Consider the following 452826-nt stretch of genomic DNA (forward strand, 5'->3'; position numbering starts at 1 on the left):
ACGGGCAGGTCCTTCAGGCGCCACGGGGACTCGCAGGGGATGTAGAGGCTGCCGTCCAGCGAGCACCAGAACACGGGCTTCAGCGTGGTGGCGGTGAAGACGAAGGTGGCCTCCCGGGAGGGCGTGGCCCCCGGAGGCCCCTCGTCGATGAAGGTGTCCGGCCCGTCGTTGCCCGCGCGCGCCAGCGACGGCGGGAACAGGAGCGGCATCAACATCAGGCCCAGCAGCAGTGACGCGAGCAGTCCGTGGGGAAGGTAGCGCAGGGACGGCGGGGGAATCATAAGCAGGCTCGCGGGACTCCGGATGCCGCGCGAACCCTGTCTCGGAGCAGGTCGAAGGAGCGCAATCTGGCAGGGCTGGGGCGTTCCATGGCGTCCGGGAAATGGGAAAGGGCGACTTCCTGGAAGGTGGGGATGGATCCGAAATGGGGCGCCCCGTCCCCAGGACGGTGCAGGGCATCCACGGCGCGACGTGACGCGCGGAGCCAATGTCCTCCAGCGGAAAGGGCGCCCCCCCGGCACGGCCCGCGCCGGGCGGTGATGGCACGCGTCACGGGGCAGCGCTTGTCAGGGCGGACATCCCCTGGCCTCATGGGTCCTGGCCGGGACCCGCCTTGCACGAACGCCATCGCCCATGACCTTCGCGAAGAGGAGCACGCCCTGGCACACCGCCGCGCTGGCGCTCGCCCTGTGCCTGCTGTGGCCGCTGCTCCCCGCCCGCGCCCAGGCGCCTTCTCCCGCCCCTGAAGACGACCCCGGCAGCGTCCGCCTGGGCGACACGCTGGACGCGGGCCTGCCCGTCACGGAGGAGAACCTCACCACCGGCTCCGCCCCCCGGGGCATGGACGCGCCGTGGACGGAAAGCCTGGACGGCCAGGACGGCGGCACCGGCACGGTCGCGAAGGAGGCGGACCTCCAGCGCACGGACGCGGGCTGGGCGGTGGAGTCCGGCGCGCCGGCCGCGGACGGCGGGCCCGCGCTGGCCGCCTTCGTTCCGCCCGCGCTGGTGCAGGACTCGCCCGCGCCGTACCCGCCCCTGCTGGTGGGCGAGGGCGTGACGGGCACGGTGAAGTTGGAGCTGCTGGTGGACGAGGCGGGCGAGGTGGACACCGCCACGCTGGTGGAGGGCGTGCACCCGCTGCTCAACGAGGCCGCGCTGCACGCGGCGCCGTCCCTGCGCTTCTCTCCCGCGATGATGGAGGGCCAGCCCGTCGCGGTGCGCCTGTTCTTCGAGTACCGCTTCGAGGCGCCCGTCCCCGTGGCCTCCGGCGCGGACGGCGGCACCCTGGCGCCTCAAGGGCCCATCACCCTCAAGGGGCTGGTGCGGCAGAAGGGCAACCGCCGGCCGCTCATCGGCGCGACGCTGGTGTCGGACGCGGCGCCGGACTCGCCGGTGCAGACGGACGAGAACGGCCGCTTCGAGGCGAGATTCCCCACGGGTGGCCAGGCGGTGCGCGTGTTCGCCCCGGGCCACAAGCCGGGCCTGTTCCGCGAGGCGCTGAAGGCCACCGAGTCGCTGGAGGTCGTCTACGGCCTGGAGCCGCTCGTGGTGAACCCCTACGAGACGGTGGTGAGAGGCGACCGCGAGCGCACGGAGGTCAGCCGCGTCACGCTGCACGACGCGGAGCTGCGCGAGGTGCCCGGCACCATGGGCGACCCGTTCCGCGTGGTGATGCTGCTGCCGGGCGTGGGCAGCATGCTGTCCGGCGTGGCGTACCCGGTGGTGCGCGGCAGCCAGCCCGCGTCCACCGGCTACTTCCTGGACGGCATCCGCATCCCCATCCTCTTCCACCTGTTCCTGGGGCCCGCGGTCATCCACCCGGACTTCCTGGACGCCATCGACTTCTATCCGGGCTCGCCGCCGCCGCAGTACGGCCGGCTGATGGGCGGCGCCATCGACGGGCGCCTCACCCGGCCTCGCGACGACCGCGTGCACGGCAGCGCCTACGCGGACTTCATCAACGCGGGCTTCTTCCTGGAGACGCCCTTCAAGTCCACCGGCACCAACGTCAGCCTCGCGGGCCGCTATTCCTATACGCCGTGGATCATCGCGCTGGCCGCCAATCAGTTGCAGGATCCGCCGCCGCCCGGCCGCACCAACCCGAAGGTGGTGCTGGACTTCTGGGATTATCAGGCGCGCGTGGAGCAGGACGTGGGGCAGGGCAAGCTGCGGCTGTTTGCCTTTGGCTCGTCGGACACCTTCGGCTCGCAGGCTCAGGACGACCAGGGTGACACCGCGCTCCAGTCCATCGCGTTCCACCGCGTGGACCTGCGCGGCCGCCATCCGCTGGGCAAGGGCGAGCTCGAGGTGGGCGGCACCTGGGGCACGGATGATTTCGCCGTCGTGTCGCGCGGGCCGGACAACGGGAACGAAATCAACATCGACCAGAGCACCTTCTCCGGGCGCGTGGGCTACAGCGTGCCATTGGACGAGCGGCTGCTGTTGCGCGCGGGCGCGGACGTGGACCACAAGCGCGCCATCGTGGACGTGCTCACCATCGAGAACGGCCAGGAGGTGGAGGAGGACACGGTGCGCGTGCCCGTGGCGCTGGCCACCTTCACCGGCGCGTACGCGGAAGGGGTGTGGACGCCCAATGACAGATGGACGGTGGTGCCCGGCCTGCGCCTGGACAGCTACCACCTGTCCGGCGGGTTCGACCACAAGGTCATCGAGCCGCGCCTCACCGTGCGCCACAAGCTCACCGACACCGTGACGCTCAAGGGCGGCGCGGGCATCTTCCACCAGCCGCCCACCACCCTCATCAGCCTGCCCGTGGTGGACGTGGGCAGTCTGTTGTTGGGGCTCCAGGAGGGCGTGCAGCTCTCCACCGGCGTGGAGTGGAAGGCCTTCGACAAGTGGGAGGTGGGGCTGGACGTCTACGTGAACCCCATGCTGCGCACCATCGAGCTCACGCCCTTCTCCGACGAGGGCCTGACGGATGACCTGGACGGCGGCGGCGACCCGGACGAGCCGCCGCCACCGCCTGGCGGGGACGTGGGCCCCAACGGCTTCCGCCGCGTGCGCGCGCGGCAGGTGGACATCGATGAACCGCCCGTCAGCCGGGACGACTGGGACCTGCCGGACTTCAGCAGCCATGGCCTGGCGTATGGGCTGGAGCTGCTCATCCGCTACCCGCTGGGCAACAACTGGTTCGGCTGGCTTTCGTACAGCCTCCAGCGCAGCACGCGGCGCACCACGTTCTATCGATATGACTCGTCAGGTCAGGCCATCTCCGAGGACTCCGCGGACCTGCCCTTCGCGTTCGACCAGACACACATCCTGAACCTGGTGGTCAGCCACAAGTTCTCCAACAACATCACCCTGGGGGGCGTGCTCCACTTCAACACCGGACGTCCGGAGTACGGCACCCTGGGAAGCCAGACGCACCGCGAGGGCACCGACAGCGACGGCCGCCCCACGTGGGTGCAGGTCGACAGGGACGCGGTGGACCGGCTGCCGCCCTTCTTCCGCTTCGACCTGCGCGTCTCCAAGGCCTGGGCCTACGACACCTTCAGCCTGGAGGCCTACCTGGACATGCTCAACGTCACCCTCAACACGGAGACGCTGGGCTTTGACTACCTGGGCGGCGGCTACAGCCGGCAGCCCCTGACCAAGAGCGCGGTGGGACTGCCCATCGCCCTGCCGATCATCGGCGTCAAGGGCAGGTACTGACCTGTCCCACAGGGTAGGGCGAGTGCTCGGGGGTGAGCACTTTTCCGCGCCTTCTGCCCTGCGGGGCTGCTCCACCCGTGGGCAGATGTGTCAGTATTCCATGAGACGCGGGTTTTTCCAGCCTGCCCGACACCGACGTGGCGGGTGGGGGACAGACCCGGAGCGTCGGGGGGAGCACGATGATGGGTTTGTCCTGGGGGCCGGGCATGGCTCCGGCATGGGAACTGCCCGCGGATAGCGAGACACCCTGCGTCCTCCTCGAGCCGCTGCACGGGGAGACAGGGGAGGCGCTCGACTTCCGGTGGACGTCCATGAACGTCCCCGCGGAGGGCTGGGTGCGCTCGCTGGAGCTGGGCCGGCACGTGTCCCTGTGGACGCGGGAGGGCGTCGCGCTGTTCGACGTGGCGGCGTTCGTGCGCGTGCTGATGCGGGGTGTGCCGCACGTGGGGCTGGTGCCGGGGGACCCGGCGGGGCGGCGGTATGTCGTCGTGCGCCATGGAGAGGGCCTGGCGCTGTGGCTGTTGCCGCGCGACGAGGGGCAGGCGGCGGACGCGCACCAGGCGGAGCGGGAGCGGGCGGCGCGGCAGGAGGTGGAGGCGGCGCTGGCGAGGGCGGAGCAGACGGTGAGCGCGCTGCGCGAGGCGGAGGAGCGCTACCGGCTGGCGACGCGCGCCACGCATGACGTGCTGTGGGACTGGCACTTCGCCACGGACCGCGTGCGCTGGGACCCGGGCACGGGGGACGCGTTCGGCCACGCCACGGCGGTGCTGGAGCACAAGCTGGGCTGGTGGGGCGAGCGCGTGCACGACGAGGACCGCGAGCGCGTGGTGGACCGGCTGGTGGAGTTCGTCGCGTCCACGGGCGACGTGTGGAGCGAGGAGTACCGCTTCCAGCGCGCGGACGGCAGCTGGGCGCACGTGCTGGACCGCGGCGTGCTGGCGCGCGACGACGAGGGGCGCCCGGTGCGGATGATCGGCTCCATGATGGACGTCACCGAGCGCACCCGTCAGCTGGAGACGATGGTGGAGGAGGCGCGCTTCCGCGAGCGCTTCATCGGCATCCTGGGACACGACCTGCGCAACCCCCTCAACGCCATCGTGCTGTCCGCGCGGGCGCAGAAGCGCCGGGGGCCGCTGGAGTGCACGCCCGAGCAGCACCGGCAGCACGCGCAACGGATTGAAGCCTCCGCGACGCGCATGGGGAACATGATCGCGGACCTGCTGGACTTGACGCGCGCCCGGCTGGCCGGCGGCATCCCGCTGCGCAAGGGCCCCACGGACCTGGGGGCGGTGTGCCAGCAGGTGGTGGACGAACTGTCGGCGGCGTACCCGGACCGCGCGGTGGCGGTGGACGTGGACGGCAAGGCGGAAGGGGAGTGGGACGCGGAGCGGCTGGCGCAGGTGCTCTCCAACCTGGTGGGCAACGCGCTGGAGCACGGCAGCCCGGACGCGCCGGTGTTCCTGCGCTGCTGGGCCAAGGGCGAGCACCAGGTGCTGGAGGTGCAGAACCCCGGCGCGCCCATCCCGGAGGACCTGCGCGAGCGGCTGTTCGATCCGTTCCGCCAGGGCGAGGGCGAGCGCGTCCAGGGCCGGCGCAACGGCGGGCTGGGGCTGGGGCTGTTCATCGTGAAGGAGATCGTCCAGGCGCACGGAGGAACGGTGGAGGTGACGTCTTCGGAGAAGGAGGGCACGACGTTCACGGTGCGGCTGCCCCGGCCTCCGCGCCCGAAGGCCAAGGCGCGGGCAGGCAAGGGCCGCACTCGGACGGCCTGATCTTTTGGAAGGGGTGAGCGTTCGCCGCCATGCGGTGAATGGAAGAGCGTCCGCCGCCGCACGCCGCGCGTGTTGTGCGAAGGACCGAAGGGGATGGGCCGGGAGGGCAGGGGCGCTGCTCGCTTCGTTGGAGTGCGTTTACCGGTTGATCAGGCCGTGCGGCTCGCGCGGTCACCCACGCGGAGGCAGTCCCCATGCACCTCAATCCCCCTCGCAATGTTTCATTCCGTTCCTCCCCCTGGACGGCGCTCTGGCTGGCCGCGGCGCTCGTGGGCTGCGGCACTCCACCGGTGGACGAAGCCCCGGAGGTGACGGCCCAATCCTCGGAGGCGCTCGTCTCCGCCAACGGCCTGTCGACCAATGGCTTGTCGACGAACGGCCTGTCGACCAACGGGTTGTCGACCAACGGCCTGTCGACCAATGGCTTGTCGACGAACGGGCTGTCCACGAACGGGTTCAAGACCTGGTTCCACCAGGATCCCGAGTCGGCGGACATGGTGATGCGCTATGTGGTGCAGTGCTCGCTGGCGGCGGGGATGACGCTGGCGTACCAGTCCCCCACCACCGGGAAGAGCTACACGTGGAAGGGGAGTCTGGGATTGGCACCGGGGTGGGCGGGGGGCCAGCCGGCGACGGTGGCGGAGCAGCAGGTGGTGAGCGCGTGTCTGGCGGCGCACGCGAACAAGTACGGCGTGCACGTGAACATCTCCGTGCTGGGGCGCGACGCGCTGGGCGGCGCGATGCCGTATTCGACGGACGAGCTGAACACCTACAACGAGAAGGAGGCCTGCTTCTTCGGCAACCTCTTCACGGGCGAGGGCACGTTCGCGGCGAACGACGGCGCGTACCTGGACTACGACGAGAGCACGGTGCGCACCTGTGGCCTGTCGTCCTGGAGTGAGACGACGGCGTGCACGCCGATGAAGCACGTGGGCGCGTGCCGGTATTACTGCACGCTGGACGCCACGCGGACGTACTACACGCGCTGCACGTACAACGGCGTGAACTACCGGCCCATCACCACGCGCATGCTGCCCCAGGACATCTACCGCTGCGGCGACGGCGTGTGTCAGCTGACGGAGAAGTGCGGCGGCAGCAACACGCCCGACAGCTGCGCGGCGGACTGCGGCGCCTGCCCGTAGTCAGCGGGAGGGATGTCTCACGTGGGGCGGGGCCGCGCGGCGTGGAGCCGGAAGCGCGTGACGAGGTCCCCCCACCAGCGCCCGATGGTCGCGACGGTGCCCGGGCCATCCAGGCCGTGGCGCACGGGGTGGTCCATGCGGATGGCGTCCCAGCCCCGGTGCTCGAGCACGACGCGGGTGCCGCCGAAGGTGGGCTCGAAGCGGACGTCGACCTCGGTGATTTCTCCGGGGGCGAAGTTGCTGGCGCGCCATTGGAAGACGAGCCGCGCGCCGGGCTCCCAGACGAGCACGCGGCCAATCTCGAAGACGTGGTCCTCGAAGGACTCCAGCAGGCGGCCGCCGGGGCCGAGCGGGTCGAAGCGCAGGACGCCGCTGGGGTGCTGGAGGCCGCGGTAGCGCGGGCTCTTGCCCCACCAGAGGTCGGTTTCCTCGGTGAAGACCTCGAAGGCGTCCAGCGGGGACACGGCGACGAAGGTGGTGACGCGGGCGCGGTCGGCCGTCATGACTTGCGGCCTCCGGAGGGCTTCGTGCCGCGCGTGCGTTCCGCGTGGGCCTTGAAGGCGCCCAGTTGATCCGCCCAGAAGGACTCCACCTCGTCCAGCCAGCCGCGCAGGGCGGCGAAGGGCTCCGGGCGCAGGGAGTAGACGCGCACGCGGGCGTCGTCCGCGTCGATGCGCTCCTCCACGAGCCCCGTCTGGCGCAGCACGCGCAGGTGGCGGGACATGGCGGGAGGGCTCATGTCGAACGCGGCGGCCAGCTCTCCGGCGGGGTGGGGCCGCTGGCGCAGCCGGTCCACGACGCCCCGGCGCGTGGGGTCGGCGAGTGCGGCCAGGGTGCGGTCGAGCGCGGACGGGGTGGCCATGGCGGGCGACTCTACGCCGGGGTGAAGACGCGCTGGGTGAACCACCAGCGGTGGCCTTCGGGGTCCATGGCGCCATAGGTGCGGTTGGTGCCCCAGTCGTCGCCGTAGTTCTTCGTCTCCGGCTCCATGATGATGACGGCGCCGGCCGCGCGCGCCTGGGCGCAGTGGGCGTCCACGTCGTCCACGTAGACCGTGAGCGTCTGCGTATTGGCGCCCCCGTGCAGCCGGGGGCTGCGGTGGTGGTCATGGCGTCCGGAGGAGTTCACCATGATGACGCCGTCGCCGTAGGCCAGCTCCGAGTGCACGATGGTGTTGTCCGCGCCCTCCACCTTGAGGCGCGTCTGGAAGCCGAAGGCGCGCTCCAGCCAGTCGATGGCGGCGGGGGCGTCCTCGTAGAAGAGGCTGGAGGAGATGCGCGGCCAGTCCGAGGGAATGGGCTTCATGGCGGTGGCTCCGGGGAAGGAAGACTCGTTAACGTCAGGGTGAATGATTAACCCCGGCGTTAACGGTCGTCAATCCTCTGGATCCGCCCGCTAGAACACGCCGGGGACGGGCACGTCGCGGCCGGGAGTCCTGGGGGCCTGGCGGGGGTCGGTGGGCGGTGCCTCCACGGGGCCGAGGAGGGCGGGCATGGAGGGCGTGAGCTGGCCCACGTACAGGAGGCCCTGGAGGCCGTCCGTGGCTGAGGCGTCCCGCAGCTGGATGTACGGGCTCAAGCCGGCGCGGGCCGCCACGTTGGGTGCGGGCGTCGCTCCCACGAGGCCGCAGACCAGCTTGCTCTCCCGGTTCAGGTCGCAGCCCCAGCGGATGCCCTGCGCGTAGCTCATCTCCAGCACGACGAGGGAGCGGTCGTCCTTCATCAGGTGCGCCATGGGCGTGAAGGACGGGTCCCACTGCGTGCCCTTCCGCAGCTGCGTATGCGTGTTGCCCGCGAGCACCACCTGGACCTCGTCCGGCTTCGCGGCGCGGCGCTTCGTCCAGACCCGGGCCTGGACGGCGTCGCGCTCGCTGCCGCTGAGCACGTCCGTGTCGTAGGCCACCACCGTCACGCGAAGACCCGCGGCGCGCAGGGCGCGGGCGCGGTCGATGAGGTCCAGCACCGCGCGGCTGCTGCGGCCGTCCTGGTACGTGCGATTCCAGAAGCGGCCCTCCAGCAACGCGTCCTGATCCGCCGGGGCGCCAGGGCTGGCCAGGTACCTGTCCACGCGAGCCTGCTCCGTCTCCGGAAGCGACAGACCCAGCACCACCGCGAGCCCCGTCTGGGCCGCCTGACACACGATGTGGCCCACGACCTTCGGCACTTCGTTGGTGCCCAGTTGCTCGCCGATGAGGAGCGTGAGGCCCGGGTGCAGGAGCTCCGGCAGGCCGCGCACGGACGTGGTGCAGGGGCCTTCCGCGGGGAGCTCATCCTTCCAGCGCTCCAGGTAGAACTCCGGCGCGCGCACGGCGGTGGGGCGCTTCTCTTCGGCCACGTTGCCGGCGAGGACTTCCACGGAGGGGGCGGACTCCAGCCGCAGCGTGAGTGCCTGCTCCAGGTCCAGGTCGCGGGTGCCGTGCTGGGCACCGCGGAGCATGGACAGACGCTTGGTCTGTGCGTCGTCCTGGTCGAAGTCCACCTCCTTCACGAAGGGATTGGACACCTGCTCGTAGCGCTCCAGGTAGACCTTCCACCACAGCTTCTTCCACTCGGCGTCATTGCCGGTGGTCTGCTGGGTCATCCGGAAGATGCGCACGACGGACTGGCGCGGGGCTACCTGGATGCCCGTCACCAGGTAGCGCGTATAGGTGGTGTTGCGAGTGCCGGCCCGGTCAGGCTCGGACCAGGTGGTGACGAGCTGGTTCGGATCCTCTGTCTCCTCGAACGTGTGGCCGCGCTCTTCCAGCAGTTGCCGCGTGGCCGTGAGTGCTTCCGTCAGGGGCTTCTGGAAGACATGCTCGTATTTGGGTAGTTCCGCTTCCGGTCCTCGCTTCGAGTGAGCGCAGCCAACAGCCATCACGGTCAACGCGACGACGAGCCAACGACAATGCATTTCAGCCCCCTGAGAGAAATGCGAAGCGCCTCACATGAGAGCCCATCCAGGGCCGGGTTCAATACCCCCGGGCCCTGTTCGACGCCAGCAGCTGGCTCACAGGCCCGTGGGGTAGATGACGACGCGGTCCGTGCCGCTCGTCGCGAAGAGCAGCCTGCCGTCGCGGGAGGTGCGCATCCGGCCGTTTCCGAAGGCGCCGTTTCCGGTCCAGTCGAAGAGCCCCGTGGCCAGCTCGATGTCGCGCAGCTTCGTCAGCGTCGTGGCGCTGTACACATCGATAGACGGCGCCCGGCGGTTGAACGAGTACCACGCCAGATAGAGCTCATCCGCGATGGGGCTGTAGACGGCGCCAATGGGCAACGTATCGGCGTACTTGCCCAGTGTGGTGTGCGGCTTGAGGGCACCGTCGTAGATGAAGAGTCCTCCGTAGGTCGGGACCGCGTACTGGGACGCCTGCCGGCTGACGGCGATCTCATAGACGAACCAGCCCGTACCCGAGCCAGCGAACGTCTGCGCATCCACGTTGAAGCGTCCCCAGGATCCGCTGGAGATATTCGACTCCGCATAGGCAACCGTGGAGCCGTCGGCGGACGCGGTCAGCATGGTGCTCTGACGCACGCTCTTGATGGATTTGGCGGTGCCGTCCGTCAGGTTGACCTTGCGCAAGGGGACCCAGCCGGAGCCCTTGAACGTGGACGAGACGAGTGCCTCGGTGTCGGACGTGTAGACCGCCGTGAACGTCCCCCCTTCGTAGAAGTCCAGGCTGAATTCGATCTTCTTCGACTCGCCGGTCGTGAGGTCGATCTGATGAATCCAGTTCTTGGTTTCGTTGGAGTCCACATCCGCGACGAGGAGCCCATTTCCGTCGGGGGACAGGTCGATGCCGAAGAAGGAGCCACCCGTGAGCAGCGGCGACTCGAATTGCCGCGTCACCAGGTTGTACACGCGCACCTGACCACTGCCATTGGCCCCGCTGGTGGTGATGTACAGGAGATTGCGCCGGGCATCGTGGACCATGTCCTTGCGTCCGGCCACCTGGAGGGAAAGGGACGCGGGAGCGTCACAGCCATCGTAGTCGCCCCACTGGCCCGTCTTGCACTCGCGGGACTGCCTGCCGAGAACACCGCAATGACGGGTCTCCACCGCCTCATCGGTGCAGACGTCCGCATCCATGCACGCCGACGAGGTCCATGCGCCGGAGTCGCAGGTGCGAATCTGGGTGCCGCGGCCATTCAGCCCGCACACGAGCGAGTCCGAGGCTCCGTCCACGCAGACATCCGGGTCCGTGCAGGGACCGGGCGCGCTCCACTTGCCCGCCTCACAGCTCCGGCTCTGGGTGCCGCGGCCATTCAGCCCGCAGGTGAGTGCCTCGGTGGCGCTGTCCACGCAGACATCCGGGTCCTCACAGGTCGTGGGCGTGCTCCACTTGCCCGCCTCGCAGATCCGGCTCTGGGTGCCGCGACCGTTCAGCCCGCAGGTGAGTGCTTCGGTGGCGCTGTCCACGCAGACATCCGGGTCCGCGCAGGCACCGGGCGCGCTCCACTTGCCCGCCTCGCAGGTCCGGCTCTGGGTTCCGCGACCGTTCAGCCCACAGGAGAGCGATTCCGACGCGCCATCCTTGCATTCGCCAGTGGGGTCCGAGCCGCAGGCTGCGAGCTGAACGCCGAGCAGGACGAGAAAGGCAATGTTTGCCCAACCCGAGAGGCGTCCCTTCGCGCGGACAGCAACAGGATATGAGAAAGGCTGGGTAAAGTGATTGAAAGCCATTGGCTGTTTCCCCCTCTAGACACTGCGTCCGGGTTCCGATTGAACTCCGCGAGCCTGACCTCGGGCGCAGTGCACAGCCATCTAGAACCCCGAGGAGGGTCATCGCAAGAGTAATGGATACTCCGGACGATGATTGGAGGGCAGTCTGACAATCACCATCCTCCTCCGCATGTGCCGGTTGTACCGAAGATCAATTGAGGGCGGACTCATATGCTGTGCACCTGCGGTGTCCGTGACACCCCAGGCCACCGCCAGCATTTCGAAAGCCCCCGACCCTGCGCCTCCGGTAATCCCTCGCGTCCGTCCTGGCAGTCCTGCTCCTCGCCGTCCTGAGCGACAACCGGGTCGATGCGGAAGACATGGATGCGTCCATGTTCGCAGCGGCTGCCTACGCGGGCGGGCCTTCCTGGGACGCATCGTCCGCCCCTGCACGTCGGCTTCAGTTCTGGGAGTGGTGGCTATCGGATTCTGTACCCCATGCATATTGTTCCGTGGCGAGCTGACTGGCTAAGGCCACTACTTCCAGGAACTTGATGCTGGGATGACCGCCGAGTGGGTCTTGTCTGGGGCGGGTACGGGGAGCCCCGACATGGTTGGCAAGCCGGTGTCTCCGATGGAGCGGACGCTTGACCATGCCCTTGATTCTAATTCTTTCATTGCGGATGTCGGTGAAAAGTACCGGATCAATCTCAGAGGATCCGGGCAGAAAATCGAGGTTGTTTTTGGCTCTGCGCTTCCTCGAGAAAGTTGGGAACTACCCGCGCCAATGGGGGGAGGGTTATCCGCGTTGGCCCCGGCGCGCTTGCCGACGAGGCCACTATTGTAAATGCTATCGCGCATGAATTAAGTCATGGGCGCGACTGTCTGCGTGGCGGTATTCATAAGCCTCATGGGAATATGTCGTCTGTTGGTGATGGAGCCGCCTATGGAGCCGGGAATACCCTTGAGGCATTCATTCGAGGTGAAAGATGAGCACCGGTCATGGTCAGGCTTGGCGGGGTGTGCCGGAAGAGTGCCTGCGGGAGTGGTATGCTGTCTTCGCAGACTCAAGAGAGGGCTTGAACTTGTCCTCACCATGCCCGGTCTGTGGAGCACGAACACTTCATCGGTATTATCAGCATGGAACGAAGGTTGAGGTCGTGGCTGATGGAGAGTTGTACGTGTCGCGCGGATCGAGTTGGGAGTGGTGCAGTGCCTGCCGTTCCTACGAACATGCAACAGCACTTGTTCCGGCGTGGTGGTCAGGTGAGCTGGGTGTAGATCTGTCAAAGCTCACGGCTGAGCCCGAAGCGTTGGAGGCAGCGCTTCGTCAGGCGTGAGGCTGTGTTTGCTGGGAATTGTGAGGCTGCGATAGCGATTGCGTGGGCTGGTGGTAGGGGGTGGTGATGGGGAGTTCGTTGGCTGTTCGTGTGAGTGGAAAGGTGGGTCTTGGGGATGTTATTGCTGGTGCATCGAGAGCTATTGCCGAATTGATTGATGCGCCACCTCCGGAGGTGGTGGTGCTCGATGGCTTCGGAAATCAAGACGAGTACGCAAGCTTGCGCGAGCTTGGTTGCGGTATGGCTGTCTGGCGGTTTGCCACGATTGCTCCGCAAGGCTTGGTGTTTTGTACGGTGGTCGAAGAGCCTGATGGAGAGCTAGAAGCGATGCTCGAAGTGGGCGGCGAGCTTGAGCCGATGGGGTACGTCTTGGCCGCGGCGTTAGCGATTTCGCTGGCGAGAGTTTCTGGGGCTGGAATTGTTGATGAGACCAAAGCTTGGTCTGGTGTTTATGAGAACACCGTTCAAGGGTTTTTACATCAGGTCGGGATGCGAGGAGATGGGTGGGGGTGCCAAGAAGCAGCCGGTCGATTCGTGGAGCGTCTTCGCCATCTTCCCTGAGCCCATTTCAGAGATCGAGAAGGCTTTGAAGCCCGAGGTCGTCCAGGCGCTGCGAGAGACCGGCTTTCCCAACGTGGATGGGTGGATTTCGGAACTCCAGCAACGGAAGTGACGGCTTCGCGTCAGCGGGACGGCGGGTACTTCTGGAGCTTCCGCTGGAGCGACCTTCGGTGGATGCCCAGCTTGCGCGCGGCTTCGGAGATGTTTCCGGCGCTGTCCGCGAGCACGCGGTGGATGTGTTCCCACTCCGCTCTCGCGAGTGACGGTGCCTGGAGCGTTTCTGGCGCCGCTACGTTGGGTGCCTCTTCCGCCCTGGCGAATGCCGCCAGGATGTCATCCGCGTCTGCTGGCTTCGGCAGGTAGTTCACTGCTCCCAGCCGGATCGCATCCACCGTCGTGCTGATGCTTCCGTAGCCCGTCAGCACGATGACCCGTGTGGAGGCGTCCACCGCCACCAGGTCGCGCACCAGTTCCAGGCCGCTCTGCCCCGGCATTCGCAGGTCCACCACCGCGTACTCCGGTGATTCGCGCCTTGCCGCTGCCATGGCTTCGTCGTGGTTGCCGGCTGTCGTGACGTCCCAGCCTCGCTCACGGAAGGCTCGGGCCAGTCGCTCTCTCAGCGTGGTGTCGTCGTCCACCAGCAGCAGGCTGGGGCGGTGATCCACTGGCGCCGTGCTCATGCCGCTGCCTCCCTTGCGTCCGTGCCCGGCAGGCTCAGCCTTGCCGTCGTGCCTTCTCCTGCCTTTGAACGCAGCTCCAGCGACCCGCCCAATTGCTCCGCCAGCGAACGCGCCAGGAACAACCCCAGGCCCATGCCCTCTCCCGGTGCCTTCGTGGTGAAGAATGGCTCTCCTGCTCGGGCCAGCACCGCGTCTGGCATGCCCTGGCCTTCGTCGCGGACCTCCAGCCTGGCTCCCGTGCCTTCGGACACCACTCTCAGCTCCACACTTCGGCCTACTGGCGTGGCTTGAAGCGCGTTCTTCACCAGGCCTCGCAGCACCCTGGCCAAGGCTCTTGGTGGACCGTGGACTTCTTGCTGCTTCAGCGCTTCTGGCACCTCCACCCGTACGCGCTCACGGCCGGACAGCTCCGACAGCGTCTCCTCCACCAGCCTCTCCAGGGGGATGGGCTGGAAGGGTTCTCCCGTCGTCTGGCCCGCGTCCGCGGACATCTGCACCAGCACGTCCCTGCAGCGGTCCACCTGCTGGCGGATCAGCCTCAAGTCCTCTCTCGCGGAGTCGGAGGTCTGGGAGGCCGCCAGGGCTCGCTCCAGCTCCTTCGCCACCACCGCGATGGTGGACAGCGGCGTGGACAGTTCGTGCGCCGCTCCCGCCGCCAGCGTCGCCAGTGAGGCCACCTTCTCCTGCCTCGCGTGCCTTGCCCTGGCCTGCTCCAATTCCTGCTCACGCCTTGCCAGCGCCCTTGTCACTCGCTGGATGAAATACACGATGAAGCCCGCCGCCACCGCGAATGCCACCCACATGCCGCTCAGGTGCAGCCGCATCAGCTCCGCGTGGTCTGGCCTTTCCAGGCCCGGCAGCGTCACGTCCTGCAACAGGAACAGCGAACCGAACGCCACCAGCGTGAAGCCCAACATCGCCCACGTGCGGCGCGGCGGCAGCAGCACCGTGCCCAGCGCCACGTTCACCAGGTACAGCGTCGTGAAGGGATTGTGCGTCCCTCCACTCAACGCCAGCAGCCCCGTCAGCACCAGCGTGTCCCAGAGCATCAGCCCGAAGATGGCTGCCTCCGCCACCGGCCTTGCCCTCGCGAGCCCTGCTCGCACCGCCGCGTTCGTCACCGCCTCCACGCCCAGTAGCGCCACCAGCGCGGGCACCGGCAACGCCAGCTTGAGGCCCCACGCGGCCACCGCCACCAGCACCGCCTGACCCACCAGCACGCCCCAGCGCAGCCTCAGCAGCCACACCAGGTTGATGCGGGCCCGGAGCGACGGTTCGGACGGGGGCGGCGGCGGCGAAGGCGTCATGGCGTGGCGGAGGACATCGCCACGGAGCGGGCCACCGTGTCCAGCGCGGACGCCGCCGCGTCCCTGGACTCCAGGTCCACCGTCGCCAGCCACGCGTCCCAGGCGAGCGCGAAGGTGCGCTCGGCTGTCGGCTCGTCCTCGGACAGCGTCAGCCCGTCCAGCACCACGTCCACCGTGGCGATGTTGGAGGACACCAGCTTGAACGGTTGCGGCTCACCGCCTCCGGCCGGCACCCGCGTGCCCTCCAGCCACAGCGTGCGCTCCAGCATGTCCACGTCCCCGCCCGGCAGTCCTTCCGCGTCCGCGTCCGCGGGCTCGAAGGTGAGCCTCGCCCGGCAGTAGCGCCCCGGCGGCGGACGCAGCGTTCCCAGCGGCAGCACGTTCCCGTCCGGCCGCTCCAGTCCGCTCACGTGCGGCGTGCCCAGCTTCAACGGCGACCCCACCGAGTGCGCGTGCGCCGTGCCAATGGGCGACAGCGCCTTGAGCAGCCGCCACCCCAGGGCCTCCTCGCACGGCTTCAACTCCACGCTGCCCAGCGCCACGTAGCCGCGCGTCAGCGTGAGTGTCTGTCCATCCGCTCGCGTGAAGGAGCGCTCGCCGCCCGCCGCCTGCACTCCGTGCGCGGCCCGGTGCTCCAGGCCCAGCGTCACGCGCATGCCGTCCACGCGCTCGCCGCACGCGCTCAGCATGCACAGCAATCCCAGACTTGAGGCGCGGATCATCACAGGTCGTACGCCAGCGAGAGCACCGCGATGGGCGTGGACGACACCCGGCGCAGCTGGTTGACGAACGGGATGCGCACCCCGGCCTGCACCACCACGTCCATGCCCGGGCTGAAGAGGACGTCCGGTGACGCGTACGCGATGAAGCCTCCTCCGGATTCCTCCGGCGCGCCGTTCGTGTCCGGCGCCCGCTCCGCACGGCTGTCCACGCCCAGGCGCACCGCCCACGTGGGCGATGGCTGGTATTGCGCCGCCACCTGCGTGCGCAGCGACGCTCCCAGCCGGTAGTCGTCGCGGCCTCGCGAGGGCAGGAAGCCCAGGGCGCTCGCGAGGAACGACCACTTGCCCCGGAAGCCCTGCCACGCCAGCCCCGCCATCGGATCCACGGAGCCGCTGCCCGGCTGCGCGTCGATGCCCAGCGTCGTGCCGTCCCTCGCGTGCAGCCGGGGGCCGGTGGGCAGCTTCACCCCGCCCACCACGCTCACCAGGTGGTCCGGCGAGAACTCCTTGTCCTTCCACACGAACGCCTTCGCGCTCACGTCGACGTCGCCCAGCCCCCAGCCGCGCTCCATCCCCAGGCTCACGTCCCGGACCTCGCGGGCCTGCAGCGGCAGGTTCACCGCCAGCACCAGCCATGGCCGGGGCGCGTACGCCACCGCCACGTCCATGCGCAGCTCTCGCAGCCGCTGCGCGTCCACCCCCGTCAGCCCCTCCGTGTGGCCCCACGCGCGCAGCATCGTGGACAGCCGCAGGCGCCCTTCGAAGGGCTGCTCGCCGCCCATGGACGTGAGGGTGGGGTCCCCGCACGCGCAGCTCGCGCACGCCCACGCGGTGGACGCGGGCAGCAGGAGGAGCGCGGCGCTCAGGAGGGCCAGGGTGGGGGTTCTCAAGGCGTGCGCACCCTAGCGTCCCCCCATCCCGGCACCCTGTGGCGAGTTGTCGCAGGCCGCCGGTGCGTCACCCCGGGAACGGTCCGACTGTCGGACAGGTTGGGGAGCAGGCGGGGGAACGGGGGCCGGCTGTCCGCCCGCCCTTCCGTGCCTATCTGGAGAATGACAGCGACCCGTCCGCGTTGAGGGGGGACACGCCGGAGGCATGGAGGTCATTCATGGGGCTGCTCGCACCGCTGGGACGGCTGTTGTTCTCGGTCATCTTCATCACCAGCGGGCTCAATCACTTCATCCAGCTCCAGGCCCTCACGGCCTACGCCCAGGCGTCGGGTGTGCCCGACCCGCGGACGGCGGTGCTGGTGTCCGGCGGGGTGCTGGTGGTGGGCGGCCTGTGCGTCCTCTTGGGCGCCTTCGCCCGGCTGGGCGCGGCCATGCTCGCGGTGTTCCTGGTGGCGTCCGCCTTCATGGTCCACCACTTCTGGAAGATGGATGACCCGGTGCAGGCGCAGAACAACCTCATCCACTTCATGAAGAACCTCTCCATGGCGGGGGGCGCGCTGCTCATCGTCTACTTCGGGCCCGGCCCCTTCAGCCTGTCGCGCAAGAAGCGCGAGGCAGGCCTGGGCGGCATGAAGCTGGGCGCGCCCCTGCGCTGAAGGCGGGCGCGCCGTCCTGCTTTCCGCGGATCAGGTCGCCCCGACGTGGGCGGCCTGGGCGGTGCGCAGCGTGAAGAAGGCGACCTCCGGCGTGCTGCCCCGGCGCAGGTACGGCCCGCCGAAGCCGAAGCCCAGCCCCTGGTTCACGTACAGGTGGTTGCCGTTCACGCGGTAGTGGCCGCGGATGTACGGCTGGCCCGCGCGGCGGAAGAGGGCCTCCGTGAGGCCCCGGACGATGAACTGCCCGCCGTGCGTGTGCCCGGAGAACTGCACCAGCCCCGCGTGCGCGGGCAGCTGCTCCGCGGTGGGCGGCGTGTGGGCCAGCACCAGCCGCGTGCCGGACGTGGGCGCGCCCCGGAAGGTGGCCTCCACGTCCGCCATGCCGGTGAGCCCGTCGTCGATGCCCAGCACCGTCACCGGCGCGCCCTTCACGTGCACCACGCGGTGCTCGTTCTGGAGCACCGTGTAGCCCAGGTCCTCGAAGCCCGCGCGCAGGTAGGGCGCGTCCACCCAGTGGTCGTGGTTGCCCAGCACCACGAAGACGGGACCGTTGAGCCCCTGGAGCAGCTGGCGCACGCGCGGCAGCGGCTTGGGGCTGTGCGTGACGTAGTCGCCCGTGAGGAACACCAGGTCCGGCGCCGCCTCGTTCACCGCGGCCACCGCGCGGCGGATGCGCACGTCGCTGGTGGCCTGGCCCACGTGCACGTCCGACAGCTGCGCGATGCGCAGGCCGTCATGCTCCGGGTGGATGCCGTCCAACTGGAGCAGGTGCTCGGTGAGCACGAAGTGGTCCCGCCAACGCAGGCGCCGGTCCGGCCGGAAGGGGTCGGGGCCTCGCGCCTGGAGCTCGTTGCGGCCGTGCGGCTCCACCGGTTCCGCTTCGGCGAGGGAGGAGGCGGCACCAGCGGCGTGACGGCGGGCGAGTCTCAGGCGCATGCGTTCGGATTCCTCCGGCGGGGCAGGGGCGATTGTAGAGAACGGTCCGGAGGGCCGTGAAGCCCGGGGGCCCGGCCCGCCTGCCCCCTTGCACGAAGGCAAGAGGGCGGAAGCAGAACCGGGCCTCGTTCCAGAACATTTCCGCGCCCTTCCAGGGCCCCTCGACCCCCCGGAACGCCGGGTGCGACATGCGCACCGCCCCGGCGTCAGGGTGGGACTTCTCAGTAGCCGCGCAGGACGGTCAGGCCCTCGGAGGTGAGGACCAGCAGCATGCCGGACGATACGGAGCCGTCGTACACGAGCTGGAGGACCTTGTTGCCGCGCACGTTCGCCACCTTCTCCAGCGTCTTGGCGGGCGTCATCCGGTAGAGGCCGCCCGCGTTGGTGCCGATGAAGAGCGAGCCGTCATTCGTGGAGGCCAGGGCGTTGATGTCGTTGAGCGCCGGCACGTCCGCGCCCACGCGGGTGCCCTTCTGGAACGGGTTGCCGGAGGAGAGGATGGTCATCTCCCACAGGCCCAGGGACTTGCTGCCCAGGTAGTACCTGCCGTCCGTCGTCTGCTGGAAGCCTCGCCACTCGTCGAAGGCCTCCTGCGAGTTGACCTCCGGGAGGTAGGAGGACTTCACCTTCTGCTGGTTGATGGTGGGCGTGGTGGTGTCGTCCCAGTTCTCCATCTTCGTGTCGGGCGTGACGGTGCCGAAGTTCCAGTCGTTGGCCATGAGCACGTCACCGTCCGGCGCGATGCCCAGGCCGTAGGTGTAGCCGGCCTGCTGCGAGCCCTGCGAGTTGGGCTTGTTCGGATCCTTCTTGAACCAGACCGGGTGCCGGTGGGCGTTGAAGGTCAGGCCCCGGAGGCGCACGACGCCGTGGTTGGTGCCGAAGAAGACGTCGCCCTTGTTCGGGCCGCGCAGCACGGACGTGCAGCTGAGCATGGCGCGGTCTTCGTCGAAGTGGTGGTCGTTGCTGTTGCGGATGCCCAGGCTGACGCCGTCCACCACGGTCGGGCCCGTCTGGATGAAGGGCTTGCCGTTGTCGTCGATGTTGGCGCGGCGGGACTGGTTGATGTGGCCTTCGAAGAGGACCTGGCCGCTCGGGTCCAGCTTCACCGCGTCCACGTCACCCTGCTTGTAGAGCTGGAGCCGGCGCGGGCTGAAGGGGAAGCAGGTCGTCTCGTTCACCGGGACCTCGCACGGCTTCGCGGTGACGATGAAGTTCGGGTGGATGTCCGACCACTCCGGATCCTCACCCAGGCCCGGCGCGTTGTAGCCCACGTAGGCGCGGCCCGCTTCGCCGCCGCAGATGACGGTGGAGGATTGTCCCTCGGCGGCCTGGCCCACCGGGCCCGGCACCCAGACCAGCTTCTTCGTGCTCGCGTTCACCACGCCGATGCGATCGCCGTCCAGCACCCAGATGTTCTTGCCCAGGTCGATGCCCACCGACTGCACCCGGCCGATGCCGTAGCGGTCCGAGTAGTTCGTCAGCGGATCCGCCGGCCAGGGGTCCACCACGCCCGCGTCGGTGCCGCCGCCCGTGCCTGCATCCGTGCCGGTGCCGGCATCCGTGCCGCCGCCCGTGCCCGCATCGGTGCCGCCACCGGTGCCCGCATCCGTGCCCGTGCCGGCGTCCGTGCCGCCGCCCGTGCCGGCATCCGTGCCGCCACCCGTCCCGGCATCGGTGTTACCACCCGTGCCCGCATCCACCCCTGGCCTCGGGTCGAGGGTGCTCGGGTCATCCACGGGAGGGGGGGGACCGTCCTCCCCACCGCATCCCCACGCCGACAGCACCATCGCCCCAACACACACGCCCAGCCCCAGCAGTCGTCGATTCACGTGTTCTCCCTACGCGTACGCGCCACCTAAGCAAGCCGCGTACCCGCCCTGCGGAGCAGGCTTTCCGTGCAGCGCCGCCTGGGAGTGGGCAATCCCTTTCACATCCAGGGCAGCAGCCGACCCTGAAGGGGCAGTAAAAAAACCGGGCCCGCCTCCCTGGTGGGAAGCGGGCCCGGTGAAGGACCGCGCGGATCCGCGGGTGACTACTTCTTGGGCGAGGTGGCCTTCAGCTCCAGCGCGATGGAGTCATCCCCCTCCAGTTGGAACTTCGCGCGCACGCTGGCGCCCTCCGGCAGCTCGCTGGCCTTCACGGTCTTGCCGTCCAGGGTCACCTTCGTCTGCTCACGCACGTCCAGCTTCACCTCCGGCAGCGTGCCGGTGCGCGCGAGCGTGATGTCGTCGTCGTCCTTGGCCTTCACGGTGCCGTTGAGGCTGAAGGCGTCCTTGTCCTTCCAGACGCCGGTCTTGTTCGCGGCCTCCGCCTTGTCCTTGGACGTGTCCTTGCCCACGACCTTCTTGGCGGCGTCACCGATGGCGGGGCCCACCTCCTGGGCCTCCACGCCCGTGGACGGGCCGTTCATCTGCCGGCTGCTGGGCGCGCTCGGCGCCGGGTTCTGCGGCGTGCCGGTGGTGTCCTGCGCGAAGGCAGCCGTTCCCAGGCACATCACTGCCGCGACGATGATCTTCTTCATGGTCCCGCTCCCTTTCGTGTGGGTGTGTCGTGTCTGCTCTCAAGGGTGGGGCGGCCGTGTTCCGCCGCCAACCGGCCCATCGAGTCCATGGCCTGCACGCCGCCCCTCCGCAGGAGGAGCAGGCAGGCGTTCACACGGGCAGGCAGAGCTGCTTCACGGTGGACAGCAGCGCGGACAGGTCCAGCGGCTTGCGCAGGTAGGCGGCCACGCCCATCCCGTCCACCGTCTCACGCACGTCCAGGTCCGCGCTGGCCACCACCACCGGGATGTCCGAGCACGCGCGCTCGTGGCGCAGCGCCTCCCTGAACGCGACGCCGTCCATGCGCGGCATCATCAGGTCCAGGAGGATGAGCTGCGGCCGGGGCTCCGAGGAGCGCAGCCGCTCCAGTGCCTCCAGCCCGTCCGCCGCCAACTGCACGGCGTAGCCCTCCAGCTCCAGCGCGTCCTGGAGCGCATCCCGGATGTCCATGTCGTCGTCGACGACCAGCAACGTGTGATGGGCTTCCATCCCATTCCCCCTGCGAACCCTTGGAGGCCCCCGAACCGCTCCCCGAGCCGGAGCGGCGGGGCTTCCGCCTTCGCACGGAACCAATCTGTACCTGGGGACAGGAGAGCGGAAGCTCCAATGTAGGCGCATGCCTACCAGTGAGCACATCCACGGCAGGCGCCCGGCTGGCGGGCCGGTGGGGGGGTTACTCGCAGCGGTCGCAGAGGCCGCGCAGCTGCACCTCGACGGCGCGCTGGGACACGGCGCGGGGGACGCCCCGGGCGGTGGTGAGGCGCACGGACTCCTCGGGCAGGCAGGCCACGGAGCCGCAGTCGGTGCAGGTGAAGTGGGGGTGGTTGTTGGCGTGCTCGGTGGCGCCGGCGCGCTTGAGCTCGAAGCGCCAGACGTGGTCACCCAGGTCGGCGCGCACGACGAGGCCCGCTTCGGTGAGGTCGGTGAGGTTGCGGTAGATGGTGACGCGGTCGTAGCCCTCGCCGCCCAGCTCCTCCACCAGGTCCGCGTGGCTCATGGGCGCGGTGGCGGTCTCCAGCTTGCGCAGCACGGCCACGCGGGGGGCGGTGCTGCGCAGCCCCGCGGCGCGAATCCGGTCCTGGAACCCGGTCAGCTTCTCCTGCGCCGTGACTTTCTTGGCACCCATGCGCGGTCGAATAACACACCGCCGCGCTTGCGTCCCCCACGCACGTGCAACCGGAGTGCACCTGGAGCTGGCTGGACGCCTTCCAACTTCCAACACTTCCGCACGGTTGCCTTGACTCAGCAGGCCCCGTCACCAGACTGCGCCCTTTGCACACCCTGGGGTGGGCCGTTGGGGTCCCGCCGTCCAGAACGACCCGTCGGCCCGCGCCCGCTTTCCGCTGCTCCCCGCCCCCTTGATGAAGCCCACCCTGCTGCTCGTCGAAGCCCCGGGTCCGCGCCGGGAGCTCCTGGCCCTCGCCTTCCAGGGCCAGGGTTGGCGGGTGCTGCTGGCGGCGGGGGTGGAGCCGCTGGTGCGGGCCCTGCGCGAGTCCCCGCCGGTGCACCTGGTGCTGGCGTCCGCGGGGCTGATGAGCTCGGCGGCGGGGCTGCTGGACGTGCTGCGCCAGGCGCTGAAGGCGGCGGAGGCCGCCCTGTGGGTGGAGGCGCCGCCGGCCGAGCAGGAGGGCCTGCGGCGGCTGGGCGTGCCGGTGACGGGCTTCCTCGCGCCGTCCCTGTCGCTGGGCGCGCGGGTGGAGGCGGTGCGGCAGGCCCTGCCGCCCCAGGCGCGGGAGGCGGACGACGGCCGCACCCTGCTGCGGGTGCTGGTGGCGGAGGACGACCCCGTCTACCGCAAGCTGCTGCGGCTGGCGCTGGCCCCCTTCCGCTTCGAGTTGATGGAGGCGGAGGACGGCATGGCCGCGCTGGAGCTGGCGCGGCGGCGGCCGCCGGACGTGGTGGTGGCGGACGTGCTGATGCCCCGGCTGGACGGCTTCCGGCTGTGCCTGGCGCTGCGCCAGGACCCGAAGCTCGCGCGCGTGCCGGTCATCCTCACGCACGCCACCGCGCCGGACGAGCTGGACCTGCGCATGGCGGCCAACGTGGGGGCCAACGGCTTCGTGCGGCGCGCGCAGGGCGACGACGAGCTGGTGGCCATGCTGCTGCGCGAGTCGCGCGAGCAGGGGCCGCTGCCCGCGCCCGTGCCCGGCGAGCTGTCCACGGAGACGCACCTGTACGCGATGGTGCGGCAGCTGGAGCGGCGGGTGGGGCTGCTGGAGCAGGCCGAGCGCACCGCGCGCGAGAGCGAGGAGCGCTACCGGCTGGTGGTGTCCGGCTCCTACGACGGCGTGTGGGACTGGGACGTGCGCAACCAGCGCATGTACTGGAGCCCGCGCCTCCTGGAGATGCTGGGGATGAAGCCGGAGGACTTCCCCGGCACCCCGGAGGCGTTCCTCGCGCGGGTGCACCCGGAGGACCGGGACGAGGTGGCGTCCGCGCTGGCGCGGCACCTGGAGCAGGGCACGCCCTACGACGTGTCCTTCCGGCTGCGGCACGAGGCCGGGGGCTACCGCTCGTGCGTGAGCCGGGGCCGGGCCATCCGCGACGCGCAGGGCAGGCCCGTGCGCATGGCGGGCATCATCGGCGACGTGACGGAGCAGCTGCGGCTGTACCGCGAGGCGCGCGAGGCGGTGCGCGTGCGGGACGAGTTCCTGGCGGTGGCCGCGCACGAATTGCGCACGCCCCTGGCCGCGCTGCGGCTGCGCGTGCAGGGCACGGCGGCGGCGCTCAAGCACGAGCGCCAGGTGGAGCCGGAGCGGCTGGAGCGCGCGCTGGTGGCGGCGGACCGGCAGGTGCAGCGGCTGGCGGACCTGGTGGAGGGGCTGCTGGACGTGTCGCAGATGCAGGGCCACGCGCCCCGGCTGAACCTGGAGGACGTGGACCTGGGGCAGGTGGTGCGGGACGTGGTGGTGCGCTCGGAGGAGATGGCGGCGCGCGCCGGGTGCCTGCTGGTGGTGCGCGACGTCGCGTCCGTGGTGGGCCACTGGGACGCGCTCCGGCTGGGGCAGGTGGTGACGCACCTGCTGGCGAACGCGGTGAAGTTCGGCCCGGGCAAGCCGGTGGAGCTGGAGGTCCAGGCGGACGGGGACTCGGTTTCGCTGGTGGTGCGCGACCACGGCATCGGCATCGCGCCGGACCGGGTGGACGGCCTCTTCCGCCGCTTCGAGCGCGCCGTGCCCGCGCGCAACTACGGCGGCCTGGGGCTGGGGCTCTACCGCCTGCACCGCATCGTGGAGGCCCACGGCGGCGAGGTCGCGGTCACGAGCAGCCCGGGCCAGGGCGCCACCTTCCGCGTGCGGCTGCCCCGCTCCGGGCCTCCGGCCAGCCCCGCCTGAGGGGCGGACATCCGGACGTCCGCCCCCTCTGTCGGCAGGGCCACACATGGCGGAGGGATGCTGCTGCTCCCACGGACGGGAGGACGCAACTTCCCTCGCATGGGAAAACGACCCACCGTGTTGGTGCTCAACGGGAGCGAGGACCTCATCGAGGCGCTGGAAGAGGTGCTGGACGGCGCCGGCTTCCAGACCCGGGGCGTGCGCGTGCAGGACGTGATGCGCGGGCCCCTGGACTTCGCCACGCTGGTGCGTGAGACGGCGCCGGCGGTCATCGTCTACGACATCAGCGTGCCGTTCGACCTGAGCTGGCACGCGTTCCAGAAGCTGGCCGCGAACCCGGCGGCCTCCGGCATCCCCTTCGTCCTCACCACCACCAACCGGGAGGGCGCGGAGGAGTACACGGGGCCGGATGTCATCGAGTTGCTGTTGAAACCCTATGACATCGACCAGTTCACCCAGGCCGTGTCGCAGGCGGCGCAGCGGGGGGCTGTCGCGGCAGACGCACGGTGAAGGTGGTCCCGGCTTCCGCGGTGCTCGTGACGCCCACGTGGCCGCCGTGGGCCCGCACCACCTGCCGGACGATGAAGAGGCCCAGGCCGATGCTGCGGTCCGTGCGCTCCGCGCGGTGGGCGTCGCCGCGCTCCAGGGGCTCGAAGAGGCGCGGCAGCAGGTCCGGGGGGATGGGGGCGCCGGTGTTGTGCACCCGCAGCACCACGCTGTCGCCGTCATCCCGGGTGTCCACGTGGATGGGGGCGGCCTTGTCGCCGTAGGCCAGCGCGTTGCCCAGCAGGTTGCCCACCACCTGGGCCAGGCGGTCCACGTCCCATGTCCCCGAGCCGTCTCCGGCCTGGGTGTGGACGATGGCGCGGCCGGGGGCCTGGGTCTGGGCCTCCTCGATGGAGGTCTCCACCAGGGCGTGGAGGTCCGCGTCCCGGGGATGCAGCACGAGGCCGCCGTGGCGCACCTGGGTGAAGTCCAGCAGGTCGCGGATCATCCGCACGGCCCGCTCGGTGGACGCACGGATGCGGTTGACGCGCTTGCGCTGGGACTCCTCCAGGTTTTCGCGCTCCAGCAGCAGCGACGCGGACAGCAGCACGGAGGACAGCGGGGTGCGCAGGTCGTGGCTCACGATGCCGATGAGCTGCCGCTCGAAGTCCCCGCGCTGGCGGGTCTCCGCCTCCAGCCGCTTGCGCGCGGTCACGTCCCGCAGGGCGCCCACCACCTGGAGGACCTCGCCCCTGGTGTCGCGGACGATGAAGGCGTGCTCCTCCACGTCCCGCCAGGCGCCCCGCGCGTCGTGGAAGCGGTAGCCGCACCGCCACAGGTCGCCCCTGCCCGCGAGTGCGTCCACGAAGCCCTGCCGGACGGACGCCAGGTCGTCCGGGTGGACGCGCTCGCGCCACCAGTCCTTGCGCGCCACCCGCGGGGCATCCAGCGCGCCCAGCAGCTCGGAGTCCCCGCTGCTCCACTCCAGGGTGTCCGTCTGGGGGTCCCACTCCCAGATGGCGTCCTGGGTGGCGCGCGCGGCCAGCCGGAAGCGCTGGTCGCTGCGCGACGCGCGCAGCTCCGCGGCGCGGACCTCCGCGAGCATGCGCTCCGCCAGGGCGCGCCGGGCCTGTTCGTCGGACAGCGTCTGCCGGGTCGTGTCGAGCGCGGCCGTCGTCTGGCGCTGCCGCCAGCCCCACTGGGCCAGCCCCAGCACGCGGGCCTCCAGCTCCGAAGGCCGGAACGGCTTGAACACGTAGTCGTTGGCGCCCGCGCTCAGGCCCTCGATGACGTCCTCGGGGCGCTGGTGGGAGGTGAGCAGCAGCACGGGGAGCAGCGCCGTGGCGGCGTTGCTCCGCACGAAGACGCACACCTCCAGGCCGGTGAGGCCCGGGGTCTCCCGGTCCAGCACCAGCACGTCCGGGGTCTTCTCGAAGCCCAGGGCCTCCACCAGCACGGCCCCGTCGGAGAACAGGGTGACCTGGCACGTCGCGCTGAGCGCGGCATGCGCGGCCCGGGCCTCCGTCGGAGAGTCTTCCAGCAGCCACACCACGGGGGCACGGGTGGAGGGCATCGTGGGGAGGCCAGGTGGCATCAAGGGGATGGGCGGTTTCCTAACCGGGCGGTCCTCCTCCCGTCCAGCCACGGGGGTCACTTTCCATGCCCCGGCAGGTGGCCAGGCATGCAAACGGGGTCCTCCCGGCGAATGACAGTCAGGCGGGTGTTCAGTTCCGTGCGAGCCGCACCGTGAACGTCGTGCCCGCCTCCGGCGTGGACGTCACGTCGATGGTGCCGCCGTGCGCCTGCACGATGGTCCGCACGATGTAGAGCCCCAGCCCCACGCTGCGCGTCGCGGGGTCCATGCCCGGCTCGCCGCGCTGCATCGGCTGGAAGATGCGGGGCAGCAGGTCCGGCGCGATGGGCGCTCCCGCGTTGTGCACCTCCAGCAGGACGCCGCCGGGCTCCTCCCGCAGGCGCACCGAGACAGGCGTGTCCTCCGGTGAGTACTTCAGCGCGTTGCCCAGCAGGTTCGTGAGCACCTGCGTGACGCGGTCCGGATCCCAGCAGCCGCGGATGGCCGTCGCGGGCAGGGACGTCTGGAGGACGCGCTCGGGGACGGTGATCTGCACCTCCTCCACGCCCTGCCGCACCAGCGCGTTCAGCTCCAGGTCCTGGCAGTGCACGGGCAGGCCGCCGCCCAGGCGCGCCTGGGTGAAGTCCAAGAGGTCGCGGATCATCCGCACCGCGCGCTCCGCGGCGGCCTGGATGCGCAGCACGGCCTTCATCGCGCGCTCGTTGAGGTCGTCGCGCCGCAAGAGCGACGTCGTGCCCAGGAGGATGGCGCTCAGCGGGTTGCGCAGGTCGTGGGACACGATGCCCACCAGGTACTGCTCGAACTCCGCGCGCTGGCGCGCGGCCTCCTCCGCCAGCTTGCGCTCCGTCACGTCCAGCCCCGTGCCCACGAAGCGCACGGGACGGCCGTCCGGCCCGAAGTGGAAGTGGCCCCGGCCGGAAATCCACCGCACGGGCTGGCCACCCTGGGGCGGCCGCACGCGGAACTCGCTCGCGTACTCGCCGGAGCCTCCCGGCCGGGAGGCCTCCGCCATCGCCTGCTCCACCTGGTGCCGGTCCTCCTCGTGGACGAACCGCATGGCCTCCTCGAGCGTCAGCTCGCCCTCGGCGGGCAGGCCCAGCATGGCGCGGAAGCGCGCGTCCCAGGTGGCGCGGCCCGTGGCCGGTTCGATGTCCCAGCTGCCCATGTCCACCGCGTCCAGGGCCAGCCGCAAGCGCTCCTCGCTGACCTGGAGCGTGGCGGCCAGTCCCTCCGCGCGCTGGCGGGCCCGCACGACCTCCGTGACCTCGCTGGCGACGGCGAGGATGCCCTCCATGCCGACCTCGGCCGTGCTCAGCGGCTGGTAGATGAGATTGAAGTACGCGTCCTCCATCACGCCGCCCGGGGCCCGGGCCAGCCGCACGTGCAGCTCGTAACCCACGTAGGGCCTGCCGGTGGCGCGCACGCCGTCCAGCAGCTCCCGGATGCCCTGGCCCTCCACCTCCGGCAGCGCTTCCAGCACGGGGCGGCCCAGGACCTGCTCGGCGGGGCGGCCCCAGAGCTGGCAGATGCGGTCGTTGGCCAGCGCCACGACGTGCGCGGGGCCGCGGAGGATGGCGAGCGCGACGGGCGCCTGGCGCAGGAGCGCGTGCAGCTGGCTCAGCTTCGTGTCCGCCTGGAGGCGCGCCAGCTGGGCCTCGTGAAGCAGCTGCTCGTGGCCGTTCTCCGCCTGCCACCGGGAGGTGATGTCCTGCATGGCGCCCACCATGCGCACGCCCCGCCCTTGCGCGTCGCGCAGGATGACGCCCGAGTCGAGCACCCGCACCACGTCACCCTGGCGGTCGAAGAACCGGTACTCGTCCTGCCAGCGCGCCTGCGTGCCCCCGATGGCCGCGTGGATGCCGCGCTCCACCCGCTCCCGGTCCTCCGGGTGGATGCGGGACACCCACCAGTCCGCGGTGGTGCCCGTCTCCTCCGGCGCGAAGCCGAGCATCCGGCGCGTCTCCCCGCTCCAGGCCACCTCCCCGGTGAGCAGGTTCCAATCCCAGACGGTGTCCGCGGCGGCCTGGCTGGCCAGCCGGTAGCGCGTCTCCGACGCCTCCAGCCGCGCGTTGGCTTCGCGCAGCTGGCCCATGAGCAGGGCGCGGTCGAGGATGCCGGAGAGGTACTCCACCAGCGTCTCCAGGAAGCGCTTGGTCTGCGGCGGCACCGGCCGGGCCTCCGCGAACCCCACGCACAGCACGCCCATCAGCTCGCCGTGGGGCCACAGCCGCAGGCCCAGCAGCGTGCTCCACCCGGGGGCGTGCAGCCCCTCGCGCAGGCTGTCCTCCAGGCCCCGCGCCTGCGCGAGCACCAGCGGCTCCTCCGAGCGGGCCACCCGGCCCAGGAAGGACGGCCCCTGCGAGTCCACCGACCGTCCGGCGGGCGGCTCCAGGGGCCCGGTGTGCGCGACGGGCGTCATCCTCCGGCCGTCCGCGTCCACGAGGAACAGCTCCGCGCCGGTGGCCTCCAGCGCCCGGACCACCCGCTCCACCAGCGGCTTGAGCGGGCCCTGCGGATCCGCGCGCGGCTCCAGCCACCGGGGCGCCAGCGCGTCCATCTGGCGCAGGAAGCGCTTCTCCCGCTGGCGGTCCTCGAAGGAGTAGCCGGAGAAGAGGACCACCACGTGGTCCATGGCCTCCTCCAGTTGCTGGAAGAGGCACTGGAGCCCGGCGGCGCCGGGCCTGCGCTCCGGCTGCACGTCCTGCCACAGCTGGGGGATGAGCCGTCCCAGCAGCGTGTACTCGTCCGTCGCGTCCTCCTGCGTGGCGCCCACGCGCAGGCGCAGGTTGATGTGCGCCTCCTCCAGCCGCGCTCGCGTCTCCAGCCGCTCCGGCGTGGCGCCATGCCGGCAGATGCCCGCCACCGCGTGGAGGTACTCCGGCAGCGTGGAGATGACCTCCGACGCCTTCAGGCCCTGCGTGCTCTCCAGCCTGCGCGCGGCTTCCGCGAAGCGCCGCACCAGGACGTCCAGGTTCGCTTCGATGAAGTCCGCGACGAGTTTCATGGGCCCCGTAGGAAAGGGGGTAGGGGCTCGGGCCCCCAGGTGCAATGGCACCCCCTTGTTTCTTCCGGCATTCCCGACAAGCGGCCTGACGGAGGCACGCCCTGCGTGAAATCACCCGCGCGCGATGAAGAGCAGGGGAGCACGTCATTCTTGGCGCTCGCGGCGCGACCTGCGTAGGCTGGCCTCGTGCGCAGCGAGCCTTCGCGTTCCATCATCCTCATCGTCGATGACGAACCGGACTTGCGCGAGGTCGTGGCGGAGCTGCTGGAGATGGAGGACTACACGGTGCTCCAGGCCGCCAACGGTCAGGCCGCGCTGGAGGTCCTGGCCTCCCAGCCCCAGCCCTGCCTGGTGCTGCTGGACCTGATGATGCCGGTGATGGACGGCCACGAGTTCCTGCACCGGCTGCGGCAGGACGAGCGCCACCGCGAGCTGCCGGTGCTGATGCTCACCGCCCACTTCTCCGCGAAGGCCCCGCCGGGCACGGTGGGCCTGTTGCGCAAGCCCGTGGACATCGCGGAGCTGCTGACCATGGTGGCCCGGCACTGCCGCGCCGCCTGACGGGCGCGGCGCCCTACGCCCGCACGGAGTGCACGGCGATGGCGTCCAGCAGCGCCTCCAGCTTCACCGGCTTGCCCAGCCGTCCGGCCACGCCCTGCGGCAGGGGCAGCGTGGGGTGCGCCGTCAGCACCAGCACCCGCGTCAGCGCGAGCGCGCCCGTGCTGCGCAGGTGCTCGATGAACGCGTGGCCGTCCATCACCGGCATCACCAGGTCCAGCAGGATGAGGCCCGGCATCCGCTCCTGGTTCGCCAGCACGTTCAGCGCGTCCTGGCCGTTCACCGCGGTGAGGGCGCGGTAGCCCTCCGACTCCAGAATCTCTCGCAGCGCCTCGCGGACGTCTTCGTTGTTCTCGACAAGGAGCAGCGTGGGGCGGTGTTGCGCAGTGGACACATGCGCACCGTAGGGCACGCGCCCCGGCGATTCCAGGGCCCCAGGGCCATTCGATGGCCGGCCAGCACGCGAGGGGGCAGGCGGACGTCCGTTACGACTCATGTGACGTCGCGCGGCAGCGTCAGGGTGAAGACCGTCTCCTTGGTGTCCGACGTCACGCTCAGCGAGCCGCGGTGCCCGCGGGCGATCTGGTCGGAGATGAAGAGGCCCAGTCCCAGGCCGGACGGCACGTGGGCGCCCGTGCGCGCGCGCTGGAAGGGATGGAAGAGCTGCTCCAGCTCCTCCGGGGCGATGGGCTCTCCGGGGTTGCTCACCCGAACGACGGCCTGATCCGCCTCGCCCGCGAGCACCAGCTCCACCGTGGACTCCGCGGGGCTGTACTGGAGGGCGTTGCCCACCAGGTTGCTCAGCACCTGCGCCAGGCGGTCCGCGTCCCAGTGGCCCGTGAGGGGCCCGGTGGACGTCACCTTCACGGTGCGGTTCGGGTGCGCCAGCTCCAGCTCCTCCACCACCTGGCGCGCCACCAGGCCCAGGTCCGTGGCGCCCGGCGTCAGCGGGATGCCGCTGCCCAGCCGGCTGCGGGTGAAGTCCAGCAGCTCGGTGATCATCCGCGTCATCCGGTCCGTGCTGTTGATGATGCGGCTGGCGGTGCGCTCCAGCGGCGGGGGCAGCTGCTCGCTGGCGACGAGGAAGCTGGCGCCCATGCGGATGGAGTTGAGCGGGTTGCGCAGGTCGTGGCCCACGATGCCCAGGAAGCGCTCGCGGAACTCCGCGGACGCGCGCAGCTCGGCTTCCGCCTGCTTGTGCCGGGTGACGTCCACCAGCACGCTGCCCACGCCCACCACCTCACCCCGGGCGGTGCGCACCGGGTGGTAGCTGGCCATCACGTACACCGCGCCGCCGGGCGTGTCCGGGTGCTCCAGCGTGAAGCCCAGCTCCTCGGCGGCCTCCCCCGTCTCCATGACGCGGCGGAGCAGGGGCTCCAGCTGCGCGGCGTACCGGGGCAGCACCTGCGCCAGCGTCCTGCCTGGATAGGCGTCCACGCTCAGCCCGTCCAGCGTCGCCATGCGCTGGTTGGCGCGCACGAAGCGCAGGTCCCGGTCCAGCAGCGACAGCCCCACGGGCGACGAGGTGAGCAGCGCGTCCAGCTGCGCGAACACCTCCGCCTTCTCCTGGCTCGTGCGCCGCGCGTCGTCCACCAGCCGCTTGGTGCGTGCGAGCGCGTCCACGCGCGCGCGCACCTCCTCCGTGCGGAAGGGCTTGGCCACGTAGTCGTTGGCGCCCGCGCGCAGCCCCTGCACCAGGTCCTCCGGCCGGCCGTGCGCGGTGAGCATCAGCACCGGCAGCGCCTGCGTCTCGCGCTGGGCGCGCAGGAACTGGCAGACCTCCGGACCGGACATCCCGGGCATCTCCCAGTCCAGCACCACCACGTCCGGCGCACGCCCGGAGTGCAGCCACTCGAGCATCGCGGCGCCGTCCGGGAAGGTCTCCACCTGGAAGCCCGTTCCCAGCGCCGTCTTGATGAGGCGTGCCTCGCTGGCGCTGTCGTCCACCACCCAGACACAAGGTACGGGCTCCGGAGCGGACTGCGCGGGCCCGGGAGGGCGGGGGAAGGAGGCGTCAGGGGGAGGGGGCGGGTGCATGGATGGAATTCGGTTCCCGGAGTAGAAATGCAGGAGCGCAGGGTGCCGGATGTGAAGGCGCTCGTGGCGGTCCTCCAGCGTCCATGGCAGATCGTCCAAGGCCGGCGTGGACAAGCCAACGTTCACCGCGCGCCGGGTGACTCATTTCTTTCAGCGGGTCGGAATCGATCTAGCTTGGCCGGTCGTTTCCAGAGGACGCCATGCCCGAGGTACTCGTCGTCGATGACAGCAAGGTGATGCGCGACATGGTGGTCGCCTGCCTGCGGCCCTATCCGGACAGCCGCTTCACGCAGGCCTCCAGCGGCCTGGAGGCCATCGAGCAGCTGTCGCTCAAGCCGTATGACCTGCTCGTGCTGGACCTGAACATGCCGGACATCGGAGGCATCGAGGTGGTGGAGTTCGTGCGCGGCCAGGACCACCTGCGCGAGCTGCCCATCATCATCGTCACCACCCGGGGCGACGAGGCCTCGCGCGAGCGCGCCCTCCAGGCCGGCGCCAACCGCTTCATGACCAAGCCCTTCACGCCGGACTCCATCCAGGGGGCCGCGCGGGCGCTCCTGGAGAAGACGCCAGCCGAGGCGTCGCGCGGGTGAGTGGATCCGGGGAGTTCGCGGAGTTCCTCCCCGCATACCTGGCGGAGGTCGATGAGCTGCTCGCCTCCGCGCAGAAGGACCTGCTCGCGGTGGAGGAGGCCGTCCGCAAGGGGCTGGCCCAGCCCCGCGCCGTGCGGGAGCTGTTCCGGGCACTGCACACGCTCAAGGGCCTGTCCGCCATGGTGGACGTGGAGCCCGTCGTCTCCCTGGCGCACTGGATGGAGGCGTCGCTGCGGCTGGCGGATCAGGCGGGCGGCCGGCTGCCCGAGTCCAGCGTGGAGCCGATGGTGGAGGGCTTGCGCGCCATCGAGCTGCGCGTGCGGCAGCTGAGCGCGGGCAAGACCGCGTCCCCCGCGCCCGCGAACCTGCTGGAGCGGCTGGAGGCGCTGGGGCCCCAGGTGCTGGACGCGGCCCCCAAGCGGGCCCGGCCCGTGAAGCTGGACGCGGAGGCCGCGTTCGCCTCGCGGCTGGCCCCGTCCGAGCGCGAGCAACTGGAGGGCGGCCTCGCGGGCGGTCAGCGCGCGCTGCGGCTGGACTTCGTGCCGTCGTCGGAGCGCGCCGCGAAGGGCCTCAACATCAACACCGTGCGCGAGCGCGTGGCGAAGCTCGCGGACATCGTGAAGGTGCTGCCCCTGTCCGGCGCCGCCGCCGGGGGCGCGTCGCTCGCGTTCGCGCTGCTGCTGCTGACGCGCGCGGAGGACGCCGTGCTGCTGGACGCCGTGGGCGGCCCGCCCGCCACGGTGCGCTCGCTGGAGGCGGCCGTGCCCGCCGGTGCCACCGGAGTTCCTGGCGAAGTTCCGGGCGAGGCTCCGGGCGCGGTCGTGGGCGGTGTCCTGCCTCCGGGCGCGGGCCTGCCGGGCGCCGCGGTGCTCGAGGAGGAGCTGGACGAGCCCGAGGTGCGCCGGGGCGGGGGCCTGTTGCGCGTGGAGGTGTCGCGGCTGGACGAGGCCATGGAGTGGCTGGCCGCGTTGGTGGTCAACCGCTCGCGGCTGACGCGCGCGGTGGCGGCGCTCACCCAGGCCGGGGCGCCCACGCGCGAGCTCAACGCCATCCTCCAGGAGAACGGCCGGCAGCTGCGCGACCTGCGCTCGGCCATCCTGCGGCTGCGCATGGTGCGGGTGGGCGACGTGCTGGAGCGGCTGCCCCTGCTGGTGCGTGGGCTGCGCCGCGCCACGGGCAAGGCGGTGCGGCTGGAGCTGGACGTGGGCGACGCGGAGCTGGACAAGGCCGTGGCGGACCGGCTCTTGCCCGCGCTGGTGCACCTGGTGCGCAACGCCGTGGACCACGCGCTGGAGCTGCCCGAGGAGCGCCAGGCCGCGGGCAAGCCCCCGGAGGGGCTGGTGCGCCTGTCCTGCCACGCGCGCGCCAGCGGCCAGCTGGAGCTCACGCTGCGCGACGATGGAAAGGGCGTGGACGCGAAGGCGGTGGCGAAGGCGGCCAACGCCCCCGTGCCGGACTCCGCGGACGCGCTGCTGGACCTGCTGTGCCGGCCCGGCCTGTCCACGCGCCAGGAGGCCACGCGCACCAGCGGCCGCGGCATGGGCATGGACATCGTGCGGCGCATCGTCGTGGAGCAGTTGGGCGGCGAGCTGGGCATGGAGACGCGCAAGGGCGTGGGCACCACGTTCACGCTGAGCGTCCCGCTCACCGTGACGCTGATGGACGCCATCGTCTTCGAGTGCTCGGGCCGCCGGTACGCCGTGGCGGTGGGCACCGTGGAGGAGCTCATCGACGTGGTGGGCGTGGTGCGCCCCGCGGGCGCGGAAGGCGTGGGGCTGGTGGAGCGCCGGGGCACGGCGGTGCCGCTGGTGTCGCTGGCGCGGTTGCTGGACACCGCTGCTTCCGGGGACGCGGGCGCGGGCACCAAGGCGCTCGTCGTGCGGCAGCGCGGGGAGCCCGTGGCCTTCGCCGTGGACCGGCTGCTGGGGCAGCAGGAGATTGTCTTGCGGCCGCTGGAGGATCCGCTGGTGCGCGTGCCGGGCGTGGCGGGCGCCACGGACCTGGGTGACGGACAGCCCACGCTGGTGCTGGACCTGGGCGCGCTGGGCGCGGCCCGTGCGCTGCGCCGCAAGCGCGCGGCGCGGGCCGGGGAGTGGGTGTCATGAACGTGCTGCACGTGCTGTTCAAGGTGGACGGGACGGAATACGCGATGCCCGCGGCGGACGTGGTGCAGATGGAGTCCTTCACCGGCGCGACGCCGGTGCCGGGGGCGCCCGCGCACGTCGCGGGGCTGGTGCAGGTGCGCGGCCGGGTCATCCCGGTGGTGGACGCGCGAGTGCGCTTCGGGCTGCCGGCGGGGACGCCGTCGCTGGATTCGCGCGTGGTGGTGGGGCAGCTGGGCGAGCGCACCGTGGGGCTGCTCGTGGACAGCGCCCGCGAGGTGTTGAAGCTGGACCCGCGCACCATCCAGCCGCCCCCGCCCATGGTGGTGGAGGGCGCGAAGGGATTCGTGAAGGCCGTGGCGCAGGTGGGCCCGCGGCTGGTGATGCTCATCGATTTCCCCCGCGTGGTGGGGGAGGAGACGGCGGATGTCGACGGACAACGGTAACAGCGTGCGGCTGGCGGATGCGCGCGCGCTGGCGGAGCGCACCACGCTCCAGGTGGAGGAGGGCGCGGGCCTGGTGAAGTCCACCGAGCAGCTCGCGTCGAGGCTGGCCTCCGCGGGCAACGAGCAGGCCGCGGCGGGCGAGCAGGTGCGCATCGCCATCGAGTCCGTGGCCGCCCAGGTGGAGGAGACGAGCGCCGCGGTGCAGTCGCTGGTGCGCAACCAGGGCGCGGTGAGCGCCTCCGCGCGCAACGTGCAGCAGGAGGTGGAGGCCACCGCGGGCACCATGCAGGAGATCACCGCGTCCGTGGCCGGCGTGCGCAAGGACGCGGGCACGCTCGCCACCAGCGCGGACGTGACGGCCACCACGCTGGAGGAGGTGGCGCGCTCGGTGAAGGGCGTGAGCGCCAACGCGGAGGACCTGGCCGCCTCCAGCGAGGAGCTGCTGGCGAGCATGCAGGAGATGACCGCCACGGTGGAGGACCTGGTGTCGCGCAACCAGACGAGCGCCGCCACCACGGAGGAGGTCGCCGCCACCATCGAGGAGATGTCCAAGGGCATCACCCGGCTGGCCGCCGACGCGCAGGGCGTGGGCGAGCGCATGGGCCAGGTGTCCGGCGCCGTCGTGTCCCTGGGCAAGACGCTCCAGGACGTGGCGCGCGACGCGCACACCATGTCCTCCAGCGTGGAGGAGACGGCCGCCGCCACCGAGCAGGTGGCGCGCAGCACGCGCGGCGTGGCGGACCACGCGCGCGCCCTGGAGGCCAGCGCCCTCACCACCGCGTCCACCGTGCAGGAGGTGGCCGCCAGCGTGGAGGAGGTGGCCGCCACCTCGGAGAAGAACGCCGCCGTGGTGGACGCCAACGCGGCCACCATTGAGCAGCTGTCGCGCTCCGCGCAGGCGGTGGCCCGCGCGGCGGAGAGCATCAACACCCTGGCGTCCACCAGCGCCACGTCGTCCGCGCAGCTGGAGTCGTCCACCCGGCGCGCGGCGCAGCTGACGGAGGAGGCGCGGCTGGCCGCGGAGCGCGTGGGCACCAGCGCGCGCGAGGGCGGCGCCACCGTGGCGCGCTCCATCGCGGGCTTTGGCCGCATCCGCCAGTCCATCGTGGAGTCGTCCGGGGTGATGAAGGAGATGGGCCGGCGCGCCGAGGAGATTGGCGACATCGTGCAGACCATCAACCTCATCGCGGACCGCACCAACCTCCTGTCGCTCAACGCGAGCATCGAGGCGGCGCGCGCGGGCGAGCACGGCCGCGGCTTCGCGGTGGTGGCGGAGGAGATCCGCGCGCTGGCGGACCGCGCGGCGGCGGCCAGCAGCGACGTGGCCAAGATCGTCCGGGGCCTCCAGACGACGGCGCGCGAGGCGGCCGTGGCCAACGGCGAGGGCGTGCGCGCGGCGGACGAGGGCGCGGCGCTGGCGGGCGACGCGGAGCGCGCGCTGGGCACCATCCTCAAGGGCGTGGACGAGCTGGGCCAGAACGTGCGCGAGGCGTCGCGCGCGTCGGCGGAGCAGGTGCAGGCGGTGCAGGCGCTGGTGCAGGCCACCGCGAAGGTGAGCGAGCAGGGCCGGCTCATCGCCGCGTCCTCCGTGGAGCAGGCGCAGGCCGCGCAGGCCCTCTCCCAGGGCGGCACGGAGATGCGGCGCATGGCGCGCCAGACGACCCAGGCCACGCAGGACCAGGCCAAGGCGCTGCGCGACGCGGTGCGCTCCAACACCCAGCTGACGGAGGTGGCGGAGAAGGTGTCGCGCGCGATGCAGGAGCAGGCGCAGGCCGCCACGGACCTGGCCCGCAGCACGACGCAGATGCGCCAGTTGGTGCAGGGCGTGAGCAACGCCGTGACGGCGCAGGGCCAGCAGGTGGGAGTGCTGGGCGCGACGGCGCAGGAGGTGGCGACCTCCACGCAGCGCACGCTCACCGGCGTCGCGGAGCAGGCCAAGGCCGCGCAGGAGGTGACGCGCGCCATGGAGGCCACCCGCAAGGAGGTGGCCCAGTCCACGCGCGCCATGGCGGAGCAGGCGCGCGCCCTCAAGCAGGGCGAGCTGGCCAGCCGCCAGGTGGCGAACCTGGCCAAGGAGGTGACGCGCGCCACGGAGGAGCAGGCCCAGGCGCTCACGTCGCTGGTGCGCGGCGCGGAGGAGGTGCGCCGCGTGGCGAAGTCCACCGCGCGCGCGCTGGATGAGCAGTCGGAGGCGCTGGGCATGCTCACCGCGTCCACCGCGAAGCAGGCCTCGGGCGCGGCGGTGGTGGCCAAGGCAGTGCAGGAGCAGGCCACCGTCACCGAACAGCTGGGGCGCTCCGTGGAGGAGATGCGCATGCGGGCGAGGGAGATCGCCGTCACCACCGCCGAGCAGGCGCGCTCCACGGCCGTCACCGCGACCGAGGTGCGGGAGGTGGCGGGCCGGCTGGGGCAGCTGTCGCGCCTGCACGGAGAGCAGGTGGAGGGGCTGGCCCACCTGAGCGGGCTGCTGGGTTCCCAGGAGCCAGGGACGCCCCGCAACCCCAGGGAGCAGGCCACGTGACCGGTTCGACCGTGAGACACCACCCGCTGTCGCTCTCCGCGGACGACCGCGCCCGGGTGGAAGAGGTGGAGCAGCTGTCGCGCCGCGGCCCGGAGAGCCTGCCGGTGCTGGTGGACGGGCTGGACGCGCCGTCGTGGGCGGTGCGCCGCGCGGTGGTGTCCGCGCTGGCGCGCCTGGGCACCCCCGCGGTGCAGCCCCTGTGCGACCTCTTGCGCCACCGCCGGGACAACGAGGCGCGCATCGCCGCGGCGGTGGACGCGCTGGTGGCCGCCACCGGTGACGTGGAGGGCCCGGTGGAGTCGCTGGGCGAGGACCCCAACCCGGCCATCGTCTGTGACGCCGCCCAGGTGCTGGGCCGGCGGCGCAGCCGGCGGTCCGTGCCGCTGCTATCGCGGCTCATCGTCCACCCGGACGACAACGTGGCGGTGGCCGCCATCGAGGCGCTGGGCCGCGTGGGCGGCGGCGCGGCGGTGGACGCGCTCCTGTCCTCGCTGGGCAGCGGGAACTTCTTCCGCATCTTCCCCGCCATCGACGTGCTGGGCCGCTCGGGCGACCCCACCGTCGTGCCGGCGCTGATGGCGCTCTTGTCGGACCCCTTCTACGTCCTGGAGGCCGCGCGCGCGCTGGGCCGCACCGGCCAGGAGGCCGCGGTGCCCGCGCTGGTGGGGCTGCTCCAGCGCGGCAACGACGCGGTGGTGCGCGTGGCGGCGGTGGCGCTGGTCGAAATCCACGACGCGCAGGTGCAGCGCTTCGGCGGCGCGCGCACGGTGCCGTCGGTGCTGCGCTCCACGTCGTCGGAGCCGCACCCCACCGGACGCCGGCTGGCCCAGGTCATCGCGGGCGCGGACGTGGGGGAGAAGACCGCGCTGGCGCGCCTGTTGGGCTGGGTGGGCGGCGCGGACGCGGCCTCGGGGCTGCTGAAGCTGCTGGACTCGCAGGACCTGGGCGTGTCGCGCGCGGCCGCGGCGGCCCTGGGTGAATTGGGCGCGGAGGCGGACACGCAGATCCTCCAGGCGCTGCGCGAGGGTGACAGCTCGCGGCGCAGGGTGCTCTTGCCCCTGGTGGGCAAGCGCTCCGCGGCGGTGCCGGACGTGCTGTTGTGCCTGGAGGACCGGGACGCGACGGTGCGCGCGCTGGCGGCGGAGACGCTGTCGCGCATTGGCGACACGTCCGCGGTGCCGGCCCTGTTCGTGCGGCTGGCGGACGAGGACCCGCGCGTGTCGCAGGCGGTGGTGGGCGCCATCCAGTCCCTGGGCAGCGACGCGACGGAGACCCTGGCGCTGGAGGCGGCCCGGTCCCCGGACGCGCGCCAGCGGCGGGCGGCGCTGCGCATCGTGGCGTACTTCGGCTACCCGCGCGGCCTGGACGCGCTGCTCGCCGCCATGCGGGACCCGGACGAGCGGCTGCGCGACGCGGCCATCTACGGCCTGCCCTTCATCGACGACCCGCGCGCGGTGGACGCGCTGCTGGCCGCCGCGTCCCATGAGTCCGAGCGCACGCGCGCCACCGCCATGCGCGCGCTGGGCCAGACGGACAAGCAGGCGCGCATCACCTCCACGCTGCTGGGCGGCCTGAACGACCGCGACCCGTGGGTGCGCTACTACGCGTGCCAGTCGCTGGGGAAGCTCAACGAGGAGGCCGCCGCGGACGCCATCGTCGCGCTGGCCAACGACGACGCGGGCCAGGTGCGCGTGGCGGTGGTGGACGCGCTGGCGCACCTGCACACGGAGAGCGCCATGGCGGCGCTGCGCCGGGCGGCGTCCTCCGCGGACGCGGACGTGCGCCGCGCGGCGCTGCTGGGGCTGGGCGTGGCCCGGCGGCCGGACGCGCTGCCGGTGCTGCTGGAGGCGGTGCACTCGGAGGACCCGGCCACACGGCTCGTCGCCCTGTCGGCGGTCGCCGAGTACGACGCGCCGGAGACGCTGCCCGCGCTGTTGCGCGCCGCGGGGGACCGGGACGACAGCGTGCGCAGCGCGGCGGTGGGCTTCCTGGCCACGCGCACGGGCCCGCACGCCACGCAGTCGCTGGTGTCGCTGCTGGGTGACGTGATGCTGCGCGAGCAGGTGGTGGGCGCGCTGGCGCTGCCGGTGGAGGGACGGCTGGCGGGGCTGCTGGCCGCGCTGGAGGCGGCGGACGACGCGACGGCGCCCCTGCTGGTGGCGGCGCTGGCGCGCATGCGCCGGGCGGACGCGAGGGCGGCGTTGATGCAGGCGCTGGTCGGCGCCAGTCCCGCGGGCCGGCGCGCGGCGGCGCCCGCGGTGGCGGCGCTGGGCACGGTGGAGGCGCGCGAGGCGCTGGACCGGGCGGCCCACCGGGACGAAGACCCCGAAGTGCGCCGTGCCTGCCTCCTGGCCCTGGGCCGCTAGAGAACCCACGGCCCATGTCCACGCTGCCGTTGTCCCCGCAGGTCCTGGCCATCCTCGCCATGCTCATCGAGCAGCGCTCGGGCCTGCATTACGGGCTCGAGGACCGGGAGCTGCTGGCGGAGAAGCTGTCCACCCGCGCGCTGGATGCCGGGTTCGACTCGTTGCTCGACTACTACTACTTCCTCCGCTACGACCCGAAGGGGCCGGAGGCGCTGGACTCGCTGGTGGAGGCGCTGCTCGTCCACGAGACGTACTTCTTCCGCGAGCCCCAGGCGCTGGAGGTGCTGGTGGACGAACTGCTGGTGCCGGAGGTCAAGGCCGGCCGCAAGCCCCGCGTCTGGTGCGCGGCGTGCGCCACCGGCGAGGAGCCCCTCACGCTGGCCATGCTGCTGGACGCGCGGGGCGTGCTGGGGAACGTGTCCATCCTGGCCACGGACCTGAGCGCCCGGGCGCTGGAGCGCGCGCAGGCGGGGGAGTACAACCTGCGGTGCATGCGCGCGCTGCCCCCCGGCGTGCAGGGGCGCTGGCTGGACGTGGTGGACGGACGTCCGCGCGTGCGTCCAGACCTGATGGCCCGGGTGGAGTGGCGGCAGCTCAACCTGGTGGACACCGTGCACTTCCCGGAGCCGGAGAGCTGCGACGCCATCCTCTGCCGCAACGTGCTCATCTACTTCCAGGACGACACCGCACGCAGCGTGGTGGACAGCCTCACCCGCGTGCTGCGGCCCGGCGGGCACCTGGTGGTGGGCACCTCCGAATCGCTGATGCGTTTCGGCACGGCGCTGCACTGCGAGGAGCGCCGCGGCGCGTTCTTCTATAGTAAAGCGGGGCCATGACCCTGCGCGTGCTGGTGGTGGATGACTCGGCATTCGCGCGCAAGGTGCTGCGCAAGGTGTTGTCGGACGCGCCGGGCCTGGAGGTGGTGGGCACCGCGCGCGACGGGCTGGACGCGCTGGAGCGCGTGGCGGAGCTCAAGCCGGACGTCATCACGCTGGACCTGGTGATGCCGTCGCTGGACGGGCCGGGCTTCCTGCGCGCGCTGGCGGGCATGCCGGGCGCGCCGCGCGTGGTGGTGGTGAGCAGCGCGGGCACGGACAGCGAGCTGGCGGTGGCCGCGCTCCAGGCGGGCGCGGTGGACCTGGTGCACAAGCCCACGGCGCTGGCCACCGACCGGCTCTACGAACTGGGCGCGGAGCTGGTGGAGAAGGTGCGCATCGCTGGCGGCGCGGTGCCGCACTACGCGACCGAGCAGGAGGCCGGCGCGAGCGCCCCGTCCGCGCGGCCGCTGCCCTCCTCGTCACAGAAGCTGCTGGCGGTGGGCACGTCCACGGGCGGGCCGCAGGCGCTGACGCGGCTGCTGTCGGCGCTGCCCCGGGACTTCCCGGCGCCGGTGGTGCTCGCGCTGCACATCCCCGCCGGTTACACGGAGGCCGTGGCGAAGCGGCTGGACTCGCAGAGCGCGCTGGAGGTGGTGGAGGCGAGCGACGGAATGGAGCTGGTGCCGGGCCGCGCGGTGCTGGCGCGCGCGGGGCACCACCTGAAAGTGGCGCGGCACGGGGCGCTGAACCTGGCGCGCCTGGACCGCCACCCGCTGGGCACCCCGCACCACCCCTCCGTGGACGTGCTCTTCCAGAGCGTGGCGGAGGTCTGGGGGAGGGATGCCCTGGGGCTGGTGCTCACCGGCATGGGCGAGGACGGCCTCCAGGGCGCGCGGGCCCTGCGCTCCGCGGGCGGCGTGGTGCTCACGGAGGCGGAGTCCTCGTGCGTGGTGTACGGCATGCCGCGCGCGGTGGCGGAGGCCGGCCTGTCCAACGGCAGCGCGCCCCTGGACGACCTGGTCCCGCTCATCTCGCGCTTCGTGTGACGGGCGCCCGCGCCCCCTGCTTTCAGGGGCGGTGCGCGGACGGCGGCGGAGGCGGCGCGGGCGGCGGGCCCTTCTTGGGCGGCGCGCGGCGCGGCAGCGTGACGGTGAAGGTGGTGCCGTCGCCCTCGGTGGAGGTGACGTCGATGGTGCCGCCGTGCGCGTGGACGATTTCCCGCACGATGTAGAGCCCCAGGCCGTAGCTCATCTTCAGCGTGCGCGTCTGCTGCGGGCCCTGGCGGAAGGGCTCGAAGAGGTGGGGCAGGGTGGCCTCCGGGATGGGGCGGCCCTGGTTGTGGATCGTCATCACCACCTTGTTGCGCAGGCCGCGCGTGGCCAGGGACACGGGCGCGTCCGCCGGGCTGTACTTGAGCGCGTTCTCCACCAGGTTGGACACCACCTGCGCCAGCCGGTCCGGGTCCCAGTGCCCCTGCGTGTTGCCCTTGTGCTCCACGACGATGTCCCGCTGCGGGAAGGCCACGCGGAACTCGTGCGCCACCTTGGACAGCAGCTCCTGCGCGTCCGACCCGCGCGGCTCAATCACCACGCCGCCCACCAGCCGCGCGCGGGTGAAGTCCAGCAACAGGCGCGTCAGCCGCTCGATGCGCACCGCCGCGGTGGCGATGCGCCGGCTGGTGCGCGCCGTCTCCTCCGCGGGGCCCCCGGCCGCCAGCACGCGCGACCAGTTCATGATGGCGCCCAGCGGGCTGCGGATGTCATGGCTGATGATGCCCATGAGGTGTTCCTGGAACTCGGCGTGCCGGCGCACCTCTTCTTCGGCCCACTTGCGCTGGGTGATGTCGCGGCTGATGCCGAACAGGCCGAACACGTGGCCTTCCGGGTCGCGCAGCGGGCCCTTGGTGGACAGCCACACGCGCAGCTCCCCGGTGGGGTCCTTCTGCGCGTCCTCGTAGGTGAGGGGGTGGCCCGCCTTGAGCACGTCCCGGTCGTGCTTCATGTTGGCCCGGGCCTCGTCCGGCGGGAACAGCTCCTCGTCCGAGTGCCCGCGCACCTCCGGGACGGTGCGGCCCAGGGCGCGCGCGCCCGCGGAGTTGATGACCTGGTAACGGCCCTCCATGTCCTTGATGTAGATGGCGTCGGTGGTGCCCTCCATCACGGACTGGAAGAGCTGGCCCACGCGCTGCAACTCGCTGCGGGACTGGAACTCGCGGGTGATGTCGCGGCAGTGCACCAGCAGGCCGCCGTCCACGGCGCGGGTGGACACCTCGAAGCAGAGGTCGCCCTCGTGCCAGCGGTGCTCGTAGCACGCGGAGGCGGGCTGCGACGTGGCGGGCGCGTCCAGGCGCAGGTGCGAGCCCAGGCCCAGCACGTCCACCGCCTTCTTGCGCGCGTCATCCCCCAACTGGATGCGCGGCCCCAGCAGCTCGCGCATGCGCGGGCTCAGGTAGCGGATGCGCCAGCCCGCATCCACGCCGAGGAAGGCCTCCGGCAGCCCGTCCAGCAGCGCGAGCAGACCCAGGCCGGGCGCCTCCGTCGAGGACGGGGCGGGGGGACGGGAGCGCGGTCGGGCGGGAGCGTGGGCCATCGGCGGGTCGTCGGGGTAGGGGAGCGGGGTCCCTTCAGGTGGGAAACACGGCGGTGCTTCGCGAGCGTGCCCGGCTTCTGCGCCGGGACACGGAACCAGGACGGCGGAGGCCGTCCTGACCGCCTGTTACGCGATTCATGGACTCGTGGATTTCCGAGGGTAAGGAGAAACCTCCACCAGGAAACGGGACTGTGACGTTCCTGTCGCCCGCGGCGCGTGCGAGGTCCGCCACGCGACAGAAGACCCGGGTCTGGACGGGAACGGAGTGCATCCTCCTGGAACCATACCCCGCGCGAGGCAAAGCGGGGGCCCGCCCCGAGGGATGACAGGCCTTGCGCGCGGCCCGCCACCTTCCCGGCCCCCAGGCGTGCGCCCGTGGTGGAGGGTTGTGGCCGGAGCGGATGGGAGCGGGTCAGGGGGGCCCCTGATTTTCCCAGGTCAGGGTTTTTTTGCCTCCTTGGCTTCGGAGTCGCCGCGCTCCAGCTTGCGGTAGAGCGTCTTGCGGTCCACGCCCAGGATGCGCGCGGCGAGCGTGCGGCTGCCGCCCACGGCCTCCAGCACGCGGTGGATGTAGCGGCGCTCCAGCTCCTCCAGCGTCACCAGCTCCGACGGGTCCGTGTTCTCCGGCACCACGCGCGGCGTGCTGTAGTTGCGGATGCGCTCCGGCAGGTCGTCCACCGTGAGCTGTTCAAAAGACGTGAGCGCCACCGCGCGCTCGATGCAGTTCTGCAGCTCGCGCACGTTGCCCGGCCACCCGTAGGCCAAGAGGCGCTGCGCTGCCGCGGGGGACAGCCCCACCACCTTCTTGCCCGTGCGGGACGCGAACTGCTCCACGAAGCGCTGCGACAGGAGCAGCACGTCGTTGCCGCGCGCGCGCAGCGGGGGCAGCTCCAGGCCAATGACGTTGAGCCGGTAGTAGAGGTCCTCGCGGAATCGGTTCTCCTCCACCGCCAGCTCCAGGTCGCGGTTCGTCGCCGCGACGATGCGCGCGTCGAACGGCGTCTCCGTGTCCCCGCCCACCGGGCGCACCATGCGCTCCTGCAACGCGCGCAGCAGCTTCGGCTGGAGCGTCATGGGCAGCTCGCCCACCTCGTCCAGGAACAGCGTGCCGCCGTTCGCCTTCACGAAGAGGCCCGTGCGCGAGGCCTTCGCGTCGGTGAAGGCGCCCTTCGCGTGGCCGAACAGCTCGCTCTCCAGCAGTTGCTCCGGCATGGCCGCGCAGTTGATGGCCACGAAAGGCCCCTCCTTGCGCCGGCCCCGGGCGTGGAGGGCTCTCGCGGCCACCTCCTTGCCGGTGCCGCTCTCTCCGGTGATCAGCACGGTGGCGTCCACGTCCGCCACCCGGTCGATGAGCGCGTACGCCTGCTTGAGCGCGGGGCTCTCGCCCACGAGCGCGCCGTCGTCCTGGCGCTGGTCCAGGGCCTCGCGCAGCCGTCGCACCTCGGCGCGCAGGGCGCGGTGCTGCACGGCGCGCTCCAGCACCAGCACCAGCGCGTCCAGGTCGATGGGCTTGGTGATGAAGTCGTAGGCGCCCGCGCGGATGGCGGCCACCGCCGTCTCCAGGCTGCCGAAGGCCGTCACCACCACCACGGGGATGTCCGGCCGGTTGAGCACGATGCGCTCGCACAGCGCCAGGCCGTCCATGCCGGGCATGCGCAGGTCGGTGAGCACCGTGTCGAAGTCCTCGGCGGACAGCTTCTGGAGGGCCTCGTCCGCGGCGGCCACGGCCACCGGGTGGAAGCCCCGGCGCTGGAGGCCCTTCTCCACCATGGCGCGCATCTCGCGCTCGTCTTCGACAATCAGGATGCGGCCTGGCATGCGTGCGTCCCCGGCGGCAGGTAGATGGAGAAACAACTCCCACGGCCCGGCTCGCTTTTCACGTCAATCCAGCCGCCGTGGTCGCGCACCATCCCATAGGAGACGGACAATCCCAGCCCTGTTCCCTCGCCCACGTCCTTGGTGGTGAAGAACGGCTCGAAGACATGGGGCAGCACGTCCGCCGGGATGCCCGAGCCCTCGTCCTCCACGTCCAGCCGCACCCAGTCCTGCTCCGCCCCGCCCACGTCCGCGGGGGGCGCGGCGCGCACCACCTGCGAGCGCACCCGCAGCGTGCCGGGCCGGCTCATCGCGTGCAGGCCGTTCATCACCAGGTTCGTGAGCACCTGCTGGAACTGCCCCGCGTCCACCTCCACGGTGAACCCGGAGGGGACCTCCTGCGACAGCGCCACGCCCTTCTTGGTGGCCATGGGCTTGAGCAGGGAGAAGGTGCGCTCCGCCAGCAGCGACAGGTCCTCCGGCGCGCGGGACGGCGTGCGCCGGCGCGCGAAGTCCAGGAGCTGCCGGATGATGCCGGTCATGTGCTGCGCCTGCTGGAAGATGATGCGGGCGCACTCGTTCACCTCGTCGCCCTCCGCCTCGCCGGAGGACACCATCTTCGCGCGGCCCATGACGACGTTGAGCGGCGTGCCCAGTTCATGCGCCACGCCGGACGCGAGCTTGCCCACGGTGGTGAGCCGGTCCGCGTGGCGCAGGTGCTCCACCGTGGCCAGCCGCGCCGCCGTCTCCGACGCCAGCCGCGCCCGCGTCTCCTCCAACTGCTCGCCCATCCGGTTCATGGCCACCGCCAGCGTCGTCAGTTCGTCGCCGTGCTCGCGCCGCAGGGGCACGCGCGCGGTGAGGTCGCCCTCGCCAATCCGCCCCGCCAGATGCACCAGCTGCTCCACCGGCCGGCCCACCAGCCGGCGGCCCATGGCCATGGCGGCCAGGAGGAAGAACACGGAGAGCGCCGCCGTGGCGATGAACGTGCCCACCACGGTGGTGCGCACGTGCTGCTCCTGCTCGGACATGGACTCGGTGATTTCAATGGCGCCCATGCGCCGGCCCAAAAACACTGGCGTGTACGAGCGCAGCACGCCCGGGCTGGTGGACGCGTCCATCATCCAGCCGTCGTTGCCCGCGCGCAGGCTGAGCAGCAGGGCCGGAGGCAGCGCCGGCGCGAAGCCGGAGCCCGGCCCGCCGTCCAGCCACACCCAGCGCAGCCGCACCTGCTCCTGGAAGCGGTTGGCCTGGTTGAGGAGCGTGAGCGCTTCGGCCTCGCCCGCAAGCTGCCACGCCTTGCCAATGGAGCCGGCCAGCGTGTGGCCGAGCAGGCGGTGGTCGTGCTGCGTGTCGATTTCCGACCGGGCGAGCTCCCGGTTGACCTGGAACGCCTGCAGGCCGGCCATCACCGCGACGGCGAGCAGCACCAGGGCCAGGGTGAACTTGCGAGCGAGCTTCACGAAGAGGCAACCCCCGGTTCGTGCATGAGGGGGAAGGAACACACGGACCGGGGAGGTACGCTACGGGTACCGCGGGTGCTGCGTCACGACAGCGTGTGACTAGTTGCTGCTCGAGGCGCCTTCCGCCGGGGCGGCGGGGGCCTTCTGGCTGGCGCCCTGCTTCGCCTTCTTCGTCTTGGCGGCGGCCTTCGCCTGGGCGGCGGGCGCGCTCTTGGCGGGCTTGGCCTCGGCGGCGAAGGCGCCGGAGGCGAGGGACAGGGACAGACCGAGGACCAGGGCGGAAGTGCGCTTCATGGAGAGACTCCGTGTCATGCCCGCGAGGTGTGGATTGGGGTGTGGGGTGCGGGGCTGACCGGAGCCAGAGCATCGGTCATGCCAACGCGTGCCCAGGGGGACGCGCTGACAACGCGGGGCAGGATGTCCATGCATGTCTGGGGCACATTGCCCCGACGGGGGCAGGATGCCCCGGCCACGCACGCGGCACGACGGATCCACGTCCTCACAGGGCAGGTGGCATGCGCCGTGCTCCTCCGCATCTGAATGACGAACGCGCCTCCCCAAGAAGAAGCAACGCCGGCCGCGCGCATCCTGGTGGCCGAGGACGACGACGCGATGCGCGCGATGCTCGTGCGCACGCTGCGGCGCGCGGGCTACACGGTGGTGGAGGTGGAGGACGGCTTCGAACTGGGTGACTACGTGGCGATGATGCAGGGCCACGGCGGCACGCTCGTCCCGCCGGACCTCATCGTCAGCGACGTGCGCATGCCGGGGCGCACCGGCCTGGAGGCACTTGGGCGCTTGCGTGATGAGGGCATCACCTGCCCGGTGCTGCTGCTCAGCGCCTTCGCGGACGAGGAGACGCACGCGGAGGCCCTGCGGCTGGGCGCCCGGCGGCTTTTGGACAAGCCGGTGGACCTGGACGTGCTGAAGGCCGCGGTGCGCGACGCGGTCGCGCACGATTGATCAGGCCCCAGAGGCTCAGGCAGGAGTCCCCGCGTCGGCGGGCGGCGCTTCCGGCACGGACTGGCCGTTGAGCTCCGCGCGCAGCCGGTCGCGGTCCAGCTCGTTCTCCCAGCGGGACACGACGATGCTGGCGACGCCGTTGCCAATGAAGTTGGTGAGCGCTCGCGCCTCGCTCATGAACCGGTCGATGCCCAGGATGAGCGCCAGCCCCGCCACCGGCACGGACGGCACCACCGCCAGCGTGGCGGCCAGGGTGATGAAGCCCGCGCCCGTGACGCCGGAGGCGCCCTTGGACGTGAGCATCGCCACGCCCAGCAGCGTCGCCGTCTGGGTGAAGGTGAGGTCCACGTTGAGCGCCTGGGCCACGAACAGCGCGGCCATGGTCAGGTAGATGTTGGTGCCGTCCAGGTTGAAGGAGTAGCCGCTGGGCACCACCAGCCCCACGACGGACTTGGAGCAGCCCAGCCGCTCCAGCTTCTGCATCAGCGGCACCAGCGCGGACTCCGACGACGACGTGCCCAGCACCAGGAACAGCTCCGCGCGGATGTAGCGCAGGAACTTCAGGATGGAGAAGCCCGTCACCCGCGCCACGAGCCCCAGCACGACGACGACGAACAGCACGCACGCCAGATAGAAGCAGCCCATCAGGCGCAGCAGCGGGCCCAGGCTGGTGATGCCGTAGGCGCCCAGCGTGAAGGCCATGGACGCGCCCGCGCCAATGGGCGCCAGCTTCATCACCGTGCCAATCATGTGGAAGAAGGCCTTGGAGAGCGCCTCGAAGAGGACGACCACGGGCTTCGCCACGGGGCCAATGGCCGTCAGCGAGAAGCCGAACAGCAGCGCCAGCAGCAGCACCTGGAGCAGGTCGCCCTCGCCGGTGAAGGCGTCCACGAAGGTGCGCGGGATGATGTGCAGGAGGAAGCCCGCGGTGGACTGGTCATGCGCCTGCTGCGCGAAGCGGGCCACGGCGCTCGCGTCCAGCGTGCGCGGGTCCACGTTGAAGCCGGATCCGGGCTTGAGCACCGTCACCACCACCGCGCCGATGACGAGCGCGAACGTGGAGATGACCTCGAAGTAGAGCAGGGCCTTGCCGCCCACCCGGCCCACCTTCTTCATGTCCGCCACGTTGGCCACGCCCAGCACCACGGTCAGGAAGATGACCGGGGAGATGAGCATCTTCACCAGCGCGATGAACGCGTCCCCCAGCGGCTTCAGCTTCACCGCGGTGGCGGGCGCGAAGTGGCCCAGGAGGCCCCCCGCGAAGATGGCCGCCAGCACGTACAGGTAGAGACGGGAGGAGGTGGGCTTCGCGTCGGCGCTCATGGTCATTGTCCCCCGCTAGGCCGACTTCTGATCGGCCTCGTCCTTCTCGAACAACTGCTCCAGCTCGCGGCGCGCGCGGACGATGACCTCCATCATCTTCTTCTCGTCCTTGAAGACCTTGGCGCTCTCCAGCATCAGGGTCTCGTCGTGCTCGCGGAAGCGCTCCACGGAGCGGCGGGCCTCCGCGAAGGTGAGGCCCATCTCCTGGAGCACGTCGCCGGCCATGACGAGGCTCGCGTCGAACGTCTCACGTACCAGGTGGGTGATGCCCAGGTCCAACAGCCGGTACGCGTGCTCGCGGTTGCGGGCCCGCGCGTAGATGGTCAGGTGCGGGAAGTGCTCCTTCACCATCTGCGCGGTGCGCAGGGACGCGGCCATGTCGTCGATGGCCAGCACGAACACCTTCGCCTTCTCCGCGCGGGCGGCGCGCAGGAGGTCCAGCCGGGACGCGTCGCCGTAGAACACCTGGTTGCCGAAGCGCTGGATGAAGTCGATGTGCTCCGCGCTCGCGTCGATGGCGGTGAACCCGATGCGGCGCGCGCGCAGCAGGCGGGCCACCACCTGCCCCACGCGCCCCATGCCCGCGATGATGACCGGGTGGTCCTCTTCCGGGGCCACGTTGTACTCGCGCTGCGGGCCCTTCTGCTGGAAGCGCGGCGCCACCCAGCGCTCGTGGATGGCGGACAGGAACGGCGTCACCACCATGGACAGGCCCACCACCAGCACCAGCAGGTCCGCCTGCGGGCGCTCCATCACGTGGAAGGACACCGCCAGGGAGAAGAGGACGAAGGCGAACTCACCGCCCTGCGAAATCACCACCGCCAGGCTCACCGCGGAGCCCGGCTTCTTCAGCCCCACGCGCCCCAGCCCGTACAGCACCAGCGCCTTGAGGAACGTCAGGCCCAGCACCAGCGCCAGCACGCGCAGGGGCTCGCGCATGAGCAGCGCCAGGTTCAGGGACATGCCCACGGCGATGAAGAACAGGCCCAGCAACAGGCCCTTGAAGGGCTCGATGTCCGCTTCCAGTTCGTGGCGGTACTCGGACTCCGACAGGAGCACGCCCGCGAGGAACGCACCCAGCGCCATGGACAGGCCCACCGCGCTGACCAGCGACGCGGTGCCCACGACGACGAGCAGCGCCGTCGCGGTGAACAGCTCCTGGCTGTGCACGCCCGCCACCGCGCGGAACACCGGCCGCAGCAGGTAGCGCCCCGCGACCACCACCACCAGCACCGCGCCCACGGCCTTCACCGCCGTCAGCCACCCGGCCTCCGTGGACGGCGTGTCGGACGTGCCCAGCAGCGGCAGCGCGGCCAGCAGCGGGATGACGGCCAGGTCCTGGAACAGGAGGATGCCGAAGGCGAGCTGCCCGTGCTCGGCGGTGAGCTGGTTCTTCTCCCCCAGCAATTGGAGCGCGAACGCGGTGGAGGACAGCGACAGGCCGAAGCCCGCGATGATGGCCGCGCCCCAGGACAGGCCCAGCCCCTTGCCCACGACCGCGAGCAGCAGGCCCGTCAGCACCACCTGCGCGCCGCCCATGCCGAACACGGAGCGGCGCAGGTTCCACAGGCGCGACGGCTGGAGCTCCAGGCCAATCACGAACAGCAGCAACACCACGCCCAGCTCCGCGATGTGGAGGATGTTCTCCACGTCGGAGATGAGGCCCGCGCCATACGGCCCGATGGCCGCTCCCGCCGCCAGGTAGCCCAGCACGGAGCCCAGCCCCAGCTTCTTGAAGAGGGGCACGGCGACAACCGTGGCGGCCAGGAACACCAGCGCCTGATGCAGAAAGGACATAAGGCGCCTGCATGGCACGCTGAAGGCCACCTCGGCAACAGGCGTGGGGTACGGCTCAGGCCTGCTGGGTGGGCATGAGGGTGAGTTGCTGGAAGTTGATGTGCCGGGGCAGGGCGGTGGCGAAGGCGATGATGCCCGCGACCTCCTCCGGAGACATCCACGTCAGGGACTTCCGGGCGCCCTCCAGCCAGGCCCGCGCGCCCGGGTCGGTGTTGCCGTCGTGCAGCGCCGTATCCACCAGCCCCGGCTCCAGGGCCATGACGCGGACGAAGCGAGGGCCCAGCTCCGCGCGCAGGTGGCGGGACAGGTGGGTCACGGCGGCCTTGGTGGCGCCGTAGACGTTGAAGTTCGGGTACACCGCCTGCGCGGCCACGGACGACACGTTGATGAGGTCCGCGGGCCCGCCCGCCTTCGCCGCCGCCAGCAGCGGCTCCACGAAGGTCTCCACGACGCGCACGCTGGCCTTCAGGTTCAGGTCGATCATCCGCTCCCACTCCTCCGTGGGGTGCGCCTCCAGGGGCGTGGGCCGCATGGAGCCGGCGTTGTTGAGGACCAGGTCCACGACACCCAGCTCGCCGGCAATGACCTTCGCTGCCTCCTTCACGGACCGGGCGTCCATCACGTCGGTGCCCAGGGCGAGCGCCCGGCCACCCCCTTGCGTGATGGTGGAGGCGAGCGCGTCCAGCCGCTCCTTGCTGCGTGCGAGCAGGGCGACGCTCGCGCCGTCCCGCGCGAGCCGCAGCGCGGTGGCGGCGCCAATGCCGCTGGACGCGCCGGTGATGACGGCGACGCGGCCGGACAGGGGAAGAAGAGTAGGGGATGCCATGGGACGACTCCTGCTCGCGCTTGGGGAAGGGCTGCTCTCCGCGAGACAGGACAAGGGATAGGGGACGGGCGCCTGCGGGAGTAGGTCTGGAATCCGGATGGACTCCTGAGGAAAGCTCAGGAATGGCTCTCACCCCGCTCAATGCGTTGCACCAGTTCCTCGCCGTCGCCCGGCACCGCAGCTTCGCGGCGGCCGCGGCGGAGCTGGGCGTGTCCGCCTCCGCGCTGAGCCACACGGTGCGCCAGTTGGAGGAGCGGCTGGGGGTGCCGCTGTTGTCGCGCACGACGCGCAGCGTGGCGGTGACGGCGGCGGGACGTCGTCTGGTGGATCAGGCCGGGCCGGGTGTGGCGCAGGCATTGGGGGCGCTCAAGGACGCGTCTTCACGACCCGGGACGCTGACGGGCGCGCTGCGGCTGACGCTGCCGGCCACCGCGCTGCCCTTCGTGCTCACGCCTCTGCTGGCCTCGTTCCGGGAGCGACATCCCCAGGTGGAGCTGGACCTGGTGGTGGAGAGCCGCAAGGCGGACATCGTCGCGGAGGGCTTCGACGCGGGCATCCGGCTGGAGGAGTACCTGGAGCGGGACATGGTGGCGGTGCGCATCGCGCCCGCGTTCCGCTTCATCGTGGTGGGCGCGCCGGAGTACCTGGAGCGCCACGGCACGCCGGTGAAGCCGAAGGACCTGCTCCAGCACGACTGCTTCACCTACCGCTCGTCCAACACCGGCGCGCTGCTGCCGTGGGATCTGGAGAAGGGCTCGCGCACGTGGCGGCTGCCGGTGCGCGGCACGGTCACCACCAACGACGAGCGCGTCTGGCTGGGGCTGGCGGAGGCCGGGCTGGGCCTGGCGTACGTGCTGGAGTCGCAGGTGGAGGCGCAGCTCAAGGCGGGCACGCTGCGCCGCGTGCTGGAGGAGTACGCCGCGTCCGTGCCGGGCCTCTTCCTCTACTTCCCCAGCCGCGCGCAGGTGTCCCCCGCGCTGCGCGCCTTCCTGGAGCACGCGCGCCAGGTGCGCACCCCTCCCTCCAGGAGGAAGGGGCGCTGAAGCAATCAGTGCTCGTAGGTGTCGCGCGGGCGGGACATGCCGCTGGCGGCCTGCGGGACCGCGACGGGCATGCCGATGTGCGCCACGGGCAGCGTGAAGGTGAAGACGCTGCCGGTGCCCAGGATGCTCTCCGCGCGGATGGAGCCGCCGTGCGCCTCCACCAGGCCCTTGGCGATGGCCAGCCCCAGGCCGGTGCCGCGGGCGGCCGCGTCGCGCGCCTGCCAGTACCGGTCGAAGATGTGCGGCAACGCGTCCGGCGTGATGCCGTTGCCCGTGTCGCGCACGTCGAAGGACACCTCGCCGCCGCGCATCACCGCCTTGACCGACAGCGTGCCGCCCGGCGGGGTGAACTTCACCGCGTTGCCCAAGAGGTTGCCCATCACCTGGAGCACGCGGCTGCGGTCGCACTTCACGCGCAGGCCCTCCGTGGGCAGGTCCGCCTCCAGGTGCAGCCCCTTGGCCTCCGCCAGCGGCCGGATGGCCTCCAGCGCCTCGGTGGCCAGCGCCACGGCGGTGTGCTCGCCCAATTCCAGCGGCAGGTGGCCCGCCTCCAGGCGGCCCCAGTCCAAGAGGTCGGAGATGAGCCGCGACATGCGCTCCGCCGCGTCGTTGATGCGCGTGGCCTGCTTCGCCACCGCCTCGCCGCCCGGCTTGCCCGCGGTGCCGCGCAACAGCAGCGCCGCGCCCAGTTGCACCACGCCCAGCGGGTTCTTCAGGTCGTGCGACACCACCGCGAGCAGGTCCTCGCGCGCGCGAGCGGCCCGGCGGGACTCACCCACCAGCCGCGCGTTGTCGATGGCCAGGCTGGCGCGCAGGCACAGGTCCTCCGCCAGCGCCAGGTCGTCCGGGCCGTAGCGGCGCCCGGAGCCGGAGCTCACGAACGTCACCGCGCCCAGCGTGTGGCCGCGCGCGCGCAGCGGGATGATCATGTACGAGCGCGCCTGCAGCGCCTGCAGCATCGCCGGGTGCGCGGGCTCCGCCGCCGCCGCGCGAAGCAGCGACTCCGTCACCGCCGGCACCAGCTCCGGCTCGCCCGTGCGCAGCACGCGCAACAGGCCCACGGGCGCGTCCTCGCGGAGCTCCGTGCGCATGGGCAGGCCCCGGGCGCGCTCCTGCTGCGTCGGGTCCAGGCACGCCACCGCCGCGCGGCCCACCCACGGGCCCTGCTCCAGCGCGTCCACCAGGCACCAGTCCGCCAGGTCCGGCACCGCCAGGTGCGCGAGCAGCGTGTACATGCCCTGCGGATCCGGCGGATGCGTGAACAGCGTCGTCATCGCCTGGTAAAGGAAGGACCGGCGGCGCTCGGCGGTCTCCACCTCCGCGCGCGCGGCCTGCTCCAGCTCCAGGGCGCGCGAGTAGATGGCCTCCGCTTCCGTCAGCGCCCACGCCGTCACCAGCACGGCCGGGGACACGTCCGCCTCCGTGCCCAGCGGCGTGAGCACCAGCGCGTGCCGGCGGATGCCCTGCGCGCCCGGCCAGGGTGCCTCCACGGTGGTGGACTCCCGCAGCGTCACCACTCGGACGCGCGCGGACTCCAGCGCCGTCAGCGCTTCCTGCGGAAGCCCCAGCTCGCTCCAGTGCCGTCCCGCCAGCTCTCCCGCCGCGCGGCCGAGCGCCCGGGCGCCCGCGGCGCTGCACGAGACCAGCCGGCCCGTGCCATCCAGGAGGTAGGCAGGGTCGGGGATGGCGGCGAAGACCGCTTCGTATGCCGGGCCAGTCGTGGGAGCGCTCATCGGGAAGAAGGGGCGAGGGGTGCCCCTTGAATTGGACCCGATATTGACACTCCGTGCCAGGGCCGCCATTCCGGCCACGAATCCCCGGGAGTGACTTTCACACAAGCAACACTTCAGGGAAGGCGTACCCCGGGTTGCAGGAGCGCCAGCAGTCTGCGGGCGATCTGACCCAGGGGGAGGACCTCGTGCGCCAGGTTGGCGCCCACCACCACGGCCGGCATGCCGTAGACGACGGACGTCGCCTCGTCCTGGGCGATCACCCGCCCGCCTGCCTGGTGCAGGTCCCGGATGCCGTCCAGGCCGTCCTGGCCCATGCCGGTGAGCACCACGGCCAGGGCCGTCTGCCCGTAGGCCCGGGCCACGGCGCGGAACAGCCAGTTGGCGGACGGGCGGAAGCCCTGGATGGGCGCGGCGCCGGACACCTGCGCGCGGTGGTCCATGGTGACGCCCAGGTGCTTGTCGTCCGGGGCCAGGTACACGGTGCCGGGGGCGAGCGGCTCGCCGTCCTCGGCCACCTTCACCTGGAGTTTCGTGGCGGTGCCCAGCCACGTGGCCAGGCCGTTGCCGAAGCCCAGCGCGATGTGCTGCACCAGCAGGATGGGGGGCGGCGGCGTGGGCTGCCCGCCCAGCTCGGACAGGATGCGGTAGAGCGCGGCGGGGCCGCCGGTGGACGCGGCCATGGCCAGCACGGCCGGCGCACGGGGGCTGGGGACGGGCGTCGCCTCCAGCGGGGGCACGGGCGTGGTGGAGCGGTCCGGCCAGCGGCGCACCACCTTCACCTGGGCCATGGCCTTGAGCGTGTCGCGCAGGCGGCGGCTGTCCGCCTCGAAGTCCGGCGACTCCGGGCCCACCGGCTTCTGGAGCACCGCGAGCGCCCCGGCCCTCAGCGCGGCCATGGACGTCTGGATGTCGCGCTCCACCAGCGTGGACACCACCACCACGGGCGTGGGCGTCTCCGTCATGATGCGGCGGGTGGCGTCCAGGCCGTCCATGCGCGGCATCTGGATGTCCATGGTCACCAGCGCGGGCCGCAGCCGCTGGCACAGCTCCACCGCCTCCAGGCCGTCCCGGGCCTCGCCCACCACGGTGAGCGCCGGGTCGGTGCGCAGGATTTCCACCAGCAGCCGCCGGGCGGTGGGCGAGTCCTCGGCCACCAGGATGCGCAACGGTTCGGTCTTCATAGCAGTCGCCTCAGCGTCTCCAGCAGGCTCGTCGGGTCAAACGCGCTCTTCACGATGTAGGCGCTCGCGCCGGCTTGCAGGCCGCGCGCCTTGTCCTCGGGCTTCTCGCGCGACGTGACGAGCACCACCGGCACCCGTCCGAAGCGCGGCGACGCGCGCACGGCCTCCGTCACCTGGAAGCCGTCCATGCGCGGCATCTCCACGTCCAGCACCATGGCGTCCGCGCCGCCCGCCTGCAGCCGCTCCCACGCCTCCGCGCCGTCCGCGCACGCGGTGACGTCGTAGCCGGCGCCCTCCAGGATGCTCTGCTCCAGCATGCGCGTCGTGGGCGAGTCGTCCGCCAGCACCACGCGACGGCGCGCCACCTGTTCCTTGGGCGTGGGGAAGAAGTGCGCGGAGGGGCGTCCGCCCGCGGCCCGCACCAGCGACGCGGGGTTGAGCAGGAGCGCCATGCGCCCATCCGGCAGCACCGCCGCGGCGGCCACGTGCCGCGCCCGCTTCACGCGGCTGCCCAGCGAGCGCACCAGCACCTCCTGCTCCGCGATGACCTCGTCCACCACCAGCGCCGCCTGCGCGGTGCCCGCCGACAGCACCACCGCGGAAGGCCGTGGCTTGGGAGGCCCCGCGGGCAGGCCCAGCACGTCCGCGAGCGACGCCAGCGGCACCAGCGCGTCCGGCGTCACCCAGGACATGCGCCCCTCCACCTCGCGCACGGCGTCGGGCGACAGGCGCAACAGCCGGTCCACGCCCTCGCTGGCGAGCGCCAGCACCTGCCCGCCCACGCTCACCAGCAGCACGCGCAGGGTGCTCAGCGTGAGGGGCACGTCCAGCGTGAAGCGCGTGCCCTGGCCCGCCTTGAAGGCCACCTCCACGCTGCCGCGCAGCGCCTCCACCTGGGCGCGCACCACGTCCAGCCCCACGCCCCGGCCGGACACCGCCGTCACCTTCGCCGCGGTGGACAGGCCCGGCAGGAAGACGAGCCGCGCCGCGTCCGCGTCGTCCTCGGGCGCTTCCATGCCCCGGGCCCGGGCGCGCTCGCGCAGGGCCTCCAGGTCCAGGCCGCGCCCGTCGTCCTCCACCGCGACCTCCACCCGGCTGCCGCGAAGCCGCGCGGACAGCACCACGCGGCCCTCCTCCGGCTTGCCGTGGCGCACGCGCTCCTCCGGCGCCTCCAGGCCGTGCGCCACCGCGTTGCGCACCAGGTGCAGCAGCGGCTCGCGCAGGGATTGGAGCAGGGAGCGGTCCAGGTCCAGCCCGCCGCCGTGCACCTCCATGCGCACGCGCCGCCCCAGGCCGTGCGCCACGTCGCGCGCGGCGCGCTCCAGGCCGGTGCAGCCCTCCTCGAAGGGCAGCATGCGCGAGCGGCGCACCTCGTCATCCAGGCCGGTGGAGGACTGGAACAGCGCGCGGCGGTCCTGCGCCAGCACGCGCGCCACCCGCGCCAGCTCCAGCTCCACGCGGCGCAGCGTCGTCTCGGACGTGGAGCCGCGCACCTGCTCGCGCAGCCCGGCCACGTCGTCGCGCAGCGCCTCCAGCGACTCGGCGTGGCCTTCCAGTCGAAGCATCGCCACGCGCAGCTCGCCGCTGCGGCCCAGCAGCGCGTCCAGCTTCTGCCCGGACACGCGCACCGGCAGCGCTTCGCCGCTGACCTGCGGGGAGGCGGGCAGCTCCGGCTCGGCCTCCACGGCGGGGGACGGCGGGGGCTTCGGGGGGGCGGCCGGCGCTGGCGTCTGGGGAGCCTGGGGTGGAGCACCGTGCGCGGCCTGCTCCAGCTGGGGCAGCAGCGCCTCCAGCGGCGAGCCGGCCAGCTCCTGGCGCGACGCCAGCCTGCGACCCGCGTCGTCCAGCGCGTCCACCGTGGCGAAGCACAGCTCGAAGAGGTCCGGCGTCGGCGTCCGTCCGTGGATGAGCGGCTCCAGCACCTCCTCCATGCGGTGGCAGGCGTTCTCCACCATGGCGGCGCTGGCCGCGCGCGACGCGCCCTTCACGCTGTGCAGCGTGCGCAGCAGGCCGGGGATGAGCTCCTTCGCGCGCGCCGGGGCCTGCTCCAGCGCGAGCAGGTCCCGGTTGAGGGACACGACGTGCCCCTCCAGCTCCTCCAGGAACGAGTCCAGCAGTGCCTGCGCCAGCCTGTCGCGATCCATGGGTTAGCGCCCGAACTCCCCGAGCAGCCCCTTCAACTTCTGGCCCATGGCGTTGATGTCCTGCATCGCGCGCTCCGTCTGCCGCGACGAGATGAGGCCCTGCTGCGTGGCCTGGTTCACGTCGTGCATCGCCTGGCGGATCTGCCCGATGCCGGTGGCCTGCTGGTTGGCGGACGCGGCGATTTGAGCGGCCGTGAGCGACGCCTGCGTGAGCAGGTCCGCGAGCTGCTGGATGGTGGCGCCCGCTTCCGTGACGACGCGGGTGGCGGAGGACACGCTCTTGGTGCCCTCCTCCGTGGTCATCACCGCGCCGTGGGTGGCCTTCTGGATCTGGCCAAGAATCTGACGCACCTGCGCGGTGGCCTTCTTGGACTGATCCGCCAGGGCCTTCACCTCGGAGGCGACGACGGCGAAGCCGCGGCCGTGCTCACCCGCGCGGCTCGCCTCGATGGAGGCGTTGAGCGCGAGCATGTGCGTCTGCTCGGAGATGTCGTTGACGGTGGTGATGATGTCGCCAATGGCCTGGGCCTGCTCGGCCAGCGCGAGGATGCGCGACGCGATGGACTCCACCTGGTCGCGCACGGCGCCCATGGCGGACACGGCCTCCTCCACGGCGCGGCGGCCGGAGCGGCCCACCTCCTCGGAGTGCCGGGCGGACTCGCTCACCGCGCGGGCGCGGCCGGCGGCCTCTTCCGACGTCTTGGTGATCTCCTCGATGGTGCTCACCGTCTCCGTGACGGCGGTGCCCTGCTCCTGGGCGCCGGCCACCTGCTCGGTGGTGCTCGCGAGGATTTCCGACGACGCGCCGGCCAGCTGGTTGACGAACTCCGCCACGGTCTTGAGCGTGTGCTCGCGCTGCTCGGCCTGCTTCGCCAGCTGCACCTCCGCCTGCTGGCGGCGCTCGGCCATGCCGTTGAAGGCGGCGGCCAGGTCGGCCATCTCGTCCTTGCCGCGCACGTCGATGCGGTGGGCCAGCTCGCCCTTGCCCAGCTGCTCCGCGCCGTAGGTGAGCTTGCGCAGGGGGTCGGTGATGCCGCGGGTGATGACGAAGCTGCCCACGCCCACGATGGCCAGGCCCAGGAGGGTGCCCAGGGCCAGCACCCAGACGCTGCGCTGGGCGGCCTGGGTGGCGGCGTCGGAGTAGAGCCTCCAGCGGTCCTCCTCCGTCTCGCGCATGTCGGCGATGAGCTCCCGGATGGTCTCCATCTCCCGCTGGCCGCGGTTGGTCTTCACCACGGCGGCGGCCGCCTCGAAGCCCTGCTCGCGGCGCATGCGCACGGTGTCCGCCAGCTCGTCCAGCTTGCTGACCACCAGCGGATCCAGCTTCGCGAAGCGCGAGCGCTGGTCGGGGTACTTCGCCATCGCGGGGCGCAGGGCGTCCAGGTCCGTGCGCAGCTCGTTGAGGGCGGTCTGGTACGGGCGCAGATAGGATTCGTCGCCGGTGAGGATGAAGCCGCGCTGGCCCGTCTCCGCGTCCACGATGAGGGCGCGCGCCTCGCGCAGCATCTTGTAGTTGTTGTGGGCCTCCAGCAGGCCCTCGGTGGTGGTGGTGAGCTGCTGGGCGCCCTGGAAGGCCACTGCCGCGATGATCAGCAGGACCAGCAGGGACAGCCCGAAGCCCAGCGCGATGCGATTCCCGATGCTCATGCGACTCCTTCTTCGGACAGCTCGAACACGAGACGCTCGTCGGCGAGGAGGGCCTCTCCCTCCAGGACGAGCGTGCCGTCGGGGCTCACGCCGGACACCAGCGCGCCCGCTTCCTCTTCCAGGGAGGGGGGCGCGGGCAGCAGCTCCGTGCCCGTCAGCACCGTCACCTCCGTGACCTCATCCGTGCGCAGCCCCAGCTCCGCGCGGGCCGTGCCCACCACCAGCACGGGGCCGGTGTCCTGCGACGCGGGCCGGCCGAACAGCGGCGCCAGCTCCACCACGGGCAGCACCTCGCCGCGCAGGAGCGTCAGCCCACGCAACAGCGGCGGCGAGCCCGGCAGCGGGGTGAGCTCCGGCGAGCGCAGGACCTCCAGGATGAAGCGCGACTCCAGCGCGTAGCTCTGGCCCGCGGCCTGGAAGCGCACCATCTCCCGCTGGCTGCCGGGCAGCACGGGGATGACCGGCGGCAGGGCCAGGGCGCGGGCGCGGGCCTCGAGCGCGTCGCGGGCGGCCTCGTCGGTGAAGGCTTCGCGCGCCTCGGTGGCGCGCTCCAGCTCCTCCAGCCGGGCCCGGGCTTTGTCCCAGTCGATGATTCCTTCGCGCTTCGGCATCAGCTTGCGTCTCCGCCTTCAGTCCGCTCCAGGCGCCGCCACTCCGCGCGGGCCACGTCCGCCAGTGCTCCGGCCCGCTCACCCTCCGCCATGGGCACCAGCGCCTCTGGCGGCAGCTTCCGGCACAGCCCCTCCGCCTCGCGGTAGGCCCGGGCGGCGGCGGCGGTCTGGTCCTGCCGGCGCAGCACGTGGCCCAGGAGCAGGTGGCCCACCGCGAGCCCCGGCTCCAGGTAGAGCGCCTGCCGGGCGGACTTCTCCGCGTCGGCCAGCCGCGACTGACCCAGCAGCAGCAGGGCCTCCAGATACCGCAGACCGGCGACCAGTGGGTGACGAACAGCGGCCTCCCCGCAGGCGAACACCGCCGCGCGCGGCTCCAGGTTGGCCAGTGCACGGACCGCGGCCAGGGCCTCCTCCGGGTCGGCCGATTGGGCCCCCGCCCGCCGTGCCCCCTCGCGCCAGTCGCCCCGCGCCAGCGCCTGGCGCACGGTGTCCAGCGTCTCCACGCTGAGCGTGAAGCGGGGCCGCGCCCCAGCGCTGGAAGCCGGAGCCCCGGCACCCGGGGGTGTCGTGCTCGATGCGGGCGGGGGCGTCCTGAACGTCGAAGGCGTCCCCGGCGCGGGCTCGCTGAAGCCCACCGTCGGAGGCGGCCAGGCCACCGGTGGGGGCCGCGGCTCCGGCGTCGCGGGGAACGAACCGGATCCGGTGCGTCCGCTGGCGGAAGGGAAGGGCGAGCCGTCCGCGCGCAGCGGCGCCAGGGGCTGGAGCGGAACGAAGTGCCCCGCGTTCGCGCCGGCCAGGGGCTTGCGGTACAGCACGCCCCACTCGGTGAGCACCGGCTCGAACGGCGCGTAGTCCCCGAGCGGCGGATCCGACGGCCCCGTGAACAGGTACCCGCCGTCATCCAGCGACGCGTGGAGCCTGCGCGCCACGCCCTCGATGGTGGCGCGGTTGAAGTAGATGAGGACGTTGCGGCAGAAGATGACGTCCAGCTGCCAGATGCCGTTGTCCGCGGACGGCCACGTCTCCAGCGCCAGGTTGAGGTAGCCCAGCTGCACGTGGCGCTTCACGTCCTGCGACAGCCAGTAGAAGCGGCCCTCCTGCTTGAGGTGGGGGCGCATGCGGTCCGCGGAGGGGCCGCGCAGGGACCAATCCGTATAGCGGGCCTGCTGGGCGCGGCTGAGCGCCGTGCGCGACACGTCCGTCGCGCGCACCGCCATGTGCTCTTCCCAGCCCTCGGCCATCAGCAGCGCGGCGATGGAGTAGGGCTCCTCGCCGGAGGAGCACGCCGCGCTCCACGCGCGCAGCAGGTGCTCCGGACCGTGGCGCTCGCGCAGCTCCGGCAGCACCACGCGGCGCAGGTGGTCGAAGTGCTCGTGCGTGCGGAAGAAGTACGTCTCCCCGATGGTGAGCTCGGTGAGCAGGTCGTCGAAGAGCGCGTTGTCCAGCGCCACGTCATGCAGGTAGCGCGTGACGTCGTCCTGGTTCGCGCGGGTCATGGCGCGCTGGATGCCCTCCAGCGCGGCGGCCAGACAACTGGGCGCGGCCAGCCCGGCGCGCTCCTCCACCAGGGCGAGCACCTCCTTGAAGCCCGGGGGCAGGACGCCGCCAATCAAGCGGGCTCCGGAAGGGCTCCGAGCGCGGTGTCCAGTTGCAGGGCTTCCGCCTCGGAGAGGAACGAGCGCAGGTCGTGCACCAGCACCAGCCCGTCCGCCAGCTTCGCGGCCCCGGCCACGTACCCCACGCCCGGCAGCTCCCGGGGAGACGCGTCCCATTCCCCGGGGGCGACGGTGTGCAGCCCCTCCGCCCGGTCCACGCGCAGCGCCACGTGCCGGCCCCCGGCGGAGGCGACGATGAAGTGGTCCATGGGGGACATGGCGCGCGCGGGGTGGCGGAAGCGGCGGCGCAGGTCGAGCACGGGCAGCAGCTCTCCGCGCAGGTTGAGCAGCCCCTCCACCACGTCCGGGGCCCGGGGCAGGGGCGTGAGGCGCGCGGCGCGCACCAGCTCGCGCACGTCCTCCACGGGCAGCCCATAGCGCTGCCGCTCCAGGGTGAACAACAGGACTTCCTGTGGGCGGGCCTCCGAGGGGGGATTCATGGATGCGCGTCGCAGGCTACAGGAGGCCAGGCACCCTGGGGATTCAGGATGTTGGCCCGTCTTCCAGCGAACGCTCCTGGAGCCAACGTCCGGCGGAGCGCCTGGAGTCCCGGGAGGAAACGCTTTTTCGCCCGGGCCGTCCTCACGGGACAGTCGCCAGCAGGCATGGGGCCGGGCATCGTGAGGCACATGGTTCAGCACGTCATCGTCGTGGGCGCGGGCCCTGGGGGCCTGACGGCCGCCATCAACCTCGCGGGGCAGGGCTTCCAGGTCACCGTGGTGGAGAAGGACGCGGTGCCCGGCGGCCGGATGAAGGGGCTGACGCTGGGCCAGGACGGCGAGTACGCGGTGGACACGGGCCCGTCCATCCTCCAGCTCCCCGGCATCCTGAAGCAGATCTTCTCGCGCTCGGGGAAGCGGCTGGAGGACTACGTCACGCTGGTGCCGGTGGATCCGAACACGCGCGTGCACTTCTGGGACGGCACGCACCTGGACACGCGGCGCGACCTGGAGCGCATGGGCCAGGACCTGGAGACGTTCGGCGCGGGCAAGGGCCGCGCGCTGCGGGAGTGGATGGAGGACGGGCGCCAGAAGTACGCGCTCGCGTATGAGAAGTTCATCTGCACCAACGCGGGCAGCCTGGACTACTACGCGCCCTGGCGCCTGGCGCCCACGCTGCGCTTCAAGCCGTGGCAGACGCTCTACAAGCAGTTGGACTCGTTCTTCCACGACGACCGGATGACGTACGCGCTGGCGTACCCGTCGAAGTACCTGGGGCTGCACCCGACGACGTGCTCGTCGGTGTTCAGCGTGATTCCGTTCATCGAGCTGTGCTTCGGCGTGTGGCACGTGCAGGGCGGCTTCCGGGAGCTGGCGCGCGGGATGATGCGGTGCGCGCAGGACCTGGGCGCGACCTTCCGCATGGGCACGGCGGTGGAGCGGGTGCTCACGGAGGCCGGGCGCGCGGTGGGCGTGAAGCTCGCGAGCGGAGAGGTGTTGAAGGCGGACGCGGTGGTGGTGAACGCGGACCTGGCCTACGCGGCGCAGAAGCTGCTGGCGCCGGAGGTGCGCGAGGGCAGCCGGCTGACGGACGCGGCGCTGGAGCGGGCGAAGTATTCGTGCAGCACGTTCATGGCGTACTACGGCCTGGACACGACGTACGCGGACCTGCCGCACCACCTCATCTACCTGTCGGAGAGCGCCCGGCGCACGGACAAGGACGCGCTGGAGGACCGCACGGTGGACGTGGACGACCCGCCCTTCTACGTGTGCAACCCGGGCGTGACGGACGGCTCGGGGGCGCCGAAGGGGCATTCCACGCTCTACGTGCTGGTGCCCACGCCCAACACGGCGCGTCCGGTGGACTGGGCGAAGACGGAGGCCACGCTGCGCGAGCGCATCCCGAAGATGCTGGAGAAGGTGGGCATCAAGGGCGTGCGCGAGCACGTGAAGGCGGAGCGCTACTTCACGGCGGAGACGTGGCGGGACGACTTCAACGTGTTCCGGGGCGCGGTGTTCAACCTGTCCCACACGTGGCTGCAATTGGGCCCGCTGCGCCCGCGCGTGAAGAACGCGCAGGTGGAGGGGCTCTACTTCGTGGGTGGCGGCACGCACCCGGGCAGCGGCCTGTTGACCATCATGGAGAGCGCGAACATCGCGGCGGACTACCTCACGCGCGAAGCAGGGAAGGGGCCGCTGAAGGGCTGGCCGTACGTGCCGCCGATGGAAGACGCCGGCGAGGAGCCGCTCCGGATGGCCCGGAGCGGCTGAAGGGGTCCGGGTCGGTCTTCACGCCATGTCAGACCTCCCCGGTAGGTTCGGCGCCGTCGTCGAACCGGGGGAGCATCATGGCGCTGGATTGGAAGGCCTTGTTGTGTGAGACGCGGATCCGTGAGGCAGAGGGTGGGCGGGGCTCTTCTCCGCTCGAGGATGATGGCCGGTCCCAGTTCGACCGGGACTATGACCGGACCGTCTTCTCCACGCCTTTTCGTCGTCTCAAGGACAAGACGCAGGTCTTTCCACTGGAGCCGAACGACGCGGTCCGCACGCGCCTGACGCACTCCGTGGAGGTGTCGACACTGGCCCGGGGGCTCGCGCGGGGAGCGGCCAGATGGATGCTGCGGGAGGGGCATCTGGAGTCCAGCCAGCAGGCCATGGACATCGAAGCCATCGCGACGACATGCGGACTGCTTCACGACCTGGGAAACCCACCCTTCGGTCACGCGGGCGAGGAGGCCATCAGCAGCTGGTTCAAGAAGAAGTTCGGTGAGAAGGGGGAAGGGCTTTACGGTGGGGTGCAGATGGCGTCGGGGCGTGAGGGCCAGCTCCGGAACGATTTCTTGCTGTTCGAGGGAAACGCCCAGACGCTACGCATCGTGTCGCGCCTTCAACTGCTCGCGGACTCCTACGGGCTGAACCTGACGGTGGGCACGCTGTCGGCCGCGATGAAGTACACGGCCGCTTCGGATGAGGCGTCCGACCAGGGGCCCGCCGACAAGAAGAAGCCCGGCTATTTCGCCTCGGAACAGGGCAAGGTCGAGTTGATCCGCTCCCTCACGGGAACCGGCCCGGCGCGCAACCCCATCGCCTACCTCGTCGAAGCCTGTGACGACATGGTCTACGCGACCGTGGACATCGAGGATGGGGTCAAGAAGGGCCTCGTGAGCTGGGAGGAGGTCGAAGCCTTCCTGAAGGAACACGACAGGTCGGGCATGGCGGAGACCGTCCTCAAGAACGTTCATCGCTACATCAACGAGGCGGACACGCCCCTGGAGGGGCGGGCGCGGGATGAGGCGCTCGCTCAGCACTTCCGGACGCTGGTCATCAGTGACGCCAAGCGCGAGATCCTCAAGGCCTTTCAGGCGCATTACGAACGACTCATGCAGGGCGAGGTGTTGGCGCAGGGCGACCTCATCGGCTCCAGCGCGGCGGCACGCCTCATCAAGGTGTGCAAGCGGTTTGGCGGCGAGCGCGTCTATAACGCGCCGGAGACGCTCCGGCTGGAAACCCTGGGCCGCCGCGTCATCCACGGACTGATGGACATCTTCTGGGAAGGGGCTCGCGAGTGCCCTCCGCCCACGGACCCGGACCCCGATGCCCGGAAGAAGTTCAACAAGCGTCCCGAAGGCAAGGTCTACAACCTGCTGTCGAGGAACTACCGGACCGCGTTCGAGTCGGCTTGCGGCAGTTCCTCGCTGCCTCCGCAGTACCATCGCTACCAATTGGTGACCGACTACGTCTGTGGAATGACAGACACCTTCGCTTGCAGCCTCCATGAGCAGCTCACCCACGGATAGCGCCATCCTCCACGACCCATTGAGGGTCCTGCGCAAGCGTCTGAGCGACTTCGTCACCCGTACGCCCTTGCCCTGGCACGGCGCGATGCGGACGCTCCTGGACGTCTTCCGGCAACATGAATGGCAGGTCTTCGTCTTCGGAGGCACGCTGCGGGACCTGCTGGCCGTGTCGGCGACGGCGGCTCCCCGGGACGTCGACCTGGTCGTGGCGGGAGCGACGGGGGATGCGCTCCGGGAGGCTTTCTCCCGGGAGTTGATCCGGATCAACCGGTTCGGAGGGTTGCGGCTCCAGGTCCAGAAGCTCCCGGTGGACATCTGGACCCTGGAGTCGACCTGGGCCTTCCAGCAGAAACTGGTGCCCGGCGGGGACTTCGCGCATCTGCCCCAGACGACCTTCCTCAATGTGGAAGCCGTGGCCGCGGAGCTGGATACCCGGAAGGGTCGTGCGCGACGGGTCTACGGAGAAACCTTCTTCCGTGCGGTGCGCGAGCAGGTGCTCGAAATCAACCTGGAGGAGAACCCCTACGCGGGCCTCTGTGTGGTCCGGTCCCTGCTCACGGCACGGAAGCTCCAGTACGCGCTGGGACCCCGGCTCGGGCGTTACATCGCCCATCATGGGGCCCGCATTGACGCTGCGGAGCTCGAAGCCGTTCAGCTCTCTCACTACGGGTGCGTTCGGCTGGACCGGAACCAGTTGATGCAGCTCATCCGCGTCGTGAGTGGGAAGGCGGGGGCCACGCGCCCGAGGCCCATCGAACTTCCCCGGGCGCGTCAGCTTGAATGGACGCCGCCGCGTCCCCAGCAGTTCGACTGGTACTCCCGGGGGTGGAGGTCCATCTCCCGGGAGGACGCCGTCTGGAAAAGCACCGGCTGACCCTTCTGCAGGAACGGTGCGGGCGCGCGTCAGACGGCGCCGGGGCGGCAGCTCACCTCCACGAGGATGCCGCCCGGGGCCCGGCAGTAGACGAGGGTGCCCCGGTTGTTGCGGATGACGTCGGACACCTCCAGGCCGTCCGCCTTCACGCGCTCATGGAAGGCGAGCACGGGGGCCTCGGAGTCCTGGAGGAAGCCGACGTGGAAGTCCTCGGGGAAGACGTCGGAGTCCTGCTTGCGGCGCTGGAGGACGAGCACGAAGCCCTCCGCCCCGCCGAGGATGGCGATGGCGGGCGAGTCATGGTTCTTCGCGTGCGACGTGAAGCCGCAGTAGCGCGTGAAGAAGCGGGCGGTGGCCTGGACGTCGGGGACCTGCAGATCAAGGTGATTCAGCTTCATGGTGGACCTCGCGAAGGCACACGAATGCCTTCGAAGGGCCGTGGGTCCTGAATCCCGAGGGAGACGGACAAGTGCTTCCACCATGGAAGTGACCGGGGCTCACCGAACCGGTCCGCCGTTTTTCGACCGGGGTGGAGCCTAAGGCAATGGCAGACGGAATGCCAGACTAGGACACGTACCGTTCCGCCAGCTCCGACACCTGCCCCGTCGCCTGGGCCACCGCCGTCGCCGCCTCCTGCGTGGTGCCCAGTTGCCGCAGCGTCGCGGCCATCAGCTCGTCCATCTCACTGACCGCGCGGAAGAGCTGATCCACGCCGCCGTGCTGCTGCGCCACTGCCTCGGCGATCTGCCGCACCGCCGCCGCGGACTCGTGCGTGAGCTTGATGAGCTCTCGCAGCCGCTCGCCGCTCTTGCGCAGCGGCACCAGCGCGGCCTCCACGCCCGCGGAGCTCTTGTCCGCGGTGATGACCGCCTCGCCCGTCGCGGCCTCCATGCCCTCCAGCAGCCCGCGCACCTGGCCCGTCGCCTTGATGGACTGGTCCGCCAGCTCGCGCATCTGCCGCGCCACCACCGCGAAGCCCCGGCCCTGCTCGCCCGCGCGGCTCGCCTCGATGGCCGCGTTGATGGCCAGCATGTGTGACTGATCCGCCAGCGACTTCACCACCTCCGACACCCGGCCCACCTCGCGGGCGCGCGTGCCCAGGTCCACCACCTGCTGGTTCAGCCCGTGCGTCAGCCCCCGGATGTCCGCGAGCCCCTGCTCCGTGCCCGCCAGCGACTCCTCGCCCAGCCGGCCCATCGCCGCGGAGCGCTCCGCCACCTGCAGCACGCTGCCCGCTCGGGTCGCCGCCAGCTTCGACATCTGCTGGATCTCCTGCGCCGTCGTGCGCGCCTGGTGGATGGCCGCCGCCTGCCGCGACAGCGTGCGGTTCTGCTGGTCGCTCGCCTCCGTCAGCCGCGTGCCCGCCTTCGCCAGGTGCCCCGCCGACGAGCTCAGCGCCCGGGGCAGCTCCTGCAACTGCTCATAGAGCAGCCACGTGCGCGCGGACAGGTCGCCCAGCTCATCCGTGGACACCCACTGCGGCGGCGCCGCGCGGCCCTCCACCAGCGCGTCCAGCGACGCCCCAATCGCCTTCGCGCCCTGCGCCAGCCGGCGCGCCGCCCACGCCGCCGTGAAGATGGCGCCCAGCGCCGCGAACCCGCCCAGGAACGCCACCGGCAGTGTCAAATCCCTCTGCAACGGCTGGATGCGCGAGCGCACCCGCGCCGCGCCCCGGTACTCGCCGGACAGCTCCAGGTCGTCCGCCAGCGACGACAGGTTCTTCTCCAGCCGCAGTTGCAACGTCGCGATGCTGGTGATGCAGGTGATCAGCAGCGCGGAGACGACGATGGCCGGCAGGAACCAGCTCTGCCGCGGCAGGAACAGGCCTTCGCCCGGGGGCCGCTCGTGCGGCGCGCGGCGGAACGCCTCCAGCGTCACCCCCGCCAGCGCCCGCTCGTAGAGCATGTACATGATGGGCGCGCTGAAGAGGCCCGCGCTCATCGCCACCGCCACGCCCACCAGGATGACGCGCGGCGGACGGTCCAGCGCCAGGCCAATGGCGCCGTTGAAGAAGATGCCGCCCAGGAACCAGCCCGACTGCGCCTCCACGAACGTGAGCACGCCCGGCAGCCGCAACAGCCGCCCCAGCCGCTCCGCCGGACTCGTGTCCTCCCGCAGCGCGTGCCGCAAGAGCGCGCCCACCGCGCCAATGGGCACCACCAGCGCCAGCCCGCCAATCACGATGGGCGTGACGACCCCCAGCACGAACCCCACGCTGCTCGCGTCCACATCCAGGAGCTGGATGTCCACGTAGATGGCCGGCGCCACCGCCACCGTGACGACCAGCGTGCGCAGCAACAGCAGCTTGAAGAGCAGCGCCTGGGTCGTGAGGGGGGAAGGCTGATTCATCGCAGACGGATCCGGGAGGGTCACTCAAGACTGAGGGGGAAGCGGGGACGCGTCAATGCAACGTCCTCGACTTGTGAAGAAGACTCCCGGGTCTTCGTGAATAACAGGGACGCAGCAGGTAGGGCGGCCAGGGCGCGTGTCGTTTCCGCGTGCGCCGCGCGCTGTCCATTACCGGACACTCGGGTCCGTGCCGGACGTGTCACGGCCCTCGCAGGGCGGCCGTGCGGACGAGCCACCGCGACATGCCGCCCGTATTGGACGTGCGCACGTTGTCCTCCACAACGATTCACACACCGACGTCAGGAGGACGCCATGGGCGAGTGGACTGACAAGGCCAAGGGCAAGGTGAAGGAAACCGTGGGCGTTGCGACCGGCGACCGTTCGCTGGAAGCCGAGGGCAAGGCGGACACGGCCAAGGGCAAGGTCAAGGGCGTGGTCGAGGACGTGAAGCACGCCATCAAGGACGCCGTCGACGGCGACAAGGCCCCGCGCCGCGACGCGGATCCGTACGAGCGCTAGCGACGTCTCATCGCCGTGAAACCATTCGGGCCGCGGAAGCCAGTGCGCTTCCCGCGGCCCGAGCTGTCTTCAGGGATGCGTGCCTACTGCCGCATCTTCTCGCAGGGACACGCCACCTCGAGGAACGTGGTGGATTTCCCGCTGAGCATCACCCAGAGACAGCGCAACACACAGGCTGTTCCGAACTCCCGGTAGATGAGTCCCAGGTTGGCAACCACCTCACGTCCGGTGATGACCCCGCGCATGTCCCGCTCCCTTGCTTCCTGCCGTCCGACCCGCCGCCCATGACCCCGTGAGGGGCCGGGCACAGGTCTCTGCAAAGGGCTGGCCGAGCCTCGGAAAGCATCCCCCTCCGCCAGGGTGCTTCAGTGAACGTCCCAAGCGCTTGAATCCACGGCCCTGAACGTCCGCCTGCCCTGGAGTCCTTGAACGAAGCGGTGCGGCGCCCTGAAAACGTTACAGCGAGGGGCTTCGACCGGAGGAAGGGCGGCCCGTCCGCACGCCCTGGCCCGCTGTCCTGCCGGGCCGCACCGCTCGCGTGCACCGCCGCCCTGCGGCGGACGTGGCGTCCCCGTGAAGACGGGTGGCACGAACACCGGCCGCGCTGAATGTATGTCCATGAGGGCCCGCGAGAGGCGGAAAGCCCCCGATGCCGTGCGTCGGATGTTTCAGCCCGGATGCGTGAGCCGCCCTGTCGCCACGCCCCGGAGGCCCGCGCGGAGAGTCCTGGCGGTGAGGCAGCGGAAGGAAGGGTGTCGACATGCGACCGAACGTGTCTCCTACAAGGGGTCTGCCCCTGCTCTCCGACGGTCTTCCCCGCGCGCAGCAGCGGGGGCTGCGGCGGGTGGCGGTGGGGTTGGACTTCTCCCTGCAATCGGAGTTCGCGCTGGCCCGCGCGCTGCGGCTGCCACTGGCGCACGGGGCGGCCTTCAGCGTGCTGCACGTCAGCCCGCCGCTGGACGGCCACCAGGGCCCGGACGGGACGGTGGCCTGCGAGCGGTGTCTGCGCCGGTCGGTGACGTCCGCGGTGAAGCGGCTGCGGCAGCGGCCGGACGTGGACGTGCGCGAGGAGCTGCGCGTGGGGGACGCGCCGCACGTGGCGGCGGAGCTGGCCAGGGACCAGGGCGTGGAGGTGCTGGTGGTGGGCCGCCCCCACCCGGCCTATCCCGTGAAGCCGCTGCCGGAGAGCTCCCTGGTGATGCGGCTGGTGCGGGAGGTGGACGCGTCCGTGCTGGTGGTGATGCCGCACCCGGGCCGCGTCTACCACCGGCCCCTCGTCGCGGTGAACTTCTCACGCGAGTCCCGCCGCGCGCTGGAGCTGACCCTGCGCCTGTGCCCGGCCTCGACGCCCATCGAGGTGCTGCACGTGGTGGACCTGCGCGAGGAGGAGGCCGCCCTGCGCCATCAGGACGGCCACCTGACGCAGGAGCTGCGGCTGCGGCAGGAGCGCGAGGACGCGGCGCGCAAGGCGCTCGGGCGCTTCCTGGCGCCGTACCGCGAGACGGGCCGCGTGATGGAGAGCCGCCTGCGCTTCGGCGACCCGGCCGAGTGCATCCTCGCGGAGGCCCTGGAGCGCGAATCGGACCTGCTGACCCTGGGCATGTCCTCCGCGAATCCGCCGTCCGCGCTGACCGAAGGCGTGCTGCGGCGCTCGCCCTGCGACGTGCTCATCTCCCGGCACGCCGCCCCGCCCGCCACCCTGCCGGACGGTGGAGGCGCCCCCGCTTCCTGAAAGCGGGGAAGTCCAGCGCGGCGGCCGTCGCGGCGTTATGAGGGGCGGCACCTTGCCACCTCCCACGCCGTCGACACCGCCTTCGCTTCGCGCCCGCCTGAAGAACGCGGGCGTCCTCTTCAAGCAACTGCCGGGCACCTTCCGCCTCTTCTGGCGGGCGAGCCCCCGGGGCGCGGTGGTGCTGGGCGTGCTCACCCTGGTGGCGGCGGTGCTGCCGGCGGGCATCGCGTGGGTGGGCAAGCTCATCGTGGACACGGTGGTGGCCGCGGCGAAGGGCGACGCGGCGGCGCACTCGCGCGTGCTGGGGCTCGTCGCCACGGAGTTCGCGCTGATGATCGCCTCCGCGGTGGTGGACCGCGGGCTCACGCTCACGAAGGACCTGTTGCGCGCGCACCTGGGCAACCTGCTCAACGAGCGCATCCTCCAGAAGGCGCTGGAGCTGGAGCTGCAGCACTTCGAGGACTCGGATACCTACGACAAGATGCAGAACGCGCGGCGCGAGGCGAACGCGCGGCCGCTGTCGCTGGTGATGCAGGCGTTCAGCATCGTGCGCAACGTCATCACCCTGTCCACCTACGCGGTGCTGCTCGTGGCGCTGTCGCCGTGGAGCGTGGCGGTGCTGCTGCTCGCGTCCATCCCCGCGTTCATCGCGGAGGCGCGCCTGGCGGCGGAGGGCTTCCGGCTGTACTCGTGGCGGGCGCCGGAGGGCCGCAAGCTCAACTACCTGGAGTGGATCCTCACGCGCGACAGCACCGTGAAGGAGGTGAAGCTCTTCGGGTTGGGGCCGCTGGTGCTGGGCCGCTACCGCACGCTGTTCCAGAAGTTCTTCGCGGAGGACCGCGCCCTCGCGCGCAAGCGCATGGTGTGGGGCCTGGGGCTGGGCCTGCTGTCGCTGGCGGCCTTCTACGGCTGCTACCTCTTCGTCGCGAGCAAGGCCGCGTCCGGCGGCATCTCCGTGGGCGACATGGTGCTGTACCTGGCCGTGTTCCGGCAGGGGCAGGCCGCTTTCCAGGGCATCCTCACCAGCGTGGGCTCCATGTACGAGGACGCGCTCTTCATGAGCAACCTCTTCGCCTACCTGGACATCCCCACGGTGGCGAGCACGCCCAAGGCCCTGCCCACCGTCAGCCCACCGCGCGGGCGCACCAACGCCATCGAGTTGCGCGACGTGTCCTTCCGCTACGCGGGCAAGGACGCGTGGGCGCTGCGCAACGTGTCGCTCACGCTCAAGCCCGGCCAGAAGCTGGCGCTGGTGGGGGAGAACGGCGCGGGCAAGAGCACGCTGGTGAAGCTGCTGCTGCGCATGTACGAGCCCACGGAAGGGCAGATTTTCTACGGCGGCGTGGACACGGCGCGGATGGACGCGGACGACCTGCGCAGCCGCTTCGGGGCGGTGTTCCAGGACTTCGTGCGCTACCAGTTCAGCGTGGCGGAGAACATCGGCCTGGGCCACGTGCCCGCGCTGGAGGACCGGCCCGCCATCGAGCGCGCGGCGGAGCAGGGCGGAGCCAACTCCGTCATCGCGGCGCTGCCGTCCCAGTACGACACGATGCTGGGCGGCTGGTTCGAGAAGGGCCAGGAGCTGTCCAGCGGCCAGTGGCAGAAGCTGGCCGTGTCACGCGCCTTCATGCGCGACGACGCGGAGGTGCTCATCCTGGACGAGCCCACGGCCAGCATCGACGCGGAGGCGGAGCACGCCCTCTTCGAGCGCTTCCAGGCCTTGGCCGCGGACCGCATCGCCATCGTGATCTCGCACCGCTTCTCCACGGTGCGCATGGCGGATCAGATCGCCGTGCTCCACAACGGGACGGTGCAGGAGCTGGGCAGCCACGACGAGCTGATGGCGCTCGACGGGCGGTACGCGCACCTGTTCCGGCTGCAGGCGCGCGGCTACCGGGACTGAGTGGGCGGCTCAGGCCTGCGCCTTGGCGCCGCCGGGCAGGTGGTCCCGGATGACGCCCAGGAAGTACGGCTTGCCGTAGTACTGGCTCATCTTCCCCAGCAGCTTCCCGTTGCGGAACAAGAGGAAGGTGGGGATGCCGAACAGGCCGAAGCGCGTGGCCAGGGCCTCGTGCTCGTAGGCGTTGACCTTGACGACGCGCATGGGGGCGCCGTCCAGCTCCTTGAGGAGCTCCGGCTCGGCGGCCGCGTAGATGTCGCAGTTCGGGCAGCCGGGGCCCCAGAAGTCCACGACCACCAGCTCGTCGCGGGGTTCCATGACGAGCGCGTCGAAGGTCTCGGGGGTCGCCTCGAGGCTTACGGGATGGGCCATGGCGTCTTCCTAACGCCCCGGGGAGCGGGCTTCCATCCGGGTTGCCAGCCCCAGGGGCAGGCGGGCAGGGGGGATGGAGGGGGCGGGCGTGTCAGGTTGTCCAGGTATGTCTACAGGCGTCGGGTGGACGAAACCCGACATGCACACTGCGCACGGGGGCTCAGGCGCCGTAAGGTGCGAGCCCTGGTGGCTGTCGATGTCGTGGAGGGGTCATGCACGAGTGGTTGGAGGCACTGCGCAAGTCGGCGAAGGCGACCTCGGAGGGTGTGCAGGCGGAGGAGGTCCGCCGCGCGGAGACGGAGTGCGGCGTCCCGTTCCCCGAGGACCTGGCGGACCTGTATCAGGCGCTCAACGGCGGTGAGTTCCAGGGCGAGGTGCGGCTGTACCCGCTGCGTGGCGACGAGGGTGCGCCCAGCGTCCTGGAGAAGAGCCGGCTGATGGTGGTGGGCCTGCCCGCCGCGGGCGTGTGGCGCTTCGGGTTGAAGGGGGCGCACCGGCACCTGTTCGTCGCGCGCAAGTCCGCGATGGAGGAGCAGGGGGACGGGGGTGGGCCGCTGCCCGGCTGGGTGGAGGCGATGGACGGGGACGACTGGGTCTTCGGCACCTGGGACGGTGAGAAGAAGGAGATGCGGCTGTACCGCACGCTCAAGGACATGCTCGAGGTGCTGATTCCGCCGGTGGAAGAGGTGGAGAGCTTCGGGGAGCGGACCTTCGCGCGAGCGATGAACGCCGTGCTCCAGGGCGCGCTGTCCGGAGCCGCGGCGGAATCGGCGGCCGAGGACGAGGAAGCGCCCTCGGGCCGTGGCCGCGACTACACGAGCGACCTGGCCGCCCTGGCCCGTGAAGCGGCCGAGGCCGACGACGAGTCCGAGGTGTCCAGCGAGGAGGAGCTGGAGGCGGAGGTGGCCGAGGACGCCGGCGAGGAACTCGAAGCCGCCGAGCAGGGCGAGCTGTTCGAGGAGCCCGGGTCGAAGCGCCCCGCCGCGAAGAAGGCCCCGTCCAAGCCCGCGAGGAAGGGGGCTGTGGGCAAGGCCGCCGCGAAGAAGGGCGCTGCCGTAAAGGGAGCCACGGCGAAGAAGTCCGCCGCGAAGAAGGGGTCCCCCGCGAAGAAGTCTGCCGCGAAGGGTGCCGCCGCGAAGAAGGGCGCCGTTGCGAAGAAGGGCGCCGCGAAGGGCGCAGCCCAGAAGCGCGGCACTGCCTCAAAGGGCGCCGCCGCGAAGAAGGGCGCGACCGCGAAGAAGGGGGCCATCAAGAAGGGCGCCGCCGCGAAGAAGGGCGCTGCCCAGAAGCGTGGCGCGACCGCGAAGAAGGCCACGGGCAAGGCCGCCGCGAAGAAGTCCTCGCGTCGGTCCTGAGCCGTACGGTGGCCGGTCGGAACCCCTCGGGGTTCCCACCTGAAAACAAAGGGCGCGTCCCTCGCACGGGGACGCGCCCTGCCTTCATCCGCACCCGGCCCCGGCTACCCCTCGGGCAGCAGGTCCGGCGACTGGGCGCGCGGGCCCGGGTCATCGGGCTGCGCGGTCAACTCGCGCTCCTCTTCCTCGTCATCGGCCCGGCCGAAGCGCTGGATCTGATCCGGCAGGATGTCCCGCGCATCCGCCTCCTCCTCCAGAGGAGGCGTCGCCGCCAGGTCCTGGTCCGTGATGTTGATCTCGTCCTCTCCGGTGTCCGGGTTCCGGTGGCGCAGCGAGGTGGACTCGCCCACATCCTCGTCTCCGAGCTTGTTGAACCGCATGGGGTCTCCTCGACAGGGACGGTTGAGAAAAGCTCTCCGTGTCCCCACGAAAATGGGCCCCCAGAACGGGAGCGGCAATCCACTCCGCCCGCCTGCCTGCCGGGCCCACCCCCCGTCAGCGGGGAGCCGTCGCCGGCTGGGCGTCAGGGCTGCCGGGCTCCACCTCCAGCAGCACCATCGCCAGCGCGAGCACCCGGGAGAGCGTCTCACGCACCGTGTAGCGCCAGGGGGTCGCCCGTCCCTCGTCCGCCGCCACGCCCCACGCGTCGATGCCCACCGAGTTCGCGATGAACAGCGCCCGCGACAGGTGGAAGCGCTGCGTGACCAGCACCGCCCGGTCCGCCCCGAACACCGAGTGGGCCCTGAGGCAGCTGTCGTAGGTGGACAGCCCCGCCTCGTCCCCCACCACCGCGTCCTCCGGCACCCCGCGCTCCAGCAGGTAGTTGCGCATGGCCCGCGTCTCGTTGTGGAAGGGCGCGGAGTTGTCCCCGCTCACCAAGAGCGACCGCACCTTGCCCTGCCGCCAGAGCGCGATGGCCGCGTCCAGCCGCTGCGCCAGCACCGGCGACGGCACCGCCCCCGGCGCCAGCCCCGCCCCGAACACCAGCGCCACCGGGGCCTCCGGCGCCACCGCCAGCGGCACGATGCGGCTCTGGTAGCGCAGGCGCACGAAGTGGGACAGCCCCAGCAGCACGGCCACGGCCAGCCCGAGCAGCCCCAGGCCCCTGCGTACCCACACCCTGGTCGTGCCGCCAGCCTTCATGGACCCCGCGAAACAGTCGGAAGGGGCCATTCTCTTCCGGCGCCCCCAGGGGGCAAAGCACCATGGGCGGCCCCGGACCCGGAACTGTTCACGCCCGCCCGGCCCCCGGACGGCGGGGGCGGGGGGCCGTGGGCGGGCCCGCTCCGGGCACCGCGCCGTTGACCCGCTCCCGGCCCGCCTATATAGGGGGCCCGCCGTCCCTCATGGCCAGCCCGGGCTGTCTCGGGGCGCGCGCCGCACGTCGTCCCAGAGGAGTTTCCGGTCCATGGCGTCCCTTCGCGACATCCGCAAGCGCATCCGCTCGGTGAAGAACACGCGGCAGATCACCAAGGCCATGAAGATGGTCTCCGCCGCGAAGCTCCGGAAGGCGCAGGACGCCATCCTCGCCGCCCGCCCGTACGCGCAGACGCTGGAGCAGATCATCTCCGAGCTGGCCGTGCGCTCCGCCGACCAGGAGCTGGCGCACCCGCTGCTCGCCACCCGCCCCATCCGCCGCGTGGAGCTGCTGCTCCTCACGTCCGACCGCGGCCTCGCCGGCGGCTTCAACTCCAACGTCATCCGCCGCGCCAACCGCTACCTGTACGAGAACAGCAACCTCCAGGTGCGCGTCTCCACGGTGGGCCGCAAGGGCAACGACTTCTTCCGCAACCGCGGCCAGTCCATCCGCAAGGACTTCGCCGGCCTGTACGCGACGCTCAACTACCGCTCCGCCGCCAACGTCGCGGAAGAGCTGGCCGCCGCCTTCCTCAACGACGAGGTCGACGCGGTCTACGTCGTCTACAACGAGTTCGTCTCCGCCATCACCCAGAACGTCGTCGTGTCGCAGCTCCTGCCGCTGCAGCCCGCCGCCGTGAAGGCCGCCACGACTGCCACGCCCGAGACCGTCACGGCCGCCCCCGCTCTGGTGGACTTCAAGTACGAGCCGTCCCGCCAGGCCGTGCTGGACCGGCTGGTGCCCCAGGCGGTCAACATCAAGCTGTACCGGGCGCTCCTGGAGAGCGTGGCGAGCGAGCAGGGCGCGCGCATGAGCGCCATGGAGAACGCCACCAACAACGCCACGGACATGATCTCCAGCTACACCCTGCTCTACAACCGCACCCGCCAGGCGGTCATCACCAAGGAGCTCATGGAGATCGTCTCCGGCGCCGAGGCCCTCAAGTAGTCCGCCTCCCGTCCGGCAGCATCCCGGTTCCAGACGCAGGGCCCGTTGCTTCGCGCTCCCACGAGCGGCACGAAGCACGGGCCCTTCGTCGTTCCAGGCCCCCTCACCGGGCAGGCGGGGAAGAGGGAAACCGCAAGGGACTGGCGTCAGGGACACCACTCCGCTAAGCGGGACTTACGTGCGCGGACCCGGGAGGCTTGACCCTGCCGGGCACCCCCCGGTAAAGGGGGCCCGCCCACACCCCTCTTTCGGGGTCGATTTCCTGACGGGCGGCGGCGCCCCGGCCGCTCGCCATACGAGACAAGGCAGAGGAGTCCCATGAGCGCTCAAGTCCCGACGACTGGCAAGATCACGCAGGTTCTCGGCCCCGTGGTCGACGTGGAGTTCCCGCCCGGCGGGCTCCCTGAGGTGTACGCCGCCCTCAAGGTGACCAACCCCAACCTGGGCGCGGAGAAGGACAACCTCACCATCGAGGTGGCTCAGCACCTGGGTGAGAACACCGTGCGCTGCATCGCCATGGACTCCACGGAGGGCCTGGGCCGCGGCATGCCGGTGAGCAACACGGGCGCCCCCATCCAGGTGCCGGTGGGCAAGGCCACCCTGGGCCGCATCATGAACGTCACCGGCGAGCCGGTGGACGAGATGGGCCCCGTGAACGCCACCGAGTACTGGCCCATCCACCGTCCGCCCCCGCCGTTCACGGAGCAGGACGTGCGCGTGCAGATGTTCGAGACCGGCATCAAGGTCATCGACCTGCTCGCCCCCTACACCCGTGGCGGCAAGATCGGCCTGTTCGGCGGCGCCGGCGTGGGCAAGACGGTGCTCCTGCAGGAGCTCATCCGCAACGTGGCCGTGGAGCGCGGCGGCTTCTCCGTGTTCGCCGGCGTGGGTGAGCGCACCCGCGAGGGCAACGACCTGTACCACGAGATGCAGGACACCAAGGTCATCCAGACCGACAACCTGGAGAAGAGCCAGGCGGTCCTCGTGTACGGCCAGATGAACGAGCCGCCCGGCGCCCGCGCCCGCGTGGCCCTCTCCGCGCTGACCATGGCGGAGTACTTCCGCGACGTGGAGGGCCGTGACGTGCTCCTCTTCGTGGACAACATCTTCCGCTTCACCCAGGCCGGCTCGGAAGTGTCCGCCCTCCTGGGCCGCATCCCCAGCGCGGTGGGTTACCAGCCCACGCTCGCCACGGAGATGGGCGGCCTCCAGGAGCGCATCACCTCCACCACCAAGGGCTCCATCACCTCCGTGCAGGCCATCTACGTGCCCGCGGACGACCTGACGGACCCGGCGCCGGCCACCGCGTTCGCCCACCTGGACGCGACCACGGTGCTCAACCGCTCCATCGCGGAGCTCGCCATCTTCCCCGCCGTGGACCCGCTGGACTCCACCAGCCGCATCCTGTCCGCGGACGTGCTGGGCGCCGAGCACTACGCCGTGGCCCGCCGCGTCCAGGGCATCCTGCAGCGCTACAAGGAGCTCCAGGACATCATCGCCATCCTGGGCATGGACGAGCTGTCCGAAGAGGACAAGCTGTCCGTGGCGCGCGCCCGCAAGATCCAGCGCTTCCTGTCCCAGCCGTTCTTCGTGGCCAAGGTCTTCACCGGCAAGGACGGCCGCTACGTGAAGCTCCAGGACACCATCCGCGGCTTCAAGGAGATCGCGGACGGCAAGCACGACAGCATCCCGGAGAGCGCCTTCTACATGGCGGGCGGCATCGAAGAGGTGCTGGAGAACGCCCGCAAGCTGGCGGCGGCGTAAACGGCTTCCATGCGCCTGACCGTCGCGCTCGCCCTGATGCTCTGTGGTGCCGCGCCCTCCGCCCTGGCGGAGGAGCGCGCCAGCCGCGCACGGGTGAGCGCGAACGGGCTGTACAGCGTCCGCACGGTGGACGTGGGCGTGGGCAAGTGCCGGCTGGAGATGCTCAAGGAGAACGGGCCCCTCTGGTCGGCGGACGTGTGCGTGGGGACGGTGGACGACCTCTACTTCGCGTCCAATGACGGGGAGAAGGTCTGGGTGCTCTACCCGCTGGTGGAGAAGGGCAGGCCGCCCCCCGCCCAGGGCAAGAAGAAGCCGAAGGGCAGCGGCCTGGCGTGGGCGCGGGTGATGGTGGCGGCCCAGTTCGACCGCACCGGGCAGAAGCTCCAGGAGCGGCGGCTCACGGAGCTGATGACGACGAAGCAGCTGCCGGAAGTGCGCCAGCTGGCCCACCACCTCAAGTGGCTGGAGGGCACGCTGGGCATCCCGGGCAAGGGCCCCCGCTTGACGGACGCCGGGGTGTTGGAGTTCGAGCCGGTGGGCGCGAAGACCCAGCGGCTGACTTTCTGATGCGGTAGTGCGGTAGCACGAGGACCTTCATGGCCAAGCTGACTGTCGAGATCGTCACCCCCGAGAAGCGCATCCTGTCCGTGCAGGCCGACGAGGCCATCGTGCCGGGCGGAGAGGGCCTGTTCGGCGTGCGTCCCGGCCACACGCCGTTCCTGTCGCTGGTGGAGCCGGGCACGCTCACCCTCATCGAGGCGGGCAAGCAGGACCGCTACTTCGTGGCCGGCGGCTTCGTGGAGGTGAGCAACGACAAGGTGCTGGTGCTGGCGGACGCCGCCGAGCACGTCACCGGCATCGACGTCGCGAGCGCCCGCCGCCGCATGGAAGAGGCCCAGGCGCGCCTCAAGGACCTGAACACCGCGGACGCGCGCTACGCGCTGGAGCAGGCCGCGGTGCGCCGCGAGGCCGCGCGCATCGGCGCCGCCGAAGCCCGCTAAGGCGCCTCTCGCCTCGGTACCCGCGAAGGGTGGAGTCCGAAGCCCCCAGCCACACGGGGCCCGGCGCTCCACCCTTTTCGCGTTCCGGGGCCCGGACGTCGCATGATGCGGCGCTGTCATGAGCGCTCCTGAATCGCCCGTCCTGGAACTGTTCCACCGCATCGCGGATCCCCCGTCCGCCACCGCGCGCCGCTTCGTCACGGACCACGCGCTGGAGGACCGCGTGCGCTTCCGCAACCTCACCTATCCGGAGGTGGAGAAGGACTGGCTCGAGCGCGGCGGCCGAACGTCCCCCGCGCTGTGGGACGGCACGCGGCTGCATCAGGGCGCGGAGGCGGTGGTGGCGCGGCTGCTCGCGGTGGTCAACCTGGGCCGCGACGATTCGTGATCCGCGTGCACGCCGCTGGATGAAGTGAAGTCGCGCGCGTCAAGGTGAACACCTGAGCCCGTGGGCAGTGCACGCGCACGAGTCCACCCGTGCGTCCCTTTCGGTTCATGCGCAGCATTCGAAGTTGGACATGCACGCGTGCTCGCGCGTTTCAACGGGCTCGCCTGCTTGCTGAAACGCAGCGGGATGCGATAGCTACCGCGCCCCCGGTTGCGCCGTGGTGACGGCGGAGGAGGCGGACAGTGGCGACGCGCGCGGTGCAATCCAGCGGGACCTTTCTTGTCCAGCGCTCCACCGCACCCGCTCCGTGCACGTCAAGGCCCCATGATCGATCCGCCGTCACGTCGCGCGCCCACGCAGCGTTCATCTCGGTGCTCGTCCTTGGCTGAGGCTCGGGTAATCTCCGCCCCTCCGATGCCGCTGACTCCCGCAGACCGCCAGGACCGTTTTCATGCGGCATTCCTGGGGCTCGCCATCGGGGATGCGCTCGGCTTTCCGCTGAGGGGCATCCCCCCGGCGAGCCTGGCGCGGCTGCCCGGGCTGGCGGAGGACTTCGCGCCCCGGCCGCGCGGCAAGTTCGCCAAGGGCCAGTTCAGCGACGACACGCAGCTCTTGCTCGCGGCCGCGGAGAGCGTCATCCGCGAGGGCAAGGTGGACGGCCGCAGCGCGGCGGCGCACCTGGCGTGGCTGTGGCAGGAGGGCATCATCCTGCAGCCGCCGCGCAGCCTCTCGGAAGCGCTGCAGCGGCTGTCGGGCGGCACGCCGTGGATGAGCGCGGGGGCTCCGCTCGGCACGAAGTGCCCGTCGGTGCTCAGCCGCGCGCTGGTGGTGGGACTCTTCGAAAGCGGTCAGCGCGCGCGCCTGCCGCACGACGCGGGCGTGCTCACCGTCATCACGCACAAGGACCCCGTCTGCGCCGCCGCCGCGGCCGCGTTCGCGCAGGCCGTCGCGCTGGGCATGGAGGAGGAGGCCCTCACGCCCGCGGCCTTCTGCGAGGCGCTGGCGCTGTCCGCCGCCGTGCACGACAAGAACCTGGCGGAGGAGATCCGCCACCTGCCGCGCCTGCTCACCTGGGACACCCAGCGCGCCCTCAACCAGCTGCGCAAGGTGGGCGTGCCCCCCAGTGAGCTCAAGGGCGTGGACGGCCTGCCGTGCCACGTGGTGCCGGTGCTGCTCACGTCGCTGTACGCGACGCTGAAGGTGCCGCACGACTTCCGCGAGGCCGTGGTCCTCACGCTGCGCTGTGGCGGCGAGGCGGACGTGGCCGCCGCGCTCACGGGGGCGCTGCTGGGCGCGCACCTGGGCACCCGCGCCATTCCCGCCCGCCTGCGCAAGCAGGTGCTGTACGCGGAGAACCTGCTGGACACCTCGGACCGCCTGTTCCGGGCCCGCCAGGTGCGCGAGACGCTGGCCACGGCGATCGCGCACCAGAAGAGCCGCCGCTAGGTATCGGACACGGGTCCATCCCGTCGGGGCGGGAGCACCAGGCAGGCAGACGGACGAGGCCAGGGTGTGCGGCGGGACTTCTCCCGCCCACCCTTCCTGACCACCTTCAGGAACAGACCGGGGACAGCCGGGACGCCGAGCAGGCGTCCATTGGCGATGCCCCGGAAGTCATCCTGTCGGAGGCACGGTCGTGGACCTCGAATCGGAACGCCTGGAGCGCAGCCAGCTGGAGACGCTCTCCACCCCGGAACTCATCCGGCACGCGCTGTCGGAAACCCGCCTGTTGGTGAAGGCGGAGGTGATGCACGCCAAGAAGGAACTGAAGCAGGAGCTGCAAGCAGCCAAGCTGGCGGGCATCTTCCTGGGCGCGGGCGCTGTGCTCGCCCTCACGTCGCTGGCGGTGCTCTTCGTCGCGCTGGGCCTGGCCCTGCCCCTGGGGGACGCGGTGGGCGTGCTCATCGTGGGCGCGGTGCTGCTGGCCGTGGCCGGCCTCCTCCTGTTCCTGGGCGCCAAGCGGGTTCCCAAGAAGCCGCTGGTGCACACCCAGGAGCGCTTGAAGACGGACCTTCAGCTGACCCGGGAGACACTGCAATGAGCCAGGCCTCCGAGACCGAAACGCACAGCGACCACGCCATCACCAAGCGCATGGGTGACCGCGAGCAGGTGGAGCACACCGCGGACCGCATCCGCGACGAGCTGCTGCTCACCCTGGAGGAGCTGGACCGCCGGCGCACCCGCGCCACGGACGTGCGCTACCACGTCAACCAGCACAAGGACCTGCTCGTCACCGTGGGCGCCGCCGCCCTGGTGGCGGTGGGCCTGGGGGTGGGCATCGCCATCTACCGCGCCCGCCACCACGACGAGCGCGTGCGCCGCCAGCGCCGCAAGGCCCTGGAGCGCGCCTGGGCGCACCCGGACCGCGTGGCCACCAGCATCGAGGACAAGCCGCTGGGCGCCGAGCTGGGCCGCAAGGTGGTGATGATCTTCGCCACCTCGCTCGCCACCGCCGTGGCCCGCAACTCCATCCAGACGCTGGTCCCCTCGCGGACCGTCACCAAGGTGCCTGCGGACAAGGTGACTGTGGAGAAGAATAAGAAATCCTGAATGCGCAAAATGCGCGCATAAAGCAGACTGATGTTCATGACGGACCTGCTCTATGCGCGCGCGCAGATGGGGCTCTCGCTCGCGTTCCACATCGTGTTCGCGGCGGCCGGCGTGGCGTTGCCGGTGTTGATGGTGTTGAGCGACCTGAAGCACCGGCGCACGGGTGACGCCGACTACCGGAAACTCAGCGAGAAGCTGGCCAAGGGCACGGCCATCCTCTTCGCGGTGGGCGCGGTGAGCGGGACGGTGCTCTCGTTCGAGCTGGGCCTGCTGTGGCCGGAGTTCATGGGCCGCTACGGGGAAGTGATTGGCCTGCCCTTCAGTCTGGAGGGCGTGGCCTTCTTCACCGAGGCCATCTTCCTGGGCATCTACCTGTACGGCCGCGAGCGCGTGTCGCCGGGCCTGCACCTGTTCAGCGGCGTGATGGTGGCGGTGAGCGGCGCGGCGAGCGCGTTCTTCGTCACGCTGGTGAACACGTTCATGAACAACCCGTCCGGCTTCACGCCCACGCCGGCGGGGCCCACGGACGTGCAGCCGCTGGTGGCCATGTTCAGCCCCGGCTGGCAGTACCAGACGGCCCACGTGCTCCTGTCCTGCTATCAGGCCAGCGCGTTCGCGATGGCGGGCATCCACGCGTTCATCCTGCTCAAGCACCCGGGCGCGGCGTTCCACAAGAAGGCGCTGTCCGTCGCGCTGCCGCTCGCGTGTGTCACCGCGCTCCTGCAGCCGCTGGTGGGGGACCTGTCCGCGAAGCACGTGGCGCGCGAGCAGCCGGTGAAGCTGGCCGCGATGGAGGCGCACTTCCACACGGAGGCGGGCGCGCCCCTGAAGGTGGGCGGCTGGCCGGACGTGGAGACGCGCACGGTGAAGGGCGCCATCGACCTGCCGAAGGGGCTCTCCATCCTGGCGTTCGCGGACCCCGACGCGGAGGTGAAGGGGCTGGAGGAGTTCCCTCGCGACGTCTGGCCGCCGGTGCCCAAGGTGCACATGGCCTTCCAGGTGATGGTGGGCACGGGCAGCCTGATGGCGCTGCTCGCGCTGGCGACGCTGTGGCGCCGGTGGCGGGGCCGCGAGTGGCCGCACGGCAAGGGGATGATGCGCGCGTGGCTTTGGGCGGGGCCGCTGGGGCTGGTGGCGCTGGAGGCGGGGTGGCTCGTCACGGAGTGGGGGCGGCAGCCGTGGATCGTCCGGGACGTGATGCGCACGAGCGCGGCGGTGACGCCGGTGCCGCACCTGGCCGCGCCGTTCTTCACGTTCACGGCGGTGTACCTGTTCCTCGGGGTGACGGTGCTGTTCGTGCTCTGGCGGCAGGTGGCGGGCACGCTGCCCGGGTCCAAGACGCCCGGCGCGGGCGTGGACGGCGGGGTGGCCCATGTCCACTGAGACGCAGGTGCTGGGGCTCGCGGTGGCGGGCACGTTCGTGCTGTACGCGCTCCTGGGCGGCGCGGACTTCGGCGGCGGGGTGTGGGACCTCTTGGCGCGCGGGCCGCGCAAGGCGGAGCAGCGCGCGCTCATCGCCCGCGCCATCGGACCGGTGTGGGAGGTGAACCACGTCTGGCTCATCGTCGGGCTGGTGCTGCTGTTCAGCGGCTTCCCGCGCGCCTTCGCGGCGCTGAGCGTGGCCCTGCACGTGCCCCTGACGCTGCTGGTGCTGGGCATCGTGTTCCGGGGCACGGCGTTCACCTTCCGCGCGTATGACACTCGCGGCGACGTGGTGGAGCGCCGCTGGGGCGTGGTGTTCAGCGTCGCGAGCGTGGTGGCGCCGCTGCTTCTGGGCATGTGCGTGGGCGCGGTGGCCAGCGACGCCATCCGCATGCAGGGGCACGCGGTGGTGAGCGGCTTCTTCGCGTCGTGGCTGTCGCCCTTCGCGCTGTCGGTGGGCGTGCTGACGCTGGGGCTGTTCGCGTTCCTGGCGGCCGTGTACCTCACGCATGAGGCGCCCACGCGCGAGCTGGCGGAGGACTTCCGGCGCCGGGCGCTGGTGACGGGCGGGCTCCTGTTCCCGCTGGCCCTGGCCGCCCTGCTGCTGTCGCGCGAGGGGGCACCGCGCGTGTGGACCGGCCTGCTCCAGACGCCGTTCGCGCTGGCGCTGCACGGGGGCACCGCGGTGGCGGCGGTGACGGCGTTCGCGCTCCTGTGGACGCGGCGCTTCCGGGCCGCGCGGGTGGCGGCGGCCACGCAGGGCGGGCTCATCGTGCTGGGGTGGGCGGTGTCGCAGGCGCCTTATCTCGTCTACCCGCACCTGACGCTCCAGAGCGCGGCGGCGCAGCCGGTGGTGCAGCGGCTGCTGCTCGTGGCGCTCGCGGTGGGCCTGGTGCTGGTGGTGCCGTCGCTGGTGCTGCTGTTCCGCGTCTTCGGGCCCCGAGGGCAGCCTACGACTTGAGCACGGGGAACAGGGGCGGGTGCACGACGCGGGGCTTCTCCTCGCCCCGCGCCACCAGCACGCGGGCGCCTTCGAGCAGATCCTCCGCGTCCAGCGCCTCCACCACGGTGCGCGCGGCGGTGTCCGGGTCCATCACGCGGCAGTGCACGCGCATGACGCCGGCTTCCGTCTCGCCGCCCTCCACCTCGCCGTTGCCCGTCCAGCCGAGCGCGTCCGTGAGCAGCTCCTCCACGGCGTTGCGCTGCTCGAAGTCGTGGCCGGTGCCCTTGCCCTGCACGGTGTATTCAACGAGCAGCACGGCCATGGCGTCCGGCTCGGGCTCGTCGTAGCCGGCGTCCACCAGCGATTCGGCCTCCTGCGCGATGACCATGTCCGGGTCTTCGTCCGGCGGGACGGGGACGGCCTTCTGCTCGCCGCCGTCACCCACGGCGCCCCAGTGCACGGTGACGACGCCCTCGTGCTCCCACGCCTCCCAGTAGCGCAGGGTGTCGCCGTCCTTCTTGTAGAGCTTCAGCAATGCGTGGCCCTCATTCGCGCGGACTCCATAGCGCACCCGGGCCTAGTAGGCACGGCCCTGTCCGCCATCCACGGGGAGGGTGGCGCCCGTCACCCACTTCGCCCGCTCCGAGCACAGGAAGGCGACCGCGTCCGCCACCTCCTCGGGGGTGCCGAAGCGGCCCCAGGGAATCTGCTCGCGCACCATCTTGGCCACGGCCTCCGGGTCGTGCTGCTGGCGCCGGTCCCAGCTGCCGCCGGGGAAGAAGATGGAGCCCGGGGCCACGGCGTTGACGCGGATGCGGAAGGACGCCAGGTCCACGGACATCTCCTTGGTGAGCGCGATGAGGCCCGCCTTCGCGGCGCTGTAGGGCGCGCTGGTGGCGTACTCGCGGCCGAAGATGGAGCTGATGTGCACGATGTTGCCGCCGCCAGTCTGGCGCATCAGGGGCACCGCGCGCTGGCTGCACCACACGGCGGACATCAGGTTGCGCTGGAGGACGTCGTTCCACTGCTGGGTGCTGGCCGCGTCGAAGGCGCCCGCGCCGCCGCTGCCGCCCACGTTGTTCACCAGGATGTCCAGCGCGCCGAAGGCGCGCACCGCGGCGTCCACCGCCGAGTACGCGCCCTCCTGCGTGGCCACGTCCGCGACCACCGTGGCCACCTGGGCGCCCTCGGAGCGCAGCTCCTTCGCGAGGACCTCCAGCGGCTCCAGGTGGCGCGCGCACACGCACACCCGGGCGCCCTCGCGCGACAGCGTCATGGCGATGGCCTTCCCGATGCCCCGGCTGCTGCCAGTGACGAGCGCCGTCTTCCCCGTGATTCCCAGTTCCATGCCGTCCCTTCTACCGCCAGCCCGGGCCGGGCGGGGGAGGGGATTCACCGGGGCGTTCAGAGCCGTTCGAAGACGTCCAGGCGGTACGTGCCCTCCATCTCGCCGCGCAGGTGGCGCAGGTGCTTGGGGGTGAGCTGGCGGAAGGCGTCGTGGACCTCGTGGCCGTCCAGGCGCATGTCGCGGGTCTGGCCGGTCCAGTGGACGAGGACCAGGTGCCCGCCGGGCTCCAGGTGTTCGAGGATGCACTGCTGCGCGATGGCCAGCTCGCGCAGGTTCCAGTAGGCGCCGCGCTCGGAGACGAGGGTGAGGTCGAAGGTCCCTTCGGGGTAGCGCTCCGGCACGTCCATCCGTTCGAAGCGCACGTGCGGCAGGTGGCGGCAGCGGTGGATGGCGCGCGCCTGGGAGGACTCCGAGGGCTCCAGGGAGAGCAGGGCGTCACAGCGGGCCTGGAGCTTCTCGGTGAGCAGGCCGATGGCGCCGCCAATCTCCAGCGCGGAGCGGTAGCGCGCGCGAGGCAGCGAAGCCATCGTCACGTCATCGCGGCTGCGCACGCAGCCCAGCGCGTCGAAGCGCCAGGAGTCCTCGGCCTCCTGGGGAGGCGGAGGCGGGGGCAGCAGGAGGGCGGGGGACGGCTTCATCGGCAGGGCTCCTGAGGGGAACGCGAACCCTCAGGATGGCGCCTGCCCCGGCCCGCTACATCCCGCCGCCCGGGGCCGTGAAGGTGTCGTCACGCGGACTGGAAGCGGGCCTCCGCCGGACGCGCGCCACCCGAGCGCTTCACGCCGTGGTCGCCGTTCGCGGACAGGTGCTCCAGCAGCTTGAACACCGTCTCCACCTCCTCCTCCGCGCCGATGTCCTGCGCCAGTTGATCCGCCGAGCGCGCCTCCGCCTTCGCCGACTTCAGCTTCGCCAGCAGCTTGCCCTGCAGCTCCAGCACGCGGCCCGCGGCCTTCTTGCCCGCCTCCACGCCCGGCTGGTGATAGGCATTGATGTTCACGAGGCTCGCGTAGAAGCCCACCGCCCGCTCGTACAGCGCCACCAGCGCCCCCAGCGTGCGCGCGCTCACGTCCGGCACGGTGAGCGTCATGGACTCGCGGCCCTTCTCGAACAGCGCCCGGCGCGTGCCCAGGAGGAACCCCAGCAGGTAGTCACCGCTGGTGTTCTCCCCCTCCACCGCCAGGGACTTGCCGTCCCGGTCCTTCAGCACCTCCACGAAGGTGACGAAGAAGTTGTTCACGCCCTCGCGCAGCTGCTGCACGTACGCGTGCTGATCCGTGGAGCCCTTGTTGCCGTAGACGGCGAGGCCCTGGTTCACGACCTTGCCGTCCAGCGACAGCTCCTTGCCCAGCGACTCCATCACCAGCTGCTGGAGGTACTTGGACATCAGCATCAGCCGGTCCTTGTACGGCAGGATGACCATGTCCTTCTGGCCCTTGCCGCCGCCCGCGTGGAACCACATCAGCGCGAGCAGCGCCGCCGGGTTCGCCGCCACGTCGTGCACGCGCGTCGCCGCGTCCATGTCCTTCGCGCCCGCGAGGAAGCCCGCCACGTCCAGCCCCTGCAGCTGCGCCGGCAAGAGCCCCACCGCCGACATCACCGACGTGCGCCCGCCAACCCAGTCCCACATGGGGAAGGTGCGCAGCCACTTGTGGCCCTTGGCGTAGTTATCCAATTCGCTGCCGTCGCCCGTCACCGCGACCGCGTGCGCGCCGAAGTCCAGGCCGCGCTGCGTGTAGGCGGCCTCCACCTCCAGCATGCCGTTGCGCGTCTCCTTGGTGCCGCCGGACTTGCTGATGACCACGCAGAGCGTCTCCGCCAGCCGCTCACCCAGGCCGTTGAGCACCCGGTCCATCCCGTCCGGATCCGTGTTGTCCAGGAAGTGCACCTGCATCGCGTCCCGGCCGCTGCCCAGCGCGTCCGCCACCAGCTGCGGGCCCAGCGCCGAACCGCCGATGCCGACGATGAGCACCTGCGTGAACTTCGCCGCCTTCGCGGGCTTCACCTTGCCCGAGTGCACGTCCTTCGCGAACGCGGCCACCCGCGCCTGCATGTCCGTGATGGCCGTCTTCAGCTCGGCGTCCGGCGCCAGCTCCGGGGCGCGCAGCCAGTAGTGGCCCACGCGGCGCTTCTCATCCGGATTGGCGATGGCGCCCTTCTCCAGCGCGTCCATGGCCTGGAACGCCGCGTCCATGCGCGGGCGCATCCCGTCCAGGAAGTCCGCGCCGAAGTTCATGCGGGAGATGTCCAGCGTGAGCCCCACCGAGGGGACGACGCACAGGTGCCGCTGGTACCGCTCCCACAACTCGCGCTCCGTCATGTCCCGACTCCCTTGCAAGGGGCGCCGGCCGCATGCGCGGCGCCCGCCAGAACCGTCGCGGCGCACCGTAGCAAGGCCCGCACGGCGCGGACGCAACGATGTCGCGCGCCACGTTGCCTGGACGTCGGTTCCCACCCCGGGCTGTCGTCCACCCGGGAGGCACGCGCCTCAGGGGGCCGGGTGCGCGGCCTCCATGGGCGGCGGGGCCTCCGGCGGCGGCGACCCCTTGGGCTTCCACGCCGGGTTGCGGAAGATGTAGCCCAGCCGCTGGCTCAGCGGCCCCGGGCGGGCCGCGTCCCTCGCGATGGCGGCGAACTCGTGGAACGCGATGCGCACCGGGTTGTGCGTGGTGAGGTTCTTCGTCAGCCCGTAGATGGGGCGCTCGGTCTCCGGGACGAACGTGCCGAAGAGCCGGTCCCAGAGGATGAGGATGCCCGCGTAGTTCACGTCGATGTAGGCCGCGTTCGACGCGTGGTGCGCGCGGTGGTGCGACGGCGTGTTGAACAGCCACTCCACCGGACGCGGCAGCCGGTCGATGGCCTCCGTGTGGATCCAGTACTGGTACAGCAGGCTCACCGCCTGCTGCGTGACGATCATCTCCGGGGAGAAGCCCAGGAGCGCCAGCGGCGCCCAGAACACCCAGCCCGTCATCGGCGTCCACGTCTGCCGCAGCGCCGTGGACAGGTTGTAGTGCTGGCTGGAGTGGTGCACCACGTGCGACGCCCAGAAGAAGCGGCTCTCGTGGTGGACGCGGTGGAAGGCGTAGTAGCAGAGGTCTTCCAGGAAGAAGAGCAGCACCCAGGCCAGCAGCCCGTGGCCCATGCGCAGCGGCGTCAGGTGGTAGAGCGCCGCGTAGCCCGCGAACGCCACGCCCTTCCAGAACACGTTCACCGCCACGTTGCCCAGGCCCATGGAGATGCTGGCCAGCGTGTCCTTCCACGTGTGGCCCTTGATGGAGTCGCCGCGCTCCTCGCGCAGCTTCTTCACCCAGAGCGCCTCGGCGATGACGGTGAGGACGAACACCGGGATGGCCGGGGTGATGAGGTCGGGGATGTGCGCCATGTCCATGATGACCTCCTGCGAATCAGTCCCTGGGGGCGAACGCGACGCGCATGAAGCGCGCCAGCGTGTCCAGCATGCGGCGGTGCGCGGGGTCTTCCGGCCGCGCCGAGCCGCCCACCGCCGCGCCCTGCACCGCGTCCAGCGCCAGCTCCACCACGTCGTCGAAGTCCGGGTGCGTGGCGGCCACGTCCGGGAACAGCTCGCGCGCCACGCGGTGCAGGTTCTGGCGGTGCGGCCCGTCCACCGCCGCCAGCGCCCGCTGCAGCTCCGGGACGGTGCGCGCCGCGACGTAGAGCTCCACGGCGGCCTGCAGCTCCGGCCGCTGGTAGGCGGCCCACAGCATGTCCACCGCCGCGCCCACCCGGTCCTTCCCGGAGGGGCGCGCCCCCACGCCCGCGAGGAAGTCCTGGATGATGCGCGGGAAGAGGTGCTCCACCGCCACCGCGAGCAGCTCCTCCTTCGTTTCAAAGTGCGTGAACAGCGCCCCCTGCGACACCCCCGCCCGCTTCGCCACCTCCACCGTCGTCAGCCGCGCGTAGCCCTGCTCCACCAGCGCCTCGATGGTGGCGTCCAGCAGCTTGCGGCGCGTCGTCTCACGGCGCTCCGCCTGCGTGCGGCGCACCGGGGCCGCGGCCTGGGCCTTCTCCTGGACCTTCTTGGAGGCGGACTTCGGGGGCATGCCGGAAGGATAACCGGTCACTTAAAAAGTGACCAGTCACTTTGTTGATGCGGTGCGGCAGCCCGCGGCTGATCCTGAAGACAGGGGGTGTTCCAGGCCTGCCCGTGGGGCATGCGACCAGACAGGCGTCTGTCTTCAAGCCCGGACAGGTGACAGGGATTGGAGCGGAGAGGTTTCAGAGGCGCAATGCCTGCCAACCGGGCAGACGGGGAGACAGGCGCTGCGCCGCTTTCGCGTCACATTCCCTCTGGAGTGTGGTCAATGGTCGTCCCCTTGAGACGGATCAGGGCGTGGCTCGCCTGCTAGTGATCCGTTCGGGACTGAGCGAAAATCCCAGGGAAATAGCGCAAGCCCTTGCACCGGTTGTCCGCCCGCCCCGATATGACCATTACCGCTCTTCTCGTCGGCTCCCTCCTCGCTTCGGCACCCGCTGTCCCTCCCTCCGCCAATGCGGTCGCGAACATGCCCGAGGTGGGCGTGCCGTTCGCGTGTGGCCGCGTCTACACGGTGAGTCAGGGTCATGAGACGGGCAGCCACCAGCACAACGACACGTTCGCGTGGGACTTCCGCATGCCGGAAGGCACGCCCATCGTGGCGGCGCATGACGGTGTCGTGCGCATGGCGCGTGGCGACAGCCGTCAGGGCGGCTGTGGCGAGCAGTTCGCGCCGCTGGCCAACTACGTCGTCATCTCGCACGGCGACGGGCTGGAGACGCAGTACCTGCATTTCAGCGCCGTGGTGGTGAAGGCCGGTGAGAAGGTGAAGGAGGGCCAGCTCATCGGCTTCTCCGGCGCGACGGGCTGGGCGTGCGGCGCGCACCTGCACTTCAAGGTCGCCAAGGAGAAGGGCGCCGGGTGGAACAACCCCTCCGTGCCCGCGCGCATCGCGGGCTATGGGGACCCGGTGCGTGAGACGCTGGTGTCCGCGCCGCTGTGCAAGGACTCCGCGCAGCCGATGATGGCCTCCAATGGCGGCGTCCACATGCCCGGCCAGGCCGTGATGTCCATGTCACCCGACAGCGCGAATCCGCTCCAGGATGCGTCGCGCGGCCTGCCGCCCGGTGCCAAGGCCATCATCGACGGCCTCTCCCAGCCTCCCGCCCAGGGCGGCGAGGGCCTCGACAAAGCGAGCCCGGCCCGCGCGCCCCGCATGGCGAGCGGCTCCGACGAGACTCGCTGACGCGAGCAGCGCTCCGGCGCCCGCGAGCAGTCCGAAGAAGGCCCCCGCGTTGAGGAAGTACTCCAACGGCAACAGGGGGCCTTCGACGTATCCGCGCACGACGCGGTAGCCCACGTGCCCCAGCAGTGTCAGCAGGGGCAGGTTGATGAGCGGCAACACCAGCCACCGGGCCGTGCGCCACCAGCGGGCCACGGCCTCCGCGACAGCGGTGGAGGCCGTGTAGCGCCAGGCCCCCGCGCGGGCCACGCGCAATTCCGACAGCATCGCCTCCACGTCCGGCACGCCCAGGACCTCCGCCTCCAGCCCCTGCGTGCGCGCCACGCTGCGCGCCTCCGCCAGGGCGGTGCGCGCCGCGGACTCCGCGAGGAAGTCGTCCTCGAAGGGCTCCACCACGGCGACCTCCGCGGCGCGGGCGCGGGTGCGGTCCCTGACGGCATCCACCACGGTGGAGGCCGCGGCGACGGCGAGCCCCGCGGGCAGGCTGCGGCGGGCCACCAGCGCGCCGGCGCCCATGCCGGACGCGCCCCACAACGACAGCCGCAGTCCCCACGCGGCGGGACCCCAGAAGCGGCCCGCGGCCTGCCGGCGCACCTCCGACGCCAGGTGTCCGTGGGCCAGGGACAGCCGCGCGTCGAAGTCGCCTTGAAGCGCCTCCGCCGCGCGCCCGAGCCCCGCGTCCAGCGCGGTGCGCGTCTTCGCGAGCAGCGCGTCCGTGTCGTTGAGCGCCGTCTGGACGGTGGAGGCGAGCTCCTCCAGCGCGCCCAGGGCGTTGGTGTGACGCACGCGCGCGGCGACGGCCTGGGTGGCCAGCCCGCGCAGGTGGAAGAGCAGCGGGCCGAACTCGCCGGAGACGTCCTGGCCGTCCTTCGCGGCGCGCGCGCTGATGGCGAAGACGGGGACGTCCTCCGCGGCCAGGCCGTAGTGCTGGGTGGCCACGCGGCGGACCTGGGACTTCAGGGCCTCGCGCGATTCGGCGGACAGCTCGTCCGCGAAGTTGAGGATGAACACGAGCGCGCGGCGGCGGGCGAACTCGGTGAGGAACTCCACCTGGGTGGCCTCCGCGACGCTGCCCCGGTGCATGACGACGAGCGCCACGTCCGCCTTGTCCAGCGCGGCGCGCGCGACGTCGCGGTGGGACGTGGCCACGCTGTTCAGGTCCGGCGTGTCGATGAAGACCTGTCCGCTCCACAGCCCCTGGGGCCCGGGCGTGTAGCGCACGACGCGCGCGCCGGTGCGGGCCAGCTCGTCCGTGGCCGTGCCCTCCGGCGCGAAGAGGGTGGAGACGGTGCTGGTGGGGCGGTCCACGCCTTCGCGGGAGAGCGCCTGGCCGGAGAGGGCGTTGAGCAGCGTGGACTTGCCCGCGCCGGTGGCTCCCACGAGCGCGACGACGAGCGGCGCGTCCTTCCGGGCCACGCCGCGCGCGTAGTCCTCCAGCAGCCGCTCCAGGCGCGGGCCGTGGGGCTTGAGCGCGGGCAGCGACAGGGCGTCGGTGAGCAGCGGGCGGAGGGCTTCGGGGTCGGGGAGGCGGGTGTCGTCCACGGAAGGGCCAGCGTGGCGCGGCGCGCGCGTGCTGGCTACGAAGATGCGCGGCGACGGTGCGCCAGCGTGCAATCGCCTCTCAGCCCGCGACGGCCCCGGCGGCCTGGGGGAGCTGGGACGGGTCCCCCAGGGTCTTCCAGAGCCAGGCGTTCACGTCGACGCGCGGGTCGCCCAGCCTGCGTCCCAGGTCGATGCCGTCCCACGCCAGGTGCTGGTCCTGCGGATGGCCCAGGTCGCTGAGCGTGCCCATCAGCTTGCTCCACTGCTCTCCGGGGTTGGTGACGTGGGTGGCGCCGAACATCGCGTAGAAGGCCAGGTGGCGGGTCTGGTCGTCGTCGCGGCCGTGGGGGCGGAAGCCGGTGGGCGGCAGCGGGTGCGGGTGGTTGACGTTCCAGCGCTCGTCCTGCTCCGACGTCAGGCCATCCAGTCCGGAGTCCGTGCCCGCGAACAGCAGGCCCAGGTCGCGTCCGGCCTCCGCGCCATGGATGCGCGTGTCGGGGCCGTCGCCCGTGGTGAGCAGCCAGCGCACGCGCTGCACCGCGCGGGAGAACAGCTCCAGCGCGAGCCGACCCTCCTGTCGCTCGCCTTCCGCCCGCTCCCGGAGGTAGTCGCGCCGCAGGTGGGCGTGCTGCCGGAAGAACTCGCGCACCGCCGCGACCCGCCGCGCCGTGACGGCGGTCAGCCAGTGTCCCCGGGCGTCCAGGAAGGCCACGGCCTCCGCTTGGACCTCACTGTCGGAAAGCGGCGGCGGGGCGGCGGGGCGGTGCGCCATGGACGTTCTCCGGGAAGGGGCCGGAGGGGAATGTCGGAACGCTTCACAGGGCCGGGAGTGGGGACTCCCCCACGCATGTCTGCCATTGCGCATCGTCGCGCCCAACCGTGCGCCCGTGCGCAGTCGCCTGCGACGCCCGGGGTGTCAGGCGGCCTCCGCGGATGTGGTCCCGCCGTGTAGGGCGGTGCGCCCGTTTCAACCTGCGCGCGGCAACGCCACGGTGAAGGTCGTGCCGGCGTCGGCCGTGGAGTGGACGACGACGCCGCCCCGGTGGGCTTCCAGGATGTGTTTCACGATGTAGAGCCCCAGGCCCACGTTGCCGCCGCGGAAGCTCGCGCCCTCGCCCTGGACGAAGGCCTCGAACATGCGCTCCTGTTCGTGCTGCGGGATGGGCACGCCCTCGTTGTGGACGGACACCGACACCGTGTCGGGGGCCGCGTCCAGGCGGATGGTCACCCGCGTTCCCTCCAGGCTGTGCTGCAAGGCATTGCGCACCAGGTTCGTGAGCAGCTGCGCCAGCCGGTCCGGATCCGCGTCCAGCCGCAGGTCCGCGGCGGGGGCGCGCACCACCCGCAGGTCGCGGTCGGGGACCGCCAGGGACACCTCGCCCATCACCTGCTCCGCGATGTGGCCCAGGTCGCACGGCGCGGGCGTCACGGGCAACAGCCCGCTGGTGCGCAGCCGCGTGTAGTCCAGCAGCTCGCCAATGAGCCGCTCCGCGCGCTGGGCCGCCTGGCGCAGCCGCCGCAACAACTGCTGCTGCCGCTCCTCCAGCTTCGGCTGGCGCAAGAGCGACTCGGTGCTCAGCACGATGGCGTTGACGGGGTTGCGCAGGTCGTGGCTCACCACCCCGAGCAGCTTCTCCCGCAGCTCCAGGGCCTCGCGCAGCTCGGTCTCCTGGAGGACCCGCTCGGTGAAGTCGGTGGCGGCGCCCACCAGCCCCTCCACGCGGCCGTCGCGGTCGCGCACCGGCTCGAGCGACAGCCAGTAGTGCCGCTCCTGTCCGTCCTGCACGATGCGCACCTGTCCGGCCGCGGGCTCGCCCTGCTCGAAGACCCGGTGCTTCAGCTGCACCACGTCCCCCAGCGTGCGCCGGTCCTGGAGGAGCTCCGCGTCGGTGTGGCCCACCAGCGCGGTGCCCGCGTCGTGCGGGTGCACCCAGGTGTAGCGCAGGTCCAGGTCCTGCTCGAAGACCATCACGGGCGCGCGCTGCAGGGACACCCGGAAGCGCTGCCGCTCATGCTCCAGCGTGCCCGTCTGGCGCTGGACGTAGGCGGTGACGCACTCGCAGACGGCATGGTCCAGCCACTCGTGCAGCAGTGCCCAGCCGCCGGTGTCCGTGTGCGCCCGCACGTCGCTCAGCTCGCGCAGCAGCACCTGGCGCAGCCCCGCGTACTCCCGGGTGATGCGCTCCAGTGGAAGGCCCAGCCGCCAGCGCTGCAGCGCGTGCTCGCGCGCCGCGCGGCGGACGGGCTCCGGCTCGTTGCGCTCGCGCGCCTCCAGCGCCCCGGCCAGCTCCAGCAGCAGGCCGCGCAGCCCGTCGATGAGCACGTCGTCGGAGTGCTCCTGGTCGCCCGTCCGCTCCCGCTCCTGGACCAGCCACCGCTGCACGATGGGCTCACGCCGCGCGCGCAGCGCCTGCGCCAACAGCAGGCTGCTCATCCCTCCGCACCCCCGAGCACGGACCTCACGGCCTTGACCAGGCCCTTCACCGTGACGGGCTTCTCCAGGAACGAGTGGACCTGCTGATCGCCCAGCGCCTTGCGGCTGGCGCTGGAGATGACCACCACCGGCAGCTCGCGCAGCCGGCCTTCGCCGCGCATCCGCGTGAGCAGCCCCCGGCCGTCCAGCAGCGGCAGCATCAGGTCCAGCATCAGCAGGTCGGGAGCGTCCCCCTCCAGCTTGCGCCACGCGTCCAGGCCGTTGCGGGCCACCTGCACGTCGAACCCCGCGTCCTGCAACACGTCCTGGATGGCGTCCGCCAGGGTCTCTTCATCCTCCACCACGAGGATGCGTGCCATTACCTCTCCCCCCTGTCCGGTCCGCCGAGCCCGGGGCCGGGCGACACCGGGTGGCGGGAGGACGAGGACCGGTCCAGGGGCTGTCCGGTGAGGACGGCCTCCAGCGCCGTGTAGGACTCCCCGACGCGGGGACCCTCGTCGGTGATGCGCAGCTCGCGCAGGAACGGGTCGTTGGCGCTGTCGCGCATCTTCAGCACGGTGATGAGCCGGTGCAGCTTCCCGTGCAGCTCGAAGAAGCGCAGGAAGACCAGGTTGTCGCAGATGGCCTCGATGCCGCGGATGGGCGAGTGCAGCTCGGGCCCGAACATGTCGTTCACCTGCTGGGTGATGAGCATGGTGACGTCGCGCTCGCGCAGGGCGTTGATGAGCGCCGCGAGGAAGCGGGTGGTGCGCTCCGGATCGATGGCCTCCTTGGCGAAGGGCTCCAGCCCATCCAGCACCAGCCGCTTCACCCCCTGCTCCTGGATGATGTGCATCAGCTCCTGGGCCATGGCGTCCGGGAGCGTCTCCACCGGCGCGCGCGCCTCCAGGCGCAGCAGCCCCTGGCGCTGCAGCGGTTCCAGGTCCAGCCCCACGTTGCGGCACTTCAGCGTGAGCTGCTCGCCGCTCTCCGCGAAGCCGAAGTAGAGCCCCGGCTCCCCCTTGAGCGCGCCCTCCATCAGGAACGACATGCCGATGAGCGTCTTGCCGCTGCCGGGGCTGCCCATCACCAGCGTGGAGGACAGGGTGACCAGGCCGCCGTAGCACATGGCGTCCAGCCCCTCGATGCCCCAGCGGCTGCGGTGGCGCGCGTCGGCCAGCTTGCGCGGGGTCTCCCGCATCACCGACTCGAAGCGCGGGTAGACGCGCACGCCATGCTCGTCGATGGTGAAGGTGTGGCGGCCCGGGACGTTGTTGCTGCCGCGGAACTTGGTGAGCTCGATGCCGCGCGTGGCCTTGAGGCCGATGAGGTCCGCGCTCAGGGCCACGATGCCGTCCACGACGGCGGCCTCCACGCTCACCCCCTTGTTCGTCTCGGTGCTCAGGAGCAGCACCGTGCAGTCCAGGGCGGCCAGCCGCACGTTGAGCGCCTGCAGGAGCTCGCGCAGGTCCTCGTCCGGGCGCAGCCGCTCCTTGAACACCGACAGGCCGTCCACGATGAGCACCCGCGCGTCGCGCTCCCGGACGGTGCGGATGAGCGTGTCGACGAAGCCCTTGCCGCCCCCCTCGCGCAGCGCAGGCAGGCCGCTGATGTAGTGCACGTGGGTGCCGACGGCGTCCTTGTCGAAGAACCGGAACGAGCGCAGGTGCAGCAGCATGCGCTCGTGGGTCTCCGCGAGCAGCGTCACGTAGAGGGACGCGTCTCCGCCCTCCGCGCGCCGGAAGCACATCTCGTTGGCGAGCGTCGTCTTGCCGCTGCCCGGAGGCCCGGCGATGAGGTACAGCCCGCCACGCAGCCAGCCCCCATTCAGAATCACATCGAGGTGGGGCACTCCGCTCTTCAACCGTGCAGCGGCCTCCTCCTCCCGCTGTTCGTCCATCGACGGGCACCTCCCTTGAAACCAATATGGGGTGGTCTTCCGGAACCCCATACCGCACGGAGGAGCACCAGGCGGGCAGGCTTGTTTCCCCGGGCCCCGTTGAAACAGCACGGCGCCGGACACGCGGGGCACGATGACCCCTCCTGCCCGGCGCCGGTGCTTGGAGCCGCGAGCGTTACAGCGAGTTGACGAACTTCAGCAGCGCGTTGCGGTCCGCGGCGCTGAGGTTCACGAAGGCCTGCTTGGCGGCCTCGCCCTCGCCGCCGTGCCAGAGGATGGCCTCGGTGACGCTGCGCGCGCGGCCGTCGTGCAGGTACGCCTCACCGCCGGACACGCCCGCCGTCAGGCCGATGCCCCAGAGCGGCGGCGTGCGCCACTCGGCGCCGGACGCCTGGCCTTCCGGAAGGTTGTCCGCCAGCCCCGCGCCCATGTCGTGCAGCAGCAGGTCGGTGTACGGGCGGATGGTCTGGCCACGGAACTCGTTCATCGCCGCGTAGGGGCTGGTGGTCAGCGTGGGCGCGTGGCACTTCGCGCAGCCCGCGTTGGTGAACACCGTCTCTCCCTGCAGCGCCGTCGCGTCCGAGTGGTCACGGCGCGCGGGCACGCCCAGGAGGGCGATGTAGCGGGTGAGCTTGTCCAGGTCGCTGTCGGCCAGCTCCGCGCTGGTGCCCGCGCAGCCCTGCTGGGACGAGCCGCAGTCCATCGTCTTGAACACGTTGGACGTCACGCCCATGTCGCTGTTGAGCGCCTCGGCCACCTGGTGCTTCACGCGCGCCGCGCCCGCCTTCCAGCCGAAGCGGCCCATGCGGGTGACGCCCGTCTCCGGGTCCTTCACGGTCTGCATGCGGCCGGAGATGCCGTCGCCGTTCGCGTCGTTGGGGTCCGCCAGGCCGGCGATCTGCGACTCGGGCACCGCCTCCAGCAGGCCCATGCCGATGAGCTGCGGCGTGATGCGCGCGGAGAAGTTCGTCGGCGTCACGTTGAGGAAGCTGTAGTTGGGCTTGCGCAGGCTGTACGTCGTGCCGCCGTTCAGCGTGCCGCTGGCCGTCGTGGTCCAGCTGCCGATGCGCACGTCCGCCTCCGGCGTGCCGCTGACCGCGCGCGGCTGCAGGCGGAAGCCCAGCGCGGGGTCCACGGACACCACGCCGTTGTTCACCTTGCCCACCTTCACCACGTAGTTGTCCAGCGTGGTGTTCGTGGTGGAGGGCGGCAGGCCGCGGCCGTTCTGCTTGTGGCAGGAGACGCAGGACACGTTGACGTAGTTGTTGCCCAGCTTGTTCACCTGCGCCGTGAAGATGGGGTTGTCCGGCTCCGAGTGGGTGCCGTCGCGGAAGTTCGTGTGGTGCAGGCGGCGGCCGTCCACGAAGGGCTGCGCGTTCACCGGCGCCAGGTTCGTGGGCATCTGCAGGAAGCGGTTGTCCGGCTCGTTGGAGAACGGCGTGTGCAGCGTGCCGCGGCCGCCCGCCCACGCCTTGTCCGGCAGCGGGAAGGAGTCGCGCAGCGAGCCCTGGCCCTCGAAGGGCACCAGGCCGCCCTGGCCCACGATGTAGAGCATGCCCGTGGAGTAGTAGTTGAAGCGGCCTTCCACCGGCTGCTGGAGGAAGACGCCCACTTCCAGCTCCATCCGGTCACCGTTGCGGATGGCGCGGCCTTCCTTGGCGTTGAAGTTCACCGACGCCGTGTACTTGTAGTCGTTGACCTTGATGAAGTCCGCGTTGTGCCAGTACTCGGCCACGGTGTTGATGCCGCGGAAGAACGCGCGGAAGTCCGGCGAGTCGTACGGGTAGATGGTGTAGAGGTTCACCGTGATGGTGCTGCCGCCCTTCGCCACCTCGTCCACGATTTCAATCCAGTGGGTGCGCTTCTCGAAGTACAGCTTCAGGTAGTGGTCGTACGCCTGGTACATGTCCTCGCGCATGTGGCGGTCGCGCACGCGGTCACCCACGCGGGTGATGATGGCGGTGGAGGTGTTCTCCACGGTGGCCGGCTCCAGCGCGGTGGCGCTGGTGAACAGCGGCACCACGGGGCCCGCGTCGCCGTTGGGCGGAGGGCCCGCGTCCGTGCCGGTGCCCGCGTCCGTGCCGGTGCCCGCGTCCGTGCCCGTGCCCGTCCCGCTATGCGTGTAGCGCGTCCAGGCCGTGTCCCGCGCGCACGCGCACGACACGTCCCAGTACGTAAAGAAATAGTCGATGGTGTTGCCGGTGCTCAGGCCCGTGACGGTGTACTGGTTGCGACCTCCCGTCACCGTCATGCGGATGTTCTGCTGTCCGCCGCCATTGAGCACGTAGTGGATGTCCGCCCAGTCCGTCGTGTCGACGTAGAAGATGGCGGAGGAGCCCGATGGCGTGACGCCATACGTGGCGGCTTCTGCGGATTGCACCGCCAGACAACTGACGGCCAGGAATGCGAGCGCGATTCCCGTGAGTCTGCTTCGGCTCATGGTTGCGAACTCCAGTGGGGTGGATGGAGCGTGGGACGGCGAACGCTGCGAAGGGGGACTTCGTAGCTTGTCCGAAGAAAGTCGGAGTCGACCGGTGCACGCAAGGTGGGATGCCTGAGAATTCGGCTTAGCCGTGATAAATGATAAATAAGCGAAATTGATGTTTGGCGTGACGCGCCGTGTTGTCAGGTTTTGACGCGTCGTGTTGGGAAGGGGCTCCCAGGGGGGCCGTGTCCCGAGTGGGGACGGGGGATGGGGCAGCGCGGCGTGGGTGGGTAGACTGCGGGGCCATGCGCTTCCAGCCACCGTGGGGTGGAGCCTTCCGGCTCGACACCTTCTTCCACCGCACCCCGGACGCCCTCCCCGAGGAGACGACGGCCTCCATCCGCTCGGCCATCCTGGGCTCGTCGCTGCTGGGCGAGTCGAACCTGTCCGGGCAGTTCTCCGGCACGTACGGCTTCTCGCTGACGTTCCGCCGGGAGGCGCTGCCGGACGTCACCCGGCGCTTTCCGGCGTTCGCGCCGTACCTGGCGAAGACGCTCCTGCCGGAGTGCAACGCCTTCCTGCTCAACCCGCTGCTGGTGGGGCAGGGCCGGAACGTGGCGGCGCACATCGACCGGAGTCTTGAGTTCTACGGCCCGAGTATCGGCTGCCCGGTGGCGGTGAGCGTGCTCTATGTCCAGGTTCCGAAGGAACTCCAGGGCGGGGCGCTGCGGCTGTATCACCGGGGCGGTCCGGTGGCGGAGCTCAAGCCCCAGCAGAACGCGCTGGTGATGTTCCGCGGGGACCTGCTGCACGAGGTGGAGCCCATCACCTCCGGCGGACAGTCCCTGGAGGACTCGCGGATCAGCCTGGTGGTGGAGCAGTACCGCGCGCCGGAGGAAGTGCTGGCGAACGTGCCGCGCTTCGAGGTGCGCACGCGCTCGGGGGCCCGGGCGTGAGCGAGCTCAAGCTGGAGTGGAAGCTGCCCGCGCCGCCGGACGCGGTGTTCCCCGCCTTCGCGCAGCCCGCGCTCATCCGCCGCTGGTTCGGCGCGCCGCCGGGCTGCCACCGCACGCACGCGCCGGACCCGGGCGCGCTGGGCCAGCCCTACCGCGTGGGCTTGCGGGACGCGGCGGGCCGCGCGTTCGCGCAGGTGGGCTGCATCGTGGAGGTGGAGCAGGGCCGGTTCCTGGCGCTGGAGATGGACTGGGAGGGCGGGCCGGTGCCGGCGGGGCGCACGCGCGCGGAGCTGACCTTCCATGCGACTGGAGCGGGGGAAGGCGGCACGCGGCTGGAACTGCGCCAGGGGGCGTTCGCGGACGACGCGGCCCGGGACGCGCACCGCGCCTACTGGGAGGCGTGCCTGGGGCGCCTGGCGCGCGTGGTGGCGGGGGAAGCGGTGCCGTGCTTCGAGGAGTTCTGGGAGGAGTCGCGCGGCTACGTGGGGCCGCTGGCGGTGGCGGCCTACGCGGTGCTGGCGGGGCTGCGCGAGGCGGGCGCGCCGAAGGAGGCGGTGGCCCAGGTGGAGGACGTGCTCTACACGCACCTGTCCCGGCTGCGCGAGGACACCGCGGACGTGCTGGGCGCGGTGCTCCAGTCGCGCGTGGAGGGCGGCGCGAGCTGACGGGCCGCCGGAGCTTCAGGGCGCGGCGCAGGTGGCCGCGTCGTCGTTGCCGCTGATGAGGCGCTCCGCCTGGGGCCCCTCATGGGCGCGGTCCGCCAGCTGCCTCGCCAGGCACGAGGGCAGGAGGGGGTTGTCGCGCACGACGAACCCTCCCGCCACCGACGTGAGTCCGTCCAGGCCCAGCGCCTGGAGGGACGGGTTGTCCTGGACGGCCAGGCCCGTGAGCTCGCGCAGCCCGCTCAAGGCGGACAGGTCCTGGAGCTGGCCGTTCTGGAGGACGTCCAGCTGGCCCACCCGCACCAGCGCTCCCAGCGCGCCCAGGTCGGTGAGCACGGGGTTGCGGGACACCTCCAGCACGTCGAGCGTGACGAGGTTGGGCAGCGGCGTCAGCGCGTGCAGCAGGGCATTGCCGCTGAGCCGCAGTGACGTGGTCACCCGGAACGCGGGCGGGAAGGGGCCCACCTGCTCCAGCGCGGGGTTGTCCCGCAGCTCCAGGTGGTCCACGCGCAGAGGCTGGGAGAACGTCACGGTCTTGAGCCCGGGCATCTGCTCCACCATCAGGACCTGGACGGACTGGAGGCGCTTCAGTCCGGTCAGCGAGTCCAGCGCGGGGAGCCGGGTGAGTGAGACCTCATTGGCGGCCTGCAGCTCCGAGAGGCCCTCGAGCGAGGTCAGCGCCTCGTTGGTGCTCAGCGCGACGTAGCCGGCGCTCCGGAGGCCGGGGAGGGACAGGGACTTCAGCGCGGTGGCCTCCATGACGGAGAAGCTGTGGGAGAGCGCGGTGACGTGCGGGAAGGACAGGGTCTCCACGCGCGGGACGTTCCCCACCGACAGCCCCTTGCGCGGTGCCAGCATGCTCAGCCCGTCGAGCGAGGCGAGCAGCGGATCATCCTGGATGCGCACCTCCTCATCCACCAGGACGGGGAACCCGGTGGCGGCTCCGATGGAGGCGGTCTCCAGCGCCGAGTTGTAGCTCAGCTCGATGTTCCGGGCGAAGCGCAGGGCGGGGAGCTGGACGTCGGTCAACTGGAGGTTGCTGACGATGCGCAGCGTGCCCATGACGGCGGACAGCTCCGGCAGGTGCACCGTGCCCAGGGCGTCGGTGGTGACCTGGAGGTCCCCGTCCACGCGGGTGACACCCCGCAGGGCGGCGAGGTCCTCCGGGCCGCTCACCCGGTAGTCGCCGTCATGGACGCGCGCGGGCTGGCAGACGGTGAGCGTCACCCGGCGCTCCTGCCCTCCCGGGGTGAGCTGGCCGTCGCCGTCCAGGTCCACGTAGGCGTCCACCCGCGTGCCGGCGCGTCCGCACAGGCCTCCGGCGGGCTCGGGTTGGATGGCGTGCCGGACCTGGCTGCTGTCCGCCATGCAGAAGACGTGGGCCGCCTGGACCTCCGCGTCGTCAAGCGCGCCGTCGCCGTCCGTGTCCTCTCCCGCCTCCAGCAGGCTCCCGTTGCTGGAGCACGAGAAGACCGAGCCGATGGGGCGCAGGCGCGTGCGCACGGGCGCGCGGACGGTGCAGGCGTGGACCTGACGGGTGACCTCCGCGTCCTCCAGCACGCCGTCGCCGTCCAGGTCGATTCCCGCCCGCGTCAGCTGCCCGCCGTCCGGGCACGCGTCGCCCGGGGGGAGCACCTCGGTCCGCACCAGCACGGGCACGTCACCGGGGGCCTTGTCGCAGAGGTAGTCGGTGCCGGTGACCTCGTGGGGCTCCAGCGTGCCGTCCCCGTCCTGGTCCACCCCGGTCTGCACGGCCTGGCCACCGTGGGCGCACGCGGCGCCCGGCGGCTCGGGGACGATGCGCGAGAGGGCCGGGCGCTGCCCCGCGCTGAACTCGATGGGCTCACAGCCCGCCACGACGAGGCAGAGTGCCAGCCACGAACCCCGGGTCCACCGCATGTGTCACATCTCCTGACGTACCGGCCGCGGGCGCCCGCGCGACGCTCCCGGGCCCTCACCTCTTCATACGAGGCGAGGGGCCCGGATGGGTCGCTGGGGCCCTGGGACCGCTCAGGAGGCCAGGGCTTGCGGAGGAGGGGCGCTGGCGTCCTCCTCCGGGAAGTGGGACTCCGCGTCCTTCGCCTTGGCGATGCGCTCGTCCAGCTCCGCGGTGAGGTGCTCGAACACCTCCTTGTTGAGCGTGCCCTGCTGGTAGGCGCTGAAGAGGGCGTCCTTCTCCACGACGAGGATGCGGCGGATGGCCTCCTGCTTCTCCTCGTCGTTGAAGCGGTTGGACTGCTGCTTGAGCGTGGTGAGCTGCTGCTCCACCTCCTGCGCCTTCTGCTGGTAGTCGCGCTCCAGGGGCTCCAGCACGTCCACCGGAATCTCGCGGCCGCGGCGCATGGCCTCCAGCGACGCGAGCGCCGCGTGGATGGCGCCCAGCTTGCCCCGGGCCAGCTCGTACTGCTCCTGGTAGACGTCCTTGAGGCCGGTGATGCCCAGCGCCTTGAGCACCGGCGCCATGGTGAGCCCCTGGAAGATGATGGACAGCACCACCACGCCGAACGTCATGTTCACCAGCAGCTCGCGGTGGGCGAAGTCGTCCGGAAGGCCCAGCACCAGCACCATGGACACCGCGCCGCGCAGGCCGCTCCAGGTGAGCACCGCGCTCCACTTCCACGGCAGCTTCTCCGACGTGAAGCGCAGGAGGCCGGACACGCCGTAGACGACCACCGCGCGGCCCAGCACCACCGCCGCGTACGCCAGCAGGATGGGCAGCCACGACGCCAGCAGCGACGACAGCTGCACCTCCAGGCCGATGAGCAGGAACACCACCGAGTTGAGCGCGAACGCCAGGTACTCCCAGAAGCTCTCCACCGCGATGCGCACCGACGGGCCCATGCCCTCCTGGGCCGCCCAGTTGCCGCACACCATGCCGGCCACCACCGTGGCGATGACGCCCGAGTAGTGGAAGTGCTCCGCCACCACGAAGGACCCGTACGCGGCGATGACGGTGCAGGTGATCTCCACCATGGCGTCCTCCACGCGCAGGATGACCTTGCCCACCGCGAAGCCCACCGCCGCGCCGATGACGGCGCCCATGCCGGCGACCTTGATGAAGTCCATCACGGCGCCGCCCACGGTGAACTCCTGGCCCGCCGCCACGCTCACCACCAGCGTGAAGAGCACCACGGAGGTGCCGTCGTTGAGCAGGCTCTCACCCTCCACCAGGATGGCCAGCCGCTTGGGCGCGCCCAGCGCCTTGAACAGGCCCACCACCGCGATGGGGTCCGTGGACACGATGAGCGACGCGAACACCATCGCGTGGATGAGGCCGAAGCCCTCCAGCAGGTTCATCCCGCGCATGGCCGGCGACAGGAACAGCGCCGTCAGCGCCATGGACGCCACCACGCCTGGAATGGCCATGGAGGTGATGGCCAGCTTGTTCTTCATGAACTTGCGGAAGTCCACGTGGAACGCCGCCTCGAACAGCAGGCCCGGCAGGATGACCGCGAACAGCAGCTCCTTCGTCAGGTGCGGCGGCTCGAAGGCCTGCACGATGCCCAGGCCCAGGCCCGCCAACACCAACGCCACCGTGTACGGAAACTTGAAGTAGCGCGCCGCGATCGCCACCGCCGTCGCGATGGAGAAGAGCAGCACGAAGGCCAGCTCGAAGTGCATGAATCCCCAACCCCGTTTGTGCTCAAAAAGGGGCTGAGAATGCCACGCGCGCGGGGCGGTGAGGCAACCCCCTTTCGAGGGGAATTGAGAGGGGCCGGGCAGGCGTTGCAATTTGCCAGACTGTTTTCTCAGGGCTGAAGACGGATGCGTTGTGAGGCTCCGGAACGGTGGCTAGAAGCGAGGGATGATGGACCTCTTCCTGATGTCGCCCCCGGGCCGGGGCTGGGCGCTGCGAGGCCGCTCGAACTTCCGCAGCCGGGAGGCCGCTCCGGCGGACGCGCGCGGCGCGCGGCGTGAGTGGCTGACGCTGGCCCGGCACATCGAAGCCCGGGGCGGCACGGTGGTGGCGCTGCCCTCGCCGTCGGACGCGCTGACGGGCATGCCCTACGCGGCCGAGTGCGGCCAGGTGGTGGCGCGCGAGGGCCAGGCCCCGCTGTTCCTCCTGCCCCGGATGATGAGCGCGCACCGGTTCGCGGAGCGCGACCACTGGACGCCGCTGGCGAAGCGCCTGGGCCTGGAGGTGGTGGACCCCGGCGTGGGCATCTGGGAGGCGCACGGCGACGTGGCGACCTTCGACGGCGTGACGCTGCTGTTCTGGGGCGGGCGCACGACGCTGGACGGGCTGGAGGCGGCGCAGCAGTCCTTCCCCGGCGAGGTGCTGCGCGTGCAGGTGCGCGAGCCCGCGTTCCACGGGAACATGGCGGTGCTGCCGCTGCCGGCGGTGGACCGGCTGGTGGTGTGTCCGGACGTGATGGCGCCGGAGTCGGTGGCGCTGCTGGAGCAGCGCTTCGGCGCGAACCGGCTGGTGCGGGTGACGGAGGCGGACATCCGCCGCTATGCGACGAACGGGCTGCCGCTGGGCAGGGACCTGCTCGCGCCCACGGTGATGCCCCCGCACATCGTGGAGACGTTCGAGCGGCTGGGCATGCGCGTGGTGTCCATGCCCATGCCGGAGCTGACGGAGAAGGGCGGCGGTTCGTCGCGCTGCCTCGTGTCGCGTGCGTCGGTGGATGCCTCGCGCGTCTCGCTTCCGCCGGAGTACCGGCTGGACGTCGTGGCGAAGGACCTCGAAGCCGATGGCGGGTGAGCTCGCGCCGCTGGCCCAGGCCTTCTTCGCCGCCACCCCGGAGCTGTCCTTGCAGGCGCTGGGCTCCGGCGTGCACGTCCCGTCGCTGGACCTGGCGCCGCACGGCGTCCCGGTGACGCACCTCCTGGCGGAGCACAACGCGGAGCTGGCGCGGCAGTACCTCACGCTCAACCAGCTCGCGTTCGGCGGCATCGGCGTGCCGCGTTGGGTGCTGTCGGACCTGTACCTGCTGCCCGGCGCCATCGGGCTCTTGCGCTGTCCCGCGCGGCTGTTGAAGGCGCATGCGCGTGAGCGGCTGTTGCTGGCGGACGAGGAGCTGGCCATCGGCGCGGCCTGCTACGTGGCGCCGTCGCTGACGCCGGGGCTGTTCGTGGGCGTGTCGCTGTTCAGCTTCCTGCCGGGGCGGGGCGCGTCCGCGTGGGTGAAGCTGCTCACGCTGGGCATGGTGCGCGCGAAGCGGCTGCGCGGCGTCACCCAGTGGGACAACCCCGCCGTGCGCGTGCACTCGCGGCTGGGGCCCATGCGGCTGGTGGGGCGTGTCCCCGGCGGACACGACTACGACGAGCGCACCTTCGTCTACGAGACGGACCTCTCCGACGAGGCCCGCGTGGCCCGGGCGATGTGCCGGGAAGAGGGAGCGCCTTCCTCCGCCACGCGCATCCCCGTCACCGACCTGCTGTCGCTGGGCGCGCTGCTGGACCGCGCGGAGGCGGGGGCCCGGCTGGAGCTGGTGCCACCGGGACAGGACGACGGCCACGTGCTGGTGCGCGAGCTGCCCCCGGGCTGAAGCAGCCGCTCAGGGCGCGGACGCGTGCGGGAACTCGTCGTCCTGTTCCAGCGCCTTGCGCAGGGCGCTGGCGCCGTCCGTGAGGATGGGCGCGCCGTGCGCGAAGCAGACGGTCTGGATGGGCAGGTGGTCCAGGATGCGCTGGATGCTGGTGCGCGTGCGCAGCGGTTCGTCCTGGTACTCGCCGGGGACGAACGACGGCGCGCCCCGGCCTTCATGGGTCAGCAGGTCGGAGATGAACACGACCGCGTGCGGGCTCTTCTGGAGCCAGAGCGTGTACATGGCCTCCGTGGGCCCTGGCGTCTGGAAGGTGTTGAGGCCGCCCGGCAGCGTGGTGCCGTTCACGTATTCGAAGTCCGGCTTCTCCTCCAGGCCCTGCGCGCCCTCGGGTGCCCAGACGGGCACGCCGAACGCCTTGCGCAGGCGCCACGCGGAGCGCTGGTGGTTGCCCGCGGTGAGCACGATGGCGTCGATGTCGCCCAGCTTGCGCAGGACCTTCTCATCGATGGGCAGCGGGTCGATGAGGGTGACGGTGCCGTCCTCGTCCACCACCGCGTAGGCGTCGCTCCGGCCGCCGCCGACCCGGTCGTCGGAGACGGTCCAGTGGTGCACGCCGGGGACGATCTCCACCGTCTTCTTCGCCTGCGCCTTGGGCTCGCTCATGCGGACAAAGCTAGGCACCTGTACCGGAATCCAAGGGGGCACGCTCCGCTGCCCGCCTGCCCCACCAGCGGCCCCCTTTGTCCCCTTCGCATCCCGCCCACCGCGCGCACCTTTGTCGTCGGGACGAAGGAGAGACCTGATGCGCGCGATGACCGGCGGGCCGAGACCGCTCGTGCTGTTCGATGGGGACTGCGGCTTCTGCAAGCGCTGGGTGGCGCGCTGGCGCCAGGACACCGGAGGCCGCGTGCGCTTCGCCCCTGGGACGGGCTGGCTGCGTGCGCTGCTGGGCGTTCCGAAGAAGGACATGCTGCGGGCGATGCAGCTCGTGGAGCCATCGGGGCGCCGCTCGTCGGGCGCGGAGGCCGTCTTCCGCATGCTCGCCTGGTCGCCCCGCTGGAGCACGCGCGCGGCCGCGCGCCTGGGGCTGCTGCCCGGCGTGCGGCAGGTGGCGGGCGCGGTGTACTCGGTCATCGCGCACAACCGCCGGCGTGCGTCGCGTTGGGACACGTGGTTGTTCAGCCGCGTGACGGAGCCCGCGGAGCACCGGCTGGTGCGCTGGGCCTTCATGCGGCTTTTGGGCGGCACGTTCCTCATCGCGTTCACGTCGCTGGGGAAGCAGGTGCTGGGGCTCTACGGAGAGAAGGGCATCCGTCCCATCCGCGACCTGGCGCAGTCCGAGCGCTGGGCCGCGCAGGGCCGGTGGCGCCGTCCCTCCGTGTTCTGGCAGGACGCCTCCGACGCGGCGCTGGTGCGCGGCTGCCGCGTGGGGCAGGCGCTGTCGCTGGCGCTGCTCTTCAACGTGGCCCCGCGCCTGAGCACGGGCGCGCTGTGGGGCCTGTACCTGTCCTATGTGTCGCTGGGGCGCGAGTTCCTGTCGTTCCAGTGGGACGTGCTGCTGCTGGAGATGGGGCTGTTGGGCGCGCTCACCGCGCCAGGCGGCGTGCGGCCCGGGCTGGGGAAGCGGGACGTGTCCGCGCTGGAGGTGTTCCTCTTCCGGATGCTCGTGTTCCGCCTCTACTTCGGGTCGGGCGTGAGCAAGTTCCACTCGGGGGACCGGACGTGGCGCGAGCTGAGCGCGTGCGACGTGTACTTCGAGACCGCGCCGCTGCCCACGCGCGGAGGCTGGGCCGCGCACCAGTTGCCGCGCTCCGTGCGCCACGCGGGCACGGCGGCGGTGCTGGCGGCGGAGACGGCGGTGCCCTTCCTCGCCTTCGGTCCCAGGCGCGTGCGGCAGGCGGCGTTCGGGATCTTCTCCGCGTTGCAGGCCGCCATCATGGCCACGGGCAACTACGGCTTCTTCAACGTGCAGTCGCTGGCGCTGGGGCTGTGGCTGCTGGACGACGGGGCGATGCGGCGCGTGCTGCCAGCGGGGCTGTGGCGTGACGCGGAGCCGGCGCGGCGGCCGTCGGTGCTGGACACGGCGCTGTCCGCGGCCACGGCGGTCCCGGTGCTCACGATGGGCACGGTGGAGCTGCTGCGCCGCATGGGGTGGTGGCCTCGCGGTCCGGAGCGGCTGGTGCGAGCGGTGGACTGGCTGGAGGACCGGATGCTGCCGCTGCACTCGGTGAACGCCTACGGGCTGTTCGCGGTGATGACGGTGGACCGGCCGGAGATCACCGTGGAGGGCTCGGACGACGGCGTGCACTGGGTGGAGTACCCGTTCCGTTACAAAACGTCCGCGCTGGACCGGCCGCCGCGCCAGGTGGCCCCGCATCAGCCCCGGCTGGACTGGCAGATGTGGTTCGCCGCGCTGGGGTCGCCGCCCTCGTGGTTCCTGGCCCTGCTGGAGCGGCTGCTGGAGGGCTCGCCGGAGGTGCTGGGACTGTTCGCGTCCAACCCCTTCCCGGACCGTCCGCCCCGGATGGTACGGGCGGTGCTCCACGACTACCGGATGACGTCCCCGGAGGAGCGCCGGCACACCGGGGCCTGGTGGAAGCGCGAGCGGCGCGGGCTGTATGTGTCGCCGCTGACCCTCGCGCCCGGGTCCTCCGAGCAGGCGGGGCGGCTGACCTGGTACGTCTGACCCGCGCCCCGACCCCGGCCGTCACGCCCGGTGCGCCAGGACCCCACACGCCAGCGACAGCGGCGAATGACTCCCATTGGGAAAGCGGCGCGCCGGGGACTGGCGGGGGATGGGGATCGCTGGGTACGGTGCAAGGGCGATGGTGTCCGGTGCTTCCCCGTCTTCCCTCATCTTCGGCAGGTACGCGGTGCTGCGCCGCGTGGCCGTGGGGGGCATGGGGGAGATCTTCCTGGCGCGCCAGGTGGGCGTGAGCGGCTTCGAGCGCCCCGTCATCCTCAAGAGCCTGCTGCCGGACCTGCTGGAGCACGAGGGCTCGGTGGAGATGTTCCTCGACGAGGCCCGCGTCGCGGCGCACCTGAACCACCCGAACGTCGTGTCGCTGTACGAGGTCGGCGCGTGGCAGGGCACGTTCTACATCGCCATGGAGTACATCGAGGGCGAGAACCTGGGCCGCCTGGCGAAGGCGGCGGCGAGGGCCGGCACGCCGCTGCCCCACCGCGTCTGCGCGCAGATGATCCGCGACGCGGCGCTGGGGCTGGACCACGCGCACCACGCGCGCGACAGCCAGGGCGCGCCGCTGGAGCTGGTGCACCGGGACATCAGCCCGCAGAACATCATGGTGCGCCTGGACGGCCTGACGAAGGTGGTGGACTTCGGCGTGGCCAAGGCGACCATCCGCGCCAGCCGCACGCGCACGGGCGTGCTCAAGGGCAAGCTGCGCTACATGTCGCCGGAGCAGGTGCGCAACGAGCCCGTCTCCGGCACCAGCGACCAGTTCGCGCTGGGCGTGGTGCTGTGGGAGCTGTGCACGCGCCGGCCGTTCATCGACACGGACAACCCGGCGGAGGCCATGCGGCGCATCGCGCTGGCGGCGGTGCCCCGGCCCTCGCAGTTCGTGGAGGGGCTGTCGCCGCTGTTGGAGCAGATCATCCTGCGCATGCTCCACCGCGCGCCCGGTCAGCGCTTCGCCCGGTGCGCGGACGTGGCGCGCGCGCTCCAGTCCTATCTGGATGAGGTGCCAGAGGCGCCGGGGGAGAGCGTCTCCGCGGTGGTCACGCGGCTGGTCGGTGAGACGGTGCTCGCGAGGCTGCGCGACGCGGCCAGCGGAGAGCCCGGGCTGCCGCAGGCCCGCGAGCCCTCCAGCGTGTCGTGCCCGCGCTGTGGCCAGTCGACCAGCGCGACCAACCGCTTCTGCCCCGCGTGTGGCAACTCGCTCACGCCCGCGTCCGGGGGCCGCGCGCCGAAGCTGCCGATGATGCCCGTGCTGCGCGAGCCGCCCGTGCACCTGGGCGACGAGGACATCCCCGACGCGCCGACGGCCAAGGCGCCCGCCGCCCAACGCGACGACGGCGCCGTGCACGAGCCGCCCACGGATCCAACGATGGAGGTGCCCGCGCCGCTGGCCTCCGCCCTGGCCGAAGCGCCGCTGGACTCCGAGGACGACGACGCACCTCCGGCCCTGGGAGACGAGGCCCCGGGCCCCACGGTGAAGATCCGCGCGATGGACGCGCAGGCGCAGATGCGCCGGCTCACGCTGCTGGTGGTCGTGGGCGAGCCGGCCCACGCGGCCCGGCTGCGAGAGGCGGTGGCGCAGGCCGCGGTGCGCCACCATGTGGAGGCGCTGTCGCTGTCGGACACGCACTGGTGTCTGTCTTTCGGCCTGCCACAGGCACGCCCCGACGATGCGACACGGGCCCTGAAGTGCGCGGAGGACCTGGGGAGCGCCGTGCCGGGACTACGGCGCGGCCTGGAGTCCGGCGTGGTGCGCGTGAGCGCGGAGGCTGGATCGCCAAGGCCATTCGGCCTGGAGTCCGACGGCCTGCGCGCGGGTGCGGAGGGCGGGGCATCCCGGCTGTCCAGCATGGAGTCCGGCGGAATGCGCGCGGGCGCGGAGGCAGGGGCATCCCGGCCATCAGGCCTGGACCCCAGCGGCGTGCGCGTGAACACGGAAGGCGGGGCATCCCGCCTGTCTGGCCTGGGGCTGGAGCGGACGCAGGCGCTGGCGGACGCGGCGGCCCCGGGCGAACTGCTCGTGGGCGCCTCCGTGAAGGCGCTGCTGGTGGAGGCGGGTGGGGTGCGCATCGGCGTGGCGCGCGAGCTGCCCGGCGGCACGGCGTGGCGCGTGGAGTCCGGTGCCTCCACGGCCCGCGTGGACACCCTGGTGGGGCGCGACGAGGCGCTGGCCCAGGCCCGGGCGGTGGTGGACTCCGCACGCAAGGGCGAGGGCGGCGCGCGGCTCTTCGTGGGGCCCACGGGCGTGGGGCGCAGCCGTTTCCTGGAGGCGGTGGCGGAGCTGGCCACGGGCACGTCTCCGCGCGTGGTCTACGCATGGGGCGGAGACCCCCGCTCCGCTGGAGCACTGGGGCTGTGGCGTACGGTGTTCACCGCGCTGTCGCGGGCCGCCGCGGGCGCGGAGGCATCGCTGCCGCCGCTGTCGGGCCTGGGCTTCTCCGAACCAGAGGCCGCTGCGCTCTGGCGGAGGCTCGCGCGGGGCGCTCCGGTGGGCGGACACCTGCCGGCGGGAGACGGGGCGCTGGTGGACGCGCTCCAGCGCGTGGCGAAGCCCTCCGGCCTGCTGCTGCTGGTGGACGACGTGCACCGCGTGGACGCCCCTTCGCTCGAGCTGCTCGCGGGCGTGCTCGCGGCGAAGGACACAGGCGTGGCGCTGGTGGCCACGGGCGACGTGGACGCGGTGCCCACGGCCCTCGCGTCCCTGCCGGTGACGGTGCTGGAGGGACTGTCGCCGTCGGAGCTGAACGCGCTGCTCACCGCGAGCCTGGGCATGGCCCTGTCGCCGTCGCTGGAGCGGGCGGTGGCGGACCGCGTGCGCGGCAATCCCGCGCATGCGCTGGCGCTGGTGCGGCTGCTCGTCGCGGTGGGTGTGTTGCAGCGCACGGAGAACGGCTTCCAGGCCAATGGCCCGCTGACGGCCGCGCTGCTGCCCCAGGGCCTGGGCCAGGCGCTGGGCGCGCGGTTGGAGCTGCTGCCCGCCGCGTCGCTGCGCTTCCTCCAGCGGGCCGCGGTGGAGGGCTCGCTCTTCTCCGCGGAGCTGGTGCGCGCGTCGCTGAGCGCCTCGGACGGCGCGGAGGTGCTGGACGACACGGAGTGGGTGGTGCCCGTGCCCCAGCAGCCCGGCATCTTCCGCTTCACGCGCGAGGAGGCCCGGCAGGTGCTGCGCGAGCGCCTGTCGCCCTCGCAGCTGCGGAGCGCGCACCAGGAGCTGGCGGAGACGCTGGAGCAGGAGGCGTTCACGCAGGAGCCTGCCCGTGAGGTGCGGGTGGCGGATCACCTGCTGGGCGCGGAGGCCCCCGGCGCTCCTGCCGCGTGCGAGCGCGCGGGAGACTGGTTCGCGGCGCGCGGCGAGTGGCGCGCGGCGGTGGACTTCTACCGCTGGGCCCTGGGCCGCACGCCCGGCGCGACGGCGACGGTGGTGCGCTGGCAGTTGGACGTGCTCGCGCGCGCGGCGGGGTGCCTCACGCAGACGGACCCCGCGGCCGTGGACGCGCTGGTGACGCCGTGGCTGGACCGCGTGCCGGTGATGCAGACGCCGGGCAGGTGGGCGGAGGCCGCGCGGCGGCTGGCCGTCGCGGAGCTGAAGCTGGGGCGCGTGGAGGACGCGGAGGTGCGCCTCTCCATGGTGCAGGGGCCGGCGGGCGCGGATCCGGAGGTCGAGGCCCGGGTGCTGGGCGAGCTCGCGCGGGTTCGCGAGGCCAAGGGCGAGACGACGGCGGCGGTGGAGCTGCTGGCGAGGGCCTTCCAGCGCATGGGCAACCGGACCGCGCACGCGGCGGACTTCTTCTGGGAGCACTACGTCCTGCTGGGGCGGCTGCAGCAGCGGCTGGGGCAACTGGACCGGGCGCGGGTGGCCTTCACGCGCGCGGCGGAGCAGGCGCGGTCCGTGGGCAGCGCGGTGGGCCAGGCGCGGGCGCTGTCGCAGCTCGCGGGCCTGCGGGTCCTCGCGGGCGAGCCGGCCCAGGCGCTGGCGGACCTGGAGCGCGCGCTGACCCTGGCCGAGCAGGGCGGTGACGCGCAGGAGGTGGCGCGCATCCACTTCAACGCCGGGCGCCTGCTGGTGGCGGGCGGACGGGTGCCGGAGGCCCGCGAGCGGCTGGAGCAGGCGAGGGAGCGCGCCCGGGTGGCGGGCTGGCGGGAGGGGGAGGCCCTGGCCGCGCAGGTGCTGGGGACGATGGAGGCCCGGACCCCGCGCCGCTGAAAATGGCCGGAAGTCGTCAGCAGGCGTGCAGGCGCACGGACTTCGGCGCGGGCGTGCGCGGTTTTCCCGCCCGTCGAGTGCTCAGCCGGTAGACTTCCCCGCTCCCTGAAAGCCCCGTGCCTGCCTTCGTGAAGACGTCACGTCCACCGTCCCTTTCCCTGTTGGGTTTCCTCGCGCTGGGCGTCCTCGGTGCCTGTGGACCGTCGCCCACGACCATCACGCTGGAGCCGCCCGAGCAGCGCTACCTGCGCACGCAGGGACAGCACGTGCCGCTCAGCTACACGGTGCTGGACGCGGACGGGCGCAAGATGATGGACACGCGCCTGCGCTGGACCAGCTCCGCGACGGACGTCGCCTCCGTGCAGGAGGACGGCACGGTGGTGGCGCGCAAGTCCGGCAAGACCATCATCGGCGTGCAGGGCGGACGCGCGAAGGCGGCGCTGCCGCTGGACCTCACCATCCTCGCGTCGCTGGACGTGCGCGCGCCGGGCGCGGACTTCGTGGAGGTGGGGCGCACCATCAAGCTGCGCGTGGTGGCGCGCAATGAAGCGGGCCACGTCATCCCCGACGCGGAGCCCACCTTCCGCTCCAGCAACGAGGCGGTGGCGCGCGTGGAGAACGGCGAGCTCATCGCCGCGACCGCCGGCGTGGCCACCGTCACCGCGACGCTGGGGCACCTGAGCCGTGCCATCGCCGTGCAGGTGGTGCCGCCGGACTTCGTCCGCCTGGGGCTGAACCTCACCTCGTACACCTTCAAGAAGAAGGGCCAGTCGGTGATGGTCCAGGCGCGCGCGTACAACCGCAACGGCGTGGCGCTGGAGAAGGTGCCGCTGGAGTGGTTCAGCTCCAACACCGCCGTGGTGACGGTGTCGCCCGAGGGCCGCGTGACGGCCGTGGGCCAGGGCCGCGCGGTGGTGTCGGTGGTGGCCGGCCGCCGCCGCACCGCCGCGGACTTCATCGTCGAGTAGGCCGGTGTTTCGAAGTCCGGGCCCGCCGCGGTGGAGCGGCGGACCCTGGGACTTCCGCTACGGCTTCTTCGCGGGAGGCGCGGCGGGCTTCGCGGGCGCGGGCTTCTTGCCGCCCTTCTTCTTGGACGCGGCCTCCACGTCATCCGGGCAGGGCGGGCGGGGACCGTCGCTCGGCGGCTGGATGGTGAACTCGACGCGGCGGTTGAGGGCCCTGCCTTCCTCCGTGTCGTTGTCGTACTTGGGCATGCTGCGCCCGAAGCCCTGCGAGCACACGCGCTCCGCGGCGACGCCGCTCTCGATGAGGTAGTTCTTCACGCTTCTGGCGCGGCGCTGGGACAGCTCCAGGTTGTACTGGTCGCCGGCACGCGAGTCGGTGTGACCCTCGACGAGGATGCGGTCCATCTCCGGGTTCTCCTCCATCACCCGCGCGACCTCCTCCAGCACGGGCAGGGACTCGGAGAGGATGACGTCCTGGTCGGTGACGAAGTTCACCTGCTCCAGGATGACGATCTTGTTGCCCGACTTGCGCGCGAGCGGACAGCCGTCGCGGCCGCGCTTGCCCTGCGGGACGTCCGGGCACTTGTCGATGCGGTCCACCACGCCGTCGGAGTCCGCGTCGGTGTCCGGGCAGCCGGCGTTCTCCACCGGGCCCTCGAGGTTGGGGCAGCGGTCGCGCTCGCCGATGACGCCGTCGTTGTCGGGGTCCACGGGCGGCGGGGGCGGCTCGGGCGGCTCCTTGAAGCGCTCGATGGCCTCCCACTCACGCGTCTTGGCGGGCACCCAGATGATGGACGTGAAGAAGCTCAGGTTCGGCGACGCCAGCGAGCACCCGCAGCCCAGGCCGCCGCCGAAGGTGAACGTGACGCCCAGCGAGCTGTACCAGCGCAGGCCGATGAGCAGCTCCGCGGGAATCTGCCGCTCCTGGCCGGGCGCCTTCTTGAGGCCGAACGCGCCGTTCACCATGCCCAGCGCGGTGATGCCGCTGCCGCGCAGCAGGGGCACCTCCGTGCCCAGGCCGAACGGCGCCATGTCCCCCAGCTGCGTGCCGCTGAAGATGATGTCCGGCCGCTTCCAGAAGCCGCCGTTGAAGGCGAGGAGGATGCCGGACTCGAAGCGGTAGTCGAGCACCAGGCCCGGCGCCCAGGTGAGCTCGCCGTCGCCCGCGAAGGCCTCCTGGACGCCGGTGGGGAAGGAGACGTTGAGCGTGAGCGCGGCGCCCCAGCCATGGCCTTCCGCGGAGCGGCGGAAGCCGGGGACGGCCACCTTGGCCATGAGGCGCAGGTCGCCCAGGGCGAAGCTCTCCACGGGTCCTTCGGTGCCGATGACCTCCAGGTTCTGGCCGCCCTGCAGCATCACGAGCGGCAGGTCCACGCCCACTTCGGCCCAGTCGAAGAGGCCCACCATGGCCATGACGTCCAGCTGGAGCCGGTTGCCCACGAGGCTGATGGAGCCCAGGTCTCCGTCCTTGGGGACGAGGGAGAGCGGGTTGAGCGAGTAGCTGAAGTAGGGCCCGGCGGAGACGGACAGGTGGGACAGGGGCCGGGACTGGGTGACCATCACCAGGTCCTGCGGCGCGCCGGACGGGCGGAAGACCTGGATGTTGAAGCGCGGATCCGGCGCGGCGTGGGCGGCGGTGGACAGCGCGAGGGCCAGCAGCAGCGGGAGGAGCGGCGTGCGGGAGGGCTTCATCGGACGCGGCGGGCGGAGCGCAGGAAGAGGAAGCCCAGGGCGAGGGTGACCAGCATGGCGGTGCTGCCGGTGGGAGTGTCCTCGGCGGTGGTGCCACAGCAGAAGGCGCCGCCTTGAGGCTCGGTGCCCGGCTTGCGGCGGCCGCGTTCGCACTGCTGGGTCTCGGCGGAGCAGAACTCGACGCCCAGGCAGTCGCCGCTGTCGGTGCAGCTCTCGAGGCAGGTGTTGGTGGTGACGTCGCAGGTGCCGCCGCAGGGGCAGTGCGCGTCGGCGAAGCACTCGACGCACGCGGAGCCGTCGCACACGAGCCCTGCCGCGCACGTTACCGCGCAGGCGCCGGTGTTGGAGCAGGTGCGCGTGGTGGGGTCACAGGTGCCGCTGCCGCAGTCGGAGTCGTTGACGCAGCCGACGCACACGCTGTTCTGCACGGTGCCGTCGGAGAGGCAGAACGGGGTGTCCTCGCCGCACGAGTCGCAGCGGGGGCCGCAGCGCTTGTCGGTGGTGCAGGAGCTGCACTCACCGCTGACGCAGGTCTGGCCGTCGCCGCACTCCAGGTCGTTGCGGCACTGGACGCAGACCTCGCCGTCCAGACAGTAGGGGCGCTCACCGGGGCACTTGGAGCAGCCGGGGCCGCAGCGGTCGGAGGTGTTGCACTCCGGGACGGAGTCGACGCAGGTGCCGTTCAGCGTGTCGCAGGTCTGGCCGTTGGCGCACTGGCTGTCGGTGGTGCACTCGACGCAGGACGGCGGGGCGCCAGGGGTGGGCGCGGCGCACTGGGTGCCATTGGGGCAGCAGTTGCAGGAGTTGCCGGCGCAGGAGTCGTTGGTGTTGCAGGGCGTGCAGACGTGGTTGGAGCACGACTCGCCACGGTCGCATTGGGTGTCTTCGTTGCACTCGACGCAGGTGTTCGCGGTGAGGTCACAGACCTGGCTGCCGGGGCACTCCGCGTCGGCGGTGCACTGGACGCAGGTGAAGTTCGGTTCGTCGCAGACCTGGCCGGAGCCGCAGTCGGTGTCGCGGACACAGCCGGTGCAGACGTTGGTCGTGGTGTCACAGCGGCCGGTGGCGCAGTCGCTGTTCTGGGTGCACTGGACACATGCGAACTGGCCGCTGACCTGAGCGCAAATGGGCGCAGTCGGTCCGCACGGCGAACAGGTGTCACCACACAGAAGGTTCGTGTCACAGGGCGCGCAGAGCGCAGCGGAGTTGCAGTAGTAGGACGGACCGCAACTGCCATTGCCTTGCTCGTCCGCGTTCAGCCGATTGCATTGAACGCACTGATCCAGGTTGGCCGGGAACGACGGTCGGCCGGTTTCGGTCTGGAACAGCTGCGCAGGCTGTATCAGCGAGAATCCGGCGGTGTTGAGCGGGACGACTGGAACCTGATTCGCCGGGCGGTCGTAGTCCGTGAACGCGCCGTCGAGCACTACAAACTCCAGGGCCGCATGCTCCACGATCTGCACGTAGAGCAACTCCATGGGATAGAGCCCGGATTGGGTAAAGGTGACGGAGTTGGTGGTCCGTCGCGTGGCTGCACCAAGTTCCGGTGGCCGGATAACGATGGGGTAGCGCCTTTTGGCCTTGTCGAACAGCACGAGGCTGATGGCGTCGTCGGCGTAGAAGCCGAAGTGCAGGACACGCCCGACCATGGCCTCGGTGACGTTCAGATAACCACGAAAGCGGGAGACGAAACGCGTGGTCGAATCGTTGTAGTGGAAGGGGCAGCCGCCCTGGCTGCAGCCCGAGACCACGTTGACGAAGTCGCCGTAGCTCAGCACGCGACCGTCGTTCAGGTTGTTTGACAGGTCGAACGCGGAGCGCAGCACGGAAGTCATGCGCGTCGCGCTGTTCTCCTCCATGTAGATGTTCAGGTTCTCGGTGTAGTTCGACTGACTCTGCGGGTACTCTGCCGCTGGGCGCGTCCACACGTTGGACGCCATGCAGAGCCCTGTACCGGTATCCGTGGGCGATGGCGCCGCAGGAGCCCCCGTCACCACCACAGCCGGCAGCTTCTGCGCCACGGCGGGCGCGCTCGCGAGGCACACGGCGAGCAGGGACAGCGCGGCAATCGCGTGGACGGGGAGGGGAGCTGTGCGCAAAACGCGCGCAGCCTTACAGATTAGGTTGATGTTCTCAACCTTCCGTCCCTCGGAGGGACAGTCAATCAGGACAGCACGTAAAACCTGTAACCGTCACACGCGGCGGCACGCGACGTCCCCGTCCTGCGAACGGATGAACGCCGCGGCGAGCTCGCTGCCCAGGGCCGCGCACAGCACCTCGTACGTCCGCCGCCGCGCCCCGCCGAAGAAGCCCGGCTGGCGGGTCAGCGTCTCCGGGTGACGCACGAAGACGTTGTACCCGAGGATGCAGCCATCCGCGCGCAGCACGGTGATGCCGTCGGTGGCCATCATGCCGCGCAGGAGCTGCGCGGTCGCCCGCACCGCCGATGCCGCGCTGCCGTCCTGGGTCGCATGGTGCCGGTCCAGCATCGCCACCACGTCCATGGGCCGGGGCAACAGGATGCCGTCCACGAACAGCGCCGAACCCGCGCGCTCCCGGGGCAGCACCGCCACCAGCGTGCCGTGCGAGGACTGCATCACCTCGAACAGCACCCGCCGGAAGAAACCTCGCGCGTGCTCGCGGCTGGAGGGCAGGACCTGTTCGGTCACCGCGCTCGCCAGCGCGTCCAGCACCACCGAGGGCGGCTCCAGGTCGATGCGCGCGCCGGACAGGTACACGTGCCGGCACAGCCCGCCGCCGCCGCGCAGCTCGATGATGTTGTCCGCGAGCTGCAACACCCCCACCACGCGCACGCCCCGGTCCGGCGCGTGCCGCAGGCGCTCCAGCGGCGTCTCCGCCAGCGGGAACGGATCCGTCCGGAAGATGCCGTAGGTGAGGCCCACGGAGTCGCGCACCAGGTACAGCGCCCACCAGCGTCCCTGTCCCAGCGGCGCGCACTGCTTGAGCGCCCGCTGGATGGTGGCGCGGTTGCGCGGCCCCGAACCGAGCGGAATCGGGTCGTGCCCGCCCAGCAGCTCCATCATCGCGCCCAGGTCGTCACCCAGGAACGCGGTGGGGAACAGCAGCGCGCCCTCCTCGCGGTAGCGCGACAGCGTCACCAGCAGCTCGCTCAGCGCGTCCGCCGTCTGCGGACACGTCATGTCCGCCTCGTCGAGGAACGCACTGACGGACTCGGTCAGCAGGTGGCGGAATGACAGGATGAGAGGCGAATTCGCCTCCGGGCCCGGACCGGTCATGGCGGACCGAGCATGACGCATCGGTGGCGACGAGGCACGAAGTCTTGCCTCCGTCCTGGAGGCGGGAGGCTGTCAGGAACCGGCCGCCTACTCCGCCGCCCGCCGCGCGGTCTCCAGGGTGGTCGCGGTGCGCAGCCATCCCTCCGCCTGGGCATCCAGGTGGGACAGCAGGCCCGCGAAGAAGCGCGCCTCCATGGCCTGCGCCAGCGTGGCCCCGTGTGAGTCCGCCCACTTGCGCGTCACCGTCGCGCGCACCTGGGCGCCCAGCAGGTCCACGAAGCGCTCCAGCAGCGGCGTGGACAGGAGCGTCCCCGCCCACACCACCGCGTCGTGGCCCAGGCCCCCCGTGGCCACCGTCACCACCGCCGCCGCACCGGACGGCACCGAGTACACCAGCGTGGTGAGCGCCTGGAGCAGCTCCTCGCGCATTCCGCCCTGGAGCTCGGTGCCCACCAGCTGGCGGCAGAAGTCATACAGCGTCGCCCGGTCCGCCGCGTGCGCGTGCAGCGCGTCCAGCTCCAGCGGCGCGTCCAGCCGGCCCAGCATCGCGGGCCCGAAGGCCTGCGCCAGCTTCTCGCGCGTCTCCGCGTCCCCGCGCCACGCGGCCACCTCCGGCGCGAAGGCATCCACCAGCCGGCGCAGCCCGTCCTTCAGCGAGTCATCCACCGCCTGCGAGGGCAGCGCTTCATGGGGCTTGGGCCCGGTGAAGGACTCGCGCACCTTGCGGCTCACGAACGTGAGCGCCGTGGCCAGCCCCCGGAACGGCAGGCGCACGAACCGGTGGAAGTTGCTGCGCGCATCCAGCTCGTCGCGGAACGCATCCACCAGCACGTCCGCGGGCACGGCCTTGAGCGCCGCCTGCGCGCCAATGCCTCGCAGGTCGTGCCGCAGCCGCTGTCTCAGCCGCTCCGGCTCGCGGGCCGCGCGCGTCGCCGCCCGGGCCACCGCGTCCAGCTCCGAGCGCGCATCCGACAGCGACGCCTCCAGCGCCCGCGCCTTCAATTCGCGCGCATGCTCCGCCTGTCCCAGCAGCGCGGCGAGCGGGGGGCGTCCATCCAGTGGCTCCGTGGCCAGCGGCTTCAGTCCCGCCTCCACGTCCGGCTGGTGCGGCGCCAGGTAGCGCGCGAGCGGCGGGTGGCCCACGTCCTGGGCCAGCTTGTCCAGGTGGCCGCGCGCCACGTCCTCGCGCGTGGCCTCGTTGTAGACGAGCAGGTACGGCTTGCCGTGGCCCACCGCCGCGCGCAGGAAGTCCACCAGCGCCGCGTTCTGGTACGTCTGCCGGCTCACCACGAACACCAGCACGTCCACCGTGACGAGCAGCGCCTCGGCCCGCTCGCGGTTGTCGCGGTACACGCTGTCGAAGTCCGGCGTGTCCATCACCAGGAGCCCGCGCGGCACCGCGTCCGACAGCACCAGATACAGCCGGCCCGCAGGCCCGGCCTCGTCCACGGGCGCCACCGTGCCGTCGGCCACCGGGACGATGTCGTAGCGCTGGGTGAGCACGTCCTTCAGCGCGCCGGTCCACGTCTCCGGGTTGGCCGCGGCCAGACACTGCTTGGTGAGGCCGCCCTCGGGGCGCGCGGGGGACAGGGACGCCTTCGCCAGCGAGTTGAAGAGCGTGGACTTCCCGACGTTGTTGGGCCCGGCGATGGCCACGAGGAGCAGCGGCACGTCGTCGGCGCCGGAGCCCAGGCGGGGCAGCAGGTCGCGGCGCAGGCGTTCGGCCAGGCGGCGGGCCAGGTCGGCGTCGGCGCCGTCGGGGAAGCGCTCGGAGGCGGGCAGGGCGTCCAGGGCGGACGCGAGGGCGGTGCGCAGGGCGCGAGGGTCCTTCATGGGCATAGGGGCCACGCGCAAGACACCACGCACGCCGCGCGGTGCCCAGCCTGGTGTGCGTACACTGTCCACCGGGGACACCCCCGGGGAGGCGCGGTAGGGTGCGCCGCATGCGCTCCCTCCTCGCCTGCCTGCTCCTGTCGGGGTCCATCGCCTGCACGGCTACGAACGCCAACGCGCCCGCGTCCGCGTCCGCCGAGTCCCATGCCGAAGGCCCGCTGCCCTTCATCCCGGACGACTACGCCCGCGCGCTCGCGGACGCGAAGGCGAAGGGCGTGCCCCTGTTCGTCGACACCTGGGCGCCGTGGTGTCACACCTGCCGCTCCATGCGTGCGTATGTCTTCACGGACAAGGCGCTGGCGAAGCACGCGGACCGCTTCGTGTGGCTGGAGCTGAACACCGACCTGACCCAGAACGCGACGTTCCAGGAGAAGTACCCGGTGGAGTTCTGGCCCACCTTCTTCATCATCGACCCGCGCGAGGAGAAGGCCCTGCTGCGCTTCGCTGGCAGCGCGACGGTGCCGCAACTGGAGCGCCTCTTCGAGGACGGCGAGCGCGCCTACCAGGGCGGTGCCACCGGTGCGGACGCGCTGCTCGCCCGGGGTGACGCGCTCTACGGCGAGCGCAAGCCGGCGGAGGCCGCGGAGGCCCTGTCGCTCGCGCTCGCGGAGGCTCCCGCGGACTGGTCCCGCCGGGGCCGCGCGCTGGAGTCGCTGCTGATGGCGCAGTACGGGGCGAAGCAGTACGTGCCCTGCGCTCAGAAGGCGGTGGCGGAGCTGCCCAACGTGCCGCGTTCGCTCAACCTGGCCAACAGCGTCCTCAACGGCCTGACCTGCGCGCTGGCCATCCCGGAGGGCACGCCCGAGGCCGTGGACCTGCGCCACGCGCTGGAGGCGAAGGCGCGCGACGTGCTGGCGCCGCCCGCCATCGACATGGAGGCGGATGACCGCTCCGGTCTGTACGAGGTGCTGGTGGAGGCGCGCAAGCAGGACAAGGACACGGCGGGCGCGAAGCAGGTGGCGCAGGAGTGGCTGACGTTCCTGGAGGGCGAGGCCGCGAAGGCGCCGAACCCCGAGGCGCGTACGGTGTTCGACTCGCACCGGATGCTCGCGGCGATGACGCTGGAGCAGCCGCAGCGGGCCATCCCCGCGCTGGAGCAGAGCGAGAAGGACCTGCCCCAGGACTACAACCCGCCCGCGCGGCTCGCGACGCTGTACCGCCTGTCGGGCCGGCTCGACGACGCGCTCGCCGCGAACGACCGGGCCCTGGCGCGCGTGCAGGGCGCGAGGCGGCTGTCCGTCCTCTCCGGCCGCGCGGACATCCAGGTCGCGCGCAAGGACACCGCGGGCGCGGTGAAGACGTTGGAGGAGGCGCTGACCTTCGCGAAGACGCTGCCCGCCGCGCAGGTGTCTCCGCGTCAGGTGGAATCGCTGGAGAAGAAGCTCGCCGGCCTCAAGAGCCCGGCCGCCGTCCCGGGCGCCGCGCCGTAGCTCAGGCGCATGCTCCTTCGCGCGTGCCGATGCCCGCGGCACGCGCGAAGGGTCCGCTACGGCATCAGCGGCACCGCGCGCCGCGCGTCCAGGTCGAACAGCTGGAAGTCCTCCGCGCGGCCCTCGCGCATGGCGCCATCCGTGAAGACCATCACCGCTTCACCCGGCCCCGTCACTGGCGGCGGACCGTGCGCGTAGTCCACGCGCGCCCCGTCCGTCACCAGGTGGCGCAGCACTCCGTCGCGCACGGGCCCGGGTGACACCAGCTCCCGCACCCGCTTGTCCCGCGTGTGGCCCACCACCTGGGACAACCCCAGCGGCAAGCGCCGGGGATCGAACCTGCGCCGGGGCGTCCCCCGCACGCGCTCCGCGTCCTCCGTGGACAGGCTGGGCCGCTGGTAGAAGATGCCCACGCCTTCGCCATCCTTCGCATTGCCCGGATGGTGCAACCCCGGCAGCACGAGCGGCCCGCCCTTCCACGCCGCCACCGCCCGGTCCATCACGCCGTTGAGCGCCTCCGCCACCGCGCGCGCATCCGCCCACCGCGAGGACTCAAGCCCCACGACCTCCAGGTCCTCACGTGTAACGCCCGCATGTAGCACCAGCAGCGAATCCCCGGCCGCATGCGCGACGCGGAACCTCCGCGCACGCAGCAGGTGCTCCACCCACGCACGCTGCTCCGCGGTCCAGGTGCTGAAGTCCCGCGCCGCCAGCTCCGCGCTCGGCAATCCGGGCCAGCGCCGGAGGAAGTCACGCTCCGCCGCCGCGTCGGTGTCATCCCCCGCGTAGACCCGGTCCGCCTCCACCCTCGCGGCGCGGAAGGTCTCATCCGTGAAGTCCGCCAGCTCCCCCACGCGTCCCAGGTCGTGGTTGCCCAGGAGCATCACGGCTTGATCCGCCGGATGCGACGCGAGCCACGCCACCAGCCGCAGCGCGCTCAGTGCCACGCGCTCGCGGTCGGCCGCGGGACCCCAGTCGAAGTAATCGCCCACGGATACCAGGCACACGTCCGGGCGCAGCCCTCCATCCCCGTCCAGCAGCCCATGCCGCGAGAGGATGGACAGCACCCGGTCGAAGTCCGCCTGCGGGTCCCCCATCGCCACGTGCACCGTGCGGCGCCGGCCATCCGCCTCCACCGCGTGCGGCCCCTTCGCCACCGCCGCGTCGGCGCGAGCCAGCGCCTTCCTCAAGAGCGCTTCGTCCATCCCTCCATCCTAGTCACGCTCCGGGCAGCGCCCACCGGAGCCTTCAGGACTGGAAGAAGCGCGAGATGAGCGCGGACCGGCTCTCCACCTGCGCCTTGTTCAACAGGTGCGTGACGTGCACCTCCACCGTGCGCTCGGCGCAGCCCAGGTGCAGGGCAATGGCCTTGTTCGTCTCCCCCTGCACCACGTGCTCCAGCACCTGCGCCTCACGCGCGGTGAGTCCCCAGCGCTGCGTCAGCACCGGCAGGCGCGACGTCGGATCCGTCGGCGGTCCGGGGTCCAGCACCAGGTAGTGGTCCGGCAGCCCCTGCGTGCGCAGCGGGCCGGAGGAGAACAACGGCCCCGTGCCCGGCGGGCTCCGCAGACACTCGCGCACCTGCGCCGCCAGCGCCTGCGAGTCCTGCTCCCAGCGCGCCTGGCCCGCCTTGTTCGCGTGCATCACCCGGCCGCTGAACGTGACGACCCACGCGGGCCGCCCCAGCACCTCCAGCGCCGCGCCCAGGGCCGGACCCAGCAGGCCCGCCTCGCGCAGCCGCCGGTCCATGGCCATGCGCCGCTGGATGGCGGGCGTCAGCGCCTGGAGCAGCCGCTGCTCCCGCTCCGTGAAGGGCTCGGAGCGGAAGGCGCCCACCCAGCCCAGCAGCATGTCGCCTTCGCACACCAGCACCCGCAGCTGCGCCAGGTGCTCCAATCCCAGACGCCGATAGAGATTCGAGGTGTTCCCGGCCAGTTGCACCCGGGCGTGCTCCCACTCCGCCTCGCTCAGGCCCAGCCGCTCCCATAACGGCCCCTCGCCCTCACCGGTGATGGGCAGGGCGCGCAGCGGCTCCGGCATGCCCAGCGGCGAGAAGCGCATCGCCCGGTTGCGCTGGGCCAGCGGCGGACGGGCAGGGTCGAAGTAGCCGAACCGGCTCCCCGCCGGCGGCAGCGAGGCGTCGAAGGCCTCCGTGAGGACCGAGGGCGGCTGCGGGAACCCCACGCCGTGCACGAAGGCCGTGTGGTAGCGGTCCGGGCCCACATCCACGCCGTAGGCCGCCGTCCGCTCCGCGCGCAGGGCGCCTCGGAGCGCGGCGAGGACCGCCGGCAGGGCCTCGGAGCCGGGCTCCAACCCCTCCAGCAGGCCCTCCAGCTCCTGCAAGAGGCGTTGGTCCTCGGAAATCAAATCAATCACGATTTACTTACTATAGCCGCTGGGGCCAATTGGAAGACTTGTGAGGTCGGGAGTGGAATCAGTGCTTCTGCCGCCTGTCCAGGTGGGAAGTGATTCCCAGCCCCCCGAGTCGTTTGCGACTCGCGTGATTTCCTCAATAGAAATGACTTTCGGCTGACGGCACCATGGCGTTCCGTGCCCTTCCGGGGGGGTGGGCCGACCCAGGAGTCGAAGAATCCGTGTGTGCGCGCGCCGGGCGTTCCCCCAGGAATGTCCGGCGCGCTGCCCCTTTTCCGACGCCTCCCACCCGCCTGTCCACCACCCCACGCGCCCGGTGCGGCCAGGCCCCCGGACTTGAGAGTGCGCGGCGATGATGCCGGCTCCCGCCATGCCCGCGCTCGGAGTGCCTGACATGCCGCGTGATTACGCCTACTACGCCCGGGCCCTGGAAGGACGGCGGCTGCCGCTGGCCTTCGCGGACCTGGACCTCCTGGAGGAGAACGCGGCGGCGCTGCTGCGGCGCGCGGGGGGCCTGCCGGTGCGGGTGGCCACGAAGTCGGTGCGGTGCGTCGCGCTGCTGCGGCGCGTGCTCGACGGGCATCCCGGCTTCCAGGGCCTCATGTGCTTCAGCGCCGACGAGGCCGTGCGCCTGCGCGAGCGCGGCTTTACCGACCTGCTCATGGGCTACCCCGTCGTGGATGCCGAGGCCCTGGCGGAGCTGTGCCGGCCGCCAGCGCCCGTGACGCTGATGGTGGACTCGGCCGAGCACGTGGCGCTCGCCGCCCGGGCGGCCCGCCGGCACGGGACGCGCGCGCCGCTGTGCCTGGACGTGGACCTGTCCGTGGACCTGCCGGGGCTGCGCTTCGGGGTGCACCGCTCGCCGGTGCGCTCGGCGGAGGACGCGCTGGCGGTGGCGAAGCGCATCGAAGCGGAAGGGGACGCCGTGTTCCTCGCGGGCGTCATGGGCTACGAGGCGCAGCTCGCGGGCGTGCCGGACGCCGCGCCGCACGCGGGGGCGAAGAACGTGGTCATCCGCGCGCTCAAGCGGGCTTCCGTGGGCCGCGTGCATGCGCGCAGGCAGGCGGTGGTGGCCGCGCTGAAGGCCGCGGGCTTCGCGCCGCGCTTCGTGAACGGTGGCGGCACCGGCAGCCTGGAGTCCACGCGCGAGGACGCGAGCGTCACGGAGCTGACCGCGGGCAGCGGCCTGTACTCGCCCGCGCTCTTCGACGGCTATCGCGGCTTCCAGCACCAGCCCGCGGTGGCGTTCGCCATCCCCGTCACGCGGCGCCCGGGGCCGGGCCTCTTCACGCTCCAGGGCGGCGGCTACGTGGCCTCCGGCTCGGCGGGCGTGGACAAGCTGCCCGTGCCCTACCTGCCCGAGGGCGCGAAGCTGCTCCCGCTGGAGGGCGCGGGCGAGGTGCAGACGCCCATCGCCTACACGGGCCCGGTGCCGCTGCCCCTGGGCGCGCCGGTGTTCTTCCGGCACGCGAAGGCGGGCGAGGTGTGCGAACACTTCCGCACGCTGCTGCTCATCTCCGGGGGCCGCGTCGTGGAAGAGGTTCCGACCTACCGGGGCGAATGGGGCTGACGGCATGACGACCGAGACGGCGAAGGCGAGGACGTGGCGCAACTGGTCCGGCGCGGTGGTGGCCCATCCGTCGGGCTTCCTCCGGCCGGAGTCGGTGGACGCGCTGAAGGCCGCGCTCCGCGACGCCAGCGCCCAGGCGCGCACCGTGCGCGTGGTGGGCAGCGGCCACTCGTTCCCGCCCCTGTGCGCCACGGATGAGACGATGGTGTCGCTCGAAGGGCTGCACGGCCTGGAGTCCGTGGACGCGGGCGCGCGCGAGGCTGTCGTATGGGCGGGCACGAACCTGCGCGAGCTGGGGACGCTGCTCGCGTCGCACGGCCTGGCGATGGAGAACCTGGGCGACATCAACAAGCAGTCGCTGGGCGGCGCGCTGGGCACGGGCACGCACGGGACGGGCATGGGGCTGGGCATCCTCTCCACGCAGGCGGCGGCGATGACGCTCGTCACGGCGGGCGGGGACGAGGTGACGTGCTCGGAGGACGCGTCGCCGGAGCTGCTCCAGGCCGCGCGCGTGTCGCTGGGCGCGCTGGGCGTGATGACGCGGGTGCGGCTGCGGCTGTTGCCCGCGTACCGGCTGCGGCTGACGCGGCGGAACCTGGGGCTGGAGGAGTGCCTCGCGGGGCTGGATGAGGCGCGCGCGCGCCACCGGCACTACGAGTTCTTCTGGTTCCCGCACTCCGACCGGGTGATGACGAAGGCGATGGACCTCACGGACGAGCCCCCGCACGGCGTGGGCGTGGGGCGCTGGTTCAGCGAGATGGTGATGGAGAACGCCGTCTTCGGCGCGGTGAGCCGGGCGTGCCGGATGCGGCCCGCGCTGTGCGCCCCCGTGAGCCGCCTGTCCGCGAAGCTGGCGTCGGAGGGCGTGCTGGCGGGGCAGAGCCACACGCTGTTCGCCACGCCGCGTCTCGTGCGCTTCCAGGAGATGGAATACGCGGTGCCGGTGGAGCGCGGGCCTGACTGCCTGCGTGAGCTGTCTCAATACATCACGCGGGAACAACTGCCGGTGCACTTCCCGGTGGAGTACCGCTTCGTGCGCGGGGACGACGTCTTCCTCAGCCCGGCGCATGGCGGCGACCGCGCGTTCATCGCGGTGCATCAGTACCAGGGCATGCCGCTGGAGCCCTACTTCTCGGGCGCGGAGGCCATCTTCCGCAACCACGGGGGCCGGCCGCACTGGGGCAAGCTGCACACCCAGACGGCCGCGACACTGAAACATCTGTATCCCCGCTGGGACGACTTCCAGCGCGTGCGCGAGCAACTGGACCCGGAGGGACGCTTCCTCAATCCCTATCTGCGACGTCTCTTCCTGGAGGGGGGCGCGAAGTCCGCGACGCACCCCCGGGCGTGATTTTCGCGCCGTGTCGCGTCAGACGATCCATCAAGTTATCGAAATCGCACCATTCGACGCCCGGCATGCGGTTGGCTAGGGCACTCGCTGGCGCCAGGCCCGGTGGCGCCCTTTCGAGGGGGATGGATGCGGACGAAGTCTTCGTGGAAGCGCGTGGTGACGGCGTCGATGCTGGTGCTCTCCGTGGGGTGCCGCACGCCGTCCGCGGGCTTGAGGGCCGCGGGCGCGTCGGACTCGGGCAACTCCTCGGACTCGGGCAACTCCAGCCAGGGCGACTCCAGCCAGTCGGGCTCGGGCGACTCCAGCGGTGAGGACTCCAGCCGGTCGGGCTCGGGCAACTCGAGCCAGGGTGACTCCAGCAAGTCGGACTCGGGCAACTCCAGCGGTGGGGCCTCCAGCCGGTCGGGCACCAACGGCTCCAGCGACGAAGGCTCCAGCGAGTCGGGCTCGAGTGAATCCAGCGACTCGGACTCGGGCAACTCCAGCCAGGGGGATTCGAGCGAGTCGCACTCGAGTGACTCCTCCGGCTCCAGCGACCACAGCTCCGACTCCAGCGACAACAGCAACGCGGGCACCAGCGAGTCGAACCAGGTGGACCAGGGCGACGACTCGCGCACGCGCAGCGAGAGCAGCAACGGCCGCGAGAATCAGCTCCTGTCCACGGCCACGGTGGCGCTGACGGTGATGGGCCTGGGCATCATCATCTGGCAGTCGTACGAGCGCGCCGCGCGGCGCAAGGCGAAGCAGCCTTCACCCAAGGAGGTGGGGCACGCGGCCCAGGTGTACCTGCGCGCCCGCACGCACCAGCTCCGGGAGGACCTGGCGCTGGGCGCGGGCCCCACGGTGGACGACCTGGCGCAGGCGGCGCGCATCCGCCGTGAGAACCTGGACGTGTTCGGCAAGCTGCTGCGCACGCACCGCCTGGAGCTGCTGAAGATGGCGGACGCGAAACAGCTCACGCCCGAGCGTGCCCGCGCATGGCTGGAGCGCGTGGGCGAACTGGCACGCACCGAGCCTCGGCTCGAGGAGGACCGGCAGGCCTTCCTCCTGGAACAGGAAGGGGCGACCCGCGCGGCCGAGGCCCATCCTTGAGGCCCCGCACAGCCTGGCTGGGATGGCTCACGGTGCTGCTGTTGCCCGTGGGCATGCGGGCGCATGCGCGGGAGGCCCCGGGCCACCTCGCGGTGCCCGCGTTCCTGGACGACACGTTCATGGACGTCGCCCTGGCCTCACGGGTCGCGGCGCTGGAGGCCACGGCGGGCATCGTCCTGCGCGGCGCGGCGGCGCACGATGCCGCGCTGGTCTCGGACGTGGAGGCGGGCCTCGCCGCCCTGCCTCCCGCGATGCGCCGTCCGCCGGGAGGCCGGTTGGAGCTCGTGCTGCATCCGGAGCCCGCGCCCCTGGGGCTCGGTGACGGCACGAAGGCCCGTCCTGACTGGACGGAGCCGCGCGAGCAGTTCCACCTCTACCGCTACGCCCCTTCCGGGGAGCGCCGGGCCACGCTGCGCCTGTCGCGCCTCACCGACGCGGAGGCCGAACACCTGTGGCGCCGCCGCGCCGTGGTGCACGCCGTGATGCAGCGCTGGGACGACGCGCGCGGCTGGAGCAGGCGTCCCCAGTGGCGCAGGCTGGACGGGTGGCTGCTCCCCTTCGAGCGTCCCCTCACGTGGAAGGAGTCCGCGAGCATCTCCTACGCGGGCGCCTTCAGCCGCGCCCGGGGGCAGGTCAGCGCGTCGCTGGACCTGGTCACGTTCGCGGAGGAGCTGTTCGTCCCCGTGGAGTCGCTGCGCCCGGACGCGCTGCCCGGGGATGATCAGGTCCGCTGCCAGGAACTCTCCAAGACGCGGGCCGTGTCGGAGTTCCTCGCGGAGGCGCGCCTGGGCACGCTGCCCGCGCGGGGCGACTGTCCGGCCTTCGACGCGTGGGCGGAAGCGGACGCGCTCTCCCACCTGGAGGTCCTGCTCGTCGCGGCCACGGGCCGGCAACCCCAGTCCCTCTTCGGCCACATCCTCCTGCGCCCGGTCTGGCGCGAAGGCGCCACGGTGCAGGGGCCCGGCTTCGAGCGCGTCGTGCAACTGGTGGCCCTCACCGGCATGGAGGAGAAGGGCCTGGGCTACCTGATGAAGGGAATGACGGGCGGCTACAGCACCGTCTTCCTCACGGGCACCCTGGGCGACATCACCCACGAGTCGCTGGAACTGGAGCAGCGCACCATCCGCCGCTTCCGGCTGAACCTCACGCCCGGCGAATCCCAGCGCATGCTGGAGCGCATCTGGGAACTCGAGCGCCGTGGCTACCTGGGCTACTACTTCTTCACCGACAACTGCGCCGCCGCGCTCCTCTTCCTCCTCAACGGCTCGCTGGAGAACGGCCGTCACGTGAGCGCCCCCGGCACGCTGTGGGTCCTGCCCACCGCCACGCTGGACACGCTGGCGAAGACGAACGTCATGGACGCGGGCGGGCGCACCGTGCCGCTGCTGGAGCACGTCCCGGACGCCTTCGAGTCCACGGGAGATCGCGCCCGGCGCGCGCTCGTGGAACAGGAGCGGCTGCTCACGAAGCTGGCGGCCCTGCTCCCGTCCAACGCCCTCGCGCCGCTGCACCTCGTGCACCGCCGCCTCCAGTCCCCCGAGCCCGACGTCCGCCGTCAGGCCTACGGACTCCTGCCCCGCGCCGTGGCGACCGCGCTCGACGCGGCCCTCCAGTCCCAGCGCAACGAGGCCCGGGACGCCCTGCACGCCTATGTGGCGCACGCGGTGCGGGTGGAGCGCGCGGCGGTGGATCAGGCCGAGGCGGAGAAGCTCGACATCGAACGCAACCGCCTCATCGCCGTCGACCTGAAGGAGGAGGGTGGCGCCGCCCAGGGTGTGAAGGAGCGGCAACAGCTCTTCGAGCGCGAGGACGCCATGCAGCGCAAGCTCGCGGTGCTCGACCGCACGGCCCTGCTCCAGCAGGCCCTGGACACCGCCACCAAGCGTCTGCCCACGCCGGACGAGCTCAAGACCCTGGTCCGTGTCGAGCACACCGAGGCCGCCTTCGCCGCCGCCACCGACGCGCAGGGCACGCTCAACGACGGGCCGCTCGCGGACGTGGATCCGCGCGCCTTCCTGGCGCGGGACCATCAGCAGAAGACCGAAGCGGAGGCCACCTGGGCCCGGGGCGCGCTGCGGGAATCCGGCGCGGCCCGCACGGTGGTCAGCGGCGGCGTGGACTTCCCGGAGGTGGGCGCCGCACGGCCCGTGGTGAGCCTGCGCACCTCCGCGATGAACGAGACCCTGGGCGACGCGCGCCTGCACGGCTTCCAGTCCAGCAGCGAGCTGCGCGTGCTGGACGGAGAGTTGTCGGTGGAGCCTCGCTGGGGCGTGCCGCGCATCCTCGGCTCGCGGCTGACGCTGGTGGGCTATCGCACGCTGATGCCGGAGTTGCCCCAGCAGCAGCGGTCGTTCTCCGACTCACTGGGCTGGGGCGCGGAGGCGAAGATGTCCACGGACATCGGCCGTCCGCTGCCCTACCGCGCGTCGGTGCAGGCGGAGGCGCTGGGCGTCGTGGCGGCCTCGGAGCGCTTCGACACCTTCCTCGCGGTGGGGCTGGGCGCCCAGGCCACGATGGCCTGGAGCCCCCTTGAAACAGTCCCGGCCGTCGGCCCCCGTCTGTCATTGGCCCATCGCATGGGCCTCCCCGGTCCGGGCAGCAGCGCGCTGCGCCTGGAGGCCACGTACGTGCCCGCGTGGCGCGCGGGCCTCACGCCGGGCTTCACGCACGAGGCGGACGCGACGCTCCAGGTGGAGTGGTACCTGGGGCGCGTCGCGCGCTGGAGCGTGCTGCTCACTCCCCGCGCACAGGTCCACTGGGAGGGGACACTCGCGTCGTGGGCAGGTCCCGGGAGAAGTCTCGCGAGCCTTCCGGAAGGGCGGGCGCGACATCGCCTTGCGCTAGGAGTGGAGCTCCGCTGACGCGGTTGTTGAAGACGGCGCGCGTCTCACCGGTGAACAGCGGGCGGCTGGCCGCGCCCGCGAGCGCGCCGATGAACAGGCCGATGGCGTGCAGCATCGTCCAGTTGAACCAGCCCAGGCCGTAGAAGATGCGCACGCCGCCCACGCTGAAGACGTTGAAGAGCACGTAGAGCGCGGCGGGCACCGTCACCGCGGCGACGAGCGCGGCGCCCAGGGCGCGGCGGGGCCGTCCCGCGTGGAAGCCGCCGAAGGTGCCGGCCAGCAGGCCGTTGAACAGCGGGATGAAGAACGTGACGGCGCTGATCATCACCATCGTGAACGCGCTCACGTCGAACCGGTTGTGCTTCAAATCGAAGTGGCTCTCCTCCACGCGCACGTCGGCCGGGAGGACCGAGTGCTCCAGTTGCTCGTCCCGCAGGTGCAGGCGGTGTCTCGAATTGGTGAGGCGATCCGAGTCCGCCGTATCCGTATAGGTCTCATCCATGGAGCATTGGCCTCCGTGCGGGCGGGGGAAGGACGGTGCCCGGACACACCTTGGGAGATGGTGCTGGAAGCGGGCGGGTGGAAGGGCTGACGGCTCCACCGGTCCCCCAGAAGGAGGGCGCCCGCCGTGCCTGCCCGCCGGGAATTTTCGCGACCCGGCGTGGGGGCGGATGCCGTACGCGGGGGCCGTGACGCACCGGAGACTTGGCGTCTGGTGGCTGGCGGCTATGCTGCCGCGCCTCCGCCGTACCGCTTCCCAGCCTGGATGGATTCCATGAGCCTTCGCCGCAACCTGCTGACCGTCGCCGTCCTCTCTTCCGCGCTGCTGTCCGCCTGCGCGCTGCGCCCGCGCTACAACGACATCATCCAGGCGAACGGCTCCACCGCGCTCCAGGAGAACCAGCTCGTCGTGCTGCGCGTGACGGACGCCGCCACGGGCAAGCCGGTGAAGGGCGCCAAGGTGCTCGGCGGCGAGTACCGCAACCACCTCAACGCCACCAGCGACGAGAACGGCGAGGTCTCCCTCAAGCTCGACCCGGGCCTCGTGAAGGAGAACCCGCTCGTGGAGGTCGTGCTGCCCAAGGGCGTGCGCCGCTACAAGCTCCAGCTGGTGCCCTCCGGCCAGGCTCCCGCCCCGGAAGGCGAGCCCATCACCACCCCCGCCGCGGAGCCGTCCACCCCGACGCAGCCGTCCACCCAGTCCACGACGCCGGGCGCTCCGTCGGAGACGCCGGTCCCGGCGAGCCCCGACACGACGACGAAGTAGGTCCGGCCGTCAGGTGAACCAGCGGATCAGGCGCCTGCCCTGCAAGCGCCTGAACGCGCCCAGCCGCCGCTGGAAGTCCCCGTCGATGCTGACGAAGCGCACGCCACAGCGTCCCCGCGTGCGCTCCCCGGCGGAGCGGCGGGCCCACATGACCTGGGCCTGGAAGGGGACTTCCTCATCCCCCAGCAGCAACGCGCCTTCCAGGAGATCGCCCGCCTTCATCGGCTGGAGCATCTCCGCGCAGAAACCGCCTTCCGACACATCCCGCGTGTAGAGCGGCAGCATGCCGCGCAGACGGACGGTCAGGCGATGCTCGAAACGGGGCACGGCTCGGGGGAGGTGCATGGTCCAGATTCTGACGGATTCCGTTTGCGCAGTAAAATTGCGCCAATAAGAAGCGGGCGGGCGGGCGGACTGGCCGTGCAAATCCCGGGAAACGTTGAGAAATCTCCTGGGAGGAGGGAGCGGCCCATGTCGAAGGCCTTCACCAAGGAAGACGGAAGCGGCGACGAGGGGCTCACCCCGGCGCGTCCCCGGTCGACGTCGGCGGAGCAGCGCTACATCACGCCGGAGGGCTACCGCGCGCTCCAGGAGGAGCTCCTGGAGCTGCAGGGCCCCGCGCCCCGGGACTGGCCGGAGCTGGAGGCGGGCGTGCGCAAGCGCGAGCGGGAGCGCCGGGCGCGCGAGCTCACCGCCATCCTGGAGGACGTGCGCGTGGTGTCGCCGGATCCGTCGCAGGCGGGCCGCGTCTTCTTCGGCGCGTGGGTGGTGCTGGAGGACGAGGAGGGCACCCAGATGCGCTATCGCATCGTCGGCCCGGATGAGGCGGACGTGAAGGCGGGGCGGCTGAGCGTGGAGTCCCCGCTGGCGCGTGCGCTCCTGGGCAAGGAGGCCGGCGAGGTCGTGCAGGTGGAGCGTCCGCGCGGCCCGGTGGAGTACGAGCTCCTCGCGGTGGAGTACGCGCAGTCCGAAGACAGCGCGGCCGCGCCATAGCGGGCCGCTTCAGCGCTTCGTGGCGATGACGGTGACGAGCCGGCCGAAGGGCTCCGGCATGTCGCCCTCGCGCACCTCCACGTCGAACCCCGCCGCCTCCAGCAGGACGCGCGCGCGGGGCACGAGGAACGTCAGGTAGTACATGACGAACGGCGGCTTCCAGAGCGCGTTGCGCACGCGCATGGCGGCGTTGAAGCCCTTCGCCACCCAGTAGCCGGGGTTGAGCGCGGACGGCGGCTGCGCGGTGACGAACACGAAGCGGCCGCCCGGCTTCAGTGCCCGCGCGATGCCCGCGACGAGGCGCGGCTCGTCCTCCTCCAGGATGTGCCCGAAGGCGCCGAAGCTGGTCACCAGGTCGAACGCCGCGTCGAAGGGCAGCGCCAGCGCGTCGCCGCGCACGAACTCGAGCGCCGCGGTGCCCGGCGCGTCCGCGAGCCTGCGTTGCGCCTCGTCCAGCATGCCCTGGCTCAGGTCGAACCCGACGACGCGCTCGCGGCACAGCGGGCGCAGCACGCGCATCGCGGCGCCGGTGCCGCAGCACACGTCCAGCGCGCTGGCGATGCTGCCTTCAGGGCCCACGTGCGCGAGCGCGGCCTGGAGCACCGGATCCGGCGTGCGGAACGGCGTGTGCTCGAACTTGGGCGCGAGCAGGTCGTAGCCCTCCTCGACGGAGGTGAGGGCCTGCCGTGCGAGCTCGCGGAGGGTGGGGCCATCGCGGTGGAACATGGGATGAGGTGTACCCACATCTCCCCGCCCCCGCCACCGGGGTTCGAGACGACCCGACGGGATTTGAATGTTCCGGCGGGGCCCCCGTCAGTCAGGACAAGCAACTCGGACGGAGGATGGAAGACATGGCTTTCAAGCTCGGACTCGCGACCCTGGCCTTCGGTGCACTGCTGCTCGGTTCCTCCACGTCGATGGCGGCGGACTGGCGCGGGCCCACGAAGGCGGATGCGCGCTGGGGCGGCCAGGATGGGTACCGCGGCGGCTGGGAGGCGCCCCGGGACCAAGCGTTCCGCTACGTGGATGACGACGCGAAGACCCGTCGCTTCATGGGCTGCCGCGGCCCGAACTGCAACTACGGTCCCATGCCCCGTCCGGTGGACTCGCGCGGCCGCTACGAGCTGCAGACGGTGGAGCGCTGGGTGCCGGAGCGCTACGAGCAGGTCTGGGTCCCCGAGCAGTGCGTGTCCCGTGGCCGCCGCGGCCGCCACGTGCGCTGCACGCCGGGCTACTACGACCAGCGCTATGTGCCGGGCGGCTACCAGGCGGTGACGGAGTGGGTCTGGGTGCCGTACGCCGGGCGCCGCTGGCAGACGGTGGTCTACTACCCGTAGCGAGGACCTTGAAGGACTGACGCGACGGACGACGCAGAGGGGAAGCAGGGGACGCGCGGGGCGGTGCCTGGAGAGGGGGTTCTCCGGGTGTCGCCCCGCGGTGTTTTTCCGCGGGCGGGCCTGTTAGTCAGGGCCCGCATATGGGGACCGCATTCATCACGGGCGCGGGCGTGCGCGTTGGCAGCGCGGTGGCGCGCGCGCTGGGCCGCGCCGGCTACGACCTGGCGCTTCACGCGAACCGCTCCATGGAGCCGCTGGAGGCCCTGGCGCAAGAGCAGCGCGCGCTGGGCCGCGACGTCACGCTGTACAGCGGAGACCTCTCCGACGCACAGGCCGTGGACGCGCTGGGCGCCCGGGTGCGGGAGGCGCACCCCGCGCTGGACGTGGTGGTCCACAACGCGGGGCTCTACGAACGCGTGGACTTCGCCGACGTGACGCGCGAGCAGTACCGCCGCATGCTCGCCGTGAACGTGGACGCGCCGTTCTTCCTCACGCAGGCGCTGCTGCCGTCGCTGCGCGCGGGGAAGGACCCGCTGGTGGTGCACCTCACGGACATCGGCGGGGAGCGGGCGGTGAGCCACTACGCGCACTACTCGGTGAGCAAGGCGGGGCTCGTGATGCTGACGCGCGCGCTGGCGGTGGAGCTGGCGCCGCACGTGCGCGTCAACGCCATCTCCCCGGGCGTGGTGGCCTTCCCGGAGCACTTCGACGAAGCGGCGCGCCAGGAGGTGCTCCAGCGCGTGCCCATGGGCCGCGAGGGCAGCGTGGAGGACGTGGCGCGCACGGTGCTGTTCCTCGCGCGCGAGGCGCCGTATCTCACCGGGCAGGTCATCGCCCTGGACGGCGGAAGGAGCGCCCAGCTGTGAGCCAGGAACCCGTGTGGATCCACCCCGTGGTGAACGACGCGCAGGGCCGCCCGCTGGACGTGATGGAGCTGCGCGGGCTCACGGTGGACGTCATCGTGGGCGTCTACAACCGCGAGCGCGTGACGCCGCAGCCGCTGCGCCTGGACGTGGCGCTCTTCCTGGACGCGCGGCAGGCGGCGGTGGGCGGGAGGCTGGCGAACACCGTGCACTACGGACGGCTGGCCGGAGAGCTGCGCTTCCTCCTGGATGCGTGCCGCTTCGAGCTGCTGGAGTCCGCGGCGGAGGCGGTGTGCCGCTACCTGCTGGCGCCGCCCACGGACGCCGCGCCGCACGCGCACCTGTACGCCGCCACGGTGCGGGTCACCAAGCCGGAGGCGCTGACGGGGTGGGCCATCCCGTCGCTCCAGGTGCACCGCACCTCCGAGGAGATGGTGTACCGGACGGAGGCGAAGGACTTCGGCCACGTGGACGTCATCCACGAGGGGGCGACCTACGGCGTGTACCGGCTGCGGGTGGCGCCGGGGCGCGGCATCCCCCCGCGAGCGGACGGGCACACGGAGGGCATGGAGCTGGTGCTGGGCGCGGGGATGCTCCTGCGCGGGCAGCCGGTGGGGCGGGGGCTGGCGTTCCCGGGGCCGGGCGTCTTCGGGCACCGCTACGACAACCCGACGGCCACGGAGCAGACGGTGCTGGGGGTATACCGGCCCCGGCTGGTGCTGTCGGAAGAGGAGGCCGTCGGGAGCGCCGAGCCCCTGGAGCCGGGCACGCTGTACTACCTGCCCGAGTAGAACCCGGGCGGCCAAGCGACGGGGGCGGGAGGGTGTGCTAGCTCTAGGGGCGCCTCGCTCTTGAAGGACGCATCGGATGACCCTGGACCGGCGGATTCAGCTTTTCTTGGTGCTCGCGGGGCTGTTCATCACCTCGCTGGTGGTGGGCGACATCATCGGGGTGAAGCTGTTCGAGGTGCACCTGGGCCCGGTGGTGGCGGTGATGTCGGTGGGCATGTTGCCGTTCCCGGTGACGTTCCTGCTGACGGACATCCTCAACGAGTTCTACGGCAAGAAGGTCGCGCGGTTCGTGACGTGGGTGGGCTTCTTCATGGCCATCTTCACGTTCGTGATTGTCGCGCTGGCCGGCCAGATTCCGTGGGCGCCCATGACGGAGGCCAAGGGCTACAACGGGACGGTGGCGGCGTCGTTCAACAACGTGTTCGGCGGCTCGCAGCGCATCCTGATGGCGTCGATGGTGGCGTACCTGGTGGCCCAGTTCCTGGACATCTCGGTCTTCAACCTGCTCAAGCGCGTGACGAACAACCGGATGCTGTGGCTGCGCGCCACGGGCTCCACGGTGGTGTCGCAGCTCATCGACACGGTGGTGGTGCAGTTCGTCGCCTGGACGGGCGTGCTGCCCCAGGACGTCATCTTCCGGATCATCTTCACCTCGTACGCGGTGAAGCTGCTGGTGGCCATCGGCCTGACGCCGCTCGTCTACCTGGGGCACGCGCTGGTGGAGCGCAAGCTGGGCATCTCCCCTGTGGTGCTGGGGGAGGACGGTGAGCCGGTGAACCTCTCCCCCACCGGCACCGAGCCCCCGCCCGCCGCCGCGGCCTGAAGCGTGGCTTCAGCGCGCGTTCGCGGCCGGGTGCTTGAGCACCTGCATCGTGCCGCGCGTGACGCCGAACTGCTCGTGCACCGCCGCGCGCTTCACCGCCTCCGCGGGTGACAGCCGGCCCGCGAGCAGCTCCTGGTACGCGGCCAGCACGCGCGTGGCCTCTTCACACGTCTCGCGCACGAACTCCACGCGGAACCTGCGCACGCCGCGCTCCAGCAGCCGGGGCACCAGCGACGCCGCGCTCTGCGCCTGCGCGTTGAACACCGTGTTGCGGCAGCCCACGTCCACGATGACCGGGTGCTCCAGGCCCAGCCGGTCCTTCAGCGCGATGGCGTGCTTCTCACACGGCCGGCCACAGGCCTTGTAGTCGCGGCCGTTGGACAGCGTGTGTGAATACACGCAGTGCTCCGTGTGGAACGTCGCGATGTGGTGGTGCAGCGCCACCGCGAACCGGTGCGCCGGCGCCTGCTCCAAGAGCGCGAAGAGCTGCTCCGAATCCAGGTCGTGCGACACCGTCAGCGTGTCCAGCCCCAGGCTCAAGAGGTGCGCCGCCGTCAGCGAGTTCGTCACGTTGAGCGAGAAGTCCCCGTGCAGCACCGGCCGCGACGCCCCCGCCGGCTGCTCCAGGAAGTGCATCATCGCGCCCCAGTGGCGCACCAGCACCGCGTCCGGCCGCAGCCGGTCCAGGCGCGTGTCGTAGCCCTCCTCGCCCGGCTTCTGCACGCGCACCGTGGCGATGGTGACGCGCAGCCCCGCCGCGCGCGCCCGCTCCACCGCCTTCTGGAGCCCCACCATCTCCATCCAGTCCAGCTCCACCTCGGGCAGCCCCGCCGCGATGACGGCCTCCAGTTGCGCGTCGTTGCGGCACAGCGGCAGCAACCGGGGCGCCTCCTCCGCCGGCCGCGACGCCACCTTCGCCAGCAGGGCCTGACGTACGCCGGCCTCCACCGCCTCCGTGCTCACAGTCCGCGCGGGGCCACGCTCCACGTCCGCCGTCAGCTCCGCCACCAACTGCCGGCGCAGCGCCTTCAGCTCCGACACCGGCAGGTGCAGCCCCGGCGCCAGCCCGGACGCATCCAGCGCCTCCAGGTGGAACGACGTGCCGCCCAGCGCGGCCAGCTTGTCCTTGAGCAGCGCCGCGTCCACGCCCGCGCCCCGCGACGGCGCGAGCAGCGTCGTGCCCACGGCCTCGCGAGTGAAACGGCCCGTGCTCATCCGCACGCGCAGCGGCTCGCCCGCCACGCCGGACACCCGCAGCGACAGCGGGATGCGGCCCTCCGGCTCACCCTCCGCCAGCAGCTCCCCCGTGCGCCGCGCCAGCGCGGGGTCGCTGTTCAGCCACACGCGCTGCCCCGGCGCCACGCGGTTCAGGTCCGGACCCGGGTGGCCAAAGCCCAGCACCCACGCGTCGCCCTCGCGCTCCACGCGGAAGATGGGGCCGCCCGGCTCGTGCTTGTCCTCCGGCGCGCCCGCGTCGAACACCACGCCCATGCCCGGACGCGGATCCACGTCCGCGGGGTCGGGCTCGCCCGTGAGCGGCGCGGACACGTTGCCCGCCGGGGCCTCCGGGCGCTCGTCACCCAGGCCCAGCGCGCCCGTCCACGGCCGGTCGTCCGGCACCACGAGCACGTCCTTGCCGGACACCGCATGCACCCGGCCCAGGTACAGCCCACGGTGCTTCGGGAAGCGCCCCTCCACCAGCGTCTGGTGGTCGGACCCCGCCAGGAACCCGTGGGAGAAGCCGCGGCTGTACGACAGCGACATCTCCGCCAGGTCCTTCGCCAGCCGCGCGCCGTCGGGCTTGCCGGCCATCACGCCGTCCAGCCAGCGGCGGTAGCCCTGCACCGTGCTGGAGACGTACTGCGGCCCCTTGAGCCGGCCTTCAATCTTCAGGCTGTGCACGCCGATGTCCGCCAGCTCCGGCACCGCGCGCACGCCCGCCAGGTCCTTGGGGCTGAGCAGGTACTTCACCTCGCCCAGGTCGCGCGTCTCGCCGTCCACCACCAGGTCGTACGGCAGCCGGCAGGACTGCGCGCACTGACCCCGGTTCGCGGACCGGCCGCCCCAGGCCTCGCTCGTGAGGCACTGGCCGCTCCACGACATGCAGAGCGCGCCGTGGATGAAGACCTCCAGCTCGATGTCCGTCTGCGACGCCAGCCGGCGGATCTCCGCCACCGACAGCTCGCGCGGCACCACCATGCGCGTGAAGCCCAGGCCCGTGGCGAACCGCGCGCCTTCCGCGCTGGACAGCGTCATCTGCGTGGACGCGTGCAGCTCCAGTTGGGGGCACACCGCCCGTGCGAGCAGCGCCACCGCCGGGTCCTGCACGATGAGCGCGTCCACGCCCGCCTTCGCCACGCCGCGCAACAGGTGCTCCACCACCGGCAGCTCCGGCTCGAAGACCAGCGTGTTCAGCGTCACGTAGGCCCGGGCGCCCGCCCGGTGGATGAGCCCCACCGTCTCCGGCAGCCTTTCGAGCGAGAAGTTCTCCGCGCGGGCGCGCGCGTTGAAGCCCTCGTCGAGCCCGAAGTAGACGGCGTCCGCGCCACTGGCGAGGGCGGCACGCAACGACTCCAGGTCACCGGCGGGGGCGAGGATTTCGGGGCGTCGGGGAGGCATGCCTCTCTAACTACCACGCCCACCCCGGCTGCTCCCGACTTGATGCCCGTCCACCCACCGGGCGGGCGCCCGTCCCGTCCCGAGGGACCCACCGATTCCAACCCAACCCCCTGCGTCGGACAGTGCTTGGCGTGACAAGGATTCCAGTGTCAAAGGTATATCCGCTGAATGTTTGTCTTTGATTTGCGCGGTGATATTCCTTGAGGCAGGCGCGCAGGGCAGGGGGATGCCAACAAGAACCGCGCGCCCATTTCCGAAAGGATGACCCATGCAGCGCGAGCAGGTGTCGGGGGCGCGCTCCGCCTCTGGACGGCTGGAAGCGGTGGATGCCATGCGGGGCACGGTGATGCTGCTCGTGTTCCTGTCGCACTTCGCGGATGCGTATCTCTATCCGCTGGGCGGTGAGGCCGCGCACCTGCGCGAGCGGCTCAACCTGCTGACGAGGCTGGCCACGCCCGGCTTCATGGTCATCAGCGGTCTGATGCTGGGGCTGCTGTACGCGCGCAGCCGCGACTTCGGCCCGCTGCGCGCGCGGCTCCAGCGCCGGGGCCTGTTCCTGCTCACCGCGGGCCACCTGCTCATCGTGCCCACGTATCGCTTCTGGCCGGACGAGTCGCTGGTCCTGCTGCGCGCCCTGCCGGTGACGGACACGCTTGGCGTGGCGCTGTTCGTGGGGCCCTGGGTGGTGACGCGGCTCGGCGGACGGGCCCGCGCGATGCTGGGGCTGGGGCTGTTCGCGCTGAGCTGGACGGTGAGCCTGTGCTGGTGGCCGGAGTGGGTCGTGGCGCGCGCCTTCAAGGAGGTCTTCTTCGGTCAGCGCGAGCTGTCCGTTCTGCTCTCCGGCTTCCCGGTGGTGCCGTGGCTGGGCGTGTACCTGGTGGGCAGCATGTTCGGCGAGTGGCTGGGGACCTGGGGCCGCGCGGACGTGAAGGGCGTGGGCCGGCGCTTCGAGCTCGTGGGCCTGGGCATCGCCATGGGCGGCGCCGGGCTGGTGGTGCTCCACATCGCGATTCACCACCTGTGGCACGGCGCGGGCTTCGACACGCTGATGGCGCTCACGTCGCAGGCGCAGAAGTACCCGCCGGGGCCCGCCTACGTCGCGCTCTATGGCGGCACGGTGCTCGCGCTGCTGGGCCTGCTGATGCGCGCCGAGCAGGCCGGCTACCTGTCGCGCTACCTCAAGGCGGCGAGCGTCATCGGGAGGCACTCGCTGCTCGCGTTCGTGCTCCAGTTCTACGTGTACTACGTGGGCCTGTACCTCCTGCGGCTGCACTACACGCCGCTGTGGCCGCTGATCTTCGTCCTCACCGCGGGCCTCCAGTGGTGCGCCCTGTACGCGTGGGACCTGCGCGACCGCGCCCGTGAGGCCTCCACGCGCCTGCCTACGGCCGTCGCGCGCTGAAGGCCGGGCAGGGGAGCGAGCGACCCCATGCCGGGTGGCGGACCGCGAACCGCGTCCCCACCCTTTGGCGCAGGAGGTCGTGATGCCCGAGGTCGTCGTCTACATGAAGCGCACCTGCCCCTATTCGCGCCAGGCCATGGCCCTGCTCGACGAGAAGGGCTGCGAGTTCCAGGGGGTGGACATCGCCGCGGACGAGGAGCGGCGCGAGGAGATGATGGAGCGCTGCGGCCGCCACACGGTGCCGCAGATCTTCATCGCGGGCCGCCACGTCGGCGGCTGTGATGACCTGTACGCGCTGGAGGAGCGCGGGGAGCTGGATGCGCTCCTCGGCCGTGAGGCCCGCGACTCCACCTCGCCCTGACGCCTTGGCCATCGCCGTGCCCGGGCCGTGCCTTCCATCCGGAGGACACGGCCCGCGTGTTTCCAGGGCACCCACGTCGTCCCTCCGGGCAGTGGCCCCACTCTGCGCGCGGTGCCTACGCTCCGGCACATTCGCGGGCCCTTGTCGCCAGGCCCAACCGCGCGGATTCACATTCCTGCCCGGCTGCCCTGCGACCCGGCGTCACCGGCGTCCCGGGCTGACGGGGAATGCGCGGCACACGTGTTCCCGTTGCCGGCCGACCCCGCGAGCGCACCCCCGCGCCGTGAACCCCACGAGGAGCCCACATGCGCTTCCGCCTGACCCTGACGACCCTCGTCTGCGCCACCGGGATGCTTGCTGGCACCGTCGGCTGTACCGGCAAGGTCGAACCCGCGCCCGCGACAGCCGCGCCTCCGGGCACGTCCAGCCCACCCATCGTCACGCCGCCCCAGCGGCCCCAGCCGCCCGCCGACGCGGGCACGAGCCCCGGTGTGGACGGTGGTGCCACCCCAGATGCCGGTGTCACGCCGACGGATCCGCCCGCGGACCCGGTGGACCCCCCGCCCACGGAGCCGCAGGAGCCGGAGCCTCCGCCTCCCGCCGAATCGCAGTACACGCGCGTGCTCTGGGTGTCCCCCAGCGGCAACGACTCCGCGGCGGGCACGCAGGCGCTGCCCCTGCGCACGGTGGCGCGCGCGCTGTCGCTGGTGAAGCCCGGTGAAGCCGTGTTCCTCCTGTCCGGCACGTGGCGTGAGCCCGTGCAGTTGACGGAGCGCGGGGGCACGGCCTCGAAGCCGCTGACGCTGAGGGCCGCGCCGGGCGCCACGGCCACCCTCAAGGGCGGCTCCATTGGCAGGACGGCGCTGGTGGACGTGAGCGGCGCGTACTGGAACCTCCAGGGGCTCACGGTGGACGTGGGCGGCGAGCGCACGTTCGCGGTGATGTGGCGCGGCGCGGGCGCGCACCACGGCGTGCTCAAGGACAGCGTCCTGAAGAACGGCACGGAGGGCTCGGGCGTCTACGTGACGGACAAGGCGCACGACGTCCTCATCGAGAACAACGACATCTCCCACTTCGACCAGGGCGAGGTGGACAGCCACGGCGTCACGGTGCAGACCTCCGCGAGCAACGTGGTGGTGCGCGGCAATGACATCCACCACAACTCCGGCGACGGCGTGCAGTGCCTGGGGCCGGAGGGCGGCGCCACCAACCCGGGCACGCCGTTCGACAACCTGCTGGTGGAGGACAACCGGCTGCACGACAACCGGGAGAACGGCGCGGACATCAAGACGTGCACCCGCGTCACGCTGCGCGGCAACACCGTCTACAACCACCGCGCCGTGTCCACCGCAGCGGGCGAGGGCATCATCGTCCACATGTCCCCGTCCGACGTCACGCTGGAGGACAACGTCTTCTACGCCAACGCGCGCGCCATCCAGATTGGCGGCAACCGCGAGGGGGCGCCTCCCACGCGCGTCATCCTCCGCCGCAATGTCATCCACGACGGCCTGGGCGAAGCCGAAGGCGAGGAGGGCACCGGCATCCGCGTGGACGCGTCCGTGGACGTGAAGGTGCAGCACAACACCGTGTGGAACCTGAGCGGTGCGTGCCTCATCTTCGGCGCGGGCTCCAACGGCTCCAGCCAGGGCCTGGACGTGCGCAACAACATCTTCGCTGGCTGCGGCACCGCCGCGCGCGCGGGCTCCGGCCGGAGCGGCGCGGTGGTGGACGGCAACCTGTACTTCCGCAGCGGCGGCGCGGTGTCCTTCCACCTGGATGGCGCCACCGTGAGCTTGGCGGACTGGCGCTCGAAGGCCGGCCTGGACAAGCGCTCCCAGGAGCGCGCCCCCGGCTTCGTGGACACCGGCGCGGACGACTACCAGCTGGCGGCGCAGTCCCCCGCGCGCGAGGCGGGCCTGTCCCTGGGGCTGCCCTTCTGCGGCGCGGCGCCGGACCAGGGCGCGTTCGAGTCAGGCTGCCCCTGACCCCCGGGGTTGTGTAGACTCCGGGGCCCCTCGCTCCGGAGTCCTGCGCCCCCGTGTCGGCCCCGTCGGAACCCGCCTTCGGCATCGTCCTGGTCCCCCCGGGGTCGGTGGCCCGAGAACCCCTGAACGCCTGCGCGGAACGCGCGGGCCTGCGCGTGGTGGACGACCCGGACGACGCCTCGCTGGCGCTGGTGGACCTCACCGCGCCCGGCTGCGGCCCCGCCGTGGTGGAGCTGCTCACGTCCCTCAACGGGCCGCACCTCACGCTCATCGCGGTGGTGTCCCCGGAGCCGCGCGGCTTCGCCGCCGTGGACACGCTGCGCCCCGCGGACATCGTCACGCACCAGGGGCTGCCGCACGAGCTCACCTGGCGCCTGCAGCGCGCCGCGGAGCGCCACCGCGAGCGCGAGGAGCAGGCCCGCAGCCAGACGGACCTGGCGCTGCTCCTGGAGCTCACCGCCGACTACGCGGAGAGCTCCGACGTGGAAGCGCTCCTGCACGGCGTGACGCGGCGCCTGGCGGAGCAGCTGGACATCGCGCGCGCCACGCTGGTGATGGTGGGCGGCGGCGTGGACGAGGGCGTCATCGTCGCCGCCAGCGACGACCCGGGCATGAAGGACCTGCGCATCGACCTGGCGCGCTATCCCGAAATCCGTGAGGTCGTGCGCACCGGCAAGCCCGTCGTGATGCAGGAGGCCGCCACGCACCCGCTGCTGGGCGACCTGGAGCGCCGGGCCGTGGCCGCGCGAGGCATCCACGCCATCGCCGCGCTGCCCCTGCCCATCCGAGGCCAGGTGCGCGGCGTGCTGCTGTTGCGCGCGGCCGGACGCCGGCGCGCGTTCAGCACGCGCGAAATCGACTTCCTCACCACGGTGGCCCACGCCACGGCGGTGGCGCTGCGCAGCGCCTCGGTGCTCCAGTCCGTGCAGACGGCGCGGCTGGCCGCGGAGGAGAAGGCCGCGTCCTTCAAGCCCTACCAGCTCTTCTTCGCCCACGTGAGCGAGGGCGTGGCCATCCTCGACGACGAGGCCGCCGTGCTGTCGCTCAACCCCGCGGGCGCGCAGATGCTGGACACGTCCGCCGGCGAGGCGCGGGGCAAGCACCTGAATCAAATCACGCAGCCGGTGGACGACGGCGTGCTGATGGAGCTGGTGACGTCCGCGTCGCGCGGCGAGGCGCGCATGGGCGTGGACGTGGTGGTGCGCACGCCCGCGGGCCGGTGCCTCACGCTGTCCATGTCCGCCGCGCCGCTGCGTGACGAGGACGCGGCCACCATCCTGTCCTTCCGCGACGTGACGCACGCGCGCAAGCTGGAGGACGAGCTGCGCAACACGAAGGACTTCCTGGAGCGGCTCATCGACTCGTCGGTGGACGCCATCATCGCGGCCGACCTGAAGGGGCGCATCATCCTCTTCAACAAGGGCGCGGAGGCCATGTGCGGCTACACCGCGCAGGAGGCCCAGGAGAAGCTCAACGCGCTCCAGCTCTACCCGCCCGGCGTCGCCCAGCGCATCATGGCCCAGCTGCGCGGGCCGGACCTGGGCGGCAAGGGACGGCTGTCGCTCACGCGCCAGGAGCTGATGCACCGCTCCGGCGAGCGCGTGCCCGTGAACATGACGGCCTCCATCGTCTACGAGGGCGGCCGCGAGTCCTTCACCGTGGGCATCTTCACGGACCTCCGGGACCGCGTGCAGCTGGAGCGCAAGCTGTCCGACGTGGAGACGCGGCTGGAGGAGAGCGAGAAGAACGCCGTCATCGTCGCGCTCGCCGGCACCGCGGCCCATGAGCTCAACCAGCCCCTCACCTCCGTGATGGGCTACGCGGAGCTGCTCAAGCGCAAGCTCAAGGAGGAGGACTTCGCCTTCAGGCCGGTGGACATCATCTACCGCGAGGCGGAGCGCATGGCGGAGATCGTCCGGAAGATCGGGAAGATCACTCGCTTCGAGGTGAAGTCGTACGTGGGGGCGCAGCAGATCCTCGACTTGGACAAGGCCAGCTCCCATGAAGAGTGAGGTCCGCGCCGTGCGTCCGTCCGGAACCCTGGCCCCCGACGCCTTCCAGGCCTTCTTCGACGCGCTCGACGAGCCCGCCGCCGTCTGCGACGTGTCCCTGCGCATCGCGGCCGTGAACCCCGCGCTGCGCCGCTTCTGCGCGGCGCATGACATCTCCGTGGACGTGCTGGCGGAGGCCCTGGCGGGCGCCGTCGCGCCGGAGGACGGGCAGTCCCACGAGGTCGACCTCGTGCTCCAGAGCGGCACCTCGCTGGTGCTCGCCCTGTCGCGCCGCGCGGACACCGTGGCGGTGCGCGCCCGCGTGGACACGGAGGTCATCAGCGGCCGGCTGGTGGTCGCGGAGCGGGCCCTGCTGGAGCAGGCGCGCACCGAGGGCGTGCTCCTGGACCTGGGCCGCAGCGTGGCGGAAGCCGGCGGCGAGGAGGAGCTGGTGGCCGCGGTGGCGCGCGGCGTGAAGGAGCTGTTCCCCGGCCGCGCCTTCTGCATCCGCATCGTGGACGCGCGCTCCGGCGGCCTCACGTCGCTCTACGCCGAAGGCCGCCTGAAGGAAGGCGCGCACGAACCGCTGGTCCTCTTCCAGCGCTCCGTGGAGAAGACGAACCTCACCGTGACGGCGCTGCCGCAGGGCAGGGTGTCCATCTCCGAAGAGGTCCCGCTGCTCTTCCACGGCAGCACCCGCGCGGTGAGCGCGCCCCTGGTCGCGAGCGGCCAGCTCTTCGGCGCCATCAACATGGAGTACCCGGAGGGGCTGGACGCGGACCCCGCGCACGACGAGCGCGTGCTGCTCCAGTTGGCCAGCCAGGTCGCCGTGGCGGTGAAGAACGCGAAGCTCATCGACGAGCTGACGTTCGTGCGCAAGTACCTGGAGGAGCTGCTGGAGAAGGCCAACGCGCTCATCCTGGTGGTCAACCGGGACAAGCAGGTCGTGGTCTTCAACCAGGCGCTGAGCGCGCTCACCGGCCTGTCCAAGGAGCAGGTGCTGGGCCGGGATTTGTCCTCGCTGGTGGCGTCCAGCGAGCAGTTGCGCCTGGCGCCCGTGCTGGCCGCGGCCATGCGCGGCGAGTCCGTGAACAACTTCGAGACGCGCCTGCTCACCCGCGACGGCGGCGAGGTGCGCGTGTCCTTCGCCACCTCCTCCATGCTCACCCAGCCCGGGGAGGTGGAGGGCGTCATCGCCATTGGCCAGGACGTCACGGTGGTGAAGGAGCTGGAGAAGCGCATCATCCACGCGGAGAAGCTGGCCTCCATCGGGCAGCTCGCCGCCAGCGTGGTGCATGAAATCAACAACCCCATGACGGCGGTGGCCACCTACGCGGACGCGCTGCTCCAGCGCTCGCGGATGACGCCGGGCGCGAACCCCGCGGACCAGGAGAAGCTGAAGAAGATATTGGAGAGCAGCCACCGCATCCTGCGCTTCACCCGCGACCTGGTGAGCTACGCGCGGCCCGCGCAGGACCGGCCGGAGCGCGTGTCGCTCAACGCCGTCGTGGACATGGCGGTGGGCTTCTGCGAGCACGTCGTGTCCCAGGCCCGCGTCAGCGTGCAGCGCGAGTACGCCAGCGACGTGCCGCCCCTGGCCGCCGTGCGCGCCAACCTGGTGCAGGTGTTCGTCAACCTCATCACCAACGCCTGCCACGCCATGCAGCCCGGCGGACAGGTGTACCTGTCCACGCTCCAGGAGGGCACGGAGGCGGTGGTGCGCGTGCGCGACACCGGCACCGGCATCGAGCCGCGCAACCTGTCGCGCATCTTCGAGCCCTTCTTCACCACCAAGCCCGAAGGAAAGGGCACGGGCCTGGGCCTGTCCATCTGCCAGGGCATCGTGGAGAACCACGGCGGACGCCTCACCGTGGAGAGCACGATGGGGCAGGGCACCACCTTCACGGTGCGCCTGCCCGTGGCCGCAGACTGAGCGGCGGGCGGCGCCTCAGCCCTCGCCGCCCTCGTCGTCCAGCTCGCGCCGGAACTCCTCGTTCGTGAGCAGGCCCTTGCGCGCCATGATGCGCATGAGCGCCCAGAAGCGGCGCTCCAGCTCCTCCAGCCGGTCCGGCTCCTCGCGCGCCGCCTGGCCGAAGAGGTAGTCCAGGTCGTCCAGGACGCCGCCTCCGGACGACGGCGCCTTCGCCTTGCCCTTGTCCCCCGCGCCCGCGCCGCCGCGCTTGCGCTTCGCCTGCTCCTCGCGCTCGCGGATGAGGTCCGCCAGCGACGTGCGCTGCGTCTTCTCCGCCGCCGGCAGCTCCTCGCCGACGATGACCTCCTCGTCGTCCTCCTCCACGGCGGGGCGCGCGGGAGCCGGAGCGGGTCTTGCAGGCGGACGCGCCGGGGCAGGGCGGGGGCCCGTGGCCACGGGGACCTTGTGGTAGTAGCGCAGGATGGCGCCGCGCACCGCGGACAGCGCCGTCACCCGGCCGCTGACCTTCAGGCCGCTGGTGAACTCAATCTCCTCGATGGCGGTGATGTTCAGCGGATCCGCCATGGCCACCACCAGCTGGCGCCGGCCGCCCACGTTCTCCAGCGCGTAGGGGAACAGGTCGTGCTGTTCGCAGAAGCGCGCACGCAAGAGGTGCACCGCCGCCCAGTCCGGGGTGATCGCCGCCAGGTCCACCTGCGGCATCCCCAGGGCCTCACTGAGCGCCTGGGCGAGCGTGGCCTCCGTGATGGCGCCCTGCCCGATGAGCGTCACCCCCAGCCGCTGCCGCGTCTGTCGTTGCGCCGCGAGCCCCGCCTCCAGTTGGGCGGGGGTGATCGCGCCGCGTTCCACCAGCAGCTCACCAATGCGCTTCCTGGCCATGGTTTCCCCGCCTAGCACGGCACCCGAAGGTGCCCAAATCGCTGGCACGCCTGTTGCGCAAGCGGCTGGAAAGGGCCTGTCGTGTACCCTGGGAAGCGACTTGGCAAGCCGCGAGCCAACGCAAAATTCCTGTGAGATTTCAGTAACTAACGCTGAGGGTGCCTGCCTTGACACGCCTGGGAGCGGTTCCTAGACTCGGCGCCACCGTGATCCAAAATTCCTGCTTCTGACCTGGGTGGATGTCCACCCGGCCGGTCGCAGTGCGGAGGGGCCCGCTAGCGCGTGCCGCTCCGCCCATCTGGAGGCATTCCGTGATGAACCTGGGGTTTGTAGCCAATCTGTCCGTCCTCGCCAACGCCGGCGGAAGCAATGAGACCTTCCTGCAGGAGCTGGGGCGCCGCTGGGAGTCCGGTCAGGCCGGCATGTACCCCATCGCGGTCTGTCTGGTGATCGCGCTCTCCATCATCATCGAGCGCAGCATCGTCCTGTTCGGCAAGGCCTCCATCAACAAGGAGGGCTTCCTGCGCGGCCTGAAGAAGCACATCTACGCGGGCGACCTGGACAAGGCCATCAACTACGTGGCGGGCCAGAAGAGCACCCCGCTGACCAACGTCATCAAGGCCGGCCTGATGAACGTGCCGAAGGGCCAGGAAGAGGTCCAGGCGGCGCTCGACGAGGCCAGCCTGCGTGAGACGCCCCGCCTGGAGGCGCGCACGGGCTACCTGGCGATGCTCGGCAACGCGGCGATGCTCGCGGGCCTCCTGGGGACGGTGAACGGTCTCATCACCTGCTTCGAGGCGGTGGCGAACGTGAACCCGGCCGACAAGGCCACCATTCTGGCGAACGGCATCTCTGAAGCCATGAACTGCACGGGCTTCGGTCTGCTCACGGCCATCCCGGCGCTGATCGCCTTCTCCGTGCTGATGGGCCGCACCCAGGGCCTCATCAACGACATCAACGAGACCAGCGTCTCCGTGCTGAACCTCATCGTCGCCAACCGCGACAAGTTCAAGAACCTGAACATTCCGGCCTCCGCCCACGCCGAGGAGTAGTCGCTCCTCGGCGGTACGCGGTGGACGTGGAACCTGGAGCACTGGCGCGCTGTCTGTGGGAAGCGCGTCATCCTTCGCAGTCTTCTTGAAACGTCGTTCGTGCGCGAAGAGCGCGGTAGGGTTGGGAGGTAGTCGCCATGGCCGGCGGAATGGACCTGGGCACCGGTGGAAAGGGTGGCAAGAAGCCGCTCGATACCGCCATCAACATGGTGCCCTTCATCGACCTGATGGCAGTGACCATCAGCTTCCTCATCATGACGGCGGTCTGGACCCAGATTGGCCGTCTCCAGGTGTCGCAGGCCGGCGGGGCCTCCACGGACGAGCAGCAGGAGGAGGAGAAGACCAAGACGGTCCAGCTCACCCTCCTGGTGTCCGCCACGGAGATGCGCCTCACCGCCGACCAGAGCGCCTTCGACCCCATTCCCCTCACCCGGGATGACAAGGGCCGGCCGGACCTGACCAAGCTGGTGGCGCGCTTCAAGGAGTTGAAGGCGCAGCTGCCGGACCAGTCCGCCATCACCCTTCAGACCGAGGACATGGTCCGTTACGAGGACCTGGTCCGCATCATCGACGAGTGCATCGGCTCCGGGTTGCCCCAGGTGTCGGTCTCCGCGGCGATGGGCTAACAGGAGAGCACCCAAGCCATGGGCATCAAGGTTCCCGGTAAGCGGTACGGCAAGCGGCTGGAGCACTCCAAGGTCTTCGGCCACGGCGGTCACGGCAAGAAGAACGGCAACGCCGACCTGCTCATCACCCCGCTCGTCGACATGTTCGTCATCATCGTGCTCTTCCTCATCGCGAACTTCTCCGCGACGGGCGAGGTGCTGATGATGACCAAGGACATCGTCCTTCCCGAAGCGGTCAACGTGAAGGAAGTGGAGATGCACCCGGTGGTGATGGTGTCCAACGACCAGGTCAGCGTGTCGGGCACCATCGTGGGCCGGGTGGAGGACCTCACCAAGGACGAGTACCTCAACATCCCCGCGCTGGAAGAGAAGCTGCGGGACATGAAGAAGCAGTTCGAGGACCTGCACTCCATGGCCGGCGGTGGCGAGACCTTCAAGGGCGACGTCAACATCCAGGCCAACAAGGACGTCCAGTTCAAGGTCATCAAGCGGGTGATGTTCAGCTGCGCCACGGCCGGCTACGGCAACATCAACTTCGCCGTCATCCAGGCCGGTGGCGCCGCCGCCGGTGAGAAGACGGCCGCCGTCACCCCGTAACAGGCTTCGCGGCGGATCCCGGCCGGTTCCGGGGTCCGCGCTTCACCCAAAGACGCCCTGACCCTCCGTGGGTCGGGGCGTTCGCGTTTCTGCTAGAGAAGCGCCCCATGCTCCTGCGCGCCGTGCTCTTCGACCTGGATGGGACGCTGGTGGACTCGCTGGGGGACATCGCCACGGCGATGAACCACGCCCTCACACAGCACGGCCTGCCGCCGCACCCGGAGGCCGCCTACCTGCGCTTCGTGGGAGAAGGCGTGGCGAAGCTCGCGGAGCGGGCCACCGGCGGCGCGGCGCCTGAAGTCCAGGGGCAGGTGCTGTCCACGTACCACGCCTACTACGACGCCCACCTGTTCGACCGCACGCGCGCCTACCCGGGCGTGGAGGACGCGCTCGTGGCGCTGGCGGCGGACGGCGTGCGGCTGGGCGTGCTCAGCAACAAGTCCGACGACTTCGTGAAGCGGCTTGCGGCGCGGCTGCTGCCGGCGGTGCGCTTCACGGCCGTGTACGGCGAGCGGCCGGGCATCCCTCGCAAGCCGGATCCCACCGCCGCGCTGGCGCTGGCGGCGGAGCTGGGCGCGCCGCCGGCCGCGTGCGGCTTCGTGGGGGACACCTCCGTGGACATGGACACCGCGAAGGCCGCGGGCATGTACGGCGTGGGCGTCACCTGGGGCTTCCGCACCGCGGAGGAGCTGCACGCGCACGGGGCGCGCGCGGTGGTCTCCTCGGCGGGCGGGCTGCTGGACGCGCTGAGGTCCGCGGGGGCCTGATCAGGCGGCCACGGCGAGGTCCGGCTTCGGCTGCTCGGGGATGGCGTCCGCGGCGGGCGGACGGCCCAGCAGCTTGAGCATCCGGTAGTGCGACGCCACGGCGCCGCGGAAGGTCACCGCCTCGATGTAGGGCAGGCCATGCTCCTGGGCGGTGGCCTTCACGATCTCGCTCAGCGCCGGGTAGTGGATGCTGCACACCTTGGGGAACAGGTGGTGCTCCACCTGGAAGTTGAGGCCGCCCACGTACCAGCTCAGCAGGCGGTTCTTGCGGGCGAAGTTCGCGGTGGTGCGCAGCTGGTGCACCATCCACGCGTCCTCCACCTTGCCGTCGGTGTCCGGCACGGGGTACTCCGCGTCCTCCACCACGTGGGCCAGCTGGAAGACGATGCCCAGGATGAAGCCCGCCGTCAGGTGCATGGCCAGCTGCCCCACCACGAACTGCCACCAGGTGATGTCCAGCACCAGCCACGGAATCACCAGCGTCCAGCCGTAGTACACGGCCTTCATCGCCAGCAGGCGGGCCCACTCGGCCGGCGCGTGCTTCTTGCCCTTGTAGGGGCCCAGGTCCTTCTGGAAGAAGTACTTGTAGTCCTTCGCGAACACCCAGAAGACCGTGGTGAACGAGTACGCGGTGAACGCGTACAGGTGCTGGAAGCGGTGGTACGGCTTCCACTCGCTGTGCGGCGACAGCCGCAGCTGCGGGCTCACCGTCAGGTCCTCGTCCATGCCCTGGATGTTGGTGTACGTGTGGTGCAGGACGTTGTGGGTGATGCGCCACATGTAGCTGTTCGCGCCGATGAGGTCGAACGCGAAGCCCACCACGGCGTTCACCTTCGCGTTGTCGCTGTAGGAACCGTGCACGCCGTCATGGCCGATGCAGAACCCGATGCCCGCGATGGCCACACCCATCAGCACCGCCAGGGCCAGCATGCCCCAGGCGTTGAAGTGGCCGCTGAGCAGCAGGCCGTAGACGCCCGCGGTGAAGCCCAGGATGGACAGGGCCTTCACGTACATGGCCTTGTTGGCCCGCTGCGAAAGGTTCCGGGTCTCGAAGTATTCGGAGACGCGTCGCTTCAGGTCCTCCGCGAAGGAGGCATCGCGCTGGCCAAAGGTCACACGGGTTGGGTTTGTCACTGGGAGGGACGCCTCACGATTGGGGCTGCAGGGGTGATTCCGGTACGGGGCATCCACGATAGGACACGTCCGGCTGGAAGTGTTCAGGGCTGAAAACTATTCCGGAACACCGGGGGCCCCTGGAAGTGTCACCCCTGGCCGCCTGGAGCGTCAGCCAGCGGGAAATGCACCGCCCCGAGAAGGCGTTTCACTGCCGGATCGAGGTTGTTACCTTCGACGGCGTGGGAAGGGACGGGAGTGGTTCCCGGCTCGACTTCATGCCTGTTCAGGGCTAAGGCGCGGTCTTCGCCCCAAAATTCGGGGGCGGGCAGTCCGGCGATTTCGCGGGGTTGCCAGTGGGACAAGGACGCAGATCATGGCAAGTGGTACGGTGAAGTGGTTCAATGATGCGAAGGGCTTTGGTTTCATCACGCAGGACAGCGGTGGTCCGGACGTGTTCTGCCACCACACGGCCATCCAGTCGGACGGCTTCCGCACCCTGGCCGAGGGCCAGAAGGTGGAGTTCGACGTGAAGAAGGGCCCCAAGGGGCTCCAGGCGGAGAACGTCCGCCCGGTCGGCTGAGCCCTCCGGCTCTGCTGCTTTTCACGCATCCACGAGGTCCGGCCTTGAAGGGGCCGGGCCTCTTTTTCGCTCAATGTTTCCCAGGAGGTTCCATGCAGGGAAGGTCCACGAAGCGGCAGAAGGAAATGGCGCGCCAGCAGAAGCAGCGCGAGAAGGACGCCAAGAAGGCCGAGCGCAAGACCGAGAAGGACAACCGTCCGGCGCGCGGGCCGGGCGAAGAGGATCCCGATATCGCCGGTATCATCCCCGGGCCGCAGCCGCTGCCCGACGCGTTCAACACCTGAGTCTGATGAAGCAACACCGCCCCGGCCCATGAGGGCACCGGGGCGGCGGTGGGCGAGGGGCCACGAGGGCCCCTTTTTCATGTCCGCACTTCAGCGGTTCGGAGGCGTGACTAGCCCATGCCGTAGCGCATCCGCTCCTTGTCCTCCGCGCGGTTGTACGCGGTGGCGGCGGCGATGATGTGGCACACCCAGCCCAGGATGCCTCCCGTGCCCAGCCAGAAGCCGGGCGTGACGATGAGCCAGAACACCCCGCGCAGGATGTCACCGTTGTAGATCTGCCCCACGCCAGGGATGAAGAACGACAGCAGCGCAGCAAGACCGGGACGCGACATGAGATTCGTTCCTCCTTGCCCATTCCTACGGGCCTGAAGGGTGTCCATTGCATCACCGGCCGGACACCGCCTGGCTGCCAGGCGGGCCTCCCCGCGGACGGGGTGCAACGCCCTGCCGTCCCCGCTAGCATGACGCATGTTCCTCCGGCCCTGGTGTCACGGCCCTGGAGGGACGGGGGGAAGTCATCATCCAAGGTCGTCCTCAGGCCCGTGTGGCGGCGTTCCCGGTCCGGGGCCTCGTGGAGGTCCTCGCGCTGACGGCGGTGTACCTGCTGGCCGCGCGGGTGGCGCTGTCGCTGGCCGCGGAGACCAGCAAGATCTGCCCCGTCTGGTTGCCGTCGGGCGTGGCCCTGGGCGGGCTGCTGCTGCTGGGCGTGTCGCGCTGGCCCGCGGTGGCGCTGGGCGCGGGCGTGGTGGCGTACGCCATGGGCGTGTCACCCGGGGTGGGGCTGGGCGTCGTGCTGGGCTCCACGCTGGAGGCGGTGCTGGCGGCGCTGCTGTTCCGGCGGATGGAGGGCGCGCGGGAGCTGCACCGCGTGCGCGACGTCGTCTGGCTGGGCGGGGGCGCGGGGCTGGGCGCCATCCTGGGCGCGGGGCTGGGCACGCTGGGGCTCGTGCTGGGCGGGGTGGTGCCCGCCGCGCTGTGGGGCCCCTCCGGCTGGCTGTGGTGGATGGCGGACCTGCTGGGCATGCTGCTGGTGACGCCCGTGCTGTTCCTGCGCAGGCCGCGCCGCATGGAGCGTTCCTGGGAGGCGCTGCTGCTGCTGGCGCTGACGACGGCGGTGTGCGTGGGCATCTTCGCCTTCCCCCGGCCGGGCTCCGGGGCGGCGCACGCGCTGATGTTCCTGCTCTTTCCGCTGACGGCCTGGGCGGCCCTGGGCTTCGGGCTGCGCGGCGCCGCGCTGGCGTCGCTCACCGTCGCGCTGGCGGCCATCGCCGGCACCGCGCGGGAGCTGGGGCCGTTCTTCACCACGGACCTGCCGCACCGGGGGCTGGTGGTGCTGCAGCTCTTCATCGGCATCACCTCGCTGACGGGCCTGCTGCTCGCGGCGGCCCGCGCGGAGCGCCGTCAGGCGGTGGAGCTGCTGGAGCTCTTGGCCACCACCGTGCGCGCGGTGCACGAAGGCGTGCTCATCTGCGAGGTGCGCGAGCCGGGCGTGCTCAACACCGTGTTCGCCAACGAGGCCCTCTGCGCGCTGGTGGGCCGGCGGCGCGAGGAGCTGGTCGGCGTGGCGCCCGGGGAGCTGCTGGCGTCCGGCGACGGCGGGGACCGGCAGCGGCTGCTGGAGGCGCTGCGCGAGGAGCGCTCGCTGCGCGCGGAGGTGGCGCTGACGCGGCCGGATGGCACGCGCGTGTGGAGCGAGATGCAGCTGTCCCCGGTGCGCGCCAACGGCGAGGCCGTGACGCACTTCGTGGCCACCCACCGCGACGTCACCGCGACGAAGGAGCTGCAGGCCCGGCTGGTGGCCGCCGAGCGCGTGGCGGCGGTGGGCACGCTGGCCGCGGGCGTGGGCCATGAAATCAACAACCCGCTGGCCTACCTGGCGCTGAACCTGGAGGCCGCCCGGCGCAGCCTCGCGGCGGAGGGCGCGGCGGCCCCGGAGGGCGTGCGCGACGCGCTCTCCAGCGTGCGGGGGGCGCAAGAAGGCGCGGAGCGCATCCGCCTCATCGTGAGGGACCTGCAGGTGTTCAGCCGCGAGGGCGCGCCGGAGCGCGGCCTGGTGGACCTGAACGCGCTGGTGCCGCCCGCGGTGCGCGTGGTGCTGCACGCCCTGCGCTCGCGCGCGCGGCTGGTGGAGGACTTCGGGCCGGTGCCGCGCGTGCTGGGCAGCGAGGCGCGGCTGGGCCAGGTGCTGCTCAACCTGCTGGTGAACGCCCTGCAGGCCATCCCGGAAGGCGACGCCGGCCGTCACGAGGTGCGCGTGCGCACCCGCACGGACGCGTCCGGCCACGCGTGCGTGGAGGTGGAGGACACCGGCGCCGGCATCCCGCCGGACGTGCTGCCGCGCATCTTCGACCCGTTCTTCACCACCAAGGGCAGCGACGAGGGCACGGGCCTGGGGCTCGCCATCTGTCAGCAGATCGTCCGCACGCACGGGGGCGAGCTGCACGTGCGCAGCACGCCGGGCCAGGGCTCCACCTTCACGCTGCTGCTGCCGCCCGCGCCCGTGCAGAGCGCGGGGAGCCCGCCGCCCTCCCTGCCGCTGCACGCCGTCGAGCGCGCCGTGGGGCCTTCCGGCTCCGGACGCGGGGGGCGGGTGCTCATCGTGGACGACGAGCCCCGGCTGGCGCAGTCCATGCGCCTGCTGCTGGAGCCCACCCACGAGGTCGTCACCGTCACGCGCGGCGAGGACGCGCTGGCGAGGGTGGCCGGGGGCGAGTCCTTCGACGTGGTGCTGTGCGACCTGCAGATGCCGGGCATGGACGGCATCGCGGTGTACCGGCGGCTGCAGCAGGAGGCGCCCGCGCTGGCGTCGCGGGTGGTGTTCATCTCCGGCGGTGCGTCCTCGCCGGAGGCGCGCGCGTTCGTGGAGACGGTGGCCCAGCGGGTGCTGGAGAAGCCGGTGCGCCCGGACGTGCTGCTGGCCACGGTGGAGGAGGTGCTGGAGGGCAGCCCCCCCAAGGAGGTCGCGGCGCGCGGCGCGGTGGGCGGCACGCGCCGCGGCTAGGCCGTCACGTCAGACGCGCAGCCACTTGCGGGCCGTGGGGCCGAAGAAGCGCACCACGCTGCCCACCAGGAAGAAGCGCACCGAGCGGCCGATGACGGAGGCCAGCAGGAACTGCTCCAGCGGCACCGACACCAGGCCGCTGCCGATGGCGACGATCTTGAACGGCGTGGGCAGGATGGAGCACAGCAGCGCCAGCACCCAGAAGTTGCGGCCCAGCAGCTCGCCCACCGTGCCGGACACGCCGAAGCGGTCCACGCGCACGTCCAGGTCGATGTGCAGCAACTGCGTGATGCCCTCGCCCACGAACGCCCCCAGGCCATAGCCGATGAGGCCGCCCACCAGGCTCGCCAGGGTGCCCAGCAGGCAGTAGCGCACCCACTTCTTCGGCTGGGCGAGCACCATGGGCACCAGCACCGCGAAGGGTGGGATGGGGAAGACGGACCCATCCACCACCGACACCGCCATCATCGTGGCGAGCGCGTGCGGGGTGGAGGCGGCCGCCTCCACGCGCAGGTACATCCGGCGGTACCAGGACAGCTTCGGGGCGTCGGCGGCCGGGGCGGCCGGGGCGGAAGACGGGGAAGGCTCGGTGGAGGACATTCGGGGGCGCACCCTAGCGGAACCGGGGGCCCTTGCCACCGGAACGCCGGGCCCGGATGCCTGCCTGTTTGGAATGCGCCCCCGGCCCCAGGGGCTTACACACGGGGAAGGTGACCATGACCGCACAAGAGACCGTGGAACGCGCCACCGGCGCGCTGAAGGTGTTTCCCCTGCCGTCGGCGGTCCTGTTTCCGCACACCGTCATTCCCCTGCACATCTTCGAGCCCCGCTACCGGGCGCTGGTGAAGGACGCGCTGGCCTCGGACCGGGTGCTGGCCCTGGGCCAGCTGGAGGCCGGCTGGGAGGGGAACTACGAGGGCCGTCCGCCGCTGCAGCCCCTGATGTGCGCGGGCGTCATCGTCTGGGACGAGCAGGTGGAGGACGGGCGCTACAACATCCTCCTGCAGGGCGTCAGCCGGGTGCGGATGGTGGAGGAGCTGTCCCCGGGCACGCTCTACCGCCAGGTGCGCGCCCAGGTGCTGCCGGAGGCCCCCTACACGGGGCCGGAGGAGGAGCAGCTGCGCCAGGCGGTCTTCGAGCTGGCCGGCCGGGTGCCGCCCTCGTTCGCGGAGAGCCTGCTGCCGGTGGCCGCGCGCGCTGGCGGGGGCATGCTGGCGGACGTGGTGGCGTCCGCGCTGGTGCCGGAGCCCGGGCGGCGGCAGGAGCTGTTGGAGGAGCTGGACGTCCGGCGCCGCCTGGAGGCGGTGCTGGAGGACGTGAGCGACCTGCTGACCCAGCTGCAGCCCATGCGCCCCAGCGGGCCGCTGAACTAACCGGGCACCTGGGCCGCAGCATCCGCTTGCCCTGGGCCCCCCATGCGCGCATTGCTCGGGGCCTCACGCCTTCTTGAGGGAGAGCGACGCACCATGCGGCTCGTGAAGATTGGCATCGCCAGCGTCAACACCACCGTGGGCGCCTTCCAGGCAAACACCGACCGGGTGCTGGACCTGGCGAGGAAGATGGCGGCGGAGGACGTCACGCTGGGCGTCTTCCCCGAACAGGTCATCGCGGGCTACCCCGCCGAGGACCTGGTCCAGTGGCAGGGCTTCATCGACCACCAGTGGCCGGAGCTGGAGCGCTTCGCGAAGGAGACCGCGTCCCTGCCCCTGGTGAGCATCCTGGGCGTGGGCGTGGCCCTGCAGGGCGTGCGCCTCAACTGCGCGGCGGTGGTGGCGGGGGGCAAAATCCTGGGCCTGGTGCCCAAGGAGAAGCTGCCCACGTACAACGTCTTCTACGAGGGCCGCACCTTCGGCCACGGCCAGCCCGGCATGGCGGAAGCGCACCGGGGCGTGCCGCTGGGCGACTTCATGTTCCAGTTCGACTTCGGCACCGTGGCGCCGGAGGTGTGCGAGGACATCTGGAGCGCGGACGGCCCCATGCGCCGGCGCGCGTACTCCGGCGGCGAGCTGGTGGTGAACCTGTCCGCGTCCCCCTTCCGGCTGGGCTTCTGGGAGACGCGCCGCGAGCTCATCGCCACGCGCGCGTCCGACCACCAGGTCACCATCGCGTACGCGAACGCGGTGGGCAGCAACGACGGCCTCATCTTCGACGGCGGCGGCTTCATCAACCAGAACGGCCGCCCCGTGCTGGAGACGCCGCGCTTCCAGCAGGGCTTCACCACCGCCGTGGTGGACCTGGACCGCACGCTGCGCCTGCGCACGGAGAACACCACCTGGCGCGTGGACAAGGAGTCGTGGGTGTCCGCGGGCGGCAGGAAGGTGCCCACCCTGGACTGCACCCAGGCGGTGAAGACGCGGCGGGAGAAGCTGCCCTATCCCGTGCCCGCGCACCGCAGCTTCTTCCTGCCCGCGCCGGACACCCGCCGCACCGCGCGCGTGGCGCTGTGCGAGGACATCCTGGACGCGCTGTCGCTGGGCGTGGGCGACTACTTCGAGAAGACGCGCGCCTTCAAGCTCTTCGGCATCGCGCTGTCGGGCGGGCGGGACTCGCTGCTCACGCTGCTCATCGCGCACCGGTACGCGAAGCGCGCGCGGCCGGACAACCCGGGCTCGCTCATCCAGGCGTTCTACATGCCCAGCCCGTACTCCAGCCAGCAGACGCGCGACGCGGCGGAGACCATCGCGCGCGAGCTGGGCGTGCCCTTCCAGGTGGTCTCCATCGAAGAGGCCTTCGAGCGGGAGAAGGCCGCCGCGCAGAAGATGCTGGGCGACACGAAGCTCACCCCCATCACCGAGCAGAACATCCAGGCCCGCATCCGCGCGCAGCGCATGTGGAACTGGAGCAACTCCTGCGGCGGCCTGTTCCTGCAGACGGGCAACATGAGCGAGAAGTCCGTGGGCTACACCACCATCGGTGGCGACCTGATGGGCGCGCTCGCGGTTATCGCCAACGTGCCCAAGACGGTGGTCATGTACCTCCTGGACTACCTCCAGGAGACCACCGGCTACGAGGGCATCCGCAAGGTGCTGGCCAAGCCCGCGGGGCCGGAGCTGGCGCATGATCAGGTGGGCGAGGAGGAGCTGATGCCCTTCCCCATCCTGGACGCGTGCTTCTACCTGCACGCGGGTGAGAAGCTCACCCCGGCGGAGATGCGCACCGCGCTCACCGCCATGTTCCCGGAGGTGGACGCGGAGCGCCTGGGCGGGTACGTGGACCGCTTCGTGCGCCTGTTCCAGCAGTCCATCTACAAGTGGGTGCAGGCGCCGCTGTCCCTGCACATCGGCAACCTGGACCTGGACCGCGAGCGCGCGTTGCAATTGCCTGTCGTCACCGGTTCGGCCTGGCTGCGCGACGCGTGACGAATGTCTTTCAATGTCTATCTTTGACGCTGGACGGGGGGGCGTCCGGGCCCTCCGTCCCCGTGAAGTGGCTCTGAAACCACGCCTTCCCCCCTGGAGGGCGGGCAGGCGGGTCAGCTGTCTTTGACCTTCCGCGCAAGGCTTGCCGGATGTCCCTCGCAAGACAACCTTCATGTCAGTCAGTCGACGATGGAGGGTTGGATGAAAGCGAAGATTCTGGCGGGCGCCGTCGCGGCGCTCATGTACGGGACGGGTGCAGGTGCGGCGGAGAAGGATTGCCCTCCAGGGCAGGCCGCGGTCCACAAGGACAAGGGGCACAAGGACATGACGGCGCAGTCCTCTGCGGGACAGGTCCAGGAGGAGGACCTTCTCATCGAGGAAGAGGCGCCGGTGGATGAATCGCTTCAGGGGACGGGTGGCAGTGGTTCCTCCGGGTCGTCGATGGATGACTCCTCGAAGAGCAGCCAGAGCCTGGGCACCAGCGACCAGGGCCTGAGCAGCCCCAGCGCGAGTGGCACCGGTGGCAGCGGCGCGGTCTACCTGAACATGCCGCTGCGCTGCGAGCCGGTGGGCCAGCCGGGAGTGGGTGGCAGTGGCTCCAGCGGCATCACGCCGCAGAGCCAGGAGCTGACGCCGCCTCCCGCGGCCGAGCCTCCCGCGCCTCCGCCTCCTCCGTCCGGCTCCAGCGGCGGCATGAGCCAGAGCAGCTCGCTGTCGGGCCAGGAGGCCACGGGCGGCAGCGGCATGACCACGCCTCCTCCGAGCTACGCGCCCACGGCGTCAGCCAATGAGGAGATCCAGCCGCTGGAGGTGGAGAAGAAGGACAAGAACGACAAGAAGGGCCTGACGCTCCTCATCGGTGGCGGTGTGGAAGGCTACACCGGCGCCCTGGCTCCGCAGATTGCCCCCGGTCCCTCCGCGGCCGTGACGGCGTCGCTCAAGCCGACGTCCGTGCTGGGTGTCGAGGTCGGTTACTCCGGCGCCTTGAACAACATCAAGGACGCGGGCATCGCGGGTGCGGACGGTCCGGACCTGGTGCGCAACGGTGGCCAGGCGGCCCTGACGCTCGCCGTCTCGCCGTCGGCGGTGCAGCCCTACCTCCTGGGCGGCATCGGCGTGAGCAACTACCACTTCCGCGGCGGTGAGTCGCTCGGCTACAGCGACGACACCGTGGGCAACATCCCGGCGGGCGTGGGCGTGCGCGGCCACTTCGGCCACTTCACCGCCGACCTGCGCGGCTACTACAACTTCCTGTTCGACAAGCAGTTCGCTCCGGACATCGATCCGGGCGGCAGCGACCCGTCGGGCGGCGGCAGCTACACCACCACGCTGAACGTGGGTGGCACGTTCTGACCGGAGTTTCAGTCACGGCCTCCATGGCAGGAGCTGGCGGCGGGGTTTCCGGATCATCCGGAGCCTCGCCGTCACTTTTTTTATTCCCACGCCAGGGCCGGGCATTCAGGGAGGCGGGAGGCTGCGCCCGGCGTTAGAGTGCGCATTTTTCCAGGGCGGATTCCCGCCAAGGAGCCTTGGCATGAGCTTGAAGACGGAAGACGTGAAGGTCGGAACCGGGACGGAAGCGGTCGCGGGCAAGCGGGTGACGGTGCACTACGTGGGCACGCTCACCGACGGCAAGAAGTTCGACAGCAGCCGTGACCGTGGGCAGGGCTTCACCTTCGCGCTGGGCGCGGGCCAGGTCATCCAGGGCTGGGACCAGGGCGTCGCGGGCATGAAGGTCGGCGGTATCCGCAAGCTCACCATCCCGCCGGAGCTGGGCTACGGCTCGCGCGGCGCGGCCGGTGTGATTCCCCCCAACGCCACCCTCCTTTTCGAGGTGGAGCTGTTGGACGTTCGTTAGGAGGTCATCATGGCGACGCTCGAAATCACGAAGGACAACTTCAAGGAGACGGTGGGCAAGGGCGGCATCGTCGTCCTGGACTGGTGGGCGACCTGGTGCGGGCCCTGCAAGGCGTTCGAGCCCGTGTACAAGGCCTCATCGGAGACCCATCAGGACATCGTCTTCGGGAAGATCGACGTCGACGCGCAGCCGGAGCTGGCGGGGGCCTTCGAGGTCCGCGCCATGCCCACGCTGATGGTGTTCCGTGACGGCATCCTGCTGTTCGACCAGCCGGGCGCGCTGCCCAAGGCGGCGCTGGAGGACCTCATCCGGCAGGTCCGCGCGCTGAACATGGACGACGTGCGGCGCGAGGTCGAAGCGCAGCGCGCCTCCAAGGAAGCGCCCAAGGCCTGACGCCTCGGGCCGGGGCCTTCCTCCGCGGGGGAAGGCCTACGGCGCGGCGACGGTGCAGACGCCGCCGCCGTTGAGGTGCGCCTGATCCACGATGCTCTGGGTGACGAACTCCTGGAGCGTGCGCAGGGCGTAGGCGCCGGGCTGGTAGACGACCGGGTGGCCCTGGGCGTCGCGCAGCTCGCCGCCGTCCAGGCCGCGCAGGTCGAGCAGCTGCTGGGTGGCCAGCCCCTCCGGCGTGATGGCGTGGCTTGCGTCCGCGGTGGCGGCGATGGCCTCGAAGCGCAGCTGCACGCCGCGGTGGGTGCCCAGCCGGTCGTAGAACATGTGCTCGGCGTGGATGGTGACCTCGGCCTCCGCCACGGAGTTCTCCGGCACGACGAGGCCCTGGGTTCCGTCCACGCCGTTGATGCAGTCCACCATCCGCGCGTTGACGGGGAAGCCCATGCGGAAGGTGTAGAGGCCCAGGGCGGGGTCCCGGTTCTGCGCGCGGCCCTCCACGAAGTAGCTGAAGCCGCGCTCGCGCATCATCGCCAGGTCGTCGGCGGACACGGACGCGCCGGCCACGGTGCGCGCCTCCGGCGGGCTCACCCGGAAGGCCACCCCGTAGCGCCCCGCCTCCAGGCCCGTGAGGCCGGTGAGGGGCACGTCCCCCTTCTGCACGTCCACCAGCAGGTGCTCCGTCGTGGCGTGCACGTCGCCGGCCGCGGAGGTGAGGGTGAAGTCGCCCAGGGACACCAGGTACTTCGTGAACTGCACGGACCAGCCGTCCTGGAAGAGGTGATCCGCGTAGCCGCGCTGCGTCCCGTCCCCGCCGCTCAACGTCACCCGCACGTCGCCGCGCGCCGTGGCGTCGCCGCAGCCGGAGGCCCCCAGGCCCAGCGCGCCCACGAGCAGGCCCCACGTCCACTTGCTTCGTCGGTTCATGCATCTGGTTGGTATTTGTAACTATGTTGCAAGTCAAGTCTGGGTTGCGATATCCACGGGTCGCCGCTGAGAGGTCCGCCTGCGTCAGGTGGACCCCGCCGGCCGAGGTCGTTGCCCGTGTTCATCCCGACGCTGGTGCTCTGGCTGTTGAGCGCGTCGCCCGAAGTGCCCGTGACGCCGCCCGTGCCCGTGGAGGCGCCGCCGCCCGTGATGCCGGCGGACGCGCCGCCGTTGACGGAGGCCGTGCGGGTGCTGCTGCGGCTGACCATCGATGCCCAGGGAGAGGTCTCCCAGGTGGAGGTGATGGTGCCCGGGGGCGAGGCCTTCAACCGGGCCGCGATGGCGGCGGCCCTGAGGTGGCGCTTCGAACCCGCGCGCCGGGGCGAGGAGCCGCTGGAGGTGCGCGTGGACGTGCCGGTGACGTTCGAGCCGGTGGCCGCTCCGCCTGCTCCGGAGCCGGTGCCACCTCCGAAGCCGGAGCCGCCGGTGTTCTCCACCACGGTGCGCGGGCAGTCCGTCGCGCCGCCTCCCGTGGCCGTGGGGGACTTCCACATCACGGTGGGGCAGCTCGCGGACGTGCCTCGCAACTCGGCGACGGACCTGATGCTGCTGGCTCCGGGCGTGATGCTCGCCAACCACGGCGGGGAAGGGCACGCGGAGACCGTCTACCTGCGCGGCTTCGACGCGGGAGAGGGCAAGGACGTGGAGATGCGCCTGGACGGGGTGCCCCTCAACGAGGTTTCCAATGCCCACGGCCACGGCTACGCGGACACGTACTTCATCATCCCGGAGCTGGTGCGGTCCCTGCGCGTGACGGAGGGACCCTACGACCCATCCCAGGGCGACTTCGGCGTCGCGGGCACCGTGGAGTACCAGTTGGGGCTGGAGCAGCGGGGCATCACCGCGTCCGCCAGCTACGGCAGCTTCGCGTCGCGCCGGCTGTCCCTGGTGTGGGGCCCGCCCGAGTCCACCGCCGCCACCTTCGTGGGCGTGCTGCTGCGCCAGGGGCACGGCTTCGGCCCCAACCGCTCCTATGCGAACGCGGGCCTCATGGCCCAGACGGAGCTGAACCTGGGGCCACAGACGAAGCTGCGCGTGTTCGGCGCCAGCTACGCCGCGCGCTACGGCTCCGCGGGCGTGGTGCGGGAGACGGACGTCGTGGACGCGCGGCTGCCATGCGACGCGGACGCGGACTCGCAGTTCTTCTGTCTCTACGACCCGAACCAGGGCGGCGCGAGCCAGCGCCACATCGCCTCCGTGGAGCTGACGTCCCGCCTGGAGCGCGGAGGCCGCTTCGTGCAGCAGGCCTTCGCCATCGCCCGGCAGATGCGCAGCCGTGAGAACTTCACCGGCTTCCTCCAGGACACGCCCCCCATCGGCGAATCCCAGCGCGGCGACAACACGGAGCAGTCCTACCAGGGCACCACGGTGGGCCTGCGAGGCCGCTACACGCCGGGCCTCACCTGGGCGGGGCAGCCCCAGCCGCTGGAGCTGGGCTACGTGGCCCGCTACGACAACGTGCACACCCGCGCGCGGCGCCTGCGCGACAACGGCGGCGCGCCCTACGCCACCGTCTTCGACAACCAGGTGCGCGTGACGAACCTGGGCGCGTATCTGTCCCTGCGCGGCGCGCCGCTGGAATGGCTCACGCTGCGGGGCGGCGTGCGCGTGGACACGTTCCTCTTCGGCGTGGAGGACCTGAACCGGCCCGCCGAGGATCGGCAGGGGACCCGCATCCCAGAGGAGTCCGTGGAGGCCTATGGCTTCTTCGCCAGTCCCCGCGCCAGCGCGGAGGTGCGCCTGACGCCGCGCCTCACGTGGCTGACCAGCGCGGGCCTGGGAGCGCGCTCCAGCGACGCGGCGGGCCTGTCCAACGCGGAGTTCGCGCCGTACGCGCGCGTGACGTCCGGAGAGACGGGCCTGGGCTGGCGGTGGGCGGACGGCCCGTCCTCGCTGGAGCTGCGCGGCGCCCTGTTCGCCACGCGCGTGTCGCAGGACCTGGTGTTCAGCGAGACGACGGGACGCAACCAGCCCATCGGCCCGTCGCAGCGGCTGGGCGCGTTCGGCAGCGCGCGCTTCCAGTGGGAGCAGCACCTGGACGTGCAGGCGAGCCTCGCGTGGGCCCGCGCGACGCAGCCGTTGCCCGGGGCCTCCGCGTGGCAACTGTGGGACGGCACGGTGCTGCCGTACATCCCGCAGGTGCTGGGCCGCGTGGACGCGTCGTGGCGGGGCACCGCCACCGTGGCCCATCAGCCGGTGGGGTGGAGCGTGGCGCTGGGGCACAGCGCCATCGGGCCCAAGCCCCTGCCGTTGGATCGCTACAGCGAGTCCATCTTCCTCTTCGACGTGGCGGCCCGGGCGCGCTGGCGCGCCGTGGAGCTGGGCCTGTCGGTGGAGAACCTGCTGGACGCGCGCTGGCGCGAGTCCGAGTTCAACTACGTCTCCAACTTCCGCGGCCCCGACGCGCCCGCGTCCCTGCTGGCCACGCGCCACTTCTCCGCCGGTGCGCCTCGCACCGTGCGCGGCACCCTCACCGTGTACCTGGACCTCCAGGAGGACCGGCCATGATGCGTCCCACCCGTCGAGCCTTCACGTGGATGCTGGGAGGCGCGCTCGCGGCGGGCTGCGGCCTGTCCGGCACCGGAGGCCGCAGCATCACCTTCCGCATGGGCCTGCGCACGGGGTTCGCGCCCGGTGAGTCCACCGCGGGCACCTTCACCACCGACACCGGCTGGCGCGTGGCGCTCACCACCGCGCGCCTGGTGCTGGGGCCCATCTACCTCTTCGAGAAGGCCTCGCCCCTCCAGCCCCAGGCCCTGCTGCGCCGCCTGGGGGACGCGCTGCTGCCCACCGCGCACGCGCACGAAGGGGACTTCTTCTCCGGAGGCCGCGTGCTGGGCGAGTGGGACCGCGAGGTCGTCTTCGACTTGCTCGCGGACGCGGGACAGGCGCGCGTGCTGGGGCGCTCGCCGGGCATCGCGGGCGTGGCGCGGTCGCTGTCGCTGCTGCTCCAGCCCCCTTCGAGCGCGCTGGGCGCGGAGGCGGACGTGATGGAGGGGCGCTCGCTCTTCCTGGAGGGCGTCGCGGCCCAGGGAGAGGCGCGCGTGCCCTTCCGCGTCGCGATGGACTTCCCGCCTCCCGTGGAGCTTCAGCGCGTGGACTTCGTGCCCATCGACGTGGACCTGGACGACGAGGGGCTCTTCGTCCTGGAGCCACAGCCGCACCGCTGGTTCACCGGCGCGCGGTTCGACCGGCTGACCCTGACTCCGAACGGCGCGCCCGTGGACGTGGGCGCGGACACGCAGGTCCACCGGGCGCTGAGCGTCAACGTGCGCCGCTTCGACGCGTTCACGGGCGCGTGGGAGCCCGCGGCGTGACGGGGGGCTTCACTCCTGCGTCCAGAACGGCGACAACTGGAGGTCCACGCGCTCGAAGGGCTCGACGCGCACCTGCTCCTCGCCGACGAGGGTGTTCACCAGCATCCAGCGCTCGTGGTCCTGGCGGAACACCTCCACCACGCGGTGCACGGGGTTGATGACCCAGGCGTTGCGGATGCCCGCGCGGGCGTAGCGCGGCAGCTTCGCGGCCAGGTCCAGCCTCGCGCTAGCGGGGCTCAGCACCTCGCAGATCCAATCCGGCACGCGGTCGATGAACGCGCCGTCGGGCAGCGTGGGCGGCCGTCCCCCCAGCCAGCCCGCGAGGTCCGGCACGAGCACGTCCTGGCCCAGCAGCAGCCGGGGCTCGGAGGTCCACCACCAGCCCTCGGGCGCGCGGCCCAGCAGCGGCGTCAGGCCCTGCTTGCGCGCGATGGGAGGCGAGGAGACGTAGAGGACGCCATCGAGCGCCTCGCCCACCAGGTAGTGGGGCAATGTCTGCACTTCCTCGTAGGGGGCGAGCATCTTGCGGGCGGCGGCGTGGCGCATGCGGTGGGCCTCCAGGTCCGAGCGAGAGACCGTCACCGTAGCGGGCAGCCTCCCGCGCGGCATTGGACCGCCAGGGCGGCCCACCTTGTCCTGGTGGACGCACGCCCTTCCCGCGAGTCGTGTGGGGCTTGCTATTCGCGCTCCAGCACGAACTGGATGTGCTCCGAGGCCACGGGACCGAACTGGAACAGGTGGATCTGATCCCCCGGCTCCGACGTGAACTTCAGCGTGTGCGTGATGCCGGCGCAGATGAAGCGCGCGGGCGCGAGCACCGACGCGACGTCCGTCCCCGCCGTGTCGTTGGTGACCTTCGTGGGCACGTTCTGGTTCAGGTAGAGCGTGACGTGCTCGGCGCTCTCCGGGTCGGAGATGAAGCCCGTGTAGCCGCCGAAGCCCGCCTCACCGGAGCGCAGCGTGACGTCGTAGCGCGCGTGGCCGGTGTGCGTGTCGGGCGGGAAGTCGAAGGGCGTGCGGCCCGCGGTGACGGCCTCCGGCGTGTTGACGAGCGTGTGCGTGCACGCGTGCTCCAGCGCCGGGTCGCGCTCGCCGGTGGTGAAGTCCAGCGAGGTGTCCGCCAGCGCGAGTCCGGCCGCGTCCCTCAGGGACTCCAGCGACAGGGCGTAGTGCGTGGAGACCTCCAGCGGACGGGTGCTCTCCTCCGTGCGCGGCACGGTGACGGTGAGCGTGCGCGCGTCCCCGGACCAGGCGCCGGTGAGGACGCGAGCAGGGACGGTGGTGTCCGTGCGGTCGTGCAGCGTGACCTGGGCCGCGGTGGGGTCCATGGGCTCGCTGAACGTGAGCGTCAGCACCTTGCGGAAGGCGATGACCGGCGTCTGGCCGGAAGCGTCCAGGTACATCTCCAGCGGGTAGACGTCTGCCTCGTCCTCGGCGGGCTGGGAGGCGGTGACGGTGGCGGTAGACGTGGACGTGCCCGCGTCCGTACCCGCATCGCTGCCAGCATCCGTACCTGCGTCGGTGCCCGCGTCCGTCGAGGTGCCGGCGTCCGGCGTGACGATGGGGTCGTCGTCATCGCAGCCGGTCAGCGCGAGGGCGGCACAGGTGGCGAACAGGAAGGTGGCGGAGGAGAGACGCATCGGGGGGAGTCCTTCGTGCAAGCAGGGAGAAAGGCCCACGCCGGAGCACCGTTCCGAGATGAGGTGCTCCGGCGCGGGAGCGGACCGCTCAGGTCCGCGTCAGGGGACCGCGATCAGCACTGCGAACCGTCGCAGTTGTCATCGATGCCGTTGCCACAGATCTCCGTGGCGCCCGGGTTGATGCTCACCGCAGCGTCGTTGCAGTCGAAGCGCTGCGTGATGTAGCCGGCGGGCGGCGTGCACGCGGTGTAGACGGACACGGAGCTGTTGCCGTAACCGTCGCTGTCCGCGTCCTGGTAGTAGCGCGTGCGCGTGTCGTTGAGGAACTCCGGCACCACGGTGACGGTGTTGCCGGACGCGGGGCCCGCCGCGACGATGTACGTCGTGCCCGCCGTCAGGTCGTACACGGACACGTACACGAGCGTGCAGCCGGAAGCCGACACGGTGTGAGACAGCGCGGCCGGCACCGTCGCGCTGGTGCTGCCATTCACGACGGTGAAGGCCACGTTCTTCGTCCGGTAGAACGCGTAGGAGCCGGTCGTGGCCGGCACGTACGTCACGGAACCCTCGGCGCTGGACGGCAGCGTCAGGTCGTAGGCCTTGTGCTTCGTGCTGATGGAGGGCGCGCTGGTGACGCGCGTGGCGCTCGCCGTGATGGCCACGTGGTCCGTGGGGCTGCCCGCGTGCGTGCACGCGTGCGAGGTGATGCCCGAGCCCAGCGACGTGCAGCCGGCCTCCAGTTCCTGCGAGTCCTGCGCCTCGAAGGAGGCCTCCGGCGCCTCCTCCATCGGTCCGCAGGCCGTCAGGCCGAGCGACAACAACGCGCCCAGCGCGATGCGCTTCATCTTCAACATGGGTGTTTCCTTTCGGGATGCCGGACGCGGCGGGGTGCCAGGCGGCCAGAAGCCACCGGTGCGTCCGGTGACTCACTCATGCCGTAAACGCAACTTGGTTGCAATAATGGTCAGGCGATTCAGGCCGTCACTGGAGGTGCTCGATGACGAGCCCCAGCTCCGTGCGCGCGGTGGGGCCGAAGGTGACGGTGTACTGGACCTTGTCCGTCAGCTCGTAGCCGACCATGTGCTTCAGGCCTTCACAGAAGGCGCCGGTGGCCTGGGTGGCCACGGGCGCCACGACGCGCTCGCCCTCCTTCACGGTGACGGCGACGTCGGGCGTGCTCAGGTAGAGGACGAAGTCCCCGGAGGCCCAGGCCTTGAAGCTGAACGTCCCCACGGACTGGCCGTTCTCCGGGCGCAGCTTGACGGTGTAGTGCGTGTGGAAGTCGTCCACGCGCGGCTGCCGCTCCGGAGAGGCGGTGACGGTGGCGAAGGGGCCGTTGGTGACGTGGAAGCAGGCGTGCTCGCCGTTGTCGCCGAAGTCGAAGCCCTCGCGCGGCACGTAGTCCGGGTCGGTCACGCACGACAGGCTCTGCTCGCTGGCCAGGTAGCCCCGGTCGCAGTGGCACCAGTCGCCGTCAGGCTCGCGGTGGATGTGGCCATGGGGGGCGCATGGGTCGCCCTGCTCCTGGGGCGTGCCGTCCGGGGCGGGCGGATCGTCGCCACCACAAGCGGTCAGGGCCGCGAGGCCTCCGGCCAGGAGAAGTGCTGGAAACGGGATGCGCATGGGAGGGCTGCCTCATCGGAATCCGTGATGTAGATGCAACTGAGATACAGAAGTTTTCGGATGTTGGGAAGGCCCGTGGACCTTGGAGGTGTCCACGGGTCTTCACTCACGCGGGGTTACTCCTCGGCGTGGTCGTGCCCCGTCTCCTCGACGATGAGGAGGAAGGTGGAGGGCTGGGGGACGATGGCCGCGAAGTCCACGCGGTAGTCGACGCCACCCTCCAGGTCGGCGGTGACGGCGGTGCGCAGGCTGCCGCAGACCTCCTGCGGGATGTTGTAGCGGCACTCCAGGCCGACCTCCTCGTTCGTGGCCGCGTTGACGACGCGGACCGCGCGGTAGCCGGAGGTGAGGAAGGCGTACTCGGTGGACTCTTCCGGGGTGAAGATGACGGAGCCCGCGTAGCCGAGCGTCCACTGCTGGTAGGTGATGGCCGGCAGGGTGACGTTGTACGCGGTGTGCCCCACGCTCACGTCCACGAAGGACGGGCCGCCGAAGGGCGCGGCGGTGACGGACTCGAAGGGTCCGTATTCGGCGTGGGTGCAGGAGTGCTCGGCGACCTCCGCCAGCTCCTCCGTGTCCTGGCAGGCGGCGAGCAGCTCCGACTGCTGGGTGACGGGGGCCGGTGACTCCTGGGCGGGGGCCTCTTCGGTGCCGCAGCCGGCGAGCAGGAAGACGGCGCCAGCGGCGATCAGGGCATGGGGATGCTTCGACATGGTGGGGACTCCTTGGGTGGGTGCTGCGGGTGAGAAGGGGGGGCTAGGAGCGGTCCGGGCGCAGGACGAGCCACGGGACGCGCACCTCGCCCGAGGGGAGGTGCTCGGGCGGGAGCTGGAGGTGGGCGCTGTGTGCGCTCGGAGTCAGGAGGGAGGCGCGCTCCCAGGCGTCGCGGAAGGACGGCTCGTCCGGGAAGGTGACGCGCGTCACGCAGCCGGCGGCGTAGCAGTGGGGCGGCTCCGCCTGGACGGGCCGCACGTCCTGGTCGATGCGCGCGTGCCATGCATCCAGCGCGGCGCGTGCGTCGTGCGTCCACGGCTCCGAGCTGTCACCGGACGCGGTGAGCTCCGCGAGCACCGCGTCGCGGCGGGCCAGCGGGGTGGGGTGGTCCGCGCGCAAGGCCCGCACCAGCCGCACGCGCGTGTCGGGCAGCTCACGCCGCGCGCGGTTCCGGAGCTCCGGCTGCACGGGCCCCTTCACCTTCAGCGCCGCGTCGAGGAACGCCTCTGGTGAGGGGGTCGCCAGCGGTTCGGGGATGGCGGGCGCGGGCGCGGGCGTGTGGATGGGCGCGGCTTCGACCGTCGGTGACGGGGCCGGTGCCACCTGGGACACGGTGGGCGGGGGCGCTGGCGGCTCGGCGGGGAGGTCCAGGGGCCGGTGGAGCCAGGCCACCGCGAGACACGACAACACGACCCCCGTGCCTCCGACACTCCAGACGATGCGGTTCATGGGTTCCCCTCAGGACGCACCTGTGGCGGTGCGCGCGCCAGCCCGGCTTCCCGCGAGCGGCCCGCAATAGATGCCACTGAGAGTCACATGCAATCAAGTTGCATTTAGCGGGTGATGTCCGGGGAGGGCGTGCGGGAGGGGTGTTGCCTCGATTCCACGAAGGAGGGCTGTTCCTGGCGGCCCGACCTGTCCAAGATGGGGCGCTTTTGTCCCGCGGACCCTGAGGTGCCGTGAGATGCACGTGAAGCGGGCCCTCGGTGGATTGCTGGTGGCGGTGCTGCTCGGAGTGAGCACGTGGATGCTGCTGCGTCCGGAACCCCTGCCACCGGCGCCGCCTTCACCCGTGGTCCCGCGGGTCGAGGAGGCCGTTGTGCGTGACGCCGCTCTGTTGGTGGAGGCGGTGGAGGCCCCGGACGCGGGCCTGTGGCTGACGGCGACGCTGGAGGACTCGCGGCCGTTCGAGGGTGAGGCGCACGTGGGCGCGGCGTTCGTCTCCGACGCGGATCGCGCATGGTGGGAGAATGACCGCGAATTCTCCCTGCGCGCGGAGCCCTCACGGCTGGAGGACCTGGCCAACGTGCGCGAGTGGAAGAAGGCCCCCGTCACCGCCACCGCGCAAGGCGGAGTGGTGGGGCCGGTGGAGGTGCCGTCAGCGCCGCGCTACGAGGTCATGGCCTTTGCGCCGGACGGGACGGTCTGGTGGGCGGATCAGGTCCCCCCGAGCCAGCCCGTGACAGGCGTCGTGGACCTGGGCGTGGTGAAGGCTCGCCGCCCCACGGGAATACGCGTGCGGTTGGAGGGCGCGCGAGGCATCCCTGGGACGTTCTCCGTGCGGATGCACCGGGGCCTCCATGGGCTGTCGACCGAGGAGATCATTCGAATCAGCTACCTGCTGCCAGCGCTGACGCTGGCGGCGCCGGAGCTCATCCATGCGCTCCAGCACGACGTCTTCCTGCCGCTTCTGACGGACGGGGAGACGCGGTTCGCACCCCTGCCGCCGGACCCTGTTGTCTGGCTGGTGTTGCGCACGCCGGCAGGAAGGCGGAGCAGGGACGTGGAGGTGCCCCTGCGGGAGGGCTCGGTGGAGCTGGTGACGCTGGATGTGGCGAAGTTGTTCCCCGAAGGCGTGGGCGGCGCGGTCACCCTGCGGGGCCGGGTGTCTTTGGGGGAGCTGGGGCGTCCCCTGGGGCCCGCGACCGTGAAGCCCGACGACGGCGAGCCCGTACCGGTAGGGGAGGACGGACGCTTCACGGTGGAGGGCGTGCCGGCCTGGAGGCCGAGCGTCTTCACTGTTTCGCGCGAGGTGTCCGAGCCGGGACGGCCGGTGGCACCCCGGGAATGGCCCTTCACCTTCACGCCGACCGCGGGGATGCAGGGCGCGGTGGAGGTGGACTGGCGCGTGCCGCCGTACCGGTGGCTGGTGCTGCGGATGGATGGCTTCACTCGGTCGCAGTTGATGGAGCGTTCCCGGGAGCCCTATCCGGTGTACCTGCTGGAGCGCCGCGATGCACAGGGCGTCTGGAGGGACGTCCCCACCCAGGAGTTCCTTCCCGAAGAAGCTGGCGTGGCGGTGTCCCTGACGGAGCCGGGGACCTACCGGGTCCAGGTCGCGTCGTCGCCGTACGCGTCGCGGCCGAGCAGCGCGGCGCGGGCGGGCGAGGAGGCGCACGACGTGGAGGTGCGGTTGTCTCCGGAGACAGCACCTCCGCCTTCGTGCGAGGTGCATGTCTCCCGGGATGGGCAGCCCGTGGCTGGCGTCAGCGTGGATGCGGGAGGGTCCCGCTCGATGCCGCTCGCGCACGGGAAGACGGACAGCGCCGGCCGTTGGCGGATGGGGGCCGTGAACTCCGACGTGCTCTCGATCACGGTGACCGCGGGTGAGCTGATCTTGTGGGACGGCGACGGCGCGGAGGCCTGCCGCCGCTCGGGCGTCGTCGAGGTGCGGCTCTAGTCCGTCAGGCGGCCGAAGCCCTTAGAAGCTCGTCGGGGACGCTGGCCAGCTCGGCGTTCTCCTCGGCCACTTCCTCGGCGTTGCGCGCCTGGACGGTCAGGGCCTGCACCCACAGCTCCAGGATGTCCATGAGCGCGCTGCGCGTCTCGCCCTGGAGCGGGGACAGCAGCTTCGCCATGCGCTCCTGCACCTGCGCGTTGAGTTCATCCGTCAACGCATGGCCCTTGTCGGTGAGGCGCACGCGCACGCGCCGCCGGTCATGCCGCACGGAGCGCTCGCGGCGCACGAGTCCGCCCGCTTCCAGCCGATCCACCAGCCGGCTCAGGCGCGGCATGGCCAGGCCTCCCAGGCGCATGGCGAGCACGCCCACGGGCAGCAGGCTCTCCGCGCGCAGCCACCAGAGCGCCTGCAACTCCATGGGCTCCCAGTGGGGATGGGACAGGGCGGCCAGGGGGCTCGCCAGCGAACCGCAGCGAGCCGCGTCCACGAGGAGGTTCCGCCACCGCGCCACCTGCACGCGCACATCCACCGAGAGCTCCGTCATGCACCCCTCCGTGCCGGGGATCCGCGCCCGCGTCCGGCTCCGCGGGCAACGCTCCCGGCCTGCCGCGGGCTCCAAGGTCCCGCGCAGCACTCAACGGGAATACGTGACGGACATATCGCGCCGGTTTCTGACCGGATTTTCGCGGGGTCCGCTACTCCCCGCTCGCCGCCTTGCGCTTCGCGGTCCTGGCCTTGGCGTGGGCCTTGTCGAAGCCTTCGTAGAAGCGCACGGCCTGCTCACCCACCATCTGGATGTGCTGGTTGTTGAGGTACGCGGTGATGGGCGCCGCGACCAGCGGCATCGCGCGGCCCAGCGTCGACATGCCGCCCTTCGTGAGCAGCAGCGCCGCCAGCTTCCCCAGCACCTTGGGCCCGGAGCGGTGCAGCGGCCCCAGCCCGTTGGCGTAGCCGAACAGGTCCAGCAGCTCCCCGCGCGCGCGGTCCGTCTTGAGGTTCGCCTTGTAGAGCGTGGCCACGTCCGTGAGCAGGATGAGCTGCAGGTATGCCATGAACGTCAGGTCCGCCGGCAGCGACACGAGCCCGAACACGCCGCTCACGCCGCCCACCATGCTGGCCAGGCTCTTCTTCTCATCCACCAGCCGCTGCGCCAGCTCCTTGGTCGTCGCGGACGGGTAGCGCTTCTCCAGCGCCGCCACGCGCACGCGCGCCCGGCCAATCTCCCCCTGGATGAGGTCCGACAGGCGCAGCGCCCCCAGCTTCTTCAGCTCCGCGGGGGTCAGCTTCTTCATGAAGCCCAGCCGCTCCGTCACGCTGTCGTAGAAGGCCATGTCCTCCTCCTTTGGGCCGCGATGCGCGCGGCCGTCGTCTCTAGTAACCCCGTTCCGCCAGGTACAGGTCCACGAGCGCGCCTTCTTCGTACCAGGCGTGTCGCATCTCTGACTTGAACCACCGCGAGTCCGGACGCGCCGAGCGCACCTCCAGCTTCACCCGGTTGGGCCCCGTGTCGATGACCGCCGCGCGCGCCTTGCACGCCGGGCCGGGGTCCTCGCCGAAGCCGCCCTCCAGGCACACCTCGTCCCCCACCGCCAGGCGCCGGGCGTACTCACTGGCCAGGTAGAGGGCGTCGTCACAGCCGCCGCGCACGGAGGACTTTCCCAGCGCCGCGCAGCGGTCCTGCGTGGGCGCGCGGATGACGGGCACGTTGGAGCTGATCGCATCCTCGTCGTTGGGGTCGCGCTGATACGGGCCCACCTGCTTGCAGCCCGCCACCGCCACCAGGGCCGTCAGGCCCACCCACGTCCACCTCATCGCGTCATCGCCTCCGGGACGCGCGCCGCCGCGCACCCGCGCCTGCAAGGAAAGGGCGGGAAGCATGGCAGACAGGGCAGGGGGCGGCAAAAGGTGCCGCCGGGGGTCTACAGCGTCCCTTACGCGATACGGCGCGCGGGCCCGGGGATTTCCTCGGTGACGCCAGGGACAGCCCGGTTCTTGCCGTCCACGAAGACGACGGTGGGCTTCCAGTGGGCGACCTCCGCCTCCTCGACCTCCGCGAAGGTGGCGAGGATGACCAGGTCGCCCGGCTGGTTGAGGTGCGCCGCCGCGCCGTTGATGCAGATGACACCGCTGCCGGACTCGCCCTCCAGGGCGTAGGTCTCCAGGCGGGTGCCGCGCGTGACGTTCCACACCGCGACCTTCTCGAAGGGCAGGATGTCCGCCGCCTTGAGCAGGTCCTTGTCGATGGTCACCGAACCCTCGTAGTCGAGGTCGGCCTGGGTCACCGTCGCGCGGTGGATCTTGGACTTGAAGAGGATGCGGCGCATGGGGGGCCCTCGGGAAGCGGCGCAACCGTAACGGCTCCCCTGCCCGGGGACAACATCCCCGGTGTCCCACGCACCGCCCGCCTCCCTGCACGCCCTCCTACTTCGTGAAATTCACGAACTGGCTCAGGTTCAGGGGCACGGACTGCGCGTCCGACGTCAGGTTGCCCGTCAGGCTCACCTGCGCGTTGCCGCCCGAGCGGAGCGCCATGGCCGCGGACGCGGCGCTCGCGAAGTTGATGGTGAGCGGCAGCGTCACCTGCTTGGTCCCGCTGCCGTCCAGCATGCCCAGGTTGCCCGTGGACAGGTTGCCCACGTTGGCGCCCGCCACCTTGAGCGCTCCGGTGATGCCCGCCACCGGCAGGGGGAAGGCGTTGCGGTTGGTGATGGCCAGGGGGAACTCCACCGTGGCTCCGCTGATGGTGATGTTGGTGATGCGCGGCGACTGGAACTGCACCTGGGGAATCTTGGGGACGGGGAACGTGCCCTCCTTCTCCAGGGGGAACTTCAGCACGCCCAGCGGCGTCTGGATGCCCAGCGAGCCCTGCGCCTTGAAGGCCGCCGCGTCCTTGTTGAGGAACGTGGTCACCACCGGCGCGATGTCCGCGAACTTCACGTTGGCGGGGAAGACAATCTGGCTCTTGCCGTTGGACTTGAGGTTCAGGCCCTCGCGGGGCTTGCCGGCCACCAGCTGCTTGCCCTCCACGAAGAAGGCGTAGTCCACCGACGCCAGCTTCAGGCCCAGGCTGTTGGGGTTGTCCAGTTCATACACCAGGTCGACCGTGGCGTCGGACAGGGAGGCGTTCGCCAGCCGGGCCGTCTTGAACTTCAACGTAGGCTTCTTGAAGGCCCCGTTGAGCAGGCTCTGCAGCGCTGCGCAGCCGGAGAGCGTGGTGAGCGAAAGGGCGAAGAGGACCAGGAACGCGCGTTTCTGTTTCTTCATGGGCATGGGCGTAGCAGAGGACGCCCCGCGTTCGCGCGGATTCAATCGCCGCGCGTGTCGGGGCTGTGGCGGGTGCACCTTCGGCACGCCAATGGTATGCGCCAGGAGGACTCCCCCGTGCTGGAGGTTGGCCCCTCGTGACAGGTGGTATCTTGTCTCACCCCCTCGCGCTGGCGGTGCTGGCGGCGCTGTCACTCACGGGCTGCTCCCAGGCCGGGTCCGGCGCTTCGGGGACGGCGCCCTCGCGGCAGATGGCCCTGAAGCCGTGCCGGCTGGACGGCGTGGCGGCGCAGACGCTGTGCGGCACGCTGGAGGTCTTCGAGGACCGGGCCGCGGCGAAGGGGCGGAAGATTCCCCTGCGCGTGGTGGTGGTGCCCGCGCTCGCGTCGCAGCCGAAGGAGGATCCGCTGTTCTTCCTCGCGGGCGGCCCCGGGCAGGCGGCGTCCCGCACGCGCATCCTGCCGGCGCTGGAGCGCATCCGGCGCCAGCGCGACATCGTGTTCGTGGACCAGCGCGGCACGGGGGACTCGCACCCGCTGGACTGCGAGGCGCTGAACCCGTCGCGCACGTCGCTGGCGGAGCGCTTCGAGGACCGCGAGGACGCGGACGTGATTCCCCAGTGCAGGAAGGGCTGGGACGCGGACGAGCGGCTCTACACGACGTCCATCGCGATGGACGACCTGGACGACGTGAGAGCGGCGCTGGGCTACCGGCAGGTGAACCTGTGGGGCATCTCGTACGGGACGCGCGCTGCGCTGGTGTACATGCGCCAGCACCCGGACCGCGTGCGCACCGCCATCCTGGATGGCGTGGCCCCCATGGGGCAGTACCTGCCGCTGTACGCCGCGCGCGACGGCCAGCGCGCCCTGGACCTGCTGCTGGACGCGTGCGCGAAGGACCCCGTCTGCGCGAAGGCGTACCCGGACCTGCGGGCGCGCACGGAAGCGCTGCTCACGAAGCTGGAGGCCGCGCCCGCGAAGGTGCGCCTGGCGCACCCGCGCACGGGCGTGATGGAGGACTTCACGCTCACCCGGCGCGTCTTCCTGTCGGAGCTGTTCTCGTTGCTCTACAGCCCGGACGTCGCGTCGCTGGTGCCGCTGATGCTGGACCGCGCCACCAGGGATGACTGGACGTCCTTCGTCGCGCTGTCGCTGGGGCTCACGGACGAGGTGGCCCGCACCACCAGCCGGGGCATGTTCCTGGCGGTGGTGTGCGCGGAGGACGCGCCCTTCTTCACGGAAGAAGATGCCGAGCGCGAGGCGAAGGGCACCTGGTTCGGCCCGCGCATGGCGCTGGACGTGAAGCGCGCGTGCGCGAAGTGGCCCCAGGCGAACGTGCCCAGGAGCTTCCGCGAGCCGGTGAAGTCGGACATCCCCACGCTGCTGCTGTCCGGCGAGCTGGACCCGGTGACGCCGCCGCCCTGGGGCGAGCAGGCGAAGGCGACGCTCACGCACAGCCTGCACGTGGTGGTGCCGGGGCTGGGGCACAACACGGTGGGCGCGGACTGTGCGCGCTCGCTGATGGCGGAGGTGCTCACGCGCGGCAGCGTGGAGGGCCTGACGCCGGACTGTGGCGCGGGCCTCAAGCGGCCGCCCTTCTTCACCTCCTTCGCTGGCCCCGTGCCGTAGGACTCCACGCGCCCATGATTGAAGCCAGGAACCTGCACAAGCGCTTCGGCTCCGTGACGGCCGTGCACGACGTGACCTTCACCGCGGAGGACGGCGTCATCACGGGCCTGCTCGGGCCCAACGGCGCGGGCAAGACGACGACGCTGCGCATGCTCTACACGCTGGTGCGCCCGGACGGCGGCACCGCCACCGTGGACGGCGTGGACGTGGCCCAGAAGCCGGAGGTGGCCCGTCGCGCGCTGGGCGTGCTGCCCGACGCGCGCGGCCTCTACCCGCGCCTCACCGCGCGCGAGCACGCGCGGTACTTCGGCGAGCTGCACGGGCTGTCCGGCGCCGCGCTGGACGCGCGCGTGGAGGAGCTGGTGGAGCTGCTGGACATGAAGGACATCGCGGACCGGCGCACGGAGGGCTTCAGCCAGGGCGAGCGCGTGAAGGTGGCGCTGGCGCGCGCGCTGGTGCACGGGCCTCGCAACGTGCTCCTGGACGAGCCCACCAACGGCCTGGACGTGATGGCCACGCGCTCCGTGCGCACGCTCCTGCGCAAGCTGAAGGCGCAGGGCTGCTGCGTGGTGTTCTCCAGCCACGTGATGCAGGAGGTGGCCGCGCTGTGTGACCGCATCGTGGTGGTGGCGCGCGGCCGGGTGGTGGCGGACGGGACGGCGGACGCGCTGCGCGCCTCCACCGGCAAGGACAGCCTGGAGGAAGCCTTCGTGAGCGTGATTGGCAGCGAGCAGGGGTTGCGCGAATGAGGGGCCAGGTCGGGACGGTGCTTCGCAAGGAGGTGCGTGACCACCTGCGCGACAGGCGCACGCTGGGCTCCGCCATCCTGTGGCCGCTGTTGGGCCCGCTGGTGTTCCTGGTGATGTTCAACGTGATGGCGTCCTGGTACCGGCAGGACCGGCCGCTGGAGATGCCCGTGGTGGGCCGCGAGCACGCGCCCAGCCTGATGGCCTTCCTGGAGCGCTACGGCGCGAAGTTGTCGGAGGCCCCCCAGGACTACGAGGCGCTGGTGCAGGCCGGGAAGCTGGACGTGGTGCTGGTGGTGCCGGAGGACTACGCGAAGTCCTTCGCGGACGGACACACCGCGGCGGTGCGGCTGGTGGTGGACAGCTCGCGCAACAAGGCCCGCCAGTCCGTGCAGCGCGCGCAGCGGATGCTGGGGGCGTACTCGCAGCAGACCGGCAGCCAGCGCCTGTTCGCGCGCGGCGTGTCCCCGGAGCTGGCGGTGCCCGTGCGCGTGGATGAGCTGGATTTGTCCACGCCCGAGCGCACCGCGGCCACGGTGCTCACCACCATCCCGCTGTTCCTGGTGATGGCGGCGTTCGCGGGCGGCATGCAGCTGGCCAGCGACACCATGGCGGGCGAGCGCGAGCGCGGCTCGCTGGAGCCCCTGCTGCTCAACCCCGCCCCACGCGGCGCGGTGGTGACGGGCAAGTGGCTGGCCACCTGCGCCATGGCGGCCACGGGCGTGCTGTTGTGTCTGGTGGGTTACTTCCTGGTGGTGAAGCGCGTGCCGCTGGAGGACCTGGGCGTGCGCGCCCGCTTCGACGCGCCGGCCGCGCTGGGCATGCTGGCCGCGGTGCTGCCGCTGGTGCTGGCCGCGTCCGCCGTGCAGATGTGGGTGTCCACCTATGCACGGTCGTTCAAGGAGGCGCAGACGTACCTGTCCCTCCTGATGGTGCTGCCCACACTGCCCGGGATGCTGCTGGCCCTGTCCCCCATCCAGACGCAGACGTGGATGTTCGCGGTGCCGGTGCTGGGGCAGGAGCTGCTCGCGGGCGAGGTGATGCGCGGCGAGTCGCTGGGGCCCGTGCCCTTCCTGCTCGCGCTCCTGTCCTGCGTGGCGGTGTCCGCGGTGGCGCTGCACTTCACCACGCGTCTGTTGACCCAGGAGCGCATCATCTTCGGCAGGAGCTAGCGGGCAGGCACGCGCGGCTCCCGGGCCGGGCCCCGAGTGTCTTCGGGGCGCCGCTTGGGCGCCGTGTTCGCGTGACAGCGCTGGCGAAGTGCCGTCCAATGTTTCGCGATGACGCTCGAGCGTGAACGAGAAGCCCTGCTGCCCTTCGCCCCGGCCTCGGTGGCCTCCACGGCAGGGGAACCGCGGTTCGGCACGTACCAGGGAGAGCTGCCGGAGGTGGACCTGCCCCGGCTGTTGGGGAAGTGGGCCCCGGGGCGCACCACGCGCCTGCTCAAGCGCAAGCGCTGGCACTACACCTTCGTCGCCACGCAGGAGGTGGCGGCCCTCTTCGCGGTGGTGGACCTGGGCTACACCGCCAACGCCTTCGCGGTGGCGGTGGACCTCCAGGAGAAGAAGCCGCTCTGCGACGTGAGCTTCCTGGGCGTGCCCGGGCCGCTCGCGGAGGTGAGCGACAAGCCGGGCGCGGGGCTCGTGGCGGCCTTCCGCACGCTGGGCGGGCGCATGTCCGTGAAGCGCGGCGAGTCCGACGAGCGCTATCAAGTCGAGGTGGACGTCAGCCGCATGCGCACGCAGTCGCTCCAGTCGTTCCAGTGGAACGGCGAGCTGCTGGTGGCGGGCGGCCCGCCGGCCCTCACCGTCATCGCGCCGGTGGAGGGCGACGGCCTGGTCAACGTCACCCAGAAGCGCAGCGGCCTGCTGGCCTTCGGCAGCCTGGAGGCGGGCGGCCGGCGCTTCCGGCTGGACGGCGGCGTGGGCGGCATGGACTACACGCAGGGCTACCTGGCGCGGCACACCGCCTGGCGCTGGGCCTTCGCGGCGGGACGGCTGGCGGACGGCACGCCCGTGGGACTCAACCTGGTGGAGGGCTTCAACGAGGGCACCTCCGAGGCCAACGAGAACGCCGTCTGGCTGGGGGACCGGCTCTACCCCGTGGGCCGCGCGCGCTTCGAATACGACGCGAAGGAGCTGCTGGACCCGTGGCGCCTGACGACCGCGGACGGCGCGGTGGACCTGCGCTTCAAGCCCATCTACGTGCACCGCGAGGAGCGCAACCTGCGCCTCGTGGTGAGCCACTTCGCCCAGCCCGTGGGCTTCTTCGAGGGCACCCTGCGCGTGGGCGGCCAGGAGCTGAAGCTGTCCAACGTCCCCGGCGTCACCGAGGACCAGGACATGCTCTGGTAGCGGCTGTTCTCCTGGAGCGCAGGGCTCTCCGGGAGGTCCTGGGTTGTCTTGGACCCGGTGCTTTGCCAGTGTGAGCGCACTTCACCTGGAGAGCACCGCATGTCGTCCGTCCGAGGAGCTGGGGTCGCGCTGAGCTGTGTCGTGGGGCTGCTGGTGGTCAGCGGCTGTGGCGGTGATGGCGCGCAGGGGCCGGTGGGACCGGCGGGGCCGCCGGGGCCGGTGGAGGTGGGCACCGGGCTGAAGCTCGACGGCGAGTCGGTGAGCGTCGTCTACGGCGACGGGCCCGGCACGGCGGTGGAGGGGAATGATCCGCGCCTCGCCGCCGCGGCCCAGGCCATCCGCAACGGGACGGAGCCGCAGGACGCGTCGTTCGCGGTGGCGGGCACGGGGCAGGTGCGCGGCCGGCTGACGGCGAACGCGGACGTGCTCCTGGACGCGGCTGTGTCCGCCAGCGAGGCGCCGCCGCTCCTGCGCGTGAGGAACACCGTGTCGGGAGCGGGCGAGCCCACCTGGGACAGGTACCGGGTCTTCACGGTGGACGCCGCGGGCGGGGTGCTCGCGCGGGGAGAGCTGGGCTACGGCCTCATCCCCATGACGGGCGCGGGGAGCCGGATGATGTGGCACCCGTTCAAGACGGCCTTCCGCGTGGGATTCGCCGACACCGAGTGGGACGAGGCCAACGTCGGCTTCATGTCCTTCGCGGGCGGCAACAAGACCCGGGCCAGCAACTTCGGCGCCTTCGCGTACGGCGACCAGTGCGAGGCCTCCGGCACGGTCGCGGTGTGCCTGGGCTCCAACAGCAAGGCCCTTGGAAACGGGTCCCTGGCCGTGGGCCTCAGCTCCACCGCGAGCGGCGCCTCGTCCGTCGCCGTGGGCTTCACGACCGTGGCCTCGGGGCAGGGGGCGGTGGCGCTGGGCTACCGCACCACCGCGGACGGGGACTACGCGGCGGCGCTGGGGCAGCGCGCGAGCACGGACGGACGCACGGGGGCCTTCATCTGGGGAGACGCCTCCACCACCGCCATTGTCACGAGCACCGCGAACAACCAGTTCACGGCGCGCGCCGCGGGCGGGTTCCGCTTCCGCACGAACGCCACGCTCACCACCGGCTGTGACCTGCCGGCGGGCTCGGGCGTGTTCAGCTGCACGTCGGACCGGGCCACGAAGGAGGACTTCCGCCGCGTGGACGCGGAGGCCGTGCTGGCGAAGGTGGCCGCGATGCCGGTGGAGAGCTGGCGCTACAGCGCGGAGGCCGAGGGCGTGCGCCACGTGGGCCCGGTGGCGCAGGACTTCCGCGCGGCGTTCGGCCTGGGCACGGATGACAAGAGCATCGGCCTGCTGGACATCGACGGCGTGAACATGGTGGCCATCCAGGCGCTGGCGCGGCGCACGGAGGAGCTGAACGCGAAGAGCGCGGAGGTGGACGCGCTCCGGGCGGAGATGGCGGAGCTGAAGCGCAGCCTGTCGCGCCTGGAGGCCGCCGTGCACGCGAAGGGTGTGAAGCGCTGAGGGCTTGCCGAGCCTTCATGACGGATGCCGTGGGGGCGCGAGGTAGGCTCATCGCGCCCTTTTTTTGTTTCAGGAGGACTCGCCCCATGTCCTGCCCGCACTGTGGTCAGCCGCTTCCTGATGGCCTGTCGTCGCGGACGTGTCCCCACTGCGGCGGGGACGTGAACGCGCCGGGGTCGCCGGTGATGGACGACGTGGCGGACAAGGCCCAGAAGGCGGCGGACTCGGCGGGCCGCGCGGTGCAGGACGTGCTGGACGACCCCAGGCTGCGCGAGCGGCTGCCCGGAGGTTCGCTGCCGCTGCTCGGCTCCGGGCTGGTGGCGGCGGCGGTGGTGGTGCCCGTGCTGCCCTTCTTCGACGGTGGGCTGGGGCTGCCGTGGGCAGTGCTGATGCTGGTGGGCAGCGGCATGCTGGGAGGGCGCGAGTGGGTGGCCGCGGGCCGCACGCTCCCTCCCGCGCTGATGCCCCTGGTGAAGCGGGCCGCGCATCCGGCCTTCCTGCCCATGTTCACGGCGCTCACGGTGACGCAGGCGTTCCTGTCGCTGGAGCTGGGCGTGGCGTCGCTGTTGTGGGTGCTGGCGGCGGTGGTGCTGGGCTTCGTGCAGTGGCGCGCGTTCAAGGCGTCGCCGCTGGCGGAGCCGTCGCTCGACCGGCGGCCGTCGGACGTGCGGCTGAAGCGGTGGGTGTTCGCGGGCGTGGCGGCGTGCGCGGTGGGGCTGCTGTTGCCGTGGAGCACGGCATGGACGGGCTCGCGGGTGCCCACGATGCGGCTGCACCGAGAGCGCGACATCGTCATCGACGACAACTTCGGCTGGGACATCCAGGACCACGACTCGTGGCGGTTCAACACGCTGGTGTTCCCGGCCTCCGCGCAGGGGGCGGGCACGGGGCGCGGCCGGCTGGGCGCGACGGGCGTGGTGCTGGGGCTGCTGGCGCTGGGCGTGCTGGGGTCGGTGCGGCGCGCGCGGGAGGCGCTGCCCCCGGCGGCGCCGGTGGTGCTCGCGGGCCTCATCACCGTGTGGGCGCTGACGGGCCTGTCGTCGCGGCCCGGGCCGTGGCTGTTCCTGCTGGGCATCCTCGCGGTGGACGTGGCGGTGGCGCGCGAGTGGCAGGGGCCCCGGGGCGCGGTGCCTCCGGGGCCGCCGTCAGCGTGACGCGGCCGCGCGGCCCTGGACGATGCCTCGGAAGGAGCGGCTTCGCAGTTCCTCCAGCGTGAGGCCGGTGGCGCGGGTCTCCTCTTCGGTGAGGGCGCCGCAGGCGAGCCCGCGCAGGAAGAAGTTGAGCAGCCCCTGGCCGGTGGCGGCGTCGTCGAACACGTCGCCCAGCAGGGTGGCCTGGGCGGCCTTGTCCACGAAGGCCTTGAGGCGCTGGGACGCCGGCTCCAGGCCCTCCAGGAAGAAGGCGTAGACGGCGGCGTAGCGCACGGGGAGCTGGGCGGGGTGCAGGTCCCAGCCCTGGTAGTAGCCGCGCTCCAGCGAGTGGCGCGTGTGCCGGTACGCCACCTGCCACGCGCGGTGCACGGCGTCGGTGTTCTCGCGCAGTTGCGTGGGGAGCAGCGCGGTGTCGCCCTGCTTGCGGTGGGGGCCCACGGGCATGACGTTGGTGGCGCCGTCGGACAGGCGCACGCCGCTGCCCGCGAGGAGCACCTGCACGGTGTCGCGCAGGTAATCGCAGGCGGGATGGAGCATGTGCTGCATGTGCGCACTGACGTCCAGGGCGGCGGTGTAGTCGTAGACGCCCAGGTGCACGTGGGAGCAGCGGCCCTCGCCGGCCTCCACGAGCGAGCGCAGGTGCGGCCGGCCGCGCGCGTCGAAGAGGGCCTGGGGCGTCTCCACCATCAGCTCCAGCGAGAGCGCGCCGGGGGGCAGGTGGTGGGCGGACTCCAGCTCCGACAGGAGCTTGGCCAGGGCGGTCACCTGTTCAGGCACGGTGACCTTGGGCAGGGTGACGACGAAGGATGGGGGCAACCTGCCACCGGATTGCTCCAGCAGCGTGGTGACGAAGAGGTCCAGGGTGCGCGAGGCGCGGGCGTAGAGTTCTTCCGTGAAGGACTTCACGCGGATGCCGATGAACGGCGGCAGCGAGCCCTGCTCCAGGCCCCTGGCCACTTCCGTGGCGGCGGCGACGGCGTGGGCGTCCTCTTCCGGGTCGGGGCGGTGGCCGTAGCCGTCCTCGAAGTCGATGCGGAAGTCCTCGACGGGCTCGCGCTGGAGCTTGTCGACGACGCGGTCATGGACGCGCTGGGCGAAGCCGCCGCGCTGGGGCAGCCCCAGCCCGTGGGCGAGCTGGGAGCCGTCCGTGGCGTGGTCGCGCAGCGCCGCGAGCGCCAGGTCCCCCATCTTCCGCGCGGTGCCCGCGCGGAAGAGGTGGGCGCCGCCGTACACGGTGTGCACGGGCTGGCGCCGGCCGGAGTCGCCCGGATACGCATGGGCGAACGCCACGTTGGCGCGGCGCAGGGCCTCACGAGAGGCGGCGGAGGCTTCAGGCGTGAGCGTGGTCTTCATGGGGTGGGGGCTTCAGGGGCAGGGATGAACAGGCGCCGCATCCAGGCCACGAAGCGTTGGGCGAGCTCATGGTCCGCCTGGAGGTAGTGTTTGGACACGGCTATTCCCAGTGGTGTTCCAGGCTCCTTCTGCCATGCGAGCCAGGTGTGTATGGTCGCTTTGGTTTGATAGGTGGGTTTGAAGCGCCGAATCGGTAGACCATTCACCGCGTCGATGGCTGCTGGGAGGAGGACGTCGCCTTGCTGGATGATTCGTTGGAGGAAATCTTCAAGAACTCCCCCAATCTGGTTGTCAGGCATTAGCCAAATGCCGATTCGAGGCAGATCATTTTGTGCAGGGATGATGGTGCCATCGGCGTCTGGGAGTTCAGGCAAACGGGTGTAGCCGGAGTACGCTAGGGCATCTCGGAGCGACTGCCACCGAGGACCCAGATCCTCGTCGGCATCGACAACTGCTCCTATGGCCTTCATGCCGAGAACACGAGGCTTGACCTGCAAGGCTTCTCGTACGTTCTCGTACCCGTCTTTGTCCTCAACGGCAAAAAGCCTCTTGTTGTCGAGGCTGTGGTGGTTGCAGATGCGATAAATGACTTCGCGATCGTCCGCGCCTTCAACAAAAAGGACTTGCTCCCGGGCGGAAGTCATTAGCGAACCTCAATTGATTGCCGAGTGATGATCTCCAGGTCTTTCTCATCGAAGATGGCGGTTTTGATGTCGCCATTTACTTGAGCGAGACTGATGAGCATGCCGTTCTCGGCATGGGATGACGCTGCCTTCTGAAAAGCAGAGATGCAGTCCCAGCTATGCGTGGTGGCGAAGACCTGTACGTTGAGTTGACTGGCGGCTTCGAAGATGAACCGCCAGAGTTGTTCTCGAATGGAGTAGTGAATCCCGTTTTCGATTTCGTCGACCAGGAATAGCCCATTCCCAGAGCTCACGAGCCCCAAGGCAAGCTCGAAGATGCGAGTCATTCCATCTCCCATGCTCAGAAGAGGCTCTGGGCTGGACTGCCCCGTCCTGGCGACAAGCGCATAGCGCATGCCGGGCTGCCTGGGGTCTTCAATAAGCGAGACGCGTTCGATGTCCGGGAGGATAAGCCTCAAGGCTTCGACAGTGGACTGCTCGTTGGCTGTCAGAACGATGTTGTCCCAGAGCGTTCCGATGCTTGAGCTGTTGAGGCCACGGACTGGGACGTAGTTACAGACCAGGGAATCCCTAAGCTCAGGATGGGACTTGCGGCGCGCTTCCACGGTCGATGCAGCGATGGCGTCATTTAGCGCGCGAAGTCGGGATCGTCTGGGGGGAGACGAGCCATACCGAATCTCCAAAGCCTCTTCGCTCTGAAGCTCCTCGTAAAATCGCGCATCACCTTCCATGACGAAATGCGAACGGACGTCAGGGTCCTGGGATTGGACTGGGATGACAAGCCGGCCTGATTGGATCCGAAGTTCTTTGTCGCCCTGGAGTGGACCAAGCCTGATCGATTTCGGGCGGTCTTTGGGGGGGCCGCGGAAGAACAACCGGTCGATATCAATCGAAAGGTAAATTTTGTCGCGAAGGGTGCTTCGCTGAATCTCCTGCCTGCGCTCGAGAACTTCCCGAAGTTCCCATGCGGCCTCCAGCCCTGCCGCATAAACCTTGATCGCCTCCAACAGCGTGGTCTTCCCCACGTTGTTCTTGCCGACGATGAGGTTCACGCGGCCCAGGCGCGGAATCTCCAGGTCCCTGAACGCTCGGAACCCCTGGATGCGGAAGGAGGGGAGGATGGGCGCGGAAGGGGGCGGCATGGCGGCGGTGTCCTGGCGCACGCATCGGCGCCGTGCAGTGAACCTCGGGCGCGTCCCGAGGCATCTCGAACCATCCCCAGAACCCCCCGGCCGCGCAACTTCCAGGTGCGCGGCCGGAGGCGTCCTTCAGGGCCTCACGGCCGGCGCTTGATCCACGCGGACACCTCCGGGGCCACGCGCTCGCGCAGGGCCACGTCCTGGGTCAGCCGCTCCAGGGTCTGTGCCGTGGCCTGCTGCGCCTCCGGGATGGGGTTCGCCTGGAGCAGCGCCTTCACCTGCTCCAGGTGCTCGCGCGTGCGCAGGAGGCCCAGGCCTTCCACCACCCGGCGCAGCAGCATGGGCGCCGCTCCCGTGCGCGCCACCAGCTCCTTCCAGCGCTTGCGCAGTTGCTCCCACCAGGCGTCGCGCCCGGCGCGGTTGCCCAGCAGGCCCGTCGCGAAGCTCGCCACGTCCTGCGTCTTCACCGTCTCCGAGAAGAGCAGCGCCTGCGCCCGCTCCGTCAGCTTCGCGTCCTCGAAGGACGTGAGCGCCATCAGGTAGCGCCGCTGCGTCGCCGGATCCGGCTCCTTCGGCATCCGCTGCAACAGGTCCTCGAAGAGCGCCGTGTCGCCCGCGCGCGCCACCATGCCCACCGCCGTGTCCAAGAGGTTCGCGTCCAGCGCCGTCTTGTCCCCCTGGAGCATCCGCTGCACCAGCGGCCGCGCCTGCGCCAGCACCTCCGGACTGCGCGCCAGGCCTCCCACCGCGCGCACCAGCGCCGCGCGGCGCAGCTTCACGCGGTCCGGCTCGCCCGGCGCCGCCTGCCAGCCCAGCTTCTTCAGGCCGCCGCCCAGCAGCCCCTCCACCCACCGGCGGAAGCGCTCCTGGTCCTCGCCGTCCGTCAGCCGGTTCTCGATGTAGCCCAGCCGCCCGACGAGCTCGTCCAGCACCGCCTCGTCCTCCTCGTCCCCGAAGCGCGCCGCCAGGTCCAGGAGGTCCGCCACCGGCGCCTGCCCCGCGCGCACCAGCGCCCACGTGTCCGCCAGCAGCGAGATGCGCTCCGACGGCGCCAGCGTCCCCAGGTTCGCCGCCAGCGCGTCCAGCGCCGGCTTCTCGTACGCCACCCGGTAGAAGCCCGTGGAGCCGCCGTTGGCGCACAGCCACTTCACGTCCCCCGCGCCCTCCAGCGTCACCGTCGCCTCCGCGTCGCGGAAGAGCACGCGCTGCTCCTTCACGCCGCTCGCATCCTCGAAGCGCAGCACCATGGGCACCGGCCACGTCTCCGGGCTCTTCACCCCCGGCTCCGAGTAGAAGCGCCGCTGCGACAGCGTCACCTTGCGCCCCTCCCGCTTCACCGACACCAGCGGGAAGCCGCTCTGGCCAATCCACTTCGTGGCCAGCTCGTTCACCGGCTGCTTCGCCGCCTCACCCAGCGCGTTCCACAGGTCTTCCTTCACCGCGTTCGCGCGCGCGTGCTTGCGCATGTACAGACGGATGCCCTCGCGGAAGGGGCCCTCGCCGAGGAACCCCTCAATCATCCGCAGCACCGCGCCGCCCTTCTCGTACGTAATCGCGTCGAAGCTCTCACCGGCCTCGCCCGCGTTGCGCACCTCCCCGTGGATGGGGTGCGTGGACTTGAGCGCGTCCAGCGCCAGCGCGCTCGCGCGGTGCGCGTCGAAGTCCAGCCACATGCGCCAGTCCGGCCGCCACTGGTCGACAATCTTGAAGGCCATCCACGTGGCGAACGCCTCGTTGAGCCAGAGGTCGTCCCACCACACCATCGTCACCCAGTTGCCGAACCACTGGTGCGCCAGCTCGTGCGTCACCACCTCCGCCACGCGCTTCTGCACGGACAGGGGCGCGGTGGCCGGGTCCAGCAGCAGCGCCACCTCCCGGTAGGTGATGAGGCCGGCGTTCTCCATGGCGCCCGCCTCGAAGTCCGGGATGCCCACCTGGTCCACCTTGCCAAAGGCATACGGCAGCCCGAAGTAGTCCCGCAGCCGGGGCAGCACTTGCAGCGCCGCGTCCTGCCCGAACTTCGCCAGGTGCGCCTTCTCCGGCAGCGCCCACGTGCGCACCGGGACGCCCTCCACCTGCTCCTCGGGCGTGCCCACCAGCGGCCCCACCACCAGCGCGATGAGGTACGAGCTGAGCAGCTCCGTCTCCTCGAACGTCACCTTGCGCAGCGCCCCGTCCTTCTCGTCCTTCACCACGCGGCCGTTGCCCAGCACCGTGTGCCCTTCGGGCACGCGCACCGAGAGCGCCCAGCGGGCCTTGAAGGCCGGCTCGTCGAAGCAGGGGAACAGCCGCCGCGCGTCCGCGGCCTCGAACTGCGTGGCGGCCACCTTGCCCGCCGCGTACAGGCCGCGCAGGCCGTCGCTGAAGTGCCCCGTCCACTGCACGTCCAGCGTGCCGCTGCCCGCGGGCAGGGGCGCATCGAACGTGAGCACCACCGTCTCGCTCACCGGAGAGACGCGCTTGGACGTGGGCTTGCGCACGTCGTTGCCGGCGCGGAAGGTGACGTCGCCCAGCTCCAGCGCGTTGGCGTGGAGGATGATCTCCGTCGTGGGCTGGGACAGCTCCAGCTCCACGCGCTGTTCGCCCGTGAAGGTGTGCCCGTCCAGGTCCAGCGTCACCGTCGCCTGGTAGCGGCGCGGCCGGAGGGTGGTGGGCAGGCGGAAGTTCTTGTCGTCGGTGGGATGCGCCATAGGGGCGGCAATCTAGCGCTGGCCACGCCTTGTGCTCGTGCTCCATTTCCCAGTGTCCGCCGCTTCACGGCGCTCCATGTGGAGGCGGGCGGACGGCTCCGGGAGGTCCAATCGCGCCGTACATCCACCTCCACCGGGCGACACCTCCGTTGGCCACGGAGCAGGGATGTGCCCGCGTGGATGGCATTGGACCGTGGGACTCGCGCAGACTGCCGGGCATGTTCTCGCGTCCCTTCCGAGTGCTTCTGTTGGCGGTGGTCACCGTGCTGGGGCTGTCCGCCGCGCAGGAGGTGGCCGAGCACTGCGTCCAGGGCCTGGAGGAGGGCCTGCGCGTGGCGGCCTTCTGGCGGCTGTCCCCGGTGGAGCAGGGCGTGGTGCACCGGCTGGCGCAGCTGGCCCTCTACACGGGCGTGGGCGCGTTCCTGGGCTTCGTGCAGTCGCGCGTGCTGCGCGGGGCGGGGTTCCAGGTGCCCGGCTGGGTGGGGATGACGGCGGTGGGCGTCGCGGTGGGCCTGGTGGGCTCGGAGGCGCTGGCCGGGGCCCTGGGCGTGTCCCCCCGGATGGCACCCGTGGGCATGGGCCTGGTGCTGGGCCTGGCGCAGGCCTGGGTCCTGCGGCGCGAGGTGTACGGCGCCGTCGTCTGGGGCGTGGCGTGCGTGGTGGGCTACGGCATGGCCGGGCCAGTGGCGGACTGGAAGCTCCAGGCCTGGAAGACGGCGATGCTCGAGAACGCCACCGGGCGCCTGTCCTCCATCGTCATCACGGCGCAGACGATGACGTGGGTGGCGCTGGCGCTGAGCATGGTGATTGGCGGCCTGTTCATCTTCACCAGCCTGCGCGCGCAGGTGCTGCCCGCGGCCGGCTCGCGGCTGCCCGGCGCCATGGGGCAGCTCACCTTCCTGGGGCTGGCGCTGCCGCTGATGGTCGCGCTGGAGGCCCGGCAGAGCGCACTGGCGCCGAAGGCAGGCCCGGGCTGCGTCCTCAGGAGCATCCCCGTCCACGACCCCGAGCCTGCCCCGGCGCCCGTCCGGACCCGACGCGCCCCGAGCGAGGAGGGTTTCAGCCCCGGCTGCGCGGGCAGGGGCTGCGGGCCGGCGCGGACCTACGAGGCGCCTTCGCAGCCGCCGGCCGTGCTCCCGGACCACCGCCAGGCGCGGACCGTCCACGACGAACACCTGTTCGTGCTGACCGCCACGGAAAAGCTCCAGGTGCCGGCTTCGGGCCGGCGGTGGAACAACCGCGCGAGCACCGAGGCCGAGCCCATCAACGCGGCCTCCGGGGCCGGAGCCGACCAGGGCTCCCCGGCCCACGTCGAGTTCTGAAGCCTTCAGGGCGCGCGGTTGCCATGGGTGGGAACTTCCTTGCCCACCTGGTGCCGAGGGGTGTGCGCCATCCGTCGTGAGGTGGACACGCGCCACGCCGCGAGGGCCGGGCACGGCGGTTGCTCTGTCGCGTCCGCATGGGACGAGGCGTGTGGGTGGGCGCGTTGGTGAGCGCGCTGGTGTGGGGCGGGGCGGCCGAGGCCGCGAGCAAGGTCACGGCGACGAAGAAGGCCCGGCCGGTGGTGCAGCTGTCGGAGCGGGCGCTGTGGCGTGCGAAGTCCTGGGTGGGGATGACGACGCTGGCGAAGATGAGCTCGGCGGTGACGGATGACTGCTCGGGCATGACGCGGCTGGCGTTCCAGCAGCGGCGGCTGGACCTGCTGCCGGATGACGTGCTGCCGGAGGAGAACGGCGTCACGGCCATCCACCGCAAGGCGCGCGCGCTGGGCATGCTGTCGGACACGCCGACGCCGGGTGCGCTGGTGTTCTTCAAGAACACGTTCGACCGCAACCGCGACGGCCTCATCAACGACGGCCTCACGCACATCGGCATCGTGGAGCGCGTGGGCGCGGACGGCACGGTGACGTTCGTGCACAAGTCCGGCGGGCTGGTGAAGCGCTCGCGCTTCAACCTGCTGCAGCCGGAGGCGCGCAAGGACGCGAAGGGGCACGTCCTCAACGACTGGCTGCGCCGCAAGGGCAAGAAGACGCGCGGCTACCTGGCGGGAGAGCTGGTGGCGGGCTTCGCGTCGGTGGACGAGCGCTGGCGCTCGCCCGAGCCGCCGCGCGTGGCGTCCGCGAAGTTCACCGTGAAGGGTGACGCCCGGACGGCGCGGCGCTAGACACGCCCGGCAGATGTCCACCGTCGAAGGTCCGCCCGAGGCCCCGAGTCCCGAACCCGCCGAGCCCGTCCGGCCGACGCCGCCGACGCCAGAGGTCCGGCCGGCGCCGAAGCCCCGGCGGCGCTGGACGCGCTGGGCGCTGGGGGGCGTCCTGCTGCTGCTGTTGGGGACAGTGGCGGCCACGTACGCCGGGCTGCCGGACGCGGGCCCGCTGGTGAAGGAGAACCCGAAGACGACGGCGCTCATCGAGCAGCGCGCGAGCGAGGCGCGCGAGGCCGGGCGCAAGCCGCGCCGCAAGCAGCAGTGGGTGCCGCTGTCCGCGGTGTCCAAGCCCGCGGTGGACGCGGTGCTCCTCTCCGAGGACGCGAGCTTCTACCTGCACGACGGCGTGGACACGGTGGAGCTGGCGCGCGCGGTGGGGCAGGCGATGGAGGAGGGGAAGCTGGGGCGGGGGGCGTCCACGCTCACGCAGCAACTGGCGAAGAACCTCTGGCTGTCCACGGACCGCAGCCTGCTGCGCAAGGCGAAGGAGCTGGTGCTGGCGCACCGGCTGGAGGAGGCGCTGACGAAGCAGCGCATCCTCACGCTGTACCTCAACGTGGTGGAGTGGGGGAACGGCGTGTATGGGATTGAGGCGGCGGCGCGCGAGCACTTCGGCGTGTCCGCGTCCCAGCTCTCCACGGCGCAGGGCGCGGTGCTCGCCGCGATGCTGCCGTCCCCGCGCAAGCGCTCGCCGTCCAGTGGTTCGCGCGCGCTGTGGAAGCACGCGCACCGCGTGGTGGACGCGCTCAAGACCTACAAGCGCATCAGCGCCGCGCAGGCGGAAGGCGCGCACGCGGAGGTGGACCGGCTGCTCGGCCGCGCCCCCGCGGACGACGGCGGCGCGGACGAGGCGGAGGACGACGGCCCCTGAACGGCCGCGGGCCCTAGAGTCCGCCCACCTCCAAGGCCCCACCCAGTCCGGGGAAGGTCTTGGTGACGTTGGCGCTGAACACGATGTTCTCCAGCACGATGTTCACCGGCAGCCCGAGCCCGTCCGTGGGCAGGCCGTTGGTCCGCTTGACGGTGTTCTCCACGATGAGCCACACGCGCCGCCGGCCCAGGGCCTCCTTCAGCGCCGGGCTGTTCACGACGAGCGGCGTGCGGCTCTCGGGCGCGAACGCGCGCGGCGCCAGCAGCAGCGTCGAGGCCGCGTAGTACGGCGGCAGGTTGGCCTCCGTGTAGGTTTTGGGTGTGCCCGGCTCCGCCTGCCCCGTGAAGGACAGCCGCGCGCTCAATTCCAGCGTGAGGACCCGGGAGGGATTGGTCACGACGAGCATGGCCTGCACCGTGTTGACGGTGACGACGGACAGGTCCTGCGTCTCCTCCGGCAGGTCCAGCGCCACCTCCGCGTACACCGGCGCCAGCACCGACGTCACCGGCACCGTCTGGGTGAACGGCGCCGTCTCCACGTTGATCTCCGCCGAGCACGACGCCAGCAACAGGCCGCACAGGCCCACGATGAATCGACGCATCATCGGAAGCTCCAGGACAAATCGATGGTGGGCAGCACCGGCAGGTCCTGCCCCGGGAGCGCCGGGTCGCTCAGGTCCACGTAGGCCGCGCCCAGCGCCATGCCGAAGTGCTCGCCGCCGTAGCGCACGCCCGCGGCGGCCTTGAGCTTCGCGCCGCCCTTCACGCGCATGCCCCCTTCCGCGATGAGCGACCACGCCTCGGTGAAGTTCCACGCCAGCGCGCCGGTGAAGGCCAGGTAGTCGGAGTCATACCGCGCGTATCTCGCCTCGCCCTGCACCAGCACCGGCCCCAGCGACAGGCCATACACGGCATAGAAGGCCGGGCCGGACAGCTCCGGCGTGAAGCTTTGAATCGCCGGCTCGCGCGACTCCACGCGGCTGGAGTACGCGGACGCGCCCACGAAGTGCGTGTAGCGCGCGCCCAGCGCCACCCGGTGCGGCCCTCCGGCCACCGCCCACCGCAGCCCCAGGTTGGGCGCGAGCAGCGCGTCCGCGTACAGGGACGTGTCCACCGACAGCCCGGCGAACAGCGGCAGCGCCGTGCGCTGGAGTCCCACCACCGGCGCGTCGATGACCTCCGCCGCGTCCGAGGTGAGCAGCCGCGCGACGTTGGTGCGCACCTGCGCGAAGGCCGCGGCTGGCAGCAGGAGCAGGGCGACAAGCAATCCGAGGGGTGGACTGGGGCGGGGTGGGGGCACGGCTGTCGACTCCAGGAGCATGCGGGGACGGCCTCCTTGTAGTGCGTTCAGGCGGCCGGAGTGGATCCCTCCGTCCAGGAGGGGCCCTGCCCCCCAGGCGGCTTGGGCTGGCGGGCCGCTCCGGCGGGAGGTATTGGTTTGAATGCAAACACCATGAGCGACCCCCACCCGGACACCGCGCGCGACGCGGACGACGTGCGCGAGCGCGTGCTGGCGCTGCTGAAGCGGCATGGCTGGAACGCGACGTCCTTCCAGGTGCTCCAGCCGGGCTTCCAGTACTGGTTCTCCGCGGAAGGGGACGGGTGCATCGCGTACGTGGACACGGGCGGCGCGTGGGTGGCGGGCGGAGGTCCCATCGCCGCGCCGGAGCGCGTGCGGGACGTGGTGGAGGCCTTCCACCGGGCGGCCCGGAGCGCGGGCCGGCGCGTGAACTTCTTCGCCACGGAGGCGCGCTTCTCACAGCTCGTCCCGTTCGAGGAGCTGCCCATCGGCGAGCAGCCGGTGTGGGACCCGGCGAACTGGGACGCGGTGGTGAAGGGCAGCCGCAGCCTGCGCGAGCAGCTCCGCCGGGCGCGCTCCCACGGCGTGCGCGTGCGCGAGGTCCCCGCCGAGGTGATGGAGACCGAAGGCCATCCGCTGCGCGCGGCGGTGGAGGTGCTGGCCGAGCACTGGCTCGCGTCGCGCCGCATGGCGACCATGGGCTTCCTGGTGGGGCTGGCCCCGGGCGCCTTCGCCCGCGAGCGCCGCGCCTTCGTGGCGGAGGTGGAGGGCCGCGTGGTGGGCTTCCTGTCGGTGACGCCCGTGTACGCGCGCGACGGCTGGTTCCTCCAGGACCTGCTGCGCGAGCCCACCGCGCCCAACGGCACGGCGGAGACGCTGGTGGACGCCGCGATGCGCGCCGCCGCGGTGAACGGGCGCAAGTACGTGACGCTGGGGCTGGCGCCGCTGGCGGGCCCGGTGCGGCCGTGGCTCAAGTTCGCGCGCCGCGCCGGCAGGCCCCTGTTCGACTTCGAGGGCCTGCGCTCCTTCAAAGCCAAGTTCCGGCCCCACGCGTGGACGACGCTCTATCTGTCCCACCCGAAGGACGAACCGGCGCCGTGGGCCATCTACGACGCGCTCCGGGCCTTCGCGCGCGGAAGCCTGGTGCGCTTCGGGCTCGTCACCCTGCTGCGCCGTCCGCGCTTCTTCGTGCGCACGCTGACCGCGCTGCTGGTGCCGTGGACGGTGCTGCTCGCGCTGCCCATGAGCGCGCACTGGTTCCCCTCGCCGTGGGTGCAGCACGGCTGGGTGGCGTTCGACGTGGCGCTCATCGCGGGCCTGCTCCTGCTGCTGCGCCGCTGGCGCGACGGGCTGGCCACGCTGCTGGGAAGGCTCACCACCGCGGATGCCTGTCTGACATTGATTCAGGCGGTCAGCTTCAACGCCGCCCGCGCGCGCGGTGCATGGGATTGGAGCATCATCATCGCGTCGGTGCTCGCTCCCGCGACGGCGTCCGCGATGCTGCTGCGCTCACGTGAACTGCGCGTCCCGGAGCCCTGAGACGCTCGGGCGATGAATGCTGTCAGCGCTGGACTCTTCCCCCAGGAAAGAATGGATCCATCGCGCGGGGATTCCTTCACCTATTCATGGGTTGACTGTTGGTACCCATAGGCCTACGGCTGTCCTGAAGCTTTTCCCCCTCACTGGAGCGACCCATGAACGTCCTCGCCCGGAACAACGTCAAGGTGAAGGGGGAGGGCGCGCAGCCCCTGGTGTTCTCCCATGGCTTCGGCTGCGACCAGAACATGTGGCGCTTCGTCGCGCCCGCGTTCGAGCAGGACTACCGCACCGTGCTCTTCGACCACGTGGGGGCGGGCGGCTCGGACCTCGCGGCCTATGACCGCAACCGGTACGCGACGTTGGAGGGCTACGCCGACGACGTCCTGCGCATCTGCCACGAGCTGGCGCTCGAAGAGGCGGTCTTCGTCGGTCACTCGGTGAGCGCGATGGTGGGGGTGCTGGCGGCCATCAAGGAGCCGGAGCGCTTCGACAAGCTCGTGCTCATCGGCCCCTCGCCCTGCTACATCAACGACGGCGAGTACGTCGGGGGCTTCTCGCGCGAGGACATCCTGCAGTTGCTGGAGTCGCTCGACGACAACTACCTGGGCTGGTCCAGCACCATGGCGCCCGTCATCATGGGCAACCCGGACCGGCCGGAGCTGGGCACGGAGCTCACCAACAGCTTCTGCCGCATGGACCCGGAGATCGCGAAGCAGTTCGCGCGCGTGACCTTCCTCTCCGACCACAGGGCGGACCTGCCGAAGGTGAAGACGCCCTCCCTCGTGCTCCAGTGCTCGAACGACGTCATCGCGGGGGAGGCGGTGGGCGAGTACGTGTGCCGGAAGCTGCCCGCGGGCCAGATGGTCCTGCTCAAGGCGACCGGCCACTGCCCGAACCTGAGTGCTCCCGAGGAAACCGTCGCGGCGATGAAGCCCTTCCTGGGCTCCTGAAGATGGAAGGCCGCGCCGACACGGAGCCGGGGAAGGCGCCTTCCGAGGACTCGGCGGAGGAGCTGTATGAGAATGCTCCGTGCGGCTATCTCTCCACGAGCCCGGAGGGGCGCATCCTCAGGGTCAATCAGACCTTCCTGACCTGGACGGGCTACTCGCGGGAGGACCTGCTCGGGGGCAAGCGCTTCTGGGAGCTGCTCACGGTCGCGGGCCGCATCTTCCACGAGACCCACTACGCGCCCCTGCTCCAGATGCAGGGCTTCGTCCACGAGCTCTCGCTGGACCTCATCTGTGCCGACGGCCGTCCGCTGCCCGCGCTGATCAACTCCATGCTGAAGCGGGACGCGCTCGGAAGACCGCGCTCCATCCGGACGACGCTCTTCAACATGACGGAGCGCAAGCGCTACGAGCGCGAGCTGCTGATGTCCCGCCGCAAGGCCGAGCAGTTGGCCCAGTCCAAGGCGGCGCTGCTCGCGACCCTCAGCCATGAGATCCGCAACCCGCTCAACGCCATCACCGCCGCCACGCGGCTGTTGGGGATGACGCCGCTCTCCGACAAGCAGTCGAAGTACCTGCGCATCCTCGGCTCCGCGTCCGGCAACCTGCTCGCGCTGGTCAACGACATCCTGGACTGGAGCAAGATTGAAGCGGGCAAGCTCACGCTGGAGCAGCGCGAGTTCTCCCTCCGGGAGCTGCTGGGCGACATCCTGAACGGCCAGGCCGCCCGGGCCGAGGAGAAGCGGCTGCGGCTCCACATGGACATCGACGAGCGGGTCCCGGCCGGGCTCCTGGGAGACCCGGTCAAGCTCGGGCAGATCCTCACGAACCTCGTGAGCAACGCTCTCAAGTTCACGGAGAAGGGTGGGGTCACGGTCCGCGTGGCCCTCCACTCCCAGGACGGCGACGCGTGTGACCTGTCCTTCCAGGTGCGCGACACGGGGATCGGGATCGCACCGGACCGCCTGGCCGCCATCTTCGAGGAGTACACCCAGGCGAACTACGACATCGGGATGAAGTACGGCGGGACGGGGCTGGGCCTCTCCATCAGCCGGAAGCTGGTGGCGCTGCACGGCAGCAAGATGGTCGTGGAGAGCGAGGTGGGAAAGGGGACCTGCTTCTCCTTCGACCTGCGCTTGAAGTCCGTGGCCGGAGCGGCCACCGAGGGCGCGGCACCCAGCAGCGCGTCGTCCCAGCAGGCCCTGCGGGGCCTGAAGGTGCTCGTGGTGGAGGACAACGAGGTCAACACCTACGTGCTGGCCCGTTGGTTCGAGCACTGGGGTGTTTCGTTCGACGCCGCCAGGAACGGGCGCGAGGCGGTGGAGCGCCTTCGCCAGGGAGGCTACGCGCTCGTCCTCATGGACCTGCACATGCCGGTGCTGGATGGCTACGACGCGCTGAAGGTCATCCGGCAGCTCCCGGACGAACGGCTCCGCCAGATTCCCGTCATCGCCATCTCGGCCTCCACGCGAATCTGGCAGGAGAGCCAGGTGCTGGCCGCGGGGTTCACGGACTTCATCGGCAAGCCCTTCGACGAAAGCGTCCTCTTCCGGAAGATGGCCCGCTGCACGTCCCGCGAGGCCCCAGAGGTGCCCGCGCAGCCACCGGAAGCGGCCCCCCGGGCTCCCGAAGCCGCCGCGAGCGCGCTGGTCCTTCCGCCGGACTTCAGCTTCACGAAGCTGCGGCAGTGGGCTGCGGGTGACTCGCAGGCGGGCGCGGCGCTGGCCCGCTCCTCCGTCCAGTCATTGGAGCAGGCCCGGCCCGCGCTCACGGCGGCGCTCAAGAAGGGCGCCGCCGACGCGTTCGAGCGCGCGTGCGAGTCCATCACGGGGACCCTGCACCTGCTCGAAGCGCAAGGCCTGGGGGCGGCCCTCCGCCGTGCGCGGTCACTGCTCGCCGGCAACGCCCCGGATGCCGCGCGGGTCCAGGCCGCGGTGTTCGCCATCGACTGGGAGATGGACACCCTCGTCGGCGCGCTGGTCGCCGTCGCGAGCGAAGCGGACGCCTGACCCGCCGGGCTCCGTCTCCCGGCCAACCCTCGCCTGGGAGCCGGCGTCGCACGCCAGGGCCGAGCGGCTACGGTGCGCGGCCGCATCCATGGCCTCTGCTTCCTTCGACAATCCCTCGCTGACGCTCGGCCTGTCCCTGGTGGCCGGCATCCTGGCGCAGCTGTTGGCCCGGCACCTGAGCGTGCCCGGCATCGTCGTGCTCCTGTCCTCGGGCGTGCTGCTGGGGCCGGAGGTCCTGGGCTGGGTGCGGCCCGCGTCCCTGGGGCCCGCGCTCCAGACCGTGGTGGGCTTCTCCGTGTCCGTCATCCTCTTCGAGGGCGCCATGAGCCTGGACGTGCGCAAGCTGCGCCGCGAGGCCCGCTCCATCCAGCGGCTCGTCACGCTGGGCGCGGCCGTCACCGCCGTGGGCGGCACCCTGGCCGCGCGCGCCCTGATGGGCTGGGACTGGAAGGTGTCCGCCCTGTTCGGCACCCTGGTCATGGTGACCGGCCCCACCGTCATCACGCCACTCTTGCGCCGGGTGCGCGTCACCCACCGCGTCGCCACCGTGCTGGAGGCCGAGGGCATCTTCGTGGACGCCGTGGGCGCCATCATCGCCGTGGTCGCGCTGGACATGGCGCTGCACGCGGAAGAGGGACCGTGGCTGCTGGTGAGCGCGCTGGGCTCGCGCTGGGGCGTGGGGCTCGCGGTGGGCGGCGTCACGGGGCTCCTCATCACCGTGGGCCTGCGCAAGTCCTCCTGGGTGCCCGAGGACATGACCAACGTCTTCGCCCTGGCCCTGGTGCTGGGCGCCTTCCAGGTGAGCAACGCGCTGGCGCCGGAGAGCGGCGTGCTGGCCGCCATCGCCGCGGGCCTCGTGGTGGGCAACGGGAAGGTGCCCGCGCGCCGCGAGGTGCTCGCCTTCAAGGAGCAGCTCACGCTGATGCTGCTGGGCATGCTCTTCATCCTGCTGGCCGCGGACATGCGCCTGTCCCAGGTGACGGCGCTGGGCTGGCGCGGGCTCGCCACGGTGCTGGTGCTGATGCTGGTGGTGCGGCCGGTGGCCGTCGCCGTGTCCACCACCGGCTCCGGCCTGTCGCGCAACGAGAAGGCCTTCATCGCGTGGCTGGGCCCGCGAGGCATCGTCGCCGCCGCCGTGGCATCGCTGTTCGCCACGCGCCTGGGCGCCCAGGGCGTCGAGGAGGGCCAGGCCCTGCGCGCCCTGGTGTTCCTGGTCATCGGCGTCACCGTGGTGGTGCAGGGGCTGTCCGGAGGACTCGTCGCGGGGCTCCTGGGCGTGCGCCGCGTGGTGCCGAAGGGCTACGTCCTGCTGGGCGCCAACGCGCTCGCGAGGCAGGTGGCGCAGGCGCTCCAGGCACGCGACGAGGCCGTGCTCCTCGTGGACTCCAGCGACGCCACGCTGAAGCGGGCGCAGCAGGAGGGCTTCCGGGTCCTCTTCGGCAACGGGCTGGAGGAGCGCACGCTCCTGCGCGCGGAGCCGGAAGGGCGCCAGGGCTTCGTGGGCCTCACCCACAACGAGGGCGTCAACCTCCTCTTCGCCGAGCGCGTGCGCGCCCTCCTGCGCACTGCCCGCAGCTACACCGCCCTGCACCGGGGCCACGTCGGCGTGACGACCGACACCGTGAGCTCCACCGGCGGTCACATCCTCTTCGGCGCGGAGCGCGACCTGGACGCCTGGGTGGCGCGCTGTGAACAGGGCGCCGTCACGCGCGAGTCCTGGCGCCTGGAGGCCCCGCAGGTCGCGGCCATCCTGCCTCCCGCCACCGGCACCCTGGAGGAGGCGCTGGTGCCGCTCGTGCTGGAGCGAGACGCGGGCACCGTCCTCTTCGACGAGTCCGCCATCCCCGTCGCGGGCGACCGCGTGGACTTCCTTGTCGCGCACGGACGGAAAGATGAAGCCCACGCGTGGCTTTCTTCCCACGGTTGGCAACCCGTGATGTCTGACGTTCCAATCCCAGACACTTCCCCCTCCCCGACGACCTAGAGACTATTGAGTGGTTGGCGGGAGTTGCGTGAAATGCGCCGACCGGCCTCGGACCCGCGCGGATGTCCCGCGGCGGCTCTTGAGAACGGGTGGGAGGGGTTCATGCGGCTGCCTTCGGGCGTCGTCACGGTGCTCGCCGTGGTGCTCAACTCCGGCGTGGGACTGGCAGCGTCTCCGCCTTCGCAGCAGGCCTCCTCCGCGCCTCCGCCGCTGCCGCCGGGCGTCTCCGCGACGCTGTGGCGGCTGTCGGTGCCCAAGGGCCTGGAGCCCACGCCGGAGCGGGTGGCGCTGGGGGAGAAGCTCTTCCGCGACAAGCGCCTGTCGGTGGACAACACCGTGGCGTGCATGACGTGCCATGAGCCGGAGCTGGGCTTCACCGACGGCAAGCCGCTGTCGGAGGGCGTCAAGGGGCAGAAGGTGACGCGCAACAGCCCTACCGTGCTCAACGCCCTCTTCAACGCCACCCAGTTCTGGGACGGCCGCGCTGGCACGCTGGAGGACCAGGCGAAGCTGCCCATCCTCAACCCGCGTGAGATGGGCATGCCGGACGCGGACACCGTCGTGAAGAAGGTGCGCGGCATCCCCGAGTACGTCACCGACTTCCAGAAGGTCTTCGGCCGCGAGCCCAACTTCGACGACCTGGCCGTCGCCATCGCCGCGTTCGAACGGATGCAGTTCTCCGGCGACGCGCGCTTCGACAAGTTCATCATGGGTGACGCCAAGGCGCTCAGCGCGTCGGAGAAGAACGGCTGGGCGCTCTTCAACGGCAAGGCGCGCTGCAACTCCTGCCACGCGGGCAACGCCGTCTCCCCGCTGTTCAGCGACCAGAAGTTCCACAACATCGGCGTCGCCGCGCACAAGCAGGACTTCGTCACCCTGGCGCGCAAGGGCGTGCAGGTGGTGCGCACCGGCGACGAGAAGCAGATCGACGAGCTGGCGCTCCAGACGGAGTTCTCCGAGCTGGGCCGCTTCCTCGTCACCAAGCAGGAGAACGACGTGGGCTCGTTCAAGACGCCCACCCTGCGCAACGTGGGCATCACCGGCCCGTACATGCACGACGGGTCGCTCACCACGCTGTGGGACGTGATGGACCACTACAACAAGGGCGGCGTGCCCAATCCCTTCCTCGACGGGGGGATGCAGCGGCTGGGGCTCACGGAGCCTGAAATCGACGACCTGGTGGCGTTCCTCTTCACGCTCACGGACACGAAGTTCGACAAGCTCAACAAGGAGCAGCTGGCGAAGCAGCGCGCCCGGAAGAACACCCGGCCGGAGCGGGACACCGCCGTCGCCCTGGGCAAGAAGGGCAACCTGGGAGACCTGGCGCCCAACCCGGACCTGAACGTGAAGAACCCGGCGGACCTGGGCTTCTACGGCGACGTCACCCCGGCGTCCGCCGTCCCGGCAGTCAAACCCCGTTAACGGAGGCGCGCCATGGCCAACAAGTTCCAGAGCATCGAGACGAAGCACTACGCCGAGCGCGAGGCCTTCTTCGAGGGCCTGAAGAAGCTGGACCGCCGCGCCTTCATGCGCGTCGCCGGCATCTCCGCGGGCATCGTGGCGGGCATGGGCAAGCTCACGCCCAACAGCTTCCAATTGGTCAACGTGGCGGAGGCGCAGGGGGAGAAGCCGAAGTTCTCCTTCGCGTACATCTCCGACACGCACCTGTACGAGAACAAGCTCAACGACCGCTTCGTGCGCGCCATCCTCAAGGCCGTGGACGACGTGAACGCGCTGGATCCCCAGCCGGACTTCGTCCTCTTCGGCGGTGACCTGGCGCAGCTGGGCCAGGCCGGTGAGCTCAAGCTGGGCGCGCAAATCCTCAAGTCGGTGAAGGCCCCCATCAAGATGATGGTGGGCGAGCACGACTGGTTCCTGGACATGGGCGAGCTGTGGAAGGACCTCTTCGGCGCGCCCAACTACTCCTTCGACCACAAGGGCGTGCACTTCGTGGTGCTCAACTCCATCCACGAGAAGGACTTCTGGACGGAGCGGAAGCTCTCCCCCATGGAGCGCATGAAGATCGTCGCCGGCCTGGACAATGGCATCCAGTCCCGCTTCGAGGTGGGCGCCGAGCAGCGCCAGTGGCTCCAGAACGACCTGGCCAAGGTGGCCAAGAACACGCCGCTCATCGTCTTCAGCCACTCGCCGCTCTACAAGTACTACAAGCCCTGGAACTTCTGGACGGACGACGCGGACGAGGTGCAGGCCATTCTCAAGCCGTATGAGAAGGTCACCGTCATCCACGGCCACACGCACCAGCTCCTGAGCAACCGCATCGGCAACATCTCCTTCCACGGGATGCTGTCCACCGCGTGGCCGTGGCCGTACGCGCCGGAGGGTCTGCCCACGCTCACGGTGCCCATGAACCGCGCGGATCCGTTCAGCCAGTTCGACGGCTGCGGGGACGGCCGCATGGACGTGCTGGAGTCAGGGCTCGTGGACAAGCTCTACAACCTCTGGCAGCGCGACCCCATCACCGTGCGGGCCAGCTACCTGGGCTCCAGCGGCAAGCAGGCCGCGCCCCCCAAGCCCAAGCTGCCCACCTACTAGGACCGGAAGAGGAACCGCCTCCCATGAACCTGCGAATGAAGCTGCTCGTGGTCCCGTGCGCGGCCCTGTCCTTCGCCGGCGGCGTGGCGCTCGCCACGTCCCCGGAGTCGAAGCCGGAGCCACTGCCCAAGCACGTCCTGCCCGCGTCCAAGGACGGCAACCTGGTGCTGGGCCTGTGCGACGGTGAGACGTCCATGGAAGTGCCGGGCGTGAAGGATGGCCAGAAGCTCACGCGAGCCCAGGCCATCTCCGCGACGGCGCAGTTGATGGATGACTGGCGCAAGAAGAACCCGAACGCGAACTGGGACGACGTGCCCGGCCCGGTGCTGGCGCAGGCCGCGCCGCCGTCCGCGAAGAAGAACCCGCCGCCCGCGCCGCAGCCGAACCCGGGCGCGAAGCCCTCGGGCAACGACGTGCGCCAGGGCGGCGTGGGCGCGCGGACGGGCGCGAGCGCGGTGCCCCAGCAGCAGAAGGCGAACGTGCAGACGGGCCACACCTACGGCGCGTTCTCCGAGCGCGACGAGCAGGTGTGGGCGGACTCCGTGCAGGCGACCGTGAAGGAGGGCCACCGCGTGTTCCACGACGCGGAGGCGCTGGGCGGCACGGTGGGCGTGTCATGCGACATGTGCCATCCGGACGGCGCCAACACGCACCCGGAGACCTATCCGAAGTACCAGGTGCAGCTGGGCCGCACGGCGCTGCTGCGCGACATGATCAACTGGTGCATCGAGAACCCGGTGCGCGGCAAGCCGCTGGCGGACGGCGACCCGAAGATGCGCGCGATGGAGGCGTACATCTACGCGCAGCGCAAGGGCGTGAAGCTGGAGTACGGCAAGCACTGAGGCCTGTGGCCCCGGGCCCTGGGCGCTTCGTGCGCTCAGGAGCCCAGGTGCAGGTCCAGGGCGACGTAGGCCGCGCAGAACGGATACGCCAGCAGCACGCTGTAGGTGATCTGGAGGGGCGTGAGGCGCCGCCGGTCGATGACGCCCCCGGTGGGGCCGTGTTCATCCCAGCGGCGCAGGTACACCCCCAGCACGAGGGACACCAGCCCCGATACGAGCCATGGGTTCATGGGGGAAGACATCAAACGTGCTCACGGCGGGACGCAAACCGGTTTCGGTCACATCCGGCTGATGAGGAAGCGGACCATCAGGAACAGCGCCATCGCGTAGGCGTACCCCAGCAAGACGCGCCCGGCGATGCGCTGCGTCGTCGGCTTGCGAGGGGCCGAGTCCTCCGGAGGGGGCGCGCGGCGCTGGTCGCGCATCACGAGGAAGCGCCCGACCCCGAGCGCGACGATGACGGAGACAATCACGATGTCGAAGGCATCCATGGCGCGGGAGCTTCGAGCCGGGGGGATCGGGATTCAAGGCAAGGGGCATGCCTCGCCCCGCCGAAGGTGCACCGCACGAACCTGTCCGACAGTCGGACAGGTTTGAAGGAGCGCGGCGGGTGGCGCGGGCCTGGGTTTGACGGGATTCAGGGCTTGGGGACTTGCCTCTACCCCGCTGGGTCCCGGTTGAATGCGGGCCCATGGCCCTCACCCCTGTCTCGGACCCCAGTGGTCTGCTGGAGCGTGCGCCGCGTCTCGCGGAGCTGCTGCCGGATGCCGCGCTGTCGGATGCCCTGGCTCGGGGGGATGCCTGGGCCGTGCACTCGGCGCTCTGCCGCCGGCTGGAGCTTGAGCCTCCCGGGCCCACCCGGACGCTGCTAACGGCGCTCGTGGAGGACCGACGCGCCTTCGTCATCGCGAGCCGTCCACCTCCCACGTCCTCCGTGCTGGGGACCGGCGTCCAGTGGAAGGGGGCTCCTCCTCGCGGCGCCGCCCCGGATGCACCCTTCGTCGCCGAGCGCACGGTGACGGTGCTGGGCGTTCCGGTGTGGCCGCTGGACGGCTACCTCGTGCGCACGGACGGCAAGGCTTCCGTGCAGGTCATCGGGCAGGTGCCTCCCTCTCGCGGACGGTCTCGCCACCGCGCGGGCGCCCTGGCCGCGATGGTGCTGGGACTCTGTGCCGTGGCCGGGGCGGGCGTGGTGTGGATGGATGCGCGAAGCATGCGCGCCGTGACCGTCGTCAACGGCCTGTCCCGCCCCGTGGACGTGCGCATCGGCGGCGAGCACTGGGTCGTGGCACCCGGTGCTCAGGAGCAGGGACGGGTGAAGCTGGGAGATGACCTGCTCCGCGCGGTGACGACCTGGCCCGGCCAGGAATCAGTCATCGAGGAACTCACGCTGCCCACCGATGGCGAGCGCATCCTCTACAACGTGAAGGGCGTGGCGACGCTGGAGGCGGTCCCGGATCCGGAGGACTCCTACGCGAGCTCCCGCTCCAGGTCCCTGCCGGAGAACGCCTCGGTGCTCCAGTCGGGCGAGCAGCTCTCCGTCAGGACCTCGAACTGGGAGTCCTCCGCGCGCGCCTTCGCGGAAGCAGGACGCTGGCAGCACGCGAGCCGCGTGGCGTCCGCCGTGGCGGAGGTGGAGGCGGGCAACACCCTCGCGCGTGAGATGGCGGCGCGGGCCTTCCTCCTCCTCGACTCCCAGGCGCCCGCGAACCTACCGGACGCCCTGCGCTGGCGCGCCACGCGAGACTACGCGCAGATGCTGATGCACACCTGGCAGGAGGACCCCGCCGCGCAGGCACTGGCGCTGTCGCTGATGCGCTTCATCGGCCAGGGGGACACGGCCCGCGCGCGCTACTTGGAGCACGCGCAGCAGCATCCGGACTCACCCCTGGCGGCCCTCTACCTCCAGCGCGCGAGCTTGCCGCCCCCGGGCACCGCGGAGGCCGTCGCCGCGTACCAGGAGCTGGCTCGGCGCTTCCCCGACTCGCCCGACGTGAACCGCGCGTGGCTGGATGCGCGGTGGCGCTTCGAACTCGGGGGCTCACAGGCCTGGAGTGACAGCGAGCGCCAGGACTACGTCGTCCAGACGGCGAGGCTGTTGAACACCCTCGGAGAGAAGCACCCTCCGGACACCGTGGAGGCGCTGGAGCTGGACGTGCGCATCCTCCTGCGCGCGCAGCTCCGCGACGCGGCCACCACCGCGGTGCGCCGCTACGGCGAGGACCCGCGCCGCCGGACCTGGGACTTCCTCGTGCTGGCCGGACGCACGGCCGCGGCCGCCGGGCCCGAGCACACGTCCTATGTGATGCGTGACTGGATTCCCTCCACCCTGGCGCGCCAGCCGGAGCGGATGGCACTGCTGGACCTGCTCACCGGCCAGCGCTCGCCGAAGGACTCGGAGCTCGCGGCGGTGGCGTCCCCCGTGGACAGCGCCGTGCTTCGCCTCACCCGGGACACGCTGCGGGACCCGATGCGCGCGCTGAAGCAGGCCGTGGGCGAACCCGAGTCCGTGCTGTCCCGCCTGGATCCAGAGGTCAGCGCGCTGCTCGCCCTGGAGCTCACTCGCACCGGCGATGCCAGGGCAAAGCAGCTCTTCAACGCCGCGCTGCCGCTGCTGCTCGCGCGAGAACCGCTGCGAAACGCGGTGGTGTCCACCTCGCGCGCCCCAGGACCGGAGCTCACCCGTCTGGCTCCGGGCCTGCGCGCCGCCGCCACCCTGGTGCACGCCCGGCGCGACGCGAAGGATGGCTATCCGGTGTTCACCGAGCGGCTGGACGGCCTTGCCCGCATGGACGCCCTGGGCGGCTTCGCGGTCCGCGCCGCCGGCCCCTGGATGCGCCGCGCCTTAGACGCCTGCATGGACACGAAGGTGGAGCAGTCCCTGCCCCCGGGCGTCATGCTGCGAGGGGACCTCGTGAAGGAGCAGGCCCGCAGGGCGGACGACCGAGAGGGCCGCCGCCCGAACTGCGAGGCCCGCATCGTCACGCCCACGGGCCTGCCGCTGCCCCGGGCCACTCCCGCCACGACCCCCGGAAACGCGAACGGCGCCGACCCCTGAAAGAGGTCCGGCGCCGTCACGGTGCAGCGAAGGCCGAAGGGCTCAGCCCGGCTGGCAGACCTGGCGGAGGATGTCCAAGGACTCCAGCGCCTTGCCCGCGCCAATCACCACGGCGGACAGCGGATCCTCGGCGAGGAACACCGGCAGGCCCGTCTCCTCACGCAGCAGCGTGTCCAGGTTCTTGAGCAGCGCGCCGCCACCGGCCAGCACGATGCCGCGGTCGGCGATGTCACCGGCCAGCTCCGGCGGCGTGCGCTCCAGCGTCAGCTTCACCGCTTCCACGATGCCGTTGACGGGCTCCGCGAGCGCGTCGCGGACCTCGTCGCTGGACACCGTCAGCGTGCGCGGCACGCCGGCCACCAGGTCGCGACCCTTGATCTCCATGGTCATGACCTCGTCCGTCGGGTACGCCGTGCCGATGCCCATCTTGATGAGCTCCGCCGTGCGCTCACCGATGAGCAGGTTGTACTTGCGCTTGACGTACTGGATGATCGCCTCGTCCAGCTTGTCGCCGCCGATGCGCACGGACTTGGCGAACACGATGCCCGCGAGGCTGATGACCGCGACGTCGGACGTGCCACCGCCAATGTCCACAATCATGTTGCCGCTGGGCTCCGTCACCGGCAGGCCCGCGCCAATCGCCGCGGCCATGGGCTGCTCGATGAGGTAGACCTCGCGCGCGCCCGCGTTGGCGGCCGCCTCACGCACCGCGCGGCGCTCCACCTCCGTGATGCCGGACGGGATGCCGATGATGATGCGCGGGTTCACCAGCGTCTTGCGGTTGTGCGCGCTCTGGATGAAGTAGCGCAGCATCGCGGCGGTGATTTCGAAGTCCGCGATGACGCCGTCCTTCATGGGCCGGATGGCCACGATGTTGCCCGGCGTCCTGCCGAGCATCTCCTTGGCCTCCTTGCCCACGGCGAGCACCTTCTTGCCGCCGCGAGAGTCCTGCTGCACCGCCACGACGGAGGGCTCGTTGGACACGATGCCCTGACCGCGGATGTAGATGAGCGTATTCGCCGTACCCAGGTCGATGGCGAGGTCGCGCGAAAACAGGGTGTGGAGCCAGTCGAACATACGGGGACGGAAACTTTCGGAAGGGCCGCGAAACTTCCCCGCCCTTCAGACGGAGTGCGTTGTCGAAACTACTACGCGCCGCAATACGGAGGAAGAAAAGCCGGAACCCCTTCGGGGGCGCCGCTCGCTGGACAACCAACCGCGCCGGTCCCTCTGTTCCCTTCCCTGCATTCTGACCCCGCGCCCCCGGTGTCGGCCGCATCCTTCCCCGGACAGCGGCCGGGCGGCCGTCAGCGCTTCACGGAGTACTTCGCGATGGCGTAGAGGGCGCGCACGCCGTCCTTCCAGCCAATCTTCTTGCCCTCCTCGTAGGTGCGCCCGTGGTAGCTAATGGGCACCTCGAAGACGCGCCAGTTGCCGCGCGCCACCTTGGCGGTGATTTCGGGCTCGAAGCCGAACCGGTCCTCCTCCACGTGCACGGAGCGCAGGACCTCGGCGCGGAAGGCCTTGTAGCAGGTCTCCATGTCCGTGAGGTTCAGCCCGCTCGTCATGTTGGAGAGCGTGGTGAGCATGTTGTTGAGGACGGTGTGCCAGTAATAGAGCACCCGGCGCGGCGACCCGATGAAGCGGCTGCCGAAGACGACGTCCGCCTCGCCATCGATGATGGGCTGGATGACGCGCGGGATGTCCTTGGGGTCGTATTCCAGGTCCGCGTCCTGCACGAGGATGATGTCCCCGGTGGCCTCGGCGAAGCCCCGGCGCAGCGCGGCCCCCTTGCCCTGGTTCTTCTCCTGGAAGAGCACCCGGATTTCGTTCCGGTTCTTCGGCGTGCCGCCCAGGACGTCCAGGCCCTGTTCGGACAGCTGGCGGAGGAACTCGCGGCTGCCGTCCTTGGAGCAGTCGTCGATGAGGACGAGCTCCTTGGGGAAGTCCACGGCGGTGCAGCGGCGGAGGATTTCCGCCAGGGTGGGAATCTCGTTGTAGACGGGAATGACGAGCGAGACGAGCATGGCGGCCCCGCCCTATCGCATTTCCTCCGTCCGGGCGACTCCCTTGCACACAAAATTCAGGGCCGGGCCGCCCCCCGGAGGGCGTCCAGGAGGGCCGCGAGGTCCGCATCCCCCGTCAGCGGGTGGATGAGGGTCGTCCGCAGGTACACCCCCCGGGGCAACCGCGTCTGCACCAGGTAGAAACTTCCACGGGAGACCAACGCCTCGCGCAGGCGGACCTGGAGTGCGTCCCAGCCCTCCGGTGGCACGTGCGCGGGGGTGTGGCGGAAGCAGACGATGTTGCAGTCGGGCTCCAGGGCCAGCTCGAAGTCCGGGGCGGCGGTGAGCATGGCGGCGAAGCGCCGGGCCTGGTCGTAGGACGCGGTGACGGCCTCCTCGAAGACGCGGGTGCCCAGCACGGACAGGCACGCGTAGACCTTGAGGGGCATCATCTCCTTGGTGCACTCCAGCGTGCGCAGGCCCACGTCGCTGTAGGGGCGCGCGTCGTCGCCGTCGCCGTGGAAGAGGTAGTGGGCCTCCTGGGAGAAGGCGTCGAAGGAGCGCGCCCCGTCCCGGAAGAGGACGGCCGTCACCAGCGCGGGCATGAGCAGCCCCTTGTGCGCGTCCCACACCACGGAGTCCGCGCGCTCGATGCCCTTCACCTGCGCGCGGTACTTCGGGCTCAGGGACGCGGCGGCCCCGTGCGCGCCGTCGACGTGGAACCACAGGCCGTGCGCTTGCGCGAAGTCCGCCACGGGCTCCAGCGGGTCGAAGGCGCCGGTGGCGGTGGAGCCCGCGCTGGCCACCACCGCGATGGCCTTGCGCCCCGCGCGGGTGGCCGCCGCGAGCGCGTCCTCCAGGGCATCCGGCCGGACCCGGAACCGGTCGTCCACGTCCACCGGGGTGAGGCCGCCCTCGCCCCAGCCCATGATGCGGACCGCGCGGGCCAGGCAGTAGTGGGCGGAGCGCGGCACCAGCACCGTCAGGGGCGGCCCCGCGTGCGCGCCGCCGTTCCACGCGTCGTAGCCGGCCCTGGCCTGACGGGCGGCGAGCAGGGCGGTGAGGTTGCCCGCGCTGCCGCCGGAGGTGAGCACGCCCCGGGTGCTGGAGGGCAGCCCCAGCTTCGAGGCCATCCACGCGAGCACGTGGTGCTCCATCGCGGTGGCGACGGGGCCCATCTCGTACACGGCCATGCCGTTGTTGAGCAGCGACGACACGGCGTCGCACAGCGCGGAGAGCGGCACGGGCGCCGTCACCTGGTGGCCCACGTAGCGCGGGTGGTGCAGGTGGTGCGAGCCCTCCAGCACGCGCGCCATCAGCGCGGCGAAGGCCCCCGACAGCTCCTGGGGCGGCTCTTCCGGAAAGGCCGTGGCGAAGCGCTCCTGGTTCACCGCGGGCGGAGCCCAGGGGAGCACCGGCATCGCGCCTCCCACGAGCGCGGCCTTCAGGTAGTCCGCGAGCTGATCCATCAGGGCGTGGGCGGTGGTCCGGAAGGCTTCCGGGTCGTAGGCGGCACGCAGCGGCGGGAAGACGGAGGTCGTCATGGCGGGCGCAAGCTAACGGGAGCGCCCCCGTCCAGGTGCGGGGAAACACCGGGCTCGCTGGGGGGCCGGGCGGCCAGGGGGCAGGCTCATGGCCGGGCGGGTCGCTCCGCCCGACGGCCGTCCCCACCTTTCCCCCGCACGGGAATGGGAGGAAGCGACCGATGGCCTTCGACGACACGCCCTTCGAGCGGCGCTCCATCATTGGCGGCATGCGGGTCCGCTCGGCGGACGGCAAGCACCTGGGCTACGTGGCCTTCATCGGCCAGGAGCACCTCTATGTCCGGCACTCGCCCTTCAACCACCACTGGAAGGAAGTGCCCCTGTCCGCCGTGGGCCGCGTGCTCGCCGGCGCGGTGGTGCTGCGCGAGGGCACCGGTCCGCTGGTTGACGCGGACAAGCAGCATCACGGGGAAATCCTGTCGCTGACCCACCCGCTGGCGCTGGTGCCGGGCGCGACGCACGTCTGAGGCCGGCGTCTGGCGTCGGACGGTGGACACTCAGGAGCGGCGCGGGCCGCTGAAGTGTGATTCAACGTCGCGTCATGGCGACATCCCTCGAAGAGCTCTCCCAGCGGGTGTCCGCGGCGTTCGCGGACCGGGCGAAACTGAAGGACGCGGACACCGTGGCGGCGGTGCGCGAGACGCTGGCGCGGCTGGATGCCGGTGAGCTGCGCGTCGCGGAGAAGGGCCCGGAGGGCTGGCGGGTCAACGCCTGGGTGAAGGAGGCCATCCTCCTGTTCTTCGCCGTGTCGGAGATGCAGGTGATGGAGGTGGGCCCCTTCGAGTTCCACGACAAGGTGCCCCTGAAGAAGGGCCTGGACGCGGCGGGGGTGCGCGTGGTGCCCCCGGGCACCGTGCGCTACGGCGCCTTCGTGGAGCGGGGCGCGGTGGTGATGCCCGGGTACGTGAACATCGGCGCGCGGGTGGGCGCGGGCACCATGGTGGACACCTGGGCCACCGTGGGGTCGTGCGCGCAGGTGGGCCGCCATGTCCACCTGTCGGGCGGCGTGGGCCTGGGCGGCGTCCTTGAGCCGCCTTCCGCGTCGCCGGTCATCATCGAGGACGGCGCCTTCCTGGGCAGCCGCTCCATCGTGGTGGAGGGCGTGGTGGTGGAGGAGGAGGCGGTGCTGGGCGCCAACGTGGTGCTGACCGCGTCCACGCAGATCATCGACGTCACCGGCCCCCAGGAGGTCGTCCACAAGGGGCGCGTGCCGGCCCGCAGCGTGGTGATTCCGGGCATGCGGGAGAAGCAGTTCCCCGCCGGGAAGTACATGGTCCCGTGCGCGCTCATCATCGGGCAGCGCAAGGCGTCCACGGACCAGAAGACCAGCCTCAACGCGGCCCTGCGGGACTTCGCCGTCGCGGTGTGAGACAGCGAAAATCCGCCACTGGCGCGGACGCGTATAGATGTTTACGCGACGTGATACGTCCGTAACGTTCGTCTCAGGAGCGCATGGAACACCTCGACGACATCCTCCCCGAGTACCTGCTCGGGACCCTGGAGCCGGCCCGGCGCGACGCCGTGGCCCGGCACCTGGACGGCTGTGCGCGCTGCCGGGCGGAGCTGGCCCGGCTGACGCCCGCCGTGGATGCGCTGGGGGCGCTCCTGCCGCCGGTGACGCCTCCGCCCGAGGGGCTCACGCGGCTGATGGGCCAGATGGAGGGCCCCGGCCGCTTCGCCCGCTGGGCCGGGAAGGTGGCCGCGTTCCTGGACGTGACGGAAGGCCGGGCCCGCGAGCTCTTGGAGTCCATGGCGGATTCCAACAACTGGATGCCCGGCCCGGTGGAGGGCGTGGAGCTGATGCCCGTGGAGACGGGGCCCGGGCGCGAGGGGATGATGGCCGCCGTCGTGCGCCTCATGCCCGGCGTCCGCTACCCGCGCCACGCGCACCTGGGCCGCGAGTGGAACCTGGTGCTGGAGGGCGGCTTCCGCGAGGACACCGGCCACGAGGTGTGGCCCGGCGACGAGCTGGAGAAGACGGACGGCTCGCTGCACGACTTCACCGCGCTGCAGGGCCCCGCGTGCATCTGCTTCACCGTGCTGGACGGCGTCACGTCCTTCGAAGAGCTGGTGGACGGCGCCTGAGGGGACGGTGTGCCGGGCGCGGGCGGGGAGTATGGTGCTCGGCGCATGGCTTCCACCGACCTCGCCTCCCGACTCGCCCAGACCACGCTCGAGCTGTGTCGCATCGAAAGCCCCATTGGCCACGAGGGTCCCATCGCGGACCACGTGGAAGGCTGGGCGCTGAAGCACTTCCGCCGCGAGGAGGTCTTCCGCGTCGGGCACACGCTGCTCCTGGGCTCGCTGGAGGACCCGCGCCCCACGGTGGCGCTCATCGGCCACCTGGACACGGTGCCCATGCACCCCGGGGACGTGGGCCGCGCGCCGCGCATCGAGGGTGAGCGCGTGCACGGCCTGGGCGCGTCCGACATGAAGGGCGGGCTGGCGGTGATGATGGCGCTGGCGGAGGACCTGAAGCGCGACGCGCTGCCCGTCAACGTGGCCTTCCTCTTCTATGAACGCGAGGAGGGCGCCTACGCGGAGAGCGGCCTCATCCCGCTGTACGAGAAGCGCCCGGACCTGTCGCGCGTGAAGTTCGGCATCGCCATGGAGCCCACGGACGGCGTGGTGCAGGTGGGCTGTGTCGGCAGCATGCAGGTGACGGTCCGCTTCACGGGCAAGAGCGCGCACTCGGCGCGGCCGTGGCAGGGGGAGAACGCCATCCACAAGGCGGGCCCGCTGCTCACGGAGCTGTTGGGGCGCGAGCGCGTGGAGGTGAACGTCGCGGGCTTCCCCTTCTATGAAGTCATCAGCGCCACGCTGGCCAAGGGCGGGCGCGCGCGCAACGTGGTGCCGGAGGCGTTCGAGCTGAACCTCAACTACCGCTTCGCGCCGGGCAAGAGCGTGGCGCAGGCGAAGGAGGACGTGCTGGCGCTGGTGGCGGGCCGCGCGGAGGTGGAGTTCACGGACGCGTCCCCCAGCGGGCCGGTGGCCGCGGGCAACCCGCTGTTCCAGCGGCTGATGGCGCTCACGGGGCTGCCCGCCGCGTCGAAGCAGGCGTGGACGGACGTGGCGCGCTTCGGTGAGTGGGGCGTGGACGCGGTGAACTTCGGGCCCGGTGAGACGGCGCAGGCGCACCAGCTCCATGAGAGCGCGCCCATCCCGCCGCTGGCCGTGGCGTACGAGAAGCTGGCCGCGTTCCTCAAGGGCGCGGCGTAGCGAGCGCGGAATGCCGCGCGCTCCGGGGCCGGATTTTCGGCCTCGCGCGCATGTAGCAGTGCACGCATTCGTCAGGTGGCGTGCATCTGCACGGTGGGGCATGCGTGCACTTCTGGCGGATGCGCTTACCCTCCAGGTGTTGTCATCCCTGGAGGCTGTTGATGCACGCCGAGTCGAACATGCAGGACCCGAACGAGACCCCGTCGTCCAACACGATGCAGCCGGTGGGTGAGGCGACGCCCGCCAGGACGTCGCGCCGCCGCTCCTCCGGTGCGCGCAAGGGCGCCCGCAAGGCGTCGTCCCGCCGCACGGGCGCCGCGAAGAAGGCGACCTCCAAGCGCACCACGGCGAAGAAGGCCGCCGGCAAGCGCACCGCGAAGAAGGCCGCGGGCAAGCGCGGCGCCGCGAAGAAGGCCACCGCCAAGCGTGGCGCCCGCAAGGCCCCGGCCCGCCGCGCCGCCGCCGGCCGCACCGCGCGCAAGACGTCCGCGCGCAAGACGCCCGCGCGCAAGACGTCCGCTCGCAAGAGCTCCGCGCGCCGCTCCACGCGCCGCTAACCCGCTCGTGGGGGCGTGGCGGGAATGCCCGCCTCCACCGGGTTCCCGCCAGGGCGGTGGGTGGGTCAAACCCCCATCCCCGCCAGCCCTTATCCGCCGGATTACTCAAGATCCTCCGGTTGGGCGGGTTTGTCGTGGTGTCGGCCATTGGACGTCGGTACAAGCCCTCGGGGTCCAACGAGGGGTCTGAATGTCCAAGGGGCGACAGAAGCAACCGTTCCAGCTGCCGGATTTCTACGTGCCGTGGCCGGCGCGCCTGAACCCGAACCTGGAATCGGCCCGCGCGCACACCAAGGCGTGGTCGTACCAGATGGGCATCCTGGGGCCGCCTCGGGACGGCACGGACCGCGAGGTCTGGTCCGAGCGCCGCTTCGACGGCATGGACTACGCGCTGCTCTGTGCGTACACGCACCCGGAGGCGCCGGGCCCGGAGCTGGACCTCATCACGGACTGGTACGTCTGGGTCTTCTACTTCGACGACCACTTCCTGGAGGTCTTCAAGTACTCGCGCGACGTGAAGGGCGGCCAGGCCTACCTGGACCGGCTGCCGCTGTTCATGCCGCTGGACATGACCCCGCCGCCGGAGCCCGTCAACCCGGTGGAGCGCGCCCTGTGGGACCTGTGGCAGCGCACCGTGCCCTCCATGTCCATGGACTGGCGCCGCCGCTTCTTCGAGAACACCAAGCACCTGCTCGATGAGTCGATGTGGGAGATCGAGAACATCAGCGAGGCGCGCGTCTCCAACCCCATCGAGTACATCGAGATGCGCCGCAAGGTGGGCGGCGCGCCCTGGTCGTCGGACCTGGTGGAGCACGCCGTGGCCGCGGAGATTCCCGCGCGCGTCGTGAAGAGCCGCCCGATGCGCGTCTTCAAGGACACGTTCTCGGACGCGGTGCACCTGCGCAACGACCTGTTCTCCTACGAGCGCGAGCTGGAGGAGGGCGAGCTCTCCAACGGCGTGCTGGTGGTGGAGAGGTTCCTCGACTGCGACACGCAGCGCGCCGCGGACCTGGTCAACGACCTGCTCACGTCGCGGCTCCAGCAGTTCGAGGCCACCTTCGCCACGGAGCTGCCCTGGCTCTTCGCGGAGTACGCGCTCAACCCGGTGGAGCAGGCCCAGGTGCTCACGTACCTGCGCGGCCTCCAGGACTGGCAGTCCGGCGGCCACGAGTGGCACATGCGCTCCAACCGCTACATGAACCAGCACTCGGAGGAGCGCCCGGCGCTGTCCATCCCCATGCCCTCCGGCCTGGGCACCGCCGCGCTGCGCATCCCGCTGACGCCGGGCGGGCTGGGGCTGGGGCCGCGCGCTCGTTCATTGAGCCACGTGCCCCGCCAGCACGTGGGCCCCACGAAGCTGCCGAAGTTCTACACGCCGTACAGCACGTACCTCAGCCCCCACCTGGACCGCGCGCGCAGGAACTCCAAGGACTGGGCGCGGCGGGTGGGCATGCTGGCGGTGGTGCCCGGCGTGGGGTTCTACGTCTGGGACGACCACAAGTTCGACGCGGCGGACGTGGCCCTGTGCGGCGCGTACATCCACCCGGACGCGACCCCGGAGCAGCTGGACCTGACGGCGTGCTGGCTCGTCTGGGGCACCTACGCGGACGACTACTTCCCCATGCTCTACGCGAACACGCGGGACATGGCGGGCGCGAAGCTGTTCACCGCGCGGCTGGGCCAGTTCATGCCAGAGGACGTGGAGGCCGCCAACGCCGCGGTGCCCACCAACCCCGTGGAGCTGGGCCTGGCGGACCTGTGGAAGCGCACCGCCGGCCCGCTGTCGCCGCGTGGCCGCATGCTGTTCCGCAAGGCCATCCAGGACATGACGGACAGCTGGGTGTGGGAGCTGAACAACCAGTTGCTCAACCGCGTGCCGGACCCCGTGGACTACGTGGAGATGCGCCGCAAGACGTTCGGCTCGGACCTCACCATGAGCCTGTCGCGCCTCTCCAAGGGCGACGCGGTGCCGGAGGACGTCTTCAACACCCGCACGCTGCGCGGCCTGGAGAACTCCGCCGCGGACTACGCGTGCTTCGTCAACGACCTCTTCTCCTACCAGAAGGAGATTGAGTTCGAGGGCGAGCTCAACAACTGCGTCCTCGTCGTCCAGAAGTTCCTGGGCGTGGACAAGGACGAGGCCGTGCGCGTGGTCAACGAGCTGATGACCGCGCGCATGAAGCAGTTCCAGCACCTGGTGGCCAAGGAGCTGCCGGTGGTCATCCGCACCTTCGACCTGGACGCGAAGGCGCAGGAGAAGCTGCACAAGTACGTGGAGCAGCTCCAGCAGTGGATGGCGGGCATCCCCCGGTGGCACGCCGAGGTGGCCCGCTACACGGAAGAAGAGCTGCGCCACGACGCGGCGCCGAAGCTCAAGGCCGGGAACCTCTTCGGCCTGGGCATGTCCGCGGCCCGCGTCGCCGAGCTGTTCCGCTCCGGCAGGTCCTGAGTCCCGCCGCAATCCGAAACCTTTTGAACCCTTAACCTGGAGAAGGTGACCCCCATGTCCAACGACCTGAAGAAGTTCGACGACAACAACCAGAGCCTTGGAACGCAGGCGGCGCGCCAGCTGGCGACGACGACCAAGTCCGAGCCGCAGATGCAGGGCATCTCCTCGCGGTGGCTGCTCAAGCTGCTGCCGTGGGTGCAGGTGTCCGGCGGTACGTACCGCGTCAACCGCCGCATGACCTACGCCGTGGGCGACGGCCGCGTCACCTTCACCAGCACCGGCGCCAAGGTGCAGGTGATTCCCCAGGAGCTGGGCGAGCTGCCCCTCTTGCGCGGCTATGAAGACGTGGACGCGCTCACCGCGCTGGCCAACCGCTTCGTGCAGAAGGAGTACAAGGCCGGTGAGGTCATCACGGAGGCCGGCAAGGAAGCGGACTCCATCGTCCTCATCGCCCACGGCAAGGTGAACCGCATCGGCACCGGCAAGTACGGCGAGCCGCTGGTGCTGGAGACGCTGGCGGACGGCGACCACTACAGCTACCAGGCGCTCTTGGAGTCGCAGGACTACTGGCAGTTCACGGCGAAGGCCGTGACGCCCGTCATCGCGCTCATCCTCCAGCAGTCCGCCTTCGAGGCGGTGGTGGCGCAGGTGCCGTCGCTGCAGAAGCACATCGAGGACTTCAAGGCCCGCTCCAGGAAGAAGCAGGACACGTCCGGCCAGAAGGCCATCGAGCTGGCCGCCGGCCACCACGGTGAGCCCGTGCTGCCCGGCACCTACGTGGACTACGAGACGCACCCGCGCGAGTACGAGCTGGCCGTCGCGCAGACCGTGCTGCAGATCCACACGCGCGTCGCGGACCTCTTCAACGACCCCATGAACCAGACGCAGCAGCAGCTGCGCCTGACCGTGGAGGCGCTGAAGGAGCGCAAGGAGCACGAGCTCGTGAACAACCGCGAGTTCGGCCTGCTGCACAACGCGGACCTGAAGCAGCGCATCCACACCCGCTCCGGCGCGCCGACGCCGGACGACATGGACGAGCTGCTGGCCACGGTGTGGAAGGAGCCGTCGTTCTTCCTGGCCCACCCGCGCGCCATCGCCGCGTTCGGGCAGGAGTGCAACAAGCGCGGCATCTACCCCACCAGCATCGAGATGAACGGGAACCACGTGCCCGCGTGGCGCGGCATCCCCATCGTGTCCTGCAACAAGATCCCCGTCTCCGACACCCGCACCACGTCCATCATGCTGATGCGCGTGGGTGAGAAGAACCAGGGCGTCGTCGGCCTGCACCAGGCGGGCATCCCGGATGAGATCGAGCCCAGCCTCAACGTGCGGTTCATGGGCATCAACGAGAAGGCCATCATGAACTACCTGGTGACGGCGTACTTCTCCGCGGCGGTGCTGACGCCGGACGCGCTGGGCATCCTGGAGAGCGTGGAGCTGGGCCGCTCGTAGTCCCGCTAGCGACCCGGAGATCCTTCCATGGCGAACTCACAGAAAGACGTGGCGGCGCACGAGGGCACCAGCCTGAGCACGGCGGGTGCACGCCAGCTCGCGACGACCACGAAGACGCAGCCGGTGATGCAGGGCATCTCGCCCCGCTACCTGCTGAGCATCCTGCCCTGGGTGCAGGTGTCCGGCGGCACGTACCGCGTGAACCGGCGGCTGACGTACACCGTGGGCGACGACCGGCTGAACTTCAGCAACATCGGCGTCAAGGTGGAGGTCATTGCCCAGGAGCTGCTCAAGCTGCCGCTGATGCGGGGCTTCGAGGACGTGGACGACCTGCTCATCCGCACCCTGGCCGGCCGCTTCATCCAGCAGCACTACAAGGCGGGCGACGTCATCGTGGAGGCGGGCAAGGCCGCCGAGCACGTGATGCTCATCGCCCACGGCAAGGCGCAGAAGCTGACGGCCGGCAAGTACGGCGACCCCGTGGTGCTGGACACGCTGGCGGACGGCGACCACTTCGGTGACCAGGCGGTGGTGGAGTCGAACGACGTGTGGCCCTTCACCGTCAAGGCCGTCACGGCCTGCACGGTGATGGCGCTGCCGCAGGAGGTCTTCGAATCCCTCATCACCCAGTCCCCGGCGCTCAAGGCGCACGTGGAGCGCTACCGGGCCAACCTCAAGAAGCCGCAGGACAAGGCGGGGCAGGCCGCCATCGCGCTGGCCGCCGGTCACCACGGCGAGCCCGTGCTGCCCGGCACCTTCGTGGACTACGAGCTGAAGCCGCGCGAGTACGAGCTGAGCGTGGCGCAGACCATCCTGCGCGTGCACACCCGCGTGTCCGACGTCTTCAACGACCCGATGAACCAGACCGCGGAGCAGCTGCGGCTGACCATCGAGGCGCTGAAGGAGCGCAAGGAGTGGGAGCTCATCAACAACCCGGAGTTCGGCCTGCTGCACAACGCCGACCTCAAGCAGCGCATCAACACGCGCTCGGGTCCGCCGACGCCGGACGACATGGACGAGCTGGTGTCGCGCCGCCGCAAGACGCGCTACTTCCTGGCCCACCCGCGCGCCATCGCGGCGTTCGGCCGGGAGTGCAACAAGCGCGGCCTGTACCCGACGGTGGTGGACGTGGGCGGGGCGAAGTTCCAGGCGTGGCGCGGGGTGCCCATCCTCCCGTGCGACAAGCTGCCCATCAGCCGGGAGAACACCACCTCCATCATCGCCATGCGCACCGGTCAGGACGACCAGGGCGTGGTGGGCCTGCACAACGCCGGCATCCCCGACGAGGTGGAGCCGAGCCTCACCGTGAAGCGCATGGCCGTGAACGACCAGGCCATCACCAACTACCTGGTCAGCACCTACTACTCCGCCGCCGTGCTCGTCCCGGACGCGCTGGGCGTGCTGGAGAACGTGGCGCTGGGCGGCTGAGCGTCTTCACGCCGTGAAGTCTGGACGGGCCCGGTGCATGCGTGCGCCGGGCCCGTTCGTCTTTCAGCGGCACTGCGCGAAGTACCAGCGCAGCTGGAGCTGGGCCCGGAGCACCTGGCCGGACGCGGTGGTGAGGGACGCGAGGGCGCTGGTGCAGCCGGGCAGCTTCACGTCGATGGCGGCGCCCGGGTGGAAGCGATTATCGGCGCCGTCGAAGGCCAGCTCCGCGCGCAGGTCCGCCACGGAGGTCTTGCGCTGCACGGCCAGCCCGGAGCGCAGCGCCCTGCTGCTGCGGAACAGGTCCAGCGCCTGCATCGTCGCGAGCGCGTCGAAGCGCCGGCCCAGCGCGGCCTGCCCGGTCAGCCAGAAGGTGTGCCGCGTGTCGTGGAGCCCGTCGCCGGTGAGGGCGGCGCCTTCCGCTCGGGCGGAGACGCCCCAGCCGGCGGAGACCTGGATGTCTCCGCTCCGGGAGCGCATCTGTCTTTCGGCCTGGTCGAAGACGGCGGACAGGTCCACGCCCCGCCGGGACACGTCCTCGTCCGAGTCCGCGGGCGGTGGGATGCCGTGGCGCTCCAGCTCCTGCGCGACCCGTTCGGGCAGGTCGGAGTTGAGCACGGGGTCGTGCGGATCATGGAACGTCGTCCGCAGGCCCAGGCCCACGCGCCACGCGCCCGTGCCGTCCAGGTCCGGCAGCGCGGCCGCGGACACCGTCGTCTTCGTCAGCACCCGCATCAGCCGGCCGGCCAGCGAGTTGGAGCGGTAGCTGCCCAGGCTCCGGATGCCACCGCCCAGGAGGAAGTAGGGCGCGACGTCCAGGGCCAGCCCCGGACGGAAGTCACCCGGCGCCGCCGACGCCAGCACCGTGGCCATCACCGGCTTGGGCGCCGCGCCGAGCAGCACGCGCAGCGGTGCCTCGTCCAGCGCCACCAGGGCCGGGGACTCCGGCACGTCCACGTCGAGCACGTAGCGATAGAGATGGATGTTGTCGCTCGCGCCCGCGCTCGCGGTCGTCGAGGCGAGCAGCGCGCCGAGCAGGAGCCCCTTCACGCGAGTCCCAGGCCGCGGAGGTAGTCATTGGCGAAGGCCGCGCGCAGCTCCGGCGTGGGGAGCAGCGTGCGGCGAGCTTCGAGCCAGGCGTTGACGTGTGCCTCGCCGTACCGGCCTCGCACCGCGGGGCCGTCCAGCTCGTGGAACTTGCCCCAGTGGTACGTGTGCGGGATGGAGGACTTCGCGAGCTGCTGCCAGACGCGGCGGTTGTAGGACTTCGTGCGGGTGGACGCTGTTCCGTCGATGTCGAGGATGCACGTCATGGGCGCGTGCTGGGTGAACGCCAGCGTGGCCCGGGAGGGCAGGGTGTAGCGCAGTCCGAACAGCCCGGGGAACGGCTGTGCGCGGTTGATGGCGAGGGCCAGCTCCACGGTCTCGCGCACCCGGCCGAGCGGAACGGCCACCGCGCTGCCCCAGGCCTTGCCTCGCGTGGTCGTGTCGGTGAACAGCTCGCCGTGCGTCCCGCAGACGTTTTCGTATTCCGTGTAGAAGCGGTCCATCAGCCGCGACAGCAGCGGGATGGTCAGCTCCGAGACCATGTCCGTCAGCACGCCGATGATCTCCAGCCCGTTGTCCCCCTGGGTCAGCTTGCTGCCGGGGCTGGGCGGGGTCGAGCCTTCCGGACACCGCGCGTGCTTGTACATCACCGTGACGAAGACGCCCCGGTCCATGTCGTTGGGGTTGATGACCGCCGTGAAGTGATAGGGCTTGAGCCCCGGCGGGCCCGGCAGCGTGATGCCGGAGAAGTCCAGCTGGTCGAACGCGCGCCACAGCTCCTCGGTGAGCGGCATCCGCCGGCGGTAGGCCTGGAGGTAGTAGAGGTCCACCACCTCCATCAGGACGCCGTGCACCAGGCCGAAGCCGCCCAGGCCCACCAGGGCCGCGTTGAAGAGGGCATCGTCCCGCACGAGCTCCGCGCCCAGCTTCTGGGGAATCTCGTCGTTGATGACCGGCGCGCTGGCCCGCTCCAGCCAGACGTGCCGGTCCGGTGAGACGACGAGGTGCAGGCCCACCACGAAGTCCTGCATGGCGCCGGTCTCCAGGTTGGAGCCATGCGTGCCCGTCCCGATGGCCCCCGCGATGGTCTGCCCGTTGCTGGCGCCCGAGGTGGTCAGGGACTTGCCGATGCGCTTCAGGAAGTGGTTCAGCTCCGCGACGGAGACGCCACACTGCGTGAAGAGGAGGTCCTCCCTCCGGCCGGGATGGGCGGGATGGGTGCGGGGCGCGGGGAAGAGGTAGTTGAGCGGCCGGGTGTTGACGAGGATGCCGCTGGTGGCGGGCGCCTTGGTGAAGGACCAGCCGCCGCCCAGGCCGCGGAGCTCCAGGCGCTGGGTGAGCGCGCGCTGGATGAGCCCCTGCAAGCCCCGCGTGGTGTCGATGTAGCCGGGCACCGTGGACTGGGAGGCATCCTCGTTCCAGACGTCCACCAGCAGCTCCAGCTTCTGGATGTAGCTCTGGTGCCAGTTCTGCCAGCGCTTCTGGCTGCTCTCATGGATGACGGGGGGCATGGCTCAGGGCCCCTCGGCCGTCGCGGGAGGCGCGACGGGGCGCACGCCCAGGTCGCCGGGCGTGGGCTGGGCCTTGGCGCAGCGCCACTCCACCCGCTGCGGCATGGCGAGGCCGAGCGTCAGGACGCTGATGAGCGCGAAGCCCACGTTCGTACTCTGCGTGACTTCCGCCAGCGCCTGGTCCTGGCAGTTGTCCACCCGGGGCCGCTCCTGGACCAGCCCCCAGCCCAGGGACCAGAGGACCTCGCCCTGCGCTTCGGTGGCGCTGGCCCCCGCGGCGCCGGGCGCCTGGACGCGGTAGTGCGCACACGCCGAGCTCAACCCCAGACACAGCAACGCCGCCGCACGCTTGGACATGCTCCCCCCGCCTGTCCCGAGCATGGGCCTTGGGGGAGGGAAGGGGCCACGGGGGCCGCGGTCGCGAACGCATGTTTGGTTCTCCACGCGCAAGCGGATGCGGGTAGGGTGAAGCCGTGCCCACCGCATCCCGCACCTTGCTGGCCGTGACGCTCGGGACCGCCATTGGAGTGGCGGTCGGCGTCGGGGGCTTCACGTTCGCGTACGCGAAGGGGTCGTCCTACCTGCGGGACGACCCGGCCGCTTGCGCCAACTGTCACATCATGAACGAGCAGTACGACGGCTGGCGCAAGAGCAGCCATCACGCGGTGGCCACCTGCAACGACTGCCACACGCCCGCGGGCTTCGTTCCCAAGTACTACACGAAGGCGAGCAACGGCTTCTGGCACTCGTTCTACTTCACCACCGGCACCTTCCCGGACCCCATCCGCCTGCGTCCGGGCAACCGCGTGGTGACGGAGAACGCGTGCCGCAAGTGCCACGCCTCCATCGTGGAGGCCATCGAGACGCCGCCCGCGGGCCACGAGCAGGTGGCCCCCGGCGAGCAGCTCCAGTGCCTCACCTGTCACAACTCCGTGGGTCACCCCGAAGGGTCGGGCAACCCCGAGCTCATCCGTAAGGAGATTGCACGATGACCGAGCCCGAGAAGGCTCCGGAGAAGCGCCGGCGGCTCAGCGGCACCAGGCTCGTGGTCGCGGTCGCCGTCGCGGCGGCGCTGGCCTCGGCGGCCGTCACCGCCCTGCTGGTCAACATCATGGAGCGCAAGCAGGAGGCGAAGAACCCCTTCTACCGGGTGGTGGAGCTGGACGACACCATCACGGACCCCGCCGTGTGGGGGAAGAACTTCCCGCTGCAATACGACGGCTACAAGCGCACGGTGGACCAGAAGCGCACGCGCTACGGCGGCAGCGAGGCGGTGGCGCGCACGCCCACCCAGGCGGACCCCCGCTCGGTGGTGGCGCAGAGCCGGCTGGAGGAGGACCCGCGCCTGGTCACCATGTGGAGCGGCTACGCGTTCGCCAAGGACTTCCGCGAGGAGCGCGGCCACGCGTACATGCTGGATGACCAGGTCTTCACCCAGCGGCAGCAGGTGACGCAGCAGCCGGGCACCTGCATCCACTGCCACGGCAGCGTGTACGTGCCGTACAAGAAGCTGGGGGACGGCGACCTCATCAAGGGCTTCGAGAAGATGAACCAGATGCCCTTCGCGGAGGCGCGCAAGCGGGTGGAGCACCCGGTGTCCTGCATCGACTGCCACGACCCGTCCACGATGCAGCTGCGCGTCACGCGCCCCGGCTTCATCGAGGGCATCGCCGCGCTCAAGGCCAGCCAGGGCGTGCCCGATTTCAAGGTGAACCGGGACGCCACGCGCCAGGAGATGCGCACGTACGTGTGCGGGCAGTGCCACGTCGAGTACTACTTCAAGGGCAAGGAGAAGCGCCTGACGTACCCCTGGGCCAAGGGCATCAACGTGGACCAGATCATGGCGTACTACGACGAGGACGGGCACGCCGACTGGACCCACGCGCTCACCGGCGCCAAGGTCCTCAAGGCGCAGCACCCCGAGTTCGAGATGTACAACCAGGGCATCCACGCGAAGAGCGGCGTGGCGTGCGCGGACTGCCACATGCCCTACCAGCGCGAGGGGGCGATGAAGGTCAGCGACCACCACGTGCGCAGCCCGCTGCTCAACATCAACCGCGCCTGCCAGACGTGCCACAAGTGGAGCGAGGCGGAGCTGCTCCAGCGGGCGGAGACCATCCAGACGCGCACCTTCCAGACGCGCAACATCGCCATGGACGCGCTGGTGGACCTCATCCATGACCTGGAGCGCGCCCAGAAGGCGGGCGCGCCCGAGGAGTCCCTGGCCAAGGCGCGCGACCTGCAGAAGCGCGCCCAGTTCTACCTGGACTTCGTGGAGGCGGAGAACTCCATGGGCTTCCACGCGGACCAGGAGGCGGTGCGCATCCTGAGCAACTCCATCAACTTCTCCCGCCTGGGCCAGAACGCGCTGCGGCCGGAGAAGTAGCCTCGGCGCGGGTCAGTACTTCACGCGCACCAGGAAGACGTCACCGCGCGTGGGCCGCAGCTTGTCCACGCCGAAGTCCGTGACGCGGTCCGTGTAGCCGAACAGGACCGCGTCCCCGTCCGGCATCAGCGTCACCGCCGGCACCGCCTCCACGCCGTACAGCTCGCCGCGTGCCTCCGGCGTCGCGCCCAGGAAGAGGCGCGCGGCCAGCGGCTGGCCCGTGGGGTCGAAGCGCTGGGTGAAGAGCTGCGCGGAGCCCAGGCCGTCCGTGCCCGTGGTGCCGTTCTCCAGCCACGAGTACGTGTAACCCACCACCAGCACCTCGCCGGTGGAGTGGATGGCCACGCCCTGCACGGACGCGTCCACGCCCAAATCCCTCGCCCAGCGCTCGGTGCCGTCCGCGCCCGTCACCACCACGAAGGGGCTGGGGCTGGAGGCGCCCTTCAGCGACGCGCCCGCCCAGCTGAAGCTGCCCTGGAAGTCGCCGCCCGCCACCACGTCCCCGGCGGCGTCGCGACTCACGTCCCGGACGCTGCCCTTCACGCCGGGCCGCACCTTCGCCCAGCCGAGCGCGCCGTTGCCCCGGTACAGCGCCACGAAGGGGCTGCCCGAACCGGACCCCTGCGTGACGTTGGTGCCGAAGCGCACCGTGCCCACGTAGCGCCCCGCCACCGCCACGCTGCCGTCCGCGCCGGGGGAGAGGGACAGGGGCTCCGCGCCCGCGCCCTCGGACTCCGCGTTGCCCACCGCGAAGGCGCGCTCCGCGGTGCCGTCCGCCGCGAACACGGCCACGCCGGCCGCCGCGCCCTTCACCGCGTTGCCCAGGTCCACCGAACCCGGCGCGGTATAGGCCACGTAGAGCCTTCCTTCCGCGTCCGCCGCCACGTCCTTCACGGTCAGCTCGCCGGGCACGCGGTGCGCCCAGAGCGTCGCGCCGTCCGCGGACAGCCGGGCGACGATGGCGCCGTCGCTGAGCTTGCCCGTGCCCAGGTCCACCGTGCCCTGGAGGTTGCCGGCCAGCAGCATCCCGCCCGCGCCGTCCGCCGCGACGCGGGCGTGCACGTCGGCACGCAGCGCTTCGGGCGTGGGGTCCACGCGAACGTCATATGCGTGCGTCCACAGCGTCTGTCCCGCGCCGGAGCGCCGCGTGAGCACCAGCTCCACGGTGTCATCCGTGGGGTTGCGCGCGTCCAGGTCGTCGTAGCCGTGCACCGCGGCGGTGAAGAAGTCGCCGGTGGCGTCCACCGCCAGGTCCAGCGCCAGGTCGTCCTGGGCGGCGCCTTCCTTCGCCATCCACAGCGTGCCCCCGGAGGCGACGGGCACCTCCTCCGGCTCCTTGTCCGGGGGCGGCGGGGTCTCCGGGATGCCATTGCCCGGCGGTGGCGGCTGCGTGCCGCTTCCCGGCGGTGGAACCTCGCCGGGCACCGAGGGCTGCTCCGCGGGGGGACACCCCATCTTCGAATCCTGGCAGGTGTCCGGATCAGGCGTCTCCGCCCCACCTCCGCACCCCCACCCTCCGCCGACCGCGAAACCCAGCACCGTCGCACCCACGACAGTCCGGCGCCATCCCCGCCCCAGATACATGGCATCCCCTCCGTGTACGGCAGGGTTCGCACGCCACCCCACACCGGCAAATCCGGCGCGGGAGGCTGCTCGGCCGCCCGCTGCCAGACGGTGCGCGTGGGGTTCGGGGCGCCGTGGATGGGCGACGCGAGCACCCATCCGGGTCCTCGCGTTTACCCACCCGGCGATCAAAGCCAGACACTACCGCCAGAAGCCGATGGAGACGCCCCAGTTGGAGTAGCGGCTCGCCAGGTCGAACGACGCGGTGATGGCCCAGTCCTCCCAGTAGCGCAGCACGAACAGCTCGAAGCCGCCGGTGAGGTGCGGCCGGGGATTCCGGTCCGGGAAGGGGGACGCCTCCAGCCAGGTGCCCGCGCGCAGGCGCAAGAGGCCCGGGAAGGCGTCCCATTCCGCGCCCAGGCGCGGCTGGAAGGTGGCGGTGTCGCCCACGAACTGCGGCTCGGCGGCCGTGGCGAACGAGCGCGCCGACACCGCGTTGCTCACGCTGGAGATGAGGTCCACCTGCGCGGTGATGAGCCACCGGCCGGCGAGTGCGTCGCGAGGCTCCTCCTCCGGCACCGGCAGTGCGTCCCCGTCCACCTGGAGCTGCCGGCGGGCGGCGGGGGACAGCCGGTTGTAGCGGTGCGCGCCTTCGCCCAGCCGCCAGCTCGCGCCCAGCGACAGCACCGCCGGCGACACCACCGCCGCGTAGACCTGCCGCCCCGCGATGAAGGGGCTCTGGTCGTCGTCGCGGCGCCAGCCCGCCACCACCTCCGGGCGCACCGACACGCCAATGCGGTAGGGCCGCCCGTGCGGACGGAAGAGCATGTCCACCGCGACGCCAGTGTCGCCGTAGCGCCAGGACTCGTCGCCCAGCTCACTGAAGCTGGCCTGCGCGGAGAAGATGCCCAGGGACAGGATGAAGTCGTCCTGGCCGAAGGCGATGGAGCCCGCGAGCACGGACTGGGTGAGGGAGACGCGCAGCTTCTCGCCCTCGCCCCGGCAGCCCAGGGTGATGCAGTAGCCCGTGCGGCTGTTGCGCCACAGGAAGCCGATGCCGAAGCGCTTGTATTGCAGCATCAGCGCGCCCAGGAGCTGGCGGCTGTCCACGGAGTCGTCGGGCAGGCCGTCGTTGTCCACGTCCCGGCGCTTGGTGCCGGTGAAGGGCAGGTCCAGCCAGGACAGGGTGACGCCCAGGTCCCAGTCGCGCTCCAGGGACGGGCTGCGCTGGGCCAGGGCGGACAGGTTGCTGGACACGCCCGCCGCGCCCTCCGCGATGCCCACGTAGGCGCCGCCCAGGCCCACCATGCGCGCCGAACCCAGGAGCGCGCCGGAGTTGAAATACAGACGCTCCGGACGGGGCTCCGTGGGCACGTCGTCCTGGGCCAGGACCGGGAGCGCGGTGAGGGACACCGCCGCGCATGCCAGGGCCGCCAGGGTACCGCGCACGCCGTGAATCACCGGACCGCGGCCCCTTCGGTGAAGAGGCGGTCCGCCTCCGCCGCCAGGGAGGTGTCGCGGGACGTGAGGCCGCCCGCGTCGTGCGTCACCAGCGCCAGCGTCACCTTGCGCCACCGGATGTCGATGTCCGGGTGGTGGTCCGCGGCCTCCGCCGCCTTCGCCACGCGCTCCACGAAGGCGATGCCGTCCAGGAACGAGGGCGCCTCATAGGTGCGGCGGATCATCCCGCCCTCGTGCTTCCAGGCGGGGTGCTGGGTGAGGAAGGTCTGGAGCGCATCCGGGGAGAGCAACGTGCGGTCGTAGGCCATGGCGGCCGTTCTACCCGCTCCCCCGCCCGATGGAAGCCCCGGTGCGTTCAACACACCGGGCTTCGGTGTATCACTTCACGCTCGCGCAACCGCCTGCTTCCACTTTTCCAGGTGGCGCGCGCGGACCTCGGGCTTCATCTTCGGCTTGAAGGTCCGGTCCGCCTTCCATGCGCGGCGGATGGCGTCCGGGCTGGTCCACACGCCCGCGCCCAGGCCGCCCAGGAAGGCCGCGCCCAGGGCCGTGGTCTCCAGGTTGCGCGGGCGGACCACCGGCACGCCCAGGAGGTCCGCCTGGTACTGCATGAGCAGGTTGTTGGCCGCGGCGCCGCCGTCCGCCTTGAAGGTGGGGATGTCCCGCCCGCTGTCGCGGCGCATGGCCTCCGCCAGGTCGTGGATTTGGAGGGCCACGCCCTCCAGCGTCGCGCGCGCCAGGTGGGCCACGGTGGTGGAGCGGTCGATGCCGGCGAACAGGCCCCGCGCCTCCGGGCGCCAGTGCGGCGCGCCCAGGCCCGCGAGCGCCGGGACGAAGACGACGTCGCCGGAGTCCTTCACGCTGGCGGCCAGCGCCTCCACGTCCGGGGCCTTCTTGATGACCTTGAGCCCGTCGCGCAGCCACTGCACGGCGGCGCCCGCGATGAAGGAGCTGCCCTCCAGCGCGTAGTGCGTGGTGTTGCCCAGCTTCCACGCCACCGTGGTGAGCAGCCCCGCGGTGGAGCGCACCGGCTGGGTGCCGGTGTTCATCAGGAGGAAGGCGCCCGTGCCATAGGTGCACTTGGATTCGCCGGGCGTGAAGCACGCCTGGCCGAAGAGGGCCGCCTGCTGGTCCCCCGCCATGCCCGCGACGAGGATGCCGTCCGGCAGGCTGCGCATGCCGCGCGTGGTGCCGTACACCTCCGCGTTGCCGCGAATCTCCGGCAGGCACGCGCGCGGCACGCCCATCAGCGAACACAGCTCGTCGTCCCAGTTGAGCGTGCGCAGGTCCATGAGCAGCGTGCGGCTGGCGTTGGACACGTCCGTGACGTGCGCGGTGCCGCCGGTGAGCTTGAAGACGAGCCACGAGTCCATGGTGCCGAAGCACACGTCGCCGCGCTCGGCGCGCTTCTTCGCGCCCTTCAGGTGGTTGAAGAGCCAGGTGAGCTTGGTGCCAGAGAAGTACGGGTCCAGCACCAGGCCCGTGACTTCACGCACGCGGGGCTCGACCCCTTGCGCCTTGAGCTGCTGGCAGATGTCCGAGGTGCGGCGGTCCTGCCAGACGATGGCGCGGGCCAGGGGCTCGGCCGTTTCGCGGTCCCAGAGGCCCGTCGTCTCACGCTGGTTGGTGATGCCCACCACGGCGATGTCCTTGCCGGTGAGGCCCGCGTCCTTGAGGGCGCGCGCGATGCACCACTCGCTGGTGTTCCAGATGTCGATGAGATCGTGCTCCACCCATGACGGCTTGGGGAAGTGCTGGGGCAGCTCCTTGTAGGAGCGGCCCACCACCTGCAACCGGGTGTCGAGGATGGAGACGTGGGTCCCCGTGGTGCCCTGGTCCAGCGCCAGGACGTATTTCGCCTTCGCCATGCGTGCGGAGCCTCTTTCGTCGGCCAATGGCCGGACACGAAGGGGGACCCTACTCCAAGCGGAGGCGCCCGCAGCGACTGTGCGTGCGAGGTGTCAGGCACCGGGAGCTGTCCGTGGAACGCTCCCGTGCCTGCGTGGGGGTGCCGTGGGGGGGGCGCCTGACCGGGGGAAGTCCACGGTACTTCCCGGCGCCACCCGCGCACGGCGGCCCGCTAATACCCCACTGGCCGCGAGCGGCTGTTCATGAAGCGGCGCAGGCCGTAGGCGCCCAGGCCCGCGAGGACCATGCGGCCCAGGGAGCCGCCCGCGCCGGTGGACTGGCGTCCGCGGTAGCCGTAGCCGATGGGACGGCGGCCATAGGCGCTGCGTCCCCGGTTCCAACCGCCGCCGGTGAAGACGCTCCGGCGGGAGCCACTCAACGCGCCCAGCAGGCTTGATAGCAATGCCATGGTGTCACTCCGTGGTGAGGGGTACGGGCCCGTGCGTCCTTGCCGGGGGTCGGACCCGAAAAGGACGCGCGTGCGTTGAAAGGTGGGCCCTACGCCGTGCGTCGACACCCCATGGCGGAGAATGCGCACGGGGCGCCGTGCCCCGGGCCGGAGGGCAGGCGGGCGGGCCCCACGCGTGCGGTTACGGGAGCCCGAGGAATCCGGATGCATGTCATTGGGAGGGGAAGGCATTGGCAGCCTGCCCTTCGAACGAAAGCCACGCGCGGGTGGGGCTTGTCCCACCCGGTTCCTTGCCTCGCGCGGCGTCTCCACCTTCAGGTTCAGGCGGCAGTACGCATGGGGGTCCGTCATCCCTGTGGGGCGGACCCCCATGTTCTTGTTCAGGCGCGGGGCACGAGCCCCTGCTCGCGCAGGAAGGCCACGGTGCGGGCCACGCCGTCGGTGAGCGGGGTGGGACGGAAGGCCAGCTCGCGCTGCGCCTTGGCCGCGTTCACGCGGGCCTCCCAGCGCATGAAGGACAGCTGGCCGGGGGCGACGAGCGGCGTGAAGGGGAACACGCGCGCAAGCGGCGCGGACACGCGGGCCAGGGCCTCCATGAGGAAGACGGGCGCGACGGCGGGCGGCTTGCCGGCCCCGGCGGCCTGGCTGATGGCGAGCGCCAGGTCCGCGGTGCTGACGTACTGGTCGGCGACGAGGTAGCGCTCGCCGTTGACGCCCTTCTCGGCGGCGGCGAGGTGCACGTCGGTGCAGCCGTCCACGTAGACCACGGACATGCCGCCCGGCGGCAGCAGCGGGGCCTTCTTGTTGAGCAACTGGATGAAGAACGAGTTGAGCCCCACGTGCACCGGGCTGGGGCCGTGCACGGCGGCCGGGTTGACGTAGACGACGTCCAGGCCCTGCTGGCGGATGGCCTCCACGGCGCGCTCGGCTTCCTGCTTGGAGCGCTCGTACGCGGTGGGCTTGGGATGCGGATCGATGTGGGCTTCGGTCAGCTCGCCGCCCCGGGGCGCGGCGAAGACGTCCATGGTGGACGTGTATACCACGCGGCGCACCTTCGCGGCGTGCGCGGCGGACAGGACGTTGACGCTGCCCTGGCGGTTCACGCGGTCGAAGATGGAGTCATCCCGCTGCCACTGCTCCGGCATGCCCGCGGCGTGGAAGACGAGCTCCACGCCGTGCATGGCGGCGGGCAGGGTGCCCGGGGACGTGACGTCGCCCTGCACGAGCTTCACGGAGTTCGGAAGCAGCTTCGCGGCGCGGTCCGGGTCGCGCACGAGCACGCGCACGGAGGCACCCTGCTTCACGAGCCGCTGCGCGATGGCGTTGCCGATGAGGCCGGTGGCCCCGGTGACGAGGACGTTCATGGGCCGGCAATCTAGCCGCAAGTCACCGGTGCCGTGCGCCGCGGGGCTCGGGGCGGCAGCGCAGCCCGTCGAAGAACATCCCGGTGAGGCGGGGGACGCGCTTGGGGTCCGAGGCGTTCTCCGCGGCCGCGAGCGAGATGGCCATGGCCATGCACACCACGTCATCCAGGAGGATGTCGCTTCGCACCTCGCCCGCGTGCTGGGCGGCCTCCAGCAGGCGTTGGCCCTCGGCCGTCGTCGCGTCACAGCCCACGGTGTGGTTCTTGAGGACGATGCCCAGCGACGCCGCGAGCCCCTTGTACATGCCCGCGCTGTGCACGAGCTCCGCGAGATAGACGCGCAGCGCTTCGAGCGGGGGCAGGGACTCCGAGCGCTCACGGCTCTTCTTCGCGAGCGTCAGGAGCTGCTCGTCGCACGTCGCCGCGAGCAGCGCCTCCCGCGACTCGAAGTGCCGGTAGAGCGTCCCGATGCCGACCTCCGCCTGCTTCGCCACGTCCGCGAGTGACGCGTCCGCGCCACGCTCGGAGAACACGGCATGCGCCGCCGCGAGCAGCCGCTCCCGGTTGCGCCGCGCGTCCGCGCGCAAGGCTCCGCCCTTCGCGTCCTCCACAGGCGGATTCTGGCTGTGCTTCGTCTTCACTTGAAAAACGGAGGATAGCTCCGTATCCAACCGGAGCAATCCTCCGTTTAGCAAGCGAAAGGCAGGACCGCATGACGACGAAGCGTGAGACCGTGTTGGTGCTGGGCGCGACAGGACAGCAGGGCGGCGCGACGGCGCGGGCATTGTTGAAGGACGGCTGGCGGGTCCGCGCGCTCGTGCGCGACCCGTCGACCGCGAAGGCCCGGGAGCTGGAAGCGGCGGGCGTGGAGTTGGTGCGCGGAGACATGGGGGACCGCGCGTCGCTCGACCGGGCGGTCGCGGGGGCGTACGGCGTCTTCAGCATCCAGCCGGCCTCGCCCCAGGCGCACTACGGCTTCACGGACGAGGACGAGGTCCGCTTCGGCATCTCCATCGCGGACGCGGCGAAGGCCGCGGGCGTGCAGCATTTCGTGTACACGTCCGTGCTGGGGCTGCATCCCGGCTCGGGCGTGGGTCACTTCGAGAGCAAGTGGCGCATCGAGGAGCACGTCCGGGCGAGCGGCCTGCGCGCGACCATCGTGCGGCCGGGGACCTTCTTCGAGCTGTTGCTGGTGCCGGAGTTCGGCCTGAACCCGCGCGGATTCCAGTTCTTCATGCGTCCGGACCAGCCCATGCAGTTCATCGCGGCGGAGGACATCGGCGTGCTGACCGCGCGCGTGTTCGCGGATCCGCGCACCTACGTGGGGACCACGCTGGAGCTGGCGGCGGAGTCGCTCACCGGCGACCAGCTCGCGGAGAAGATCAGCCGGGCCACTGGCACGTCGCTCTCCTACGCCCGGTTCCCGCCGGAGGTGCTGGAGGCGGTCCCGATGCTGCGCAAGCTGGTGAAGATGATTGATGCGGGAGGGCTGGACGGGGTCGCGGACATCCCGGCATTGCGGCGGCTGGCCCCGGGCCTGCTCACGTTCGACGCCTGGCTGGAGCGCGGCGGCGCCGCCGCGCTCCGGGAGCGCCTCGCGGCCTAGAACGCGACGCAGGGCTGGGAGTCGATGCGCAGCACCGACTCCTGGCGGAACTGGCGCTTGTACTCCTCGCGGAGGGTGTCGATGTCCGCCGAGCGCGCCGCGCTGCCGTCGTGCAGCAGCACGAGGACCTTGCTCAGCTCGCGCACCAGCTCGCCGCTCTCCAGTTCGTACTGGCCGAGCGCGTCGTACACGGTCAGGCCGTCCTGGAAGCGGGGCGTGACGGACGCGTCCAGGAAGGCCTGGAACTCGGCCTCGCTGACGGGCTCGTCGCCCACGCGGTTGCGGCCGAAGTACAGGTCCGTCTGGTACTGGGGACTGCCCACCGTGCAGCGGGGGCCGTCATCGTCTTCACCGCCACACGCCGTGGCGCCCGCCCCTACCGCGAGGGTCAGGCCCAACAACAGGCGTGAGGCAACCGCGGACATGTCCGAGAATGGCATGGATTGGAGTCCCCCAAAGACCGAGAGGGGAGAATGCCCCAGCCGTTTCCGCGCATGCTAGACCTGTCCGGGTCCGACTTCGGGGAGGTGGGCATGACGGGAGCCATCAGTTTGGAAGCCCTGGCGGCGTACATCCGGGATGCGTTCCGGGACGTGCACATGGATGCGCGGACGCCGGACGTCTTCTTCTTCGCGGGAGACGAGCGGCAGCACCCCTTCGCGACCATCGTCACGCGGGACACGGAGCTCGACCACCACTCCAGGCTGGACCGCCCGGGCGTGTTCCGGCTGAACCTGTGCGTGGGCAAGGACAGCTTCCAGAAGCTGTTCCCGGAGCTCGACCCGAACGTCGACTTCACGGCCCTGGACGTGCTGCTGCCGCACCCGGTCCACGCGCGGATGTTCTGGGTGAGCGTGCTCAATCCCAGCCACGAGACGTTCTACGTGCTGCGCCCCTACCTGCGCGAGGCCCACGACCTCCAGCTGGGGCGCAACGCACGGGGCTGACTCACGGCCCTAATCCAGCTTCTTCAGTGCCTGGATGGCACGCGCCAGGGCCTGGAACAGGCGGTTGTTGTCCGGGTCCGCGTAGAACTCGGCCACCAACCGGAAGTAGTCACACAGGCTGCTGTGCTCATCCAGCGCCATCTGGAAGAACTTGAAGAGCTTGGGCAGCGTCAGCTGGGAGTCCATACCGCTGGAGTGCAGGAGGTTGGCGACCTTCTGGATCGACGCGGAGAGCACGGGGTACTTCCCACCCAGCGTCGGATAGAAGGAGGACTCGGTCTTGGCGCCGGGTCCCTTCATGTAGAGGAAGGGACGTCCCCGGCTGAAGGCCAGGGGCACGCTGCCCTCGCCCTCGAAGATGCAGGGCAGCTCCGCGTGCTTGAAGCAGAAGTTGAACAGCAATTGCGGCGTGCGTCCCACCACGAGGATGAGGACCTCGATGCCGGTGTCTTTGAAGACGCCATCCAGCATTCCCCGGACGAGCTGCTCCGAGGGCAGGCTGGGCATCTGCTGGACGAAGACGTTCTTGAGGGGGTTCTTCTCCAGGGCCAGGCAGAGCTTCGCCGTGTTGATGGTGTCGTGGAACACGACGATGACCGCGGGCTTCTTCAACGTGCAGAGCGCGAGCGCGGAGGCGTAGTGGAAGAGGATCTCCGCGGATGAATCCGCTTTCAGGGAGAAGTTGCGCATCAGCCCGTACGCCCCGGCGACGAGGTAGTCGCCCGAGAACAGCACGGAGAAGAGGCACAGGTGGCTCTGGACCCTGCGAGGCCAGCCCGCCCGGCGTTTGTCCTCCTCGCTGCTGTCCTGGGGGACCTGAACGGTCTCCCAACCCTGGGCACTCTTCGCCAGCAGTTGCTGGCATTCCAGGAAGGTGTCGGGGACGAACGGCGGCAGGTAGCCCATCTCTAGGAACTTCGGTTCCTTCTTGCAGAAGTCGTACGTGGTCATCGCATCCACGTCCGGCATCGCGTCGAGTGCTTCCGTGGGGAGCAGGTAGAGCTTCGACTTGCTCGTGATGCTCAGGACCTCGAACTTGTAGGGCTGGAGCGCCAGGAAGCAATTGACGCCCATCTCCAGCGGAGGGACCTCCAGCGCCTGCTCGTCGTTGTTGTCAAAGCCTCCCGTCAGGCAGAGCGGAACGACCTCCTCGTAGCGGTCGAAGTCACTGCGCCCGACCAGCTGGATGCCCGTGTCCTCGGCAATCCAGGGGAAGAGGCCCTTGAGCTCATCCACCGTGTCTGCTTCCGCCACGATGATCTGGAAGGCCCCCTGATACCCGATGGAGCGCAACGTGTAGAGGATGTTGAAGGTGTTCGTCTGATGGCCGAAGTTGAGTGACGCCTCGACGTAGACGCGGATCTTCTTCTGCGCTTTCAGGAAGAGGAGGATGGCCTGGGACACGGGCGGACCCTGGTAGGGGACCACGGCCTTGGAAGAGGAAGAGGTGCTGGGAAGCCCCTGGCTCTGCACGCCAGAGCTGCTGGGGGCGTGCTTGAACTCCAGGAGTTCCACCCGCACGGAGGGGGCGCGCTTGGAGTCGTCCGATGAGGACTTGGACTGACGGGCCTCCTGCAAGCGATTGAAGGGTTCAATCGTCAGCGCCTGGTCCATGGGCGGGACGGAGGCCCGCCTCTTCTTGGGAAGGACCGGCCCTCCCATGCAACGGCAGAGCTTCACGAGCTTGTGGCAGCGCAGGCAGAACATGGCCTGACATGATGCAAACACCGTGTCAGCCCTGGAAGTACGGACAGGGTAGGAAATAGGGGCACTCGGGTGCGTCGTCCCGAGACGCAGCCACGTCCCAACCCGACGCGAGGCACGACGGGGGAAGCCGACTCACGGAGTGCGGCTGCGCACGGTCTCGTCGCTCCGGGGCGAGTCCGCGTACCCGGTCATCTCCAGGTAGCCGCGCCCCTGCACGGGGTTGCCCTCGCGCGTGCCGTCCACCGTCACCGCGCCCTCCCAGTAGCGCACCAGCACCGGCAGCTCCTGGTCCGGGAGCTTCGGCGTCACGGTGAGCGCCAGCGCTACCTTCGGCACCTGGACGCGCCAGCCCGCCGGGTACTCGCCGCCGCGCGGACTCTTCCAGGTCCCCCGTGGCTCCAACTGCATGTCCTCCGCGCGCAGGTGCACGGCCTCGCCCGTCGCGGGGACGTACGTGCCCGCGCTGAACGCGTCCTTCGTCCCGTCCTTCTTGCGCAGCTGGTAGAGCATCAGCTCGCTGCCGTCGGTGAACTGGAGCGCGAACCAGTCCCAGCCCACCTGGTCGCCGCTCAGCGCGCTGGTGCTCCACTCGCGGTCCATCCAGCTCTCGCCCTTCACCTGCACCGTCTGCCCGTCCACCGACACCGTGCCCCGTGAGGGCATGCGCGACAGCGAGTAGTAGTAGGACGCGTTGCCCCGCTGCGGCCCCTTCTGGCTCAGGCCCTTGTCACCCTGGAGCACCGGCGGCTTGCCCTCGTCCAGCGTCAGCTCCAGCGTCACGCCGTCGCCCTGCGCGCGCAGGTGCATGGGCCACGTGCCGTCCGGGCCCTCGCCGCGCACGTCCCAGTCCTGAAGCCAGACATGGAACGGCGTCCCGTCCGCGCCCGCCAGCCCCTGCGCCGCGCGGCTGAAGCGCTCCGTGACGTGGAACCGCCCCGCGCTCACGTCCGTCAGCGTGAAGTGGCCCATGAACACCTGCCGCGTGCCCCAGCCGGACTCGCGCCGTGGCTTCTCCGGCGCCAGCGCGCTGCGGAACAGCGTGAACTGGTAGCCGAAGGCCCGCCCGTCCTGCGTCTCCAGATTCCCCGTCCAGTACCACCACTCGGTGCGGAAGTCGGGGTGGGGGCCGTGGTCCTCCGGGAAGCGGAAGGGCCGGGGCTCCATCGCGCGCGCGTAGCCCTCCATGTTCCCGTTGCCGCCCATCGCGGACGCGACCGTCATGCCGCCGCTGTTCGCGGAGCCGGTGTCCTCCGTGTCCCGCAGCACCACGCCCACCGCCGCGCCCAGCGCCGCGAGCACCAGCACCACCCCGATGACGAGTCCCCGCCCCATGCCTCACTCCTCCCGCAGCGCCATGGCCGGGTTCGCGCGCGCCATGCGCCACGCCGGGTACAACCCCGCGAGCGCCGCCGCCACCAGGGCCAGCACCAGTGCCTGTCCCACCACGCCGGACGACACCACCAACTGCAACGTCCACCCGAACGAGCGCTGGTTGATGACGTGCACCAGCACGTAGGCCAAGGCCAGCCCCAGCGGGATGGAGAACAACCCCGCGAGCAATCCCAAGAGCCCCGTCTGCAACGACACCATGCCCCAGAGCTGTCCCGGCGTGAGCCCCGTCGCGCGCAGCACCGCGAACTCGCGCGCCCGCTCCAGTTGCAGCGACATCAGCGCGCTCAGCACGCCCACGAACGCGACGCCAATGGCCAGCAGACGCAGCACCTGCGTGATGGTGAAGGTGCGGTCGAAGACCTCCATGGACGCCTGCCGCAGCGCCCGGTTCGCGCGCACGTTCAACGCCTGCTCACCGCCCGCGCGGTCGCGCACCCGGGCCACCAGCTCGTCCACGTCCTGTCCGGGCGCGGCGAAGAGGGACAGGCCGGACACGCCCCGGTCCTCGTACCAGTGCTCGTACGTCGCGCGCGGCATCAGCACCGTGCCCACGTCCGAGCCGTAGTCGAAGTACACGCCCGCCACGCGGAAGTCGTGCGGCCCCTTGTCCGTCGCGACGCGCAGCGTGTCGCCCGCGTGCACGTCCCGGTGGAACGCGAAGGGCTCCGACACGATGAGCGCATCCGGGGATGCATCCAGCTGCCGCCACACGTCCTCCGCGCGCCCCTCCTTGAAGCGGTACGTCCGCTCGTGCCCCCTGGCGAAGTCCACCGCCAGCAGGTCCGTGTCCACGTCGTTGATGCGCACGTGGATGACGCGGATGGAGCCGCTCGCCTCGACGCCCGGGGTGGACCGCAGCTTCTCCGCGAGCCCGGGCACCAGCGAGGAGTCCCCGCGCCGCGCCACCAGCGACGGCGGGGACACGAACACGTCCGCCTGCAACGCGGACTCCAGCCACGCCGCCACCGTGCCGCGGAAGCTGGACACCATCAGGCCCACGCCCACCGTCGTCGCCACCGCGACCATCAGCGCCGCCAGCGCCACCGCCGTGCGTGACAGGCTCGCCGTCACGCCGCGCGCCGCCATGCGGCCCAGGGGACCGAACAGCGCGCCCAGCGGCCGCGCCGACGCCACCGTCAGCTTCTCCGTCACCCAGGGCACCAGCAGCGCGCTGCCCAGCAGTACGGCGAAGAGCCCCGCGTACGCGGGCAGCAGGGCCTGCGTGGGCCACGCGAGCACCGCCGCCGCGACGGCCAGGATGAGCACCCCCAGCACCGCCAGCCGGGGCGCCCGGTTGCGCGACACGTCCTCCACCGTCGAGCGCCGCAGCGCCGTCACCGGGGCCGCGCGCGCCGCCTCCCACGCGGGCACCAGCGCCGCCAGCACCGTCGCGCCCAGGCCCAGGCTCAGGCCCTTGATGAGCGTGAAGGGCTCCAAGGACAGACGCCGCACGTTCACCACGAAGTACAAATCATTGATGGTGCGGGTGATGAGGCCCACCAGGCCGCTGGCCATCAGGATGCCCAGCAGCAGCCCCGCCGTGGTGCCCACGATGCCCAGCATCAGGGCCTCTCCCAGCACCACCGCGAACAGCTCGCCGCGCGTCACGCCCACCGCGCGCAGCCGGCCCAGCATCCCGCGCCGCTGCACCACGGAGAACGTCATCGTGTTGTAGATGAGGAACATCCCCACCACGAGCGCCAGCAGCGACAGCGCGGTGAGGTTGGTGCGGAACGCGCGCGTCATCTGCTCCACCGTGCCCGCGCGTCCGGAGGTCTGCACCAGCTCCGCGCCCGGCGGCAGTGTGGCCCTCAGCGGCGCGGCCTGGGCCTCTCCGCCCTTCAGGCGCAGGTCCACGCGCGTCAGCCGGCCTTCCATCCCCAGCACCTCCTGCGCGGTGGAGATGTCCGCGATGAGCAGCGACTCCAGCGCGCGCTCCGTCGTCTCCTGCGCGGGCGTCAGCAGGGCCGACACGCGCAGTTCCCGGCGCAGCCCCGTCACCGTCACCGGCAGCGTGTCCCCGGCCTTCACGCCCAGCGCCCGCGCCGTCTTCGCGCCCATCACCACCGTGCCGGGCCGCGTGAGCAGCGCGCCCACGTCGCCCACCGCGTTGCCGGTGGAGAAGTCCCGGAAGGGGCCTTCCGCGAACGGATCCAGGCCCAGCAGCGTGAGCGTGCGCTGGTTGCCGCCCTCCACCTGCACGAAGCCCTGCACCACGGGCGCCGCGTCCGGTGCGTCCGGCCGGAGCTTCAGCGCCGTGTAGACGCCCTCCGGCAGGCCCGACGTGCCGCCGGTGATTTGATGCGTGGCGCGGCCCGCGACCACGTCCGTGGACTGCTCGAAGGCGCGCAGCGCGCTGCCGCTCGCCAGGTCGATGGACACCACCACCGCCACGCCCATCGCGATGCCCAGCAGCGACAGCGCCGTGAGCCACGGGTGCCCGCCCAGGTGCCGCAGGCTGGAGCGCGCGAGCAGCGTCCTCATGGCGTCGTCCCCCGGCCGCGACCGCCAGGGCGGTCCACCAGCCGTCCATGCTCCAGCGTCAGCACGCGGTCCGCGCGCGCCGCCATCGCGGGCTCGTGCGTGACGATGAGCGCGCACGCGTTGCCCTGCCGCGTGAGCCCCTCCAGCAGGTCCAGCACCTGCCCGCCCGTCTCTTCGTCCAGGTTGCCCGTGGGCTCGTCCGCCAGCAGCAGCGGCGGGGCGTGAGCCAGCGCTCGCGCCACCGCCACGCGCTGCTGCTCGCCGCCGGAGAGCCGGTCCGGGAAGCTGTTCGCGCGGGCACCCAGCCCCACGCGTCCCAGCAGCTCCCGCGCCCTCGCGCCAGCCTCCGCGCCCGAGCGGCCGAGCAGCTCCAGCGGCAGCCGCACGTTCTCCTCCACCGTCAGCGTGGGCAGCAGGTTGAAGGCCTGGAAGATGAAGCCGATGCGCTCGCGGCGCAGCAGTGTGCGGTCGCGCTCCGGGAGGCGCCCCAGGTCGCGGCCCTCCACCAGGATTTCGCCGTGCGTCGCCTGGTCGATGCCGCTGATGAGGTTGAGCAGCGTGGACTTGCCGGAGCCGCTGCGGCCCAGCAGCACCACGAACTCGCCCCGGTGCAGGGCGAGCGACGTGCCGGAGAGCACCTCGCGCACGGAATCGCCTTCCGCGTAGGACTTGGTGACGGCGCGCAGTTCGACGAGGGGCCGCGAATCGGGAGGAGAGGAAGGCATGCCGGGCATCCGACATAGCCGATGCCCGGCGCACGGGAGCGTTTCCGCGCCGGTACGAGACGGATGCCCGCTACTGGACGCCAGCAGCGCCAGGGAGCGCTCAGCCCAGGACACCTGGCAGGTTGGCGGGGTTGCTTTTCGTGCCATCCGGCACGTCCCGGTGTTTGATGGTCACCTCTTCTCGCCTGAAGGCCCTGCCTTCCGCCGGGGATGGGGGGGCCGTACACATGAACGATGCCCAAGCCGGGTGGGTCGCGGCGCCCGGCGGCGTGCCTCCGAGGCTGCATGAGCTGCTTCAGCAGCTCCCCGCCTTCTTCGGTCTGTATCGCGGCCCCCTCCACCTCATCGAGTTCAGCACCTCCACGCGGCTGACGCTGCTCGACACGCGTGGCCAGGTGGGCCTGCCGCTGCGGGAGGCCTGCCCCCTGGTGGTCGGCCACGGCTGGCACGACGCCTGGGACCGCGTCTTCACCACCGGGGACGCCCTCCACCTGCGCGAGGCCTCCGCCCGCGTGCGCCCCGGCGACGAGGAGCTCTTCTTCAACCTCTCCCTGCTGCCGCGCCGCGACGCGAAAGGGGAGGTGGAGGGCGTGCTCGCCTTCGCGGTGGACGTGACGGAGCTCGTGTGCACCCGCCGCGCCGCGTGGACCACCGCGGCCTGGCGCACCGAACGCCTGCAGGCGATGACCGCCGCGCTCTCCGAGGCGCTCACCCCCGCGCAGGTGGTGGAGGTGGCCGCGCGCGAAGGCGCCCTCGCGATGGGCGCCCTCACGGGCCTGGTGGTGGTGCCCGAGGGCGCGACCCTGGACGTCTTCGAGCGCGCCGCCGCGCACGGCTTCTCCCCGGGAGAGCTGGAGGGCTGGCAGCGCTTCGTGGTCTCCGCGACGTGCCCCCTCACGGACGTGACGCGCACGCGCGAGCCCTGCGCGCTGGGCTCGTGGACGGAGTGCATGGCGCGCTATCCGCGCCTCGCGCAGTTGGCCCGGGAGCGGACCCTGGAGGCGTGGGCGGCGGTGCCCCTGTTGAGCGGCGGGCGCGTGTTCGGCGCGCTGGGCCTGGGCTTCGGCGACGCGCGCGACTTCGACGCGGCGGAGCACGCCTTCCTGCTGACGGTGGGCCGGCTGTGCGCGCAGGCGCTGGACCGCGCGCGGCTGTACGACGAGGAGCGCGCGGCCCGGAGCGTCGCGGAGGCCGCCAGCCGCGCCAAGGACGCGTTCCTCGCCACGGTGTCCCATGAGCTGCGCACGCCGCTCACGTCCATCCTTGGCTGGTCGCAGATGCTGCGGCAGGGCCTGCTCGGTGAAGACAAGCGCCAGCGCGCGGTGGAGGCCATCGAGCGCAACGCCCGCGCGCAAAGACAGCTCATCGAGGACCTGCTCGACATCAGCCGCATCGCCAGCGGCCGGCTGCGCCTGGAGTCCGTGCCGCTGGAGCTGGGCAGCGTGGTGGAGGCGGCGCTGGATGCCGTGCGGCCCACGGCGCTCGCGCGCGAGCTGACGCTCGACGTCTCCGTGGACGCGGACGGCGTGCCGCTCTTCGGCGACCCGGACCGCTTGCAGCAGGTGGTGTGGAACCTGCTCTCCAACGCCATCAAGTTCACCCCGCCCGGCGGCCACGTGACGGTGTCCGCGCGCACGCGCGGCGAGGGCGCGGAGCTGGTGGTGCGCGACAGCGGCGAGGGCATCCCGCCCGACTTCCTGCCCTGCCTCTTCCAGCGCTTCCAGCAGGCGGACACCAGCGTGAGCCGTCAGCACGGCGGCCTGGGCCTGGGGCTGTCCATCGTGCGGCACCTGGTGGAGCTGCACGGCGGCGCGGTGACGGCCGCCAGCGAGGGGCTGGGGAAGGGCGCCACGTTCACCGTCGTGCTGCCCAACTCGCGCGTGGGCAGGAAGCCGGGCTCCTCGCGTGAGCCACGCCCCGTGGAAGGGCTGACGCTGCCGCGCTTCCCGGAGCTGGAGGGCCAGCGCGTGCTGGTGGTGGACGGCCAGCCGGACGCGCGCGAGTGGATGTCCGTGCTGCTCACCCGCGTGGGCGCGCACGTGCTCACCGCCACCAACGTCACCGACGCCATGGACGAGGTGCGCCGCTCCCCGCCCACGGTGCTGGTGACGGACGTGACGCTGGCCGGCGAGGACGGCTATTCGCTGCTGTACCGGCTGCGCGCGCTGCCGTGGGATTCCGGAGGCGGCGTGCCCGCGCTCGCCGTCACCGCCGCCGCGCGCCGCGAGGACCGCGACCGGGCCCTGCGCGCGGGGTTCAGCGCCTTCGTCACCAAGCCGCTGGACGCGGTGGAGCTGCTCACGGCGGTGGCGCGTCTTGCGCCAGGTCCTCCGGCGAGCTCCTGAAGTCCTCACGCCACGGCTGGAGGAAGTCGCCCACCTCCCGGGACAGCCGCGCTCCGCACACGTCGCGCGGGATGATGTGGAAGCCCTCCGGATAGGCGACGAGCCGCACCGCCGGGGACGCCGTCATCCGCCGCGCGAGCCAGCGTCCGCCCTCGGGATCCACCACGTGGTCCTGCTCCGCGGTGGCCACCAGCACCGGGCAGCGCACGCGGGCCGCGTCCACCACCGCCAGGTCCTGGAGCGTGCACAGGTCGCGCAGCCGGGCCACCGGGAACGCGGGCAGCACCGGCGCCTGCGCCAGGGCCTCCGGGTCGGAGATGTCCGTGCCGCCCTTGTCCACCCAGGGCGTCGTCCACTCGAGCAGCGGCGTGCGGCACAGCTGGCGCACCAGCGCCATGCGCGCGCCCCGGAAGCGGATGGCGGGCGCCACCAGCGCCAGCGCGTGCACGGCCTCCGGTTGGTTCGCGGCCAGCCGCAGCGCCAGCAGCGCGCCCATGGACAGTCCGGCGACGAACACGCGGCGGTACCCGGAGAGCGAGGCCAGCGCCTGGTCCGCGCACGCCTGCCAGTCGCGGTAGTCCACGCGCAGCATCGCCTCCGGCGTGGTGCCGTGGCCCGGAAGCCGGGGCGCCACGACGCGCATCCCCCGGGCGGCCAGGGCCTCGCCCAGGGGGCGCACCTCCCATGGGCTGCCGGTGAAGCCATGCAGCAGCAGGCAGGCGTCCGGCCCCCGCCCCAGCGCGAAGGGCGCGGTGGACTCCCCGTCGATGTCCCGCCAGCGCGTGCTCACGGGGAGGACACTGGCCACGGCGGGCCCCAGGCGCTATGCCGCCTGCCTCATGGCGGACACTCCGACGAAGCCTCCCGAAGTGCAGCTCCAGGTGCAGATGACCGAAGAGGTCTCCAACGGTCAGTACAGCAACCTGGTCCTGGTGAACCACACGGACTCGGAGTTCGTCCTGGACTTCCTCTATGTCCAGCCGCAGCAGCCGCTGGCCCGCGTCCGCTCGCGCATCATCACCAGCCCGCGCCACGCGAAGCGCCTGCTGAAGGCGCTCCAGGAGAGCGTGCAGCGCTACGAGTCGCGCTACGGCCCCGTCCCGCTGGACGAGGAAGAAGGCCCCCGGCACTGACACGGCGGGTCATCCAGGACTTTCCCTGGCGGCCGTTCCCGGCGCACACTGCGCGGCATCGTGTTCCGAGCCCTCGTGTTCGCCGCTGCCCTGCTGTCCGCCGCCCACGCCTCCGCCCAGTGCACGGGGGACGGCGTGCAGCTGTATCCCGCGCCCGGAGGCATCGTCCCCACCAACATGCGCCTGTTGCTGGAGGGCGTGGGCACCGCGAAGTCGCCCGTGCTGGGGCTGGTGGGCAAGCCGCTGAAGCTGGTCTCCACCGACCACGAGGTGAAGCTCAAGGTCACCAAGGGCTGGGAGAGCTCGCTGGGCCGCGCGACCATCATCCTCAAGCTCGCGGAGCCGATGCAGCCCGACAAGCGCTACTTCCTGAACCTGCAGGAGGTGCTCCCCAACGTGTCGCTGCTCAACGGCCAGGTGGGCGCGCAGCCCTCGTGGCTGAGCGGCAAGGGGCCGGACGCGAAGGCCCCCAAGTGGGTGAAGCGCCCCGCGGTGTCGGAGGGCTTCGTGCGCCGCTCGCCCCAGGGCATCGCGCGCTTCGTGAAGCTCAACCTGGCGCTGCGCGAGGAGAGCCCCGCCTTCCTGGTGGTGAAGCTGTCGCCGCGCCGCCTGGGCCTGTCCCCCCAGCAGTACCTGCTGCCCGTGCAGGGCAACACCGCTTATCTGGGCCATGAGGCCTGCGGCGGGGCGTTCGCGCTGGAGGACGGCCGCAGCTACCGCGCGCGCATCGAGGCCTTCGATGCAGCGGGCAACCTGGCGCCGTCCACGCCTCCCGTGGACTTCGAGGCCCCGTCCGCCCAGGGCCCCTAGTAGTGTGTCCGCCCGTTCAACCCCGCGAAAGGGAGACAACGGGCATGACGGCGACGGTGGACGTGGAGGGCTTGAAGGGGCGCATGGCCGCCTTCATCCAGAAGCTCCAGGACGACATCTGTGGCGCGCTGGAGACGCTGGACGGCCAGGGCCGCTTCCGCGAGGACGCGTGGACCCGCCCGGGCGGCGGCGGTGGCCGCAGCCGCGTGCTGGAGGAGGGCGCCGTCCTGGAGAAGGCGGGCGTCAACATCTCCATCGTCCACGGCGAGCTGGAAGAGGCCTTCGCGAAGAAGCTCCAGGGCGAGGGCCGCACCTTCTGGGCCGGCGGCCTGTCGCTGGTGCTGCACCCGCGAAGCCCGCACGTGCCCACCGTGCACGCCAACTACCGCTTCATCCACCAGGGCGGCCGGGCCTGGTTCGGCGGCGGCGCGGACCTGACGCCGTACTACCTGGACGACGAGGACGCGGCCCACTTCCACCGCACGCACAAGGCCGCGTGCGACGCGCACGACCCCACGTACTACCCGCGCTTCAAGGCCGCGTGCGACCACTACTTCCACCTGCGCCACCGCGGTGAGGCGCGCGGCGTGGGCGGCCTCTTCTTCGAGAACATGGGCGGCGAGCTGGAGCGCGAGTTCGCCTTCGTGCAGGCGTGCGGCAACAGCTTCATCCCCGCGTACCTGCCCATCGCCCAGAAGCACAAGGACACGCCGGTGACGGAGGCGCAGCGCTTCTGGCAGGAGGTGCGCCGGGGCCGCTACGTGGAGTTCAACCTCGTCTACGACCGGGGCACCATCTTCGGCCTGGAGACGCAGGGGCGCACGGAGTCCATCCTCATGTCGCTGCCGCCGCGCGTGCGCTGGCGCTACGACTACCACCCGGAGCCCGGCACCCCGGAGGCCCGGCTGGTGGAGGTGCTGCGCAATCCCCGGGAGTGGGCCTGATGTCCACGGCACCGCAGCCCGGCGAGCCCACGCCCGGCCCCGCGCGCCCGCGCAACACCGGCGTGCGCCTGGGCATCGCCGTCACCGTGTTCGCGGCGATGGCCGCCACCGCGCTCTTCATCTTCCGGTTCTCCGCGATGAAGGGCGGGGCCGCGTCCCCGGAGCAGGTGGCCAACGAGGCCCGCATCCAGGTGCTGGCGCTGTGCGACGCGGTGCAGGGCTTCCGTGACGAGCACGGCGACTACGTGACCATCGCGCCCTATCCCGTCCCCGTGCCCCAGCGCGGCGAGGCCGTGCCCTTCCCGAAGGACCACGAGGACTTCCGCCGCATCGGCTTCGACCCCGGCCCCGCCGTGCACCTGCAGTACGAGGTGCGGGTGGAGGAGAGCCCCGTGGGCGAGCCGGAGGTGTCCTGCCTCGCCCGCGCGGACACGGACGGCGACGGCCTCAACGCCCTCTACCGCATCCGTCTGGACGCCAACGGGATGACCACCCCCGTGGAGGTCGAGCACGAGGGGGAGTAGCCCCCCATGCAACTCCGGGTTCTCGTTGTGAGAGAATCCAGGCCATGGGAAACGTCGGCGACATCCGCGGCCCCCGTGGAGGTGGGACTCACGGCCCCGGCGGGCCCCGCTCCGGAGGTGGGCCCTCGGCGCCCGCGCCCTCGTCGCCGGCCTCTCCGTTCCGCGATGACGGGATGGAGACCTCCACCCCCACCACGTCGCCCGGCGACCGCACCCGCATCGGGGCCCCGCCCGTGGGGCTCCCGCCGGAAGTGGACGGCGGCGCGCCGCTGGAGCCTGGAGAGCCCACGCTGCCCGGCGAGGGGTTGGAGGCCGGCGGCGAAGGCCTGGAGCCCGGCGACTCCGCGGACGGCACGACCCAGGACGTGGGCGCGCGCTCGGTCCGCGTCGGCGTTCCCACCCGGGGCCCGCTGCCCCCTCGCACCGACAAGGGCGGCGGCACGACGCGGCCGCCGCGCGCGGACGCCGGCACGGGCTTCGAGTCTCCGGGCACCGCCACCCCCCAACCCCCCCGGCGCAAGGCCGGCGACGGCTTCCGGACGCCCGGCTCCGCTCCCACCACCGCCAGCCCCTACCTGGGCGCGGGCGAGGCGCGCGGACCGGTGCTGGACGTGGAGTCGCTCATCCCCTCCGACCTGGAGGACCTGGGGGATCAGCTCGCGGTGGGCAAGCGCTTCGCGTCGGACGGGGCGCTCTTGGCCGCGCAGGTGCGGCCCTCGTCGCTGCCCTCGTCGGACCGGGTGGCCCGCCTCTGGGCCTTCTTCGCGGCCTACGCGGAAGCCGCCGCCCAGCACCCGCCCGCGCCGGAGGCGAAGGCCGCCTTCGCGCAGGCCCTCAAGGACCAGGGCTTCGCCGGGCTCCAGGACGCCCACACCGGGCAGAACGGCGTGGAGGCCGGGCTCTGGGTGATGGACGCGCCCACCCCCGGGGAGGCCCGCGAGCGCGCGGACGCCGTCCGGCTGGAGCCCCCGCCCGACGTGCGCCACTCGGAGCAGGCCGCCCCGCTCACCCCCGGCCTCTACCAGCCCCTGCCCGGCCCCTTCGTGCGCCGGGACGCCCAGGGCCAGCCCCTCCAGAACGACGACCCCCACGACCGCAACCGCACCGACCGCCGGCTGGGCGGCCGGATGTTCTGGAACGTGCTCCACGCCTTCCGGGCCGGAGAGGACACGGAGGACTCCGCCGTCTCCCAGGCGCAGTGGGACCGCATGGTGTTCGGGGCGGTCCTGGCCATGGTGGGCGTGGCCCTGGCCGCCATCGCGCTCGTCAGCTCGCTCTAGAAGCGACGGGCCGCGTCGAAAGCCTTGGGGTTCGCGCGGCCTGTGGTACGGTGCCGCACTCTCTTGGCCACCGACGACCTTACACTCGTCAAGCGCGTCCGCAGCGGGGACCAGCGCGCCTTCAAGCTCCTCGTCGAGCGTTACCAGCGCAAGGTGTATGCCGTCGCGCTCGGAATGCTGAAGGACAAGGAGGAGGCGATGGACGTCTCCCAGGAGGCGTTCGTCAAGGTCTACAAGTACCTGGACCACTTCAAGGGCGACGCGTCCTTCTACACGTGGCTCTACCGCATCACGTCCAACATCTGCATCGACGTGCTGCGCAAGCGCCGCGGCGGCGGCGAGGCCGTGGAGTTCGACGAGACGCAGGACGTGGACCTCTCCGAGGCCCGCATCGGCGCGCTGGGCAGCCGCCTGGGGACGAACCCCCAGAAGAGCGCCCTGCGCAAGGAGCTGGCGGAGAAGATCCAGGAGGCCCTGGCCACGGTGCCGGAGAAGCACCGCGCCATCCTCCTGCTGCGCGAAATCGAGGGAATGTCCTACGAGGACCTGGCCCGCACGCTGGACATCCCCAAGGGCACGGTGATGAGCCGCCTGTTCCACGCGCGCGCCAAGGTGCAGAAAATCCTGGGAGATTACCTGGAGCTGGACGAAGCCAAGAGCGGGGTGGGCAACGAATGAGGGTGCCAGAAAGGCCTCCTCGAATATCTGTGGGGCCGAGCGCGTCCCCACCGACGAATTCCCACCAGCCCGCAGGGTGAAGAGTATGGCCGGAAATCCCGCGTGTGAGCGTTTCGTACCGCTCCTGTCTCCCTACATCGACGGTGAACTCGCTCCCGGGGAGCGCGTCAACGTGGAGCGGCACCTGGCCGCCTGCCGGGATTGCACGGGCCGCGCGGCGGACCTGCGCGCCGAGTCCGGGCTGCTGCGGGTGGGCCTGGACATGGCGGTGGACGACGTCGACTTCAAGGACTTCGCCCAGAAGGTGATGGCCCGGGTGACGCCGGAGAAGCCGCCCCTCATCGAACGGCTGCGGCTGGCCCTGTCGGAGATGTTCCTCTACCAGCGCACGGCGATGATCTCCTCGCTGGCCACCGCCGCGGTGGTGCTGCTGGTGGCGCTGCCGCTGGTGCTGCGCGACAACGCGCCGGAGGGCTACGCCGCCGAGCGCATGACGGTGAAGTCCATCCAGTCCTACCAGGGCGCCCGCGTGGCCCCGGTGGTGATGGAGACGGAAGGCGGCGGCTCCATCATCTGGATGGTGGACGAGCAGGAGGAGGCTCCGGACACCGTGAAGGGCGCCGCCGGGCAGCAGAAGAAGCCGGGCGCGGTGGAAGGCCAGGAATCGAGCGTGGAGCCGGAGGGCGAGGAAGGGCAGCCGTCGCCGGCGCCGTCCGTCCCGCCGCGGCCCACCGGAGGAGCGCTATGACGAAGCCGACGTGGGCGGTGCTGGCACTGCTGTTCGCCGTGGGCCTGGTGCTGGGGCCGGCGGTGGCCTCCGCCCAGGAGCAGAAGGTGAAGGTCCAGGTGGAGGTGGTGCTGGCCTCCAACAAGGGCACGGTGGTGGACCCGCCGGAGCTCGGCAAGATGAAGGAGGCGTTCCAGAAGCAGAACTTCAGCTTCACCTCCTTCAAGCGCATGTCGCTGGACACGGTGGAGGTGGGCGCCCAGAAGCCCACCGAAGTGAAGCTCCCCAACGGGACCAACGCGTCGCTCCAGCTGCTGGGCATGAAGGACGGCAGCGCCACGCTGCGCGTCATCATCCCGAACCAGTCCTCCGTGGAGGTGGAGCTGGGTCGCCAGGGCGCCGTGTACCAGAAGGCCGGCAAGCACGTGGGCGGCGAGCTCATCCTCGTCCTGGTGCCGCCCTCGAAGTAGCCGTTGTCGTGAGCCGTGACGGATGCGCGCCGCCCTCGGGCAGGCGCCGTCCGGTGGAAGCACCTCCCTGACGCCTGGAAGGCCCCCTGTTCCCCGGGCGGCCCCGCGTCAGGGTCCCACTCCTGCTGAATCTTCCCCACTCCTCGCACATCCACCCCTGCGTGGGCGGTGTGCTGTCCCGGTGTCGGAGCGCTCCGTCCCACGTTCGACGTGCGCCGGGGTGTGCCTGCGACCGCGGGGCAGGAAAGAGGGCGGAACTACCTGGAGCCGGGCTGAAAGAAAGTCAGTCCTCCCAAATGCTCAGGGCATTCCCTCGGCTTTCTTCCCTCGGAAAACGCTGGGTTGGGCGACGGCACGGCAGTTGCTCTTGGGTCTGAGGGCAGGACGGGCGGGACGGTGGGCGGGCAGGGCGGCGGGGCGGGGCGGGGCAGCACGGGGCGGTACGGGGCAGGGCGGGTCGGGGCAGCAAAGGCAGGACGGGGCAGCACGGGGCGGTACGGGCGGGACGGGGTCGGGGCAGCAAGGCAGGACGGGGCGGTACGGGGCAGGGCGGGTCGGGGCGGTACGGGCGGGACGGGGTCGGGGCAGCACGGGGCGGTACGGGGCAGCAAAGGCAGGACGGGGCAGGGCGGGTCGGGGCGGTAAGGGCGGGACGGGGCAGGGGCAGCACGGCAGGACGGGCGGTACGGGGCGGTACGGCACATCACGCAGACGGGCAGACACTTCATCCTCAGGAGACAAAGACCATGGCGACCAAGACCCAGAAGCAGACCATCCAGCGCAAGGCCCGTCAGATGAAGGCGAAGACGGTCAAGGCCGTGTCCTCCGCTGGCAAGCAGGCGAAGCGCGTGCAGGTGACGCTCGGCGACCTGATCGCCGCGGCCTTCGACACCGTGGGCGGCGAGGCTCGCAAGGTGGCCAAGGTTGTCTCCTCGACCGACATGACGCTGGCGACCGGCAAGCACATTGTCTTCGTGGGGTGATGCTTCCGCCGGCCGGGCGCGGACGACATCAGGGAATCCACTCCAGGGCCAGGTGACCGACGTGAAACCCATTCTCATCCCCGGACGCAATTGCTGGACGCGGACGGAAACGCATGACGCGGGCGTGCTGGTGGACGCCCGGGACTACTACCGAGAGCTGTATCGGGCCATCCGGAAGGCCCGCCGCTCCATCGTCATCACCGGTTGGCAGTTCGACAGCGACGTCACGTTGCTGCGCGGTGAGGACCTGGAAGAGGCGAACGGCGGCGAGGTCCGGCTGCTGCCGCTGTTGGATCAGATGTGCCGGGAGAACCCGGAGCTGCACGTCTACATCCTCGCCTGGGACTTCAGCATGCTGCTCGCCATGGAGCGCGAGTGGATGCAGAACGTGCTCTTCAACTGGACCACGAACGAGCGGCTGCGCTTCCGCTTCGACTCGTCCAGCCCGCTCTACGGCGCCCATCACCAGAAGCTCGTCGTCGTCGACGGCGTGATGGCGTTCACCGGCGGCATGGACGTGTGCGACTGCCGCTGGGACGACCGGGATCATCCCGCGCGCTCGAAGCTGCGCTGTGACTCCGGACGGGACCCGCACGGGCCCTACCACGACGTGCAGACGGTGCTGACCGGCCCCGCGGTGAAGCCGCTCGCGGAGCTGTTCGAGGCCCGCTGGGCGCACTCGGGTGGTGGTGAAATCCACCTGGAGCCCGTGAACCGCGACGACATGACTTTTGAAGCGACGATGCCCGCGCCTCCGGGCCCGGTGGCCATCAGCCGCACTTTTGGAAAGACCCTCCTGCCGCCGCAAGCGGAGGTGCAGGAGATCCGCGCGCTGTACGTGGACGCCATCGACGCGGCCGAGCGCTTCATCTACATCGAGAATCAGTACTTCTCCTCGCGCGCCATCTACGACGCGCTCGTCAAACGCATGCGCGCGGCCGGACGGCCCCGGCTCCAGGTGATGCTGGTGCTGCCCCGTCAGCCCGAAGCGCTGCGCGAGCAGATCGCCATGGGCGTGGCCCAGGTGCGCCTGTTGCGCGCGCTGCGCGAGGTGGCCTCCGAAACGGGCCACGGCTTCGCGGTGTACGGCTCGGCGGCCAAGGACGAGGACGGCTCGGACGTCTTCACGTACATCCACTCGAAGGTCCTCATCGTGGATGACACGTTCATGACCATCGGGTCCGCGAACACCACCAACCGCAGCCTGGGGTTGGACTCGGAGCTGAACCTGAGCTGGGAGGCGCAGGCACCCGGAGACGACGTGTCGCGCGCCATCCGCCGCGTGCGCGTGTCCCTGATGGCGGAGCACGTGGGCCTCGCGGGTCCGGCCGCGCTGCGCCCGCTGGTGGCCGCGACGCACATGGTGGAGACGCTGGACGCGCTGGCCCACGACGGACAGCACCGGCTGCGTCCGCACCCGCTGGAGACGGTGTTCGACCAGAACCCGCTCTTCAAGCCGCTGGAGCCGGAGGAGTTCCTCATCGACCCGGAGGAGTCGGTGCTGGACGAGTCCCTCTTCGAGGCCCTGCACAAGGGCGACGACGGCCTCTTCGCTTCCGGCGTGCGCCTCTTGTCGCGGTGGCTGGTGGGCAAGCCGTGTGACACCACCCGGCACAGCGCCATCCTGCCCTGCGCTCCCGTGCAGGAGGAGGGCGGGACGCTAGGGAACTGAGCAGGGTGGGCGCGCGGCCTGGCGACTAACGGGCGAAGTCCACGCCCACGCCAGCGCCCGCGCTCACGCCGCGCACCAGCACGCCATCCGGCTGCGGGAAGTGCACCGTGGCGCCGGCGCCCCAGACGTACATCGCGGGCAGCACGCGCTGACGGAACTCCGCCGCCACCGAGTAGCGGGGCTTGTCACCCAGGCCCATCACCACGACGCGCGCGATGCCGCGCGACTTGCCGCCCGGGCTGCTGAAGCTCAGGGACAGGTCGCCGTCCGCGCGGCCGAAGGCGGAGTACTCCACGGCGCCGCTGGCCACCACCTCCGTGGAGTCCGGCCCGTCGCCGCGCGCCACGGACAGCTCCAGGTAGCCGGAGAAGTCCTTGGGCACGCGCTGGTCCGACTGGGGCTCCTCGGAGAGGCCCACCGCGGAGAAGCGCGACAGCTCATAGCCCGCGCCGAAGTAGCCGAAGCGGAAGCCACCGCCCTGCCGGCGTCCCTGCACGGTGACGCTCAGCTGCGTGCCCTTGAAGTTGCCCTCGAACGCGACGCCCAGCAGGGCGCCCACGTCCTGTGCGCCCTCGTTGAGCCGCGCGCCGCCGGCGAGCAGGGCCCACGAGCGCAGCCGCTCGCCCTTGTACATGGCGAACTCGCCGCCCACCGACGCGAGCGTGGCCGCGGGCGTCACGCCGCCGGCCTCGCCGAAGTCGTGCGCCGCGGAGGCGCGCACCATGTAGCGGTCGAAGTTCCCCTCGCTGTCGCTGGCGATGCGGCCGATGTCCAGCAGCAGCTCGCCGGAGAACACGCGCGCGGCGAGCACGTCGCTGGCCAGCAGTTGCACACGCGCGGGCCCCGCGGTGAACGACAGCGTGCCGCCCGCCGGGTGGTAGTCCGGGTTGAGCTGGTTGTCGTAGCGGTTCACCAGGTAGCCGCGCCCCAGGGACTCCTCCAGGAACGGCTGCACGCGCAGGCCGAAGCGGCCGGACTCGTCGCCAATGCGCAGCAGGCGCACCACCTGGCCGTAGTCGCTGCGCTCGTCCCAGTCCTGGCGCCGCAGCCACGCGCCGTAGTCCTGGTCCTTCTGCTTCGGTTCGTTGTCCAGCAGCCGGAAGCGCAGCGGCGCGCCCAGCATGAACGCGAAGTCGTCTCCGCCGTCCACGCCGAGTGAGGGGTACGCGTACCCGAAGAGGTCCTGCTCCCCGCCGGGTGTCCCGGACGGGAAGCTCAGCGGCCCCACCTCCAGGAGCGCCCGGAAGCCGATGCCTCCCGAGCCGCCCGAGCTCCCCGAGGACTCCGGCGCGGAGTACGTCTCCTGCGGATCATTGGGGACCTCCTCCACGCTGGAGGACTGGGATTGAAGCAGGGCGAGCAGGGCCACGAGGGGAGCACCAGTCATTGGTGCTCACTCTAGTTGGCGCGGCGCGGAGTGGACAGACGAATACCCGGCGCGGCCCGCGAGCGGGCTTTACCGGGTATCCGCCCTCACGTGGGGCGCGAGGCTAGTTGGTGGGGTCGGGCGTGGCGCCGGACTCGACCTTGGAGCTGTCGGTGCTGGAGTCGTCGGTGTCGCTGTTGAGGGCGCCGGACTCGGTCTCGCCGCTCACGTCCTTCACTTCGCTCTTGCCGTCGGAGCTCGTGGAGCCGGAGCCGCCGGTGCCGCCCTCGGTGCCCAGGTTGCCCTTCTCATTGGGGTCGCGGTTCTGGTTCACCGCGCCGGACGGGGCCTGGGTGTCGCCCAGGTCGGTGGGCGTGTTCTGCTGCACGTCCCACTTCTGGCCGTCCTTCGTCTTCACGGCCTCGTCCGGAGCGCCGGAGCCACCGGTGGCCTCGCCCTCGTAGACGGTGGGCGCGTCCATGCGGTCGCGCTTCTCCAGGTCGCTGACGTTGCCCGTCTCACCGGGCAGCTCCTGGCTGGAGGAGTCCGAGGACGAGGAGTCGATGCTCCCGCTCGTGTCCTGGGTGCTGCCCGCGCTGCCCGAGCCGCCAATGGCGCCTGCCTCCGGAGACGAGGCCTCACGCGCGCTGGAGGAGTGGCTGCAACCGTACAGCGACAGGGCGGCGATGGCCGCGAACAGAGGGAGCTTCATGGGAACTCTCCGTGTGTGTCGGGTTTGAAGTCGTCGGCTGGAAGAAATCTGGTTGTCCTTCCGACAGAGACAAGGACACACACGGGCTCCTCCCAACTGGCACGCTCCTGAGCAGCCGGGCGGGCAGGCGCCCCGGAGCCGGTCAGGTGACGCGAGCAAACGGTGCCCTTTCATCGGCTTGACTACGGCTGTAGTCAGGCGTACCTTCCTTTCTGACTACAGCTGTCGTCATGAGGGATGGGCGCATGAAGAAGCCGGTGGGAGAGCAGGAGCTGGCGGTGCTGCGGTACGTGGCCGAGCACGGGCCGGCGACCGTGGGCGAGGTGGCCGAGCGCTTCGGTGAGGCGCAGGGGCTGGCGCGCTCCACCATCCTGACGGTGATGGAGCGCCTGCGGCTCAAGGGGCACCTGACCCGGAGCAAGGTGGACGGGGTGTTCCAGTACGCCTCGCCGGTGGCGACGCAAGAGCTGCTGCGCGACGTCGTAGGGAACTTCGTGCAGCGCACGCTCAGCGGCTCGCTGTCGCCGTTCGTGACCTACCTGTCGGAGACGGAGGACGTGTCCGACGAAGAGCTGAAGCAGCTCCAGGACGTCGTGGCGCGCCTGCGCCAGAAGCGGAAGGAGTGAGCCCCATGTCGCCTCTCGTGACCTCGCCGTGGTGGTCGTCGTGGTCGGAGTCGGTGTGGCGCGCCTCGTGGCAGGGGGCGCTGTGCGCGCTGGTCGTCTGGGCCGTGGCCCGGGCCCTGCCGCGCCTGCCCGCGGCCCTGCGCGCGGGCCTGTGGTGGCTGGTGGCCCTCAAGTTCGTGCTCACGCTGGGCTGGCCCAAGCCCATGCCGCTCGCGCTGCTGCCCGTGGAGGGCACGGCCGCGGCGCAATCCCAGACGTCCAGCATGGGCGTGGCGCAATCCCAGACGCCCACCGTGGTGATTGCGATGCGCACGGCGCCCGAAACGCAGGGCGCCGCCACGCGCATCCAGGTGTCGCGGACCGTGGCGCCCCCGGTGGAGGCCCCCTCGCACGGGGCGCGGCTCGGGGCGTTCGTCCGGGGCGCGTGGGAGTCGCTGCGCGCGCATCCGTGGACGGTGAGCCTGGCGTGGGCGCTGCTCGCCCTGTGGGGCGCGGGCGTGGTCTGGAAGGTGCGGGGGCACGTGCAGGCGTATCGCCAGGTGCGAGGCATGCGCGAGCGTGCGCGGCCCTTCCGTCACCCGGTGCTGGAGGAGGAGGCGGAGTTCCTCGCGAACGAGGCGGGCCTTCGCCGTCCGCCCACGCTGCTCGTGTCGGACGAGGTGGTGAGCCCGCTGGCGGCGGGGCTCGTGTCGCCGGTCATCGTGCTGCCCGCGAAGGCGGTGCGCGACCTGCCGGAGGACGCGCTGCGCATGGCGCTGGCGCATGAGGTGGCGCACCTGCGTCGCGGGGACCTGTGGCTGGGCTGGGTGCCGGCGCTGGCGGAGACGGTCCTCTTCTTCCACCCGCTCGCGCGCCAGGCGGCCCGTGAGTACGCGCTCGCCCGGGAAGAGGCGTGCGACGCGGAGGCGCTGCGCCTCACCGGCGCGGAGCCCGCGGACTACGGCGAGCTGTTGATTGCCTTTGGCATCACCCGGCCCCCCGGCAGCGCAGCGGCGCTTGGGGCGTCGGCCCACCTTCACGCGCTGCACAGGAGGCTCCGCATGCTGGAACATGTCGACGTCGTCCCCACCCAACCCCGCCGGTGGCTGAAGGGTGCGCTGTTCGCCCTCGGCGCCGTGGTCCTGATGCCCTTCCAGGTCGTCGCCAAGGCGCCCGCGGAGAGCACCGCTCCCGCCGCGAAGGACGCGGCCCCCGCCCCCGTGAAGGTGGGCACCGTGCGGCAACTGCCCGAGGACGCCGCGCCGAAGCCCGGTGCGAAGCCCACCGTGACGGAGCACACCGCGAAGGCGCCCGGCACGCCCGCGGACGCACCGCCGCTGCCCGCGCTGCCCGCGCTGCCTCCTCCCACGCCGGGGAAGCCGACCACGCAGCAGTTCACCACGCACGTCGCGCCGCCCGCGCCTCCCGCGCCCGTCGCTCCGCCCACGGGTGGCAAGCTGGCCCCGGTGCCGCCCGTGCCCCCCGCGCCTCCGGCCCGTGGCGCGCTGGCCCCGATGCCGCCGGTCGGTGGCCCTCGGGCCTCGATGCCGCCCGCGCCTCCCATGCTCGCGGCCGCGCCGCGTCCCCCGGCTCCGCCCGCGCCTCCCGCGCCCGTGGACATCGAGGACGGCGACACCTTCGCGTACCTCTCCGACGGCCGCACGATGATGGCCGGCTCCACGGACGACCTGTACCTGGCGCGCACCTTCAAGCAGCAGGGCAAGGACCTGCTCTTCGTGCGCCGCGACAACAAGCCCATGTTGATCCGCGACGCGAAGACGCTGGAGCAGGTGCGCAAGCTGATGGAGGACGACCGCAAGCTGGGGGACTCGCAGGGCGCGCTCGGTGAGAAGCAGGCCGCCCTGGGCCAGAAGCAGGCCGCCCTGGGCCAGAAGCAGGCGGAGCTGGCCTACCCCATGTCCCAGATCGCCGCGAAGCACGCCGCCATCGCGTCCAAGCGCGCGGAGATCGCCATGGAGCGCGCCCGCCTCCACGCCCAGCCGGACAGCCCCGAGCGCGACCGCAAGGAGGCGGAGCTCGACAAGCGCGACGACTCCTTCGACCAGGAGCTGGAGGGCCTGGACAAGGAGCAGGAGGCCCTCAGCCAGAAGATGGAGGCCCTGGGCGAGGAGCAGGGCAAGCTGGGCGAGGAGCAGGGCAAGCTGGGCGAGCAGCAGGCGGAGCTGGGCATGCAGCAGGCGGCCCGCAGCCGCGAGAACATGAAGAAGGTCATGGCCGTCATCGACGAGGCCATCCGCAAGGGCCTGGCCGAGCCCCTGCCCACCTGAGGACGGAGGGCGCGGCCACCCGGTGACGGCGCACGCGGGGGTTCCCTATACCGGGACCCGGTGTGAAGCCTGTCTCGGAGGTCGCCATGTCCGCCGCCGTCCCGCAGTTCACGTCACGCACCACCATCGACATCCTGGTGCGCCGGGTCCGTGAGGGCTCGAGCGCGTGGGCGAAGCTCGCCCTGACGGAGCGCATCCGGCTCCTGGAGAGCCTGCGCCACGCGTACGTCGCCATCGCGGAGCCCAGCGTGCGCGCGGCCTGCGAGGCGAAGGGAATCGACCCTGGCGGTCCACTCGCGGGTGAGGAGTGGCTCGCCGGGCCCATGGTGGTGGTGCGCACGCTGCGCCTGCTGTCCGAATCGCTCAAGGACATCCAGAAGCACGGCGTGCCCGTCATCCCCCGGAAGCACCTGCGCACGCTGGAGGACGGCCGGCTCGCCGCGCGCCTGTTCCCCAAGGACAGGCTGGAGGGGATGCTGCTGCCCGCCACCACGGGCGAGGTCTACTTCCAGCCCGGCGTCACCGCGGACAACCTGCGCGACCACCAGGCGTCCTTCTACAAGAAGCCCCACAAGGGCCGCGTCTGCGCGGTGCTGGGCGGCGGCAACGTCAACTCCATCCCGCCCCTGGACTGCCTCTACAAGCTCTTCGTCGAGGGCACCGTCTGCGTGCTCAAGATGAACCCCGTCAACGCGTACCTGGGCCCGTTCCTGGAGCAGGCCTTCGCCCCGCTCGTCGCGCGCGACGCGCTGGCCATCGTGTACGGCGGCGCGGAGGAGGGCGCGCAGCTGGTCCACCACGCCGCGGTGGACGAGGTGCACATCACCGGCAGCGACAAGACCCACGACGCGCTCGTGTGGGGCCCGCCCGGCCCGGAGTCCGACGAGCGCCGGCGCAAGAACGAGCCGCTGCTCGCGAAGCACGTCTCCAGCGAGCTGGGGAACATCTCCCCCGTGGTGGTGGTGCCGGGGCCATACTCGGACGGCGAGCTGCGCTTCCAGGCGGACGACATCGCCGGCATGGTGTCCAACAACGCGTCCTTCAACTGCAACGCGGCGAAGCTGCTGGTGCAGCCGAAGGACTGGGCCCGGCGCGGCGCGCTGGTGGACCGCATCCAGGCCAGCCTGGGCCAGGCGCCCGTGCGCCGCGCGTACTACCCGGGCGCGCAGGAGCGCTGGCACCAGTTCACGGACGCGCGAGCGAACCTGCGGCTCGTGGGCAACCCGGGAGAGGGCGACCTGGCCTACGCGCTGATTCCGGACGTGGACCCCGCGAAGACGGACGACCGCGTGTTCCGCAACGAGCCCTGGTGCACGGTGCTGTCGGAGACGGGCCTGCCGGGCTCGGACGAACCGGTGGCCTTCCTGGAGGCGGCGGTCGCGTTCCTCAACGAGAAGGTGTGGGGCACCCTCAACGCGATGCTCATCGTCCATCCGAAGACGATGCGGGACCCCCGCGTGCGCGAGGCGGTGGAGAAGGCGGTGCGCGAGCTGCGCTACGGCACCGTCGCCCTCAACACCTGGCCCGCCGCGGGCTACGCGCTGGGCAGCCTGCCCTGGGGTGGCCACCCGTCCGCGACGCCCCGGGACATCCAGAGCGGGCAGGGCTGGGTGCACAACACGTTCATGCTGGAGTCCATCGAGAAGGCCGTCCTGCGCGCCCCCATCACGTCCCTCATCCCGCCCCCGTGGGTGCCGGGTCACAAGAGTATGGCGGAGCTGTCACGCCGGTTGACGGAATTCGAGCAGTCCCCGTCCTGGTGGAAGCTGCCCGGTGTCGCCCTGGCGGCGCTGCGCCGGTAGGGGCAGGCGGGGAGGCGGGGTTTCTGGAGGCTCGTGGTAGGTAGGGGCCATGGCATCCAGGTACGCGCAAGAGGGTGGGCAGTTGCTGCAGCAGGGCCAGCCCATGGAGGCGGTGAAGAGCTTCCAGAAGGGCCTCTCCATCGACCCGAAGGACGTGGACTGTCTGATGGGCCTGGTGCGCACCCACCTGAGCACCGGCGCCGCGAAGGACGCGGAAGGCGCCGTGACGCGCCTGTTGCAGGTGCAGCCGGACAACGCGGAGGCGCAGGCGCACCTGGCCATGCTCAAGGCGCAGGCCGGGGACCCGGTGGCGCTGGTGACGCTCAAGGCGCTGGCCGCCGCGCCCACCGCGGGCTACTTCGAGCGCTTCAACCTGGGCACGCTCCTGGCCGAGCGCGGCGACCTGGAGGGCGCGAAGGCCGCCTTCGAGGCCGCGCAGGTGGTGGCGCCCCACAGCGCCTATCCGCACTTCGAGCTGGGCCGCATCGCCGTGCAGCGCAAGGACACGGCGGCGGCGGTCACGCACTTCCAGCAGGCCGCGGCGCTGGCGCCCCAGGAGGCACTGCCGCACCTGATGCTGTCGCGCGCGCACGCGGCCAGCGGCGCCGTCGGGCTGGCCATCGCGGCGGCCACCCGCGCGCTGGAGCACGCGCAGGAGCGCACGCGCGTGGCGGTGCTGCAGGACCTCTTGCGCCTCTACCTCCAGGCCAACAGCCAGGACGCGGCCCGCCGCACCATCCTGGAGCTGCGCGAGCTGGAGCCCACGCAGGTCCGCTACATCCACCTGCACGGCCTGGCCTGCATGCTGGCCGGGGACCTGGCGCAGGCGAAGGTCCTCTTCAACGAAGCCCTGGAGCACGCCCCGAACCAGTGGGACATCCGCCACTCGCTGGCGCAGGCGCACGAGGCGCTGGGCGAGCGCCCCGAGGCCCGCAAGCAACTGGAGGAAGCCGTGGCGGCGGCGCCGCACGAGCCCGGCCCCACCAACGACCTGGTGCGCCTGTTGATGGGCGACAAGGACCACGCGCGGGCCCGCATGCTGCTGGAGCGGGTGCTGGAGAGAAACCCCCAGGACGCGCTCACGCACCTGAACCTGGCGCGCGCCACCCAGCCGTTCGACCGGGCGGAAGCCACCCGGCACGCCCGGCAGGCACAGACGCTGGGCGCGGACGCCGTCGTGAAGGACGAGGCGGCGCAGCTCCTCACCGAACTGGGCGGTTGACGCACCCCGTCTTCCCCCGCTCCCGGGCCGTGCCTACCTTCAGGCCCGGTCCAAATCGCGGGCAGGGGGCGGCGCATGCGCAAGGCGGAGCAGGCACTCATCGAGCAGCTCGAAGCACGCTTCCGCGAGGTGACGCGGCTGCTCTACACCACGTCCATCCCCGCGTCGGTGCTGAACGCGGAGCTGATGCCGATGATCGCGGAGGACGTCACCTTCACCGACCCCTGGCAGAAGGGTGGCGGCAAGGAGACGTACCGCAAGGGCGCGGCCGGCTTCCACTGCATGTTCCGCTTCGACTTCGACATCTACCAGCTCAACGTCCAACTGGAGCCGGATGGGAAGAGCGGGCGGGCCATCGTGGACGGGGTGATGAACCTGAAGCAGTTCGCGTGGCTCTACACGTACCCGCTGCGCACCCTGCTCGTGTACGACTTCACGCTCCAGCGCGGCGAGGACGGCGGAGAGGTGCTGCCGCTCATCCACGCGCACGAGGAGATGTGGAGCTTCGGCGACATGATCGCCAACGTGCCCGGCGTGGGCGCGCTCTACAACCGCTTCCGCAACGCCTTCAGCGTGGGCTTCCTGGCGGCGTCCGCGCTGTGCGGTCGCCTCAAGCAGTCCACCTGAGCACGCGGCAGGGCACGGGCGTCATGCCCTGACACTTCTGTCAGGGATTGCATCGCGCTTCGCCCTGCGTGGCCGTCTGTCGGCCGGTGGGCACGGGTGTTGCTCTGGGGCGCCGGGTCCACTGCTCCCGGAGGTCCCGCGTGCGTCGCTGGCTCTTGCTGCTACTCCCCCTCCTTGCTGGCTGTGAGCCCGGGCTGGAGGCAGCCGGCGTGCTGGATGCCACGGCGACACGGCTCGAGGACGACCGCGTCTCCGTCGACGTCACGCTGGCCTGCGGCCTCGTCTACGGCATGGCGCGGTCGGTAGGCTGTGACGCGGATGGCGAGCGCGTCTGTGTCGCCGCGGAGTGGTACGCGGCCGACGACACGGCCTTCGCCCATCCGCTGCACCGGGCGGAGTCGTGCCAGAAGGTCCCCGACATCATCGGCGCACACGTGACGGTCACCTCTCCGGAGGCCGTGGACCGGGACCCCGGGCTGCGCATCCTCGTCAGCGCGGATCCCCGCGTGTCGAACGTCATCATCCCCAACCCCTGAGGCCCCCATGCATCCGACCTTCATCATCGTGGCCCTCGCGGGCCTGCTGACGGCCTGCGGGCCTCGTTGGGACGCCGTGGGCGTTCGCGCCGCTTCAGCCACCCGTGACGCGGACGACCACGTCACCGTGACAGCCGTCTTGACCTGCGTGCCCGCGAACGGCTCGGAGCCCGACGGCTGTGACGAGGACGGAGAGTCCCTGTGCATCGGGCTCATCGGGTACCCGACCCCGGAGGTCCTGCCGGAGGAGCGCTCCTCCCTGGGAGTCTGGCGCGTCTCCGAGTGCTTGAAACCCAAGCACTGGGAGGGGACGACCGTGGTGTTGCGCTCACCGGAGCCCGTGCCGCGAGACGTGCCGTGGACCCTGGAGCTGGGGCGGACCCTCATCGGAGGGGAGGGCCCGCGCGTCTTCCTCGCGAGCCCCTGATTCAACTCAATGCTTCAGGCGGGGATGAGCTTCTCCGCCTGGAGCTGCCGCATCAGCGCGACCATGGCCTCCGTGCTGTCCAGGTGCATCTCCTGGAAGCCGAAGCGGCGGGCCTTGTTCACGTCGAAGAAGGCGTCGTTCTCCACGCCGAAGATGAAGTCGCCGAAGGCCCAGTTGGCCAGCTTCTTCAGGCCGTGCGGGTGCAGGCCGTGGCGCTGCGTGAGCGCCTCCCAGACGGGCGACTTGTCCTTCATGGCCTCCGTCAGGGAGAAGGGCTGCGGATCCGCGCACGGGATGCCGAACGCGTCCGCGATGCGCGGGAAGACCTGGCTCCAGCGGAAGACGTCGCCGTTGGTGATGTTGAAGATTTCACCCGCGCACGCCTCGTTGAGGGCGGACCACTCCATGGCCTTGGCCAGCACCGTGGCGTCCGTCACGTTGGCCAGGATGGAGTACGCGCGAGGCGTGGACGGGAAGCGCAGGGGAACGCGCAGCGTCTTGCACAGCGACGCATAGACGCCGATGAGGTTGCCCAGGTTCATGGGGTTGCCCACGGCGAGGCCCATCATCATGTCGGGCCTGAGGGCGGTCCAGCTCCAGCGCCGGCCCTGGGACGCGTCCCGCAGGTAGTCCTCCTGGTCGTAGTAGAAGTTCGGCGGGAAGTGGCGCGGGTCGGTCTCCTTGGCGGGCGTCTTGTAGAGGCCGAACTGCGCGCCGTACGCCTTGCCGCCCTGGATGAAGGACACGTGGCGGAAGCCCGGCGCGTGCTTCTCCACCGCCTCCACGATGTTGCGCAGGAGCGCCACGTTGATGCGGCTGAGGTCCGCCGGGTCCGGGTGCTCCTGGTACGCGGCGAAGAAGACGTGCGTGACGTCGCGCAGCCACTCCGCCGCGCTGGCCAGCGAGTCCGGCGACTGGAGGTCCAGCGACTTCACCTCCGCGCGCGTGGCGAAGTCCGGCGCGCGGCGCGACACGGCCTTCACCTTCCAGTCCGGCCGCGTGTCCAGGTACGTGAGGAGGTTGCGGCCAATGATGCCGGTGGCGCCCAGCACCAGCGCGGTGTGCTTCGTCGTCATGGGAGAGGCCCTTGAAGGGGAGGGGGTCTGTCTTGCTCAGCGGCCGAACAGGCCGCGCTTCTTCGCCGGCTGCCCCTGTCCGCCCAGGCGGGACAGGCGTTGGCCCAGGATGCGGCTCATCTCCAGCGCGACGGCGGGGTTGGCCATCATCACGCCGCGGAAGTCGTCGCGGCCCACCGCGGCCAGCTCGCACGGCGTGGCGGTGACGGCGGTGGCGTTGCGAGGCTCGCCCGTGAGCAGGGCCAGCTCTCCGAAGAAGCCGCCCTGCTTCACCGTGGCCATCGTCTGCCGCGAGGCGTCCTTCATGGCCACCTCGCCGGAGATGACCACGTAGAACGTCTCGCCCGCGTCGCCCTGGCGGAACAGCTCCGTGCCCGCGGGCGTCTGGAGCAGCTCCGCGCCGCGCGCCACCGTCCCCAGCTCGTCGTCACTCAGGGGCGCCAGGAAGTCCAGCTTGCGCAGCGTCTGCGCCAGCGACGACGCCAGGCCCTCGCCCAGCGGCGGCTCCGACGTGAGGAACTCCACCGCCTTCGCCACCTGCGTCCTGCGCGCCACGAGGATGACGTTGTGCCCGGCCTTCAACTGCGTGTTGCCCTCCGGCAATGCCGTATGGCCCTGCGGATCCACCAGCGCGATGAAGATGCACTCGCGAGGGAAGCCCTCCATGCCGCGCACCTGCGCCACCGTCTGTCCCGCCACGCGGGCGCGCACGGGGATGGCCAGCTCGAAGAGGACCGCGTCGCCGTTGCTCAGCGGCAGCGACCCGGACACCTGCGGGAAGTCGATGGCGGTGGTCATCTTCGCCACCACCACGTCCGCCTCCGCCACCAGCTCCTTCACGCCCGCCAGCCGGTAGGCCTCGCGGTAGTTCGTGTCCAGCATGCGCACCATCAGGCGCGCGCTGGACACCGCGCGCACCAGCATGGTGAACGCCAGGTTCGCCGGGTCGTGCGCCAGCACCGCCGCCGCCACGTCCGCCGTCCCGATGCCCGCCGCCTCCAGCACGCGCGGGTTGGTGGCGTCCCCGCACACCGTCACCACGCCCACCTCCTCGAAGAGGCGCGCGCAGATGCCGGCGTCGCGTTCAATCACCGTCACCGTGTGCTGCTCCGACACGAGCCGCGCCGCCAGCGCGCCGCCCACCCGTCCTCCCCCCGCGATGACGATCTTCATGACGCCTTGTGCTCCTTGCTGTCCTTGCCCGCGTGCCCGCCGTGCAGCACCTTCTCCAGGTCCAACATCCGCGCGTCCAGGTGCGCCAGCATCTCCTCCGCCGTCGCCTCCGGAATCAGCCCGTTGCGCCGCGCGCCCTGCAACGCCGTGCGCTCCGCGTCGATGAGCCGCCTGCGCATGCTCAGCAGGTCCTTCGCCCCTTCGGCCAGGTGCTGCTCGCTGATGCGCCGCAGCTCCCGCTCCGCCCGGGCGATGTTCACCTGGTACTCGCTGCGCAGGTGCTCATAGGCCGCGCGCGGCAGCAGGCCCTGCGTGTGCAACGCGTCCAGTTCCACGTGCGCCGCGCGGCTGGCGATGAGCTTCCCGCGCTGCTCCGCCATCTCCAGCGCCACCGCGTCCTGCTGGAACAACCCCAGCCACTTGAGCGCGCCCGTGAGCATCAGCCCCTGGCCCACCATGGACACCAGCGTGACGCCGAACGCGATGGAGACGATCTGCTCGCGCGCGGGCGTGGACTCCGGGAGGCCCAGCGCCAGACCGATGGACAGCGCGCCCTTGATGTTGCCCACCAGGAACACGTGCTGCCAGCGCAGCGGGATGGACTCCGCGGGCTTGAACAGCTTGAGCAGCAGGAAGGGCAGGTAGATGGCCACCGCGCGCCCCATCACCACCGCCACCACCGCGATGCCCACGCCCGGCAGGTGCCCCTGGAGCGCCTCCGGCCGCGTGTCCAGACCGACGGAGAGGAAGAGGAACGTGTTGACGCCGAAGGTGGCGTACTCCCAGAAGGAGTGGATGGCCACCTGGCTCTGCGGCGCCACCTCCCGCCGCAGCGTGACGCCCACCGCCAGCCCCGCCACCACCGCGGAGATGGCGCCCGACAGGTGCACCTCTTCCGCCAGCACGTAGGACGCCAGCGCCACCGCCGTCGTCACCATGATCTCCGCGAGCGGATCCTCCGCGCGCCGGATGATGAAGCCGCCCAGCAGGCCCAAGCCCAGCCCCACCACCGCGCCGCCCACCGACGCGAGCAGCACGTGGCCGCCCAGCGAGCCCAGCGTGGGCGCCGCGCCACCCGCCACCACCGCCGCGATGGCCGTGTACGCCACCAGCGCGGTGCCGTCGTTGAAGAGGCTCTCACCCTGGATGATGCCGGCCAGCCGTCCGGGCACCGGCGCGCGGCGGAAGGCATAGAGGATGGACACCGTGTCCGTCACCGCGAGGATGGCGCCCAAGAGCAGCGCGGGCCCCCACGCCAGGTGCAGCATCCAGTGCAGCGAGGCGCCGGTGGCGCCAATGGCGAGCACCATCCCCAGCGTGGACAGCACGCCAATGGGGACCGCGTTGGCGCGGATGCCATTGAGGTCCGCCATGATGCCGCCCTCGAAGAGCAGCAGGGGAAGACAGATGAGGAAGACCACCTGGGGGTTGAGCGGTGGGACGCCCGGCAGCAGGTGTGCGACGGAGATGAGCAAGCCACCAAGCACCAGCGCGACGTTGTACGGCACGCTGGCCCGCTTGGCGGCGATGGCAAGCGCGATGGCCGCCACCATCAGGCCGATGAGGATGGGTACTTCCAGTAGCACGGCGACTCCACTGGGACCGGAGGGGAGGGCGCGAAGCTTTCCAGATTCGATCCGCGTGGTACAGCAGGTCCCCCGATGAAATCCGGCTCGCTGGACACCCTGGTGCTCTCCGTCACGGCGCTGCGCAAGACGTACGGCGCCCACACGGCCGTGGATGGCATCTCCTTCCACGTGGGCCGCCGCGAAATCGTGGGGCTGCTGGGACCCAACGGCGCGGGCAAGAGCACCACCATCAACATGCTCCTGGGCGTGCTCGAGCCCACCTCCGGCACCATCGCCATCGAGGGCACGGACCTGGGCACACAGCGGGTGAAGGCGCTGTCACGCACCAACTTCGCCGCCGTCTACGCACCCCTGCCGGGCAACCTCACCGTGGCGCAGAACCTGCGTGTCTTTGGCCTCATCTACGGCGTGAAGGGGCTGTCCGCCCGCATCGGGGCGCTGCTGGAGGAGTACGACCTGAAGCGCTTCCGCGACACCAAGTGCGGCGTGCTGTCCTCCGGCGAGCAGACGCGCGTGTCGCTGGCCAAGGCCATGCTCAACCAGCCGCGCCTGCTGCTGCTGGACGAACCCACCGCGTCGCTGGATCCGGCCACGGCGGTGGACATCCGCACCCGCATCAAGGCCTTCGCCGCGAAGGGCGACAGCAGCGTGCTGTGGACGTCCCACAACATGTACGAGGTGGAGGCCGTCTGTGACCGCGTCCTCTTCCTCGCGCGCGGCCGGGTGCTGCTGGAGGGAGACCCCAGGACGCTGCCCCGCGAGCACGGCAGGAAGTCGCTGGAGGAGCTGTTCATCGCCGTGGCCAACGAGCCGCTGGCGCTGGAGCGGAGCGAAGCGCCATGAACCTGGACCACGTCGCCGGCATCGCGCTGCGCCAATTCTATCTCTACAAGGGCAACTTCGCGCGCGTGGTGCCGCTGTTCGCGTGGGTGGCCATCGACATGGTGCTGTGGGGCTTCATGACCCGGTACCTCAACAGCGTCACGTCCTCCGGCTACAACTTCGTGCCGGCGCTCTTGGGCGCGGTACTGCTCTGGGACTTCTTCGCGCGCGTGATGCAGGGCCTGACGACGGGCTTCTTCGAGGACGTCTGGTCGCGCAACTTCCTCAACGTCTTCGCCACGCCCCTCACGCTGACGGAGTACGTGAGCGGCCTGGTGGTGACGAGCATCGCGACCAGCGCCATCGGCCTCGTCGTCATGCTGCTCTTGTCCACCACCGTGTTCGGGCTGTCCTTCGCCGCCTACGGCGCGATGTTCATTCCCTTCGTGATGGTGCTGTTCCTCTTCGGCATCGCGCTGGGCATCCTCAGCAGCGCGCTGGTGCTGCGGCTGGGGCCCGCGTCGGAGTGGTTCGTCTGGCCCATCCCCAGCCTGTTGTCCCCGTTCGTGGGCGTCTTCTACCCGCTGTCCACGCTGCCGGAGTGGATGCAGTGGGTGGCGAAGCTGCTGCCCCCGTCCTACGTCTTCGAGGGCGTGCGCACGCTGGTGGCCGGCGGCGAGTTCTCCGGCGCCACGCTGGGCTGGGGCCTCGCCCTGGCGGTGCTGGACATCGTGCTGGCGGGCTGGGTCTTCCAGCGGGTCTACCGCTACGCCGTGCGCACGGGCCTCCTGGCCCGCTACAGCGCGGAGAGCGTGAGCTGATCAGCGCCGCACGCGCAAGAGCAGGTCCTTGCGCGGGCCACACGTGCCCCGGCCGTCGCAGTTGCTGGTGGTGACGTACAGGTGGCCGTCGGGGCCCATCAGCACGTCGCGCAGGCGGCCCCAGGTATCGCGCAGGTACACCTCGTGCTTCGCCACGCGGCGGGGCTCCCGGGCGTCGAACTCCACCCGGTGCAGGTGCTGGGACTTCAGCGTCCCCACGAGCAGCGAGCCCCTCCACTCCGGAATCGCGCTGCCCGTGTAGACGGCCGCGCCGCCCGGGGGCGCCGCGTCGTCGAAGGTGAGTGACGGGGTGATGCGCCCGTTCTGCGTCTCGCACGAATAGATGCCGGGCCAGCCCAGGTTGTCGCCGGCCTTCACCACGTTCACCTCGTCGTGGCCAAAGCGCATCGTCTCACCGCTGGGGCCGTGGTCGGTGACGTACAGCGTGGAGGCATCCCTCCAGTCAAAGCCTTGCGTGTTGCGCACGCCCAGGAGGAACGCGGGTGAGTCGGGAAAGGGATTGTCCCCGGGCACGGCGCCCTCCGGCGTCACGCGCAGCAGCTTGCCTGCGGGGCTGGCCACGTCCTGCGACAGGTCCGGGTCGCGCGAGTCGCCCGTGCCCACGTACAGCATGCCGTCCGGCCCGAAGCGCAGCCGCCCGCCGTCGTGGTACTTCGCGGAAGGGATGTTGCCCAGGATGACGCGCTCGAAGGTCGCGCTCGTGCCGTCCGGCGACAGCGTCCAGCGCTCCACCCGGTTCTGCGCCTTCCCGTCCGCCTGCGTCGTCACGTACAGGTAGAACTGGCGGTTCGTCGCGAAGTCCGGGTGCGCGGCGATGCCCAGCAGGCCGCCCTCGCCGCTCGCCGCCAGGGGCAGCGTGGCCACGGCCCCGGGTCGCAGCTGTCCGCCGCGCAGCAGCCGCACGCGGCCCGGCCGCTCGGTGATGAGCGCGTCTCCCTCCGGGCCCGGCAGGAAGGCGACACCCCAGGGGACCTCCAGTCCTTCCGCCACCACGTCCACGGTGATGGGCACGGTGCCGTCCTGTCCCCAGCCGTCCTCCATCAGGACGCAGTCCTCGCGCGACGCCGTGCCCTGCGCCTGGCTCCTGCGGCAGGCGGAGGCGGACGCGGCGAGCACCACGAGGGCGGACAGCAGCAGGCGGCGGGAGGGCATGGAGGGAATCTAGCGTTGGTGGACGCCGCTCACCGACCCGGAAGGGGGGCAGGCGAGCGCATCAGGCACTGGAAGACGGTCCCGGGTGGCGTTGTCCCGGACCCTGTCGTGGGCACCTTGCTCGGGCGGGTTCACCGGCAACCATTGCCCAGCGGGAGGCAGTTCCATGGCGCGCATCGCACTCATCGTGGCCAACGACTTCGAGGACTCCGAGTTCCAGGTCCCCTTCGACACGCTCAAGCAGGCGGGCCACGAGCCCGTCGTCATCGGCGTGGAGGCAGGCAAGACGCTCAAGGGCAAGAAGGGCGCGGAGATCCGCACGGAGAAGGCCGTGAAGGAGGTGAAGGCCGCGGACTTCGCCGCGCTGGTGATTCCGGGCGGCTACTCGCCGGACCACCTGCGCATGGACATCGGCATGGTCGGCTTCGTGCGCGACTTCTTCAAGGCGGACAAGCCCATCGCCGCCGTGTGCCACGCACCGTGGATGCTGGTGGAGGCGGACATCGCGGACGAGCGCACCGTCACGTCGTTCCCCTCCATCAAGACGGACCTCATCAACGCCGGCGCGCGCTGGGTGGACCGCCAGGTGGTGGAGGACGGCAACCTCATCACGTCCCGCAAGCCGGACGACCTGCAGGCCTTCTGCGCCGCCCTGCTGCGCCAGCTCAAGGACGGCATCGCCCCACGTCTGGAGTCGCCCCTGGCCCCGGAAGCCACCGCGGACCGCGCACCGCCAGTGCACTGAGCCGCCACAGGGTAGAACATGGTCCAACAGGACCCAGGCCCTTGGGGTGCCACACGCACACCGGGGGCCTGCTACGTGGGCGCGAACGGAACGGATTTCCTCCGCGCTTTCCCGCGAATTGATCCCCATTTTCAGAGCGGACTGTCAGCGAGCGAACCTGCCTGCCCTGCCGACGCATTGCGCTGTCGGGTCCATGCGTCAGGTTTTCGCTGCTCTGGAATTGTTCCGTTGTCTTTGGCCCCCCGGTGCCACAAACTCAGTTATCTGTACGGGGTTTCACCAACCCCAGGGGTGTCATTGAATCCCCGAATTTTACAGCATGGTTGCCATTGTGCAGCGTTGCTGTTTATTATCCTGGCAGCAGCGCCCCCCTGACAGACCGCGCCATCACTGACGGTCTCTGCGGACCCCTCATGAATCCGGCCCCCCGACCCGTGATGAGCCAGCCCCGCCAGGTAGTCCGGGCCGTGCTGAATGAAGCGCTGGAGAGCAAGCTGGGCGGTGAGGTGGTGGTGAAGTCCACCACGGTCTCCGGCCGCATCTTCGTGGTGGAGCGCAAGGTGGCGTGGACGGTGCTCACGGGCCCGGGCTCGCGCAGCTTCTCCACGGCGCTCATCGACGCGCGGCTGGTGAGCCGTGAGGACGTCGAGCAGGTGATGGCGGAGTGCCGCAAGAGCGGCGGCAACTTCTGCGAGACGCTGGTGGCGTGGGGCCTGGTGCCGCGCGACACGCTGCGCGACCTGCTGTGCCAGCACCTGGGCGCGCAGTTGGAGGCGCTCTTCGGGCTGACGGAGGCGCAGGCCCTCTTCGTCCCGCAGCCGCGCTCCTACTCCAGCCAGCTCACGTTCGACCTGGCCGAGCTGGGCGCCGACGCCGCGCCGCCGCAGCCCGCGATTTCGCAGTCGCAGTCCCCCACGAGTCCCCCCGTTCTTTTGGAAAGAGAAGTCATGGCGAACGTGAAGCAGGCGCTGGAAGAGGCGATGAAGATTGACGGTGCGTTCGCGGTCTGTCTGGCGGATGCGAACAGCGGCATGACGCTGGGCAGCGTCGGTGGGTCCTCGGCGTTCAACATCGAGGCGGCGGCCGCGGGCAACACCGAGGTGATGCGCGCCAAGATGAAGACGATGAAGGCCCTGGGCATCAAGGACCGCATCGAGGACATGCTCATCACCCTGGGCGAGCAGTACCACATCATCCGCCCGCTCGCGGCGCGCGAGGGCCTGTTCCTCTACATCGCGCTGCACCGCTCGAACGCGAACCTGGCGATGGCGCGCTTCCGCATGGCGGATGTGGAGAAGGCCATCCAGCTCTGAGGCCTTCGCCTCCCCTGACGCAGGCCCACGCCGCCCGTTTCCCTCCCCGGGGAAGCGGGCGGTGGCGTTTTGTGGTCCCAATATTTATTTAAGGCGGAGTGCCCAGGTATATATACCTGGGCACTCCGCCCTTATGCCCCGACGCTCAAGACTCCAGCTTGCCGCTAGCGCGGTTGCCCAGGCCTTTCAGGCTGAACCTGGCCGCGTCTACTCGCGTCCGGCGCTGACGGCGATGCTCAAGCGGCACCGCGAAGCCTGGCAGCTCCCTGCTTCAGTAGGGCTGACCGGCTTCATCCAGTTCCTCCAGGACTCGAAGCAGCTCTCCGTGGTGCGCCTGTCCTCGGATACGGGGGAGGTGGTGACGCGCTACGTGTGGGAGCAGGCGTCTCCACAGGCCGTAGCCCTTACGTTGCGTCCGGCCGCCTATCTCTCGCATGGGACCGCGGCACGCCTGCACGGACTGACTGATCAGTTCGCCAAGGTCATCTACGTCAACAAGGAGCAGAGTCCGAAGCCCCCTCCCAGGGGGGCACTCACCCAGGAGGCCATCGACCGTGCCTTCAAGGGGCGGCAGCGCGCCTCGACCTACGTGTTCCACTTCGACATCTACCGGGCGGTCCTGCTTAGCGGAAAGAACACGGGGGCGTTGGGCGTGGAGGACGTCCCGACCCCAGAGGGAGAGTTCCTGCCCGCCACGAACGTTGAGCGGACGCTGATCGACCTGACGGTCCGTCCCAACTACGCGGGTGGTGTCGAGGAGGTCCTGGGCGCCTTCCGTCGTGCGTACGAGCAGGAGAAGGTAGACGTAGGAAAGCTGCTCCAGACGCTTGGCCAGCTGAGCTACGTCTATCCCTATCACCAGGCGCTGGGCTTCTACATGGAGCGGGCGGGCTTCAGCGCGGAGGCCCTGGCCCCCTTGAAGAAGCTGGGGCTGCACCACGATTTCTACCTGGCCTATGGGCTCAAGGACCTCGTGTACGACGCGGGCTGGCGGCTACACCACCCCCGCGGCTTGTAGCCGCGCGACCTCCGCGCAGACGAAATTGAAATAGAAGTCGAAGGGCTCCAGCACCTCGCCCGTGACCGCTGCCTCCACGGCGGACCAGCTCCGACGATGGAACTCCCGGTGGCGCTCCTCCGGAAGGAGCCGCAGGAGTACGAGTGGCACATCCTTGGACGCGAAGATGCCCTCCATCAGCGCGCGGTGTGCGGTCAGGTCCACGCGTGCGTAGCGGATGCAGGCATGCAGGTCATAGAAATCCCGGGCGCGGCTGGCGGGGTTCTTTCGCTGTTCGTACTCATCCATCTGCTGGCAGAGGGCTCGGAGCTTCTCGGCGGCGATCATCGCGGGCGTGTACACGAAACAGCGCTGACCATTGACGAGCGTGGCCTCGGCCTTGCCCTGGCAGAACTCGAACTTGCTGATGTCGATGGTCCGCTTCGGCGCGCTTCGTCGATGCAGTTCCTGAACCTGATCCGCGTTGGGGACCGCTCCCTTCCTGGCCTCACGCCGACGCAGTTCCTCCTCCAGCCGTTTCATGGCCACGAGCGTCAGGACCTTGAACTCCGCGTGGTAGCCACCCCAGTTCACCCCAGGGCCGGAGGTCGAAGGCTTGGGCCCGAAGCGGAAGTCGATGAGTGCATACCCGGCAGCGGAGAATCGCGACGACAACGCGGCCTCCAGCTCACGCCCCAGCGCGTCCGCGTCCTCGACGTCTCCTTCCATCGAGTAGTCCAGGTCCATGGAGGCGCGGGCCCCCAGTTTGTGGATCAGCTGCAGCGCGTTTCCTCCCTTGAGCACCAGCCGGTCCATCAAGGACGCGCTGGACGCAATGGCGGAGGCGGTGAGGACCGCGAGTTCGAACGGAGGGATGGGTGTCACGACGGTGGCATTCCCAGACGACTCGTCAGTGATCGCCCGCGCGCTTCTCGCCGGCCTCCACGCGCAGGGCCAGGCGGTTGCCGCGCGGGGGCAGCGGGCAGGTGGCGAAACGCGAGAAGGCGCACGGCGGGTTGTAGGCGCGGTTGAAGTCCAGCACCACGCGCCCCTCCTTGTCCGGCAGCGGCGCCTCGAGGAAGCGGCCGGCGCCGTAGGTCGTGTCGCGGTTCGTCTCGTCGCCGAAGACGATGAACAGCTCTCCGTCTCCCTCTTCCCCCACGGGCGTGAGGCGGTACTCCTTGCCCGCCACCGTGAAGACGAGCGTGCCCGCGGACTTCATCTCCTCCGCGAAGCCCAGCACCGTGGGCACGCTGATCATGCGCGGCTTCTCATCCGGCACCAGCCGCGCCTCCACCTTCCAGTCCGCGCTGGCCGGGTACAGCGGGATGCCGTGGAACTGCTTGCGCGCCGCGGCCTCCGAGTCCTTCACCCGCACGCCCAGCCGGTCCCCCCGGCGGATGACCTGGAAGCTCACGCTCCCCAGCCGCAGCACGTCCGGTGCGCCCTTCTCGTCTGTCTTCAGCACGCCCCCCGTGAAGGGCTTGCCCTCCAGCGTGAAGGCCACGCCCGCCGCGGGCTGGAAGCGCACGGTGTCACCCTGGCGCACGAACGTGCCCGCCTGGGCCGGCACCGGCGCGGGCAGCGGCACCGCGCTGTCGGGCGCGCTGCCTGCCTTCTGCTCGCCTTCCTTCAACCAGGTGAGCCCCACCAGCGTCAGCCAGCCGTCCGGTGACGTCAGGCGTTGCAGCCGCTCCGCCTGCCACGCCTGGGTGGCGGCGGCGACGTCCTCCGTGGGCGCGGCCGGGGCCTTCTTCTGCGCGGCCTGAGCGGCGGGCTTGGGGAGGGGCTTCTCTGGCGGCGCGGCCTGCAGGGCCAGGGACAGGACCAGGGCGAGGGTGTTCATGGGCCCAATGTCTAACAGGAGCCGCCCCCCGTTGCGCGCGGTCCTCCCGCCGTGCAAAGGCTTGGGAACCTTTCCGTGAACCTGGACCTCCACCCCGCGCCCCCCGTCAGTGCCCTGCGCAAGCTCGCGCTGGGGACGTGGCGCGCGCCCCGCGACCCCACCGCCTACGCGGCGCTGGAGGTCCGCATGGAGCCGGCGCTCGCGTTCATGGCCTCGCACCGCACGCGCACCGGCCGCCGGCTGACGGTGACGCACCTGGTGGCGAAGGCCGCGGCGGACGCGCTGCGCCGCTACCCGGAGGCCAACGTCGTGCTGCGCGGCCAGCGTCCGTGGCTGCGCGAGGACGTGGGCGTCTGCGTGCTGGTGGTGCAGCCAGCCAGCGGCGCGTCGCGCGTGGACCTCACCACCGCCACCGTGCACCGCGCGGACCAGAAGTCGCTGGAGGCCCTGGCGGACGCCATGGAGTCGCGCGTGTCGCGGGTCCGCGCGCGCGAGGACGTGGAGATTGAACGCGGCAAGCGCCGCTCGTCGCTCCTGCCCGGCTGGCTGATGGGCCCCGCGCTGCGGCTGTTGTCCTTTGTCTGGTACGGCCTGAACGTGGACCTGCGCCGCGTGGGCATGCCGTTCGACCCGTTCGGCTCCGTGGCGGTGACGAACCTGGGCTCGCTGGGGCTGGAGCGGGGCTTCGTCGCGATGGTGCCCTACACGCGCGTGCCGCTCTTGCTGGCCCCGGGCCTGGTGCGGGACGTGCCCGTGGTGGAGGACGGGGCGCTGGTGCCGGGCAAGGCCATGACGCTCACCTGCACCTGGGACGCGCGCCTCATCGACGTGGACCTGGCCGCGCGGGTGCTGAGGCACATCGGCGGCGCGCTGGAGGACCCCCGGGGGTGGGATGCACCGGGGGACGAAGCGCGGTAGAACAGGGGCGTCATCCGGAGGTCGGCACCATGTCCGTGGATCCGTTTCGTCGCGTCGGTGGTTCCCGTCCCGTGGGGCGGGTGCTGGGCGGCCAGGACCGCTTCGAGAAGGAAGCCCTGGAAGGCCCTCCCGAGGGCCCCCTCGCCATGGACCGGCGCCAGCGCATGGCCGGCGGCCCGCTGCCGGTGAACGGCGAGAGCCCCTTCGCCGCGAAGCTGCGCAAGCTGGCCGCGTCCAACCCGGACGGCAAGGAGGACTGAGGCGCCGTACCGCTTCAGACCTGTCCCGCGCCGCCGTCCACGAAGAGCTCCGCGCCGTTGACGAAGCTGCTGTCGTCCGACGCGAGGAACAGCGCCGCCTTCGCCACCTCGTCCGGCTGCCCCATGCGGCCCAGCGGGATGAGGCTGGTGAGGTAGTCCTTGATCTGCTTCGCCCCCGCCGCGTCGGCCACCAGCCCGTTGAGTCCCGGCGTGTCGATGGGGCCCGGGCTGAGGGTGTTCACCCGGATGCGCCGCCCCTTCAGGTCCGTGGCCCAGGTGCGAGCGAACGAGCGGACGGCCGCCTTGGTCGCCGCGTAGACGCTGAACGCCGCCGAGCCGTCCGAGCCCGCCGTGGAGCCCGTCAGGATGACGGAGCCGCCGTCCTTCAGGAGCGGCAGCGCCTTCTGCACCGTGAACAGCATGCCCTTCACGTTGACGTTGAACGTCTGGTCGAAGTGCGCCTCCGTGATGGAGCCCAGCGCCGCGAACTCGCCGCCGCCCGCGTTGGCGAACACCACGTCGATGTGCCCCGCCTCCGCCTTCACCCGGGCGTAGAGCCCGTCCAGGTCCGCCATCACGGACACGTCCCCGCGCACGCCCACCGCGCCGTGGCCAATCTCCTTCACCGCCCGGTCCACCTCCGCCTGCCGGCGGCCGGTGAGGAACACCTTCGCCCCCTCCTGCGCGAACCGCTTCGCCGACGCGAAGCCGATGCCCGTGGTTCCTCCCGTGATGACCGCCACCTTGCCGTCGAGCCTGCCCATGGTCCCGCTCCTTGTCCCGTCCCCGCGCCAGCGAGGAGTTATGGACTAGATGGTCCATATCTAAGATTGGTGGACCGGTCGGTCAATAACTTTTATTTTCAGGGCATGGCTCGGCCTCGGACATTCGATGAAGCGCAGGTGCTGCGCGCGGTGCGCGACCAGTTCTGGAACAAGGGCTACGCGGCGACGTCCATGGACGACCTGATGCAGGCGACCGGGCTGGGCAAGGGCAGCCTGTACGGGGCCTTTGGCGACAAGCATCAGCTCTTCCTGAAGGTGTTCGACGCGTACTGCGTGAGCTCCGTGGAGTCGGTGCGGAAGATGCTGGAGGGGCCGGACGCCGGAGCGCTGGAGCGGCTGCGTCAGCACCTGCTGGGGGTGGCCACCTCCTCGGCGGCGCCCGCGAACCGGCGTGGGTGCCTGCTGGGGCGCGGCACCGCGGAGCTGGCGTCGCAGGACGCGCAGGTGGCGGACCGGGCGCTGGACACCTTCCGGGGGCTGGAGGCCGCGTTCGTGCGCTGTCTGGAGCAGGCCCAGGCGCACGGGGACCTCGCGGCCCACGCGGACCCCCGGAAGCTGGGCGCCATGCTGCTCGCGGTCCAGCGGGGGCTGGAGGCCGTGGGCAAGTCGGGCATGGACGAGGCCAGCCTCCGAGGCATGGTGGAGACGGCTTTTGAAAACCTGCCCGTCCCGGTGAAGCGCCGCCGTTGATTATCTTGAGGTGCGCGGGATTGGTGGGTTAGTAGGGTTTGGCGAGTCTGGCACGGTAGGGCTGCTTGTTTCCCCCAAACAAAGGCATCCCTTCCATGAAGCATTTCAAGTCTGGGTTTCAGGTGATGGGCGCGCTCGCGCTCGCGGTGGGCTGTGGCCCGTCGGATGAAACCCTCGCGCAGCAGCAGCACGCGGTGGTCTACGGCACGGACAACCGGATGGACGTCCATGCCCACCCGGACGCCACGCTGCGCGCGAGGGCCCAGCAGGCCGCGGTGGCGCTGGTGCACCCGGGGTTCATCGACCTGACGGACCCGAACCACGTCACCTTTCCCGGCCCGACCCTGGGCGCCGGCCTCAACCTCTGCTCCACCGAGCGCTTCTGGAGCGACCCCCGTGCGGCCTTCTGCTCCGGCACGCTCATCGACGACGACCTGGTGCTCACCGCGGGCCACTGCGTGGGCAACGCGGCGGAGTGCGCTGATACGTACTTCGTCTTCAACTTCCACCGGACCGGTGAGGGCGTGCTGCATCCGGTGACTTCGCAGGACGTCTTCACCTGCGGCGCCATCGTGGCGCGCCAACTGGGCACGGTGAACGGGCAGAACCTGGACTACGCCGTCGTGCGCCTGGACCGGGCGGCCACGCCGCGCTTCACCCCGGCGCCCGTGCGCATGGGCAATACGGCTTTGGGCGCCGTTCAGAACGTGGCCGTCGTCGGCGGCAGCAGCGGCACCCCCATCAAGATCGACACCGGCGGCTCGGTGCGCGACGCGCGCTCGGGCACGCTGGATTACTTCGTGTCCAACTCGGACACGTTCCCCGGCACGTCGGGCGCGGCGGTGTACGAGACAGCCCAGCACACGCTCGCGGGCATCCTCGTGCGGGGCTACGGGGTGGACTACGTCGACAACGGCGGCTGCAACGTGGTGAACGTGTGCCCCGAGACGGGCTGCACCGGCTCCGAGAGCACGTACGTCTACCCGGCGCTCAAGGGCGTGTGCACGGAGCTCCAGAACAACAGCACGCGGCTGTGCACCGGGATGCCTCCAGCGCCGGTGCGTCCGGCCAGCGCGTTCGGCTACACGACGAGCGACACCTACGACGCCACTCAGAACACCGTGGACCGGACGTACACGCTCGGCGTGGGCGACGTCATCCAGGCGAACGCCTGCGGTCTGCCGGACTTCCCCGCCACGGGCTACCCCAAGCTGCGCCTCGAGGATGCGCAGGGCAACGAGGTCGCCTCCAGCTTCGACGGCTGCGGCTTCAAGCTCCGCACGGGGGCGGCGGGCACGTACACCCTCCGCGCTGGCTGCGACTACACCGATAGCTGCAGCGCCACGGTGGACGTGAAGGTCACCCTGAACGCGAACCTCAAGCGGGGCACGCTGCCCTTCAACCTCGTCAACACCAGCAGCGGCACGCGCAAGACCGCCAACCTGAACGTGACGCTGACCCCAGGCCAGGTTCTCGACGTGGGCACCTGCGGCGTGGAGTGCGCCAACGCCACGGGTGACACCCTCATGCGGTTGCACGACGCATCGGGGACGGTGGTGGCGGAGAACGACGACGCCTTCGGGACCTGCGGCTCGCTGTCGCGCATCGTCTACCAGATGAACGTGGTGGCCCCGTCCGTGAAGTATCAGGTCCGCGTCGGCTGCTTCCAGAACACGCGCTGCAGCGGGACAGCCGCCTACGTCATCTACTGACCGGCGTCCGCCGGGGGTCACCCCTCTTCCGGTGACCCCTGCCTTCGGGCTAGGCACGGGGGCCTGACCGCCGGTGCGCGCGGTCACTCTCCGGGAGCGGGGCACTGATGCGGAAGGCACACGCGGTGGCGGCAGCGATGGCGGCGCTGATGCTGGGGCAGACGGGCTGTTTTCGGACGAACATCGTCACGAACCTGCGGCCGGAGCCCAAGGTCCACGAGGACCGGCAGTGGTTCACGGTGGCGGGCCTGGTGCCCGTGTCCCAGCCCCCCGGCAGCGAGTGCAAGAACGGCATCGCGTGGGCGCAGAGCCGGGTGACCCCCGGGGACTTCTTCATCCAGGCGGGACTCATCGTCGCGGGCGCGCTGGTGGGCTCCGCGGTGTGTGCCGGCAGCAACCGGACCGACGAGGAGCGCGGCAACTGCGCCGCGATTGGCATGCTGGTGCCCGCGGCCCTGGTGGGCTCACGCACCGTGGCCTACTCCTGCGCGTCGGAGTACCAGGACGTCGGTCCGGGCCGGGGACCGGAGTCACCGGTCCGCGTCCCGGGCGACGCGAACCTGCCGGAGGAGGGCGAGGTCCCCGTGCCGGAGACCCCGACCCCGCCGCCGCTGCCGCCGCCCGGCTCGGTGCCGGAGACGAGCCCCGGCCTCTGAAACACACCCGGGGACGCGGCGCGGGAATCCTCTTCCGCGCCGCGCCCGGGATGTCTGTCTATTCGCCGTGCCGCTTGTGGCGCATCCGCGCCCAGCCCGCGTTGGAGCGATTGCGCTCCGTCCGCTTGTGCTCCCGCTGCGCGGCGGCGTCCGTCTGGCGGTGATGGAAGGCCTGTTCGCGCTGGAGCTTGTCGAAGCTCGCGCGCCGCTCGTCCGAGAGCGTGCCGTCCTCCACCGCGGCCCTCACCGCGCACCCCGGCTCGTTCTGGTGGCCGCAGTCGTTGAAGCGGCAGCCGGTGGCCAGCGCGAGCACGTCCGCGAAGGCGTGGGCCAGCCCCTCGTCATCGTCGCCCCACAGGCCCAGCTCGCGCATGCCGGGCCCGTCGATGACGAGGCCGCCGTGCTCCAGCACGAACAGCTCCCGGTGCGTGGTGGTGTGCCGGCCCCTGTCGCCCTCCGCGCTCACGGGCTGGGTGACGAGCCGCGCGGCGTCCAGCAGCCGGTTGGTGAGCGTGGACTTGCCCACGCCGGACGAGCCCAGCAGCACGCCCGTCCTTCCGGCCGGAAGCCGCGCGCGCACGTCCTCCACGCCCAGGCCCGTGTGCGCGCTCACCGCGAGCACGTCCACGCCAGGGGCCAGCGCCTCCACCTCCCGGACGCGCTCGGCGGCGTCGTCCGCGAGGTCCGCCTTGCTCAGGAGCACGACGGGGGTGGCACCGCTGTTCCAGGCCACGGTGAGGGCGCGCTCGATGCGGCGCGGGTTGAAGTTGCCGTCCAGGCCGGTGACGAGGAACACCACGTCCACGTTGGCGGCGATGAGCTGGGTGTCGTGTTCGCTGCCCGCCTCGCGCCGCTTGAGGACGCTGCGGCGGGGCAGCACCGCGTGCATCAGCGCCTCGCCGTCACCGGACGCGGGCGGTTGCAGCAGGACCCAGTCGCCCACGGTGGGCAGGGCCTCCGCGCCGTGGGCCTGATGCAGGAGGCGTCCGGCCGCGCGCGCGAGGAAGGCCGGGCCCGCGGTCTGGACGGTGAGCAGTCCCCGCTGCTGGCGCACGACGCGCCCGGGGACGAGGGAGAGGGAAGAAGACGTCTGCGAAACGAATGAGGACAGCGCGAGGTCGAGGTCGGGACCCCAGCCGAGGGTTTCAAGTGACACTTGGGGAACTCCGGGCAGAGCGAGGCCAGGGCCGCACGGAGGAGGACTCCGGGGCGCCGGGCTGGAAGGAAGCGGGGCTCGCGCTGCGACGGACGACGGTGCTGCGACCGGCTCAGCGGATGAGCGCCCGCGTGGCGGACTGGGCCGCGACGACGACAAGGGGCGGAGTCATCAGGACAGGTCTCCTCAAGGGTTCGCGGTCAGCGGCGCTCATCGCCGGACCGTACGAAGACCCTAGCAACTCCTGTCGTCGGTTGGCCACCCCCTGAAAGGGCCGGGTGTTTTCCCCCTTGAACCTCACGCGACGTGAGGTTGTACCCAGCTCATCCAGTCACGCGAAGGACGGTGACTGGAAAGGGGTGAGGCATGCAGCACACGGAGCTGAAGGTAGGGGAGCTGGCCCGGCGCACGGGGCTGTCCATCCGCGCGCTGCACCACTACGACGAGATTGGCTTGCTCAAGCCCTCGGCGCACACGGCGTCGGGGCACCGGCTCTATACGGCGGCGGACATCGCCCGCCTGAGTCACATCCTGTCGCTCAAGCAGCTCGGGTTCTCGCTGGAGGAGATCGCCGAGACGCTGGGCCGGGCGGACTTCTCCGCCCTGCGCGTGGTGGAGCTGCGGCTCCAGCGGGCCCGGGAGCAGCTGGCGGAACAGCGTCAGCTCTGCGACCGCCTGGATTCCCTCGCACGACAGCTGCGCGCGGCGGAGCCCGTCTCCGCCGACGACTTCCTACAGACCATCGAGGCCATGACCATGTTCGAGAAGTACTACACCCCGGAGCAGTTGAAGGAGCTGGAGGCCCGTCGCCAGGCGATGGGTGACGACGCCATCCAGCAGGTGGAGGCCGAGTGGCCCCGCCTCATCGCCAGCATGCGAGAGCAGATGGAGCAGGGCGCCGACCCCGCCTCCGAGCCGGTGCGAGCCCTGGCCACGCGCTGGCGCGAGCTGGTCCGCGCCTTCACGGGCGGAAATCCCGGCATCGAGAAGTCGCTCCAGACGCTGCACCAGCAGGAGCCGCAGGTGGCCCAGCGTCAGGGCCGCGACCCGAAGCTCATGGAGTACGTGGGCCGGGCCATGGCCGCGCTGGATGCAGCGAAGTAAAGCCAGACATGGCGGCGGCCGCCAGCGAAGGGCTGGCGGCCGTACCGTCATTCAGTGACTGCGATTGAAAGGCTACTGGCCGCCGATGCTGCCGCCGGCCGAGCCATTGGAGCCGCCGGTGCCGGTGCCGCCCACGCCGCCGATGGTGCCCCCGGAGCCGCTGGTGCCGGAGCCGCCGACGCCGCCCGTGCCGGTCGCGCCGCTGGTGCCGGTGCCGCCCGTGGTGGAGCCGCCCGGGTCGATGACCGTCGAGCCGTTGCTCTCGGTGCCGGGCGAGGTGGCGCCGGTGGTGCCGCTGCCGGAGCCACCGATGGTGCCGGTGCTGCCGGCGCTGCTACCGCCGGTGGTGCCCGTGCTGGTGCCGGAGCCACCGATGCTGCTGCCCGTGTTGGTGCCGGAGCCACCGATGCTGGTGTCCGTGCCGCTGCCGGAGCCACCGTAGGTGCCGGTGCTCGTGCCCGTGGAGGGCGACGTGCTGCCGGTGCCGAAGGTGTCCGAGCTGGACCCGGTGGTGCCGCTGCCGGTGCCGATGCCGCTGGTCCCGGTGCCGCCCGTGCCGGAAGTGCTGCCGCCGGTGGTGCCGGTGCCGGTAGTGCCCGGAGTGGTGGTCGTGCCGGAGCCAGATCCGCCCGTGCCGGTGGCGGTGTTGCCCGTCTGCACGCCCGTGGAGTTGGTGGAGCCCGGAGAGAACGTGCCGGTGGAGCCGGCCGTGCCGGTCTGCCCGTTGTTGATCATCTCCGGAGAGCCACCCGTGGAGCCGGGCGTCGTGCCGGGGCTCGACCCGTCGCCTACCTGCTGAGCGAACGCGCTGGTGGAGAGCAGGAAGCTGAAGGCCAGTGCCGCGGTGCTGATGGAGCGTCGCATGTGAAGGAACCCTTTCCCGTCGTTGGTGGCGTAAAGGTGTGTGCTTCAGCGGACAGGGCAACCCGTTGAAAGAAGCCGGCACATGGCAGGCCGCCAGCTCGCAGGTCGTTCATGGGACAAAGCACGCGGGGCAGGGCTTGCACGCACGCGCTCCTGTTCTGTGCTGTCCTCCCGTTCTGGAAGGGAGCGTGTGTGAGCGGACGGGAGGTGCAGCTGGCGGCGGGCCGCAAGAGCGCGCGACAGACGCGAAGCGCGAGCGCACGCGCCTGGACCCTCACGCTCGTCATCGCGGCGTGCCTGGGCATGCTCCTCTACGTCGCCACCACCAGCCTCCCGTACCTCATCGCCTCACCCGCGGGAGACGCGCACCTGGGCGCGCTCAATGACTGTCTGGCGCGGCAGCTCTCGGGGGCCACGCGGCTGGGCTGGGCCGTGGCGCCGGATGCTTCGCGCGCGGCGGTGTTCGGACCCCGCGTCGTCGCGGTCTGTGGCGAGGACGGCTCGCACGCGCGCCTGGAGGTCCCCGGCGCCACCGCGCTCACCTTCGACGGCGAGCGCCGCCTGTGGGTCGCCACCGGAGGCCGCCTGCTGCGCGAACGCGACGGCGCGCTCCAGCCCGTGGGCGACATCGCTCCGCCGGAGTGGCTGATCGGCCACGCGGGCGGGGTCCTCGCGCTGGACGCGAACGGGCAGCTCGTCTCCGTCGCGCCGGACGGCAAGGTGCTGGGCCAGGCGCAGGTGCCGGGCTCCGGAGGCCGGCTGTCCGTCGGCCCCGGCGGAGTCCTGGCCGCGGTGGAGTGGGGCGGCGGCGTCATCGTCTACGACGCACGCACCCTGGAGCTCGTGCGCGCGGAAGCGCCCTGCGCCGTGGAGTTCCTGTGGTGGCTGGACGACGCGGATCAGGTCCTGCTGGCCTGTGGCGATCCCGCGTCTCCAGACGCACCCGGACCGGCCTCACTGCGCTTCAACGTCCGCACCGGCGCGCATGAAGCGGTGCCCGCGCGCACCCGCGCGCCTGCCCGCAGGCTCTCGGACCGGGCGCTGTATGTGCAGGGGTGCGACGGCTTCCCGTGCACGGCTTCGCCCCCCTGAAACTGTTAAAGGGTGGTTCCGCTCCTGGCTCGTCGGTCAGACCCGGGGCTTCCGGGGATGGTGGGTCTCACGTGCGGGCGCTGCGTTCAGTGCCCGACACAAAGGCCCGTTCCACCCCGGCTTTACATTCGACAAACCCGCGAACTCATTGGACGTTCCTGGGATCGCGGACCGGTTTCGCCGTACCAGCCGCAACGCTTTCGCCGATCAGGGGTTTCACACGTGGACGACACCAAGGTTTCCAGCTCCTCCGCTCCCCGCAAGCGCGCCAACGGGCGCAAGACGGCAGGGACCGCAGCAAGTCAGGACGCTGACCTTCCAGGCGGCCGGTCTTCCGCCAACGTGGCGGCCAACCGGCTGAGCAACGTGGAGGCTTCCCGCGCCGAGCCCGCGCCTGGCCGCCGTGCTCCCGCGCGCGGCCGCAACGGCAACACCCGTCAGGCCACGGATGACGGTCTGCGCCCCGGCGGTCCGCCTCCGCTCCAGCAACTGCTGGCGGCGCTCCGGGCCGTGCAGGGCGGTGACTTCTCCGTGCGGCTGCCGTCCGGCGCGCAGGACGTGGTGATGGATGAGATCGCCCGCGCGTTCAACGCGGTGGTGACGCTCAACTCCACGCTCACCCACGAAATCGTCCGCGTGGAGCGCGTCGTCGGCCGCGAGGGCCGCATGGGTGAGCGCGTGACGCTCGGCGACGTGCGCGGCGACTGGGCCACCAGCGTCCAGTCCATCAACGCCCTCATCGGCGACCTGGTGCAGCCCACGACGGAAGTCGCGCGCGTGCTGGTGGCGGTGGCCGAAGGCGACCTCACCCAGAAGATGGCGCTGGAGATCGACGGCCAGCCCGTGAAGGGCGAGTTCCTCCGCATCGGCACCACCGTGAACGCGATGGTGGATCAGCTCAACAGCTTCGCCGCCGAAGTGACGCGCGTCGCGAAGGAGGTCGGCACCGAAGGCAAGCTGGGTGGCCAGGCCGACGTGAAGGGCGTGTCCGGCGTGTGGAAGGACCTCACGGACAACGTGAACGTCCTCGCCGGCAACCTCACCGCGCAGGTGCGAAACATCGCGGAAGTGACCACGGCGGTGGCCCGCGGCGACCTGTCCCGCAAGATCACGGTGGACGTGAAGGGCGAGGTTCTGGAGCTCAAGAGCACCATCAACACGATGGTGGATCAGCTCAACAGCTTCGCCTCCGAAGTGACGCGCGTCGCGCGCGAGGTGGGTACGGAAGGAAAGCTGGGCGGTCAGGCCGCGGTGTCCGGCGTGTCCGGCACGTGGAAGGACCTCACGGACAACGTGAACTTCATGGCGTCCAACCTCACGACGCAGGTGCGCGGCATCGTGAAGGTGGTGACGGCGGTCGCCAACGGCGACCTCACCCAGAAGCTGATGGTGCCGTCGCAGGGTGAGATCGCCGCGCTGGGCGCCACGCTGAACAACATGACGGACACGCTCAACGTGTTCGCGCAGCAGGTGACCAGCGTCGCGCGCACGGTGGGCGTCGAGGGCAAGCTGGGCGCCCAGGCCCAGGTGCCCGGCGCCGCGGGGACGTGGAAGGACCTCACGGACAACGTGAACCTGATGGCGTCCAACCTCACCAGCCAGGTGCGCAACATCGCGGAGGTCTCCACCGCCGTCGCCAACGGCGACCTGTCGCGGAAGATCACCGTGGACGTGAAGGGCGAGGTGCTGGAGCTCAAGAGCACCATCAACACGATGGTGGACCAGCTCCGCGCGTTCGCCGCCGAAGTGACCCGCGTCGCGAAGGAAGTGGGTACGGACGGCAAGCTGGGCGGTCAGGCCGCGGTGCCCGGTGTGGGCGGCACGTGGAAGGACCTCACGGACAACGTGAACAGCATGGCCTCCAACCTCACCACCCAGGTGCGCAACATCGCCCTGGTGACGACGGCGGTGGCCACCGGTGACCTGTCCAAGAAGATCACCGTCGATGCTCGCGGCGAAATCCTGGAGCTGAAGAACACCATCAACACGATGGTGGATCAGCTCAACAGCTTCGCCTCGGAAGTGACCCGCGTCGCTCGCGAGGTGGGCACGCACGGCAAGCTGGGCGGTCAGGCGGAAGTGAAGGGCGTGTCCGGTACGTGGAAGGACCTCACGGACAACGTGAACTTCATGGCGTCCAACCTCACCACGCAGGTGCGAGGCATCGCCAAGGTCGTGACCGCGGTCGCCAACGGCGACCTCACCCAGCGCCTGAAGATGGAGGCCAAGGGCGAGGTGGCGGAACTCGCGGACACCATCAACGCGATGACCCAGACGCTGTCCATCTTCGCGCAGCAGGTGACGGACGTCGCGCGCACGGTGGGCGTGGAAGGCAAGCTGGGCGCCCAGGCCGTGGTGCCGGGCGTCGCGGGCACCTGGAAGGACCTCACGAACAACGTGAACCTCCTGGCGAACAACCTGACGGATCAAGTCCGTAACATCGCCGAGGTGACGACGGCGGTCGCGAAGGGTGACCTGTCCCGCAAGATCACCGTCGACGCGAAGGGCGAGGTGCTGGAGCTCAAGAGCACCATCAACACGATGGTGGACCAGCTCCGCGCGTTCGCCTCGGAAGTGACGCGCGTCGCGAAGGAAGTGGGCACGGACGGCAAGCTGGGCGGCCAGGCCGACGTGAAGGGCGTGTCCGGCGTGTGGAAGGACCTCACGGACAACGTGAACAGCATGGCCTTCAACCTCACCACCCAGGTGCGCGGCATCGTCAAGGTGGTGACGGCGGTGGCCGACGGCGACCTGTCCCAGAAGCTGGTGATGGAGGCCAAGGGTGAGATCGCCGCGCTCGCGGACACCATCAACGCGATGACGCAGACGCTGTCCGTCTTCGCGCAGCAGGTGACGGACGTCGCGCGCACGGTGGGCGTGGAGGGCAAGCTGGGCGCCCAGGCGGAAGTGCCGGGTGTGGCCGGTACGTGGAAGGACCTCACGAACAACGTGAACCTGCTGGCCAACAACCTCACGGCCCAGGTGCGCAACATCGCGGAGGTCACGACGGCGGTCGCGAATGGCGACCTGTCCAAGAAGATCACCGTGGACGCGAAGGGCGAGGTGCTGGAGCTCAAGAGCACCATCAACACGATGGTGGACCAGCTCCGCGCGTTCGCCGCGGAAGTGACGCGCGTCGCGAAGGAAGTCGGTACGGAAGGCAGGCTGGGCGGTCAGGCGGACGTGAAGGGCGTGTCCGGCGTGTGGAAGGACCTCACGGACAACGTGAACGTCCTCGCCGGCAACCTCACGGACCAGGTGCGAAACATCGCCAAGGTGACCACGGCGGTGGCCAACGGCGACCTGTCCCAGAAGATCACCGTGAGCGTGAAGGGCGAGGTGCTGGAGCTGAAGAACACCATCAACACGATGGTGGACCAGCTCCGCGCGTTCGCTTCGGAAGTCACGCGCGTCGGCAAGGAAGTGGGTACGGAGGGCAAGCTGGGCGGTCAGGCCGCGGTGCCCGGCGTCGCGGGCGTGTGGAAGGACCTCACGGACAACGTGAACGTCCTCGCCGCGAACCTCACGGACCAGGTGCGAAACATCGCCAAGGTGACCACGGCGGTGGCCTACGGCGACCTGTCGCAGAAGATCTCCGTGGAGGCGAGGGGCGAAATCCTGGAGCTCAAGAGCACCATCAACACGATGGTGGACCAGCTCCGCGCCTTCGCTTCCGAAGTGACCCGCGTCGCGAAGGAAGTGGGTACGGACGGCAAGCTGGGTGGTCAGGCCGCGGTGCCGGGCGTCGCCGGTACGTGGAAGGACCTCACGGACAACGTGAACAGCATGGCGTCCAACCTCACCAGCCAGGTGCGCAACATCGCGCTGGTGACGACGGCCGTCGCGAACGGCGACCTGTCCAAGAAGATCACCGTCGACGCGAAGGGCGAAATCCTGGAGCTGAAGAACACCATCAACACGATGGTGGACCAGCTCAACAGCTTCGCTTCGGAAGTGACCCGCGTGGCGCGCGAAGTGGGCGCGGAAGGAAAGCTGGGCGGTCAGGCGGAAGTGAAGGGCGTGTCCGGCACGTGGAAGGACCTCACGGACAACGTGAACTTCATGGCCCGCAACCTCACGACGCAGGTGCGCGGCATCGTGAAGGTGGTGACCGCGGTCGCCAACGGCGACCTCAAGCAGAAGCTGGTGGTGGACGCGAAGGGCGAAGTGGCCGCCCTGGCGGAGACCATCAACAACATGACCGACACGCTGGGCATCTTCGCGGAGCAGGTCTCCACGGTGGCCCGCGAGGTGGGCGTGGAAGGGAAGCTGGGCGGCCAGGCCCGCGTGCCCGGTGTGGCCGGCACGTGGAAGGACCTCACGGACAACGTGAACTTCATGGCCTCCAACCTCACCACCCAGGTGCGCGGCATCGTGCGCGTGGTGACGGCGGTGGCCAACGGCGACCTGACCCAGAAGCTCATCGTGGACGCGAAGGGCGAGGTGGCGGCGCTCGCGGACACCATCAACAACATGACCGACACGCTGGGCACCTTCGCGGAGCAGGTCTCCACGGTGGCCCGCGAGGTGGGTATCGAAGGAAAGCTGGGCGGCCAGGCCCGCGTGCCCGGTGCGCGCGGCACGTGGCGGCAGCTGACGGATAACGTGAACCAGCTGGCCGGTACGCTCACCAGCCAGCTGCGCGCCATCTCCGACGTGGCCACCGCCGTGACCAAGGGCGACCTGACCCGCAGCATCACGGTCGTCGCCGAGGGCGAGGTCGCGGCGCTGAAGGACAACATCAACCAGATGATCGTCAACCTGCGTGAGACCACGCAGAAGAACCAGGAGCAGGACTGGCTCAAGACGAACCTGGCGAAGTTCAGCGGCATGATGCAGGGCCAGAAGTCCCTGGATGCCGTCAGCCGCCTCATCATGAGCGAGCTGACCCCGCTGGTGTCCGCGCACCACGGCGCCTTCTTCCTCTCCGACCCCGAGGGTGGCATCCCGTCCCTCAAGCTCACCAGCACCTACGCGTACCGGGAGCGCAAGCACCTGGCGAACCGCTTCCGCCTGGGCGAGGGCCTGGTCGGCCAGTGCGCGCTGGAGAAGAAGACCATCCTGCTGACGCGCGTGCCGTCGGACTACATCACCATCTCCTCCGGGCTGGGTGAGTCCGCGCCGCTCAACATCATCGTCCTGCCCGTCCTCTTCGAGGGCGAGGTGAAGGCCGTCATCGAGCTGGCCTCGTTCCACCCGTTCAGCGCCATCCACCAGATCTTCCTGGACCAGCTGACGGAGAGCATCGGCGTGGTGCTCAACATGATCATGGCGAACATGCGCACGGAGACGCTGCTCTCCGAGTCGCAGCGCCTGACCCAGGAGCTCCAGAGCCAGTCGCGCGAGCTGACCCAGCAGCAGGACGAGCTCAAGCGCACCAACATCGAGCTGGAGGACAAGGCGAAGGAGCTGGCGGACCAGAACACCCGCGTGGAGGAGAAGAACCGCGAGGTGGAGCTGGCGCGCGTCAGCCTGGAGGAGAAGGCGGAGCAGCTCACCATCATCTCCAAGTACAAGAGCGAGTTCCTGGCCAACATGAGCCACGAGCTGCGCACGCCGCTCAACTCGCTGCTCATCCTCGCGAAGCTCCTGTCCGACAACAAGGACGGGAACCTGTCCAACAAGCAGGTGGAGTACGCCAACACCATCTACGCGTCCGGCGGGGACCTGCTCAGCCTCATCAACGAGATCCTCGACCTGTCCAAGGTGGAGGCAGGCAAGATGCAGGTGGAGCCCCGGGACATCGTCCTCACGGAGCTCAACCAGTTCATCGACCGCAGCTTCCGCCCGGTGGCGGACCAGAAGGGCCTCTCCTTCCAGGTGGAGGTGCTCGCGGGCACGCCGCGCCACGTGCGCACGGACCCGCAGCGGCTGCAGCAGGTGCTCAAGAACCTGCTCTCCAACGCCTTCAAGTTCACCGACGAGGGCGGCGTGAAGCTCACCGTGCGCCTGGCGGACAAGGGCATGCGCTTCGACCACGAGGCGCTGCGCCGCTCGCGCCACGTGCTGGCCTTCGCCGTGAAGGACACCGGCATCGGCATCGCCAAGGACAAGCAGCGCATCATCTTCGAGGCGTTCCAGCAGGCGGACGGCTCCACCGCGCGCAAGTACGGCGGCACCGGCCTGGGCCTGTCCATCAGCCGGGAAATCGCCAAGCTGCTGGGCGGCGAAATCCGCCTGGAGAGCGAGCCGGGCAAGGGCAGCACCTTCACCCTCTACCTGCCGCCGGAGTACCAGGGCGCGGACGAGGAGGGCGCGCAGGGCAGTGACCCGGCGGGCCGCGCGCTGGGAGGCCTGCCCGAGGCGTTCGTCACCCCGGTCTCCTCCGGAACCGCCACGCCGCCGCCCCTCGCGTCGGCACCGCTGGTGTCGGAGCCGCAGGCCCACGTGCTGGACGCCGCGCTGCCCCCGCCGGTGGAGGGGTCGCACACGCCCGTCGTGGTGGAGGACGACCGCGACCTCATCCGCGAGGGTGACCGCACCCTGCTCATCATCGAGGACGACCTGAAGTTCGCCCGCATCATGGTGCAGATGGCGCGCGAGAAGGGCTTCAAGGCCCTGGTCGCCACGCGCGGCGACAGCGGCCTGTCCATGGCGCACGAGTACCAGCCGGACGCCATCACCCTGGACATCCAGCTGCCCGTGGTGGACGGCTGGAGCGTGCTGGACCGCCTCAAGCGCAACCCGCGCACGCGCCACATCCCCGTCCACATCATCAGCGTGATGGACAAGCACCTGGGCAACACCCAGGGCGCGTTCGGCTACCTCACCAAGCCCGTCAGCAAGGAGGGCCTGGAGCGCGTCTTCGGTCAGCTGTCGCGCTTCCTGGAGCGCCGCGAGCGCCGCCTGCTCGTCATCGAGGACGACGACGTGCAGCGCAGCAGCCTCACCCAGCTGCTCAGCGACGGCGGCGACGTCGTCGTCACCGCGGTGGCGTCCGGCCAGGAGGCCCTCCAGAAGCTGGAGGAGAACGAGTACGACTGCCTCGTCATCGACCTCCTGTTGCCCGACATGGACGGCATCAAGCTGGTGGAGGAGGTGAAGACGCAGCAGCGCTTCCGCGACCTGCCCATCGTCGTCTACACCGGCCGCGAGCTGACGCCCAAGGACGAGGCCCGGCTGCGGCGCTACACCGGCAGCGTCATCCTGAAGAGCGGCGCGAAGAGCCCGGACCAACTGCTCAGCGACACGGCGCTCTTCCTGCACCGCCTGGACGAGAATCTTCCGGCGCGCGCGCGTGCGGCCCTGGCGCAGCGCAACGACCAGGACGCACCGCTGGCCGGCAAGAAGGTCCTCCTGGTGGATGACGACATGCGCAACATCTTCGCGCTCACCAGCGTGCTGGAGAATCACAGCATGCAGGTCGTCTTCGCGGAGAACGGGCGGGCCGCCATCGAAATGCTCGGCCAGCACCCCGACGTCGACGTCGTGTTGATGGACGTGATGATGCCGGAGATGGATGGCTACGAAACCATGCGTGCCATCCGCAAGGACGCCAAGTACGCCAGCCTGCCCATCATCGCCGTCACCGCGAAGGCGCTGAAGGACGACCGCGAGAAGTGCATGGCGGCCGGAGCGAGCGATTACCTGCCCAAGCCGGTGGACACCGACAAGCTGTTGGAACTGGTCCGGCTCTGGGTGAGTGCTTGATAGTCAACGAGGACGATCCATCCTCCCGCCCCCTTTGCACTTCCGTCTGGAAGGGGGCGGCCCTAGCCTTGTCCGCCGTGTCTCGGGTCCCCTGACCCACGCGCTCCCCCACCGCGCACATGAACTCCACAGAGCACACTCCGGAGCGCCCCCAGGAAGCCGCCGCGTCGCCGCGCGCGGCCATCCTGATGGTGGACGACCATCCGGCCAACCTGCTGGCGCTGGAAGCCATCCTCGAGCCCCTGGGCCAGGACCTGGTGAAGGCGACCAGCGGCGAGGAGGCGCTCAAGCAGCTGTTGCAGCGCGACTTCGCGGTCATCCTGATGGACGTGCAGATGCCGGGCCTGGACGGGTTCCAGACGGCGGCGCTCATCAAGCAGCGCGAGCGCACGCGCACCATCCCCATCATCTTCCTCACCGCGCTCAGCCGTGACGCGGCGCATGTCTTCAAGGGCTACGCGCACGGCGCGGTGGACTACCTGCTCAAGCCCTTCGACCCGGAAATCCTCCGCTCGAAGGTCAGCGTCTTCGTGGACCTGTTCCTCAAGGAGCAGCAGCTCCAGCGCCAGGCGGCCCTCCTGCGCCAGCGCGACCGCGAGGCCCTGGAGCGCCAGAGCGCGCTGCGCTACCGCCGGCTCACGGAGGCCCTGCCGGAGCCCATGTGGGCGGCCCGCGCGGACGGGTCGCTGACGTACGCCAACCGGGCCTGGCGGGACTACACCGGCCACCAGGAGGGGTATGAGCTGTCGCTCTCCTCCTTCCTCCAGGACGTGCACCCGGCGGACCGCGAGCGGATGCGCACGGTGTGGGCGGACGCGGTGGTGCAGGTGCAGAACAGCACGGAGGAGTTCCGGCTGCGGCGCAAGGACGGCGTCTACCGCTGGCACCTGGCGCGCGCGGTGCCGGAGCACGACGAGCACGGGCAGCTGGTGGGCTGGCTGGCCATCGCCACGGACATCGACGACAAGCGGCGCGCCGAGGAGGTGCTGGCGCGCTTCAAGACGACGCTGGACGCCACGCTGGACTGCGTCCTGATGTTCACGCCGGACACGCTCACGCTCGCGTACGCGAACGCGGGCGCGGCCAAGCAGCTGTCCTCGTCGGTGGAGGAGCTGGTGGGCCTGTCGGTGCTGGAGGTGGAGAGCGCCTTCGACGAGACGGGCTTCCGCAAGCTGCTGGCGCCGCTGATGTCCGGCACGCTGCCGTCGCAGACCTACTCCACCAACCACCGCCGCCGCGACGGCACGGAGGTGCCGGTGGAGGTGGTGCTCCAGTACGTGGCGGAAGGGGAGGGTCCCGGCCGCTTCATCTCCGTGGCGCGCGACATCACGGAGCGTCAGCGCGCGGAGACGGCGCTGCGGCTGGCGAGCGAGGCGAAGGACGCGTTCCTCGCCGCGGCGAGCCACGAGCTGCGCACGCCGCTGGCCGCGGCGAAGGGCCACGCGCACCTGGCGCTCCTGAAGCTGGGCGGGCAGACGGAGGCCGGCCCCGGCAAGTCGCTGCAGATCATCAACCGGCAGATCGACCGCATGGCGAAGCTGGTGGAGGACCTGCTGGACATCAGCCGCCTGCAGGCGGGCCGGCTGTCGCTGGAGCTGGAGCCGTTTGATTTGTCCCAGCTGGTGCTGGAGACGCGCGACCGCATGGCGGTGCTGTCGCAGACGCACGAGCTGAAGGTGGAGGTCCCCGAGCACCTGGAGGGGACGTGGGACCGGGGGCGGTTGGACCAGGTGCTGACGAACCTGCTGTCCAACGCCATCCGCTACTCGCCGGAGGGTGGCCAGGTGCTGGTGCGCCTGGTGGCCGAGGGCGACAGCGGCGTGCACCTGTCCGTGAAGGACCAGGGCGTGGGCATCCCCACGGAGAAGCAGCGCATCATCTTCGAGCGCTTCGGCCGCGCGCACGGCAGCAAGTACGGCGGGCTGGGGCTGGGGCTCACCATCAGCCAGGGCATCGTGGAGCAGCACGGCGGCCGCATCTGGGCGGAGTCCACCGGCACGGTGGGCCAGGGCTCCACCTTCAACGTCTGGCTGCCGCGGCGCACCGAGGCCCAGGCCGCGGCGCCGACGGAGTCCTCGCGCACGCCGAGCTGAGCGCGTCGGGGCGGGACGCGGCCTGCGTCCCGCCGGAACGCGCCAGGTGGGACTGCTGTCTCTGGAGGGGCCGTTGGTATGGCGCGTGCTCAGGGCGGGGCCATGCCCTCGTCCACGCGTCCCAACATCCTCATCCTGACGGTCGACCAGCTGCAGTTCCCCCGCTTCGCCTATGGGCCCGACGGCGGCTTCCTGCCGGGCATCAAGGACATCCTGGGCTTCGTGGACGAGGGGGGGGAGGACAACCCGTTCCGGAAGTTCTTCCCCGGCTTCGCGGCGCTGCGGAAGAACGCGGCGGTCTTCCGCAACCACACCATCGCGGCGTCGGCGTGCATCCCCAGCCGCGCGGCCATCTACACGGGGCAGTACGGCACGCGCACGGGCGTCACGCAGACGGACGGCCTGTTCAAGAGCGGCGACGCGGCGGCCTTCCCGTGGCTGCCGGCGGAGGGGATTCCGACGCTGGGGCACTGGTTCCAGAAGGCGGGCTACCACACGCACTACTTCGGCAAGTGGCACGTGAGCAATCCGCCGGACCATTCCCTGAAGCGGTATGGCTTTGACGACTGGGAGCTGTCGTATCCGGAGCCGCACGGGGCCTCCATCAACAACCTGGGCGCGTTCCGCGACGAGGGCTTCGCGGACCTGGCGTGCGGCTTCCTGCGGCGCATGGCGCTGGGCGAGCCGTACAACCGGGCGCTCGCGGAACAGGCGTACGCCGCGCCCCGGGCCGCCGCGCCGGACGGCAGCGCGCAGCCGTGGCTGGCGGTGGCGTCGTTCACCAACCCGCACGACATCGCGACGTATCCCATCCTGCCCAGGCAACTGGACCCGGGGGCGCCGAAGCTGGGGCCGCTGACGGTGCCGGCGCAAGGGGCGCGGTCGGTGCAGCCCACGGCGGGGACGTTCACGGTGCCACTGAATCCGCTGGGGTTCCCGCAGGAGAACGCGCACGTGCCGCCGAACCTGCGCGACACGCTGGAGAACAAGCCGCACTGCCAGCGGGACTACGCGTACAAGATGGGGCTCGCGCTGTCGTCGAAGACGGGGCTGACGCTGCACCAGGGGAACGAGAACATCGACCCGGTGACGGTGACGTTGAACGCGGGCATCCCGTTCCAGCTGACGCACGACCCGCAGAAGGCGGCGGAGCGCTTCCAGCAGTACTACGCGTGGCTCATCCACCTGGTGGACGGGCACATCGCGAGGGTGTTGCGGACGCTGGACGAGACGGGCCTGCGGGACAACACGGTGGTGGTGTTCCTCTCCGACCACGGCGAGTACGGCGCGGCGCACGGCTACCTGATGGAGAAGTGGCACACGGCCTACCAGGAGGCGCTGCACGTGCCGCTGGTGGTGCAGTTGCCGGAGGCCCGGGCGACACGGCACATCGACGCGCTGACGAGCCACGTGGACATCGTGCCCACGGTGCTGGGACTGGCGGGAGTCACCCGGGAGGAGCAGGCGGCGATCCGCACGGACCTGCGGCTGCACCGCCCGGTGCCCCCGTTCGTGGGAGCGGACCTGAGCCCGCTGGCGAGGGGCGAGTCCACCACGGTACTGGAGCCCAACGGCACGCCGCGAGAGGGCGTGCTCTTCGTGACGGACGACGAGATCACGGAGCCGCTGCCGCGCACGGGAGACCCGCACCAGTTGCACGACGACGCGCTGTTCTCCGTGTACGCGCGAGCGGTGGAGCGGCTGCGCGAGCAGGGCAAGGTGCCAGGGTTGAGGCCCGGAGCGGTGTGCCAGCCCAACCACGTCCGCTGCGTGCGCACGCCGCGCTGGAAGCTGTCGAGGACCTGGGACCCGTCCGGTGAGCACGCGGACCAGTGGGAGCTGTACGACCTGGAGACGGATCCGCTGGAGATGGAGAACCTGCTCGTCTTCGACCAGCCGTTCCCGACGCTGATTCCGTCACTGCCCGGGGGACTGTCGCGCGTGGAGGTGGAGGAAGCAGCGCGCGCGACGCATGCGCTGCTGGAGCGGTACGAAGCGGAGAAGCTGTCGCCCTGGCCGCAGGGCTAGAGGAACCGGCGGATCCACCGGTTCGTGTCGCTCCTGTCGAGGGGGAGGTCCTCCCCTTCGTACTGGAAGAGGAAGGGCTCCATCAGCCGGGCCAGCGCGCGGTACTGAGGGGGGACGGACTTCGTCTGTGTATCGATGGGGTCTGGCCATTCGTCCAGGGTGACGAGCACGCGGTCACCATCCATGGGGAGCACGGAGACCTCCGGGAAGGGGAGCGCGTTCCGGAGTGCGTCGATGCCACCCAACTGGCCCAGCAGGGGCTGACCCAGGAAGGTCAGCCAGTAGGGGCCCAGGGCTCGGGTTCCGAGGACGGAGCTGAATCTCCTGGCATGAGGTGCATCCAGGCCTGGGTAACGAGCGAGGAGCGCTTCGGTGATGTTCCAATCGCCCTCAGCCCAGGAACCCTGTGTCGAGACAAGGGCAAAGCTGGCGTAGCCGAAGTTGAAAGGCAGCTCACGAGCCAGCTCAAGTGCCAGGGACTGGAGGCGGGCCACACCCTGCTCCACGAGGTACTCCGTGGGGAACGTGAACGCCAATGTGGTGACCGGGGCATCATGGAAAAGGCTGTCGAGCCGGCGCCCGTAGTATTCGACTTGATAGCCACCGGTCTCACTGGGGCTTTCTCTCAGCTCCGCGGTCCTGCCGCCACCACCCATGCGTCCAGCGACTTCCTCGCGGTTGTGCTCCCATCCTGTGCCGTCGAGCGGCACCATGTCGCCATCATCGGACGTGTACCAATTGAGTGAGCCGGGCGGGATTGCACGACGGTAGGTCTCGATCGCCCGCCAGATCGACGGGCCAACCTCCGAGTAGCCGCGGTGGATGAAGAAGCACACGACAACGCCATCGCGGCCCACGAGCCAGCCACCTCGGTCGCGAAGACGGATGAGGGGAAAACCGTCATTCATTGCCCTGCTGCCCTCATACCTTTGCGTGGAGATATCAGAAGTGCTCGTCCACCCAACGCTTGCTCATAGATGCCCTGCTGGGTTTGATCGGCGTACGGGCTGCTTTTCCCATGGCGAGTCCATTGTGGCTCATTGGTGCCCGGACATGGGAACTTGAAGTCCAGGGTGAGCGCGGCCTTCAACAGGTTGCGGTCCGCGTGAAGTACAAGGCCCGGCTTGATTGTTCCCCGCAGTTCATCGGTGCAGCCCTCGGCGATGAGCCGCGCTTCCTCCTTCTTGCTGACCGTCTCCACCATCCGGGCGTTCGGGTAGTAGCGGTAGCGCTGCTCGATGCTGATGGGCGCGGGCCACAACTCCTTCAACACCGCCTCCGCGCACTGGAGGGCAAGCACGTGCTTCTGCTTGCCCAACTGCATGGCCCGCGTCACGGGCTTGCCGCAGTGGTCCTGCTCCACCACCTCTGCGCACTCCTGACGTGTCGGTGGCCGGCCCTGGAAGTAGCGCGCGTTCCCCAGTTGCTCCGCCTGCACGGCACACGCGGCAAGCTGCTGTTCAAGCTCATCCGCGTCGTGGTCCTGCTGCATCAGCGCGAGCACGGCCGGCGGGATGGCCCGGACCAGCGGCGACGCCATGGCCCGGGTCGCGGCCCTCGCGGAGGCCTGCTCCGCCACGTAGGCCGCGTGCCTTGCCTTTCCCGCCGTCTCCGAATCGACGTACCCCAGCGCTCCGTGCCTGGATGCACGCGTCCCTCCGGCACATGCCGTCAGCAGGGCACAGGCGACCAGGACCGGGGACCGGCTCACCGCTTTCCGCGGGCCAGCAGCATCACCGCGACCAGGATGGCGCTCATCGCTCCCAGGGTCAGCGGTCCCAGCGTCTCTCCCGCGAACACCACGCCCAGCAACACCGCCACCGCCGGGTTCACGTACGCGTAGCTCGTCGCGAGCGCCGGCCTCGCGTGCCGCAGCAGGTAGCCGTACGCGCTGAACGCCACCAGCGAACCGAACACCACCAGATACACGAACGCCACCACCGCGCGCGGGGGCACCACGTCCACCATCCGCTCCCCCAGCACGAAGCTCACCCCCATCATCATCACGCCCGCGCTCAACATCTGCGTCGCCGGCGTCATCAACCCCGCGGGCATCGGCAACCGCCGGCTCCACACCGACCCGAAGGCCCACGTCGCCGGCGCCACCAGCAGCGCCAGCGCCGCCATGCCCCCGCCGCCCATGTCCCCACCCAGGTTCAGCAGCGCCACCCCCGCGAACCCCAGCACCAGGCCCACCAGCTCCGCGCGGCCCGGCCGCTGCCCGAAGGCCGCTCCGAAGATGGCCGCCCACAACGGCATGCTCCCCACCACCAGCGCCGCCACCCCGGACGGCACCCCCAGGTTCTGCGCGAACGCGATGCCGCCGTTGCCCATCACCAGCAACAGGAAGCCCGTCGCCGCGCCCGCTCCCCACTGCCGCAGGCCCGGCCCCGGCTGCCCCTTCAGCCGCAACCCCGCGAACAGCAGCCCACCCGCCAGGAGGAAGCGCAGCCCCGCCATCCGGAAGGGCGGAAACCCCGTCAGCGCGAACCGCATCGCCAGGTAGGTCGACCCCCAGATGACGTAGAGCGCGAAGAGGCTGAACAGCAGCCGGCCCCGGTGGGGGGCGGGCTCGGCAACGTCGGAGGTCGCGGTCGCGGTCGTCACGGCCGCGGGCTTCTAATCCCCTGCACCCTCCAGGGCGATGTGCGCTTTGCCGTACCCGGCCCCAGCCCAGGGAACCAGCGCCCCGCCTGCCCGCTCCCCTGGACCGCCCTCCCAATTGAATGCCCCAGGCGTCCCTTTTAGAATTCTACAGGAGGCACGGAGACCCGAAGGTCGGGCCGCCAGCTTCCGGAGCGTGAGCGGGAATGCCCGACGAATTGGGTGAGCGCGAGAAGGAAGTCCTCCGGGCCGTGGTGCAGGAGTACATCACCACGGGCGGCCCGGTCGGCAGCCAGCAACTGACGCGGCGCGGAGAGTTCGAGGTCTCCTCCGCGACCATGCGCAACGTGCTCGCCGACCTGGAGGCCCTGGGCTTCCTGGAGAAGCCCCACACCTCCGCCGGCCGCGTGCCCACCGACCGGGGCTACCGCTTCTACGTGGACACGCTGGTGAAGCTGCGCGACCCCGCCCCCCGCGACCGGGAGCTCATCCACGCGGGCCTCGTCCACGAGTCCAGCCTCGATGACATCCTCTCGGAGGCCAGCCGCGTGCTGCACTCGCTCACCCGGCACGCGGGCGTCGTCCTCACGCCCCGCCCCGACGCCGCCGTGTTCCAGCGCATCGAGTTCCTGCGCCTGCGCGAGAACCGCGTGCTCGCCATCCTCGTGGGCCAGAACGGCCAGGTGCACAACAAGGCCCTCACCGTGGACTTCCCGGTGACGTCCGACGAGCTGATCAAGGCGAGCAACTACCTCTCCGAGCTCCTGCACCAGGTGCCCCTGGAGGAGGCGCGTGAGCGCATCCGCGCGGAGATGGACCAGGAGCAGGCCCTCTACAACGCGCTCACCGCCAAGGCCCTGCGCCTGGGCGCCGCCGCCACCGACCTGCAGACGCCCGAGCGCGTGCTCATCGAAGGCACCGGCTCCTTCCTGGAGCAGCCCGAGTTCGCCGACGTGGAGCGCATCCGCGCGCTGTTCCGCGCCCTGGATGAGAAGCACAAGCTGCTGCACCTGCTGGACCGCGTGCAGCGCACCAAGGAGATGCACGTCTTCATCGGCGCGGAGAGCGAGTTCTCCGCCGCCGGCGACGTCACCGTCATCGCCAGCCCCTACGGCACGGCGGAGGCGGTGCTGGGCACGGTGGGCGTCATCGGGCCCACGCGCATGGACTACCGGCGCGTGATTCCCCTGGTGAACTTCACCGCCCAGGTGCTCTCCAGCGTGCTGGAGAAGGTGTAGCGGCGCGCGGGCCCTACTGCGGCGCGGGCGCGTAGACGCGCAGCGCCGCGGGGGCCACCTCGAAGCGCATGGGCGTCATGCCCACGTTCTCCCCGTCCGCGTTCACCTCCATGGGCGGGTCCGTCTCCACGACGAGCCGCGAGGTGTGCAGGTGCACCACGGACTCGTGCTCCAGGTGCCCGCCGCTGCGCATGCCCAGCGCCACGCGCGCCAGCGTGGCCACGTCCTGCAGGTGGCCCAGCCCCGTGCGCTCGCCGCCGTCCGCCACGGAAGGCGCGGTGATGGCGTAGACGTGGAACTGACGGTCGTCCAGCGTGGCGTCCGGCGCCACCATGTTGCCCGCGCCGTGGTAGCGGCCGTTGCCCACCACCAGCTGGAGCGCGTCCACCTCCAGCGTCTGGCCGTCCGCCTGGAGCCGGACGTGGAAGGGCTGCAGCGTGCGCATCTCCGCGGCGGCGGCCATGGGATAGGCCAGCTTGCCGGCGCGCTGCTTCAATTCCTGCGTGAGCCGCTTCGCGATGGCGGTGGTGAGCCCCAGGCTGGCGGCGTTGAGGAAGGGCCGCCCGTTGACGAGCCCCACGTCCACACGCGCCGTGTAGCCCCCGGCGATGACGTCACACGCGGCCTCCAGCGTGTCCGGGATGCCCAGCGAGCGCGCGAAGTCGTTGCCGGTGCCCAGCGGCACCACCCCCAGCGTCACGTTGCGGCCCATCAGCGCCTGCACCGCGCAGCTGATGGTGCCGTCGCCTCCCCCCACGAGGATGCGGCGGGCCCCCTGCGCGATGGCCTCCTCCAGCACCTTGCGCAGGCGCTTGGGCCGCGTCAGCGCGTGCGCGGCCATGAGCGGGATGCCGTGCTCGGCCAGCAGCGCGCGGGCGCTCTCGAAGGCGTCGCGCCCCGAGCGCGAGCGCGTGTTCACCACCAGGACCGCGGGCCCGCCATCCACGTGGCGGAGGCGCGGAGGCGCGTTGAGTGCGGGTTCCAGAGGAAACCTCGGCTTTCTGTGAGGCGTCTCCAAGCTGCGCACGACGGCGCTCCAGTACCAGCGGGACCCGGGCGAAAAGGACAGGGACTCTGTCCATTCCCGCGCCTCTGGAGACCGGATGCTTCCGCGAGTGGACAGGGGTAGGGGGCCAGCGGGTTCCCTCCCTGGGTAGGCGTGTTCACCTTCCAGGCGACGCGGACTCCGTGCCTCGGACCCGCGCCGGGACCGTTTCCAGGAGGGTATTGAATGGCACGAGGAAGCAAGGACAAGTACTCGGCGAAGCAGAAGCGCATGGCCGAGCACATCGAGAAGGGCTACGAGGACAAGGGCCTCAGCGAGAAGACCGCGGAGGGCCGCGCCTGGGCCACGGTGAACAAGCTCACCGGTGGCGGAATGAAGGGCGGCTCCGGCAGCAAGGCGAAGGCGGCCCGCCGGCGTCCCACGGCCCGCAAGAACGCGCGCAAGGCTGGACGCGTGGGCGGAAAGCGCCGCGCCGCCACCGCGAAGAAGAGCGCCACCTCCAGCCGCAAGCGGGCCGCGCCCGCCCGCTCGAAGCGCGCCACCACCGGCCGCAAGGCCACCTCGCGCACCGGCACCGCCGGCAAGCGCTCCACGGCCCGCAAGAGCAGCACGGCGCGCCGCGGGGCCACGCGCAAGAGCACCGCGTCCCGCTCCCGTACGAAGCGCGGCGGTTCGAAGAAGTAGCGCCTGAAGGGCTCGGGCGACGGGGTCCACCGGTGGCCACGGATGCGTGGCCGCCGGGGGCGCCGTCACGCCGGCCTTCGGCTCAGCGCGACTCCTCGTCCTTGGTGGTGTCGCGCGACGCCGCGTCCCAGGGCCAGCCCTCGGGGTCCTCTTCCAGGCGGCGCAGGAGCTCCGCGGGGTCCTTCACCAGCGTGCGGCAGCCGGCCGTGCGCAGGTCGTCCGCGCGGAAGCCTCCGCACAGCACGCCCACGGACGCCAGGTGCAGCTTGCCCGCGGCGAGCGCGTCGAAGGGCGTGTCACCCACCACCACCACCGTGGCGGGGGCGGGCTTGCCCAGCTTCGTCAGCGCCGCCTCGAAGATGTCCGGGTGCGGCTTGCTCTTGTCGACCTCGTCCTTGTTCGTCTTCGCCTCGAACAGGCCGTCGATGCCGCACAGCTCCACGTAGCGCTTGAGCTCGTCGTCCTTGGCGCTGGAGGCCAGGGCGACCTTGCGGCCGCGCTTGCGCAGCTGCTGGAACAGCTCCTTCACGCGCGGGAAGGCGCGCACCTTGGGCAGGAACTCCCGCTTGAAGAGCGCGGAGCGGTACTCCTCCAGGTCCTTGCCGAAGCGCTCCAGCTCCTCGTCGTTGAAGAAGACGGGCAGCAGCTGGTCAGCGCCCTTGCCAATCTGGCTGCGCACGTGCGCGAACGGGATGTCCCGGCCGAACTCGATGAACGACCGGCGCCAGGCCTCGGCGTGCTCGTCCACGGAGTCGATCAGCGTTCCATCCACGTCGAAGATGACGTTCTCAACCATGAGCGGCGAACCTCCGCCGCCCAAGGTGGCGATGGCTGACGGTCCGGTCAACCGCCCGAGGGCGTCTTCGGTCCACTCTCCTGCGCTTCACTGTCCACGAGTGTCCGGGTCTGTACGCTGTATCCGTCCGGCGTGGCGGGGGTGAAGGCGTCGTTGGGCAGCGAGCCCTTGAGGTCCACCTTCGACAGGACCGTCTCCCCCTGCTTCGCGTCGCCCACCCAGCGGGTGAGCTTCCGGGGCACGCACAGCCCCAGGGAAGCCTCGCAGTGCTCCTCCTCCATCCGCACCTCCGCCCGGGTGCCGTCCGGCGCGCGCGTCCGCTTGGCCAGGAAGTCCAGCGTGGGCCAGCGCAGCACGTACGTCACCTCCACGCCGCCGCCCGCTTCCCCCTCCAGCCCCATGGACAGCTCCACCGCCTCCTTCGCCTGGGGCAGCCCCGTGGTGCGCTTCGCCTTCGCGCTGCGCAAGAGCAGCGGCGCGCGGAAGCCGTCCGGCACGAAGGGGGTGAAGATTTCGGTGAGGAACGCGGACAGCTTCTCCGCGGAGACCTGGGACGTGAAGGTGGTGAACTGCTTCGTCGCCTCCACCTGCTCGTACAGGTGCTTGCCGTCCCACCACACCTGCCGCGCCTGGGGGGCGGACACGGTGCCGCGCATCTTCTGGGGCGCGCGGTACGCGAAGGTGAAGCCCGCGGAGGCCGTGTCCCCTTCCGTCTGCGTGCCCTCCAGCTGGTAGGCCTGGAGCTTCGCGTCGCGCGCGGCCAGCTTCTCGCGCACCTGGGCCATCAGCTCCGCGTCGTTCGCGCCCCCGGAGGAGGACGAGCGGCACGCGAGGAGGCACACGAGGGGCAGCAGGAGGAGGGCGCGCATGGGGAACTCAAGGGAACGGGCTGGAAATGGAAAAGGCCCCGCTGTCGCCAGGGGGCCTTCGGACTGCCTCGGTGAGGAGGCAGCTTGGGACTACTTCACCGCCACGCCGGTCGCGGAGGAGCTGGTGATGCCGATGATGGTGCCGAACAGGGCGAAGATGCCGTGACGGGGCGTGGTGTTCGCCGACTTCAGGTCCACCTTGGAGGCGCCCATGGCCTTCGCCTCGGTGATGAGGAGCTTGTTCACCACGGTGTCCAGGTCGCTCTGGACGATGTCGATGATGTGGAAGATCGCGGTCAGGCCCAGCGAGCTGCCCTGGATGACGGCCACGGCCTCGCCGTTGGCGGCGATCTCGGAACCGGAGACGACGGCGGACTCGACGCTGGTGCAGCCCACGAGCGAGGCGGCGGCGACGGCGGACAGGATGAACTTCTTCATGGTTATCTCCCCAACTGACGGTGGCTTGGATGGTGGCGGGACGACCCGGACGGGCGCTCCGCCGTTCGGTGAAACCGCAAGCGGCGCGGTTCGTAGCAGAAGGTTTTTTCAAGTCAAGGACCCGGGTCGGGGGAATCCGGGTTGTGTTTGACACTTCATCCGCTCGGGGTGCCGGAACCGGTCGCCCCTCTTGCGGAGGTGAGGCATCTTCGCGCATGCACCCGGTTTCCGTTCCCCGTCCCGCCCCGCCGCCTCGCGTCTGGCTGCACCTGCTGCTGTTCGGGGTGACGCTGGGGACCACGTTCCTCGCGTACCTGCTGCTCTTCGGGCGCTCGTTCCCGTTCAGCGGAAGCGGGCTGCTCGCGGAGGACCGGACGCAGGCGCTGTTCTTCAGCGTGTCGCTGCTCGCCATCCTGGGCTCCCACGAGATGGGGCACTACCTGCTGGCGCGCTGGCACCGGGTGGACACGTCGCTGCCGTACTTCATCCCACTTCCGGTGCCGGGGAGCCTGGGCACGCTGGGCGCGGTCATCCGGCTGCGCGGGCGCATCCCCACGCGCAACGCCCTGGTGGACATTGGCGCCGCGGGGCCGCTGGCGGGCCTGGTGGTGGCGCTGCCGCTGCTCTACTGGGGGCTGTTGCACTCCACGGTGGTGGACTCGCCGGCGGTGCCCTCCGCGTTCCCCGGTGAGACGTCGCTGTGGGTGCTGGGACAGGACCTGCTGCATTGGGTGATGGAGAAGGTGACGCAGGCGCCGCCCGCCGCGACCCCCGTCTACACGAGCCACCAGACGCTGTTCGGCGACAACCTCATCATGAAGGCGCTGACGTGGCTGGCGCTGGGCCCCCTCCCGGAGGGCAAGGACGTGGTGGTGCACCCGGTGGTCATCGCCGCGTGGTTCGGCCTGCTGGTGACGCTGCTCAACCTGCTGCCCGTGGGACAGCTGGACGGCGGGCACCTGACGTTCGCCGTGTTCGGGGCGAAGGCCCGCTGGGTGGGGCAGGGCGTGGCGGGGGTGCTGCTCTTCCTCACCGTGTTCGTCACCGCGTCGTGGGGCCTGTGGCTGGTGGTGGCGAGCAAGGTCGTGGGCTTCGGCCACCCGGAGGTGGTGCGGCCGGAGGAGCCCCTGAGCCCCTCGCGCAAGGTCATCTGCGCGCTGTGCCTGCTGGCGCTGGTAGGGTGCGCGATGCCCGTTCCGCTGCGAGAGGTGTGGTCATGAAGTACCAGTGCGAAGGCTGCGAGCGGCTGGTCCCGGTGGAGTCCTTCCGCGTCGAGGACGGCCAGCTGGCCGTGACGTGCCGGGTGTGCGGCGCCAGGACGCTCGCGGGGCCCACCCCGTCCGCCGCGCCCGTTGCATCCGTGGCTCCGGTGGCCCCCGTGTCCCCGGTGGCCGTCCAGGAGTCCTCCCGGGAGCGCGAGGACGCGCCAGCACCTCGCGGAGGGGACCACGGCGCCGCCGTGGCGATGCCCGTGGCGGAGGCGTTCGCGCCGCCCCCGCCCGCCCGCGCCAGCGTCACCGCGCTGCGGGTGATCCGCTCCGAGGCGTCCTCGCTCGCCCCGCCGGACTTCGACGGGGACCCCTTCCAGGCGCCACCGGGCCACTGCCCCAAGTGCGTGGCGCCCATGCGGGACGACGCGGGGGCCTGCGCGCAGTGCGGGCTGGTCTACGCCAACTTCATCCCGGAGGAGCACCAGCCCTCCGAGTCCCTGGCCACGGAGTGGCGCGCGCTGATGGTCACGTGGCACGACTGGGACGCGCATGACCGCCTGCTGTCCCATGCGATGGGGCGGGGGGAGCTGGCCATGGTGGGCCGGCTGTACCGCCTGCGGCTGGCCCGGGCTCCGAACGACCCCCAGGCGCTGCGCGGTCGGGACGAGGTGGTGCGCCGGGTGACCTCCGCGGTGCCGCTCGCTTCCGACGGACCGTCTCCGGCGATGGCTCGCAAGGTGAAGAGCGCGGTGATGGGCGGGGTGCTGCTGGTGTCCCTGGTGCTCGCGCTGTTGCTCCTCCAGATGCTGCGCGGGGCCTTCTAGGCGGAAAAGGCCCGAAGGGGGCGCTGGCCGGGCCGCTTCCCGGGCGGGCGGGGGACAGGGCTCCAAGACCGTGCGACGGAACGCGCGAGGGGCGCCGGGCGCTGTTATCCTGCGGGGCCGCCTTTCCGTCCTCCTGCCCCCCGAAGACCGCCGCATGTCCGCGCCCGCGCCCCGTCCCCCTTCTGTCGACAGCCTGCTGGGTCCTGGTGGCGCGCTGGAAGAGGCGCTGCCCGCGTACGAGCACCGCCCGGAGCAGCTCCAGATGGCGCGCGCCGTGGAGCGGGCCTTCGCCGAGGGCAGCTACCTGCTGGCGGAGGCCGGCACGGGCACGGGCAAGACGCTGGCCTACCTGGTGCCCGCGCTCCTGTCGGGGCGCAAGGTGGTGGTGTCCACCGCCACGAAGACGCTCCAGGATCAGGTGTTCTTCAAGGACCTGCCCCTGCTCAGCGAGAAGCTGGGGCTGCGCTTCGAGGCGGCGTACCTCAAGGGTCGCGGCAACTACCTGTGCCTGCACCGCTACGAGTCCTTCGAGAAGGACCCGCAGTTCGTCTCGAAGGAAGAGGCGAAGCAGTGGCCGCTGCTCAAGAAGTGGGTGACGCAGACGGAGACGGGGGACCGGGCGGAGCTGGACCTGCCGGAGTCCTTCGCCGCGTGGTCGCGGCTGTCCACCACGTCCGAGACGTGCCTGGGCTCGCGCTGCTCGCTGTATGAGACGTGCTTCGTCACGCGGATGCGCAAGCGCGCGGAGGTCGCGGACCTGCTGGTGGTGAACCACCACCTGTTCTTCGCGGACCTGGCGCTGCGCAGCTCCGGCAAGCGCACGGAAGGGGTGCTGCCCTTCTACGACGCGGTCATCTTCGACGAGGCGCACGCGCTGGAGGACGCGGCCAGCAACCACTTCGGGTGCAGCGTGTCCAACTACCGGCTGGAGGAGCTGTCGCGCGACGCGGTGGCGGCCCTGCCGGCGAAGGACGAGCGGCACGCGACGCTCTCCGCGCTGGCCCAGCGGGTGCGCTCGCACGCGGACGCGCTGTTCCTCCAGGCGCCGCGCGCGCTGGGGCTGTCCAGCCAGGAGTCCACCGTGGCGCTGCGCCCGGAGACGATGGGCAAGCTGTCCGGCGCGCTGGAGCAGGTGCGCGAGGGGCTGGCCGCGCTCGCGTCCTTCGCGGGCAGCGAGCGCGAGCCGGAGCTGGCCGCCATCCACCGCCGCGCGGAGGAGATGGCGGAGCAGCTCACGTTCCTGGAGAAGTCCGAGTCCGCGGACCACGTGTACTGGGCGGAGGCGCGAGGCAAGGGGCTGTTCCTGCGCGCGAACCCCATCGACGTGGCGAAGGAGCTGCGCGACCGGCTCTATGGCGCGCTGGACACGGTGGTCTTCACCTCCGCGACGCTCGCGGCGGACAGCCGCTTCGACTTCTTCGCCAAGCGCATGGGCATGTACGACGACGAGGGCCAGCCGGTGACGCGCGTGCGCACGCTGGCGGTGCCCAGCCCGTTCGACTTCCCGCGCCAGTCCGCGCTGTACCTGCCCACGCACCTGCCGGACCCCAGCGCCCCGGGCTTCATCGAGGCGGCGGCGGAAGAAATCATCCAGCTGTGCGAGGTGACGGGGGGACGCGCGTTCGTGCTCTTCACGTCGCTGCGCAACATGGTGCGCGCGTACGAGCTGACGGCGACGCGGCTGCCCTATCAAGCCCTGCTCCAGGGTGAACGGCCCAAGCAGCAGCTCCTGGACGCGTTCCGTCAGACGCCCAGCGTGCTCTTCGCCGCGCACAGCTTCTGGGAGGGCGTGGACGTGCCCGGGGACGCGCTGAGCCTGGTCATCATCGACCGGCTCCCGTTCGCTTCACCGGGCGACCCGCTGGTGGCCGCGCGCATCCGCCAGATTCAGGCGCGCGGTGAGGAGCCGTTTGATCAGTACCAGTTGCCGCAGGCGGCGCTGGCGCTGCGGCAGGGCTTCGGGCGGCTCATCCGCACGCAGGCGGACCGGGGCATCGTGGCGATGCTGGACCGCCGCATCGTGACCAAGAGCTACGGCCGGGTGTTCCTCTCCAGCCTGCCGCCCGCGAAGCGGATGGACGACACGACGGAGCTGAGCCGCTGGTTCAACGGCCCGGTGCGCCCGGTGCCGCCCGTGCGTTCGATCCGCTGAACACGTCGCGCAGGCGCAGGCCCACGCGCGCCTGGAAGGGCGGCCCGAGCGTGTCCACGCCCGCGCGGCCCGCGAGGTACTGGCGGTCGAAGAGGTTCTCCACCGCGCCGAACGCGTCCACCTTCCAGAAGAGGTGGCGGCTCACGAACAGGTCCACCAGCGCCGCGCCGCCCATGCCGCGCGTGTTGAGGTCGTCCTCGTACTGCGGGCTGAAGACGCGAAGCTGCGCGGTGACGGAGACGATGGACGGGTCATCGAAGGTGACGGCGAACACGCCGCGATGCCTTGGGTCCTGCGGGAGCTGGCGGCCCACGAGGTCGGGCTGGCCGGGCGCGCGGGTGACGACAGGGTCCACGAAGGTATAGGCGGCGAGCGCGGTCCACTGACGGGACAGGCGCCAGTCCGCGCCCAGCTCCACGCCGCGCACGCGAGCGCGGCCCAGGTTCTGGCGCTGGCGGGTGGTGCCGTCCGGCAGCGGCGTGGCGAGGGTGACGTTGGTGATGGGTGCGTCCAGCACGTTCCAGAAGCCGGTGACGCGGCCGGTGAGTCCCTTGGGGCCGGTGGCCTCCACGCCGGCCTCGGTGCCCCAGAGGCGCTCGGCGCCCAGGTCCGGGTTCGCGGCGGTGAGCACGGTGCCCACCTGGAAGGGGCGGTAGAGCTCGTTGAGCGTGGGGGCTCGGAAGGCGCGGTAGGCGGAGGCGCGCACGGTGAGCCAGTCCAGCGGGCGCACGCGCGCGGCGAGGCGCGGGCTGAGCTGGCTGGCGGTGCGGGGCTCGAAGGAGGTGACGGTGGTGGCGCCGTTCGCGAAGCTCTCCTGCTGGACGCCGTCGGAGTTGCGCCACGTGTCCCAGCGCAGCGTGCCAGCGAACTCGAGCGCGGGGGACACGGTGTAGAGGTCCTGCACGAAGACGCCGCCGGACACCTGCGTGCCCCGGGTGGTGCGAGCGTAGAGCGTCGTGGGGGTATAGGCGGCGGGGAAGAGCAGCTCGTCGGCCTTCCCGGCGGAGCGGCGCACGTCCACGCCCGCGGCGAGCACATGGGTTCCGCCCAGCGTCAGGTCCGGGCCGGTCCAGACGAGCGAGCCGCCCTGATCATTCGCGGGCACGTCCTGGAGGGCGGAGCGGACCTCGAAGTTCCGGTCCGGGGTGATTCGGGCGCGGTCCTGGGCGAAGTGCTGGGTGCGGCCGAAGAGGCCCAGCTCGAAGGCGCCAGCGCCGTCCGTGCGGAGGCGGGCGTTCGCGGCGAACCACGCCAGGTCCACGCTGGCGACGGTGTACCGGGTGCCGCCGTTCTGCGTCTCGCGGAACCCGCCCGCGCGGGCGGAGAGGGAGAGGTGGTCGGTGGCCTCCACTTCGACGCGAGCCTGGGCGCTGACGTGCTTGGACGGAGTGTCGCCGTCGACGTTGCCGCGCTGGTTCTCGGGGACGATGCGGTAGCCGTTGCTGGTGAGGCCCTCCACCTCCAGCGAAGCGCCGATGCGGCCCCAGCGGTCCGCGGCGCGAGCGGCGACGAAGCCGGTGCCCAGGTTGCCCACGGACACGTCCGCGTCGAGCACCGGCCCGGTGATGGGCCGTGAGAACAACTGCACGACGCCACCCAGAGCGGCGCTGCCATAGAGCGCGGAGCCGCCGGTGGGGACGACCTCGATGCGGTCCAGGCCCAGGCGGGGCAGGGCGCGCCAGAACACCCAGCCGCCATAGGGGTCGTTGAAGGGAAGGCCATCCAGCAGCACGAGCCCACGAGCCACACCGGAAGGAGCGAGCCCCCGAAGGTTGAGCCCCTGCGCGGTGGGATCCGCGACGAGAGAGGGCGTGCGGCGGAACGTGGCGGCCGAAGGCAGGGTGCGAACGAGCGCGTCCTGCGTGAGCGTGGGGCTGCGCTCGATCTCCGCGCGCGGAATCACCACCGTGGTGGCGGGCACGTCGCGAAGCGGGCGCGGCAGGCGCGTCGCGGTGACGACCGTCCGTGTCCCGGCCTCCGGCGGCGTCTCGGCGGTGACAGCCTCCTTCTCGGCTGGCTCACTCTCCACTGCCTGCGCGGAGGCCACTCCGGGCAGCAGCAACACCAGTCCAAGGCGGCAGGGGAGCGACAGTCGGGAAGAGGCGCGCGGTCCAGGCATCGCGCTCCGCTCTACTGGATGTCGAGCCTCCCGGCGAGCACGCTGAACGCCAGCGTCGTCTTCACCGCAACGTGTACAGATACGCCGCGATGTCGCGCGCGTCCGCGTCCTTCACGCCCAGCTCGGGCATCGCGTTGCCCGGCTCGACGGCCTGCGGATGCTGCACCCACCGCATCATGTTCTCCGGCGCGTTGGGCAGCCGGCCCGCCAGATACGTCCTCAGCGCGATGCCCTCCAGCGACGGGCCCACCTGCCCCGTCGACCCCGGCACGCCCGGAATCACGTGGCAGCCTCCGCAGCCGTAGTGCTGCAACGCCGCCTTGCCGCGCTCCACGTCGCCACCCGTGATGGCCACCGCCGTCTGCTTCGCGTCCTGCTCCGCCGCCTGCTTGCAGCCGCCCACGAGCAGCACGCACACCACCCACGCAGTCCTCACGGCACCGTCTCCCTCGGCGCGGGGGACGCGCCCGTGGCGATGTCCGCGCGCCGCTCCGACTCCCCCAGCCATGCCGCGAACAACGCCAGCCCCATCCCCAGGAAGAGCGCCCCCGAAGGCACCCACATGATGAGCCCCGCGAGCTGCTGGTCCTCCAGCGCCCCCAGGCCCCACTCCACCGCCCGCCGCGCGTACAGCGGATACCAGACCGACCGCGCGAACGTGAGCAGCGCTCCCAGGACGCTGGTGTGCGCCGCCGTGGCGAACACGAACAACACCCCCACCCCGTACCCCGCCCGCCCATAGCGCCCACGCAGGAGCGCCCACCAGAACAGCGCGGCCGTGCCGAAGAAGCACAGGTGCTGCACCGCGTGCACCGCGTCGTTCTCCAGCGCCGCCTCGAACAGCGCCGGCACGTGCCACACCCAGCGCGCCACCGCGTGCAGCACCAGCACCACGAGCGGCCCTGTCACCCCTCGCCAGACCTTGCGCGCCCCCGGCCCCTGGAACGCCCGCGCCACCGGAGCACGCGACGCCTCCGGCAACGCCCACAGCGCCGTCAGGTGCGGCCTTCCCAGCACCAGCAACGGCGCCGCCACCAGCATCAGCAGTTCATGCTGCGTCATGTGCGCGGAGAACAGGATGTCGCTCAGCCGGTCCAACGGCGACAGCAGCGCCACCGCCAGCGTCACCCACCCCAGCGCGAACATCCCCGCTTCCCACCCACGCACGCCCTTGCCCGGCGCCGCGTGCCGCCACAGCGCCCGCAGGCCCCGCACGTACAGCACCCCGGACACCGCGAGCATCCCCAGCACCAGCGGATCCCACGTCCACCAGCGCAGCACGTCGTGCGCGTTCAGGTGGTGCGTCTCGCCCCCATGCGCCCACGCCACGCAGGGAACACCCAGCAGGAGCCAGGACAGCCGTCGCATGCGCTCAGTCACAGGGCCTCAGCAGGAAGGTGGGAATCGCGGTGGCCACGAGCAGCAGGGCGAACAGCGCGCTCGCCAGCAGCCCGAACGCGGCCATGAAGCGGGCGCGGCCCACGCCGCTGTCCTCCAGCGTGCCCGGCCTCCCGCGCAGTGCCCGCCACGAACGCCACGCGAGGAACGCCCCCAGTCCCAGCAGCACCACCGCCCCCACGAGCACGCCGTGCAGCAGCGCGGGCCGGGCCTTCTGACAGTTCGACGTCACCAGGCTGTAGCTCACCTGGAGCGCCAGCAGCCACGCGAACGGCGGCAGCAGCACGCCCGCCCAGAGGGCCGCGTTGCGCCCGGTGCCCACGCCGTCGTCCGGAGTCGCATGTGACATGACGCCTCCCCTCAGCTCGCGAGGACCGCGGGGTCCAGGTAGAGAATCACGTAGATGGGCAGCCAGCTGGCGACGACGAAGAACCAGTAGCGGCCGTTGGTGTGCACGTCCACCAGGTGCTTCTCCTCCACCGGCCCCTTGAACAGCACTCCCAGGAGCAGCAGGTCCTCCAGCGAACCGGAGATGGTGTGCACGGTGTGCATGCCGATGATGAACCAGAAGATGGACCCGTACGCGTGCGTGTCCCAGCGGAAGCCAATCCACAGGAACTCCACGATGCGCAGCGCCACCACGACGAAACCCAGCAGGCTCCCCAGCGCCAGCCCCCAGCGCATCCCGCGCAGCCTGCCCTTCAGCGCCGCGCGGTTGGCGTAGTGGATGGGCACCGCGCTCAGCAGCATCACGCCGGTAATCACTGCGGCCACGACCTTCACGTAGAAGGGCAGCGCGGTGGGCGGGAAGTGGGCGTAGTTGCCCCGGATGTAGAAGTAGCTGGCGAACATCAGCACGAAGGCCGTGGACTCGATGGCCATCAGCCCGGTGACGCCCCACCACAGCGGATCGCGGTGGCCGAAGGCGAAGGTGGGCAGGTGCGACACGTCCAGCGTGCGGCGCGGAGGGCTCATGACGGTTGCTCCGGGGCCAGCTCTTCCTTGTAGGGCGGCCGGGGCCAGAACCAGCCCGTCAGCGTGATGAACAGCAGCACGCCGCCCACGACGATGCCCCAGGGCGTGAAGATGACCATGACGAACATCACCCCCGTGGCCAGCGCCACCCACAGCGGCCACAGCGTGGGCCCGGGCAGCTCCGCGCGGTGGTCCGGCGCCGCGTCCAGCAGCCGCGTCACCAGGACCTCCTTGCGGTCGCTGCGCACGCCGGTGACGACGGGCTGGTCCTCCGCCGCGGTCCACCGCGCGTAGCGCCCGCGCACCGTGGGCAGGTGCAGGAAGTTGTACGAGGGCGGCGGCGACGTGGTGCTCCACTCCAGCGTGTCCGCGCCCCACGGGTCGTTCCCCGCCACCTCGCCGCGCTTCAGGCTCCAGAAGATGTTCAGCAAGAGGAGCGTGATGCTCACCGCCATGATGACGGCGCCCGCCGTGGCCAGCAGGTTGAGCGACTGCCAGCCCCGGTCCACGCCGTACGTGTACACGCGGCGCGGCATGCCCATCATCCCCAGGTGGTGCAGCGGGAAGAACGTCAGGTTGAACCCGATGAAGAAGGTCCAGAAGTTCCACTTCCCCAGCCGCTCGCCCAGCATCCGCCCCGTCAGCTTCGGGAACCAGTAGTAGAGCCCGCCGAAGAGGGGGAACACCGCGCCGCCAATGAGCACGTAGTGGAAGTGCGCCACGACGAAGTAGGTGTCGTGCACCTGCTGATCCACCGAGTACGTGCCCAGCATCACGCCGCTCAGGCCGCCGGTGACGAACACCGCGAAGAAGGCCAGCACCCAGTACAGGGGCAGCCGCAGCCACAGCCGTCCGCCCCACAGCGTGGCCAGCCAGCAGAAGATCTGCACGCCGCTGGGCAGCGCCACCATGAGGCTGGCGGCGGTGAAGAAGCTCTGCCCCAACTGCGGCAGGCCCGTGGCGAACATGTGGTGCACCCACAGCCCGAAGCCGATGAACCCGATGGACACCATGGACAGCACCACCGGCAGGTAGCCGAACACCTGCCGGCGGGTGAAGACGGCCAGGATGGAGGACAGCATCCCCAGCGCGGGGATGAAGATGATGTAGACCTCCGGGTGCCCGAAGAACCAGAACAGGTGCTGCCAGAGGAGCGCGTCGCCGCCCTCCGCCGGGTTGAAGAAGTGCGTCCCGATGAGCCGGTCCATGGCCAGGCAGGTGCTGGCCACCATCACCGCGGGCATGGCGAAGACGACCATGAACGACTTCACCAGCATGGCCCACACGAACAGCGGCATGCGGTTGAGCGACATGCCCGGCGCGCGGTGCTTGAACACCGTGACGATGAGGTTCACCGCGCCGGCCAGGCCCGCCAGCTCCGTGAAGGTGATCATCTGCGCCCAGATGTCCACGCGCTTGCCCGGCGAGTACTGCGGCCCCGCCAGCGGCACGTAGCTGAACCAGCCCGCATCCGGCCCCACGTTGAGCAGGAAGCCGCCGTACAGCAGCACGCCGCCAATGAGGTACGTCCAGTAACCAAAGGCGTTGAGGCGCGGGAACGCCGCGTTGCGGGTGCCAATCATCAGCGGCACCAGGTACAGCCCCACGCCCTCCATCATCGGCACGGCGAAGAGGAACATCATGGTGCTGCCGTGCATCGTGAAGACCTGGTTGTACAGGTCCGGCCCCATCAACTGCTTCTCCGGGCCGGAGAGCTGCCAGCGCATCAGCAGCGCCTCCACGCCGCCCAGCAGGAAGAAGACGAACGCGGTGATGATGTAGCGCTTGCCGATCTCCGTGTGGTGCACCTCGCTCAACCAGCCGATGAGCCCCTTCTTCGGGGCCCAGGTGCGCTCCAGGTACAGCCGTTCCCAGGCCTCGTCGTCGCGGACGGAAGCGGGCTCCGGTGGAGTGGGGAGGGCGGTGCTCACTTCAGCGACTCCAGGTAGACGAGCAGGGCGTGGAGGTCGTCCGGCGGCAGGGTGATGGCGGGCATGTTGTTGCCGGGCTTGAGGCTCTGGGCGTTGAGGATCCATCCGGCCAGGTGGCCCCGGTCGAAGGGCAGCGTGCCGGCGGCCAGCGTGGAGCGGCTGGCGACGTGGGTGAGGTTGGGCCCCGTGCTCGCGGCGGCGTCGGTGCCGCTGATGGCGTGGCACAGCGCGCACGGGCCCTGGAGGAATACCTGCTGGCCCCGCTGCGCGACGGCGTCCGTGGGCGGGGGCGCGGGCTGGAGCTGGTGCTCGCGCCAGGCCTCGAACTGCTCCGGTGCCTCCGCCACCACGACGAAGCCCATCTTCGCGTGCTGCATGCCGCAGAACTCGTAGCACTGGCCCTTGAAGACGCCGGGCCGATCCGCCTGGAGCTCCAGCGTGTTCTGCTGGCCGGGGATGAGGTCGCGCTTGTTGGTCAACTCCGGCACCCAGAAGCTGTGGATGACGTCGCGCGAGTTGAGCTTGAGGATGACGGGACGGCCCACCGGCACGTGCAGCTCGTTGGCGGTGACCAGGTTGCGCGAGGGGTCCGCGTCCTGCACGCGGAACTCCCACCACCACTGGTGCCCCACCACCTGGACCTCCAGCGCGTCCGGGCTGCGCAGCCGCGCGAGCGCCGCGCCCGTGCTCGCGTTGGCCACGGTGATGACGAAGAGGACCACCAGCGTGACGACGGCCGCGGCGCCCACGGCGCGGCCCATGCGCCGCTCGCGGGCCGCGTCGACGGGCCGGGCGCCCTCGCCGCCCGGTGGCACGGAGTGGGCCTCCACCTCCGGCACCTGGGAGCGCGAGCCCCCCCGGCGGCGCAGGAGCGCGCCCAGCATCGTCAGCACCACGGCCGCGAGCACGACGGCGGAGATGAGGAACAGCAGGTCCCAGAGCGAGCGCAGGCGCTCGACGTGCGGACCCCGGGCGTCGAGCATGCGCAGTCCACCGCATCCGGTACAGGCCAGCAGCAGTAGCGGCAGGCGCCTCATCGCGGTTGCTCCACCTCTTCGGGGCGAGGCGTCTCCCGGGCCTTGCTGGACTCCGAGGGACGGGTGTTGAGCGTGTCGCCGCGGCCGGGGGCCACGTCCTTCTTGAGCAGCCCGCTCATGGAGCGCACGTACGCGACGAGCTGCCACACCTGAGCGTCCGGAATCTTCCCCCGGAAGGACGGCATGCCGTTGGGCCGGCCCTCGACGATGGTGGCGTAGATGTTCTCCGGCTCGCTGCCATAGCGCCACTTCGCGTCGAGCAGCGGCGGCCCCATGCCACCCCCGCCGCCCGCCGCGTGGCACCCCGCGCAGTTGAACCAGACGTAGAGCCGCTTGCCCTGGCTGACGTCGTAGGCGTTGTCCTCCGAAGCAGCGCGCGTGGCGGGTGCGGGCGGAGTCGCGGGCGCGGCGACAGGCCCCGGCTGGAGCTCCGATAGCTGGACGTCGCGCGCGGCGGGACGCGCGGCCGCGGGCAGCTCCTGGAAGCGGCGCTGCTCACGCTCGCACGCGGTGAGGAGGACGAGGGTCCCCATGACAATCCATCGGCTCATGGTGACGGCACCCCGTAGCTCGCGAGCAGGGCGCGGACCTCGCGCTTGCGCCGCGTCAGCACCGCATCCAGTTCGTCGCGCAGGGCCTTGTCGCCCTTGCGCACGCCCACGGCGATGTCGAAGGCGAACACGAGCCCCGGCGGATCCACCTGGGGACTCACGGGCGTCAGCGTGAGCGGCACGCCCGGGCGGCGGGCGTAATAGCCAGCCAGCGGCCCCCACACCACGGCCACGTCCACGTCACCCTTGCGCACGGCCTCCACCAGCGCGGAGGGCGGGCTGTCCTCCGCGTAGTCCCCGTAGAGGCTGTAGCCGGCGACGTTCTGGATGATGCCGCGCCGGGTGAGGGCATGCGCGGGCGGGGTGTTGGAGAAGTCATCCCCCACCAGATGCACGCCCACCTTCACCTGGTGCAGGACGGGGTCGTCGAAGGAGTGCACCTTCGGCCCGCCGTCCTTCTTCGTCACGAACACGTAGGTGGAGCGGTAGTAGGGCCGCGTGGGCAGCACCATCTCCAGCTCCGTGGGCACGCCCATCACCACGTCGCACAGGTTCGCCTTGAGCGTGCTGCGGATGAAGCCCCGGCGCTGCGCCCACCACGTGTACTCCACGCGCGCCTTCAGCTCGCGGCCCAAGAGCTCCGCCAGCCGGTTCTCGAAGCCCTCGCCGCGCGCGTTGGAGAAGGGCAGGTTGTTGGGGTCCGCGCACACGCGCAGCACGCGCTCGGGCCTGGGTTCGGAGGAGGACGCGGGGCTGGCGCCACTGGCGAAGAGGAGCAGGCCCACGGTCCATGGCAGGAGGACGCTCATGGGAGGGTCAGGGCAGGGCGAAGGTGTAGAGCATGCCGCCGCGGGTGGTGTGCTGCGGCAGGTCCTTCATGGCGCCGCCGAAGCCCAGGGCGATGTTGTCGTCGCGAGGGTCCAACTCACCGGAGACGATGGCGCCCGCCCAGCCGCCCACGCCGGAGAGCACGGACACGTACTGCTTGCCGTCCGGGCCCCGGAAGGTGATGGGCTGGCCGATGATTCCGCTGCCCACCTTGAACTTCCACAGCTCCTGGCCCGTGCGCGCGTGCACGGCCTTGAACCAGCCGTCCATCGTTCCGTAGAAGGCCACGTCGCCGGCCGTCACGACGACGCCGCTCCACACCGGGAACTTCTCCGGGATGCTGAAGACCTTCTTGCCGGCGGCCACGTCCCAGCCGATGAACTCGCCCCGGTTGCCGCCCGGCCCCGCGTACATCTTCACGTTCATGCCGACGTACGGCGTGCCCGCGATGTAGTTGGCCTCGTAGCCCTGCGCGTCCTGGCACAGGTTGTTGCCAGGGATGTAGAGCAGCCCCGTCTCCGGGTTGAAGGCGGAGGGCGACCAGTCCTTGGAGCCCGGTGACGCCGGGCAGATGCCGCGAATCGTCTTGTCGAAGCCCGTCTCCATGCCCGGCGTCGGCTGCAGGCGGCCCGTCTTCAGGTCCACGCCGGTGCTGGTGGTGATGTGGCCGAAGGGCGTGGCGGACAGCACCTGTCCCGTCGCGCGGTCCAGCACGTAGACGTAGCCCGTGCGCCCGGGGTGGATGAGCACCTGGCGCGGCTTCCCGTTCACGGTGAGGTCCGCGACGATGGACTCGTTGATGCCGTCGTGGTCGTAAAGGTCGTGAGGGCTCCACTGGTAGAACCAGACGGCCTCGCCCGTGGAGGGACGGCGCGCGAAGATGCCGCACGTCCACTTGTTGTCCCCGGGCCGCTGATCCGGGTTCCACGGGCCGGGGTTGCCGGTGCCGTAGAACACCAGGTCCAGCGCGGCGTCGTACGACACCCAGCCCCACACGTTGCCGCCGCCCATCTTCCACTGGTCCGGCGGCCAGGTGCGCACGCCCAGGTCCTTGCCCTGGTCGGATGCGTAGAAGGGCTTGAAGTGGGGCCCGATGAGCACGTCCGCGTCCGGGCCCGTGCTCATCGCTCGCCACGCGATGGCGCCCGTCTTCGTGTCCAGGCCGGCGGCCCAGCCGCGCACGCCCAGCTCACCGCCGCTGTTGCCCACGATGACCCGGTCGCGCACCACCAGGGGCGCCATGGTCATGGTCTCGCCCTTGTTGATGTCGCCCAGCTTCGTCTTCCACAGCTCCTTGCCCGTCTGCGCGTCCACCGCGACGGTGTGCGCGTCGAGCGTGTTGTAGAAGAGCCGCCCGTCCGCGTAGGCCGCGCCCCGGTTGACGACGTCGCAGCACGCCACGCCCTGGGACGCGGGCGACGGGGCCGGTTCGTACGTCCACTTCACCGGCGCGCCTTCCTTCGTCAGGTCCAGCGCCACCAGCCGGTTGGGGTAGGGCGTGACGACGTACATCGTGGAGCCCACCACCAGTGGCGCCGCCTCATGTCCGCGCACCAGCCCCGTGGACCACGTCCACGCGAGCTTCAGGTCCTTCACGTTGCCCGCGTGGATGTCCTTGAGACGGCTGTAGCGCGTGTTGGCCGCGTCCTTGGACGCCGTGAGCCACTGGCCGTCGTCCTCCGCCAGCTTCGACGCGTCTGGCTTCGTCGCTCCTGGCGGCAGGCTGCTGGAGCCCTGCGCGGAGGACGGGTGTGCTCCGCCCTCCTTCTTGCAACCGGGAGACAGGAGGAACAGACCCGCGAAAAGCAGCGACGACCAGCGGCTTCGGTACGGCATATGCGCCGCACCCTCAGGCAACCCTGGGGGGTTGTCGCGCCGCGTGTGCCGTGGGCCGTCGGACATGCGATGGAGAAGCCGCACAGCGTCCATCGCTCAACAGGGGCATGGGACCCGGGTTCCAGGTCCGCGTTCAGCGGGAGATCGCGATGCCCCAGGGCAGCGTGCCCACGGGGATGCGTGCGAGCACCTGGCCCGTCGCGGGGTCGATGACGGAGACGTCGTTGGAGGGGCCATTGGCGGTGAACAGCCGCTTGCCGTCCGGCGTGACGCCCACGCCCCAGGGGCGCTCGCCCACGTCCTGCACGGTGCGCAGCACCTTCCAGTCCGCCACGTCGATGACGGCCAGCGCCTTGCCGCGCCCGGTGGTGACGTACAGCGTGCGGCCGTCCGGGGATACCCCCGCGCCCATGGGCTTCGCGCCCGCCTCCGGGAGCGTCAGCGTGCCTTGCACCTGGTGCGTGTTCGCGTCCACACGGGTGACGGTGCGGCCCTGTTCCGCGGTGACGAAGGCCCACGCGCCGTCCGGCGTGAAGGCCACCGCGCGCGGACGGCCGCCCACGGGGATGCGCGCCACCACCGCCTGGGTGCCGGTGTCGATGACGTAGACGTGGTGGTCCTCCTCGCTGGTCACCCAGGCGAAGCGGCCGTCCGGGCGCAGCGTGACGCCCTCGGGCTCGCCGCCCACGGGCACCGCGTGCGTCACCTTGCCGGTGGTCACGTCCACCACGGACGTGCGCGCGGCGTCCTCGTTGGAGACGTAGAGGCGCTGGCCGTCCGGGGTCACGTCGAAGGACTCGGGGTCGTCCCCGCTCTCCAGCACGCGCAGCACCTGGCGCGTCTTCGTGTCCACCAGCGCGATGCCGTCCGCGGTCCGGTCCGGCGGGGGCAGGGTGTCCTCGTCCACGCCGGGCGGCGCGCGCATGGAGCCGCTCACCGCCACGTAGAGCCGCGTTCCGTCCGCGGACAGCCGCAGGCCCCGGGGCCGCTTGCCCACGGGGATGGTGGCGATGACGCGGTTGCTGGCGGCGTCGATGACGGAGAGGTCGTCGGAGCCCTCGTTGCTCACGTACACCAGCGGCCCGGACGCCTGCTGGGAACAGCCGCGCGGACCACAGGCCGTGGCGGCGAGCAGCACCAGGGCGAGGACGCGGAAGGGGCGGGGAGCGGAAGCCATGTCCCGGCTCTACCCGAAGCGGAGGACCCCAGGAATACGAACGGCGGTGAAGCGACCGGAAGGCCACTCCACCGCCGCTGTTCACGGCCGCGAAGCCGTGGAGACGACTAGGCCGCGGACATGCCGCCGGAGGAGGCGGCGGCGGGGCCCTGGTACTGCGCGTCGCCGAAGCCGAGGATGGCGTAGAAGACCGGGCCCAGCAGCGCCAGGCCGATGCCGAAGCCCGTGCCCTTGCCGAAGGACTTCGCCATGTCGATGCCGATGATGAACAGCGCGATGATGTTCACGCAGGGCAGGATGGCCAGCACCACGAACCACGCCGGACGCCCGACGATCTTGGTCATGATGTAGAGGTTGTAGAACGGCACGATGGCCGCCCACCCGGGCTCGCCCGCCTTGGCGAACGTCTTCCACAGGCCCGCGACCGTCAGGCCGATGAAGGCCAGGTAGAAGATCCAGAACAGCGGACCCGGGCCCGCCGACTGCTGCTCCTGCATCTGCTGCATCATCTCAAGCTGCTGCTGGTCCATGACTTCCCCCTCGGAAGTATCGGGACCCACCTCGGTGGGCGGGTCCACGTTCACTCCCGAACAAACGCGAAGTCGGGGGGTGAATGCAAATTCCTTCACCTCCCCGGGGGGCGGGTCACGCCTTCAGCGTCTCCGGGACCTGCCAGTCCGGCTTCAGCCGCTGGATGACCTTCACGAAATTCTCCTTGTCCTGGGCTTTCTCCAGGGCGGCTTCCGGGACGATGACGTCGTCCTTCACCAGCCGCTCCAGGTGCATGTCCAGGGTCTGCATGCCCACGCTCTGGCCGGCCTGCATCTTGGAGGCAATCTGGAACACCTTGCCCTCGCGGATCATGGCGGCGATGGCGGGACCGCCCACCAGGATTTCCAGCGCGGCGACGCGGCCCTTGCCGTCCGCGGTCTTGATGAGCTGCTGGGCGACGATGCCGGCCAGCGACTCCGCGAGCATGCCGCGCACCTGGCCCTGCTCGTCCGCGGGGAAGGCGTTGATGATGCGGTCGATGGTGGCGGGGGCGCTGTTGGTGTGCACCGTGGCGAAGACGAGCACGCCGAAGCTGGCCAGTTGGAGCGCCAGCTTCATGGTCTCGTTGGTGCGGAGCTCGCCAATGAGGATGACGTTGGGGTCCTCGCGGCCGGCGGAGCGGATGGCGGTGGCGAAGCTGGAGGCGTGCGGGCCCACCTCGCGGTGGGTGACCTGGGCCTTGAGCGACTCGTGCACGAACTCCACCGGGTCCTCGATGGTGAGCACGTGCGCCGGGCGCGTCTTGTTGATGTGGTTGATCATCCCCGCGAGCGTCGTGGACTTGCCGCTGCCCGTGGGGCCCGTCACCAGCACCAGCCCGCTGCGGCGGTCCGCCATCTTGCGCACCACCTCCGGCGTCTTCAGCTCCTCCAGCGACAGCACCTTGCTGGGGATGGTGCGGAACACGGCGCCAATGCCGGTCATCCGGTAGAAGTAGTTGGCGCGGAAGCGGGCCTTGGTGCCGTAGCCGTAGGCGAAGTCCAGGTCCAGCTCCTCGACAATCTGCCGCTTCTGCTCGGGCGAGCAGATTTCGAAGAGCAGCGACTCCAGCTCCTCGGAGGCGAGGGGCTCGTCGCGCAGCGGCACGAGCTCACCGCGGATGCGGCCCAGGGGCGGGTAGCCCACGCCCAGGTGCAGGTCGCTGCCCTTCCTGTCCAGCAGCACGTCGAACCAGGTCGCGATGCGAGGGGTGTCCGTCATGTCAGGCGCCCTTCTTGCCAAGCAGTGAGCCCACCTTGGACAGCATCCGCGCGCCCTCCTGGGCGGACGCCGGCGGCGGCACGGTGGGAGCGGCGCCGGGCCTCCTGCCCGTCACCATGGCCTCGATTTCGTCCGGGTTCTCCGCGAAGCCCTTCACGGTCTCCAGCGTCGCCTTGCCGGAGCGCGCCAGGTCCGCGAGCGAGTCCTCGAAGCGGATGATGCCCAGCGACTTGCCGCGCTGCTGGAGCGAGGGGATCTGGTACGTCTTGTTGTCGCGGATGAGGTTGCCCAGGGCCACGGAGCCGGTGAGCACCTCGGCGGCGGCGACCATGGACTTGCCGTCCGTACTGGGCATCAGCCGCTGGCTGACGATGAGGCGCAGGCCGCTGGAGAGCGACAGGCGCACCTGCTGCTGATCTCCCGGCGGGAAGAGGTCGATGAGCCGGTCGATGGTCTTCGCCGCGCTGGGCGTGTTCATGGTGCTGATGAGCAGGTGGCCCGTCTCGCTGGCGGCGAGCGCCATGCGCACCGTCTCCGTGTCGCGCAATTCGCCCACGACGATGACGTCCGGGTCCTCGCGGAGGCTGCCCTTGAGGGCGCTGGCGAAGGTGCGGGTGTTGGTGCCCACCTCGCGCTGGCTGATGAGGGCGCGCTTGCGCGGGTGCACGTACTCCACCGGGTCCTCCACGGTGAGCACGTGGTGCGTCGTCTCACGGTTGATGATGTCCACCAGCGCCGCGAGCGTGCTCGTCTTGCCGTGACCGGACGGGCCGGTGAGCACGATGAGGCCCTGGTGGTGGTGCGTGGCCTTGGCGATGTCCGGGGGCAGGCCCAGCGACTCCAGCGTGGGGATCTCCCGGGCGATGAGGCGGAAGACGCCCTTGAGGCCGGTGCGCTGGCGGCCCACGTTGACGCGGAAGCGGCCGGTGTCCTCGGAGTCCAGCGCGAAGTCCACGCTGCCGTCCTTCTCCAGCACGTGCCGCAGCCGCTCCGGGATGATGGGGAGCAGCAGGCGCTCCACCGTCTCCGGGGACAGCGGCGTGTCCTGGGGCAGCAGCTCCCCGGCGATGCGCAGCAGCGGAGGCCGTCCCGCCACCAGGTGCAGGTCGCTGGCGTTCATGCTGCGCGCCTGTTCCAGCAGCACGGACAGGTCGCGGCCCGGAGCGGAGGTCGTGCGCGAGATGGGGATGACCCGCGCGGGGGGATTCGCCGTGGCGGCCGGCTGGGCCGGAGCACTGGCCTGGGGCGACGCGGCAGCGGCGGGAACGCCACGTGCGGCGGCGCCTCCCAAGCCAAGGCCGCCGGGCTGCGCGGCTCGTGCGGCCGCCTCTCCGGGCGCTGACCCGGCGGGCGTCCTCGCGGGCGCTTGCGCGGACACCGCCGGCACTCCCGCGTAGGGCGTCCGAGTGGGCGCGGCCGCAGCAGCCGGGGCTGTCGCAGCAACTGGGGGCGCCGCAGCAGCAGCCGGAGCCGCCGCCTGTGCCGCACCTTCCGCGCCTCGCGTGAGGCGCACGTTCATCAGCTCGCCCCGGCGCACCGCCGCGATCGAGATGGAGCCCAGGCCGGTGGCGTTCACCGTCCATTGCACCGGCGTCTCCGACACCGTGGACGCACGCGCCATGCCCACCATCGCCTGGAGGGCCTTCACGAGATCATCGGTGGAGAGGGCGCCGGGATCGACAGGCTCGTAACCCGTGGCGCCGCGCACCATCGGAGGACGGCCGCTGGCCAGGGCCAGCTCGGTGATTCCAGGACGCGACAGATGACGCAGCAGCTCTGCGAGCGGTTTCATTCGGGGGGGAGGCCCCACCGCTGCCGTGCGTCAGGCCCGGCGGGGTGGAAACTCCCGCGAGGATAGTCGACCGCCGCGTCCCAGGTCATCCTGGGGGCGTGTCCCCCAACGCACGACGGGAGCGGCCGTGTGAGGGCCCCTCCCGTCGGGTACAGCCGGTTGCTGGGTGCGGCGGACTACAGCTCGCGCGACATCAGGAGCCGCAGCTTGCCGGACTTCTTGGAGACCACCGTGGCCACCGTGGTGAAGCCCGCCTTGCGGTAGAAGCCCACCGCGGGCGCGTTCGCCGGATCCACGCGCAGGGCGATGGTCTTGCGGTACATGTCACGCGCCGCGTCCAGCGCCTTGTCGAGCAGCTTCTCGCCCACACCCTGGCGCCGCAGCTCCGGCTTCACCACGATGTTGCGCAGGTAGGCCGCGCCCGGCACGGGGCCGTCGCGCTCCACCGTCACGTAGCCCACCACCTGGTTCTGGATCCGCGCCACGTGGAGGAAGGGCTTGAGCTGGGTGAGGGCCTTGAGGCTCTCCTCCTGGCTCTCACCCCGCCCCTTCCAGGGCTCGGAGTTGGCGCGAAGGGCCGACACCGTGGTCAGGTCCTCGTCGGTGGGCGGACCGAATTTGACCCCGTTGACCAGATCATTGGGGAGCGTCGCTCCATCCAGCACCGGCGTGGGGGCCGCCACCTCGACGCCAGGGTCCACCTGCTTCATCGTCATCGCCTTGCTCCTCCGTCGCGTCCGCGATCCTAACCGGTCCCCCCGTACCCATGCACGCGATCATTCCGCGCGCATTGTCCTGTTTTCCGTGTGGGGAGACGTCCTCCTCCCAGGCGGGGAGCAGGAATCTCTCGAAACGCCACGCGGGAGAGCGTCATTCCGGGAAGACGTGTCCCGTCCCGCTGTCTGGACTGCGAGCGGCCTTCCGCGCGGGACGTGAGGCCATTATAAAATCCCTGTCCGGGTCCCCCTCGGTCCGAGCTCTGCCCCTTGCAACTCAACCACGCCCAGCGCGAGCTGACGCTCAAGATCGTCTATTACGGCCCCGGGCTCAGCGGGAAGACGACGAACTTGCGCAAGCTGCACGCGCGAGCGCGGCCGGACGTGCGAGGGCGCCTCCTGTCGGTGGACACCCACGACGACCGGACGCTCTTCTTCGACCTCTTGCCCGTCTTCTTCTCCACCTCCACGGGCTTCAAGGTGAAGGTGAAGCTCTTCACGGTGCCCGGCCAGGTCATCCACAACGCCACGCGGCGGGTGGTGCTGCAGGGCGCGGACGCGGTGGTCTTCATCGCGGACAGCCGCCGCAACGCGTCCCAGGAGAACAACGCCTACTGGCGCAACCTGCAGGAGAACCTGCGGGAGATGGAGCTGGACCCCACGCAGGTGCCGGTGGTCATCCAGTTCAACAAGCGCGACCTGCCGGACAGCCTGACGGACGCGGAGCTGGCGGAGGTGCAGCGCCGGGGCAGCCAGCCGGTGGTGGGCTCCGTCGCCGTGCGGGGCGAGGGCGTGGTGGAGACCTTCCACGCCGTGGTGCAGACGGCCTGGCGCGCGCTGGAAGGCCGGGCGCAGCTGTCGCGCAACGTGGGCCTCAGCGAAGAGGAATTCCTGGGGCAGATCTTCCGTCACATCGACCTGAGCGGCACGGAGCTGGAGGGCCGCTACGGGCCCGGCGCCATGCCCGGCGGCAGGGAGAGCGGGAGGGCGCCATGAGCGGCGCGTCAGGCGGAGGACCCCGGAACACCGTGAGCGCGCCCCGGCGCGAGTCCGCGCTCCAGCGGCGGCTGTCGCTGGGAGACCTGCTGGACCTGCCGTCCTTCACGGAGGTGGTGAAGGGCTTCAGCGACCTGTACCGCGTGGGCATCAAGGTGCTGGACACGCGCGGCAACAAGCTGGCGGACGTGAAGGTGGGCCACGGCGACTTCTGCGCCTACGTCTTCTCCTTCCCGGATGGCCGCCACGCGTGCACCGCCATGGTGGGCCGGGTGAAGGACGGCCCCGTGCTGCCGGAGGCCGGCGGGCGCGTGGCGGACGGTGACGTGTCCGAAACCGTGGGCCTCATCGCGCTCACGTGCTTCACCGGCCTGCGCTACGTGGTGATGCCGGTGCGCTGGGACGGAGACCTCCTGGGCCGCGTCATCCTGGGGCCCTTCACGCCAGAGGAGCTGACGGACTTCCCGGAGACGCTCACCGGCATCCAGGGGCTGGACCTGGAGCGAGCGCAGGAGCTGCTGGGCCGCGTGCGCCGCGTGCCGGAGCGCACCGCCGCGCAGGTGCTGGGCCACTTCGGGCAGGTGCTGGGCGCGCTCGTCGCCAGCGGGCAGAAGGCGTACCTGGCCACGCACCTGCATCTGGAGTCCACGCTGGAGGTGCACCGCGAGCTGGAGGCGCAGAACGCGCGGCTGCTCCAGGCGAACGCGCGGCTCAAGGAGCTGGACCGGCTGAAGTCCACCTTCCTGGGCACGGTGAGCCACGAGCTGCGCACGCCGCTCGCGTCCATCCTTGGGTACTCGGAGATGATGGCGGAGGGGCTGGCGGGGCCGCTCAACCCGGAGCAGCTCCAGTACGTGCGCACCATCGTGGAGAAGGGCGAGACGCTCCTCTCGATGATCTCCTCGCTGCTGGACCTGAGCCAGATTGAAGCGGGCCGCCTGCGTCTGTCCATGGCGCCGGTGGACCCCGGCTACGTCATCCAGACGGCGGTCTCCAGCGTGCTGCCGCAGGCGCAGCGCAAGGGCCTGGAGCTGGAGGTGCGGCTGCCGCACACGCCGCAGCCAAGGCTGGCGGGGGACCTGGACAAGCTGCGCCAGGTGGTGGTGAACCTGCTGGCCAACGCGGTGAAGTTCACGCCCGCGGGCGGCCGGGTGAAGGTGACGCTGTCGGACGCGGCGATGCAGCAGGAGCTGGGCGTGCCCGGCTACCGCATCAGCGTGGAGGACACCGGCGTGGGCATCCGCGCCGAGGAGTTCGAGCGCATCTTCCAGAGCTTCTACCAGGTGGACGGCAGCTCCACGCGCGAGTTCGGTGGCGCGGGACTGGGCCTGGCCATCGTGAAGAGCCTGGTGGAGGGCCACGGCGGCCGCGTGCGCGTGGAGAGCGAGTTCGGCCACGGCTCGCGCTTCATCGTCCAACTGCCGCTGCACCCGCCCATGCAGGACCGCGGGCTGACCGCCGCTCCGCCCATGCCGGAGCCGGACCGCTTCTAAAGACAGACAGCCGACGGCCCTGGAGCCTGGGGACGGTGCGTTGACGCATCGCGCCCGCGTTGGCATGCCCTCGCATTGTCCTTTCGTCCAATGACAGGCCCGCTACGGAGCTGCTGGATGGCTGGATTTATGCCTCGTTTTAATTGTTTAATCCGCCTAAACTTGATTTCGTATTAAACCCGTATAATATGTTTTCCGTAGTCCAACCCCCCCTGACATGGAGTCACCCATGAAGACGTTTTCGATCCGCGCGTTCGGCGTGGCTGCGTTCGCCATCACCGGTTTGCTGGTGGGCTGTGGCGGCGCGCCCGAGGAGATGGAGGCGCAGCCGGGTGAGGGCACCCAGGTGAACGCTCCTGCCCAGGAGGAGAACAACGACCGCCCGGTGCACGCGAAGTACTACCGCTGGGTGTGCGCCGCGAACACCGTGGGCCTGCGCTACTCGCCGGGCGGCGTCGTGTTCGATCAGATCGGCCGCAACGAGGGCGTGGAAGTGTACAGCCGCGATGGCAACTGGATGTACGTGCAGCGCCTGGCCACCGGCCAGTGGGGCTGGACGGACGCGACCTACTACTGCGTCTGAGTTTCCGGACTCAGTCCGCGTGAGGCTGTCCGGGGGCGTGGGGCTTGAACAGGCCCGCGCCTCCGGCGTCCGCGGGCAGCAGCGTGGGCAGGCGCGTCTGCACGAGCGCGCCCACGAGCCCCAGCAGCATGACGACGCCCAGCGCGCGGCCCAGCCGCAGCGTCAGTGAGCGTTGTTCCGACACCCGCGCCACGAGGATGAAGTTGATGGCGGCGCTGGCGAGCGACGCGATGATGGCGCCCACCCCGGCCGTCGTGGGGGAGATGGTGCCGTTGGCGCACAGCGACGCGGCGGACGCCACCGCGGACGCGCTGGACACCAGTCCGCCCAGGGCGCTCACCGCGTAGAAGCCCCAGCGGCCCAGCAGCGTCTGGCCCACGGTGCCCACCACCTGGAGCGCCAGGAAGATGAGGCCGAACTTCAGCGCGGACGGCAGCGAGAAGGGCGACTTGAGCGGCAGGGCGGGCGGCTCCGCGCCGGGCGTGGCCTCCGTGCGCGAGCGCATCAGCGCCAGGCCCGTGCTGGACAGGAGGATGAGCACCAGCGGGATGGCGGAGTCCACCAGCGCCCGGAAGGACAGGAGCCCCAGCAATACGGCATTGCGCAGCGCCATGGCGGCGGTGGCCAGCATCACGCCCCGGTACGCCACGTCGAGCAGGCGCCCGGACGTCTCACGCACGCGGTTGGCCAGCTCCGCCACCGTGACGGTGCTGTTGACGAGCCCGCCCAGGAACCCCGTCACCTCCACGCCGTGCGTGCCGAACATCTTCCACAAGAGGTAGTTCACGAAGCCGATGGCCGCGATGAGGATGACCGTCACCCACGCGGCGCGCGGCTCGATGAGGCCCCACGGGTCCACCGGCTGCGCGGGCAGCACCGGGTAGATGGCGAAGGCGAGGATGGCCAGGAGGATGGCGCTTCTCAGCTCCTCGGCGGTGATCTTGTGGCTGAAGGTGGCCATCCGCTCCTTCCACGCGAGCAGGCCCGCCGTCGTCACGCCCACCGCGGCGGGCGTCACCGTGTGGCCCAGGCCGCAGAGCACGCCGGTGAAGCCCGTGACGAGCAGCGCGGCGGACGTGGTCAGCTCCGCGCCGCCGTTGGCGCGCAGGGACTGCCAGTTGAGGAAGCACAGCAGCACGCCCAGGAGCGCGAGGCTGAGCAGCGCGAAGCTCGGGCCCAGCAGGCCGCCCATGCCGCCCAGCAGCGCCGCGAAGCCGAACGTGCGCAGGCCGGCCTCCTTGCCGCGCCACTCGCGCTCCAGCCCGACGAACAGGCCCACCGCGAGCGCGAGCGTCAGCCGCATCAGCGTCTGCAGCGGCGGCCAGGAGACGACGGGGGGAAGACCTTCCATCATGCGAGTCCCTCTCTCCATCTCTCATGCTCGCCTGGGGCGTGGACGTCAACGCCGCGGCCCGTCACGCAGGGGAGCCGCCTCAGGTGAGGGCGCGGGGGCCTTCCGGAGCGGGGCCGCCGCCGCTGACGACGTGCAGCCGCTCCCAGCCCTGGCGCGCGAGGAGCTGGTGCAGCTTGGGCCGCAGCGCCGCCTGGAGCGCCTTCGCTCCGGTTTCGTCCTTCAGCGACAGCACGGGCAGCGACCAGCGCTCGCGCACGCGCGCGTCCATGCCCGGGGCCTGGCCCGCGACGTCGATGAGGACGTAGTGCGACGCGGGCACGCTCCGGTCGCGCGGCGGCGCGGCGCGCAGGTTCGCCTCCCGCATCAGCGTCGCCACCGCCACCGGCGGCCCGTCATCCAGCCCCGTGCCCGGAGGCGGCGACACCACCGCGCGGGCCCGGTCCGGGTGCGCCAGCGTGTTGAACAGGGCGGCGGCCAGGTGCGCGGGGCCGGCCTCCGCGCACTCGAAGACCACGGTCTCCACGGCGGCGGTGGCCACGGGCTTGGGCGCGCCTCCGAGCAGCCACCGGAAGAGGAACACCGCCAGCGCCGCGCCCAGGAGCTGCGCCGCGATGAAGGACTCCACCTCCCACGGGCTCATCACGCCCAGGTGGGCGCTGGCCGCGCGCGCCAGCACCAGCGCCGGGTTCGCCAGCGAGCGCGAGTCCGTGAACCACACCGTCGCGGCCACGTACCCCGCGATGGCCAGCGGCATCGCGGACGGGCGCGTGCGCACGCAGCCGCGCACCACCACCAGCAACCCGAACGTCGCCACCATCTCCGTGAGGAACCGCGCCCCGTCCGCCGCCGGCATCCTCGCGGTGAGCAGCAGCGGTTCGTTGCACATGAGGTGCGCCACCAGCCGCCCCACCAGGGCGCCGGACAGCTGCGCCAGCGCGTACAGCGGCACCTCGCGCCATGGTGTGCGGTCCCCCAGCGCGTCCGCGAAGGTGAGCGCGGGGTTCAGGTGCGCGCCCGACAGCGGACGCAGCACCCACAGGAGGCACGCCAGCACCGCGCCGCAGGACAGGGACATGAAGAGGCGTCCCTCGGTGGCGCTCGCGCCCAGGTGCTCCGCGACGTGGTGCGACCCCTCCAGCGCCACCACCAGCAGCGCACACCCCAGCGCTTCCGTCACCAGCCGGCGGCGCAGGTCCATGGGTGTGGCGGAAGAGGGCACTCCCTGTCCTATGCCTGGGTGGTCCGACACCGTCAACGCGATGGGGCCCGCTGACGCCCGGCGGTTCGCTGGTCAGCATTGCATCACCGGGCGGCGGCATGGTCTCTGTCGCCCCCATGCCCGGCGAGTTCGACCTCATCCAACGCTTCCTCGCCTGCTTCCCACGCGCGCGGGTGCCGGTGGGGCCGGGGGATGATTGCGCCGTGCTCGCCCCCATGAAGGGCGCGCTGTGCGTCACCACCGACGCCGTGGTGGAGGACGTGCACTTCACCCGCGCGACGTTCTCCGCGGCCGACATCGGCCACAAGGCGCTCGCGGTGAACCTGTCGGACCTGGCCGCCATGGGCGCCGTGCCTCGCTGGTTCGTGTGCGCGCTCGCGCTGCCCCGGGACTTCCCCGTCCGCGAGCTGTCCGCGCTGGGCCGGGGCATGGCCGCGCTCGCGAGGGAGCACCGCATCATGCTCGTGGGCGGCAACTTCACCTCCGCGCGCGAGCTGTCCGTCACCCTCACCGTCACCGGCGAGCTGTCCCGGCCGCCCCTCACCCGCGCGGGCGGCCGGCCCGGGGACGCGCTCTACGTCTCCGGCACGCTGGGCGACGCGCGCCTGGGCCTCCAGCAGCTCCAGGCCGGGGTCCGCCGGGGCCCGGCCGTGAAGCGGCAGCGCCGCCCGGAGCCCCGCATCGCCCTGGGCCGGCTCGCCGCGCGCTTCGCCTCCGCGGGCATGGACGTGTCGGACGGACTGGCCCAGGACCTGGGCCACCTGTGCGCCGCGTCCCGGGTGGGCGCGGAGCTGGAGCTGGAGCGGCTGCCCCTGTCCCCTGGCGTGCGCGCGGCGCTGGGCCCGGAGGGTGCCCTGCGGGGAGGGGAGGACTACGAGCTGCTGCTCGCCGTCCCACCTTCACGCATGCAGGCGTTCGAGCGGGCGTGCGCCCGCGCCGGGCAGGCGGTGACGCGCATTGGCGCGCTCACCCGGGAGCGGACGTGGCGGATTCGTGGCACGGGGGGGCGCCTTCTGACCCCGCCCGGGGGATACGATCACTTCGCCCGGTCAGGCAGGCAGATCCAGCCGGATGATTGACCCGTACCAGACAGCAAGGCTAAACCCCTGGGCTGTTTTCCGCCCCTCCCGCTGAAAGCACTCCGTGCGCCGCCCCCTTCGCGACGACCCCTCCTCTGGCCTCACCCCCCGACGCGAGCCGGTGCAGCGACTGCTGCGCGCCGTCGAGGGCCCCAAGGTGGTCCGCGAGCAGTCCCTGCACCGGAAGATCACCACCGGCTACATCCTCCTGGGCCTGCTGCTGGGCACGTGGCTGCTCTGCACGGAGAGCCTCTTCGACGCGTCCTGGGGCCGCTGGGCCTTCATCATCCGCGTGGGCGTGGGCGTGCTCCTCACCTTCGGCGGCGCGGCGTACCTGCCGTCCCTGCTGGCGCGCGTCACCCGCGTGAAGGTGCTCAGCCGGTCCGCCTTCGAGATTTCGCAGGGTGACCTGTCCAAGCCCGTGGCCGCGGAGGTGCACAGCACCCGCGACGAAATCGACGAGCTGACGGGCGCCATCTCCCGCATGCAGGAGAACCTGCGCGAGCTGGTGGGCAAGATTCAAGACACCGCCAAGAGCGTGGCGGACACCGCCATCGACCTGCAGCGCAGCGCGGAGAACGTCAACGGGTCCACGGAGGAAGTGGGCTCGTCCATGGAGAAGATCGCCAGCGGCGCGGAGACCCAGTCCCAGCTGGTGTCCCAGGCCTCCAAGGTCATCACGGAGATGGCCGGCAGCATCCAGCGCACGGCGGCCAGCGCCCTGGACGCGGCCCGCACGTCCGCGGAGACCAGCAGCAGCGCGGAGGACGGCTCCAAGGCGGCGCGGCTCGCGGGCGACAAGGTGAAGAAGGTCTTCAACCGCATCGAGTCCGCCAGCCAGCAGGTGTTCGCCTTCGGCGAGAAGACGCAGGAGATCTCCAAGATCGTCGACGCCATCACCCAGGTGGCGCAGCAGACGAACCTCCTGGCCCTCAACGCCACCATCGAAGCGGCGCGCGCGGGCGAGTACGGCCGCGGCTTCGCGGTGGTGGCGGATGAGGTGCGCAAGCTGGCGGAGAGCGCGGGCCGCTCCGCGGAGCAGATTTCCCGCCTGGCGCGCGACATCTCCGGCCAGTCCACCTCCGTCGTGAGCGCCATGAAGGAAGGCATCGCGGAGCTGGCGGAGGGCCGTGAGGACCTCACCGACATCATGCGCTCCATGGGGGCCATCACCGACACCGCGCGCAAGGGCGCGGAGAAGGTGACGCTCATCTCCGACAGCACCCGCGAGCAGATGAAGGGCAGCGAGGAGATGGTCAAGGCCATCGAGGAGATCAAGCTCGTGGCGAAGAACAACGCCAGCTCCACGGAGGCCATCCAGGCCGTCATCCAGGAGCAGACGGCCGCGGTGTCGCGGATGACGTCGCTGGCGAGCGAGCTGACCAACCTCTCCGTGGAGCTGCAGAGCGTGGTGCGCAGCTTCCGCCTGGGGCCCTGAGCCCCCGGGCCCGAGGGCCTTCACCGTGCGGCACGTCATCTTCCGGGTCGAGAAGGAACGCTACGGGTTGCCCTTGTCGGCCGTCCGGGAGGTCGTCGTGCCCCCGGAGCGCTACACGCGGGTGCCCCGCGCCCCGCCCGCCATCACCGGGGTGATGAACCTGCGCGGCCGGGTGGTGACGGTGGTGGAGCTGCGGCAGCTCCTGCACCTGCCAGAAGGTCCCACGCCCCTGTGCCGGGTCGTGCTACTGGACCGGGGTCGGAGGGATTTGGGCCTCCTGGTGACGGACGTGGACGGCATCGAGGCGGTGGAGCGCGTGAGCGCGGCCCCGGGCAAGGTCATGCCCGCGGTTCGCGGCGTTGCCCGCCTGGGCGGTCTGGGAGTGACCGTGCTGGATCCGGAAGGACTTGATGCGGCGGTCGTTGCCTTGTTCACTCCCTCCAAGTGAGTAGCCCCCTGGAAACGGCCGGTGATAGGGTGCGCTCCCTCTAGGCCTGAAACGGAGGCGGAGTTCTTCACATGGCTAAGCGGGTGCTGGTCGTCGACGACGCCATCTTCATGCGCAACATGATCAAGGACATCTTTGCGTCTGGAGGGTTCGAGGTCGTCGGTGAGGCGGCCAACGGCCTGGAGGCCGTGGAGAAGTTCAAGGAGTTGAAGCCGGACCTCACGACGATGGACATCGTGATGCCCTTCAAGAGCGGCATCGAAGCGACGCGGGAAATCATCAAGGCCGACAGCAGCGCGGTCGTCATCATGTGCTCGGCGCTCGGGCAGGAGAGCCTGGTGATGGAGGCCATCGAGGCGGGTGCCTCGGACTTCATCGTCAAGCCGTTCCGGGCGGAGGACGTGCTGGCGGTCGTCAAGAAGGTGCTGGGCGAGGCCTGAAGCGGCGGGAAAGGGGGCCGCGCCCGCCCGGGACGCGGCCCTGGTCCGCCTTGAAGGAGGTGCCGGCTCATGACGATGGACATGTCCCGGTACCTGGGCCTCTTCATCTCGGAGGCCACCGAGCACCTGGAGGCGCTCGGGCGGGACCTCGTGGCGCTGGAGCGCGAGGCCACCGCCAGCACCGTGGACTCGATGTTCCGGCACGCCCACTCGGTGAAGGGCATGGCGTCGTCCATGGGCTTCGAGCCCATCGCGATGCTGGCGCACCGGGTGGAGGACCTGGTGGACGCGGTGCGGCAGGACCGCAAGCTCCTGGACCGGGACCTGGTGGACCTGCTGCTCAACGCCGCGGACACGCTCACCGCCCAGGTGCGCGCCGTCGCGTCCAACCGCGAGCCGGAGCAGGCCGAGGGGCTGCTCAAGCAGCTGGGCTCCCGTGTGGAGACGCTCACCGGGCATGCCCCGGCCGCCACCCGCGTGGCCCAGGTCACCGCGCTCAAGCCCCCGACGCCCGGAGACGACGGAGAGGGCTCGGGAGGCGGCGAGGGGCCCTCGGGCGCCTCGGGTTCCGGGACGCCGGGAGGTTCCGCCGGGCCCGCGCCGGGAGCCGGGAATCCAGGCAGCGCGGCGTCGGCTGCGGAGGCTCCACGCGCCGAGGTCACGGAGGCCACGGAGCAGGGGTCCTCCGGGAGCAACGGGACGTCCGGAGCAGGAGCCGGAGCGGGCGCGGTCGCCGTGACGGCGTCCTCCCCCGTGACGGTGATGCCGCCGGCCACCCTGATGCCGCCGCGCGACCTGAGCGGCCCGGATTCCCTCTACGGCGCCCCCATCGCGCGGTCCCTGGCGGCCGTGCCGGAGGGCGACCCCGCCGCTTCCGTGGCGGCGCTCGCCACGGGCCTCAAGGTCGTCGCCAACGTGGCGGACGGCAAGCCCGCCGCGCCCCGCTGGTCCGTGCGGCTGCGCATCTCCCCCACCTGCCAGGTGCCCGGCGTGCGCGCGTTCCTCGTGCACAAGCGGCTGTCCACCCTGGGCACGCTCGTGGACCTGCGGCCGCCGCTGGAGGAACTCAAGGCGGGCCGCATCCCCGACGGCTACATCCAGGTGGACGTGGAGACCGGCGTGGGCGAGGCCGGCATCCAGACGGCCCTGCGCAACGTGGCCGAGGTGGAGGTCGTCTCCGTCACCCCCTCCGTCCCCGAGCCGCCCCCGCTCCCCGTCGCCGCGCCCGCATCCGACGCAGCGAGGGGCGCCAGCGCGGACGCGGGCTCGCGCACGGTGCGCGTGCGCACGGAGCTGCTCGACTACTTCCTCGACACGGTGGGCGAGCTGATGCTCGCCACCGCGCGCCTGCGTGAAGTGGGCAAGGTGCTGCCGGAGAACACGCGCCCCGCGCTGGAGGAGGGCGTCTACCGGCTGCACACGCTGGTGAAGGACCTGCACGACAAGGTCATGAGCGCGCGCATGACGCCGCTGTCGCTCATCACGGACCGGCTGCCCCGCGCCGCGCGCGACCTCGCCCGCCGCAAGGAGCGCGAGGTGGAGCTGGTCATCACCGGCGCCGAAATCGAGCTCGACCGCGCCATCCTCGATGAGCTGGCGGACCCGCTGCTGCACCTGTTGCGCAACTGCATCGACCACGGCCTGGAGTCACCCGAGGATCGGCTGGCCGCGAAGAAGTCCGCGCGCGGCCGGGTCACCGTCACGGTGCGCCGTGCGCGCGACCGCGTCATCATCGACATCGAGGACGACGGCCGGGGCATGGACCCCGCGAAGCTCAAGGCCGCGGCCCTCAAGCGCGGGCTCATCACCGAGGACGCCGCCCAGCGCATGGCGGACCGCGACGCCTTCCTCCTGTCATGCCTGCCGGGCGTCTCCACCGCCAAGGACATCACCGACATCTCCGGCCGCGGCGTGGGCATGGACGCGGTGAAGCGCGTGGTGGAGAGCGTGGGCGGCACGCTCGAAATCGACAGCGAGCGCGGCCGGGGCACCGTCTTCACGCTGCGCCTGCCGCTCACCGTCGCCGTGGTGCACCTGCTGCTGGTGGAGGTGGGCGAAGAGGTGTTCGGCCTGCCCATCGCCAAGGTGGTGGGCGCCACGGAGGCGGATCCGCAGGCCCTGAGCAAGAGCCGGGAGACGGCGCTCTTGCCCCACGGCAACGGCCTGTTGCCGGTGCACGCCCTGGAGGTGCTGCTGGGCGTGCCCGCGGCGCCGAAGCCGGGCTACCGGCCCTTCGTGGTGATGGAGGGCGACGCCGGCACCGGCAAGGTGGCGCTGGCGGTGGATCGCCTCCTGGGGCAGGAGGAAGTCGTGCTCAAACCCTTGTCCCGCCCCCTGGACTTGCTGCCGGGATTGTCCGGCGTGACCATCCTGGGCAGCGGCCGTCCCGTGTTCATCCTGGACGTCCCGAGGTTACTGACCGCGTGAGCCCCCCCCTGCCCAGTGACGCGCAGCTCGACGCCCTGCGCGAGGTGGCCAACATCGGCTGCGGACACGGCGCCAACGCCCTGGCCCGGCTGGTGGGCGGCCGCGTGGACCTCTCCGTCCCCGACGTGCGCATCACGGACGCCACCCAGGGCCCGGCCCTCTTCGTGGACGACGCCCCGGCCGTCGCCGTGCGCCTGGGCATGACGGGCGAGCTGCGCGGCGCGCTGGTGCTCACGCTGCCGTCCGTGGACGCGGAGGCGCTGGTGTCCGCGCTCGTGCGAGGCCACCCCGCGTCCCCCGAGGAGCGCGAGAGCGCCCTGGCGGAGGCCGCCAACATCCTCGCCAGCGCGTGCCTGTCCGCCATCGGGCGGCTGACGGGGTGGCGGTTGCTGCCCTCGGTGCCGCACCTCCAGCGCGGGCCCGTGCGGCCGGTGCTGGCGGGCGTGCTGGGCGACGTGGAGCCGGGGCCGGGCGTGGTGCTGGCGGCGCGCTTCTCGGCCACGGGCCCCACGAACGTGGGCGGCCAGATGCTGCTGGTCCTGGAGCGCGGGAGCGCCCAGGCGCTGTTGTCCCGGCTGGGCCTGTAGTCCGCCGCCTGTCGTCCGCCTGGAGGACCGGGGGCGGCTGGGGTAGACGGACGCCATGGACGAGAAGGCGCTCAGGGCCCTGCTGGGCCAGGTGAAGACGGGCAAGGTCAGCCTGGACGACGCGGTGGGCAAGCTGAAGGACCTGCCGTACGCGGAGCTGGGCTACGCGACGGTGGACACGCACCGCAACCTCCGGTTCGGCTTCCCGGAAGTCGTGTTGGGCGAGCCCAAGACGGTGGAGCAGATCCTCGGCATCGTGAGCGTGCTCGTGGAGCGCAAGCAGACGGTGCTGGTGACGCGGCTCCAGCCGGAGAAGGCGGAGGCCCTCGTCGCGCGCTTCCCCAAGGGCCAGTACCACCCGGTGGCGCGCATCTTCCACCTGCCCCAGCGCAAGGTGAAGGCGGGCCGGGTGGCCGTCGTGACGGGCGGCACCAGCGACCTGCCCGTGGCGGAGGAGGCCGCGCTCACCGCGGAGGCCATGGGCGCGGAGGTGCGCCGCGTCTACGACGTGGGCGTGGCGGGCATCCACCGGCTCCTGCGCCGGCGTGAGGAGATTCAAGAGTGCCACGTCGCCGTGGCGGTGGCGGGCATGGAGGGAGCGCTGGCGAGCGCGCTGGGCGGCCTGGTCGGCATCCCGGTGGTGGCGGTGCCCACGTCGGTGGGCTACGGCGCGAACCTCGGGGGCATCTCCGCGCTGCTCTCGATGGTGAACTCGTGCGCCTCCAACGTGGCGACGATGAACATCGACAACGGGTTTGGCGGTGGCTTCTACGCGGCGCTCATCTCCCGCACGAAGGGCCGGAGCTAGCGCGCCATGCGACGCATCCTCTACCTGGAGCCCGTGGGCGGCATCGCCGGGGACATGTTCCTGGCGGCGGGCATCGACCTGGGCGTGTCCCCGGACGCGCTGACGCAGGCCCTGTCCGGACTCAACGTGCCGGGCTGGAAGCTGGCGGTGTCGCGCGCGGTGCGCCACGCCATCAGCGGCACGCACCTGGACGTGGTGCTGGACGCGAAGGAAGCGCACCCGCACCGCGCCTACGCGGACATCCGTCAGTTGATTGAGTCCGCGCCCACGCTGCCGGAGCGCGCGAAGGCGCGGGCCCTGGCGGTGTTCCGCGCCATCGGCGAGGCCGAGGCGAAGGTGCACGGCGTGTCCATCGACGCCATCCACTTCCACGAAGTGGGCGCGGTGGACTCCATCGTGGACATCTGCGGCGCCGCCGTGGTGCTGGAGCTCCTGGGCGACCCGGAGGTGCACGCCGCGCCGCCACCCCTGGGCAGCGGCACCATCCGCGTGGCGCACGGCCAGATGCCCATCCCCGTGCCCGCGACGCTGGAGTTGCTGCGCGACGTGCCCGTGCGCTTCGAGGGCGTGGGCGAATTGACGACGCCCACGGGCGCGGCGCTGCTCAAGGTGCTGACGAAGATTGGCCACCCGCCGGACTTCATCGTGGAGAAGGTCGGCTACGGCGTGGGGACGAAGGACTTCCGCGACCGGCCCAACGTGCTGCGCGCGTCGCTGGGCCGCGTGGAGACGCAGGCCACCGAAGGGCTGTGGGTGGTGGAGGCGAACCTGGATGACGCCACGCCGCAGTTGCTGGCGCACCTGGTGGAGCGGCTGCTGGAGGTGGGCGCGAAGGACGCGTGGGTGGCCCCGGTGGTGATGAAGAAGGGCCGGCCGGCGCACCTCCTGGGCGCGCTGGTGGAGGGCGGTCTGCGCGAGGCGGTGGTGGACGCGCTCCTGAGCGAGTCCACGTCGCTGGGCGTGCGCTACCACCGGGTGGAGCGCCACGCGCTGGAGCGCGACTTCGTGGAGGTGGAGACGCCGTGGGGCAAGGTCCGCGTGAAGCGCGGCCTGCGCGACGGCCGGGTGCTCAACGCGCACCCGGAGTTCGACGACTGCGTCCGGCTGGCCCGCGCGGCCGGGGTGCCGGTGAAGCAGGTGATGGCCGCAGCGATGGCGGCCCTCACGTGACAACTACGCGGGCTTCGTCGCGGAGATGATGCCGAAGCCCGCGCCGCCCGGGTCCTCGACGATGGCGATGCGGCCGTAGGGCGAGTCGAACGGCGGCATGAGGACCTTGCCGCCCTTGGCGGCGACGGTGACCACGGCCTCGTCGGTGTTGGCCACGGCGAAGGTGACCATCCAGTGGGCCGGCACGTTGGCGGACGTCTTGTCATCCAGTTGCATCACGCCCGCCGTCTCCTGGCCGTCCTTCTTCAGGACCCAGTACTGCATCCGCACATCCGGCATCTTGTCCGCCGTCATGCCGAAGAGGTCCTTGTAGAAGGCCACGGCCTTGGCGCCGTCGTGCGTCTTGCCCTCGTGCCAGGCCATGGCGCCGGGCTCGGCCACCAGCCCCGAGCCGTTGAACTGATTGGGCTGCCAGAAGCCGAAGGGCGCGCCGGTGTTGTCCGTACAGAAAGCCATGCGCCCCGCGTCCATGACGTCCATGGGCTCCATCATCACCTTGCCGCCCAGTTCCTTCAGGCGGGCGACGGAGCGGTCCACGCTCTCCACGGCGAAGTAGGTGTTCCAGATGGGAGGGAAGGGCGCGTCGCTGGGGCGCGGCATGAGCGCCGCCACCGGGGCGGCCCCCTTGAAGGCCATGGTGTAGTAGCCGTTCTCCTTCGAGCCCTCCTGGAACGTCCAGCCGAACAGCGCCCCGTAGAAGTCCAGGGCCTTCGGCAGGTCCCAGGCCATCAGGTCCACCCAGGACACCGTCCCCGCAGCGTGCTTCGTCATCGCAGGCATCGTCGCTCCCCTCGCAAGTCGCGGCCCCGGCGGCAGACCAGGGCTACCTGCAAGGTAACAGTGGAGCGGAGCAGGACTGAATGGATTTTCAGTGCTGTTTCGTGTCAACGAATGGGCTGACGCGCGAGCCCCTGCGCGAACGCATCCGTGTTGCCCGCGACCACGCACACCGGCAGGCCCTCCACCGCGCCGCAGCGCGCACCGGCGTCGAGGAAGGGACGCAGGTGCTCTGGCAGCACCACGTACGCGGTGCTCGCGTCCAGGCCACCGGGAGGCAGTGGCGCGTGGCACTCGGCCGTCAGCGCTTCCGGCGTGCGGGATGCGTAGCCGCTGTTGAACGTGAGCTTCAGCCGGTACGCCTGATACGCCAGCGCGTTCACCAGCGGCTCGTCGTAGCGGCACACCCACTGCACATGCGGTGGGAAGAGGGCCAGGTGTTGATAGGCGCCCTTCAGCGCGTCCCAGTCCGCGGACTTCAGACGCTGGAAGCGCACGGGCTTGAAGAGGGCGCTCTTCGCCTCGCGCACGTCGTACGCCTGGACCGCCAGCACCGCCGCCAGCGCGGCCACAGCCACGGCGGGCACGTCGCGCCACAGGCGCGCCACCAACAGCACCGCGCCCACGACGAGCAGGTAGTGCAGCGGCCAGACGAAGCGGCCGGACGCGCGGAACGCGTTCGTCATCTTCGTCAGCGGCGCGTACAGCGCGTCCAGCTCCGCCACCGGATGGCCCAGCCACGTCACGCGCGACGACAGCGCGTACACGGCCATGAGCAGCACCACGACGGACGCGGGCAGCACCCGGCGCCAGTCCAGCGTGCGCGCCTCACGCAGGCGCACCAGGAGGCTGGCGAAGGCCAGCGCGATGAGCAGCAGCGCTCCCGCGCCCAGGTAGCCGAAGCCCTCGCCCTGCCGGGGCCCGGCGGGCAGGTCCGGCAACAGGCGCGACCAGCCCATCGGGTTCACCAGCGTGGCCAGGTCCGCGGAGAACTCGCCGAAGCCCTCCGCGCCCAGCCCGCTGCCGCCGAAGTAGCCGAAGAGGGCGAACAGCACGACGTCCAGCAGCGCGATGCCCGCGACCGCCGCCGCGACGCGTCCGGGGCCGAGTTTCCGGCTCCAGCCGATGCGCACCCCGAGCGTCAGCGTCAGCGGCATCAGCATGGCCACCCAGTACGGGTGGGTGCCCGACGCGATGGCGTTGAAGAGGGCCGCCAGGCCCAGGCTCCGCGTCGCGGCGCGCGCGTCCGGCAGGTCGCGCAGGTTGAGCCACAGCAGGGCCAGCAGCAGCCAGTGCGCGCACAGCGTGGGGTGGCTGAAGCGCGCCGCCATCACCGGCGACAGCGCCAGCAGCGCGCCGCCCAGCACCACGGGCACCGGACGCGGGGACACCGTCTCCACCAGCCGCGCGCCGAAGTAGCCTATCAGCGCGTAGCACAGGGCCAGCCACGGCCCCGTGTACTGGAAGTCCACGGGCAGCAGCGGCGAGAGCGGCTTGAACAGCAGCGCCAGCCACGGGTTGCCGTCCGTGAGCGCCACCGACGAGCCGTACGGGTAGAAGTGGTTGGGCGCCGAGCCCAGCGGCAGCGTCCAGTCCGCGTTGCGGAAGAAGAGCCAGCCGAAGATGTGCGCGGCCCAGTCCTCGCGCATCATCCAGTCGATGTGCGTGGGCGGCAGCACCGGCCCGCCGCCCAGCCACAGGAACCAGCCCAGCCCGCCGAGCACCGCCAGCGCTCGCGCCACGGTGAGGGCCCGGTGGGAGGAGGCGGCAGGGGGCGGGGGACTCAGGGAGGGGACGGACTCGCTCAAGGCGCGGCGACTGTAGGCGCCGGCTTCCGTACCCCGCAACCGCTCGCTTCCCGCGCGGACCTCACGGGCAGTAGCGCGCGTAGCGCATGCCGCGCGTCATCACGGCCGGACCGCCGTCCGACGGGTAGTCGTAGTGCACGTAGGTGAAGCCCACCTGGATCCGGTCCTGGTCATCCACGTGGACCGCGGAGGGGCCGGGCAACGCATTCCCCCCATCCCGCGTCTCCAGGACGAGCGGCGGCGTCGTGCCGACGGGGGACGTGCCGTGGAGCGTCCGCACCACCAGCTGGCTGGTGCTCCCGTTCACGTTCGCGTCCACGTCCGCGTCGTCCAGCAGCGCGTGGCGGAGGTCCGGGAAGGTGGCGCTCCTCGCCAGCGCGGGCCCCCGGCTCCGGTAGGCGCCCAGGGGATACGACTTCCAGCCGCTGTCCTCCTTCGTCAAGAGCCACGCCCCTGCGTCGTCGGAGCCCAGCAGGGACGGCCGTCCGGCCGCGTCCACCTCCAGCGCGACGCGCAAGCGCGGCGAGCCCAGGGGAAGCTCCTGCTCCAGCGGCTCGGAGACCCACGCTCCCGACGCGTTGCTCGCGTACACGAGCTTGGGCGTGCCGCCGGAGAGGCGCGCGAACACGATGTGCACGTGGCCGTTCGCGTCCACGGCCATCCGCTCGCGGTCGCCATCGAGCCCCAGCTCATCCAGCGGCGTCAGGGTCCACGCGCCCGTGGCGGACACGGTGCCCAGCAGGTAGCCCCCCTTGGGTGCGAGCCGGGCGATGAGCACGTGGGGCCGGTCCTGCGCATCCAGCGCGATGGCCCGGGCCCAGCCTGGGGACAGGTAGCGCGTCGTCCAGGTCCCCCCCAGGTCGGTCGCGTAGCTGGTGTCGTTGACGTACTGGAACAGCACGTGGTGCGTGCCGTCCGCGCCCACCGCCAGGTTCACGTCGAAGAAGGTCCACACGCTGTCCACCCGCGTGGGCACGTCGCCCGGCCGCGTGGTGCCCACGTGGAGGTGGGCGTCCTTCGAAAAGGCGTAGTGGCCCACTCCCTTCGCGTCGAAGACGAACGCGGAGATGAGCGTGTCGATGCTCTCCTCCACGACCTGCGTCGTCCAGCCGTGCTCGGTGCTCCCGCACAGGTCTCCACCCGTGCCCGCGTCCGTGCCGGCGTCGGGGCCTTCCGCTCCCGCGTCGGGGTGGGTCACCACCAGCTGCACGCAGGTGCCGGAGGCGCTCCGGGTCACGTGGCCCTGCCCCGGTCTGGAGACTCCATCCGTGCAGATGGGGTCGCAGCCGGTCAGGAGCAGCGTGGCCACGGCGGCGCTCGACAGCGCGGTGTGCGCGAGGAAGGAACGGGACACGGGAGGACCGTCAGGGCTCGAGGTTGGCGCTCGCGGGCGCGACAGCAGCGCACCGCACGCGGACACGGCCGGGCCCGGGCGGCCCGTGCCCGCTAGCGCCGCAGGGAGATTTCCAGGCCGTACTGCGGATCCATGCCCGTCTGGCCGTTGGCCGTGACGCGGTCCATGCCCACCTGGGCGGACAACCGCAGGTTCATGCCCGCGAGCCGACCCATCACGCCCGCGGCCACGTGGCCGGTGAGCAGCGCGGGGTCCGCCTGACGGAAGCCCGGCGCCGTGAGGCCCAACAGCCCCCAACCCACCCCCACCTCCGCGAACAGCGGCGTGCGCGCCGGGGCCTGCAAGCCCAGCAGGCCCTCCACCGTGAAGCGATGCAGCCGGATGCCGTCGCGCGTCGCCAGCGGCGTCACGCCGTACGCCCCGCGCACGCCGTAGTAGAGCAGGTCCAGCGAGGACGACGGCGTGCGCCACGACAGGCTGGGCCCGGTGGCGAACTTCGCCAGCCCCAGCGGCGAGCGCCCCGCGCCCAGGCCCAGCTCCAGCTTCGACGTCCAGTCGGACGGCGCCGCCACGGCCAGCGGCGAGCGCGCCCCGCCGATGACGGACGGCTGGAAGGGGCTGCTGAAGTCCACCGGCACCAGCCCCACGGCGGCGACGTACTCGTCGTAGAAGGACCGGTCCAGCGGCACGGCGAACAGGCCCCGGCGCAGCGCCTCCTCCGCGGGACCGCGCTCCTGCAACTCGCGCGGGCGCAGCTCCACCGTGCCGGAGGACAGCTGCGCCAGCGTCACGCGCGCCTCCGCGTTCGGCGCGCGCACCCAGTACACGTCGCGCGGCGGCAGCAGGATCTGCGTCCACTGCTGCTGCGAGCGGCGCACGTCCACCAGCCGCTGGCCGTCCGCGTCCTCCACGGAGAGGCGCGCGTACTCGAAGCCCGCGGGGAAGGTGACGGAGGGGCCTTCCGGGGCCGGGCCCACCAGCGGACGGCGGGGCTCGGCCGTGGGCGCGAAGGCGTTGACGGACAGGCGCGCGGGCATGCCCTTCACGCCGTGCAGCGAGGCGGCCACGAACGCGGCCAGCTCGCTGTACTCCACCTGCCCGTCGCCGTTGATGTCCGCGCCGCCCAGCAGACCCGAGCGCGCCACGTGGCTGAAGACGCCCGCGCGGATGCGGGACCACTCGTGCGTCTCCCCGTCCTCGCTCTCCGCGAAGAGGGCGCCCACGTGCGGGCGCGACGCCAGTTGCTCGCGCGCGAGCACCCCGCGCAGCTCCGCCAGCACCGCCGCGTCGGGCGTGCCGCCGCGGCTGCCCACCACGCCGGAGGCGCGGCACGCATCCGCGATGACGTGCACGTAGTCCGCGCCCAGCGGATCCACGAGCTCTGAATAGAGGCTGGTCCGGTCCAGGCGCGCGTCGGCGAGCGTGAAGTAGGCGCGGCCCGCGTCGTCCGTGTTGCCGTGGCCCACGTAGACGATGAGCACGTCCGTCTGGCGGCCCGCCGCGTGGTCCGCGAGCGCCGCCGCCTGCAGGTGCTTCACCGCCTGCTCCACCGCGGCGCGCGTGGGCGCCCGCGCGGACTTCAGCACCAGGCTGCCGCCCTTGCGCGTGGCCTCGTCCGGATCCACCAGCAGCGTGGTCTCCACGCCCAGCCGCTTGAGCGTCTCCGCCCACAGCACGCCGTCGTCGTCCGCGTAGCGCAGCGGGGCGAGCGCCGGGTCGTCACTGCCGTTGTGGGCGATGACGAGCGCGCGCCGGACGGTGTCCGCGAATGCCTCCGGAGCCGCGACGAGCAGGGCCGCTCCCAGGAGCACTTCCAGCTTCTTCATGGAGAATCCTTTACCCGGACCTCCTGCCTGAGCACCACCACCCCCTCCGTCGTCCCGCCGCGCAGGGCCGCCAGGGTGGCGTCCGGGTGCTCGGAGAACGTGGCGGTGACTTCCGCCATATCGGAGCCCGTGGGCAGCGCGACCGTCAGCTCCAGGGGGCGTTCCTCACCCGCCTTTCCACTGAGCGCGAAGGGACCGTTGACCTCCTCGTGGCCGCCGGCGCGCACGCGCACCGCGACGTGGGTGTAGGGCGGACGGGCCCCCGCCGCGAACGCGAGCGTGGCGCCCGGGGTGCATGCCGTGCCGGTGCGCAGCTCGCGCAGGGACTGGCCCGGCGCCGCGCAGAAGACGCGCAGGACGGGCTGGGCCAGCGGCGCGGTGGGCGGGGTGGGGTCATGCACGGCCCCCCGCGGGCTCCACTCGGGTTCACCGGGCTCGGTGGCTGCGGTGGGGCCGACGGACCCGGGCGTCACCACCACGGCCAGGAAGAGGGCGGCGAGCGTGGCGCCGAGCACCGCCAGCGTGGGCCACCGCGCGGGGGCGGCGTCCGCGGGGGCGGCGGCGCCGAGCGCGGCCTCCAGCCCGGCGGCGGTGAGCGTCTCCAGCTCCGTGGAGGTGGGCGTGTCCGTCTGGCCGGACTCGAAGACGCGGTGGGCGCGGGCCCACTTGTCGTAGCGGGTGCCGCAGCGGGCACAGGCGTGGGCGTGGCGCAGCAGCCGCGAGGATTCGGGGGCGGACAGCTCCCCCAGGGACCAGCGCGTCAGTCCCGCGTCCACATGTCGTTCGTACCACTTCATGGGATGCTCCCGAATGGGATGGCGCACAGCAGGGCCAGGGTGGCCAGCAGGGCGCCCAGCTGCAGGCTCCCCGGGACGACGTCACTGTCCAACCAGCCCGAGTCCTTCAGGTGTTCGGTGAACTGCAACCGCAGGCGGCGCTCGCGCACCCGCACCTCTCCGCGGGTGAGCTTCAGCTGGTCCGCGGCGGACTCCTGCGACAGGCCGTCCATGAACCTCAGCTGCGCCAGGGCGCGCCCTTCCGCGGGCAGGGCCTCCAGGAAGCGGCGCACGATGGAGCGGACCTCGGCGCCCAGGGCCTCTTCCTCCGGGCTCTTGCCCTCGGTGGGGGCGTGCACGAGCTCCGGCGCGTCATCCAGCGGGATGGCCTCGCGGGCCACGCGGCCGGAGGCGCGCATCAAATCAATGGCGGTGGAGCGGGCGACGGTGAGCAGGAAGCCGAGGTAGGGGCGCACGCCGTCGTACGCCTGGCGCATGTGGGGCCGGAAGGCCCGGACGAACGTCTCCTGGTGCGCGGCGTCCAGGTCCAGGGGCGTGAGCGCGACGGAGCGCATGCCCGTCTCCGAGTGCACGGAGAAGCGCCGGGACAGGTAGCGGAGCACTTCGGGTGAATAGGTGCGGTAGACCTGGGTGAGCACGGCGGTGTCACCCCGGCGGAAGGCCTCCAAGACTGACCGCTCGGTTCCTGGCAACACGCGGGATGGCTCCGTGTCATGGAGGCGCCCGGCCGGGCCCCTTCTGGAAATGAGATACGAAATGACCCTGGAAATCGGGTCGTCCCCACACGCACGGCGCGCGTTTTATTGAGCCGGAGCCCCCGGGTTGTTGTGGACCGGGGAGGGTGGGAGTTCCACTCACGCCGGGCCCTATCGCAGGGGCCCGGCGTCTGGCCGTAGGGTGCTGGGATTATGTCCCGGGCCGTGACTCCCCCCGAGCTTCCGCAAGATGACGGCGAGGAGCCTGCCCCTCGTTCTGGCGTGTCATTTCCCACGTACAGCCTCAGCCGTCTGAAATGGCACCATGTCCAGGGGGCGCCGGTAGGACCGCCTCCCGAGCCTGTGGACGTCATCGCCCCGGACCTTCCGCCCAATGACGGCGAGGCGCACGCCTCCCGTCCTCCAGCGACGGATGCGTTGGAACTCTACCGCCTCACCCACCTGGGGAAGCGCGACGGCTGGGCGGAAGCGGTGGCGCTGCTGGTCGCGGCCGTGGACGTCATCGCGGCGGCGTGGATCCTGGGTGCCCTGGCGAGGCCGGACAACGCCTGGATCGTCCCGCTCTCGGCGGTGCTCCTGGCGGTGACGGGCGTGGCCGCGGGCTCCTACCTGGGCAGGCCCTGGGCGCGCCAAGCGCTGCTCGTCACGCCGGCCGTGCTGACGGTCATCGGCTGGATGAAGGGGAGCGAGGACGCGAGGCCCCTGCTGTTGATGGGGGGCCTCTTCTTCACCGGACTCGCGCTCTTCGCGCACCGCAGCGCGCGCAACCAGCTCTTCTTCCAGCGGGACGTCCCACGTCCGGCGCTGGAGCGCTACCGGGCACGGCAGCAGGACAACCCCATGGCGCACCATGCCTGGCGCTACGGCCTGGCCGCGCTGATCACCCCCCTGTTCGCGCCGCTCGCCGTCTTCTGTGGTGCATGGGGGCTCCGGCTCGTGGTCCGGGAGGCACGGCCCCGTGCCGCGCTGGCGCTCGGGGGGCTCGTGCTGGGCAGCGCGGTCCTGCTGCTGTGGTACCTCCACGCACTGGAGCTCTACATCGCGCTGACGAGGCTGCTGCGCGACCCACGGTGAGGACCGCTACGGGAACGCGTCCACCACGGTGTAACCAGCGCTCCTGCTGATGATGGCCGCGCCGGGTTTGGAGCCTTCTTCCTTCCACCAGCCCTCGGGGTTCCCGAGGATGAAGCAGACCGGGTAGACACGGCCATCAGGTGTCTCGGCCCGGGTGTAGTGGCCCACCACCCGCTCGCCGCCCGTCCACAGCCGTCCGTAGAGCAGGGTGCCTTGGGGAAGCCGTCCATAGTCCTCCTTCTGGAGGCTGACGATGTCACCGTCGCCCACCGTGACCTTGGTGGCATCCGGGCGGAAGGGATAGCGGATGTCGACGGTGATGCCCGCCTTCCCATCCCTCCTCAATCCCAGTGTCTTCATTGCGTCCAGGGCGTCCTGGGGACAGCGTTGAGGCGCAGGCTTCAGTGGCGTGCCCGCGCAAGCGACCAGGGTGGACGCCGCTCCGACGGCCAGCGTGCACGTCCGGGCGAGTGAGCGGGCGCGAGGCGAGCGGTCCTGCTTCTGCGGAAGGGTCATGGCTTCCTTCTCCAGCGGAGGCGGCGCGGGGAAGGGAGGGGCCGCTCCGGGCGCGGCAGCTTGGTCGGGCCCGGACGGCGGCGCCATGGCCGGTGACGCGGCGGTCGGGGATTCGCCGGCATCAGGTGCCTGCATAACCCCCAGTCCCCAGAGCAGCCCCGCCGTGATCATCACGGCGACCGCCTTGACCATCACATGGCGGAAGATGGCCCACCGTGCCTGCCCACGCCGTGCCGGGGTCGCGGCGACGATGGCCTTCGCTTCCATCCGGGCCACATGCGCTGGCACACGACGACGCAGTTCGCGAGCGTCTCGGAGCCGCCGGAGCCGGTCCACTCGCTGGAGGCGTGCGTGCTGGAGCGGCACCTCCTGACCCGGCGCCACCGGGCCCTCCATGCCGGGCGCATCCTGGGTCGTGCGGGATTGGGGCGAGGGGGAGCGAGCCCAATCAAACAAGGGCAGGTCCCAGGTCTCATCCGCGCGGCTCAAGAGGTGTCTCAGCTCGGAGGCCAGGGCCGTGGCGCTCGCGGGCCGCCACTCGGGGGCGAAGGCAAGCAGTCGGGTGATGAGTGACGCCAGGTCCTCCGGCACGTGGGGATTGAGTGTTGAGGGCGAATCGGGCGCATGCCCGTGGGCACCACGCAGCACCTGCGCGTTCCATGCGGAGACCGGGTAGGTCTCGGTCAGCAGCCGGTAGAAGGTGACGCCCACGGCGTACAGTTCATCCGCCACGGAGTGGCTGGGGTGCTTGGGGCCCTGCGCGGAAGGCGCTGCCATCCGCCGCAGGTGGAGCTGCGGGCTGTAGTAGTGCGCGGTGCCGGGAGGAAGCTGGCCCGTCCCGGTCAGCGGAAGGACCTCGGGATGCCAGCCCGCGCCCCAGTCCAGGAGCGTGAGCCGTCCTCCTGGTTGGATCCGAAGGTTGTCGCCCTTGAAGTCCCGGTGCAGGACGCCGCGCCCATGCGCGAAGGCCAGCACTTCCGCCGCCTGGAGCAGCAAGGCGCCTACCTCCCGAGCCGAAGGATTCCGGGCCTGGGACCACGCGTAGAGCGACTCACCGTCCACGTACGTCATCACCAGGAACGGGTAGGCCCCGGCGCCGGGCCGCCACGAGCCCCTGGCAACCAGCCGGGGCACGGCCGGGTGCCGCAAGCGGGACAGGACTTCCGCCTCGCGGAAGAACCAGGGGCTGTCGAGGTGGCGTGCGAGCTTCAACGCATATTGCCGGCTGCGTGGGCGGTCCCTCCTGCGAACGGCATAGACGGTGCCGTAGCCACCCGCCGCCAATCGTCGCAGGACCTCCCATGGACCGATGCACGTGCCAGCGGAAAGCGCGTCCACGGACATCACATGGGGAAGGGAAGGGTCGAGCCTCTTCCGCACGGGCTTTGTCGAGGAAGGCCTTTCCGGAAGGACGTCATGCGTGCTCATGGGGCCACCTGCTCCCAGCGGATGCCGCGCTCTCCCTTCGAGTCGAACAGCTCCAGGTTGAATCGCACGTCGAGTGGCATGTCCTTAGGGACAAGCCACTCCACCATCACGGTGGCTCGGCTTCCGGGCGCTACCTGTGTCTCCTGCATGAGCAGGGGATATTCGCGAGCTGGCATCACAGGCCCGCTGGGGGCATGAGCTGTCACGCGAGCAAAGCCCGGCACCCATGAATGGGTGCCATCGGAGTTGACCAGCGTTGTGGCCAGGACCCGCGTGGCTCCCGAGCGATAGCTCACGTGGGGGCCCTCGGCGGTCATGCCCATGCTCGCGGAAGGGTCTCGGAGATAATCCACCGCGACACCTTCACGGGTGACATCCCCCATCAACACCGCGCCACCCAGTCCACGCAGCGCGCACTGCGCCCGCAGCGTCGCGAGTCCTGCTTCCGTGACAGCGCACCGGGCCCGCAGGTCCGCGAGCTCCTTCCCCAAATCCTGCGCGGTGCGCCCCTGCCGGAACACCTCCACCTGGGAGTCCACCTCCGCCGCCACGGTCGTGAGCACGAACCCCACCTGTGCCGGAGCACCCGGTCCCGCGAAGCGCACGGTGAGCACGGGCTCCTTCCCGGCGGGGATGTCCATGGACGCCTTGAGGACAAGCACGTCCTCATGCACCGCCACGCGGGAGAAGAAGGGCGCGAGCACGCTCCGGTCCACGGACTCCGGAACGATGGGCGCATCGAAGGTGACGGTGGTCACCTCATGGGCGGCGACCCGCAGCGGAAGCAGCGCCGGAGGCTCCTCCGCGCGCAGCGTGAGCTGTCGGGCCTTGCGCTCTCTCATGACAGGAGTCGGGGACTGCGCCACCGCCGAGGTGCCCATCAGGACCGTCAGCACCAGGGGAATGACCGAAGTGGACAGCGACATCACGGGTCACCTCCATCCTTCAAACCTAACAGATAGGGGTGACACGCAGGGATGTGCGTCGCGACGCTGAATTCTCCGCTACGACCGCCGGCCCGTCTTCCGGGCGAAGTACGCGCGGTTGAACGTGCCGAGTCCCCACATGCGCGGGTCGTCCGGATGCTCCAGCTTCGCCAGGGACTCGTCGCTCTGCTCCGCCAGCCAGCGGATGAAGTCGTCCCTGGAGGCGAAGGTCTGCTGCGCTCGGGAGTCCCCCTGGATGTACCGGAGGCCCCGCGCGTACGAGCCGTCCCCGGACCGCCACAGCGCGCGGGACACGCCTTCGCGCGGATCCACGGTGAGGGACAGGTCCGCTCCCGCGTCCAGCATCTCCGCCACCCGCTGCGCCAGCGCGCGTCCGTAGCGCCGTGAATCGAAGTGGGCCTCCGACCGGGCCTGCTCCCTGGCGTCGTGCTGCCGCTGGGCTTCATCCATCCACCGGATGCGCGGTGGACCCAAGGCCTCGCAGACGACGGACAGCGCGACGTCCCCCAACCCGGGCGCCGACGCGTGATACCGCTGCATCAGTCCCTTCACCTGGGCGCGAGGCGCCTCCGGCAGCGAGCCGAACGTCAGCGCTCCATCCGGCGCCGTGAAGAGCAGCGTGTCGTCATGGAGCGTCCCCTGGTGCTTCAAGGACGCGGACAGCTCGATGCGGGTCAGCCCACGGGCCTGGAGTTCGGCGCGCAACCAGCGGACGACGTCGGAGTCTTCGGTCAGCAGGGAGGACATGGCTTGGGCCGGCACTCTCGCACGGGGTACCCTGCCGTGGCCCGCACCGAAAGGCTGACATTCCTGTCGCGCTTCAGGGCCATTCCCGCGCCCCGCGCCCCTCGAAGCCAGGGCGCCCGCATCAGGGACCCCTGGCCGCGGGCTTGCAGTGGGGGACGCCGTCAACTCCCACCGCCGTCACCTGACGGCCCTGCTCCCTGGACGACATGACTGCTCGACACTTCATCGCATCGTTGGCCCTGACCACCTGCCTGGGCGCCCTGCCGGCCGCGGCGCAGGAGCCCAAGAACTCCGGGCTCGCGCTGGGTGTGCGCGGCGCCTTCGGCATTCCCGTGGGCGACTCCGGCACGGACCTCTCGCTGAAGGACACGTTCGGCAGCACCGTGGCGCCGCAGGTGGACGTCTCCTACTTCTTCAACCGGCGGCTCTCGCTGGGGGCCTATTTCCAGTACGGCTTCGGCTCCGGTCCCGGTGACGAGTGCACGGACGGCGCGAACTGCACGAGCAAGGTCCTGCGCTTCGGCATCGACCTGGACTACCACTTCCGGCCGGAAGGCTTCGTCTCGCCGTGGGTGGGCGTGGGGGTGGGCTATGAGATCGGCTCGCTGGAAGTGGGCGAAGGGGCGGGGAGCTCCTGGTTCAAGCTCGAGGGCTATGACCTGGGCCACGCCCACTTCGGCGTGGACCTCCAGCTCACCCGCTCCATCGCGGTGGGGCCCTACATCTCCGCGTCCGTGGGGCAGTACAACAAGGGCACGGTCCGTCTGGGCAATGCCGCGGAGATCAGCGACGACCTCTCCAGCGACGAGAAGCAGATCCACGTCTGGATCCAGCCGGGCGTGCGCGTGCAGTTCCGGCTGTAGTCCACACCGCCGAGGCCCTCACGTCTCCGGCGAAGGAGGCGTGGGGGAGGGCAGGGGATAGAGGACGCGGTAGTCGATGCGGTGGTGATAGGCCGCCAGATACGGCGCCCCCGCGATGTCGATGACCACCTGCTGGGGCGGCGTGGGCTGCTGGTTCATCCACGCCTCCGCCTCCGCCTTCGTGGCGAAGGACAGGCCCGAAGGCGTGGGCCTCTGGTCCGCCACCTCCTGGAGGTAATGCTCCAGGATGGGGGGCATGAAGACCAGGTGGGTTCGCCCCGTGGCTGGAACGAACATGGCGGAGTAGTAGTCGTCTCCAATCAGCACATGCGCCTGCCGTACAGGAGGCACTCGCGCGTTCATACCTGCCTCTGCCTCGGCTCGGGTCTTGAAACGGGCGATGATCAGCGGAGGCGCGAAGGCATTGAGGCTTTGGATGTACGACTCGAATTCCTCTGTCTGCCCGGTGTTGAGGATGAACCGGATGGCATCTGACGCGAAGCGAAGGCCCTCCTTGTCCTTGTCGGAGGTGCTTTCGGAGAAGAGTCTGCCAATGATCTCCAGCTCGTCGATGAAGCGCATCAAAGCGTGCTCTCCACGAAGGATTCCGGAGTAGCGGACATCTGCGTCAGCAACACCACTGGAGCGAGGACGATGAGGCCCGCTCCCGCCGATACAACGACGAAGACGACCCCGGCAATCACCACGGCGCTTCCTACCGCGATGGCTCGTTGATTCCTTCGAGCCCAGTCAGAGACAGCTTCCGTGGAAGAGAGTTCCTGTGGCCGAAGCTTTTCAAGTTCGATGCAGTCCATGTAGGGCCGCAGACATCGGTTGTTGCAATAATCCTCGAGGCCTCCCTTCCCACGTGGGGTCCTGTAGTGCTCGTAATCCTTGGGCAGTGGTCGGCTAAGGCATTCCTGCATGCACTCCAGGTGCTCCGCGTCACAGTCCCGCACGGAGCGCGCGGTCCGCACGATGCGCCGGCCCTCGGGCGCCTTCACGTAGCGGGCGAGGTCGAAGTCCTCTGCCGGCCGCCACTCCTGGGTGAAGCTCCCATCCGGAGCCTCCCGCAGGAGCAGCACCTGGTGTGGCAGCTCCTCCTGCGAGGGGGAAGTCACCGCCGCGCGGGTCGCTCCACAGGCCGCGAGCCACAGGCACAGGGCCACGGCCGTGGCGCCCCTCCCCAGCCGAATCCAGGCATGCATCCTTCCACCCAATCAGAACCCCGGGTGGAAGTCATGTCACCGCGGACCGCTCAGAACGAGGAGAAGTCCGCGCGGTAGCCCGGGGTCGAGTAGTAGGAGAACAGGTTGGCGCAGTAGGCCCAGCTCCCCGTGCCGCTCGCGTCCGGCGAACGGTTGAACGAGTAGCCCTGGTACACCTCCACGCCGGGCGTCATGTACGAGTGGCTGTCCTGCAGCGTGCCGTCCGCGCGCACCAGGTACACCGCGTCGCCCGCGCCGCTCTGGTTGAGGCCCCGGTCGAACCGCAGCCCGTAGCCGTTGTTGTTCGCGTACGTCGCGTACTGCGCCCCCGGCGGCACCGCGGACGCCCCCGAGTACACCACGTAGGCCTTGCCCGCCGGCAGCACCGTGCCCGGCGCGAACGTGTGCCGCGCCGCCTCCGCGCCCGAGTACGACTTCGCGTCGTGGATCTTCCAGCCGCTCAGGTCCACCGCCGTCGTCCCCTCGTTGTAGATCTCCACGAACTGCTGGTCGTAGTCCGGCGTCGTCCCGCCCGACACCGGCGGGAAGGGCTGCGGCAGGTACTCGTTGATGAACACCGTCTGCGTCGGCCGCGTCATCGTGAACACCCCGTCGCTCACGTCCGCCACGTCCGCGCGCGCCGCGTCCGCCACCCGCACCCGCGCGGTCGTGGAGGACTCGTTCGGCACCGTCCACGTGTAGCGCCCGCTGGACGCCGCCACGTTCGACGCCACCGTGCGCCACACCGTCCCGTCCAGCGTGTACGTGAGGTTCACCTGCGTCACGCCGCTGGACGTCCAGGTGATGCTGAACGTCTTGCCCGCCTGCAGCGTCTCACCGCCGTTGGGCGCCGTGACCTTCACGCTGCCCGCCTGCGACGCCGCGCCGAAGTTGAACTGGCTGAAGACGGGGTAGTGGTCCGACGTGGTGCTCTTGTAGCTGACGATGGAGGGCTTGAGCACCTTCGTGGTGTTCGGCACGTAGTAGGCCGCCAGCTCGTTCGTCACCAGCTGGTGGTCGATGAACTGGCTGTTGCTCGTCGTCGAGCCCACACCGGACTCCGACAGCGGCTGGGTGAGGAACTTGTACCGCGCGGGGTCGCTCACCAGGTTCGCGTAGGGCGACGGGTTCGTCGTGTAGATGGACGCGTCCACGTCGTCGTTCCAGTCACCCAGCACCATCACGTTCTGCGTCGGCAGGGAGTTGTCCAGGTAGTCCTTCAGGCACGACGCCGCGCCCTGGCGCCGCGCGTACGACTCCGCGTCCGCGTACGCCTTCATGTGCAGCACCATCACCGTCAGGTCCACCTTCGCGCCGCCGCGGATCACCTTCAGGTCCACGCGCAGGGGCGGCCGGTAGGCGAAGTCCAGCGCGCACTCCGTCAGCACGACGTTCGAGCTCACCACCTGCACCGCGTCCGTCTTGTAGAGCAGGCCCAGCTTCTGCGTCGTGGAGCCCCCGCTGGCGAGCAGGCCGTCGTAGCCGGGCAGTCCCGCCTTCAGCGAGTTGAACGCGTCCACGCCGACGATCTCCGCCACGCCCAGCACGTCCGGCCCCGCGTCCGCGATGACGGCCGTCGCGTTCGACAGCTGCAGCGCCTCGTCGGTGGGGCCCTCGGCCGTGGAGCCGAACCACTCGATGTTCCAGTTGCCCACCTTCAGGCCCACCGTCGGCTGCGTGCCGCCGTCCGTCGGCTGCGTGCCGCCGTCCGTCTTCGTGCCGCCGTCCGTCACCGGGCCGCCGTCGGGCAACTGACCGGACGACGTGCGCACGGGCACCTGGATGACCGCGTCCACGTGGGCGCCGTTGGCGTCCGTCACCCGCACCGTGAGCTCGAACAGCGCCGGGACCCAGGGCGTGCCCATCAGCACCCCGTCCTCCGTCAGCGTCAGGCCGTCCGGAATCGCCCCGCCCACCTGCGACCAGGTCAACGGCGGCGCTCCACCCGTGCTGCTGAACGTGAAGGTATAGGCGCTGCCCTCGGTGGCGGCCGGCAGCGGCGACGCCGTGGAGATGACCGGCGCCGGCCACGCGCGCAGCGCATAGCTGCGCGTGTGCTGGGCGCCCTTCGCGTCGCGCACGCCCACCTTCAGCGTCCACTCGCCGGGCTCCGTCGCGGGCCCCACCAGCCGCCCGGAGTCCCCGTAGAAGGAGAAGCCCGGCGGCAGCTGGTCCACCGAATACGTCAGCGGCGGCGTGCCGCCCGTCGCCGTCAGCACCTTCTCGAAGGCCGCGCCCACCGTGGCCCCCGGCAGCGTCACCTGGGGCAGCACCGGACCCTCGGACGTCGGGTCATCGGAGGAACCGCAGGCGGCCAATGCGACGACGGACGTGACGAGGACGAGCGACGCGAACGCTCGGAAGGACCGGGACGACATAAAGGAACGCTCCAGCACCGGGCCCGCCCCAACGCGGCCATCCCGGAAGAGGGCACGCACCTTAACGTGTCTGGCATCCGACTGTCGCGAGCCCCCCCGCTTGCACCCCGGCGGGGCGCCTGACGCACTGCCACACGGCAATGGATGGCGCGGTCCGCCGTCCTACACGGACAGCGCGGAAGGCTTTGCGCCCGGTCCGCGCGTGCAGTTGGATGGGTTCGAGCAGACGGAGGAGATGCGTCATGGCCGAGAAGTGGGACAGGCAGTTGATGGACTTCCTCAAGCGCACCGGCGAGGACCTCAAGCGCACCACGGACGACCTCCGCGGCGAGGCCGAGCGCCTCCTCAAGGAAGTGAAGGACCCGGAGAAGCAGGCCAAGGTGAAGGAAGGCCTCGTGCAGCTGCGCACCTGGGCCGCCGCCACCACCAAGACGGCCGCGGAGAAGATCGAAACCGCCGTGCGCCGCGTGGAGACCTCCGTCGAGGAGGCCTTCAAGCCCGGCTCCAGCCCCGCTGACGCCACCCCTCCGCCCGCCTCCCAGGCCCGGGCCCCCAGGGCCGCCCCGGCGCAGGAGGACGCCGCCCCCAGCCGCCCGGCTCGCGCGAAGACCTCCGACAAGCCGAAGGCCGCCGACAAGTCCATTGGCCGCAAGAAGACCGCGGGCGCTCCCGCGGCTCCCAAGGGCGCCCGGGCCGCGAAGAAATCGGCTTCCAAGAAAACGTTGGGACGCAAGAAACCCGCGCCCGGGGCGTGAAGTTCCGCTGCGTATGAAGTCGCGCCTGCCCGCACGCCGGGCTCGCGCGACCTCCCCGGGTCCTGTTGGATCGCTCCGCGTCGCGTGAGATAGTGCGCGCCGTGTCGGGTACCAATGACAAGGGTAGCATCCAGACGGACATCGGGCAGGACGTGATCGACGATGCGGTTCGCAGCGTCGAGCGTCGGATGGACGAAGACGCGGACAGCGCGGGCACGGAGGTGGAGCTGGACGTCTCCGCCCCTCCCGCCGAAGCGGACGCCTCCACCCCCGAAGTCACTCCCCCCACCGAGGACGCGGCCGCGCTCCGCCAGGAGGTGGAGTCGCTGCGCGCGCAGCTGGACTTCAGCCAGACCAAGGCTCGCGAGACGCTGGAGCGCCTGAAGGAGGCGCACGAGCGCGCCAAGGACTTCCAGGACCGGGCCGTCCGCTCCGCCGCGGACCTGGAGAACTACCGGAAGCGCGCGCAGAAGGAGAAGGAGGACGTCCAGAAGTTCGGCGTGGAGAAGCTCCTCAAGGACCTGCTCCCCGTGGTGGACAACCTGGACCGCGCGCTCGACGCCGCCGGCAAGTCCCCCGACTTCGACAGCTTCCAGAAGGGCGTGGCCATGACGCGCAAGTCCTTCGAGGACTCGCTCGCGCGCCACGGCGTGAAGGGCTTCTCCGCCAAGGGCCAGCCCTTCGACCCGCGCCTGCACGAAGCCATCCAGCAGGTGGAGTCCGCGGACGTCCCGGCGGGCCACGTGCTCTTCGAGGTGACGCGCGGCTTCTACCTCAACGACCGCCTGGTGCGTCCGGCCATGGTCGTCGTCGCCCGCGCGCCGGAAGTGGCCGCGCCCGCGGCCAGCACTGAAGCACCGAAGGCCTCTGAAGAAGGCAGCAGCAGCGCGGAGCCCCAGACTTCCGCGCCGTCCGACAGTTCCTCCGGGGGGGAGCAGTAGTCATGGCGAAGGTGATTGGAATCGACCTGGGCACCACCAACTCCTGCGTCGCCGTGATGGAAGGCGGCGAGCCGGTGGTCATCCCCAACAGCGAAGGCAGCCGCACCACGCCCTCCATGGTGGGCTTCACCGACTCCGGTGAGCGCCTGGTGGGCCAGATTGCCAAGCGGCAGGCCATCACCAACCCGGAGAACACCGTCTTCGCGGCCAAGCGGCTCATCGGCCGGAAGTACGACTCGCCGGAGGCGAGGAAGGCCATTGGCGTCTCCTCCTTCAAGGTGGCGCCCAGCCCCAACGGCGACGCGTGGGTGGAGATCCGCGGCAAGGGCTACAGCCCGCCGGAAGTCTCCGCCATCGTGCTGATGAAGATGAAGCAGACGGCGGAGGACTACCTGGGTGAGCCCGTCACCGAGGCCGTCATCACCGTCCCCGCCTACTTCAACGACAGCCAGCGCCAGGCGACGAAGGACGCGGGCCGCATCGCGGGCCTCAACGTGCTGCGCATCATCAACGAGCCCACGGCCGCGGCGCTCGCGTACGGCCTGGACAAGGTGAAGGACGCGACCACGGAGCGCGTCGCCGTCTACGACCTGGGCGGCGGCACGTTCGATATCTCCATCCTGGAGCTCACCGCCGGCGTGTTCGAGGTGAAGAGCACCAACGGCGACACGTTCCTGGGCGGCGAGGACTTCGACCAGCGCCTCATCGACTACCTGGCCAAGCGCTTCGCGGAGCAGAACAACGGCCTGGACCTGCGCAAGGACCGCATGGCGCTCCAGCGCCTGAAGGAAGCCGCCGAGCGCGCCAAGCACGAGCTGTCCAGCGCCCCGGAGACGGAGGTCAACCTCCCGTTCATCACCGCGGACGCGTCCGGCCCCAAGCACCTCACGGAGACCGTGGACCGGGCCACCTTCGAGGCCCTGGTCGCGGACCTCATCGACCGCTCCATCGAGCCGTGCCGCATCGCGCTCAAGGACGCAGGCGTCACCGCGCAGGCCATCAACCAGGTCCTCCTGGTGGGCGGCATGACGCGCATGCCGCGCGTGCAGCAGAAGGTGAAGGAGTTCTTCGGCAAGGAGCCCCACAAGGGCATCAACCCGGACGAGGTCGTCGCCGTGGGCGCGGCCATCCAGGGCGGCGTGCTCAAGGGCGAGGTGAAGGACGTCCTCCTGCTGGACGTCACGCCGCTGTCGCTGGGCGTGGAGACGGCGGGCGGCGTCTTCACGAAGATCATCGACAAGAACACCACCATCCCCTGCAAGAAGGGCCAGGTGTTCTCCACCGCGGTGGACAACCAGCCGCTCGTGTCCGTGCACGTCCTGCAGGGCGAGCGCGAGATGGCGGCGGACAACAAGACGCTGGCGCGCTTCGAGCTCGTCGGCATCCCGCCCGCGCCGCGCGGCGTGCCGCAGATTGAAGTGTCCTTCGACATCGACGCGAACGGCATCGTGCACGTGAGCGCGCGCGACCTGGGCACCGGCAAGCAGCAGCAGGTGCGCGTGGTGGGCAACTCCGGCCTGTCCGAGGCCGAAATCCAGGCGATGATCAACGACGCCCAGTCGCACTCCGCGGACGACAAGAAGAAGAAGGAGCTGGCGGAGCTGCGCAACAACGCGGACGGGCTCATCTACACCACGGAGAAGAGCCTGGAGGAGTACGCCAACCTCCTGTCGGAGAAGGACCGCGGCGAAATCCAGGCGGACCTGGAGCGCCTGCGCTCCGTGCTCAACACCTCCGACGCGGGCGCCCTGAAGGAGGCCTTCCAGCGCCTGGAGGGCAGCGCGTACCGCATCGCGGACGCCATCTACACCGACCAGGCGAAGTCCGGCTGACGCCTCACCCCGGGGTTGTGGGCCGGGCGGTGTGCAATCGCCCGGTCCCCCCGTTCGTAGTCCCCGGCGTCCGTCCCGCTTTCCCTCGGAGCCTCCCTCATGGAAATGACCGAAGCCGTCATGATCATCATGGTCACCGGCATGACCGTCGGCGTGCCGCTGCTCGGTCTCACGCTGCGCTTCGCCCTCAAGCCCGTGGTGGAGACGTGGCTGCGCGTGCGGGAGGTCCAGGCCCGGGGGCAGGTGGCCGCCGGGGAGCTGGAGGGACTGCGCGCGCGCGTGGCGCACCTGGAGCACATGCTGGACCGGCACGGCATGCTGGAGCACCCCGTCACCCGCGGGACGCCGGAGCCCCGGGAGCTGCCCGAGCACCTGTCCGCGGTGGTGCGCGTGGACCGCGAGCGCGTCTGACACTCCACCCGGGGAGCGCTCCATCCCCGCCGGGTTTTCGGGTATTGATGGAGCCGTGGCGTTCCAATCCCCGGAAGAAGAGCTGGCCTTCCTGCGCGGCCTGATGGCCGTGAACCGGATGGCCGACGACATCCTCGAGGACTGCCTGGAGCGGGGGCTGGACCTCGACACCGGCCTGGACGTGTTCCTCACGCAGTGCGCCCGGATGGTGCACGCGAAGGCGGGCTTCGTGTCCCTGCGCGGGACGCGGGGGCCCGTGCTGACGCGCGTCCTGGGGGAGCTGGGGGCGGACGTCTTCGAGGCGGCCCACTGGAGCGGCCCCCGGAAGCTGCGCGAGGGCCGGATGCTCTTCTGCCAGCAGCTCACCCTGGGGCGGCTGAACCTGGGCGGGCTGGGGCTGGTGGTGGACGGGGACTTCGAGGACGGCGGCAAGCGGGTGATGGGGCTGGTGGAGGCCATTGGCGAGCAGCTGGACTCCGCCGTGCTGTCCTTCCTGGCGCTGACGGACGGCCGGGGCCCGCTGGAGCGGCTGGACGAACTGGACGTGGACGGCACGCCGGTGAACCGCGGGCGCATTGGCCGCTATGAAATCGTGCGGCCCCTGGGCACGGGCGGCATGGCGCAGGTGCTCATCGCGCGCACGCGCGGGCCGGAGGGGCTGGGGCGGCTGGTGGCGCTCAAGCGCATCCTGCCCCACCTGACGGCCCAGCCGGAGATGGTGCAGCAGTTCCTGGACGAGGCGCGCATCGGCCTGCGGCTGTCGCACCCCAACCTCGTGCACGTCTACGACTTCGGCGAGGCGCAGGGCGCGTACTACATCGCCATGGAGCTGGTGAACGGCATCGACCTGGACCGGCTGCTGCGCGCCAGCAAGGGGCCCGTGGAGCCGGCGGTGGCGTCCGCCATCGTGTCGCAGGCGCTCCTGGGGCTGCACGCCGCGCACGGGCTCAAGGGCGAGGACGGCGCGTCCCTGGACCTGGTGCACCGCGACCTGTCGCCGCACAACCTGATGGTGGGCTTCGACGGCCAGGTGAAGGTGCTGGACTTCGGCGTGGCCAAGGTGCGCGCGCAGCGCACGGTGACGCTGCCGGGCATCGTGAAGGGCAAGCCGCTCTACATGTCGCCGGAGCAGGCGCTGGGCCAGAAGCTGGACGCGCGCAGCGACCTGTTCGCCATGGGGCTCATCCTCTACCAGTCCCTCACGGGCCGGCGCGCCTTCGAGCGCGACGACGAGATGGCCACCATGAAGGCCATCTGCCAGGAGAAGCTGACGAAGCCCCCGGAGGTGCCGGCGCCCCTGTGGAACGTGCTGTCGGTGGCGCTGTCCAAGGCCCCGGAGGCCCGCTTCGACTCCGCCCACGCCATGGCGGACCGGCTGGTGTCCGCCTGTCCGCCCGCGCGCGACACGGTGCTGGCGGCGCTCGCGGGCCGGCTCTTCCCGGAGCGCCTGCGCGACTCGCAGCGGCTGGAGACCACCATGGACCGCGCGCGGGAAGCCCCCACCCGGGCCACGCCGCCAGCCCGCGCACCGCGCTGAGCAACCGATGCGCCACCGCCCGCACGCCGCGCGCGTGAAGGCGCGGCATGCGGGGCGGAGCACAAGGGCTGTGGTTCTACCTTCCGGTGGGCGGTGCTACTCGCGCTTGAGCGGATCGATGTCCGCGTTCGCGTTGTAGCCGGTGCGGCGCCGCTCTTCGTCCACGTCGGCGTCGGTGCGCACCACCGTCACGCCGTCCACCTCCTCGCGGCGGACGCTGCCCTGCAACCGCTCCTGCTCCTCGATGTCGCGCTTGTGGATGCTGATCTCCTCATCCGTGTACGTGCGCTTGGTCAGCTCCGCCTCCTCCGCGCTCAGCGGGATGCGGATGGTCTCCTCGCGGAAGGCCGCCATGTCGCCGGGGACCGGGTCCTTCGCCACGCGGCGCACCACCTCCACCTCCTCGTGGCGCAGCGGGACCTCCACCGTCTTCATCTCCTCCACGACGACCTTGCGCACCTGGGCCTCGCCCGCGGCGCGCTGATGCTTGGTCACGCCCAGCTCCTCATGGTGCGTGCGCAGCGTGACGTCGTCGTTCGCGATGCGCTCCTTGCCCTGCAGGTCGCTGGCCCGCATGTCGGTGCGCAGGTCGCGGTCCTGGATGCCGGCCGTCCGCGCGCCGGTACCCACGCCCGCGCCAATTCCTCCCACGTTGCTGCCGGTCGCCGTCGCCGCCGTCGCGCCCAGGGCCCCGGGGCCCACGCCCGCGCCGCCGCCCCGGCCCGCCATGACGCCGCCGGAGTCCGACAGGCTGCTCAGCGCCTCGCGGCCGTGGTTGAGGATGATCTCCCCGTCACGGATGTCGCTCACCTCCGAGTAGCGGACCAGGTAGTCCTTCGGGAAGAACATCCCCTTCTCGATGTGGAACTCGCCCTCACTCACGGCGAACACCTTGCCCAGCTTCTCGCCGTCGATGCTGCGGACCGTCATCCCTTCCTTGATGTCGTTGCGCTTGATCATCATTGATGGCTCCTTGTGCCTTCACGTCGGGGTCGGGTGTGGTCGGAAGCGGAGCGCCTGGGTCATCCGTCGTGCTGCGGTCGGCTTCCTTGGGGAAGGGACGTGAGGTGCCCGCCACGGCCATCACGAGGAAGGTGGGTGCACCTGCGCCCAGGGAAACCCCTGGCGCCAGATGATCCGGGGGCTCGCCGAGCCGCACGCCGCTCACGACGCCGCACCGACCGCCCTCCTGCCTCCCGTCCGGACACCGAGCGTGCAGGGCCAGCGCCACCGGACTCCCCGCTGGCCGCGCGCGTGCACACGCCCCACTGTGTGGGGGCGCCGGCCGGACCTCCCGGCTCGCGTAGAAGAAGGAGCCTTCGATGCGAGCCATGAGGCCAGGCCGGGGACTCGGGTGGATGGCCGGCGCGGTGGGGCTGCTGGTGGCGGGCAGGCTGTGGCGCCGCCGCACGGGCGCGTCCCTTCCGGAGCCCGCTCCCTCCATGGCGCCGGAGCCGGAGCCCGCCTGGCCGCCGGACGATGAGGCCTCTTCCCAAACCACGCCCTTCGCCGGCTGGGACCTGACGCAGGAGGACGCGGACACCCCTCGGGAGGAGGCCGGGGCACCGGGGCCGGGCCTCCCGCCAAGAGTCCGCCGGGGACCGTCGGGCCGGGAGCACTTCTGGCTGGAGCCCTGACGCGGGGCATGGGGTCGCGACAGCGATGTTCCGGGGTGTTGGCAGGACCCCGGAGCCAAGCTGTGCGCTTGACCCATGGGGAGGGCTCCCCTAGAAAACCGGGGCTTTGCCCGTCATCTCCCCCGGAGGAATTCCCCGCATGCGACGACTTGCCCCGATGCTCCTCGCCGCGCTCGCCGTCCTGGCGGCCGCCTGCGAGAAGAAGACGCAGCCCACGGGAGAGGCGGGCGGCCAACCCGCGGCGCAGGCCCCGGCCACCGCGCAGGGGGGCGGCGCGCCTCCGGCCGGTGACGACGTCATCGTGCTGGGTGAAGTGGGCGCGCTGACGGGCGGTCAGGCGACCTTCGGCATCTCCAGCCGCAACGGCATCGCGCTGGCGCTGAAGGAGGCCAACGCGGCCGGCGGCGTGAAGGGCAAGAAGCTGGTCGTGCGCGTGTACGACGACCAGAGCAAGCCCGAGGAGGCGGCGCAGGCCGTCACCCGCCTCATCACCCAGGACAAGGTGGTGCTCATCCTGGGCGAGGTGGCGTCCTCCAGCTCCCTGGCCATGGCGGAGAAGGCGCAGGCGGCCGGCGTGCCCATGATCACCCCGTCGTCCACCAACCCCTCCGTGACGGAGAAGGGCGACAACATCTTCCGCGTCTGCTTCATCGACCCGTTCCAGGGCTTCGTGATGGCGAAGTTCGCGCGGGAGAACCTCAAGCTCAACAAGGTCGCCGTCCTCCAGGACAACAAGAGCGCCTACTCCATTGGCCTCACGGAGGTGTTCCGCCAGAAGTTCGCGGAGATGGGCGGCAAGATCACCGTCACGGAGAGCTACAGCCAGGGCGACACGGACTACCGCGCGCAGCTGACCGCCATCAAGAAGACGCAGCCGGAGGGCATCTACGTGCCGGGCTACTACAGCGAGGTGGGCGTCATCGCCCGCCAGGCGCGGGAGCTGGGCCTGAAGGTGCCGCTGATGGGCGGCGACGGCTGGGACTCCGAGAAGCTCTTCGAGCTGGGCGGCAGCGCCATCGACGGCAGCTACTTCTCCAACCACTACTCGCCGGACAACCCGGACGAGCGCGTGAAGAAGTTCATCGCGGACTACAAGGCGGACTACAACGGCGCGGTGCCGGACGCGCTCGCGGCGCTGGCGTATGACGCCGCGCGCGTCGCCATCGACGCGCTGAAGCGCGCCCCGGACACCAGCGGCCCGGCCCTGCGCGCGGCCATCGCGCAGACGAAGGACTTCCCCGGCGTGGCGGGCAACATCACGCTGGATGCGAAGCGCAACGCGGTGAAGTCCGCCGTGGTGCTGAAGGTCGCGGACGGCAAGTCCACCTACGTCACCACCATCTCTCCGTAACCCAGGGCCACCCCCGGCACATGTCGCAGCTCCTCCAGCACCTCATCAATGGTCTGGCCGCCGGCACCATCTACGCCCTGGTCGCGCTGGGCTACACGATGGTGTACGGCGTCCTCAAGCTCATCAACTTCGCCCACGGCGACGTGATGATGGTCGGCGTCTACATGGGCTACGCGACCGCCTTCGCCCTCGGGCGCCAGGCGCAGCGTTCCCTGTGGGGCGTGGTCGTCATCTTCGCGGTGGCCATGGTGGGGTGCGCGCTGCTCGGCTTCCTCATCGAGCGCTTCGCCTACCGCCCCCTGCGTGAGAAGCCGCGCCTCACCGCGCTCATCACCGCCATCGGCATCTCGTTCGCGCTGTCGTACGGCTTCCAGCTGGACATCGGTTTCCTGCCGGGCGCGTCCCCCCGGGCCTTCCCGGAGGTCATCGTCCCCAGCGAGTGGTTCATCGTGGGCGACCGCGACGTGGTGGTGTGGAACTGGCAGGTCATCAGCTTCCTCATCGCCGTGGGGCTGATGGCCGCGCTCCAGTTCCTCGTGTACCGCACGCGCTTCGGCAAGGCGATGCGCGCGGTGTCCTTCGACCACCGCACCGCGGCGCTGATGGGCATCCCCACCGACCGCATCATCGCGCTGACGTTCATGCTCTCCAGCGCGCTGGCGGCGGGCGCGGGCCTGCTCTACGCCATCAAGGACACGTCCGTGAGCCCGCTCATGGGTCTGTACGTGGGCTTGAAGGCCTTCGTGGCGGCGGTCATCGGCGGCATCGGCAACGTGCCGGGCGCCGTGGTGGGCGCGCTCCTCCTGGGCCTGGTGGAGGAGTTCGTCGTGGGCTACGCGGCCAGCACCTGGCGTGACGCGGTGGCCTTCGCCTTCCTCATCCTGGTGCTGCTGGTGAAGCCGGGCGGTCTGTTCGGCCGCGTCGCGGCGGAGAAGGTCTGATGGCGGCCCCTGGCGTAACGACGCTGACCGGCGTGGACACGGGCCGCGTGCCCCCGGCCCTGCGCGGCCTGTTGCCCGTGCTCATCGCGGTGCCGGTGCTGGCGCTGGCGGAGGTGCTGCTGGGCTCCTCGCCCTTCGCCACGTACCTGCTGTCCGTGGTGGGGGTGAACATCATCCTCGCGGTGAGCCTCAACATCGTGAACGGCATGACGGGCCAGTTCTCCATTGGCCACGCGGGCTTCATGGCCGTGGGCGCGTACATCGCGGGCGTCACGTCGCTGGAGCTCAAGGAGGTGGCGCTGTCCTTCCTCCCGGTGGCGGCCAGCGACCAGGTGCTCTTCACCGTGGCGCTGCTCGCGGGCGGCGCCTGCGCGGCCTTGTGCGGCTTCCTCGTGGGCCTGCCGTCCTTGCGGCTGCGCGGGGACTACCTGGCCATCGTCACGCTGGGCTTCGGTGAGATCATCCGCGTGGTGGTGCAGAACACGGAGGCCTTCGGCCGCGCGCTGGGCCTGTCCGGCATCCCGCAGTACTCCAGCGTGGCCATGGTGTACTTCTGGGTCTTCCTGGTGGTGCTGGTGGCCCGGAGAATCGCGGGCTCCAGCCACGGCCGCAGCCTGTGGGCCATCCGCGAGGATGAAGTGGCCGCGGAGGCCATGGGCGTGGACACCACCGGCTACAAGGTCCGCGCGTTCGTCATCTCGTCGTTCTTCGCGGGCATCGCGGGCGGCCTGTTCGCGCACTTCGTGCCCATCATCAACCCGGGCTCGTTCACCTTCGTGAAGTCCATGGAGATCGTCGTCATGGTGGTGCTGGGCGGGCTGGGCTCCAGCACGGGCGCCATCGTCGCGGCCATCTTCCTCACGCTGCTGCCCGAAGGCCTGCGCTCGCTGTTCGGCGCGCTGGGCGCGGAGGGGAGCCTGGCGCAGAAGGTGGATCAGATCCGCATGCCCGTGTACGGCATCCTGCTGGTCGTGCTGATGCTGGCGCGGCCGCAGGGCCTGTTCGGCACGAAGGAGCTCTGGGACGTGCTGCCCCGGTGGCTTCCCCGGAAGAAGAAGGGGCTGACATGAGCGCCGCCGTGACCCCTGTCTCCGCCGCTGGCACGCAAGACGCGCTGCTCCAGGCGTCCGGCGTGAGCATCCGCTTCGGGGGCCTCAAGGCCCTCACGGACTTCAACCTCACCGTGCGCCAGGGGGACCTGCTGGGCCTCATCGGTCCCAACGGCGCGGGCAAGTCCACCGCGTTCAACGTGCTCACCGGCGTGTACCAGCCCACCGAGGGCGAGGTGCGCGTGGCCGGTCAGCGGGTGAATGGCTGGGTGCCGCATCAGATCAACCACCTGGGCCTCGCGCGCACGTTCCAGAACATCCGCCTGTTCCGCGCCCTCACCGCGCTGGACAACGTGAAGGTGGCCTGCCGCGCGCAAGGCGGGCTGCACCCCGTGCGCCTGGGGCCCATGGCGAAGGCGGGTACGGCGCTGCGCAACTACCGCGACTGGTGGCGCGCGCTCTTGCTCACCCCCGGCTTCCAGGCCGAGGAGCGCGAGCTGACGCGCCAGGCGGAGCACCTGCTGGAGGTCATGGGCCTGTCGCACCGCCGCGACGAGGAGGCGAAGAACCTCCCCTACGGCGAGCAGCGCCGGCTGGAGATTGCCCGGGCGCTGGGCACGCGCCCCAAGGTGCTGCTGCTGGACGAGCCCGCGGCGGGCATGAACACGCGCGAGAAGGCGGACCTGATGGTGCTCATCCGCCGGCTGCGCGACGAGTTCTCGCTGGGGGTGCTGGTCATCGAGCACGACATGAAGCTGGTGATGGGCATCTGCGAGCGCATCACCGTGCTGGACCACGGCGAGACCATCGCCCGAGGCGCTCCGGCGGAAGTGCGCAGCGACCGCAAGGTCATCGAGGCGTACCTGGGCGACAGCTACCTGGAGTCCCACGGAGGCGCGGCGTGAGCGAGCCGGTGAAGGTGCTGGGCGAGCGGCGCGCGTTCGACCCGCTGCTGACGGTGCAGGACCTCCAGGTCCGCTACGGCGCCATCCAGGCGCTGCGGGGCGTGTCCCTGACGGTGGGCAAGGGCGAGATGGTGGCCCTCATCGGCGCCAACGGCGCCGGCAAGACGAGCACCCTGCGCGCGGTGAGCGGCATGCTCAAGCCGTCCGCGGGCCGCATCACGCTCGCGGGGCAGGACATCACGGGCCTCAAGGCGCACCAGCTGGTGCCGCGCGGCATGGCGCACGCGCCGGAGGGACGGGGCATCTTCCCCAACCTCACCGTGTTCGAGAACCTGGAGCTGGGCGCGTACCTGCGCAAGGACACCGCCCAGGTGCGCCAGGACATGGACAAGGGCTTCGGCCTCTTCCCGGTGCTGCGCGAGCGCCAGAAGCAGCTGGCCGGCACGCTCTCCGGCGGCGAGCAGCAGATGCTGGCCATTGCCCGGGCGCTGCTCTCCAAGCCGCAGCTGCTGCTCCTGGATGAGCCGTCCCTGGGCCTGGCGCCGCAGGTGACGGAGACCATCTTCCGCACGCTGCGCGAGGTGAACGCCACCGGCGTCAGCGTGCTCCTGGTGGAGCAGAACGCGCACCTGGCCCTCAACGCCGCCCACTACGGCTACGTGCTGGAGACGGGCGAGGTGGTGATGGCCGGCCCGGGCAAGGCGCTGCTGGACAGCGCCGAGATTCGGCGCGCGTACCTGGGCGAATAGCCCTCCCGCGCCGACTTTCCGGCTCCGCCGCGTTGTCCGCCCCCGGACGCTTCCGGGGGCGGGGCGCGGGCAAGTTCCTCGCGCCGTGCCGAAACTCGGGTAGTCAGCGGCGGAGCACTTCGTCTAGCGTCCGACAGGACTCTCCGTCTCACTCCTCTTCCCTCTCAGGAAGCGTGCCCATGCGTCCGTTGTCCCGCCTCCTCCTCGCCTCGCTCACCACCCTCGCGCTCATCGCCGGGGCTTGCGCCAACCAGCAGAAGACCGACGGCTCCTCGGGAGGAACCGGGGGTCCCCAGGCCATGTCCACCATTGAGGACGTGCCCAACGAGGGCTCCGCGGACGGCACCGCCGCGGCCCCCGCCCCGGCCTTCAAGCCCTACGAGGCCACGGAAGGCTTCACCATCGGCATGCCCGCGGAGCCCCAGGTGGAGCGCAAGCAGGTTCCGCTGGGCGCCAACACCGTGAACACCGCCGCGTTCTCCTCGCGCACCGAGGACGGCACCATCTACTCCATCAGCACCGCGGACTACCCGGAGAAGCTGGTGGCGAGCCGTCCTCCGGAGGCCCTGCTGAACGAGGGCAAGGACGGCCTGGTGAAGCAGGTCCAGGGCACCATCAAGGAAGAGGCCGACGTCACCCTCGATGGCTACCCCGGCAAGTCCTACACCGTCACGTCGCCGGTGGTGGGTGAGCTGAAGGCCCGCAACTTCCTGGTGGGCCCGCGCCTGTACACGCTGCTGGTCATCTACAACCCCAACCACCCCAACACCACGGCGGACGCGTTCCTCACCTCGCTGAAGCTGGTGAACCCGCCCCCGGCCATCACCACGGCCACCCCGGACGCCGGCACGTCCATGGACGCGGGCACGGTCGAGGGCATGGACGCGGGCACCGGCACCGACGCGGGCACCACGACGCCGCGCCGCCGCAAGGCGAAGTAGTCGCAAGACACTGACGCGACGCTCCCACAAGGCTCGGGGGCGTCGCGCGGTGTGGGTGTGTTCACCGGTCCGCGTGGAGAGTGTCGGGCCCTGCCGGTCCGCCTCCGCCGGATTCCGCCCGCTGGATTGCTCCTGGGTCCCCCGTCCCTACCTTTCGCGCGGGGATACGACAGGGGGCGCAATCACATGATGTCCTGGGTGGGAGCCCTGCTGACCACGGTGGTGGCGGCGGGTGGGGTGCCCATGGTGCCGGCTGGCGGGGGCAATGCCCTGACGCTGCCGGCGCATCGGCACGCGGTGCGAATCGAGACAGGCAACGGGCATGCGCCCACGTGGCTCCTGGCCATCCAGCAGCAGGGGGCGGAAGGGGAGGGGCTGAACCTCTTCCGCTCCGAGGACGGCTTCGGGAGCTTCACGAAGCTGGCCCCCATCCAGCCGGATGCGTCGCACCACGACCGCGCGGAGCTGGTCGCGGTGGGGCGGGACGTGGCGATGGTCTACGCGTACGAGGGGCCTTCACTGGCCGCGTCGTCGCGGCACGACGTGTACTTCCAGTGGTGGCGCTACGACGCGGCGCAGGACACCTGGGCGCCGGAGCCGGCGGTGCGGGTGTTCAACGCGGACAGCACCCAGGCGTACTCGCGGGCCCTGCTGGCGCGGGACTCGAAGGGGCGGCTGTGGGTGCAGGCGTTCCGGCTGGAGGCGGACGGCGGCGCCACCGCGGTGGTGGCGGTGTCCACCGACAACGGCGCCAGCTTCCAGAGACAGCCGGACCTGGGGCGGACGCGGAAGCGGGGCGGGGGGCGGCTCTTGAGCGTGGGGTCGAAGCTCGTCTTCTTCTGGGCCATGCACGACGGCTTCGAGCCCACGCGGATGCGGGTGCGTGACGCGGCGGATCCGCTGGACACGTGGGGGCCGCAGCGGGACGCGTTCTCCGACGGCATCTACCACGGCGCGGCGCTGAGCGCGGTGGAGGACGGCAAGGGCGGCATCCACCTGGTCTACAAGGACGAGACGGAGCGGCTGTATTACCGGCGCTTCGACGGGACGTCGTTCGGCTCGCGCATCCTGGTGGAGGGGACACCGGACTGGGCGTTGCAGCCGGCCGTCACGCGCATCGGGGATGCGCTGTATGTCTTCTACAATCACTTCCAGACGGCCACGGATTACGAAGTCCAGGTGCGGGTGCTGCGCGACGGCGTGTTCAGCGCGCCGGTGACGCTGGACTCGCGCACGAGCTTCAAGGGCTACCTGAGCACGCTGGACGTGCTGCCGGACAGTGTCACGGAGGTGCCGTGCTTCTACGGAGACGCGGTGGACGCGAACTCCAGCGGCCGGGTGATGCGCGTGGCCCTGCCTCGTCAGCCGGAAGGAGGCGGTGGCTCCGGGCAGGACGGCGGGACGCCGGACGCGGGTTCGGGCGTGGACGCGGGGACGCCGGATGCGGGCACGGGCGCGGATGGCGGTGTGGATGCGGGGACGCCGGACGCGGGGTCGGGCGTGGACGCGGGGACGCCGGACGCGGGCTCGGATGGCGGCGTGGACGCGGGGACGCCGCCGGTGGACGGCGGGGTGCAGGGGCCGGTGACGCTGGAGCCGGTGTTCACGAACACGACGCACGAGGTGCTGGCGGTGGACGGCGCGGGCACGGTGTACGCGCTGGCGCTGGACGGGAGCCGCTCGAAGCTGTGGGCGAGCACGGATGGCGGGCGCACCTTCAGCGCGAGAGGGCAGGGGGTGGGCGGCGCGTCGTTCTGGGTGATGGCGGTGCTGAAGGACGGGACGTTGCTGGCGCAGATGAGCCGCAGCGGCAGCTACCACCTGGAGCGCTCCACGGACGGAGGGGCGACATGGGCGGATGTTGCATCGCTGGGGAACTACCGCGCGATGTCGCCCGCGAGCTTCGCGGAGCTGGGCGGCACGGTGTTCTTCCTGGAGTACCAGACGTTCACCTCGTCGAGCACGCCGCTGCGGCTGTGGGCGAGCACGGACGGCGGAGCGACGTGGGCGGTACGGGCCACGTTCCAGGAGCACCGGCACGGCACGGCGCTGTACGCGGACCCGACGCGAAGCGTGTTGTGGGCCACGTTCGGCAGCAGCAGCACGCAGGCGGCGGTGGTGCGCTCGACGGACGGGGGGCGCACGTGGACGAAGGTGATGGGCGGCTACGCGGCCAACGCGGTGACGGGGACGGTGTTGTCGGGAGGGGAGCTGCTGTTGGGGCAGTCCACGCTCTACGAGCCGGAGCACCCGAAGCTCCTGCGCGTGTACGCGAGTGGAAGGGTAGACGCGCTGATGACGCTGCCGGGGCCGGCGTACTCACTGGACGCGCTGGCGGGAGGCGGCTTCGTGATGGGAACGGCGAGGGCGGACGTGGGAGACATCCAGCCCGCATCGGACGTCTACGCGCGCCTGTTCACGAGCACGGACGGAGTGACGTGGGTTGAGGCCCGGAGATACGAGCGGGCCGGAAGCACCTCCCTGGCAAGAGCGGAGGTCTGGGGCGTGCTGGCCAACGGAGACCTGGTGGTGCGAGCGGAGAACCTGATGGGCTTCGGAACCGGAGGAAAGGGGTTCCAGGTCCTGCGGGTGAAGCGCTGAGCAACGGCGTCACGGTGGGGCGCGGTGCCCCACCGTGAGCCGGTTTGTTACGGAGGAGGCGGAGGCGGCGCGGACATCAAGTGGAAGACGTTGCCGAAGTTACCAACGGCCCAGATGTCACCGGGGTTGGTGCCTGCAATGTCATACAGGCTCCCTCCAGCAAGAGCGAACTTTTGCCAGGCGATGCCATTCCAGTGATAAATGTTTCCGGCTGCCGTTGTAATGTAGATGGAGCCTTCGCCAAACGCGAGCACGCTCGTGAATTGCTCCGTGACGCCCTGGGGGCTTACCTCCGTCGTCCAGGAACTACCCCCGGTCCATTTGATCAACGCCCCTGAGTCACCGACTGCATAAGCCAGGCGCGGCGTGACGACCTGCACCCCTCTCAACCAAGGCGTGTTGTTGGGAACCGTGGAGGTACTCCAAGTCGTCGCTCCTGATGCGCGTTCAAGAACGAGGCCCTGGTTGGGAGGGGAGCTATTTGAAATGCTACCCACAGCGAAGAGCCGGTCAGTCAGCGTGCCCGAAACGTCGAAGAGGGGCTTTTTGCTCTGGTTCGTGACGGCGGCCGAATTGACGCCTCCATCCCAATTGAAGGTTCTGCCGTCGTCCCCGTTGTTGGCGCTTGTGACGCCGATGAGTTGGACGCCGCCATCCGTGGGAAAGCCAATCAGACCCGTCGTAGTGCCGGATGCCGAGGGCGGCTTGACCGGCGTGCAATCGACACTGGTCGGTGTCTGGATGGTCAGGACGTCGTCTTCACCGCCAATGTAAGCAGTCTCATTGCGTGAGTCCGCCCAAACGCTGTAGAGCGGGCGAGATGTGGTGCCGCCGGGGCACTTGCCCGCGAGGACCGTGAAGTCCGTGTCGCCAGGCCGTTTGAAGGCGCGGGTCGAGTCATCTCCCACGACCCAGACACCGCCGTCGCCATAGAGTGAGATGCTGCGCAGCGCAGCTCCTCCGTCGTTGACGGACTCGGGGATCCAATTAGGTCCTCCATTGGGGCATGCGCCTTCGTCCGTAACCGTGTTGCAATTGTTGTCTTCTCCGTCACAGAGTTCATCCGCGTTGGGATGGGTGAAGGGATTGCCATCATTGCAATCCGCTCCGGCATCAGCGACGTATGTCACGGTGCTGGTGCTGGGATCGACGCACGTCACCTGCTTGCCGGTGTCACGGCCGTAGCGGTCCCCATCTCCATCCGGGTACCAGGTAGGAATCGCGTCAGGCGGCTTGCAGAAGGTCCCGCTGTTATCGGGTTTGCATTGCGTGGTGCTGTTCGCGCATTGGTATGTCGTATCCGTGCAGGTCGTGCCGACGCTGAAGCCTTCGTCCTTGCCAGCAACGCAGTTGTCGTCCTTGTCGTTGCAGATCTCCGTGACGCCGGGATGGACGGCGGGATCGCCGTCGTTGCAGTCGTCGGACGGCGCGCCCAACTGCAGCCGATTCGGCGGCAAGGTCGCCGTGCAGACGAACACCTGGCCCTTCGCAGGATCGGCGTGACCGTCCTGGTCTTCGTCCACCAGCGCGAGCTTTGCATCGGGTGTGAAGCATTCGGCTTGCTGGACGTTGCCTGCTACGCATCGATAGGTGCCCGTGCAGCTGTTGCTCTCGTTAGTGCACCTCCCGCCGATATTGAAGCCCTCGTCCTTCTCGCCATCGCAGTTGTCGTCCGTGTCGTTGCACAGCTCCGCGGCGCCCGGATTGGTGGCCTTGCCCAACTCCGTTGGGGCGTCGTTGCAGTCAGTGCCCCCCCCCTCCTTGGGGACATAGCCATCCAGGTCCATGTCCGGAGCCGCGACCGTGAGGCGCAGTTCCGGAGTCTTGCCTTCCTTCCCGCTGCCTTTCGAGACGGTGATGCCCTCCTTGTTATTGCGCACGGAGTTCCCGCCGCACTGCTTGTTCACCGGCAGCGCCTCGAAGGCATCCGCCCTCACGGAGATGGTCGTGCCCCACTTCTCCGGCACCAGGACGCCCACCACGATTTCGCCGTCGGGGGTGGCGTTCTTCTCGCGGACCGACACGTCCGTCGCGAGCGTGTCCCCACTGGCGTCATCCGTGGCCGTGACCCGCACGCAACCCGGAACGAACTGGGTGTACGTAACCACGACCTTCACCCCGTCCTGGGGATCCTTACAGCCCGCGAGGGCCCACAGCGGCAGCAGCAGAAGAAGGCGTTTCATGGGCGCCCATCCTACCGGCCCTTCCCCCCGCGTGTGAGTCCCTGACCCTCTCTTGAATCCTCAAGGGATGACGCCGCCTCAACGCCCCTTCGGGAAATCCGAATACACCACCGCCAGCCGGGCATCCGCCGCCAGGCTCGCCGGCGTCACCAGCTCCAGGTCCAGCGGCACCGGACCGCCGTAGCGCTCCGCCATCTCCCGCTTCAGGCCCGCCACGTCCAGGTCGCCCAGCCGCTCCATCCTGCCGTACTCCACCCCCGCCCCCGCCGCGTACGCCTTGCGCACCAGCTCCGAGCAGTACATCGCCTCGTCCCCCCACCCGAAGAGCGCGTCGTACGGCTTGCCCAGGTGCCGCTTCGCCTCCTCCACCGCCCGCGCCTTCGCCGCGTCGTCCACCCCTTGTGGCCGCATCACCAGCAGCCGCCCCTTCACGCCGCGCGCCTTCCACCGCGCGAAGGGCGTGCGCTTCACCGGCTGCACGGCCTCCACCACGAACACCCCCTCCGGCGTCACCTCCACCAGCCCCACGTGCGACAGCGGGCTGTGCGTGGCCACCTGGATGGGCTTCGACTGGCGCGATCCCGACGTCTGGAACACCACGTCCCCCGTCCGCACCCGCGCCGCCACGGCTTCCACGCCGCGCGGCGCCGCCTCCGAACCGCGGGCCACCAGCCACGTCGCCCCCACCAGCACGAGGGCCAGCAGCCACAAACCCCTCACAAGCACGCGCATCCGCACATCCCTTCGGGCGGTTCCATCCGTCCACCCACCCCCAGTGCAGCCCCGGTGCCAGCCCCTCCCGAGCCACATTTCACACACCGTATGTCCCGGTCCCTCCCGACCCTGGGTCAGAACGTGGTAAACCTGGGGAACCTACTTATTGCAGTGATTCAAGAATAGTGTGGCATTGTCGTAAATTTTAAGGTAGGTAGGGAACACCCGCGATCCGGCTCTTCGGGCTCGCGGCAGAGGGGGGTTCATCGGAGGAATTCGTCGTGACCGCATCGAACTCGCCCATCCGTTGCCTGCTCTATCCGTCCCTGGGCGAGATACGAGAGCACGTGCGCGTGGAGCTGTTCGCGCGGGCGCTGTCGGAGCGCATGGGCCGCCCGGTGGTGATGTCCATGGCGCCCACCTACGAGTTCCTGGAGGCGGAGCTCGCGGCCGGCCGGGTGGAGATGGCCTGGGGCACCGCCGAGCAGTGCAATGCCTTCGAGCCGCAGGCGCGCGCGGTGCTTCGCGCGGTGCGCTCGGGCAGCTGGCATTACCACTCCGCGTTCATCTGCCGCGCGGACGCGCCGCTGACGCTGGAGACGCTCAAGGGCAAGCGCGTGGCGTGGGTGGCGCCGCGCTCCACCGGCGGGCACCTGCTGCCGGTGCGCCACCTGGAGTCGGTGGGCCTGCGCCCCGACACGCTCTTCTCCGAGCAGCGCTTCCTGGGCACCTACCGCAAGGCGCTGGACGCGGTGCTGCGCGGCGAGTCCGACCTGTGCGCGCTCTTCAGCAACCACTCGGACGCGCACGCGATGCGCGCCACGCTGACGTCGTACCTGGGCGCGGACGCACCGCGGCTCATGCCGTTCCTCTTCACCATCTCCACGCTCGCCGACGGCCTCATCCTCACGAAGCGGCTGCCGGAGGCGGACGCGCAGGCGCTCATCTCCGTCCTCACGCGGATGAACACCGACGGCGCGGGCCTGGAGATGCTCATGGGCCCCTTCCGGGTGGAGGGCTTCGTGCGCTCCCCGGGCCTGGGCGCGCCCGTGTCCAGCCCGCGGCCCTCGTCGGGCGCGGAGTACGTGGCCGGGGAGCTGGACGCGGAGGGGCGCTGCCTGCGGCTGTGGTCCCCGTCCGGCCGGGCCTTCGGCCTGGACGTGCGCGGCGCGGAGGGGCGCAAGCTGGAGGAGACCCTGGGCACCGCGGCGAGCAAGCCGCTCATGTCCCTGCTCCAGGCCGTCCTCCGGGGCGGCTCCGACGGCCGGCTGGAGTACCGGCTCACCGTCGACGGCGACGAGCGCGTCTACGCGGCGGAAATCACCCCCTGCGCCCCGTCACCTGGGGACACCGGCGTGCGGATGGGTTTGCTGGTGCGCGACGTCAGCGGCCTGCGCGCGCTGGAGGACCCGCTGTACCGGCTGGCGTCGTTCCCGCTCCTGCACCCGGAGCCGCTGCTGGAGCTGGGCATGGACGGGGAGCTGCGGTACGCGAACCCCGCCACCCACGCGGCCTTCCAGGACCTGGTGGAGCGCGGCGCCGAGCATCCGCTGGTGCACGCGGCGCTCACCTGGGCGTGGCGCGGCTCACCGCCGGGAGAGCCCCCGCCCACGGTGCACCTGGACGGCCGCTACTGGGAGCTCACCGTCGCGCAGCTGTGGGACCCGCCGGGCCTGCGCGTGTTCGCGCGCGACGTGACGCTGCGCAAGCAGATGGAGGCACGGCTGTTCCAGGCGGACCGGCTGTCCGCGCTGGGCTCGCTCGCCGCGGCGGTGGGCCATGAGATGAACAACCCGCTGGCCTTCGTGCTGGCGAACCTGTCGTTCATCCGCGAGGAGATGGACCGGCTGAAGCAGCCGCTGCTCGAGGGCGAGAAGATTCCGCGCGCGGACCTGGAGGACATGCTGTCCGCGCTGGGCGAGACGGTGGAGGGCGCCACCCGGCTCAAGCACATCGTGCAGGACCTGCGCACGCTGTCTCGCAAGCCGCCGGAGCACCGCGCCCGCGTGGCCGTGCAGCCGGTGCTGGAGAACGCGCTCAAGCTCTTGCGCGGTGAGCTGCAGCACCGCGCGCGGCTGGAGCGGGACTTCCACGACATGCCCACGGTGGACGCGGACGAGGCGCGCCTCACCCAGCTCTTCCTCAACCTGCTGCTCAATGCCTTGCAGCAGATGGACACCCAGGACGCCGCGCACAACGTGCTGCGCGTGGCGGCCTACACCAGCGAGGACGGCGAGGTGGTGGTGGAGGTGCAGGACTCCGGCAAGGGCCTGTCGCAGGACGCGCTCGCGCACATCTTCGAGCCCTTCGCCACCGCGCGCCCCCACAGCACCGGCCTGGGCCTGTCCGTCAGCCACACCATCGTCACCGGCCTGGGCGGCACGCTGCGCGCGGAGAGCCGCGAGGGCCGGGGCACGCTGCTCACCGTCACGCTGCCGGCGGCCGTCCCCGTGGCCGAGTCCCTGCGCGCCTGCTGAAGCGCCGGCTCAGGGGCCGCGCTCCAACGGCACCTCCAGCCGGGGCACGTAGTGGCCGCGCGTGCTCTCGAACAGCACCAGCCGGTCCACGCGCCCCTCGCCCCACGACGCGCCTTGCAGCTCGCGCGCGCACGCCGCCAGGGCCGGGTCCCCTCGCGGCGGCCGGGCCCGGGCCAGCGTCAGGTGCGCGGTGTACTCGGCGTGGTCGGACTTGAAGCCCATGGGCTCCAGCGCTCGGGCCACGTCCGCCTGGAGCGCCTTCAGCGCGGCGACGTCCCCGCGCACGTCCGCCCAGAGCACGCGCGGGTGCGAGGGCGAACCGAACGTCCCGCCCCCCGCCACCGACAGCACGAAGGGCGCGTGGTACAGCCCCACCGGCTCCAGGGCGTCACGCAGCTCCGGCAGGCGCCCTTCGTCCACGTCCCCCAGGAACAGCAGCGTCAGGTGCACGCCCTCCGCCCGCACCCACTTCGCGTCCGGCGCGAGGGCACGCAGGCGCTCGATGCCCCGCCCGGTTTCAGCGGTGAGGGCGTCTCCCAGCGTCACGGCGGTGAACAGGCGCATCGCGATGCTCCTTCGTGAGGACCCGCTTCAGGGAACCTGGACGCTCCCGGCCGCGCGCGCCCTCCGGGGCCAGAGGGCATAGAGCCAGGCAGGCAGGAACACGAGGAACTCCACGCCGCTCACGTACAGCCCCCGCGCGGACAGCATGCCCGCGCCGATGGGCGCCACCGGCAGCGGCCGCACCGGCGCGAAGACGCGCGCGTCGGAGAAGGGCCAGAAGAGCGCCGCGCCCAGCCCGCCGTCCGTGAGCGTGTCCAGGATGCCGTGGCTGCCCACCGCCGCCAGCGTCAGCAGGCCCCAGCGCGTGGCGGACTCGCCCTTCCACCGGGCCAGCGCCGCCACCGCGAGCGCCACCGCCGCCGCGAAGACGAACGAGTGCGACGCACCGCGGTGCCCCCACGGCGCCGAGTAGGGGATGCGCAGCGCGAAGGCCACCACGTCCGCGTCCGGCAGGAGGGCCATCAGCGACAGGAACGCCATCACCGCCAGCCGCCGGCGCCAGGGGGCTCCCGCTCCCGTCTCGTACCGCCCCAGCGCCATGCCCACGGCCACATGCCCGATGCTCGCCATGGGCCGGGACCCTAACGCAGCGGGACCCCGCCTGGAGAGGGGCCCCACGCGTGGGGTAGCCTCCGTTGATACATGCGGTTCCTGTTCTCACGCGCTCGAGTCGAAGCCACCCTGCAACGCCGTCTGGAGGAGTGGCGGGCCGACGTCGGCTCCTGGCTCAACATGACGCGCGTCGGCGCCACCACGGCGTGGCTGCTGCTGGCCGTGGTGGATGACTGGAGCGTGCCGCGAGGCGTGCTCGGGGCCTATCTCGCGCTCGCGGCGGTGGTGTGGGCGGTCGCGCGCCGGGTGCCGGACCTGCTGCGGCGGCCCGCGCTGGGCGTGGCGCTGCTGGACATGCCGCTCATCTACTTCCTCCAGGCGCAGGCCATCCCGGCCACCACCAACGGCGTGCCCACCGCGCTGCTCACCATGGGCGTGTTCCTGGTGCTGGTGGTCATCGTGTCCATGGTGACGCTGTCGCGGCTCATCGTCGCGGCGGCCACGGCGCTGGGCATCGTCGCGGTGGCCATGCTGTGCCTGAGCGCGGGCCTGATGCCCTCCCAGTTCCTGCCCGGCCTGGTGCTGGTGATGGTGCTCGCGTCGTCCGTGGCCTTCTTCATCAGCCGCACGGTGATGGGCCTGGTGACGGACGTGGTGCGCGAGGAGATGCAGCGCGAGCGGCTGGGCCGCTTCTTCTCCCCCGAGGTCGCCCGGCGCATCTCCGAGCGCGGCACCGACGGCGAGGCCGGCGAGCACCGCGAGGTGACGCTGCTGTTCTCCGACATCCGCGGCTTCACCACGCTGTCGGACCGGATGGAGAGCCCCCAGGTGGTGGCGCTGCTCAACGAGTACCTGTCGCGCATGGTGGAAGTGGTGTTCCGCCACGGCGGCACCCTGGACAAGTTCATCGGCGACGGCATCCTCGCGTACTTCGGCGCGCCGCTGGAGCAGCCCGACCACCCGGCGGCCGCCGTGTCATGCGGGCTGGCCATGCTGGAGGCGCTGGAGGCCCTCAACCGGGAGCGTGCCGCCCGGGGCGAGTTCACGCTCGACATCGGCGTGGGCATCCACACCGGCCGCGTGGTGGTGGGCGCCGTCGGCAGCGAGCAGCGCCGCGAGTACACCGTCATCGGCGACGCGGTGAACCTGGCCAGCCGCATCGAGGGCCTGACGAAGAAGGTCGGCGCGCCGGTGCTCGTCTCCCACGCCACGCGCGAGCGCTGCCGGGAGGCCTTCGACTTCGAGGCCGCCGCCCCGCTGCCCGTCGCCGGCAAGCCGGAGCCCGTGGCCACCTTCCTGCCCCGGAAGCGGACCCTGCTCGTCGCGAGCTGAAACGACAACGGGGCCGGGAGTCGCCTCCCAGCCCCGCGAGCGATGCGCACGTCAGCGCGTGCTCAGTACGCCTTGGAGAACACGATGCGGCCCTGCGACGGGTTGCCGGTCATCACGCACTTGCCCGGCTCCTGCTTGAGGCTGAACGGGCGGCAGCGGGTGGTGAGGCCCGTCTCCTCCTTGATGCGCGCCTCCGTCTTCGGGTCGCCGTCCCAGTGCGCCAGCAGGAAGCCGTCCTCCGCCTTCGCCTTCATCTCCTCGTAGGAGTTGACCTCGAAGGTGTGCGCGTCGCGGAAGGCCTTGGCCTTCTGGAACAGGTCCTTCTGCATCTGGTCCAGCATCGCCTGGGCCTTGGCGACGGCCTCGTCCAGCGACACGAACTCCTTCTGGCGCAGGTCGCGGCGCACCATCACGCACGAGCCCTTGGCCAGGTCCTTGGGCCCCAGCTCGATGCGCAGACACGTGCCGATGAGCTCGTGCTCGTTGTACTTGAAGCCCGGGCCCTTCGTTTCGTCGTCGTCCACCACCACGCCCAGGCCCGCCTTGCGCAGGTCCGCGGCCAGCGCGTGCGTCTTCTCCATCACCTGCGTCTTCTCCGCGTCCGTCGCCTTGCCCGCGATGGGGATGATGACCACGTGCGTGGCGGCGATGCGCGGCGGCACCACGAGGCCCGCGTTATCCGAGTGCGTGAGGATGAGCCCGCCGATGAGGCGCGTGGAGGAGCCCCACGACGTCTGCCACACGTGGTGGACCTTGCCGTCGCGGCCCTGGAACGTGGTGTCGAAGGCCTTGGCGAAGTTCTGGCCCAGGTTGTGGCTGGTGCCCGCCTGCAGCGCCTTCTTGTCCTGCATCATCGCCTCGATGCTGTACGTGCGCAGCGCGCCGGCGAACTTCTCCGACTCCGACTTGCGCCCCGGCAGCACGGGCATGGCCATGTAGTCCTCCGCGAACGTGCGGTAGACCTCCAGCATCTGGAGCGTGCGCTCCTCCGCGTCGGCCTCCGTCTCATGGCAGGTGTGGCCTTCCTGCCAGAGGAACTCCGTGGTGCGCAGGAACAGGCGCGTGCGCATCTCCCAGCGCATCACGTTGGCCCACTGGTTCACCAAGAGCGGCAGGTCCCGGTAGCTCTGGATCCACTTGGAGAAGCTGCGGTTGATGATGGTCTCGGACGTGGGCCGGATGACGTACGGCTCCTCCAGCTTCTGGCCGCCCGCGTGCGTGACGACCGCCAGCTGCGGGTTGAAGCCCTCCACGTGCTCGGCTTCCTTCTTGAGGAAGGACTCCGGGATGAGCAGCGGGAAGTAGGCGTTCTTCACGCCCGTGTCCTTGAACATCTTGTCCATCGTCCGCTGGATGTTCTCCCACAGCGCGTAGCCGTTGGGGCGGATGACCATGCAGCCCTTCACGTCCGAGTAGTCGGCGAGCTTCGCCTTCTGGACCAGGTCGACGTACCACTCGGAAAAGCCCTTCTCGCGGGGCGTGAGCTTCTCGGCCATGTGCTGGGCACCTTGCTTGGGGATGGAAAGAGGGGGGTTGCCTACGATGGGATGTTCCGGAAATCAACGCCGGACCGAGGCCGGACTCGTCCCCCGAACGCCGTCCGTGCTTGGAGGAGGACCCGCCATGCCTACGCCCCCTGACACCGCGCCCCACAGGCTCGCCGACGACGTCCACGTGTTCGAGGCCCCCTTCTCCTTCTACGGCGTTCCCGTGGGCGGCCGGATGACGGTCCTCCGCCTGCCGGACGGCGGGCTGTGGGTGCACTCGCCCGTCGCCTTCACGCCGGAGCGGAGGGCCGCCGTGGAGGCCCTGGGGCAGGTGCGCTTCCTCGTGGCCCCCAACCTCATGCACCACGTGCACCTGCCGGACTGGGCCGCGGCCTTCCCCGACGCCCGGGTGGTGGCGCCCGCGGGGCTGCGCGCGAAGCAGCCGGCGCTCCGGATTGACCAGGAGCTGGACGACACGCCCGACCCCGCCTGGGCCCCCGTGCTGGACCAGATGCACGTGCGCGGCATGCCCGCGCTCAACGAGTTCCTCTTCTTCCACCGCCCCAGCCGCACGCTCATCGTCACCGACCTGGCCTTCCACTACCCGCGCGCCGAAGGGTTGCGGCAGCGCGCGTACCTGCTGCTGGACGGCGTCCTGGGGAAGTTCGCGGCCCCGCGCTTCCTGCGCCTCGTCACGAAGGACCGGGAGGCCGCGCGCGCGGCGCTCCAGCGTGCGCTGAGGTGGGACGTGGAGCGCGTCGTCGTCTGTCACGGCCAGGTGCTGGAGAAGGGCGGCCACAAGGCGCTCCACGACGCCTTCACCTGGCTGTAGGGCGCGGTACGCCTTGCCCCCGCGTCCCGGAGCAGTGTCGCCTGCTGCACTCCTCGCCGCGCTGCGCTAGAAGGAGGCCTCCTCGTCTTTCCTGATTTCCCCCCAGGAGGTCCATTCCATGCGGTCCATTCTTTCGTCCGTGGGCGCGGTCGCGGTGTGTCTTGTCGCGGGCTCCGCGTTCGCCAACTCCACCGGCATCAGCGGGCGCAGCGGCAAGCAGAGCGTGTCCTGCACCGCGTCCGGCTGCCACGGCGGCGGGACGAGCACCCCCACCGTGACGCTGGAGGGTCCCACGGCCCTGAAGGCGGGCGAGACGGGCCAGTACTCGCTGGTCATCAGCGGCGGCCCCGGCGCGAAGGCGGGCATGAACGTGGCCACGGACGGCGCGGCGCTGACCGCGGGCTCGGGCACGAAGGTGCTGAACGGCGAGCTGACGCACTCGCTGCCCAAGGCCTTCACCAGCGGCTCGGCGCGCTTCGACTTCTCGCTGGTGGCCCCGGCCACCAACGGCACCTACAAGGTCTACGCCGCGGGCAACTCCGTGAACGGCAACAACGAGGCCACGGGCGACTCGCACGCCAACGCCACGCTGGACGTCGTCGTCACCGGCGGCACCGACCCCAGCCAGGATGAGGGCGACGACGAGGGCGGCGGCTGCTCCGCGGCCACCAGCGGCGCTCCGGCGGTGCTCATCGCCGTGTTCGCGGCGCTGGCCGCGCGCCGCCGCCGCAACGCGAAGGGCTGAAGCCCGGCTGCCCTCCAGCCGTGCCCCGGGGGGCGGGACGACAGCGCGAGGGCGGGCGGCCTACCATCGCCCCCCTTGATGCGAACAAGCCCCCTCCTGACCGCGCTGTTCGTCGCGGGATCGCTGGCCTGTGCCTCCGGTCCCGCGGTGCGTCCCACCCTGTCCTCGGGTGTCACGCCCGTCGCCGTGGCCCCCAAGGCCACGCGTGACGCGGGCGCCCTGCGGGTGATGACCTTCAACATCCAGTCCGGCCTCAAGGGCCTGGAGCGGGTGGCGGACGTCATCCGGCAGGAGGCCCCGGACGTCGTCGCGCTGCAGGAGGTGGACGTGGGCTCCACGCGCGCGCACGGCGAGGACCAGGTGGAGCGGCTGTCGGCGCTCACTGGCCTGAAGTACCGCGCGCACTTCGGCACCACGCGGCTGTACGGCGGCGCGTATGGCATCGCGCTCCTGTCGCGCTACCCGCTGGCGTCGCTGGCGCAGTACCCGCTGCCCACGCCGAAGGGCGCGGAGCCGCGCACGCTGGCGCACGCCGTGCTGGACGTGGACGGGCGCGAGGTGAGCGTCTACGCCACGCACCTCATCCGCCGGCCCTTCAACGGCGCGGCGCGCGTGCGCCAGAGCGTCTTCATCTCCCAGTTGCTGGCGAAGGACGACCGGCCCCGGCTCTTGATGGGGGACCTGAACGATGATCCGGACTCGCGTCCGGTGCGCCTGCTGCGCCGCCAGCTCCAGGACGTGGCGCGCGTCACGCGCTCCGACGGGACGGGCACGTACCCGATGCCGCTGTTCCTGCCGTCCCTGCGCATCGACTACGTGATGGCGTGCGGCGCGTTCACGCCGGTGTCCACGCGCGTGCTGCGCGTGGGCGTGTCCGACCACTACCCGGTGGTGGCGGACCTGCGGCTTGCCCCCGCCGTCACGCCCGTCGTCGTGGCTCCGGCCGCCTCGGCGCCCTGAGGCTCAGGCGGCGGTGGGCAGGGTGAAGCGGTAGAGGACCTCCAGGTCCCCCTTGCTGAAGCCCTTGAGGACCTCGTGGTGGATCTCCTTGCGGCCGCTCAGGTACGCGAGGCCCCCGGAGGCGAAGCCCATCACGGCGAGCTCGAAGTAGACGTGCGGCCGGGGCACGCCGGTGATGCGCAGGTCCACGGAGTTGCCCTGCAGCTGCGCGGTCAGCTCGCCCTCGGTGAAGTAGCCCTTCCAGATGCCGGGGGTGAAGAGGGCGAAGCGGCGGAAGTCGTCCTTGCCGAACATCGTCTTGAGCTGGCCCTGGCTCAGCGCGTACTCGGCGGATTTGACGCCGTATTGCCAGTAGGCCTTGGTGTCGCCGCCGTAGAAGCGCTGGGTCATGGCCTCGTTGAAGCGCAGGAAGGCATCCGCCGGGATGCGCGACACGGGCATGATGAGCTGTCCGAAGATGGGGTCCCGCTTCGCCTGCTCCGCGACGAAGGACTTCCACGCCGGTTCGCCGAAGGCCTGCACCATCATGGTCTGCCGAGCCAGGAACGCGACGCCTTTGACATCCATCCGTATGCCTCCCACCGGCCGCTCCGGTTCGCCTCGGACCCCGGCCGGGTCATCTTTCGCATTGTGTCGTGAGACCCCCGCCCGGGCGATACGCATCGCGACAATTCACCGGGTCGTCCGTTGGACCCAACACGGTGAATCCTGTTCTCACGGACACAGTGCCGCACTGAAGGTGTATCCGGGGCCGCGGGATGTCCGGTGCAGGACTAGGGTCCCGGCGGTGCGGCCCCTTGCCCTGCTTCCCAGACCCGGTGGTGCGCGCCGGACGCTGCTCCTGTGCGCGGGCGTGCTCACGGGCGGCGTGTTCGGGCTCGCGTGGTGGGTGGACCGCTTCGGCCGGCGCGAGCACCTGGGCGAAGCGGACGTGCTGGTGGTGCTGGGCGCGCGTGTGTTGCCTGGCGGTGTCCCGTCCGGTGCGCTGCTGGCGCGCGTGGAGCACGCGGTGGCGCTGTACCAGCGGGGCGTGGCGCCGTGGCTGCTGTTGTCCGGCGGCGCGGGCCTCCATCCGCCGTCCGAGGCGCGCGTGATGCGGGAGCTGGCGGTGGCGGCGGGCGTCCCCGCGTCCGCGTGCGTGCTGGAGGAGGACAGCCACTCCACGCAAGGCAACGCGCGGTTCGGCGCGCGGCTGCTGCGGGAGCGTGGAGCGCGGCGGGTGGTGGTGGTCTCCGACCCGTATCACCTGCTGCGCGCGCGGCAGTGCTTCCGGCGCGAGGGGCTGGAGGTGGCCACGAGTCCGGCGCCCATCGCCGGGCGGATGCGCGCGCGGGACCGGGCGTACTGGACGGTGCGCGAGGCGTTCGCGCTGCTGCTGCATCCGCGCCTGTTGCTGGCGCGGGCGCCGGACGGGCGCTGAGGCGGCTTCAGGTGCCGGACGCGTCCGGCGCGGGGGTGTCCAGCTTCAGGAGCACCTTCTCCAGGACGCGGAAGAGGGCCTGGCGGTCCTCGGGGTCGAGCATGCCCATGACCACGCCCATCGAGCGGTGCATGGAGCGGTCGAGCTTTCCGAAGGTCTGTTTGCCCTTGTCGGTGAGCTTGCAGCGCACGACGCGCCGGTCGGTCTCTCCGCGTTCGCGGACGAGGTGGCCTTCGCGCTCCAGGCGGTCCACGACGCCGGTGACGGTCTTCTCGGTGACGCCCAGTCGCTTGGCCAGCTCGCCCATGGTGAGCGAGCCGTCCAGGCCCAGCCACAGCAGGGCGTGCACCTGGGGCGGCGTGAACTGGAGCTGCTCGCAGGTGCTGGCGATGGGGTCACGGAGTGAGCGGCGACGGCCCAGGGAGAACATCAACTCCTGCATCCGGTCGACGTCCTTTGACAGCGCTTCATCCTCTTTATGGATATTCCGTGACACAGAGTATTCATTAGCGGCGAGGTGCGTGCGGGTCAACTTGTAGGCTGTCGGAACATCTGGAGGTGCAGGTGCTGCGACGTGCAGGGTGGGCGCTGTTGCTGGCGTGGGTGTCCGTGTCGACCGCGCGGGCGGAGGAGGTGCTGGTGTTCGCGGCGGCGAGCACGACGGATGCGCTCCAGGCGCTCGCGCCCGCGTTCCAGCAGGCGTCGGGGCACCGGGTGCGGTTCGCGTTCGGCCCCTCGAGTGACCTGGCACGTCAGGTGGTGGCGGGGGCGCCCGCGGATGCCTTCCTCTCCGCCGACGAGGCGAAGCTGGACCTGGTCGACCGGGCGGGGCTCGTGCAGGCGGGCTCGCGGGTGGACCTGCTGTCCAACCGGCTGGTGGTGGTGGTGCCGGTGGGGTCGGCGGTGAAGGTGGCCGGGCCGGCGGACCTGAAGGGGTTGAAGCGGGTGATGCTGGCGGAGCCGGCGGCGGTGCCCGCGGGGGTGTACGCGAAGGCGTGGCTGACGAAGGCGGGCGTCTGGGCGGACGTGGCGCCGCGAGTGGTGCCGGCGGTGGACGTGAGGGCCGCGCTGGCGGCGGTGGAGGCGGGGAGGGCGGACGCGGGCGTGGTGTACGCGACGGACGCGGCGAACTCGAAGAAGGTGCGGGTGGTGTTCACGGTGCCGGAAGGAGACGCGCCGCGCATCGTGTATCCGGCGGCGGCGCTGACGCAGGGCAAGGCGCCTGCAGGAGGGCTCGCGTTCGTGCGCTTCCTCCAGACGGAAACCGCGCGAAAGGAGTTCCGCCGGCTGGGCTTCCTGGACGCGAGCGCGGCGAAGGCCGCGCCGGATGCGGGAGTGATGGACGCGGCGCCTGATGCAGGGAAGAGGACATCCGCGCCGTGATGGATGAAGGGCTGACAGGGCTGGTGCTGTTCACGGTGGCGGTGGCGGCCCTGTCCACGGCGCTCATCCTGGTGCCGGGCGTGGCCTCTGCGTATCTGCTCGCGCGCTGGAAGGGACCGGGGCGCGGCGTGGTGGAGACGGTGCTGGCCCTGCCGCTGGTGCTGCCTCCGACGGCGGTAGGACTCGTGCTGCTGGAGTTGCTCGCGCGGGACTCGGTGCTGGGACGGCTGTTGGATGCGCTGGGCATGGAGGTCGTGTTCACGCCAAAGGCAGTCGTGTTGGCGAGCGCGGTGATGGCCTTCCCACTGCTGGTGCGTTCCGCTCGAGCGGGCTTCGAGGAAGTGGATCCACGGCTGGTGGCGGTGGCGCGCACGCTGGGGGACACGCGTACACGGGCCTTCTTCCGCGTGACGCTGCCGCTGGCGTGGCGCGGAGTGCTCACGGGAGCGCTGCTCGCGTTCTCACGGGCGCTGGGAGAGTTCGGCGCCACGGTGCTGGTCGCGGGCAACATCCCGGGCCACACGCAGACGCTGTCCCTGGCCATCTTCCAGCGCACACAGTTGGGCCAGGATGCGGAGGCAATGAAACTCGCGGGTGTCGCGGTGGTGCTCGCGTTCGGAGCCATGTACGTGACGGAAGTGGTGACACGGCGTCGCGGAGCCCGAGGGCTCGCGTGATGGAGCTGTCGCTGCGGCTGCCCCTGGCTCGCTTCACTCTGGAGGTCGAGGCTCGCTTCACATCCGCTTCCGTGGCGGTGCTTGGGCGCTCGGGCTCCGGGAAGACTTCGCTGCTGGAAGTCCTCGCGGGCCTGCGACGGGGCGCGAGAGGTCGCGTCGTGGTCGATGGCCGTGTGCTCCTCGACACGGCCTCCGGTGTGGACGTGCCTCCCGAAGCGCGCCGCATGGGCTACGTGCCGCAGGACGCATTGCTCTTCCCGCACCTCACCGCCGGACAGAACGTGCGCTTCGGCGTGCGCGCCGGACGGCCGTCACGCGTGGACGAAGCCGTGCACCTGCTGGAGCTGGAACCCCTCCTGCACCGCTACCCCGTGACGCTGTCCGGAGGCGAGAAGCAGCGGGTCGCGCTGGCCCGGGCGCTCGCCACCGACCCCGCGCTGCTGCTGCTGGATGAACCCCTGGCCGCGCTGGATGTCGCGTTGAAGGAGCGCGTGCTGCCGTACCTCTTGCGCGTTCGCGACGAAGCCCGCGTGCCGCTGCTCTACGTCACCCACCAGCTCGGCGAAGCACGTGCCCTGGCCCGCGAGGCCCTGCTGCTGGACGGCGGCGCGGTGAAGGCCGTGGGCCCCGCGGACTCGGTGCTCGGCACGGTGGCGCGCGGCCTGCTCACTGGTGAGCCCGAAGAGAACATCCTCGAAGGCACGCTGGAACATCCTGACTCTGGAGGCACGCGGCTGCGTGTCACAGCGGGCCTGTCGCTCTGGGTGCCAAATGCGCCGGAGCTGCCCCACGGCACCCGCGCCGCCTACGCCGTACCCGCCGAGGACATCCTCCTGTCCACCGGACCCCTCACCGGCGTCTCCGCTCGCAACGTACTCGAAGGCACGGTGACGAAGCTGGAGGACGCGGGAGCAGGGGAGTGCGCGACCCACGTGGACGTGGCGGGCATCCACTGGGTCGTCCGCCTCACGCACGCCGCCGTGCGCGAACTCGACATCACGCCAGGTCTGCGCGTGTACCTCGCGGTGAAGTCCTCCGCCTGCCGTCGGCTGGCCCAGGGGGCACGCTTGTCCGGTCCGGCCGCGACCTGACGTCTCTCGGTCGCCCACAGCAGGAGTGACCGTGATGGACCTGTACGCCTACACCTATGTCGGACCCGAGGAGATCCGCCGCGCCGTGATGGCACATCCGGCCGGCGCTTCCATCCGCGCCCAGGAGGACCTGGACCGCTGGCTCCAGGACCACCCGGAAGCCGGCGAGGAGGGCGCGACCTGGGTCGTGGACCTCACGGGCTGTCTGCGATTGGCGCCGCGCCGGTCGGAACACGTCGCGTGCGCGGGAGGCGAGGAGGTGCTGGCGGCGGGCGAGCTTCACTTCCAGCGAACCGCGACCGGATGGGTCATCGCGGAAGCTTCGAACCAATCCACGGGCTACTGCCCGGACACGGACTGCTGGGACGCACTCTCGCTCGCGCTGACCCGGGCTGGCCTCCGGGGTCCCCCGGGCTTCACCCATGCCATCACCTTCCGGCGGTGCACCCGCTGCGGCGAGCTCAACCTGGTGAAGGAACAGTGGTTCGTCTGCATGTTCTGCGACGCGGACCTGCCGGCCCTCTGGAACGTCGCCCCACGAAGACGCGTGGTCGTGGGCTAGTCACCGCGCGCTTCGGCTTCGAACCGGCGATGCGCGGCCTCCATCCGCTCCAGCGCGTCCCGCAGCTCGCGCTCGATGTCCTCGCGCTGGGACTGCACCAGGTCTTCCGGAAACCCCATGCGCTCCAGCAGGTTGAGCTGCATGAAGAACGTCTCGCACGGCCAGGGGCCGTTCGCTCCATCCAGGAACTGGCCCCCCTTGAAGAGGAAATCTCCCCAGGAAAGCTCGCCGCGCCGATAGCGGAGGAACAGGCACGCCAGGCGGTCCGCATCCCTCGCGCGGCGTTCCTCGGGAGTGGCCGCGAACGGAAGCATCGGGATGTCGAGGATCAGCCCCAGCGCCGTGTCGGCATCCGGCGCCGTGCACATTTCCAGCAGCCAGAGCGGTGGAGCATCCAGCTTCATCACCCACGCGTCCGCCCAGGCGATGATTTCCTTGAGCCCGACGAGCCTCATCTCCACCATCGCGCCAATCCGCACGACGGCGGCCATGTCGAACGGCGTGCCGTCCTTCACCGCTTCGCTCCCGGCTTCTTCGCCCCGCCGCGCCCCGCCGTCTTCGCGTGGTAGCCCTCCACGCGCATGCCCAGCTCATGCACCACGGACATCGCCGTGTCCTGCGGGATGCGCGTCTCCTTCAGCTTGTTCCTCGCCGGGTCGAGCACCAGCCCCGTGGCGCCGGAGAAGTCCGTCCGGGTCAGCGTGCAGCCCCGGAAGTTGCTGCCGGTGAGGTCCGCGCCGCTGAAGTCCGCGTCCGTCAGGTCCATGTCGAAGAAGTTCGCCTCGCGCGCCACGCAGCGCACGAAGGACGTCTGTCTCAGGCCCAGCCCCACGAACGAGCTGTAGGGCATGCCGCACTCCTCGAAGTTCACCTCCGGGTTCGCGGCCACGCCCGTCCAATCAATGCCCATGAGCTTCGAGCCCTCGAAGCGCACGTCCCGCAGCCGGATGGCGTTGAAGTTCGCGCGCGTCAGGTTGCAGCCCTGGAACACGCACGCCTCCAGCAGCGCGTCCTTCCACCGGACCTCCTGCAACTCGCAGTTCAGGAAGGTGCACCGGTAGAACTCCTTGTCACCCAGGTCCACCCCCTGGAGGTCCAGTCCCTCGAAGGTCTCCCGCTCGAAGGAGTCCTCCTGCTGGAGCCGCTTCACCACCGCGCTGTCGTCCTGGGCCATGCCCGGCGTTATACCGGAGCGAAGAACCCGGCCCCATCACAGAGGCCGGGTCCTCCATCGACTTCAGGCTACTTGGCCACCAGCACCAGCACGCCGCGGCCGCACAGGCCGTAGGTCGCGGCCTCGCCGCCAATCAGGTCCGCGGCGCCCGGGTTGAGCAGCACCTGGTTCGCGCCCCGGCTCTCGATCCACGAGCAGGTGTCCGTCACGCGGTACCACTGCTTGCCCGTGCCCGGCCACGGCAGCGAGAAGTTCACGTTCGCGGACCAGCCGTTGTACGCGACGTAGATGGCGCTCACCGTCTCACCGGAGAACTCCGTCGCGTCGATGCGGTAGGCCAGCGCGTGGTTGCTCGCGCTGTCGAAGTACGCCGCGTCCGGCACGAAGCCGTCCGGCTTGAACCAGCGGTGCTGCTCCATCACGTTCCCGTTGGTGTCCGCCGCGTTGTAGAAGCCGGCCGGACGCAGCGCAGGGTGCGCCTTGCGGAACGCGATGAGGTTCTGGGCGAACAGGCGGAAGTTGGACTGGTCCGCGCTCCACGCGTAGTCCAGCCAGTTCTTGTTCGAGTCCAGGTTGTACACGTTGTTGTTGCAGTACTGCGTGCGCAGGAACTCGTCACCGCCGGTAATCATGGGCACGCCCGCGCTCAGCATCAGGAACGCCAGGCCGTTGCGCGCCGCCTGCCGCTGGAGCACCGCGCTGCCGCCCTGGTCCCAGCTGTGGTTGCTGTCCTCGCCACCGTCGGACGGGCCGTAGGGCCACGACTGGGTGTTGTTCTTGCTGTTGCACGAGTACAGGTCCTTCAGGGTCATGCCGTCGTGGGCCACCATGAAGTTCACGGACGCGGCCGGCTTGCGGCCGTCATCCGAGTACAGGTCCGACGAGCCCGCGAAGCGCGTGGCCAGCTGCCCCGGCGTCACGTTCTCCGAGCCCAGCTGGTTCTGGTCCTTGCGGAAGGTGTCGCGGAACGCGCCGTTCCACTCGCGCCACTTCGCCGGGAAGTTGCCCACCTGGTAGGAGTTGCCGCCAATGGCCCACGGCTCCGCGATGAAGTCCGTGCCCGCGCCGCCCGCTTCCGGCCGCGGATCCAGCTGCGTGGTGATCTGATTGAGCGCCGTGTTGGCGTTGTCGCGGTTGTACTCGTAGCCGCTGTGCGTGGCCGTCTCGTGCTCGTAGATGTTGCCCAGCACGGACGCCAGGTCGAACCGGAAGCCGTCCACGCCCAGCGTGTCCTTCCAGTACGACAGCGAATGCAGGATGACGTTGCGGGCCGTGGGATTGAACGTGTTGAAGTTGCCGCCCACGCCCGTGTTGTCCCAGTTGAACTTCATGTCCTTCGTCAGGCTGTAGTACGTGGGGTTGTCCAGGCCCCGGTACGACATGACGTTGTACGTGTTCGGGTCTCCGCTGATCCACCCGCCGCCCTCGCCGGTGTGGTTGTAGACCACGTCCACCAGCACCTTGATGCCGGCGTCGTGGAACGCCTTCACCATGGCCTTGAACTCGCGCGTGGGGCCGCCCGGCGTCTGGTCGCACGCGTAGCGGCGGTCCGGCGCGAAGTAGCTGAGGTTCATGTAACCCCAGTAGTTGTCGCCCGCCGTGCTCGCGACCGTGTCGTTGTTGCCGTTGTCCGTCTCATGCAGCGGCAGGAACTCCACCGCCGTCACGCCCAGCGCCGCCAGCGCCGCGGCCTTCTGGCCCGCGGTCTTGTAGGTGCCCAGACAGGCGGCATCCAGCCCGGAGCCGGTGTCCTGCTTCGTCAGGCCGCGCAGGTGCACCTCATAGACGATGTCGTCCTTGAAGGCGCGCGTGGGCTTGGTGCCGGTGGCCGTGGTGTCCGGCGCCAGCACGATGCCCTTGGGCGCGAACGGGCCGGAGTCCTTGTAGCGGTGCAGCGGACCGGACGCGAACACCGTGGCGTCCGTGTTGCTGGGGTTCACCGGGTCGTGCGACAGCTCCAGCGCGTACGGGTCCCACAGCAGCTTGTTCGGGTTGAAGCGGTTGCCCGAGGCGTCCACGTCCGCGATGTAGCCCACCGTGTTGTTCGTCTTGCTCCAGGCGGAGTTGTACGTCCAGTTGGGGCCCCACGCGCGGTAGCCGTAATAGACGGTGCCGGTGACGCCGTAGGTGTTCTTCAGCGTGGAGACGGACACGGTCTTCGACCAGACGTTGGTCGTCGTGTTCTTCGTCATCACGTAGCTGACGACCTCTTGAGCGCCCTGGGCCGTCTTGTAGATCCACAGCTCGATGCGCGTGGCGCGCGACGAGTACACGTTGAAGTTGATGTTGGCCTGCGTGGCGTCGTACTTCGCGCCCAGCGTCCAGGTGAGCAACTCCTGCTCGCGCTGCGCGGTGTCCTCCACGGCGGGCGCCGTGGGGGCGGGGGCATCGGCGGGGGTTTCAGCGGCGGCGCAGGAGACCAGCGCCGAGGCCAGGCCCGCGGCGACGAGGGGATGCCACCGCGTGAGCCAGGGGCTCCGGCGGTGACGACGGGGAGGGGTCATCATGGATGTGGCTCCAGACGCGGCAATCGGGGTTCACGACCGCTGCAAGGCCACCGGGCCCGCGACTGCCCGGGGCCGTCCGGTTCACCACCCCCACGACGGTGAAGTCAACCGCACGTCCCCCCACCCGCGCCCCTCCGCGCGCCCACGTACAACGCCGGACATGGCTCGGTGCGTCATGGCTCCGGGATGCAGGTCTTGGAGGCCCCGCACACCAGGCCGCGGGTGCAGTCCTCGTCGCCCACGCACTTCGTGCCCTCGGGGCAGTCGTAGCCGCTGCCGCCACTCAGGCCGACCACCTTGAAACCGCTGGCGGTGATCTTCTCCGTCATCGCCTGGTTGCCGATGGAGCCCTGCAGCTTGTGGGTCACGTTCACGTTGGCGCTGCCGCTCGCGACCGACGCCTGGATTTCGAACGGCTCCGTCACGGCGTTGATGGCATCCCGGATCCGCACGGCGACCTGCGTGGCGGTCATGGAGCTGTCGATGGTGAGCCGCTGGTTGTCGGCGTTCTTGAGCTTTCCATCGCGGTCCACCTCGAAGGTGACGGGGGTGTTGATGCCGTCGCTGATGGTGAAGGTCTCCGTGTCGTTCATGTTCAGGTTGTTGGAGGCCGTGATGGTGCCGGTCGCCGCCTGGAGCGTCTTCGTCTTGCAGTTGGCGCTGCACGAGCCGCAGGTGGCGGTGTTGCCGTCGTCGCAGACCTCGTTCGCGTTGTTGAGGTCCTTCACGCCGTCGCCGCAGACGTTGCCCTCGAGCGCGAGGACCTGCCGGCAGTCCTTGCTGCACCGCTCGCACTCCGCCGTGCCGTAGGGGCAGGCGCCCTCCGTGGTGGTGTTGCCGTCGTCGCAGGCCTCGTTGTCCGGGTCCTTCACCGTGTCACCGCAGACGTTGCCCTTGGCCGTAAGCACCTGCTTGCAGTCGAAGCGGCACACGTTGCAGCTCGCCGTGCCGTAGGGGCAGGAGGTCTCCGTGACGGTGTTGCCGTCGTCGCAGACCTCGTTCACGGTGCTGGGGTCCTGCTTCTTGTCCCCGCAGATGTTGCCCTTGAGCTCGAGGATCTGCCGGCAGTCGTTGCTGCACTTCTGGCAGTCCTCGACGCCGTAGTCGCACGCGGTCTCCGTCTTCGTGTTGCCGTCGTCGCAGACCTCATTGTCGGGGTCCTGCACGCCGTCGCCGCAGGTGTTGCCCTTGCGCTGCAGGCTCTCCTTGCAGTCGAAGCGGCACACGGTGCAGTTGGCGGTGCCGTAGGGGCAGGCCTCCTCCGTGGTGGTGTTGCCGTCGTCGCAGGCTTCGTTGGTGGCGTCCTTCGCCTTGTCGCCGCAGACGTTGCCCTTCAGCTCGAGCGGCACCTTGCAGTCGCCGCTGCACGCGTCGCAGGTGGCGGTGCCGTAGGCGCAAGCGGTCTCCGTCTTCGTGTTGCCGTCGTCGCAGGCCTCCGGGCGGTCCGGCCCGTTGACGTTGACCACGGTGTCGCCGCAGACGTTCGGCTTGCAGGTGCCCAGGCAGTCGTCGTCGTCGTTCGTGTTGCCGTCGTCGCACTGCTCCTTCGCCGCCGTGTTGATGAGGCCGTCGCCGCAGGCGGTGGGGGTGCAGTCGTTGTCGCAGACGGCCGAGTTGAACCCGTCGTCGCACAGCTCGCCCGCCGCGGGGTTGAGGATGCGGTCGCCGCAGACCGCGACCGAGCAGTCCGCGTTGCAGGTGCGGGAGTTGCCCGCCGTGTCGCACGTCTCGCCGCGCGTCGTGTTGGTGAAGCCGTCGCCGCAGAAGGCGACGGTGCAGTCCAGGTCGCAGGCGGGGCTGTTGACGGGGCCGGGGTTGTCGCACTGCTCGCCGGCCGACGTGTTCACCACGCCGTCGCCACACTTGCGCAGCGTGCAGTTGGCGTTGCAGTAGTCGGACTCGCCCTTGTCGTCGCACTGCTCGCCCGCGGTGCGGTTGAGGATGCCGTCGCCGCAGACGCGCACGGTGCAGTTGACGTTGCAGGTGGGGGACTCGCCCTTGTCGTCGCACTGCTCCTCGCCGTCGCGGACGCCGTTGCCGCAGCCTTCCGCGGAGCGGCAGTCCGCGCTGCAGCCGTCCTCGCTGACGTTGTTGCCGTCGTCGCAGATTTCACCCTTGATGGTGTCCACGACGTTGTTGCCGCACGTCTCGTTGGACTTGCAGTCGGAGCTGCACCCGTCGCCGTTGACGTTGTTGCCGTCGTCGCACTTCTCGCCCTTGGCCGTGTCCACGTAGCCGTTGCCGCAGCTCTCCAGGGAGCGGCAGTCCGCGCTGCACCCGTCGCCGCTGACGGTGTTGCCGTCGTCGCAGCGCTCCTCCTTGGAGGGGTCGGTGTACTTGTTGCCGCAGACCTCGGTGGACAGGCAGTCCGCGCTGCACCCGTCGCCGGAGGTGTTGTTGCGGTCGTCGCACTTCTCGCCCACGGCCGTGTCCACGACGCCGTTGCCGCACAGCTCATTGGACAGACAGTCCGCGCTGCACCCGTCGCCGTCCACGGTGTTGCCGTCGTCGCACTTCTCGCCCCGCGACGGGTCCGGGATGCCGTTGCCACACGTCTCGTTGGACTTGCAGTCGCGGCTACAGCCGTCGCCGTCCACGACGTTGCCGTCGTCGCACTGCTCGTCGTCCTGGGCGACGCCGTCGCCGCAGTCCGTGGAGATGCAGGTGTCCTGGCTCGCGGCGCACCGCAGGCCTTCCGGACACACGAGCCCGGAGGCGCAGTCCACGGTCGTGGGCTGGAAGCACGAGGTGAGCAGCAGCAGCGGCGCGGCCATCAGCAGCAGGGCGCGCGCCACGGGAGAGGAGGAGGGGACGCGTGTCATGCGCAAGACCTCAGAAGCGGAACGTGGCCACGGCACCGCCGGAACCCGCGCCGAGGAGCGGCGTGACCTGCACGGTCGCCGCCTCCTGGCCCGGTTCGATGCGGTACGGCTTGGGTTGGTTGAGGACGGCGAGCACCGCGCCGGTGACGAGCACCGCGCCACCCACCGCGTACCCGGCGATGGCGCCGGTCTGCATCAGGTTGCCCTGGGAGCGCTCGTCGGCGACGGCGGTGGGCGGCACGCAGCCGCCGCACTCGGCGATGCCGGACTCGAAGGCGCGGAAGTGGTCGCGGGACTGCATGTGGAGGAAGGCGCTGCCGCCCGCCACGGCCATGCCCGCGCCCATCACCAGCCAGGGCATCGCGGCGGACCAGCGGCGCTTGTAGCGGATGAGGTCGTCGGACGTGAAGAGCTTCAGGTCCAGCGTCGTCGTCTCACCGGGCAAGAGCGTGCGGCTCTGGTCGCTGGGCACGTAGCCCGTCATCGTCGCGACGATGCTGTGCGCGCCGGGACGCACCAGCGCCTGGTAGCGGCCGGGGGCCACGAACAGCGGCTGGCCGTCCATCGTCACCGTGGCGCCGGGCGTGGCGCAGGTGATGTCCACCCGCGCGAGCTGCTTCTCCACCAGCGTCTTGTAGTTGCGCGCGTACTCGTACTTCTCCTTCTCCAGCGGCGCCGGCCCGTAGCGCAGCGCCGCCACCAGGTGCTCGTGCACCTCCACGGGCTGGTCCAGGTTCATCAGCGCCAGCGCGAGGTTGTAGTGGATGGCCGGGTGGTCCCAGCGCGCCAGCGCCTGGCGGTACTTCTCCACGGCCTGCACGAAGATGGATTCCTTCAAGAGCGCGTTGCCCTCGCCGAACAGCGCGAGCGTCGCGTCCTGGTCCTCCCGGGAGATGTCCTTCGCCCAGGGGCGGTCTTCCAGGCCGGCCGGGCCGCTCAACGAGCCCTCCAGCGTGCTGCTGGCCTGCTCCTGCCGGGACTCGCCAGCGGCCTTCGGCGCGGGCGGCGGGGGAAGGGGAAGGGACTCGGAGAGGGGAGCGTCCGTGGAAGCCTCGGCGGGCGTCTGGGCGGCCTCGGCGGCGGAAGGCTTGCGGCGGCGCTTGCCTCCGGTGCCGGACAGCTTCGTCGTGCCCGGGGCCTTCGCCGCGGTGGACTTCTTCGCCGCGGTGGCCTTCTTCGCGGTGCCCGGCGTCTTCGCCACGCCCGCCTTGCGCGTGCCCCGGGACGTCTTGGTGGTGCCGGTGCGTGGCGCCGGCTCCTGCGCCCATGCGGGCACCGTCTCCAGCGTCAGCAGCACCGACAGCACGACCGCGGACCTGCGCATCACCCTGTTCACGTTGCTTCTCACTTCAGGACCTCGATGACGGGACTGCCCAACTGGTTTTGCAGACGGGAGACGCGCTCCTTCTCCCGCTTGAGCAACGTGGAGAGTTCTTCCGCGGCGCGGAGGGCTTCCTCGCGCGCGTCACGCGCGGTGGCGGCGCTCTCCTCGGCGCGCTTCTTGGCGAAGCGGGCGCGCAGCTGCGCCTCCTGGGCGCGCTGGAGCGCGGACACCAGCTCGTCGTTCTTGCTGAGCAGCTCCTGGTTCGCCAGCGCCACCTGCGCGTTGGCCTCCTCCGCCGCTGCTTGCGCCTTCTGTCGCTCCAGCTCCTTGGCCTGGACCTCCGCCAGCCGCTGCTTGGCCTCGGCCTCCGCGCCCCGGGCCGTGGACTCGGCGGCGCGCGCGATGATTTCGGCCGCCTGCGCCGCCTGGGCCTGACGCTCGGCCTCCTGCTGCGCGTTGCGGATGACGATGAGCGCCACGATGGCCGCCACCACCAGGAGCCCCAGGAACGTCGCGCTGCCGATGAGCAGCACCTGCTTCAGCCGCCGCCCCTTCTTCGCCTGCGCGAACACCGCCGCGAGGAAGTCCTGCTGCAACTGGGGCAGCTCTCCCCGGTAGCGCCGCTGGAAGCGCTGGGCCTCCTCCACCAGCTCGCCGCGCCACAAGAGGTGCGCGTCGAAGTTCTTGCCCTGCCACTGCCGGGCCGCGTTGCGCAGCTGCTCCAGGAACGCGGAGTCCTCCTGGCCCTCGTCCAGCCAGCGCCGCAGCGTGGGCCAGCTGTGCAGCAGGGACTCGTGGACGATCTCCACCGTCGCGCCCGTGGCGCCGCCGCCGGTCTGCACCACCAGCAGGCGCGCCTGCACCAGGTGGTCGATGAGGCGCTGCATCTCGCCCGTGTCCTTGGTCAGCTCGCGCAGCTCGTCCAGGGACACGATGGCGCGCGTGCGCTCCGGGGTGACGAGCCGCAGGAAGAGGGCGCGCACCAGCGTGCGCTCCTGCGTGGACAGGCTCTCCAGCACGCTGTCCGCGTGGCTCGCCAGCGCACCGGCGATGCCGCCCATGGCCTGATAGGCGCTCTCCGTGAGCAGGCGGTTCGTGGTGTCGCGCGCCTCCCACAACTGGGTGGCGGCGAACTGCAAGAGCGGCAGCGCGCCCTGGCTCGCGTCCAGGTGCTCCAGCATGCTGGACACCATGGCGGGGCTCTCGAACTGGTAGCCCGCGCGCTCGGCCGGCTGCACCAGCGCGTCCTTCAGGCCCTCGCGGGCCGGCGCGGTGAGGAAGAAGAGCCCCTGGCTGAGCTCCGCCATGAAGCGCTCGTCCTCCGGCACCCGGTCCAGGAAGTCCGAGCGGATGGAGAGGATGACGCGGATGGGCGTGGTCGCGTCGTCCGCGATGCCGGACAGGCACGCGGTGAAGGCCAGCCGCTCCTGCGCGTCCGGCACCAGCGTGTACAGCTCCTCGAACTGGTCGATGAAGACGAGGATGCGGCGGCGCTCCCGGCGCGCGCGGCTGCGCAGCACGTTGCCCACGTAGCCGGGCTCCGCGCGCAGCCGCTCCACCAGCCGCTGCTGCTCCTGGAGGTCGTCCTCGATGGTGGTGGACGAGCTCATCAGCGGCGCGACGATGCTGGCCAGCGCCGACAGCGGGTTGCGCCCGGGGCGGATGACCAGCGCCTCCCACGGCGTGCCGGAGCGCTTGAGCACGGGCACCAGGCCCGCGCGCACGAACGACGACTTGCCCGTGCCGGACGGGCCCACCACGGCCAGCAGCGGCCGGTCGTTGATGCGGTTCACCAGCGCGGCGATTTCACGGGTGCGGCCGAAGAAGCGGTCCGCGTCCGCCTCCTGGAAGGAGCTGAGGCCCGCGTAGGGGCTCTCGTCCACGCGCAGCTCGCGGCTCATGCGGCCGGGCAGGAAGGGCTCCAGCGCGCGCAGCAGCGAGGCCGCGTCCGGGAAGCGGTCCTCCTTGCGCTTGAGCAGGCAGCGGTCCACGACGGCCGCCAGCTCCTGGGGCACGTCCGGCGCCATGCTCTTCAGCAGCGGCATCGGTTCATCCAGCATGCCCGTCACCATCAACTGCGGACCGCGCAGCGGATCCAACGGGTGCTTGCCGGCGAGCATGCGGAACAGCATCAACCCCACGGCCCAGATGTCCGTGCGGTTGTCCACGGCGACCCCGATGCCCCACTGCTCCGGGGACATGAAGGCCATGGTGCCCATGATGGCGCCCTTGCGGGTGAGGTTGGACACGTCCTCGCCCATGCCCTCCACGGAGTGCAGGCGCGGCTGGGCCTGGGGCGTGCCGGTGCCGGCGGTTGCCTCCGGCGGGTCGTCACCCTGGAGCACCTTGGCGATGCCGAAGTCGAGCACCTTGATGGCGCCCGAGTCCGTCACGACGATGTTCTCCGGCTTGAGGTCGCGGTGGACGATGCCCTGCTCGTGGGCGCACACCAGCGCCTTCACCACCGGCACCATCAGCTCCACCGCGCGCGCGGGAGGCAGGCGCTGGTTGCCCAGCACCTTCGTCAGCGGCTTGCCCTGGAGGTACTCCAGCACCATGAACGGGCCGCCGGTGAACTCGCCGACCTCGTAGATGATGACGATGTTCTCGTGGCTGCACCGCGCGGTGGCGCGCGCCTCCAGGATGAAGCGCCGGGTGATGTCGGCGTCCTCGCTGTGCAGGAACTTGATGGCCACCCGGCGCCCCAGCCGCACGTCGCGTGCGAGGAACACCGTGCCCATGCCGCCGGAGCCCAGCTCGCGGATGAGCTCATAGTGCTGCAGGCGCATGCCCGGGCGCAGCGCGTGGCCCTGGATGGACGGCCCGGTGTCGTTGCCGGTGTCACCCGTGCCGGAGCCGGTGACGGGGCGCGCTGGCCCGTCCCAGGTGGACGAGGACCCCGTGTTGGACGCGCGCTGTGGCGGCTCCATGTCCGCGAGCTGTGTCCGGTCCGTCAGGTCCGAGGACACACCCGTCACGCCCACCGCGGAGGGACCCCGCCGCGCGGCACCTGCTTCGTTCTTCATCATTGTCCGGCCACTTTTCCCGCGACGCATTCACAGCCACGGCGCGACCCGGACGGCTTGCCCGGTGCATCCGTGTGCTGGGTACAGCCCCCCCGTCCCTGCCACCACGGACCGAAATCATACACGGACACCGCACCGCGAACAGTTCACGGCATTCCCGCACAGGCGTGTCTGTTTTGACCTTGGGAAGCGGGAAGGCAGACGGGCGGATGGTTCAACAATGTGTGACAGGCGTGGTCCGCACGGACGGAGAGTCATTGCCGCCGTCGCCGCGAGCTTCCATATCGCCGGAACTGTTCCGATGACGCGCACGGTCAATGAATGGAATCCCCCGAGTGAAGAGCGGCTGAATCCAGTAAAAATCCAATCAATCTGTTTTGCTTGATTGAAACAAGGAATCCGTGGTTATTTGGATTCCCATGGTTCCTCCCGTTCCGACCCAGACATCCACTCCTGGTCCTTCGCGGGGACGCGTTGCCGTGCTGGCGGGAGCAGGCCTGGTGGCCGTGGTGGCCGCCGTGGGGCTGCTGTGGCGCGGCGGAGACGAAGCGCCGTCTGCGTCAGCGGTGACATCCGCCGTCAAGGCCGCACGGGCGGCGGGCCTTCAGGGCGGTGGCGGGGGGGGAGGGAAGGCGTCCCCCGGCGTGGAGGAGGCGGAGGCCGCGGAGCGCCGCTTCTCCGACCAGACGTGCTTCCCGGAGCTGGCGCGCTTCAACGACGGCGTGACGCTGGAGACGTTCCGGGACTGGGCCGCGCCGCTGCTCGCGTCGAAGGACCCGCTCGTCCGCGACTACCTGAAGTCGAAGCTCGCGGAGCTGATTGGCGATGACGCGGGGCGGGCGGGGCAGGTGGTGGACTGGGCCCGGGAGGCGCAGGGCGCGGAGTTCAAGGTGCTGCTGTCGGGCCTGCGTGAGTCGGACGCGGTGCAGCGGCCGCAGGTCGCCGCGCGGCTGCTGGAGGCGGGGCTGGACAAGGGGCTGCCCCTGGACCGGCGCGCGGGCATGCTCTCCGCGCTGGACTCGCAGAAGCACCTGACGCCGGAAGCGATGGACCGGATGGCGGAGTTCGCGCGCGACCCCGCGTCCGCCGAAGCCGGCTGGGCCGCCACGCGCACCCTGGGCCGCGTGATGACGCGCGAGTCGGAAGCCCTGGGCGACGCGTCGCCCTACCTCGACCGGCTCATCACCATCGCCACCGACTCGCCGGACGAGCAGATCCGCCACCTGGCCCAGACGGCGCCGCTGCACAACTCGCCGGTGCTGGACAAGAAGACCACCGACCGCTTCGCGCGCATCCTCCAGAGCGAGGGCAACGAGGACGGCCGCGACGCGGCGGCGCAGGTGCTGGCCATGTCCACCGACAAGGAGCAGACGCTGAAGCTGTTCGCGGACTCCTTCAACCGCGAGCAGTCCGTGTGCGTGCGCTGGGCGCTGTTCCGCTTCTCCGCGCGCGTCGCGGGCCGGGAGGCGCTGCCGGTGATGGCGAACATGGCGACCGTGGATCCGCGCTTCCAGCCGCTCTACGGCACCTTCGAGGCGCTCTACGCCCAGGGCAACGTCGACTTCATCCGCGTCTGGAACGAGCTGCCGGACCAGAACCCCTTCGGCTGCATGGACCGCCACCAGTAGGAGCCCGCCGCATGCCCCGCTTCCTCCATGGTCTTCGCGCGCTCGGGGGCCTGACGCTGATGCTCGCGTCCTCCCCCGCGTGGTCCACGTCCCCCGCCGCGAAGCCGGCGCTGAAGGGGGAGAGCTGTTCCGTCCAGGGGCTGATGGATCAGCTCCGCCAGGGGATGGGCTCCAGCTCCAAGGCCTACCGCGACTATCTGAACGCCGTGCTGCGCGAGGCCGCCGTCTCGCTGCCCTCCGGGGAGCTGCGCGCGGCGTTCGACCGGGAGACGGACCCCGCGATGGTGGAGCAACTGGCCGCGGCGCTGGTGGCGCGCAGCGAGCGCGAGGCGGAGAAGGACGCCATCCAGACCGTGGCCCGCCGCGCGCTGGAGGACCGCGACCCGTCCGTGCGCGCCGCCACCGTGCGCGCCATGCGCCGCACCGGCGCGCTGGAGAAGACGGGGGACATGTACGAACGGCTCATGCGCGACGGCTCGCCAGAGGTCCGCATGGAGGCGGCTCGCAACCTCATTGAAGACAACCAGTATGTCTATTCCGGGCACCACGGCCCGGCCACGGACGCGGCCGTCAACGCGGCGACGGCGTCCACGGATCCGAAGGTGACGGCGAAGATTTTGGAGTCCCTGGACACGCGCAAGGTGGGGCCGGAGGCGGGGCAGAAGCTGCTCGGGATGCTGGGCCATGAGAGCGCGGACGTGCGGCGCTCGGCGGCGCTGGCGCTGGGCGGCGTGCCGGCGGCGCAGATGGGGCCGGCGCGTGAGGCATTGGTGGGCATGTACCGGGGAGAACGGGACGCGGGCGTGCGCAAGGCGCTGGTGCAGGGCATCGCGGAGCTGGGCTTCGCGGACGCCGTGCCGGAGCTGCGCAAGCTGCGGGGCGTGGACCCGGCCATGGCACCGGAGATCGACGCGTGGATCCGCGTCCTCGAATCAGGCGTTCAGGAGTGGGGCCTGCTCCTGAGAGAGAAGCAGCGGCTGCAACAGGTCCGTTGAGCAGCACTCTCATGGGGCCGGACCCGCCGGCCCGAAAGGAACACCCCCGATGCGTCACACGAAGAAGACGGCCCTCGCGGCCATCCTGGCCCTCGCGATTCCCTCCGTTGCCGCCGCGTACTCGTACACGGTGAAGTCGCCCTTTCCGGGCACGGTGACGGCGACGACGTACTACTCCAGCGGCACGTTCCACGGTGCGGTGGACATCTCCAGCGGCCGCTGCAACTACTGGGGCGTGGAGACGGGCGTGATGGCGTCCCTGTCCTGGAACGTGACCATCCGCACCTCGGGCGTCTACTGCAACGGCACGGGCAGCGGCACGCAGAACGAGGCGAAGCACACGTTCGCCAACGGCAAGACGTTCCGCCTGTGGCACTTCATCAAGACGTCGGACTCGTATGACCGCACCTGCAACCGCTGCCAGGTGGGCAACGAGGGCGGTACGGGCAACGCCACGGGCCCCCACGTCCACATGCAGTATGACCAGTCCGGCAGCAACCTGACCGGCTGGTACTCCGGCTACACGACCAAGGGTGAGGCCGTGGACCGCTCGGAGACCATCGGCGTGCTGGAGTAGTCACGCGGTGCCCGCGGAGGCGGAAGGCCGTGGGGGCCTTCCGCCTCTGGGGGTTCAACGGGAAATCAGTAGCAGAAGCTGTTGCAGTACGGCGCGCCGTTGGGCTGGGTGCAGCACCGCTGGCCGTTGGAACACGTGCCGTTGACACACGCGGGACGGCAGAGCCCCTCGCCGGGGCTGCTGGGGAGCCAGGCACAGGTCGTCGTGTTCGGGCAGTAGCCCGTCCCCGTCTCACACGCGAGCCCCTGCTCCTGCGACCCCAGGTCCACGTCCGCGTCGGTGCTACCGCCGCAAGCCGTGAGACCGACAACGCACAACGCCGTAACCACCAGGGAACGCCACATGGATGCCTCCAGGAGTCAGGTGAGACTCCGGGAAGATATAGGCATCGTGGCCGGAGCGTGCGCCGCGTGAGGGGACGCGGCGATACAGAGCTGTGCGGCCCAGTACAGCAGCATGACGGCATAGCCCAGGCCGGGCAGGGGCATGACGAAGAGCCGGAGGGAGAGCAGCCCGTCGCTGGCGGTGAACAGCAGCGCGCCTCCGAACGCCAGCCATTTCGCGCGCCGCGAAAGCGCCGGACTCCCCACCAGGGCGGCGGCGCGCCAGCCCATGGTGCAGATGACGGCGACATAGGCTGTCACGGGCACCGCCATCCCGCCCAGGCCGGGCCACAAGCCCACGAGGGTGCCCACCGCCAGCAGCGTGAAGGGCAGCGCCCAGAGCAGGGCCGGGCGCCGCGTCACGGAGAGGAACGCGGCGGTGTAGCCCACATGGGCCAGCAGGAACGCCCCCAGACCCGGCAGGAACATGTCCGCGCTTACCTCCAGCAACACGTCGCCCAGCAGGGACAGCGCCAGCCCGGCGAAGACGAGCCGCGCATGGCGCTCCCGGGCTGGCCACAGCCACAGGAGCAGGCACACCATGGGCAGCGCTTTGGTGACGAGCCGTGCCTCTCTGGGGCCATCATCGATGGCGAAGAGGAAGCCCACCACGCCGGCCAGACCCACCACCGTCAGGAGCTTCGTCCCGCCTGTCCACAACTCACGCATGGAGCGGCACCTTACCGCCCAGATGCGGGCACCCTGAAGGTCGGGGCATGGCCGTTCGCGGTGTCGCGCTTGGATATGGGGTTTGCGGCTTCGTATTACTTCTACCGGCGGATTGAAATCCGCAGAGCAGCAAGCGAAGAGTGCCGGATGTCGAAGAGTCGGACTGGTGGCGGCCGTGCGATGGACAAGGGCTTGTCCTATCAGGATGACGTGACCGTATGGGTCGCGCTCCAATTGATGTTCGTTCGGAATGAGGGCATTGAGCGGATTGAGCTTGAGCCAGAATCCCAGGAGGACATCGAGGTCCTGCTACCGGCGGGGCGTCCGGGACGTCAGCTCAGCATCCAGGTGAAGTGTCAAGGCAAGCCCTGGGGACCCAAAGACTTCGTCGACCTGGTTGGTATTCCGCTGCGGCCCACGGGCACGAGAGGGCCCAAACGGCGGAGCTCTCCCGTGGAGCGGTTGGCCAAAAATCCGGGTGAGCATTACGTGCTCATCACCGACGCCACGCTTGATGCCTCTCTTCAATCGCTGGAGGTAGAAGACCTCTTAGGGCTGGCGCCTGCCCCCAAATTACCAGCCTCGCTTGCGAGGCGTCTTCCGCCAGGGGCGCGCCTTGATGAATTGGTGGCTCGAATCAAGGTGCTCAAGCCGATGAAGCGAGGACACTTCCAGCTTCTTACGGAGGAATTGCTGAAGCGGCACTTGCACGTGCCGGGCCTCATGGTGAAGGAGTGTCGCGAGGCGCTGGCAAAAGAGGCGCGCGCCAGGATGCCTCGGGAGGCAGTCTCTCACTCATGGACGAGGCAGGACATCGTCGCGACAGCCCGCTTGTACAAGGGGGCACTCACGCCCACCGAGGAAATGGAGGACTTCGTCGCCCCCAGGAACTTCGAGGAGATGAAGTCCCGGCTCGCCAACAAGCACCAACTGGTCCTGTTGGGTCCACCAGGGGTCGGTAAGACGCTGGTCGCGCGGAAGCTCGCGTATGAGTACCAAGTCGCCGATGAGCCCTTTGCGTTCCTGCGCATCCAGGACCCTGCCGTACTTCGGGAGCGGCTTGAGGCCACGAGGGAGCCGACTGTCTTCTTCGTCGAGGATCCCTTTGGCCCTGACCGGCCGGGAGACAAGTCGGGGCGCTGGCTCCATGACCTTCCCGCGCTGCTGGACGAGGCCCGGCCTGACAAGAAGCTCATCGTCATGTCTCGGCTGGCAATTCTTCGCGCCTCCAGTGACCGGCAGCAATTTCAGCAACTGCGGGCTGAGGCGATGCACCTGGACATCGCGGATTATGAGCCCTCCGCACGTTGGCGGATCCTCCAGAACAAGCTCAGGAAGGCCCAGGGCTGGCAGCGCGCGCTTGTGGATGACCACCGTGACGAAATCCTGGAAAGCCTCCACGCTCCACTTTCTATCAAGACCTTCGCGATGAAGATGCGGCAACTAGAGCAGCGAAGCGGACTCCGACTTCGTTTGATGCTTCAGGAATCAGCCGTAGACAAGATCGCCAGCATCGTGGCGCAGGAGATTCGTGGTCTGAGCTGGAGTGCAGTTCCCTCTGCACTGATTCTTTGGAGTTTGCTGGCGCAGGAGCCAGTTGTTGCCCGAAAGGCTGCCCGTTCGAGGTCGGAGGTCCTCCTCGATGCGGACCGGAGCATCCACGTGGACATCCAGAAGTTGCTTGAGTGGATGCTCGCTGCGGGGTGGTTGACAGAGGAGCCGGACGGATACCGTGCCCACCCTCAGGTCACAGCTGGGCTTGAGTTGCTGATGCAGGAGGAGCCTGCGCAGGCCGCTAGCGTTCTCTCTGCCTTGCTCAAGGGCTTGTGCTCGGAAGAGGCGTTCCCCGATGTGCTGGAACTCTTGCTGGCGGTGTCCCCTGATGCTCTGCCCCTCTCCAGGAAAGTTCATGGAGAGATCGAATCGTGGCTCCGCATTGCGCTGCTGACAGCAGAAGGGGAGTCTCTGCCAGACCTTTACGTCGCTGCGAGCATGTGGCTGCGAGGGGATGGCCCCATGGAAACCCTGGTGCGCGCCCTTTATCGCCCGCCCCTGTTGAAGGATGGCTTCCGGCAAGCAAGGTCATGGCTCCTACCCCGTTGGCCAGACTCGCTCCTGGCTGCCATCCGTTCGAGTTCCGAAGCACGGCAGGTCATGGAACGATTCATTCGGTACGTGCTGCCCACAATCAACAACGTGTTCCATGAACAGTTTGTGCGAGACCTAGACTTCCTTGGATGGCACTTCCCGGAAGCATTCGCAGCAGCGGTTCCTATCGCTGCGAGGGGGGCGACTACGTCTCTTTCCACAATTGTGCTGGGAGCAGTAAACTGCGAGGTGCCGCCGTTCAATTCGCTGATTGAGTTGATCAGCTCTGAGCTGAGGCTTCGCTGGGACAAGGCTGACGTGACGCCCGAACTCAAGGTTGCTGCCGAGCAAGGACACTTGGACATCATCGAAGTGGCGGCCATCGAAGAGACCGATCTGGATGATCGGCTGATCCTCCAAGGGGAGCTTGAGCGGGTGGTTGCGTGGCGCAGGGCTCACGAGGGATACACATGGTTGCTCCGGCATCCACGATGTCACGAGCTGATTTTCTACTGGTGCATCGCGATCCGGCAGGAAGATGCCTCGCTTGATGAATTCAGCGCTCTCCTGAATGTCTGTGAAACCAAGCAGCGCTGGCAGATCTACCAAGCCATTGGGCGCGCAAGGCACAGAGAGAGCGGCCAGTTGTTGCTTGATGCGCTGAACTCCTCTGCAAGCCGCGACGTACGCGTGTGCCTGCGCGCAGCGTTTGAGGTGTGGAGCCCTCAGGAGCGCGATTCCGCGCTGCGTTCCCTCCGGGCCCAACCCGAGGCGCGAAAAGCTGCCTTGGTCGCCATGGCTGGGCCTGATCTTGCCGAGAATGAATGGAGCCAATTCGTCCCCGAAGCCCAGGAAGAGTTGGCGCGAATCCTATTCCCAGAGATGCCTGCCGCCTTGAGTTCCTGTATCAGGGCTCAGGTACAGCCGCGCGTGTCCTTGGCACCTGGCGAGCTGGTGGACGATGATCGCAAACGTCTCTACGACTGGGCTCGCAGTTCGTCCCCAGAACTCAGTTGCGCGGCGATTAGCGTGCTGGCGGCTGTGAGTGAACCTGTTGCGGAGGCTGCCGCAGCGGCGATGAAGTCTCCGGTCGCGCCTTTCCGCAAGAAGGTCATACAGGCGCTCGCTTCGGACAGGTCTCGTGAGGCCACTGACTTGCTGGGGAGCGCACTTCAGGACCCTGATTGGAGGTGCCGGACTGCTGCGGTTCTCGCGCTCGCGCCACGAGCGAATGCGGCTGAACGCCAGTCAGTATTGGCTACCGCGAAAGACCCGAGTTGGCTTGTACGGAAGGCCTGTGTCACAGCCATCCGGAAGAACCAGTGGCATGAGGGACTCAACACTCTCTTCACTCTGCTTTCCGATGAGCAGGATCTGGGGCTTGGCTACACGGAGGAAGCTCGAGAGCATGGCGTGGCTCGCTCCGCGGCCCAGGCCCTCGTCGAATTGGCACCACTTCCTGAGTCGTTTGCACACGCGCTGCTCGATTTCCTCCGAGCGGGACCAAAGAGCAACCGAGATGCCATGGTTCACCAGCAGCTCATGGTGCTCTTTATGTTTCAGAACTTGGATGGCGTATTCGAGCTATTGGTCGAGCTTCTTCAGAGCCCCATGCGTAGGGTGGTGCGGAGCCAAGTTCATTATCCCGTTCGAAAGGCTGCGGCCTGGGCACTCTTTCAGCAACTCATTTGGTATCCAGTATTGGCGCAGCGGCTTGAATTGGCGTCGCTGGTGGATGCCGCTCTCCATCCGGACCCCGTGCTCTCTGGAGGGGCGTGCCTGGTTCTTGGACGCATGGGACCTATGGCGTGGCCTGGGGCAGAGCCCGCGCTGGGCGAGTCCGAGCAGTGGGAGCGAGCTTTCCTGCTTGGGGCAGAGTGGATCCGGGCGCATCACACGCTCCCTCCCGGCAACGTAAGGGCGCTGCTTCCTCCCAAGGCAACACAGTGCCTTGAATGGCTGCTGGAGTGCGACCCTGTCACCACGGAGTCCTGGGGCTTGCACCCTGGCGTCCTGGACTGGCTGACGGAACTCTCGGCAGGGGGAAGCTGGTGTTTCTTCATCCGGTACTACCTTCAGCTCTACTTCTTCGCCCCCCCCCACCCGGCATTCCTGTTGGATCCGTACCCGAGTTTCTGAAGACGCTACCCTACGCTTTTCTCAATCTTCCTCGTGACGGTTGGACGGAGGTGACGCTCGAGAGTGAGTCACGGCCGACGATCCCCTGACCTGTTCGTAAACAGCGTGTAGGCGGGATAGCGGCTCTGTGGAGGGTGAGAGTTGGAGCGGAGGTGCCGAGGAGAGCCGCTGCCTGAGGCGCCACTCTCGCCTCCTCCGCTTCCGCTGGGGGGAACGGGTGCACGTACAAGGATCTGCCGATGCTGGAGCCGCGTCAGAGCGCGAAGAAGGAGGGGCGGTAGTAGTAAGCTGCCGCGAGGCGCGCGGCGGCACCGGCATCAACGCCACGTACACCGACGGCGGCGCGGGCACGGTGTTCCTCAAGCACGGCGGCGTGGCGTACGGCCAGTTGATCATCAACAACAACAACCAGACGCACTACGCCACGGGCGGCTACACGCCGTTCGTCTCCGTCGCGGGCACGGTCAGCAGCGCGGCCAACGCCGGTGACACGGCGCTCAGCGTGAACATCACCAGCACGCCGCTCCACAACTCGGCCGCGTTCAACCAGCTCCTCGCCGGGCTGTGGCTGCGGCCCGACACCAGCGTGAACAGCGGAAGCCTGCCCGCGGACAACCTGGTCACGGTGGCCGGCAACACCTTCGTCAGCACCACGCAGTCGCAGTTGACGACGTCGCCCCTGCTGGCCCCGGTGCCGGCGGGCGCGAGCTTCAAGAGCGCCGACCTCTTCGACGTCTACAACGTCGTGGGCGGGGCCATCACCCAGACGAACGGCGACCTGTACGTCGTTCCGTAGTCCCGGCTTCTTCCGGCCCGCCGCGCGACAGGGGCGGCGGGCCGGGCGTGTCAGGGCGCCCTGTCGAAGTGAGCCTCCAGCTTCACGTCCGAGTAGGGCGTGCCTGCTTCGAGCATGAGGTAGTAGTAGCCGCCGGTCGCGGGTGAGGGGATCTCCACCGACTCGTCATTCCCCGGGAGGTAGGGCCGGTAGTCATACACGGTCTTCGTGGGCCAGGTGCCGGCGCGGACATACAGGTTCGCGTTGCCCGTGCCGCCGCTCGCCACGAAGCGAAGGTTGCGCGCACCGGCAGGCACATGGAGATGGAAGTAGAGCAGGGTGCCGGTGGAGGCCAGCGGGCCCCGGTAGCAGCCATCGTCGAGCTGCCGGGGGTTGGACGCCGTGCAGGCAGGAGTCGGCCCGGGTTCGGCGTCGGGCGACACGCAGGCGCTCGGGTCCGCGGCCCTCGCGACGCAGTCAATCCACGGGTGGAACTCCGCGTCGTTCGCCGTGCCCAGTGCCTCCAGGGACTGGCCATACGCGGTGTAATTCCCGGCCCGGAACTGCTCGAGGAAGGTGGCCACCTGGTCCGGATGCCGCTCGAACATGAACCGCGTGGCCAGATAGCCCCACGCGTACACGCGGTCGGCGCTGTGGCTGTACGTGTTGCGCAGGATGTCGCTGAGCTGGAAGGCCCGGGTCCTGCCCTGCGTCACCGCGCTGGCGTTGTCGTTCTTCCTGGAGATGTATTCGGCCAGACCTTCGATCCACCAGACGGTGGGCTGGGTGGTGCTCGTGTTGAAGTCGCCCTTCATGTTGAAGCGGCCATCCAGGTAGTGGACGTATTCGTGGCGCAGGTTCCAGATCTCGAACGCGGGGCGCAGCCACTCCGCTTCGTAGGAGATGAAGCGGGCCTGGTTGCCGGAAGCGGCGGGGTTTCCCTCCAGATACATGCCGCCATTGTTGGTGTTGATGCCGAACAGCACGCCCGCGTAGGTCTGATAGTCGAGGCTGCTGTCGAAGACGATCGTCTCCAGGGAGGTGTTGTTGTCGCTGGCCACGGGCACGCCGTTCGTCTTCAGCGTGACGTGGAAGTACGCCTCCTGCATGGCGAGCTGGTCGCAGCTCTGCGTGAGCTGCGCGGCCGTCATGTCCTGCGCGCGCATGCGCAGGGTGGCGCCACAGGTGTGGGTGATGCCGAGCACCGTCTGCTCCAGCATCCGGCGGAAGTCGCAGGTGCCGTAGTCGGCGCAGTGGGCCTTGTCGTAGGCGTCGGCCATCTCCGCCGAGCCCACCCAGAGGCCCGCCGAGGGCCCCGTCATCGAGTGGCTGTCGAGGACCGCCTTCACCTTGGTGCGCGTCAGGGTCTGGAGCGCTCCAGGGTGCCTGAGGAAGCGGGCCATCTCTCGCGCCGCGTTGACGGTGAGGTACTGGTTGGAGGTGCCCAGCAGGTGCTCGGTGCGGGTGATGAAGGACTCGAGCGAGTAGATGATGGACGGATCCGCCTGCACGGCCGCCACGAAGTCCGCGTTTCCATGGGCCCGGTAGAGGCCCTGGTAGACGCCGTTGGTGGCGCCCTTCATGGAGGAGGAGGCCTCGGCGGTGGCATTGAAGCGCTCCAGCAGGCCCCGGAGCGTGCCCAGGTGCCAGGCGGTCTCCCCCGCGCTGTCGATGAGGGTGACGAACTCCCGCAGCACCGCGCCGTGCGCGTCGTTGACGTCCGTGAAGTGGCTGTTGGCGACGAAGGCCGCGAGGGCCGGGCGGATGGCGTCGCGCAGCGGGGCGCCGTAACTGCCCACCGTGCCTGACTGGTAGAACTGCACGTAATAGCCAGCGCGCAGGAACAGGATGAGCTGGAGCGTCTGCGCGGAGTTGTTGCCCACGTACTGCTGGGCGCTGACGGTGAGAGCGTTGGCGATGGTGACCATCTTGCTCTCGATGAAGATGTGACCGGACTGTGGGGCCACGGCGTAGAACAGCGAGCCGAGGCAGTCCTGCGTGGCGCCCTTCACGAGCGAGACAAGCTCGGTGCCACTGGCGGACGCGAAGGCCGCCGGATCACAGGCCACCAAGGTCCGCGACCGGGTGACAGCGGTGTGCTGCTGGCGCAGGAACTCGGGGGCGATATCCGGCTCGCGCGAGTCGGGCTGGATGCGTTGAGGGGTGTGCTCCAGTCCGTGGACCCGCCAGGACTCCCCGGCGGGCGGGGGCGTCCCGGGATGGGCAAGCGCGCTCGTCGCGAACAGGATGAGCCCGACAGCAAAGGGGACACTCCAGCGATACCCATCCGTGACGGGACAGCGCATGACTCATGCTCCTGGGAGGGTGTTTCGAGCTAGAGCTGTAATAACAGTCAGGTCTGACAAGACCCGCTCGCCAGCAACAGCCGTCCCAGGACCCGGCCGTGTCTCTCTAACCTGGAGGCGGGGCGTTCAGCGCCACGGCGCCGCGTCCCCGGCGCTGCGCGCGGACCCACCGCTTGGAGGCGTGGAGCTGGCGCAGCACGCCGCGCAGCGCGGGCTTCTGGCTGGCCATGAGCAGCAGGTAGCTCCACACGGAGCTGCCCCGGCGGTTGAGCAGGGCGTAGGCAAAGGCCGTCGCGTCCTGGTTCACGTAGCTGGGGACGTTCTCGAACCACTGGGAGCTGCTGCGCGCGGCCAACTGGATGGCCAGCAGGGCGGCGCGCCGCTCCTCGTCATAGGCCTCCAGCGCGGCGGGCAGGTCTTCCGGATGGGCGCGCAGCTGCCGCGCCAGCCCGATGGCGTCTTGAATCGCCAGCTTCGTCCCGGAGCCGATGGAGAAGTGGGTGGTGTGCGCGGCGTCGCCCATGAGCACGACGTTGTCGTGGTACCAGCGCTCGTTGGTGATGCGCTTGAAGTTGAGCCAGGGCGCCTTGCCCATGCCCTTCAACTGGTTGAACAGCGACCTGCCCTGGAGCCGGCTCTGGAAGATGCCCTCCAGCTTGCGGAGCGTCTCGTCCATCCCCAGCGTGTCGAAGCCCAGCGCCTTCCAGGTCTGCTCCTGGCACTCGACGATGCAGGTGCTGGTCTCGTTGTTGAAGCGGTAGCCGTGGAACCAGAGCCAGCCGGCGGGCGTCTCCTCGAAGGCGAAGGTGAAGGCGTCGAACACCTTGTTGGTGCCCAGCCAGATGTACTTGTTGCGCCCCTCCTCCACGTGCGTCTGGAAGTGGTGGACGTGGCGCTGGCGCAGCCGGCTGTTGACACCGTCGCAGGCGACGACGAGGTCCGCGTCCGCGAGCTGGGAGAAGTCCGTGACGTCGTGCTCGAAGCGCACGTCCACGCCCAGGCTCCTCGCCCGCCGGATGAGGATGTCCAGCAGCCGGTCGCGGCCCAGCGCGAACCCATAGCCGCCGATGTGCGTCGCGTACTCGCCCCGCAGGTGCACTTCCTGGGTGTCCCAGCGCGCCGCGGAGTCCGCGATCCGCCGCGCGCTCACCGGGTCGTTCCGGTAGAGGTCGTCCAGCAGGTCGTCCCAGAACACGACGCCCCAGCCGTAGGTCACGCCCGCGGGGTTGCGCTCGACGACGGTGACGTCGTGCTTCGGGTTGGACAGCTTCGCCAGGATTGAGAAATAGAGCCCCGCCGGACCCCCGCCAACACAGACCATCTTCATCGCATCCCCCCTGCTCGAACGGCCCGGATGCTACCGGCCCGCCCTGAAGGGCGACCCTGTTCGGAAGCGCCGTCTGCCGTTGCTGGCAGGACAGAGCGTAAAAGGGGCGGGGCGTCGCGTGTGCAACAGTGTGGGCGCCCCGTGGGGTTCAGGGGCGTGCAGGTCCGGCGATAGACCATCGCATCCGGGCCTGCCGCCGATTAAGCCTGGGGACTCGACTTCCCGGGTGGGACCCCTCAGGACTTCATGCCCAGCACGACCCGTCACGACCCCGCGCCATCCCCTTCGTTGAGCGCGGTGGGACGCGCGCTCCCCCCGCATTACGCCAGCCAGGAGCAGCTCATCGCGGCGCTGCGCGACCTGTGGGCGACGAAGCACTTCAACCTCGAGCGATTGGAGGACCTGCACCGCAACGTGCAGGTGGGCGGCCGGCACCTGGCGCTGCCCCTGGAGGAGTACCCGGCGCTCGCCACGTTCCAGCAGCGCAACGACGCGTGGATCCGCGTGGCCACGGAGCTGTCGGAGAAGGTGGCGCGTGAAGCGCTGGAGCGCGCGGGCCTCACGCCGAAGGACGTGGACCACGTCTTCTTCGTCACGGTGACGGGCATCGCCACGCCCAGCGTGGACGCGCGGCTGGTCAACCGGATGGGCCTTCGCGACGACGTGAAGCGCACGCCCATCTTCGGCCTGGGCTGCGTGGCGGGGGCGGCGGGGCTCGCGCGAGCGTCGGACTACCTGCGCGCGTTCCCGAAGCAGACGGCGCTGCTCATCGCCACGGAGCTGTGCTCGCTCACGCTCCAGCGCGAGGACCTGTCCATCCCCAACATCATCGCCTCCGGCCTCTTCGGTGACGGCGCGGCGTGCGTGGTGCTGCGGGGCGCGGAGGCAGGAGGCGCGGGCCCGCGCGTGGTGGGTTCGCGGTCGGTGTTCTACCCGGACACCGAGCGGGTGATGGGCTGGGACGTCGTGGACACGGGCTTCAAGGTCGTGCTGTCCGCGAAGGTGCCGCAGTTGGTGAAGGAGCACATCCGCGGCAACGTGGACGGCTTCCTCGCGGAGCACGGGCTCGCGCGCAAGGATGTGCGCCACTGGGTGGCGCACACCGGCGGGCCCAAGGTGCTGGAGGGCTTCGAGTCCGCGCTGGAGCTGGAAGCGGGCGCGCTGGAGCGCTCGTGGAAGTCGCTCAAGCAGGTGGGCAACCTGTCCAGCGCGTCCGTGCTCTTCGTGCTGGGCGAGACGCTGGAGGAAGCGGACGCGAAGCCGGGGGACTGGGGCGTGGTGATGGCCATGGGTCCGGGCTTCTGCGCGGAGATGGTGCTGGTGCGATGGTGACCGGCACACAGGCATTGTTCGCGGGCTTCATGGCGCTGCTCGTCGCGGAGCGGCTGCTGGAGCTGGTGCTCTCCAAGCGCAACGCGGCGCGGGCCTTCGCGCGCGGCGGCGTGGAGACAGGGCAGGGGCACTACCGGTTCATGGTGGTGTTCCACACGCTGTTCCTCGTCGCGTGCGTCGCGGAGGTGTTCGGCCTCCAGCGGCCCTTCTGGGGCGCGTGGAGCTGGGCGGCGCTCGCGGGCGCCGTCATCGCGCAGGGCTTGAGGTACTGGGCCATCGGGACGCTGGGCGACCGGTGGAACTCGCGCATCATCGTGGTGCCGGGGCTGGCGCCGGTGACGGGGGGGCCGTACCGGTTCCTGCGGCATCCGAACTACGTGGCGGTGGTGCTGGAGCTGTTGTGCGTGCCGCTCATCCACGGGGCGTGGGTGACGGCGGTCGTGTTCACGGTGGGAAACGCGGCGCTGCTCTACGTGCGCATCCGCGCGGAGGAGGCGGCGCTCGGGGCGATGTACTCCGAGGCCTTCGCCCACCGTCCCCGCTTCATTCCGGAGGTTCGCCGTGGCTGACATCGTGATGGAGGCGGTGGCGGAGATCCGCCGCATCGCCCGAGAGGAGCTGGAGTTCGAGGGCGTCGTGGAGCCCACGCATGACCTGCTGCGCGACCTGCACCTGGACAGCCTGGGGCTGACGGTGCTGGCGGTGGGGCTGGAGAACCGCTTCCGGGTGCTCTTGTCGGAGGAGGACGCGCAGGGCGTGCACACGGTGGAGGACCTGGCGCGGCTGGTGGCCTCGCGGGTCGCCGCGGCGAAGCCGGACGTGGGAGCGCACCTGTGAAGGGGCCGCCCCTGCCGGCGCTGAAGCACGCCACGGTGAACGCGATGCTGAAGGCGACGGCGCATACGTCGCTGGGGCTGGTGTTCGTGGACGCCGCCGAGCACGAGACATCCCTGCCGTGGTCCCAGGTCTACCGGCGGGCGAAGCGCGCGGCGGCGGGGCTGGCGCGGCTGGGCGTGCGTCCGGGGGACCGGGTGGCGCTGCTGCTGCCCACGTCGCCCGCGTTCATGGACGCGTACTTCGGCGCGCTTCTGGCGGGCGCGGTGCCGGTGCCGCTGTATCCGCCGGTGCGGCTGGGGCGGCTGGACGAGTACCACCGCTCCACGGCGCGGATGCTCCAGTTGACGGGCGCGGTGGTGGTGCTGACGGACACGCGCGTGCGGCTGCTCCTGGGCCCGAGCATGGCGCAGGCGCGCCCCCGGCTGGGCTGTCACACGGTGGACGCGGTGCTGCACGGCGACGAGGACCTGGAGGTGGAGGTGGGGTCCGACGCGCTGGGGCTCATCCAGTTCTCCTCCGGTTCGACGGTGGAGCCGAAGCCGGTGGCGCTGACGCACGGGGCGCTGGTGGCGCAGGTGGCGGCGCTGGAGGCGGCGATGCCGGTGGCCGCGGGCGTGACGCCGGTGGGCGTGAGCTGGCTGCCGCTGTACCACGACATGGGGCTCATCGGCTGTGTGCTCTCGGCGCTGTACTACCCGGGCAGCCTGGTGCTGATTCCGCCGGAGACGTTCCTGGTGAAGCCGGCGCTGTGGCTGCGAGCGCTGTCACGGCACCGGGGCTTCGTGTCGCCCGCGCCGAACTTCGCGTACGGCTTGTGCTTGAAGCGGGTGAAGGACGCGGACATGCAGGGCGTGGACCTGTCCGGGTGGCTGCACGCGCTGAACGGCGCGGAGCCGGTGTCCGCGGACACGCTGCGCCGCTTCGCGGAGCGGTTCGAGAAGTGGGGCTTCTCCGCTCGGGCGCTGCGGCCGGTGTATGGCTTGTCGGAGGCGTCGTTGGCGGTGACGTTCCCGCCTGCGGGCCGGGGCCCGCGCGAGCTGGGCGTGGATCCGGAAGTGCTGGCGCGAGAGGGACAGGCGCGCGACGGGACGCGGACGCTGGTGAGCGTGGGCGGGCCGGTCGCGGGCTTCGAGGTGCAGGTGCGAGGCGAGGACGGCGCGGTGTTGCCGGAGCGCAAGGTGGGGCGCGTGTTCACGAAGGGGCCATCTGTGATGCGCGGCTACTTCGAGGACGCGGAAGCAACGGCGCGAGCGCTGGTGGGCGAGGGCTGGCTGGACACGGGGGACCTGGGTTTCAGCGCGGACGGCGAGCTGTACCTGACGGGCCGAGCGAAGGACCTGGTCATCATCCGGGGCGCGAACCACGCGCCGCAGGCCTTCGAGGAGCCGCTGGGCAAGGTGGACGGAGTGCGCACGGGCTGCGCGGTGGCGCTGGGCTTCACGCCGGAGGGCAGCGAGGACGAAGCGCTGCTGATCCTCGCGGAGCGAGCGGAGCGGGGCGCGGACGTGGCCTCGGTGGAAGCGGACATCCGAGCGGCGGTGGTGGAGGCGACAGGCGTGCAGCCGCACACGGTGAAGCTGCTGGAGCCGGGAACGTTGCCGCGCACCTCCAGCGGCAAGCTGCGAAGGAGCGAGGCGTTGCGGCGCTACCTCTCCGGAGAGCTGTCAGCGCCAAAGAAGGTAGGCGCTGTGGGGCTCGCGGTGGAGATGGCGAAGAGCGCCCTGGCGATGGTTCGCGCGGAGCACGACTCGTGATGGATCAAGGCGCGTGAAGCGTCACGACGTGGTCGTGGTGGGCGGAGGTCCTGCCGGGCTCGCGGTGGCCATCACGGCGGCCAGGCGTGGGCTGGACACGGTCGTGCTGGAGCGTGCGTCCACGCCCGTGGACAAGGCGTGCGGTGAAGGGCTGATGCCTTCGGGCCTCGCGGCGCTGGAGCGGCTGGGTGCGCTGTCGCACCTGGACATGCGCGACAGCTCTCCGTTCGTGGGCATCCGCTACGTCCAGGAGGACGGCAGCACGGCGGAAGGGAAGCTGCCCGCGCCCGGTGGGCTCGGTGTCCGCAGGCTGGCCCTGTCCCAGGCGCTGTCTTCCCGCGCTCGCGAAGTGGGCGTGGACCTGCGCGAGAACTCGCACGCCGTGTCGCACGTGCGCACCCCAGACGGCGTGACGCTGGAGACGCCCACGGGCCCGGTGTCCGCGCGGTTCCTCGTCGCGGCGGACGGTCTGAACTCACCGCTGCGCAAGGCCGAGGGCCTGGACGTGGAGCGGGAGGTCCTTCGGCGCTATGGCCTGCGGCGCCACTTCCGCCGAGTGCCCTGGACTCCCTACGTGGAGGTGCACTTCGCCTCGGGCGTCGAAGCCTACGTAACGCCCGCCGGAGCAGAGCGCGTGGGCATCGCGTTCCTCTGGGAGGACGGCACCGTGGAGGGCCGCGTGGGCTTCGACGCGCTCCTGGAGCGCTTCCCCCGCCTGGTGGAACAGCTCAACGGCGCGGAGCCGGACTCCCAGCCGCGTGGCGCCGGTCCCCTGGCTCGCGTGGTCCGCACTCGCATCGCGGATCGCTTCGCCCTGGTAGGCGACGCCGCGGGCTACGTGGACGCGGTGACAGGGGAAGGGCTCACGCTCGCCTTCGCCTGCGCGGAGTCCCTGGGCGCGCTGCTCCCGGACGCCCTGGCGAAAGGCGCGGGCCGCGACACGCTGCTGCCCTACGAGCGCACCTTCCAGCAGGTGTTCCGCAAGTACGCCTGGACCACGCAGGGCCTGTTGATGCTCGCACGCCGCCCGCGCCTGCGCAGGCCCGTGGTCCGCCTGCTGGGCCGGGCCCCCTGGCTCTTCGAGCGCATCCTCGCCGCCGTGGTGAGCTGAGCCCCCTGTCAGCTCCACGCGGCATGCTCCGTCCGCGCGACGCCCATCCTCCTTGGAGCCACGCATGCACTGGATCGTCCAGAACAACCTCTTCAACGAGCAGGGCTTCCACACGCTGGTGGACGTCCTGGCGCACGGCTCCATCCCGCACACCCTGGTCAAGGTCATCCCATTCGGCGGCGGCATCGAGCCCGCGGTGCAGCCGTCGGGCCCCGTCGTCGTGATGGGCTCGCTCTCCCTGACGCTGTACGCGCGCCAGCAGGGCTGGACTCCCGGCGCCTTCATCAATGATCAGTTCGACTTCCGCGTCTGGCGCCAGCACCTGGGCCCGCACCTGCTGAACGCCCGTGCGACCGTGCACCGGTTCGCGGACGTGCCGGAGCAGCCGGGGCCCTTCTTCATCCGCCCGTGCCTGGACGACAAGGCCTTCTCCGGGATGATCACGTCCTGGGACGCGTTCTCGACCTGGCGCGAGCAGGTCCTGAAGCTCGACACGTACGCGACGGTCACCGCCGACACGCCGGTGGCCGTGAGCGCGCCCGTGCACATCCAGCGCGAGTACCGCATGGTCGTCGTGGACGGCCAGGTCATCACCGGCTCGCTCTACAAGCTGGGGGACCGCGTGGTGGCCTCGCCCCAGGTGGAGCCGGAGGTCCAGGCCTTCGCGCAGCGCATGGCGGAGACGTGGGGCCCGGACCGCGCGTACGCGCTGGACGTCTTCATGCACGACGGCGGGCTGTACATCGGGGAGTTCAACAACCTGAACTCGGCCGGCTTCTACGCCTACGACGTCGGCAAGATGGTGGCCGCCGTGGAGGCCATGCGGTTCTGACGGCGCGGGCCTTGTTCCACCGCCGCGCGCCGGGGACACTCCGTCCCCATGGCACCTGGCCCCGCGGCTTCGCGTCCCTGGTTCGCGTTCTCCCTCGACCTGGCCCCGGCCGCGGCGAGCCGGCACCTGCACGGCCTGCCCCCCGTCCCCGACTTCCCCGAGGGCGAGCTCGCCGAGGCCCTGGACGTGGACGTCGTCTACGACGTGCACGTGCCCAACTGGGGCGGCCGGGTCGCACGCCTCGTGGAGGCCCCCGGACACCGGCTGTCCGGGCGCCTGCGCCCCGTCGCCACCGAGTCCTGGCCCGTCCTCGCCCGCCTGGAGACCGCGCTCGCCCTGGCCACCGAGGAGGTCCCCGTGAAGGTGCGCACCGCCTCCGGCACCGTGGTGGACGCCCACGCCTTCACCCCCGCCGCGCGCAACACCTCCACGCAGGGGCCCGTCAGCGAGGCCTTCCTGATCACCCTCGCCGTCGCTGCCGAGCGCGCTCGCCTGCCTGCCGCCGTCGTCGAAAAACTCCAGGCCGAGGCCCGCATCGTCCACGCCGTCCAGCACGCCCCCACCGCGTCCAAGTCCGGCATTAAGTGACAGCCGGGTCGGACCGGACCGAAAAACGCCCTGGCCCCTGAGAAAAAGGGCGGTGTGACGCAACCGGGCGCCGCGTCACGCCGACGATGCAGGGGAGGGGCCCTCCCCGACCGTCTCCCCCGCCGGCCCCGAGGACGTTCACCGCATGTCGCTGCGAATCCCGACCGGAGTCTCCACTCCGCGCCTCACGCCCGCGAATGCCCCCGCCGCCGCGCCCGCGAACACCGCGGTGCCCGCCGGGGCGGACCTCCCCACCAGCGCACCCGCCGCCAACGTCGTGGCGCCCACGGGCGGAAGCTGGAAGCGCTCCGCCACCAAGGAGGTGGCCATCTCCGACCTCCAGCAGAAGTTCGGCTGGACGGATGAGAGCTGGCAGGGGCGCCTGCTGCACGCGGCGGACGAAGGCGCCGACGGGACCCGTTCCCAGAACGGCCAGGTGTCCGCGGCGGAGCTGGAGGCGTACCTCTCCGCGCCCACTGACGCGCAGTTCCTCACGTCCACGGCGCTCCAGCAGCAGCGCACGGCGCTCGACGCGAAGCTCGCCGGGGGCGCGCAGTCCGCCAAGGTGGACAGCTTCGAGAGCCCCTGGCAGCAGTCGGTGGCGAAGCGCGCGGACCTGCTGGGCGGCAACGGCGACGGGCAGCTCTCCGCGGACGAGCTGACGGCGTACATCAACGCGTCCAAGGCGAACCAGGCCAAGGGCACGGGCACCGCCGCGAACACGCAGTGGGTGCCGGATCAGCAGATGGCCGCCTTCCAGAGCCGCGTGGCGGAGGTCGCGGGAGAGGTGGACCCGCTCCAGGGCGTGGGCGCGCAGGGCGCGACGCCCGGGCTGAACATGGTGAAGGAGTACTCGCGCACGCTGATGGACACGGACAAGAACGTGCCCACGTTCGTGAGCTACCTGCTGTCCGCGGCGGACGTGAAGGAGACGCCCGCGGACGTCAGCCGGCTGGAGAGCACCTTCGTGCGCGACCCGGAGCTGAAGCAGGGCGGCGTGGTGGACTCCGACTACAACAACACCGGCTTCGACCGGGGACACATGAAGGCGGCCGAGGACTCGCCCACGCAGGCGGCGATGGACGAGAGCCACTACATGAGCAACATCGCGCCCCAGCACGGCAACCACAACCAGCAGGTGTGGCGCACGCTGGAGCGCGGCGTGTCCGAGCTGGTGAAGGAGACCGGCGGCAAGGCCTACATCGTCACGGGCAACCTGTACCTGGACGACAAGGGCAAGCCGCTGCCGCCCGAGTCCCTCCAGACGACGGGCTCGAAGGAAGACCGGCGCATCGCGGTCCCCACGCACAACTTCAAGACGGTGCTGCTGGAGCTGCCCAACGGCAACCTGACGATGTTCGCGTACATGGTGCCGAACCTGAAGGACGGCCCCTCCAAGAAGGAGGACATCCTCCCGCTGCTCCAGGAGTCGCGCGTGCCGGTGGACCAGCTGGAAGGGCTGCTGGGCCAGGACCTCTACGCGCAGCTTCCCGAGAGCGTGCAAGCGAAGCTGGAGAAGGACACCTCCGCCGCGGGCGTCTTCCAGCAGCAGAGCCTCTACGAGTCCGCGACGCTGCTGCGCGCGCCCTGAGCGTGCCTTCCCCGGGGCTCAGCGGCGCACGCGGTACCTGAGCCACACGATGCCGGCGTCCCGGCGCTCCACGTGGGTGAGCTCCAGCGCGGCGCCCATGCCGGTGGCGCCCTGGGGCCGGTCGAACAGGGTGGGCGTGCCGGGCAGGCCGTCGGCGGTGGGGTGCACGAGGAGGCTCACCTCGTCGATGAGGCCCGCGGCGAGGAACGAGCCGTTGATGCCACCGCCGCCCTCCAGCAGCACGGTCTTGATGCCGAAGGTGTCGCCGAGCGTCTTCAGCACGCGGGCGAAGTCGATGTCCTGCTTGCCGCCGAAGACATAGGAGACGCCGCGCTCGCGCAGGTGGGCCAGGTGCGCGTCGGGGACGGACTCGGTGAGCACGACGACGAGGTGGTCGTCGTCGATGGCGCCGGACTCCCAGCTCAGCTTGCCGTGGGCATCCAGGGCGATGGCGTAGGACACCGCGTCCTTGCGAGCGACGAAGTCCGTGCGGGGCAGGGGCGCCGCGGGAGCCGGCTTGGGCACGTCCCCTTCCGCGGCGAAGTCCTCCATGGTGATGCGGCCGCACATCCACGCGTCCGCGTCGAAGGTGTCGGCGGTGCGCTCGTATTCACCGCGCATCGTCTGTTGATCCGGCCAGTGCTTGACGACGATGCGCCCGTCGATGGACGAGATCATGTGACAGATGACGTGGGGCTTCATCGGGCGGCTCCGGAGCAGGGCCCGCCTTCAGGTGGCGGGCGGCGGAGCGCGGATGGTTTCCGAGGAGCCAGGGCCTGTCGAACCGAATCCGAGCCGGTCCGTTCACAATCCCGCGAGCTGGCTACTGCGTCGCGCCGGGAGCGTCGGAGGCCTCGGCGGTGGAGGCCTCCTTCGACGGAGCGGACTCCTCGGTCTCTGGCGACTTGAGGGGCTCGGACTCCTTCTCGCCGATCCGGATGACCACGGGCTGCGTGATGGACTTACCGCCGAACGTGTTCGACGGAGTGGGACCGGCGGGGCTGCCCATGATGTCGAAGAAGGCGCAGCCAGCCAGGGTGAATAGCGGAACGACTGCGAGCAGACGGCGCATGGAACAGGACCCCCGGGACCGGGTGGATGCGCGGGCATTCAACCGGACGCGCGGGTGGGAGGTCCAGGGCTGGAGGTGGGAGTCTTCAGACAGTGTCCGTCACCCGGGTGAACTCCATCACCCAGTTGGTCTCCCAGGTCTCGCCGTCGAGCGAGAAGGCCTGCTCCCACCGGGCCCGGTCGCTGCCCTGGCGGGTCCAGTGGAACACGACCTGGACCGGGCGGCCGCCTTCGGTGTCCTCGCCGTAGAAGCGGCCGTGGTCGCCCGTGAAGCCGCCGTGCACGGGCGGCTGGAGCACCGCGTGGCGGCTGTCGATCCAGTGGATGGACCAGCGGCGCTCCCGCGCGTCGAACAGGCGCAGCGCCATGCCGGAGAAGCCCCGCTCGAAGACGGTCTCCTCGACGTTCGACAGGCCACCCAGGTGGGGCTGGCAGCGCATCCTCGACGTGAACACGTCCCAGTCATCACTGCCCGTCAGTCGCTGCTTGAGCTTCCGGTTCACGCACGTCCACTCGCCCATGAGGAAGTCGAAGTCGTGCACGTCGCCGGTGGGGAGGGGAGGAAGGGGCTTCATGGAACAGGTCCTTTCTGGGGACGGTCAGCGCAGCTCGGAGCGCGCGGTGGGGGACAGCGTCAGGTGTTCAAGCGGTGCGCGCAGCCATGGCTGGAGCGGCTGCGCCCAGGCTTTCGATGCGGCCCGGCGTCGAAGGTGCTCGCGGTGATGTGCGGCGTCCGGGAAGACGGTGAGCCAGGCGAAGACGTGTTCGCCCGTGCGCACGGGCAGGGCAGGGAAGGTGTTCTCCGCGGGCTCGGTCTGGAACAGGGCCTTCGGTGCGGCGCCCAGCTCCGGGAGCAGCGGGTGCACGTGCTGCTTGAAGGAGGCCACGAGGGCGTCATCGGCGGGGGCCTTCAGGTAGCAGAGCGTCACCTCCACCCGGGAGTCCGGGCGCGCGTCCGTGCCGGGCGGTGGCCGAGGCGTGCAGGGATGCACGAGCCCTGCGTCCGGCCGCACGGGGCGCAGGAGGAGGACGTTGTCGGAGTCCAGCATGGTCGCGTTCGCGGCGTCGCGGTGCTCCTTCCACACCGGGCCGCCGTAGAACGCGCCCAGGGCCTCGCGTCGTGACGCCATGTCGCGGAAGCCTCGCATCCAGACGAACCGGTCCGGCCGGTCCTCGTCGCGGAACTGACCGATGACGTGCATCCCGGTGGCTTCCTGCGAATCGACGAAGGCCCGGTCGAAGAGCGAGAGGAGGACGTCACGTTGCCCGGGGCGCAGCGTGTACTGGCGCAGCTCGAGGACCGAGCAGCAGGCGGACTGTGACGGCATGAGGGCTTCCGGGGTGCGGGTGCGGGGACCATCCTTGGCAGGGAACTGGTAGGGTCATGAAGACCACTTTCGACAGAACTGGCCATACCAGTTGAAGACCTCCACCGGCGTCGCGTCCTCGCTCCTGCTGCGGCTCGATTCCCGGAGCCCCACGCCGCTCCACGAGCAGCTCTTCGAAGGCCTCCGAGCAAGGATCCTCGCGGGAGCATTGGCGCCCGGGCTGCGGATTCCGTCCTCCCGTCAGCTGGCCACCGAACTGGACGTGGCCCGCAGCACCGTCCTCCAGGCACTGGATGCGCTCACGGCGGAGGGCTACCTCGTGGCGAGCGCCGGCTCCTGCACGCGAGTCGCGCCCGAGCTGCCCCTGCTCACCGGAGATTGGAGCCTGGCTCCCCGGCGCTCCCGTGAGTCCTGGCTCCCTGAGGCCGCGGAGAAACAGGGGCGCGGTGCATCGGCCCGGTCCGCCGTGCATGTCTCGCGCTCCGGGGACCGGGATCAAGGGTTCATGCCCCGTGTCCTGTGGAGGCCACGGCTTGCTGCCTCCGTGCGGGCGCTGAAGCCGGCGCCTGTGGGTGCTCCGCGACTGGGTTCGGCGCCTCGCGCGTTCCGGCCTGGTGTGCCCGCGCTCGACCTGTTCCCCACCGCGCTCTGGGCCCGTACGGTGTCTCGCGTCCATGCTCGTGCGAGCACGGGGCTGCTCGATGGCGGTGACCCTTCGGGCCATGCGCCGCTGCGCGAAGCCATCGCCACCCATGTGTCCTCTTCGCGGGGTGTGCGCTGTGTCGCGGAGCAGGTCTTCGTCACCGCGGGCACCCAACAGGCCTTCGATGAAATCCTCCGGCTCGCGCTCGACCCGGGGGACTCCGTCTGGGTGGAGGACCCGGGCTATCCCGGTGCCCGTCGCGCCGTGCTCGCCGCGGGCGGCCGCCCCGTGCCCGTCCCCGTGGACTCGGAGGGGATTGATGTGGGAACGGGCATCGCTCGTGCTCCCAGGGCCCGTGTCGCGCTGGTGGCTCCTTCGCACCAGTACCCCCTGGGCGTCACGCTGAGCCTGGCGCGGCGGATGGCGCTGCTCCAGTGGGCCGGACGCACCCGCTCGCTGATCATCGAGGACGACTACGACAGCGAGTTCCGCCACCGGGGCCGCCCCCTCACCGCGCTCCAGGGGCTCGATGATGCCGGCTGCGTGGTCTACGTGGGCACGTTCAGCAAGTCGATGTTCCCCGGCCTGCGCCTGGGCTTCTTCATCGCGCCGCCCTCGTTGGTGGACGTCTTCTCCGCCGCTCGCGCCGCCGCGTCCGCGCCGGCCTCCGCGCTGGAGCAGGCCGCGCTCGCCGTGTTCCTCGCGGAGGGACACTTCGCTCGCCACCTGCGCCGCATGCGCGCGGCCTACCGTGAACGCGGCGAAGCCCTGCTCGACGCTTTGCGTGCTGACTGCTCGGGCGTCCTCACGCCCCGCCCCTGTGACACCGGCATGCAGGTGTGCGCATCGCTCGCGGCGCCGCTGTCCGACCTGCGCGTCCGCGATGAAGCGGCACGCAACGGCGTGGAGGTCGCCGCCCTGTCGGACTACTTCCTCGGACGGCGCCGCGAGTCCGGCCTCGTGTTCGGCTTCGGCGGTGTGCGCCCGGATGCCCTCCGCGCCGGGACGCGCACCCTGGCCCAGGTGCTCGACCTGACATCCCTTCCCGGGCCCGGGCCGTCTACGATGGCGCCATGACCTGGCGTTCCCTCCTCCTCTCGCTGGCGCTGCTGGGCGCCGTGTCCGCATGCGGGCCGCGGCGCAGCGACCCCGCACGCGTGGCGGAGGACCTGATGCGCCCCGCGCCCGTGGGAGCCTTCGCCGCGGGCACACCTCCCGCCACCACCACGGACTGCACGGTGCGCACGGCGAAGACCTGCTTCGACCAGGCGCTCACCCTGCTGGCCACGAACGCTCAAGGCCCGGAGCGGCTGCGCGCGCTGTCGCTGATGGGCAAGGCGTGTGACGGACAGGTGAAGGACGCCTGCGCCTGGCTGTCCCAGCACGTGAAGGAGCCCCGGCGCGTGCGCGGTGGCCCGCCGGACGACCCGGTGTTCCAGGAGGCCTTCGAGCGTTGGCGCGAAGGCCGCAAGCACCATGTGCGCGTGACGTGCCGCCTGGTGCAGGGCGGCGTGCCCCAGCGCTGCGAGGTGCGCGAGGCGAACCTGCCCCCGGACCTGCTGGCGCAGGCGCTCAGCAACATCCAGGCTTCGCGCTACGCGCTGCCCACCCTCGACGGAGAGCCCTTCGAATGCGACTGGACCATCGTCATCAAGTGACGCGGCTGTGGCCCGCGCTGGCCCTGTCGCTGTTCACGGGCTGCTTCGCCGGCACCGTGCACCGCGGCCCGGTGACGGACCACTTCGACGGCGAGTCGTTCCAGAACATCGGCGACGCGCCAAAGCTGTCCCCGCTCACGCTGATCGCCGCCGTGATGGAGGAGAAGCGCGGCCCGTGGCGCGACTCCGCGGAGGAGCCGCCCGGCCCGAAGCCGCCCGAGCGCGTGGGCCCGGGACGGCTGCGCGTGACCTTCATCGGCCACGCCACGGTGCTGCTCCAGGCGGACGGCGTGAACGTGCTGACGGACCCCATCTACTCGGAGCGGGCGAGCCCCGTGTCCTTCGTGGGCCCCAAGCGCGTGCGCCCCCCGGGCATCCGCTTCGAGGACCTGCCGCCCATCGACGTCGTGGTGGTGAGCCACAACCACTACGACCACATGGACCTGCCCACGCTGCGGCGGCTGGAGGCCGCGCACCACCCGCTCTTCGTCGTGGGCCTGGGCAACCGCGAGCTGCTGCGGGACGAGGGCTTCCAGCGCGTGGAGGAGCTGGACTGGTGGCAGGCCGCGAAGGACGGGCCGCCGGGGCTGAGGGTGTGGGCCGTGCCCGCGCAGCACCGCTCGAACCGCGGGCTGACGGACCAGGAGGAGACGCTATGGGCGGGCTACGTGCTGGAGACGTCCGGCGGGCCGGTGCTCTTCGCGGGCGACACGGGGCTGGGGCCGCACTTCGACCGCATCGCGGAGCGCTTCGGGCCCATGCGTCTGTCGGTGCTGCCCATCGGCGCGTTCCGTCCGCGCGTCCTGCACCCGGTGCACATGGGGCCGGAGGACGCGCTCCAGGCGCACCGCGTGCTGCGCTCGAGCACGTCGGTGGCGATGCACTACGGCACCTTCCCCATGGCGTGGGACGGCCAGGACGAAGCGAAGTACCTGCTCCTGCGGCTGCTGCTGAGGGAGGAGGTGCGGCCGCGCTTCTGGGCGCTCGGCTTCGGCGAGGGGCGGGACGTGGCACCGCTGGCGCCGGCGGATGACGGGCGGGCCGATGCCGGACGCTGAGGGGGCGGTGCCGCCGGAGGTGGAGGCGCGGGAGAAGATGGACCGGGCGCGCGCGTTCATGCGCGCGGGGGAGGTGGAGGACGCGATCCCCCTCTGCGACGAGGTGTACCGGCGCTTCACGCTGTCGAAGGCGCCAGCGCTCCAGCTCCAGGTGGCGCGGGCGCTGGCGTTCCGGGGCGCGGCGATCGCGGAGCAGGGGATGTACCACGAGGCGCTCGTCCACTTCGACGAGGTGGAGCGCCGCTTCTGGAGCCCGCGCAAGCCCGAGCTGTGGGAGGGCGTCGCGTGGGGCATGCTGTACCGGGCCCGCGTGCTGCTGGACCTGGACCGGGAGCCCATGTGCAGCAACTGGCTGGAGCGGATGCTGAGCCGCTTTGGTGCAGCCGCGCAGCGGCCCGACCTGCGCGTCCCGGTGGAGATGGCGCGCACGGCGGTGCTCGCCGCCCACAACCAGGGGCAGCGGTTCGAGGAGGCGCTGAGCCAGTCCGAGGAGCTCCTGAAGGGATACGACGGAAGCACCGACCCGTTCCTGGTGGAGCAGACGGCGGTGGCGCTGTTGCAGCGGGCCATCGCGCTCCAGGGGCTGGGGCACGTGGATGAAGCGCTGGAGGCGTTCGACGAGGTGGACGTGCGCTACAGCGAGGCGCCGGATCCGCGGCTGCGCGCCCTGGTCTCCACCGCGCTCATGGGCCGGGCCATCGTGCTGCTGCGGGAGGAGTTCCTGCCGGAGGCGCTCTCCGCGCTGGACGCCATCCTCGAACACGCCGGCCCGAACCCGGGACGGCGTCTGCTGGAGCCCGTGAACTTCGCGAAGTTCCACCACGAGGTGGTCGAACGCCAGCTGCAGGTGGAGCGCGAGCGGGCGGCCCGCAGGCCGAAGCCCCCGCCCCTGGCGAAGCCGAAGCCGCGTTAGCCCGGAGGCGGAATCGACTTCCAGAGCCAACCCAGCCGCAGGTCCCGCTCCTCGAAGGGCGGGGCGCGGATGAGGTCATCCTCCTCGCTATAGACGCCCATCTCCATCCAGCGCCCCTCCCGCAGCTCGCTCACGGTGAGCGTGCGCGCGTCCAGGTCCACGAACCACAGGTGCTTGATGCCGATGCGTGCGTAGAACGGACGCTTGATGCGCGTGTCGTAGGCCCGCGTGGACGGCGACAGGATTTCGCACGCCCAGTCGGGAACATCCGTCCACTGGCCTTGGGGCATCAGGGGCACCCGTTCGCGCCGCCAGCCCGCGAGGTCCGGGATGAACTCCGGAGAGCCGCCGACCCGGATGCCGGGCTCGCTCATGATCCACCAGCCGCCCGGTTCCTCTCCGCTCAACTGGAGGATGTCATCCAGTTCGCGGTGAAGCTTGTATTCGAAGTGCCCATGCCCGGCCCGGGGCCGCGCATGCGTGTACAACGTCCCGTCGATGATCTCGCCCACCACGCCCTCGGGCAAGGCCTCGATGTCAGCGAGGGTCGCCGGACCCCCGAGTGGTTTCGCGCCATAGGCCATGCCTGGAGTGTGGAGTTACCTCCACCGTCTGACAAGCCGCCGCCAGGACGGCTACTCCGGCTGCGCGATGATCAACGTCTGCAACGGCAGATGCCGGATGGGCCGCGTGCTCTGCACCTTGAAACCCGCGTCATCCAGGAATCCCTCGACCTCCGCGGGCGTGTACGACGCGGCCCCGGACGTGAGGAAGTAGTGCAGCCCGATGAGCGGCGCGGACGTGCCCTGCGTGTCCCGCTCCTCGCGCAGGTACTCCAGCACCGCCAGCGTGCCCCGGGACGCCATCGTCCCGCGCACGCGCCGCAGGAGCGCCACGTTCTGCGCGGGCGTCAGGTGGTGCATCACCTGGAACAGCAGCACGCCGTCATACGGCCCGCCCAGCTCCGCGTGCAGCACGTCCCCTTCCTTGTGCGTCACCCGGTGCGACAGCCCCGCCTGGGCGATGATGTCCCGCCCCACGCGCACGCTGCCCTCCAGGTCCACCACCGTGGCCTTCAGCCCCCGGTGCATCCGGCACAGCTCCGCCGCGTACCAGCCGTGCGCACCGCCCAGGTCCAGGAGGTGCCGCGCGCCCCGGGGCAGGGGAATGGCCGCCGCCACCTCCGGCGAGGCCAGCCGCGCCAGCTGGTACATGGCCTGGATGTAGTCGCGCCAGCGCGGGTCGTCCGGAGCGAACTGGTGGATGTCCACCGACTGCCCGCTCTTCACCGCGTTCTCCAACTGCCCCCACCAGTCCCACTGCGCGTAGTTGAACTCCAGGAACGCCGTGATGGCCTGCGGCGAGCGCGGGTCCAGCCACCGCCGGGCCCGGGGCGCCAGCCGGAAGCGGCCCCGGTGCAGCTCCACCACCTCGCAGGCGATGAGCGCTTCCAGCAGCGCCCGCATGCCTTCGGTGCTCGTCTTCAGCCGGGCCGCCAGCGCCTCCGCCGTGGCCGCGCCGTCCGCCAGCGCCGCGTAGACGCCCAGCCTCGCGCCGGCCATCAGCGTGCGCGACGCCATCATCCCGAAGAAGGCGTGCGCCAGGGGCTGCGGCGCCAGGTTGAGGAAGTCCGCCACCCGCTCCAGGAGGTTGTCCGCCTTGAGGCCCAGCCGCATCGCGCGTCGCTCCTTGGAATGGGGGCCTGGGTGCTACCGGCGGCGCCGCGAGCCTGCCACGGCGGCCACGCCCAGCACCATCAGCGCCGCCTGCGGGCCCAGCATGCAGCCCTGCGTCTCCGCCTGGCGGATGCCGGTGTACTTGCACTTGCCCGCGTTGCAGCTGAAGCGCGGCGCGCAGTCACTGGTGCTGCGGCAGTCGGTGGGCACGCGCCCCGTGTTGTCGTCCCCTTCGGGGGAGTTGGGATCGTCCGGCTGCCCCGCGTCCTGCGGCTGGCCCTCCTGGCCCAGCGCCACCAGGGGGGAGAACAGGAGGAATCCGGCCAGGAACCCTGCCGGGCAGATGCGGGAGAAGAGGGAGGACATGAGGCGGGCGCCACCCTAACGCCCCAGCGGGGCGCTTGCATCCATCCTCTGAAGGGGGCGGCCTTCCGGCGTTCCCTGGAAACGCTGGCCGCCCAGGCGCCCGAATCTGCTACGGTCCCCCCCGCGATGGCGCCTCGAATCCTCGTCGTGGACGACAACCAGGAGCTCCTCTCCCTCCTCACGCAGCTGTTCGAGGACGCTGGGTACGAGGTGGTGGGCGCCAGCCGTGGCAAGCAGGCCATCGAGGCTGCCCGCGCCCAGCCGCCCGGCTGTGCTGTCTTGGACATCCTCCTGCCGGACATGATGGGTTACCACCTGGCGGACACGCTGCGGAAGGACAACCCCCAGCTGCCGCTGCTCTTCATCACCGGCGTCTTCAAGGGCGGCAAGCACGCCACCGAAGCGCGCCAGAAGTACCAGGCCGCCGGCTACTTCGAGAAACCCTTCGAGGCCCAGAAGCTGCTCGAGGCGGTGGCCAAGGTGCTGCCCGCGGAGAAGAAGGTCCCCGCCGCCTCCATGCAGGACGCCTTCGAGGTGGAGCTGGACATCGACGTGGAGGAGGAGGGCCCGCAGGACGCCATGGAGCTGACCGGCCGCATCAAGGTCACCGGCGGCGGCAACCTCACGGCCGAAATCCGCGGCGCCAACCTCACCGCCACGCCCATGCAGAAGGTGCCGTCCACCCAGGTGCGGCCGCCCACCGCGGGCCGCCCGCCGGATCCGCTGCCGGTGGGGGCGGGCTCGCCGGGCAGCCGCCGGGGCGAGCTGAAGGACAACCTGCCGTCGCTGCTCACCGCCTTCTACCTGTCGCGCGAGACGGGCGAACTGGGCGTGCAGCGCGGCAAGGTGAAGAAGGTCGTCTACTTCGAGAACGGCACGCCGGTGTTCGCGCTCTCCAACCTGCTGGCGGACCGCTTCGGGCAGTTCCTGGTGCGCGTGGGGAAGATCAAACCCGAGCAGCTCCAGGACGCGTCCGCCGTCGCCGCGCAGAGCCACCGCCGCACCGGCGACGTGCTGGTGGAGCGCGCCCTGCTCAAGGACACGGAGCGGCTGTACTACGTGGGCCAGCAGGTGAAGGCCATCATCTACTCGCTCTTCTCCTGGGAGGAGGGCACGTACGTGATGAGCTTCAAGGAGAAGGCCTCCGCGGAGTCCATCAAGCTGGACGTGCACCCGGCGAACCTCATCGTCCGGGGCATCAAGAAGCTCTACAAGCCGGAGCGCCTGCGCCGCCTGCTCCAGCCCGAGGACCGGCTCATCCCCGCCGTCGCCCCCGCCTACGGCCTCAACGAGGTGGAACTGGAGCGCTGGGAGGCGGAGCTGCTGCCCAAGATTGACGGCAACCGCGTGGTGGCGGAGCTGCTCGCGTTCGCCAACCGCCCGGAGCACGTCGTCTACGGCTTCCTGGTGTCGATGATGGCGCTGGGCATCCTGGACAAGCGCTCCTAAGCGCTCGCGGTGCCGCGCGGCTCGCTCTCGGCTCTCCTAGACGAGCCGCGAGCCGATCCAGAACAGGCCCAGCGCGCCGGAGCCCAGCGCCACGCCGCGCTGGATCCACAGGCTGATGCGCGCGTTGGCGCGCGACAGGCCTTCCGCGAACAGGAGCCCCACCGCGCCCATGCCGATGAGGATGCCCAGCGCGAAGCCGGGCAGGTACGTCCACGCGGACAGGCTCATGCTGCCGCCCACCAGCAGCGGGGGCAGCGCGATGAGCAGCGACCGCACGCCGCTCACGGCCATGAAGGCGCCCGCGGCGGTGCTCACGGTGTGCACGTGCTCGTGCGGCTCGCGGTCGTGGCCGGGCAGGTGCGGGTGGCCGTGGTCCAGGCTGTGCGGGAAGAGCAGGGCGGTGACGGCCAGCGCCACCAGCACCGCGCCGCCGAACACCTCCGCCCACCGCTCGAAGGTCTCCGACAGGCCCACGCCCGCGAAGAGGCACACCGCCGCGATGCCGCCCAGCATGGCCGCGTGGCCCAGGGCGAAGCGCAGCGCCGTCATGATGGCGACGCGGCGCCGGCCTCCACCCAGGGTGCCGAGCGTGGCCATGGCGGCGCAGTGGTCCGGCCCCAGGGCATGGAGCATGCCTTGGGTCAGGCCGAGCAGGAAGGCGAGCAGGATGGGAGCCACGACGGCGCACCCTAGCCGTGGTTTAAGCGGGTGGCCAGCAGGAGGAAGTCCCACACCGTGCGCATTGCTCATCCCCGACATTCCGCCGCGCTGCTGTTGGCGGGGCTGCTCGCCCTGTCCGGCTGCTCCACCGACCCCGGTCCGGAGCAGCTTCGCAAGGCCGAGGCCCGCTACCAGGAGCTCATCGACCGGAAACTCGCCGCGCAGGATCCGGCCTGGGCGGAGGTCGCCGCGCAGTTCGAGGCCATCCCCAAGGACTCCAAGGCCCGCCCGGAGGCCGAGAAGCGGCTGGCCGCGCTGAAGACGGCCCGCGAGAAGATTCCGCCGCGTCCCCTGGCCCGCCCCGGCGCCACGGGCCAGGGCGCCAGCGACGTGGAGGCCAAGCGCGCCGCGTGCGAAGCGCTCGCGAAGAAGATGGGCGAGTCCCAGACGGACGTGATGCGCGACACGCTGCGCAAGGTGCTGGAGACCTGCCAGGCGGAGCTGGTCCGGCTGGAGGCCAATGAGCACCCGCCGGGCGAGGAAGTGCATCCGCCGGGCGAAGGCGCGCACTGAAGTCCGCTCGACGCGCGCGTGGAGTTGAGAAGCCCGCGGGGTCTGGGTATGGAGCCGACGCATGCCCATGCCCCAAGCAGGTGACAAGGCCCCCGGCTTCTCGCTCCCCGACCAGAGCGGCGCCACCGTCTCCCTCTCGCAGTTCAAGGGGCGGCACGTCGTCCTCTACTTCTACCCGAAGGACGCGACCCCCGGCTGCACCACGGAGGCGTGCGACTTCCGCGACGAGCACTCCACACTGGTGAAGGCCGGCGCGGTGGTGCTGGGCGTGTCGCCGGACAGCGTCGCCTCCCACCAGAAGTTCGCCACGAAACAGGGGCTGCCGTTCTCGCTCCTGGCGGATCCGGACCACGCGCTGGCGGACGCGTACGGGGTGTGGGGGGAGAAGTCCCTCTACGGCCGCAAGTTCATGGGCCTCATCCGCGCGACCTTCCTCATCGGCCCGGACGGCAAGGTCGTCCGCGTGTGGCCCAAGGTGAAGGTGGCCGGCCACGTCGCGGAGGTCCTGTCCACGCTCCAGGGCGGTGCTTCCGCCGACGCTCCTGCCCCGAAGGCCCCCGCGGCGAAGAAGGCTCCGGCGGCTGTCAAGAAACCGGCGGCGAAGAAGGCCCCGGCCGCGAAGCCGGCGGCGAAGAGCGCGGCCCGGAAGGGTGCTCGCGCCTGAGCGGAAACACCGGGGCGGGCGCCGGTGCACTCCTGGCGGGACAGGGAGGCCGGGACCGTGTATGCCTGCGCCCGTGGCTGGCTCCTCTCTCCCCGGGCGGGGCTGGCCGTTCACGATGAAGCCCTGACGGCCCATGGGCCGGACAGCGGGCGGCCGGCAGGGCCAGCCCCCGGGTGGATGCCCGGTGGTTGGCGAGGACGGCATGACCATTCCTCGGGGATGGCGGAGACGATGAACATGCGCGAGCGAGGCATTCAGCGGTGGATGGGGGCGGCGGCGCTGGTGGCGGGCGTGCTGCTGGGCACGGGCTGTGGCGGGCTGCCGGAAACGGGCGGCAAGCAGCCGGATGAGTCGCGGGGCAATGCCTTCGCGCAGCGTGGCACCCAGCCGGAGGCCGTCTACAACGTGGCCGAGCAGCAGGGGCACGAGAACCCCTCTGACGCGCACCACGGCGACGCGGCCGCGAAGCTGCCCGCGCACGTGCTGACGGTGGACCGGGGCTACAACGCCACCATCGGGAAGATTGGCTCCAGCATCGACCCGCGCACGAAGGCCACGGACGGCCAGCCCAACAACTCCAAGTGGGACGACTCGGGCGGCATGATGGCGCACCGCTACGCGGCGTTCGGCGGGGCGACCTACTCGCCCGCGTCCCAGGGCGTGGGGGGCGGCATGTCCGGCAACCTGAACGAGACGCCTCGCGGCTTCGAGGCGCCCTACAGCTACGTCAGCCCGCCCATCTACCTGCGCGACCGGTAGCTGTACGGCGGTTCAAGGGGCGCCCGCTGGCCAGCGTGCCAGCAGGCGTCCGTGCTCCGGCCCTGCCACTCCCGGTGGGGCGCCGGGGTGGCCACTCCTTCTGTCGAGGCCGTGACGGCTTCCGGAAGGAGCAGGCCATGCACTCAAAGAGACTTCATCGCTGGACGCTGGTGGCCGTGTGCGCCGCGACGGCCGCGCTGGTGGGCCCCGGCTGCAACCGCGACAATCCCCTGCCGCGCACGGGCAGCAACTACGAAGGCGTCGCCAACGAGCAACAACCCGCGCCGCCGGGCACGGGAGGCTCCGGCCAGCAACAGGGCGAGAACACGCCCACGGACACGCCCAAGGACGCGAAGGGCCTGCCGCTGAAGCCGGGCCCCGCGGGTGCCCAGGGCGAGCAGAACCAGATTGGCGCGCCCGGCTTCACCACGCCGCAGGAGCGCGTGCCCGGGGACCAGGGCGGCGCGGGCCGCTTCCAGGGGCCCATGGGCCAGGGCTCCCAGGAGCGCGGGGCCCAGGAGCAGGGCTCCGAGTCGTCGGGCCACTAGCTACCGCGACGCGAGCATGACCTCCGTGGGGTCCTTGCCGGTGAAGGCACTGGCAAGGCCCTCGGCCAGCGAGCGGTGCGCGGCGTCGCCCAGCGTGGCGAGCCGGTCCTCGGCGGGGTGCGCGAAGCGGGCGGCGAGCGCGTCCAGGCGCCGGTGCGCTTCGGTGATGCGCTCGCGCGGGACGCGGCCGGACTCCACCGCCTTCACCAGCGCTTCGATGGCGGCGCGCTGCACGTCCGCCTTGTGGCACACGAGGAACAGGTCCACGCCCGCGAGCGTCCCCTGCACCGCGGCCTCCGCCACGGAGTAGTGGTCCGCGATGGCCTTCATCTCCAGGTCATCGGAGACGACGACGCCGTCGAAGCCCAGCTCCTTGCGGAGCAGGTCGTGCAGCGCGCGGTGGCTCATGGTCGCCGGGACGCCCTGCTCCAGCGCGTCGAACAGCACGTGCGCCGTCATCAGCGACGCGAGCCCCGCCTTCGCGAAGGCCTGGAACGGCACCAGCTCCACGCGGCGCAGGCGCTCCAGGTCGTGCGGCAGCTTCGGCAGGGTGAGGTGGCTGTCCGTCGTCGTGTCGCCATGGCCGGGGAAGTGCTTCCCGCAGGACGCGACACCGCCGGCCTCCAGGCCCCTGGCGAGCGCCACGCCCAGCCGGCCCACCTCCACCGGGTCGCGGCTGAAGCTGCGGTCGCCAATCACGGGGTTGGCCGGGTTGGTGTCCACGTCGAGCACGGGCGCGAAGTCCCAGTCGAAGCCCACGGCGCGCAGCTCGTGCGCGAGCAGCCGGCCCACGCGCTCGGCCAGGGCCTCGTCGCCGCGCTGTCCCAGCTCTCGCATGGGAGGCAGGGACGTGAAGGGTTCACCGCGAAGGCGAGCCACCCGGCCGCCCTCCTGGTCCACGGAGAGGATGAAGGGCCGGCCCGCGCGCGTCTTGATGTCACGGCACAGCGCCGCGGTCTCCGCCGCGGTGCCCACGTTGCGCTTGAAGAGGATGGCGCCGTAGATGCCGTCGTCCATCAGCGCCGCGAGGTCGGCGTCGATGCGGGTGCCAGGGAAGCCCACCATGAAGAGGCGGGCGCAGTCGCGGTAGAGGGCGGAAGCAGGGCTCACGGCCGCGCAGTCTGTCAGAGCCCGCCGCCCCTGGGGCATCCCGTGCGCCCCCCGAGCGTCGGCTGCTTGGCAGAACGTCAACTGAGCCGCCCTGTTAGTCGATGGGCGTAAAGCGTACTGAGTTGCGAAAGCAAATAGGAAGGATAGGCGTCGATTATCTTCGCATTTTTACTGGAATGCGAAGGTCGACTAGCCAGCCTTCTACTGCATTCTTGACGGACTCAGAGTCGACAACGTGTTTCTCGCTGATAATGAAGTTTTCTTGAATGGTTGATAGGATGTCTGCGCGAACATGGCCAAAGTTTTGCTCCTTGAGCAGCAATACATTTCTGCCTAGCGCAGTCATGAATCCATACTCAAGTGCAACGTTGGGGTTGAATTCAGGTCCGACATGATCTTCCAGTACGGCAATGCCGTATTTGCAGCCGATCATGTGGATGCAGATGTTGTCCCACATTTGTCGCCGATCGGAATAATTTGTCTTATCGGCTCTTCTTGCGGTGAGGCCATGGCGGGAGAGTTCATCCTTTATTGCTTGGTAGATATCGTCTAGGCACTTGACTTTCCATTCCTCCATGTTGGGAGATGGGAATTTCATCATGACAAAGACGCTTTTTTCGAATGCGTAGTCTTCGTGAAATGTCTTGATGTGTTTTTCGAGAAAGCGAAAATGTTCAGGAATATCCATGTTGAGTGTGGGGGCCCCTGAAGCAGGTTGTTGTTCCTTGGGGACTTCAATTGCGAGCCGACCGCTTGGCGTGATTCGTGCGAAGCAGTTTCCGCCCATCATGAGTTGGGCGTCGATTAGGCCTTTTTGTTTGAGCAGTTTCAAGGCGTCGACAATCTCGCCTTGTGATGTTTTGTGGATGGGGTCTTGAGCGAGCTTGCTTGTGTCTAGGTTGACGTGGTTTGTCGACTTTGAGGTCGAGTTGTAGATGAGGGCAAGCAGCTGGTTTGCTAGTTCTTCGAAGCTTCGTGCGCTGCCTTTGGGGAATTGTAGTTTTTGCGAGATGAGGAACTCTCGCGTTTTCTGGCCAAGCCTATTGAGTTGATCGGCGGCTTGTTGGCCGAAATGTAGATTGAGGGCTAGTTCAGTGTTTGAGGAGTGGCCTTCAAGAGATCTGAATGTGTTTATGATGCTGAGCTTTGCTTGATTCAATTCTTGCTTGATTAACTCGCGGAGGGTGGCATGGACTTCTTGCCAGAATCCTTCGAGTTCTTCTGGGGCTAAGCTGAGCGCGTCGTTGCTAAGCGCCTCAAGGGTTTGGGTTGTTGCTCGGAGAATGTTGTTGGTTTCGATTTCGGCAATGGCGGCTGCGGCCATCCCTGAATTTGGGACGCCTCGACGTCGAGCGTCATTGCCCGCGTTTACAATTTCAGATTTTTTGAGGGAGACGTTCTCTGTGATTTTGTTGCTGAACCTAAGCTGTATTAGTTGCTTGATGTCTGGATGGAGGTTCATTAGGGGCTACTTTCGGAGCAGGGTGCCTTCGAAGAAGAACGCTAGGCACGCGGCCAGGATGAGCCAGGTCCACAGCGGCACGGCGGGCTTGTCCGCGTCCCCCGTGGAGGCCTTCACCGTGTCCTCGCCGAAGTAGGCCGTCAGCGTGTCCTGGGGCACTCGCGTCAGGTCGCTCTCCGCCGGGTCCAGCGTGGCGGCGAAGTCCAGCGCGGCCACCGGCTTGCCTTCCGCGCCCAGCACCGAGTGCACGCCCGGCTCTACCGTGGGGCCCGCCACGAACGAGCCGTCCGGCTGTGCCTTCACCGGCAGCTCGCTGCCATCCGGCGCGCGCACGCCCGCCACCTTCTGCGTGCCCTCCGGACGCAGCGTCACGGTCTCGCCCACGCGCACGCGCACCTCCTCGCGCTCCTCCAGCGAGCCCGTGAGATACGCGGCGAAGCGCTGCATCAGCGGCAGGAAGCTCGTGCGGATGGCGAAGTCGCTCCAGTCGCGGTCCACCGTGCTGGTGAACAGCGCCACGCGCCCCTTGCCCCGGCGCGCCACCGCCACCGCCGGCGCTCCGTCCTCGTACGTGGCCAGCACCTGGCTGGTGCCCGGCGCGGACGGGCTGTCCGCCTCCAGCAGCATGTACTTGTAGAAGCGCGCCCCGATGAGCCCCTCCTCCGCGCGGCCCGTGAAGGGCGCGAACAGCGGATGGTCCACCTTCACCTGCGCCAGCTTCGCCGTCTTCGTCTCCGCGTCGGGGTCCTCGCGCTCGGCGCTCGTGCGCACCAGTCGCAGCGGTCGCGGCAGGAGCGTGCCCAGCCGGGAGTTGTACGCCTCCGGGTTCACGTGGTCGCCCACGCTCACGAAGAGCCCGCCGCCGTTCTCCACGAAGGCCGTCAGCTTCTGCGCCTCCTCCTCCGACGGCGCCGTCGCGTTCAGCAGCAGCACCAGGTCATACGCGCTGAAGTCCTCGCGCAGCCCCACCTCCGCGTCGCGCACCGCCACGTCCACCGGCGAGCCCGGCGACGTGAGCGCCGCGTCCACGAAGAAGGCCTCGTCCCGGTAGCGCGTCGCGTGCGGCGAGCCGTTCACCACCAGCGCCTTCAGCCCGCGCGGCACCGGCAGCACGAAGGACCGCCGGTCGTCCTCCGCCAGCGCGTCCGGCGCGAGCGCCACCTGGCCCACCACCGTGCCGCCCTGCGGGAAGCGCACCGTCAGCGTCTTCTGCGTCGTGCCGCCCGCGGGCACGTCCACGAAGCCCTTGGCCAGCGTGGACTCGCCCACGCGCACCGCGGCCTCCAGGTCCTTCGCCGGCTTCGTGCCGAAGTTCCGCACCGTGAACGTGAACTGGTACGCGCGAGGGCCCGCCTGCAGCGCGGGCTCCACCCGCAGGTCCACCAGCGCGTGGTTGTCCAGCGACTCGCGCCCGGACGCCACGTCGCGCAGCACGACCTCCGGCTTCACCATCGCGCCCGTGGGCCCCTTCACCGTGGGCGGCGGCGCTTCCAGCCGGAAGCCGGAGGCCGTCATGTCGGAGACCACCACCAGGCGCTTGCCCGGCATCGGGTTCTCCTCCAGCGCCCGAGCCGCCAGGTCCAGGCAGCGCGACAGGTCCGCCGTGCCGTACGTGGGCTTCGCCTCGTCCACCAGCCCGCGCAGCCGGGCCCGGTCGAAGCCCGGCGGCGGAGGCGCTTCCGGCGACGACGTGCACACCATCACCGTCGCGGGCTCCTCCGGCAGCAGGTCCTTGAGCGCGTCGCGCGCCTCGTCGCGGCCCTTCTCGAAGTTCGACGTGCCGTCCGACCAGCGCATGGACAGCGACGCATCCAGGATGACCGCCGTCGCCGCCGGCCCGCGCGTCACCGTGGCCGCCTGCGCGTCGCGGGTGAACTCCGGCCGCGCCAGCGCGATGGGAATGGCCAGCAGGATGAGCGTGCGCAGCGTGTAGAGCAGCAGCCGCTTCAGCTTGAGCCGGCTGGCGGTGCGCTTCTGGCTGCGCAGCACGAACGCGAGCGGCCCGAACGGATGCGCCCGGGGCCGGCGCCGGTCGAACAGGTGCACCAGCACGGGGATGAGCGCACCCAGCGCGCCCAGCAGGAACCACGGGTTGCCGAACGTCACCGGCGCCTCCCGCGACGTCCCAAAAAGCGCAGCAACACCTCATCCAGCCGCTCGTCCGTGCGCACCAGCTCGTAGTCCACGTCGGCCTCGGCGCACTTCGCCTTCACGTCCGCGAGGAACGCGCCGAACTCCTCCAGGTAGCTCTGCTTGATTTCACGCGGGTTCACCTCGATGCGGCCCTCGCCCTCCATGTCCAGGAAGAGCGTGGGGTCGTCGAAGGGGAACGTCAGCTCCGCGGGGTCCACCAGGTGGAACACCGCCACGTCGTTCTTGCGCTGCCGCAGGGCCAGGATGCGCTTGAGCGCCTCCTGCCGCTCATCCAGCAGGTCCGACAGCACGATGACCGTGGAGCGCCGGGGCAACACCTCGGCGAGATGATCCGCCGCGCTGCCCAGGTCCGTGGGGCCCTTGGGTTGCGTATGCTCCAGCGCGTCCAGCAGCACGTTGAGGTGGCCGGCGGACGCGCGGGGCGGCACGTCCTTGAACGCGCCGCCCACCATGAGGGCCAGGCCCGCCGCGTCCTGCTGTCGCACGAGCAGGTAGCTGAGCGCGCCCGCGAGCGTCTTGGCGACCTCCAGCTTGGACATCGCGCCGCTCTGGTAGCCCATGGACGCGGACGCATCCACGACCATCACCGAGCGCAGGTTCGTCTCGTGCTCGAAGCGCTTGACGTAGTACTTGTCGAACTTGCCGTAGGCCTTCCAGTCCAGGTGGCGCAGCTCGTCGCCGGGGGCGTACTCCTTGTGCTCGGCGAACTCCACGCTCTGGCCCTGATGGGGGCTCTTGTGGAGGCCGGACAGCACGCCCTCCATCACGGCGCGGGCGCGCAGCTTCACGCCCTGGAGGCGGGACAGTGTCTGGGCGTCGAGCAGCGACATGGGGTGGAAGCGCCTAGCCCTTCACCACCGTGAGGAGCTGGTCGATGAGCTTCACGGACGTGATGCCGTCGCTCTCCGCGGTGAAGTTGGGCAGCACGCGGTGGCGCAGCACGGGCCTCGCCAGCGCCCGCACGTCCTCCACCGTGGCCACGAAGCGGCCGTTGAGGATGGCGCGCGCCTTGGCCGCCAGCACCAGGTACTGGCTGGCGCGAGGACCCGCGCCCCACGACACGTTCTTCGCCACGAAGTCCGGCGCGCCCGCTTCCTTGGGGCGCGTGTGGCGCACCAGGTCCACCGCGAAGCGCACCACGTGGTCCGGCACCGGCACGCGGCGGACCAGCTCCTGGAGGGCGAGGATGCGCTCGGGGGAGAGGATCTTCTCCAGCTTCGGCGGCGCGCCAGCGGTGGTGCTCTTGACGATCTGCACCTCTTCTTCCGCCGTGGGGTAGCCCACGTCCACCAGGAACATGAAGCGGTCCAGCTGCGCCTCGGGGAGGGGATAGGTGCCCTCCTGCTCGATGGGGTTCTGCGTCGCGAAGACGAGGAAGGGCAGCTCCAGCGGGTACGTGCGGCCACCGGCGGTGACGCGGTACTCCTGCATGGCCTGGAGGAGCGCGGCCTGCGTCTTGGGCGGCGTGCGGTTCACCTCGTCCGCGAGGATGATGTTCGCGAACAGCGGCCCCTGCATGAAGCGGAAGGAGCGGCGGCCCGTCGTCTTGTCCTCCTCCAGGATGTCCGTGCCCGTGATGTCCGACGGCATCAGGTCCGGCGTGAACTGGATGCGGTTGAAGGACAGGTTGAGCACGTCCGCCAGAGTGGAGATGAGCAGCGTCTTCGCGAGGCCCGGCACGCCCACGAAGAGGCAGTGGCCGCGGCTGAAGAGCGAGATGAGCAGGTGCTCCACCACGTCCCGCTGCCCGACGACGCGCTTTTCAATCTGCTCGACGATGGCGTTGCGGGCCTGGGCAAGCTCCTCGACGGCGCGCAGGTCCTCGGGGGTGGCGTCGGACGGGGGGAGTGGGGCGGGGGCGGCGCTTTCCATGGAAGGGTTCTCTTAATCGGCGCGGCGGGGGCGGACCAACGGTTTCCGTCGCCCTGGAGCCCCGAGCGTGGGGTGGCAACCGTTCCAGGGGCTCCGTATTCCACGCGTCAAGCCACGGGTCCGCCCGGCCCCGCGCCTGAACCCCCGTTCGCCCCCCGGCCTGTTTCAGTGCCCCCTGGACAGGGGGGAATGCCGGACCGTGGACACACTGCTTACGTTCCCAAGGCACCTGCGATGGAGCAGGGCAGGCATGGGAGCACGGCATGCGTTCAGCACGGCGAGTCATCTGGGGCGGGTGGGCACTTCTGGGCGCGGGGCTCCTCGGGCTGGGCGGCACGGCTTGTGGCGGTGCCTCGGCGGAGGAAGCTGGCGACGTGACCGCCAGCGCGGAAGCCCAGGGCACCCTCCCGGCGCCGGCCCCCCAGACGGCTGCTCCCTCGGCCGGTACCCAGGCCCCCACGCAGGCGCCCACCGCCGAGGCCCCCAAGCCCGCGGCCCCGGCGGTGAGCCCCTGGTCGCTCAAGCAGGGCGGCCCGCAGGACGACACGGGCTGGGGCGTGGCGGTGGGCCGCGGCGGCGATGTGCTGTGGGTGACGTCCGGCACGCCGCGCTCGGACGAGGACCGCGAGCAGGTGGAGGGCGAGCGGCTGGTGGTGACGCTGTCGCGCTACTCGGCGGACGGGACGAAGCAGTGGGCGAAGGAGTTCGAGCGCAACCGCCTCTCCGACCTGCGCGTGGCGGGCTCCACCGGCGCTGACGGCGCGGTGTTCCTGTCCGGCAACGCGTTCCTGTACTCGGCGGACTTCGGGCTGGGCGAGGCGCAGGACGGCTTCCTGGTGAAGTTCTCCCAGTCCGGCGCGCCCGAGTGGCAGACCCGCGTGGGGCAGAAGGTCTACGCGGTGGCGGCGGACGCGGTGGGCGGAGTGGTGGCGCTGGGCGAGGAGTGGACGACGGAGGCCCACACGCCCCGGCTGGTGCGCTACGCGGCGGACGGCGCGGTGAAGTGGACGAAGACGTTCGACGGCGCGAAGGAGGGCACGCTGCTGTCGGCGGTGGCGCTGTCCGCCACGGGCACGTCGGTGGTGGCCGGCCGGCTGGTGGGCCCGGTGACGGTGGATGGGCGCACGTTCGACGACGAGGGCGCGGGCGGCTTCGTCGTGCTGGCGTTCGGCGCGGACGGGACGCTGGCGTGGGGCCGCGAGGTGCCGGGCGTGAACGGCCGCGTGGGCTCCGTGTCGGTGGGCGCGGACGGCACGGTGGCCGTGGCCGGCGAGGCGGTGGGCCTGCTGGTGTGGAACGGCGTGGCGCTGGATGAGGGCGGTCCGTTCGTGCTGACGGCGGCGGCGGACGGGCAGGAGCGCTGGGTGAAGCAGCCCACGTGCGGCTCGACGTCGGTGGGCACGGTGGCCGCGGTGGAGGCCACGGGTCCTGTGGCGGCGGCCTGCGGCAACACGCTCACCCGCTACGCGGCGGACGGCGCGCTGCTGGGCACGAAGACGCTGGCGGCGGAGGCGTGCGGCAGCGGCACGTGCTCGCTGGCGACGACGGCGCTGGTGGCGGCGCCGGAGTCCGGGCTGGTGGTGTCCGGCTGGCAGCGCGACGGCGCGGGCGACACCTGGAACCAGGATGCGTTCCTGCGGCTCGTGACGCCCTGACGCTGACAACGCAGCGCGAATGACGTGAGCGGCCGGTGGGGGACGCGCGACCCGCGCGCCCCCCTCTGGCTATGCGGCCGCTAGGCCTACGGCGCGTGCCGCGTCCTGCACGAGCGCTCGGACCCAGGCGTGCTTCGGGTCGGCCTCGTTCCCCAGGTGCCAGACGAGGAGCATCTCGAGCGGAGGCATCGACACCGGCAGCGGCCGAAGCTCCAGTCCGAGTGCCTTCGCGTGCAGGGCGGCGAAGCTGCGCGGAAGGACGGCGAGCCGGTCCGAGCCCTGAATGAGCGGCAGTGCCAGGGAGAACGTGGTCACCACGCGCGTCACGCGACGCGGGAACCCCTCCTTCTCCAGGAGCACGTCGATGCCGCCACGTCGCGACTGCGCGAGCGGGGCGACGAGGACGTGCTCCCACTCGGTGAACCGCTTCAGCGACATGCGCCCGGTGGCGAGCGGATGCTCCCCGCGCATGACGCAGACGAACTCGTCGACGAACAGGCGCTGCGAGCGCAGGTCCCGCTCCTTCGCGACGTCCGGGACGATGGCGATTCCGCCGTGCTCCCGCAGGAACGCCCCCAGGTCCGACGTCTGGGTTCGTAGCGAGAGCAGGGCTCCGGGAGCGCGCGCCAGGAGGAGCCGGTCGAGCGTCGGCAGGAGCAGCTCCGCGACGCGGTCCGACGTCGTCACGTGGATGTCCCAGGTCGTGGTCGCCGGGTCGAAGGGGCGCCCCTGGTCGAACAGCCGCCCGGCCGCCAGCATCACCTCCCTGGCGGGCGCGCGAAGCGACTCGGCCCGCTGGGTTCGCACGAGCGTCCTTCCGTTGCGGACCAGGAGCGGGTCATCGAAGTCGACGCGCAGCCGGTGCAGCGCGTTGCTCGCCGCCGCGGGCGTGATTCCAAGCTTCTTCGCCGCGCGCGTGACGTGAGCCTCCTCCAGGAGGTGATGGAGCGCGCGCACGTGGTTCAGGTCGAAGGCGGAGAGATTCACGACATGAACAATAGCCCTTCCCACCATCAAGTTCCGCGAATGAGTGCCGCCCCGTACCTTGAGGGGCATGAACGCACTCACCTACAGCCACTTCGGAAGCCCTGCCGTCCTCCAGCACACCCAGGCGCAGGCGCCCCGCGTCCGCGCCCACCACCTGCTCATCCGCGTCCGAGCCGTCTCGGTGAATCCCATCGACGGGAAGATCCGGCGGGGCGAGCTGCGGCTGCTCAGCGGTGCCCACTTCCCGAGGTCGCCCGGCTCGGACTTCGCCGGGGTCGTCGAGGAGGTGGGGGCGGGCGTCGAGGGTTTCTCCGTCGGGGACCGCGTGTTCGGCTTCCCCGGAAGCATGCGGGAGGGAACGCTCGCCGGACTCATCACGGTCGCGGCGAAGTCCGTTGCCCGGATTCCGGCAGGGCTCGATGACGTCGGGGCCGCGGCGGTATCGATGGTGGGGCTCGCGGCGCTCCAGGCCCTACGGGATGTCGCGCGCGTCGCCCCCGGTGAGCGCGTGCTCGTCAACGGCGCGACGGGCGGCGTGGGGCTCATGTTGATCCAGCTCGCCCGGGCGCGTGGCGCGCACGTCACCGCCGTCACCTCCGCCGCGGGTCTGGCCGTGGCACGGCAATTCGGTGCCCAGGAGGTCCACGACTACCGCGCCCGGCCGCTATCGATGCTCGGCGAGCGTTTCGACGTCATCTTCGACCTGAGCACGAAGCTGTCCTTCGCGGAGGCGCGAGGTCTCCTGACGCCGCGCGGCCGGCACGTGGGGTTCGAGCCGTCGCCCGCGTCGCTCATCGCCTCCAAGGTGCTCGGCCCCTTCCGTCGCCAGAAGCAGTTGCTGCTCGTCACCCATCCGTCCGGCCGGGACCTCGCGGAACTCGCGGGGAAGCTCCAGGCCCGGGAGCTCGTCCCTCCGCCGGTGGAGGTGTTCGAGCTGTCCGACGCTCGCGACGCGTTCGAGCGGGCCGAGCGAGGCGGCGTCATCGGCAAGGTCGTCATCCGCGCCGCGCCCTGAAGCCCCCGCCGTTCAACGCAATCCCACATACCGCCGCATCCCAGGAGTCACCCATGTCCACCCGTCATCTTGTCGACCCGTCCCTCCTTCCCCTCACCGCCCACGCGTTCCTCCCGGGGCTCTCGCGAGAGAACCTCACGGACGCCCGCGCGTTCATGGACCAGATGATTTCGTCCATCGCCCCCCGCACCACCGCGCTCCGCAGCGAGGTGCGCATCCCCGGGCGGAACGGAGCGCCCGACGTGCGGCTCGTCATCCAGACGCCGCCGGGCCAGGCCACGGCACGGCCCGCGGTGCTGTTCCTCCACGGTGGCGGCATGGTGATGGGCAGCGCCTCCATGGGTGAGGGCTTCGACGCGGAGCTCGCCCTCGCGCACGACGCCGTCGTCGTCTCGGTCGACTACCGCCTCGCGCCGGAGGTGCCGTTCCCGGGTCCCATCGACGATGCGTACGCGGCGCTGCGCTGGGTCCACGCGAACGCCGCTTCACTCGGCATCGACCCGTCGCGCATCGTCCTCATGGGGCAGAGCGCGGGTGGCGGGCTGGCCGCTTCGCTGGCGCAGCTCACCCGTGATGACAACGGGCCCCGGCCCGCGGCGCAGATCCTCATCTACCCCATGCTCGACGCCCGCACGGGGACGGCCCAGGAAGCGGACCCCAACCCGACGACGGGCGAGTTCTCATGGACGCGTGCGCACACCCGCTTCGGCTGGGAGTCCCTGCGCGGGGACTACCTCCCGACCGACGCCCGTGCCGGGCACTTCTCGGCCTCGCTCGGGCAGGACGTCTCGCACCTGCCGCCCGCCTTCATCGCCGTGGGTTCGCTCGACGTCTTCTTCGACGAGTCCATGGACTACGCCCGCCGCCTCTCCCGTTCGGGAGTGCCGGTGGAGCTCCATGTCTACCCCGGGGCCATCCACGGCTTCGACGCCATCCCGAACGCCTGGATGACCACCTGCTTCAAGCGCGAGCTGAACGAGGCGCTCGCCCGCGCGCTCCGTGCGCCGGCGGAACTGGCGGCGTGAGCCCTTCAGTCCCGGTCCGGCGCGCCCAGGGGGAAGAGGGGGCGGAACGGGCGGCCTCCGTCCACCGCGCGGGCGACGGACGGGCGGGCCAGCAAACGTGCGCGGTAGGCGCGCAGCTGGGGACAGGACTCGGGGATGCGGTGGGTCCAGTCCGCGTAGAAGAGGGAGGGCGCCGCCGCACAGTCCGCCAGCGTGAAGTCCGCGCCCGTGGCCCAGGTCCTGCCGGCGAGCTGTCCCTCGACCCAGGCATAGGCGCGCTCCAGGTTCTCCACGGCCGTGGCCAGGCCTTCCTTGCGCTTCGTGGCGTCCCCCGTCAGCGCGCCATTCACGGCGTGCTGGACCATGCTCATGACGTGCAGGTCGAAGAATCGGTCGAGGAAGCGCACGTCCAGCGCGGCCATCGGATCCGCGGGCAGCAGGCGCACCGGCCCGGGGTGCGCGAGCTGCAGGTACTCGATGATGATGCTGGTCTCAACGACCTGGCGCTCGCCATCCACCAGCAGGGGGAACTTGCGCAGCGGCCAGCGGCGCAGCCACTCGGCCGTGTGCTCCGGCGTGTCCGGCCCGATGTTCCGGAACTCGAAGGGCGTGCCGTTCTCATACAACGCGATGAGCACCTTCTGCGTGTACGAGGAGAAGGGGTGACCGTAGACCGCGAGCGCCATGGTGAGACCTCTCAACCACTTGTGAATTGCAAGCGGTTGAACCGTATCCGCGCTACTTGCATATTGCAAGTATCAACCCCGGGAGGACGGCCATGCCACAGACGGGACGTTCCGGCTGTCCCATCAACCTGACGCTCGAACAGCTCGGCGACCGCTGGAGCCTCATCGTCATCCGCGACGTCATGTTCGGGAACCGGCGCACCTATGGCGAGCTGCTGGAGCAGAGCGAGGAGGGCATTGCCTCCAACATCCTCGCGGACCGGCTGAAGCGGCTGACGGCGTCCGAGCTGCTGTCGCGGCGTCCGGATCCGAACCACCGGCAGAAGGGCATCTACAGCCTCACGGAGGCGTCCATCCAGTTGGTGCCGCTGCTCGCGCACATGGCGGCCTGGGGCCGCCGGCACACGCAGCCGAGCGAGGAGCTGTCGGTGCGCGCGGAGTTGCTGGAGAAGGGCGGTCCGCCCCTCTGGGACGCCTTCATGGAAGAGCTGCGCCACCTGCACCTGGACGCACCGCGCCCGGCGCGCTCGGTGTTCGGTGAGCTTCAGGCCGCGTACGAGAAGGCCATGGCGCGCAAGGCCCGGAGGTGATCAGGCCGCGCTACCACGCGACCTCGATGCCTCCGGTGTCCTGCGCCCAGTCGGTGATTGCGCGGTCGCGGGTGAGCAGCGGCAGTCCGAGCCTGCGGGCCGCCGCCACGATGAGCCGGTCGAAGTGGTCCCGATGCTCCCAGTCGAGTCGGGCCGCTTCCCGGACATCCGCTTCGCTCATGGGCTCGTGGACCAGCTCCGGACACTCGATGTCCGCCCACCAGGCGTCCAGCGTCGTGGGGAAACGCAGCTTCCCACCCTGGGCGAGCAGCCACGTCTCCAGCACGTAGCCTTCACTCAAGCTCCAGCACCTCCGCGGAGGTCAGGGCCGAGCGCTGAAGTCGCTGACTGGGACTCTCCTCAAGGGCTTCCAGGTCGCCGACGATGCGCAGGGAGCCCCGAAGCTTCGACTTCCGCTTCCGGGAGGGGCGTGCCTTCCGCTCCGCTTCCAGAAGGGCCTCCAGCCGTGAGGGCGCGATGAGGAACGCTTTCAGTTCGTCGTGCACCGTGATGGCAGTGACATGCCGCTGGGTGGCTGCCTGCTGCACGAGGGCGCTGAGATGGCTGCGCGCCTCACTGAGCGGGACACGCTGCATGGGCAGGGGCCACGTGGGCGGTGATGCGGCGGCGCGACGCGCGGTCGCGGGACGAGGAGGGGGCCGCCGTCGATGTTTGCTGGCCATGGTCCGCGGATAATAGCCACAGGTCCGACACAGGCCCGTTGGCCCAGGTGTCAAGCCGCCGTCGCCGTGTTCAGCTTCAGGTCCTGGTTCAGGCCCGCGTCCTTGCGCACGCGCCAGATGTACTGGTCCAGGAAGTAGTGGTGCAGCGCGAAGCCCCAGATGAAGCCTTCCATCAGGTCGCGCAGCGTGAGCCCGCTGCCGCCCAGCGCCAGCTTCGCATCGAACGCGCCACAGCCCGGGTGCACGCCCATGCCGCAGCCCAGCGTCCGGTACGCCAGCGTGAACGCGAGCCCGCAGAGCGCGTAGACGATGAAGCGCTGGCTCACCTTCGGCGCCCAGCCGAACGCGGCGCGGTCCACGCCGTCCGCGTGGTAGCGGTTGCGGTGAAAGAACCAGACGATGCCGTGGTACTGCACGTTGTGGAACGCCGTCACCGCCACGGTGAACATCAGGAAGTCCATCCGGCGCGACACCGACGGCCAGAACACCAGCGACGTCAGCCCCAGCGCCGCGCCGAGCATCAGCAGCTTCGGCCCGTTCACCCCCAGCCCCCGGCGCCACCGCCACACCTGCCGCGCCGCGAGCACGCCCACCACCGCGAGCACCAGTCCGAAGCACGCGTGCGCCACCCCGACCTCCCAGGTCGGCTCCGCCATCAGCCCCAGCCGGCGGCGGGCCCCCGGATGCGTCAGCGCGAACGCCACGAACGGCGCGAGCAACCCCACGTACAGCGTCACGCTGTCCAGCCGCCGGTCCCACGCGTCCTTCTCCCCGGCCTTGCGCTGGTAGAGGACCATGATGCCGTAGTGCTGCCGCACCACGTGCCAGTACGCCCAGAGCGCCGCCAGCGTCACGAACACCGCGAACGGCCAGCGCTGCCCGGCCAGCACCGACACCGCGAACACCGCCGGCCCCGCCACGAACCAGCCCAGGCTGCCCCAGAGCAGCCGAGCCCGCGCCTTCCGCTCGCGCGCGTCCAGGTACGTGCGCGACACCGTCGCGAACAGGTGCGGCCCGTCCAGGAGCAGCACCCACGCCCACCACAGCGGCGGCCCGCTCACGCCGCCCAGCACGTGCAGCGCCATCAGCGCCAGGCTCGCGCCCAGCCCCCCGACCGTGGAGAGCAGGTCGTGCCGGCGGTCCACCAGCCACCGCGCATGCAGGGGAACCGGGGCGAAATGGGGAACCGCGTTCATCGGGAACTCCTGTCCGGAAGACCCGGACTGCTTCCTGGAGGGGCAACGAAGTCCCAGGATAGCGGGGACATACAGGTAAGACGCAGGCGCACCTGGGCCTTGAGGGGATACCGGACGGCCGGGCAGGGGGCCAGAACCCTCTTGAGGGAATGGCCCCCGGACGCGACAGTGCCAAACCATGGATCAAGGTCGGCGTACCTCGGACCGCAAGTCGGTCGGTCTGTTGGTGAAGCTCAAGCATGAGACTGTGGGGAGCTTCACCGAGGAGTTCGCCACCAACATCAGTCCCGGGGGCATGTTCATCCGCTCGCGCACGCCGCAGCCGGTGGGCACGCCCGTACGCTTCGAGGTGCAGATCGCCAATGGCGTGCGCGTGCTCCAGGGCACCGCGACCGTGCGCTGGGTGCGCGATGTGAACGACCCCGCGGGGCCTCCGGGCATGGGGCTGGCGTTCGAGGACCTGGACATCGCGAGCCGCGCGCTCGTGGACCTGATGCTTCAGCGCAAGCCGGGCGCGGGTGCCGCGCCGGCCGCCGCGCCGCTGCCGTCCATCGCGCCGGCGGTCGCTCCGGGAATCGCGCCGGTCGTGGCTCCAGGCATCGCGCCGTTGGCCGCGCCGGGAATCGCACCGGTGCGTCCGCCCGTGGCCGCGCCGCCGCGTCCCGCCGCCGTGGCACCCGTGCGTCCTGCCGCGCCGCCTGCGCCCACGCGTCCCGCGCCGCCCGCGCCCACGCGTCCCGCGCCGCAGGCCCCGGGGGGCGCCGCGCTCGACTCGCTGTTCGATGACCTGGATGCGCCGTCCAGCCCCGCGCCCGATTCGCTGTTCAACGACCTGGATGCGCCGTCCAGCCCGGCTCCCGCGGATGAGCCGCTGTCGCTGGGCGGAGCGGATGAGCCGTTCTCGCTGGGGGCTCCGGAAGAGGACGTGGGCCTGGCGCTGGCGGACTCCGCGAACGACGTGGACATCCCGCTGGATGAGCTCATCGCGGGGACGCCTCCGCCCACCGTGCCGGGCGTGTTGTCGGGAGGCGACGAGCCGCTGCCCGGGTTCGACTTCGAGTTCGAGGCTCCGGCCATGGACGCGCCCATCGCGATGGGCGAGCCGCTCGAAGAGGCGCCCATCGAGGTGGGCATCTCGGTGGAGGACAGCGCGGCTTCGGGCGCGGGTGATGCGAGTGGGTTCGAGCTGGATTTCTCGGACGTCTTGGACTCCGCGCCGCCGCCGAGAGCCGCGCCGGTGGCACCGCCGTCCGTGCAGCGCGCCGCTCCGCCTCCGCCCGCCGCGCCGCCGGCAGCGCCCGCGCAGGCCTCCGGTGGCAGCACCGAGTTCGACCTGGACCTGTCGTCCCTGGACGACGAGGCACCGCTGGAGCTGGCGAGAGAGCCCGCATCCTCACCGGGCCGGCACCGGCCGCTGGGCCGTGAGCCTGCGTCGTCTCCAGGCCGTGCCGCCGCGCCGGGCCTGGGCCGTGAGCCCGGATCCGCGGCCGGTCGTGCGCCTGGGTTGGGCCGTGAGCCCGGATCCGCCGCTGGCCGTGCGCCTGGGTTGGGCCGTGAGCCTGGATCCGTCGCGGGCCGGGCCGCGCCTGGCTTGGGCCTGGAGCCCGGGTCCGCAGCCGGTCGTGGTGCGCCTGGATTGGGCTTGGAGCCCGGGTCAGCAGCCGGTCGTGGTGCGCCGGGCCTGGGTCGTGAGCCTGGGTCCGCAGCGGGTCGCTCCGTGCCTGGCTTGGGCCTGGAGCCCGGATCCGCAGCCGGTCGTGGCGCACCGGGCTTGGGCCTGGAGCCCGGGTCCGCAGCCGGTCGTGGCGCACCGGGCCTGGGTCGTGAGCCTGGATCCGTCGCGGGCCGGGCCGTGCCTGGATTGGGACTCGAGTCTCTCTCGTCGGGTGGCCGTGCCGCCGCGCCGGGCCTGGGCCGTGAGCCGGGCTCCGTGGCTGGACGTCCCACCGCGCGGGCTCCCGGTGAGCTGCCGCTGGAGCCCGGCTCCTTCGCCAATCGCCCCGCCGCGCCGGGCCTGGGCCGCGAGCCCGGTTCCGCCACGGGCCGTGCTCCCGACCTGTCCCAGGAGCCCGCGTCCTCCTGGGGCCGCGCCGTCCCGCAGCAGCCTCCCGCGCCGCAGCGCCCGTCCGGCGGCAGCGCCGAGTTCGACCTGGACCTGTCCGTGGACGACGACGGGCCGCTGGAGCTGGCGCGCGAGTCCACGTCATCACCGGGACGTCCCGCCGCGCGGCCCATGGCGCCACCTCCTCCCGCGCCCCCGCCGAGCGTGCTGCCTCCCTCCGTGCGCCAGGCCCCTCCGGCCCCCGTTGCTCCGAGCGCCCCCGCGATGCTCGCGCCCGCCGCGGCCCCCGCGGCGCCCGCGCCACCTCCGGCCCTGGACGCCAACGGCCAGGTGCGCCCCATCTACCTCACGCCGCCGCAGACGCTGGCGGGCACGGGCCCCGTCATCGGCATCGACCTGGGCACCACCAACTCCTGCGTGGCGCTGCTGTCCAACGGCCGCCCCGTCGTGCTGCGCTCGCGCGAGGGCTACAACACCATCCCGTCCGTCATCTCGCTGAGCGCGCAGAGCAAGCTGCTCGTCAGCCACCGCGCGAAGAACCAACTGGTGCTGCGGCCCACGCACACCATCTACGGCGCGAAGCGCCTCGTCGGCCGTCCCTACGACAGCGCCGTGGTGAAGCAGGTCCGCGAGCGCTTCCACTACGAAATCACCCCCGACGCCGCCGGCCGCGCCGCCGTGCGCCTGGGCAACGACGTGCTGTCGCTGGAAGAGGTGCAGGGCATCATCCTGCGCGAGTGCAAGGAGATGGCCGAAACCCACCTCAACCAGAAGGTGGAGCGCGCCGTGGTGACGGTGCCGGCCTACTACTCCGAACCGCAGCGTGAAGCGGTCCGCAAGGCAGGCGCGATGGCCGGCCTCAAGGTGGAGCGCATCCTCAACGAGCCCACGTCCGCGGCGCTCGCGTACGGCCTCAACCGCGAGCTCAACAAGAAGGTGCTCGTCTACGACCTGGGCGGCGGCACCTTCGACGCGACCATCCTGCGCATCGAGAAGAACGTCTTCGAGGTGCTGGGCACCGGCGGCGACATCTTCCTGGGCGGTATCGACTTCGACAACCTCATCGTCGACTTCCTCCTGGAGCGCTTCCAGGAGAAGGAGGGCATCGCGTTCAACGGCGACGGCATCGCCCTCTCACGCGTGGCCGACGCCGCCGAGCGCGCGAAGATGGGGCTGTCCGAGCGCAGCACCTTCGAGGTCCACATCCCCATGCTGATGATGGACAACGCGGGCCGTCCCCGGGACCTGCGCGTGACGATGTCGCGCCAGGACCTGGAGAAGATCTGCGACCCGCTGCTCAACCGCACCATCGACGTGGTGCGCGACGTGCTCCTGGACGCCAAGCTGAAGGCCTCCGAGGTGGACGACATCATCCTCGTGGGCGGCATGAGCCGCATGCCGCTGGTGCGCGAGAAGTTGAAGGGCCTCTTCGGCAAGAACGCGCAGGCGAGCGTCAACGCGGACGAGGCCGTCGCGCTGGGCGCGGCGCTGTACTCGGGTTCGGTGGACAAGGTGAGCAGCGTGGTGCTCATCGACGTGCTGCCGATGACCATTGGCGTGGCCATGCCCGGCGGCGCCTTCAAGCGCGTCGTCGAGCGCAACAGCCCGCTGCCCACGCAACGCTCGTTCGCCATCAGCACGTCGCAGGACAACGAAGAGCGGATGGAGTTGTCCATCTTCCAGGGCGAGGACAACCACATCTCCGCCAACGAGTACCTGGGCACGGTGCGCATGGAGGGGCTGCCCCGCGGCCCCAAGGGCTCCGTGCGCGTGGCCGTGACGCTGAAGCTCGACTCCGAATGCGTGCTGCACGTGGAGGCGCGCGAGTACTCGACGCGCAAGGAAGTGAAGGCGACGCTCGCCACGCGCTACTCGCCGGAGGAGCTCCAGCGGCAGCTCCAGGTGAGCAAGGAGGCGGTGAGCGCCGCCGAGGAGCGCCGGGGCGCGGACCTGAAGGACCGCGCGGGCCGCTTCTGGGGGTTCGTGAAGAAGGCGCTGGGCCGCAAGTAGACTGCCGCCCATGACCGCCTCCGCCCCCCGCTACATGGCGCGCTTCCGCTGCATCGCGGAAGCGTGCGAGGACACCTGCTGCGCGGGGCTCACGGTGCCCATCAGCGAGTCGCGCTGGAGCCTGCTGCGAGAGAAGGTCGCGGGCAGCCCGGACGAAGCGCGAGTCGCGGCGCTCATCACCCCGAACCCGGAAGGCGCCACGGGCCAGCAGGCGGGCATCCTGGGCAAGCGCGCGGACGGACACTGCGCCTTCCTGGATGAAGCGAAGCTGTGCTCGCTTCAGCGCCGCTACGGCGAAGCGGTGTTGCCGGACGGCTGCTCCGTTTTTCCACGGGTGCTCACGCGCTGGGGCACGCAGGTGGAGATGGCGGGTTCGCTCGCGTGCCCGGAGACAGCGCGCCTGTGCCTGCTGGCGGAGGACGCGCTGGTGCGCGAGCCCGTACCCGAGGAGCAGGCCCTGCGTCCGCAGGTCGCGCGGCAGGTGGCGGCGGGCGACGATGCCTGGACGGCCCACGCGGACACCGTGCGCGAAGCGATGCTGCGGCTCCTGAACCGGCGCGAGGTCCCGTTCGCCGCGAGGCTGTATGCGCTGGGCCGCATGGCGCTGGGCCTGGGCGACTTCTACTTCCCGGGGACGACGGCGTTCGCACTGGCGGCAAGCCATGCCAGCGCGAGCGAAACCGAGGAAGCGTCCGCGACCGCGGCGCGCGAACCCATGGCGGGCCCCGCGCTGGCTGCGAGCGAGGCATCACGGCATGCCAACGCGAGTGAAGCCGTGGATGCTTCCGCGTTCGCAACGCGCGAGCCCTTGGCGGACTTCGCGCTGGATGCGAACGAAAGCCGCGTGGAAACGGCTGGGTCGCGGCTCGTGCGCATCCTTCGCGAGTACGAATCCGTGGACACGCTCGCGTCCTTGCATGCGCAACTCGACGCGCTGGAGCTGCCCGGCGGACCGTGGGCCGGCATCTGCGGCGCGGTGCTCCGCTCGCGCGAGGCCGCCGTGAGCAGCCCGCGCTTCCTCTCACTCGTGCGCGACGTTCACGCGTCCTACGGCGGCTCGAACGCGAACCCGGACGAAGCGTGGCGACTCCACGCCACCCGGCGCGCCGCCCTGGAGTCCCTGCACGGCGAGCGCGTGCACCAGTATTTCCTGCACCACGCGCTCAACCACGTCCTGCGCCACCCGTTCACGGAAGCCCCGAGCCTCCTGAACGCCGTGTTCCTGCTCGTGCTGCGCGCGTCCGTGGTGCGCTGGGTCCTGCTCGGGCACCCGGCCGTGGTGGCGCTGCTGGAGGCTCCCGGCACGCCCGTGTCCACGCTGGACGCCGCCGCCGTGGAGGCGTTCCAGGTCGTCGCCAAGCACGTGGAGCAGGCCCCCACGTTCCTGGACTTCGCCCGGGGGCTGGCCGGCGAAGGTCCGGAGACCTTCGCGCGGCTGCTCATCCTGGTGAAGGGCCTGTAGCGCTCAGCCCTGCTGCTTCGGCTTCGCGCCCAGCTGCTGCATGGCCTTCTGGAACGACGGGTACTCGTGCGCGCCCTGGATGGCCAGCTTGTCACCCAGGATGAACGTGGGCACCGCGCGGATGCCCATCTCCTGGGCCTCGCGCACGGACTCCTCCACCAGATGCCGGTAGCGGCCTTCCTCCACCGCGCGCTGGAGTTCGTCCGGATCCAACCCGGCCTCCGCGCCCGCACCGCGCAGCGTGTCCCACTGCCAGAGGTCCTCACCCTCGGTCCAGTAGCGCCGCAGGATGGCGGCCTGGAAGGGCTCCAGCCGGCCTTGCGCGCGCGCGTACTCCGCCGCCTCGTGCGCACGGCGCGTGGACGGGATGATGTCCCGGTGCACCATCTTCAGCCCGGCCTTCGCGGCGCGGAGCTTCAGCGGGTTGTTGGGGTCCTTCATCCCCTGGCGCACGTACTCGGGCAACGGCAGCCCTTCCGGAGGCGTCTCCGGGCGCAGGAAGTAGGGGTGCCACTCCACCTGGACGTCGTATTCCTTCTTCAGCTTCTCGACCTCACCGAGGCCGACGTAACACCAGGGTCAAACGAAGTCGGACCAGATGTGGACGACGATGGGTGCGCTCATGGGCTGAATCTCTAGCACCGCGCGTCGGAGCCTTCCACCCCTTCCACCCGGCCCGCATCCAGCGGTGGACAGCCCGCCCTCCCAAGGGCACGGTCCGGGTTCCATCCTTCCGGAGGAACCTCCCCGTGCCCCTGTCGCTCCTCGCGGCCCTGGCGCTCGGCGCCAACCCGGCGCCCGCGCCCCATCCGTTCAACCAACAGGACCTGGTCACGCTGCGCCGGCTCAGCGGCCCCCGCGTGTCGCCCGACGGCCGCCAGGTCGCCTACGTCCTGCGCTCCACCGACCTGGAGAAGAACCGCGGCCGCACCGACCTGTGGCTCGCCAACCTGGACGGCTCCGCGCCGCGCCAGCTCACCTCCCACCCGGACAGCGACAGCGACCCCGTCTGGGCCCCGGACGGCAAGAGCCTCTTCTTCCTGTCGTCGCGCGGAGGCTCCTCGCAGGTGTGGCGCCTGCCCCTGGACGGCGGTGAGCCGCTGCCCGTCACCAAGCTGCCGCAGGACGTGAACAGCTTCGCGCTGTCGCGCGACGGCAAGCAGCTCGCGGTGGCGCTGGACGTGCGCCCGGACTGCGCGGACCTCGCGTGCAACACGCAGCGCGCCGCGGAGGCGGAGAAGAAGAAGACCACCGGCCAGGCGTATGATCAGCTCTTCGCGCGCCACTGGGACACGTGGCGGGACGGCACGCGCTCCCACCTGTTCGTCGTCCCCGTGGCCGGCGGCACGCCCGTGGACGTGATGAAGGGCATGGACGCGGACGCGCCCAGCAAGCCCTTTGGCGGCGCGGAGGAGTTCACCTTCACGCCGGACGGCAAGGGCCTCGTCTTCGCCGCGCGCGACGCAGGCCGCACCGAGTCCTGGTCCACCGACCTGGACCTCTTCCACGCGCCCATCGACGGCAAGGCGAAGCCGCGCAAGCTCACGGAGAAGAACCGCGCCACGGACACGAGCCCCACGTTCAGCCCGGACGGCAAGACGCTCGCGTACGTGGCCATGTCCCGCCCCGGCTACGAGTCCGACCGCTTCCGCGTCATCCTGCGCACGTGGCCGGGCGGCCAGGAGCGCGTGCTGACGCAGGACTGGGACCGCTCCGCCGGCTCGCTCGCGTGGAGCAACGACGGCGCCACGCTCTACACGACGGCCAACGACGTGGGGCAGAACGCCGTGTTCGCGCTGGACGTGGCCTCCGGCAAGCCGCGCCGCCTCACGCAAGCGGGCAACGCGGACGGCGCCCAGCCCGCGGCGGACGGCCAGGTCGTCTACGCCATGGATGACCTGGACTCGCCGTCGGACCTGTACGCGATGAAGGCGGACGGCACCGGCGCGCGGCAGCTCACCCAGGTGAACCAGGAGGCGCTCGCGGGCCTGAAGTTCGGCGCCTTCGAGCAGTTCAACTTCCCGGGCTGGAACAACGAGACGGTGCACGGCTACCTGGTGAAGCCGGTGGACTTCGACCCGAAGCGCCAGTACCCGATGGCCTTCCTCATCCACGGCGGGCCGCAGGGCAG

At 70.8% G+C, this 452826-nt stretch carries 393 protein-coding genes and 2 pseudogenes (2 of these 395 cut by a window edge); 206 read left to right on the forward strand and 189 right to left on the reverse strand.

All coding sequences use genetic code 11. The features are described from left to right. On the reverse strand, positions 1-281 hold the 5' portion of the coding sequence (locus JYK02_RS24415) for a hypothetical protein (RefSeq protein ID WP_207054419.1). 133 nt of this gene lie to the left of the window's left edge; only the first 281 of its 414 coding nucleotides appear in the window; its start codon is at positions 279-281; its stop codon lies beyond the left edge, outside the window. Positions 282-633: 352 nt separating this feature from the next. On the opposite strand from JYK02_RS24415, the gene JYK02_RS24420 reads away from it, so the two are divergent. The 3 genes from JYK02_RS24420 to JYK02_RS24430 all read left to right on the forward strand — a co-directional run bounded on the left by JYK02_RS24420 (position 634) and on the right by JYK02_RS24430 (position 6586). Continuing rightward, entirely contained in the window at positions 634-3672 is a 3039-nt protein-coding gene (locus tag JYK02_RS24420; protein ID WP_207054420.1) for a TonB-dependent receptor domain-containing protein, read from the forward strand. Between the two features lie 206 nt (positions 3673-3878). Further along, positions 3879-5444: a PAS domain-containing sensor histidine kinase gene (locus JYK02_RS24425; protein ID WP_277991404.1), complete on the forward strand. Its 1566-nt coding sequence runs from the start codon at positions 3879-3881 to the stop codon at positions 5442-5444. Between the two features lie 194 nt (positions 5445-5638). Next, positions 5639-6586: a hypothetical protein gene (locus JYK02_RS24430; protein WP_207054421.1), complete on the forward strand. Its 948-nt coding sequence runs from the start codon at positions 5639-5641 to the stop codon at positions 6584-6586. Between the two features lie 17 nt (positions 6587-6603). Here JYK02_RS24430 and JYK02_RS24435 read toward each other — a convergent pair whose 3' ends face one another. From JYK02_RS24435 to JYK02_RS24455, 5 genes are all read right to left on the reverse strand, one after another. Continuing rightward, positions 6604-7089, reverse strand: a complete 486-nt coding sequence (locus JYK02_RS24435; protein ID WP_207054425.1) for an SRPBCC domain-containing protein — start codon at positions 7087-7089, stop codon at positions 6604-6606. Further along, on the reverse strand, positions 7086-7448 hold the full coding sequence (locus tag JYK02_RS24440; RefSeq protein ID WP_207054426.1) for an ArsR/SmtB family transcription factor: 363 nt from the start codon (positions 7446-7448) through the stop codon (positions 7086-7088). The genes JYK02_RS24435 and JYK02_RS24440 overlap by 4 nt, the downstream gene beginning before the upstream one ends. An 11-nt stretch (positions 7449-7459) precedes the next feature. Beyond that, positions 7460-7891 carry a VOC family protein gene (locus JYK02_RS24445; RefSeq protein WP_207054427.1) on the reverse strand — a complete coding sequence of 144 codons (432 nt, stop codon included), beginning with the start codon at positions 7889-7891 and terminating at the stop codon, positions 7460-7462. A 90-nt stretch (positions 7892-7981) separates the two neighbouring features. After that, a complete protein-coding gene (locus JYK02_RS24450) occupies positions 7982-9478 on the reverse strand; it encodes a hypothetical protein (protein WP_207054428.1) in 1497 nt (498 codons plus the stop codon). Between the two features lie 96 nt (positions 9479-9574). Then, on the reverse strand, positions 9575-10981 hold the full coding sequence (locus JYK02_RS24455; RefSeq protein ID WP_207054429.1) for a YncE family protein: 1407 nt from the start codon (positions 10979-10981) through the stop codon (positions 9575-9577). 593 nt (positions 10982-11574) lie between these two features. Between JYK02_RS24455 and JYK02_RS40915 the strand changes: the two genes are divergently transcribed. Next, positions 11575-11748 (forward strand): Imm5 family immunity protein, encoded by a 174-nt coding sequence (locus tag JYK02_RS40915; RefSeq protein ID WP_431603501.1) that lies wholly within the window; start codon positions 11575-11577, stop codon positions 11746-11748. 882 nt (positions 11749-12630) lie between these two features. Further along, complete coding sequence (locus tag JYK02_RS24465) at positions 12631-13125, forward strand: hypothetical protein (protein WP_207054431.1); 495 nt, start codon at positions 12631-12633, stop codon at positions 13123-13125. 122 nt (positions 13126-13247) lie between these two features. On the opposite strand, the gene JYK02_RS24470 is transcribed toward JYK02_RS24465, so the two are convergent. The 4 genes from JYK02_RS24470 to JYK02_RS24485 are packed head-to-tail and all read right to left on the reverse strand — an operon-like array spanning position 13248 to position 16724. After that, the gene (locus tag JYK02_RS24470; RefSeq protein ID WP_207054432.1) at positions 13248-13805 is read right to left on the reverse strand and encodes a response regulator transcription factor; all 558 of its coding nucleotides are present in this window, start codon (positions 13803-13805) and stop codon (positions 13248-13250) included. Continuing rightward, complete coding sequence (locus JYK02_RS24475; protein ID WP_207054434.1) at positions 13802-15112, reverse strand: ATP-binding protein; 1311 nt, start codon at positions 15110-15112, stop codon at positions 13802-13804. The genes JYK02_RS24470 and JYK02_RS24475 overlap by 4 nt, the downstream gene beginning before the upstream one ends. Further along, the gene (locus tag JYK02_RS24480) at positions 15109-15801 is read right to left on the reverse strand and encodes a hypothetical protein (protein WP_207054436.1); all 693 of its coding nucleotides are present in this window, start codon (positions 15799-15801) and stop codon (positions 15109-15111) included. Before JYK02_RS24480 ends, JYK02_RS24475 begins: the two co-directional genes overlap by 4 nt. A 32-nt stretch (positions 15802-15833) precedes the next feature. Continuing rightward, positions 15834-16724: a transporter gene (locus tag JYK02_RS24485; RefSeq protein ID WP_207054438.1), complete on the reverse strand. Its 891-nt coding sequence runs from the start codon at positions 16722-16724 to the stop codon at positions 15834-15836. Between the two features lie 218 nt (positions 16725-16942). On the opposite strand from JYK02_RS24485, the gene JYK02_RS24490 reads away from it, so the two are divergent. Further along, the gene (locus JYK02_RS24490; protein WP_120549067.1) at positions 16943-17380 is read left to right on the forward strand and encodes a DoxX family protein; all 438 of its coding nucleotides are present in this window, start codon (positions 16943-16945) and stop codon (positions 17378-17380) included. A gap of 30 nt (positions 17381-17410) precedes the next feature. Here the strand turns inward: JYK02_RS24490 and JYK02_RS24495 are convergent, their stop codons facing one another. The 5 genes from JYK02_RS24495 to JYK02_RS24515 all read right to left on the reverse strand — a co-directional run bounded on the left by JYK02_RS24495 (position 17411) and on the right by JYK02_RS24515 (position 21982). After that, positions 17411-18316 (reverse strand): metallophosphoesterase, encoded by a 906-nt coding sequence (locus JYK02_RS24495; protein ID WP_207054440.1) that lies wholly within the window; start codon positions 18314-18316, stop codon positions 17411-17413. Positions 18317-18537: 221 nt separating this feature from the next. Beyond that, positions 18538-20145, reverse strand: a complete 1608-nt coding sequence (locus JYK02_RS24500; RefSeq protein ID WP_347402567.1) for a hypothetical protein — start codon at positions 20143-20145, stop codon at positions 18538-18540. A 203-nt stretch (positions 20146-20348) separates the two neighbouring features. Further along, positions 20349-20837, reverse strand: coding sequence for a hypothetical protein (locus tag JYK02_RS24505; protein ID WP_207054442.1), 489 nt, complete (start codon positions 20835-20837; stop codon positions 20349-20351). A gap of 130 nt (positions 20838-20967) precedes the next feature. Then, positions 20968-21345 carry a response regulator gene (locus JYK02_RS24510; protein ID WP_207054443.1) on the reverse strand — a complete coding sequence of 126 codons (378 nt, stop codon included), beginning with the start codon at positions 21343-21345 and terminating at the stop codon, positions 20968-20970. Positions 21346-21529: 184 nt separating this feature from the next. Continuing rightward, positions 21530-21982 carry a Fur family transcriptional regulator gene (locus JYK02_RS24515; RefSeq protein ID WP_207054444.1) on the reverse strand — a complete coding sequence of 151 codons (453 nt, stop codon included), beginning with the start codon at positions 21980-21982 and terminating at the stop codon, positions 21530-21532. 235 nt (positions 21983-22217) lie between these two features. Between JYK02_RS24515 and JYK02_RS24520 the strand changes: the two genes are divergently transcribed. Beyond that, complete coding sequence (locus JYK02_RS24520) at positions 22218-24191, forward strand: ATP-binding protein (RefSeq protein WP_207055311.1); 1974 nt, start codon at positions 22218-22220, stop codon at positions 24189-24191. A 99-nt stretch (positions 24192-24290) separates the two neighbouring features. Further along, the gene (locus tag JYK02_RS24525) at positions 24291-24701 is read left to right on the forward strand and encodes a hypothetical protein (protein ID WP_207054445.1); all 411 of its coding nucleotides are present in this window, start codon (positions 24291-24293) and stop codon (positions 24699-24701) included. Here the strand turns inward: JYK02_RS24525 and JYK02_RS24530 are convergent. Both JYK02_RS24530 and JYK02_RS24535 read right to left on the reverse strand, forming a co-directional pair. Further along, on the reverse strand, positions 24643-26250 hold the full coding sequence (locus JYK02_RS24530) for a sensor histidine kinase (RefSeq protein ID WP_207054446.1): 1608 nt from the start codon (positions 26248-26250) through the stop codon (positions 24643-24645). The genes JYK02_RS24525 and JYK02_RS24530 overlap by 59 nt on opposite strands. 151 nt (positions 26251-26401) lie before the next feature. Beyond that, positions 26402-29275 carry a sensor histidine kinase gene (locus tag JYK02_RS24535; protein WP_207054451.1) on the reverse strand — a complete coding sequence of 958 codons (2874 nt, stop codon included), beginning with the start codon at positions 29273-29275 and terminating at the stop codon, positions 26402-26404. Between the two features lie 186 nt (positions 29276-29461). Between JYK02_RS24535 and JYK02_RS24540 the strand changes: the two genes are divergently transcribed. Next, entirely contained in the window at positions 29462-29836 is a 375-nt protein-coding gene (locus JYK02_RS24540; protein WP_207054453.1) for a response regulator, read from the forward strand. Positions 29837-29849: 13 nt separating this feature from the next. Here the strand turns inward: JYK02_RS24540 and JYK02_RS24545 are convergent, their stop codons facing one another. Continuing rightward, positions 29850-30227 (reverse strand): response regulator, encoded by a 378-nt coding sequence (locus JYK02_RS24545; protein ID WP_207054456.1) that lies wholly within the window; start codon positions 30225-30227, stop codon positions 29850-29852. Positions 30228-30325: 98 nt separating this feature from the next. Further along, positions 30326-31780, reverse strand: coding sequence for a response regulator (locus JYK02_RS24550; RefSeq protein WP_207054458.1), 1455 nt, complete (start codon positions 31778-31780; stop codon positions 30326-30328). Between the two features lie 290 nt (positions 31781-32070). Between JYK02_RS24550 and JYK02_RS24555 the strand changes: the two genes are divergently transcribed. Genes JYK02_RS24555 through cheB (JYK02_RS24585) form a run of 7 tightly spaced genes read left to right on the forward strand, consistent with a single transcriptional unit; the run spans position 32071 to position 41762 of the window. Beyond that, the gene (locus tag JYK02_RS24555; protein WP_207054460.1) at positions 32071-32463 is read left to right on the forward strand and encodes a response regulator; all 393 of its coding nucleotides are present in this window, start codon (positions 32071-32073) and stop codon (positions 32461-32463) included. After that, positions 32460-34568, forward strand: a complete 2109-nt coding sequence (locus tag JYK02_RS24560; RefSeq protein WP_207054462.1) for a chemotaxis protein CheW — start codon at positions 32460-32462, stop codon at positions 34566-34568. The genes JYK02_RS24555 and JYK02_RS24560 overlap by 4 nt, the downstream gene beginning before the upstream one ends. Beyond that, on the forward strand, positions 34565-35011 hold the full coding sequence (locus JYK02_RS24565; protein WP_207054464.1) for a chemotaxis protein CheW: 447 nt from the start codon (positions 34565-34567) through the stop codon (positions 35009-35011). Before JYK02_RS24560 ends, JYK02_RS24565 begins: the two co-directional genes overlap by 4 nt. After that, positions 34992-37532, forward strand: coding sequence for a methyl-accepting chemotaxis protein (locus JYK02_RS24570; protein WP_207054466.1), 2541 nt, complete (start codon positions 34992-34994; stop codon positions 37530-37532). The genes JYK02_RS24565 and JYK02_RS24570 overlap by 20 nt, the downstream gene beginning before the upstream one ends. Then, the gene (locus JYK02_RS24575; protein ID WP_207054468.1) at positions 37529-39898 is read left to right on the forward strand and encodes a HEAT repeat domain-containing protein; all 2370 of its coding nucleotides are present in this window, start codon (positions 37529-37531) and stop codon (positions 39896-39898) included. The genes JYK02_RS24570 and JYK02_RS24575 overlap by 4 nt, the downstream gene beginning before the upstream one ends. 14 nt (positions 39899-39912) lie before the next feature. Next, positions 39913-40734, forward strand: coding sequence for a CheR family methyltransferase (locus tag JYK02_RS24580; protein ID WP_207054470.1), 822 nt, complete (start codon positions 39913-39915; stop codon positions 40732-40734). After that, positions 40731-41762, forward strand: coding sequence for a chemotaxis-specific protein-glutamate methyltransferase CheB (gene cheB / locus JYK02_RS24585; protein WP_207054471.1), 1032 nt, complete (start codon positions 40731-40733; stop codon positions 41760-41762). Before JYK02_RS24580 ends, cheB (JYK02_RS24585) begins: the two co-directional genes overlap by 4 nt. Before the next feature lie 22 nt (positions 41763-41784). On the opposite strand, the gene JYK02_RS24590 is transcribed toward cheB (JYK02_RS24585), so the two are convergent. The 4 genes from JYK02_RS24590 to JYK02_RS24605 all read right to left on the reverse strand — a co-directional run bounded on the left by JYK02_RS24590 (position 41785) and on the right by JYK02_RS24605 (position 46877). Further along, positions 41785-43305 (reverse strand): PAS domain-containing sensor histidine kinase, encoded by a 1521-nt coding sequence (locus JYK02_RS24590; protein WP_207054472.1) that lies wholly within the window; start codon positions 43303-43305, stop codon positions 41785-41787. Between the two features lie 438 nt (positions 43306-43743). Beyond that, positions 43744-45123: a sigma-54-dependent transcriptional regulator gene (locus JYK02_RS24595; protein ID WP_207054473.1), complete on the reverse strand. Its 1380-nt coding sequence runs from the start codon at positions 45121-45123 to the stop codon at positions 43744-43746. Next, the gene (locus JYK02_RS24600) at positions 45105-46583 is read right to left on the reverse strand and encodes an ATP-binding protein (RefSeq protein WP_207054474.1); all 1479 of its coding nucleotides are present in this window, start codon (positions 46581-46583) and stop codon (positions 45105-45107) included. Before JYK02_RS24600 ends, JYK02_RS24595 begins: the two co-directional genes overlap by 19 nt. 99 nt (positions 46584-46682) lie before the next feature. Beyond that, on the reverse strand, positions 46683-46877 hold the full coding sequence (locus JYK02_RS24605) for a hypothetical protein (RefSeq protein WP_207054475.1): 195 nt from the start codon (positions 46875-46877) through the stop codon (positions 46683-46685). Between the two features lie 246 nt (positions 46878-47123). Here JYK02_RS24605 and JYK02_RS24610 point away from each other — a divergent pair, with 246 nt between their 5' ends. Beyond that, positions 47124-47546 carry a response regulator gene (locus JYK02_RS24610; RefSeq protein ID WP_207054476.1) on the forward strand — a complete coding sequence of 141 codons (423 nt, stop codon included), beginning with the start codon at positions 47124-47126 and terminating at the stop codon, positions 47544-47546. Between the two features lie 15 nt (positions 47547-47561). Here the strand turns inward: JYK02_RS24610 and dctA are convergent, their stop codons facing one another. The 3 genes from dctA to JYK02_RS24625 are packed head-to-tail and all read right to left on the reverse strand — an operon-like array spanning position 47562 to position 51492. Then, positions 47562-48869, reverse strand: a complete 1308-nt coding sequence (dctA, locus tag JYK02_RS24615) for a C4-dicarboxylate transporter DctA (protein ID WP_207054477.1) — start codon at positions 48867-48869, stop codon at positions 47562-47564. 15 nt (positions 48870-48884) lie between these two features. Further along, positions 48885-50666, reverse strand: coding sequence for a monovalent cation:proton antiporter-2 (CPA2) family protein (locus JYK02_RS24620; RefSeq protein ID WP_207054479.1), 1782 nt, complete (start codon positions 50664-50666; stop codon positions 48885-48887). A 55-nt stretch (positions 50667-50721) separates the two neighbouring features. Continuing rightward, positions 50722-51492, reverse strand: coding sequence for an SDR family oxidoreductase (locus JYK02_RS24625; RefSeq protein WP_207054481.1), 771 nt, complete (start codon positions 51490-51492; stop codon positions 50722-50724). Positions 51493-51614: 122 nt separating this feature from the next. Between JYK02_RS24625 and JYK02_RS24630 the strand changes: the two genes are divergently transcribed. Continuing rightward, a complete protein-coding gene (locus tag JYK02_RS24630; protein WP_207054483.1) occupies positions 51615-52535 on the forward strand; it encodes a LysR family transcriptional regulator in 921 nt (306 codons plus the stop codon). Positions 52536-52540: 5 nt separating this feature from the next. On the opposite strand, the gene JYK02_RS24635 is transcribed toward JYK02_RS24630, so the two are convergent. The 7 genes from JYK02_RS24635 to JYK02_RS24665 form a co-directional block, all read right to left on the reverse strand. Next, positions 52541-54268, reverse strand: coding sequence for an ATP-binding protein (locus tag JYK02_RS24635; protein ID WP_207054485.1), 1728 nt, complete (start codon positions 54266-54268; stop codon positions 52541-52543). A 113-nt stretch (positions 54269-54381) separates the two neighbouring features. Continuing rightward, complete coding sequence (cheB, locus tag JYK02_RS24640; protein WP_207054487.1) at positions 54382-55449, reverse strand: chemotaxis-specific protein-glutamate methyltransferase CheB; 1068 nt, start codon at positions 55447-55449, stop codon at positions 54382-54384. After that, positions 55446-57593, reverse strand: a complete 2148-nt coding sequence (locus tag JYK02_RS24645; RefSeq protein WP_207054489.1) for a hybrid sensor histidine kinase/response regulator — start codon at positions 57591-57593, stop codon at positions 55446-55448. Before JYK02_RS24645 ends, cheB (JYK02_RS24640) begins: the two co-directional genes overlap by 4 nt. Before the next feature lie 3 nt (positions 57594-57596). Next, positions 57597-59240, reverse strand: a complete 1644-nt coding sequence (locus JYK02_RS24650; protein WP_207054490.1) for a methyl-accepting chemotaxis protein — start codon at positions 59238-59240, stop codon at positions 57597-57599. Beyond that, a complete protein-coding gene (locus JYK02_RS24655) occupies positions 59237-59851 on the reverse strand; it encodes a chemotaxis protein CheW (RefSeq protein WP_207054492.1) in 615 nt (204 codons plus the stop codon). Before JYK02_RS24655 ends, JYK02_RS24650 begins: the two co-directional genes overlap by 4 nt. Continuing rightward, positions 59851-61464, reverse strand: a complete 1614-nt coding sequence (locus JYK02_RS24660) for a CheR family methyltransferase (protein WP_207054494.1) — start codon at positions 61462-61464, stop codon at positions 59851-59853. Before JYK02_RS24660 ends, JYK02_RS24655 begins: the two co-directional genes overlap by 1 nt. After that, complete coding sequence (locus JYK02_RS24665; RefSeq protein ID WP_207054496.1) at positions 61461-61946, reverse strand: chemotaxis protein CheW; 486 nt, start codon at positions 61944-61946, stop codon at positions 61461-61463. The genes JYK02_RS24660 and JYK02_RS24665 overlap by 4 nt, the downstream gene beginning before the upstream one ends. A gap of 189 nt (positions 61947-62135) precedes the next feature. Between JYK02_RS24665 and JYK02_RS24670 the strand changes: the two genes are divergently transcribed. The 3 genes from JYK02_RS24670 (at position 62136) to JYK02_RS24680 (ending at position 66116) form a co-directional block, all read left to right on the forward strand. Continuing rightward, the gene (locus JYK02_RS24670) at positions 62136-63716 is read left to right on the forward strand and encodes a phytoene desaturase family protein (RefSeq protein WP_207054498.1); all 1581 of its coding nucleotides are present in this window, start codon (positions 62136-62138) and stop codon (positions 63714-63716) included. A 77-nt stretch (positions 63717-63793) separates the two neighbouring features. After that, a complete protein-coding gene (gene dgt / locus JYK02_RS24675) occupies positions 63794-65242 on the forward strand; it encodes a dGTP triphosphohydrolase (RefSeq protein ID WP_207054499.1) in 1449 nt (482 codons plus the stop codon). Continuing rightward, a complete protein-coding gene (locus JYK02_RS24680; RefSeq protein ID WP_207054501.1) occupies positions 65220-66116 on the forward strand; it encodes a hypothetical protein in 897 nt (298 codons plus the stop codon). The genes dgt and JYK02_RS24680 overlap by 23 nt, the downstream gene beginning before the upstream one ends. A 29-nt stretch (positions 66117-66145) precedes the next feature. Here the strand turns inward: JYK02_RS24680 and JYK02_RS24685 are convergent, their stop codons facing one another. Next, positions 66146-66514, reverse strand: a complete 369-nt coding sequence (locus tag JYK02_RS24685) for a VOC family protein (RefSeq protein ID WP_207054503.1) — start codon at positions 66512-66514, stop codon at positions 66146-66148. Between the two features lie 166 nt (positions 66515-66680). Beyond that, positions 66681-68465 carry a methyl-accepting chemotaxis protein gene (locus JYK02_RS24690; RefSeq protein ID WP_207054505.1) on the reverse strand — a complete coding sequence of 595 codons (1785 nt, stop codon included), beginning with the start codon at positions 68463-68465 and terminating at the stop codon, positions 66681-66683. 312 nt (positions 68466-68777) lie between these two features. Here JYK02_RS24690 and JYK02_RS24695 point away from each other — a divergent pair, with 312 nt between their 5' ends. The 3 genes from JYK02_RS24695 (at position 68778) to JYK02_RS24705 (ending at position 72619) form a co-directional block, all read left to right on the forward strand. After that, positions 68778-68984, forward strand: a complete 207-nt coding sequence (locus JYK02_RS24695; protein ID WP_207054507.1) for a CsbD family protein — start codon at positions 68778-68780, stop codon at positions 68982-68984. A 760-nt stretch (positions 68985-69744) separates the two neighbouring features. Next, positions 69745-70716: a universal stress protein gene (locus JYK02_RS24700; protein WP_207054509.1), complete on the forward strand. Its 972-nt coding sequence runs from the start codon at positions 69745-69747 to the stop codon at positions 70714-70716. A 37-nt stretch (positions 70717-70753) separates the two neighbouring features. Then, the gene (locus JYK02_RS24705; protein ID WP_207054510.1) at positions 70754-72619 is read left to right on the forward strand and encodes an ABC transporter ATP-binding protein; all 1866 of its coding nucleotides are present in this window, start codon (positions 70754-70756) and stop codon (positions 72617-72619) included. 9 nt (positions 72620-72628) lie between these two features. Here JYK02_RS24705 and JYK02_RS24710 read toward each other — a convergent pair whose 3' ends face one another. Beyond that, entirely contained in the window at positions 72629-72988 is a 360-nt protein-coding gene (locus JYK02_RS24710) for a thioredoxin family protein (RefSeq protein ID WP_207054512.1), read from the reverse strand. 212 nt (positions 72989-73200) lie between these two features. On the opposite strand from JYK02_RS24710, the gene JYK02_RS24715 reads away from it, so the two are divergent. Continuing rightward, entirely contained in the window at positions 73201-74343 is a 1143-nt protein-coding gene (locus JYK02_RS24715; protein WP_207054514.1) for an SMI1/KNR4 family protein, read from the forward strand. 104 nt (positions 74344-74447) lie between these two features. On the opposite strand, the gene JYK02_RS24720 is transcribed toward JYK02_RS24715, so the two are convergent. Together JYK02_RS24720 and JYK02_RS24725 are read right to left on the reverse strand one after the other, a co-directional pair. Beyond that, positions 74448-74723: a hypothetical protein gene (locus JYK02_RS24720; RefSeq protein ID WP_207054516.1), complete on the reverse strand. Its 276-nt coding sequence runs from the start codon at positions 74721-74723 to the stop codon at positions 74448-74450. 115 nt (positions 74724-74838) lie between these two features. Beyond that, positions 74839-75516, reverse strand: a complete 678-nt coding sequence (locus JYK02_RS24725; protein ID WP_207054518.1) for a SanA/YdcF family protein — start codon at positions 75514-75516, stop codon at positions 74839-74841. 235 nt (positions 75517-75751) lie between these two features. Here JYK02_RS24725 and atpG point away from each other — a divergent pair, with 235 nt between their 5' ends. From atpG to JYK02_RS24775, 10 genes are all read left to right on the forward strand, one after another. Further along, on the forward strand, positions 75752-76648 hold the full coding sequence (gene atpG, locus JYK02_RS24730) for an ATP synthase F1 subunit gamma (protein ID WP_207054520.1): 897 nt from the start codon (positions 75752-75754) through the stop codon (positions 76646-76648). 318 nt (positions 76649-76966) lie between these two features. Further along, positions 76967-78412 carry a F0F1 ATP synthase subunit beta gene (atpD, locus tag JYK02_RS24735; protein ID WP_207054522.1) on the forward strand — a complete coding sequence of 482 codons (1446 nt, stop codon included), beginning with the start codon at positions 76967-76969 and terminating at the stop codon, positions 78410-78412. 9 nt (positions 78413-78421) lie between these two features. Then, positions 78422-78979: a hypothetical protein gene (locus JYK02_RS24740; protein ID WP_207054523.1), complete on the forward strand. Its 558-nt coding sequence runs from the start codon at positions 78422-78424 to the stop codon at positions 78977-78979. A 29-nt stretch (positions 78980-79008) separates the two neighbouring features. Then, positions 79009-79413, forward strand: coding sequence for a F0F1 ATP synthase subunit epsilon (locus tag JYK02_RS24745; protein ID WP_207054524.1), 405 nt, complete (start codon positions 79009-79011; stop codon positions 79411-79413). A 118-nt stretch (positions 79414-79531) separates the two neighbouring features. Further along, positions 79532-79801, forward strand: coding sequence for a hypothetical protein (locus JYK02_RS24750; protein ID WP_207054525.1), 270 nt, complete (start codon positions 79532-79534; stop codon positions 79799-79801). A 414-nt stretch (positions 79802-80215) separates the two neighbouring features. Continuing rightward, entirely contained in the window at positions 80216-81247 is a 1032-nt protein-coding gene (locus tag JYK02_RS24755) for an ADP-ribosylglycohydrolase family protein (RefSeq protein ID WP_207054526.1), read from the forward strand. A gap of 190 nt (positions 81248-81437) precedes the next feature. Continuing rightward, the gene (locus JYK02_RS24760; protein ID WP_207054527.1) at positions 81438-81842 is read left to right on the forward strand and encodes a phage holin family protein; all 405 of its coding nucleotides are present in this window, start codon (positions 81438-81440) and stop codon (positions 81840-81842) included. Then, the gene (locus JYK02_RS24765; protein ID WP_207054528.1) at positions 81839-82351 is read left to right on the forward strand and encodes a hypothetical protein; all 513 of its coding nucleotides are present in this window, start codon (positions 81839-81841) and stop codon (positions 82349-82351) included. Before JYK02_RS24760 ends, JYK02_RS24765 begins: the two co-directional genes overlap by 4 nt. A gap of 36 nt (positions 82352-82387) precedes the next feature. Then, positions 82388-83734 carry a cytochrome ubiquinol oxidase subunit I gene (locus JYK02_RS24770; protein ID WP_242588877.1) on the forward strand — a complete coding sequence of 449 codons (1347 nt, stop codon included), beginning with the start codon at positions 82388-82390 and terminating at the stop codon, positions 83732-83734. Beyond that, positions 83724-84734: a cytochrome d ubiquinol oxidase subunit II gene (locus tag JYK02_RS24775; protein WP_207054530.1), complete on the forward strand. Its 1011-nt coding sequence runs from the start codon at positions 83724-83726 to the stop codon at positions 84732-84734. The genes JYK02_RS24770 and JYK02_RS24775 overlap by 11 nt, the downstream gene beginning before the upstream one ends. Here the strand turns inward: JYK02_RS24775 and JYK02_RS24780 are convergent. The 6 genes from JYK02_RS24780 to JYK02_RS24805 form a co-directional block, all read right to left on the reverse strand. Then, entirely contained in the window at positions 84724-85251 is a 528-nt protein-coding gene (locus tag JYK02_RS24780) for a hypothetical protein (RefSeq protein WP_207054531.1), read from the reverse strand. The genes JYK02_RS24775 and JYK02_RS24780 overlap by 11 nt on opposite strands. A 42-nt stretch (positions 85252-85293) precedes the next feature. Next, positions 85294-86064, reverse strand: coding sequence for an SDR family NAD(P)-dependent oxidoreductase (locus JYK02_RS24785; RefSeq protein WP_207054533.1), 771 nt, complete (start codon positions 86062-86064; stop codon positions 85294-85296). Between the two features lie 56 nt (positions 86065-86120). Then, positions 86121-86702, reverse strand: coding sequence for a class I SAM-dependent methyltransferase (locus tag JYK02_RS24790; RefSeq protein WP_207054535.1), 582 nt, complete (start codon positions 86700-86702; stop codon positions 86121-86123). Positions 86703-86791: 89 nt separating this feature from the next. Further along, positions 86792-88381, reverse strand: a complete 1590-nt coding sequence (locus JYK02_RS24795; protein ID WP_207054537.1) for a glucose-6-phosphate isomerase — start codon at positions 88379-88381, stop codon at positions 86792-86794. 168 nt (positions 88382-88549) lie between these two features. Beyond that, positions 88550-89449 (reverse strand): sterol desaturase family protein, encoded by a 900-nt coding sequence (locus JYK02_RS24800; protein ID WP_207054539.1) that lies wholly within the window; start codon positions 89447-89449, stop codon positions 88550-88552. Positions 89450-89465: 16 nt separating this feature from the next. After that, positions 89466-90122 (reverse strand): TetR/AcrR family transcriptional regulator, encoded by a 657-nt coding sequence (locus JYK02_RS24805; protein WP_207054542.1) that lies wholly within the window; start codon positions 90120-90122, stop codon positions 89466-89468. Between the two features lie 618 nt (positions 90123-90740). Here JYK02_RS24805 and JYK02_RS40920 point away from each other — a divergent pair. Continuing rightward, positions 90741-90908: pseudogene (locus JYK02_RS40920) on the forward strand (M23 family metallopeptidase); the annotation flags it as partial. 222 nt (positions 90909-91130) lie between these two features. On the opposite strand, the gene JYK02_RS24815 reads toward JYK02_RS40920, so the two are convergent. From JYK02_RS24815 to JYK02_RS24840, 6 genes are all read right to left on the reverse strand, one after another. Further along, positions 91131-92840, reverse strand: a complete 1710-nt coding sequence (locus tag JYK02_RS24815) for a GTPase (RefSeq protein WP_207054544.1) — start codon at positions 92838-92840, stop codon at positions 91131-91133. A 79-nt stretch (positions 92841-92919) separates the two neighbouring features. Beyond that, on the reverse strand, positions 92920-93612 hold the full coding sequence (locus tag JYK02_RS24820; RefSeq protein WP_207054546.1) for a hypothetical protein: 693 nt from the start codon (positions 93610-93612) through the stop codon (positions 92920-92922). A 195-nt stretch (positions 93613-93807) separates the two neighbouring features. Continuing rightward, positions 93808-95274 carry a sensor histidine kinase gene (locus tag JYK02_RS24825; protein WP_207054548.1) on the reverse strand — a complete coding sequence of 489 codons (1467 nt, stop codon included), beginning with the start codon at positions 95272-95274 and terminating at the stop codon, positions 93808-93810. Next, positions 95271-95633: a response regulator gene (locus JYK02_RS24830; RefSeq protein WP_207054550.1), complete on the reverse strand. Its 363-nt coding sequence runs from the start codon at positions 95631-95633 to the stop codon at positions 95271-95273. The genes JYK02_RS24825 and JYK02_RS24830 overlap by 4 nt, the downstream gene beginning before the upstream one ends. Beyond that, on the reverse strand, positions 95633-97153 hold the full coding sequence (locus JYK02_RS24835) for an ATPase domain-containing protein (RefSeq protein WP_207054551.1): 1521 nt from the start codon (positions 97151-97153) through the stop codon (positions 95633-95635). Before JYK02_RS24835 ends, JYK02_RS24830 begins: the two co-directional genes overlap by 1 nt. A 175-nt stretch (positions 97154-97328) precedes the next feature. Then, positions 97329-99593, reverse strand: coding sequence for a di-heme oxidoredictase family protein (locus JYK02_RS24840; protein ID WP_207054552.1), 2265 nt, complete (start codon positions 99591-99593; stop codon positions 97329-97331). 290 nt (positions 99594-99883) lie between these two features. Here JYK02_RS24840 and JYK02_RS24845 point away from each other — a divergent pair, with 290 nt between their 5' ends. Next, positions 99884-100534: a 2OG-Fe(II) oxygenase gene (locus JYK02_RS24845; protein WP_207054553.1), complete on the forward strand. Its 651-nt coding sequence runs from the start codon at positions 99884-99886 to the stop codon at positions 100532-100534. Continuing rightward, the gene (locus JYK02_RS24850) at positions 100531-101199 is read left to right on the forward strand and encodes an SRPBCC domain-containing protein (protein WP_207054554.1); all 669 of its coding nucleotides are present in this window, start codon (positions 100531-100533) and stop codon (positions 101197-101199) included. Before JYK02_RS24845 ends, JYK02_RS24850 begins: the two co-directional genes overlap by 4 nt. Positions 101200-101214: 15 nt before the next feature. Here JYK02_RS24850 and JYK02_RS24855 read toward each other — a convergent pair whose 3' ends face one another. Further along, positions 101215-103095, reverse strand: coding sequence for a leucine-rich repeat domain-containing protein (locus JYK02_RS24855; protein ID WP_207054555.1), 1881 nt, complete (start codon positions 103093-103095; stop codon positions 101215-101217). Positions 103096-103206: 111 nt separating this feature from the next. Next, on the reverse strand, positions 103207-104817 hold the full coding sequence (locus tag JYK02_RS24860) for a cation:proton antiporter (protein WP_207054556.1): 1611 nt from the start codon (positions 104815-104817) through the stop codon (positions 103207-103209). Between the two features lie 184 nt (positions 104818-105001). Between JYK02_RS24860 and JYK02_RS24865 the strand changes: the two genes are divergently transcribed. Together JYK02_RS24865 and JYK02_RS24870 are read left to right on the forward strand one after the other, a co-directional pair. Beyond that, complete coding sequence (locus tag JYK02_RS24865) at positions 105002-105904, forward strand: dimethylarginine dimethylaminohydrolase family protein (protein ID WP_242588878.1); 903 nt, start codon at positions 105002-105004, stop codon at positions 105902-105904. Further along, positions 105894-106691, forward strand: a complete 798-nt coding sequence (locus JYK02_RS24870) for a hypothetical protein (protein ID WP_207054557.1) — start codon at positions 105894-105896, stop codon at positions 106689-106691. The genes JYK02_RS24865 and JYK02_RS24870 overlap by 11 nt, the downstream gene beginning before the upstream one ends. A gap of 9 nt (positions 106692-106700) precedes the next feature. Here JYK02_RS24870 and JYK02_RS24875 read toward each other — a convergent pair whose 3' ends face one another. Then, positions 106701-107354, reverse strand: a complete 654-nt coding sequence (locus JYK02_RS24875; RefSeq protein WP_242588879.1) for an MBL fold metallo-hydrolase — start codon at positions 107352-107354, stop codon at positions 106701-106703. 139 nt (positions 107355-107493) lie between these two features. Between JYK02_RS24875 and JYK02_RS24880 the strand changes: the two genes are divergently transcribed. The 3 genes from JYK02_RS24880 (at position 107494) to JYK02_RS24890 (ending at position 114558) form a co-directional block, all read left to right on the forward strand. Then, positions 107494-109377 (forward strand): lipase maturation factor family protein, encoded by a 1884-nt coding sequence (locus JYK02_RS24880; RefSeq protein ID WP_207054559.1) that lies wholly within the window; start codon positions 107494-107496, stop codon positions 109375-109377. 109 nt (positions 109378-109486) lie between these two features. Beyond that, the gene (locus JYK02_RS24885) at positions 109487-113590 is read left to right on the forward strand and encodes a protein kinase domain-containing protein (protein ID WP_277991405.1); all 4104 of its coding nucleotides are present in this window, start codon (positions 109487-109489) and stop codon (positions 113588-113590) included. A gap of 116 nt (positions 113591-113706) precedes the next feature. Beyond that, positions 113707-114558 (forward strand): Ig-like domain-containing protein, encoded by an 852-nt coding sequence (locus JYK02_RS24890; RefSeq protein WP_347402568.1) that lies wholly within the window; start codon positions 113707-113709, stop codon positions 114556-114558. 57 nt (positions 114559-114615) lie between these two features. Here the strand turns inward: JYK02_RS24890 and traB are convergent, their stop codons facing one another. The 4 genes from traB to JYK02_RS24910 all read right to left on the reverse strand — a co-directional run bounded on the left by traB (position 114616) and on the right by JYK02_RS24910 (position 121337). After that, on the reverse strand, positions 114616-116247 hold the full coding sequence (traB, locus tag JYK02_RS24895) for an outer membrane exchange protein TraB (protein ID WP_207054561.1): 1632 nt from the start codon (positions 116245-116247) through the stop codon (positions 114616-114618). Next, positions 116244-118301, reverse strand: a complete 2058-nt coding sequence (gene traA / locus JYK02_RS24900) for an outer membrane exchange protein TraA (protein ID WP_277991437.1) — start codon at positions 118299-118301, stop codon at positions 116244-116246. The genes traB and traA overlap by 4 nt, the downstream gene beginning before the upstream one ends. 138 nt (positions 118302-118439) lie before the next feature. Beyond that, on the reverse strand, positions 118440-119504 hold the full coding sequence (locus JYK02_RS24905) for a hypothetical protein (protein WP_242588881.1): 1065 nt from the start codon (positions 119502-119504) through the stop codon (positions 118440-118442). Between the two features lie 87 nt (positions 119505-119591). Then, positions 119592-121337: a GTPase gene (locus JYK02_RS24910; protein WP_207054565.1), complete on the reverse strand. Its 1746-nt coding sequence runs from the start codon at positions 121335-121337 to the stop codon at positions 119592-119594. A gap of 110 nt (positions 121338-121447) precedes the next feature. Between JYK02_RS24910 and JYK02_RS24915 the strand changes: the two genes are divergently transcribed. After that, on the forward strand, positions 121448-122827 hold the full coding sequence (locus JYK02_RS24915) for a thioredoxin family protein (RefSeq protein WP_207054567.1): 1380 nt from the start codon (positions 121448-121450) through the stop codon (positions 122825-122827). 56 nt (positions 122828-122883) lie between these two features. Here JYK02_RS24915 and JYK02_RS24920 read toward each other — a convergent pair whose 3' ends face one another. Both JYK02_RS24920 and JYK02_RS24925 read right to left on the reverse strand, forming a co-directional pair. Beyond that, positions 122884-124032 (reverse strand): metallophosphoesterase, encoded by a 1149-nt coding sequence (locus JYK02_RS24920; protein WP_207054569.1) that lies wholly within the window; start codon positions 124030-124032, stop codon positions 122884-122886. A 43-nt stretch (positions 124033-124075) separates the two neighbouring features. Continuing rightward, on the reverse strand, positions 124076-125203 hold the full coding sequence (locus tag JYK02_RS24925; protein WP_207054571.1) for a LuxR C-terminal-related transcriptional regulator: 1128 nt from the start codon (positions 125201-125203) through the stop codon (positions 124076-124078). A gap of 391 nt (positions 125204-125594) precedes the next feature. Between JYK02_RS24925 and JYK02_RS24930 the strand changes: the two genes are divergently transcribed. The 5 genes from JYK02_RS24930 (at position 125595) to JYK02_RS24950 (ending at position 133323) form a co-directional block, all read left to right on the forward strand. Then, complete coding sequence (locus JYK02_RS24930) at positions 125595-126770, forward strand: amino acid deaminase/aldolase (RefSeq protein ID WP_207054573.1); 1176 nt, start codon at positions 125595-125597, stop codon at positions 126768-126770. Positions 126771-126774: 4 nt separating this feature from the next. Beyond that, on the forward strand, positions 126775-128121 hold the full coding sequence (locus JYK02_RS24935) for a D-arabinono-1,4-lactone oxidase (protein ID WP_207054575.1): 1347 nt from the start codon (positions 126775-126777) through the stop codon (positions 128119-128121). 126 nt (positions 128122-128247) lie between these two features. Beyond that, the gene (locus JYK02_RS39880; protein ID WP_242588882.1) at positions 128248-129213 is read left to right on the forward strand and encodes a hypothetical protein; all 966 of its coding nucleotides are present in this window, start codon (positions 128248-128250) and stop codon (positions 129211-129213) included. Further along, on the forward strand, positions 129210-132074 hold the full coding sequence (locus tag JYK02_RS24945) for an Lnb N-terminal periplasmic domain-containing protein (protein ID WP_207054577.1): 2865 nt from the start codon (positions 129210-129212) through the stop codon (positions 132072-132074). Before JYK02_RS39880 ends, JYK02_RS24945 begins: the two co-directional genes overlap by 4 nt. Before the next feature lie 757 nt (positions 132075-132831). Beyond that, complete coding sequence (locus JYK02_RS24950) at positions 132832-133323, forward strand: hypothetical protein (protein ID WP_242588883.1); 492 nt, start codon at positions 132832-132834, stop codon at positions 133321-133323. A 9-nt stretch (positions 133324-133332) separates the two neighbouring features. On the opposite strand, the gene JYK02_RS24955 is transcribed toward JYK02_RS24950, so the two are convergent. Then, on the reverse strand, positions 133333-133668 hold the full coding sequence (locus JYK02_RS24955; protein ID WP_207054581.1) for a PilZ domain-containing protein: 336 nt from the start codon (positions 133666-133668) through the stop codon (positions 133333-133335). A 126-nt stretch (positions 133669-133794) separates the two neighbouring features. Between JYK02_RS24955 and JYK02_RS24960 the strand changes: the two genes are divergently transcribed. Beyond that, the gene (locus JYK02_RS24960) at positions 133795-134316 is read left to right on the forward strand and encodes a GreA/GreB family elongation factor (protein ID WP_207054582.1); all 522 of its coding nucleotides are present in this window, start codon (positions 133795-133797) and stop codon (positions 134314-134316) included. A 9-nt stretch (positions 134317-134325) separates the two neighbouring features. Here the strand turns inward: JYK02_RS24960 and JYK02_RS24965 are convergent, their stop codons facing one another. After that, positions 134326-135042 (reverse strand): class I SAM-dependent methyltransferase, encoded by a 717-nt coding sequence (locus tag JYK02_RS24965; RefSeq protein ID WP_207054583.1) that lies wholly within the window; start codon positions 135040-135042, stop codon positions 134326-134328. 125 nt (positions 135043-135167) lie between these two features. On the opposite strand from JYK02_RS24965, the gene JYK02_RS24970 reads away from it, so the two are divergent. The 4 genes from JYK02_RS24970 (at position 135168) to JYK02_RS24985 (ending at position 138130) form a co-directional block, all read left to right on the forward strand. Next, entirely contained in the window at positions 135168-135653 is a 486-nt protein-coding gene (locus tag JYK02_RS24970; protein ID WP_242588884.1) for a hypothetical protein, read from the forward strand. Positions 135654-135793: 140 nt separating this feature from the next. Continuing rightward, positions 135794-136519, forward strand: coding sequence for an SDR family oxidoreductase (locus tag JYK02_RS24975; RefSeq protein WP_207054584.1), 726 nt, complete (start codon positions 135794-135796; stop codon positions 136517-136519). After that, positions 136516-137307 (forward strand): dihydroneopterin aldolase, encoded by a 792-nt coding sequence (locus JYK02_RS24980; RefSeq protein WP_347402569.1) that lies wholly within the window; start codon positions 136516-136518, stop codon positions 137305-137307. Before JYK02_RS24975 ends, JYK02_RS24980 begins: the two co-directional genes overlap by 4 nt. 76 nt (positions 137308-137383) lie before the next feature. Next, entirely contained in the window at positions 137384-138130 is a 747-nt protein-coding gene (locus JYK02_RS24985) for a queuosine precursor transporter (RefSeq protein ID WP_207054585.1), read from the forward strand. A gap of 9 nt (positions 138131-138139) precedes the next feature. On the opposite strand, the gene JYK02_RS24990 is transcribed toward JYK02_RS24985, so the two are convergent. Beyond that, positions 138140-140749, reverse strand: a complete 2610-nt coding sequence (locus tag JYK02_RS24990; protein ID WP_207054586.1) for a U32 family peptidase — start codon at positions 140747-140749, stop codon at positions 138140-138142. Positions 140750-141017: 268 nt separating this feature from the next. Between JYK02_RS24990 and JYK02_RS24995 the strand changes: the two genes are divergently transcribed. The 5 genes from JYK02_RS24995 (at position 141018) to JYK02_RS25015 (ending at position 148421) form a co-directional block, all read left to right on the forward strand. Then, on the forward strand, positions 141018-142151 hold the full coding sequence (locus JYK02_RS24995) for a heparan-alpha-glucosaminide N-acetyltransferase domain-containing protein (protein WP_207054587.1): 1134 nt from the start codon (positions 141018-141020) through the stop codon (positions 142149-142151). Between the two features lie 82 nt (positions 142152-142233). Then, positions 142234-142512: a glutaredoxin 3 gene (gene grxC, locus JYK02_RS25000; protein WP_207054588.1), complete on the forward strand. Its 279-nt coding sequence runs from the start codon at positions 142234-142236 to the stop codon at positions 142510-142512. A 305-nt stretch (positions 142513-142817) separates the two neighbouring features. Continuing rightward, a complete protein-coding gene (locus JYK02_RS25005) occupies positions 142818-144497 on the forward strand; it encodes a right-handed parallel beta-helix repeat-containing protein (RefSeq protein ID WP_207054589.1) in 1680 nt (559 codons plus the stop codon). 53 nt (positions 144498-144550) lie between these two features. Continuing rightward, on the forward strand, positions 144551-146509 hold the full coding sequence (locus JYK02_RS25010; protein WP_207054591.1) for a PAS domain S-box protein: 1959 nt from the start codon (positions 144551-144553) through the stop codon (positions 146507-146509). Continuing rightward, positions 146499-148421: an ATP-binding protein gene (locus tag JYK02_RS25015; RefSeq protein WP_207054593.1), complete on the forward strand. Its 1923-nt coding sequence runs from the start codon at positions 146499-146501 to the stop codon at positions 148419-148421. The genes JYK02_RS25010 and JYK02_RS25015 overlap by 11 nt, the downstream gene beginning before the upstream one ends. A gap of 15 nt (positions 148422-148436) precedes the next feature. Here JYK02_RS25015 and JYK02_RS25020 read toward each other — a convergent pair whose 3' ends face one another. After that, positions 148437-149300 carry a general secretion pathway protein GspE gene (locus tag JYK02_RS25020; RefSeq protein ID WP_207054596.1) on the reverse strand — a complete coding sequence of 288 codons (864 nt, stop codon included), beginning with the start codon at positions 149298-149300 and terminating at the stop codon, positions 148437-148439. A 314-nt stretch (positions 149301-149614) separates the two neighbouring features. Here JYK02_RS25020 and JYK02_RS25025 point away from each other — a divergent pair, with 314 nt between their 5' ends. The 4 genes from JYK02_RS25025 to JYK02_RS25040 all read left to right on the forward strand — a co-directional run bounded on the left by JYK02_RS25025 (position 149615) and on the right by JYK02_RS25040 (position 152342). Continuing rightward, positions 149615-150352, forward strand: a complete 738-nt coding sequence (locus tag JYK02_RS25025) for a MotA/TolQ/ExbB proton channel family protein (RefSeq protein WP_207054597.1) — start codon at positions 149615-149617, stop codon at positions 150350-150352. 137 nt (positions 150353-150489) lie between these two features. Continuing rightward, the gene (locus JYK02_RS25030) at positions 150490-150978 is read left to right on the forward strand and encodes an ExbD/TolR family protein (protein ID WP_207054599.1); all 489 of its coding nucleotides are present in this window, start codon (positions 150490-150492) and stop codon (positions 150976-150978) included. 18 nt (positions 150979-150996) lie between these two features. Further along, positions 150997-151575: an ExbD/TolR family protein gene (locus JYK02_RS25035; protein ID WP_120547584.1), complete on the forward strand. Its 579-nt coding sequence runs from the start codon at positions 150997-150999 to the stop codon at positions 151573-151575. A 107-nt stretch (positions 151576-151682) separates the two neighbouring features. Then, complete coding sequence (locus tag JYK02_RS25040) at positions 151683-152342, forward strand: HAD family hydrolase (RefSeq protein WP_207054601.1); 660 nt, start codon at positions 151683-151685, stop codon at positions 152340-152342. On the opposite strand, the gene JYK02_RS25045 is transcribed toward JYK02_RS25040, so the two are convergent. Then, positions 152343-153476, reverse strand: a complete 1134-nt coding sequence (locus JYK02_RS25045) for a fatty acid desaturase (protein WP_207054604.1) — start codon at positions 153474-153476, stop codon at positions 152343-152345. A gap of 355 nt (positions 153477-153831) precedes the next feature. On the opposite strand from JYK02_RS25045, the gene JYK02_RS25050 reads away from it, so the two are divergent. Then, positions 153832-154038, forward strand: a complete 207-nt coding sequence (locus JYK02_RS25050) for a cold-shock protein (protein WP_014400218.1) — start codon at positions 153832-153834, stop codon at positions 154036-154038. Positions 154039-154130: 92 nt separating this feature from the next. Further along, positions 154131-154322, forward strand: coding sequence for a hypothetical protein (locus JYK02_RS25055; RefSeq protein ID WP_207054606.1), 192 nt, complete (start codon positions 154131-154133; stop codon positions 154320-154322). 110 nt (positions 154323-154432) lie between these two features. On the opposite strand, the gene JYK02_RS25060 is transcribed toward JYK02_RS25055, so the two are convergent. Continuing rightward, positions 154433-154654 (reverse strand): hypothetical protein, encoded by a 222-nt coding sequence (locus JYK02_RS25060; RefSeq protein WP_207054608.1) that lies wholly within the window; start codon positions 154652-154654, stop codon positions 154433-154435. Positions 154655-154866: 212 nt separating this feature from the next. On the opposite strand from JYK02_RS25060, the gene JYK02_RS25065 reads away from it, so the two are divergent. After that, positions 154867-157323 carry an ATP-binding protein gene (locus JYK02_RS25065; protein WP_347402570.1) on the forward strand — a complete coding sequence of 819 codons (2457 nt, stop codon included), beginning with the start codon at positions 154867-154869 and terminating at the stop codon, positions 157321-157323. Positions 157324-157332: 9 nt separating this feature from the next. On the opposite strand, the gene JYK02_RS25070 is transcribed toward JYK02_RS25065, so the two are convergent. Beyond that, positions 157333-157923: a YqaA family protein gene (locus tag JYK02_RS25070; RefSeq protein WP_207054610.1), complete on the reverse strand. Its 591-nt coding sequence runs from the start codon at positions 157921-157923 to the stop codon at positions 157333-157335. Between the two features lie 116 nt (positions 157924-158039). On the opposite strand from JYK02_RS25070, the gene JYK02_RS25075 reads away from it, so the two are divergent. The 5 genes from JYK02_RS25075 to trxA all read left to right on the forward strand — a co-directional run bounded on the left by JYK02_RS25075 (position 158040) and on the right by trxA (position 162933). Further along, positions 158040-158696, forward strand: coding sequence for an LON peptidase substrate-binding domain-containing protein (locus JYK02_RS25075; protein ID WP_207054611.1), 657 nt, complete (start codon positions 158040-158042; stop codon positions 158694-158696). A gap of 93 nt (positions 158697-158789) precedes the next feature. After that, a complete protein-coding gene (nadE, locus tag JYK02_RS25080; protein ID WP_207054613.1) occupies positions 158790-160682 on the forward strand; it encodes an NAD(+) synthase in 1893 nt (630 codons plus the stop codon). 201 nt (positions 160683-160883) lie between these two features. Next, positions 160884-162035 (forward strand): hypothetical protein, encoded by a 1152-nt coding sequence (locus JYK02_RS25085; protein WP_207054615.1) that lies wholly within the window; start codon positions 160884-160886, stop codon positions 162033-162035. Between the two features lie 181 nt (positions 162036-162216). Beyond that, positions 162217-162540: an FKBP-type peptidyl-prolyl cis-trans isomerase gene (locus JYK02_RS25090; protein ID WP_207054617.1), complete on the forward strand. Its 324-nt coding sequence runs from the start codon at positions 162217-162219 to the stop codon at positions 162538-162540. A 9-nt stretch (positions 162541-162549) separates the two neighbouring features. Beyond that, positions 162550-162933 (forward strand): thioredoxin, encoded by a 384-nt coding sequence (trxA, locus tag JYK02_RS25095; RefSeq protein WP_120527496.1) that lies wholly within the window; start codon positions 162550-162552, stop codon positions 162931-162933. Positions 162934-162969: 36 nt separating this feature from the next. Here trxA and JYK02_RS25100 read toward each other — a convergent pair whose 3' ends face one another. Further along, a complete protein-coding gene (locus JYK02_RS25100; protein ID WP_207054619.1) occupies positions 162970-163857 on the reverse strand; it encodes a hypothetical protein in 888 nt (295 codons plus the stop codon). Positions 163858-163974: 117 nt separating this feature from the next. Between JYK02_RS25100 and JYK02_RS25105 the strand changes: the two genes are divergently transcribed. Together JYK02_RS25105 and JYK02_RS25110 are read left to right on the forward strand one after the other, a co-directional pair. Further along, complete coding sequence (locus tag JYK02_RS25105) at positions 163975-166425, forward strand: TonB-dependent receptor domain-containing protein (RefSeq protein ID WP_207054622.1); 2451 nt, start codon at positions 163975-163977, stop codon at positions 166423-166425. Further along, a complete protein-coding gene (locus JYK02_RS25110) occupies positions 166422-167234 on the forward strand; it encodes a hypothetical protein (RefSeq protein WP_207054624.1) in 813 nt (270 codons plus the stop codon). The genes JYK02_RS25105 and JYK02_RS25110 overlap by 4 nt, the downstream gene beginning before the upstream one ends. Before the next feature lie 9 nt (positions 167235-167243). Here JYK02_RS25110 and JYK02_RS25115 read toward each other — a convergent pair whose 3' ends face one another. From JYK02_RS25115 to JYK02_RS25140, 6 genes are all read right to left on the reverse strand, one after another. Then, positions 167244-167816 carry a Uma2 family endonuclease gene (locus JYK02_RS25115; protein ID WP_207054626.1) on the reverse strand — a complete coding sequence of 191 codons (573 nt, stop codon included), beginning with the start codon at positions 167814-167816 and terminating at the stop codon, positions 167244-167246. Positions 167817-167911: 95 nt separating this feature from the next. Then, the gene (locus JYK02_RS25120) at positions 167912-168874 is read right to left on the reverse strand and encodes an Ig-like domain-containing protein (protein ID WP_207054628.1); all 963 of its coding nucleotides are present in this window, start codon (positions 168872-168874) and stop codon (positions 167912-167914) included. A 113-nt stretch (positions 168875-168987) separates the two neighbouring features. Then, the gene (locus JYK02_RS25125) at positions 168988-169728 is read right to left on the reverse strand and encodes a putative metal-binding motif-containing protein (protein ID WP_207054630.1); all 741 of its coding nucleotides are present in this window, start codon (positions 169726-169728) and stop codon (positions 168988-168990) included. A gap of 127 nt (positions 169729-169855) precedes the next feature. Next, a complete protein-coding gene (locus JYK02_RS25130) occupies positions 169856-170497 on the reverse strand; it encodes a hypothetical protein (protein WP_207054632.1) in 642 nt (213 codons plus the stop codon). A 116-nt stretch (positions 170498-170613) separates the two neighbouring features. After that, positions 170614-171210, reverse strand: a complete 597-nt coding sequence (locus tag JYK02_RS25135) for a hypothetical protein (protein WP_207054634.1) — start codon at positions 171208-171210, stop codon at positions 170614-170616. A gap of 43 nt (positions 171211-171253) precedes the next feature. Then, positions 171254-171940: a hypothetical protein gene (locus tag JYK02_RS25140; protein ID WP_207054636.1), complete on the reverse strand. Its 687-nt coding sequence runs from the start codon at positions 171938-171940 to the stop codon at positions 171254-171256. Between the two features lie 370 nt (positions 171941-172310). Here JYK02_RS25140 and JYK02_RS25145 point away from each other — a divergent pair, with 370 nt between their 5' ends. After that, positions 172311-173891: a carboxypeptidase regulatory-like domain-containing protein gene (locus tag JYK02_RS25145; protein ID WP_207054638.1), complete on the forward strand. Its 1581-nt coding sequence runs from the start codon at positions 172311-172313 to the stop codon at positions 173889-173891. A gap of 4 nt (positions 173892-173895) precedes the next feature. On the opposite strand, the gene JYK02_RS25150 is transcribed toward JYK02_RS25145, so the two are convergent. The 5 genes from JYK02_RS25150 to JYK02_RS25170 all read right to left on the reverse strand — a co-directional run bounded on the left by JYK02_RS25150 (position 173896) and on the right by JYK02_RS25170 (position 177155). Then, positions 173896-174435, reverse strand: coding sequence for a MarR family winged helix-turn-helix transcriptional regulator (locus JYK02_RS25150; protein ID WP_207054639.1), 540 nt, complete (start codon positions 174433-174435; stop codon positions 173896-173898). 151 nt (positions 174436-174586) lie between these two features. Beyond that, positions 174587-175222 carry an EcsC family protein gene (locus tag JYK02_RS25155; RefSeq protein ID WP_207054640.1) on the reverse strand — a complete coding sequence of 212 codons (636 nt, stop codon included), beginning with the start codon at positions 175220-175222 and terminating at the stop codon, positions 174587-174589. A 40-nt stretch (positions 175223-175262) separates the two neighbouring features. After that, positions 175263-175703, reverse strand: a complete 441-nt coding sequence (locus JYK02_RS25160; protein ID WP_207054641.1) for a hypothetical protein — start codon at positions 175701-175703, stop codon at positions 175263-175265. 119 nt (positions 175704-175822) lie between these two features. After that, positions 175823-176215: an aspartate 1-decarboxylase gene (panD, locus tag JYK02_RS25165; RefSeq protein WP_120547611.1), complete on the reverse strand. Its 393-nt coding sequence runs from the start codon at positions 176213-176215 to the stop codon at positions 175823-175825. A 97-nt stretch (positions 176216-176312) separates the two neighbouring features. Next, entirely contained in the window at positions 176313-177155 is an 843-nt protein-coding gene (locus tag JYK02_RS25170; protein ID WP_207054642.1) for an LEA type 2 family protein, read from the reverse strand. A 137-nt stretch (positions 177156-177292) separates the two neighbouring features. Here JYK02_RS25170 and JYK02_RS25175 point away from each other — a divergent pair, with 137 nt between their 5' ends. From JYK02_RS25175 to JYK02_RS25200, 6 genes are all read left to right on the forward strand, one after another. Further along, positions 177293-178783: an alpha/beta hydrolase gene (locus tag JYK02_RS25175; RefSeq protein ID WP_207054643.1), complete on the forward strand. Its 1491-nt coding sequence runs from the start codon at positions 177293-177295 to the stop codon at positions 178781-178783. Positions 178784-178797: 14 nt separating this feature from the next. Next, a complete protein-coding gene (locus JYK02_RS25180) occupies positions 178798-179532 on the forward strand; it encodes an ABC transporter ATP-binding protein (protein WP_207054644.1) in 735 nt (244 codons plus the stop codon). Continuing rightward, positions 179529-180701: an ABC transporter permease gene (locus JYK02_RS25185; RefSeq protein ID WP_207054645.1), complete on the forward strand. Its 1173-nt coding sequence runs from the start codon at positions 179529-179531 to the stop codon at positions 180699-180701. The genes JYK02_RS25180 and JYK02_RS25185 overlap by 4 nt, the downstream gene beginning before the upstream one ends. A 108-nt stretch (positions 180702-180809) precedes the next feature. After that, positions 180810-181883, forward strand: coding sequence for a DUF2804 domain-containing protein (locus tag JYK02_RS25190; protein ID WP_207054648.1), 1074 nt, complete (start codon positions 180810-180812; stop codon positions 181881-181883). Between the two features lie 99 nt (positions 181884-181982). After that, on the forward strand, positions 181983-183392 hold the full coding sequence (locus JYK02_RS25195) for a tail fiber domain-containing protein (protein WP_207054650.1): 1410 nt from the start codon (positions 181983-181985) through the stop codon (positions 183390-183392). A gap of 86 nt (positions 183393-183478) precedes the next feature. Then, entirely contained in the window at positions 183479-184546 is a 1068-nt protein-coding gene (locus JYK02_RS25200; protein WP_207054652.1) for a zinc ribbon domain-containing protein, read from the forward strand. Here the strand turns inward: JYK02_RS25200 and JYK02_RS25205 are convergent. The 4 genes from JYK02_RS25205 to JYK02_RS25220 form a co-directional block, all read right to left on the reverse strand. Continuing rightward, entirely contained in the window at positions 184538-185896 is a 1359-nt protein-coding gene (locus JYK02_RS25205) for a DUF6986 family protein (protein ID WP_207054654.1), read from the reverse strand. The two genes, JYK02_RS25200 and JYK02_RS25205, sit on opposite strands and share 9 nt — an antisense overlap. Then, the gene (locus JYK02_RS25210; RefSeq protein WP_207054656.1) at positions 185893-186540 is read right to left on the reverse strand and encodes a DUF3226 domain-containing protein; all 648 of its coding nucleotides are present in this window, start codon (positions 186538-186540) and stop codon (positions 185893-185895) included. The genes JYK02_RS25205 and JYK02_RS25210 overlap by 4 nt, the downstream gene beginning before the upstream one ends. Next, positions 186540-187682, reverse strand: coding sequence for an AAA family ATPase (locus JYK02_RS25215; RefSeq protein ID WP_207054657.1), 1143 nt, complete (start codon positions 187680-187682; stop codon positions 186540-186542). Before JYK02_RS25215 ends, JYK02_RS25210 begins: the two co-directional genes overlap by 1 nt. 134 nt (positions 187683-187816) lie before the next feature. Further along, on the reverse strand, positions 187817-190369 hold the full coding sequence (locus JYK02_RS25220; protein ID WP_207054658.1) for a M1 family metallopeptidase: 2553 nt from the start codon (positions 190367-190369) through the stop codon (positions 187817-187819). Between the two features lie 218 nt (positions 190370-190587). Between JYK02_RS25220 and JYK02_RS25225 the strand changes: the two genes are divergently transcribed. The 3 genes from JYK02_RS25225 (at position 190588) to JYK02_RS25235 (ending at position 193446) form a co-directional block, all read left to right on the forward strand. Further along, entirely contained in the window at positions 190588-191691 is a 1104-nt protein-coding gene (locus tag JYK02_RS25225) for a hypothetical protein (RefSeq protein WP_207054659.1), read from the forward strand. A gap of 137 nt (positions 191692-191828) precedes the next feature. Then, positions 191829-192533, forward strand: a complete 705-nt coding sequence (locus JYK02_RS25230) for a CHAP domain-containing protein (protein WP_207054660.1) — start codon at positions 191829-191831, stop codon at positions 192531-192533. Positions 192534-192546: 13 nt separating this feature from the next. Further along, positions 192547-193446: a biosynthetic peptidoglycan transglycosylase gene (locus JYK02_RS25235; protein ID WP_242588885.1), complete on the forward strand. Its 900-nt coding sequence runs from the start codon at positions 192547-192549 to the stop codon at positions 193444-193446. A 13-nt stretch (positions 193447-193459) separates the two neighbouring features. On the opposite strand, the gene JYK02_RS25240 is transcribed toward JYK02_RS25235, so the two are convergent. After that, entirely contained in the window at positions 193460-194050 is a 591-nt protein-coding gene (locus JYK02_RS25240) for a hypothetical protein (protein WP_207054661.1), read from the reverse strand. Then, the gene (locus JYK02_RS25245; RefSeq protein ID WP_207054662.1) at positions 194047-194766 is read right to left on the reverse strand and encodes a hypothetical protein; all 720 of its coding nucleotides are present in this window, start codon (positions 194764-194766) and stop codon (positions 194047-194049) included. The genes JYK02_RS25240 and JYK02_RS25245 overlap by 4 nt, the downstream gene beginning before the upstream one ends. A 132-nt stretch (positions 194767-194898) precedes the next feature. On the opposite strand from JYK02_RS25245, the gene JYK02_RS25250 reads away from it, so the two are divergent. From JYK02_RS25250 to JYK02_RS25280, 7 genes are all read left to right on the forward strand, one after another. Next, positions 194899-196284, forward strand: coding sequence for a bifunctional lysylphosphatidylglycerol flippase/synthetase MprF (locus tag JYK02_RS25250; RefSeq protein WP_207054663.1), 1386 nt, complete (start codon positions 194899-194901; stop codon positions 196282-196284). A 155-nt stretch (positions 196285-196439) separates the two neighbouring features. Then, positions 196440-197234 (forward strand): alpha/beta fold hydrolase, encoded by a 795-nt coding sequence (locus JYK02_RS25255; RefSeq protein ID WP_207054665.1) that lies wholly within the window; start codon positions 196440-196442, stop codon positions 197232-197234. 2 nt (positions 197235-197236) lie between these two features. Continuing rightward, the gene (locus JYK02_RS25260) at positions 197237-199240 is read left to right on the forward strand and encodes a PAS domain-containing hybrid sensor histidine kinase/response regulator (protein ID WP_207054667.1); all 2004 of its coding nucleotides are present in this window, start codon (positions 197237-197239) and stop codon (positions 199238-199240) included. 88 nt (positions 199241-199328) lie between these two features. Continuing rightward, positions 199329-201224 carry a cation:proton antiporter gene (locus JYK02_RS25265; protein WP_207054669.1) on the forward strand — a complete coding sequence of 632 codons (1896 nt, stop codon included), beginning with the start codon at positions 199329-199331 and terminating at the stop codon, positions 201222-201224. Between the two features lie 102 nt (positions 201225-201326). After that, a complete protein-coding gene (locus tag JYK02_RS25270) occupies positions 201327-202646 on the forward strand; it encodes a cytochrome-c peroxidase (RefSeq protein ID WP_207054671.1) in 1320 nt (439 codons plus the stop codon). A gap of 12 nt (positions 202647-202658) precedes the next feature. Continuing rightward, on the forward strand, positions 202659-203777 hold the full coding sequence (locus JYK02_RS25275; RefSeq protein WP_207054672.1) for a metallophosphoesterase family protein: 1119 nt from the start codon (positions 202659-202661) through the stop codon (positions 203775-203777). 23 nt (positions 203778-203800) lie between these two features. Further along, positions 203801-204619: a c-type cytochrome gene (locus JYK02_RS25280; RefSeq protein ID WP_207054674.1), complete on the forward strand. Its 819-nt coding sequence runs from the start codon at positions 203801-203803 to the stop codon at positions 204617-204619. A 35-nt stretch (positions 204620-204654) separates the two neighbouring features. On the opposite strand, the gene JYK02_RS25285 is transcribed toward JYK02_RS25280, so the two are convergent. Beyond that, positions 204655-204849, reverse strand: coding sequence for a hypothetical protein (locus JYK02_RS25285; protein ID WP_207054676.1), 195 nt, complete (start codon positions 204847-204849; stop codon positions 204655-204657). A 48-nt stretch (positions 204850-204897) separates the two neighbouring features. Next, positions 204898-205110 carry a hypothetical protein gene (locus tag JYK02_RS25290; RefSeq protein WP_207054678.1) on the reverse strand — a complete coding sequence of 71 codons (213 nt, stop codon included), beginning with the start codon at positions 205108-205110 and terminating at the stop codon, positions 204898-204900. 200 nt (positions 205111-205310) lie between these two features. Here JYK02_RS25290 and JYK02_RS25295 point away from each other — a divergent pair, with 200 nt between their 5' ends. Beyond that, positions 205311-207677, forward strand: coding sequence for a hypothetical protein (locus JYK02_RS25295; RefSeq protein ID WP_207054680.1), 2367 nt, complete (start codon positions 205311-205313; stop codon positions 207675-207677). Positions 207678-207719: 42 nt separating this feature from the next. On the opposite strand, the gene JYK02_RS25300 is transcribed toward JYK02_RS25295, so the two are convergent. The 3 genes from JYK02_RS25300 to JYK02_RS25310 all read right to left on the reverse strand — a co-directional run bounded on the left by JYK02_RS25300 (position 207720) and on the right by JYK02_RS25310 (position 211227). Further along, positions 207720-208754: a rod shape-determining protein gene (locus tag JYK02_RS25300; protein ID WP_014400170.1), complete on the reverse strand. Its 1035-nt coding sequence runs from the start codon at positions 208752-208754 to the stop codon at positions 207720-207722. Between the two features lie 230 nt (positions 208755-208984). Then, positions 208985-209704 carry a glycosyltransferase family 2 protein gene (locus JYK02_RS25305; protein ID WP_207054682.1) on the reverse strand — a complete coding sequence of 240 codons (720 nt, stop codon included), beginning with the start codon at positions 209702-209704 and terminating at the stop codon, positions 208985-208987. Positions 209705-209760: 56 nt separating this feature from the next. Beyond that, a complete protein-coding gene (locus JYK02_RS25310; protein WP_207054684.1) occupies positions 209761-211227 on the reverse strand; it encodes a pyridoxal phosphate-dependent decarboxylase family protein in 1467 nt (488 codons plus the stop codon). A 161-nt stretch (positions 211228-211388) separates the two neighbouring features. On the opposite strand from JYK02_RS25310, the gene JYK02_RS25315 reads away from it, so the two are divergent. The 8 genes from JYK02_RS25315 to JYK02_RS25350 all read left to right on the forward strand — a co-directional run bounded on the left by JYK02_RS25315 (position 211389) and on the right by JYK02_RS25350 (position 220332). Then, a complete protein-coding gene (locus tag JYK02_RS25315) occupies positions 211389-211694 on the forward strand; it encodes a hypothetical protein (RefSeq protein WP_207054686.1) in 306 nt (101 codons plus the stop codon). Positions 211695-211768: 74 nt separating this feature from the next. Continuing rightward, complete coding sequence (locus tag JYK02_RS25320) at positions 211769-212596, forward strand: 2,3,4,5-tetrahydropyridine-2,6-dicarboxylate N-succinyltransferase (RefSeq protein WP_207054688.1); 828 nt, start codon at positions 211769-211771, stop codon at positions 212594-212596. 83 nt (positions 212597-212679) lie between these two features. Further along, positions 212680-213312 carry a cupin domain-containing protein gene (locus JYK02_RS25325; protein WP_207054690.1) on the forward strand — a complete coding sequence of 211 codons (633 nt, stop codon included), beginning with the start codon at positions 212680-212682 and terminating at the stop codon, positions 213310-213312. A gap of 45 nt (positions 213313-213357) precedes the next feature. Then, positions 213358-214446, forward strand: coding sequence for a succinyl-diaminopimelate desuccinylase (gene dapE / locus JYK02_RS25330; RefSeq protein ID WP_207054692.1), 1089 nt, complete (start codon positions 213358-213360; stop codon positions 214444-214446). Between the two features lie 161 nt (positions 214447-214607). Continuing rightward, positions 214608-215003, forward strand: a complete 396-nt coding sequence (locus JYK02_RS25335; protein ID WP_207054707.1) for a hypothetical protein — start codon at positions 214608-214610, stop codon at positions 215001-215003. 190 nt (positions 215004-215193) lie between these two features. Then, positions 215194-217452: a family 2 encapsulin nanocompartment cargo protein terpene cyclase gene (locus JYK02_RS25340; protein WP_207054710.1), complete on the forward strand. Its 2259-nt coding sequence runs from the start codon at positions 215194-215196 to the stop codon at positions 217450-217452. Between the two features lie 54 nt (positions 217453-217506). Then, positions 217507-218904 (forward strand): family 2B encapsulin nanocompartment shell protein, encoded by a 1398-nt coding sequence (locus tag JYK02_RS25345; RefSeq protein ID WP_207054712.1) that lies wholly within the window; start codon positions 217507-217509, stop codon positions 218902-218904. Between the two features lie 27 nt (positions 218905-218931). Then, on the forward strand, positions 218932-220332 hold the full coding sequence (locus JYK02_RS25350) for a family 2B encapsulin nanocompartment shell protein (protein ID WP_207054714.1): 1401 nt from the start codon (positions 218932-218934) through the stop codon (positions 220330-220332). Between the two features lie 63 nt (positions 220333-220395). Here JYK02_RS25350 and JYK02_RS25355 read toward each other — a convergent pair whose 3' ends face one another. The 3 genes from JYK02_RS25355 to JYK02_RS25365 are packed head-to-tail and all read right to left on the reverse strand — an operon-like array spanning position 220396 to position 223244. Continuing rightward, positions 220396-221379 (reverse strand): hypothetical protein, encoded by a 984-nt coding sequence (locus JYK02_RS25355; RefSeq protein WP_207054716.1) that lies wholly within the window; start codon positions 221377-221379, stop codon positions 220396-220398. Further along, positions 221376-222887 carry an FAD-binding protein gene (locus tag JYK02_RS25360; RefSeq protein WP_207054718.1) on the reverse strand — a complete coding sequence of 504 codons (1512 nt, stop codon included), beginning with the start codon at positions 222885-222887 and terminating at the stop codon, positions 221376-221378. The genes JYK02_RS25355 and JYK02_RS25360 overlap by 4 nt, the downstream gene beginning before the upstream one ends. Positions 222888-222890: 3 nt before the next feature. Continuing rightward, positions 222891-223244, reverse strand: a complete 354-nt coding sequence (locus JYK02_RS25365) for a hypothetical protein (protein ID WP_207054719.1) — start codon at positions 223242-223244, stop codon at positions 222891-222893. Positions 223245-223360: 116 nt separating this feature from the next. Between JYK02_RS25365 and nrfH the strand changes: the two genes are divergently transcribed. Together nrfH and JYK02_RS25375 are read left to right on the forward strand one after the other, a co-directional pair. Then, the gene (nrfH, locus tag JYK02_RS25370; RefSeq protein WP_207054720.1) at positions 223361-223879 is read left to right on the forward strand and encodes a cytochrome c nitrite reductase small subunit; all 519 of its coding nucleotides are present in this window, start codon (positions 223361-223363) and stop codon (positions 223877-223879) included. Beyond that, entirely contained in the window at positions 223876-225273 is a 1398-nt protein-coding gene (locus JYK02_RS25375; protein WP_207054721.1) for an ammonia-forming cytochrome c nitrite reductase subunit c552, read from the forward strand. The genes nrfH and JYK02_RS25375 overlap by 4 nt, the downstream gene beginning before the upstream one ends. Positions 225274-225285: 12 nt before the next feature. On the opposite strand, the gene JYK02_RS25380 is transcribed toward JYK02_RS25375, so the two are convergent. From JYK02_RS25380 to JYK02_RS25410, 7 genes are all read right to left on the reverse strand, one after another. Then, the gene (locus tag JYK02_RS25380) at positions 225286-226728 is read right to left on the reverse strand and encodes a hypothetical protein (RefSeq protein ID WP_207054722.1); all 1443 of its coding nucleotides are present in this window, start codon (positions 226726-226728) and stop codon (positions 225286-225288) included. Between the two features lie 309 nt (positions 226729-227037). Continuing rightward, complete coding sequence (locus JYK02_RS25385; RefSeq protein ID WP_347402571.1) at positions 227038-228285, reverse strand: hypothetical protein; 1248 nt, start codon at positions 228283-228285, stop codon at positions 227038-227040. 8 nt (positions 228286-228293) lie between these two features. Next, positions 228294-228605, reverse strand: a complete 312-nt coding sequence (locus JYK02_RS25390) for a 4a-hydroxytetrahydrobiopterin dehydratase (protein ID WP_207054724.1) — start codon at positions 228603-228605, stop codon at positions 228294-228296. Between the two features lie 75 nt (positions 228606-228680). Beyond that, positions 228681-230165, reverse strand: a complete 1485-nt coding sequence (gene glpK / locus JYK02_RS25395) for a glycerol kinase GlpK (protein WP_207054725.1) — start codon at positions 230163-230165, stop codon at positions 228681-228683. A 212-nt stretch (positions 230166-230377) separates the two neighbouring features. Beyond that, positions 230378-230614, reverse strand: coding sequence for a hypothetical protein (locus JYK02_RS25400; protein ID WP_207054727.1), 237 nt, complete (start codon positions 230612-230614; stop codon positions 230378-230380). Between the two features lie 380 nt (positions 230615-230994). Then, a complete protein-coding gene (locus tag JYK02_RS25405; RefSeq protein WP_207054728.1) occupies positions 230995-231978 on the reverse strand; it encodes an SDR family NAD(P)-dependent oxidoreductase in 984 nt (327 codons plus the stop codon). A gap of 22 nt (positions 231979-232000) precedes the next feature. Then, complete coding sequence (locus JYK02_RS25410; protein WP_242588886.1) at positions 232001-232648, reverse strand: TetR/AcrR family transcriptional regulator; 648 nt, start codon at positions 232646-232648, stop codon at positions 232001-232003. A 41-nt stretch (positions 232649-232689) separates the two neighbouring features. Between JYK02_RS25410 and JYK02_RS25415 the strand changes: the two genes are divergently transcribed. Continuing rightward, positions 232690-233583, forward strand: coding sequence for an NmrA/HSCARG family protein (locus JYK02_RS25415; RefSeq protein ID WP_207054729.1), 894 nt, complete (start codon positions 232690-232692; stop codon positions 233581-233583). On the opposite strand, the gene JYK02_RS25420 is transcribed toward JYK02_RS25415, so the two are convergent. Beyond that, complete coding sequence (locus tag JYK02_RS25420; RefSeq protein ID WP_242588887.1) at positions 233580-234023, reverse strand: DUF3574 domain-containing protein; 444 nt, start codon at positions 234021-234023, stop codon at positions 233580-233582. The two genes, JYK02_RS25415 and JYK02_RS25420, sit on opposite strands and share 4 nt — an antisense overlap. 93 nt (positions 234024-234116) lie before the next feature. Here JYK02_RS25420 and JYK02_RS25425 point away from each other — a divergent pair, with 93 nt between their 5' ends. Continuing rightward, positions 234117-234530, forward strand: a complete 414-nt coding sequence (locus tag JYK02_RS25425; RefSeq protein ID WP_207054730.1) for a DUF6194 family protein — start codon at positions 234117-234119, stop codon at positions 234528-234530. 9 nt (positions 234531-234539) lie between these two features. Here the strand turns inward: JYK02_RS25425 and JYK02_RS25430 are convergent, their stop codons facing one another. The 4 genes from JYK02_RS25430 to JYK02_RS25445 form a co-directional block, all read right to left on the reverse strand. Continuing rightward, positions 234540-236144, reverse strand: a complete 1605-nt coding sequence (locus JYK02_RS25430) for a hypothetical protein (RefSeq protein WP_207054731.1) — start codon at positions 236142-236144, stop codon at positions 234540-234542. A gap of 225 nt (positions 236145-236369) precedes the next feature. Next, positions 236370-237569 carry a lipocalin-like domain-containing protein gene (locus tag JYK02_RS25435; protein WP_207054733.1) on the reverse strand — a complete coding sequence of 400 codons (1200 nt, stop codon included), beginning with the start codon at positions 237567-237569 and terminating at the stop codon, positions 236370-236372. Positions 237570-237572: 3 nt separating this feature from the next. Next, complete coding sequence (locus tag JYK02_RS25440) at positions 237573-240113, reverse strand: FtsX-like permease family protein (protein WP_207054735.1); 2541 nt, start codon at positions 240111-240113, stop codon at positions 237573-237575. Then, entirely contained in the window at positions 240110-240838 is a 729-nt protein-coding gene (locus JYK02_RS25445; RefSeq protein ID WP_207054737.1) for an ABC transporter ATP-binding protein, read from the reverse strand. The genes JYK02_RS25440 and JYK02_RS25445 overlap by 4 nt, the downstream gene beginning before the upstream one ends. 227 nt (positions 240839-241065) lie before the next feature. Between JYK02_RS25445 and JYK02_RS25450 the strand changes: the two genes are divergently transcribed. Next, on the forward strand, positions 241066-243183 hold the full coding sequence (locus tag JYK02_RS25450; protein WP_207054739.1) for a hybrid sensor histidine kinase/response regulator: 2118 nt from the start codon (positions 241066-241068) through the stop codon (positions 243181-243183). Here the strand turns inward: JYK02_RS25450 and JYK02_RS25455 are convergent. Continuing rightward, positions 243137-243952: an alpha/beta fold hydrolase gene (locus JYK02_RS25455; RefSeq protein ID WP_207055324.1), complete on the reverse strand. Its 816-nt coding sequence runs from the start codon at positions 243950-243952 to the stop codon at positions 243137-243139. The two genes, JYK02_RS25450 and JYK02_RS25455, sit on opposite strands and share 47 nt — an antisense overlap. Positions 243953-244022: 70 nt before the next feature. Between JYK02_RS25455 and JYK02_RS25460 the strand changes: the two genes are divergently transcribed. From JYK02_RS25460 to JYK02_RS25505, 10 genes are all read left to right on the forward strand, one after another. Next, positions 244023-244316 (forward strand): DUF3467 domain-containing protein, encoded by a 294-nt coding sequence (locus JYK02_RS25460; RefSeq protein ID WP_207054741.1) that lies wholly within the window; start codon positions 244023-244025, stop codon positions 244314-244316. Between the two features lie 57 nt (positions 244317-244373). Next, positions 244374-245126, forward strand: coding sequence for a hypothetical protein (locus JYK02_RS25465; protein ID WP_431603502.1), 753 nt, complete (start codon positions 244374-244376; stop codon positions 245124-245126). A gap of 44 nt (positions 245127-245170) precedes the next feature. Next, on the forward strand, positions 245171-246070 hold the full coding sequence (gene hemF, locus JYK02_RS25470; protein WP_207054743.1) for an oxygen-dependent coproporphyrinogen oxidase: 900 nt from the start codon (positions 245171-245173) through the stop codon (positions 246068-246070). Then, complete coding sequence (locus JYK02_RS25475) at positions 246070-246594, forward strand: hypothetical protein (protein WP_207054745.1); 525 nt, start codon at positions 246070-246072, stop codon at positions 246592-246594. The genes hemF and JYK02_RS25475 overlap by 1 nt, the downstream gene beginning before the upstream one ends. A 173-nt stretch (positions 246595-246767) precedes the next feature. Further along, positions 246768-247874, forward strand: coding sequence for an Immediate early protein ICP0 (locus JYK02_RS25480; protein ID WP_207054747.1), 1107 nt, complete (start codon positions 246768-246770; stop codon positions 247872-247874). A gap of 63 nt (positions 247875-247937) precedes the next feature. Then, complete coding sequence (locus tag JYK02_RS25485; RefSeq protein ID WP_207054749.1) at positions 247938-248552, forward strand: sigma-70 family RNA polymerase sigma factor; 615 nt, start codon at positions 247938-247940, stop codon at positions 248550-248552. An 85-nt stretch (positions 248553-248637) separates the two neighbouring features. Next, on the forward strand, positions 248638-249300 hold the full coding sequence (locus JYK02_RS25490) for an anti-sigma factor family protein (protein WP_207054750.1): 663 nt from the start codon (positions 248638-248640) through the stop codon (positions 249298-249300). After that, on the forward strand, positions 249297-249749 hold the full coding sequence (locus JYK02_RS25495; RefSeq protein WP_207054752.1) for a hypothetical protein: 453 nt from the start codon (positions 249297-249299) through the stop codon (positions 249747-249749). The genes JYK02_RS25490 and JYK02_RS25495 overlap by 4 nt, the downstream gene beginning before the upstream one ends. Before the next feature lie 746 nt (positions 249750-250495). Then, a complete protein-coding gene (locus JYK02_RS25500) occupies positions 250496-250732 on the forward strand; it encodes a chaperonin (protein ID WP_171438659.1) in 237 nt (78 codons plus the stop codon). A gap of 52 nt (positions 250733-250784) precedes the next feature. Further along, entirely contained in the window at positions 250785-252404 is a 1620-nt protein-coding gene (locus tag JYK02_RS25505) for a phospholipase D-like domain-containing protein (RefSeq protein ID WP_431603494.1), read from the forward strand. A gap of 25 nt (positions 252405-252429) precedes the next feature. On the opposite strand, the gene JYK02_RS25510 is transcribed toward JYK02_RS25505, so the two are convergent. Together JYK02_RS25510 and JYK02_RS25515 are read right to left on the reverse strand one after the other, a co-directional pair. Continuing rightward, positions 252430-253791, reverse strand: coding sequence for a hypothetical protein (locus JYK02_RS25510; protein WP_207054756.1), 1362 nt, complete (start codon positions 253789-253791; stop codon positions 252430-252432). Between the two features lie 103 nt (positions 253792-253894). Beyond that, the gene (locus JYK02_RS25515; RefSeq protein ID WP_207054758.1) at positions 253895-254482 is read right to left on the reverse strand and encodes a hypothetical protein; all 588 of its coding nucleotides are present in this window, start codon (positions 254480-254482) and stop codon (positions 253895-253897) included. Between the two features lie 245 nt (positions 254483-254727). Here JYK02_RS25515 and JYK02_RS25520 point away from each other — a divergent pair, with 245 nt between their 5' ends. From JYK02_RS25520 to JYK02_RS25550, 7 genes are all read left to right on the forward strand, one after another. Continuing rightward, positions 254728-255108, forward strand: coding sequence for a BlaI/MecI/CopY family transcriptional regulator (locus JYK02_RS25520; protein WP_014400122.1), 381 nt, complete (start codon positions 254728-254730; stop codon positions 255106-255108). Positions 255109-255113: 5 nt separating this feature from the next. Further along, positions 255114-257375 (forward strand): M56 family metallopeptidase, encoded by a 2262-nt coding sequence (locus JYK02_RS25525; RefSeq protein ID WP_207054760.1) that lies wholly within the window; start codon positions 255114-255116, stop codon positions 257373-257375. A gap of 86 nt (positions 257376-257461) precedes the next feature. After that, on the forward strand, positions 257462-259177 hold the full coding sequence (locus JYK02_RS25530; RefSeq protein WP_207054763.1) for an aldehyde dehydrogenase: 1716 nt from the start codon (positions 257462-257464) through the stop codon (positions 259175-259177). A 49-nt stretch (positions 259178-259226) separates the two neighbouring features. Beyond that, positions 259227-260399: a tetratricopeptide repeat protein gene (locus tag JYK02_RS25535; RefSeq protein WP_207054765.1), complete on the forward strand. Its 1173-nt coding sequence runs from the start codon at positions 259227-259229 to the stop codon at positions 260397-260399. Between the two features lie 75 nt (positions 260400-260474). Beyond that, positions 260475-261026, forward strand: a complete 552-nt coding sequence (locus JYK02_RS25540) for a hypothetical protein (RefSeq protein ID WP_207054767.1) — start codon at positions 260475-260477, stop codon at positions 261024-261026. Between the two features lie 209 nt (positions 261027-261235). Continuing rightward, on the forward strand, positions 261236-261562 hold the full coding sequence (locus tag JYK02_RS25545) for a hypothetical protein (protein WP_207054768.1): 327 nt from the start codon (positions 261236-261238) through the stop codon (positions 261560-261562). A 7-nt stretch (positions 261563-261569) separates the two neighbouring features. After that, positions 261570-261989: a hypothetical protein gene (locus JYK02_RS25550; RefSeq protein ID WP_207054769.1), complete on the forward strand. Its 420-nt coding sequence runs from the start codon at positions 261570-261572 to the stop codon at positions 261987-261989. Between the two features lie 14 nt (positions 261990-262003). Here the strand turns inward: JYK02_RS25550 and JYK02_RS25555 are convergent, their stop codons facing one another. Genes JYK02_RS25555 through JYK02_RS25565 form a run of 3 tightly spaced genes read right to left on the reverse strand, consistent with a single transcriptional unit; the run spans position 262004 to position 265824 of the window. Beyond that, on the reverse strand, positions 262004-263065 hold the full coding sequence (locus JYK02_RS25555; protein WP_207054770.1) for an SDR family oxidoreductase: 1062 nt from the start codon (positions 263063-263065) through the stop codon (positions 262004-262006). 36 nt (positions 263066-263101) lie between these two features. Further along, on the reverse strand, positions 263102-264238 hold the full coding sequence (locus JYK02_RS25560) for a cyclic nucleotide-binding domain-containing protein (RefSeq protein WP_207054771.1): 1137 nt from the start codon (positions 264236-264238) through the stop codon (positions 263102-263104). Continuing rightward, positions 264235-265824: a cation:proton antiporter gene (locus JYK02_RS25565; RefSeq protein ID WP_207054772.1), complete on the reverse strand. Its 1590-nt coding sequence runs from the start codon at positions 265822-265824 to the stop codon at positions 264235-264237. Before JYK02_RS25565 ends, JYK02_RS25560 begins: the two co-directional genes overlap by 4 nt. Positions 265825-265899: 75 nt before the next feature. Between JYK02_RS25565 and JYK02_RS25570 the strand changes: the two genes are divergently transcribed. Together JYK02_RS25570 and JYK02_RS25575 are read left to right on the forward strand one after the other, a co-directional pair. Continuing rightward, positions 265900-266670: an ABC transporter ATP-binding protein gene (locus JYK02_RS25570; RefSeq protein WP_207054773.1), complete on the forward strand. Its 771-nt coding sequence runs from the start codon at positions 265900-265902 to the stop codon at positions 266668-266670. Then, on the forward strand, positions 266667-267470 hold the full coding sequence (locus JYK02_RS25575) for an ABC transporter permease (RefSeq protein WP_207054775.1): 804 nt from the start codon (positions 266667-266669) through the stop codon (positions 267468-267470). Before JYK02_RS25570 ends, JYK02_RS25575 begins: the two co-directional genes overlap by 4 nt. On the opposite strand, the gene JYK02_RS25580 is transcribed toward JYK02_RS25575, so the two are convergent. Next, the gene (locus JYK02_RS25580) at positions 267471-268643 is read right to left on the reverse strand and encodes a PQQ-dependent sugar dehydrogenase (protein ID WP_207054777.1); all 1173 of its coding nucleotides are present in this window, start codon (positions 268641-268643) and stop codon (positions 267471-267473) included. It lies immediately after the preceding gene. A 166-nt stretch (positions 268644-268809) separates the two neighbouring features. On the opposite strand from JYK02_RS25580, the gene JYK02_RS25585 reads away from it, so the two are divergent. The 3 genes from JYK02_RS25585 (at position 268810) to JYK02_RS25595 (ending at position 271719) form a co-directional block, all read left to right on the forward strand. Then, a complete protein-coding gene (locus JYK02_RS25585; protein ID WP_207054778.1) occupies positions 268810-269388 on the forward strand; it encodes a type 1 glutamine amidotransferase domain-containing protein in 579 nt (192 codons plus the stop codon). A gap of 413 nt (positions 269389-269801) precedes the next feature. Then, positions 269802-270701: a hypothetical protein gene (locus JYK02_RS39885; protein WP_431603495.1), complete on the forward strand. Its 900-nt coding sequence runs from the start codon at positions 269802-269804 to the stop codon at positions 270699-270701. A gap of 232 nt (positions 270702-270933) precedes the next feature. After that, positions 270934-271719 carry a type IV toxin-antitoxin system AbiEi family antitoxin domain-containing protein gene (locus tag JYK02_RS25595; protein WP_207054780.1) on the forward strand — a complete coding sequence of 262 codons (786 nt, stop codon included), beginning with the start codon at positions 270934-270936 and terminating at the stop codon, positions 271717-271719. On the opposite strand, the gene JYK02_RS25600 is transcribed toward JYK02_RS25595, so the two are convergent. Then, the gene (locus tag JYK02_RS25600; RefSeq protein ID WP_207054782.1) at positions 271696-272583 is read right to left on the reverse strand and encodes a nucleotidyl transferase AbiEii/AbiGii toxin family protein; all 888 of its coding nucleotides are present in this window, start codon (positions 272581-272583) and stop codon (positions 271696-271698) included. The genes JYK02_RS25595 and JYK02_RS25600 overlap by 24 nt on opposite strands. A 25-nt stretch (positions 272584-272608) precedes the next feature. Then, positions 272609-273544 carry a DUF1684 domain-containing protein gene (locus tag JYK02_RS25605; RefSeq protein WP_207054784.1) on the reverse strand — a complete coding sequence of 312 codons (936 nt, stop codon included), beginning with the start codon at positions 273542-273544 and terminating at the stop codon, positions 272609-272611. Between the two features lie 75 nt (positions 273545-273619). Between JYK02_RS25605 and JYK02_RS25610 the strand changes: the two genes are divergently transcribed. Continuing rightward, positions 273620-274462, forward strand: coding sequence for a 2-oxo acid dehydrogenase subunit E2 (locus JYK02_RS25610; protein ID WP_207054786.1), 843 nt, complete (start codon positions 273620-273622; stop codon positions 274460-274462). A 29-nt stretch (positions 274463-274491) separates the two neighbouring features. Next, positions 274492-274722: a hypothetical protein gene (locus JYK02_RS25615; RefSeq protein WP_014400104.1), complete on the forward strand. Its 231-nt coding sequence runs from the start codon at positions 274492-274494 to the stop codon at positions 274720-274722. A gap of 14 nt (positions 274723-274736) precedes the next feature. On the opposite strand, the gene JYK02_RS25620 is transcribed toward JYK02_RS25615, so the two are convergent. Continuing rightward, the gene (locus tag JYK02_RS25620) at positions 274737-275486 is read right to left on the reverse strand and encodes an SDR family oxidoreductase (RefSeq protein ID WP_207054788.1); all 750 of its coding nucleotides are present in this window, start codon (positions 275484-275486) and stop codon (positions 274737-274739) included. A gap of 105 nt (positions 275487-275591) precedes the next feature. Here JYK02_RS25620 and JYK02_RS25625 point away from each other — a divergent pair, with 105 nt between their 5' ends. The 3 genes from JYK02_RS25625 (at position 275592) to JYK02_RS25635 (ending at position 278565) form a co-directional block, all read left to right on the forward strand. After that, on the forward strand, positions 275592-276197 hold the full coding sequence (locus tag JYK02_RS25625; protein ID WP_242588889.1) for a TetR/AcrR family transcriptional regulator: 606 nt from the start codon (positions 275592-275594) through the stop codon (positions 276195-276197). 95 nt (positions 276198-276292) lie between these two features. After that, positions 276293-277909: a trypsin-like serine peptidase gene (locus JYK02_RS25630; protein WP_207054791.1), complete on the forward strand. Its 1617-nt coding sequence runs from the start codon at positions 276293-276295 to the stop codon at positions 277907-277909. A 107-nt stretch (positions 277910-278016) separates the two neighbouring features. Continuing rightward, complete coding sequence (locus JYK02_RS25635) at positions 278017-278565, forward strand: hypothetical protein (protein WP_207054793.1); 549 nt, start codon at positions 278017-278019, stop codon at positions 278563-278565. 58 nt (positions 278566-278623) lie between these two features. Here JYK02_RS25635 and rsgA read toward each other — a convergent pair whose 3' ends face one another. Beyond that, positions 278624-279721, reverse strand: a complete 1098-nt coding sequence (gene rsgA / locus JYK02_RS25640) for a ribosome small subunit-dependent GTPase A (protein WP_207054794.1) — start codon at positions 279719-279721, stop codon at positions 278624-278626. A gap of 366 nt (positions 279722-280087) precedes the next feature. Here rsgA and JYK02_RS25645 point away from each other — a divergent pair, with 366 nt between their 5' ends. Continuing rightward, positions 280088-280825, forward strand: coding sequence for a MerR family transcriptional regulator (locus JYK02_RS25645; RefSeq protein ID WP_207054795.1), 738 nt, complete (start codon positions 280088-280090; stop codon positions 280823-280825). 72 nt (positions 280826-280897) lie between these two features. On the opposite strand, the gene JYK02_RS25650 is transcribed toward JYK02_RS25645, so the two are convergent. Further along, positions 280898-281689 carry a hypothetical protein gene (locus JYK02_RS25650; RefSeq protein ID WP_207054796.1) on the reverse strand — a complete coding sequence of 264 codons (792 nt, stop codon included), beginning with the start codon at positions 281687-281689 and terminating at the stop codon, positions 280898-280900. Between the two features lie 192 nt (positions 281690-281881). On the opposite strand from JYK02_RS25650, the gene JYK02_RS25655 reads away from it, so the two are divergent. The 4 genes from JYK02_RS25655 (at position 281882) to JYK02_RS25670 (ending at position 294552) form a co-directional block, all read left to right on the forward strand. Then, positions 281882-282781 (forward strand): hypothetical protein, encoded by a 900-nt coding sequence (locus tag JYK02_RS25655; RefSeq protein ID WP_207054797.1) that lies wholly within the window; start codon positions 281882-281884, stop codon positions 282779-282781. Between the two features lie 222 nt (positions 282782-283003). Next, positions 283004-290431 (forward strand): HAMP domain-containing protein, encoded by a 7428-nt coding sequence (locus JYK02_RS25660; RefSeq protein WP_207054798.1) that lies wholly within the window; start codon positions 283004-283006, stop codon positions 290429-290431. 119 nt (positions 290432-290550) lie between these two features. After that, positions 290551-292524, forward strand: coding sequence for a hybrid sensor histidine kinase/response regulator (locus JYK02_RS25665; RefSeq protein WP_207054799.1), 1974 nt, complete (start codon positions 290551-290553; stop codon positions 292522-292524). A 102-nt stretch (positions 292525-292626) separates the two neighbouring features. Further along, a complete protein-coding gene (locus JYK02_RS25670) occupies positions 292627-294552 on the forward strand; it encodes a sulfatase-like hydrolase/transferase (protein ID WP_207054801.1) in 1926 nt (641 codons plus the stop codon). On the opposite strand, the gene JYK02_RS25675 is transcribed toward JYK02_RS25670, so the two are convergent. From JYK02_RS25675 to yedA, 3 genes are all read right to left on the reverse strand, one after another. Then, positions 294549-295460, reverse strand: coding sequence for a DUF3396 domain-containing protein (locus JYK02_RS25675; RefSeq protein WP_347402574.1), 912 nt, complete (start codon positions 295458-295460; stop codon positions 294549-294551). The two genes, JYK02_RS25670 and JYK02_RS25675, sit on opposite strands and share 4 nt — an antisense overlap. Continuing rightward, on the reverse strand, positions 295457-296092 hold the full coding sequence (locus JYK02_RS25680; protein WP_242588890.1) for a hypothetical protein: 636 nt from the start codon (positions 296090-296092) through the stop codon (positions 295457-295459). The genes JYK02_RS25675 and JYK02_RS25680 overlap by 4 nt, the downstream gene beginning before the upstream one ends. Before the next feature lie 167 nt (positions 296093-296259). Next, the gene (gene yedA / locus JYK02_RS25685) at positions 296260-297159 is read right to left on the reverse strand and encodes a drug/metabolite exporter YedA (RefSeq protein WP_207054804.1); all 900 of its coding nucleotides are present in this window, start codon (positions 297157-297159) and stop codon (positions 296260-296262) included. Between the two features lie 203 nt (positions 297160-297362). Here yedA and hrcA point away from each other — a divergent pair, with 203 nt between their 5' ends. After that, entirely contained in the window at positions 297363-298394 is a 1032-nt protein-coding gene (hrcA, locus tag JYK02_RS25690) for a heat-inducible transcriptional repressor HrcA (RefSeq protein WP_120524719.1), read from the forward strand. Positions 298395-298407: 13 nt separating this feature from the next. Here hrcA and JYK02_RS25695 read toward each other — a convergent pair whose 3' ends face one another. Further along, positions 298408-299340, reverse strand: a complete 933-nt coding sequence (locus JYK02_RS25695) for a lipid kinase (protein WP_347402575.1) — start codon at positions 299338-299340, stop codon at positions 298408-298410. 285 nt (positions 299341-299625) lie between these two features. Between JYK02_RS25695 and JYK02_RS25700 the strand changes: the two genes are divergently transcribed. Then, a complete protein-coding gene (locus JYK02_RS25700; RefSeq protein WP_207054805.1) occupies positions 299626-300084 on the forward strand; it encodes a transcriptional regulator in 459 nt (152 codons plus the stop codon). A gap of 82 nt (positions 300085-300166) precedes the next feature. Here JYK02_RS25700 and JYK02_RS25705 read toward each other — a convergent pair whose 3' ends face one another. The 3 genes from JYK02_RS25705 to JYK02_RS25715 all read right to left on the reverse strand — a co-directional run bounded on the left by JYK02_RS25705 (position 300167) and on the right by JYK02_RS25715 (position 302187). Beyond that, positions 300167-300880, reverse strand: coding sequence for an HAD family hydrolase (locus JYK02_RS25705; RefSeq protein WP_207054806.1), 714 nt, complete (start codon positions 300878-300880; stop codon positions 300167-300169). A gap of 47 nt (positions 300881-300927) precedes the next feature. Next, complete coding sequence (locus JYK02_RS25710) at positions 300928-301749, reverse strand: hypothetical protein (RefSeq protein WP_207054807.1); 822 nt, start codon at positions 301747-301749, stop codon at positions 300928-300930. 90 nt (positions 301750-301839) lie between these two features. Beyond that, positions 301840-302187, reverse strand: coding sequence for a hypothetical protein (locus tag JYK02_RS25715; protein ID WP_120524715.1), 348 nt, complete (start codon positions 302185-302187; stop codon positions 301840-301842). Between the two features lie 215 nt (positions 302188-302402). Here JYK02_RS25715 and JYK02_RS25720 point away from each other — a divergent pair, with 215 nt between their 5' ends. From JYK02_RS25720 to JYK02_RS25730, 3 genes are all read left to right on the forward strand, one after another. Beyond that, entirely contained in the window at positions 302403-303407 is a 1005-nt protein-coding gene (locus JYK02_RS25720; protein WP_207054808.1) for a site-2 protease family protein, read from the forward strand. Next, entirely contained in the window at positions 303404-304222 is an 819-nt protein-coding gene (locus JYK02_RS25725; RefSeq protein WP_207054809.1) for a hypothetical protein, read from the forward strand. Before JYK02_RS25720 ends, JYK02_RS25725 begins: the two co-directional genes overlap by 4 nt. Before the next feature lie 154 nt (positions 304223-304376). Further along, positions 304377-306374, forward strand: a complete 1998-nt coding sequence (locus JYK02_RS25730; protein WP_207054811.1) for an ATP-dependent DNA helicase — start codon at positions 304377-304379, stop codon at positions 306372-306374. On the opposite strand, the gene JYK02_RS25735 is transcribed toward JYK02_RS25730, so the two are convergent. The 15 genes from JYK02_RS25735 to JYK02_RS25805 all read right to left on the reverse strand — a co-directional run bounded on the left by JYK02_RS25735 (position 306328) and on the right by JYK02_RS25805 (position 322486). Continuing rightward, positions 306328-308493 (reverse strand): TonB-dependent receptor, encoded by a 2166-nt coding sequence (locus JYK02_RS25735; RefSeq protein WP_207054812.1) that lies wholly within the window; start codon positions 308491-308493, stop codon positions 306328-306330. The genes JYK02_RS25730 and JYK02_RS25735 overlap by 47 nt on opposite strands. A gap of 61 nt (positions 308494-308554) precedes the next feature. After that, positions 308555-308929, reverse strand: a complete 375-nt coding sequence (locus JYK02_RS25740) for a c-type cytochrome (RefSeq protein WP_207054813.1) — start codon at positions 308927-308929, stop codon at positions 308555-308557. Further along, positions 308926-309861 carry a cytochrome c oxidase assembly protein gene (locus JYK02_RS25745; protein ID WP_207054814.1) on the reverse strand — a complete coding sequence of 312 codons (936 nt, stop codon included), beginning with the start codon at positions 309859-309861 and terminating at the stop codon, positions 308926-308928. The genes JYK02_RS25740 and JYK02_RS25745 overlap by 4 nt, the downstream gene beginning before the upstream one ends. Positions 309862-309865: 4 nt before the next feature. Next, positions 309866-310240 (reverse strand): hypothetical protein, encoded by a 375-nt coding sequence (locus JYK02_RS25750; RefSeq protein ID WP_207054815.1) that lies wholly within the window; start codon positions 310238-310240, stop codon positions 309866-309868. Between the two features lie 11 nt (positions 310241-310251). Next, positions 310252-310866 (reverse strand): cytochrome c oxidase subunit 3, encoded by a 615-nt coding sequence (locus JYK02_RS25755; RefSeq protein WP_207054816.1) that lies wholly within the window; start codon positions 310864-310866, stop codon positions 310252-310254. Next, positions 310863-312797 (reverse strand): cytochrome c oxidase subunit I, encoded by a 1935-nt coding sequence (gene ctaD / locus JYK02_RS25760; protein ID WP_207054817.1) that lies wholly within the window; start codon positions 312795-312797, stop codon positions 310863-310865. Before ctaD ends, JYK02_RS25755 begins: the two co-directional genes overlap by 4 nt. Then, entirely contained in the window at positions 312794-313834 is a 1041-nt protein-coding gene (gene coxB / locus JYK02_RS25765) for a cytochrome c oxidase subunit II (RefSeq protein ID WP_207054819.1), read from the reverse strand. Before coxB ends, ctaD begins: the two co-directional genes overlap by 4 nt. Next, the gene (locus JYK02_RS25770) at positions 313831-314367 is read right to left on the reverse strand and encodes a c-type cytochrome (protein WP_207054821.1); all 537 of its coding nucleotides are present in this window, start codon (positions 314365-314367) and stop codon (positions 313831-313833) included. The genes coxB and JYK02_RS25770 overlap by 4 nt, the downstream gene beginning before the upstream one ends. A gap of 14 nt (positions 314368-314381) precedes the next feature. Further along, complete coding sequence (locus tag JYK02_RS25775; RefSeq protein WP_207054822.1) at positions 314382-315194, reverse strand: substrate-binding domain-containing protein; 813 nt, start codon at positions 315192-315194, stop codon at positions 314382-314384. Between the two features lie 7 nt (positions 315195-315201). After that, positions 315202-317049 (reverse strand): methanol/ethanol family PQQ-dependent dehydrogenase, encoded by a 1848-nt coding sequence (locus JYK02_RS25780; RefSeq protein WP_207054823.1) that lies wholly within the window; start codon positions 317047-317049, stop codon positions 315202-315204. 133 nt (positions 317050-317182) lie between these two features. After that, positions 317183-318226, reverse strand: a complete 1044-nt coding sequence (locus JYK02_RS25785; RefSeq protein ID WP_207054824.1) for a beta-propeller fold lactonase family protein — start codon at positions 318224-318226, stop codon at positions 317183-317185. 107 nt (positions 318227-318333) lie between these two features. Beyond that, on the reverse strand, positions 318334-318756 hold the full coding sequence (locus JYK02_RS25790) for a DUF5684 domain-containing protein (RefSeq protein ID WP_207054825.1): 423 nt from the start codon (positions 318754-318756) through the stop codon (positions 318334-318336). Between the two features lie 115 nt (positions 318757-318871). Continuing rightward, positions 318872-319978 carry a type IV pilus twitching motility protein PilT gene (locus tag JYK02_RS25795; protein ID WP_207054826.1) on the reverse strand — a complete coding sequence of 369 codons (1107 nt, stop codon included), beginning with the start codon at positions 319976-319978 and terminating at the stop codon, positions 318872-318874. 1 nt (position 319979) lies between these two features. Then, positions 319980-321770, reverse strand: a complete 1791-nt coding sequence (locus tag JYK02_RS25800) for a type IV pilus twitching motility protein PilT (RefSeq protein WP_207054827.1) — start codon at positions 321768-321770, stop codon at positions 319980-319982. 176 nt (positions 321771-321946) lie between these two features. Further along, positions 321947-322486: a GNAT family N-acetyltransferase gene (locus tag JYK02_RS25805; protein ID WP_120524697.1), complete on the reverse strand. Its 540-nt coding sequence runs from the start codon at positions 322484-322486 to the stop codon at positions 321947-321949. Positions 322487-322756: 270 nt separating this feature from the next. On the opposite strand from JYK02_RS25805, the gene JYK02_RS25810 reads away from it, so the two are divergent. The 3 genes from JYK02_RS25810 to JYK02_RS25820 all read left to right on the forward strand — a co-directional run bounded on the left by JYK02_RS25810 (position 322757) and on the right by JYK02_RS25820 (position 325558). Beyond that, the gene (locus JYK02_RS25810) at positions 322757-323482 is read left to right on the forward strand and encodes a GTP-binding protein (protein WP_207054828.1); all 726 of its coding nucleotides are present in this window, start codon (positions 322757-322759) and stop codon (positions 323480-323482) included. Further along, positions 323479-324975 (forward strand): ATP-binding protein, encoded by a 1497-nt coding sequence (locus tag JYK02_RS25815; protein ID WP_207054830.1) that lies wholly within the window; start codon positions 323479-323481, stop codon positions 324973-324975. The genes JYK02_RS25810 and JYK02_RS25815 overlap by 4 nt, the downstream gene beginning before the upstream one ends. Positions 324976-325204: 229 nt before the next feature. Beyond that, positions 325205-325558 carry a hypothetical protein gene (locus tag JYK02_RS25820; protein WP_207054831.1) on the forward strand — a complete coding sequence of 118 codons (354 nt, stop codon included), beginning with the start codon at positions 325205-325207 and terminating at the stop codon, positions 325556-325558. Positions 325559-325568: 10 nt separating this feature from the next. Here the strand turns inward: JYK02_RS25820 and JYK02_RS25825 are convergent, their stop codons facing one another. Both JYK02_RS25825 and JYK02_RS25830 read right to left on the reverse strand, forming a co-directional pair. Further along, a complete protein-coding gene (locus JYK02_RS25825; RefSeq protein WP_242588893.1) occupies positions 325569-326912 on the reverse strand; it encodes an MgtC/SapB family protein in 1344 nt (447 codons plus the stop codon). A 79-nt stretch (positions 326913-326991) separates the two neighbouring features. Beyond that, positions 326992-328131 carry an aquaporin gene (locus JYK02_RS25830; protein WP_347402576.1) on the reverse strand — a complete coding sequence of 380 codons (1140 nt, stop codon included), beginning with the start codon at positions 328129-328131 and terminating at the stop codon, positions 326992-326994. A gap of 116 nt (positions 328132-328247) precedes the next feature. Between JYK02_RS25830 and thiL the strand changes: the two genes are divergently transcribed. The 8 genes from thiL to larC all read left to right on the forward strand — a co-directional run bounded on the left by thiL (position 328248) and on the right by larC (position 336528). Then, positions 328248-329210, forward strand: coding sequence for a thiamine-phosphate kinase (gene thiL / locus JYK02_RS25835; RefSeq protein ID WP_207055333.1), 963 nt, complete (start codon positions 328248-328250; stop codon positions 329208-329210). A gap of 64 nt (positions 329211-329274) precedes the next feature. Continuing rightward, on the forward strand, positions 329275-330648 hold the full coding sequence (locus JYK02_RS25840; protein ID WP_120524691.1) for a methyl-accepting chemotaxis protein: 1374 nt from the start codon (positions 329275-329277) through the stop codon (positions 330646-330648). Positions 330649-330673: 25 nt separating this feature from the next. After that, positions 330674-331096, forward strand: a complete 423-nt coding sequence (locus JYK02_RS25845) for a chemotaxis protein CheW (RefSeq protein ID WP_120524690.1) — start codon at positions 330674-330676, stop codon at positions 331094-331096. 71 nt (positions 331097-331167) lie between these two features. Beyond that, positions 331168-331536: a response regulator gene (locus JYK02_RS25850; protein ID WP_014400067.1), complete on the forward strand. Its 369-nt coding sequence runs from the start codon at positions 331168-331170 to the stop codon at positions 331534-331536. 69 nt (positions 331537-331605) lie between these two features. Further along, positions 331606-333963, forward strand: a complete 2358-nt coding sequence (locus JYK02_RS25855) for a chemotaxis protein CheA (protein WP_207054833.1) — start codon at positions 331606-331608, stop codon at positions 333961-333963. Beyond that, entirely contained in the window at positions 333960-334550 is a 591-nt protein-coding gene (locus JYK02_RS25860) for a chemotaxis protein CheC (protein WP_207054835.1), read from the forward strand. The genes JYK02_RS25855 and JYK02_RS25860 overlap by 4 nt, the downstream gene beginning before the upstream one ends. Positions 334551-334605: 55 nt before the next feature. Beyond that, complete coding sequence (gene larB, locus JYK02_RS25865) at positions 334606-335358, forward strand: nickel pincer cofactor biosynthesis protein LarB (RefSeq protein ID WP_207054837.1); 753 nt, start codon at positions 334606-334608, stop codon at positions 335356-335358. 6 nt (positions 335359-335364) lie between these two features. Then, on the forward strand, positions 335365-336528 hold the full coding sequence (gene larC / locus JYK02_RS25870; RefSeq protein WP_207054839.1) for a nickel pincer cofactor biosynthesis protein LarC: 1164 nt from the start codon (positions 335365-335367) through the stop codon (positions 336526-336528). Positions 336529-336531: 3 nt separating this feature from the next. Here the strand turns inward: larC and JYK02_RS25875 are convergent, their stop codons facing one another. The 6 genes from JYK02_RS25875 to JYK02_RS25900 all read right to left on the reverse strand — a co-directional run bounded on the left by JYK02_RS25875 (position 336532) and on the right by JYK02_RS25900 (position 343758). Further along, a complete protein-coding gene (locus JYK02_RS25875) occupies positions 336532-337299 on the reverse strand; it encodes a VOC family protein (protein ID WP_207054841.1) in 768 nt (255 codons plus the stop codon). A 113-nt stretch (positions 337300-337412) separates the two neighbouring features. Further along, the gene (locus tag JYK02_RS25880) at positions 337413-339113 is read right to left on the reverse strand and encodes a DUF6311 domain-containing protein (protein ID WP_242588895.1); all 1701 of its coding nucleotides are present in this window, start codon (positions 339111-339113) and stop codon (positions 337413-337415) included. A gap of 61 nt (positions 339114-339174) precedes the next feature. Next, a complete protein-coding gene (locus JYK02_RS25885) occupies positions 339175-340467 on the reverse strand; it encodes a hypothetical protein (protein WP_207054845.1) in 1293 nt (430 codons plus the stop codon). A gap of 92 nt (positions 340468-340559) precedes the next feature. Beyond that, on the reverse strand, positions 340560-342293 hold the full coding sequence (locus tag JYK02_RS25890) for a caspase family protein (protein WP_207054847.1): 1734 nt from the start codon (positions 342291-342293) through the stop codon (positions 340560-340562). Continuing rightward, on the reverse strand, positions 342290-343090 hold the full coding sequence (locus JYK02_RS25895) for a hypothetical protein (protein WP_207054849.1): 801 nt from the start codon (positions 343088-343090) through the stop codon (positions 342290-342292). Before JYK02_RS25895 ends, JYK02_RS25890 begins: the two co-directional genes overlap by 4 nt. Then, positions 343087-343758, reverse strand: coding sequence for an RNA polymerase sigma factor (locus JYK02_RS25900; RefSeq protein WP_242588896.1), 672 nt, complete (start codon positions 343756-343758; stop codon positions 343087-343089). Before JYK02_RS25900 ends, JYK02_RS25895 begins: the two co-directional genes overlap by 4 nt. 390 nt (positions 343759-344148) lie before the next feature. Between JYK02_RS25900 and JYK02_RS25905 the strand changes: the two genes are divergently transcribed. Continuing rightward, entirely contained in the window at positions 344149-344880 is a 732-nt protein-coding gene (locus JYK02_RS25905) for a hypothetical protein (RefSeq protein WP_207054853.1), read from the forward strand. A 6-nt stretch (positions 344881-344886) separates the two neighbouring features. On the opposite strand, the gene JYK02_RS25910 is transcribed toward JYK02_RS25905, so the two are convergent. From JYK02_RS25910 to JYK02_RS25920, 3 genes are all read right to left on the reverse strand, one after another. After that, positions 344887-346824, reverse strand: a complete 1938-nt coding sequence (locus JYK02_RS25910) for a serine/threonine protein kinase (RefSeq protein WP_347402577.1) — start codon at positions 346822-346824, stop codon at positions 344887-344889. After that, a complete protein-coding gene (locus tag JYK02_RS25915) occupies positions 346821-347750 on the reverse strand; it encodes a DUF2381 family protein (protein WP_207054855.1) in 930 nt (309 codons plus the stop codon). Before JYK02_RS25915 ends, JYK02_RS25910 begins: the two co-directional genes overlap by 4 nt. Positions 347751-347828: 78 nt before the next feature. Next, positions 347829-348518 (reverse strand): hypothetical protein, encoded by a 690-nt coding sequence (locus tag JYK02_RS25920; RefSeq protein WP_207054856.1) that lies wholly within the window; start codon positions 348516-348518, stop codon positions 347829-347831. A 206-nt stretch (positions 348519-348724) separates the two neighbouring features. On the opposite strand from JYK02_RS25920, the gene JYK02_RS25925 reads away from it, so the two are divergent. Next, positions 348725-349381 carry an outer membrane beta-barrel protein gene (locus JYK02_RS25925; protein ID WP_207054857.1) on the forward strand — a complete coding sequence of 219 codons (657 nt, stop codon included), beginning with the start codon at positions 348725-348727 and terminating at the stop codon, positions 349379-349381. A gap of 18 nt (positions 349382-349399) precedes the next feature. Here the strand turns inward: JYK02_RS25925 and JYK02_RS25930 are convergent, their stop codons facing one another. From JYK02_RS25930 to JYK02_RS39890, 3 genes are all read right to left on the reverse strand, one after another. Beyond that, on the reverse strand, positions 349400-349963 hold the full coding sequence (locus tag JYK02_RS25930; protein ID WP_207054858.1) for a head protein: 564 nt from the start codon (positions 349961-349963) through the stop codon (positions 349400-349402). Continuing rightward, a complete protein-coding gene (locus tag JYK02_RS25935; protein WP_347402578.1) occupies positions 349963-350466 on the reverse strand; it encodes a hypothetical protein in 504 nt (167 codons plus the stop codon). Before JYK02_RS25935 ends, JYK02_RS25930 begins: the two co-directional genes overlap by 1 nt. A gap of 173 nt (positions 350467-350639) precedes the next feature. Next, entirely contained in the window at positions 350640-352967 is a 2328-nt protein-coding gene (locus tag JYK02_RS39890) for a lamin tail domain-containing protein (protein WP_242588897.1), read from the reverse strand. A 242-nt stretch (positions 352968-353209) separates the two neighbouring features. Here JYK02_RS39890 and JYK02_RS25945 point away from each other — a divergent pair, with 242 nt between their 5' ends. From JYK02_RS25945 to JYK02_RS25965, 5 genes are all read left to right on the forward strand, one after another. Then, the gene (locus tag JYK02_RS25945) at positions 353210-353722 is read left to right on the forward strand and encodes a transcriptional regulator (protein WP_207054860.1); all 513 of its coding nucleotides are present in this window, start codon (positions 353210-353212) and stop codon (positions 353720-353722) included. Between the two features lie 92 nt (positions 353723-353814). Beyond that, positions 353815-354663, forward strand: coding sequence for a nucleotide exchange factor GrpE (grpE, locus tag JYK02_RS25950; RefSeq protein WP_207054862.1), 849 nt, complete (start codon positions 353815-353817; stop codon positions 354661-354663). A 2-nt stretch (positions 354664-354665) separates the two neighbouring features. Further along, on the forward strand, positions 354666-356495 hold the full coding sequence (gene dnaK / locus JYK02_RS25955) for a molecular chaperone DnaK (RefSeq protein ID WP_207054864.1): 1830 nt from the start codon (positions 354666-354668) through the stop codon (positions 356493-356495). A 99-nt stretch (positions 356496-356594) separates the two neighbouring features. Next, positions 356595-356906, forward strand: coding sequence for a hypothetical protein (locus tag JYK02_RS25960; protein ID WP_207054866.1), 312 nt, complete (start codon positions 356595-356597; stop codon positions 356904-356906). 103 nt (positions 356907-357009) lie between these two features. Next, positions 357010-358443: a serine/threonine-protein kinase gene (locus JYK02_RS25965; protein ID WP_207055335.1), complete on the forward strand. Its 1434-nt coding sequence runs from the start codon at positions 357010-357012 to the stop codon at positions 358441-358443. A 96-nt stretch (positions 358444-358539) separates the two neighbouring features. Here JYK02_RS25965 and JYK02_RS25970 read toward each other — a convergent pair whose 3' ends face one another. Then, on the reverse strand, positions 358540-359406 hold the full coding sequence (locus tag JYK02_RS25970) for a YsnF/AvaK domain-containing protein (RefSeq protein WP_242588899.1): 867 nt from the start codon (positions 359404-359406) through the stop codon (positions 358540-358542). A 359-nt stretch (positions 359407-359765) separates the two neighbouring features. Between JYK02_RS25970 and JYK02_RS25975 the strand changes: the two genes are divergently transcribed. The 8 genes from JYK02_RS25975 to JYK02_RS26010 all read left to right on the forward strand — a co-directional run bounded on the left by JYK02_RS25975 (position 359766) and on the right by JYK02_RS26010 (position 368617). Next, positions 359766-360080, forward strand: a complete 315-nt coding sequence (locus JYK02_RS25975; protein WP_207054867.1) for a hypothetical protein — start codon at positions 359766-359768, stop codon at positions 360078-360080. Positions 360081-360219: 139 nt separating this feature from the next. Next, positions 360220-361431, forward strand: coding sequence for an ABC transporter substrate-binding protein (locus JYK02_RS25980; protein WP_207054868.1), 1212 nt, complete (start codon positions 360220-360222; stop codon positions 361429-361431). Positions 361432-361451: 20 nt separating this feature from the next. After that, a complete protein-coding gene (locus tag JYK02_RS25985; protein WP_207054869.1) occupies positions 361452-362372 on the forward strand; it encodes a branched-chain amino acid ABC transporter permease in 921 nt (306 codons plus the stop codon). Beyond that, positions 362372-363442, forward strand: coding sequence for a branched-chain amino acid ABC transporter permease (locus JYK02_RS25990; protein ID WP_207054870.1), 1071 nt, complete (start codon positions 362372-362374; stop codon positions 363440-363442). Before JYK02_RS25985 ends, JYK02_RS25990 begins: the two co-directional genes overlap by 1 nt. Then, complete coding sequence (locus tag JYK02_RS25995) at positions 363439-364326, forward strand: ABC transporter ATP-binding protein (RefSeq protein WP_207054871.1); 888 nt, start codon at positions 363439-363441, stop codon at positions 364324-364326. The genes JYK02_RS25990 and JYK02_RS25995 overlap by 4 nt, the downstream gene beginning before the upstream one ends. After that, on the forward strand, positions 364323-365075 hold the full coding sequence (locus tag JYK02_RS26000; protein ID WP_207054872.1) for an ATP-binding cassette domain-containing protein: 753 nt from the start codon (positions 364323-364325) through the stop codon (positions 365073-365075). Before JYK02_RS25995 ends, JYK02_RS26000 begins: the two co-directional genes overlap by 4 nt. Before the next feature lie 179 nt (positions 365076-365254). Then, positions 365255-366016 (forward strand): hypothetical protein, encoded by a 762-nt coding sequence (locus JYK02_RS26005; RefSeq protein WP_242588900.1) that lies wholly within the window; start codon positions 365255-365257, stop codon positions 366014-366016. 186 nt (positions 366017-366202) lie between these two features. Beyond that, positions 366203-368617 carry a WD40/YVTN/BNR-like repeat-containing protein gene (locus JYK02_RS26010; protein ID WP_242588901.1) on the forward strand — a complete coding sequence of 805 codons (2415 nt, stop codon included), beginning with the start codon at positions 366203-366205 and terminating at the stop codon, positions 368615-368617. A 47-nt stretch (positions 368618-368664) separates the two neighbouring features. Here the strand turns inward: JYK02_RS26010 and JYK02_RS26015 are convergent, their stop codons facing one another. Beyond that, a complete protein-coding gene (locus tag JYK02_RS26015; protein WP_207054875.1) occupies positions 368665-370800 on the reverse strand; it encodes a putative metal-binding motif-containing protein in 2136 nt (711 codons plus the stop codon). A gap of 78 nt (positions 370801-370878) precedes the next feature. Continuing rightward, a complete protein-coding gene (locus JYK02_RS26020) occupies positions 370879-371532 on the reverse strand; it encodes a YiiX/YebB-like N1pC/P60 family cysteine hydrolase (RefSeq protein ID WP_207054877.1) in 654 nt (217 codons plus the stop codon). A 263-nt stretch (positions 371533-371795) separates the two neighbouring features. Between JYK02_RS26020 and JYK02_RS26025 the strand changes: the two genes are divergently transcribed. Next, positions 371796-373991 (forward strand): PhnD/SsuA/transferrin family substrate-binding protein, encoded by a 2196-nt coding sequence (locus tag JYK02_RS26025; RefSeq protein ID WP_207054879.1) that lies wholly within the window; start codon positions 371796-371798, stop codon positions 373989-373991. Between the two features lie 9 nt (positions 373992-374000). Here JYK02_RS26025 and thpR read toward each other — a convergent pair whose 3' ends face one another. Continuing rightward, the gene (gene thpR, locus JYK02_RS26030; protein WP_207054880.1) at positions 374001-374555 is read right to left on the reverse strand and encodes an RNA 2',3'-cyclic phosphodiesterase; all 555 of its coding nucleotides are present in this window, start codon (positions 374553-374555) and stop codon (positions 374001-374003) included. 27 nt (positions 374556-374582) lie between these two features. Continuing rightward, positions 374583-375125 carry a metal-dependent hydrolase gene (locus JYK02_RS26035; RefSeq protein WP_207054881.1) on the reverse strand — a complete coding sequence of 181 codons (543 nt, stop codon included), beginning with the start codon at positions 375123-375125 and terminating at the stop codon, positions 374583-374585. Positions 375126-375197: 72 nt separating this feature from the next. Here JYK02_RS26035 and JYK02_RS26040 point away from each other — a divergent pair, with 72 nt between their 5' ends. Beyond that, positions 375198-376439, forward strand: coding sequence for an adenylate/guanylate cyclase domain-containing protein (locus JYK02_RS26040; RefSeq protein ID WP_207054882.1), 1242 nt, complete (start codon positions 375198-375200; stop codon positions 376437-376439). 62 nt (positions 376440-376501) lie between these two features. Here JYK02_RS26040 and proS read toward each other — a convergent pair whose 3' ends face one another. Beyond that, positions 376502-377935 carry a proline--tRNA ligase gene (gene proS / locus JYK02_RS26045; RefSeq protein WP_207054883.1) on the reverse strand — a complete coding sequence of 478 codons (1434 nt, stop codon included), beginning with the start codon at positions 377933-377935 and terminating at the stop codon, positions 376502-376504. A 127-nt stretch (positions 377936-378062) separates the two neighbouring features. Between proS and JYK02_RS26050 the strand changes: the two genes are divergently transcribed. The 3 genes from JYK02_RS26050 to JYK02_RS26060 all read left to right on the forward strand — a co-directional run bounded on the left by JYK02_RS26050 (position 378063) and on the right by JYK02_RS26060 (position 380463). After that, on the forward strand, positions 378063-378758 hold the full coding sequence (locus tag JYK02_RS26050; RefSeq protein ID WP_207054884.1) for a DUF4336 domain-containing protein: 696 nt from the start codon (positions 378063-378065) through the stop codon (positions 378756-378758). A 118-nt stretch (positions 378759-378876) separates the two neighbouring features. Continuing rightward, positions 378877-379503, forward strand: a complete 627-nt coding sequence (locus JYK02_RS26055; protein WP_207054885.1) for an MXAN_6652 family MXYO-CTERM-anchored protein — start codon at positions 378877-378879, stop codon at positions 379501-379503. 78 nt (positions 379504-379581) lie between these two features. After that, a complete protein-coding gene (locus tag JYK02_RS26060) occupies positions 379582-380463 on the forward strand; it encodes an endonuclease/exonuclease/phosphatase family protein (RefSeq protein WP_207054886.1) in 882 nt (293 codons plus the stop codon). A gap of 3 nt (positions 380464-380466) precedes the next feature. Here JYK02_RS26060 and JYK02_RS26065 read toward each other — a convergent pair whose 3' ends face one another. Further along, positions 380467-381030 carry a hypothetical protein gene (locus JYK02_RS26065; RefSeq protein WP_207054889.1) on the reverse strand — a complete coding sequence of 188 codons (564 nt, stop codon included), beginning with the start codon at positions 381028-381030 and terminating at the stop codon, positions 380467-380469. A 220-nt stretch (positions 381031-381250) separates the two neighbouring features. Between JYK02_RS26065 and JYK02_RS26070 the strand changes: the two genes are divergently transcribed. Further along, complete coding sequence (locus tag JYK02_RS26070; RefSeq protein WP_207054891.1) at positions 381251-381883, forward strand: ElyC/SanA/YdcF family protein; 633 nt, start codon at positions 381251-381253, stop codon at positions 381881-381883. Positions 381884-381890: 7 nt separating this feature from the next. Here JYK02_RS26070 and JYK02_RS26075 read toward each other — a convergent pair whose 3' ends face one another. Beyond that, the gene (locus JYK02_RS26075; protein WP_242588902.1) at positions 381891-382325 is read right to left on the reverse strand and encodes a MarR family winged helix-turn-helix transcriptional regulator; all 435 of its coding nucleotides are present in this window, start codon (positions 382323-382325) and stop codon (positions 381891-381893) included. 122 nt (positions 382326-382447) lie between these two features. On the opposite strand from JYK02_RS26075, the gene modA reads away from it, so the two are divergent. Genes modA through JYK02_RS26095 form a run of 4 tightly spaced genes read left to right on the forward strand, consistent with a single transcriptional unit; the run spans position 382448 to position 385596 of the window. Further along, positions 382448-383266, forward strand: coding sequence for a molybdate ABC transporter substrate-binding protein (gene modA / locus JYK02_RS26080; RefSeq protein ID WP_347402580.1), 819 nt, complete (start codon positions 382448-382450; stop codon positions 383264-383266). After that, positions 383266-383943, forward strand: a complete 678-nt coding sequence (gene modB, locus JYK02_RS26085; RefSeq protein ID WP_207054895.1) for a molybdate ABC transporter permease subunit — start codon at positions 383266-383268, stop codon at positions 383941-383943. Before modA ends, modB begins: the two co-directional genes overlap by 1 nt. Then, a complete protein-coding gene (gene modC, locus JYK02_RS26090) occupies positions 383943-385034 on the forward strand; it encodes a molybdenum ABC transporter ATP-binding protein (protein ID WP_207055342.1) in 1092 nt (363 codons plus the stop codon). The genes modB and modC overlap by 1 nt, the downstream gene beginning before the upstream one ends. Before the next feature lie 34 nt (positions 385035-385068). Further along, a complete protein-coding gene (locus tag JYK02_RS26095) occupies positions 385069-385596 on the forward strand; it encodes a hypothetical protein (protein WP_207054896.1) in 528 nt (175 codons plus the stop codon). On the opposite strand, the gene JYK02_RS26100 is transcribed toward JYK02_RS26095, so the two are convergent. The 6 genes from JYK02_RS26100 to JYK02_RS26125 form a co-directional block, all read right to left on the reverse strand. Next, positions 385593-386111, reverse strand: coding sequence for a hypothetical protein (locus JYK02_RS26100; protein ID WP_207054897.1), 519 nt, complete (start codon positions 386109-386111; stop codon positions 385593-385595). The genes JYK02_RS26095 and JYK02_RS26100 overlap by 4 nt on opposite strands. Beyond that, positions 386108-386770 carry a pentapeptide repeat-containing protein gene (locus JYK02_RS26105; protein ID WP_207054898.1) on the reverse strand — a complete coding sequence of 221 codons (663 nt, stop codon included), beginning with the start codon at positions 386768-386770 and terminating at the stop codon, positions 386108-386110. Before JYK02_RS26105 ends, JYK02_RS26100 begins: the two co-directional genes overlap by 4 nt. Positions 386771-386838: 68 nt before the next feature. Continuing rightward, a complete protein-coding gene (locus JYK02_RS26110; protein WP_207054899.1) occupies positions 386839-389277 on the reverse strand; it encodes an isoamylase in 2439 nt (812 codons plus the stop codon). 173 nt (positions 389278-389450) lie between these two features. Next, entirely contained in the window at positions 389451-392099 is a 2649-nt protein-coding gene (locus tag JYK02_RS26115) for a DUF4215 domain-containing protein (protein ID WP_207054900.1), read from the reverse strand. A gap of 10 nt (positions 392100-392109) precedes the next feature. After that, positions 392110-393423, reverse strand: a complete 1314-nt coding sequence (locus tag JYK02_RS26120) for a hypothetical protein (protein ID WP_207054901.1) — start codon at positions 393421-393423, stop codon at positions 392110-392112. A 20-nt stretch (positions 393424-393443) separates the two neighbouring features. Beyond that, complete coding sequence (locus JYK02_RS26125; protein ID WP_242589241.1) at positions 393444-396212, reverse strand: serine/threonine-protein kinase; 2769 nt, start codon at positions 396210-396212, stop codon at positions 393444-393446. A 716-nt stretch (positions 396213-396928) separates the two neighbouring features. On the opposite strand from JYK02_RS26125, the gene JYK02_RS26130 reads away from it, so the two are divergent. From JYK02_RS26130 to JYK02_RS26140, 3 genes are read left to right on the forward strand one after another with little or no spacing between them, the layout of a single operon-like run. Beyond that, positions 396929-398077 (forward strand): hypothetical protein, encoded by a 1149-nt coding sequence (locus JYK02_RS26130; protein WP_347402582.1) that lies wholly within the window; start codon positions 396929-396931, stop codon positions 398075-398077. 11 nt (positions 398078-398088) lie between these two features. Continuing rightward, the gene (locus tag JYK02_RS26135; protein WP_207054905.1) at positions 398089-399072 is read left to right on the forward strand and encodes a HEAT repeat domain-containing protein; all 984 of its coding nucleotides are present in this window, start codon (positions 398089-398091) and stop codon (positions 399070-399072) included. 49 nt (positions 399073-399121) lie between these two features. Next, positions 399122-399649, forward strand: a complete 528-nt coding sequence (locus tag JYK02_RS26140; protein ID WP_207054907.1) for a hypothetical protein — start codon at positions 399122-399124, stop codon at positions 399647-399649. Between the two features lie 65 nt (positions 399650-399714). On the opposite strand, the gene JYK02_RS26145 is transcribed toward JYK02_RS26140, so the two are convergent. Together JYK02_RS26145 and JYK02_RS26150 are read right to left on the reverse strand one after the other, a co-directional pair. Next, the gene (locus tag JYK02_RS26145) at positions 399715-399993 is read right to left on the reverse strand and encodes a hypothetical protein (RefSeq protein WP_207054909.1); all 279 of its coding nucleotides are present in this window, start codon (positions 399991-399993) and stop codon (positions 399715-399717) included. A gap of 15 nt (positions 399994-400008) precedes the next feature. Continuing rightward, positions 400009-400701, reverse strand: a complete 693-nt coding sequence (locus JYK02_RS26150) for a lysoplasmalogenase (RefSeq protein ID WP_207054911.1) — start codon at positions 400699-400701, stop codon at positions 400009-400011. Positions 400702-400848: 147 nt separating this feature from the next. Between JYK02_RS26150 and JYK02_RS26155 the strand changes: the two genes are divergently transcribed. Both JYK02_RS26155 and JYK02_RS26160 read left to right on the forward strand, forming a co-directional pair. Continuing rightward, a complete protein-coding gene (locus JYK02_RS26155) occupies positions 400849-404928 on the forward strand; it encodes a HEAT repeat domain-containing protein (protein ID WP_207054913.1) in 4080 nt (1359 codons plus the stop codon). Between the two features lie 217 nt (positions 404929-405145). After that, positions 405146-405724, forward strand: coding sequence for a hypothetical protein (locus tag JYK02_RS26160; protein ID WP_207054915.1), 579 nt, complete (start codon positions 405146-405148; stop codon positions 405722-405724). 50 nt (positions 405725-405774) lie between these two features. Here JYK02_RS26160 and JYK02_RS26165 read toward each other — a convergent pair whose 3' ends face one another. Beyond that, entirely contained in the window at positions 405775-408009 is a 2235-nt protein-coding gene (locus JYK02_RS26165) for a M9 family metallopeptidase (RefSeq protein WP_207054917.1), read from the reverse strand. 106 nt (positions 408010-408115) lie between these two features. Continuing rightward, positions 408116-409336: an FAD-dependent monooxygenase gene (locus JYK02_RS26170; protein ID WP_242588903.1), complete on the reverse strand. Its 1221-nt coding sequence runs from the start codon at positions 409334-409336 to the stop codon at positions 408116-408118. Between the two features lie 246 nt (positions 409337-409582). Here JYK02_RS26170 and JYK02_RS26175 point away from each other — a divergent pair, with 246 nt between their 5' ends. The 8 genes from JYK02_RS26175 (at position 409583) to JYK02_RS26210 (ending at position 417381) form a co-directional block, all read left to right on the forward strand. Then, entirely contained in the window at positions 409583-410668 is a 1086-nt protein-coding gene (locus tag JYK02_RS26175) for a type III polyketide synthase (RefSeq protein ID WP_207054919.1), read from the forward strand. Continuing rightward, positions 410662-411237 (forward strand): isoprenylcysteine carboxyl methyltransferase family protein, encoded by a 576-nt coding sequence (locus JYK02_RS26180; RefSeq protein WP_207054921.1) that lies wholly within the window; start codon positions 410662-410664, stop codon positions 411235-411237. Before JYK02_RS26175 ends, JYK02_RS26180 begins: the two co-directional genes overlap by 7 nt. A 7-nt stretch (positions 411238-411244) precedes the next feature. After that, a complete protein-coding gene (locus JYK02_RS26185; protein WP_242589242.1) occupies positions 411245-411505 on the forward strand; it encodes an acyl carrier protein in 261 nt (86 codons plus the stop codon). Next, positions 411502-413259, forward strand: a complete 1758-nt coding sequence (locus JYK02_RS26190) for a fatty acyl-AMP ligase (RefSeq protein ID WP_207054925.1) — start codon at positions 411502-411504, stop codon at positions 413257-413259. The genes JYK02_RS26185 and JYK02_RS26190 overlap by 4 nt, the downstream gene beginning before the upstream one ends. 13 nt (positions 413260-413272) lie before the next feature. Further along, positions 413273-414370, forward strand: coding sequence for an FAD-dependent monooxygenase (locus JYK02_RS26195; protein WP_207054927.1), 1098 nt, complete (start codon positions 413273-413275; stop codon positions 414368-414370). A 64-nt stretch (positions 414371-414434) separates the two neighbouring features. Continuing rightward, the gene (locus JYK02_RS26200) at positions 414435-415202 is read left to right on the forward strand and encodes an ATP-grasp domain-containing protein (RefSeq protein WP_207054928.1); all 768 of its coding nucleotides are present in this window, start codon (positions 414435-414437) and stop codon (positions 415200-415202) included. 48 nt (positions 415203-415250) lie between these two features. Then, positions 415251-415790, forward strand: a complete 540-nt coding sequence (locus JYK02_RS26205; protein ID WP_207054929.1) for a gamma-glutamylcyclotransferase — start codon at positions 415251-415253, stop codon at positions 415788-415790. A 145-nt stretch (positions 415791-415935) separates the two neighbouring features. Then, the gene (locus tag JYK02_RS26210; protein ID WP_242588904.1) at positions 415936-417381 is read left to right on the forward strand and encodes a DNA/RNA non-specific endonuclease; all 1446 of its coding nucleotides are present in this window, start codon (positions 415936-415938) and stop codon (positions 417379-417381) included. An 18-nt stretch (positions 417382-417399) separates the two neighbouring features. Here the strand turns inward: JYK02_RS26210 and JYK02_RS26215 are convergent, their stop codons facing one another. The 4 genes from JYK02_RS26215 to JYK02_RS26230 form a co-directional block, all read right to left on the reverse strand. Next, complete coding sequence (locus JYK02_RS26215; protein WP_207054930.1) at positions 417400-418083, reverse strand: RibD family protein; 684 nt, start codon at positions 418081-418083, stop codon at positions 417400-417402. Positions 418084-418204: 121 nt separating this feature from the next. Next, complete coding sequence (locus JYK02_RS26220) at positions 418205-418453, reverse strand: hypothetical protein (RefSeq protein ID WP_207054931.1); 249 nt, start codon at positions 418451-418453, stop codon at positions 418205-418207. An 85-nt stretch (positions 418454-418538) separates the two neighbouring features. Then, on the reverse strand, positions 418539-419027 hold the full coding sequence (locus tag JYK02_RS26225) for a hypothetical protein (protein WP_207054932.1): 489 nt from the start codon (positions 419025-419027) through the stop codon (positions 418539-418541). 24 nt (positions 419028-419051) lie between these two features. Then, entirely contained in the window at positions 419052-419780 is a 729-nt protein-coding gene (locus tag JYK02_RS26230) for an NIPSNAP family protein (protein ID WP_207054933.1), read from the reverse strand. A 91-nt stretch (positions 419781-419871) separates the two neighbouring features. On the opposite strand from JYK02_RS26230, the gene JYK02_RS26235 reads away from it, so the two are divergent. Genes JYK02_RS26235 through JYK02_RS26250 form a run of 4 tightly spaced genes read left to right on the forward strand, consistent with a single transcriptional unit; the run spans position 419872 to position 424052 of the window. Beyond that, entirely contained in the window at positions 419872-421500 is a 1629-nt protein-coding gene (locus JYK02_RS26235; protein ID WP_207054934.1) for a PLP-dependent aminotransferase family protein, read from the forward strand. After that, on the forward strand, positions 421497-422081 hold the full coding sequence (locus JYK02_RS26240; protein ID WP_207054935.1) for a hypothetical protein: 585 nt from the start codon (positions 421497-421499) through the stop codon (positions 422079-422081). The genes JYK02_RS26235 and JYK02_RS26240 overlap by 4 nt, the downstream gene beginning before the upstream one ends. Then, positions 422054-423139 carry an MBL fold metallo-hydrolase gene (locus JYK02_RS26245; protein WP_207054936.1) on the forward strand — a complete coding sequence of 362 codons (1086 nt, stop codon included), beginning with the start codon at positions 422054-422056 and terminating at the stop codon, positions 423137-423139. Before JYK02_RS26240 ends, JYK02_RS26245 begins: the two co-directional genes overlap by 28 nt. Continuing rightward, the gene (locus JYK02_RS26250) at positions 423126-424052 is read left to right on the forward strand and encodes a hypothetical protein (RefSeq protein WP_207054938.1); all 927 of its coding nucleotides are present in this window, start codon (positions 423126-423128) and stop codon (positions 424050-424052) included. The genes JYK02_RS26245 and JYK02_RS26250 overlap by 14 nt, the downstream gene beginning before the upstream one ends. Here JYK02_RS26250 and JYK02_RS26255 read toward each other — a convergent pair. The 3 genes from JYK02_RS26255 to JYK02_RS26265 form a co-directional block, all read right to left on the reverse strand. Continuing rightward, positions 424049-424579 carry a Uma2 family endonuclease gene (locus JYK02_RS26255; RefSeq protein ID WP_277991406.1) on the reverse strand — a complete coding sequence of 177 codons (531 nt, stop codon included), beginning with the start codon at positions 424577-424579 and terminating at the stop codon, positions 424049-424051. The two genes, JYK02_RS26250 and JYK02_RS26255, sit on opposite strands and share 4 nt — an antisense overlap. Before the next feature lie 108 nt (positions 424580-424687). Further along, entirely contained in the window at positions 424688-425728 is a 1041-nt protein-coding gene (locus JYK02_RS26260) for a class I SAM-dependent methyltransferase (RefSeq protein WP_207054940.1), read from the reverse strand. Positions 425729-425761: 33 nt separating this feature from the next. Beyond that, on the reverse strand, positions 425762-426094 hold the full coding sequence (locus JYK02_RS26265) for an MXAN_6627.5 family MYXO-CTERM protein (RefSeq protein WP_207054941.1): 333 nt from the start codon (positions 426092-426094) through the stop codon (positions 425762-425764). Between the two features lie 126 nt (positions 426095-426220). On the opposite strand from JYK02_RS26265, the gene JYK02_RS26270 reads away from it, so the two are divergent. Next, positions 426221-427543 carry a response regulator gene (locus JYK02_RS26270; RefSeq protein ID WP_207054942.1) on the forward strand — a complete coding sequence of 441 codons (1323 nt, stop codon included), beginning with the start codon at positions 426221-426223 and terminating at the stop codon, positions 427541-427543. A gap of 36 nt (positions 427544-427579) precedes the next feature. Here the strand turns inward: JYK02_RS26270 and JYK02_RS26275 are convergent, their stop codons facing one another. Beyond that, on the reverse strand, positions 427580-428221 hold the full coding sequence (locus JYK02_RS26275) for a hypothetical protein (RefSeq protein ID WP_120621390.1): 642 nt from the start codon (positions 428219-428221) through the stop codon (positions 427580-427582). Between the two features lie 57 nt (positions 428222-428278). On the opposite strand from JYK02_RS26275, the gene JYK02_RS26280 reads away from it, so the two are divergent. From JYK02_RS26280 to JYK02_RS26295, 4 genes are all read left to right on the forward strand, one after another. After that, complete coding sequence (locus JYK02_RS26280; protein ID WP_207054943.1) at positions 428279-428776, forward strand: hypothetical protein; 498 nt, start codon at positions 428279-428281, stop codon at positions 428774-428776. A gap of 61 nt (positions 428777-428837) precedes the next feature. Then, positions 428838-429440: a thioredoxin-dependent thiol peroxidase gene (gene bcp, locus JYK02_RS26285; protein WP_207054944.1), complete on the forward strand. Its 603-nt coding sequence runs from the start codon at positions 428838-428840 to the stop codon at positions 429438-429440. Between the two features lie 237 nt (positions 429441-429677). After that, positions 429678-430199, forward strand: a complete 522-nt coding sequence (locus tag JYK02_RS26290) for a hypothetical protein (protein ID WP_207054945.1) — start codon at positions 429678-429680, stop codon at positions 430197-430199. A gap of 137 nt (positions 430200-430336) precedes the next feature. Then, positions 430337-430747 (forward strand): hypothetical protein, encoded by a 411-nt coding sequence (locus JYK02_RS26295; protein WP_207054946.1) that lies wholly within the window; start codon positions 430337-430339, stop codon positions 430745-430747. Here the strand turns inward: JYK02_RS26295 and nagZ are convergent, their stop codons facing one another. The 5 genes from nagZ to JYK02_RS26320 all read right to left on the reverse strand — a co-directional run bounded on the left by nagZ (position 430748) and on the right by JYK02_RS26320 (position 437345). After that, positions 430748-431812, reverse strand: coding sequence for a beta-N-acetylhexosaminidase (nagZ, locus tag JYK02_RS26300; protein ID WP_242589246.1), 1065 nt, complete (start codon positions 431810-431812; stop codon positions 430748-430750). It abuts the gene before it with no gap. A 199-nt stretch (positions 431813-432011) separates the two neighbouring features. Beyond that, a complete protein-coding gene (locus JYK02_RS26305) occupies positions 432012-433319 on the reverse strand; it encodes a hypothetical protein (protein WP_207054950.1) in 1308 nt (435 codons plus the stop codon). 6 nt (positions 433320-433325) lie between these two features. Beyond that, the gene (locus JYK02_RS26310) at positions 433326-435425 is read right to left on the reverse strand and encodes a BatA domain-containing protein (protein WP_207054952.1); all 2100 of its coding nucleotides are present in this window, start codon (positions 435423-435425) and stop codon (positions 433326-433328) included. After that, positions 435422-436303 carry a DUF58 domain-containing protein gene (locus JYK02_RS26315; RefSeq protein ID WP_207054954.1) on the reverse strand — a complete coding sequence of 294 codons (882 nt, stop codon included), beginning with the start codon at positions 436301-436303 and terminating at the stop codon, positions 435422-435424. Before JYK02_RS26315 ends, JYK02_RS26310 begins: the two co-directional genes overlap by 4 nt. A 13-nt stretch (positions 436304-436316) precedes the next feature. After that, entirely contained in the window at positions 436317-437345 is a 1029-nt protein-coding gene (locus tag JYK02_RS26320) for an AAA family ATPase (protein ID WP_207054956.1), read from the reverse strand. A 263-nt stretch (positions 437346-437608) separates the two neighbouring features. Between JYK02_RS26320 and JYK02_RS26325 the strand changes: the two genes are divergently transcribed. Further along, the gene (locus JYK02_RS26325) at positions 437609-439000 is read left to right on the forward strand and encodes a hypothetical protein (protein WP_242588905.1); all 1392 of its coding nucleotides are present in this window, start codon (positions 437609-437611) and stop codon (positions 438998-439000) included. A 69-nt stretch (positions 439001-439069) separates the two neighbouring features. Here the strand turns inward: JYK02_RS26325 and JYK02_RS26330 are convergent, their stop codons facing one another. Continuing rightward, entirely contained in the window at positions 439070-439987 is a 918-nt protein-coding gene (locus tag JYK02_RS26330) for a LysR substrate-binding domain-containing protein (RefSeq protein WP_207054959.1), read from the reverse strand. A 67-nt stretch (positions 439988-440054) separates the two neighbouring features. Here JYK02_RS26330 and JYK02_RS26335 point away from each other — a divergent pair, with 67 nt between their 5' ends. After that, positions 440055-441002, forward strand: coding sequence for an NAD(P)-dependent alcohol dehydrogenase (locus tag JYK02_RS26335; protein ID WP_207054961.1), 948 nt, complete (start codon positions 440055-440057; stop codon positions 441000-441002). Positions 441003-441055: 53 nt separating this feature from the next. Beyond that, complete coding sequence (locus JYK02_RS26340) at positions 441056-442027, forward strand: alpha/beta hydrolase (protein ID WP_207054962.1); 972 nt, start codon at positions 441056-441058, stop codon at positions 442025-442027. Positions 442028-442032: 5 nt separating this feature from the next. Here JYK02_RS26340 and JYK02_RS26345 read toward each other — a convergent pair whose 3' ends face one another. Next, entirely contained in the window at positions 442033-442692 is a 660-nt protein-coding gene (locus JYK02_RS26345; RefSeq protein ID WP_207054965.1) for a glutathione S-transferase family protein, read from the reverse strand. A gap of 92 nt (positions 442693-442784) precedes the next feature. Here JYK02_RS26345 and JYK02_RS26350 point away from each other — a divergent pair, with 92 nt between their 5' ends. Beyond that, a complete protein-coding gene (locus JYK02_RS26350; protein WP_207054966.1) occupies positions 442785-443282 on the forward strand; it encodes a winged helix-turn-helix transcriptional regulator in 498 nt (165 codons plus the stop codon). Positions 443283-443292: 10 nt separating this feature from the next. Here JYK02_RS26350 and JYK02_RS26355 read toward each other — a convergent pair whose 3' ends face one another. The 3 genes from JYK02_RS26355 to JYK02_RS26365 form a co-directional block, all read right to left on the reverse strand. Then, entirely contained in the window at positions 443293-443583 is a 291-nt protein-coding gene (locus JYK02_RS26355; protein WP_207054967.1) for a type II toxin-antitoxin system VapC family toxin, read from the reverse strand. Next, positions 443576-443878: a type II toxin-antitoxin system Phd/YefM family antitoxin gene (locus tag JYK02_RS26360; RefSeq protein WP_207054968.1), complete on the reverse strand. Its 303-nt coding sequence runs from the start codon at positions 443876-443878 to the stop codon at positions 443576-443578. Before JYK02_RS26360 ends, JYK02_RS26355 begins: the two co-directional genes overlap by 8 nt. Positions 443879-444015: 137 nt before the next feature. After that, positions 444016-445161, reverse strand: coding sequence for a hypothetical protein (locus JYK02_RS26365; RefSeq protein ID WP_207054969.1), 1146 nt, complete (start codon positions 445159-445161; stop codon positions 444016-444018). 178 nt (positions 445162-445339) lie between these two features. On the opposite strand from JYK02_RS26365, the gene JYK02_RS26370 reads away from it, so the two are divergent. Both JYK02_RS26370 and fliB read left to right on the forward strand, forming a co-directional pair. Then, on the forward strand, positions 445340-449233 hold the full coding sequence (locus tag JYK02_RS26370; RefSeq protein WP_207054970.1) for a TIGR02266 family protein: 3894 nt from the start codon (positions 445340-445342) through the stop codon (positions 449231-449233). Between the two features lie 10 nt (positions 449234-449243). Beyond that, the gene (fliB, locus tag JYK02_RS26375; RefSeq protein WP_207054971.1) at positions 449244-450695 is read left to right on the forward strand and encodes a flagellin lysine-N-methylase; all 1452 of its coding nucleotides are present in this window, start codon (positions 449244-449246) and stop codon (positions 450693-450695) included. Positions 450696-450698: 3 nt separating this feature from the next. Here the strand turns inward: fliB and JYK02_RS26380 are convergent. Further along, positions 450699-451262: pseudogene (locus JYK02_RS26380) on the reverse strand (DsbA family oxidoreductase); the annotation flags it as partial. Positions 451263-451444: 182 nt separating this feature from the next. Here JYK02_RS26380 and JYK02_RS26385 point away from each other — a divergent pair. Next, positions 451445-452826, forward strand: the 5' portion of a protein-coding gene (locus JYK02_RS26385; RefSeq protein ID WP_207054975.1) for a prolyl oligopeptidase family serine peptidase. The gene runs 649 nt beyond the window's last position; the window shows 1382 of its 2031 coding nt (coding positions 1-1382); the start codon lies at positions 451445-451447; the stop codon falls past the right edge of the window.

The organism is Corallococcus macrosporus (genome assembly GCF_017302985.1).
Taxonomy (GTDB): domain Bacteria; phylum Myxococcota; class Myxococcia; order Myxococcales; family Myxococcaceae; genus Corallococcus; species Corallococcus macrosporus_A.

What these genes read in the sequence shown, in the direction of transcription:
- JYK02_RS24420 (WP_207054420.1), top strand. Translation starts at nt 634, where the DNA reads ATGACCTTCGCGAAGAGGAGCACGCCCTGGCACACCGCCGCGCTGGCG.
- JYK02_RS24425 (WP_277991404.1), top strand. Translation starts at nt 3,879, where the DNA reads ATGGCTCCGGCATGGGAACTGCCCGCGGATAGCGAGACACCCTGCGTC.
- JYK02_RS24430 (WP_207054421.1), top strand. Translation starts at nt 5,639, where the DNA reads ATGCACCTCAATCCCCCTCGCAATGTTTCATTCCGTTCCTCCCCCTGG.
- JYK02_RS24435 (WP_207054425.1), bottom strand. Translation starts at nt 7,089, where the DNA reads ATGACGGCCGACCGCGCCCGCGTCACCACCTTCGTCGCCGTGTCCCCG.
- JYK02_RS24440 (WP_207054426.1), bottom strand. Translation starts at nt 7,448, where the DNA reads ATGGCCACCCCGTCCGCGCTCGACCGCACCCTGGCCGCACTCGCCGAC.
- JYK02_RS24445 (WP_207054427.1), bottom strand. Translation starts at nt 7,891, where the DNA reads ATGAAGCCCATTCCCTCGGACTGGCCGCGCATCTCCTCCAGCCTCTTC.
- JYK02_RS24450 (WP_207054428.1), bottom strand. Translation starts at nt 9,478, where the DNA reads ATGCATTGTCGTTGGCTCGTCGTCGCGTTGACCGTGATGGCTGTTGGC.
- JYK02_RS24465 (WP_207054431.1), top strand. Translation starts at nt 12,631, where the DNA reads ATGGGGAGTTCGTTGGCTGTTCGTGTGAGTGGAAAGGTGGGTCTTGGG.
- JYK02_RS24470 (WP_207054432.1), bottom strand. Translation starts at nt 13,805, where the DNA reads ATGAGCACGGCGCCAGTGGATCACCGCCCCAGCCTGCTGCTGGTGGAC.
- JYK02_RS24475 (WP_207054434.1), bottom strand. Translation starts at nt 15,112, where the DNA reads ATGACGCCTTCGCCGCCGCCGCCCCCGTCCGAACCGTCGCTCCGGGCC.
- JYK02_RS24480 (WP_207054436.1), bottom strand. Translation starts at nt 15,801, where the DNA reads ATGCTGAGCGCGTGCGGCGAGCGCGTGGACGGCATGCGCGTGACGCTG.
- JYK02_RS24490 (WP_120549067.1), top strand. Translation starts at nt 16,943, where the DNA reads ATGGGGCTGCTCGCACCGCTGGGACGGCTGTTGTTCTCGGTCATCTTC.
- JYK02_RS24495 (WP_207054440.1), bottom strand. Translation starts at nt 18,316, where the DNA reads ATGCGCCTGAGACTCGCCCGCCGTCACGCCGCTGGTGCCGCCTCCTCC.
- JYK02_RS24505 (WP_207054442.1), bottom strand. Translation starts at nt 20,837, where the DNA reads ATGAAGAAGATCATCGTCGCGGCAGTGATGTGCCTGGGAACGGCTGCC.
- JYK02_RS24510 (WP_207054443.1), bottom strand. Translation starts at nt 21,345, where the DNA reads ATGGAAGCCCATCACACGTTGCTGGTCGTCGACGACGACATGGACATC.
- JYK02_RS24515 (WP_207054444.1), bottom strand. Translation starts at nt 21,982, where the DNA reads ATGGGTGCCAAGAAAGTCACGGCGCAGGAGAAGCTGACCGGGTTCCAG.
- JYK02_RS24520 (WP_207055311.1), top strand. Translation starts at nt 22,218, where the DNA reads ATGAAGCCCACCCTGCTGCTCGTCGAAGCCCCGGGTCCGCGCCGGGAG.
- JYK02_RS24525 (WP_207054445.1), top strand. Translation starts at nt 24,291, where the DNA reads ATGGGAAAACGACCCACCGTGTTGGTGCTCAACGGGAGCGAGGACCTC.
- JYK02_RS24530 (WP_207054446.1), bottom strand. Translation starts at nt 26,250, where the DNA reads ATGCCCTCCACCCGTGCCCCCGTGGTGTGGCTGCTGGAAGACTCTCCG.
- JYK02_RS24535 (WP_207054451.1), bottom strand. Translation starts at nt 29,275, where the DNA reads ATGAAACTCGTCGCGGACTTCATCGAAGCGAACCTGGACGTCCTGGTG.
- JYK02_RS24555 (WP_207054460.1), top strand. Translation starts at nt 32,071, where the DNA reads ATGCCCGAGGTACTCGTCGTCGATGACAGCAAGGTGATGCGCGACATG.
- JYK02_RS24565 (WP_207054464.1), top strand. Translation starts at nt 34,565, where the DNA reads ATGAACGTGCTGCACGTGCTGTTCAAGGTGGACGGGACGGAATACGCG.
- JYK02_RS24570 (WP_207054466.1), top strand. Translation starts at nt 34,992, where the DNA reads ATGTCGACGGACAACGGTAACAGCGTGCGGCTGGCGGATGCGCGCGCG.
- JYK02_RS24580 (WP_207054470.1), top strand. Translation starts at nt 39,913, where the DNA reads ATGTCCACGCTGCCGTTGTCCCCGCAGGTCCTGGCCATCCTCGCCATG.
- cheB (WP_207054471.1), top strand. Translation starts at nt 40,731, where the DNA reads ATGACCCTGCGCGTGCTGGTGGTGGATGACTCGGCATTCGCGCGCAAG.
- JYK02_RS24590 (WP_207054472.1), bottom strand. Translation starts at nt 43,305, where the DNA reads ATGGCCCACGCTCCCGCCCGACCGCGCTCCCGTCCCCCCGCCCCGTCC.
- JYK02_RS24595 (WP_207054473.1), bottom strand. Translation starts at nt 45,123, where the DNA reads ATGCCAGGCCGCATCCTGATTGTCGAAGACGAGCGCGAGATGCGCGCC.
- JYK02_RS24605 (WP_207054475.1), bottom strand. Translation starts at nt 46,877, where the DNA reads ATGAAGCGCACTTCCGCCCTGGTCCTCGGTCTGTCCCTGTCCCTCGCC.
- JYK02_RS24610 (WP_207054476.1), top strand. Translation starts at nt 47,124, where the DNA reads ATGACGAACGCGCCTCCCCAAGAAGAAGCAACGCCGGCCGCGCGCATC.
- dctA (WP_207054477.1), bottom strand. Translation starts at nt 48,869, where the DNA reads ATGAGCGCCGACGCGAAGCCCACCTCCTCCCGTCTCTACCTGTACGTG.
- JYK02_RS24620 (WP_207054479.1), bottom strand. Translation starts at nt 50,666, where the DNA reads ATGTCCTTTCTGCATCAGGCGCTGGTGTTCCTGGCCGCCACGGTTGTC.
- JYK02_RS24625 (WP_207054481.1), bottom strand. Translation starts at nt 51,492, where the DNA reads ATGGCATCCCCTACTCTTCTTCCCCTGTCCGGCCGCGTCGCCGTCATC.
- JYK02_RS24630 (WP_207054483.1), top strand. Translation starts at nt 51,615, where the DNA reads ATGGCTCTCACCCCGCTCAATGCGTTGCACCAGTTCCTCGCCGTCGCC.
- JYK02_RS24635 (WP_207054485.1), bottom strand. Translation starts at nt 54,268, where the DNA reads ATGAGCGCTCCCACGACTGGCCCGGCATACGAAGCGGTCTTCGCCGCC.
- cheB (WP_207054487.1), bottom strand. Translation starts at nt 55,449, where the DNA reads ATGAAGACCGAACCGTTGCGCATCCTGGTGGCCGAGGACTCGCCCACC.
- JYK02_RS24645 (WP_207054489.1), bottom strand. Translation starts at nt 57,593, where the DNA reads ATGGATCGCGACAGGCTGGCGCAGGCACTGCTGGACTCGTTCCTGGAG.
- JYK02_RS24650 (WP_207054490.1), bottom strand. Translation starts at nt 59,240, where the DNA reads ATGAGCATCGGGAATCGCATCGCGCTGGGCTTCGGGCTGTCCCTGCTG.
- JYK02_RS24655 (WP_207054492.1), bottom strand. Translation starts at nt 59,851, where the DNA reads ATGCCGAAGCGCGAAGGAATCATCGACTGGGACAAAGCCCGGGCCCGG.
- JYK02_RS24665 (WP_207054496.1), bottom strand. Translation starts at nt 61,946, where the DNA reads ATGAATCCCCCCTCGGAGGCCCGCCCACAGGAAGTCCTGTTGTTCACC.
- JYK02_RS24670 (WP_207054498.1), top strand. Translation starts at nt 62,136, where the DNA reads ATGGTTCAGCACGTCATCGTCGTGGGCGCGGGCCCTGGGGGCCTGACG.
- dgt (WP_207054499.1), top strand. Translation starts at nt 63,794, where the DNA reads ATGGCGCTGGATTGGAAGGCCTTGTTGTGTGAGACGCGGATCCGTGAG.
- JYK02_RS24680 (WP_207054501.1), top strand. Translation starts at nt 65,220, where the DNA reads ATGAGCAGCTCACCCACGGATAGCGCCATCCTCCACGACCCATTGAGG.
- JYK02_RS24685 (WP_207054503.1), bottom strand. Translation starts at nt 66,514, where the DNA reads ATGAAGCTGAATCACCTTGATCTGCAGGTCCCCGACGTCCAGGCCACC.
- JYK02_RS24690 (WP_207054505.1), bottom strand. Translation starts at nt 68,465, where the DNA reads ATGAATCAGCCTTCCCCCCTCACGACCCAGGCGCTGCTCTTCAAGCTG.
- JYK02_RS24695 (WP_207054507.1), top strand. Translation starts at nt 68,778, where the DNA reads ATGGGCGAGTGGACTGACAAGGCCAAGGGCAAGGTGAAGGAAACCGTG.
- JYK02_RS24700 (WP_207054509.1), top strand. Translation starts at nt 69,745, where the DNA reads ATGCGACCGAACGTGTCTCCTACAAGGGGTCTGCCCCTGCTCTCCGAC.
- JYK02_RS24705 (WP_207054510.1), top strand. Translation starts at nt 70,754, where the DNA reads ATGAGGGGCGGCACCTTGCCACCTCCCACGCCGTCGACACCGCCTTCG.
- JYK02_RS24710 (WP_207054512.1), bottom strand. Translation starts at nt 72,988, where the DNA reads ATGGCCCATCCCGTAAGCCTCGAGGCGACCCCCGAGACCTTCGACGCG.
- JYK02_RS24715 (WP_207054514.1), top strand. Translation starts at nt 73,201, where the DNA reads ATGCACGAGTGGTTGGAGGCACTGCGCAAGTCGGCGAAGGCGACCTCG.
- JYK02_RS24720 (WP_207054516.1), bottom strand. Translation starts at nt 74,723, where the DNA reads ATGCGGTTCAACAAGCTCGGAGACGAGGATGTGGGCGAGTCCACCTCG.
- JYK02_RS24725 (WP_207054518.1), bottom strand. Translation starts at nt 75,516, where the DNA reads ATGGCCCCTTCCGACTGTTTCGCGGGGTCCATGAAGGCTGGCGGCACG.
- atpG (WP_207054520.1), top strand. Translation starts at nt 75,752, where the DNA reads ATGGCGTCCCTTCGCGACATCCGCAAGCGCATCCGCTCGGTGAAGAAC.
- atpD (WP_207054522.1), top strand. Translation starts at nt 76,967, where the DNA reads ATGAGCGCTCAAGTCCCGACGACTGGCAAGATCACGCAGGTTCTCGGC.
- JYK02_RS24740 (WP_207054523.1), top strand. Translation starts at nt 78,422, where the DNA reads ATGCGCCTGACCGTCGCGCTCGCCCTGATGCTCTGTGGTGCCGCGCCC.
- JYK02_RS24745 (WP_207054524.1), top strand. Translation starts at nt 79,009, where the DNA reads ATGGCCAAGCTGACTGTCGAGATCGTCACCCCCGAGAAGCGCATCCTG.
- JYK02_RS24750 (WP_207054525.1), top strand. Translation starts at nt 79,532, where the DNA reads ATGAGCGCTCCTGAATCGCCCGTCCTGGAACTGTTCCACCGCATCGCG.
- JYK02_RS24755 (WP_207054526.1), top strand. Translation starts at nt 80,216, where the DNA reads ATGCCGCTGACTCCCGCAGACCGCCAGGACCGTTTTCATGCGGCATTC.
- JYK02_RS24765 (WP_207054528.1), top strand. Translation starts at nt 81,839, where the DNA reads ATGAGCCAGGCCTCCGAGACCGAAACGCACAGCGACCACGCCATCACC.
- JYK02_RS24770 (WP_242588877.1), top strand. Translation starts at nt 82,388, where the DNA reads ATGACGGACCTGCTCTATGCGCGCGCGCAGATGGGGCTCTCGCTCGCG.
- JYK02_RS24775 (WP_207054530.1), top strand. Translation starts at nt 83,724, where the DNA reads ATGTCCACTGAGACGCAGGTGCTGGGGCTCGCGGTGGCGGGCACGTTC.
- JYK02_RS24785 (WP_207054533.1), bottom strand. Translation starts at nt 86,064, where the DNA reads ATGGAACTGGGAATCACGGGGAAGACGGCGCTCGTCACTGGCAGCAGC.
- JYK02_RS24790 (WP_207054535.1), bottom strand. Translation starts at nt 86,702, where the DNA reads ATGAAGCCGTCCCCCGCCCTCCTGCTGCCCCCGCCTCCGCCTCCCCAG.
- JYK02_RS24795 (WP_207054537.1), bottom strand. Translation starts at nt 88,381, where the DNA reads ATGACGGAGCGCGAGTTGTGGGAGCGGTACCAGCGGCACCTGTGCGTC.
- JYK02_RS24800 (WP_207054539.1), bottom strand. Translation starts at nt 89,449, where the DNA reads ATGGACATGGCGCACATCCCCGACCTCATCACCCCGGCCATCCCGGTG.
- JYK02_RS24805 (WP_207054542.1), bottom strand. Translation starts at nt 90,122, where the DNA reads ATGCCCCCGAAGTCCGCCTCCAAGAAGGTCCAGGAGAAGGCCCAGGCC.
- JYK02_RS24820 (WP_207054546.1), bottom strand. Translation starts at nt 93,612, where the DNA reads ATGGCGCACCGCCCCGCCGCCCCGCCGCCGCTTTCCGACAGTGAGGTC.
- JYK02_RS24825 (WP_207054548.1), bottom strand. Translation starts at nt 95,274, where the DNA reads ATGAGCAGCCTGCTGTTGGCGCAGGCGCTGCGCGCGCGGCGTGAGCCC.
- JYK02_RS24830 (WP_207054550.1), bottom strand. Translation starts at nt 95,633, where the DNA reads ATGGCACGCATCCTCGTGGTGGAGGATGAAGAGACCCTGGCGGACGCC.
- JYK02_RS24835 (WP_207054551.1), bottom strand. Translation starts at nt 97,153, where the DNA reads ATGGACGAACAGCGGGAGGAGGAGGCCGCTGCACGGTTGAAGAGCGGA.
- JYK02_RS24840 (WP_207054552.1), bottom strand. Translation starts at nt 99,593, where the DNA reads ATGAGCCGAAGCAGACTCACGGGAATCGCGCTCGCATTCCTGGCCGTC.
- JYK02_RS24845 (WP_207054553.1), top strand. Translation starts at nt 99,884, where the DNA reads ATGCGCTTCCAGCCACCGTGGGGTGGAGCCTTCCGGCTCGACACCTTC.
- JYK02_RS24855 (WP_207054555.1), bottom strand. Translation starts at nt 103,095, where the DNA reads ATGCGGTGGACCCGGGGTTCGTGGCTGGCACTCTGCCTCGTCGTGGCG.
- JYK02_RS24860 (WP_207054556.1), bottom strand. Translation starts at nt 104,817, where the DNA reads ATGCACTTCGAGCTGGCCTTCGTGCTGCTCTTCTCCATCGCGACGGCG.
- JYK02_RS24865 (WP_242588878.1), top strand. Translation starts at nt 105,002, where the DNA reads ATGATGGACCTCTTCCTGATGTCGCCCCCGGGCCGGGGCTGGGCGCTG.
- JYK02_RS24870 (WP_207054557.1), top strand. Translation starts at nt 105,894, where the DNA reads ATGGCGGGTGAGCTCGCGCCGCTGGCCCAGGCCTTCTTCGCCGCCACC.
- JYK02_RS24875 (WP_242588879.1), bottom strand. Translation starts at nt 107,354, where the DNA reads ATGAGCGAGCCCAAGGCGCAGGCGAAGAAGACGGTGGAGATCGTCCCC.
- JYK02_RS24880 (WP_207054559.1), top strand. Translation starts at nt 107,494, where the DNA reads ATGCGCGCGATGACCGGCGGGCCGAGACCGCTCGTGCTGTTCGATGGG.
- JYK02_RS24885 (WP_277991405.1), top strand. Translation starts at nt 109,487, where the DNA reads ATGGGGATCGCTGGGTACGGTGCAAGGGCGATGGTGTCCGGTGCTTCC.
- traB (WP_207054561.1), bottom strand. Translation starts at nt 116,247, where the DNA reads ATGAAGCCCTCCCGCACGCCGCTCCTCCCGCTGCTGCTGGCCCTCGCG.
- JYK02_RS24905 (WP_242588881.1), bottom strand. Translation starts at nt 119,504, where the DNA reads ATGACCGGTCCGGGCCCGGAGGCGAATTCGCCTCTCATCCTGTCATTC.
- JYK02_RS24910 (WP_207054565.1), bottom strand. Translation starts at nt 121,337, where the DNA reads ATGAAGGACCCTCGCGCCCTGCGCACCGCCCTCGCGTCCGCCCTGGAC.
- JYK02_RS24915 (WP_207054567.1), top strand. Translation starts at nt 121,448, where the DNA reads ATGCGCTCCCTCCTCGCCTGCCTGCTCCTGTCGGGGTCCATCGCCTGC.
- JYK02_RS24920 (WP_207054569.1), bottom strand. Translation starts at nt 124,032, where the DNA reads ATGGACGAAGCGCTCTTGAGGAAGGCGCTGGCTCGCGCCGACGCGGCG.
- JYK02_RS24930 (WP_207054573.1), top strand. Translation starts at nt 125,595, where the DNA reads ATGCCGCGTGATTACGCCTACTACGCCCGGGCCCTGGAAGGACGGCGG.
- JYK02_RS24935 (WP_207054575.1), top strand. Translation starts at nt 126,775, where the DNA reads ATGACGACCGAGACGGCGAAGGCGAGGACGTGGCGCAACTGGTCCGGC.
- JYK02_RS39880 (WP_242588882.1), top strand. Translation starts at nt 128,248, where the DNA reads ATGCGGACGAAGTCTTCGTGGAAGCGCGTGGTGACGGCGTCGATGCTG.
- JYK02_RS24950 (WP_242588883.1), top strand. Translation starts at nt 132,832, where the DNA reads ATGAGCCTTCGCCGCAACCTGCTGACCGTCGCCGTCCTCTCTTCCGCG.
- JYK02_RS24955 (WP_207054581.1), bottom strand. Translation starts at nt 133,668, where the DNA reads ATGCACCTCCCCCGAGCCGTGCCCCGTTTCGAGCATCGCCTGACCGTC.
- JYK02_RS24960 (WP_207054582.1), top strand. Translation starts at nt 133,795, where the DNA reads ATGTCGAAGGCCTTCACCAAGGAAGACGGAAGCGGCGACGAGGGGCTC.
- JYK02_RS24965 (WP_207054583.1), bottom strand. Translation starts at nt 135,042, where the DNA reads ATGTTCCACCGCGATGGCCCCACCCTCCGCGAGCTCGCACGGCAGGCC.
- JYK02_RS24970 (WP_242588884.1), top strand. Translation starts at nt 135,168, where the DNA reads ATGGCTTTCAAGCTCGGACTCGCGACCCTGGCCTTCGGTGCACTGCTG.
- JYK02_RS24975 (WP_207054584.1), top strand. Translation starts at nt 135,794, where the DNA reads ATGGGGACCGCATTCATCACGGGCGCGGGCGTGCGCGTTGGCAGCGCG.
- JYK02_RS24985 (WP_207054585.1), top strand. Translation starts at nt 137,384, where the DNA reads ATGACCCTGGACCGGCGGATTCAGCTTTTCTTGGTGCTCGCGGGGCTG.
- JYK02_RS24990 (WP_207054586.1), bottom strand. Translation starts at nt 140,749, where the DNA reads ATGCCTCCCCGACGCCCCGAAATCCTCGCCCCCGCCGGTGACCTGGAG.
- JYK02_RS24995 (WP_207054587.1), top strand. Translation starts at nt 141,018, where the DNA reads ATGCAGCGCGAGCAGGTGTCGGGGGCGCGCTCCGCCTCTGGACGGCTG.
- grxC (WP_207054588.1), top strand. Translation starts at nt 142,234, where the DNA reads ATGCCCGAGGTCGTCGTCTACATGAAGCGCACCTGCCCCTATTCGCGC.
- JYK02_RS25005 (WP_207054589.1), top strand. Translation starts at nt 142,818, where the DNA reads ATGCGCTTCCGCCTGACCCTGACGACCCTCGTCTGCGCCACCGGGATG.
- JYK02_RS25015 (WP_207054593.1), top strand. Translation starts at nt 146,499, where the DNA reads ATGAAGAGTGAGGTCCGCGCCGTGCGTCCGTCCGGAACCCTGGCCCCC.
- JYK02_RS25020 (WP_207054596.1), bottom strand. Translation starts at nt 149,300, where the DNA reads ATGGCCAGGAAGCGCATTGGTGAGCTGCTGGTGGAACGCGGCGCGATC.
- JYK02_RS25025 (WP_207054597.1), top strand. Translation starts at nt 149,615, where the DNA reads ATGAACCTGGGGTTTGTAGCCAATCTGTCCGTCCTCGCCAACGCCGGC.
- JYK02_RS25030 (WP_207054599.1), top strand. Translation starts at nt 150,490, where the DNA reads ATGGCCGGCGGAATGGACCTGGGCACCGGTGGAAAGGGTGGCAAGAAG.
- JYK02_RS25035 (WP_120547584.1), top strand. Translation starts at nt 150,997, where the DNA reads ATGGGCATCAAGGTTCCCGGTAAGCGGTACGGCAAGCGGCTGGAGCAC.
- JYK02_RS25040 (WP_207054601.1), top strand. Translation starts at nt 151,683, where the DNA reads ATGCTCCTGCGCGCCGTGCTCTTCGACCTGGATGGGACGCTGGTGGAC.
- JYK02_RS25050 (WP_014400218.1), top strand. Translation starts at nt 153,832, where the DNA reads ATGGCAAGTGGTACGGTGAAGTGGTTCAATGATGCGAAGGGCTTTGGT.
- JYK02_RS25055 (WP_207054606.1), top strand. Translation starts at nt 154,131, where the DNA reads ATGCAGGGAAGGTCCACGAAGCGGCAGAAGGAAATGGCGCGCCAGCAG.
- JYK02_RS25060 (WP_207054608.1), bottom strand. Translation starts at nt 154,654, where the DNA reads ATGTCGCGTCCCGGTCTTGCTGCGCTGCTGTCGTTCTTCATCCCTGGC.
- JYK02_RS25070 (WP_207054610.1), bottom strand. Translation starts at nt 157,923, where the DNA reads ATGTCCTCCACCGAGCCTTCCCCGTCTTCCGCCCCGGCCGCCCCGGCC.
- JYK02_RS25075 (WP_207054611.1), top strand. Translation starts at nt 158,040, where the DNA reads ATGACCGCACAAGAGACCGTGGAACGCGCCACCGGCGCGCTGAAGGTG.
- nadE (WP_207054613.1), top strand. Translation starts at nt 158,790, where the DNA reads ATGCGGCTCGTGAAGATTGGCATCGCCAGCGTCAACACCACCGTGGGC.
- JYK02_RS25085 (WP_207054615.1), top strand. Translation starts at nt 160,884, where the DNA reads ATGAAAGCGAAGATTCTGGCGGGCGCCGTCGCGGCGCTCATGTACGGG.
- JYK02_RS25090 (WP_207054617.1), top strand. Translation starts at nt 162,217, where the DNA reads ATGAGCTTGAAGACGGAAGACGTGAAGGTCGGAACCGGGACGGAAGCG.
- trxA (WP_120527496.1), top strand. Translation starts at nt 162,550, where the DNA reads ATGGCGACGCTCGAAATCACGAAGGACAACTTCAAGGAGACGGTGGGC.
- JYK02_RS25100 (WP_207054619.1), bottom strand. Translation starts at nt 163,857, where the DNA reads ATGAACCGACGAAGCAAGTGGACGTGGGGCCTGCTCGTGGGCGCGCTG.
- JYK02_RS25110 (WP_207054624.1), top strand. Translation starts at nt 166,422, where the DNA reads ATGATGCGTCCCACCCGTCGAGCCTTCACGTGGATGCTGGGAGGCGCG.
- JYK02_RS25120 (WP_207054628.1), bottom strand. Translation starts at nt 168,874, where the DNA reads ATGCGTCTCTCCTCCGCCACCTTCCTGTTCGCCACCTGTGCCGCCCTC.
- JYK02_RS25125 (WP_207054630.1), bottom strand. Translation starts at nt 169,728, where the DNA reads ATGTTGAAGATGAAGCGCATCGCGCTGGGCGCGTTGTTGTCGCTCGGC.
- JYK02_RS25130 (WP_207054632.1), bottom strand. Translation starts at nt 170,497, where the DNA reads ATGCGCATCCCGTTTCCAGCACTTCTCCTGGCCGGAGGCCTCGCGGCC.
- JYK02_RS25135 (WP_207054634.1), bottom strand. Translation starts at nt 171,210, where the DNA reads ATGTCGAAGCATCCCCATGCCCTGATCGCCGCTGGCGCCGTCTTCCTG.
- JYK02_RS25140 (WP_207054636.1), bottom strand. Translation starts at nt 171,940, where the DNA reads ATGAACCGCATCGTCTGGAGTGTCGGAGGCACGGGGGTCGTGTTGTCG.
- JYK02_RS25150 (WP_207054639.1), bottom strand. Translation starts at nt 174,435, where the DNA reads ATGACGGAGCTCTCGGTGGATGTGCGCGTGCAGGTGGCGCGGTGGCGG.
- JYK02_RS25155 (WP_207054640.1), bottom strand. Translation starts at nt 175,222, where the DNA reads ATGGCCTTCTACGACAGCGTGACGGAGCGGCTGGGCTTCATGAAGAAG.
- JYK02_RS25160 (WP_207054641.1), bottom strand. Translation starts at nt 175,703, where the DNA reads ATGAGGTGGACGTGGGTGGGCCTGACGGCCCTGGTGGCGGTGGCGGGC.
- panD (WP_120547611.1), bottom strand. Translation starts at nt 176,215, where the DNA reads ATGCGCCGCATCCTCTTCAAGTCCAAGATCCACCGCGCGACGGTGACC.
- JYK02_RS25170 (WP_207054642.1), bottom strand. Translation starts at nt 177,155, where the DNA reads ATGAAGAAACAGAAACGCGCGTTCCTGGTCCTCTTCGCCCTTTCGCTC.
- JYK02_RS25180 (WP_207054644.1), top strand. Translation starts at nt 178,798, where the DNA reads ATGATTGAAGCCAGGAACCTGCACAAGCGCTTCGGCTCCGTGACGGCC.
- JYK02_RS25185 (WP_207054645.1), top strand. Translation starts at nt 179,529, where the DNA reads ATGAGGGGCCAGGTCGGGACGGTGCTTCGCAAGGAGGTGCGTGACCAC.
- JYK02_RS25190 (WP_207054648.1), top strand. Translation starts at nt 180,810, where the DNA reads ATGACGCTCGAGCGTGAACGAGAAGCCCTGCTGCCCTTCGCCCCGGCC.
- JYK02_RS25195 (WP_207054650.1), top strand. Translation starts at nt 181,983, where the DNA reads ATGTCGTCCGTCCGAGGAGCTGGGGTCGCGCTGAGCTGTGTCGTGGGG.
- JYK02_RS25200 (WP_207054652.1), top strand. Translation starts at nt 183,479, where the DNA reads ATGTCCTGCCCGCACTGTGGTCAGCCGCTTCCTGATGGCCTGTCGTCG.
- JYK02_RS25205 (WP_207054654.1), bottom strand. Translation starts at nt 185,896, where the DNA reads ATGAAGACCACGCTCACGCCTGAAGCCTCCGCCGCCTCTCGTGAGGCC.
- JYK02_RS25210 (WP_207054656.1), bottom strand. Translation starts at nt 186,540, where the DNA reads ATGACTTCCGCCCGGGAGCAAGTCCTTTTTGTTGAAGGCGCGGACGAT.
- JYK02_RS25215 (WP_207054657.1), bottom strand. Translation starts at nt 187,682, where the DNA reads ATGCCGCCCCCTTCCGCGCCCATCCTCCCCTCCTTCCGCATCCAGGGG.
- JYK02_RS25220 (WP_207054658.1), bottom strand. Translation starts at nt 190,369, where the DNA reads ATGGCGCATCCCACCGACGACAAGAACTTCCGCCTGCCCACCACCCTC.
- JYK02_RS25225 (WP_207054659.1), top strand. Translation starts at nt 190,588, where the DNA reads ATGTTCTCGCGTCCCTTCCGAGTGCTTCTGTTGGCGGTGGTCACCGTG.
- JYK02_RS25230 (WP_207054660.1), top strand. Translation starts at nt 191,829, where the DNA reads ATGGGACGAGGCGTGTGGGTGGGCGCGTTGGTGAGCGCGCTGGTGTGG.
- JYK02_RS25235 (WP_242588885.1), top strand. Translation starts at nt 192,547, where the DNA reads ATGTCCACCGTCGAAGGTCCGCCCGAGGCCCCGAGTCCCGAACCCGCC.
- JYK02_RS25240 (WP_207054661.1), bottom strand. Translation starts at nt 194,050, where the DNA reads ATGATGCGTCGATTCATCGTGGGCCTGTGCGGCCTGTTGCTGGCGTCG.
- JYK02_RS25245 (WP_207054662.1), bottom strand. Translation starts at nt 194,766, where the DNA reads ATGCTCCTGGAGTCGACAGCCGTGCCCCCACCCCGCCCCAGTCCACCC.
- JYK02_RS25250 (WP_207054663.1), top strand. Translation starts at nt 194,899, where the DNA reads ATGAGCGACCCCCACCCGGACACCGCGCGCGACGCGGACGACGTGCGC.
- JYK02_RS25255 (WP_207054665.1), top strand. Translation starts at nt 196,440, where the DNA reads ATGAACGTCCTCGCCCGGAACAACGTCAAGGTGAAGGGGGAGGGCGCG.
- JYK02_RS25260 (WP_207054667.1), top strand. Translation starts at nt 197,237, where the DNA reads ATGGAAGGCCGCGCCGACACGGAGCCGGGGAAGGCGCCTTCCGAGGAC.
- JYK02_RS25265 (WP_207054669.1), top strand. Translation starts at nt 199,329, where the DNA reads ATGGCCTCTGCTTCCTTCGACAATCCCTCGCTGACGCTCGGCCTGTCC.
- JYK02_RS25270 (WP_207054671.1), top strand. Translation starts at nt 201,327, where the DNA reads ATGCGGCTGCCTTCGGGCGTCGTCACGGTGCTCGCCGTGGTGCTCAAC.
- JYK02_RS25275 (WP_207054672.1), top strand. Translation starts at nt 202,659, where the DNA reads ATGGCCAACAAGTTCCAGAGCATCGAGACGAAGCACTACGCCGAGCGC.
- JYK02_RS25280 (WP_207054674.1), top strand. Translation starts at nt 203,801, where the DNA reads ATGAACCTGCGAATGAAGCTGCTCGTGGTCCCGTGCGCGGCCCTGTCC.
- JYK02_RS25285 (WP_207054676.1), bottom strand. Translation starts at nt 204,849, where the DNA reads ATGAACCCATGGCTCGTATCGGGGCTGGTGTCCCTCGTGCTGGGGGTG.
- JYK02_RS25290 (WP_207054678.1), bottom strand. Translation starts at nt 205,110, where the DNA reads ATGGATGCCTTCGACATCGTGATTGTCTCCGTCATCGTCGCGCTCGGG.
- JYK02_RS25295 (WP_207054680.1), top strand. Translation starts at nt 205,311, where the DNA reads ATGGCCCTCACCCCTGTCTCGGACCCCAGTGGTCTGCTGGAGCGTGCG.
- JYK02_RS25300 (WP_014400170.1), bottom strand. Translation starts at nt 208,754, where the DNA reads ATGTTCGACTGGCTCCACACCCTGTTTTCGCGCGACCTCGCCATCGAC.
- JYK02_RS25305 (WP_207054682.1), bottom strand. Translation starts at nt 209,704, where the DNA reads ATGCTCGTCTCGCTCGTCATTCCCGTCTACAACGAGATTCCCACCCTG.
- JYK02_RS25310 (WP_207054684.1), bottom strand. Translation starts at nt 211,227, where the DNA reads ATGACGACCTCCGTCTTCCCGCCGCTGCGTGCCGCCTACGACCCGGAA.
- JYK02_RS25315 (WP_207054686.1), top strand. Translation starts at nt 211,389, where the DNA reads ATGGCCTTCGACGACACGCCCTTCGAGCGGCGCTCCATCATTGGCGGC.
- JYK02_RS25320 (WP_207054688.1), top strand. Translation starts at nt 211,769, where the DNA reads ATGGCGACATCCCTCGAAGAGCTCTCCCAGCGGGTGTCCGCGGCGTTC.
- JYK02_RS25325 (WP_207054690.1), top strand. Translation starts at nt 212,680, where the DNA reads ATGGAACACCTCGACGACATCCTCCCCGAGTACCTGCTCGGGACCCTG.
- dapE (WP_207054692.1), top strand. Translation starts at nt 213,358, where the DNA reads ATGGCTTCCACCGACCTCGCCTCCCGACTCGCCCAGACCACGCTCGAG.
- JYK02_RS25335 (WP_207054707.1), top strand. Translation starts at nt 214,608, where the DNA reads ATGCACGCCGAGTCGAACATGCAGGACCCGAACGAGACCCCGTCGTCC.
- JYK02_RS25340 (WP_207054710.1), top strand. Translation starts at nt 215,194, where the DNA reads ATGTCCAAGGGGCGACAGAAGCAACCGTTCCAGCTGCCGGATTTCTAC.
- JYK02_RS25345 (WP_207054712.1), top strand. Translation starts at nt 217,507, where the DNA reads ATGTCCAACGACCTGAAGAAGTTCGACGACAACAACCAGAGCCTTGGA.
- JYK02_RS25350 (WP_207054714.1), top strand. Translation starts at nt 218,932, where the DNA reads ATGGCGAACTCACAGAAAGACGTGGCGGCGCACGAGGGCACCAGCCTG.
- JYK02_RS25360 (WP_207054718.1), bottom strand. Translation starts at nt 222,887, where the DNA reads ATGCCCCCCGTCATCCATGAGAGCAGCCAGAAGCGCTGGCAGAACTGG.
- JYK02_RS25365 (WP_207054719.1), bottom strand. Translation starts at nt 223,244, where the DNA reads ATGTCCAAGCGTGCGGCGGCGTTGCTGTGTCTGGGGTTGAGCTCGGCG.
- JYK02_RS25375 (WP_207054721.1), top strand. Translation starts at nt 223,876, where the DNA reads ATGACCGAGCCCGAGAAGGCTCCGGAGAAGCGCCGGCGGCTCAGCGGC.
- JYK02_RS25380 (WP_207054722.1), bottom strand. Translation starts at nt 226,728, where the DNA reads ATGGGGTGTCCCCCCGCGGAGCAGCCCTCGGTGCCCGGCGAGGTTCCA.
- JYK02_RS25390 (WP_207054724.1), bottom strand. Translation starts at nt 228,605, where the DNA reads ATGGCCTACGACCGCACGTTGCTCTCCCCGGATGCGCTCCAGACCTTC.
- glpK (WP_207054725.1), bottom strand. Translation starts at nt 230,165, where the DNA reads ATGGCGAAGGCGAAATACGTCCTGGCGCTGGACCAGGGCACCACGGGG.
- JYK02_RS25400 (WP_207054727.1), bottom strand. Translation starts at nt 230,614, where the DNA reads ATGGCATTGCTATCAAGCCTGCTGGGCGCGTTGAGTGGCTCCCGCCGG.
- JYK02_RS25405 (WP_207054728.1), bottom strand. Translation starts at nt 231,978, where the DNA reads ATGAACGTCCTCGTCACCGGGGCCACCGGCCTCATCGGCAACGCCATC.
- JYK02_RS25415 (WP_207054729.1), top strand. Translation starts at nt 232,690, where the DNA reads ATGACGACGAAGCGTGAGACCGTGTTGGTGCTGGGCGCGACAGGACAG.
- JYK02_RS25420 (WP_242588887.1), bottom strand. Translation starts at nt 234,023, where the DNA reads ATGCCATTCTCGGACATGTCCGCGGTTGCCTCACGCCTGTTGTTGGGC.
- JYK02_RS25425 (WP_207054730.1), top strand. Translation starts at nt 234,117, where the DNA reads ATGACGGGAGCCATCAGTTTGGAAGCCCTGGCGGCGTACATCCGGGAT.
- JYK02_RS25430 (WP_207054731.1), bottom strand. Translation starts at nt 236,144, where the DNA reads ATGGACCAGGCGCTGACGATTGAACCCTTCAATCGCTTGCAGGAGGCC.
- JYK02_RS25435 (WP_207054733.1), bottom strand. Translation starts at nt 237,569, where the DNA reads ATGGGGCGGGGACTCGTCATCGGGGTGGTGCTGGTGCTCGCGGCGCTG.
- JYK02_RS25440 (WP_207054735.1), bottom strand. Translation starts at nt 240,113, where the DNA reads ATGAGGACGCTGCTCGCGCGCTCCAGCCTGCGGCACCTGGGCGGGCAC.
- JYK02_RS25445 (WP_207054737.1), bottom strand. Translation starts at nt 240,838, where the DNA reads ATGCCTTCCTCTCCTCCCGATTCGCGGCCCCTCGTCGAACTGCGCGCC.
- JYK02_RS25450 (WP_207054739.1), top strand. Translation starts at nt 241,066, where the DNA reads ATGAACGATGCCCAAGCCGGGTGGGTCGCGGCGCCCGGCGGCGTGCCT.
- JYK02_RS25460 (WP_207054741.1), top strand. Translation starts at nt 244,023, where the DNA reads ATGGCGGACACTCCGACGAAGCCTCCCGAAGTGCAGCTCCAGGTGCAG.
- hemF (WP_207054743.1), top strand. Translation starts at nt 245,171, where the DNA reads ATGACGGCGACGGTGGACGTGGAGGGCTTGAAGGGGCGCATGGCCGCC.
- JYK02_RS25475 (WP_207054745.1), top strand. Translation starts at nt 246,070, where the DNA reads ATGTCCACGGCACCGCAGCCCGGCGAGCCCACGCCCGGCCCCGCGCGC.
- JYK02_RS25480 (WP_207054747.1), top strand. Translation starts at nt 246,768, where the DNA reads ATGGAGACCTCCACCCCCACCACGTCGCCCGGCGACCGCACCCGCATC.
- JYK02_RS25490 (WP_207054750.1), top strand. Translation starts at nt 248,638, where the DNA reads ATGGCCGGAAATCCCGCGTGTGAGCGTTTCGTACCGCTCCTGTCTCCC.
- JYK02_RS25495 (WP_207054752.1), top strand. Translation starts at nt 249,297, where the DNA reads ATGACGAAGCCGACGTGGGCGGTGCTGGCACTGCTGTTCGCCGTGGGC.
- JYK02_RS25500 (WP_171438659.1), top strand. Translation starts at nt 250,496, where the DNA reads ATGGCGACCAAGACCCAGAAGCAGACCATCCAGCGCAAGGCCCGTCAG.
- JYK02_RS25510 (WP_207054756.1), bottom strand. Translation starts at nt 253,791, where the DNA reads ATGACTGGTGCTCCCCTCGTGGCCCTGCTCGCCCTGCTTCAATCCCAG.
- JYK02_RS25515 (WP_207054758.1), bottom strand. Translation starts at nt 254,482, where the DNA reads ATGAAGCTCCCTCTGTTCGCGGCCATCGCCGCCCTGTCGCTGTACGGT.
- JYK02_RS25520 (WP_014400122.1), top strand. Translation starts at nt 254,728, where the DNA reads ATGAAGAAGCCGGTGGGAGAGCAGGAGCTGGCGGTGCTGCGGTACGTG.
- JYK02_RS25525 (WP_207054760.1), top strand. Translation starts at nt 255,114, where the DNA reads ATGTCGCCTCTCGTGACCTCGCCGTGGTGGTCGTCGTGGTCGGAGTCG.
- JYK02_RS25530 (WP_207054763.1), top strand. Translation starts at nt 257,462, where the DNA reads ATGTCCGCCGCCGTCCCGCAGTTCACGTCACGCACCACCATCGACATC.
- JYK02_RS25535 (WP_207054765.1), top strand. Translation starts at nt 259,227, where the DNA reads ATGGCATCCAGGTACGCGCAAGAGGGTGGGCAGTTGCTGCAGCAGGGC.
- JYK02_RS25540 (WP_207054767.1), top strand. Translation starts at nt 260,475, where the DNA reads ATGCGCAAGGCGGAGCAGGCACTCATCGAGCAGCTCGAAGCACGCTTC.
- JYK02_RS25550 (WP_207054769.1), top strand. Translation starts at nt 261,570, where the DNA reads ATGCATCCGACCTTCATCATCGTGGCCCTCGCGGGCCTGCTGACGGCC.
- JYK02_RS25555 (WP_207054770.1), bottom strand. Translation starts at nt 263,065, where the DNA reads ATGACGACGAAGCACACCGCGCTGGTGCTGGGCGCCACCGGCATCATT.
- JYK02_RS25560 (WP_207054771.1), bottom strand. Translation starts at nt 264,238, where the DNA reads ATGAAGATCGTCATCGCGGGGGGAGGACGGGTGGGCGGCGCGCTGGCG.
- JYK02_RS25570 (WP_207054773.1), top strand. Translation starts at nt 265,900, where the DNA reads ATGAAATCCGGCTCGCTGGACACCCTGGTGCTCTCCGTCACGGCGCTG.
- JYK02_RS25575 (WP_207054775.1), top strand. Translation starts at nt 266,667, where the DNA reads ATGAACCTGGACCACGTCGCCGGCATCGCGCTGCGCCAATTCTATCTC.
- JYK02_RS25580 (WP_207054777.1), bottom strand. Translation starts at nt 268,643, where the DNA reads ATGCCCTCCCGCCGCCTGCTGCTGTCCGCCCTCGTGGTGCTCGCCGCG.
- JYK02_RS25585 (WP_207054778.1), top strand. Translation starts at nt 268,810, where the DNA reads ATGGCGCGCATCGCACTCATCGTGGCCAACGACTTCGAGGACTCCGAG.
- JYK02_RS39885 (WP_431603495.1), top strand. Translation starts at nt 269,802, where the DNA reads ATGAATCCGGCCCCCCGACCCGTGATGAGCCAGCCCCGCCAGGTAGTC.
- JYK02_RS25595 (WP_207054780.1), top strand. Translation starts at nt 270,934, where the DNA reads ATGCTCAAGCGGCACCGCGAAGCCTGGCAGCTCCCTGCTTCAGTAGGG.
- JYK02_RS25605 (WP_207054784.1), bottom strand. Translation starts at nt 273,544, where the DNA reads ATGAACACCCTCGCCCTGGTCCTGTCCCTGGCCCTGCAGGCCGCGCCG.
- JYK02_RS25615 (WP_014400104.1), top strand. Translation starts at nt 274,492, where the DNA reads ATGTCCGTGGATCCGTTTCGTCGCGTCGGTGGTTCCCGTCCCGTGGGG.
- JYK02_RS25620 (WP_207054788.1), bottom strand. Translation starts at nt 275,486, where the DNA reads ATGGGCAGGCTCGACGGCAAGGTGGCGGTCATCACGGGAGGAACCACG.
- JYK02_RS25625 (WP_242588889.1), top strand. Translation starts at nt 275,592, where the DNA reads ATGGCTCGGCCTCGGACATTCGATGAAGCGCAGGTGCTGCGCGCGGTG.
- JYK02_RS25630 (WP_207054791.1), top strand. Translation starts at nt 276,293, where the DNA reads ATGAAGCATTTCAAGTCTGGGTTTCAGGTGATGGGCGCGCTCGCGCTC.
- JYK02_RS25635 (WP_207054793.1), top strand. Translation starts at nt 278,017, where the DNA reads ATGCGGAAGGCACACGCGGTGGCGGCAGCGATGGCGGCGCTGATGCTG.
- JYK02_RS25645 (WP_207054795.1), top strand. Translation starts at nt 280,088, where the DNA reads ATGCAGCACACGGAGCTGAAGGTAGGGGAGCTGGCCCGGCGCACGGGG.
- JYK02_RS25650 (WP_207054796.1), bottom strand. Translation starts at nt 281,689, where the DNA reads ATGCGACGCTCCATCAGCACCGCGGCACTGGCCTTCAGCTTCCTGCTC.
- JYK02_RS25665 (WP_207054799.1), top strand. Translation starts at nt 290,551, where the DNA reads ATGAACTCCACAGAGCACACTCCGGAGCGCCCCCAGGAAGCCGCCGCG.
- JYK02_RS25670 (WP_207054801.1), top strand. Translation starts at nt 292,627, where the DNA reads ATGCCCTCGTCCACGCGTCCCAACATCCTCATCCTGACGGTCGACCAG.
- JYK02_RS25675 (WP_347402574.1), bottom strand. Translation starts at nt 295,460, where the DNA reads ATGAATGACGGTTTTCCCCTCATCCGTCTTCGCGACCGAGGTGGCTGG.
- JYK02_RS25680 (WP_242588890.1), bottom strand. Translation starts at nt 296,092, where the DNA reads ATGGCGTCGCCGCTGGTCCGGGCCATCCCGCCGGCCGTGCTCGCGCTG.
- hrcA (WP_120524719.1), top strand. Translation starts at nt 297,363, where the DNA reads ATGCCCGACGAATTGGGTGAGCGCGAGAAGGAAGTCCTCCGGGCCGTG.
- JYK02_RS25700 (WP_207054805.1), top strand. Translation starts at nt 299,626, where the DNA reads ATGGCACGAGGAAGCAAGGACAAGTACTCGGCGAAGCAGAAGCGCATG.
- JYK02_RS25705 (WP_207054806.1), bottom strand. Translation starts at nt 300,880, where the DNA reads ATGGTTGAGAACGTCATCTTCGACGTGGATGGAACGCTGATCGACTCC.
- JYK02_RS25710 (WP_207054807.1), bottom strand. Translation starts at nt 301,749, where the DNA reads ATGCGCGCCCTCCTCCTGCTGCCCCTCGTGTGCCTCCTCGCGTGCCGC.
- JYK02_RS25715 (WP_120524715.1), bottom strand. Translation starts at nt 302,187, where the DNA reads ATGAAGAAGTTCATCCTGTCCGCCGTCGCCGCCGCCTCGCTCGTGGGC.
- JYK02_RS25720 (WP_207054808.1), top strand. Translation starts at nt 302,403, where the DNA reads ATGCACCCGGTTTCCGTTCCCCGTCCCGCCCCGCCGCCTCGCGTCTGG.
- JYK02_RS25725 (WP_207054809.1), top strand. Translation starts at nt 303,404, where the DNA reads ATGAAGTACCAGTGCGAAGGCTGCGAGCGGCTGGTCCCGGTGGAGTCC.
- JYK02_RS25730 (WP_207054811.1), top strand. Translation starts at nt 304,377, where the DNA reads ATGTCCGCGCCCGCGCCCCGTCCCCCTTCTGTCGACAGCCTGCTGGGT.
- JYK02_RS25735 (WP_207054812.1), bottom strand. Translation starts at nt 308,493, where the DNA reads ATGCCTGGACCGCGCGCCTCTTCCCGACTGTCGCTCCCCTGCCGCCTT.
- JYK02_RS25745 (WP_207054814.1), bottom strand. Translation starts at nt 309,861, where the DNA reads ATGCGACGGCTGTCCTGGCTCCTGCTGGGTGTTCCCTGCGTGGCGTGG.
- JYK02_RS25750 (WP_207054815.1), bottom strand. Translation starts at nt 310,240, where the DNA reads ATGTCACATGCGACTCCGGACGACGGCGTGGGCACCGGGCGCAACGCG.
- JYK02_RS25755 (WP_207054816.1), bottom strand. Translation starts at nt 310,866, where the DNA reads ATGAGCCCTCCGCGCCGCACGCTGGACGTGTCGCACCTGCCCACCTTC.
- coxB (WP_207054819.1), bottom strand. Translation starts at nt 313,834, where the DNA reads ATGAGGCGCCTGCCGCTACTGCTGCTGGCCTGTACCGGATGCGGTGGA.
- JYK02_RS25770 (WP_207054821.1), bottom strand. Translation starts at nt 314,367, where the DNA reads ATGGGGACCCTCGTCCTCCTCACCGCGTGCGAGCGTGAGCAGCGCCGC.
- JYK02_RS25775 (WP_207054822.1), bottom strand. Translation starts at nt 315,194, where the DNA reads ATGAGCGTCCTCCTGCCATGGACCGTGGGCCTGCTCCTCTTCGCCAGT.
- JYK02_RS25780 (WP_207054823.1), bottom strand. Translation starts at nt 317,049, where the DNA reads ATGCCGTACCGAAGCCGCTGGTCGTCGCTGCTTTTCGCGGGTCTGTTC.
- JYK02_RS25785 (WP_207054824.1), bottom strand. Translation starts at nt 318,226, where the DNA reads ATGGCTTCCGCTCCCCGCCCCTTCCGCGTCCTCGCCCTGGTGCTGCTC.
- JYK02_RS25790 (WP_207054825.1), bottom strand. Translation starts at nt 318,756, where the DNA reads ATGGACCAGCAGCAGCTTGAGATGATGCAGCAGATGCAGGAGCAGCAG.
- JYK02_RS25795 (WP_207054826.1), bottom strand. Translation starts at nt 319,978, where the DNA reads ATGACGGACACCCCTCGCATCGCGACCTGGTTCGACGTGCTGCTGGAC.
- JYK02_RS25800 (WP_207054827.1), bottom strand. Translation starts at nt 321,770, where the DNA reads ATGAAACCGCTCGCAGAGCTGCTGCGTCATCTGTCGCGTCCTGGAATC.
- JYK02_RS25805 (WP_120524697.1), bottom strand. Translation starts at nt 322,486, where the DNA reads ATGACGATGAAGCAGGTGGACCCTGGCGTCGAGGTGGCGGCCCCCACG.
- JYK02_RS25815 (WP_207054830.1), top strand. Translation starts at nt 323,479, where the DNA reads ATGAGCGGCGCGTCAGGCGGAGGACCCCGGAACACCGTGAGCGCGCCC.
- JYK02_RS25820 (WP_207054831.1), top strand. Translation starts at nt 325,205, where the DNA reads ATGAAGACGTTTTCGATCCGCGCGTTCGGCGTGGCTGCGTTCGCCATC.
- JYK02_RS25825 (WP_242588893.1), bottom strand. Translation starts at nt 326,912, where the DNA reads ATGATGGAAGGTCTTCCCCCCGTCGTCTCCTGGCCGCCGCTGCAGACG.
- thiL (WP_207055333.1), top strand. Translation starts at nt 328,248, where the DNA reads ATGCCCGGCGAGTTCGACCTCATCCAACGCTTCCTCGCCTGCTTCCCA.
- JYK02_RS25850 (WP_014400067.1), top strand. Translation starts at nt 331,168, where the DNA reads ATGGCTAAGCGGGTGCTGGTCGTCGACGACGCCATCTTCATGCGCAAC.
- JYK02_RS25855 (WP_207054833.1), top strand. Translation starts at nt 331,606, where the DNA reads ATGACGATGGACATGTCCCGGTACCTGGGCCTCTTCATCTCGGAGGCC.
- larB (WP_207054837.1), top strand. Translation starts at nt 334,606, where the DNA reads ATGGACGAGAAGGCGCTCAGGGCCCTGCTGGGCCAGGTGAAGACGGGC.
- larC (WP_207054839.1), top strand. Translation starts at nt 335,365, where the DNA reads ATGCGACGCATCCTCTACCTGGAGCCCGTGGGCGGCATCGCCGGGGAC.
- JYK02_RS25875 (WP_207054841.1), bottom strand. Translation starts at nt 337,299, where the DNA reads ATGACGAAGCACGCTGCGGGGACGGTGTCCTGGGTGGACCTGATGGCC.
- JYK02_RS25890 (WP_207054847.1), bottom strand. Translation starts at nt 342,293, where the DNA reads ATGAAGAAGCTGGAAGTGCTCCTGGGAGCGGCCCTGCTCGTCGCGGCT.
- JYK02_RS25895 (WP_207054849.1), bottom strand. Translation starts at nt 343,090, where the DNA reads ATGAAGTGGTACGAACGACATGTGGACGCGGGACTGACGCGCTGGTCC.
- JYK02_RS25910 (WP_347402577.1), bottom strand. Translation starts at nt 346,824, where the DNA reads ATGAGCACGCATGACGTCCTTCCGGAAAGGCCTTCCTCGACAAAGCCC.
- JYK02_RS25915 (WP_207054855.1), bottom strand. Translation starts at nt 347,750, where the DNA reads ATGTCGCTGTCCACTTCGGTCATTCCCCTGGTGCTGACGGTCCTGATG.
- JYK02_RS25920 (WP_207054856.1), bottom strand. Translation starts at nt 348,518, where the DNA reads ATGTCCTCCCTGCTGACCGAAGACTCCGACGTCGTCCGCTGGTTGCGC.
- JYK02_RS25925 (WP_207054857.1), top strand. Translation starts at nt 348,725, where the DNA reads ATGACTGCTCGACACTTCATCGCATCGTTGGCCCTGACCACCTGCCTG.
- JYK02_RS25930 (WP_207054858.1), bottom strand. Translation starts at nt 349,963, where the DNA reads ATGCGCTTCATCGACGAGCTGGAGATCATTGGCAGACTCTTCTCCGAA.
- JYK02_RS39890 (WP_242588897.1), bottom strand. Translation starts at nt 352,967, where the DNA reads ATGTCGTCCCGGTCCTTCCGAGCGTTCGCGTCGCTCGTCCTCGTCACG.
- JYK02_RS25945 (WP_207054860.1), top strand. Translation starts at nt 353,210, where the DNA reads ATGGCCGAGAAGTGGGACAGGCAGTTGATGGACTTCCTCAAGCGCACC.
- dnaK (WP_207054864.1), top strand. Translation starts at nt 354,666, where the DNA reads ATGGCGAAGGTGATTGGAATCGACCTGGGCACCACCAACTCCTGCGTC.
- JYK02_RS25960 (WP_207054866.1), top strand. Translation starts at nt 356,595, where the DNA reads ATGGAAATGACCGAAGCCGTCATGATCATCATGGTCACCGGCATGACC.
- JYK02_RS25965 (WP_207055335.1), top strand. Translation starts at nt 357,010, where the DNA reads ATGGCCGTGAACCGGATGGCCGACGACATCCTCGAGGACTGCCTGGAG.
- JYK02_RS25970 (WP_242588899.1), bottom strand. Translation starts at nt 359,406, where the DNA reads ATGATGATCAAGCGCAACGACATCAAGGAAGGGATGACGGTCCGCAGC.
- JYK02_RS25975 (WP_207054867.1), top strand. Translation starts at nt 359,766, where the DNA reads ATGCGAGCCATGAGGCCAGGCCGGGGACTCGGGTGGATGGCCGGCGCG.
- JYK02_RS25980 (WP_207054868.1), top strand. Translation starts at nt 360,220, where the DNA reads ATGCGACGACTTGCCCCGATGCTCCTCGCCGCGCTCGCCGTCCTGGCG.
- JYK02_RS25985 (WP_207054869.1), top strand. Translation starts at nt 361,452, where the DNA reads ATGTCGCAGCTCCTCCAGCACCTCATCAATGGTCTGGCCGCCGGCACC.
- JYK02_RS25990 (WP_207054870.1), top strand. Translation starts at nt 362,372, where the DNA reads ATGGCGGCCCCTGGCGTAACGACGCTGACCGGCGTGGACACGGGCCGC.
- JYK02_RS25995 (WP_207054871.1), top strand. Translation starts at nt 363,439, where the DNA reads ATGAGCGCCGCCGTGACCCCTGTCTCCGCCGCTGGCACGCAAGACGCG.
- JYK02_RS26005 (WP_242588900.1), top strand. Translation starts at nt 365,255, where the DNA reads ATGCGTCCGTTGTCCCGCCTCCTCCTCGCCTCGCTCACCACCCTCGCG.
- JYK02_RS26010 (WP_242588901.1), top strand. Translation starts at nt 366,203, where the DNA reads ATGATGTCCTGGGTGGGAGCCCTGCTGACCACGGTGGTGGCGGCGGGT.
- JYK02_RS26015 (WP_207054875.1), bottom strand. Translation starts at nt 370,800, where the DNA reads ATGAAACGCCTTCTTCTGCTGCTGCCGCTGTGGGCCCTCGCGGGCTGT.
- JYK02_RS26020 (WP_207054877.1), bottom strand. Translation starts at nt 371,532, where the DNA reads ATGCGCGTGCTTGTGAGGGGTTTGTGGCTGCTGGCCCTCGTGCTGGTG.
- thpR (WP_207054880.1), bottom strand. Translation starts at nt 374,555, where the DNA reads ATGCGCCTGTTCACCGCCGTGACGCTGGGAGACGCCCTCACCGCTGAA.
- JYK02_RS26035 (WP_207054881.1), bottom strand. Translation starts at nt 375,125, where the DNA reads ATGGCGAGCATCGGGCATGTGGCCGTGGGCATGGCGCTGGGGCGGTAC.
- JYK02_RS26040 (WP_207054882.1), top strand. Translation starts at nt 375,198, where the DNA reads ATGCGGTTCCTGTTCTCACGCGCTCGAGTCGAAGCCACCCTGCAACGC.
- proS (WP_207054883.1), bottom strand. Translation starts at nt 377,935, where the DNA reads ATGGCCGAGAAGCTCACGCCCCGCGAGAAGGGCTTTTCCGAGTGGTAC.
- JYK02_RS26050 (WP_207054884.1), top strand. Translation starts at nt 378,063, where the DNA reads ATGCCTACGCCCCCTGACACCGCGCCCCACAGGCTCGCCGACGACGTC.
- JYK02_RS26055 (WP_207054885.1), top strand. Translation starts at nt 378,877, where the DNA reads ATGCGGTCCATTCTTTCGTCCGTGGGCGCGGTCGCGGTGTGTCTTGTC.
- JYK02_RS26060 (WP_207054886.1), top strand. Translation starts at nt 379,582, where the DNA reads ATGCGAACAAGCCCCCTCCTGACCGCGCTGTTCGTCGCGGGATCGCTG.
- JYK02_RS26065 (WP_207054889.1), bottom strand. Translation starts at nt 381,030, where the DNA reads ATGGATGTCAAAGGCGTCGCGTTCCTGGCTCGGCAGACCATGATGGTG.
- JYK02_RS26075 (WP_242588902.1), bottom strand. Translation starts at nt 382,325, where the DNA reads ATGCAGGAGTTGATGTTCTCCCTGGGCCGTCGCCGCTCACTCCGTGAC.
- modB (WP_207054895.1), top strand. Translation starts at nt 383,266, where the DNA reads ATGGATGAAGGGCTGACAGGGCTGGTGCTGTTCACGGTGGCGGTGGCG.
- modC (WP_207055342.1), top strand. Translation starts at nt 383,943, where the DNA reads ATGGAGCTGTCGCTGCGGCTGCCCCTGGCTCGCTTCACTCTGGAGGTC.
- JYK02_RS26095 (WP_207054896.1), top strand. Translation starts at nt 385,069, where the DNA reads ATGGACCTGTACGCCTACACCTATGTCGGACCCGAGGAGATCCGCCGC.
- JYK02_RS26105 (WP_207054898.1), bottom strand. Translation starts at nt 386,770, where the DNA reads ATGGCCCAGGACGACAGCGCGGTGGTGAAGCGGCTCCAGCAGGAGGAC.
- JYK02_RS26110 (WP_207054899.1), bottom strand. Translation starts at nt 389,277, where the DNA reads ATGATGACCCCTCCCCGTCGTCACCGCCGGAGCCCCTGGCTCACGCGG.
- JYK02_RS26115 (WP_207054900.1), bottom strand. Translation starts at nt 392,099, where the DNA reads ATGACACGCGTCCCCTCCTCCTCTCCCGTGGCGCGCGCCCTGCTGCTG.
- JYK02_RS26120 (WP_207054901.1), bottom strand. Translation starts at nt 393,423, where the DNA reads ATGCGCAGGTCCGCGGTCGTGCTGTCGGTGCTGCTGACGCTGGAGACG.
- JYK02_RS26125 (WP_242589241.1), bottom strand. Translation starts at nt 396,212, where the DNA reads ATGCGCCTGCAGCACTATGAGCTCATCCGCGAGCTGGGCTCCGGCGGC.
- JYK02_RS26135 (WP_207054905.1), top strand. Translation starts at nt 398,089, where the DNA reads ATGCCCCGCTTCCTCCATGGTCTTCGCGCGCTCGGGGGCCTGACGCTG.
- JYK02_RS26140 (WP_207054907.1), top strand. Translation starts at nt 399,122, where the DNA reads ATGCGTCACACGAAGAAGACGGCCCTCGCGGCCATCCTGGCCCTCGCG.
- JYK02_RS26145 (WP_207054909.1), bottom strand. Translation starts at nt 399,993, where the DNA reads ATGTGGCGTTCCCTGGTGGTTACGGCGTTGTGCGTTGTCGGTCTCACG.
- JYK02_RS26150 (WP_207054911.1), bottom strand. Translation starts at nt 400,701, where the DNA reads ATGCGTGAGTTGTGGACAGGCGGGACGAAGCTCCTGACGGTGGTGGGT.
- JYK02_RS26155 (WP_207054913.1), top strand. Translation starts at nt 400,849, where the DNA reads ATGTCGAAGAGTCGGACTGGTGGCGGCCGTGCGATGGACAAGGGCTTG.
- JYK02_RS26165 (WP_207054917.1), bottom strand. Translation starts at nt 408,009, where the DNA reads ATGCGCTGTCCCGTCACGGATGGGTATCGCTGGAGTGTCCCCTTTGCT.
- JYK02_RS26170 (WP_242588903.1), bottom strand. Translation starts at nt 409,336, where the DNA reads ATGAAGATGGTCTGTGTTGGCGGGGGTCCGGCGGGGCTCTATTTCTCA.
- JYK02_RS26175 (WP_207054919.1), top strand. Translation starts at nt 409,583, where the DNA reads ATGCCCAGCACGACCCGTCACGACCCCGCGCCATCCCCTTCGTTGAGC.
- JYK02_RS26180 (WP_207054921.1), top strand. Translation starts at nt 410,662, where the DNA reads ATGGTGACCGGCACACAGGCATTGTTCGCGGGCTTCATGGCGCTGCTC.
- JYK02_RS26185 (WP_242589242.1), top strand. Translation starts at nt 411,245, where the DNA reads ATGGAGGCGGTGGCGGAGATCCGCCGCATCGCCCGAGAGGAGCTGGAG.
- JYK02_RS26200 (WP_207054928.1), top strand. Translation starts at nt 414,435, where the DNA reads ATGCACTGGATCGTCCAGAACAACCTCTTCAACGAGCAGGGCTTCCAC.
- JYK02_RS26205 (WP_207054929.1), top strand. Translation starts at nt 415,251, where the DNA reads ATGGCACCTGGCCCCGCGGCTTCGCGTCCCTGGTTCGCGTTCTCCCTC.
- JYK02_RS26210 (WP_242588904.1), top strand. Translation starts at nt 415,936, where the DNA reads ATGTCGCTGCGAATCCCGACCGGAGTCTCCACTCCGCGCCTCACGCCC.
- JYK02_RS26215 (WP_207054930.1), bottom strand. Translation starts at nt 418,083, where the DNA reads ATGAAGCCCCACGTCATCTGTCACATGATCTCGTCCATCGACGGGCGC.
- JYK02_RS26220 (WP_207054931.1), bottom strand. Translation starts at nt 418,453, where the DNA reads ATGCGCCGTCTGCTCGCAGTCGTTCCGCTATTCACCCTGGCTGGCTGC.
- JYK02_RS26225 (WP_207054932.1), bottom strand. Translation starts at nt 419,027, where the DNA reads ATGAAGCCCCTTCCTCCCCTCCCCACCGGCGACGTGCACGACTTCGAC.
- JYK02_RS26230 (WP_207054933.1), bottom strand. Translation starts at nt 419,780, where the DNA reads ATGCCGTCACAGTCCGCCTGCTGCTCGGTCCTCGAGCTGCGCCAGTAC.
- JYK02_RS26240 (WP_207054935.1), top strand. Translation starts at nt 421,497, where the DNA reads ATGACCTGGCGTTCCCTCCTCCTCTCGCTGGCGCTGCTGGGCGCCGTG.
- JYK02_RS26245 (WP_207054936.1), top strand. Translation starts at nt 422,054, where the DNA reads ATGCGACTGGACCATCGTCATCAAGTGACGCGGCTGTGGCCCGCGCTG.
- JYK02_RS26250 (WP_207054938.1), top strand. Translation starts at nt 423,126, where the DNA reads ATGCCGGACGCTGAGGGGGCGGTGCCGCCGGAGGTGGAGGCGCGGGAG.
- JYK02_RS26260 (WP_207054940.1), bottom strand. Translation starts at nt 425,728, where the DNA reads ATGCGGCTGGGCCTCAAGGCGGACAACCTCCTGGAGCGGGTGGCGGAC.
- JYK02_RS26265 (WP_207054941.1), bottom strand. Translation starts at nt 426,094, where the DNA reads ATGTCCTCCCTCTTCTCCCGCATCTGCCCGGCAGGGTTCCTGGCCGGA.
- JYK02_RS26270 (WP_207054942.1), top strand. Translation starts at nt 426,221, where the DNA reads ATGGCGCCTCGAATCCTCGTCGTGGACGACAACCAGGAGCTCCTCTCC.
- bcp (WP_207054944.1), top strand. Translation starts at nt 428,838, where the DNA reads ATGCCCATGCCCCAAGCAGGTGACAAGGCCCCCGGCTTCTCGCTCCCC.
- JYK02_RS26290 (WP_207054945.1), top strand. Translation starts at nt 429,678, where the DNA reads ATGCGCGAGCGAGGCATTCAGCGGTGGATGGGGGCGGCGGCGCTGGTG.
- JYK02_RS26295 (WP_207054946.1), top strand. Translation starts at nt 430,337, where the DNA reads ATGCACTCAAAGAGACTTCATCGCTGGACGCTGGTGGCCGTGTGCGCC.
- nagZ (WP_242589246.1), bottom strand. Translation starts at nt 431,812, where the DNA reads ATGGTGGGCTTCCCTGGCACCCGCATCGACGCCGACCTCGCGGCGCTG.
- JYK02_RS26305 (WP_207054950.1), bottom strand. Translation starts at nt 433,319, where the DNA reads ATGAACCTCCATCCAGACATCAAGCAACTAATACAGCTTAGGTTCAGC.
- JYK02_RS26315 (WP_207054954.1), bottom strand. Translation starts at nt 436,303, where the DNA reads ATGTCGCTGCTCGACGCCCAGACACTGTCCCGCCTCCAGGGCGTGAAG.
- JYK02_RS26320 (WP_207054956.1), bottom strand. Translation starts at nt 437,345, where the DNA reads ATGGAAAGCGCCGCCCCCGCCCCACTCCCCCCGTCCGACGCCACCCCC.
- JYK02_RS26325 (WP_242588905.1), top strand. Translation starts at nt 437,609, where the DNA reads ATGCGTTCAGCACGGCGAGTCATCTGGGGCGGGTGGGCACTTCTGGGC.
- JYK02_RS26335 (WP_207054961.1), top strand. Translation starts at nt 440,055, where the DNA reads ATGAACGCACTCACCTACAGCCACTTCGGAAGCCCTGCCGTCCTCCAG.
- JYK02_RS26340 (WP_207054962.1), top strand. Translation starts at nt 441,056, where the DNA reads ATGTCCACCCGTCATCTTGTCGACCCGTCCCTCCTTCCCCTCACCGCC.
- JYK02_RS26345 (WP_207054965.1), bottom strand. Translation starts at nt 442,692, where the DNA reads ATGGCGCTCGCGGTCTACGGTCACCCCTTCTCCTCGTACACGCAGAAG.
- JYK02_RS26350 (WP_207054966.1), top strand. Translation starts at nt 442,785, where the DNA reads ATGCCACAGACGGGACGTTCCGGCTGTCCCATCAACCTGACGCTCGAA.
- JYK02_RS26360 (WP_207054968.1), bottom strand. Translation starts at nt 443,878, where the DNA reads ATGCAGCGTGTCCCGCTCAGTGAGGCGCGCAGCCATCTCAGCGCCCTC.
- JYK02_RS26365 (WP_207054969.1), bottom strand. Translation starts at nt 445,161, where the DNA reads ATGAACGCGGTTCCCCATTTCGCCCCGGTTCCCCTGCATGCGCGGTGG.
- JYK02_RS26370 (WP_207054970.1), top strand. Translation starts at nt 445,340, where the DNA reads ATGGATCAAGGTCGGCGTACCTCGGACCGCAAGTCGGTCGGTCTGTTG.
- fliB (WP_207054971.1), top strand. Translation starts at nt 449,244, where the DNA reads ATGACCGCCTCCGCCCCCCGCTACATGGCGCGCTTCCGCTGCATCGCG.